The sequence below is a fragment of the Mycobacterium sp. SMC-4 genome (genome assembly GCF_025263265.1).
Lineage (GTDB): Bacteria > Actinomycetota > Actinomycetes > Mycobacteriales > Mycobacteriaceae > Mycobacterium.
Window position 1 is genome coordinate 2,114,631 of record NZ_CP079869.1, and the last position, 455,176, is coordinate 2,569,806.

The 455,176-nt window shown below is 66.6% G+C and carries 450 protein-coding genes, 4 tRNA genes and 3 pseudogenes (2 of these 457 only partly in view); 274 read left to right on the forward strand and 183 right to left on the reverse strand.

Annotation, left to right across the window (positions count from 1 at the left end; genetic code table 11):
• Window positions 1–418, reverse strand: partial view of an enoyl-CoA hydratase gene (locus tag KXD98_RS10180; RefSeq protein WP_260763969.1) — the 5' portion only. Its footprint begins 341 nt before the window's first position; 418 of the gene's 759 nt are visible here — the first part of the coding sequence; the start codon lies at window positions 416–418; its stop codon lies beyond the left edge, outside the window.
• Window positions 419–463: 45 nt separating this feature from the next.
• Between KXD98_RS10180 and KXD98_RS10185 the strand changes: the two genes are divergently transcribed.
• The gene (locus KXD98_RS10185; protein WP_260763970.1) at window positions 464–730 is read left to right on the forward strand and encodes a DUF2277 domain-containing protein; all 267 of its coding nucleotides are present in this window, start codon (window positions 464–466) and stop codon (window positions 728–730) included.
• Window positions 727–1,287: a DUF1802 family protein gene (locus tag KXD98_RS10190; protein WP_260763972.1), complete on the forward strand. Its 561-nt coding sequence runs from the start codon at window positions 727–729 to the stop codon at window positions 1,285–1,287. The genes KXD98_RS10185 and KXD98_RS10190 overlap by 4 nt, the downstream gene beginning before the upstream one ends.
• Here KXD98_RS10190 and KXD98_RS10195 read toward each other — a convergent pair.
• Window positions 1,276–2,913, reverse strand: coding sequence for a CocE/NonD family hydrolase (locus KXD98_RS10195; protein ID WP_260763973.1), 1,638 nt, complete (start codon window positions 2,911–2,913; stop codon window positions 1,276–1,278). The two genes, KXD98_RS10190 and KXD98_RS10195, sit on opposite strands and share 12 nt — an antisense overlap.
• Window positions 2,914–2,923: 10 nt before the next feature.
• A complete protein-coding gene (locus KXD98_RS10200) occupies window positions 2,924–3,547 on the reverse strand; it encodes a TetR/AcrR family transcriptional regulator (protein WP_260763974.1) in 624 nt (207 codons plus the stop codon).
• A 43-nt stretch (window positions 3,548–3,590) separates the two neighbouring features.
• Between KXD98_RS10200 and KXD98_RS10205 the strand changes: the two genes are divergently transcribed.
• Together KXD98_RS10205 and KXD98_RS10210 are read left to right on the forward strand one after the other, a co-directional pair.
• Window positions 3,591–4,727, forward strand: coding sequence for a sulfotransferase (locus KXD98_RS10205; protein ID WP_260763976.1), 1,137 nt, complete (start codon window positions 3,591–3,593; stop codon window positions 4,725–4,727).
• 10 nt (window positions 4,728–4,737) lie between these two features.
• On the forward strand, window positions 4,738–5,802 hold the full coding sequence (locus tag KXD98_RS10210) for a hypothetical protein (RefSeq protein ID WP_260763979.1): 1,065 nt from the start codon (window positions 4,738–4,740) through the stop codon (window positions 5,800–5,802).
• Window positions 5,803–5,805: 3 nt separating this feature from the next.
• Here the strand turns inward: KXD98_RS10210 and KXD98_RS10215 are convergent, their stop codons facing one another.
• Window positions 5,806–6,378 (reverse strand): DUF3558 domain-containing protein, encoded by a 573-nt coding sequence (locus KXD98_RS10215; RefSeq protein WP_260765105.1) that lies wholly within the window; start codon window positions 6,376–6,378, stop codon window positions 5,806–5,808.
• A gap of 153 nt (window positions 6,379–6,531) precedes the next feature.
• Between KXD98_RS10215 and KXD98_RS10220 the strand changes: the two genes are divergently transcribed.
• The 4 genes from KXD98_RS10220 to KXD98_RS10235 are packed head-to-tail and all read left to right on the forward strand — an operon-like array spanning window position 6,532 to window position 9,486.
• The gene (locus KXD98_RS10220) at window positions 6,532–7,476 is read left to right on the forward strand and encodes a metallophosphoesterase (RefSeq protein WP_260763981.1); all 945 of its coding nucleotides are present in this window, start codon (window positions 6,532–6,534) and stop codon (window positions 7,474–7,476) included.
• A complete protein-coding gene (locus KXD98_RS10225; RefSeq protein WP_313901277.1) occupies window positions 7,473–8,150 on the forward strand; it encodes a 4'-phosphopantetheinyl transferase in 678 nt (225 codons plus the stop codon). The genes KXD98_RS10220 and KXD98_RS10225 overlap by 4 nt, the downstream gene beginning before the upstream one ends.
• A gap of 44 nt (window positions 8,151–8,194) precedes the next feature.
• Window positions 8,195–9,043, forward strand: coding sequence for a tRNA pseudouridine(55) synthase TruB (gene truB / locus KXD98_RS10230; protein ID WP_260765107.1), 849 nt, complete (start codon window positions 8,195–8,197; stop codon window positions 9,041–9,043).
• Between the two features lie 23 nt (window positions 9,044–9,066).
• Entirely contained in the window at window positions 9,067–9,486 is a 420-nt protein-coding gene (locus KXD98_RS10235) for a cyclic nucleotide-binding/CBS domain-containing protein (RefSeq protein ID WP_260763988.1), read from the forward strand.
• 22 nt (window positions 9,487–9,508) lie between these two features.
• Here KXD98_RS10235 and KXD98_RS10240 read toward each other — a convergent pair whose 3' ends face one another.
• Window positions 9,509–9,940: an SRPBCC family protein gene (locus KXD98_RS10240; protein ID WP_260763990.1), complete on the reverse strand. Its 432-nt coding sequence runs from the start codon at window positions 9,938–9,940 to the stop codon at window positions 9,509–9,511.
• 12 nt (window positions 9,941–9,952) lie between these two features.
• Window positions 9,953–10,663, reverse strand: coding sequence for a manganese-binding transcriptional regulator MntR (gene mntR / locus KXD98_RS10245; RefSeq protein WP_260763992.1), 711 nt, complete (start codon window positions 10,661–10,663; stop codon window positions 9,953–9,955).
• A gap of 80 nt (window positions 10,664–10,743) precedes the next feature.
• On the opposite strand from mntR, the gene KXD98_RS10250 reads away from it, so the two are divergent.
• From KXD98_RS10250 to bla, 6 genes are all read left to right on the forward strand, one after another.
• Entirely contained in the window at window positions 10,744–11,718 is a 975-nt protein-coding gene (locus KXD98_RS10250) for a bifunctional riboflavin kinase/FAD synthetase (protein WP_260763994.1), read from the forward strand.
• A 138-nt stretch (window positions 11,719–11,856) separates the two neighbouring features.
• The gene (gene rpsO, locus KXD98_RS10255; RefSeq protein ID WP_260764002.1) at window positions 11,857–12,126 is read left to right on the forward strand and encodes a 30S ribosomal protein S15; all 270 of its coding nucleotides are present in this window, start codon (window positions 11,857–11,859) and stop codon (window positions 12,124–12,126) included.
• A gap of 22 nt (window positions 12,127–12,148) precedes the next feature.
• The gene (locus tag KXD98_RS10260) at window positions 12,149–12,667 is read left to right on the forward strand and encodes a hypothetical protein (protein WP_396882847.1); all 519 of its coding nucleotides are present in this window, start codon (window positions 12,149–12,151) and stop codon (window positions 12,665–12,667) included.
• Between the two features lie 317 nt (window positions 12,668–12,984).
• Window positions 12,985–15,243: a polyribonucleotide nucleotidyltransferase gene (locus KXD98_RS10265; protein WP_260764004.1), complete on the forward strand. Its 2,259-nt coding sequence runs from the start codon at window positions 12,985–12,987 to the stop codon at window positions 15,241–15,243.
• A complete protein-coding gene (locus KXD98_RS10270; protein WP_260765109.1) occupies window positions 15,221–16,570 on the forward strand; it encodes a pitrilysin family protein in 1,350 nt (449 codons plus the stop codon). The genes KXD98_RS10265 and KXD98_RS10270 overlap by 23 nt, the downstream gene beginning before the upstream one ends.
• Window positions 16,571–16,590: 20 nt before the next feature.
• Complete coding sequence (bla, locus tag KXD98_RS10275) at window positions 16,591–17,487, forward strand: class A beta-lactamase (protein ID WP_260764005.1); 897 nt, start codon at window positions 16,591–16,593, stop codon at window positions 17,485–17,487.
• Here bla and KXD98_RS10280 read toward each other — a convergent pair.
• Window positions 17,470–18,027, reverse strand: coding sequence for a DUF4334 domain-containing protein (locus KXD98_RS10280; protein WP_260764007.1), 558 nt, complete (start codon window positions 18,025–18,027; stop codon window positions 17,470–17,472). The two genes, bla and KXD98_RS10280, sit on opposite strands and share 18 nt — an antisense overlap.
• Before the next feature lie 43 nt (window positions 18,028–18,070).
• On the opposite strand from KXD98_RS10280, the gene KXD98_RS10285 reads away from it, so the two are divergent.
• Complete coding sequence (locus KXD98_RS10285) at window positions 18,071–18,448, forward strand: YchJ family protein (protein ID WP_260764010.1); 378 nt, start codon at window positions 18,071–18,073, stop codon at window positions 18,446–18,448.
• Window positions 18,449–18,452: 4 nt separating this feature from the next.
• Here the strand turns inward: KXD98_RS10285 and ald are convergent, their stop codons facing one another.
• A complete protein-coding gene (gene ald / locus KXD98_RS10290; protein ID WP_260764012.1) occupies window positions 18,453–19,580 on the reverse strand; it encodes an alanine dehydrogenase in 1,128 nt (375 codons plus the stop codon).
• 92 nt (window positions 19,581–19,672) lie between these two features.
• Here ald and KXD98_RS10295 point away from each other — a divergent pair, with 92 nt between their 5' ends.
• Window positions 19,673–20,185, forward strand: a complete 513-nt coding sequence (locus KXD98_RS10295; RefSeq protein ID WP_260765110.1) for an Lrp/AsnC family transcriptional regulator — start codon at window positions 19,673–19,675, stop codon at window positions 20,183–20,185.
• Between the two features lie 3 nt (window positions 20,186–20,188).
• On the opposite strand, the gene hypB is transcribed toward KXD98_RS10295, so the two are convergent.
• Both hypB and KXD98_RS10305 read right to left on the reverse strand, forming a co-directional pair.
• A complete protein-coding gene (hypB, locus tag KXD98_RS10300; RefSeq protein WP_260764014.1) occupies window positions 20,189–20,947 on the reverse strand; it encodes a hydrogenase nickel incorporation protein HypB in 759 nt (252 codons plus the stop codon).
• Complete coding sequence (locus KXD98_RS10305) at window positions 20,940–21,302, reverse strand: hydrogenase maturation nickel metallochaperone HypA (protein WP_260764017.1); 363 nt, start codon at window positions 21,300–21,302, stop codon at window positions 20,940–20,942. The genes hypB and KXD98_RS10305 overlap by 8 nt, the downstream gene beginning before the upstream one ends.
• Before the next feature lie 155 nt (window positions 21,303–21,457).
• Here KXD98_RS10305 and hypF point away from each other — a divergent pair, with 155 nt between their 5' ends.
• Genes hypF through hypE form a run of 4 tightly spaced genes read left to right on the forward strand, consistent with a single transcriptional unit; the run spans window position 21,458 to window position 26,205 of the window.
• A complete protein-coding gene (hypF, locus tag KXD98_RS10310) occupies window positions 21,458–23,794 on the forward strand; it encodes a carbamoyltransferase HypF (protein WP_260764019.1) in 2,337 nt (778 codons plus the stop codon).
• Window positions 23,767–24,042, forward strand: coding sequence for a HypC/HybG/HupF family hydrogenase formation chaperone (locus KXD98_RS10315; protein WP_260764020.1), 276 nt, complete (start codon window positions 23,767–23,769; stop codon window positions 24,040–24,042). The genes hypF and KXD98_RS10315 overlap by 28 nt, the downstream gene beginning before the upstream one ends.
• On the forward strand, window positions 24,039–25,142 hold the full coding sequence (gene hypD / locus KXD98_RS10320) for a hydrogenase formation protein HypD (protein WP_260764022.1): 1,104 nt from the start codon (window positions 24,039–24,041) through the stop codon (window positions 25,140–25,142). Before KXD98_RS10315 ends, hypD begins: the two co-directional genes overlap by 4 nt.
• The gene (gene hypE / locus KXD98_RS10325; protein ID WP_260764025.1) at window positions 25,135–26,205 is read left to right on the forward strand and encodes a hydrogenase expression/formation protein HypE; all 1,071 of its coding nucleotides are present in this window, start codon (window positions 25,135–25,137) and stop codon (window positions 26,203–26,205) included. Before hypD ends, hypE begins: the two co-directional genes overlap by 8 nt.
• 2 nt (window positions 26,206–26,207) lie before the next feature.
• Here the strand turns inward: hypE and KXD98_RS10330 are convergent, their stop codons facing one another.
• Window positions 26,208–27,269 carry an AraC family transcriptional regulator gene (locus tag KXD98_RS10330; protein WP_260764034.1) on the reverse strand — a complete coding sequence of 354 codons (1,062 nt, stop codon included), beginning with the start codon at window positions 27,267–27,269 and terminating at the stop codon, window positions 26,208–26,210.
• Between the two features lie 233 nt (window positions 27,270–27,502).
• Between KXD98_RS10330 and KXD98_RS10335 the strand changes: the two genes are divergently transcribed.
• The 9 genes from KXD98_RS10335 to KXD98_RS10375 all read left to right on the forward strand — a co-directional run bounded on the left by KXD98_RS10335 (window position 27,503) and on the right by KXD98_RS10375 (window position 35,940).
• Window positions 27,503–28,030, forward strand: a complete 528-nt coding sequence (locus KXD98_RS10335) for a DUF1641 domain-containing protein (protein WP_260764037.1) — start codon at window positions 27,503–27,505, stop codon at window positions 28,028–28,030.
• A 66-nt stretch (window positions 28,031–28,096) separates the two neighbouring features.
• On the forward strand, window positions 28,097–29,062 hold the full coding sequence (locus KXD98_RS10340) for a hydrogenase (protein ID WP_260764038.1): 966 nt from the start codon (window positions 28,097–28,099) through the stop codon (window positions 29,060–29,062).
• Between the two features lie 21 nt (window positions 29,063–29,083).
• Window positions 29,084–30,694, forward strand: coding sequence for a nickel-dependent hydrogenase large subunit (locus KXD98_RS10345; RefSeq protein ID WP_260764041.1), 1,611 nt, complete (start codon window positions 29,084–29,086; stop codon window positions 30,692–30,694).
• Between the two features lie 94 nt (window positions 30,695–30,788).
• On the forward strand, window positions 30,789–31,562 hold the full coding sequence (locus KXD98_RS10350) for a hydrogenase maturation protease (protein ID WP_260765111.1): 774 nt from the start codon (window positions 30,789–30,791) through the stop codon (window positions 31,560–31,562).
• A gap of 5 nt (window positions 31,563–31,567) precedes the next feature.
• Complete coding sequence (locus tag KXD98_RS10355; RefSeq protein WP_260765112.1) at window positions 31,568–31,813, forward strand: hypothetical protein; 246 nt, start codon at window positions 31,568–31,570, stop codon at window positions 31,811–31,813.
• A gap of 20 nt (window positions 31,814–31,833) precedes the next feature.
• The gene (locus tag KXD98_RS10360; protein WP_260764043.1) at window positions 31,834–33,072 is read left to right on the forward strand and encodes a tetratricopeptide repeat protein; all 1,239 of its coding nucleotides are present in this window, start codon (window positions 31,834–31,836) and stop codon (window positions 33,070–33,072) included.
• Window positions 33,069–33,920, forward strand: coding sequence for a NifU family protein (locus KXD98_RS10365; RefSeq protein ID WP_260764046.1), 852 nt, complete (start codon window positions 33,069–33,071; stop codon window positions 33,918–33,920). Before KXD98_RS10360 ends, KXD98_RS10365 begins: the two co-directional genes overlap by 4 nt.
• Entirely contained in the window at window positions 33,917–35,110 is a 1,194-nt protein-coding gene (locus KXD98_RS10370) for an NHL repeat-containing protein (RefSeq protein WP_260764048.1), read from the forward strand. Before KXD98_RS10365 ends, KXD98_RS10370 begins: the two co-directional genes overlap by 4 nt.
• Window positions 35,107–35,940: a hypothetical protein gene (locus KXD98_RS10375; protein ID WP_260764050.1), complete on the forward strand. Its 834-nt coding sequence runs from the start codon at window positions 35,107–35,109 to the stop codon at window positions 35,938–35,940. Before KXD98_RS10370 ends, KXD98_RS10375 begins: the two co-directional genes overlap by 4 nt.
• Here the strand turns inward: KXD98_RS10375 and KXD98_RS10380 are convergent.
• A complete protein-coding gene (locus KXD98_RS10380; protein WP_260764052.1) occupies window positions 35,927–36,298 on the reverse strand; it encodes a hypothetical protein in 372 nt (123 codons plus the stop codon). The genes KXD98_RS10375 and KXD98_RS10380 overlap by 14 nt on opposite strands.
• A gap of 129 nt (window positions 36,299–36,427) precedes the next feature.
• Here KXD98_RS10380 and dapB point away from each other — a divergent pair, with 129 nt between their 5' ends.
• The 4 genes from dapB (at window position 36,428) to KXD98_RS10400 (ending at window position 38,620) form a co-directional block, all read left to right on the forward strand.
• Window positions 36,428–37,165 carry a 4-hydroxy-tetrahydrodipicolinate reductase gene (dapB, locus tag KXD98_RS10385; RefSeq protein ID WP_260764055.1) on the forward strand — a complete coding sequence of 246 codons (738 nt, stop codon included), beginning with the start codon at window positions 36,428–36,430 and terminating at the stop codon, window positions 37,163–37,165.
• Window positions 37,162–37,629 carry a hypothetical protein gene (locus KXD98_RS10390; RefSeq protein ID WP_260764057.1) on the forward strand — a complete coding sequence of 156 codons (468 nt, stop codon included), beginning with the start codon at window positions 37,162–37,164 and terminating at the stop codon, window positions 37,627–37,629. Before dapB ends, KXD98_RS10390 begins: the two co-directional genes overlap by 4 nt.
• Window positions 37,626–38,087 (forward strand): flavodoxin family protein, encoded by a 462-nt coding sequence (locus KXD98_RS10395; protein ID WP_260764059.1) that lies wholly within the window; start codon window positions 37,626–37,628, stop codon window positions 38,085–38,087. The genes KXD98_RS10390 and KXD98_RS10395 overlap by 4 nt, the downstream gene beginning before the upstream one ends.
• Before the next feature lie 77 nt (window positions 38,088–38,164).
• Window positions 38,165–38,620: a hypothetical protein gene (locus KXD98_RS10400; protein ID WP_260764062.1), complete on the forward strand. Its 456-nt coding sequence runs from the start codon at window positions 38,165–38,167 to the stop codon at window positions 38,618–38,620.
• Here KXD98_RS10400 and KXD98_RS10405 read toward each other — a convergent pair.
• Window positions 38,617–39,354 (reverse strand): dienelactone hydrolase family protein, encoded by a 738-nt coding sequence (locus tag KXD98_RS10405; RefSeq protein WP_260764064.1) that lies wholly within the window; start codon window positions 39,352–39,354, stop codon window positions 38,617–38,619. The genes KXD98_RS10400 and KXD98_RS10405 overlap by 4 nt on opposite strands.
• A 41-nt stretch (window positions 39,355–39,395) precedes the next feature.
• On the opposite strand from KXD98_RS10405, the gene KXD98_RS10410 reads away from it, so the two are divergent.
• The 8 genes from KXD98_RS10410 (at window position 39,396) to KXD98_RS10445 (ending at window position 47,518) form a co-directional block, all read left to right on the forward strand.
• Complete coding sequence (locus KXD98_RS10410) at window positions 39,396–40,196, forward strand: thymidylate synthase (RefSeq protein ID WP_260764066.1); 801 nt, start codon at window positions 39,396–39,398, stop codon at window positions 40,194–40,196.
• Window positions 40,193–40,672 (forward strand): dihydrofolate reductase, encoded by a 480-nt coding sequence (locus tag KXD98_RS10415; protein ID WP_260764068.1) that lies wholly within the window; start codon window positions 40,193–40,195, stop codon window positions 40,670–40,672. Before KXD98_RS10410 ends, KXD98_RS10415 begins: the two co-directional genes overlap by 4 nt.
• Entirely contained in the window at window positions 40,669–41,871 is a 1,203-nt protein-coding gene (locus KXD98_RS10420) for a winged helix-turn-helix domain-containing protein (RefSeq protein WP_260764070.1), read from the forward strand. Before KXD98_RS10415 ends, KXD98_RS10420 begins: the two co-directional genes overlap by 4 nt.
• A gap of 10 nt (window positions 41,872–41,881) precedes the next feature.
• Window positions 41,882–42,970, forward strand: a complete 1,089-nt coding sequence (locus KXD98_RS10425; protein WP_260764072.1) for a diguanylate cyclase — start codon at window positions 41,882–41,884, stop codon at window positions 42,968–42,970.
• A 36-nt stretch (window positions 42,971–43,006) separates the two neighbouring features.
• Window positions 43,007–43,906 (forward strand): haloalkane dehalogenase, encoded by a 900-nt coding sequence (locus tag KXD98_RS10430; RefSeq protein ID WP_260764074.1) that lies wholly within the window; start codon window positions 43,007–43,009, stop codon window positions 43,904–43,906.
• A gap of 218 nt (window positions 43,907–44,124) precedes the next feature.
• Window positions 44,125–44,877 carry an FAD-dependent thymidylate synthase gene (gene thyX / locus KXD98_RS10435; protein ID WP_260764076.1) on the forward strand — a complete coding sequence of 251 codons (753 nt, stop codon included), beginning with the start codon at window positions 44,125–44,127 and terminating at the stop codon, window positions 44,875–44,877.
• A 52-nt stretch (window positions 44,878–44,929) separates the two neighbouring features.
• Window positions 44,930–45,832, forward strand: coding sequence for a 4-hydroxy-tetrahydrodipicolinate synthase (gene dapA / locus KXD98_RS10440; RefSeq protein ID WP_260764078.1), 903 nt, complete (start codon window positions 44,930–44,932; stop codon window positions 45,830–45,832).
• A 9-nt stretch (window positions 45,833–45,841) separates the two neighbouring features.
• The gene (locus KXD98_RS10445; protein ID WP_260764079.1) at window positions 45,842–47,518 is read left to right on the forward strand and encodes a ribonuclease J; all 1,677 of its coding nucleotides are present in this window, start codon (window positions 45,842–45,844) and stop codon (window positions 47,516–47,518) included.
• A gap of 6 nt (window positions 47,519–47,524) precedes the next feature.
• Here KXD98_RS10445 and KXD98_RS10450 read toward each other — a convergent pair whose 3' ends face one another.
• The 4 genes from KXD98_RS10450 to KXD98_RS10465 all read right to left on the reverse strand — a co-directional run bounded on the left by KXD98_RS10450 (window position 47,525) and on the right by KXD98_RS10465 (window position 50,371).
• A complete protein-coding gene (locus tag KXD98_RS10450; RefSeq protein WP_260764081.1) occupies window positions 47,525–48,193 on the reverse strand; it encodes a response regulator transcription factor in 669 nt (222 codons plus the stop codon).
• Between the two features lie 153 nt (window positions 48,194–48,346).
• The gene (locus KXD98_RS10455; RefSeq protein WP_260764083.1) at window positions 48,347–49,222 is read right to left on the reverse strand and encodes an SAM-dependent methyltransferase; all 876 of its coding nucleotides are present in this window, start codon (window positions 49,220–49,222) and stop codon (window positions 48,347–48,349) included.
• A 4-nt stretch (window positions 49,223–49,226) separates the two neighbouring features.
• Complete coding sequence (locus KXD98_RS10460) at window positions 49,227–50,045, reverse strand: mycofactocin-coupled SDR family oxidoreductase (RefSeq protein ID WP_260764087.1); 819 nt, start codon at window positions 50,043–50,045, stop codon at window positions 49,227–49,229.
• An 11-nt stretch (window positions 50,046–50,056) separates the two neighbouring features.
• Window positions 50,057–50,371, reverse strand: a complete 315-nt coding sequence (locus tag KXD98_RS10465) for a putative quinol monooxygenase (protein ID WP_260764089.1) — start codon at window positions 50,369–50,371, stop codon at window positions 50,057–50,059.
• Between the two features lie 169 nt (window positions 50,372–50,540).
• On the opposite strand from KXD98_RS10465, the gene KXD98_RS10470 reads away from it, so the two are divergent.
• Complete coding sequence (locus tag KXD98_RS10470) at window positions 50,541–53,078, forward strand: DNA translocase FtsK (RefSeq protein ID WP_260764093.1); 2,538 nt, start codon at window positions 50,541–50,543, stop codon at window positions 53,076–53,078.
• Window positions 53,079–53,101: 23 nt separating this feature from the next.
• On the opposite strand, the gene KXD98_RS10475 is transcribed toward KXD98_RS10470, so the two are convergent.
• Entirely contained in the window at window positions 53,102–53,596 is a 495-nt protein-coding gene (locus KXD98_RS10475) for an amino-acid N-acetyltransferase (RefSeq protein WP_260765113.1), read from the reverse strand.
• Window positions 53,597–53,665: 69 nt separating this feature from the next.
• Between KXD98_RS10475 and pgsA (KXD98_RS10480) the strand changes: the two genes are divergently transcribed.
• The 5 genes from pgsA (KXD98_RS10480) (at window position 53,666) to KXD98_RS10500 (ending at window position 56,935) form a co-directional block, all read left to right on the forward strand.
• On the forward strand, window positions 53,666–54,262 hold the full coding sequence (gene pgsA, locus KXD98_RS10480) for a CDP-diacylglycerol--glycerol-3-phosphate 3-phosphatidyltransferase (RefSeq protein WP_260764094.1): 597 nt from the start codon (window positions 53,666–53,668) through the stop codon (window positions 54,260–54,262).
• Complete coding sequence (locus tag KXD98_RS10485) at window positions 54,240–54,728, forward strand: CinA family protein (RefSeq protein WP_260765114.1); 489 nt, start codon at window positions 54,240–54,242, stop codon at window positions 54,726–54,728. Before pgsA (KXD98_RS10480) ends, KXD98_RS10485 begins: the two co-directional genes overlap by 23 nt.
• Before the next feature lie 91 nt (window positions 54,729–54,819).
• Window positions 54,820–55,155, forward strand: coding sequence for a transcriptional regulator ClgR (gene clgR / locus KXD98_RS10490; protein ID WP_260764095.1), 336 nt, complete (start codon window positions 54,820–54,822; stop codon window positions 55,153–55,155).
• A gap of 115 nt (window positions 55,156–55,270) precedes the next feature.
• Window positions 55,271–56,098: a phage shock protein PspA gene (gene pspA, locus KXD98_RS10495; protein ID WP_260764098.1), complete on the forward strand. Its 828-nt coding sequence runs from the start codon at window positions 55,271–55,273 to the stop codon at window positions 56,096–56,098.
• Between the two features lie 18 nt (window positions 56,099–56,116).
• Complete coding sequence (locus KXD98_RS10500; protein WP_260764100.1) at window positions 56,117–56,935, forward strand: phage shock envelope stress response protein PspM; 819 nt, start codon at window positions 56,117–56,119, stop codon at window positions 56,933–56,935.
• Window positions 56,936–56,952: 17 nt separating this feature from the next.
• On the opposite strand, the gene KXD98_RS10505 is transcribed toward KXD98_RS10500, so the two are convergent.
• Entirely contained in the window at window positions 56,953–57,432 is a 480-nt protein-coding gene (locus KXD98_RS10505; RefSeq protein WP_260764102.1) for a limonene-1,2-epoxide hydrolase family protein, read from the reverse strand.
• Window positions 57,433–57,475: 43 nt separating this feature from the next.
• On the opposite strand from KXD98_RS10505, the gene KXD98_RS10510 reads away from it, so the two are divergent.
• Both KXD98_RS10510 and KXD98_RS10515 read left to right on the forward strand, forming a co-directional pair.
• Window positions 57,476–58,648: a glycosyltransferase gene (locus KXD98_RS10510; protein ID WP_260764104.1), complete on the forward strand. Its 1,173-nt coding sequence runs from the start codon at window positions 57,476–57,478 to the stop codon at window positions 58,646–58,648.
• A 9-nt stretch (window positions 58,649–58,657) separates the two neighbouring features.
• Window positions 58,658–58,852 (forward strand): DUF3046 domain-containing protein, encoded by a 195-nt coding sequence (locus tag KXD98_RS10515; protein WP_260764120.1) that lies wholly within the window; start codon window positions 58,658–58,660, stop codon window positions 58,850–58,852.
• On the opposite strand, the gene KXD98_RS10520 is transcribed toward KXD98_RS10515, so the two are convergent.
• Window positions 58,853–59,731, reverse strand: a complete 879-nt coding sequence (locus KXD98_RS10520; protein ID WP_260764121.1) for an alpha/beta hydrolase — start codon at window positions 59,729–59,731, stop codon at window positions 58,853–58,855.
• Window positions 59,732–59,889: 158 nt separating this feature from the next.
• Here KXD98_RS10520 and recA point away from each other — a divergent pair, with 158 nt between their 5' ends.
• Both recA and recX read left to right on the forward strand, forming a co-directional pair.
• Window positions 59,890–62,025 (forward strand): intein-containing recombinase RecA, encoded by a 2,136-nt coding sequence (recA, locus tag KXD98_RS10525; RefSeq protein ID WP_260764123.1) that lies wholly within the window; start codon window positions 59,890–59,892, stop codon window positions 62,023–62,025.
• Window positions 61,994–62,539: a recombination regulator RecX gene (gene recX, locus KXD98_RS10530; protein WP_260764125.1), complete on the forward strand. Its 546-nt coding sequence runs from the start codon at window positions 61,994–61,996 to the stop codon at window positions 62,537–62,539. Before recA ends, recX begins: the two co-directional genes overlap by 32 nt.
• On the opposite strand, the gene KXD98_RS10535 is transcribed toward recX, so the two are convergent.
• The 6 genes from KXD98_RS10535 to KXD98_RS10560 are packed head-to-tail and all read right to left on the reverse strand — an operon-like array spanning window position 62,536 to window position 66,365.
• Window positions 62,536–62,793 (reverse strand): hypothetical protein, encoded by a 258-nt coding sequence (locus KXD98_RS10535; protein WP_260764127.1) that lies wholly within the window; start codon window positions 62,791–62,793, stop codon window positions 62,536–62,538. The two genes, recX and KXD98_RS10535, sit on opposite strands and share 4 nt — an antisense overlap.
• Window positions 62,790–63,197 carry a DUF1622 domain-containing protein gene (locus KXD98_RS10540; protein WP_260764129.1) on the reverse strand — a complete coding sequence of 136 codons (408 nt, stop codon included), beginning with the start codon at window positions 63,195–63,197 and terminating at the stop codon, window positions 62,790–62,792. The genes KXD98_RS10535 and KXD98_RS10540 overlap by 4 nt, the downstream gene beginning before the upstream one ends.
• 11 nt (window positions 63,198–63,208) lie before the next feature.
• Window positions 63,209–64,087 carry an amino acid ABC transporter permease gene (locus tag KXD98_RS10545; RefSeq protein WP_260764134.1) on the reverse strand — a complete coding sequence of 293 codons (879 nt, stop codon included), beginning with the start codon at window positions 64,085–64,087 and terminating at the stop codon, window positions 63,209–63,211.
• Window positions 64,084–64,764, reverse strand: a complete 681-nt coding sequence (locus KXD98_RS10550; RefSeq protein WP_260764135.1) for an amino acid ABC transporter permease — start codon at window positions 64,762–64,764, stop codon at window positions 64,084–64,086. Before KXD98_RS10550 ends, KXD98_RS10545 begins: the two co-directional genes overlap by 4 nt.
• A gap of 24 nt (window positions 64,765–64,788) precedes the next feature.
• Window positions 64,789–65,616 carry a glutamate ABC transporter substrate-binding protein gene (locus KXD98_RS10555; protein ID WP_260764137.1) on the reverse strand — a complete coding sequence of 276 codons (828 nt, stop codon included), beginning with the start codon at window positions 65,614–65,616 and terminating at the stop codon, window positions 64,789–64,791.
• Between the two features lie 20 nt (window positions 65,617–65,636).
• Window positions 65,637–66,365 (reverse strand): amino acid ABC transporter ATP-binding protein, encoded by a 729-nt coding sequence (locus KXD98_RS10560; RefSeq protein ID WP_260765115.1) that lies wholly within the window; start codon window positions 66,363–66,365, stop codon window positions 65,637–65,639.
• 144 nt (window positions 66,366–66,509) lie between these two features.
• Here KXD98_RS10560 and miaB point away from each other — a divergent pair, with 144 nt between their 5' ends.
• Window positions 66,510–68,045, forward strand: coding sequence for a tRNA (N6-isopentenyl adenosine(37)-C2)-methylthiotransferase MiaB (miaB, locus tag KXD98_RS10565; protein WP_260765116.1), 1,536 nt, complete (start codon window positions 66,510–66,512; stop codon window positions 68,043–68,045).
• Window positions 68,033–68,638: a PGPGW domain-containing protein gene (locus KXD98_RS10570; protein WP_260764138.1), complete on the forward strand. Its 606-nt coding sequence runs from the start codon at window positions 68,033–68,035 to the stop codon at window positions 68,636–68,638. Before miaB ends, KXD98_RS10570 begins: the two co-directional genes overlap by 13 nt.
• On the opposite strand, the gene KXD98_RS10575 is transcribed toward KXD98_RS10570, so the two are convergent.
• A complete protein-coding gene (locus tag KXD98_RS10575) occupies window positions 68,635–69,816 on the reverse strand; it encodes a macrolide family glycosyltransferase (protein WP_260764140.1) in 1,182 nt (393 codons plus the stop codon). The two genes, KXD98_RS10570 and KXD98_RS10575, sit on opposite strands and share 4 nt — an antisense overlap.
• A 7-nt stretch (window positions 69,817–69,823) precedes the next feature.
• On the reverse strand, window positions 69,824–71,227 hold the full coding sequence (locus KXD98_RS10580) for a DUF349 domain-containing protein (protein ID WP_260764143.1): 1,404 nt from the start codon (window positions 71,225–71,227) through the stop codon (window positions 69,824–69,826).
• Window positions 71,228–71,389: 162 nt separating this feature from the next.
• Between KXD98_RS10580 and KXD98_RS10585 the strand changes: the two genes are divergently transcribed.
• The 6 genes from KXD98_RS10585 to KXD98_RS10610 all read left to right on the forward strand — a co-directional run bounded on the left by KXD98_RS10585 (window position 71,390) and on the right by KXD98_RS10610 (window position 77,809).
• Complete coding sequence (locus KXD98_RS10585; protein WP_260764145.1) at window positions 71,390–72,265, forward strand: DMT family transporter; 876 nt, start codon at window positions 71,390–71,392, stop codon at window positions 72,263–72,265.
• A 22-nt stretch (window positions 72,266–72,287) separates the two neighbouring features.
• On the forward strand, window positions 72,288–72,977 hold the full coding sequence (locus tag KXD98_RS10590; protein ID WP_260764147.1) for a hypothetical protein: 690 nt from the start codon (window positions 72,288–72,290) through the stop codon (window positions 72,975–72,977).
• Between the two features lie 2 nt (window positions 72,978–72,979).
• Window positions 72,980–73,903: a tRNA (adenosine(37)-N6)-dimethylallyltransferase MiaA gene (gene miaA / locus KXD98_RS10595; RefSeq protein WP_260765117.1), complete on the forward strand. Its 924-nt coding sequence runs from the start codon at window positions 72,980–72,982 to the stop codon at window positions 73,901–73,903.
• A 4-nt stretch (window positions 73,904–73,907) separates the two neighbouring features.
• Window positions 73,908–74,795 carry a diaminopimelate epimerase gene (dapF, locus tag KXD98_RS10600; RefSeq protein ID WP_260764149.1) on the forward strand — a complete coding sequence of 296 codons (888 nt, stop codon included), beginning with the start codon at window positions 73,908–73,910 and terminating at the stop codon, window positions 74,793–74,795.
• Between the two features lie 74 nt (window positions 74,796–74,869).
• Entirely contained in the window at window positions 74,870–76,279 is a 1,410-nt protein-coding gene (hflX, locus tag KXD98_RS10605) for a GTPase HflX (protein WP_260764151.1), read from the forward strand.
• Between the two features lie 222 nt (window positions 76,280–76,501).
• The gene (locus tag KXD98_RS10610) at window positions 76,502–77,809 is read left to right on the forward strand and encodes a DEAD/DEAH box helicase (protein WP_260764153.1); all 1,308 of its coding nucleotides are present in this window, start codon (window positions 76,502–76,504) and stop codon (window positions 77,807–77,809) included.
• Here KXD98_RS10610 and KXD98_RS10615 read toward each other — a convergent pair.
• Window positions 77,782–80,070, reverse strand: a complete 2,289-nt coding sequence (locus tag KXD98_RS10615) for a molybdopterin guanine dinucleotide-containing S/N-oxide reductase (RefSeq protein ID WP_260764155.1) — start codon at window positions 80,068–80,070, stop codon at window positions 77,782–77,784. The genes KXD98_RS10610 and KXD98_RS10615 overlap by 28 nt on opposite strands.
• A 160-nt stretch (window positions 80,071–80,230) precedes the next feature.
• Here KXD98_RS10615 and KXD98_RS10620 point away from each other — a divergent pair, with 160 nt between their 5' ends.
• The gene (locus tag KXD98_RS10620) at window positions 80,231–82,393 is read left to right on the forward strand and encodes an LGFP repeat-containing protein (protein ID WP_260764157.1); all 2,163 of its coding nucleotides are present in this window, start codon (window positions 80,231–80,233) and stop codon (window positions 82,391–82,393) included.
• Window positions 82,394–82,421: 28 nt separating this feature from the next.
• Here KXD98_RS10620 and lexA read toward each other — a convergent pair whose 3' ends face one another.
• Window positions 82,422–83,141 carry a transcriptional repressor LexA gene (gene lexA / locus KXD98_RS10625; RefSeq protein ID WP_260764159.1) on the reverse strand — a complete coding sequence of 240 codons (720 nt, stop codon included), beginning with the start codon at window positions 83,139–83,141 and terminating at the stop codon, window positions 82,422–82,424.
• Between the two features lie 445 nt (window positions 83,142–83,586).
• On the opposite strand from lexA, the gene KXD98_RS28525 reads away from it, so the two are divergent.
• Window positions 83,587–83,904, forward strand: coding sequence for a LysM peptidoglycan-binding domain-containing protein (locus KXD98_RS28525; protein WP_396882873.1), 318 nt, complete (start codon window positions 83,587–83,589; stop codon window positions 83,902–83,904).
• A gap of 116 nt (window positions 83,905–84,020) precedes the next feature.
• Window positions 84,021–84,485, forward strand: a complete 465-nt coding sequence (gene nrdR, locus KXD98_RS10635; protein WP_260764160.1) for a transcriptional regulator NrdR — start codon at window positions 84,021–84,023, stop codon at window positions 84,483–84,485.
• 16 nt (window positions 84,486–84,501) lie between these two features.
• On the opposite strand, the gene KXD98_RS10640 is transcribed toward nrdR, so the two are convergent.
• From KXD98_RS10640 to KXD98_RS10650, 3 genes are read right to left on the reverse strand one after another with little or no spacing between them, the layout of a single operon-like run.
• Complete coding sequence (locus KXD98_RS10640) at window positions 84,502–85,188, reverse strand: PhzF family phenazine biosynthesis protein (protein ID WP_260764162.1); 687 nt, start codon at window positions 85,186–85,188, stop codon at window positions 84,502–84,504.
• 34 nt (window positions 85,189–85,222) lie between these two features.
• On the reverse strand, window positions 85,223–86,245 hold the full coding sequence (locus KXD98_RS10645) for an alpha/beta fold hydrolase (RefSeq protein ID WP_260764164.1): 1,023 nt from the start codon (window positions 86,243–86,245) through the stop codon (window positions 85,223–85,225).
• A 50-nt stretch (window positions 86,246–86,295) separates the two neighbouring features.
• The gene (locus tag KXD98_RS10650; protein ID WP_260764166.1) at window positions 86,296–87,285 is read right to left on the reverse strand and encodes a proteasome assembly chaperone family protein; all 990 of its coding nucleotides are present in this window, start codon (window positions 87,283–87,285) and stop codon (window positions 86,296–86,298) included.
• A gap of 303 nt (window positions 87,286–87,588) precedes the next feature.
• Between KXD98_RS10650 and KXD98_RS10655 the strand changes: the two genes are divergently transcribed.
• Window positions 87,589–88,638 (forward strand): DUF4192 domain-containing protein, encoded by a 1,050-nt coding sequence (locus tag KXD98_RS10655; RefSeq protein ID WP_260764168.1) that lies wholly within the window; start codon window positions 87,589–87,591, stop codon window positions 88,636–88,638.
• A 5-nt stretch (window positions 88,639–88,643) separates the two neighbouring features.
• Here KXD98_RS10655 and KXD98_RS10660 read toward each other — a convergent pair whose 3' ends face one another.
• The 3 genes from KXD98_RS10660 to KXD98_RS10670 form a co-directional block, all read right to left on the reverse strand.
• Complete coding sequence (locus KXD98_RS10660; RefSeq protein WP_260764170.1) at window positions 88,644–89,336, reverse strand: metal-dependent transcriptional regulator; 693 nt, start codon at window positions 89,334–89,336, stop codon at window positions 88,644–88,646.
• A gap of 144 nt (window positions 89,337–89,480) precedes the next feature.
• Window positions 89,481–90,440: a sigma-70 family RNA polymerase sigma factor SigB gene (gene sigB, locus KXD98_RS10665; RefSeq protein ID WP_260764181.1), complete on the reverse strand. Its 960-nt coding sequence runs from the start codon at window positions 90,438–90,440 to the stop codon at window positions 89,481–89,483.
• A 147-nt stretch (window positions 90,441–90,587) separates the two neighbouring features.
• A complete protein-coding gene (locus tag KXD98_RS10670) occupies window positions 90,588–90,989 on the reverse strand; it encodes a DUF3099 domain-containing protein (protein WP_260764183.1) in 402 nt (133 codons plus the stop codon).
• Window positions 90,990–91,095: 106 nt separating this feature from the next.
• On the opposite strand from KXD98_RS10670, the gene KXD98_RS10675 reads away from it, so the two are divergent.
• Window positions 91,096–91,332 carry a DUF3039 domain-containing protein gene (locus KXD98_RS10675; protein ID WP_260764185.1) on the forward strand — a complete coding sequence of 79 codons (237 nt, stop codon included), beginning with the start codon at window positions 91,096–91,098 and terminating at the stop codon, window positions 91,330–91,332.
• Here KXD98_RS10675 and KXD98_RS10680 read toward each other — a convergent pair.
• On the reverse strand, window positions 91,322–92,314 hold the full coding sequence (locus KXD98_RS10680) for a YihY/virulence factor BrkB family protein (RefSeq protein ID WP_260764187.1): 993 nt from the start codon (window positions 92,312–92,314) through the stop codon (window positions 91,322–91,324). The two genes, KXD98_RS10675 and KXD98_RS10680, sit on opposite strands and share 11 nt — an antisense overlap.
• 27 nt (window positions 92,315–92,341) lie before the next feature.
• Window positions 92,342–92,533, reverse strand: a complete 192-nt coding sequence (locus tag KXD98_RS10685) for a hypothetical protein (RefSeq protein WP_260764189.1) — start codon at window positions 92,531–92,533, stop codon at window positions 92,342–92,344.
• Between the two features lie 133 nt (window positions 92,534–92,666).
• Between KXD98_RS10685 and KXD98_RS10690 the strand changes: the two genes are divergently transcribed.
• From KXD98_RS10690 to KXD98_RS10700, 3 genes are all read left to right on the forward strand, one after another.
• The gene (locus tag KXD98_RS10690) at window positions 92,667–93,041 is read left to right on the forward strand and encodes a DUF952 domain-containing protein (RefSeq protein WP_260764191.1); all 375 of its coding nucleotides are present in this window, start codon (window positions 92,667–92,669) and stop codon (window positions 93,039–93,041) included.
• A 48-nt stretch (window positions 93,042–93,089) separates the two neighbouring features.
• On the forward strand, window positions 93,090–93,872 hold the full coding sequence (locus KXD98_RS10695; RefSeq protein WP_260764193.1) for a hypothetical protein: 783 nt from the start codon (window positions 93,090–93,092) through the stop codon (window positions 93,870–93,872).
• 122 nt (window positions 93,873–93,994) lie between these two features.
• Entirely contained in the window at window positions 93,995–95,659 is a 1,665-nt protein-coding gene (locus KXD98_RS10700) for a hypothetical protein (protein WP_260765512.1), read from the forward strand.
• 69 nt (window positions 95,660–95,728) lie between these two features.
• On the opposite strand, the gene KXD98_RS10705 is transcribed toward KXD98_RS10700, so the two are convergent.
• Both KXD98_RS10705 and ppgK read right to left on the reverse strand, forming a co-directional pair.
• Entirely contained in the window at window positions 95,729–97,201 is a 1,473-nt protein-coding gene (locus KXD98_RS10705) for an RNA polymerase sigma factor (RefSeq protein WP_260764196.1), read from the reverse strand.
• Between the two features lie 221 nt (window positions 97,202–97,422).
• On the reverse strand, window positions 97,423–98,199 hold the full coding sequence (ppgK, locus tag KXD98_RS10710; RefSeq protein ID WP_260764198.1) for a polyphosphate--glucose phosphotransferase: 777 nt from the start codon (window positions 98,197–98,199) through the stop codon (window positions 97,423–97,425).
• Between the two features lie 101 nt (window positions 98,200–98,300).
• Between ppgK and KXD98_RS10715 the strand changes: the two genes are divergently transcribed.
• Complete coding sequence (locus KXD98_RS10715) at window positions 98,301–99,161, forward strand: inositol monophosphatase family protein (protein ID WP_260764201.1); 861 nt, start codon at window positions 98,301–98,303, stop codon at window positions 99,159–99,161.
• A 9-nt stretch (window positions 99,162–99,170) separates the two neighbouring features.
• On the opposite strand, the gene cei is transcribed toward KXD98_RS10715, so the two are convergent.
• Window positions 99,171–99,824: an envelope integrity protein Cei gene (gene cei, locus KXD98_RS10720; protein WP_260764203.1), complete on the reverse strand. Its 654-nt coding sequence runs from the start codon at window positions 99,822–99,824 to the stop codon at window positions 99,171–99,173.
• A gap of 187 nt (window positions 99,825–100,011) precedes the next feature.
• Here cei and KXD98_RS10725 point away from each other — a divergent pair, with 187 nt between their 5' ends.
• Window positions 100,012–100,314: a DUF4193 domain-containing protein gene (locus KXD98_RS10725; RefSeq protein WP_043408120.1), complete on the forward strand. Its 303-nt coding sequence runs from the start codon at window positions 100,012–100,014 to the stop codon at window positions 100,312–100,314.
• Between the two features lie 11 nt (window positions 100,315–100,325).
• Here KXD98_RS10725 and KXD98_RS10730 read toward each other — a convergent pair whose 3' ends face one another.
• Entirely contained in the window at window positions 100,326–100,802 is a 477-nt protein-coding gene (locus KXD98_RS10730; protein WP_260764222.1) for a DUF3093 domain-containing protein, read from the reverse strand.
• Between the two features lie 25 nt (window positions 100,803–100,827).
• Between KXD98_RS10730 and dut the strand changes: the two genes are divergently transcribed.
• Together dut and KXD98_RS10740 are read left to right on the forward strand one after the other, a co-directional pair.
• The gene (gene dut / locus KXD98_RS10735; protein ID WP_260764235.1) at window positions 100,828–101,292 is read left to right on the forward strand and encodes a dUTP diphosphatase; all 465 of its coding nucleotides are present in this window, start codon (window positions 100,828–100,830) and stop codon (window positions 101,290–101,292) included.
• Between the two features lie 15 nt (window positions 101,293–101,307).
• Window positions 101,308–102,060 carry a DUF3710 domain-containing protein gene (locus KXD98_RS10740; protein WP_260764237.1) on the forward strand — a complete coding sequence of 251 codons (753 nt, stop codon included), beginning with the start codon at window positions 101,308–101,310 and terminating at the stop codon, window positions 102,058–102,060.
• Between the two features lie 2 nt (window positions 102,061–102,062).
• Here the strand turns inward: KXD98_RS10740 and KXD98_RS10745 are convergent, their stop codons facing one another.
• Window positions 102,063–102,779, reverse strand: a complete 717-nt coding sequence (locus tag KXD98_RS10745; protein WP_260764240.1) for an alpha/beta fold hydrolase — start codon at window positions 102,777–102,779, stop codon at window positions 102,063–102,065.
• A 137-nt stretch (window positions 102,780–102,916) separates the two neighbouring features.
• Here KXD98_RS10745 and KXD98_RS10750 point away from each other — a divergent pair, with 137 nt between their 5' ends.
• A complete protein-coding gene (locus tag KXD98_RS10750) occupies window positions 102,917–103,288 on the forward strand; it encodes an OB-fold nucleic acid binding domain-containing protein (RefSeq protein ID WP_260764242.1) in 372 nt (123 codons plus the stop codon).
• The gene (locus KXD98_RS10755; protein WP_260764244.1) at window positions 103,285–103,974 is read left to right on the forward strand and encodes a DUF3159 domain-containing protein; all 690 of its coding nucleotides are present in this window, start codon (window positions 103,285–103,287) and stop codon (window positions 103,972–103,974) included. The genes KXD98_RS10750 and KXD98_RS10755 overlap by 4 nt, the downstream gene beginning before the upstream one ends.
• Before the next feature lie 4 nt (window positions 103,975–103,978).
• Here the strand turns inward: KXD98_RS10755 and KXD98_RS10760 are convergent, their stop codons facing one another.
• Both KXD98_RS10760 and KXD98_RS10765 read right to left on the reverse strand, forming a co-directional pair.
• A complete protein-coding gene (locus KXD98_RS10760) occupies window positions 103,979–104,644 on the reverse strand; it encodes a TrkA family potassium uptake protein (protein ID WP_260764246.1) in 666 nt (221 codons plus the stop codon).
• Between the two features lie 6 nt (window positions 104,645–104,650).
• Window positions 104,651–105,322, reverse strand: coding sequence for a TrkA family potassium uptake protein (locus KXD98_RS10765; protein WP_260764248.1), 672 nt, complete (start codon window positions 105,320–105,322; stop codon window positions 104,651–104,653).
• A 116-nt stretch (window positions 105,323–105,438) separates the two neighbouring features.
• Between KXD98_RS10765 and KXD98_RS10770 the strand changes: the two genes are divergently transcribed.
• Genes KXD98_RS10770 through KXD98_RS10780 form a run of 3 tightly spaced genes read left to right on the forward strand, consistent with a single transcriptional unit; the run spans window position 105,439 to window position 109,270 of the window.
• Window positions 105,439–107,433, forward strand: a complete 1,995-nt coding sequence (locus KXD98_RS10770) for an APC family permease (RefSeq protein ID WP_260764250.1) — start codon at window positions 105,439–105,441, stop codon at window positions 107,431–107,433.
• Complete coding sequence (locus tag KXD98_RS10775; RefSeq protein WP_260764252.1) at window positions 107,430–108,647, forward strand: class I SAM-dependent RNA methyltransferase; 1,218 nt, start codon at window positions 107,430–107,432, stop codon at window positions 108,645–108,647. Before KXD98_RS10770 ends, KXD98_RS10775 begins: the two co-directional genes overlap by 4 nt.
• Window positions 108,644–109,270, forward strand: coding sequence for a hypothetical protein (locus tag KXD98_RS10780; protein ID WP_260764254.1), 627 nt, complete (start codon window positions 108,644–108,646; stop codon window positions 109,268–109,270). The genes KXD98_RS10775 and KXD98_RS10780 overlap by 4 nt, the downstream gene beginning before the upstream one ends.
• Here KXD98_RS10780 and KXD98_RS10785 read toward each other — a convergent pair.
• On the reverse strand, window positions 109,204–110,454 hold the full coding sequence (locus KXD98_RS10785) for a polysaccharide pyruvyl transferase family protein (protein WP_260764256.1): 1,251 nt from the start codon (window positions 110,452–110,454) through the stop codon (window positions 109,204–109,206). The two genes, KXD98_RS10780 and KXD98_RS10785, sit on opposite strands and share 67 nt — an antisense overlap.
• Before the next feature lie 102 nt (window positions 110,455–110,556).
• Window positions 110,557–111,027: a GbsR/MarR family transcriptional regulator gene (locus KXD98_RS10790; RefSeq protein ID WP_260764267.1), complete on the reverse strand. Its 471-nt coding sequence runs from the start codon at window positions 111,025–111,027 to the stop codon at window positions 110,557–110,559.
• A gap of 106 nt (window positions 111,028–111,133) precedes the next feature.
• Between KXD98_RS10790 and KXD98_RS10795 the strand changes: the two genes are divergently transcribed.
• From KXD98_RS10795 to KXD98_RS10805, 3 genes are read left to right on the forward strand one after another with little or no spacing between them, the layout of a single operon-like run.
• Window positions 111,134–112,030 carry an ABC transporter ATP-binding protein gene (locus KXD98_RS10795; RefSeq protein ID WP_260764268.1) on the forward strand — a complete coding sequence of 299 codons (897 nt, stop codon included), beginning with the start codon at window positions 111,134–111,136 and terminating at the stop codon, window positions 112,028–112,030.
• Window positions 112,027–112,740, forward strand: coding sequence for a fluoroquinolone transporter permease (locus tag KXD98_RS10800; RefSeq protein ID WP_260764271.1), 714 nt, complete (start codon window positions 112,027–112,029; stop codon window positions 112,738–112,740). The genes KXD98_RS10795 and KXD98_RS10800 overlap by 4 nt, the downstream gene beginning before the upstream one ends.
• Window positions 112,740–113,495, forward strand: a complete 756-nt coding sequence (locus KXD98_RS10805) for an ABC transporter permease (RefSeq protein ID WP_260764274.1) — start codon at window positions 112,740–112,742, stop codon at window positions 113,493–113,495. The genes KXD98_RS10800 and KXD98_RS10805 overlap by 1 nt, the downstream gene beginning before the upstream one ends.
• Here KXD98_RS10805 and KXD98_RS28530 read toward each other — a convergent pair.
• Complete coding sequence (locus KXD98_RS28530; RefSeq protein ID WP_396883155.1) at window positions 113,382–113,624, reverse strand: twin-arginine translocation signal domain-containing protein; 243 nt, start codon at window positions 113,622–113,624, stop codon at window positions 113,382–113,384. The two genes, KXD98_RS10805 and KXD98_RS28530, sit on opposite strands and share 114 nt — an antisense overlap.
• A 78-nt stretch (window positions 113,625–113,702) precedes the next feature.
• On the opposite strand from KXD98_RS28530, the gene nhaA reads away from it, so the two are divergent.
• Genes nhaA through KXD98_RS10820 form a run of 3 tightly spaced genes read left to right on the forward strand, consistent with a single transcriptional unit; the run spans window position 113,703 to window position 118,186 of the window.
• A complete protein-coding gene (gene nhaA, locus KXD98_RS10810; RefSeq protein WP_260764275.1) occupies window positions 113,703–115,022 on the forward strand; it encodes a Na+/H+ antiporter NhaA in 1,320 nt (439 codons plus the stop codon).
• A 28-nt stretch (window positions 115,023–115,050) separates the two neighbouring features.
• The gene (gene dxs, locus KXD98_RS10815) at window positions 115,051–116,964 is read left to right on the forward strand and encodes a 1-deoxy-D-xylulose-5-phosphate synthase (protein WP_260764278.1); all 1,914 of its coding nucleotides are present in this window, start codon (window positions 115,051–115,053) and stop codon (window positions 116,962–116,964) included.
• A 31-nt stretch (window positions 116,965–116,995) separates the two neighbouring features.
• A complete protein-coding gene (locus KXD98_RS10820; RefSeq protein WP_260764280.1) occupies window positions 116,996–118,186 on the forward strand; it encodes a S9 family peptidase in 1,191 nt (396 codons plus the stop codon).
• A gap of 41 nt (window positions 118,187–118,227) precedes the next feature.
• On the opposite strand, the gene KXD98_RS10825 is transcribed toward KXD98_RS10820, so the two are convergent.
• Both KXD98_RS10825 and KXD98_RS10830 read right to left on the reverse strand, forming a co-directional pair.
• Window positions 118,228–119,472: an HRDC domain-containing protein gene (locus tag KXD98_RS10825; protein WP_396883157.1), complete on the reverse strand. Its 1,245-nt coding sequence runs from the start codon at window positions 119,470–119,472 to the stop codon at window positions 118,228–118,230.
• 35 nt (window positions 119,473–119,507) lie between these two features.
• Window positions 119,508–120,044, reverse strand: a complete 537-nt coding sequence (locus KXD98_RS10830) for a DUF3000 domain-containing protein (RefSeq protein WP_260765120.1) — start codon at window positions 120,042–120,044, stop codon at window positions 119,508–119,510.
• Window positions 120,045–120,163: 119 nt separating this feature from the next.
• On the opposite strand from KXD98_RS10830, the gene hemE reads away from it, so the two are divergent.
• The 4 genes from hemE to KXD98_RS10850 all read left to right on the forward strand — a co-directional run bounded on the left by hemE (window position 120,164) and on the right by KXD98_RS10850 (window position 125,935).
• The gene (gene hemE, locus KXD98_RS10835; RefSeq protein WP_260764284.1) at window positions 120,164–121,228 is read left to right on the forward strand and encodes a uroporphyrinogen decarboxylase; all 1,065 of its coding nucleotides are present in this window, start codon (window positions 120,164–120,166) and stop codon (window positions 121,226–121,228) included.
• Window positions 121,225–122,571, forward strand: coding sequence for a protoporphyrinogen oxidase (locus KXD98_RS10840; RefSeq protein WP_260764291.1), 1,347 nt, complete (start codon window positions 121,225–121,227; stop codon window positions 122,569–122,571). The genes hemE and KXD98_RS10840 overlap by 4 nt, the downstream gene beginning before the upstream one ends.
• 126 nt (window positions 122,572–122,697) lie before the next feature.
• Window positions 122,698–123,402: a hydrogen peroxide-dependent heme synthase gene (gene hemQ, locus KXD98_RS10845; protein ID WP_260764293.1), complete on the forward strand. Its 705-nt coding sequence runs from the start codon at window positions 122,698–122,700 to the stop codon at window positions 123,400–123,402.
• Window positions 123,403–123,586: 184 nt separating this feature from the next.
• Complete coding sequence (locus tag KXD98_RS10850; protein ID WP_260764301.1) at window positions 123,587–125,935, forward strand: bifunctional diguanylate cyclase/phosphodiesterase; 2,349 nt, start codon at window positions 123,587–123,589, stop codon at window positions 125,933–125,935.
• On the opposite strand, the gene msrB is transcribed toward KXD98_RS10850, so the two are convergent.
• From msrB to KXD98_RS10870, 4 genes are read right to left on the reverse strand one after another with little or no spacing between them, the layout of a single operon-like run.
• Entirely contained in the window at window positions 125,887–126,303 is a 417-nt protein-coding gene (gene msrB / locus KXD98_RS10855; RefSeq protein ID WP_260764309.1) for a peptide-methionine (R)-S-oxide reductase MsrB, read from the reverse strand. The two genes, KXD98_RS10850 and msrB, sit on opposite strands and share 49 nt — an antisense overlap.
• The gene (gene aftC / locus KXD98_RS10860; protein WP_260765121.1) at window positions 126,300–127,565 is read right to left on the reverse strand and encodes an arabinofuranan 3-O-arabinosyltransferase; all 1,266 of its coding nucleotides are present in this window, start codon (window positions 127,563–127,565) and stop codon (window positions 126,300–126,302) included. The genes msrB and aftC overlap by 4 nt, the downstream gene beginning before the upstream one ends.
• Window positions 127,566–127,615: 50 nt before the next feature.
• Window positions 127,616–129,184, reverse strand: coding sequence for an alpha/beta hydrolase (locus tag KXD98_RS10865; protein WP_260764312.1), 1,569 nt, complete (start codon window positions 129,182–129,184; stop codon window positions 127,616–127,618).
• Window positions 129,185–129,220: 36 nt separating this feature from the next.
• The gene (locus KXD98_RS10870; RefSeq protein WP_260765122.1) at window positions 129,221–130,021 is read right to left on the reverse strand and encodes a pyrimidine reductase family protein; all 801 of its coding nucleotides are present in this window, start codon (window positions 130,019–130,021) and stop codon (window positions 129,221–129,223) included.
• 35 nt (window positions 130,022–130,056) lie between these two features.
• On the opposite strand from KXD98_RS10870, the gene zapE reads away from it, so the two are divergent.
• Window positions 130,057–131,094, forward strand: a complete 1,038-nt coding sequence (gene zapE, locus KXD98_RS10875) for a cell division protein ZapE (RefSeq protein ID WP_260764320.1) — start codon at window positions 130,057–130,059, stop codon at window positions 131,092–131,094.
• Here the strand turns inward: zapE and KXD98_RS10880 are convergent.
• From KXD98_RS10880 to KXD98_RS10895, 4 genes are all read right to left on the reverse strand, one after another.
• Window positions 131,070–131,600: a GNAT family N-acetyltransferase gene (locus KXD98_RS10880; protein ID WP_260764322.1), complete on the reverse strand. Its 531-nt coding sequence runs from the start codon at window positions 131,598–131,600 to the stop codon at window positions 131,070–131,072. The genes zapE and KXD98_RS10880 overlap by 25 nt on opposite strands.
• Window positions 131,601–131,604: 4 nt before the next feature.
• On the reverse strand, window positions 131,605–132,099 hold the full coding sequence (locus KXD98_RS10885) for a hypothetical protein (RefSeq protein WP_260764324.1): 495 nt from the start codon (window positions 132,097–132,099) through the stop codon (window positions 131,605–131,607).
• Between the two features lie 78 nt (window positions 132,100–132,177).
• Complete coding sequence (locus KXD98_RS10890; protein ID WP_260764325.1) at window positions 132,178–132,900, reverse strand: Clp protease N-terminal domain-containing protein; 723 nt, start codon at window positions 132,898–132,900, stop codon at window positions 132,178–132,180.
• A gap of 37 nt (window positions 132,901–132,937) precedes the next feature.
• Window positions 132,938–133,420 (reverse strand): SRPBCC family protein, encoded by a 483-nt coding sequence (locus KXD98_RS10895; RefSeq protein ID WP_260764327.1) that lies wholly within the window; start codon window positions 133,418–133,420, stop codon window positions 132,938–132,940.
• A 115-nt stretch (window positions 133,421–133,535) separates the two neighbouring features.
• On the opposite strand from KXD98_RS10895, the gene KXD98_RS10900 reads away from it, so the two are divergent.
• Window positions 133,536–133,853 carry a helix-turn-helix transcriptional regulator gene (locus KXD98_RS10900; protein ID WP_260764329.1) on the forward strand — a complete coding sequence of 106 codons (318 nt, stop codon included), beginning with the start codon at window positions 133,536–133,538 and terminating at the stop codon, window positions 133,851–133,853.
• A gap of 27 nt (window positions 133,854–133,880) precedes the next feature.
• Here the strand turns inward: KXD98_RS10900 and KXD98_RS10905 are convergent, their stop codons facing one another.
• The 7 genes from KXD98_RS10905 to KXD98_RS10935 form a co-directional block, all read right to left on the reverse strand.
• Entirely contained in the window at window positions 133,881–134,303 is a 423-nt protein-coding gene (locus tag KXD98_RS10905) for a hypothetical protein (protein ID WP_260764331.1), read from the reverse strand.
• 328 nt (window positions 134,304–134,631) lie between these two features.
• Window positions 134,632–134,823, reverse strand: a complete 192-nt coding sequence (locus KXD98_RS10910; RefSeq protein ID WP_260765123.1) for a three-helix bundle dimerization domain-containing protein — start codon at window positions 134,821–134,823, stop codon at window positions 134,632–134,634.
• A gap of 76 nt (window positions 134,824–134,899) precedes the next feature.
• Window positions 134,900–135,193: a hypothetical protein gene (locus KXD98_RS10915; protein ID WP_260765124.1), complete on the reverse strand. Its 294-nt coding sequence runs from the start codon at window positions 135,191–135,193 to the stop codon at window positions 134,900–134,902.
• Between the two features lie 91 nt (window positions 135,194–135,284).
• A tRNA-Val gene (locus KXD98_RS10920) sits at window positions 135,285–135,359 on the reverse strand.
• A gap of 13 nt (window positions 135,360–135,372) precedes the next feature.
• A tRNA-Cys gene (locus KXD98_RS10925) sits at window positions 135,373–135,443 on the reverse strand.
• 27 nt (window positions 135,444–135,470) lie between these two features.
• Window positions 135,471–135,543, reverse strand: a tRNA-Gly gene (locus tag KXD98_RS10930).
• 95 nt (window positions 135,544–135,638) lie between these two features.
• Window positions 135,639–136,049 carry a DUF6636 domain-containing protein gene (locus KXD98_RS10935; protein ID WP_260765125.1) on the reverse strand — a complete coding sequence of 137 codons (411 nt, stop codon included), beginning with the start codon at window positions 136,047–136,049 and terminating at the stop codon, window positions 135,639–135,641.
• 181 nt (window positions 136,050–136,230) lie between these two features.
• Between KXD98_RS10935 and KXD98_RS10940 the strand changes: the two genes are divergently transcribed.
• From KXD98_RS10940 to KXD98_RS10960, 5 genes are all read left to right on the forward strand, one after another.
• Window positions 136,231–136,305: transfer RNA gene (locus KXD98_RS10940), tRNA-Val, on the forward strand.
• A 200-nt stretch (window positions 136,306–136,505) separates the two neighbouring features.
• Window positions 136,506–139,079, forward strand: a complete 2,574-nt coding sequence (locus KXD98_RS10945) for a diguanylate cyclase domain-containing protein (protein ID WP_260764339.1) — start codon at window positions 136,506–136,508, stop codon at window positions 139,077–139,079.
• Window positions 139,080–139,121: 42 nt separating this feature from the next.
• The gene (locus tag KXD98_RS10950; RefSeq protein ID WP_260764341.1) at window positions 139,122–139,940 is read left to right on the forward strand and encodes a formate/nitrite transporter family protein; all 819 of its coding nucleotides are present in this window, start codon (window positions 139,122–139,124) and stop codon (window positions 139,938–139,940) included.
• A gap of 70 nt (window positions 139,941–140,010) precedes the next feature.
• A complete protein-coding gene (locus KXD98_RS10955; RefSeq protein WP_260765126.1) occupies window positions 140,011–140,958 on the forward strand; it encodes a methylenetetrahydrofolate reductase in 948 nt (315 codons plus the stop codon).
• Window positions 140,955–141,713, forward strand: a complete 759-nt coding sequence (locus KXD98_RS10960; protein ID WP_260764342.1) for a methyltransferase domain-containing protein — start codon at window positions 140,955–140,957, stop codon at window positions 141,711–141,713. Before KXD98_RS10955 ends, KXD98_RS10960 begins: the two co-directional genes overlap by 4 nt.
• Before the next feature lies 1 nt (window position 141,714).
• Here KXD98_RS10960 and KXD98_RS10965 read toward each other — a convergent pair whose 3' ends face one another.
• From KXD98_RS10965 to KXD98_RS10990, 6 genes are all read right to left on the reverse strand, one after another.
• Window positions 141,715–141,924, reverse strand: a complete 210-nt coding sequence (locus KXD98_RS10965; protein ID WP_260764345.1) for a hypothetical protein — start codon at window positions 141,922–141,924, stop codon at window positions 141,715–141,717.
• 35 nt (window positions 141,925–141,959) lie between these two features.
• Window positions 141,960–143,135, reverse strand: a complete 1,176-nt coding sequence (locus KXD98_RS10970; RefSeq protein WP_260764347.1) for an NDMA-dependent alcohol dehydrogenase — start codon at window positions 143,133–143,135, stop codon at window positions 141,960–141,962.
• An 18-nt stretch (window positions 143,136–143,153) separates the two neighbouring features.
• Window positions 143,154–144,626 carry an aldehyde dehydrogenase family protein gene (locus tag KXD98_RS10975; RefSeq protein ID WP_260764350.1) on the reverse strand — a complete coding sequence of 491 codons (1,473 nt, stop codon included), beginning with the start codon at window positions 144,624–144,626 and terminating at the stop codon, window positions 143,154–143,156.
• The gene (locus tag KXD98_RS10980) at window positions 144,620–145,408 is read right to left on the reverse strand and encodes an SDR family oxidoreductase (protein ID WP_260764353.1); all 789 of its coding nucleotides are present in this window, start codon (window positions 145,406–145,408) and stop codon (window positions 144,620–144,622) included. The genes KXD98_RS10975 and KXD98_RS10980 overlap by 7 nt, the downstream gene beginning before the upstream one ends.
• Window positions 145,401–146,681, reverse strand: a complete 1,281-nt coding sequence (locus KXD98_RS10985) for an amidohydrolase family protein (protein WP_260764355.1) — start codon at window positions 146,679–146,681, stop codon at window positions 145,401–145,403. Before KXD98_RS10985 ends, KXD98_RS10980 begins: the two co-directional genes overlap by 8 nt.
• Before the next feature lie 130 nt (window positions 146,682–146,811).
• Entirely contained in the window at window positions 146,812–147,444 is a 633-nt protein-coding gene (locus KXD98_RS10990) for a TetR/AcrR family transcriptional regulator (RefSeq protein WP_260764357.1), read from the reverse strand.
• A gap of 40 nt (window positions 147,445–147,484) precedes the next feature.
• Between KXD98_RS10990 and KXD98_RS10995 the strand changes: the two genes are divergently transcribed.
• Window positions 147,485–148,630, forward strand: coding sequence for an ABC transporter substrate-binding protein (locus tag KXD98_RS10995; RefSeq protein ID WP_260764359.1), 1,146 nt, complete (start codon window positions 147,485–147,487; stop codon window positions 148,628–148,630).
• Here the strand turns inward: KXD98_RS10995 and KXD98_RS11000 are convergent.
• Complete coding sequence (locus KXD98_RS11000) at window positions 148,622–149,695, reverse strand: dihydrodipicolinate synthase (RefSeq protein WP_260764360.1); 1,074 nt, start codon at window positions 149,693–149,695, stop codon at window positions 148,622–148,624. The genes KXD98_RS10995 and KXD98_RS11000 overlap by 9 nt on opposite strands.
• Before the next feature lie 124 nt (window positions 149,696–149,819).
• On the opposite strand from KXD98_RS11000, the gene KXD98_RS11005 reads away from it, so the two are divergent.
• Together KXD98_RS11005 and KXD98_RS11010 are read left to right on the forward strand one after the other, a co-directional pair.
• Entirely contained in the window at window positions 149,820–151,055 is a 1,236-nt protein-coding gene (locus KXD98_RS11005) for a cytochrome P450 (RefSeq protein ID WP_260765127.1), read from the forward strand.
• Between the two features lie 11 nt (window positions 151,056–151,066).
• Window positions 151,067–152,119 carry a dihydrodipicolinate reductase gene (locus tag KXD98_RS11010; RefSeq protein WP_260764362.1) on the forward strand — a complete coding sequence of 351 codons (1,053 nt, stop codon included), beginning with the start codon at window positions 151,067–151,069 and terminating at the stop codon, window positions 152,117–152,119.
• Between the two features lie 13 nt (window positions 152,120–152,132).
• Here KXD98_RS11010 and KXD98_RS11015 read toward each other — a convergent pair whose 3' ends face one another.
• Window positions 152,133–153,173, reverse strand: coding sequence for a dihydrodipicolinate reductase (locus tag KXD98_RS11015; RefSeq protein ID WP_260765128.1), 1,041 nt, complete (start codon window positions 153,171–153,173; stop codon window positions 152,133–152,135).
• A gap of 139 nt (window positions 153,174–153,312) precedes the next feature.
• Between KXD98_RS11015 and KXD98_RS11020 the strand changes: the two genes are divergently transcribed.
• Window positions 153,313–154,155 (forward strand): SDR family oxidoreductase, encoded by an 843-nt coding sequence (locus KXD98_RS11020; protein WP_260764365.1) that lies wholly within the window; start codon window positions 153,313–153,315, stop codon window positions 154,153–154,155.
• Between the two features lie 9 nt (window positions 154,156–154,164).
• Here KXD98_RS11020 and KXD98_RS11025 read toward each other — a convergent pair whose 3' ends face one another.
• From KXD98_RS11025 to KXD98_RS11040, 4 genes are read right to left on the reverse strand one after another with little or no spacing between them, the layout of a single operon-like run.
• Window positions 154,165–154,968 carry an SDR family NAD(P)-dependent oxidoreductase gene (locus tag KXD98_RS11025; RefSeq protein WP_260764366.1) on the reverse strand — a complete coding sequence of 268 codons (804 nt, stop codon included), beginning with the start codon at window positions 154,966–154,968 and terminating at the stop codon, window positions 154,165–154,167.
• A 26-nt stretch (window positions 154,969–154,994) separates the two neighbouring features.
• The gene (locus KXD98_RS11030) at window positions 154,995–155,753 is read right to left on the reverse strand and encodes an SDR family oxidoreductase (protein WP_260764368.1); all 759 of its coding nucleotides are present in this window, start codon (window positions 155,751–155,753) and stop codon (window positions 154,995–154,997) included.
• The gene (locus KXD98_RS11035) at window positions 155,750–155,947 is read right to left on the reverse strand and encodes a bacterioferritin-associated ferredoxin (RefSeq protein ID WP_260764377.1); all 198 of its coding nucleotides are present in this window, start codon (window positions 155,945–155,947) and stop codon (window positions 155,750–155,752) included. Before KXD98_RS11035 ends, KXD98_RS11030 begins: the two co-directional genes overlap by 4 nt.
• Window positions 155,947–156,588 carry a fatty-acid--CoA ligase gene (locus tag KXD98_RS11040; protein WP_260764380.1) on the reverse strand — a complete coding sequence of 214 codons (642 nt, stop codon included), beginning with the start codon at window positions 156,586–156,588 and terminating at the stop codon, window positions 155,947–155,949. The genes KXD98_RS11035 and KXD98_RS11040 overlap by 1 nt, the downstream gene beginning before the upstream one ends.
• A gap of 306 nt (window positions 156,589–156,894) precedes the next feature.
• On the opposite strand from KXD98_RS11040, the gene KXD98_RS11045 reads away from it, so the two are divergent.
• The 6 genes from KXD98_RS11045 (at window position 156,895) to KXD98_RS11070 (ending at window position 161,784) form a co-directional block, all read left to right on the forward strand.
• A complete protein-coding gene (locus KXD98_RS11045; protein WP_260764381.1) occupies window positions 156,895–157,884 on the forward strand; it encodes a spirocyclase AveC family protein in 990 nt (329 codons plus the stop codon).
• A gap of 237 nt (window positions 157,885–158,121) precedes the next feature.
• A complete protein-coding gene (locus KXD98_RS11050) occupies window positions 158,122–159,660 on the forward strand; it encodes a nitric oxide reductase activation protein NorD (RefSeq protein WP_260764382.1) in 1,539 nt (512 codons plus the stop codon).
• Window positions 159,657–160,493 (forward strand): CbbQ/NirQ/NorQ/GpvN family protein, encoded by an 837-nt coding sequence (locus KXD98_RS11055; RefSeq protein ID WP_260764383.1) that lies wholly within the window; start codon window positions 159,657–159,659, stop codon window positions 160,491–160,493. The genes KXD98_RS11050 and KXD98_RS11055 overlap by 4 nt, the downstream gene beginning before the upstream one ends.
• Window positions 160,490–160,615, forward strand: a complete 126-nt coding sequence (locus KXD98_RS11060; RefSeq protein WP_260765513.1) for a hypothetical protein — start codon at window positions 160,490–160,492, stop codon at window positions 160,613–160,615. The genes KXD98_RS11055 and KXD98_RS11060 overlap by 4 nt, the downstream gene beginning before the upstream one ends.
• A 14-nt stretch (window positions 160,616–160,629) precedes the next feature.
• Window positions 160,630–161,349, forward strand: a complete 720-nt coding sequence (locus KXD98_RS11065) for a hypothetical protein (protein ID WP_260765129.1) — start codon at window positions 160,630–160,632, stop codon at window positions 161,347–161,349.
• A gap of 12 nt (window positions 161,350–161,361) precedes the next feature.
• Window positions 161,362–161,784 carry a hypothetical protein gene (locus tag KXD98_RS11070; RefSeq protein WP_260764384.1) on the forward strand — a complete coding sequence of 141 codons (423 nt, stop codon included), beginning with the start codon at window positions 161,362–161,364 and terminating at the stop codon, window positions 161,782–161,784.
• A gap of 1 nt (window position 161,785) precedes the next feature.
• On the opposite strand, the gene KXD98_RS11075 is transcribed toward KXD98_RS11070, so the two are convergent.
• Window positions 161,786–162,598 carry a mycofactocin-coupled SDR family oxidoreductase gene (locus tag KXD98_RS11075; protein ID WP_260765130.1) on the reverse strand — a complete coding sequence of 271 codons (813 nt, stop codon included), beginning with the start codon at window positions 162,596–162,598 and terminating at the stop codon, window positions 161,786–161,788.
• 88 nt (window positions 162,599–162,686) lie between these two features.
• Between KXD98_RS11075 and KXD98_RS11080 the strand changes: the two genes are divergently transcribed.
• Window positions 162,687–163,469 carry an SDR family NAD(P)-dependent oxidoreductase gene (locus KXD98_RS11080; RefSeq protein WP_260764385.1) on the forward strand — a complete coding sequence of 261 codons (783 nt, stop codon included), beginning with the start codon at window positions 162,687–162,689 and terminating at the stop codon, window positions 163,467–163,469.
• Here KXD98_RS11080 and KXD98_RS11085 read toward each other — a convergent pair.
• Together KXD98_RS11085 and KXD98_RS11090 are read right to left on the reverse strand one after the other, a co-directional pair.
• Window positions 163,466–164,500 carry a dihydrodipicolinate reductase gene (locus KXD98_RS11085; protein ID WP_260765131.1) on the reverse strand — a complete coding sequence of 345 codons (1,035 nt, stop codon included), beginning with the start codon at window positions 164,498–164,500 and terminating at the stop codon, window positions 163,466–163,468. The genes KXD98_RS11080 and KXD98_RS11085 overlap by 4 nt on opposite strands.
• A gap of 70 nt (window positions 164,501–164,570) precedes the next feature.
• Window positions 164,571–165,359, reverse strand: coding sequence for an SDR family NAD(P)-dependent oxidoreductase (locus tag KXD98_RS11090; RefSeq protein WP_260764386.1), 789 nt, complete (start codon window positions 165,357–165,359; stop codon window positions 164,571–164,573).
• A 78-nt stretch (window positions 165,360–165,437) separates the two neighbouring features.
• Here KXD98_RS11090 and KXD98_RS11095 point away from each other — a divergent pair, with 78 nt between their 5' ends.
• Window positions 165,438–165,857, forward strand: a complete 420-nt coding sequence (locus tag KXD98_RS11095) for a VOC family protein (RefSeq protein WP_260764387.1) — start codon at window positions 165,438–165,440, stop codon at window positions 165,855–165,857.
• A gap of 21 nt (window positions 165,858–165,878) precedes the next feature.
• Here KXD98_RS11095 and KXD98_RS11100 read toward each other — a convergent pair whose 3' ends face one another.
• Window positions 165,879–167,495: a class I adenylate-forming enzyme family protein gene (locus KXD98_RS11100; RefSeq protein ID WP_260764388.1), complete on the reverse strand. Its 1,617-nt coding sequence runs from the start codon at window positions 167,493–167,495 to the stop codon at window positions 165,879–165,881.
• A gap of 157 nt (window positions 167,496–167,652) precedes the next feature.
• Here KXD98_RS11100 and KXD98_RS11105 point away from each other — a divergent pair, with 157 nt between their 5' ends.
• The 3 genes from KXD98_RS11105 (at window position 167,653) to KXD98_RS11115 (ending at window position 170,726) form a co-directional block, all read left to right on the forward strand.
• Complete coding sequence (locus KXD98_RS11105) at window positions 167,653–168,129, forward strand: nuclear transport factor 2 family protein (RefSeq protein ID WP_313901290.1); 477 nt, start codon at window positions 167,653–167,655, stop codon at window positions 168,127–168,129.
• Between the two features lie 138 nt (window positions 168,130–168,267).
• Window positions 168,268–169,500, forward strand: a complete 1,233-nt coding sequence (locus tag KXD98_RS11110; protein ID WP_260765132.1) for a CaiB/BaiF CoA-transferase family protein — start codon at window positions 168,268–168,270, stop codon at window positions 169,498–169,500.
• Window positions 169,497–170,726, forward strand: a complete 1,230-nt coding sequence (locus KXD98_RS11115) for a cytochrome P450 (RefSeq protein WP_260764390.1) — start codon at window positions 169,497–169,499, stop codon at window positions 170,724–170,726. Before KXD98_RS11110 ends, KXD98_RS11115 begins: the two co-directional genes overlap by 4 nt.
• Before the next feature lie 9 nt (window positions 170,727–170,735).
• On the opposite strand, the gene KXD98_RS11120 is transcribed toward KXD98_RS11115, so the two are convergent.
• The 9 genes from KXD98_RS11120 to KXD98_RS11160 all read right to left on the reverse strand — a co-directional run bounded on the left by KXD98_RS11120 (window position 170,736) and on the right by KXD98_RS11160 (window position 178,131).
• The gene (locus tag KXD98_RS11120) at window positions 170,736–171,212 is read right to left on the reverse strand and encodes a hypothetical protein (RefSeq protein ID WP_260764391.1); all 477 of its coding nucleotides are present in this window, start codon (window positions 171,210–171,212) and stop codon (window positions 170,736–170,738) included.
• A gap of 143 nt (window positions 171,213–171,355) precedes the next feature.
• Entirely contained in the window at window positions 171,356–171,955 is a 600-nt protein-coding gene (locus KXD98_RS11125; protein ID WP_260764392.1) for a TetR/AcrR family transcriptional regulator, read from the reverse strand.
• A gap of 91 nt (window positions 171,956–172,046) precedes the next feature.
• Window positions 172,047–173,210 carry a lipid-transfer protein gene (locus tag KXD98_RS11130; protein ID WP_260764393.1) on the reverse strand — a complete coding sequence of 388 codons (1,164 nt, stop codon included), beginning with the start codon at window positions 173,208–173,210 and terminating at the stop codon, window positions 172,047–172,049.
• On the reverse strand, window positions 173,207–173,659 hold the full coding sequence (locus tag KXD98_RS11135) for a MaoC family dehydratase (protein WP_260764394.1): 453 nt from the start codon (window positions 173,657–173,659) through the stop codon (window positions 173,207–173,209). The genes KXD98_RS11130 and KXD98_RS11135 overlap by 4 nt, the downstream gene beginning before the upstream one ends.
• Window positions 173,656–174,768 (reverse strand): acyl-CoA dehydrogenase family protein, encoded by a 1,113-nt coding sequence (locus tag KXD98_RS11140; protein ID WP_260764395.1) that lies wholly within the window; start codon window positions 174,766–174,768, stop codon window positions 173,656–173,658. Before KXD98_RS11140 ends, KXD98_RS11135 begins: the two co-directional genes overlap by 4 nt.
• 19 nt (window positions 174,769–174,787) lie before the next feature.
• A complete protein-coding gene (locus KXD98_RS11145; protein ID WP_260764396.1) occupies window positions 174,788–175,201 on the reverse strand; it encodes a Zn-ribbon domain-containing OB-fold protein in 414 nt (137 codons plus the stop codon).
• Window positions 175,201–175,755 (reverse strand): MaoC family dehydratase N-terminal domain-containing protein, encoded by a 555-nt coding sequence (locus KXD98_RS11150; protein WP_260764397.1) that lies wholly within the window; start codon window positions 175,753–175,755, stop codon window positions 175,201–175,203. Before KXD98_RS11150 ends, KXD98_RS11145 begins: the two co-directional genes overlap by 1 nt.
• A gap of 16 nt (window positions 175,756–175,771) precedes the next feature.
• Window positions 175,772–176,959 carry an acyl-CoA dehydrogenase family protein gene (locus KXD98_RS11155; RefSeq protein ID WP_260764398.1) on the reverse strand — a complete coding sequence of 396 codons (1,188 nt, stop codon included), beginning with the start codon at window positions 176,957–176,959 and terminating at the stop codon, window positions 175,772–175,774.
• Complete coding sequence (locus tag KXD98_RS11160; RefSeq protein WP_260765133.1) at window positions 176,959–178,131, reverse strand: cytochrome P450; 1,173 nt, start codon at window positions 178,129–178,131, stop codon at window positions 176,959–176,961. The genes KXD98_RS11155 and KXD98_RS11160 overlap by 1 nt, the downstream gene beginning before the upstream one ends.
• Window positions 178,132–178,409: 278 nt before the next feature.
• Here KXD98_RS11160 and KXD98_RS11165 point away from each other — a divergent pair, with 278 nt between their 5' ends.
• The 3 genes from KXD98_RS11165 (at window position 178,410) to KXD98_RS11175 (ending at window position 183,073) form a co-directional block, all read left to right on the forward strand.
• On the forward strand, window positions 178,410–179,870 hold the full coding sequence (locus KXD98_RS11165) for an aldehyde dehydrogenase family protein (RefSeq protein ID WP_260764399.1): 1,461 nt from the start codon (window positions 178,410–178,412) through the stop codon (window positions 179,868–179,870).
• A 44-nt stretch (window positions 179,871–179,914) separates the two neighbouring features.
• Entirely contained in the window at window positions 179,915–182,296 is a 2,382-nt protein-coding gene (locus tag KXD98_RS11170) for a CaiB/BaiF CoA-transferase family protein (RefSeq protein WP_260765134.1), read from the forward strand.
• Between the two features lie 78 nt (window positions 182,297–182,374).
• Window positions 182,375–183,073, forward strand: a complete 699-nt coding sequence (locus KXD98_RS11175) for a nitrilase-related carbon-nitrogen hydrolase (RefSeq protein WP_313901279.1) — start codon at window positions 182,375–182,377, stop codon at window positions 183,071–183,073.
• A gap of 9 nt (window positions 183,074–183,082) precedes the next feature.
• Here KXD98_RS11175 and KXD98_RS11180 read toward each other — a convergent pair whose 3' ends face one another.
• Together KXD98_RS11180 and KXD98_RS11185 are read right to left on the reverse strand one after the other, a co-directional pair.
• A complete protein-coding gene (locus tag KXD98_RS11180; protein ID WP_260764401.1) occupies window positions 183,083–183,559 on the reverse strand; it encodes a MaoC family dehydratase in 477 nt (158 codons plus the stop codon).
• Window positions 183,556–184,749 carry an amidohydrolase family protein gene (locus tag KXD98_RS11185; protein ID WP_260764402.1) on the reverse strand — a complete coding sequence of 398 codons (1,194 nt, stop codon included), beginning with the start codon at window positions 184,747–184,749 and terminating at the stop codon, window positions 183,556–183,558. Before KXD98_RS11185 ends, KXD98_RS11180 begins: the two co-directional genes overlap by 4 nt.
• A gap of 148 nt (window positions 184,750–184,897) precedes the next feature.
• Between KXD98_RS11185 and KXD98_RS11190 the strand changes: the two genes are divergently transcribed.
• Window positions 184,898–185,338: a nuclear transport factor 2 family protein gene (locus KXD98_RS11190; protein ID WP_313901291.1), complete on the forward strand. Its 441-nt coding sequence runs from the start codon at window positions 184,898–184,900 to the stop codon at window positions 185,336–185,338.
• Window positions 185,339–185,342: 4 nt separating this feature from the next.
• On the opposite strand, the gene KXD98_RS11195 is transcribed toward KXD98_RS11190, so the two are convergent.
• Together KXD98_RS11195 and KXD98_RS11200 are read right to left on the reverse strand one after the other, a co-directional pair.
• Complete coding sequence (locus tag KXD98_RS11195) at window positions 185,343–186,242, reverse strand: TIGR03619 family F420-dependent LLM class oxidoreductase (protein WP_260764404.1); 900 nt, start codon at window positions 186,240–186,242, stop codon at window positions 185,343–185,345.
• A gap of 11 nt (window positions 186,243–186,253) precedes the next feature.
• Entirely contained in the window at window positions 186,254–187,354 is a 1,101-nt protein-coding gene (locus KXD98_RS11200; protein ID WP_260764405.1) for an acyl-CoA dehydrogenase family protein, read from the reverse strand.
• Window positions 187,355–187,465: 111 nt separating this feature from the next.
• Between KXD98_RS11200 and KXD98_RS11205 the strand changes: the two genes are divergently transcribed.
• Genes KXD98_RS11205 through KXD98_RS11230 form a run of 6 tightly spaced genes read left to right on the forward strand, consistent with a single transcriptional unit; the run spans window position 187,466 to window position 194,142 of the window.
• The gene (locus KXD98_RS11205) at window positions 187,466–188,662 is read left to right on the forward strand and encodes an amidohydrolase family protein (protein ID WP_260764406.1); all 1,197 of its coding nucleotides are present in this window, start codon (window positions 187,466–187,468) and stop codon (window positions 188,660–188,662) included.
• A gap of 6 nt (window positions 188,663–188,668) precedes the next feature.
• Window positions 188,669–189,640 (forward strand): acyl-CoA dehydrogenase family protein, encoded by a 972-nt coding sequence (locus KXD98_RS11210; RefSeq protein ID WP_260764407.1) that lies wholly within the window; start codon window positions 188,669–188,671, stop codon window positions 189,638–189,640.
• On the forward strand, window positions 189,637–190,839 hold the full coding sequence (locus KXD98_RS11215) for an acyl-CoA dehydrogenase family protein (RefSeq protein ID WP_313901292.1): 1,203 nt from the start codon (window positions 189,637–189,639) through the stop codon (window positions 190,837–190,839). The genes KXD98_RS11210 and KXD98_RS11215 overlap by 4 nt, the downstream gene beginning before the upstream one ends.
• Entirely contained in the window at window positions 190,836–192,392 is a 1,557-nt protein-coding gene (locus tag KXD98_RS11220; protein ID WP_260764409.1) for a class I adenylate-forming enzyme family protein, read from the forward strand. The genes KXD98_RS11215 and KXD98_RS11220 overlap by 4 nt, the downstream gene beginning before the upstream one ends.
• 14 nt (window positions 192,393–192,406) lie before the next feature.
• On the forward strand, window positions 192,407–193,285 hold the full coding sequence (locus KXD98_RS11225) for a mycofactocin-coupled SDR family oxidoreductase (RefSeq protein ID WP_260764410.1): 879 nt from the start codon (window positions 192,407–192,409) through the stop codon (window positions 193,283–193,285).
• 8 nt (window positions 193,286–193,293) lie between these two features.
• A complete protein-coding gene (locus KXD98_RS11230) occupies window positions 193,294–194,142 on the forward strand; it encodes a hypothetical protein (RefSeq protein ID WP_260764411.1) in 849 nt (282 codons plus the stop codon).
• 24 nt (window positions 194,143–194,166) lie between these two features.
• Here the strand turns inward: KXD98_RS11230 and KXD98_RS11235 are convergent, their stop codons facing one another.
• From KXD98_RS11235 to KXD98_RS11250, 4 genes are all read right to left on the reverse strand, one after another.
• Window positions 194,167–195,300 (reverse strand): amidohydrolase family protein, encoded by a 1,134-nt coding sequence (locus KXD98_RS11235; protein WP_260765135.1) that lies wholly within the window; start codon window positions 195,298–195,300, stop codon window positions 194,167–194,169.
• A gap of 122 nt (window positions 195,301–195,422) precedes the next feature.
• Complete coding sequence (locus tag KXD98_RS11240; RefSeq protein WP_260764412.1) at window positions 195,423–196,295, reverse strand: LLM class F420-dependent oxidoreductase; 873 nt, start codon at window positions 196,293–196,295, stop codon at window positions 195,423–195,425.
• A 19-nt stretch (window positions 196,296–196,314) separates the two neighbouring features.
• Window positions 196,315–197,070, reverse strand: a complete 756-nt coding sequence (locus KXD98_RS11245) for an SDR family NAD(P)-dependent oxidoreductase (RefSeq protein ID WP_260764413.1) — start codon at window positions 197,068–197,070, stop codon at window positions 196,315–196,317.
• Window positions 197,070–197,675, reverse strand: coding sequence for an SDR family oxidoreductase (locus KXD98_RS11250; RefSeq protein ID WP_260764414.1), 606 nt, complete (start codon window positions 197,673–197,675; stop codon window positions 197,070–197,072). The genes KXD98_RS11245 and KXD98_RS11250 overlap by 1 nt, the downstream gene beginning before the upstream one ends.
• A gap of 108 nt (window positions 197,676–197,783) precedes the next feature.
• Between KXD98_RS11250 and KXD98_RS11255 the strand changes: the two genes are divergently transcribed.
• The gene (locus KXD98_RS11255; protein WP_260764415.1) at window positions 197,784–198,836 is read left to right on the forward strand and encodes an NAD(P)-dependent oxidoreductase; all 1,053 of its coding nucleotides are present in this window, start codon (window positions 197,784–197,786) and stop codon (window positions 198,834–198,836) included.
• A gap of 8 nt (window positions 198,837–198,844) precedes the next feature.
• Here the strand turns inward: KXD98_RS11255 and KXD98_RS11260 are convergent, their stop codons facing one another.
• Genes KXD98_RS11260 through KXD98_RS11285 form a run of 6 tightly spaced genes read right to left on the reverse strand, consistent with a single transcriptional unit; the run spans window position 198,845 to window position 205,224 of the window.
• Window positions 198,845–200,296, reverse strand: a complete 1,452-nt coding sequence (locus KXD98_RS11260) for a class I adenylate-forming enzyme family protein (RefSeq protein ID WP_260764416.1) — start codon at window positions 200,294–200,296, stop codon at window positions 198,845–198,847.
• Complete coding sequence (locus tag KXD98_RS11265) at window positions 200,293–201,093, reverse strand: enoyl-CoA hydratase/isomerase family protein (RefSeq protein ID WP_260764417.1); 801 nt, start codon at window positions 201,091–201,093, stop codon at window positions 200,293–200,295. The genes KXD98_RS11260 and KXD98_RS11265 overlap by 4 nt, the downstream gene beginning before the upstream one ends.
• The gene (locus KXD98_RS11270; protein ID WP_260764418.1) at window positions 201,090–201,896 is read right to left on the reverse strand and encodes an enoyl-CoA hydratase/isomerase family protein; all 807 of its coding nucleotides are present in this window, start codon (window positions 201,894–201,896) and stop codon (window positions 201,090–201,092) included. Before KXD98_RS11270 ends, KXD98_RS11265 begins: the two co-directional genes overlap by 4 nt.
• Window positions 201,893–203,140: an acyl-CoA dehydrogenase family protein gene (locus tag KXD98_RS11275; protein WP_260764419.1), complete on the reverse strand. Its 1,248-nt coding sequence runs from the start codon at window positions 203,138–203,140 to the stop codon at window positions 201,893–201,895. The genes KXD98_RS11270 and KXD98_RS11275 overlap by 4 nt, the downstream gene beginning before the upstream one ends.
• A gap of 9 nt (window positions 203,141–203,149) precedes the next feature.
• Window positions 203,150–203,956: an enoyl-CoA hydratase/isomerase family protein gene (locus KXD98_RS11280; RefSeq protein WP_260764420.1), complete on the reverse strand. Its 807-nt coding sequence runs from the start codon at window positions 203,954–203,956 to the stop codon at window positions 203,150–203,152.
• Window positions 203,957–203,961: 5 nt separating this feature from the next.
• Complete coding sequence (locus KXD98_RS11285; RefSeq protein ID WP_260764421.1) at window positions 203,962–205,224, reverse strand: hypothetical protein; 1,263 nt, start codon at window positions 205,222–205,224, stop codon at window positions 203,962–203,964.
• A 108-nt stretch (window positions 205,225–205,332) separates the two neighbouring features.
• Here KXD98_RS11285 and KXD98_RS11290 point away from each other — a divergent pair, with 108 nt between their 5' ends.
• Complete coding sequence (locus KXD98_RS11290) at window positions 205,333–206,145, forward strand: enoyl-CoA hydratase/isomerase family protein (protein WP_260764422.1); 813 nt, start codon at window positions 205,333–205,335, stop codon at window positions 206,143–206,145.
• A gap of 3 nt (window positions 206,146–206,148) precedes the next feature.
• Here the strand turns inward: KXD98_RS11290 and KXD98_RS11295 are convergent, their stop codons facing one another.
• Complete coding sequence (locus KXD98_RS11295; RefSeq protein ID WP_260764423.1) at window positions 206,149–207,015, reverse strand: SDR family oxidoreductase; 867 nt, start codon at window positions 207,013–207,015, stop codon at window positions 206,149–206,151.
• A gap of 56 nt (window positions 207,016–207,071) precedes the next feature.
• Between KXD98_RS11295 and KXD98_RS11300 the strand changes: the two genes are divergently transcribed.
• Window positions 207,072–208,646, forward strand: a complete 1,575-nt coding sequence (locus tag KXD98_RS11300; protein ID WP_260764424.1) for a class I adenylate-forming enzyme family protein — start codon at window positions 207,072–207,074, stop codon at window positions 208,644–208,646.
• A 16-nt stretch (window positions 208,647–208,662) separates the two neighbouring features.
• Here KXD98_RS11300 and KXD98_RS11305 read toward each other — a convergent pair whose 3' ends face one another.
• The gene (locus KXD98_RS11305; protein ID WP_260764425.1) at window positions 208,663–209,070 is read right to left on the reverse strand and encodes a Zn-ribbon domain-containing OB-fold protein; all 408 of its coding nucleotides are present in this window, start codon (window positions 209,068–209,070) and stop codon (window positions 208,663–208,665) included.
• The gene (locus KXD98_RS11310; RefSeq protein WP_260764426.1) at window positions 209,067–210,215 is read right to left on the reverse strand and encodes an acetyl-CoA acetyltransferase; all 1,149 of its coding nucleotides are present in this window, start codon (window positions 210,213–210,215) and stop codon (window positions 209,067–209,069) included. The genes KXD98_RS11305 and KXD98_RS11310 overlap by 4 nt, the downstream gene beginning before the upstream one ends.
• A gap of 77 nt (window positions 210,216–210,292) precedes the next feature.
• On the opposite strand from KXD98_RS11310, the gene KXD98_RS11315 reads away from it, so the two are divergent.
• Genes KXD98_RS11315 through KXD98_RS11330 form a run of 4 tightly spaced genes read left to right on the forward strand, consistent with a single transcriptional unit; the run spans window position 210,293 to window position 214,145 of the window.
• Window positions 210,293–211,069 carry an HpcH/HpaI aldolase/citrate lyase family protein gene (locus KXD98_RS11315; RefSeq protein WP_260764427.1) on the forward strand — a complete coding sequence of 259 codons (777 nt, stop codon included), beginning with the start codon at window positions 210,293–210,295 and terminating at the stop codon, window positions 211,067–211,069.
• Between the two features lie 55 nt (window positions 211,070–211,124).
• Window positions 211,125–212,240 (forward strand): TauD/TfdA family dioxygenase, encoded by a 1,116-nt coding sequence (locus tag KXD98_RS11320; RefSeq protein ID WP_260764428.1) that lies wholly within the window; start codon window positions 211,125–211,127, stop codon window positions 212,238–212,240.
• Entirely contained in the window at window positions 212,237–213,316 is a 1,080-nt protein-coding gene (locus KXD98_RS11325) for a hydroxyacid dehydrogenase (RefSeq protein ID WP_260764429.1), read from the forward strand. The genes KXD98_RS11320 and KXD98_RS11325 overlap by 4 nt, the downstream gene beginning before the upstream one ends.
• A gap of 4 nt (window positions 213,317–213,320) precedes the next feature.
• The gene (locus tag KXD98_RS11330) at window positions 213,321–214,145 is read left to right on the forward strand and encodes an enoyl-CoA hydratase/isomerase family protein (RefSeq protein ID WP_260764430.1); all 825 of its coding nucleotides are present in this window, start codon (window positions 213,321–213,323) and stop codon (window positions 214,143–214,145) included.
• Between the two features lie 15 nt (window positions 214,146–214,160).
• Here the strand turns inward: KXD98_RS11330 and KXD98_RS11335 are convergent, their stop codons facing one another.
• Window positions 214,161–215,327, reverse strand: coding sequence for an acyl-CoA dehydrogenase family protein (locus KXD98_RS11335; RefSeq protein ID WP_260764431.1), 1,167 nt, complete (start codon window positions 215,325–215,327; stop codon window positions 214,161–214,163).
• 111 nt (window positions 215,328–215,438) lie between these two features.
• On the opposite strand from KXD98_RS11335, the gene KXD98_RS11340 reads away from it, so the two are divergent.
• Window positions 215,439–216,452: an acyl-CoA dehydrogenase family protein gene (locus KXD98_RS11340; RefSeq protein ID WP_260764432.1), complete on the forward strand. Its 1,014-nt coding sequence runs from the start codon at window positions 215,439–215,441 to the stop codon at window positions 216,450–216,452.
• Here KXD98_RS11340 and KXD98_RS11345 read toward each other — a convergent pair.
• The 3 genes from KXD98_RS11345 to KXD98_RS11355 are packed head-to-tail and all read right to left on the reverse strand — an operon-like array spanning window position 216,431 to window position 219,038.
• Window positions 216,431–216,844, reverse strand: coding sequence for a PaaI family thioesterase (locus KXD98_RS11345; protein ID WP_260765136.1), 414 nt, complete (start codon window positions 216,842–216,844; stop codon window positions 216,431–216,433). The two genes, KXD98_RS11340 and KXD98_RS11345, sit on opposite strands and share 22 nt — an antisense overlap.
• Before the next feature lie 38 nt (window positions 216,845–216,882).
• Window positions 216,883–217,791 carry an enoyl-CoA hydratase gene (locus KXD98_RS11350; protein ID WP_260764433.1) on the reverse strand — a complete coding sequence of 303 codons (909 nt, stop codon included), beginning with the start codon at window positions 217,789–217,791 and terminating at the stop codon, window positions 216,883–216,885.
• A gap of 59 nt (window positions 217,792–217,850) precedes the next feature.
• Entirely contained in the window at window positions 217,851–219,038 is a 1,188-nt protein-coding gene (locus KXD98_RS11355) for an amidohydrolase family protein (protein WP_260764434.1), read from the reverse strand.
• Window positions 219,039–219,214: 176 nt separating this feature from the next.
• On the opposite strand from KXD98_RS11355, the gene KXD98_RS11360 reads away from it, so the two are divergent.
• Both KXD98_RS11360 and KXD98_RS11365 read left to right on the forward strand, forming a co-directional pair.
• Window positions 219,215–219,994 (forward strand): TetR/AcrR family transcriptional regulator, encoded by a 780-nt coding sequence (locus KXD98_RS11360; RefSeq protein WP_260764435.1) that lies wholly within the window; start codon window positions 219,215–219,217, stop codon window positions 219,992–219,994.
• A gap of 57 nt (window positions 219,995–220,051) precedes the next feature.
• Window positions 220,052–221,623, forward strand: a complete 1,572-nt coding sequence (locus KXD98_RS11365) for an acyl-CoA synthetase (protein WP_260764436.1) — start codon at window positions 220,052–220,054, stop codon at window positions 221,621–221,623.
• Here KXD98_RS11365 and KXD98_RS11370 read toward each other — a convergent pair.
• Entirely contained in the window at window positions 221,580–222,206 is a 627-nt protein-coding gene (locus KXD98_RS11370) for a cysteine hydrolase (RefSeq protein ID WP_260764437.1), read from the reverse strand. The genes KXD98_RS11365 and KXD98_RS11370 overlap by 44 nt on opposite strands.
• A 116-nt stretch (window positions 222,207–222,322) precedes the next feature.
• Between KXD98_RS11370 and KXD98_RS11375 the strand changes: the two genes are divergently transcribed.
• The 3 genes from KXD98_RS11375 to KXD98_RS11385 all read left to right on the forward strand — a co-directional run bounded on the left by KXD98_RS11375 (window position 222,323) and on the right by KXD98_RS11385 (window position 225,056).
• On the forward strand, window positions 222,323–223,111 hold the full coding sequence (locus KXD98_RS11375; RefSeq protein ID WP_260764438.1) for a TetR/AcrR family transcriptional regulator: 789 nt from the start codon (window positions 222,323–222,325) through the stop codon (window positions 223,109–223,111).
• A 206-nt stretch (window positions 223,112–223,317) separates the two neighbouring features.
• Window positions 223,318–224,403, forward strand: coding sequence for a dihydrodipicolinate reductase (locus KXD98_RS11380; protein WP_260765137.1), 1,086 nt, complete (start codon window positions 223,318–223,320; stop codon window positions 224,401–224,403).
• Window positions 224,404–224,447: 44 nt separating this feature from the next.
• A complete protein-coding gene (locus tag KXD98_RS11385) occupies window positions 224,448–225,056 on the forward strand; it encodes a nitroreductase family protein (protein WP_260765138.1) in 609 nt (202 codons plus the stop codon).
• A 10-nt stretch (window positions 225,057–225,066) separates the two neighbouring features.
• Here the strand turns inward: KXD98_RS11385 and KXD98_RS11390 are convergent, their stop codons facing one another.
• The 9 genes from KXD98_RS11390 to KXD98_RS11430 form a co-directional block, all read right to left on the reverse strand.
• Complete coding sequence (locus tag KXD98_RS11390) at window positions 225,067–226,173, reverse strand: sulfate/molybdate ABC transporter ATP-binding protein (protein WP_260764439.1); 1,107 nt, start codon at window positions 226,171–226,173, stop codon at window positions 225,067–225,069.
• Entirely contained in the window at window positions 226,170–226,979 is an 810-nt protein-coding gene (locus tag KXD98_RS11395) for an ABC transporter permease (protein ID WP_260764440.1), read from the reverse strand. The genes KXD98_RS11390 and KXD98_RS11395 overlap by 4 nt, the downstream gene beginning before the upstream one ends.
• Window positions 226,976–227,689 carry a molybdate ABC transporter substrate-binding protein gene (gene modA / locus KXD98_RS11400; protein WP_260765139.1) on the reverse strand — a complete coding sequence of 238 codons (714 nt, stop codon included), beginning with the start codon at window positions 227,687–227,689 and terminating at the stop codon, window positions 226,976–226,978. Before modA ends, KXD98_RS11395 begins: the two co-directional genes overlap by 4 nt.
• Window positions 227,690–227,730: 41 nt before the next feature.
• The gene (locus KXD98_RS11405) at window positions 227,731–228,138 is read right to left on the reverse strand and encodes a molybdopterin-binding protein (RefSeq protein WP_260764441.1); all 408 of its coding nucleotides are present in this window, start codon (window positions 228,136–228,138) and stop codon (window positions 227,731–227,733) included.
• Window positions 228,139–228,204: 66 nt separating this feature from the next.
• Window positions 228,205–229,470 (reverse strand): DUF4032 domain-containing protein, encoded by a 1,266-nt coding sequence (locus KXD98_RS11410; protein ID WP_260764442.1) that lies wholly within the window; start codon window positions 229,468–229,470, stop codon window positions 228,205–228,207.
• 10 nt (window positions 229,471–229,480) lie between these two features.
• The gene (locus tag KXD98_RS11415) at window positions 229,481–230,689 is read right to left on the reverse strand and encodes an ABC transporter ATP-binding protein (RefSeq protein ID WP_260764443.1); all 1,209 of its coding nucleotides are present in this window, start codon (window positions 230,687–230,689) and stop codon (window positions 229,481–229,483) included.
• A gap of 3 nt (window positions 230,690–230,692) precedes the next feature.
• Window positions 230,693–231,520, reverse strand: a complete 828-nt coding sequence (locus KXD98_RS11420) for a carbohydrate ABC transporter permease (RefSeq protein WP_260764444.1) — start codon at window positions 231,518–231,520, stop codon at window positions 230,693–230,695.
• Window positions 231,517–232,449, reverse strand: coding sequence for a carbohydrate ABC transporter permease (locus KXD98_RS11425; RefSeq protein ID WP_260764445.1), 933 nt, complete (start codon window positions 232,447–232,449; stop codon window positions 231,517–231,519). The genes KXD98_RS11420 and KXD98_RS11425 overlap by 4 nt, the downstream gene beginning before the upstream one ends.
• Window positions 232,446–233,756, reverse strand: coding sequence for an extracellular solute-binding protein (locus tag KXD98_RS11430; protein ID WP_260764446.1), 1,311 nt, complete (start codon window positions 233,754–233,756; stop codon window positions 232,446–232,448). Before KXD98_RS11430 ends, KXD98_RS11425 begins: the two co-directional genes overlap by 4 nt.
• A 286-nt stretch (window positions 233,757–234,042) precedes the next feature.
• Here KXD98_RS11430 and KXD98_RS11435 point away from each other — a divergent pair, with 286 nt between their 5' ends.
• Complete coding sequence (locus KXD98_RS11435) at window positions 234,043–235,716, forward strand: glycoside hydrolase family 13 protein (protein WP_396882922.1); 1,674 nt, start codon at window positions 234,043–234,045, stop codon at window positions 235,714–235,716.
• 87 nt (window positions 235,717–235,803) lie between these two features.
• Window positions 235,804–236,796 (forward strand): Acg family FMN-binding oxidoreductase, encoded by a 993-nt coding sequence (locus KXD98_RS11440; protein WP_260764448.1) that lies wholly within the window; start codon window positions 235,804–235,806, stop codon window positions 236,794–236,796.
• 10 nt (window positions 236,797–236,806) lie between these two features.
• Here KXD98_RS11440 and dosR read toward each other — a convergent pair whose 3' ends face one another.
• From dosR to KXD98_RS11455, 3 genes are read right to left on the reverse strand one after another with little or no spacing between them, the layout of a single operon-like run.
• The gene (gene dosR, locus KXD98_RS11445) at window positions 236,807–237,451 is read right to left on the reverse strand and encodes a hypoxia response regulator transcription factor DosR/DevR (protein ID WP_260764449.1); all 645 of its coding nucleotides are present in this window, start codon (window positions 237,449–237,451) and stop codon (window positions 236,807–236,809) included.
• Window positions 237,452–237,500: 49 nt separating this feature from the next.
• Entirely contained in the window at window positions 237,501–238,304 is an 804-nt protein-coding gene (locus KXD98_RS11450; protein WP_260764450.1) for a universal stress protein, read from the reverse strand.
• On the reverse strand, window positions 238,301–239,296 hold the full coding sequence (locus tag KXD98_RS11455; RefSeq protein ID WP_260764451.1) for an Acg family FMN-binding oxidoreductase: 996 nt from the start codon (window positions 239,294–239,296) through the stop codon (window positions 238,301–238,303). The genes KXD98_RS11450 and KXD98_RS11455 overlap by 4 nt, the downstream gene beginning before the upstream one ends.
• Window positions 239,297–239,736: 440 nt before the next feature.
• On the opposite strand from KXD98_RS11455, the gene KXD98_RS11460 reads away from it, so the two are divergent.
• Window positions 239,737–239,901: a hypothetical protein gene (locus tag KXD98_RS11460; RefSeq protein WP_260764452.1), complete on the forward strand. Its 165-nt coding sequence runs from the start codon at window positions 239,737–239,739 to the stop codon at window positions 239,899–239,901.
• A 435-nt stretch (window positions 239,902–240,336) separates the two neighbouring features.
• Here the strand turns inward: KXD98_RS11460 and KXD98_RS11465 are convergent, their stop codons facing one another.
• Both KXD98_RS11465 and KXD98_RS11470 read right to left on the reverse strand, forming a co-directional pair.
• Window positions 240,337–240,543, reverse strand: coding sequence for a hypothetical protein (locus KXD98_RS11465; RefSeq protein WP_260764453.1), 207 nt, complete (start codon window positions 240,541–240,543; stop codon window positions 240,337–240,339).
• Window positions 240,544–240,885: 342 nt separating this feature from the next.
• On the reverse strand, window positions 240,886–242,385 hold the full coding sequence (locus tag KXD98_RS11470; RefSeq protein WP_260764454.1) for a hypothetical protein: 1,500 nt from the start codon (window positions 242,383–242,385) through the stop codon (window positions 240,886–240,888).
• On the opposite strand from KXD98_RS11470, the gene KXD98_RS11475 reads away from it, so the two are divergent.
• A complete protein-coding gene (locus tag KXD98_RS11475; RefSeq protein WP_260764455.1) occupies window positions 242,363–243,547 on the forward strand; it encodes a hypothetical protein in 1,185 nt (394 codons plus the stop codon). The genes KXD98_RS11470 and KXD98_RS11475 overlap by 23 nt on opposite strands.
• 56 nt (window positions 243,548–243,603) lie before the next feature.
• Here the strand turns inward: KXD98_RS11475 and KXD98_RS11480 are convergent, their stop codons facing one another.
• A complete protein-coding gene (locus tag KXD98_RS11480; RefSeq protein WP_260764456.1) occupies window positions 243,604–244,326 on the reverse strand; it encodes a GAF and ANTAR domain-containing protein in 723 nt (240 codons plus the stop codon).
• Between the two features lie 86 nt (window positions 244,327–244,412).
• A complete protein-coding gene (locus KXD98_RS11485) occupies window positions 244,413–244,910 on the reverse strand; it encodes a DUF1990 domain-containing protein (protein WP_260764457.1) in 498 nt (165 codons plus the stop codon).
• 106 nt (window positions 244,911–245,016) lie between these two features.
• Between KXD98_RS11485 and KXD98_RS11490 the strand changes: the two genes are divergently transcribed.
• From KXD98_RS11490 to pdxT, 11 genes are all read left to right on the forward strand, one after another.
• Window positions 245,017–245,646, forward strand: a complete 630-nt coding sequence (locus KXD98_RS11490; RefSeq protein ID WP_396883167.1) for a PaaI family thioesterase — start codon at window positions 245,017–245,019, stop codon at window positions 245,644–245,646.
• A complete protein-coding gene (locus KXD98_RS11495; RefSeq protein ID WP_260764459.1) occupies window positions 245,643–246,071 on the forward strand; it encodes a TIGR02611 family protein in 429 nt (142 codons plus the stop codon). The genes KXD98_RS11490 and KXD98_RS11495 overlap by 4 nt, the downstream gene beginning before the upstream one ends.
• A gap of 83 nt (window positions 246,072–246,154) precedes the next feature.
• Window positions 246,155–248,215 carry a threonine--tRNA ligase gene (gene thrS, locus KXD98_RS11500; protein WP_260764460.1) on the forward strand — a complete coding sequence of 687 codons (2,061 nt, stop codon included), beginning with the start codon at window positions 246,155–246,157 and terminating at the stop codon, window positions 248,213–248,215.
• Complete coding sequence (locus tag KXD98_RS11505) at window positions 248,199–248,765, forward strand: HIT domain-containing protein (RefSeq protein WP_260765140.1); 567 nt, start codon at window positions 248,199–248,201, stop codon at window positions 248,763–248,765. Before thrS ends, KXD98_RS11505 begins: the two co-directional genes overlap by 17 nt.
• Window positions 248,762–249,433 (forward strand): phosphatidylinositol phosphate synthase, encoded by a 672-nt coding sequence (gene pgsA / locus KXD98_RS11510; protein WP_313901280.1) that lies wholly within the window; start codon window positions 248,762–248,764, stop codon window positions 249,431–249,433. The genes KXD98_RS11505 and pgsA (KXD98_RS11510) overlap by 4 nt, the downstream gene beginning before the upstream one ends.
• Complete coding sequence (locus KXD98_RS11515; protein WP_260764461.1) at window positions 249,430–250,371, forward strand: phosphatidylinositol mannoside acyltransferase; 942 nt, start codon at window positions 249,430–249,432, stop codon at window positions 250,369–250,371. Before pgsA (KXD98_RS11510) ends, KXD98_RS11515 begins: the two co-directional genes overlap by 4 nt.
• A complete protein-coding gene (locus KXD98_RS11520; RefSeq protein WP_260764462.1) occupies window positions 250,371–251,501 on the forward strand; it encodes a glycosyltransferase family 4 protein in 1,131 nt (376 codons plus the stop codon). The genes KXD98_RS11515 and KXD98_RS11520 overlap by 1 nt, the downstream gene beginning before the upstream one ends.
• A complete protein-coding gene (locus tag KXD98_RS11525; protein ID WP_260764463.1) occupies window positions 251,498–252,535 on the forward strand; it encodes an NUDIX domain-containing protein in 1,038 nt (345 codons plus the stop codon). The genes KXD98_RS11520 and KXD98_RS11525 overlap by 4 nt, the downstream gene beginning before the upstream one ends.
• A 144-nt stretch (window positions 252,536–252,679) precedes the next feature.
• Complete coding sequence (gene pdxS, locus KXD98_RS11530) at window positions 252,680–253,528, forward strand: pyridoxal 5'-phosphate synthase lyase subunit PdxS (RefSeq protein ID WP_260765142.1); 849 nt, start codon at window positions 252,680–252,682, stop codon at window positions 253,526–253,528.
• A 9-nt stretch (window positions 253,529–253,537) separates the two neighbouring features.
• Window positions 253,538–254,386 carry an acyl-CoA thioesterase II gene (gene tesB, locus KXD98_RS11535; RefSeq protein WP_260764465.1) on the forward strand — a complete coding sequence of 283 codons (849 nt, stop codon included), beginning with the start codon at window positions 253,538–253,540 and terminating at the stop codon, window positions 254,384–254,386.
• The gene (pdxT, locus tag KXD98_RS11540) at window positions 254,383–254,976 is read left to right on the forward strand and encodes a pyridoxal 5'-phosphate synthase glutaminase subunit PdxT (RefSeq protein WP_260764466.1); all 594 of its coding nucleotides are present in this window, start codon (window positions 254,383–254,385) and stop codon (window positions 254,974–254,976) included. The genes tesB and pdxT overlap by 4 nt, the downstream gene beginning before the upstream one ends.
• A 16-nt stretch (window positions 254,977–254,992) precedes the next feature.
• Here the strand turns inward: pdxT and KXD98_RS11545 are convergent, their stop codons facing one another.
• Window positions 254,993–256,204 (reverse strand): acyl-CoA dehydrogenase family protein, encoded by a 1,212-nt coding sequence (locus KXD98_RS11545; protein WP_260764467.1) that lies wholly within the window; start codon window positions 256,202–256,204, stop codon window positions 254,993–254,995.
• A 156-nt stretch (window positions 256,205–256,360) separates the two neighbouring features.
• Between KXD98_RS11545 and KXD98_RS11550 the strand changes: the two genes are divergently transcribed.
• The 8 genes from KXD98_RS11550 to KXD98_RS11590 all read left to right on the forward strand — a co-directional run bounded on the left by KXD98_RS11550 (window position 256,361) and on the right by KXD98_RS11590 (window position 262,789).
• Window positions 256,361–257,116, forward strand: a complete 756-nt coding sequence (locus KXD98_RS11550; protein ID WP_260764468.1) for a YebC/PmpR family DNA-binding transcriptional regulator — start codon at window positions 256,361–256,363, stop codon at window positions 257,114–257,116.
• A 470-nt stretch (window positions 257,117–257,586) separates the two neighbouring features.
• Window positions 257,587–258,846 (forward strand): formamidase, encoded by a 1,260-nt coding sequence (gene fmdA, locus KXD98_RS11560; RefSeq protein ID WP_260764470.1) that lies wholly within the window; start codon window positions 257,587–257,589, stop codon window positions 258,844–258,846.
• A gap of 28 nt (window positions 258,847–258,874) precedes the next feature.
• Window positions 258,875–259,225 (forward strand): hypothetical protein, encoded by a 351-nt coding sequence (locus KXD98_RS11565; RefSeq protein ID WP_260764471.1) that lies wholly within the window; start codon window positions 258,875–258,877, stop codon window positions 259,223–259,225.
• Window positions 259,226–259,301: 76 nt separating this feature from the next.
• On the forward strand, window positions 259,302–259,874 hold the full coding sequence (gene ruvC / locus KXD98_RS11570; RefSeq protein WP_260764472.1) for a crossover junction endodeoxyribonuclease RuvC: 573 nt from the start codon (window positions 259,302–259,304) through the stop codon (window positions 259,872–259,874).
• Complete coding sequence (gene ruvA, locus KXD98_RS11575; protein WP_260764473.1) at window positions 259,871–260,461, forward strand: Holliday junction branch migration protein RuvA; 591 nt, start codon at window positions 259,871–259,873, stop codon at window positions 260,459–260,461. The genes ruvC and ruvA overlap by 4 nt, the downstream gene beginning before the upstream one ends.
• The gene (gene ruvB / locus KXD98_RS11580) at window positions 260,461–261,519 is read left to right on the forward strand and encodes a Holliday junction branch migration DNA helicase RuvB (RefSeq protein WP_260764475.1); all 1,059 of its coding nucleotides are present in this window, start codon (window positions 260,461–260,463) and stop codon (window positions 261,517–261,519) included. Before ruvA ends, ruvB begins: the two co-directional genes overlap by 1 nt.
• An 84-nt stretch (window positions 261,520–261,603) precedes the next feature.
• A complete protein-coding gene (locus KXD98_RS11585; protein ID WP_260764476.1) occupies window positions 261,604–262,323 on the forward strand; it encodes a hypothetical protein in 720 nt (239 codons plus the stop codon).
• 121 nt (window positions 262,324–262,444) lie between these two features.
• Window positions 262,445–262,789 carry a hypothetical protein gene (locus KXD98_RS11590; protein ID WP_260764477.1) on the forward strand — a complete coding sequence of 115 codons (345 nt, stop codon included), beginning with the start codon at window positions 262,445–262,447 and terminating at the stop codon, window positions 262,787–262,789.
• Between the two features lie 3 nt (window positions 262,790–262,792).
• Here KXD98_RS11590 and KXD98_RS11595 read toward each other — a convergent pair whose 3' ends face one another.
• Both KXD98_RS11595 and gabT read right to left on the reverse strand, forming a co-directional pair.
• Complete coding sequence (locus KXD98_RS11595; RefSeq protein WP_260764478.1) at window positions 262,793–264,226, reverse strand: gamma-aminobutyraldehyde dehydrogenase; 1,434 nt, start codon at window positions 264,224–264,226, stop codon at window positions 262,793–262,795.
• Window positions 264,227–264,244: 18 nt separating this feature from the next.
• Entirely contained in the window at window positions 264,245–265,585 is a 1,341-nt protein-coding gene (gabT, locus tag KXD98_RS11600) for a 4-aminobutyrate--2-oxoglutarate transaminase (RefSeq protein ID WP_260764479.1), read from the reverse strand.
• A gap of 248 nt (window positions 265,586–265,833) precedes the next feature.
• Here gabT and yajC point away from each other — a divergent pair, with 248 nt between their 5' ends.
• From yajC to KXD98_RS11635, 6 genes are all read left to right on the forward strand, one after another.
• Window positions 265,834–266,163: a preprotein translocase subunit YajC gene (gene yajC, locus KXD98_RS11605; RefSeq protein WP_260764480.1), complete on the forward strand. Its 330-nt coding sequence runs from the start codon at window positions 265,834–265,836 to the stop codon at window positions 266,161–266,163.
• Between the two features lie 89 nt (window positions 266,164–266,252).
• Window positions 266,253–268,121, forward strand: coding sequence for a protein translocase subunit SecD (secD, locus tag KXD98_RS11615; protein WP_313901281.1), 1,869 nt, complete (start codon window positions 266,253–266,255; stop codon window positions 268,119–268,121).
• A gap of 3 nt (window positions 268,122–268,124) precedes the next feature.
• Window positions 268,125–269,399, forward strand: coding sequence for a protein translocase subunit SecF (gene secF, locus KXD98_RS11620; RefSeq protein ID WP_260764481.1), 1,275 nt, complete (start codon window positions 268,125–268,127; stop codon window positions 269,397–269,399).
• Between the two features lie 44 nt (window positions 269,400–269,443).
• A complete protein-coding gene (locus KXD98_RS11625; RefSeq protein ID WP_260765144.1) occupies window positions 269,444–271,051 on the forward strand; it encodes an ABC transporter substrate-binding protein in 1,608 nt (535 codons plus the stop codon).
• Window positions 271,048–271,581 (forward strand): adenine phosphoribosyltransferase, encoded by a 534-nt coding sequence (locus KXD98_RS11630; protein WP_260764482.1) that lies wholly within the window; start codon window positions 271,048–271,050, stop codon window positions 271,579–271,581. The genes KXD98_RS11625 and KXD98_RS11630 overlap by 4 nt, the downstream gene beginning before the upstream one ends.
• A gap of 39 nt (window positions 271,582–271,620) precedes the next feature.
• Window positions 271,621–273,984 carry a bifunctional (p)ppGpp synthetase/guanosine-3',5'-bis(diphosphate) 3'-pyrophosphohydrolase gene (locus KXD98_RS11635; protein WP_260764483.1) on the forward strand — a complete coding sequence of 788 codons (2,364 nt, stop codon included), beginning with the start codon at window positions 271,621–271,623 and terminating at the stop codon, window positions 273,982–273,984.
• A 4-nt stretch (window positions 273,985–273,988) separates the two neighbouring features.
• On the opposite strand, the gene KXD98_RS11640 is transcribed toward KXD98_RS11635, so the two are convergent.
• A complete protein-coding gene (locus KXD98_RS11640; protein WP_260764484.1) occupies window positions 273,989–274,885 on the reverse strand; it encodes a peptidylprolyl isomerase in 897 nt (298 codons plus the stop codon).
• A 75-nt stretch (window positions 274,886–274,960) separates the two neighbouring features.
• Between KXD98_RS11640 and KXD98_RS11645 the strand changes: the two genes are divergently transcribed.
• Both KXD98_RS11645 and hisS read left to right on the forward strand, forming a co-directional pair.
• Complete coding sequence (locus KXD98_RS11645) at window positions 274,961–275,638, forward strand: MBL fold metallo-hydrolase (RefSeq protein WP_260764486.1); 678 nt, start codon at window positions 274,961–274,963, stop codon at window positions 275,636–275,638.
• On the forward strand, window positions 275,635–276,912 hold the full coding sequence (gene hisS / locus KXD98_RS11650) for a histidine--tRNA ligase (protein WP_260764487.1): 1,278 nt from the start codon (window positions 275,635–275,637) through the stop codon (window positions 276,910–276,912). The genes KXD98_RS11645 and hisS overlap by 4 nt, the downstream gene beginning before the upstream one ends.
• Here the strand turns inward: hisS and KXD98_RS11655 are convergent.
• A complete protein-coding gene (locus KXD98_RS11655; RefSeq protein WP_260764488.1) occupies window positions 276,895–277,566 on the reverse strand; it encodes a TetR/AcrR family transcriptional regulator in 672 nt (223 codons plus the stop codon). The two genes, hisS and KXD98_RS11655, sit on opposite strands and share 18 nt — an antisense overlap.
• Before the next feature lie 66 nt (window positions 277,567–277,632).
• Window positions 277,633–278,907, reverse strand: coding sequence for a cytochrome P450 (locus KXD98_RS11660; protein ID WP_260764489.1), 1,275 nt, complete (start codon window positions 278,905–278,907; stop codon window positions 277,633–277,635).
• Between the two features lie 139 nt (window positions 278,908–279,046).
• On the opposite strand from KXD98_RS11660, the gene KXD98_RS11665 reads away from it, so the two are divergent.
• Complete coding sequence (locus KXD98_RS11665; protein WP_260764490.1) at window positions 279,047–279,568, forward strand: DUF421 domain-containing protein; 522 nt, start codon at window positions 279,047–279,049, stop codon at window positions 279,566–279,568.
• Window positions 279,569–279,583: 15 nt separating this feature from the next.
• On the opposite strand, the gene urtE is transcribed toward KXD98_RS11665, so the two are convergent.
• From urtE to urtA, 5 genes are read right to left on the reverse strand one after another with little or no spacing between them, the layout of a single operon-like run.
• Window positions 279,584–280,276, reverse strand: a complete 693-nt coding sequence (gene urtE, locus KXD98_RS11670; protein ID WP_260764491.1) for an urea ABC transporter ATP-binding subunit UrtE — start codon at window positions 280,274–280,276, stop codon at window positions 279,584–279,586.
• A complete protein-coding gene (gene urtD / locus KXD98_RS11675) occupies window positions 280,276–281,109 on the reverse strand; it encodes an urea ABC transporter ATP-binding protein UrtD (protein WP_260764492.1) in 834 nt (277 codons plus the stop codon). The genes urtE and urtD overlap by 1 nt, the downstream gene beginning before the upstream one ends.
• Window positions 281,106–282,218 (reverse strand): urea ABC transporter permease subunit UrtC, encoded by a 1,113-nt coding sequence (urtC, locus tag KXD98_RS11680; RefSeq protein WP_260764493.1) that lies wholly within the window; start codon window positions 282,216–282,218, stop codon window positions 281,106–281,108. The genes urtD and urtC overlap by 4 nt, the downstream gene beginning before the upstream one ends.
• The gene (gene urtB / locus KXD98_RS11685; RefSeq protein ID WP_260764494.1) at window positions 282,215–283,099 is read right to left on the reverse strand and encodes an urea ABC transporter permease subunit UrtB; all 885 of its coding nucleotides are present in this window, start codon (window positions 283,097–283,099) and stop codon (window positions 282,215–282,217) included. The genes urtC and urtB overlap by 4 nt, the downstream gene beginning before the upstream one ends.
• 7 nt (window positions 283,100–283,106) lie before the next feature.
• Entirely contained in the window at window positions 283,107–284,372 is a 1,266-nt protein-coding gene (urtA, locus tag KXD98_RS11690; protein ID WP_260764495.1) for an urea ABC transporter substrate-binding protein, read from the reverse strand.
• Window positions 284,373–284,636: 264 nt separating this feature from the next.
• On the opposite strand from urtA, the gene KXD98_RS11695 reads away from it, so the two are divergent.
• Window positions 284,637–285,062 carry a hypothetical protein gene (locus tag KXD98_RS11695; protein ID WP_260764496.1) on the forward strand — a complete coding sequence of 142 codons (426 nt, stop codon included), beginning with the start codon at window positions 284,637–284,639 and terminating at the stop codon, window positions 285,060–285,062.
• Between the two features lies 1 nt (window position 285,063).
• Here KXD98_RS11695 and helR read toward each other — a convergent pair whose 3' ends face one another.
• Window positions 285,064–287,271 (reverse strand): RNA polymerase recycling motor ATPase HelR, encoded by a 2,208-nt coding sequence (gene helR, locus KXD98_RS11700; RefSeq protein WP_260764497.1) that lies wholly within the window; start codon window positions 287,269–287,271, stop codon window positions 285,064–285,066.
• A 56-nt stretch (window positions 287,272–287,327) separates the two neighbouring features.
• Here helR and KXD98_RS11705 point away from each other — a divergent pair, with 56 nt between their 5' ends.
• Window positions 287,328–288,338 carry an Rv2578c family radical SAM protein gene (locus KXD98_RS11705; protein WP_260764498.1) on the forward strand — a complete coding sequence of 337 codons (1,011 nt, stop codon included), beginning with the start codon at window positions 287,328–287,330 and terminating at the stop codon, window positions 288,336–288,338.
• An 18-nt stretch (window positions 288,339–288,356) separates the two neighbouring features.
• Here the strand turns inward: KXD98_RS11705 and KXD98_RS11710 are convergent, their stop codons facing one another.
• The 4 genes from KXD98_RS11710 to KXD98_RS11725 all read right to left on the reverse strand — a co-directional run bounded on the left by KXD98_RS11710 (window position 288,357) and on the right by KXD98_RS11725 (window position 292,782).
• The gene (locus tag KXD98_RS11710; RefSeq protein ID WP_260764499.1) at window positions 288,357–289,628 is read right to left on the reverse strand and encodes an acyl-CoA dehydrogenase family protein; all 1,272 of its coding nucleotides are present in this window, start codon (window positions 289,626–289,628) and stop codon (window positions 288,357–288,359) included.
• Window positions 289,625–290,776 carry an acyl-CoA dehydrogenase family protein gene (locus KXD98_RS11715; RefSeq protein ID WP_260764500.1) on the reverse strand — a complete coding sequence of 384 codons (1,152 nt, stop codon included), beginning with the start codon at window positions 290,774–290,776 and terminating at the stop codon, window positions 289,625–289,627. The genes KXD98_RS11710 and KXD98_RS11715 overlap by 4 nt, the downstream gene beginning before the upstream one ends.
• Window positions 290,776–292,005 (reverse strand): amidohydrolase family protein, encoded by a 1,230-nt coding sequence (locus KXD98_RS11720; protein WP_260764501.1) that lies wholly within the window; start codon window positions 292,003–292,005, stop codon window positions 290,776–290,778. Before KXD98_RS11720 ends, KXD98_RS11715 begins: the two co-directional genes overlap by 1 nt.
• A gap of 123 nt (window positions 292,006–292,128) precedes the next feature.
• Complete coding sequence (locus KXD98_RS11725) at window positions 292,129–292,782, reverse strand: TetR/AcrR family transcriptional regulator (RefSeq protein WP_396882941.1); 654 nt, start codon at window positions 292,780–292,782, stop codon at window positions 292,129–292,131.
• 110 nt (window positions 292,783–292,892) lie between these two features.
• Between KXD98_RS11725 and KXD98_RS11730 the strand changes: the two genes are divergently transcribed.
• Window positions 292,893–293,777 carry an acyl-CoA thioesterase II gene (locus KXD98_RS11730; protein WP_260764502.1) on the forward strand — a complete coding sequence of 295 codons (885 nt, stop codon included), beginning with the start codon at window positions 292,893–292,895 and terminating at the stop codon, window positions 293,775–293,777.
• On the opposite strand, the gene KXD98_RS11735 is transcribed toward KXD98_RS11730, so the two are convergent.
• Genes KXD98_RS11735 through KXD98_RS11745 form a run of 3 tightly spaced genes read right to left on the reverse strand, consistent with a single transcriptional unit; the run spans window position 293,755 to window position 296,855 of the window.
• Complete coding sequence (locus KXD98_RS11735; protein ID WP_260764503.1) at window positions 293,755–295,407, reverse strand: DUF885 domain-containing protein; 1,653 nt, start codon at window positions 295,405–295,407, stop codon at window positions 293,755–293,757. The genes KXD98_RS11730 and KXD98_RS11735 overlap by 23 nt on opposite strands.
• Window positions 295,400–296,299 carry a neutral zinc metallopeptidase gene (locus KXD98_RS11740; RefSeq protein WP_260764504.1) on the reverse strand — a complete coding sequence of 300 codons (900 nt, stop codon included), beginning with the start codon at window positions 296,297–296,299 and terminating at the stop codon, window positions 295,400–295,402. Before KXD98_RS11740 ends, KXD98_RS11735 begins: the two co-directional genes overlap by 8 nt.
• 58 nt (window positions 296,300–296,357) lie before the next feature.
• The gene (locus KXD98_RS11745; protein ID WP_260764505.1) at window positions 296,358–296,855 is read right to left on the reverse strand and encodes an SRPBCC family protein; all 498 of its coding nucleotides are present in this window, start codon (window positions 296,853–296,855) and stop codon (window positions 296,358–296,360) included.
• A 120-nt stretch (window positions 296,856–296,975) separates the two neighbouring features.
• Between KXD98_RS11745 and aspS the strand changes: the two genes are divergently transcribed.
• From aspS to KXD98_RS11760, 3 genes are read left to right on the forward strand one after another with little or no spacing between them, the layout of a single operon-like run.
• Window positions 296,976–298,751, forward strand: a complete 1,776-nt coding sequence (gene aspS / locus KXD98_RS11750) for an aspartate--tRNA ligase (protein WP_260765147.1) — start codon at window positions 296,976–296,978, stop codon at window positions 298,749–298,751.
• Window positions 298,748–299,191, forward strand: a complete 444-nt coding sequence (locus KXD98_RS11755; RefSeq protein ID WP_260764506.1) for a nitroreductase family deazaflavin-dependent oxidoreductase — start codon at window positions 298,748–298,750, stop codon at window positions 299,189–299,191. The genes aspS and KXD98_RS11755 overlap by 4 nt, the downstream gene beginning before the upstream one ends.
• A 46-nt stretch (window positions 299,192–299,237) precedes the next feature.
• Window positions 299,238–300,179 carry a DUF4436 domain-containing protein gene (locus tag KXD98_RS11760; protein WP_260764507.1) on the forward strand — a complete coding sequence of 314 codons (942 nt, stop codon included), beginning with the start codon at window positions 299,238–299,240 and terminating at the stop codon, window positions 300,177–300,179.
• On the opposite strand, the gene KXD98_RS11765 is transcribed toward KXD98_RS11760, so the two are convergent.
• Window positions 300,160–301,347: a thiolase family protein gene (locus KXD98_RS11765; protein WP_260764508.1), complete on the reverse strand. Its 1,188-nt coding sequence runs from the start codon at window positions 301,345–301,347 to the stop codon at window positions 300,160–300,162. The two genes, KXD98_RS11760 and KXD98_RS11765, sit on opposite strands and share 20 nt — an antisense overlap.
• 97 nt (window positions 301,348–301,444) lie before the next feature.
• Here KXD98_RS11765 and KXD98_RS11770 point away from each other — a divergent pair, with 97 nt between their 5' ends.
• From KXD98_RS11770 to KXD98_RS11795, 6 genes are all read left to right on the forward strand, one after another.
• Window positions 301,445–301,912: a helix-turn-helix domain-containing protein gene (locus tag KXD98_RS11770; RefSeq protein WP_260764509.1), complete on the forward strand. Its 468-nt coding sequence runs from the start codon at window positions 301,445–301,447 to the stop codon at window positions 301,910–301,912.
• 142 nt (window positions 301,913–302,054) lie between these two features.
• Window positions 302,055–303,026, forward strand: a complete 972-nt coding sequence (locus tag KXD98_RS11775) for an IS481 family transposase (protein ID WP_047328152.1) — start codon at window positions 302,055–302,057, stop codon at window positions 303,024–303,026.
• 4 nt (window positions 303,027–303,030) lie between these two features.
• On the forward strand, window positions 303,031–306,345 hold the full coding sequence (locus KXD98_RS11780) for a DUF2126 domain-containing protein (protein WP_260764510.1): 3,315 nt from the start codon (window positions 303,031–303,033) through the stop codon (window positions 306,343–306,345).
• The gene (locus KXD98_RS11785; protein WP_260765148.1) at window positions 306,345–308,972 is read left to right on the forward strand and encodes a circularly permuted type 2 ATP-grasp protein; all 2,628 of its coding nucleotides are present in this window, start codon (window positions 306,345–306,347) and stop codon (window positions 308,970–308,972) included. The genes KXD98_RS11780 and KXD98_RS11785 overlap by 1 nt, the downstream gene beginning before the upstream one ends.
• The gene (locus tag KXD98_RS11790) at window positions 308,969–309,868 is read left to right on the forward strand and encodes a transglutaminase family protein (RefSeq protein ID WP_260764511.1); all 900 of its coding nucleotides are present in this window, start codon (window positions 308,969–308,971) and stop codon (window positions 309,866–309,868) included. Before KXD98_RS11785 ends, KXD98_RS11790 begins: the two co-directional genes overlap by 4 nt.
• On the forward strand, window positions 309,861–310,946 hold the full coding sequence (locus tag KXD98_RS11795; protein WP_260764512.1) for a putative zinc-binding metallopeptidase: 1,086 nt from the start codon (window positions 309,861–309,863) through the stop codon (window positions 310,944–310,946). Before KXD98_RS11790 ends, KXD98_RS11795 begins: the two co-directional genes overlap by 8 nt.
• Here the strand turns inward: KXD98_RS11795 and KXD98_RS11800 are convergent.
• Window positions 310,943–313,513 (reverse strand): PEP/pyruvate-binding domain-containing protein, encoded by a 2,571-nt coding sequence (locus tag KXD98_RS11800; protein ID WP_260764513.1) that lies wholly within the window; start codon window positions 313,511–313,513, stop codon window positions 310,943–310,945. The genes KXD98_RS11795 and KXD98_RS11800 overlap by 4 nt on opposite strands.
• Window positions 313,514–313,634: 121 nt before the next feature.
• On the opposite strand from KXD98_RS11800, the gene KXD98_RS11805 reads away from it, so the two are divergent.
• Window positions 313,635–314,486, forward strand: coding sequence for a DUF3097 domain-containing protein (locus tag KXD98_RS11805; RefSeq protein ID WP_260764514.1), 852 nt, complete (start codon window positions 313,635–313,637; stop codon window positions 314,484–314,486).
• 10 nt (window positions 314,487–314,496) lie between these two features.
• Window positions 314,497–315,825 (forward strand): replication-associated recombination protein A, encoded by a 1,329-nt coding sequence (locus KXD98_RS11810; RefSeq protein WP_260764515.1) that lies wholly within the window; start codon window positions 314,497–314,499, stop codon window positions 315,823–315,825.
• A gap of 60 nt (window positions 315,826–315,885) precedes the next feature.
• On the opposite strand, the gene KXD98_RS11815 is transcribed toward KXD98_RS11810, so the two are convergent.
• A complete protein-coding gene (locus KXD98_RS11815) occupies window positions 315,886–316,194 on the reverse strand; it encodes a GlsB/YeaQ/YmgE family stress response membrane protein (RefSeq protein ID WP_260764516.1) in 309 nt (102 codons plus the stop codon).
• 105 nt (window positions 316,195–316,299) lie between these two features.
• Between KXD98_RS11815 and KXD98_RS11820 the strand changes: the two genes are divergently transcribed.
• From KXD98_RS11820 to aroB, 11 genes and pseudogenes are all read left to right on the forward strand, one after another.
• Window positions 316,300–316,701 carry a secondary thiamine-phosphate synthase enzyme YjbQ gene (locus tag KXD98_RS11820; RefSeq protein ID WP_260765149.1) on the forward strand — a complete coding sequence of 134 codons (402 nt, stop codon included), beginning with the start codon at window positions 316,300–316,302 and terminating at the stop codon, window positions 316,699–316,701.
• Between the two features lie 90 nt (window positions 316,702–316,791).
• Window positions 316,792–319,488, forward strand: a complete 2,697-nt coding sequence (gene alaS, locus KXD98_RS11825; protein ID WP_260764517.1) for an alanine--tRNA ligase — start codon at window positions 316,792–316,794, stop codon at window positions 319,486–319,488.
• Between the two features lie 31 nt (window positions 319,489–319,519).
• On the forward strand, window positions 319,520–320,020 hold the full coding sequence (gene ruvX / locus KXD98_RS11830) for a Holliday junction resolvase RuvX (protein ID WP_260764519.1): 501 nt from the start codon (window positions 319,520–319,522) through the stop codon (window positions 320,018–320,020).
• Window positions 320,013–321,260 (forward strand): endolytic transglycosylase MltG, encoded by a 1,248-nt coding sequence (gene mltG, locus KXD98_RS11835; protein ID WP_260764520.1) that lies wholly within the window; start codon window positions 320,013–320,015, stop codon window positions 321,258–321,260. The genes ruvX and mltG overlap by 8 nt, the downstream gene beginning before the upstream one ends.
• A complete protein-coding gene (locus tag KXD98_RS11840) occupies window positions 321,257–322,063 on the forward strand; it encodes a shikimate dehydrogenase (RefSeq protein WP_260764521.1) in 807 nt (268 codons plus the stop codon). Before mltG ends, KXD98_RS11840 begins: the two co-directional genes overlap by 4 nt.
• Window positions 322,064–322,163: 100 nt before the next feature.
• Window positions 322,164–322,532 carry an A24 family peptidase gene (locus KXD98_RS11845; RefSeq protein WP_260765150.1) on the forward strand — a complete coding sequence of 123 codons (369 nt, stop codon included), beginning with the start codon at window positions 322,164–322,166 and terminating at the stop codon, window positions 322,530–322,532.
• Window positions 322,533–322,571: 39 nt separating this feature from the next.
• Window positions 322,572–323,063, forward strand: a complete 492-nt coding sequence (locus KXD98_RS11850) for a DUF3237 domain-containing protein (RefSeq protein WP_260764522.1) — start codon at window positions 322,572–322,574, stop codon at window positions 323,061–323,063.
• Window positions 323,060–323,653, forward strand: a complete 594-nt coding sequence (locus KXD98_RS11855; protein ID WP_260764523.1) for a TetR/AcrR family transcriptional regulator — start codon at window positions 323,060–323,062, stop codon at window positions 323,651–323,653. The genes KXD98_RS11850 and KXD98_RS11855 overlap by 4 nt, the downstream gene beginning before the upstream one ends.
• A gap of 33 nt (window positions 323,654–323,686) precedes the next feature.
• Window positions 323,687–324,901, forward strand: coding sequence for a chorismate synthase (aroC, locus tag KXD98_RS11860; RefSeq protein ID WP_260764524.1), 1,215 nt, complete (start codon window positions 323,687–323,689; stop codon window positions 324,899–324,901).
• Window positions 324,901–325,419 (forward strand): annotated as a pseudogene (locus KXD98_RS11865) (shikimate kinase); the annotation flags it as partial. The gene aroC and the pseudogene KXD98_RS11865, both read left to right, overlap by 1 nt.
• A 143-nt stretch (window positions 325,420–325,562) precedes the next feature.
• Window positions 325,563–326,642, forward strand: a complete 1,080-nt coding sequence (aroB, locus tag KXD98_RS11870) for a 3-dehydroquinate synthase (protein WP_260764525.1) — start codon at window positions 325,563–325,565, stop codon at window positions 326,640–326,642.
• On the opposite strand, the gene KXD98_RS11875 is transcribed toward aroB, so the two are convergent.
• Window positions 326,643–327,161 (reverse strand): B-4DMT family transporter, encoded by a 519-nt coding sequence (locus tag KXD98_RS11875; RefSeq protein ID WP_260764526.1) that lies wholly within the window; start codon window positions 327,159–327,161, stop codon window positions 326,643–326,645.
• Between the two features lie 33 nt (window positions 327,162–327,194).
• Here KXD98_RS11875 and KXD98_RS11880 point away from each other — a divergent pair, with 33 nt between their 5' ends.
• From KXD98_RS11880 to nusB, 3 genes are read left to right on the forward strand one after another with little or no spacing between them, the layout of a single operon-like run.
• Window positions 327,195–328,277: a Xaa-Pro peptidase family protein gene (locus tag KXD98_RS11880; RefSeq protein ID WP_260764527.1), complete on the forward strand. Its 1,083-nt coding sequence runs from the start codon at window positions 327,195–327,197 to the stop codon at window positions 328,275–328,277.
• A gap of 21 nt (window positions 328,278–328,298) precedes the next feature.
• Entirely contained in the window at window positions 328,299–328,862 is a 564-nt protein-coding gene (gene efp, locus KXD98_RS11885) for an elongation factor P (protein WP_260764528.1), read from the forward strand.
• Window positions 328,863–328,889: 27 nt separating this feature from the next.
• Window positions 328,890–329,366: a transcription antitermination factor NusB gene (nusB, locus tag KXD98_RS11890; protein ID WP_260764529.1), complete on the forward strand. Its 477-nt coding sequence runs from the start codon at window positions 328,890–328,892 to the stop codon at window positions 329,364–329,366.
• 14 nt (window positions 329,367–329,380) lie between these two features.
• On the opposite strand, the gene KXD98_RS11895 is transcribed toward nusB, so the two are convergent.
• Window positions 329,381–330,661, reverse strand: coding sequence for an HNH endonuclease (locus KXD98_RS11895; RefSeq protein WP_260764530.1), 1,281 nt, complete (start codon window positions 330,659–330,661; stop codon window positions 329,381–329,383).
• A gap of 33 nt (window positions 330,662–330,694) precedes the next feature.
• Window positions 330,695–331,900 carry a serine hydrolase gene (locus KXD98_RS11900; protein WP_260764531.1) on the reverse strand — a complete coding sequence of 402 codons (1,206 nt, stop codon included), beginning with the start codon at window positions 331,898–331,900 and terminating at the stop codon, window positions 330,695–330,697.
• Between the two features lie 158 nt (window positions 331,901–332,058).
• Between KXD98_RS11900 and pyrR the strand changes: the two genes are divergently transcribed.
• The 12 genes and pseudogenes from pyrR (at window position 332,059) to metK (ending at window position 344,960) form a co-directional block, all read left to right on the forward strand.
• On the forward strand, window positions 332,059–332,601 hold the full coding sequence (pyrR, locus tag KXD98_RS11905) for a bifunctional pyr operon transcriptional regulator/uracil phosphoribosyltransferase PyrR (RefSeq protein ID WP_260765151.1): 543 nt from the start codon (window positions 332,059–332,061) through the stop codon (window positions 332,599–332,601).
• On the forward strand, window positions 332,598–333,545 hold the full coding sequence (locus KXD98_RS11910; RefSeq protein ID WP_260764532.1) for an aspartate carbamoyltransferase catalytic subunit: 948 nt from the start codon (window positions 332,598–332,600) through the stop codon (window positions 333,543–333,545). The genes pyrR and KXD98_RS11910 overlap by 4 nt, the downstream gene beginning before the upstream one ends.
• Window positions 333,542–334,831, forward strand: a complete 1,290-nt coding sequence (locus tag KXD98_RS11915) for a dihydroorotase (protein ID WP_260764533.1) — start codon at window positions 333,542–333,544, stop codon at window positions 334,829–334,831. The genes KXD98_RS11910 and KXD98_RS11915 overlap by 4 nt, the downstream gene beginning before the upstream one ends.
• Window positions 334,828–335,331 carry a transporter gene (locus KXD98_RS11920; RefSeq protein ID WP_260764534.1) on the forward strand — a complete coding sequence of 168 codons (504 nt, stop codon included), beginning with the start codon at window positions 334,828–334,830 and terminating at the stop codon, window positions 335,329–335,331. Before KXD98_RS11915 ends, KXD98_RS11920 begins: the two co-directional genes overlap by 4 nt.
• Before the next feature lie 2 nt (window positions 335,332–335,333).
• A pseudogene (gene carA / locus KXD98_RS11925) lies at window positions 335,334–336,457 on the forward strand (glutamine-hydrolyzing carbamoyl-phosphate synthase small subunit); the annotation flags it as partial.
• Window positions 336,458–336,470: 13 nt separating this feature from the next.
• The gene (gene carB, locus KXD98_RS11930) at window positions 336,471–339,812 is read left to right on the forward strand and encodes a carbamoyl-phosphate synthase large subunit (protein ID WP_260764535.1); all 3,342 of its coding nucleotides are present in this window, start codon (window positions 336,471–336,473) and stop codon (window positions 339,810–339,812) included.
• Window positions 339,813–339,815: 3 nt separating this feature from the next.
• Window positions 339,816–340,649 carry an orotidine-5'-phosphate decarboxylase gene (gene pyrF, locus KXD98_RS11935; RefSeq protein WP_260764536.1) on the forward strand — a complete coding sequence of 278 codons (834 nt, stop codon included), beginning with the start codon at window positions 339,816–339,818 and terminating at the stop codon, window positions 340,647–340,649.
• A 363-nt stretch (window positions 340,650–341,012) separates the two neighbouring features.
• Window positions 341,013–341,327 carry an integration host factor, actinobacterial type gene (gene mihF / locus KXD98_RS11940; protein ID WP_014815655.1) on the forward strand — a complete coding sequence of 105 codons (315 nt, stop codon included), beginning with the start codon at window positions 341,013–341,015 and terminating at the stop codon, window positions 341,325–341,327.
• 7 nt (window positions 341,328–341,334) lie between these two features.
• The gene (gmk, locus tag KXD98_RS11945; protein WP_260764537.1) at window positions 341,335–341,952 is read left to right on the forward strand and encodes a guanylate kinase; all 618 of its coding nucleotides are present in this window, start codon (window positions 341,335–341,337) and stop codon (window positions 341,950–341,952) included.
• An 88-nt stretch (window positions 341,953–342,040) separates the two neighbouring features.
• Window positions 342,041–342,343 (forward strand): DNA-directed RNA polymerase subunit omega, encoded by a 303-nt coding sequence (gene rpoZ / locus KXD98_RS11950; protein ID WP_260764539.1) that lies wholly within the window; start codon window positions 342,041–342,043, stop codon window positions 342,341–342,343.
• A gap of 14 nt (window positions 342,344–342,357) precedes the next feature.
• Complete coding sequence (gene coaBC, locus KXD98_RS11955; RefSeq protein WP_260764540.1) at window positions 342,358–343,605, forward strand: bifunctional phosphopantothenoylcysteine decarboxylase/phosphopantothenate--cysteine ligase CoaBC; 1,248 nt, start codon at window positions 342,358–342,360, stop codon at window positions 343,603–343,605.
• A 146-nt stretch (window positions 343,606–343,751) separates the two neighbouring features.
• Entirely contained in the window at window positions 343,752–344,960 is a 1,209-nt protein-coding gene (gene metK / locus KXD98_RS11960; RefSeq protein WP_260764541.1) for a methionine adenosyltransferase, read from the forward strand.
• Here metK and KXD98_RS11965 read toward each other — a convergent pair.
• Together KXD98_RS11965 and KXD98_RS11970 are read right to left on the reverse strand one after the other, a co-directional pair.
• Entirely contained in the window at window positions 344,944–346,458 is a 1,515-nt protein-coding gene (locus KXD98_RS11965) for an NAD(P)/FAD-dependent oxidoreductase (RefSeq protein WP_260764542.1), read from the reverse strand. The genes metK and KXD98_RS11965 overlap by 17 nt on opposite strands.
• A 13-nt stretch (window positions 346,459–346,471) precedes the next feature.
• Window positions 346,472–347,392: an alpha/beta hydrolase gene (locus KXD98_RS11970; RefSeq protein WP_260764543.1), complete on the reverse strand. Its 921-nt coding sequence runs from the start codon at window positions 347,390–347,392 to the stop codon at window positions 346,472–346,474.
• Between the two features lie 78 nt (window positions 347,393–347,470).
• On the opposite strand from KXD98_RS11970, the gene KXD98_RS11975 reads away from it, so the two are divergent.
• On the forward strand, window positions 347,471–348,298 hold the full coding sequence (locus KXD98_RS11975; protein WP_260764544.1) for a sugar phosphate isomerase/epimerase: 828 nt from the start codon (window positions 347,471–347,473) through the stop codon (window positions 348,296–348,298).
• Here the strand turns inward: KXD98_RS11975 and KXD98_RS11980 are convergent.
• Entirely contained in the window at window positions 348,290–352,117 is a 3,828-nt protein-coding gene (locus KXD98_RS11980) for an alpha/beta fold hydrolase (protein WP_260764545.1), read from the reverse strand. The two genes, KXD98_RS11975 and KXD98_RS11980, sit on opposite strands and share 9 nt — an antisense overlap.
• Window positions 352,118–352,451: 334 nt before the next feature.
• Between KXD98_RS11980 and KXD98_RS11985 the strand changes: the two genes are divergently transcribed.
• The 6 genes from KXD98_RS11985 to KXD98_RS12010 are packed head-to-tail and all read left to right on the forward strand — an operon-like array spanning window position 352,452 to window position 359,061.
• Entirely contained in the window at window positions 352,452–353,225 is a 774-nt protein-coding gene (locus KXD98_RS11985) for a glycosyltransferase family 2 protein (protein WP_260764546.1), read from the forward strand.
• Window positions 353,225–354,151, forward strand: a complete 927-nt coding sequence (locus tag KXD98_RS11990; RefSeq protein ID WP_260764548.1) for a glycosyltransferase family 2 protein — start codon at window positions 353,225–353,227, stop codon at window positions 354,149–354,151. The genes KXD98_RS11985 and KXD98_RS11990 overlap by 1 nt, the downstream gene beginning before the upstream one ends.
• Window positions 354,148–354,795, forward strand: coding sequence for a hypothetical protein (locus KXD98_RS11995; RefSeq protein WP_260764549.1), 648 nt, complete (start codon window positions 354,148–354,150; stop codon window positions 354,793–354,795). Before KXD98_RS11990 ends, KXD98_RS11995 begins: the two co-directional genes overlap by 4 nt.
• Window positions 354,792–355,613 carry a glycoside hydrolase family 16 protein gene (locus tag KXD98_RS12000; RefSeq protein ID WP_260764550.1) on the forward strand — a complete coding sequence of 274 codons (822 nt, stop codon included), beginning with the start codon at window positions 354,792–354,794 and terminating at the stop codon, window positions 355,611–355,613. The genes KXD98_RS11995 and KXD98_RS12000 overlap by 4 nt, the downstream gene beginning before the upstream one ends.
• A 23-nt stretch (window positions 355,614–355,636) precedes the next feature.
• Window positions 355,637–356,872 carry a glycosyltransferase family 2 protein gene (locus KXD98_RS12005; protein WP_396883171.1) on the forward strand — a complete coding sequence of 412 codons (1,236 nt, stop codon included), beginning with the start codon at window positions 355,637–355,639 and terminating at the stop codon, window positions 356,870–356,872.
• Window positions 356,869–359,061, forward strand: coding sequence for a hypothetical protein (locus KXD98_RS12010; protein ID WP_260764553.1), 2,193 nt, complete (start codon window positions 356,869–356,871; stop codon window positions 359,059–359,061). The genes KXD98_RS12005 and KXD98_RS12010 overlap by 4 nt, the downstream gene beginning before the upstream one ends.
• A 5-nt stretch (window positions 359,062–359,066) precedes the next feature.
• On the opposite strand, the gene KXD98_RS12015 is transcribed toward KXD98_RS12010, so the two are convergent.
• Window positions 359,067–360,281, reverse strand: a complete 1,215-nt coding sequence (locus KXD98_RS12015) for a hypothetical protein (protein WP_260764554.1) — start codon at window positions 360,279–360,281, stop codon at window positions 359,067–359,069.
• Window positions 360,282–360,387: 106 nt separating this feature from the next.
• Here KXD98_RS12015 and KXD98_RS12020 point away from each other — a divergent pair, with 106 nt between their 5' ends.
• The 9 genes from KXD98_RS12020 (at window position 360,388) to KXD98_RS12060 (ending at window position 369,842) form a co-directional block, all read left to right on the forward strand.
• Window positions 360,388–361,125 (forward strand): lysoplasmalogenase, encoded by a 738-nt coding sequence (locus tag KXD98_RS12020; RefSeq protein ID WP_396882958.1) that lies wholly within the window; start codon window positions 360,388–360,390, stop codon window positions 361,123–361,125.
• On the forward strand, window positions 361,122–363,122 hold the full coding sequence (locus tag KXD98_RS12025; protein ID WP_260764555.1) for a primosomal protein N': 2,001 nt from the start codon (window positions 361,122–361,124) through the stop codon (window positions 363,120–363,122). Before KXD98_RS12020 ends, KXD98_RS12025 begins: the two co-directional genes overlap by 4 nt.
• A 5-nt stretch (window positions 363,123–363,127) precedes the next feature.
• The gene (locus KXD98_RS12030; RefSeq protein WP_260764556.1) at window positions 363,128–364,954 is read left to right on the forward strand and encodes a DUF2207 domain-containing protein; all 1,827 of its coding nucleotides are present in this window, start codon (window positions 363,128–363,130) and stop codon (window positions 364,952–364,954) included.
• Entirely contained in the window at window positions 364,948–365,484 is a 537-nt protein-coding gene (locus KXD98_RS12035; protein ID WP_260764557.1) for a LemA family protein, read from the forward strand. Before KXD98_RS12030 ends, KXD98_RS12035 begins: the two co-directional genes overlap by 7 nt.
• Before the next feature lie 26 nt (window positions 365,485–365,510).
• A complete protein-coding gene (fmt, locus tag KXD98_RS12040) occupies window positions 365,511–366,449 on the forward strand; it encodes a methionyl-tRNA formyltransferase (RefSeq protein ID WP_260764558.1) in 939 nt (312 codons plus the stop codon).
• Window positions 366,446–367,831, forward strand: coding sequence for an RsmB/NOP family class I SAM-dependent RNA methyltransferase (locus KXD98_RS12045; protein WP_260764559.1), 1,386 nt, complete (start codon window positions 366,446–366,448; stop codon window positions 367,829–367,831). Before fmt ends, KXD98_RS12045 begins: the two co-directional genes overlap by 4 nt.
• Before the next feature lie 9 nt (window positions 367,832–367,840).
• Complete coding sequence (gene rpe, locus KXD98_RS12050) at window positions 367,841–368,536, forward strand: ribulose-phosphate 3-epimerase (RefSeq protein ID WP_396882962.1); 696 nt, start codon at window positions 367,841–367,843, stop codon at window positions 368,534–368,536.
• Window positions 368,533–369,534, forward strand: a complete 1,002-nt coding sequence (ribD, locus tag KXD98_RS12055) for a bifunctional diaminohydroxyphosphoribosylaminopyrimidine deaminase/5-amino-6-(5-phosphoribosylamino)uracil reductase RibD (RefSeq protein ID WP_260764560.1) — start codon at window positions 368,533–368,535, stop codon at window positions 369,532–369,534. Before rpe ends, ribD begins: the two co-directional genes overlap by 4 nt.
• A 119-nt stretch (window positions 369,535–369,653) precedes the next feature.
• Window positions 369,654–369,842 (forward strand): hypothetical protein, encoded by a 189-nt coding sequence (locus tag KXD98_RS12060; protein ID WP_260764563.1) that lies wholly within the window; start codon window positions 369,654–369,656, stop codon window positions 369,840–369,842.
• Here the strand turns inward: KXD98_RS12060 and KXD98_RS12065 are convergent.
• Both KXD98_RS12065 and KXD98_RS12070 read right to left on the reverse strand, forming a co-directional pair.
• Window positions 369,809–371,377 (reverse strand): MFS transporter, encoded by a 1,569-nt coding sequence (locus KXD98_RS12065; protein WP_260764564.1) that lies wholly within the window; start codon window positions 371,375–371,377, stop codon window positions 369,809–369,811. The two genes, KXD98_RS12060 and KXD98_RS12065, sit on opposite strands and share 34 nt — an antisense overlap.
• Window positions 371,374–372,078, reverse strand: coding sequence for an LppX_LprAFG lipoprotein (locus KXD98_RS12070; protein ID WP_260764567.1), 705 nt, complete (start codon window positions 372,076–372,078; stop codon window positions 371,374–371,376). Before KXD98_RS12070 ends, KXD98_RS12065 begins: the two co-directional genes overlap by 4 nt.
• 69 nt (window positions 372,079–372,147) lie before the next feature.
• Here KXD98_RS12070 and KXD98_RS12075 point away from each other — a divergent pair, with 69 nt between their 5' ends.
• The 14 genes from KXD98_RS12075 to secG all read left to right on the forward strand — a co-directional run bounded on the left by KXD98_RS12075 (window position 372,148) and on the right by secG (window position 385,108).
• Window positions 372,148–372,759, forward strand: a complete 612-nt coding sequence (locus KXD98_RS12075; protein WP_260764569.1) for a riboflavin synthase — start codon at window positions 372,148–372,150, stop codon at window positions 372,757–372,759.
• A gap of 82 nt (window positions 372,760–372,841) precedes the next feature.
• On the forward strand, window positions 372,842–373,657 hold the full coding sequence (locus tag KXD98_RS12080; protein ID WP_260764570.1) for an FkbM family methyltransferase: 816 nt from the start codon (window positions 372,842–372,844) through the stop codon (window positions 373,655–373,657).
• A 104-nt stretch (window positions 373,658–373,761) separates the two neighbouring features.
• Window positions 373,762–375,033 (forward strand): bifunctional 3,4-dihydroxy-2-butanone-4-phosphate synthase/GTP cyclohydrolase II, encoded by a 1,272-nt coding sequence (locus tag KXD98_RS12085; protein WP_260764572.1) that lies wholly within the window; start codon window positions 373,762–373,764, stop codon window positions 375,031–375,033.
• Entirely contained in the window at window positions 375,030–375,512 is a 483-nt protein-coding gene (gene ribH, locus KXD98_RS12090; RefSeq protein ID WP_260764573.1) for a 6,7-dimethyl-8-ribityllumazine synthase, read from the forward strand. The genes KXD98_RS12085 and ribH overlap by 4 nt, the downstream gene beginning before the upstream one ends.
• The gene (locus tag KXD98_RS12095; protein WP_260764574.1) at window positions 375,509–375,967 is read left to right on the forward strand and encodes a PH domain-containing protein; all 459 of its coding nucleotides are present in this window, start codon (window positions 375,509–375,511) and stop codon (window positions 375,965–375,967) included. Before ribH ends, KXD98_RS12095 begins: the two co-directional genes overlap by 4 nt.
• Before the next feature lie 77 nt (window positions 375,968–376,044).
• The gene (gene uvrC / locus KXD98_RS12100) at window positions 376,045–378,084 is read left to right on the forward strand and encodes an excinuclease ABC subunit UvrC (protein WP_260764575.1); all 2,040 of its coding nucleotides are present in this window, start codon (window positions 376,045–376,047) and stop codon (window positions 378,082–378,084) included.
• Window positions 378,081–379,025: an RNase adapter RapZ gene (gene rapZ, locus KXD98_RS12105; RefSeq protein WP_260764576.1), complete on the forward strand. Its 945-nt coding sequence runs from the start codon at window positions 378,081–378,083 to the stop codon at window positions 379,023–379,025. Before uvrC ends, rapZ begins: the two co-directional genes overlap by 4 nt.
• A complete protein-coding gene (gene yvcK / locus KXD98_RS12110) occupies window positions 379,022–380,050 on the forward strand; it encodes a uridine diphosphate-N-acetylglucosamine-binding protein YvcK (RefSeq protein WP_260764579.1) in 1,029 nt (342 codons plus the stop codon). Before rapZ ends, yvcK begins: the two co-directional genes overlap by 4 nt.
• Window positions 380,047–381,024, forward strand: a complete 978-nt coding sequence (gene whiA / locus KXD98_RS12115; RefSeq protein WP_260765155.1) for a DNA-binding protein WhiA — start codon at window positions 380,047–380,049, stop codon at window positions 381,022–381,024. Before yvcK ends, whiA begins: the two co-directional genes overlap by 4 nt.
• 4 nt (window positions 381,025–381,028) lie before the next feature.
• Complete coding sequence (locus KXD98_RS12120) at window positions 381,029–381,712, forward strand: ABC transporter substrate-binding protein (protein ID WP_260764580.1); 684 nt, start codon at window positions 381,029–381,031, stop codon at window positions 381,710–381,712.
• A 76-nt stretch (window positions 381,713–381,788) separates the two neighbouring features.
• Window positions 381,789–382,811 carry a type I glyceraldehyde-3-phosphate dehydrogenase gene (gene gap / locus KXD98_RS12125; RefSeq protein ID WP_260764581.1) on the forward strand — a complete coding sequence of 341 codons (1,023 nt, stop codon included), beginning with the start codon at window positions 381,789–381,791 and terminating at the stop codon, window positions 382,809–382,811.
• A gap of 6 nt (window positions 382,812–382,817) precedes the next feature.
• Entirely contained in the window at window positions 382,818–384,032 is a 1,215-nt protein-coding gene (locus KXD98_RS12130) for a phosphoglycerate kinase (RefSeq protein ID WP_260764582.1), read from the forward strand.
• Between the two features lie 13 nt (window positions 384,033–384,045).
• Window positions 384,046–384,831 carry a triose-phosphate isomerase gene (gene tpiA, locus KXD98_RS12135; RefSeq protein WP_260764583.1) on the forward strand — a complete coding sequence of 262 codons (786 nt, stop codon included), beginning with the start codon at window positions 384,046–384,048 and terminating at the stop codon, window positions 384,829–384,831.
• A 43-nt stretch (window positions 384,832–384,874) separates the two neighbouring features.
• Entirely contained in the window at window positions 384,875–385,108 is a 234-nt protein-coding gene (secG, locus tag KXD98_RS12140) for a preprotein translocase subunit SecG (protein ID WP_260764585.1), read from the forward strand.
• On the opposite strand, the gene KXD98_RS12145 is transcribed toward secG, so the two are convergent.
• Window positions 385,095–386,351 (reverse strand): FAD-dependent oxidoreductase, encoded by a 1,257-nt coding sequence (locus tag KXD98_RS12145; protein WP_260764586.1) that lies wholly within the window; start codon window positions 386,349–386,351, stop codon window positions 385,095–385,097. The genes secG and KXD98_RS12145 overlap by 14 nt on opposite strands.
• An 82-nt stretch (window positions 386,352–386,433) precedes the next feature.
• Between KXD98_RS12145 and ppc the strand changes: the two genes are divergently transcribed.
• Window positions 386,434–389,241, forward strand: a complete 2,808-nt coding sequence (ppc, locus tag KXD98_RS12150; protein WP_260764587.1) for a phosphoenolpyruvate carboxylase — start codon at window positions 386,434–386,436, stop codon at window positions 389,239–389,241.
• A gap of 88 nt (window positions 389,242–389,329) precedes the next feature.
• Here the strand turns inward: ppc and KXD98_RS12155 are convergent, their stop codons facing one another.
• The gene (locus KXD98_RS12155) at window positions 389,330–389,701 is read right to left on the reverse strand and encodes an ATPase (protein ID WP_260764588.1); all 372 of its coding nucleotides are present in this window, start codon (window positions 389,699–389,701) and stop codon (window positions 389,330–389,332) included.
• Window positions 389,702–389,756: 55 nt separating this feature from the next.
• Between KXD98_RS12155 and KXD98_RS12160 the strand changes: the two genes are divergently transcribed.
• The 3 genes from KXD98_RS12160 to KXD98_RS12170 are packed head-to-tail and all read left to right on the forward strand — an operon-like array spanning window position 389,757 to window position 392,600.
• Window positions 389,757–390,503, forward strand: coding sequence for a (Fe-S)-binding protein (locus KXD98_RS12160; protein ID WP_260765156.1), 747 nt, complete (start codon window positions 389,757–389,759; stop codon window positions 390,501–390,503).
• Complete coding sequence (locus KXD98_RS12165; protein WP_260764589.1) at window positions 390,500–391,990, forward strand: lactate utilization protein B; 1,491 nt, start codon at window positions 390,500–390,502, stop codon at window positions 391,988–391,990. Before KXD98_RS12160 ends, KXD98_RS12165 begins: the two co-directional genes overlap by 4 nt.
• Entirely contained in the window at window positions 391,983–392,600 is a 618-nt protein-coding gene (locus tag KXD98_RS12170) for a lactate utilization protein C (RefSeq protein ID WP_260764590.1), read from the forward strand. Before KXD98_RS12165 ends, KXD98_RS12170 begins: the two co-directional genes overlap by 8 nt.
• Before the next feature lie 39 nt (window positions 392,601–392,639).
• On the opposite strand, the gene pgl is transcribed toward KXD98_RS12170, so the two are convergent.
• From pgl to tkt, 5 genes are read right to left on the reverse strand one after another with little or no spacing between them, the layout of a single operon-like run.
• Complete coding sequence (gene pgl, locus KXD98_RS12175) at window positions 392,640–393,368, reverse strand: 6-phosphogluconolactonase (protein ID WP_260764591.1); 729 nt, start codon at window positions 393,366–393,368, stop codon at window positions 392,640–392,642.
• Complete coding sequence (gene opcA, locus KXD98_RS12180) at window positions 393,365–394,276, reverse strand: glucose-6-phosphate dehydrogenase assembly protein OpcA (protein WP_260764592.1); 912 nt, start codon at window positions 394,274–394,276, stop codon at window positions 393,365–393,367. Before opcA ends, pgl begins: the two co-directional genes overlap by 4 nt.
• Before the next feature lie 2 nt (window positions 394,277–394,278).
• The gene (gene zwf / locus KXD98_RS12185; protein WP_260764593.1) at window positions 394,279–395,808 is read right to left on the reverse strand and encodes a glucose-6-phosphate dehydrogenase; all 1,530 of its coding nucleotides are present in this window, start codon (window positions 395,806–395,808) and stop codon (window positions 394,279–394,281) included.
• A 10-nt stretch (window positions 395,809–395,818) separates the two neighbouring features.
• Window positions 395,819–396,937, reverse strand: a complete 1,119-nt coding sequence (gene tal, locus KXD98_RS12190; RefSeq protein WP_260764594.1) for a transaldolase — start codon at window positions 396,935–396,937, stop codon at window positions 395,819–395,821.
• A gap of 30 nt (window positions 396,938–396,967) precedes the next feature.
• Window positions 396,968–399,058, reverse strand: a complete 2,091-nt coding sequence (gene tkt / locus KXD98_RS12195) for a transketolase (protein ID WP_260765157.1) — start codon at window positions 399,056–399,058, stop codon at window positions 396,968–396,970.
• A gap of 259 nt (window positions 399,059–399,317) precedes the next feature.
• Between tkt and KXD98_RS12200 the strand changes: the two genes are divergently transcribed.
• Together KXD98_RS12200 and KXD98_RS12205 are read left to right on the forward strand one after the other, a co-directional pair.
• Window positions 399,318–400,211 carry a heme o synthase gene (locus KXD98_RS12200; RefSeq protein WP_260765158.1) on the forward strand — a complete coding sequence of 298 codons (894 nt, stop codon included), beginning with the start codon at window positions 399,318–399,320 and terminating at the stop codon, window positions 400,209–400,211.
• A 2-nt stretch (window positions 400,212–400,213) separates the two neighbouring features.
• Window positions 400,214–401,161, forward strand: coding sequence for a DUF1254 domain-containing protein (locus KXD98_RS12205; RefSeq protein ID WP_260764595.1), 948 nt, complete (start codon window positions 400,214–400,216; stop codon window positions 401,159–401,161).
• On the opposite strand, the gene KXD98_RS12210 is transcribed toward KXD98_RS12205, so the two are convergent.
• Window positions 401,158–402,132, reverse strand: coding sequence for a quinone oxidoreductase (locus tag KXD98_RS12210; protein WP_260764596.1), 975 nt, complete (start codon window positions 402,130–402,132; stop codon window positions 401,158–401,160). The two genes, KXD98_RS12205 and KXD98_RS12210, sit on opposite strands and share 4 nt — an antisense overlap.
• 44 nt (window positions 402,133–402,176) lie before the next feature.
• On the opposite strand from KXD98_RS12210, the gene KXD98_RS12215 reads away from it, so the two are divergent.
• A complete protein-coding gene (locus KXD98_RS12215) occupies window positions 402,177–403,124 on the forward strand; it encodes a RimK family alpha-L-glutamate ligase (protein WP_260764597.1) in 948 nt (315 codons plus the stop codon).
• Here KXD98_RS12215 and KXD98_RS12220 read toward each other — a convergent pair.
• Together KXD98_RS12220 and KXD98_RS12225 are read right to left on the reverse strand one after the other, a co-directional pair.
• Window positions 403,074–403,994, reverse strand: a complete 921-nt coding sequence (locus KXD98_RS12220) for a heme A synthase (RefSeq protein ID WP_396883175.1) — start codon at window positions 403,992–403,994, stop codon at window positions 403,074–403,076. The two genes, KXD98_RS12215 and KXD98_RS12220, sit on opposite strands and share 51 nt — an antisense overlap.
• Window positions 403,995–404,051: 57 nt before the next feature.
• The gene (locus KXD98_RS12225) at window positions 404,052–404,630 is read right to left on the reverse strand and encodes a TetR/AcrR family transcriptional regulator (RefSeq protein ID WP_260764599.1); all 579 of its coding nucleotides are present in this window, start codon (window positions 404,628–404,630) and stop codon (window positions 404,052–404,054) included.
• A 102-nt stretch (window positions 404,631–404,732) separates the two neighbouring features.
• Here KXD98_RS12225 and KXD98_RS12230 point away from each other — a divergent pair, with 102 nt between their 5' ends.
• On the forward strand, window positions 404,733–405,419 hold the full coding sequence (locus tag KXD98_RS12230) for a hypothetical protein (RefSeq protein WP_260764600.1): 687 nt from the start codon (window positions 404,733–404,735) through the stop codon (window positions 405,417–405,419).
• Here KXD98_RS12230 and KXD98_RS12235 read toward each other — a convergent pair.
• From KXD98_RS12235 to mptB, 3 genes are read right to left on the reverse strand one after another with little or no spacing between them, the layout of a single operon-like run.
• Complete coding sequence (locus KXD98_RS12235; RefSeq protein WP_260764601.1) at window positions 405,330–406,109, reverse strand: ABC transporter permease; 780 nt, start codon at window positions 406,107–406,109, stop codon at window positions 405,330–405,332. The two genes, KXD98_RS12230 and KXD98_RS12235, sit on opposite strands and share 90 nt — an antisense overlap.
• Complete coding sequence (locus KXD98_RS12240) at window positions 406,106–407,035, reverse strand: ABC transporter ATP-binding protein (RefSeq protein WP_260764602.1); 930 nt, start codon at window positions 407,033–407,035, stop codon at window positions 406,106–406,108. The genes KXD98_RS12235 and KXD98_RS12240 overlap by 4 nt, the downstream gene beginning before the upstream one ends.
• Window positions 407,032–408,717 (reverse strand): polyprenol phosphomannose-dependent alpha 1,6 mannosyltransferase MptB, encoded by a 1,686-nt coding sequence (gene mptB / locus KXD98_RS12245; RefSeq protein ID WP_260764603.1) that lies wholly within the window; start codon window positions 408,715–408,717, stop codon window positions 407,032–407,034. The genes KXD98_RS12240 and mptB overlap by 4 nt, the downstream gene beginning before the upstream one ends.
• An 80-nt stretch (window positions 408,718–408,797) precedes the next feature.
• Here mptB and KXD98_RS12250 point away from each other — a divergent pair, with 80 nt between their 5' ends.
• The 8 genes from KXD98_RS12250 to KXD98_RS12285 all read left to right on the forward strand — a co-directional run bounded on the left by KXD98_RS12250 (window position 408,798) and on the right by KXD98_RS12285 (window position 417,188).
• A complete protein-coding gene (locus KXD98_RS12250; RefSeq protein WP_396883177.1) occupies window positions 408,798–409,568 on the forward strand; it encodes a helix-turn-helix transcriptional regulator in 771 nt (256 codons plus the stop codon).
• A 59-nt stretch (window positions 409,569–409,627) separates the two neighbouring features.
• Window positions 409,628–411,079, forward strand: a complete 1,452-nt coding sequence (sufB, locus tag KXD98_RS12255) for a Fe-S cluster assembly protein SufB (RefSeq protein ID WP_260764604.1) — start codon at window positions 409,628–409,630, stop codon at window positions 411,077–411,079.
• Window positions 411,079–412,263 carry a Fe-S cluster assembly protein SufD gene (gene sufD / locus KXD98_RS12260; RefSeq protein WP_260764605.1) on the forward strand — a complete coding sequence of 395 codons (1,185 nt, stop codon included), beginning with the start codon at window positions 411,079–411,081 and terminating at the stop codon, window positions 412,261–412,263. Before sufB ends, sufD begins: the two co-directional genes overlap by 1 nt.
• Before the next feature lies 1 nt (window position 412,264).
• A complete protein-coding gene (gene sufC / locus KXD98_RS12265; protein WP_260764606.1) occupies window positions 412,265–413,035 on the forward strand; it encodes a Fe-S cluster assembly ATPase SufC in 771 nt (256 codons plus the stop codon).
• A gap of 1 nt (window position 413,036) precedes the next feature.
• The gene (locus KXD98_RS12270) at window positions 413,037–414,296 is read left to right on the forward strand and encodes a cysteine desulfurase (protein WP_260764607.1); all 1,260 of its coding nucleotides are present in this window, start codon (window positions 413,037–413,039) and stop codon (window positions 414,294–414,296) included.
• Window positions 414,297–414,298: 2 nt separating this feature from the next.
• Entirely contained in the window at window positions 414,299–414,823 is a 525-nt protein-coding gene (gene sufU, locus KXD98_RS12275; RefSeq protein ID WP_260764608.1) for a Fe-S cluster assembly sulfur transfer protein SufU, read from the forward strand.
• Window positions 414,816–415,163: a metal-sulfur cluster assembly factor gene (locus KXD98_RS12280; RefSeq protein WP_260764609.1), complete on the forward strand. Its 348-nt coding sequence runs from the start codon at window positions 414,816–414,818 to the stop codon at window positions 415,161–415,163. The genes sufU and KXD98_RS12280 overlap by 8 nt, the downstream gene beginning before the upstream one ends.
• A 492-nt stretch (window positions 415,164–415,655) precedes the next feature.
• Window positions 415,656–417,188, forward strand: coding sequence for a glycoside hydrolase family 16 protein (locus tag KXD98_RS12285; protein WP_260764610.1), 1,533 nt, complete (start codon window positions 415,656–415,658; stop codon window positions 417,186–417,188).
• Here KXD98_RS12285 and KXD98_RS12290 read toward each other — a convergent pair.
• On the reverse strand, window positions 417,176–417,967 hold the full coding sequence (locus tag KXD98_RS12290; RefSeq protein ID WP_260764611.1) for a helix-turn-helix transcriptional regulator: 792 nt from the start codon (window positions 417,965–417,967) through the stop codon (window positions 417,176–417,178). The genes KXD98_RS12285 and KXD98_RS12290 overlap by 13 nt on opposite strands.
• 124 nt (window positions 417,968–418,091) lie before the next feature.
• Between KXD98_RS12290 and ilvD the strand changes: the two genes are divergently transcribed.
• The 6 genes and pseudogenes from ilvD to KXD98_RS12320 all read left to right on the forward strand — a co-directional run bounded on the left by ilvD (window position 418,092) and on the right by KXD98_RS12320 (window position 423,644).
• Entirely contained in the window at window positions 418,092–419,981 is a 1,890-nt protein-coding gene (gene ilvD, locus KXD98_RS12295; protein ID WP_260764612.1) for a dihydroxy-acid dehydratase, read from the forward strand.
• Window positions 419,982–419,992: 11 nt separating this feature from the next.
• A pseudogene (locus tag KXD98_RS28535) lies at window positions 419,993–420,104 on the forward strand (hypothetical protein); the annotation flags it as partial.
• Window positions 420,105–420,437: 333 nt separating this feature from the next.
• Window positions 420,438–420,800 (forward strand): thioredoxin, encoded by a 363-nt coding sequence (gene trxA, locus KXD98_RS12305; protein ID WP_260764614.1) that lies wholly within the window; start codon window positions 420,438–420,440, stop codon window positions 420,798–420,800.
• A 31-nt stretch (window positions 420,801–420,831) separates the two neighbouring features.
• Entirely contained in the window at window positions 420,832–421,653 is an 822-nt protein-coding gene (locus KXD98_RS12310) for an enoyl-CoA hydratase (protein WP_260764615.1), read from the forward strand.
• Between the two features lie 112 nt (window positions 421,654–421,765).
• Window positions 421,766–423,394 carry an ABC-F family ATP-binding cassette domain-containing protein gene (locus KXD98_RS12315; protein WP_260764616.1) on the forward strand — a complete coding sequence of 543 codons (1,629 nt, stop codon included), beginning with the start codon at window positions 421,766–421,768 and terminating at the stop codon, window positions 423,392–423,394.
• A gap of 61 nt (window positions 423,395–423,455) precedes the next feature.
• A complete protein-coding gene (locus KXD98_RS12320) occupies window positions 423,456–423,644 on the forward strand; it encodes a helix-turn-helix domain-containing protein (protein WP_260764617.1) in 189 nt (62 codons plus the stop codon).
• 219 nt (window positions 423,645–423,863) lie between these two features.
• On the opposite strand, the gene KXD98_RS12325 is transcribed toward KXD98_RS12320, so the two are convergent.
• Complete coding sequence (locus KXD98_RS12325; RefSeq protein WP_260764618.1) at window positions 423,864–424,427, reverse strand: TetR/AcrR family transcriptional regulator; 564 nt, start codon at window positions 424,425–424,427, stop codon at window positions 423,864–423,866.
• A gap of 64 nt (window positions 424,428–424,491) precedes the next feature.
• Window positions 424,492–427,305 (reverse strand): aconitate hydratase, encoded by a 2,814-nt coding sequence (locus tag KXD98_RS12330; RefSeq protein ID WP_260764619.1) that lies wholly within the window; start codon window positions 427,303–427,305, stop codon window positions 424,492–424,494.
• Between the two features lie 189 nt (window positions 427,306–427,494).
• Between KXD98_RS12330 and KXD98_RS12335 the strand changes: the two genes are divergently transcribed.
• From KXD98_RS12335 to KXD98_RS12375, 9 genes are all read left to right on the forward strand, one after another.
• On the forward strand, window positions 427,495–428,031 hold the full coding sequence (locus tag KXD98_RS12335; RefSeq protein WP_260764620.1) for a DUF6676 family protein: 537 nt from the start codon (window positions 427,495–427,497) through the stop codon (window positions 428,029–428,031).
• A gap of 219 nt (window positions 428,032–428,250) precedes the next feature.
• Complete coding sequence (ripA, locus tag KXD98_RS12340) at window positions 428,251–429,675, forward strand: NlpC/P60 family peptidoglycan endopeptidase RipA (RefSeq protein ID WP_260764621.1); 1,425 nt, start codon at window positions 428,251–428,253, stop codon at window positions 429,673–429,675.
• A gap of 4 nt (window positions 429,676–429,679) precedes the next feature.
• Window positions 429,680–430,378 carry an NlpC/P60 family peptidoglycan endopeptidase RipB gene (ripB, locus tag KXD98_RS12345; protein ID WP_396883179.1) on the forward strand — a complete coding sequence of 233 codons (699 nt, stop codon included), beginning with the start codon at window positions 429,680–429,682 and terminating at the stop codon, window positions 430,376–430,378.
• A 174-nt stretch (window positions 430,379–430,552) separates the two neighbouring features.
• Window positions 430,553–431,707, forward strand: coding sequence for a MoxR family ATPase (locus tag KXD98_RS12350; RefSeq protein ID WP_260764623.1), 1,155 nt, complete (start codon window positions 430,553–430,555; stop codon window positions 431,705–431,707).
• Window positions 431,708–431,766: 59 nt separating this feature from the next.
• Window positions 431,767–432,690: a DUF58 domain-containing protein gene (locus KXD98_RS12355; protein ID WP_260765160.1), complete on the forward strand. Its 924-nt coding sequence runs from the start codon at window positions 431,767–431,769 to the stop codon at window positions 432,688–432,690.
• Window positions 432,691–432,711: 21 nt separating this feature from the next.
• Entirely contained in the window at window positions 432,712–433,719 is a 1,008-nt protein-coding gene (locus KXD98_RS12360) for a VWA domain-containing protein (protein ID WP_260764624.1), read from the forward strand.
• A gap of 47 nt (window positions 433,720–433,766) precedes the next feature.
• Window positions 433,767–434,513 (forward strand): 3-oxoacyl-ACP reductase FabG1, encoded by a 747-nt coding sequence (gene fabG1, locus KXD98_RS12365; protein WP_260764625.1) that lies wholly within the window; start codon window positions 433,767–433,769, stop codon window positions 434,511–434,513.
• Window positions 434,514–434,539: 26 nt separating this feature from the next.
• Window positions 434,540–435,346, forward strand: coding sequence for an NADH-dependent enoyl-ACP reductase InhA (gene inhA, locus KXD98_RS12370; protein WP_260764626.1), 807 nt, complete (start codon window positions 434,540–434,542; stop codon window positions 435,344–435,346).
• An 84-nt stretch (window positions 435,347–435,430) separates the two neighbouring features.
• Window positions 435,431–436,393, forward strand: coding sequence for a ferrochelatase (locus KXD98_RS12375; RefSeq protein WP_260765161.1), 963 nt, complete (start codon window positions 435,431–435,433; stop codon window positions 436,391–436,393).
• A 4-nt stretch (window positions 436,394–436,397) separates the two neighbouring features.
• Here the strand turns inward: KXD98_RS12375 and KXD98_RS12380 are convergent, their stop codons facing one another.
• The gene (locus KXD98_RS12380) at window positions 436,398–437,255 is read right to left on the reverse strand and encodes a hypothetical protein (RefSeq protein ID WP_260764627.1); all 858 of its coding nucleotides are present in this window, start codon (window positions 437,253–437,255) and stop codon (window positions 436,398–436,400) included.
• 59 nt (window positions 437,256–437,314) lie between these two features.
• Between KXD98_RS12380 and KXD98_RS12385 the strand changes: the two genes are divergently transcribed.
• From KXD98_RS12385 to KXD98_RS12395, 3 genes are read left to right on the forward strand one after another with little or no spacing between them, the layout of a single operon-like run.
• Window positions 437,315–437,749, forward strand: a complete 435-nt coding sequence (locus tag KXD98_RS12385) for an NfeD family protein (RefSeq protein ID WP_260764628.1) — start codon at window positions 437,315–437,317, stop codon at window positions 437,747–437,749.
• Between the two features lie 15 nt (window positions 437,750–437,764).
• Window positions 437,765–438,970 carry an SPFH domain-containing protein gene (locus KXD98_RS12390; protein WP_260764629.1) on the forward strand — a complete coding sequence of 402 codons (1,206 nt, stop codon included), beginning with the start codon at window positions 437,765–437,767 and terminating at the stop codon, window positions 438,968–438,970.
• Between the two features lie 4 nt (window positions 438,971–438,974).
• Window positions 438,975–439,328 carry a DoxX family protein gene (locus tag KXD98_RS12395; protein ID WP_260764630.1) on the forward strand — a complete coding sequence of 118 codons (354 nt, stop codon included), beginning with the start codon at window positions 438,975–438,977 and terminating at the stop codon, window positions 439,326–439,328.
• Here KXD98_RS12395 and KXD98_RS12400 read toward each other — a convergent pair.
• Window positions 439,321–440,070 (reverse strand): TVP38/TMEM64 family protein, encoded by a 750-nt coding sequence (locus KXD98_RS12400; RefSeq protein ID WP_260764631.1) that lies wholly within the window; start codon window positions 440,068–440,070, stop codon window positions 439,321–439,323. The two genes, KXD98_RS12395 and KXD98_RS12400, sit on opposite strands and share 8 nt — an antisense overlap.
• Window positions 440,071–440,174: 104 nt before the next feature.
• On the opposite strand from KXD98_RS12400, the gene mutA reads away from it, so the two are divergent.
• From mutA to KXD98_RS12420, 4 genes are read left to right on the forward strand one after another with little or no spacing between them, the layout of a single operon-like run.
• Window positions 440,175–442,058, forward strand: coding sequence for a methylmalonyl-CoA mutase small subunit (mutA, locus tag KXD98_RS12405; protein WP_260764632.1), 1,884 nt, complete (start codon window positions 440,175–440,177; stop codon window positions 442,056–442,058).
• Between the two features lies 1 nt (window position 442,059).
• Window positions 442,060–444,315, forward strand: coding sequence for a methylmalonyl-CoA mutase (gene scpA, locus KXD98_RS12410; RefSeq protein ID WP_260764633.1), 2,256 nt, complete (start codon window positions 442,060–442,062; stop codon window positions 444,313–444,315).
• Window positions 444,316–445,311, forward strand: a complete 996-nt coding sequence (meaB, locus tag KXD98_RS12415) for a methylmalonyl Co-A mutase-associated GTPase MeaB (RefSeq protein WP_260764634.1) — start codon at window positions 444,316–444,318, stop codon at window positions 445,309–445,311. It abuts the gene before it with no gap.
• 54 nt (window positions 445,312–445,365) lie between these two features.
• Complete coding sequence (locus KXD98_RS12420; protein WP_396882991.1) at window positions 445,366–446,661, forward strand: serine hydrolase domain-containing protein; 1,296 nt, start codon at window positions 445,366–445,368, stop codon at window positions 446,659–446,661.
• A 10-nt stretch (window positions 446,662–446,671) separates the two neighbouring features.
• On the opposite strand, the gene KXD98_RS12425 is transcribed toward KXD98_RS12420, so the two are convergent.
• Together KXD98_RS12425 and KXD98_RS12430 are read right to left on the reverse strand one after the other, a co-directional pair.
• On the reverse strand, window positions 446,672–447,406 hold the full coding sequence (locus tag KXD98_RS12425) for a hypothetical protein (RefSeq protein ID WP_260764635.1): 735 nt from the start codon (window positions 447,404–447,406) through the stop codon (window positions 446,672–446,674).
• Between the two features lie 56 nt (window positions 447,407–447,462).
• A complete protein-coding gene (locus KXD98_RS12430; protein WP_260764638.1) occupies window positions 447,463–447,834 on the reverse strand; it encodes an XRE family transcriptional regulator in 372 nt (123 codons plus the stop codon).
• Window positions 447,835–447,970: 136 nt separating this feature from the next.
• On the opposite strand from KXD98_RS12430, the gene KXD98_RS12435 reads away from it, so the two are divergent.
• Together KXD98_RS12435 and ileS are read left to right on the forward strand one after the other, a co-directional pair.
• Window positions 447,971–448,576 (forward strand): hypothetical protein, encoded by a 606-nt coding sequence (locus tag KXD98_RS12435; protein ID WP_260764639.1) that lies wholly within the window; start codon window positions 447,971–447,973, stop codon window positions 448,574–448,576.
• Between the two features lie 257 nt (window positions 448,577–448,833).
• Window positions 448,834–452,025, forward strand: a complete 3,192-nt coding sequence (gene ileS, locus KXD98_RS12440; RefSeq protein ID WP_396882994.1) for an isoleucine--tRNA ligase — start codon at window positions 448,834–448,836, stop codon at window positions 452,023–452,025.
• 24 nt (window positions 452,026–452,049) lie between these two features.
• On the opposite strand, the gene usfY is transcribed toward ileS, so the two are convergent.
• Together usfY and KXD98_RS12450 are read right to left on the reverse strand one after the other, a co-directional pair.
• Complete coding sequence (gene usfY, locus KXD98_RS12445) at window positions 452,050–452,361, reverse strand: protein UsfY (RefSeq protein WP_260764641.1); 312 nt, start codon at window positions 452,359–452,361, stop codon at window positions 452,050–452,052.
• 57 nt (window positions 452,362–452,418) lie between these two features.
• A complete protein-coding gene (locus KXD98_RS12450; RefSeq protein WP_260764642.1) occupies window positions 452,419–452,637 on the reverse strand; it encodes an RNA-binding S4 domain-containing protein in 219 nt (72 codons plus the stop codon).
• A 130-nt stretch (window positions 452,638–452,767) separates the two neighbouring features.
• Here KXD98_RS12450 and KXD98_RS12455 point away from each other — a divergent pair, with 130 nt between their 5' ends.
• Window positions 452,768–453,739 (forward strand): IS481 family transposase, encoded by a 972-nt coding sequence (locus tag KXD98_RS12455; protein WP_047328144.1) that lies wholly within the window; start codon window positions 452,768–452,770, stop codon window positions 453,737–453,739.
• On the opposite strand, the gene KXD98_RS12460 is transcribed toward KXD98_RS12455, so the two are convergent.
• Both KXD98_RS12460 and KXD98_RS12465 read right to left on the reverse strand, forming a co-directional pair.
• Complete coding sequence (locus tag KXD98_RS12460) at window positions 453,736–454,569, reverse strand: aldo/keto reductase (protein WP_003889251.1); 834 nt, start codon at window positions 454,567–454,569, stop codon at window positions 453,736–453,738. The two genes, KXD98_RS12455 and KXD98_RS12460, sit on opposite strands and share 4 nt — an antisense overlap.
• Before the next feature lie 5 nt (window positions 454,570–454,574).
• Window positions 454,575–455,176 carry the 3' portion of an aldo/keto reductase gene (locus tag KXD98_RS12465; protein WP_040634844.1) on the reverse strand. Its footprint extends 229 nt past the window's final position, so 602 of the gene's 831 nt are visible here — the last part of the coding sequence; its start codon lies beyond the right edge, outside the window — the gene reads right to left on this strand; it ends in the stop codon at window positions 454,575–454,577.

Here is a 455,176-nt window from a genome sequence, read left to right on the forward strand (position 1 = left end):
ACCGCACCGACAACCCCCACGTCGGCAGCAGACCGACCCGGGCGTGGGTGTCGGCGAAGCGGGCCTGCTCGGAGGCGATGAGGATGTCGCAGTACAGCGTCAGCTCCAGGCCGCCGGTCACCGCGGGACCGTTGATCGCGCCGATGACGGGTTTGCTCATCGGCGGCCATTTGGGCGAGATGTCGGGCAGCTCGGTGGTGTCGCCGAGCTCCTTGAGGTCCAACCCGGCGCAGAACACGGGGTCGGCGCCGGTGACGATGACGACATCGATGTCCTCGTCGGCCTGTGCTTGTCGCAGTGCGTCGAAGAACCGCGACCGCAGTGCCGCCGAGAGCGCATTGCGCGCCTGGGGGCGGTTCAGCGTCAGCGTCCTGATCCGGTCGCGGGTCTCGGTCAGCAGGATGTCGTCTTGGCTCATCCGCTCACCGTATCGGCCCGCCGCGTTCGGCCTATCGTGGATCCCATGTGCCGAAACATCACCGAGCTGCGCGGCTTGGAGCCCGCGGTCACCGACGAGGAGATCGAGGCCGCCGCGCGCCAGTACGTCCGCAAGGTCAGCGGCATCTCCCGGCCCTCCGGGGCCAACGTCGACGCCTTCGAGATCGCCGTCGCCGAGGTCAGCGCATCCACTCGGCGATTGTTGAGCGGTTTGGCACCACGCAAGCAGCCGCCGAAAACTGTTCCGCCGCTGCGTCGTCCAGAGGTCCGAGCCCGTATGACCAGGACATGAGTCAGCCGGCACTCAAAGAATGGAGTGCGGCGGTTCATGCACTGCTCGACGGCAGACAGACGGTGTTGTTGCGCAAAGGTGGCATCCACGAGAAACGCTTCGAGGTGGTTCCCGAGGCCGCTGCGTCACGTTTCGTGCTGTTTCCGACGGTCGCGCACAGCCATGCCCGCCGGGTCCGCCCCGACCATCACGACCTGCTGGGACCCGCGGCCGCCGACAGCACCGAGGACGCGGTGGTGCTGCGGGCCGGTGCTCGCGTGGTCGCGGCAGTCGACGTGCACCGGCCGGAGAATCTCGATGCCATCGCCATCCACCACATCTGGACCGATGAATCCGTGCGCACCGACCGGCTGGACTTCCGGCCGCGACATCGGTTGACGGTTCTCGTCGTGTCGGCCGCACCCCTGAGCGAACCCGTGCGGCTGACGCGCACGCCTGACTATCGCGGGTGCGTCAGCTGGGTCACGCTCCCGGTTGAGCCGGACTGGGGACAGCCGGTGCATTCCGAGGCCGCCCTCGAGGAGATCGCGCAGCAGGTGCGCGCCTCAGTCGGCTGACGGCGGCCGAGGACCGGCGGGCAACACCAGTCGGGTCTGCGCACCGAGGTGCACGGTGTGGCGTGCGGTTCTGACTGTGGTTGCCGTCGCGACAGGTTCTCCGGTCCCGAGATTGCGCAGGAAGCGCGGATGCGAACCACCGGCGATCAGCACCCGGATCCGGTGGCCCGCCGGGACTGTCCACGCCACCGGGTCGAGTTCGATGCCCACCACACCACTGTCGGTTGCCGAGGCCACATATCCGTCGCTGATGTTGCGGGATCTGCCCTTCGCGTCGACCTGACTGATGCGCACGAACAGATCATTGTGCGGATTGGCGCACGAGTGCTGCACCTCCAGCACGGGTGCGCCGACCAGGTGCAGGTCATCATGCACCGGTGCGCTGGTGAAGGTCAGGACGTCGGCGCGGCGGGCCAGTGCGGTGTCGTCGCGGTAGCCGCCGACCGGAGAGAGCAGTCGCCCCCCGACCGTGGGTGTCGGATCGGCCGGGTTGTAGATGAAGGTCTGCGATGCGCCAGGCTCGGGCGCTGTGGGGGCCAGCCCGCCGCCCGGCTGAGGATAGAGCACCTGCTCGGGCATCGCCGGCGGCCAGTCGGGCAGCTCCATCCAGCCGCGCCCGGCCAGGTGGACCCGTACCGGGGCGCGGCGCGCTGGCTGCGCCTGGCCCAGATGTGTCGCGAGCCAGTCCAGCGACTCGCGCAACACCGTCGGTGCGGCGCTGGTCATCATGTGGCCATGCGTCCACGGGCCGACCGTGAGCCCGGTGGGCACGCCGCGTTCGGTCAGGATGCGGTAGTGCTCCAGGGTCTGGTCGACAAACAGGTCCTGCCACCCTGTGAGCAACAGCACGGGAACCTCGGCCCGGTCCAGCCGGTCGCGCAGGTGCAGCCGGGTCCAGAACGGATCGTCGCGGTCGGGATGATCCAGCCACGATTCGAACCACGGAGCGCTGTCGCCGAGCAGTTCGCGACTCGCGGTTCCCAGCGGAAGTTCAAGGGATGCCTTGGTGACCCGCCGTTGGGCGCCGATCTGGCGCACCAGGGTGCGCACCCGACTGGTGTCCTCCTGGCGACCGACAAGATCACTCCAGCCGAGGAAGTCGTTGAGTCCGAACGATCCGGTGCCCCAACGCGGTCCGCTGACATCGTCGGGCCCGACGGTGATCACCGCGGCTTTGAGTTCCGGTGGTGGGTCGATGAGCAGAGCCCACTGGGTAAAGCCGAGGTAGGACAGCCCCATGGTCGCGAAGCTGCCGGTGAACCACGGTTGTTCGCGCAGCCAGGCGGCGGTGTCCGCGCCGTCGGCGATCTCGTTGACGAACGGGTCGAACCGGCCTCCCGAACCGTAAGTGCCACGGACACTTTGGATGAGGACGTGGTAGCCGCGCGCGGCGTAGACCGCGCCGAACAGCGCCGAGAACGGATAGCCCCGCCCGTAGGGTCCGCGCACCAGCAGGGTGCCGGCCGGCTGCGCGGTCTGCGGCGCATAGTGATCGGCGATCAGGTTCACACCGTCGCGCATCGGCACCGAGACCGATCGGTGGACGTCGAAGTCGCAGACGGGTGCCGGCAGTTCGAGGACACGGCTGAGGGTGTGGCGGGCACGGCGCGAAATGCGAGAGCTCACCTCTGGCACACTACTGGCCGGTCATCGGCGCTTCGCCGGCCTCGATGGCTGCGATGACCCTGTCGATGAGCCATGTCAGCGACTCCGCAGCGGCTGCCGGCGTCATCTCCCACGCGTCGACGAGCAGTTCGTAGGCGGGTAGGTTCCACAGCACGTCCAGAAGCCCGGCAACGGCGCGGTGCCGGTGCTCCGGCCAGTCCGGGGCCGCCGCGGCGACCGCGCGTAGCAGCGCCTGTGCTCTGCGTTGCTCGGCACCGGTGAACACCGGTTGGTCGGATCGGCGCACGGTCCGCTCGACGGTGAACCGTTGCAGCGAGGCGAAGAATCGGCGTGTCGTCTCGGTGAGATTGACCAGATCGACGTCTTCATAGGCGATTCCGGCCTCGTCCTCGAGTCGGTGCATCACCGCGTCGTGCAGCTCGCGCTCGGTGGGGAAGTGCCGGTAGACCGTACGTTCACCGACTCCGGCGCGCTCGGCGACGGCGCGGAAGGTGAGCTCGCGCCAATCCCAGCTCCGGTACTGGTGTACCAGTTCGCTACCGGCGGCGACGATGCGATCCCGGGTCTGCTCGGCCTGTTTGCGGCGCGCCGGGCTCTGGTAGACCCGGGTGCGACGTCTTGACGGCTCATCCATATTCGTGACAGTGTACTGTCTCGAATCGGCAGGGAGGTGCGCAGTGGCATCGCCGGAGCAGTTGTTGCACGCAGCGGCAGATCAGACCGGGCTGGACGACTTCGGCGACGATGGCTTCCGGGAAGGCCTCGAGGTCCTCCTCGGCGCGCTCGATCGGGAGGCACGACTCAACGATCGGGGCGCGGCGTTCCTGTACCCACGGCTCATCGGGTATTTGCGCCAACGCCTTCATGTCGAGGACTGGTATCGCCGTCACCCCGAGATCGACGATGAACCCCTCACGGCGCCGTTGTTCGGCTTGGGGCTGCCGCGCACCGGGTCCACGGCGCTGTCGTTCCTGCTCGCGCAAGATCCGAACGTGCGTTACCTGCACCGTTGGGAGGCTGCGCAGCCGTGCCCGCCTCCGTCGACCGTCCTCGGCGCCGACCCCCGCGTTCCGGCCGGACTGAAGGTCGTCGCCGGCAGCCGCCACCACGTGCCGACGGACCCGGACGGCCCGGCTGAATGCCTGGACCTGATGGCACTGGATTTCACATCGCAGATCTTCCAGGCCTTCGCCCACATCCCGAGCTATTCGCAGTGGCTCGTGGACCGAGCGGATTTCAGCTCGACCTACCGCTATGAGCGGAGAGTGCTCAAACTCCTGCAGTGGGGCGGACCGGCCCGGCCGTGGCGGCTGAAGTCACCCGCCCATGTCCTGTCGCTGACCCATCTCGACCACGTGTTCCCCGACGCCCGCTTCGTGATGACCCACCGGGATCCCACCGACGTGATGGTGTCGGTCGCCGAGGTCTACGCCGACATCGTCGGTGGTTTCAGTGACCACGTCGACCGGTGCTACCTGGGTGAACTCAATGTTCACCAGTGGTCGGTCGGGATGGAGCGGGCAGTGGCATTCCGGGCCGAGGGGGCCGATGACAGATTCTTCGACATCGACTTTCGTGCCATGGCGGCGGATCCGGTCGGCGAGGTGCGCGCGTTGTACACCTGGCTCGGCGAGGCCGTCACCGACGAGTTCGAATCCGGCATGCGCGACTGGTGGGCGCGCAACGCGCAGAACCGCGAACCCAGGCCGGTCGTCGAGGCGTCGGACTTCGGATTGGACCCCGAACGGATCAGACCGCGATTCGCCGACTACACGGCGTGCGCGACATGCTGGACCAGCCGGCCGGGGAGGTGAACGAACCGTCATGGCAGTCGATCTGACCGGCGGCATCGATCCCCGTCGAGAACTGACATTCGCGGACCGGCCCGCCGTCGCGCAGATGCGCGACTCGGTCAGCTTCTGGGTGTTCGACGACGCCGGCCGTCTCGGACTTCCCAGAGTCGGTATCGAAGCCGTCGCCGAGAACTGGGATGCCCACGGAGTGCAGGTCAACATCGCCTTCCCGGACGGGCGTGTGTTCCGGATCCGCCAGGATGCTCCGCGCCTGCCCGTCACCGGCGCCGACGGCGCTGCCAGGGTGCTGGGTGCAGGCCCGCTGTCCTTCACGTGTGTACGCGAATTCGACACCTGGACAATGACGTTCGACGGACAGCTGGTACAGACCAGCTCAGCGGATCTGGTGGCCGGTCACAAGAACGGGCCACTGGTCGACGTGCGGTTCGACGTCGAGGCCACCCTGGCGGTGCCTCCTTGGGTGCAGGGTGAGCTGAGCCCCGAGGCCGCCTCCGCGCTGCAGACCTCGGTGGCTGGAGACTTGATGGGTGGACCTCGCTATGAGCAGTTGTTCCGCGCGGTCGGGTCGCTGACCGTCGGCGCCGAGACACACGTCTTCACCGGCAGCGGCCTGCGGATCAAACGCCAGGGCGTCCGCAGGCTCGAAGGCTTCTGGGGGCACTGCTGGCAGTCGGCGCTGTTCCCCAGCGGCCGGGCGTTCGGCTACATCGCCTACCCCCCGCGTCCCGACGGTGCGCCGACATTCAACGAGGGATACGTCTACTACGGCGACGGCCCACTTGTCGCGGCGCGAGTGGTCGAGGCGCCGTGGCTGCGTCAACTCCAACCGGTCGGCGAAGACGTTGCGGTGGTGTTGGAAACCGCGGACGCGGCGGTGCGCATCGATGGCCGCACCGTGCTGTCGACGCACGACATCACTGATCCGAGCGCGGTCGCGCCCGAGCAGCTCACGGCGATGGCCGGCTGGACGTTTCCGGCCCTGCAACAGGCCGGCGTGCGCTACACGTGGGACGGGGAGGTGACCTACGGAATGCTGGAGCGCTCGATTCCGACCGATCGACTCCGCGGCCGGTAGCGGTCAGTAGATGTAATACGGGCTGAGTTCGTGCGCGCGCTGCAGGTTGGTCTGCATGCAGTCCGGGTTGGGCTCGCTGTAGATGGGGGAGTAGAACAGCGACTGCTGGATCACGCCGTAGTCGGTTTTGAACGCGATCATGCAGGTGACCCACCACCGGTTGTTCCAATCGGTGGGTTTCATGATCCAGTACTGCGCTGCGCGGTGACCGTTGATGTCGAGCTCCACGGCATCGGGCGGCAGGGTCTGCTCGTAGGTGCGCCACACGAACGCTTCGACGGCCATTTGATAATTGCCGGCGTCGAACTTGCAGCGCAGGCTGTCCTCGGGCGTGGGCGGTGTGTATGCCAGGCCGATGCGTTGCACCACGTCAAGGGGGATGTCGCGGCAGGGTTCGAACGGGCTGGGATCGACGGTTTCGACGACCGGGTACTTGATCGTGGTCAACGGCGCGTCGGTAGAACGTAGCTGCACCGGTGCCGTGCCGGGTTCGCTGAGCGGATCGGTCTGCCAGACCACGATCACCGCCACCAGCAACGTGCACAGCACCGAGAGCAGTCGCAGTTTGGCGAGCATCGCCATCCCTTCATCGTGCGGCGGCGAACCACCGGTGCGTGCAGTTCTGCTGCGGAGTGTAACGGTCGGAAAATCGCTCGGGGACCCGAAGCTGGAACATGTTCTAGTTGCCCGCCGAGATGCGTCCGCCCTGCCGCAGTAGGCTGGGATGCCGTGACTGACGACCGACGCCCGACTCTGTGGGCGGTCAGTGACCTCCACACCGGACACACCGGAAACAAGCCGGTGACCGAGTCGCTGTTCCCGGCCTCGCCCGATGACTGGCTGATCGTCGCCGGTGACGTCGCCGAGCGCACCGACGAGATCCGCTGGGCGCTGGATCTGCTGCGCAAACGCTTCGCGAAGGTGATCTGGGTTCCGGGCAACCATGAGCTGTGGACCACCAACCGCGACCCGATGCAGATCTTCGGCAAGGCGCGCTACGACTACCTGGTCGACATGTGCGATCAGATGGGCATCGTCACTCCCGAACATCCCTATCCGGTGTGGACCGAAGAGGGCGGGCCCGCGACCATCGTGCCGATGTTCCTGCTCTACGACTACTCGTTCCTGCCCGCCGGCGCCGGAACCAAGGCCGAGGGTCTGGCGATCGCCAAGGAACGCAACATCGTGGGTACTGACGAGTACCTGCTCTCAGCCGAGCCGTATGCCACCCGCGACGCCTGGTGCCGCGAACGCATCGCCTACACCCGCGGCCGTCTCGAGGACCTCGACTGGATGATGCCGACCGTGCAGGTCAACCACTTCCCGATGGTGCGCGAACCCTGTGACGCGATGTTCTATCCGGAATTCGCCCTGTGGTGCGGAACCACCGCGACCGCCGACTGGCACACCCGCTACAACGCGGTGTGCTCGGTGTACGGGCACCTGCACATCCCGCGAACCACCTGGTATGACGGCGTCCGGTTCGAGGAGGTGTCGGTGGGCTATCCGCGGGAGTGGCGGCGCCGCAAGCCCTACCGCTGGCTGCGCCAGATCCTGCCCGACCCGAAGTACAGTCCCGGATTCCTCAACGAGTTCGGTGGGCATTTCCAGATCACCCAGGAGATGCGCGACCACGCCGCCAAGATGGCGCAGCGGATCAAGGATCGAGCGTGATCGCCGCGCAACTGTTGGCCGGTGTGCTGCCCGGTGGTATCGATGCGCTGGCAGCGGCCGAAATGTACTCCGACGCTCCCGAACTCGCTGCGCTACCGGAGGAGGAGCCACTGATCGCCAAGTCAGTGGCCAAGCGTCGCAACGAGTTCATCACCGTGCGCCACTGCGCTCGCCTGGCGTTGGTCGACCTCGGTGAGCAGCCGGTGCCGATTCTCAAGGGCGAGAAGGGTGAACCCCGCTGGCCCGCCGGTGTCGTCGGCAGCCTCACCCACTGCGAGGGTTATCGAGGCGCGGCGGTCGCCCGGTGCGAGCAGGTTCGCTCGGTGGGCATCGACGCCGAACCGCACGACGTGCTGCCCCGGGGCGTACTCGACGCGATCAGCCTGCCCGTCGAGCGCTCTGAACTTGCTGCGTTGCCCCCCGGGGTGCATTGGGACCGGGTGCTGTTCTGCGCCAAGGAGGCAACCTACAAGGCCTGGTTTCCACTGACCCGGCGCTGGCTGGGCTTCGAGGATGCCCACATCAGCTTCGAGGTCGACAACCGGGGCCGTTCGGGGCGCTTCACGTCGAGAATCCTGATCGACGCGCAGGCAACGTCCGGACCTCCGCTGCTGACCCTGTCGGGCCGGTGGGCCGTCCGCGACGGGATCGCGCTGACGGCAATCGTGCTGTGAGCGAGCCGACTCCCGGTGTGGTGATCGTCGACAAACCCGGCGGGATGACCAGCCACGATGTCGTCGCACGGTGCCGGCGGCTGTTCGGCACCCGAAAGGTGGGTCACGCCGGCACGCTGGACCCGATGGCCACCGGGGTCCTGGTCATCGGTATCGAGCGCGCCACCAAGATTCTGGGTCTGCTCACCGCCACCGACAAGTCGTACAACGCCACGTTCCGGCTCGGCCAGGCGACGTCCACCGAGGACGCTGAAGGTGAACTGCTGCAATCTATTTCGGCGGCCGGGATCACCGACGAGGAGATCAGCGCCGCGATCGCGGCATGGCGCGGTGCTGTCGAGCAGGTCCCGTCGACAGTCAGCGCGATCAAGGTCGGTGGCACGCGCTCCTATCAGCTGGCCCGCGAAGGCCGCGCCGTCGAATTGGCTGCGCGTGCGGTCCGTATCGACCGGTTCGACGTGCTCGCAGTGCACCGCGACGGTGACCTGCCCGACGTGGTCGACGTCGACGTGGCAGTGGACTGCTCCAGCGGGACCTACATCCGGGCGCTGGCCCGCGACGTCGGCTCCGCGCTCGGCGTCGGCGCGCATCTGACCGCCTTGCGACGCACCCGCGTCGGCAGTTTCGGACTGGAGCAGGCCCGAACTCTGGAGCAGCTCGCCGACGCCGCCGAACTCAGCTACTCACTCGATGAGGCGTGCCTGCAGGCGTTTGCCCGCCGTGACATCAGCGCCGAGGACGCTGAGCATGTCAGCCACGGCCGGCCCCTGGCGCCGGCCGGCATACCGGGGGTCTACGCGGCCGTCGCACCGGATGCGACGGTGATGGCGTTGCTGTCCGACGAGCGCGAGCGCACCCGCTCGGTGGTGGTAGTCCGTCCGGCGACGCTGTAGCGGCGGCGTGCAACCATGGACTCATGACTGAGATTCCCGCAGCCGGTTCGATCCGGATCTCCACGATCACCGGCGACGCGGTCATCCGGGTAGCCGCTGACGCCACCGTCGCCGATGTGGCGACTGCGATCGTCGAGCGCGAGGTGGGCTCGGTGGTGGTCGGAGACGACCCACACCCTGAGGGGCTGGTCACCGAGCGTGACGTGGCGCGGGTGGTGGCGGCCGGGCAGAACCCGGCAGAGGTCCGGGCCGCCGAGGTGGCGAGTAAGAACCTGATCTGGTGCCGCGCCGACGACACCGTCGCCAAGGTTGCCACCCGGATGATGGATCGCTACATCCGCCACGTGCTGGTGGAGCGCAACGGTGAATTGATCGGGGTGGTCTCGGCACGCGATCTGCTCGGGGTCTACGCCGCAGACGCCGAGCAGAGCGCGCTGGACTGAGGCTGCGCCGGCCGGCGCAGCCTCATCCGTAGAGCTGCTCGAAGCGCTTGATCGACGTGTCGATGTCGCCCTTGACCGCGCGCACGGCGGCCAAGCCGATCGGACCGAACAACGGCGCCCCGCCCAGATCCATCCGCACCGTGAACGTGCAACCCTCACCCGTCGACGCGACGGTCATCGCGAGTTTGTAGCGGGTACCGCCGACGCCCTCACCACTGATCTCCAGTGCCGACGGCGGTTCGAACCTGCGCACCGTCCATGTCACGCGATTGCGCATACCTTTCGCGCCGGCCACCCCGACCACGGTCACGCCCACCTTGAGGTCCTCGGGCAGTTCGGAGCGCCAGCCCTGGTGCATGGTCATCCAGTCCCCGAGCGTGGACAGGTTTGACGCGTGAGTCCAGGCGTCCTCGGCCGGTATCGCCAGCGAACGCTTCAACTCCAGTTTGGCCATCGGTGAAGCCTCCTATGCGACAACCCAGATTGCTTCTGCGGCAGGACTTCCCAGGTCCACTGTGGTTTCGTCGACGTGGTCGCCGGCGCGGCCGGCCGGGCCCCGCACCGCCACCGAGATCATGCCGGCGAAGTCACGTCGGGCCACCACGCGCACCCGGCAGTCCAGGGTGATCCCGACGGTGTCGAAGTAGCGCAGCATCTCGGGATCGGCATCGGAGATGCGGGCCACCGTGCCCGCGTCGCCGTCCTGGCAGACCGAGAGCTGCCGGGCGGGCGGCGTCGGCACCCGCCCGTCGGTGGCCGGGATCGGGTCACCGTGCGGGTCTCGGGTCGGAAACCCGAGCTTGGCGTCGATGCGGTCGAGCATCCGGTCCGAGACCGCATGCTCGAGCACCTCGGCCTCGTCGTGCACCTCGTCCCAGCTGTAGCCCAGTTCGCGCACCAGGAACGTCTCCATCAGCCGGTGCCGGCGCACCATGGCCAGCGCGGCACGCCGGCCGGCCTCGGTGAGGGTGACCGCCCCGTACTTCTCGTGGTGCACCAGGCCCTGATCGGCGAGTTTGCGAATGGACTCCGAAGCGGTGCTGGCCGACACCCCGATGCGTTCGGCGAGCAACTTGGTGCTGACCTTCTCGCGGGACCACTCCTGGGCCGTCCAGATCGTTTTCAGGTAGTCCTGAGCCACGGTCGAAAGGTCGGTCGGGTTCGCGTCAGGACTCACAACTTGGAAGTTTAGGCAATCATCACTGAAACGGGTGGTGCTGCTGGGCCGGTGTTGGGGTGGGGCCGTAGGCTAGCACCGTGCAGCGATGGCGGGGGCAGGACGAAATCCCCACCGACTGGGGTCGATGCGTCGTCACGATCGGAGTGTTCGACGGCGTCCATCGCGGACATCAGGAACTGATCAGTCGGGCTGTGAAGGCCGGCCGGTCCCGGGGTGTGCCGACAGTGCTGATGACCTTCGACCCGCACCCGATGGAGGTGGTCTTCCCCGGTAGCCACCCGGCGCAACTGACCACCCTGACCCGGCGCGCCGAGCTGGTCGAAGAACTGGGAATCGACGTGTTCCTGGTGGTCCCGTTCACGGCGGACTTCATGAAGCTCACCCCCGAGCGCTACATCCACGAACTGCTGGTCGAGCGCCTGCACGTGGTCGAGGTGGTGGTGGGGGAGAACTTCACGTTCGGCAAGAAGGCCGCCGGCAACGTCGACCTGCTGCGCAAGGCCGGCGAGCGGTTCGGGTTCGCTGTGGATTCGCTGTCTCTGGTCGCAGAACACCACCGCGACGAGACCGTCACCTTCTCGTCGACCTACATCCGCTCCTGTGTCGACGCCGGTGACATGGTGGCCGCCGCCGAAGCGCTGGGGCGCCCGCACCGGGTCGAGGGTGTGGTCGTTCGCGGGGACGGCCGCGGCAAGGTGCTGGGGTTCCCCACCGCCAACGTGGCGCCGCCGATGTATTCCGCGATCCCGGCCGACGGCGTGTTCGCGGCGTGGTTCACCGTGCTCGGACACGGCCCGGTGGTCGGCACCGTGATCCCGGGCGAGCGCTACCAGGCCGCGGTCTCGGTGGGCACCAACCCGACGTTTTCCGGGCGCACCCGCACGGTCGAGGCTTTCGTGCTGGACACCACCGCCGACCTGTACGGACAGCACGTGGCGGTCGACTTCGTGGCCCGGCTGCGCGGTCAGGAGCGGTTCGAGTCGGTCTCGGACCTGGTCACCGCGATGGGTGCGGACACCGAACGCGCCCGCACCATTCTCTCGGCGCAGTAGTGACCGCGCGCGATTCGCGGCTGCCGCGATCACGCTGCTAAACTCCCTGCCGACCCGGCGCGTGCTGCAGTTCGCGGTGGCCGCGCCTCGGGGGATATCCCCGGTTTTCCCGCGGACTGGAAAAGATGGAGTTGTTGCGTGGCGCTCACCGCCGAACAGAAGAAGGAAATCCTGGGCCAGTACGGCCTGCATGACAGCGACACCGGTTCGCCGGAGGCCCAGGTCGCGCTGTTGACCAAGCGCATCGTCGATCTGACCGAGCACCTGAAGATGCACAAGCACGACCACCATTCGCGTCGGGGCCTGTTGCTGCTGGTCGGCCGTCGGCGGCGGCTGCTCAAGTACGTCGCGCAGGTCGACGTCGAGCGCTACCGCTCGCTGATCGAGCGCCTCGGTCTGCGTCGCTGAGGCGATAGTCCGGTCGGGCGCCATGCCGACGACCCGCGCGCTGTTCGCCGCTGCGCTGGCGAGTGCGGTGGCCCTGGTAACCGGGGCGCTGACCGGGTGCTCGTCGACCGCCGCCGCCGAGGTGTCGGTCGGCGATTGTCTGCAGATGACCGGTCCGCCCGACCGGTTGGAAGCCAACCCGGTCCCGTGCGGTAGCGCCGAGTCGAACTACACGGTGGTCGCGGTGCTGTCCGGGCAGGGCTCGGATACCCCCGACTGCCCGGCCGACGTCGATTCCTACTACTCGCTGCAGACCGCATTCTCCGACCAGAACACCACGATCTGCCTGGACGTGGACTGGGTGGTCGGCGGCTGCATGAGCATCGACCCCGACAACGGCCGCGATCCGTACCGGGTGGGTTGCGATGACACCTCGGCGCCGGTCCGCCAGCGTGCCACCGCGATCATGCAGGGAGTGGCCAGCGTCGATCAATGCGAGAGCGGTTTGGGTTACGCCTATGTCGAACGTGACTTCACGGTGTGCGTGGAGGACCTGACCTGACCGGTGTCCGATTTCCGATTACGCCCCGGCCTGGATGTACCATGGGAGCGTTCGGCTGCCGTAGGGCGCGAACAACCGGGTGCGGTCCGGTGCATATCCGCCGCATCGCTCCCGCGTGACACGAAAGAACCGCCTGATCGCGCGGTCTTCGGTAGTGGCTGCCGGAGAAGGACTCCGGCCGCTTCGACTGACGGCCGTCGCCACATCCGGGCCGGGTATCCCGGGAGCCACCGGGGCACCCGCATTCTTGTCCGCATTCATGCGCGTGTTCACGCGAAACAGGTGAATGATGAACCAGAGAGGCCGCACGGACGTCTATGTCTGTCGTTGAAATAGAAGACGGTGTGTACGAAGCCACCGCCGTGATCGACAACGGGAGCTTCGGCACCCGCACCATCCGTTTCGAGACCGGCCGGCTGGCCCAGCAGGCCGCCGGCGCCGTCGTCGCCTATCTCGACGACGAGACCATGCTGCTGAGCGCCACCACTGCCAGCAAAGCCCCCAAGGAGCATTTCGACTTCTTCCCGCTGACCATCGATGTCGAAGAGCGGATGTATGCCGCGGGCCGTATTCCCGGCTCGTTCTTCCGGCGTGAGGGCCGCCCGTCCACCGACGCGATCCTGACCTGCCGGCTGATCGACCGCCCGCTGCGCCCGTCGTTCGTCAACGGTCTGCGCAACGAGATCCAGGTCGTCGTCACGGTGCTGAGCCTGGACCCCAAGGACCTCTACGACGTTCTCGCCATCAACGCGGCCTCGGCGTCCACACAGATCTCCGGCCTGCCGTTCTCCGGCCCCGTGGGTGGGGTGCGGGTGGCGCTCATCGACGGCACCTGGGTGGCATTCCCGACCGTCGAACAACTCGAGCGCGCGGTCTTCGACATGGTGGTGGCCGGCCGAAAGGTCGCCGATGACGTCGCGATCATGATGGTCGAGGCCGAGGCCACCGAGAACGTCGTGGAGCTGGTCGCCGGCGGCGCAGCCGCTCCGACCGAGACCGTGGTGGCCGAGGGCCTGGAGGCAGCCAAGCCGTTCATTGCGGTGCTGTGCGACGCGCAGGCGGCCCTGGCCGGAGCCGCCGGTAAAGACACTGTCGAGTACCCGGTGTTCCCGGAGTACGGCGAGGACGTCTACTACTCGGTGGCCTCGGTGGCCACCGACGCACTGTCGGAGGCGCTGAGCATCGCGGGCAAGAACGAGCGCAACGACCGTACCGACGAGATCAAGGTCGAGGTGCTCGGACGGCTGGCCGAGCAGTACGCCGGCCGGGAGAAGGAGATCGGTGCGGCGTTCCGCTCGTTGACCAAAAAGCTTGTGCGTCAACGTATCCTGACCGATCATTTCCGCATCGACGGTCGCGGCGTCACCGACATCCGGGCATTGTCGGCCGAGGTCGCGGTCATTCCGCGGGCGCACGGCAGCGCGCTGTTCGAGCGCGGCGAGACCCAGATCATGGGTGTCACCACGCTGGACATGGTCAAGATGGCCCAGCAGATCGACTCGCTGGGACCCGAGACCAGCAAGCGCTACATGCACCACTACAACTTCCCGCCGTACTCGACCGGGGAAACCGGTCGCGTCGGCTCGCCGAAGCGCCGCGAGATCGGCCACGGTGCGCTGGCCGAGCGGGCACTGATGCCGGTGCTGCCCAGCATCGAGGAATTCCCGTACGCGATCCGTCAGGTCTCGGAGGCGTTGGGCTCCAACGGCTCGACCTCGATGGGTTCGGTGTGCGCCTCGACGCTGTCGCTGCTCAACGCCGGTGTGCCGCTCAAGGCGCCGGTTGCCGGCATCGCGATGGGCCTGGTGTCCGACGACATTGAAGTTGAGGGTAAGACCGAGCGACGCTTCGTGACCCTGACCGACATCCTCGGCGCCGAGGATGCGTTCGGCGACATGGACTTCAAGTGCGCGGGCACCAAGGAGTTCGTCACCGCGCTGCAGCTCGACACCAAGCTCGACGGCATCCCATCCCAGGTGCTGGCCGGGGCACTGGCCCAGGCCAAGGACGCCCGAGTCACCATCCTGGAGGTGATGGCCGAGGCGATCGACGGACCCGACGAGATGAGCCCGTATGCGCCGCGCATCACCACGATCAAGGTGCCGGTCGACAAGATCGGCGAGGTGATCGGGCCCAAGGGCAAGATGATCAACTCGATCACCGAGGAGACCGGCGCGCAGATCTCCATCGAGGACGACGGCACGGTGTTCGTCGGTGCTGCCGACGGGCTTTCGGCCCAAGCCGCGATCGACAAGATCAACGCGATCGCCAACCCGCAGCTGCCCAAGATCGGTGAGCGGTTCCTCGGCACGGTGGTGAAAACCACTGATTTCGGAGCCTTCGTGTCGCTGCTGCCCGGCCGCGACGGCCTGGTGCACATCTCCAAGCTGGGCCGGGGCAAGCGCATCAACAAGGTCGAGGATGTCGCCAAGGTCGGTGACAAGCTGCGTGTCGAGATCGCCGACATCGACAACCGCGGCAAGATCTCGCTGGTCCTGGTGGCCGAGGATGATGCCGCCGCAGCCACGGAGGATGACGCAGCAGCACCCACTGATGCCGCGACCGCCAACAGCTAGTTCGCCGTCGCTGCGCCGGTCACGGCGCAGCGACGCGGCCGACCAGACGGGGTTGCGTCGCACGGTACTGCCCGGTGGCCTGCGCGTGGTCACTGAGCATGTGCCGTCGGTGCATTCGGCCTCGGTCGGGGTGTGGGTCGGCGTCGGTTCACGCGACGAAGGTCGCAGCGTGGCCGGCGCCGCACACTTCCTCGAACACCTGTTGTTCAAGGCGACGCCAACCCGCACCGCAGTCCAGATCGCCCAGGCTGTGGACGCCGTCGGTGGTGAGCTCAATGCGTTCACCTCCCGTGAGCACACCTGCTACTACGCCCACGTGCTCGACTCCGACCTCGCCCTCGGCGTGGACCTGGTCGCCGACGTCGTCCTGCGTGGACGGTGCTTGGCCGACGACGTCGAGATCGAGCGCGATGTCGTGCTCGAGGAGATCGCCATGCGCGATGACGACCCCGAGGACACCCTCGGCGACGTGTTCCTGTCGGCGATGTTCGGTGCGCACCCGGTAGGTCGGCCGGTGATCGGCAGCGTCGAGTCGATCTCGGAAATGACACGCGGTCAACTGCATTCATTCCATGTGCGCCGCTACACCCCGGACCGGATGGTGGTGGCAGTAGCCGGCAACATCGACCACGACGAGGTGGTCGGCCTGGTCCGGGAGCACTTCGGTCCGCACCTGGTGCGTGGCCGCTCGCCGGTGCCACCGCGCCGTGGCGCCGGACGGGTGCTCGGCCGGCCGACGCTGCACCTGGTCCGCCGGGACGCCGAACAGACCCATCTGTCGATGGGGGTGCGCACCCCGGGCCGGCACTGGGAGCACCGGTGGGCGCTGTCGGTCCTCAACGCCGCCCTCGGTGGCGGGCTGAGTTCTCGTCTGTTCCAACAGATCCGGGAAACCCGGGGGCTGGCGTACTCGGTGTACTCGACGGTGGACACGTTCGCTGACAGTGGCGCGCTGTCGATCTACGCCGGAAGCCTTCCCGAACGATTCGACGAAGTCGTCCGGGTCACCACCGATGTGCTCGCCGACGTCGCCCGCGACGGCATCACCGCCGAGGAGTGCCGGATTGCCAAGGGTTCGCTGCGCGGCGGCCTGGTGCTCGGGCTGGAAGACTCCGCGTCCCGGATGCACCGGATCGGCCGCAGTGAACTCAACCACGCTGAGCACCGCACCATCGCCGACACCCTGTCGCGCATCGACGCGGTCACTCTCGACGAGGTCAACGCCGTCGCACGGCAGTTGCTGACCCGGCCGTTCGGTGCTGCGGTGCTGGGTCCGGTGCGCTCGCGGCGTGCGTTGCCGCGGCCGTTGCAGAGGATCCCCGGCTGACAGCGACTAGGCTGACTCCGATGCCCCGAATCTCTCGTAGACAGGCCGTCGTCGGCGGGTTGTCGCTGGCCGCGTTCACCGCATTCACCGCATGCGCGCAGCCGCGGGCATACTCCGATCCCGGCGGCTGGGCGCGATTGGACGAATTGCAGCGTCGTGACAACGTGCTGATCGGGGTGTACGCCGTCGATCTCGATACCGGACGGACTGTCGCGTTCGGTGCGGACCGGATGCTGGCGATGTGCTCGACGTTCAAGGGGTACGCCGCGGCGGCAGTGTTGGCTCGCGCGCGACGCGGAGATCTGACGCTGCAGGATCCGGTGGTCATCGAAGCCGGTGACATCCAACCTCATTCGCCGCTGACCGAGCCACGCGTGGGCACCACGATGACCCTCGCGGAGCTGTGCGTGGCCGCGGTGCAACAGAGCGACAACACCGCCGCAAATCTGCTGCTGCACGCCCTGGGCGGTCCGCCCGCGATCACCGAGTTCGCCCGCAGCATCGGAGACGACCGGAGTCGGCTGGACCGCTGGGAGACCGAACTGAACTCGGCCATCCCCGGCGATCCGCGCGACACCACCACACCGCAGGCGATCGGCACCGGGTACCGCAATCTGCTTGCCGGGGACGCGCTGGAGCCGGCCGACCGTGACCTGCTCGACCAGTGGTTGCGGGGGAACGAAACGTCCAGCATGCGCGCCGGTCTGCCGGCCGGTTGGACGACGGCGGACAAAACCGGCAGCGGCGACTACGGCACCGCCAACGATGTCGGTATCGCCTATGGGCCGGAAGGCCGGCGGCTGCTGCTGTCGCTGATGGTGCGCTCGGCCGGTGACGATCCCGACGCGCCGTCCTCGCGGCCGTTGATCGGTGAGCTGACTGCGCTGCTGGTGTCCGAGCTAGATCACCGGCAGTGAGTCATCCCGTTGCAGGGCAAAGAAGTACGGTGAGCTGACACCGCGCAGGTCAATGGTGCCGAGCACGGTGTCCTCACTGATACGGCGGAACACGTCGAGGATCGGCAGCTGGTCGTAGATCATGGTCGCGGAGTCCACGCCGCGATAGCGGGTGGTGCGCAACCGGGCCTTGGGTCCGCGGGCCCGCAATGCGGGGCGCAGCGTGGTGATGGTAGAGGCGTAGCGGACCCGCTTGAGCAGGGGCAGCCGCGTCACCGGCCCGAGACCGGCGAAGGCCAGTGCCGGGTTCAGCGGCCATAGCGCACGGCCGTCGGCAGTGCAGAACAGCAGCGGATGAACGTACTCGCTGGTGCGGAACTGCTTGCCCCACCAGCCACTGGCCGCCAGGAGCCCGTCGAGGCGATGCCCGGTGGGCACCTCGGCGCCGTGCCAGGTGCCGATCATTGTGTCGGCGTCGACGGCAGGCAACGAGTCGAACAGTGCGAGGGCTTCGTCTGTGGTCGTCGGCGCGTCGGGGAGCAGATCGGTCAGGGAGCGCATGACACGAGGCTACGTGTGAGCTGCAGTGCGGCAGACTGCCTTGGTGCGCTCCGATCAGCTGTGCCCATGCGGCAGCACCGCCGAGTACGGCAGCTGCTGCCGGCCGTTGCACCTCGGCGAACGGCAGGCCGAGACCGCCGAAGCGCTGATGCGGTCGCGATACAGCGCTTACGTACTCGGCGAGGCCACCTACGTGTGGCGGACCTGGCATCCGCGGACCCGACCGGCCCATGTCGACGAGGACTTGTCGGTGACATGGATGCGCTTGGAGATCGTCGACGTCGCGGCCGGCGGAGTCGACGACGACAGCGGCGAGGTCGAGTTCCGCGCACACCATCGACGCGGGGTGCTGCACGAGCGTTCCCGCTTTGCCCGCCGTGCGCGCCGCTGGTTCTACGTCGACGGGGACCTGTTCGACTGAGCGCTCAGGCCAGCACGTCGGCGGGGTTGGTGAACGGCAGAGCGAGGTCGGTTGCCACCTGCTCGGACAACAGCGCGCCCTGATGCGTCGAAAGGCCTTTGGCCAGTGCGGAATCCGCGCGGCACGCCGCTTTCCAGCCGTGGTCGGCGAGCTTGAGTACGTAGGGCATGGTGGCATTGGTGAGTGCGTACGTGGAGGTCCGCGGAACCGCGCCCGGCATGTTCGCCACGCAGTAGAAGACGGTGTCGTGCACCGCGAAGGTCGGATCGTCGTGGGTGGTGGGCCGGGAGTCCTCGAAGCAGCCACCCTGATCGATCGCGATGTCGACCAGGACGGCGCCAGACTTCATCTCCGCCACAGTCGCATTGGTGACCAGCTTGGGAGCTTTCGCGCCCGGCACCAGGACCGCGCCGATGACCAGGTCGGCGTCCTTGACCGCGGTCTCCAGATCCAGCCGCGACGAGTACCGTGTCTCGATGGCGCCGCCGTACTCCGCGTCGATCTTGCGTAGCGTGTTGATGTTCAGGTCGAACACCGTGACGTGTGCACCCATGCCCCAGGCCACGGCAGCGGCGTTGTCACCGGCCATTCCGCCGCCGACGACCACGACCTTGGCGGGCGCCACACCAGGGACGCCGCCCATCAGAACCCCACGCCCGCCCTGGGTGCGCATCAGATGGTAGGCGCCGACCTGGGCCGAAAGCCGGCCCGCGACCTCACTCATCGGTGCAAGAAGAGGTAGCGCGACGGATCCATCCGAGTTGGTGGTCTGCACCGTCTCGTAGGCAATCGAGGTGGTGCCCGATGCCAGCAGCGCCTTGGTGCACGCCGTGGACGCGGCCAGATGCAGGTAGGTGAACAGTGTCTGCCCCGAGCGCAGCCGCGAGTACTCGGGCTCGATCGGTTCCTTGACCTTCAGCAGCAGGTCGGCCTCGGCCCAGACCTCGTCGGCGGTACCGACAAGGTGTGCGCCTGCGCCTTTGAAGTCGGCGTCGGTGATCGCCGAACCTTCACCGGCGCCGGATTCGATGAGTACCTCGTGGCCCCGGTGCACCAGCTCCGCCACGCCGGCGGGCGTGATCGCGACCCGGTACTCGTTGTTTTTGATCTCGGTCGGGATACCGACACGCATCTTCGCTCCTCGATTCGACGAAAGATGTCACTATTGTGAAGAAGCATCGGAAGAGCCGCAAAGTCCTGATGATAATTCGTTAGATGAGGGATATGACGGAACAATCATCGAACAATGTCGACCGGCGACGTGCTCTGTCGAACGATGTTCGGAGCGCCATCGACGACGTGGACCGCCGCATCCTGACCGCGTTGCATGCAGACGCCCGATTGCCCAACAGCACTCTGGCCGACCTGGTCGGGATCGCCCCGTCGACGTGCCACGGTCGGGTGCGTCGGCTGCAGGAGCTCGGGGTGATCCGGGGGTTCTACGCCGACATCGACCCGGCCGCCCTCGGGCTGACGCTGCAGGCGATGATCTCGGTCAGTCTGCAGGCCAACGCTCGCGGGCGGATCAGCAGCTTCATCGGACAGATCCGGCGCAAACCGCAGGTCATGGACGTCTACTTTCTGGCCGGCGCCGACGACTTCCTGTTGCACGTGGCCGCCCGCGACACCGACGATCTGCGCTCCTTCGTGGTGGAGAACCTCAATGCCGACGCCGACGTGGCAGGCACCCAGACCTCGTTGATCTTCGAGCACCTGCGCGGCGCCTCGCCGCTGTGAAGGTCAACCGGTGGCGAAGGTGCGCAACCAGGCGAACCAGTCGGCCATCCCCTCGCCGGTCTTGGCGCTGACCGGCAGCACCACTGCGGTCGGGTTGACCTGCCGGATCCGATCGGTGTACGTCGCGACATCGGCGTCCAGGTGTGGGGCGAGGTCGATCTTGTTGAGCAGCACCACGTCGACGGCGCGGAACATCACCGGATACTTCAACGGCTTGTCCTCGCCCTCGGTGAGTGAGTACACCATGACCTTGGCGTGCTCGCCCACGTCGAATTCCGCTGGGCACACCAGGTTTCCGACATTCTCGATGATCACCAGGTCCAGGTCGGGCAACTCCAGCCCGGCCAGCGCCCGTCCGACCATCACAGCGTCGAGGTGGCATTCACCGCCGAAACCGTTGTCGGTGTTCAGCAGAGAGATCTGGGCCCCGCGCCCGCTCAATCGCGCGGCGTCGAGGTCGGTGGCGATGTCGCCCTCGATCACCCCGACCGCAAAGTCGCCGGCCAGTTCGTCCAGCGTGGCGGCAAGCACCGCGGTCTTGCCCGAGCCGGGTGAGCTCATCATGTTCAGCGCCCGGATCTCGTTGCGGGCGAACGCCTCCCGGTTGGCCGCGGCGCGGGCGTCGTTTTCGGAGAAGATCGCCTCGAGCACGTCGACGCGCTCGGTGGCGGTCTGGTAGCCACTATGATCCCCGTGATCGTGGGCGTGATCGTGTTGGTGGCTGTGCACGGTCCCGTCGTCGTGGCGGTGGAATCTACCCATGGCGGGCCTCGGCCGGCTCGGTCGCGACGTCGATCGACGTCACCAGAAATTCCTCACCGCGCACCACTGTGACATCGACACTGTCGCAGGCCGGGCAGCGTAGCGACCACCGTGAGGTGATGTCCGACTCCAGACCGCAGGCGCGGCAGCACACGGCGGCGGTCACCTGCTCGACCTCCAACACCGCGCTGCCGAGGCCTTCGTGTTCGGCCGCGATGGTCCAACAGAACGTCAACGATTCGGCGACCACCTGCCGCAGCGCGCCGACGCGTACCCGCACCACCTCAACCGGCCGGCCGTCGGCGTGGGTACGCACCACGCCGGCGATGGCGTGGCACAACGACAACTCGTGCACGTCTGAAGCGTAGCCCCGACCACGCGTCGGAAATGCGCAGAAGTGACTGCCAGATTTCGATAGTTGGGTTCGGCGCGCGGCGCTAGCCTGGCACCAGAATCGGTTCGAGGAGACCGCGCGATGAGCGCAGATATGCCACACCAGCGGAGCACCCCGTGACGGGGGACACCGCCCGGGTACGGCTGAGCGTCACCGGCGTGGTCCAGGGCGTGGGGTTCCGTCCCACGGTGGCCAGGATCGCCGCCGAGCACCGGTTGAGCGGATTCGTGCGCAACGACGCCGGTTCGGTGCAGTGCGAACTGGAGGGGCCGGGCATACGGGTCGAGGCGGCGGTGTCGGCGCTGCGCGACGCGCCGCCGCCGTTGGCGCGAATCGACTCGTTCGTCGTCACATCCCGTCCGGTGCTGGGCGACCGCACATTCAGCATCCTGAACAGCGCTGCCCACGGCGACGACGGCCATCGGACGCTGGTCGCGCCCGACATCGCGACGTGCCCGGATTGTCTGCGCGAGATGTTCAGCCCGCACGACCGGCGCTATCGGCACCCGTTCATCACCTGCACCAATTGCGGGCCGCGCTACACGGTGATCACCGATCTGCCCTACGACCGTCCGGCCACCACGATGGCCAAGTACGACATGTGCTCGGCCTGTGCCGCCGAGTACGCCGACCCGACCGATCGGCGCTATCACGCCCAGACCATCGCCTGCCCCGAGTGCGGTCCGCAGCTGGCGTGGACGGGACCGACCGACGGCGGTTGCGCACTGGAGTCTGCCGCCGCCGCACTGCGGGACGGTCTGATCGTCGCAATCAAAGGCATCGGCGGCTACCACCTTGCCTGCCGCGCGGACGACGATGCCGCGCTGCTGCGTCTGCGTCAGCGAAAAAATCGGCCCGCCAAGCCATTCGCGCTCATGGTCGCCGACGTCGAGCATGCGCGCAGCATCTGCGAGGTTGACGACGCGGCGGCGCGCTCGTTGCGCTCGCCGGCCGCGCCGATCGTGTTGCTGGCCGGGCATGGCGGCGCGGTGAGCGACGCTGTGGCGCCGGGTCTGGGCGAGCTCGGCGTGATGCTGGCCTACTCGCCGGTCCATCACCTGCTGTTCGCCGATCTCGACGTACCCGCGCTGGTGATGACCTCGGCCAACCAGGGTGGCTCACCGATCGTCTACCGCGACGAGGACCTCGAGTGGATCGACGGTCTGGCCGACGCGGTGCTGGGCCACGACCGCCCGATCCACGTGCCCTGTGAAGATTCCGTCGTGGGCATCGACGCCGACGGGAACGAATCGCCCTTGCGCAGATCCCGAGGGTACGCGCCGCTGCCGGTGCCACTGGACGCCGGCGCCGGTGAACCGCCGGTCATCCTGGCAACCGGTGGGGACCTCAAGACCACATTCGCCCTGACCGGCAGGCACGGGTGGGCGCACCTGTCCTCGCACCTGGGAGACATGGCCGACCCCAGGACCCAGGACTGCTTCGCCGCGGCGGTGCAGCACCTGGCATTCCTGACCGGCAGCACCCCCGATGTGGTCGCCCACGATGCGCACCCGCACTACGCCACCACCCGCTGGGCGCAGCGGCGCGGCGGCACGCTGCTGGCCGTGCAACACCACCATGCGCATGCGATGTCGTTGCTGGCCGAGCATCGGCGGCTGGGCGACCCGATGATCGCGGTCACCTACGACGGCACCGGTTTCGGCACCGATGGCACGATCTGGGGTGGCGAACTACTCGCCATCACCGGACCGGCCCAATTCACCCGGGTGGGGCATCTGGCGCCGTTCGCAATGCCGGGCGGCGAGGGGGCCGTCCGGCAACCGGCGCGCATCGCGGTGGACCTGTTGTGGCGCGCCGGGATCGAACTGGCCGATGACCTGCCTGCGGTGGCCGCGATCGGACCGGCCGGCATGCGCGTGGTCACCCAACAGCTGCCACGCGGCATCGGGTGCGTACCCACCACCAGCATGGGCCGGCTCTTCGATGCGGTGTCCAGCCTGCTGGGGGTGTGCCAGCAGGTCAGCTACGAAGGGCAGGCGGCCGTCGAGCTCGAACATCTGGCGCGCACCGGCAATGAATGCAGCCCAACAGATTTCGATGTCACATCTGGTGTTCTCGATCCCGCGCCGGTGCTGCGCACACTGGTCGACGGTATGCGTTCGGGCGTATGCCGTGCCGATCTGGCTCTGCTGTTCCACGATGCGGTGGTGCGGGCGACGGTCTGGGCCGCAGCCCAGGCCGCGTCGGCTGCGGGGATGCGCACTGTCGGGTTGACCGGCGGAGTGTTCGCCAACCGCCGGCTACTGGACGGGATTGCGGGCGGGTTGCGCGCCCGCGGACTGGAGGTTCTCACCCACCGGGTGGTGCCGTGCAATGACGGCGGCTTGGCGTTGGGACAGGCCGCAGTGGCCGCAGCAACCATAGCGTCGGCGCGCCGGGCCGCAGCTCGGGAAAGGAGTGACCCATGTGCCTCGGGATTCCCGGCAAGGTGATCGAGATCTGGGACGAAGCCGGGACACGGATGTCCACGGTGGAATTCGGCGGTACCACCAAGACGGTGTGTCTGGCCTATCTCCCCGACATGGGTGTCGGGGAGTACACCATCGTGCACGCCGGCTTTGCAATCACCCGGCTTGACGAGGCTTCGGCGCAAGAGACGCTGCGGATGTTCGCCGACCTGGGTGTCCTGGAGGAGGAGCTGGCCGGCGAGCAGGCGTTCACCCGAAAGGATCTCTCATGAAGTATCTCGACGAGTTCCGCGACCCGGCCGCGGCAGCAACCCTGGTCGAGGCGATTCGGCGCCGCGCCACCAGGACGTGGACGGTCATGGAAGTCTGCGGGGGACAGACGCATTCGATCATCCGCAACGGAATCGACCAGCTGCTCGACGGTGCGGTGGAGTTCATCCACGGTCCCGGTTGCCCAGTGTGCGTCACACCGCTGGAGATGATCGACCGGGCGCTGCAGATCGCCGCCCGCCAGGACGTGATCTTCTGTTCGTTCGGCGACATGCTCCGGGTGCCCGGCAGCGAACAGGACCTGTTCGGGGTGCGGGCGCGCGGCGGTGACATCCGGATCGTCTACTCGCCCCTGGACGCCACCAGGATCGCCGCGGACAACCCCGACAAGCAGGTGGTGTTCTTCGGAGTCGGCTTCGAAACCACCGCGCCGGCCAACGCGATGGCGGTGCTACACGCGCAGCGGCTCGGGCTCGGGGACTTCTCGATGCTGGTCTCCCACGTGCTGGTGCCGCCGGCGATGAAGGCCATCCTGGCCGCACCGACCAATCGGGTGCAGGGCTTCTTGGCCGCCGGGCATGTGTGCTCGGTCATGGGCACTGCCGAATATGACACGCTGGTCGACGAATTCGGGGTACCCATCGTCGTGACCGGTTTCGAACCTCTCGATCTACTCGAAGGCGTCCGCCAGGTGGTCGAGCTCCTCGAGGCGGGCGTCCCCGCGCTGCGCAATGCCTATCCGCGTGCGGTCAGTGCCGCCGGTAACGAGGTGGCCCAGCAGACGCTGGCCGACGTGTTCTCCGTGACCGACCGGCAGTGGCGTGGCATCGGCATGATTGCGCAGTCGGGATGGACGCTGGCACCCCGCTATGCGGACTTCGACGCCGAATGCCGCTTCGGTGTCGGCCATCTCAAGGTCGCCGAATCCGCTGAGTGCCGTAGTGGCGAGGTGTTGCAGGGGTTGCTCAAACCGCATGAGTGCCCGGCATTCGGCCGAACCTGCACGCCGCGGTCGCCGCTCGGAGCGACCATGGTGTCCAGCGAGGGTGCCTGCGCGGCGTACTACCAGTTCCGCCGGCTGGAGCTGACCACGCATGTCTGAGATTCCGGTGTCGGTGAACCCCGCGCAATGGGTGTGCCCGCTGCCGTTACGTGAGACCCGGCGGGTGGTGCTCGGACACGGCGGGGGCGGCGTGCTCTCGGAGGAACTGATCGAGAATCTGTTCCTGCCCGCGTTCGGCGCTGCGCCCACGCCGTCGAGGGACTCGGCGGTACTCGACACCGGGGCCGGGCGCATCGCGCTGACCACCGATTCCTACGTGGTGCAGCCGTTGTTCTTCCCGGGCGGCAACATCGGTGATCTCGCGGTCAACGGCACCGTCAACGATCTCGCGTGCAGCGGCGCCCAGCCGCTGGCCATCACCGCCGGCTTCATCCTCGAGGAGGGGCTGGAGCTCGACGCGCTCGGCGCAGTGGCCACGACGATGGGCAAAGCGGCAGCCGCGGCCGGAGTGCCCATCGTCACCGGTGACACCAAGGTGGTCGGAAAAGGGGGAGCCGACCAGCTTTTCGTCAACACAGCCGGCGTGGGCGTGGTTCCCGCCGGGGTCGACATCGGTCCCGAGCGGGCGCGTCCGGGTGACGTGGTGATCGTGTCCGGCAGTATCGGCGAGCACGGGGTGGCGATCATGAGCGTGCGTGAGGGCATCGACTTCGGCACCGAGGTACGCACCGACAGCGCACCGCTGCACCGGCTGGTGGCGGCGATGCTCGCCGCGGTTGACCCGACAGCGGTGCACACGCTGCGCGACCCGACCCGCGGCGGTCTGGTGGCCTCGGTCGTCGAGATTGCCCGGGCCGCCTCGGTGGGCGTCGAGCTCGACGAGGCGGCGATCCCGGTCCCCGAACCGGTCGCCTCGGCCTGCTCGTTTCTGGGACTGGACCCGCTGCAGGTGGCCAACGAGGGCAAGCTCGTCGCGTTCGTCGCGGCCGAGGCCGCCGAGGCGGTGCTGGCCGCGATGCGCGCACGACCCGAAGGAGCCCAGGCCGCAGTGATCGGTCGGGTGGTCGCCGAACATCCCGGCATGGCAGTGGCGCGCACGCCCTTCGGGACCACACGGGTGGTGGAACGCGAGCTCGGAGAGCAGCTTCCGCGGATCTGTTGAGGTCAGCGCCGCAGCGTCTCCGAGGGCGCCTCGCCCCAGCGCTTGCGGTACTCGACCGAGAAGCTGCCCAGATGATGAAATCCCCATCGTTCGGCCACGGCCGTCACCGTCACGCCGTCCGACGGGATGGCGTCGGTGAGCTCCTCGTGTACCCGCTCCAGGCGTCGTTCTCGCACGAACGCCATCGGCGACATGCCCAGTTCGGAGCGGAAGCCCTGCTGGATGGACCGCACGCTCATGTGCACGGCGTTGGCCAGTGAGTCCATCGTGATCCGTTCGGCGAGGTGTTCGTCGATGAAGTCCATGGCCTGCTGGATGACGGTGCGCCGCGGGTCCGGCGACGACGGCTGGGTGATCTCGGCGTGATAGTTCGACGGCTGCAGGTAAAGCAGGCTGCTCATCACCAGCTCCTCGACCGGGCCGATCGCCCGGCCTTTCTGGATCAGCGAACCGGCGTGGTAGACCTCGGTATGCACCAGCTGCACCGCGGCGTGCCAGCGCATCGCCGCTTCGGTGGCCAGGTCGAACTCCGGCTCGAAGACCAACGGGCGGACAAGGTTACGACCGGTCAGCCGGGTGACATGGGCGATCATCGCCTGCGCCTCGATGCGGATCAGCAGCTGCGGCGTGTCCAGACCGAGCTCCAGACGCAGCGGCACACCAGGACTGGAGACCAGCGAACGCATGGTGTTGGCCTGAAACGTCGCGGTCGGATGGACGATGTTGGCCACTCCGTTCATCGGCATGTGCACCGCGTAGTAGCGGCCGGATTCCGGGATCTCGATGGTCGCCGGCGCGTGCAGATCGAGGTAGAGCATGCTGACGTTGCGCAGGCGCACGCCGTGCATCGACGCGGCGAACCCGTCGGCGCCGGCCGGATCGACCGTCAGGGTCAGCGGCGACAGTGCGCGGCCCATCAGCCGTGCTGCCTTGGCAATGTCCTCGGTGTAGAAGATCTCGTGCTCGCCGAGCGCGGGTGGGACACCGCGCGAGCGCACCTTGCGGCGGACCGGATCGCTGGTGCGCCGGATGTCGATGTAGCCCAGCCGGGTGAGGCGCGACATCAGCGCGCCCGCAATCCGGTGGCAGGATAGGGAACCCTAACTTTGCAGCGCAGTAAAGGAATTCGCATCCGCAAGGCAAGACTCCTCAACATCGGTCTCGCTTCAGCGTAACCATCTGTGCGCAATCCTGATAGCAGTTGCGTGAAACCGATAGGCAGCGGCCCCACCGCTGAGTACGTTGAGGCTGTCAGCCACGCTCCCCCGGATGGGGGAGTCCGCCAGGGAGGTCGGGCATGGGTAGCAACGGTGAGGCGACAGCGGCCGTGCTGGATCCGGCCGCGCCGGGCGGGCCCTCGGCCACTGTCCGGGACCGCCTCGACGACCCCCGGATCGCCGAGGCCCTGAACACCTTGCTCGAGCATGCCGACCTGCTCGCGGTGCTCGTCACCGGGCTGGACGGCTTCGTGCGCCGCGGCGACGACATCGCTGCCAATCTGACGTCGGCGCTGGGTGAGCTCAAAGGACAATCTGTTGAACTGGGGCAGCTTTCGGCCAGCCTGGCCCAGCTCTCGGGCGGCCTGGTCCACGCGGCCCCGGCGATCACCACCCTGCTGAACTCTCCGTTGGCCGATCCGGCCGGCGCTGAGGTGATCTCCGCCCTGGGTGACGCTGTGGTGTCAGCCCGGCAGTCCGTTGGGCCCGCACCGCGCGGGATGCGCGGCCTGTGGAAGACGCTGCGCGGCGCGGCCAAGGACCCCGACGTCGCACGCGGTGTGGCGTACCTGCTCGAAGTGGCTCGTGTCTTCGGGCGTCGAGTCTGAAAGCCAGTCACACACAACAGAATTCGCCCCGGAGGTTCGGACCTTCGGTGATCGAGAGGAGTCCCGATGGCATCGGTGCTGTGGTTCCAGGGTGGCGCGTGTAGTGGCAACACGATGTCATTCCTCAACGCCGAAGAGCCCAACGTCGTCGACCTGATCGTCGACTTCGGACTCGACCTGCTCTGGCACCCCTCACTGGGGCTGGAACTCGGGCACAATGCGCAGAAGGTGTTCTGGGACTGCGCCAACGGCGAACGACCGCTGGACATCTTCGTGTTCGAGGGCACCGTGATGGAGGCCTACGACGGCCGCGCCGACATGTTCGCCGACCGCCCGATGAAGGACTGGGTCACCGATCTGGCCGCGGCCGCGCAGATCGTCGTCGCCATCGGCGACTGCGCCTGCTGGGGTGGCATTCCCGCGATGGAGCCGAACCCGTCGGGATCGACCGGGCTGCAGTTCCACAAGCGTGAGAAGGGCGGGTATCTCGGCCCGGACTTCCGGTCCAAGATGGGACTGCCGGTCATCAACGTGCCGGGATGTCCTGCGCACCCGGACTGGATCACCCAGATCCTGGTGGCGCTGGCCACCGGGCGCGCCGGTGACATCACACTCGACGACCTGCACCGCCCCGAGACGTTCTTCAAGACGTTCACCCAGACCGGCTGCACACGCGTGCAATTCTTCGAATACAAGCAGTCCACACTCTCGTTCGGCGAGGGCACCCGAACCGGTTGCCTGTTTTACGAATTCGGTTGTCGTGGTCCGATGACACACTCGCCGTGTAACCGGATCCTGTGGAACCGGCAGTCGTCGAAGACGCGGGCCGGAATGCCCTGCCTGGGCTGCACCGAGCCGGAGTTTCCGCATTTCGACCTGGCGCCCGGAACTTTGTTCAAGACACAGAAGGTCAGCGGCATGATCCCCAAGGAAGTGCCCGAGGGCACCGACCACCTGACCTACATGGGCCTGGCAGCAGCTGCGCGGATCGCGGCGCCGCAGTGGTCCAAAGAAGACATGTTCGTGGTCTAGCGCAGGCAAGAAAGGACTTTCATGACCTCACAACTCGATCTGTTCGTCAGTCCGCTGGGTCGGGTCGAAGGCGACCTCGACGTCCGGGTCACCATCGAAGACGGGGTCGTCACCTCGGCGTGGACCGAGGCGGCGATGTTCCGCGGTTTCGAGATCATCCTGCGCGGCAAGGACCCTCAGTCCGGGCTGGTGGTCTGCCCGCGGATCTGCGGCATCTGCGGGGGTAGCCATCTGTACAAGTCGGCCTACGCGCTGGACACGGCGTGGCGCACCCACATGCCGCACAACGCCACGCTGGTACGCAACATCTGTCAGGCCTGCGAGACGCTGCAGTCGATCCCGCGGTACTTCTATGCGCTGTTCGCGATCGATCTGACGAACAAGAACTACGCCAAGTCCGCGCTCTACGACGAAGCCGTCCGGCGTTTCGCCCCCTACGTGGGAACCAGTTACCAGCCCGGTGTGGTGCTCAGTGCCAAGCCGGTCGAGGTGTACGCCATCTACGGCGGGCAATGGCCTCACTCGAGTTTCATGGTGCCCGGAGGCGTCATGTGTGCGCCGACGCTGTCGGATGTCACCCGCTCGATCGCGATTCTGGAGCACTGGAACGACGCGTGGTTGGAAGGGCAGTGGCTGGGCTGTTCGGTGGACCGTTGGCTGGAGAACAAGACCTGGAACGACGTGCTGGCCTGGGTCGACGAGAACGAGGCCCAGTACAACAGCGACTGCGGCTTTTTCATCCGCTACTGCCTCGATGTCGGGCTGGACAAGTACGGACAGGGCGTGGGCAATTATCTGGCCACCGGAACGTATTTCGAGCCCTCGCTCTACGAGAACCCCACCATCGAGGGCCGCAACGCGGCGTTGATCGGACGGTCGGGAGTCTTCGCCGACGGGCGCTACTACGAATTCGATCAGGCCAACGTCCGAGAGGACGTCACCCATTCCTTCTATCAGGGGGACCGCCCGCTGCACCCGTTCGACGGCGAGACCATCCCGATCGACCCGGAACTGGGACGCAAGCAGGGCAAGTACAGCTGGGCCAAGTCCCCGCGCTACGCCGTCGGCGATCTGGGCAACATTCCGCTGGAAGCGGGCCCGCTGGCGCGCCGGATGGCCGCCGCCGGCCCGAACGCTGCGGCACACCAGGACGACGATCCGCTGTTCGGTGACATCTACAACACCATCGGCCCGTCGGTGATGGTCCGCCAGCTCGCCCGTATGCACGAGGCACCGAAGTATTACAAGTGGGCGCGGCAGTGGCTGGATGCGCTGGAGCTCAAGGAGAGCTTCTACACCAAGCCCACTGAGTACGCCGAGGGCAAAGGGTTCGGCTCGACTGAGGCCGCCCGCGGCTCGCTGTCGGACTGGATCGTCATCGAGGACAGCAAGATCAAGAACTATCAGGTGGTCACCCCAACGGCGTGGAACATCGGGCCTCGGGACGGCTCTGAGGTGCTCGGCCCGATCGAGCGGGCCCTGGTCGGTTCTCCGATCGTCGATGCCGAAGACCCCGTGGAGCTGGGTCACGTCGCGCGCAGCTTCGACTCCTGCCTGGTGTGTACGGTGCACGCCTACGACGGCAAAACCGGCAGGGAGCTGAATCGGTTCGTCATCAACGGGATGGTGTGAGCTGGTCGAACTGAACGACGTCGAAGTGAACGCAGCCGAAGTGAACGCAGCCGACCCGGCGGCGCAGCTGGAGCCGCCGGGCTGCGAGGTGCTGGTGATCGGCTGCGGGAACCTGCTGCGCGGCGACGACGGGGTGGGCCCGGTGCTGGTCCGACATCTGTGGGAACGCGGGGTGCCGGGCGGCGCGAAGTTGGTCGACGGCGGCACCGCCGGGATGGATGTCGCGTTCCAGATGCGCGGCGCGCAGCGCGTGGTGATCGTCGACGCCGCGGCCACCGGTTCGGCGCCGGGCACGACCTTCCGGGTGCCCGGTGAGGAATTCGCCGAGCTTCCGCCGCTGCAGGGGCTGCACACGCATTCGTTTCGTTGGGATCATGCGATCGCGTTCGCACGCTGGGCGCTCGGGCAGGACTGCCCGACCGATATCACCGTGTTTTTGATCGAGGTCTCCGGTGTCGAGTTGGGCGCTGATCTCTCCGATCCGGTGGCCACCGCGATGGAGGAGGTGATCTCGGTGATCGAACGTGACTTCCTGGCACCACTGCGGCCCACCGCCGGCCGCGACGTGACCGTCGAATTCACCGCCGATGGATATCTGCGCCTCGATGCCGACGTGGCGGCCGCCCGCTTTCCCTCCGATGCGGTCGCCGCGGTGCTGCGCGACGGGGTGTTCTGGTTGATCCCGCTGCGCGGCCCGCGCAGTGGCGGCCTGCTGCTCAAGCAGCGCAATCCTGCCGGTGACCGGTCTGTGCTGGTCGGCGAGCTGTTGAGGGAGGCCCCATTGCGCGGTGTGTATCGCGCATGCTGGGACGATGAACATAGCGCGCTACGCATCCAGGTTTCCGGGCTCCAGGAGCGGAAACCGTGATCGCCATGTGTGAATGCCGGCAACCGTTTCCCCAGGGCAGGCCGCCGACCGTGGTGCGGGCCGAGAGCTCTGCCGACGAAGCGCGCGCCGTCGAGGCCGTGGTGGTGGCCGATCGTGGCCAGTGGGCTGTCGACATCGTCGTCGTCTTCGACGACGGGGTGATCCGCAAGCGGATCAACACCCACCGCACGCGGCGCCGGGCCGACCTGGCCGCTGATCTGATCAAGCGCGCCGCGGAGCGGGAACTGTAGGTGAATCGCAGGGGAGGGCCGTGACCGATACCGCCGTCGAACCGACCGAGCGGGGTGCCACCGACCTGGTGACGCGCCCACAGCCGCTGGGAGTGTTCGGACTTCCCCTGGGATACCTGCTCATCCCGACAGGTCAGGACACCGACGCCGCGCGTGCCGCGCTGCTGACCGGATGCCTGCCCGACGTCTGGCCCGAGCGCATGGCCGCGCACCGGCACGCCTACGACGGCGAACGGGACGCGGCGCTGGCCGCGTTGGACGGCGGCGACGCGGTGTCGTGCTACAACCGCTTCGTTCTTGATCCCGACTCGACCGACCCTGACTCGGTGCGCGCGGGGCTGGGTGATCTCGGGGTGCTCGTCGACGTTGTGCTGTTCGCGCTCGGACGCAGCGACAGCGTGCCCGACGCCGTCGGCTTCGACGGCGAGGTTGCCGCCGCGGTACTGGCCGCCGCGGCATCGGCGGCCGTGGCCGCCGACAGACCCACCGACGCCGTCGCGTTGCTCGACGCCGCCGCACAGGCCGCGACGCCGGTGAGCCGCCCGTTGGCGGGACTGCTGATCGGGGCGGCGGCCGGGCTCTGCCGCGACGCTGGCGACCCGTCCGCGCTGACCCGGCTGGAGCACGCGTTGTCACTGCTCGAGGGCGCCGACGGTCTGCGGGTCGCCCGCGCGGAATTGTATTTGACCGCAGCCGGCATGGTGCACGAGCAGGCCGCGCAGCGGCCAGAGATGATGCCTGCCGCCATCCCGCACTACCACTCGGCGTTACAGCTGATCCGCCGCGAGGACGCGCCGCTGCTATGGGCCTCCGGCCATGCCGACCTGGCCACTGCGTACCTGACCATGCCGATGGTGGAAGCCTCGGGCCAGCTGCGGCTCGGGATCGCCGCGCAGTCGTTGCGGCAGGCGCTGACTGTGTTCACCCGCGACGAGCACCCGCAACGCTGGGCCAGCGTGCAACTCAACCTCGCAAACTCGTTGGTGTACAGCCCGTCCCGGCACCGGCAGGACAATCTCGTGGAGGCGGTTGAGATCTACGAAGCGGTGCTCGGTGCCCGTGATCGCGAGAACGACCCGCACGGCCGAGCCCGGGTGCTGGCCAACCAGGGCAATGTACTCGCCCACCTGGGAATGTTCGATCAGGCCAAGGCCAGGCTTTACGAGGCACGATTCCTGTTCGAGGAACTCGGTGACACCGACTCGGTGCGCTCCGTGCGCGGGGTGCTCGACGAGATCTCCCGGCAGACGGTGCGATGACGCTCGCCGACGACACCGATCTGGACGTGCTGGCGGGTCGTGTCGACGCCGCGGTCGCGGCGCTCTCGGAGCTCGATCCCGCGGCCCGGGCGGCCGCCGAGGAACTCAAGGCCGCACTGGAGGACATTCACCGGGCGGGGCTGGCGACGATCGTGTCCCGGATGCGCGCCGACGACGGTGCGCGTCCACTGTTGTTCGACCTTGTCGACGATCCCGTGGTGCGGCTGCTGCTGACGCTGCACGGCATCATCCGGCCGGATCCGGCCACGCTGGCCGAGCGTGCCCTGGCCGCGGTGCGCCCCCAGCTGCACAGCCACGGTGGCGATGTGGCGCTCGTCCGCGTCGAGGACGGTGTCGCGTTCGTGAGTCTCGAGGGTGCCTGCAACGGCTGCTCGATGTCGTCGGTGACGCTGCGGGAGCTCGTTGAAACCGCACTGCAACAAGGTGTTCCAGGGCTGCGTGCGGTCGAGGTGGTGCCCACCGAACCGTCGCCGGCGTTGATCCCGGTGGAGGCGCTGCGGATACCGCCCCGGCCTGCTGACGACGGCTGGGTGAAGGTGGCGCGTGCCGGCGAGATCCCGGTCGACGACATCAGCGTGCCCGCCGAGGGCATCATCGTGGTCAACCTCGGTCAGCGGCTGTCGGCCTACCGCAACGAGTGCGCGCACGAGGCACTGCCGCTCGACGGGGCGATCATCGACGTGGCATCCGGGACGCTGACGTGCCCCTGGCATGCCTTCTGTTATGACGCGATGTCGGGTGAGTGCCTCTCAGTCCCCGGTGTGCAGCTCGAACAGCTACCGCTGCGCATCGACGACGGGGACGTCTGGGTCCGGGCCGGACGATGAGCCGCTACACAGTGCGGCCCACCGGCGCCGGCCGCCCAGCGGGGCGTGCGCCGACCGGGCTGCTGGCCGGCGAACACAGCGGTGGATGGCACCCGCGGATCTGGCTCGGTGCGCCCGCGCCCGGTGGTCTGGCGCTGCCCCCGGCGACGCCGAGCAGGGCCTGGATGTATTCGCCCCGCGGGGTTTTCGTCGACGATGCGCACGTCGTCGTCGCCGACTCCGGCAACCATCGGGTGTTGATCTGGCATGGCATCCCCGGTGGGGATGAGCAGCCCGCCGATGTGGTGCTCGGTCAACCCGACGGACACACCGAGGGGCGCGCCGCTGCCGGCCGCGGACCCGAGCGCGGCATGAACCTGCCGACCGGCGTCGCAATCGTGGATGGACGGTTGATCGTCGCTGACGCCTGGCATCATCGGATCCTGATCTGGGACGACGTCCCGCAGACCGACGACGTCGCCCCCGATGTGGTGCTCGGCCAGCCCGACGCCGGCTCCGTCGAGCCGAACGCAGGCCGGCCATGCTCGGCGCAAACCTTCTTCTGGCCGTTCGGCGTCGCGGTGCTCGGCGACCGGTTCTGGGTCGCCGACACCGGCAACCGGCGGGTACTGGGCTGGGAGGGCGGTATTCCCGGCCCGGGTGAGCCCGCCGACATCGTGCTCGGCCAACCGTCGTCGAGCGCCCGCGAGGAGAACCGCGGTGAGGGTGTCGGACCGAGAAGTTTCCGCTGGCCGCATGCGATCGCCGGTACAGCGGATCTGTTGCTGGTCGCCGACGCCGGCGATCACCGGGTGCTGGGCTGGTCACCGCAGCCCGCCGGCGACACTGCCGCGAATTCTGTTCTGGGGCAAAAGGATTTTGTCAGCGCGCAGGAATGGCCGTACGGTCCGCACACCGGGGACCGGTTCCGCTTTCCCTACGCGGTGGACCTCGACGGCGACACCCTGGTCATCGCCGACACCGCCAACAACCGGATCCTGATCTGGGATGGGCTGCCGACCGATCCGTTCGGGGGCCGGTCGGCCGATCACGTACTGGCCCAACCTGATTTCGCCGCCAACGGTGAAAACCGGTGGGCCCTGGTCGGGCATGACACGCTGTGCTGGCCGTACGGGGTGAGCCTGCACCGCGACGTGCTGGCGGTTGCCGATTCCGGCAACAACCGCGTGATGCTGTGGCGGCGGTCGTGAGGCCGTGCATCATCCAGCCCGACGAGCAGATCGGCTTCCGGTGGACCACCACAGACGGTGTGCCGACCACACTGACCGAGCTCGTCGTCGATGACGACGAGCCCGAACGATTGGCCGCGACCCACCTGTCGGCGCTCGACGACGAGCTGATCGGCGCGGCGCGGCGGTTCGGTGAGTTTCTCGGCGGGGGAGCGCGGCCGGCAGCGCAGGACCGGGCGGACCTCGCCGAGCTCTACCGCAGTCTCGACGATGCCTGCCTCGACTACGCGCGGGCGGTCGATCATCTCGGTGCCGTGCCCGACGCCCGGGCCGGCAAGATCATCGGCACCTCGGTGCTGATGTCGATTCTGGCTCGTCAGGCGTTGGACATGCTGGGGCCGGTGCCGTTGGACGGTGCACTGGCAGAGCCGACGCCGGGGGTGGTCGGAGGGTACGGCGAGATGGTGCAGGCCGACCCCGCCCGCCCGTGGCGGGGCGGGCGCTGGGTGGTGCGCACAGAGTCGGGGGCGCGGCTGCCGCTCACGCTGTCGATGCTGCTGTTCGACAGCTCAGGCACCAACAAGGATGCCGCGCGCACCGAGCATTGCGCGGCGATGCAGACCGTGGTTCGCGCGGCGGAGCACCCGGACGCGGACCCCTACGAGGTCGCGTGCGCGTTGGACTGGTTGCTCTACGACTACCTGATGGCCCACCGCGACGGACCCGACAGCGCTGAAATCGTCTTCGCCACCGGCCGCGACGGCGACGCCGGCGTTGTGGTCACGGCCGCCGCGGCATCGGTTACCGCGCGGGCGACCTTCGACCCGGCCCTGGGGCTCAGGCCGGGGTGAGCGTGACGTTGTGCAGGGCGATGGCGACGTCGGTCGGCAGGATGTCGACGAACGTCGGCGCGTCGCGCAGCGCGTCCCCGTTGCCGATGATGTTTCCTGGAGATGTTGGGGCGCAGGGAAAGTCCTGGCATCGCAGCCAGAAACCCGGCGGGCTCTGATAGGGCTGCATGCTGGGTGACTGATCGACCCGGTAGCGGCCCGGCGGAATGAATGTCGTCGACCATCCCTCACGTGGTTGGGTGGTGACGCCGAAGACACCGTTGCTGCCGTAGGCGGGCGCGGCGAAGGCCGGGGTTGCGAGGATGCATGCCGATGCTGCGGTGCCGACCGCGACGAGGACGGGAACGCCGACGAACATTTCTTCAGCGTAGCCGGGCCGCTACGGTCCTTGGTCGACTTCGGGCAGCGGGCAAGCTGTCGATCGGCGCCGGCGCCACACCCATCCATCGAACATATGTGCGAGATGTCGACACGTTAGGCTCTGCCCATGCGAGTCGGAGTGCTGGGTGCCAAAGGCAAGGTGGGGGCGGCGATGGTGGCCGGTGTTCAGGCCGCAGACGACCTGACATTCACCACCGGCGTGGACGCAGGGGACCCGCTGGCGGCCTTCGCAGACACCGGTACCGAGGTCGTCATCGACTTCACCCATCCCAGCGTGGTCATGGACAACTTGAAGTTCTTGATCGACAACGGGATTCACGCTGTCGTGGGCACCACCGGCTTCACCGACCAGCGACTCGACGACGTGCGGAGCTGGCTGGTCGACAGGCCCGACGTGTCGGTCCTCATCGCGCCCAACTTCGCGATCGGTGCGGTGCTGTCGATGCACTTTGCGCAGCAGGCCGCAAGGTACTTCGAGTCCGTCGAGGTGATCGAACTGCACCATCCGCACAAGGTCGACGCGCCGTCGGGAACCGCGACGCGCACCGCCCAGCTGATCGCGAAGGCGCGAAAGGGATTGCCGCCCAACCCCGATGCCACCAGTACCGGATTGGACGGAGCGCGCGGGGCCGACGTCGATGGTATCCCGGTGCACTCGGTGCGGCTTTCCGGCATGGTGGCTCACCAGGAGGTGCTGTTCGGCACCGAAGGGGAGACGCTGACGATCCGTCACGACAGCTTCGACCGCACCTCGTTCGTTCCCGGTGTGCTGCTCGCCGTTCGCAAGGTCGCCCAACGCCCCGGGTTGACCATCGGCATCGAACCGCTGCTCGACCTGACATGAGTGACGGAGCGCGCGCACTGCGCATCCAACTGCTGATCGGCTTCATGTGCGTCGCGCTCATCGTCTACTTCGTGCTGCTCGGCCGGACCGCCTGGCTGCTGGTGGCCTCCGGCGAGCCGGCGGCCATCGGCCTGGGCGGCGCGCTGTTCCTGCTGCCCGTCATCGGTCTGTGGGCCATGGTGGCCACAGTGCGGGCCGGCCTGGCACATCAGCGGCTGGCACGCATCATCGGTGCGGAAGGGCTGGAGTTGGACGTCAGCGCGCTGCCGAGGAGGCCGTCGGGACGTATCCGGCGCGACGCGGCCGACGCGTTGTTCGGCCAGGTGCGCGAGGAACTGGAAGCAGATCCGGACAACTGGCGCCGCTGGTACCGGCTGGCGCGCGCCTACGACTACGCCGGTGACCGACCGCGAGCCCGCGAGGCGATGAAGAAGGCCATGCAGCTGGAGGAGGCCGCCCGATGACCAAGACGCTGCTGATCGTGCACCACACGCCCAGCCCGCACTGCCAGGAGATGCTCGAAGCGATCGTCTCCGGAGCGACCGATTCCGAGATCGTCGGTGTCGAGGTGCTTCGCCGGCCGGCGCTGACGGTCTCGCCGGTGGACATGCTGGCGGCCGACGGCTACGTCCTGGGCACACCGGCGAACCTTGGGTACCTTTCCGGAGCGCTCAAGCACGCCTTTGACCAGTCGTACTATCAGCTGCTCGACACCAGCCGGGGCCGGCCTTTCGGTGTGTACATGCACGGCAACGAGGGCACCGAGGGGGCACAGCGCGCACTGGACGGCATCACCACCGGATTGGGTTGGGAGCGGGTCGCCGAGTCGGTGATCGTCTCAGGCAAGCCGACGGCGGCCGATATCGAAGCGTGCTGGAACCTCGGCGCCACAGTGGCCGCAACGGTGATGGGAGACCCGTGATCGGTCGTGGTCTTGACCGCGGTGCCGCACCGGCGGCACGCTGACTGCCACCGCTGATGGACTGACGGAGGAACCCGATGCCCGGTATTGCTGAGATCGCCCTCGCCGGCGCGCCGGTCGCCGGTGGCGCGCTTCTGGGTTTGGCGGCCGGAAACCTGAAAGGCCCCGACATCCGCGGCAACATCGCTGCGGACATGGACCTGCTGCAACGCCTGCCCGACGATCAGGTCCAGCGCCGCGCCGAACTGCAGCGCGTCATCGACCTGCGCATCGACGGGCTGATCGCCGGCATCGACAAGAACCGAGAACTCCGTGAGATGGCGATGTCCTACCGGGGCAACTGGCGCGACATCGTGGTGTTCGTCTGCGCGATCCTGTTCACCATCGTGTGGTGGAACGTCGACCATCACCGGACCAACTGGCTGGTGATGTTCGTCGTGCTGATCATGTTGTCCGTGCTGGCCGGCTTCTACGCGGCTCGCGGCGTTCTGGGCAGCCTGTCGGGCTACCTTCGCGCCCGCAGATCCCCTTAGCTCAGGTGGGCAGCGAAAAACTCGCGGGTGGCGGCCCAGTGCCGCTCGGCCGCCTGCTCATCGAACGGCGCATTGTCGGGCACGGCGAACCCGTGCAGCGCGTCATACCACTCGATGGTGTGCTGCACGCCTGCGTCGCTGAATGCCTTGTCCAAGGTCTCGGCGTCGGACTTGGTGAAACCCCGATCATCGCGCGCCCCACCGATATACACCGCAGCTCGGATCTGCTCGGCGAACAGATGTGGGCTGTCGGCGTCCTCGGTCACCAGCCCGCCGCCGTGAAACGACATCGCCGCGGCGATTCGATCGGCCACCCGGCCGGCCACGATCAACGACGTCCGTCCCCCCATGCAGTAGCCCGTTGTGCCGAAGGTGCTCCCGCGCACCTCCGGTCGCGCCGCCAGGTAGTCGAAGAACGCGTGCGCGTCGGCGGTCATCAGCTCGGGCGTCACTTTCGACATCATCGAGAACAGCCGCTGCCGCTCCTGCGCGTCGGTGAACACCGTGTCCATCGAGAACGGCGCCCATCGACCCTCGCGGTAATACATATCGGGAACGAGCACGGCGTACCCGAAGCCGGCGAGGCGGTCGGCCATCGTCCGGAACAGCTCCCGCGCGCCTCCGGCGTCGGGGTACATCACCACGGCGCGCCATGGACCGGGTCCGTCGGGGGTGTGCAGGCTGACCGGGCAGGAGCCGTCGGCGGTGCGGACGGCGTCGTTGATCGTCGGCATGGTTCTAGTTCTACTCCTGGTGTCCCACGTAAGCTGACCAGGTGCCGATCGCCACGCCTTATGAGGACTTGCTGCGCCTGGTGCTCGACACCGGTGTCGCCAAATCGGACCGGACCGGAACCGGGACCCACAGCGTGTTCGGCCATCAGATGCGTTACGACCTCACCGCGGGTTTTCCGCTGATCACCACCAAGAAGGTGCACACCAAGTCGGTGATCTATGAGTTGCTGTGGTTCTTGCGCGGCGACTCCAATGTGCGCTGGCTGCAGGAGCACGGCGTCACGATCTGGGACGAATGGGCCTCGCCGACGGGCGATCTGGGCCCCGTCTACGGTGTGCAGTGGCGGTCCTGGCCGACCCCGTCCGGGGATCACATCGACCAGATCAGTGCCGCTCTTGAGCTGCTGCGCCGTGATCCCGACTCCCGCCGCAACATCGTCTCGGCGTGGAATGTCGGGGAAATCCCGCAGATGGCGCTGCCGCCCTGTCACGCGTTCTTTCAGTTCTACGTCGCCGACGGACGCTTGTCGTGCCAGCTGTACCAGCGCAGCGCCGATCTGTTCCTCGGGGTACCGTTCAACATCGCCAGCTACGCGTTGCTCACCCACATGATGGCCGCCCAGGCCGGCCTTTCGGTGGGGGAGTTCATCTGGACCGGAGGGGACTGTCACATCTACGACAACCATGTCGAACAGGTCACCGAACAACTGTCACGCGAACCGCGTCGGTATCCTGAACTTGTTCTTGGGCAACGTGATTCGATCTTCGACTACACCTACGACGACGTGGTGATCAAGAATTATGATCCACACCCCGCGATCAAGGCCCCGGTGGCGGTGTGAGCCTGGGTTTGATCTGGGCGCAGTCGACATCGGGAGTCATCGGTCGAGGCGGCGCCATCCCGTGGCGGCTCCCCGAGGATCTGGCCCGGTTCAAGGAACTCACCATGGGCCACACCGTCATCATGGGGCGGTTGACCTGGGAATCGTTGCCCGCCTCGGTGCGGCCGCTGCCGGGACGGCGCAGTGTGGTGGTCAGCCGAACGGCCGACTACCGGGCCGAGGGCGCCGAGGTGGTGACCGACCTGCAGGATGCGCCGCTCGGTGACGCCTGGGTGATCGGCGGTGCGCAGATCTACGGATTGGCCATGCCGATGGCCACCCGGTGCGAGATCACCGAGGTCGACGTCGACCTGCGCCGGGAGGACCACGACGTGCTCGCGCCGGTGCTCGACGAAGCCTGGACCGGCACCGAAGGTGCGTGGCAGGACAGCGCTTCGGGGCTGCGGTATCGGTTCTACAGCTTCGTCCGGACGTGACGCTGACCCTAGCGCAGGCACGCCGTATTGCCGTGGCAGCACAGGGTTTCCACGAAGCCAAGCCCGCCGGCGCGGTCACCCGCGCCCACCTCAAGCGGCTGATTGCGCGGGTGCAGGTCCTGCAATTGGACTCGGTGTCGGTGTCGGTACGCGCGCACTACGCACCGGTGTTCAGTCGGTTGGGGCCCTATGACCGCAATCTGCTCGACCGTGCGGCGTGGAGCCACTCGCCGCGGTCACCTCGGCTGCTCGTGGAGTATTGGGCCCACGAGGCTGCGCTGATGGCCGTCGATGACTGGCCCCTGCTGCGGTGGCGGATGCGCGAGTACACCCACGGCCGCTGGGGGGCCGAGATCGTCAAGCGCAACGCCAAGCTGGCCGAGGATGTCGTCGCCGCGGTCACGGTGCTCGGCCCGTCCACCGCCGGACAGATCGAGGCATACCTGGAGGCAGAACCGCGCGGCCGCAAGGGTCCGTGGTGGGATCGCAGTGACACCAAATGGGTTGCCGAGGCGCTGTGGTCATCCGGCGTGCTCACCACGGCCACCCGAGTCGGCTTCGCCCGGCACTATGACCTGACCGAGCGTGTGCTGCCCGCCGATGTGGTGCACCGCCAGGTCGAAGACGACGAAGCCATTCGCGCACTGGTGCTGCGCGCCGCCACCGCACTCGGCGTGGCCACCGAAGCCGACCTGCGCGACTATTTCCGGCTCAGCGCCCGGCAGGTCAAACCTGCCCTTGCCGCACTGGTTGCCGACGGCGAGCTCGAACCCGTTGATGTCGAGAGCTGGAGCACACCGGCCTATCTGAGGGTGGGACAGTCGATTCCGCGCCGTGACCGCGGAACTGCCCTGTTGTGCCCGTTCGATCCGTTGATCTTCTTCCGACCCCGGGTGGAGCGGTTGTTCGGATTCTTTTACCGCTTGGAGATTTATACCCCGGCGCCACGCCGCCAGTTCGGCTACTACGTCTGGCCGTTCCTGCTCGACGGCACACTCGTGGGCCGGGTGGACTTGAAGCGCACCGGGGACGCCCTACACGTTGTCGGCGCCTTCGGCGAGAATGGGGTCGACACGGCGCGGGTGGCCGCAGCGCTGGCCGGCGAACTGCGCGCCATGGCCGACTGGTTGACGGTTGGCGACGTGACGGTAGGGGAGCGCGGCGACCTGGTCGATGCGCTCAGACGTTTGTTGGTGTGACAGCGAGGTGGTGGCGGTGATCCGCGGGTGGTGGAGCCAAGCCGACCAGTTCGACTGGTTCACGGTCTACCTCCGCGACCGCGGACTCCAGCAGCGCTGGCGGTTGGCCACCTTCGGTGTCACAGCGCTGCTGGCAGCACTGCCGATCGTGTTGCTGGGCAGCCCAGCCGGCCCAGATCACCTGCTGACCCGATCGGTGGCGATCGCGTCCGCGGTGTGCGCTTTGGCCGCCTCGGTGGTGTGGCTGCGGCGGTGGCCGACGCGCAACCAGTCGCTGGCCTACAACGTGGTGTGCTCGATGTGTATCGCCGCGACGTGCCTGGCGCTGTCGAACCCGTACGCCGGGTTGAACGGTGGCGTGCTCTTCGCCGCCGTCGGCGGTCTGCTCGCCTACTTCCATGCGCTGGGCCATATGTTGTTCAACCTCAGTCTCGCGGTGGTGTGCTCGGCCATCACCGCGACTCGACTGCTGAGCGCGACCGGGGACGTGGGGCTGACCGCCTCGTCTCTGATGATCGTGCTCGCCCTCAACCTCGGTGTGCCGTTCGGTATCCAGGCGCTGGTCCACACGCTGCGCATCGACCTGCGCAACTCTGACCGCGATTCGCTGACCGGGTTGCTCGATCGGCGCGGCTTCTACAACGCGGTCTACGAGCTGACCGTCAACCGTCCGACCGGCGGGTGCCTGAACGTGACGATGGTGGACCTGGACCAGTTCAAGAAGATCAACGACAATCACGGCCACGCCGCGGGAGACCGGGTGCTCGTCGACGTCGCCACCGTGCTGCGGCAGAATGCCCGTCCCGACGCGATACTCGGCAGGCTCGGTGGCGAGGAGTTCGTGATCGCCGACACCGCTGATCCCTCCCACCATGCGGCCACCATCGAGCGTATCCGGGTGGGGATCGAGGCCTCGCCCGTCAGTGTCACGGCGAGCTTCGGCACCTGTACCGTGCCCGCCGACGCCGTGCTGGCCCGGCAGCACCCGGGGTTCGTCGAAACGCTCATCCAGGTCGCCGATGTGGCGATGTATCGGTCCAAGCGGGCCGGCGGAAACCGTATCGAACACCAACAGCTGGATCGTCTCGCGTCGGAATGACCGGTCGGTATCGGGCGGCCCTGGTTGACTGATGCCATGGACGTCTTGCGCACCCCCGAGGAGCGTTTCACCGATCTGCCCGGGTTCGCCTTCGCGCCGCACTACGTCGAGATCGGCGGCCTGCGCATGCACTATGTCGACGAAGGCCCGCGCAGTGCTGCGGTGGTGCTGTTGCTGCACGGGGAGCCGTCGTGGAGTTACCTGTACCGCACCATGATCCCCGTGCTCGTCGAGGCCGGGCTGCGTGCCGTGGCGATCGACCTCGTCGGATTCGGCCGCAGCGACAAGCCGACGCGGCGGCAGGACTACACCTACCAGGCGCACGTGGACTGGACGTGGGCCGCGATCGAGGCGATCGGGCTGTCCGAGATAACCCTGGTGTGTCAAGACTGGGGCGGGCTGATCGGCTTGCGGCTGGTCGGGGAACACTCCGATCGATTCGCCCGAGTCGTGGCCGCCAACACCACGCTGCCGACCGGCGATCAACATCCCGGCGAGGCGTTTCTGGCCTGGCAGCGGTTCAGTCAGCAGACCCCGGACTTTCCGGTCGGCACGATTGTCGACGGCGGCTGCGTGTCGACGTTGCCGCCGGAGGTCATCGCCGCCTACGACGCCCCGTTTCCCGACGACTCGTACAAGGCCGGCGCCCGGCAGTTCCCGACATTGGTGCCCACCAGCCCCGACGACCCGGCCGCCGAGGCGAACCGGGCGGCATGGACAGAGCTGCGCCGGTTCGAGCGGCCGTTTCTGTGTGCTTTCTCCGATTCCGACCCCATCACCCGCGGCGCCGACGCGCCGCTGCGCAAGCTGATCCCCGGCGCGGCCGGTCAGGCACACACGACCATCGTCGGCGGCGGGCATTTCCTGCAGGAGGACAAAGGGCCCGAACTCGCGGCGGTCGTCGTCGACTTCATCGGTGCGACCCCAACCGGCTAGCGCCACTTCAGCGCTGCAGCGCTATGGCTGCGTCCGTCACCGCTATCCTCATGCGGGCGAATTAGCAAGCTGCGCATGGTTATGGCGGGAGAACCTGTCCTTTTACGATACGCTCTACGCCGCGCTGGCGCAGTACCTGACCGTGCCAGCGCTGACCAGCGACGCGCGTCTGGCGGCTGCTCCCGGGCCGCCGCCCGACCGCGCGTTAGGCTCGGCCGGTGGCCGAGATCGCGCCGCTGCGGGTGCAGCTGATCGCCAAGACCGAGTTCTTCGCTCCGCCGGAGGTGCCGTGGAGCACCGACGCCGAGGGCGGCGAAGCGCTCACCGAGTTCGCCGGCCGCGCTTGCTACCAGAGCTGGGACAAGCCCAACCCCCGCACCGCAACCAACGAGTCCTACCTGCGTCACATCATCGACGTCGGCCACTTCTCGGTGCTCGAACATGGCTCAGCGTCCTTCTACATCACCGGCATCTCGCGTTCTTGCACGCACGAACTGATCCGTCACCGGCACTTCTCCTACTCGCAGCTGTCGCAACGGTACGTACCCGAGCACGACGCCGAGGTGGTCGCACCGCCCGGTATCGACGGCGATCCCGAGCTGACCGAGATCTTCACCGCTGCCGTTGATGCCGGGCGGGCCGCCTATAGCGAGTTGTTGCACCGGCTGGAGGCGAAGTTCGCCGATGAGCCCAACGCAGTGTTGCGTCGCAAGCAGGCCCGCCAGGCTGCCCGCGCGGTGCTGCCCAATGCCACCGAGACCCGCATCGTGGTCACCGGCAACTTTCGGGCTTGGCGGCACTTCGTCGCCATGCGCGCCAGCGAACACGCTGACGTCGAGATCCGTCGGTTGGCCATCGAGTGTCTGCGCCGCCTTGTCGACGTCGCACCCGCGGTGTTTTCCGACTTCGAGATCACCGTGCTGGCCGACGGCACCGAGGTGGCAACCAGTCCGCTGGCAACGGAGGTCTGAGGCCTGCAATGCAGTCGTGGCGTGCCCGATCCACCAGGTAACCTATCTGCCCGTGAGTACCAGCGGATTCGACGTCACTGCCCGATTGGGCACCTTGTTGACCGCGATGGTTACTCCGTTCAAGCCGGACGGCACCCTTGATCTGGACACCGCGGCGCGACTGGCCACCCGGCTGGTGGACGCCGGTTGCGACGGGCTGGTGATCTCAGGCACCACCGGGGAGTCGCCGACCACCACCGACGACGAGAAGATCGCGCTGCTGCGCAGGGTGGTGGAAACCGTCGGCGACCGCGCCAGGATCGTCGCCGGAGCCGGTACCTACGACACCGCACACAGTGTGCAGCTGGCCAGGCGCTGTGCCGACGCCGGTGCGCACGGGCTGCTGGTGGTCACCCCCTACTACTCGCGGCCACCCCAGTCGGGCCTGGTGGCACACTTCAGCGCGGTCGCCGATGCCACCGACCTTCCGGTCATTCTCTACGACATTCCGCCCCGCTCGGTGGTACCGATCACCTGGGAGACCATGCGCCGGCTGGCCGAGCACCCCAACATCGTCGGGGTCAAAGACGCCAAAGCCGACCTGCCGGGCGCGGCTGCGATCATGGCCGAAACCGGGCTGGCTTACTACTCCGGTGACGACGCCCTGAACCTGCCCTGGCTCGCAATGGGCGCGGTCGGCTTCATCAGCGTCTGGGGCCACGTGGCCGCAAGTCAGTTGCGGGACCTGTTGAGCGCCTTCAACTCCGGAGACCTCACCACTGCGCGCAAGATCGCAGTGACGCTGAACCCGCTCAACGCGGCTCAATTGCGGCTCGGCGGGGTCACGTTGTCCAAGGCGGGCTTGCGACTGCAGGGCTTCGACGCCGGAGACCCGCGCCTACCGCAGATGCCGGCCGACGACGAACAACTGCAGGCGTTGGCCGCCGATCTGCGCGCCGCCTCGGTGCTGCGGTAGCGGGGGCCAGTGGACGCCGCTCTGACACCACCGGGACCGCTGGATCCCGCGGGCCTACGGGTGACCGCGCTGGGCGGTATCGGTGAGATCGGCCGCAATATGACGGTCTTCGAGCACCTCGGCCGGCTGTTGATCGTCGACTGCGGTGTGCTTTTCCCCACCCATGACGAACCCGGTGTGGATCTGATCCTGCCCGACCTGCGCCACGTCGATCACCGCCTCGACGACGTCGAAGCGGTGATCGTGACCCATGCCCACGAAGACCACATCGGGGCCATTCCGTTCCTGCTGAAGATGCGGCCCGACATCCCGATCGTCGGCTCCAAGTTCACCCTTGCGCTGGTGGCCGAGAAGTGCCGCGAGCATCGCATCAAGCCGGTCTTCGTCGAGGTGGCCGAGCGCCAGAGCAGTACCCACGGCGTCTTCGAGTGCGAGTACTTCGCGGTCAACCACTCGATTCCGGGGTGTCTGGCGGTCGGGATCCACACCGGTGCCGGGACTGTGCTGCATACCGGTGACATCAAGCTCGACCAGCTCCCCCTCGACGGTAGGCCGACGGACCTGCCAGGCATGTCGCGGCTCGGCGATGCGGGGGTGGACCTGTTCCTGTGCGATTCGACCAATTCCGAGATCCCTGGAGTCGGGCCGTCGGAGAGCGAGGTCGGCCCGGCACTGCACCGCTTGATCCGTGGCGCACAAGGGCGGGTGATCGTGGCCTGTTTCGCCTCCAATGTCGACCGGGTGCAGCAGATCATCGACGCCGCGGTGGCCCTCGGGCGCCGGGTGTCCTTTGTCGGGCGATCGATGGTGCGCAACATGGGCATCGCTCGGGAACTCGGATACCTGCGGGTGGCCGACGATGATGTGCTCGACATCGGCGCTGCCGAGATGATGCCGGCCGACCGGGTCGTGCTGATCACCACCGGCACCCAAGGCGAACCGATGGCGGCCCTGTCGCGGATGTCGCGCGGGGAACATCGCAGCATCACCCTCACCGACGGGGACCTGATCGTCTTGTCGTCGTCGCTGATCCCCGGCAACGAGGAAGCCGTGTTCGGGGTGATCGACGCGCTGGCCAAGATCGGTGCCCGGGTAGTGACCAATCAACAAGCGCGGGTGCATGTTTCGGGTCACGCCTACGCGGGAGAGTTGCTGTTTCTGTACAACGGTGTTCGGCCACGCAACGTCATGCCGGTGCACGGCACCTGGCGAATGTTGCGCGCCAACGCGGCGCTGGCTGCGCGCACCGGCGTGCCCGAGGAGAACATCGTGCTCGCCGAGAACGGTGTCAGTGTCGACCTCGTCGGCGGCCGGGCCCGCGTCGCAGGTGCCGTGCCGGTGGGCAAGGTGTTCGTCGACGGGTTGGTCACCGGCGACGTCGGTGACGCGACGCTGGGTGAACGGCTGATCCTGTCCTCGGGTTTCGTCGCGGTGACGGTCGTCGTGCGGCGCGGCACCGGGACCCCGGCCGCGCCCGCACATCTGTACTCCCGCGGGTTCTCCGAGGACCCCAAGGCGCTGGAACCGGTTGCGCGAAGGGTGGAAGCGGAGCTGGAAAACCTTGCCAGCCAGAACATCACCGACCCGGCACGGGTCGCGCAGGCGGTTCGGCGCACCGTCGGCAAGTGGGTGGGGGAGACCTACCGGCGGCAGCCGATGATCGTGCCGACGGTCATCGAGATCTGACCGGCTTCAGACCGCCTCGAGCCGGTAACCGAGACCGCGCATGGTGACGAACCGGTGTGCGCCGAGTTTGCGTCGCAGATAACGCACGTAGACGTCGACGACGTTGGATCCGGGCTCGTGACTGTGCCCCCACACCTGACGCAGCAGCTGCTCACGGGTCAGCACCTGGCCCGGGTGGCGCAGGAACGTCTCGGCCAGCGCACACTCGCGCGCCGACAGGTCGACGACGTACTCGCCCACATGGGCACGCCGGGTGCGCAGGTCCAGCCGGAGATCACCGTACTTGAGCTCGGTGATCTCGCGAGGTCGAGCCATGGCCAGATGGCGGCGAACCCGGGACAACAACTCGTCGAAGCGGAACGGTTTACCGAGGCAGTCGTCGGCGCCGCTGGCCATGCTCACGCTGAAGTCGGCCGGGTTGGTGCGCGAGGACAACATGATCACCGGGATCGGGTTGCCCTCCTGGCGCAGCCGCCGTAACACGGTCAGACCATCCATTTTCGGCAAACCGATGTCGAGGATCAGCAGATCGGCTCTGCCGCGCCGGGCCGAGGTATAGGCCGACGGACCGTCTGCGACCACGGTCGCGGAGAAGCCGTGCGTTTCGAGGCCACGCTTGACGAACGTCGAGATTCGAGGCTCGTCCTCGGCGATCACCACTGCGGATGCGGCCATGTGACCTCAGAAACTTCACCCATGACGTGACCCCCGTGGACGACGTGTGTGCCTACCTGTCCCGGGGCCAGGTGTGCCCCAGAACACCTGACCGCCCGTCCCAATCGTACGCCGATTACGCCAATACGCTGGTCAAACGGTGGTGTGAAGTGCTCAGCGCTCGGCCAGGGCCGTCCATTCGATGGCCGATGCCGCCAGCGGGCGGCCGGTGGGCCGGATATAGGTGTCGCGGTAGTAGCTGGGACCCACCTGCTCGACGAGCCGCCAGCCGTATTCGGCCAGCAGGTCAGCGACCTGCTCGGGAACCATGCCGGACTGCCAGAGCTGGCTGCGCTGGCGGAATCGGCGGTAGAGTGCGTCCGCGCCGTAGCGGTTCGTACCGTCGAGGAAATCCTGGCGAACGTAGGAGAAGATCAACCGGCTGCCGGGCGCAAGCCCACGCAGCGCCTCCAAGGTGGCCCGGATCGCCGCATCGCTGAGGTATTGGGTGACACCCTCCCAGATGACGAAGGCGCGCTGCCCGAGTCGGAATCCGTGCGACTCCAGCGCTGCCATCAGGTCGTCGGTCTCCAGGTCCGCGCCGACGAGGTGGATCGACGACGGAATCGTGCCGGCCACCCGGCGCAGCACCGCGGCCTTGTGCTCGACGACCTCGGGCTGGTCGACCTCGTAGACCGGCAGGTCCCCGTGACGGGCGATCCGGCAGCCGCGGGTGTCCAGGCCGGCACCCAGGACGATCACCACATCGGTCTCGTTGAGCGGGTCCGACAGCCGTTCGTCGATGAACCGCTTACGGCATGCGACGCTGATCGCCACTCCGGGCGCGGCGCGTTCCGAGGCCGACAGCACGGCGCGGCGCAGCCAGCCGATTCGGGTCAGTCTCACCAGCAGGCGGGATCGGGTGGGAAGGAACGACTCCGCCAGGTCGTCATCGACCAGGCGCCGGTCCGGCGGCTCATTGTGCTCGATCGCGGCGAGGGTCATCGGGCCCAGCGCCGTGCGGGCCGTGGCGTCTCGATGTGCGTTCATCGGTTCAAAGCTTGTTCACGAACCCCGCATCGACGGGCAGCGCGACGCCGGTCACGTAGCGGGCGGCGTCGGAGACCAGCCAGAACACCGCGTTGGCGATGTCTTCGGCCTCCAGCGCCTCCACCGGCAGCGCATTGCGCATGTCCGGGCCTGCCTGCTGTTCGTGGGCCATCCCTGACAGCCACGACCGGGTGAACTCGTTGTCGATCATCGGGGTGTTCACGCCGGCCGGGTGCACCGAGTTGACCCGAATGCTGAACGGCGCCAGGAAGTTCGCGTAGACCCGCATCAGCCCGACGATGCCGTGCTTGGCGGCGGCGTAGCCGACCGATCCGCCGACCGGAGAGCCCAGTCCGACCAGGCCCGCCACCGAACTGGTCAGCACGATCGCGCCGCCGTTGCCGAACTTGATCATCGGCTTCATCGCGACGTCGACGGTGTGGTAGACGCCGGTGAGGTTGACGTCGAGCACGTCCTGCCACGCGTCGGCGGCAGCCATCGGCGCGATTCCGGCATTGGCGATCACGATGTCGAGACGGTCGCCGAGTTTGGCCGTGCCGTCGCGCACCACGTCTTTGACGGCCGCGCGATCACGGACATCGGCGGCGTGGGCGACGATGCGCGCCCCGGTGTCCTCGACCAGCTTGACGGTTTGGGCCAGATCATCGGGCGTGGCCAGCGGGTAGGGCACCGAGTCGATCTGGGCGCACAGGTCCAGCGCGATGATGTCGGCGCCGGCCGCGGCGAGCTTCACCGCGTGCGACCGTCCCTGCCCGCGCGCCGCGCCGGTGATGAACGCAACTTTGCCTGAGAGCTCACCCATGGAGGAAGAGCCTACGGCCGAAGTTGTCCCTTGCCGGGATCGCCTGCGGCCACCGGCTGCAGCATCTTGATATCGGGTGCGCCGTCGAGGTGTTCACCGACGGTTCCGAACAGGGTGGCGACCGCCGGGGCGGTGCTGTGGGCCTGCAGGGCGTCCGCGTCGGCCCACTGCTCGACAAAAACGAAGGTGCCGTCGGCCTCGTGCAGCGCGTACAGCTGACATCCGGGCTCACCGTGCACCGACTCGATGGCCTGCGTGCAGGCGTTGCGGACGATGTCGACGGATTCGGGCTTGGCCTTCATGGTGGCGATGACGACGACGGGCATGGCGGCTCCTCGCGCAGAATTGGTGAGGTGGGTGTGAGTGAACAGATCACACCGTACTGTCTGCTGTCGGTGCCGTGGCGGCGCTTCCGTTCCGACATCCCGCCGACACCGATTTGTGACTAGTGTGGCTGATGGTGCATCTGAGGTAGATGCGACTAGGCTGGCAGGCATGGCTAGTAAGACTGCGGCCCGCTCTGCTGCCCGTCCGACCAGGTCAAGGGCTGGTTCGTCGGGTAAAGGCCGGCCCGGTCGCCCAACGAGACCGGCAGCTCCGCGCCGCAAGACCGCGCGTCGCAATCAGTCGGTGGTCGCCGCCGCCGGCTCCGCAGTCGGGCGCGGGATCCGCGCCGGTTGGCTGATGCTGGCCCGCGGCGCCGGCGGTACGGCCCGGTCGGTCGGCCGGGCACGCGATCTGGAACCCGGTCACCGGCGCGACGGGTTGGCGCTCGCCTTGCTCGGGCTGGCCGTGGTGATCGCCGCGAGTTCGTGGTACGACGCTGCGCGTCCGGTCGGAGCGTGGATCGATTCGTCGATTCGCGTGGTGATCGGATCCGCGGTCGTGCTCGTGCCCATCCTGATGGCCGTCATCGGGATTGTGTTGATGCGTTCCGAAGCCGACCCCGAGACTCGACCGCGGCTGGTTCTGGGCGCGTCGATGATCGGGTTGCCGGTGCTGGGCCTGTGGCATCTGTGGGCCGGATCGCCACTGGAACCCTCGGCGCGCCAGCACGCGGCCGGCTTCCTCGGGTTCGCCATCGGCGGCCCACTGGCCGACGGCGTGACGGTGTGGATTGCAGCGCCGCTGCTGGTGATGGCTGCGGTGTTCGGGTTGTTGCTGCTGACCGGCACCACGGTCCGCGAAGTCCCCGCCGCCCTCCGCGACCTGTTCACCACCCGCTGGCACGGTGACGGCAGCGACGAGTACGACGACTACGACGAGTACGACGACGACCCCGAGTATGACGGTCCGGCCGAGCCCGACGACTTCTCCGACGGTTACTACGACGAAGACCCGCGCGACGCCGAGGCGGCCTGGCCCTCGGCCACCCAGCCGACCGAGCCGCTGACCACGGCCACGGGCTCGCCGATGGACAACTACCCGCTGGAGGAGGATCCGGCGCCGATCAGCCCGGCACCGGCGGCACGCAGCCGGAAGAAGGCGCGCAAGGAGCCCGAGCTCTCGCTGGACCGCGTCGTCGAAGGTCCCTACACCCTGCCGTCGCTGGAGCTGCTGATCGCCGGCGAGCCTCCCAAGCGGCGCAGTGCCGCCAACGAGCAGATGGAAAACGCCATCACCTCGGTGTTGCAGCAGTTCAAGGTCGACGCCGCCGTGACCGGCTGCACCCGCGGGCCGACGGTGACCCGCTACGAGGTTGAACTGGGCCCCGGGGTGAAGGTCGAGAAGATCACCGCGCTGCAGCGCAATATTGCCTATGCCGTGGCCACCGAGAGTGTGCGCATGCTCGCGCCGATTCCCGGAAAGTCGGCCGTGGGCATCGAGGTGCCCAACACCGACCGGGAGATGGTGCGTCTGGCCGACGTGCTCACCGCGCCGGAAACCCGCCGTGATCACCATCCGCTGGTCATCGGACTCGGCAAGGACATCGAGGGCGACTTCATCTCGGCCAACCTGGCCAAGATGCCGCACCTGCTGGTGGCGGGCTCCACCGGGTCGGGCAAGTCCAGCTTCGTCAACTCGATGCTGGTGTCGCTGCTGGCCCGGGCCACCCCCGAGGAGGTCAGGATGATCCTGATCGACCCCAAGATGGTGGAGCTGACCCCTTACGAGGGCATCCCGCACCTGATCACCCCCATCATCACCGAGCCGAAGAAGGCCGCTGCCGCGCTGGCCTGGCTGGTCGAGGAGATGGAGCAGCGCTACCAGGACATGCAGGCCTCGCGGGTGCGTCACATCGATGTGTTCAACGAAAAGGTTCGCAGCGGCGAAATCACCGCTCCGCTGGGCAGCCAGCGCGAGTACAAGCCCTATCCCTACATCCTGGCGATCGTCGACGAGCTCGCCGACCTGATGATGACCGCTCCGCGGGATGTCGAAGACGCGATCGTGCGCATCACCCAGAAAGCCCGTGCGGCGGGCATCCACCTGGTGCTGGCCACGCAGCGGCCATCGGTCGACGTGGTGACCGGTTTGATCAAAACCAACGTGCCCTCGCGGCTGGCGTTCGCGACGTCGTCGCTGACCGACAGCCGCGTCATCCTCGACCAGCCCGGTGCCGAGAAGCTGATCGGGATGGGCGACGGGTTGTTCCTGCCGATGGGCGCGGGCAAGCCGATCCGCCTGCAGGGTGCGTTCATCACCGACGAGGAGATCCAAGGGGTCGTCAACGCCACCAAGGACCAGGCCGAGCCCGAGTTCGTCGAGGGTGTCACCGCGGTCAAGGCCGGCGAGCGCAAGGACGTCGACCCCGACATCGGCGACGACATGGATGTCTTCCTGCAGGCCGTGGAGCTGGTGGTGTCCAGTCAGTTCGGTTCGACGTCGATGCTGCAGCGCAAGCTGCGCGTCGGGTTCGCCAAGGCCGGCCGACTGATGGACCTGATGGAGACCCGCGGGATCGTCGGGCCCTCAGAAGGATCGAAGGCGCGCGAGGTACTGGTCAAGCCCGACGATCTGGCCGGCACGCTGGCGCTGATCCGCGGTGGTAGCGATGCCTCCGGCACGTCAGACGACGATCCGGACTTCTGAGATCCGCCCGCCCGGCGGCGCGGTCAGAGCGTCAGCAGCATCCGGGTGTTGCCCAGGATGTTCGGCTTGACGTAGGACAGGTCGAGGAACTCCGCGACACCGGTGTCGTAGGACCGGCACATCTCCTCGTACACCTCGGCGGTGACGGGTGTGCCGTCGATCTCGGCGAAGCCGTGGCGACTGAAGAAGTCCACCTCGAAGGTCAGCACGAAGATGCGCCGCAGGTGCAGTTCCTTGGCCACCGCCAGCAGCTGTTCGACGATCGCATGCCCCACACCGCGGCCGCGGGCCTTCGGGTGCACCGCGACGGTGCGCACCTCACCGAGGTCAGACCACAGCACGTGCAGCGCGCCGCAACCGATCACCTCGTCACCATCCTCGGCGACCCAGAACTCCTGGACCGACTCGTACAGCGTCACCAGGTTTTTCTCCAGCAGAATCTTGCCGGCGTAGATGTCGACGAGCGCCTTGATGGACGGGACATCGGAGGTGCGGGCGCGCCGCACCACGACGCCGATCGCCGGCGGCTCCCCAGCTGCGCTCACACACCGAAGGGTATCGGTACCGGCAACCAGTATTCTGTGTCGGTGCCGGGCCAACCACATACCGATCCTGTGGTCCCGCGCGCTCGTGTCGCGAACCTGGCCAATGCGCTGACCGGTGTGCGGTTCGTGCTCGTCCCGGTATTCCTGTTGGCGTTGTTCGCCGGGGACGGTCATGAAACCTTCTGGCGGGTAACCGCATTCGTGGTGTTCGTCACGGCGGTGATCACCGACCACCTCGACGGCGCCTTGGCGCGCAGCTACGGCATGGTCACCGAGTTCGGCACCTTGGCCGATCCGCTGGCCGACAAGGCGCTCATCGGCGCAGCGCTGATCGGCCTCTCGGTGCTGGGGGACCTGCCCTGGTGGGTGACCGTGGTGATCCTGGTCCGCGAGCTCGGGGTGACCGCGCTGCGCTTCGTGGTGCTGCGGCGCGGGGTCATCCCGGCCAGCCGGGGCGGAAAGCTCAAGACCCTGGTTCAAGCCGTGGCGATCGGGCTGTTCGTCTTACCGCTGGGCGGAGCGTGGTTGACCGGTGCCTGGGTGATCATGGCGATCGCGGTGGTGCTGACGGTGCTCACCGGTGTGGACTACTTCGTCTCGGCGTGGCGGGATGCGCGTGGACGATCCGCTGGTCACTGACGATGTTCGGGCGCTGGTGGCCGATCTGACGGTTCGCCGGCAGACCGTCGCGACCGCTGAATCGCTGACCGCGGGACTGCTCGCGGCCACGCTGGCCGGTGTTCCCGGTGCCAGCGCCGTACTGCGCGGCGGCCTGGTGACCTACACCGTTGAGACCAAGGAAGTGCTGGCCGGTGTCGCCACACAGCTGCTCGACGAGGTGGGGCCGGTTGCCGAGCCGACCGCACGGGCCCTGGCCGTCGGCGCGATGCAGCGTTGCGGCGCAACCTGGGGAGTGGGACTGACCGGGGTCGCCGGCCCCGAACCGCACGGCGGGCAGGCCGTCGGCACGGTGTTCCTCGGCGTGGCAGGCCCGGTCGACACCACCGTCGAGCAGGTGCAGTTGCACGGCAGCCGGTGGGACATTCGGGTGGCGGCCGTGCGGGCGGCGGTCCGCTTGCTGAGCGCGACGCTCGCAGAACACTGATGCGGATCGGGAACCATCACCGCGCGGTCGCGCGTTGGGCTTCTTGAGGCACTGAGAATGCCCAAGCCAGACCACAGACAAGGAGTGCGCGATGTCTGCATTGCTGCGCGAGGTGATCGGCGACGTGCTGCGGCGCGCCCGAGTCGAGCAGGGGCGCACGCTGCGCGAGGTGTCCGACACCGCGCGGGTCAGCCTCGGTTATCTGTCCGAGGTGGAGCGTGGCCGCAAGGAAGCCTCCAGCGAGCTGCTCGGCGCGATCTGCGGTGCGCTGCAGGTTCCGCTGTCGCGGGTGCTGACCGAGGCCGGTGACGACATGGCGCTCGCGGAATCACGCACCGCCCTGACCCATCAGGACCCCGGCACGGCCAGGATCGACGCCGCCACCAAGGTGGTCATCCCGCACGTCGTGTCGATGGCGGTGGCCTGACCCTCGCGGCCTACGACCGGCAGGGGTGCGGTGATCTGTGCGGAACAGATAAGTTGGGGTCATTGCACGTGCTCAGCCCAGCTGACAGTTCGACATACGAAGGCGGAATGAACTCATGGCCAATCCGTTCGTCAAGGCGTGGAAGTACCTCATGGCGCTGTTCAGCTCCAAGGTCGACGAATACGCCGACCCGAAGGTGCAGATCCAGCAGGCCATCGAAGAAGCGCAGCGCCAGCATCAGGCCTTGACCCAGCAGGCGGCGCAGGTGATCGGTAACCAGCGTCAGCTGGAGATGAGGCTGAACCGTCAGCTCGCCGATATCGAGAAGTTGCAGGCCAACGTCCGCCAGGCGCTGACCCTGGCCGATCAGGCCGTTGCCGCCGGGGACGCCAACAAGGCCACCGAATACACCAACGCAGCCGAGGCGTTTGCCGCGCAGCTGGTCACCGGTGAGCAGAGCGTCGAGGACCTCAAGTCCCTGCACGACCAGGCGCTTCAGGCGGCCTCACAGGCAAAGAAGGCCGTCGAGCAGAACGCTATGGTGTTGCAGCAGAAGATCGCCGAGCGCACCAAGCTGCTCAGCCAACTCGAACAGGCCAAGATGCAGGAGCAGGTCAGCGCGTCGCTGCGGTCGATGACCGAGATCGCTGCACCGGGCAACACCCCGAGCCTCGACGAGATCCGCGACAAGATCGAGCGTCGTTACGCCAACGCGATGGGTTCTGCCGAGTTGGCCCAGAATTCGGTGCAGGGCCGGATGATGGAGGTCCAGCAGGCCAGCGTGCAGATGGCCGGGCATTCCCGGCTTGAGCAGATTCGGGCGTCGATGCGCGGTGAGCAACTGCCTGCCGGCGGCACTGCCACACCCGGTCAGGCACCGGCCACCCCGTCCGCGCCGGCAGCCAATCAGAATCCGACACCGGAAAATCCGTTGTCGCAATAACCTGCACAGGACCGATCAGTGGCTACACACGCCGGCAAAAGGCATCCGGAGCGCTCGTTGACCCAACGCGGGATCGACACCGCGGCGGAATGGTCAGGGCTGCTGGCAGACAAGCTCAATGCCGCTGCGGATCCGCGCGCCAAGCTGCTGCGCAAGCGGCGCTGGGCGTTGCGGCTGGGGGTGTTCTTCGCGCTGTCGTCGGTGTTCTGGATCGGTGTCACGGCGCTGCTGGCGGCCTGGAGCACTCCGGTGTGGGCGCTGTTCATCCCGACCCCGATTGCCGTGGGCGCGGCGTTCTTGGCCACGTTGACCCTGTTGCGCTACCGGTGGCTGCGCGGTGAGCCGCTGCCGCCGCCCCGGACAAACACCGCGCGGCGACTGCCGCCGTGGGGGTCGGCGGCCCGCGGGCCGATGACTTCGCTGGTCAACTCCGAGCGGGGACTGTATTCGCTGCTGGGGGTGCTGGAACGAGGACGGATGCTGCCTGCCGAGGAACTCGCCGAGATCCGGGTAGCGGCCGAGCAGACCGCGGCGACGATGGCCGCCACCGCAGCAGAGGTCGCTTCGATGGAGCGAACCGTCAAAACAGCCCCACAGTCACGTCCGCATCTGGCCCCGACCATTGCCGCGTTCACCGCGCAGCTCGATCGCGGCGCCCGTCAGTACAGCGAGATGGTTTCTGCCGCCGCACAATTGGTGTCCGCGACGAACTCCGGTGCGCTGTCGAGCTCGCCGATGTCGCAGCGCCGCTACCGTGAGCAACTGACCACGGCCACCGACCGGCTCAGCGGCTGGGCGCAGGCCTTCGACGAGCTGGGTCGGCTCCGGGGCGCGTAGTCGCGCTTAGGCCGCGCTCAGAAGGTGGGTCGAAGCGAGGGCATCACGGTCGCAGCCAGCGCGCGCAGCGGGGCCTTGACCATGATGTCGAGGAAGTCGAAGTAGTCCCGCCACAGCACGATTTGGCCCTCCCGCACCTCGAATCGGCCGCACACCCAGAACTGCAGCCGTAGCGGCCCGACGATGATCGCATCGGTCCGCTCGGTGAGCACCGTGTCACCTTCGGCGGCGATGTGGTGGAACTTCACCGCGAATCCCATCCGTGTCTCGGACCGGCGCAGCAGTTTCATGATGCGGCCGCGTCCGCGGATCGAGGGCAGGCCGACGTTTTGCCACACCAGGTCGGGTGCGGCCAACGACTCGAACAGGTCGAGGTCGGAGTCGGCCAGCGCGAACAGGAATCTCTCGACGGTTTCGGTGTTGTCGGCGGTACCGGGCACCGCCGGGGACACCACGGGTGCTGCCGGCGAGGGCGGAGTCGGGGCCTGGTCGGTCATATCGCGTGAGCCTAGTGGCGGACGCTGTGGCAGGGTAGCCCGCATGCGCGTTGCGGTCGTGGCCGGTCCCGACCCCGGGCACGCATTTCCGGCGATCGCGTTGTGCCTGCGGCTGGCAGCCGCCGGTGACGTGCCGACCTTGTTGACCGGGGCCCGCTGGCTCGAGCCGGCCCGCGATCACGGCCTGTCCGCCGTGAAGCTCGCCGGGCTGGATCCGACGGCGTTCGACGACGACGGCGACGCCGGCGCCAAGATTCATCAGCGGGCCGCCCGGATGGCGGTGCTCAACCGGGACCGCATCGCCGAGCTGCGTCCCGATCTCGTCGTCTCGGACTCGATCACGGTCTGCGGTGGGCTGGCGGCCGAGTTGCTCGATCTGCCCTGGGCCGAATTGAACACCCATCCGCTGTACCGGCCGTCGAAAGGGCTGCCGCCGGTGGGCAGCGGACTGGCGCCGGGCACCGGGATGCGGGGACGCGTGCGCGATGCGGTGCTGCGGGGCCTGAGCGCGCGGTCCTGGCGCACCGGCCTACGTCAGCGCGCGCAGGCCCGGTCGCAGATCGGTCTGCCGGTACACGATCCGGGTCCGGTGCGCCGACTGATCGCCACGTTGCCCGCTCTGGAGGTGCCTCGACCGGACTGGCCGTCCGAAGCCGTGGTGGTCGGACCGCTGCATTTCGAGCCGACGACCACGGTTCTGGAGTTGCCGGCCGGGGACGGCCCGGTCGTGGTGGTGGCACCGTCGACCGCGTCGACCGGCGCCGACGGACTCGCCGAGCTGGCGTTGCAGACCCTGGTGCCCGGCCAGGTGCTGCCGGCCGGCTCGCGGGTCGTGGTCTCACGTCTGGACGGCCCGGACGGGGACGTGCCGCCGTGGGCGACGGTCGGCCTGGGTCGGCAAGACGAACTGCTGGCCCGCGCGGATGTGCTGATCTGCGGCGGTGGTCACGGCACGGTGGCCAAGGCGCTGCTGGCCGGCGTGCCGATGGTGGTGGTGCCCGGCGGCGGTGACCAGTGGGAGATCGCCAATCGGGTTGTGCGCCAAGGTAGCGCTCGATTGATCCGGCCATTGAGCGCCGACGCTCTGGTCGAGGCGGTGGGCGAGGTGCTCGGCTCGCCCGGGTATCGCGCCGCCGCGCGCAGGGCCGGGGCCACGGTGGCCGACGTCGCCGATCCGGTACGGGTGTGCCATGACGCGGTGCGGGCCCGGGCGTAGGTTTGGCGTGTGCGTCTGACGGAGTTCCACGAACTGGTGCAGGGCCAGTTCGGCGCAGTGCGAGCGTCGTCGATGCTGGTCGACCACGTGCTCAGTGATCTGGGCGGGCGGACGGCGGCCCAGGCGATCGAAGACGGTGTCGAGCCCCGCCGGGTGTGGCGCGCGCTGTGTGCAGACTTCGAGGTGCCTCGTGACCTGTGGTGACTAGAGCGCCACGACGCGTTGGAGAAACTCCAGCTGGTCGGCCCTGACCTGCGGGTCGTGATAGATGTCGAAATGGCCGTACGGGTAGCGACGCAGTTCCCCGCGCGGCGCTCGGTGAGCTGCGGCGATCGTCGGCCCCGGCGGGGTGACCACATCGTCGTCGCACACGCACAGCAGCACCGGCATGGGCAGGTCGGCAGCCCTGCGGCCAGGTCGGTAGAAGGCGAATCGGAACATCAATCGGGCGGCGAATTCGTTGCGCCACAGGGAATCCGGTCCGAGAATCGCTTCGAACCCGGTCTTGGCGTCCGGTGAGGTCATCGCGGCCAGGGTGCCGGGAGCCCCGACCGCGGCCACGGTGCGGGGCGGCTGTCCACGCCATGCCCCGACCTGGTCACGCGCGGCGGCCAGCAGGATGCGGGGAGTGTTGCTCAACGGCACCTCGCGCAGGCTGGCGAGGGCATCGGTGAACGGCGCCTGCGCGATGACCGCAGCGATCCGACGATCCTCGGCCGCGACGGCCAGGACGTGCCCGCCGCTGAACGACGAACCCCACACCACGATCCGGTCGGGGTCGATTCCGTCCTGCCGGCGGGCCCACTCGATCACCGTGTGGTAGTCCCGTCGCTGCTCGGCGATGTCGAGCAATTGGCGCGGCTGGCCACTGGACGCGCCGAAGTACCGGTAGTCGAACAACGCGACGGCGTACCCGGCCCGGCAGAACGTCTCGGCGTATTCGGGCAGCCCGTCGTCGCGGGTGCCGGTGAAGCCGTGTGCCATCACCACGCACGGCACTGCGCGGTCGCTCACCGGCGGGCGGTACAGGTAGACCGCGATCTGCTCGCCGTGGGCCGGGATGCGGATGTCGTGCCGAGTCATGTCAGAAAACTAGCCCGTCGGCGTGTCCACTTGTATCGAACACCTGTTCGTCTACTGTGGGGGGAGTTCGACCCCAGCGACTTGTCGGTGGCCTCACATAGCGTCACGGCCAACCGACCGAGAACCGGTCAACAAACGACTACCGGAGAGGTATCACCATGGCGCAGCAAGCCCCTGATCGCGAGAAGGCCCTGGAACTGGCACTCGCTCAGATCGACAAGAATTTCGGCAAGGGCTCGGTGATGCGGCTCGGCGAGGACGTGCGTCCGCCGATTTCGGTGATCCCCACCGGCTCGATCGCCCTCGATGTCGCGCTCGGCATCGGTGGTCTACCTCGCGGCCGTGTCGTCGAGATCTACGGTCCGGAATCCTCCGGTAAGACCACCGTGGCGCTGCACGCCGTCGCCAACGCGCAGGCCGCCGGCGGCATCGCCGCTTTCATCGACGCCGAGCACGCGTTGGATCCCGAGTACGCCAAGAAGCTCGGCGTGGACACCGATGCGCTGCTGGTCTCCCAGCCCGACACCGGAGAGCAGGCTCTCGAGATCGCCGACATGCTGATCCGTTCCGGCGCGCTGGACATCCTGGTCATCGACTCGGTGGCCGCGCTGGTACCGCGCGCCGAGATCGAGGGGGAGATGGGCGACAGCCATGTCGGTCTGCAGGCCCGCCTGATGAGTCAGGCGCTGCGCAAGATGACCGGCGCGCTGAACAATTCGGGGACGACGGCAATCTTCATCAACCAGCTGCGCGAGAAGATCGGGGTGATGTTCGGGTGCTTCTCCTACAGCACCCGGGTTCAGCTGGCCGACGGGACCACAGAGAAGATCGGCAAAATCGTCAACCAGAAGATGGATGTCGAAGTGATGTCTTACGACCCGGTTGCCGATCAAATCGTGCCGCGCAAAGTGGTCAATTGGTTCAACAATGGCCCAGCCGAACAGTTCCTGCAGTTCACCGTCGCTAAGTCCGGTGGTAATGGCAAGTCCCAGTTCGCGGCCACACCGAACCACCTCATCCGGACCCCAGCCGGCTGGACCGAAGCCGGCGACATCATCCCCGGTGACCGTGTGATGGTGTCCGAGCCACAGCTGCTCAGTGACCAGCAGTTCCAGGTGATTCTCGGCTCACTGATGGGTGACGGCAACCTGTCACCGAACCTGCGGGACCGCAATGGGGTTCGCTTCCGGATGGGGCACGGCGCCAAGCAGGCCGATTATCTGCAATGGAAGGTCGACCTGCTGGGCAACATCAAGCACACCATTCGGGAAAACGACAAGGGTTCGCGGTTTGCGGACTTCACTCCGTTGCCTGAACTCGGCGAACTGCGCCGTGCGGTCTATCTTGGCGACGGCAAGAAGTTCCTTTCCGAGGAATACCTCAAAGCGCTGACCCCGCTGGCACTGGCTGTCTGGTACATGGACGACGGTGGATTCAGCGTGCGGTCCAAAGGGCTCCAGCATCGCACCCAGGGCGGCAGTGGACGTATCGAGATTTGCGTCGAGGCGATGAGCGCGGGCTCGCGCACCCGACTGTGCGACTACCTGCGCGACACCCACGGCCTCGATGTGCGGTTGCGGTCCGCGGGGGTGGCGGGGAAGTCGGTGCTGGTCTTCTCGACCGCGGCATCGGCGAAGTTCCAGGAACTCGTGGCCCCGTACATGGCTCGGTCGATGGACCACAAACTGCTCCCACGCTTCCGCGGCCAGGGTGTGGTGGCTCCACAGTTCGTGGAGCCCAGTCAGCGGCTGGTGCCGGCTCGGGTGCTTGATGTTCACGTCAAGCCGCACACCCAGTCGATGAACCGTTTCGACATCGAGGTCGAGGGCAACCATAACTACTTCGTCGACGGTGTCATGGTGCACAACTCGCCCGAAACCACCACCGGCGGTAAGGCGTTGAAATTCTACGCCTCGGTCCGGATGGACGTACGCCGGATCGAGACGCTCAAGGACGGCACCGATGCAGTCGGTAACCGCACCAGGGTCAAGGTCGTCAAGAACAAGGTGTCTCCACCGTTCAAGCAGGCCGAATTCGACATTCTGTACGGCCATGGCATCAGCCGCGAGGGTTCACTCATCGACATGGGAGTCGAGCACGGTTTCATCCGCAAGTCCGGATCCTGGTTCACCTATGACGGAGAGCAGCTGGGCCAAGGCAAGGAGAACGCGCGGAAGTTCCTGCTGGAGAACGCTGACGTGGCCAACGAGATCGAGAAGAAGATCAAGGAGAAGCTCGGTATCGGTGCTGTCGTGACCGACGATGATGTCCTTCCCGCACCCGTCGACTTCTGATTCCGCGGAGTCCTCGCCCGACCCCGTCAGGCGTGCCGAGCAGGCGCGGGCTGTGTGCCTGCGCCTGCTCACCGCTCGGGCCCGCACACGGGCGGAGTTGAACGCGCAACTGGAGAAGCGAGGCTTTTCCGCCGACATCAGCGCGCGGGTCATCGACCGTCTGGCCGAGGTCGGCTTGATCGACGACGAGGACTTCGCCGAGCAGTGGGTGCGCTCGCGGCGTGCCCACGCCGGAAAAGGCAAGCGCGCCCTGGCAGCTGAGTTGCGCCAGAAGGGTGTCGACGACGAGGTGATCAACGGCGCATTGGCCGGGATCGATGCCGGAGCGGAACGTGCCCGCGCCGAACAGTTGGTGCGCGACAAGTTGCGACGCGAGAAACTTGCCGACGATGACGACACCAAAGTGATCCGCCGCCTGGTCGGCATGCTGGCCCGCCGCGGATATCCTCAGTCGATGGCCGTCGACGTCGTCACCGTGGAACTGGCCGGCGAACGAGAGCGCCGGCACATCTAGGGTGCGGGCCGGGCCGGCGTGAGGTCCACAGTCAGGCTCCGGGTGATGACGCGCCGCAGCGCGATCACGACGACGGTTCCGGTGATCGCGGTCCAGGACGCGTCGACGCTCAACCTCAGCAGTCCTGCGGCGATGAACAGCTCAAGCATCACCCGCAATGCCAGCAGCGGTTGGCGAAATGTTGCCAGCGCGAAAAAGCCGATCACGATCGCCGCCGCGGCCAACCCCCACGACGCTGCGACGAGGACGTTCACGCTGCTGGCGGACCGGCCGGGTGGGGATTGCGCATGGCCTCGATCTCGCGTTGTTCCTGGGCGATCTCGCGGTTGAGGAAGTAGTTCAGCAGGGTCCGGATCGCGGCGATCGCCGCAAGCTTGCCGATCTCCTCGAACGAGGGCGAGATCGCGGTGCGCAGCACATCGGCGGCCAGCTGGAACTCCAGGCCCAGAACCAGGAACCGGCCCAGAGTCAGACGCACCGACGAAAATGCTGCGATGTCGCGACGCACCAAGGCCACCGCGAACTTCGCGATCGCCACGACCGCGCCGATCATGATGACGACGGCGCCGCACCCTTCGATGAAGCGCACCATCAGGTCGATGACGTCACGCAGCACCGATTCGGTCAACAGGTCGATGGCCACCGTTCGGTCGGTCATTGTGCCTCGGCTCAGACGCCCCGGCTGCGGTCGCCCTGTAGTTCGAGCGGCTCGGGTTCCATCGGTGCGGGCCCCCGGCGGGAACGGCGTAACCGCCGTTCCAGCCAAGTCGCAAACCATGACAACGCAAAGTTCACCGTGATCATCAACACGGCGATGACGATCAGGGCGGGGATGTAGTTGCCGTAGGACGAGCCCACCACCGTGCCCTGTCGCACCATCTCGACGAACGTGATCTGGTATCCCAGCGCGGTGTCTTTGAGCACCACCACCAGCTGCGAAATCAACACCGGCAGCATCGAGGTGATGGCCTGCGGCAGCAGCACGGTACGCATCGTCTGGCCCCACGTCAGACCCAGCGCCGATGCGGCTTCGAACTGTCCCTTCGGCAGCGCATGCACCCCGGCGCGGACGATCTCGGCGATCACCGCGCCGTTGTACAACGTCAGCCCCGTGATGACTGCGGCCAGTGCCAGGTGCCTGGACGGAAAGACGTCGTAGAAAGCGAACAGGAAGTAGGCGAAGATCATCATGATCAGCACTGGGACCGCACGGAAGAACTCCACGAAGACCGCGCAGAACCAACGGATCGGGGTGTGTGTCGAAAGCCGGCCCACTCCCATCACGAACCCCAGCACCAGCGCCGCGACGATCGAGATCGCCGCCGCGGTCAGCGTGCCCCGGACGCCGGGCAACACGTAGGTGCGCCACAGGTCCGCGGTCAGGAAGGGCTGCCATTTCTCGGCAGTCAACTGGCCGTTGGCCTCCAGCCGGCTGTACACCAGCCACGCCACCGCGATGACCACCACCGCGGTGACCGCCGAGACGACGTGGTTGCGTACCCGCGCGCGCGGCCCGGGGGCATCGAACAGAACCGAGGCTCCCGTCATCTGGCCACCGCCAGCCTGCGGCCCAGCCATCCGAACAACAGCCCCATCGGAAGCGTCAGAATGACGAAGCCCAGGGCGAAGATGCCACCGACCACCATCACCGCCGCGGTGTTCTCGATCATCTCCTTCATCAGCAGCGCCGCCTCGGCCACACCGATCGCCGAGGCGATCGTGGTGTTCTTCGTCAACGCGATCAGCACCGAGCCCAACGGGATCAGCACGGCACGAAAAGCCTGTGGCAGCAGAATGATTCGCAGGTTCTGGCTGAACGTCAGGCCGAGCGCGCGGGCGGCCTCGGCCTGGCCCAACGGCACGGTGTTGACCCCGGAGCGCACCGTCTCGCAGACGAAGGCCGCGGTGTAGATGGTGAACCCGAGCACCGCCAACCGGAAACTGCTGTCGGCGATGAACGTCGGCGATTGCCGATCGGCCAGGGTGATGCCCATGGTCTGGGCCAGCCCGAACGAGCAGAACAGGATGATCAGCGTCAACGGGGTGTTACGCACGACGTTGACGTAGGAGGTTCCCAACCAGTTCAGCATCGGCACGGGCGCCAGCCGCATCGCGGCCAGCGCGGTGCCCAGCACGAGTGCACCGATAGCCGAGTACACCGTCAACTGGATCGTGGTGGCGAACGCGGCGAAGATCTGCTCGCGGTACTCGGTGAAGACCTCCACGGGCGGCTCCGGGGACCTGACCCGCTAGTTGTCGGGCTGTGGCGGCGTCGGGGCAGTGATACCCGCCGGGCCCAGGTTCTTGTCGAACGCCTCTTTCCAGGCGCCGCTTTCCTCCATCTTCACGATGGCATCGTTGATCTTGGTTCGCATCTCGTCATCGTCCTTCTTCAAGCCGACGCCGTAGCGCTCCTCGGAGAACGGCTCACCGACGATCTTGAACGCTCCGGGGCTCTGCGCGGCGTAACCGGCCAGGATGACCTCGTCGGTGGTCACCGCATCCACCGCACCGTTCTTCAGCGCCTCGATGCAGGCCGAGTAGGTGTCGTACTGCTGCAGCTGCACCCCGGGGTACTCATCCTTGATTTTCTGCGCCGGTGTCGATCCCGACACCGAGCACAGCACCTTGTTGTTCTCCAGCGATGCCGCCCCGGTGATGTCCTCGTTGTCGGTGCGCACCAACAGACTCTGCCCGGTGACCAGGTAAGGCCCGGCGAAAGAGACTCTTTCCTTGCGCGCGTCGGTGATCGAGTACGTTGCGGCGATGAAGTCGACCTGACCGTTCTGGATCAGGTTCTCGCGCTGCGCCGACGGCGCTTCCTTCCACTCGATCTGGTCGGGTGCGTAGCCCAGCTCGCCGGCGATGTAGGTGGCTACGTCGACGTCGAAGCCGCTCATCGAGCCGTCGGGGTTTCTCATGCCGAGCCCCGGTTGATCGAACTTGGTGCCGATCACGATGTTGTCCCCGCCACCACCGCCGCCGCCGCCGTCACCACAGGCGGTTGCGATCAGCGGCAGGGTGAGGGTCAGTGCGAGAGCGGCGACCACACGCCTGGAGAACGACTTCGGGGACATGACAACGTTCCTTTCGGGTGTCAGTGATGGAGAATCTTGCCGAGGAAGTCCTTGGCCCGGTCGGACTTCGGATTGTCGAAGAACTCGGCGGGCTCGGCGTCCTCGACGATCGCGCCGTCGGACATGAACACCACCCGGTCGGCCGCCCGTCGTGCGAACCCCATCTCGTGGGTGACGACGAGCATCGTCATGCCCTCGGTGGCCAGCGCCGACATCACCGAGAGGACCTCGTTGATCATCTCCGGGTCCAGCGCGCTGGTCGGTTCGTCGAAGAGCATCACCTTCGGGTTCATCGCCAGCGCGCGCGCGATGGCCACCCGCTGCTGCTGCCCGCCGGAGAGTTGAGCGGGATACTTGTCGGCCTGGTTGGCCACACCCACCCGTTCGAGCAACGCCATGGCCTTCTCGCGCGCCTGCGTCTTCGCGGTGCCCCGCACCTTCATCGGGCCCAACATGACGTTCTCGACGATCGTCTTGTGAGCGAACAAATTGAAGGACTGAAAGACCATGCCGACATCGGAGCGGAGTTGCGCCAGTTTGCGCCCCTCCTCGGGAAGTACCTCACCGTCGATCGCGATGGTGCCCGAGTCGATGGTCTCGAGACGGTTGATGGCCCGGCACAGCGTGGACTTGCCTGAACCCGACGGACCGATCACCACGACGACCTGACCCTTGCCCACCTCGAGGTCGATGTCTTGGAGTACGTGCAGTGCACCGAAATGCTTGTTGACCGCCTTCATAGAGATCATCGGCACAGCCGAAGGCGTCTGCATGGGTGCTGACCTTACCCACGGATCGCCCACCTCGCGGTGCAAGTCGGTGATTGACGATTGACGCGTGCACCGGCCGGTTGGGCCGACCGCGCGCGGCCGTACCATGGGGCGGTGACTTCCATGGTGACGCAGCAGGTGAGCGCGGTGGCGCGGACACCCGCGCAACCGCGGAGCGTGCGCACCTTTCAGGTCCGGACCTACGGCTGCCAGATGAACGTGCACGACTCCGAGCGGCTCGCGGGCCTGCTCGAAGAGGCCGGTTACCAGCGCGCCGAGGACGGCGAGGACGCCGACATCGTGGTGCTCAACACCTGTGCGGTGCGCGAGAACGCCGACAACAAGCTCTACGGCAACCTCAGCCATCTCGCACCGCGGAAAGCGCGTGATCCACAGATGCAGATCGCCGTCGGTGGGTGCCTGGCCCAGAAGGACCGTGATGCGGTACTGAACAAGGCGCCGTGGGTCGACGTGGTCTTCGGCACCCACAACATCGGATCGTTGCCCGCGCTGCTCGAACGGGCCCGGCACAACCGGGTGGCGCAGGTCGAAATCGTAGAAGCGTTACGCGAATTCCCGTCAGCGCTGCCGGCCAGCCGCGAATCCTCCTATGCGGCGTGGGTTTCCATTTCGGTGGGGTGCAACAACAGCTGCACGTTCTGCATCGTCCCCTCGCTGCGGGGCAAGGAGGTGGATCGCAACCCCCGCGATGTGCTGTCCGAGGTTCGGTCGCTGGTCGACCAGGGGGTGTTGGAGATCACCTTGTTGGGCCAGAATGTCAACGCTTACGGCGTCTCGTTCGGTGACCCGCAGCAGCCCCGCGATCGCGGTGCGTTCGCCAAGTTGCTGCGCTCCTGCGGTGACATCGACGGACTCGAGCGGGTCCGGTTCACCTCGCCGCACCCGGCGGAATTCACCGACGACGTGATCGAGGCGATGGCAGAGACGCCCAACGTGTGTCCGACCCTGCACATGCCGCTGCAGTCGGGTTCGGACCGCGTGCTGCGTGCAATGCGGCGCTCCTACCGCGCCGAGCGCTACCTGGGCATCATCGAACGGGTGCGCGCGGCCATCCCGCACGCGGCCATCACCACCGACCTGATCGTCGGGTTCCCGGGCGAGACCGAAGCCGACTTCCAGGCCACCCTTGACGTGGTGGCGGAATCGCGATTCGCCAGTGCCTTCACTTTCCAATACTCCAAGCGGCCCGGCACCCCGGCTGCGGAGTTCGATGATCAGATTCCCAAAGCCGTTGTTTCCGAACGGTATCAGCGGTTGATCGCGTTACAGGAACAGATCTCGGCGGAGCAGAACGCAGCTCAGGTGGGTCGGACCGTGGAGGTGCTGGTCGCCACCGGCGAAGGTCGCAAAGACTCCAGTACCGCTCGCCTGTCCGGTCGGGCCCGCGACGGTCGGCTGGTGCACTTCGCGCCCGGACTCCTGCGAGACGACATTCGCCCCGGCGATGTCGTCACCACCACGGTCACCGGCGCCGCCCCGCATCACCTGATCGCCGACGCCGGCGTCGTGCGTCATCGCCGCACGCGTGCCGGTGACGCGCACGCCGCCGGGCAGCGCCCGCGAACGGGTGTAGGCCTCGGCATGCCCGGTATCGGCGTTCCGGTACCGGCCGCGACAACGAACGGATGTGCACGATGAGCTCCCCGAACCAGCCCGAGGGGTTCGACTCCTACCGAAGCGACATCGACGACGTGGAGCGGCGGGTCGCCGGAGAGTTCGACGCCGGGGCCCGGGCGCTGGTGGTCGCGGTGCTGGTCTTCCTCGTCCTGGTGTCGCTGCTGCTGCCGCACACCGGGGCGGCGAGGGGTTTTGACGTACTCGCCTACACCGACGTGGCCGAGGGCGAAGCCGTGGCACTGCCGTCGCGGGTGTTCACCGTGCTGGCCGTGGTGTTCTCCGTCGGATTCTCCACCCTCGCGCTGCTGACCCGTCGATGGGCGATTGCCTGGGTCGCGCTGGCCGGATCCGCCGTGGCTTGTGTGATCGGGATGCTCGCGGTGTGGTCACGTCAGACGGTGGCCGAACCGTATCCGGGCCCGGGCATCGGTCTGGTTCTCGGCTGGCTGGCTGTGATCGTGTTGACCTTCCACTGGGCGCGGGTGGTGTGGACGCGCACGGCGCTGCAGATGGCCGCCGAGGAGGAGCGCCGGCGGCTGGCCAGGGAGAACCAGGGCAAGGGACTGCTGGATCTCGGACAGGATCGTCGCCCCGACTCCGACCAATCGGGTTAGTCGCGCGGCCGGCCGCAAGCGATCTCGTCGACGATGTCGGCCGCGGCGGCCGCACCCCCCGCCGCATCGATGTCGGTGCGCATCGCCCGCAGCGCCTCCGCGACGCGGGCGTCGGAGATGACGTCGCGCACCGCCGAACGCAGCCGAGTGGGATCAACCGCCGACGGTGACAACCGCACCCCCAGCCGCAGTTCGGCGATGCGATCGGCGTTGGCCTGCTGTTCGGTCATCTGCGGCACCGCGACGATTGGCACTTCGTGCGCGACTGCCTCCATCGTGCTGCCCATGCCGGCATGGCTGACGAACGCCGCGGCATGCCGCAGCACCTCAAGCTGAGGCACCGACCGGTGAAGCTCCACGTTGGGCGCACCGGGCCCCAGTGCGGTCGGGTCGACCCGGTCACCGACGGCCAGCACCGCGTGCCAGGGCGTGTCGGCGAAGGCGGTCAGGCACGCGCGGAAGAACTCCGTCCGGTCGTGGTAGGCGGTGCCCAGCGCGATGAGCACCACGTCGCGGCCCGGCGGCGGCTGCCAGCTGCCCTCGGAGGGTCGCGGTGTCAAGCAGGGGCCGACAAACGCGTACGGCGGACCGAAGGTGTCCCCGGCGTACTGGAACGCGCGCGGCAGAAAGACCAGGTGCGCGTCCGCGCCGGCCGACTGCAGCAGGTTCAGAACGGTCAGTCCATGTCGCCGAGCCAGCCGATGGGCTTTCCACAACACCCGCAACAGTCCCGGGTTCACCGGGCTGACCTTCACGTACTTGTTCATCGACCAGTGCCGGTTGCCGACCAGGTTCGGTGAGCACGCGACTGACCGCGCCTCCCAGTGTGCGGCCGCCAGTCGGCCCCACCATGCCATCGTCGCGTCGTAGAGCACCACGTCCGGCTCATGGCCACGGAACTGCGAAAGCACCTGCGGCAGCACGCTTTCACACTCGACCAGAGCAGCGTCGGCGGCACGGTGAAAGTCACGCGCAGTGAACTGCGGCGGACCGGAACCCGCCGTCAGGGTGGTGGTATAGCTGACCAGACCCGCACCCACATCGGCGATGGGCGCGGCGTGCGCCTCGGTGGCCGCATAGGTGACCCGGTGACCCCGGGCCACCAGTTCGGCGGCCACCCCGAGCGTCGGATTCACATGGCCGGTTCCCACCGGCACGCACACGGCGATGTGACTCACCGGTGGATCAGCTGCGCCGCTTGCCCAGCGCTTCGACGGCGGCCTCGGCCCACTGCCGCCACTGTTCGGCGCTGGCGCGCGCCTTCTCGGCGTCCTTGGTGCGGCCTGCCGCTTCGGCCTTGGCGGCTTGGGCCTCGAACTGTTCGGCCCGCTGCCGGAACTGGTCGGCTCGTGCCTGCGCCTCCGGGTCCACGCCGCCGGTCGGGGCGTCGCGGATCTTCTTCTCGACCGCGCGCATCCGGCGCTCCAATTCCGACGCGCGCTCCCGAGGCACCTTGCCGATCGCGTCCCACTTCTCGCCGATGGTCCGCAGCGCGGCGCGCGCAGCCTCCAGGTCCGACGTGTCGATCTTCTCGGCCTCGACCAGCAGCGCCTCCTTGGCCTCGGCGTTGGCGCGGAACTCCGCGTCGCGTTGCGCGGACACCGCGTTGCGGGCGGAGAAGAACTTGTCCTGGGCGGCCTTGAACCGCTGCCACAGGGCGTCATCGACGTCTTTGGCGGCCCGCCCCGCAGCCTTCCATTCGGTGAGCAGGTCCCGGAACAATGCCGAGGTGGGACCCCAATCGGTGGAGTCGCACAGTTCCTCGGCGCGCCCGCACAATGCCTCCTTGGCCTGTTTTGCGCCCGCACGCTCGCGGTCGAGCTCGGCGAAATGCGACCCGCGCCGCCGATTGAAGGTGTCCCGGGCCGCCGAGTAGCGCTTCCACAACGCGTCGTCGGTCTTACGGTCCAGCCCGGTGATCGTCTTCCACTCGTCGAGGATGGCGCGCAGCCGGTCGCCGGCTGCCTTCCACTGCGTGGAGTTGGCGGCCAACTCCTCGGCCTCAGCGGCCAGGGCCTCTTTGCGTGCGGTCTGGCTGGCCCGTTGCTCCTCGCGTCGAGCCTTCTCTTCGACGGTGGCGTGGTCGGCTTGCTCGACGATGCCGGCCAATCGTGCGGCCAGCGAATCCACGTCGCCGAGCACGTGTGCCTCCGGCAGGCTCTCAGCCAGGGTGGTCGCTGCAGACCGGATCTTGCGGGCGTCGCCGACCCCGGAAGCCAACCGCCGTTCCAGCAGCACCACTTCGGTGTGCAGGTCGTCGAAGCGGCGGCCGAAGTGGGCGAACGCGGCCTCGGGGTCACCGGCCTGCCATGACCCGATGGTGCGCTCACCCGAAGAGGTGATCAGCCACACCGTGCCGTCGGGGTCGACGCGTCCGAAGCGATGCGGGTCGCTGGTCGGCACCGTGACAACGGGTGCCTTGGCCGGGGCGGCGGGCCGGGGGACGGGCCTACCCGGACGGGGTTTGGGCGGCGGCGTCGGTGCCGGAGTCGTCGACGACTCCTGTGCGGATACCTTCTCGTGCCCGTCGGCAGGCCCCTCGCCCTGCTCGTTGGCCTGGCGTGCTCCGCCCGGTTCGGTGGTCGTCATATCCGTCACCTCGTGCCCTTTCGCGCGGTCTCGCGCACGTGCCGCGCAGCGCGGCGCCCTTACAGCTGTTCGTCCGCTATTGAAACAGGTCGTCCGGCGCTGCGCCCACGGCTTGGGGATGCCTGCTCTCTAGGCTTCGGTGCCAGAACCGGGAGGAGGCCGATGGCCAAGGCGGATATTGCCGTGTTGCTCGCGCTGGCAGCCGCGTTCTTCATTGCGGTCGGCGACGTCATCCATCAGCGGTCGGCCCAGCAGGTCACCGACGAGCCGGTCGGCCACGTCGCGCTGTTCGCCCACCTGCTGCGAGATCGGCGCTGGTGGCTGGGCAGCGCGGTGGGTGCTGCCGGGTTCGCGCTACAGGCCGCCGCGCTGGGGCTGGGATCGGTGCTGCTGGTGCAGGCGCTGCTGGTCACCTCGCTGCTGTTCGCCCTGCCGATCCACGCCCGGCTGGCCGAGCGGCGGGTGTCGCGCTTTGAGTGGATGTGGGCGGCGCTGCTGGCCGCGGCGGTGATCGTCGTGGTGACCGTCGGCAACCCGACCGCAGGTCAGACACGCGCCTCGGGAGAAGCATGGCTGGCTGTGGCTGCGGTGCTGGGCCCGCTGCTGGCGCTGTGTCTGGTGGGCGCGCGGGTATGCACGGGGGCGCTGCGTGCAGTTCTGCTGGCGGTGGCGGCCGGTTCGCTGTGGGGTGTTTTCGCGGTCCTGACCAAGACGGTCGTGCACCGGCTCGACGTCACCAGCTGGGAGGGTCTGGTGATGCTGGTGAGCACACCCGAGCTCTATGCGTGGGTGGTGGCGGCGGTCAGCGGCACTGTGCTGCAGCAAGCGGCATTTCGGGCCGGGGCGCTGACCGCATCGCTGCCGGCGATGACCATCGCCGAGCCGATCGTGGCGTGCGCCCTGGGCGTCGTGGTGCTGGGCGAGACGCTGCGCCCCGGCGAGGCAGGGTGGTTCTGGCTGGTTGTCGCCGTCGCTGTGATGATCGTGGCCACGACGGCACTGGCCCGTGGGGAGGCCGCCACCCACCAGTCGGCCTGATCGGCTGCGGTTAACTGGTGGCGTGCTCAGCGCCATCGCGATCGTCCCCTCGGCACCGGTGATGGTCCCCGAACTGGCCGGCGCCGCCGCTACCGAGACCGCCGATCTGCGTGCCGCGGCGACCGCGGCCGCGGCTTCGCTGGGCCGGCGCTGGGTCGCCGTCGGCGTAGGCGAGGCAGACGGGGTCTTCGCCCCTGGGTCACGCGGCACGTTCGCCGGCTACGGCGTGGACCTGCCCGTCGCACTGTCGCCTGCAGCGATGAGTGCGACACCGACAGCGCTGCCGCTGTGCGCGCTCATCGCCGGGTGGTTGCGGGGGCTCGCCGAGCCCGGCGGGGAGGTCGAGGTGCAGGTGCTCAGCAGCGATGAACACACCGACGCAGCGCGCCGACGGGGCCAGGATCTGCGCGCCGACCTCGACCACAACGCGGAACCGATAGGGGTCCTGGTGGTCGCCGACGGGGCCGCCACACTCAGCGCGGGCGCACCCGGGGGCCACGACCCCGACTCGGTGCCGGTGCAGGCCGCGTTGGACGACGCGCTGGCCGCAGGTGACCCGACGGCGCTGTTGGGGCTGCCGTCGTCGATCGTCGGCCGCGCGGCCTACCAGGCGCTGGCCGGACTGGCCGAGAGCGGCCCGGGTACGGCGGTCGAGTTCTACCGCGGCGCACCGTACGGGGTCGGCTACTTCGTCGGCGTCTGGACGCCATGACACTGCGACCGCTGGTCATTCTGGGTCCGACCGGGACCGGCAAGTCCGAGCTGGCGCTGGCCGTCGCCGAGCGTGTCGCCGTCCCGGTCGAGGTCGTCAACGCCGACGCCATGCAGCTGTACCGGGGCATGGACATCGGCACCGCGAAGTTGGCCTTCGACCAGCGGCGCGGCGTGCCGCATCATCAGCTCGACGTGCTCGACGTCACCGAGACGGCCAGCGTGGCCCGCTATCAGCAGGCCGCAGCTGCCGACGTCGAGGACATTCTGGCCCGTGGCGCATTGCCGATCGTGGTGGGCGGCTCCATGCTCTACGTCCAATCGCTGCTCGACGACTGGGCCTTTCCGGCCACCGACCCGGCCGTCCGGGCCCGGTGGGAAGCGCGGCTGGCCGAGGTCGGCGTCGCCGAACTGCACCGCGAACTCCACCTGGTCGATCCGGCCGCAGCCGCCTCGATCCTGCCGACCGACGGCCGGCGCATCGTGCGCGCGCTGGAAGTGGTGGAGTTGACCGGCCAACCGTTCGCCGCGTCGGCCCCTCGGATCGGTTCACCCAGGTGGGGCGCCGTCATCATCGGATTGGATTGGCCGACAGAGGTTCTCGACCAGCGGTTGGCCCGGCGCACCGACACCATGTTCGCCGAAGGGCTGGTCGAGGAGGTGCTCGCGTTGCTGCGTCGGGGACTGCGCGACGGTGTCACTGCGGCCCGTGCGTTGGGCTACGCACAGGTGATCGCAGACCTCGACGCGGGCGGTGACGGCAGCGGTGCCCGCGAACCGACGTTCGTGGGCACCCGCCGCTACGTGCGACGGCAGCGGTCCTGGTTCCGGCGCGACCCCCGCGTCACCTGGCTCGACGCCGGGGTAACCGGGGGATCGCAGCGACTTGCCGACGCCGCGGTAAGGCGCTGGAGCGACGTATCCTGACCAGATGAGGTTCGCCAAGGGGCACGGTACGCAGAACGACTTCGTCGTACTGCCCGACCTCGCGTGCGCGCTGGACCTGGCCCCGTCGGCGGTGACCGCACTGTGTGACCGTAGGCGCGGATTGGGCGCCGATGGTGTGCTGCGGGTGACCACCGCCGGGGCCGCGCTGGCCGCCGGAGTCTTCGACCGGCTGCCCGAAGGGGTCGCCGAGGACGACTGGTTCATGGACTATCGCAATGCCGACGGGTCCATCGCGCAGATGTGCGGCAACGGGGTGCGGGTGTTCGCGCACTACCTGTTCACCAGTGGCCTGGAGCCGCGCCGCGAGTTCGTCGTGGGGTCGCTGGCCGGGCCCCGCCCGGTCGTGCTGCACCAAGCCGACGGCTTGGCCGCCGACGTGACCGTCGAGATGGGTAAGGCCAACACCGTCGGCTCCGGGTTCGCCGTGGTGGGCGGGCGACGCTTCGCGGGCCTTGCCATCGACGTCGGCAATCCCCACCTGGCATGCGTCGACCCGACGCTGACCGCCCAGGATTTGGCCGCCCTCGACGTCGGCGCTGCGGTGCAGTTCGACCGTGAGCAGTTCCCGGACGGGGTCAACATCGAGATTCTGACCGCCCCGGCTCAGTCAAGGGTGTCGATGCGGGTGCACGAGCGGGGGGTGGGCGAGACGCGTTCGTGCGGAACCGGCACCGTCGCCGCAGCGGTGGCCGCGCTCGCCCACGTCCAGGCTCAAACCGGTCATTTGCGGGTACTCGTTCCCGGCGGGGAGGTGCAGGTCACTGTGACCGAGGCCAGCAGTTTCCTGCGGGGTCCCTCGGAATTGGTGGCCCAGGGAGAACTCGCACAGCAATGGTGGAGGACGCACGGTGCGCGACCGTCCCGCTCGTGAAGGAACTGCCGGCGCGACCGGCACGTTAATTGAGGTGCATGAAAAGTGATCTCCGTGCGAATCTCTATTCGCCTATGACATATCCCGAATCCCGCGAGACCCCGAGCGCCGGTGAACTGGCCCTCGATGACCGGACCGCACTACGCCGTGTCGCCGGGTTGTCCACCGAGTTGGCCGACATCTCCGAGGTCGAGTACCGCCAGCTGCGCCTCGAACGGGTGGTGCTGGTCGGTGTGTGGACAGACGGCACCGCTGCCGATGCCGACGCCAGCCTGGCAGAGCTTGCCGCGCTGGCCGAGACTGCGGGCTCAGAAGTGCTCGAAGGCGTCATCCAACGTCGCGACAAGCCCGATCCGGCCACCTACATCGGGTCCGGGAAGGCTGTCGAGCTGCGCGAGGTGGTGCTGGCGTCGGGCGCCGACACCGTGATCTGTGACGGCGAGCTCAGCCCTGCTCAGCTCAACGCGCTGGAGAAGGTGGTCAAGGTCAAGGTGATCGACCGCACCGCGCTGATCCTCGACATCTTCGCCCAGCACGCCACCAGCCGGGAAGGCAAGGCCCAGGTCTCGCTGGCGCAGATGGAATACATGTTGCCGCGACTGCGCGGGTGGGGTGAGTCCATGTCCCGCCAGGCCGGTGGCCGAGCCGGTGGAGCCGGAGGCGGCGTGGGGACCCGCGGGCCCGGTGAGACCAAGATCGAGACCGACCGCCGCCGCATCCGTGAGCGGATGGCCAAGCTGCGCCGCGAGATCAAGGACATGAAGAAGATCCGCGACACCCAACGCAGCGGGCGTCGGCGCAGCGATGTCCCGTCGGTGGCCATCGTCGGCTACACCAACGCCGGCAAGTCCAGTCTGCTCAATGCTCTCACCGGAGCCGGCGTCCTGGTCGAGAACGCATTGTTCGCGACGCTCGAACCCACAACGCGGCGCGGGGAATTCGACGACGGAAGGCCGTTCGTACTGACCGACACGGTTGGCTTCGTGCGTCACTTGCCCACCCAGCTGGTCGAGGCGTTCCGGTCGACGTTGGAGGAAGTCGTCGACGCCGACCTGCTGGTGCACGTCGTCGACGGCTCCGATGCCAATCCACTGGCCCAGATCAATGCTGTGCGCCAAGTGGTCAATGAGGTCGTCGCCGAATACGGCATCGCTTCGCCGCCGGAGTTGTTGGTGGTCAACAAGATCGATGCTTCCGACGAGCTGACGCTGGCACACCTGCGGCGTGCGTTGCCGGGTGCGGTCTTCGTCTCGGCGCACACCGGAGAAGGTCTGCAGCGGTTGCGGTCACGGATGGCCGAACTGATAGAGCCCACCGACACCGCCGTCGACGTCACTATCCCGTATGACCGCGGGGATCTGGTGGCGCGGGTACACGCCGACGGACGCATCGATGCCACCGAGCACACCGAGCAGGGCACCCGCATCAAAGCCCGGGTGCCGGTGGCGTTGGCCGCTGGATTGAGTGTCTTCGCCACACATTGACCAGCCCGAATGTGCCGGTCCGGTCTGACTGGGCTAGCATGGGTGAGCGTCGGCTGCGGAGAACTCGACAAGAGCCCGCATCACGAGGCCGACCATGACCATCGACTACGGCACCGTCCACTCTCGTGGACAACGCCACTGTGTGCGCATCACCGCTGGACTCTTCGTCGCGGCTGCTCGGGCACACATCGCCCGAAACGGCCCTGACTAGAGAGATTCACCATGACCACATCGTCCTTTGCCGATCTCGGCGTGCCCGCGACCTTGGTGGCGGCGCTGACCGCGCGCGGCATCACCGAGCCATTTCCGATCCAGACCGCAACCCTGCCTGACGCACTGGCCGGCCGCGACGTGCTGGGCCGCGGAAAGACCGGAAGCGGTAAGACTTTCGCGTTCGCCTTGCCCCTTGCGGCCGCGCTGACCGGCCGTCGCCGCCAAACCGCCCGCCCATCGGGTCTGGTGCTCGCGCCCACCCGCGAGCTGGCCACCCAGATCACGGCCACCCTGGAGCCGTTGGCACAGGCGTGTGGCTTGCGGGTCACCACCATCTACGGCGGGGTCTCCCAGAATCGCCAGGTGGCCGCGCTGCGGTCCGGTGTCGACATCGTGGTGGCCTGCCCCGGACGTCTCGAAGATTTGATGCGCCAGAAGGTGATCAGCCTCGACGCCGTCGCGGTGACGGTGCTCGACGAGGCCGATCACATGGCCGACCTCGGCTTCTTGCCCGGCGTGACCCGAATCCTGGCAGCGACACCCGCAGACGGCCAGCGCCTGCTGTTCTCGGCAACATTGGACAACGGAGTCGACAAGCTGGTCCGGCGGTTCCTACACGACCCCGTGCTGCACTCGGTCGACGAGGTCGACGAAGCACCCGTGCAGATGACCCACCACGTGTTCCACGTCGGAGGAGCGCAGGAGAAGAAGGCGCTGGTGCACCGGCTGGCGTCCGGCACCGGGCGACGAATCCTGTTCATGCGCACCAAACATCAAGCGCGCAAACTGGCCAAGCAGCTCACCGAAGCCGGCGTTCCGTCAGTTGATCTGCACGGCAACCTTTCTCAGCCCGCCCGGGAACGCAATCTGGCGGCCTTCGCCGACGGCTCGGCGCGGGTTCTGGTGGCCACCGACATCGCGGCCCGCGGAGTGCACGTTGACGGTGTCGAGTTGGTCGTCCACGTCGACCCGCCGATGGAGCACAAGGCCTACCTGCACCGCTCGGGCCGCACCGCGCGCGCGGGCAGCGACGGAGACGTCGTCACCGTGGTGCTGCCTGAACAGCGTCGCGACACCCAGCAGTTGCTCAAGCGCGCGGGCATCACCGTGCGTCCCCAAGATGTCGATGCCGAGTCTGCCGAAGTTCAGGAACTCGTTGGCGAGATCGCACCCCGGCGCGCACCGCAACCGGTAGCCCGGACGGTCGAGCATCGCCGTCCGGCGAACCAGTCGGGGCGTCCGGCCAGCCAGTCGGGACGTCCGCGCAGGCGCAGGCCCCGACGTCCGGCTCAGCGCGCCACCACCACCGGAGGTTGATGTGCCCGCACCGGTGGCGGGTCGGCGGTGAACTTCTCGACCTGCACCAGTGCATGAGCGCCACTACAACCCTGCGCCAGCGATGAGGTGCCCACGTCGTCGGTGAGCATGTTCGGGTTTCCGTGCACACACATCGTGTCCGGATCGGTCGGGTCCAGTGGATCGAACCAGGCGCCGGTGGCCAGCTGGACAACCCGAGGACGCACGGCGTCGTCGGTCACCAGCCCGGCCAGGCACGCGCCGCGATCGTTGAACACCCGGACCACGTCACCGTCGGCCAGTCCGCGAGCTGCGGCGTCGACCGGATTCATTCGGATCGGTTCGCGGCCGGCGACTTTCGATCGCCGGCTGGTCGCACCCGCGTCGAGCTGACTGTGCAGACGGGAGGCCGGTTGGTTGGCCAGCAGATGCAGCGGGTGCCGGGTCGCCATCGGGTCGCCGAGCCATTCGGTCGGCTCGAACCATGTCGGATGTCCGGCGCAGTCGGGGTAGCCCAACCGGTCGATGTCTGAGGAGAAGATTTCGATCCGCCCGCTCGGTGTGTCCAGACGATGCTTCTGCGGATCGCGGCGAAAGTCGGCCAGCAGCGTCAACCCGGGTTCGGTGGGTAGTCGCAGATGTCCGGCCGTCCAGAAATCCTCGAACGTGGGCACATCGAAATCCAGTGTCTGTGACCAGGTTTGGTACAGGTGCGCCAGCCACTGCGCCGAGGTGCGACCTTCGGTGAACATCTCACCCGCACCGAGCGCGCTTGCCAGGGCGGCGAAGGTGTCGTAGTCGTCGCGTGACTGGGCGTACGGCTGCGTCAGCTTCGGCATTGCCATCAGCACCGGGTCGTTGCGCGATCCGGAGAGGTCGTCGCGCTCGAGAAAGGTGGTCGAGGGGACCACGATGTCGGCGTGTCGGGCCGTCGCGGTCCAGTACGGGTCGTGCACCACCACGGTGTCGGGGCGGCTGAAAGCGCGGCGCAGGCGCGGGATGTTCTGATGATGGTGAAAAGGGTTGCCGCCTGCCCAGTACACCAACCTGATGTCGGGGTAGGTCAACCGTGCACCGTTGTACTCGAATGACCGACCGGGGTGCAGCAGCATGTCGCTGATCGCCGCGACCGGAATGAACGTCTTCACCGGATTGACGCCTTGCGGCAGCCGCGGCAGCCCACACCGCAGCGGCGCCAGCCCGGGCTCGTTCATCGAGCCGTAGCCGTGACCGAAACCACCGCCGGGCAGACCGACCTGACCCAGCATGGCCGCCAGTGTCAGACCCATCCATGGCGCCTGCTCGCCGAAGCGGGTGCGCTGCAGAGACCAGCTCACCGTGATCAGCGTGCGCGCCGTGGCCATCTGCCGGGCCAAGTCGACGATCTCGGCCGCGTCGAGACCACTGATCTCTGCAGCCCATTTCGGTGTTTTCGGCACGCCGTCAGCGGCTCCGAGCAGATACCGCTCGAAGATCTGGTACCCGGTGGTGTGGGTATCCAGAAACTTCCGATCGACCAGCGACTCGGTCGCCAACACATAGGCCAGGCCGAGCATGACCGCGACGTCGGTGCCGGGCACCACCGGCCACCATCGACACGGACCGCTGAAATCGTCGCGCAGCGGCGACACCGAGACCACTCGGCCCCCGCGGGCGGAGAAGCGCTCCAGCGCCTCGCGGGCCGGATGGGCGGTGGTGCCGCCGTGGTTGACGCCGGTGTTCTTCAGGGCCACGCCGCCGAAGCACACCATCAGCTCGGTGTGCTCGACGATCACGTCCCACTGCGTCGAGCGCTTGAACAGTTCGTCATGCGTGCCCACCACGCGCGGCATGATCACACCGGTGGCACCCAGGCTGTAAGAGTGCCGAGAGAAGGTGTATCCGCCCAGGCAGTTCAGGAAGCGATGCACCTGGCTCTGCGCATGATGAAACCGTCCTGCGCTCGACCAGCCGTAGGAGCCGCCGAAGATGGCTTCGTTGCCGTGATCGTCGATGATCCGGCGCAGCTCACCGGCCAGCAACTCCACCAGCTCGTCCCAGGACACCGCGACGAACTCGTCGGCGCCGCGGCGGGTACTCGGGCCCGGACCGTGGTCGAGCCAGCCCCGACGCACCGCAGGAGTGCGGACGCGGGCAGGATGACGCACCGATCCGGGCAGATTCCCCAACGCCGGGGACGGGTCGGCGTCTCCGCGCCACGGCGCGACCGCGGCGATATCGCCGTCGGCGACGGTGGCGGTGAAGGCGCCCCAGTGGGTCAGGCTGGTTCGGGGCGTGGGCATGGCGCGGAGTGTACGAGGACACGCGCAGGCCACGGTCGGGTGACCATTACATATTCTTTCGGTGAATCGGCGCGGGTCCTTGGTTATCGAGTCCCTCTCAAGCAGAGTGAACGGACGCGGTAACTTCGCAGGACCGAGTCGCCGACCGCGGGGAGGATGAATGATCCGGCAGCCGAAGCTGCGCCAACGTGTGGCCGGTCGTCTGACCATCGGCCTGCTGGGAATCGCCACGGCGTTCCTGCTGGCGCCCATTGCCACCGCACAACCCGAGGTCGAAGCCAGTGGTGCGATCACCGCGGCGTGGGAGGCCACCGGCGGTGACGCCGGTCCACTGGGTCCGCGCTCCGGCGAGGTCTACCCCGTCGGCGACGGATTTGCGCAGAACTTCGCGGCGGGCAAGATGTTCTTCACGCCGTCCACCGGTGCGCGCTTCATGCAGGGCGCGATCCTGGAGAAGTACGAGTCACTCGGCGGACCCGCCGACAGCGACCTCGGGTTCCCGGAGATCGACGAAGGCCCTGGCCGGGCCCCGGAAAGCCGCAACAGCACGTTCAGCGCCGCCGACAACCCGGTCATCTTCTGGACGCCGGCAACCGGCGCTCGGGTGGTCCGTGGCCCCATCAATGCGGCCTGGGACCGGCTCGGTGGATCGTCGGGCGTCCTCGGCGTGCCCGCCGAGGAAGAAACCTACAACGGCTCGGTGGTGCGGCAGCGGTTCACCGGTGGCGAGTTGTCCTACGACTCGAGTACCGAGACATTCACCACGGTGCCGCCCGAGCTGGCCGACCAGCTCGCTGATCTGTCGGTTCCCGACGATCCGGTCTCGGCGATCAACGCCGCGCGCCGCGCTGCAGGCGGTCCGCTGGGTCCGCTGGGCGCCGCCGAAGGTGAGCCCTACCCGATCGGCGATGACGGTCTGGGCCAGGATTTCGCCGGCGGCAAAATTTTCTACAGCCCGCAGACCGGTGCCAATGTGGTCACCGGGCAGGTGCTTGACAAGTACGAGAGTGTAGGTGGCCCCGAGGGCGACCTGGGCTTCCCCGCCACCAGCGAAGTCGACGGGGGAGTGCCGGCGAGCCGAATGACCACCTTCGCCGCCGAGGACAACCCGGTGATCTTCTGGACCCCCGACCACGGGGCGGTGATCGTACGGGGTGCGATGAAGGCCGCGTGGGACAGACTCGACGGCGCGACCGGCGAGCTCGGCGCGCCGGTGGCCGACCAGTCCCAGAGCGGCAACGTGATCAGCCAACGGTTCAGCAACGGCGCGATCTCCTACGACACGGCCAATCAGCGATTCACTGCCGAACCGGGCAACCTTACTGCCGCGCTGGCCGGCCTTGAGGTCCCTGATCAGGCCCCGCCCGGCGCCCCCGGCTCCCCGCAGGCCGCGCCGCAGGCCGATGAGGGCACCGGCCTGAAATGGTCACCCTGGTGGTTACTGGCGATCGTGGCGTTGCTCGGGTTGCTCGGCGTGGTCGGATTCCTGATCATGCGCAACAGGGCCCGCGGTGCGGACCCGTTCGCTGACGACTCCGGGTATGACGACGGTTCCGGGTATGACGACGGTTCCGGTTACGACGAGTTCGAACACCCTCGTAGTTCGGAGTACGAGAATCCCTCGCCCTACGCCGACCCGTCGTCGAGCGGTGCTGGATTCGCCGCTCCCGCGGACGGTGCTGGATTCGCCGCTCCCGCGGACGGTGCTGGATTCGCCGCTCCCGCAGACGGTGAGGACGAGTTGTTCGGGGACCGCTACGCACGCGAAGGATTGACTGCGGTATCGGCGGCCACACCGCCCGAGCCGGCGACGGCCTCAGCGATTTCCGAGGATGTCGAACCGACGCCACTGAGCTTCTGGGGGGTCCCCTCGGAACCGGTCGACGTCGAGGAATCCGACGCTGTCGATGTTGACGTGACGGATCTCGAGGAAGAGGAGGACCCCGACGCCGTCGATACCGCACCCACCCGGATTCCGACGCTCACCGAGGTCGACGGCCACGAGGAACCCATCGTCGAGGCCGACAGAGAGCCGCTGGTGGTCGCCGAGCAGGTCTCCGGCTCCCTCTTCGAACGAGACACCATGACCGACACCGGCCGACATGCTCGTATCGACGATGACGAGCCGCGTCCGGGCGGCACAGCGGTGCACATGCCGCTCGATGATCCAGGTCAAATGCCCGATGGCTACCCGGTCAAAGCCGACACCCGCTCGGGTCTCTACTGGACCCCCGATGATGTCGACTATCCCGAGGCGCCCGCCGAATTGTGGTTCGCCAGTGAGGAAATGGCGATCACCAACGGATTCGTTCGGGGCGCGTAGCGCGAGTTCCGCGACCCCGTCAGACGTTTCAGATCTTGCGGATGACCGTCACCACCTTGCCCAGAATCGCCGCATCGTTGCCGGGAATCGGGTCGAATGCCGGGTTGTGCGGCATCAGCCACACCTGGCCGCGCGTGCGTTTGAAGGTCTTCACGGTGGCCTCGCCGTCGATCATGGCCGCGACGATGTCGCCGTTGTCGGCGACGTTCTGCTGACGGACGACCACCCAGTCGCCGTCGCAGATCGCGGCGTCCACCATCGAGTCGCCGACAACTTTGAGCAGGAACAGCGACCCCTCGCCGACCAATTCGCGGGGGAGCGGGAAGACGTCTTCGACGGCCTCCTCGGCCAGAATGGGGCCGCCGGCCGCGATGCGGCCGAGCACCGGCACAAAAGTAGGTTCGGGCAGCACATCGGAGCCGGCGACCTCGGTAGCCGGCGCGCTGGCCGCAGCCGCCTCATCGAGACCGCGCACGTCGACAGCTCGCGGACGGTTGGGGTCGCGCCGTAGGTAGCCCTTGCGCTCCAGCGTGCGCAGCTGATGGGCCACCGAGGAGGTCGACGTCAGACCCACGGCATCGCCGATCTCGCGGATGCTGGGCGGATATCCGCGGGTGGTCACCGACGTGCGGATGACCTCGAGGATGGTGCGCTGACGCTCGGTCAGGCCGACGCCGCGGTCACGGTGTCCGGCTGTTGGGGGAGTCGAGGTGGAGTCGGCGGTGCTGTCGCTGCTGTCGTCGCTCATGGCCTGAATGTAGTCCACGATCCACAGTTGATCAAACATGTGTTCGACCGCGTGTCACATGCATCGGGCCCGATCTGCGGGAACGGCTTTGTCGGTGGGTGGCGATACCGTCTACAACAGTTCGATCACACGTTCTACTAATCGAACATGTGATCGACTATGGTTCGAACACAGTAGCGAATCTGGGACTGGGATCGACAACCGAAAGGCGGACGACATGACACTCATCTACTCACGCGAGGCCACCGTGGATATCACTGGTACTCATGGCGTCGCCGGCACGCGGGGCGCTGCTGGTGCGCCTGCCTCCGGTTCTGCCGGCCCCGAGGCCCGCCGGCGCAGGCCGCACCACCGTTCGGCACGTCCGACACGGGTTCCCGGCGCCCGGGGCCCATCAGGTTCGCCCCGCCCACGGGTGGTTCCGGTCCCTTACCGCGGATCGGCCGTGGCCGTGTCTCGGGCGCCGCACCGACGCCGGCCCATTACGCCGGCCACCACCGTCGCGCTGGCATTGATCGCCGCGGCGATCACGGTGTGGTTGGGGCTGGTCGCCCAGGCCGGCGGGGTTGTCGGCGTCGAGCCCGCAGTTCCGGCCCGATTGGCAGTAGTGCAGGTCCAGGCCGGTGAGTCGCTGCAGCATGTGGCGCGTCGGGTCGCGCCCGAAGCGCCGGTGGCCGACGTTGTCGCCAAGATTCGCGAGTTGAACCAACTCCAGACGGTCGCTGTCAATGCCGGGCAGACGCTGATCGCCCCGGTTGCCTGATCGCGGCCATGCAAGGGCATCGGTCGATCGGTCTGCCGTCAGGTCGTCGTAGCGTCGCCCGGGTAGGCTCGAAACCGTTTGAAGCGGTGATCTGTCGAACCGGCGAAGGAGCGTGGATGCACTGTCCTTTCTGCCGCCATCCTGATTCCCGCGTGGTCGACTCCCGAGAGACCGACGAAGGACAGGCGATTCGTCGCCGCCGAGCATGTCCGGAGTGCGGCAGGCGGTTCACGACTGTCGAGACCGCGGTACTTGCCGTCGTCAAACGCAGCGGGGTGACCGAACCGTTCAGCCGCGAAAAGGTCATCACGGGTGTCCGGCGAGCCTGTCAGGGGCGTCAGGTCGACGACGATGCACTCAACCTGCTCGCCCAACAGGTCGAGGATGCGGTCCGCGCCACCGGCTCACCGGAGGTACCTAGTCACGAAGTCGGTTTGGCGATTCTGGGGCCGTTGCGTGACCTCGACGAGGTGGCCTATCTGCGGTTTGCCTCGGTTTACCGTTCTTTTTCCTCAGCAGAGGACTTCGAGCGTGAGATTCAGGCGCTGCGCGCCCACCGCGAAGTCTCGGCTCCGACGTAGACCATCCGATCACCGGTCAGTCGATCTGGCGCGTCCCGTCGTTGACGACCTGGCCCGCGACCTGCACCCAGCCGTCGGGGCTCCAGGTGGTGTGAATCACCGATCCCTGCCCTTGCACGATGGTCAGGTCGCGGCTGAGGTATTCGGTGATCCGCACCGCGGCGGCGCCCGTGGCCTCGTCCTCGGGGACTCCCAGGTGTGGGGCGAACATCCGGGAGCGGATGCTGTTCTGAGTCTCGTCGGCCCACGTCCACAGATAGTGTGCGACATCGTCGCCGTATTCGTCCGGGTCAGCCCCCATCAATGCCTCGGGGGTGCCGATGTCATGAATGACGAAGTCCGGCGCCCACGCCGCACGCGCATTGACCGCGGTCAGCTCGCCGTGATAGGTGACCTGCACGACGCCGGCAGGTACCTGCAGCGTCTTGATCGGCGTACCGCGGCTCTTCAACCACCATGATGCCCCTACGGTGGGATGACCCGCGAACGGCAACTCAGCGGTCGGGGTGTAGATGCGCGCCTGCGCGGAATGGGCGTGCTCGACCGGAAGAGTGACGAATATCGTTTCGCTGTAACCCAATTGCCTGGCGATCCGCTGACGGTCGGCGGCGTCCACGGTGTCGGAGTCGACCACGCCGAGTGGATTACCGAAGTTGCCGTCCCGGTCGGTGAATACCCGCAGGACCGTCACATCGATGGCCATGCGCCGATGGTACGTCGCCGAATGTCAGGTCAGGTCAGGTTGCGCTGCGTTCGTCGGCATCCAACGCGCCGAGCACCGCGACCCGAGTGTCGACGGGTCCGGTGATCGCTGCCTCGCTGATCCCGGCGCGAAGAAGCTCACGCAGGTATTCCTGGTCGTAGACCGCCGGAGCGGTGGAATCGATGAAACTCTGCACCACCTCGACGAAACGGTCCGGGTCGTCGTGGAACGGAAAGTGCCCCGAGCTGTCGAAGATCTCCAGCCGGGATCCGGGCATCGCCGCGTGCGCAAGCTCGGCGTGCGCGACGGGAATCACCGAATCGCAGCGGCCCCAGACCAGTTGCACGGGAACGGAGCTGGTCAGATAGCAGCGGTCCAGCATCGTCACGACCTGCCCCCGCCAGTCCACCACTGCTCGCAGCGTGCGGGCGAAAGCCGATGACGCGGTGGGCTCGGGCAGGTCGGCCAGAATCCGCAACATGTTTGGGATGTCGCGACCCAACCCGGTGGACCCGAATGCGGCGCCGCTCACCCGCCCCAGCAGCTGAAGTGCCGGAAGCACCAGGGGTAGCCGCAACAGCGCCAGTGCCTCGCTGCCCATCGGTAACGAGGCAGCGCGCAGCGCAAAGTTGACGTCCTTGGTGACACCGCCGGCACCGACCAGAATCAGCCGTTCGACCAACTGCGGGAACTGGTACGCGAACTGCATGGCGACACCACCACCCAGGGAATGACCCACCACAGTCACGCTGTCGATATCCAGCACGGTGAGCAGATCGCGCATCCCGTTGGCGTACGCGGCCACCGAGTAGTCGGCCCGCGGCTTGTCGGACTGTCCGTGGCCCAGCAGATCAGGCGCGATCACGGTGAAACGTTGGGCCAGTGCGCTCTGCACGGTGCTCCACGTCGTGGAGTTGTCGCCGATGCCGTGAATCAGCAAGATCGCCGGACCTGACCCGGCGATGCGAAACGCTCGGCGGTAGCCGTGGATCGTGCGGAACTGCAGTGTCGGGGTCAGCTCCCGCACCGGCCGGAGGTGCGGTGTGCGCCCGGTCATCGCGTCTCGTGGCTCGTCGCGGTCACGTCGCCCACCACCCTCGTCGTCGGTCAGGGAGAGTCGGTGGGATTCTCCCCGTCCTTGCGGTCTTTCTTGCCGGCCTGCTGGGCGAGGAACCGCTCGAACTCAGCGCCGAGTTCCTCCCCGCTGGGCAGGTCTTCGTCGCGGGCCAGAAGGGAACGGTTCTCCTGCGCAGCAACGAAGGCATCGTACTGACGCTCCAGCGCGTCCACCACTTGAGCCACTTCGGGGCTGTTGGCGACCTGCTCATTGATCTTCTCGTAGAGCTCGGCCGCCGAGCGGGCCAACGCGTCGGTCGGGATCTGCAGCGACGCCGATCGGGCGACCTCGGCGATCAGACTCTCCGCGGCGGCGGGGTAGTCGGTCTGAGCCAGGTAATGCGGCACGTGAACGGTGTAGCCGACGACCTCGTGTCCATGCTGGGCCATTCTGAATTCCAGCAGGTTGGAGACGCTGCCGGGGACCTGCACCTCGCCGACCCACGGCTGGTGGTCGGCGATGAGCTCTTTGTCGTTGGAATGCGCGGTCAGCGTGATCGGTCGGGTATGGGGAACGGCCATCGGAATGGATCCCAGTCCGATGACCCGGCGCACACCCAGGCGCTCGGCGAGCAGTCGGACCGCTGTGATGAAGCGCTCCCAGCGAAGATCCGGCTCCAGTCCGGCCAGCAACAGAAACGGTGTGCCGACGCTGTCGTGGAGCGCATAAAGATTCAGTTCCGGCTCGTCGTAGCCGGTGAAATGGTCGGTCTTGAACGTCATGACGGGTCGACGGGACCGGTAGTCGAGCAGGTCATCGATGGCGAATGAGGCGACAAGCTCGGTGTTGAGGGTGTTCTTCAGGTGCTGGGCGGCCAACTTGATGGCGCTACCGGCATCGGAGAAGCCCTCCAGCGCGTGGATCAGCACCGGGCCGCGGCCATCAGCTGCGATGAGTTGCGGGGACGGGAACTCCAGTTCGTACATGCCGGTGTGCTCAGGCTGATAGTGCTGACCTGGATCATCGCCGTGGTCATCCATGGTTCTCGCCTCCTCGCCCGCTGTGGTGTGACGGCTTTGCCGTCCCTGGTTTGTCGCTATCAGTGTCTCGCAGGTGTCCGCCAGACGTCTTGTTGGTCGAACGTACACGCGTGGGTCCGGAATTCCCGAGACGGTGCCAGTGTGGCTACCCTGCGACTGCGGTGCGGAAACGACATGAGGGCCGCGGATCCGACGAAGCGCGCCGCGCCCCGAGTTATCCCCAGAGTCACGTTCATCCACAGTTGTCGGTCACCGTAGAGCCGACGTCGTCGTACCGTCAGAGTGCGTTGGGAAGTTTGCCCCATGACCACTTCCGCACACTTCGACTTCCCGCTCGACCATCCCGGTGTTCTGATCGCTGCGCTACCCGCGGTGCTCGGCTTCGTCCCGGAACGCTCACTGGTGCTGATCACCGCCGCCGACGGCGAGATGGGGGCCGTCCTGCGTGCCGATCTCGACGACGAGCTGGTCGGCTCGTTGCCCCGACTGGCCGAGCTGGCCGCGACCTCCGGGGCGGAGATTGCGATCGGCGTGCTTGTCGACGACGTCGGTGCCGGCTGTCGGATGTGCGCCGACGACCACCGAGAGGTCGCGCACCTGCTGGGCGCCGAGCTGGAGCTGCGCGACGTGCACCTCTACGCGGTGCACGTTGTCGAGCGGGTGGCGGCCGGTGTCCGTTGGCACTGCGCGGACGGCTGCGGCAGCACTGGTCTCGTCGAGGATCCCAGTGCATCGCCGGTGGCTGCGGCCGCCGTGCTCGACGGCAGAAGGCTGTATGCCCGCCGCTCCGAGCTGGTCGACGTGGTCGCGGTCGCAGACCCGGCGCGTAGCGCTGCGTTGAGCGAGGTCATCGTCGCGACCGGAGCAATTGACCCGCAGCGCCCGGCGGTGCAGGCGCGCGCCGACATCGAGCACGCGGTGACCAGCGCCGGGCAGGTTGCCCAGGGGCTGGCACTCGACGATGCCGACTCGGCACGGCTGGCCTGGTCGATCACCGATCCACGGGTACGGGACACGCTCTACGCCCTGGCCGTCGGCGACAAAGCCGGTGTCGCCGAAGCGTTGTGGGCCGACCTGGCCCGCCGGCTACCTGCCCCGTGGCGGGTGGAAGCCCTTGTTCTCCTTGCATTTTCGGCGTATGCACGAGGCGACGGGCCGCTGGCGGGTATCGCGTTGGACGCGGCGCTGAGATGCCAACCGGAGCACACGATGGCGGGCATGCTGGACACCGCGCTGCAGTCCGGCATGCGACCGGAGCAGATTCGCGACCTTGCACGGACCGGCTATCGGTTGGCCCGGCAGTTGGGCGTTCAGTTACCGCCGCGACGTGTGTTCGGTCGCCGGGCAGGGTGAAGGGCTCAGACCTTCTCGACCTTGACGGCGTGGGCCATGTCGTGAGGCAACTCGACCTGCTCGTGGCCGGGAATGACGATCATCACGCCGCCGTGGTCAGTGAGTTCCACCGTGACACGGGCGTTGGGCACCACTCCGGCGTCTTTGAGTCGGGCGATGAGGTCGGCGTCGCCCTGGACGTGCTCGGTCAGCTGGCGCACGACCACCGCGACCGGCATGCCGGCCGGCAGTTCGGTCAGGCGAACCAGGTTGTATGCCCCGTCGGTCAGTTGGTTGCCGATGCCCAACTCGGACAGGCCGGGGATGGGGTTGCCGAACGGAGAGGTGGTGGGGTTGTCGAGGACCTGCACCAAGCGCCGCTCCACGTCGACGCTCATCACGTGCTCCCAGCGGCATGCCTCGGCGTGAACCTCTTCCCAGGGCAGTCCGATCACGTCGACCAGCAGACGTTCGGCCAGTCGATGCTTGCGCATCACGGCCACCGCCAGGGCACGCCCCTTGTCGGTCAGCTCGAGGTGACGGTCCCCGGCGACATGCAACAGGCCGTCGCGTTCCATGCGCGACACGGTCTGGCTGACGGTGGGGCCGCTCTGTTCGAGACGTTCCGCGATGCGCGCACGGAGTGGGATAACGCCCTCCTCTTCGAGGTCGTAAATCGTGCGCAGGTACATCTCGGTGGTATCGACTAGATCATTCATGGCACACCCTCCGTCTCCGGCGAGTCTACCGTTTCGTGGGCCTGAACTGCGTGCTCCGTGTCGCGACGCGTGCCACACCGCTGACAGGACGAGGGGTCCACCGGCTCGGTGGACCCCTCGTGAGCTCTGTTGTCAGCTGGGTTGTCAGCTGGCGTAGGACCGCAGCCGGTCAGCGCGCTCACCGTTGCGCAGCTTTCCCATGACCTCACGCTCGATCTGCCGTACGCGCTCGCGCGAGAGCCCGAACAACTTGCCGATCTGGTCGAGGGTCCGCGGTTGTCCGTCGTCCAGGCCGAACCGCAACCGGATCACCTGCTGCTCGCGCTCGTCGAGCGTGGCCAGCACGTAGCGGATGTCGGTATGCAGCAACTCCGAAATCACCGCGTTCTCCGCCGACATGGCCTCGGCGTCCTCGATGAAATCGCCCAGCGGGGCTTCTTCATCACTGCCGACCGGCATGTCCAGGCTCACCGGGTCGCGGCTGTGCTCAAGCAGATCGTTGATCTTCTCCACCGGGATGCCTGATTCCTCGGCCAGTTCCTCGTCGGTGGCCTCGCGGCCCAGGTTCTGGTGCATCTCGCGTTTGATGCGTGCCAGCTTGTTGACCTGTTCGACCAGATGGACCGGAAGCCGGATGGTGCGGCTCTGATCGGCCATGCCGCGGGTGATGGCCTGACGGATCCACCAGGTGGCGTAGGTGGAGAACTTGAATCCCTTGGCGTAGTCGAACTTCTCCATGGCCCTGATCAGGCCGAGGTTGCCCTCCTGGATGAGGTCGAGCAGCGGCATGCCTCGACCGGTGTAGCGCTTGGCCAGCGACACCACCAGGCGCAGGTTGGCTTCCAGTAGGTGCCGACGCGCGGCCTCGCCGTCGCGGACGATGGCGGCCAGGTCGCGTTTGCGGTTCTCACCCAAACGCTTCCGCGTGTCGAGCAGGTGTCGGGCATACAGCCCCGCCTCGATCCGCTTGGCCAATTCGACCTCGTCGGCGGCCGTGAGCAACGCGGTCTTGCCGATTCCGTTCAGGTACACCCGCACCAGGTCTGCGGCTGGGCTCTGAGCGTCCAGGTCTTGGTCAACGCGGCTGGTGGTGGCATTTGCCATGACGGCCTCCTGATCGGGTGGAACATTCGTGAGCTATAACGCCCCAGACGCGCATTGAGTTCCCGCGTTCAGTGGCATTCACACGTTCTGATCTGCGGTTTTTCCGCCCCGACCTGAGAATGTGCTGAGAATGGGCAGCGATCCTGCTCAGCTCGGACGGTCGTCGCGAAATTCCTTCGCGCCTGATTGCGGCGCATCGACCGTGGGGCTGGCGTAGATCGCGGGTTGCTCGGCGGTGGGAAACAGCGGGATGCGCCGTGCGGACTCGTAGCGGCGGGGTTCCTCAGCGGTGCGTGGGGGCCGGTCGTTGGCGATCAGGACGGCCATCCACGGCAACGGGAGCGCGACCACGATGATCGCCAGCGAGATCAACCCGTTGTGCCAGATGGCGTAGGCGGCCGCGGCCAGGATCAGAGAGGGGATGCGAAAAGACATCAGCATCAGGTACTTCCGTACCCGCTGGCGGTGCTGCTCTTCGTAGGCGGGTGCCGCCCGGGTGATGAGTACCGGGCGTCCGTCGTCGTCGAAGTTCAGTTCGCGTTCGCGCACGCGTGACGCTGACCGGGTCGCGATGTCATACCTCCACTGTTGCACATATGCGGTCGTGCGAACCCTTCCGATTTCTTACCGATCGGTGGCCGGGCACAATGGGCCCATGGAAACCCAGACGATCGAGCGCACCGACACCGACGAACGCGTCGACGACGGGACCGACAGTGACACTCCCAAGTTCTTCCACTACGTCAAGAAGGACAAGATCGCCGAGAGTGCGGTGATGGGGACTCACGTCGTGGCACTGTGCGGCGAAGTGTTTCCGGTGACTCGCTCGGCCAAGCCCGGTTCGCCGGTGTGCCCGGACTGCAAGCGGATCTTCGAGCAGCTCAAGAAGTAGTTCGATCGGGTGGCGCCTCGGCGCCACCGGCCCGGCCGTCGGGCGCGGTCGCCGACGTGCTGCGGCGCTCCAGCCAGGTCCGCAGCTGGCTGGTGTGGGTGTCCGGGGCCGGCCATTCCTCCTGGATCGCAGCGTTGAGTTCGGCGCCGAACATGATCGCGAAACCGAGGAAAAAGGCGAACAGCAGGAACGCGATCGGTGTGGCCAATGCACCGTAGGTGTAGCCGGTGCTGGTGATCCAGGTCAGATAGAACCGCAGCCCCCAGGTGGCGATCAGAAAGACGACGGTGGCCAGCACCGAGCCCGCGAGCAGCCGATGAGACGGCAGCGGTTTGGGCAGGGAGACCCGGTAGAGCAGGTTCACCGCGATCAGCAGACCGAAAAAAAGCACAGGGTAGTAACCGAGGTGCAGCGCCCGGTCCCAGCTGTCCGGCAGGAACTCGGCGATCTTGCGCGGTCCCAGCGCCAGGAACGGAGCGGTGATGATCGCACCCACCAGCATCACGACGTAGAGGCCCAGCGCGAAGAAGCGTTGCCGGACCGGGTGGCGCAATGCGGTCTGGTCGTGGGCCTCGGTGATCGAGTCGACGAAGGCCGAGATCGCCGATGAGCCCGCCCACAACGAGATGACGAACCCGATAGAGACCACCTCACCGCGCGCACCCTGCACGATGTCGCGCACGGTCGGCTCGATGATCTCGACCACCACGCTGGGGGAGAAGAAGCGGTCGGACAGATTGATCAGCTGGTTTTCGATCGCCGGCAACGTGTCCGGTCCGAACAGTGGCGCGATGTAGGCCAGGCTGCCGAGCATCCCGAGTAGCAACGGCGGCAATGACAATGCGCACCAGAATGCAGCCTGAGCCGACTCCGAAAAGATGGAATCGTCCCAGCTTTTCGAGAGCGTGCGCACCGACAGGCGCCGAAAATGATGAGGCGACGGGGACGGCCGCTTGGCCGGTCCTGCTGACTGGTCACCCATGACCAGACCAGCATGGCTGATTTGTGGCTATGCCTCCACCGGGCTCACCTCGAGTACGGCGGCCATCGCGATCAGCTTGGCTTCGTGCTCGTTGGCGTGGTGCTGGCAGAACAGCAGCTCCGCACCCGACGGCAGCTTGGCGCGCACCCGGGCAGCGGCGCCGCAACGATCGCAGCGATCAGCCTTGGTCAATCGGGGACTGGTGAGCGTTGCGGTCATGGCACCTCCATAGGGTGTAGCGACGTATCTCTTACTCTGTCAGACGCTTGGGGTTCTGGCCTTGTTCCCCGGGGGTTTACAGGTGTGTCGTGTTTCACCAACAGCCGAATTGCGACAGTCAAGGGGTGGCGGTATGGATCCAGGCGCCCACGCCGAGGTGCTGGTCCATCTCTGTACAGCCGGGGACTGGGCCCGTGCGCGCGCACAGGGTGCCTATCAACCGGAATCGTTGGCCGAGGTGGGTTTCGTGCATCTCTCGACGCCCGGGCAGGTCCATCTGCCCGCCAATCGGCTCTACGCCGGCCGCACGGACCTGACCCTGCTGCACATAGATCCGGCACGGCTCACCTCTCCTGTGCGGTGGGAACCGGGGGCGCCCACTGACCCTGCAGGAATGGTGTTCCCGCATTTGTACGGAGAACTGCCGCTGGCCGCTGTGATTCACATCACTGCCTATCGGCCCGGTCCGGACGGGCTGTTCCCGCCACGACCGCTGCGCCCCGGGTGACGTAGGGCACCGTCAGGCCCGCTGCGTGACTTAATACACTCCCCAACCATGGGCATACTCGCTGGTTTTGCGCCGTGGATCATCTACTGGGTTCTGGTAGGCAACGTGCCGTTCGGTACGGCCGTACTGATCGCGCTCGCCGCGGCGGTCGCGGTTCTGGTGGTCGCACAAGTTCGGCACTCGCCTGGGCGCACCCTCGAAATCGGTGCAGTGGCAACGTTTCTTCTGCTGTCGATCCTGACGTTCGTGGGCAGTCAGTCGTTCCTCGAGCGGTGGTTGCAACCGCTGAGCAGTGCCGGGATCTTCTTGGCGGCTCTGGTCGGCGCACTGGTCGGCAAGCCGTTCATCCGTGAGTTCGCGGCCAGTGGGCAGCCCAAGGAGATCGTCGAAAGCGAGGTATTCGCCAAAATCACCGCGGTCCTGACGTGGATCTGGATCGCTGCCTTCGCGGGCATGACGGTCTCATCGGCCATTCCGCCGATCCTCCAGGGCGACGCCACCCTCCTCGACACCCGCACGCCGACGTCGTTCGTTTTCTACTGGGTGGTGCCGTTCACGCTGCTCGGAATCGCCGCACTGCTGAGCCGCGTGCTGCCCGACCGCATGGTGCCCCCGGCCGAGGAGATCGTGCGCAAGACGACGTTCGTGGCTTTTGCCGAGGCTGAGATCGACCAATTGATCTACCTGGCCACCGAGCACGCCAACCGCGAGGCGGGCGCCGGCAAGGAGGCCTACGACGTCCGGATCGGTAGCAAGGGCGTGCCCCTGGTCGGCGATGAGACTCGGGAATCCTGGCCCTCGACCTACAAGGTGCGCGAGCGCAAGCGCTGACCTGCCGGCGGCTCCGCGCCGGCTCGCCAATTCGCTGATCCGGGCACGTCATTTACGGTCCAGACAATTTGCCATGTTAGATTCCAGCAAGCGATGGTGCTCAGTGGAGGGGATGACCGCACATGACGCTTGGGCCGTACACGGGGTGGGCAAACTACAGGCGGGCAACCAGGCAATGGCTTCTGGCCGGCACCGGTGGCGCGACGGTGATCGGTGTGGGGTTGCTGTTCGGAATGGATGCGGCCCCGACCGAGGTTGCCGCACTCGACATTGCACTGGCGTCGACAGAATCTGCACTGGAGCCTGAATCTACTGCTCAGAGGGGTTTCTGGTGGTGGGAATCGACGAGTTCTCGCAGTAGCGGCGGCAAGGAAGCTCCCAGCGGGCTCACCTATGCGGCCCTGGGTCTGCGTCCGATGGTGGGCCCCGGTGGCTGGCTGATCGGCGACGGACTCGATGCTGCGCAGGACTGTCAGGGCGCCGCCTGCAAAGGCGGTAATGGCGGTCTGCTGTTCGGCAACGGCGGAAACGGTGCGCGGGGTGGCAACGGTGGCAACGGGGGATTGTTTGGCGGTAACGGCGGCCACGGGGGCGACGGCTATTACCCGGGACAAAACGGCGGCAATGGGGGCAGCGTCGGGCTGTTCGCGACGACCGGTGACGGCGGCGACGGCGGGCACGGCGCAGACGGAACGGTCGGGATCGCCGGCGGCAACGGCGGCGCCGGCGGGGCTGCCGGTCGGCTGCACGGCAACGGCGGCAACGGCGGCAACGGCGGGGCAGGTGGAGCGGGCTTCGACGGGGTGAATTTTCCCGGCCGCGGACAAGCTGCCACCGGCAATCCGAACTACCTCGGCGTGACCGGCCTGCCGTACAGCAATCGGGTCACCGACGACATCTTGCGCGGACGCGATGGCGGACGCGGGGCCGACGGTCGCTCCGGTACCGACCAGGCCGGCGGCAAAGGTGGTCAAGGTCAGGGCACGACCTCACTGTTCAGCCCGCGCCACACATGGACCATCGGCGGGGCCGGCGGCGCCGGTGGCAACGGCGCGGGTTACGGCGCGGGCGGTGACGGCGGGAACGCCGGACTGGCCCAGGACACCAGCCCGGGCGCCGGAGTGTTCGGCAACGAAGGTGGCGCCGGCGGCACCGGAGGTATCGGGGCGCGCGGCGGTCATGGCGGTGCCGGTGGTGACGTAAAGATCGGTCAGGGCCTCGGTTTCGGTGGAGTCGGGGGCGATGGCGGCGACGGCGGTGTCGGAGCGGCGGGCTTGACCGGAACCCCGGGAGGCAACGGGGGAGCAGGAGGGCGCAGCGGTCAACTCACCGGCGACGGCGGTAACGGTGGTGTCGGGGGCGCCGGCGGCACTGGCGGCAACGGTGCTGCGGGTGGTGACGGCGGCAACGGCGGTCGAGGCGGCAGTGATGTCTCCGGTCCGAACGCGGGACCGGTGGAAGCCGGGGCCGGCGGTAACGGCGGACGTGGCGGCACCGGCGGTGCCGGCGGCGACGGGGGCGCCGGCGGCACTGGTGGCCGCGGCGGTTCGGGAAGCGAACAGGGCAAATCCGGCGTAGCCGGCGATGACGGTGCCATCGGCGGCGGCGGGCGCGGTGGCGTCGGCGGCCGCGGCGGCGACGGTGGCCCGTCCGGTGACGGTGCCCTGGGTTCGTCCGGGCTGTCGGGCGCCAAGGGCAGCGGACCGACCGGAAGCCGCGGCGGCAGTGGCGGCGAGGGCGGATCGGGCGGCAGTGGCAACGGAGCCCGATCGGCCAACACGAGGTGATCCGTCGGCAGTGAGCCGCCGTAAGGGTCAGCCTGTGGGAACGACCTCGGTCACGCAGCCACGCGACACCTAGTCCAGGTAGTCCCGCAACACCTGTGAGCGGCTCGGATGGCGCAGCTTGCTCATGGTCTTCGATTCGATCTGGCGGATGCGTTCACGCGTGACGCCGTAGACCTGCCCGATCTCGTCGAGAGTGCGCGGCTGGCCGTCGGTAAGACCGAACCGCAGCCGCACCACACCGGCCTCGCGCTCGGACAGGGTTTCCAGCACCGACTGCAGCTGATCTTGCAGCAGCGTGAAGGACACCGCGTCGACAGCCACCACAGCTTCGCTGTCCTCGATGAAGTCGCCGAGCTGGCTGTCGCCCTCGTCGCCGATGGTCTGATCCAGCGAGATGGGCTCGCGCGCATACTGCTGGATCTCCAGCACCTTCTCCGGAGTGATGTCCATCTCCTTGGCGAGCTCCTCGGGCGTGGGCTCGCGACCCAGGTCCTGCAGCAGCTCACGCTGGATGCGTCCCAGCTTGTTGATGACCTCCACCATGTGCACCGGGATACGGATGGTGCGGGCCTGGTCGGCCATCGCACGGGTGATGGCCTGGCGGATCCACCAGGTCGCGTAGGTAGAGAACTTGTAACCCTTGGTGTAGTCGAACTTCTCGACGGCGCGGATCAAGCCCAGGTTGCCCTCTTGGATGAGGTCCAGGAATGCCATGCCGCGGCCGGTGTAGCGCTTGGCCAGCGACACCACCAGCCGCAGGTTGGCTTCGAGCAGGTGGTTTTTGGCGCGGTCGCCGTCGCGGCAGATCCACATCATGTCGCGGCGCTGCGCGGCGGGTAGCTTCTCGCCCTTCTCGGCGTGCTCGGCCATCAACTGGGTGGCGTACAGGCCGGCCTCGATGCGCTTGGCGAGCTCGACCTCCTCCTCGGCGTTGAGCAGGGCGACCTTGCCGATCTGCTTGAGGTAGGCGCGGACCGAATCGGCTGACGCGGTGAGCTCGGCATCCTTGCGGGCCTGTCGCAGGGCTTCGGATTCTTCTTCGTCCCAGACGAAATCGCCCGACGCCTTGTCCTTGTCGGAGGGTTCGTCGATATCGTCGTCGGCATCGTCGGCCTTGGCTGCCGCATCGCCCTTGGCAGTAGCGGCGCCGGCCTCGGCCGGTTCTTCGTCGGCGGTGGCGCCATCAACGCCGTCAGCGGCGTCTTCGACGTCGATGTCAGCCAGATCGATGTCGGCCTCCTCGACGTCGAGTTCCTCGCCTGGCTCGACTTCGAGGTCCTCGGCTGCTCCACCGGCGAGGTCGTCGTCAGCGACCTCGGGACTGGCGGCGGTGGCCTTCTTCGCGCGGCTTCGGGGCGCCGGTGCGTCGGCAGACTTGGCTGCACGTGATTTGGCGGCCTTGGCCGGTGCGCTCTTGGCGGCCTTCTTGGCCGGAGCCGAGCCGTTGGCTGTCTTGGCCGCGGCAGCCTTCTTCGCTGGTGTCTTGGTGGCGGTGCGCTTCACCGGCTCCTCGGTTGCCGGGCTTGCCTTTGTCGCTGCCACGTACACCCTCTCGGTCGTGCGGTCTCGGCGCGCAGTCGTGCGCCACCGAAATTGGGTCGGCTATGTCGATGTCGGCGTGATCTCAAAGTCGGGATGCTCCGCCGCGGTGTGGGCTGGGCGGTCGCCAGTGACCATTGTAACGACAGTGCGGGGCCCTCCGTGCCCGGCGGGGAAATCGACGCGCCGCCTCGCACCCGTCACCGGACAGAATTCCTGGGTTACTACGCAGTAGCGGTGACATCTATCTCGGCGGCCATCGCGGCGCCGACGATGCCCGCGCTGTTGAGCAGCGCCGCGGGAACCACCGGCGTACGGTTCTGCAGCAGCGGGATCCATTTGTCGGCCTTGCGGCTGATGCCGCCGCCGGCGATGAACAGATCCGGCCAGATCGCGTTCTCGATGGCCACCAGCACTTTGGTGACTTCCTTGGTCCAGCGCTCGTAAGACCAGCCTTTGGCTTCCTTGACCGAGCTGGCGGCCCGGTGCTCGGCTTCCTTTCCGCCCACCTCGAGGTGGCCGAACTCGGTGTTGGGCAGCAGGGCACCGTTGTGGATCACCGCCGAGCCGATTCCGGTGCCGAATGTCAGTAGCACGATGACGCCGGTGTGGCCGCGGCCGGCGCCGTACCTCTCCTCGGCCAGCCCGGCGGCGTCGGCGTCGTTGAGCACCGTCACGCGGTGGCCGGGCAGTGCATCGCCGATTACCTGTGCAGCGTTGCGACCGATCCATGTCGGGTCGACGTTGGCCGCGGTGCGCACGATCCCGTCGGCCACCACACCGGGATAGGTCACACCTAGCGGTCCGTCCCAGCCGAAGTGCGCGACCACCTCTGCGATGGTGATGGCCACCGCCTCGGGGGTGGCCGGCTGCGGCGTCAACAGCTTGAAGCGGTCACCGATCAGTGATCCGGTGTCGAGGTCGACGATCCCGCCCTTGACCCCGCTGCCACCGACGTCGATCCCGAACCCGTGGCGCGGTGCCGGCCCTGTGGCGCCCATGCAAGCTCCTCTGCAGATATCCGAGTGCTCGTCACCCTATCGGCTCGGCACCGCAGACGGCGGCCGTCGCAGCACCGGCGCCGGTGTGCTGCGATGGTGTCATGACCCCTGCACAGTCCGATCCGCAGCTGCTTCGCGATGTGGCCGAGCAGTTGGCCACCGAGGCAGCCGAATTCGTGGTGCTTTGCCGCCAGGAGGTCTTCGGTGACAGTGCGGGGTCGGGATCCTCGGACGGCGACGCGGCGGTACGGACGAAGAGCACCCCCACCGATCCGGTGACCATCGTCGACACCGAGACCGAACGGCTGTTGCGCACCCGCATCGGCGAGCTACGGCCCGGTGAGCGCATCCTCGGCGAGGAGGAGGGTGGGCCGGGCGGCTCCGGCGACGGCGAGCTCACCTGGGTGCTGGACCCGATCGATGGGACGGTCAACTTCCTGTACGGCATCCCGGCCTTCGCGGTGTCGGTCGGAGTCCAGCGCCACGGGGTTTCGGTCGCCGGTGCGGTCGCCGATGTGGCCGGCGCAGCGCTCTACTCAGCCGCTCGGGGATGTGGCGCCCACGTTCGCCGAGGCGGGGTGAGCCAAGCGTTGTCGTGCAGCGGGTCCGATGATCTGTCGACCGCCTTGATCGGCACCGGCTTCTCATATGAGCGGTCGCGCCGCCAGGGTCAGGGAGAGGTCGTCGCGCGGCTGCTGCCGCAGGTGCGAGATCTGCGCAGGATCGGCTCGTGCGCACTGGATCTGTGCATGGTGGCCGCAGGACGGCTGGACGGCTACTACGAGGATGGCGTGCAACTCTGGGATTGGGCGGCCGGCGCATTGATTGCCGCGGAGGCCGGTGCGCACGTACGGCTGCCGACTCGCCGCAGCGGTGTGGGCATGGTGGTCGCCGCGGGCCCGGGAATCAGCGCCGCGTTCGACGACCTGCTGCTGCGATGTGGCGCTACCGAGGCCCCCTGATCGAGGACTTCAGCACGAGCCGGTGTGGATCCTGCTGAGTAGCGACGGATCGGCGGGCTGGGTGGCATCGGGTACCAGGCTGGCCAGCACGGCGTCGATGTCGTCACTGCGAGTCAGCTCGTCGAAGTCGGTGCCGATCGCCAGATCGACGGAGTCGTCGCTGCGTTGGTCCTGGTAGAGCTCGGTGCACGGAGCCACCAGCCAGACCGCGGCCGCGGCGGCCTGCCCGGACGGCCCGAATCGGATCTGGCCCTGGCATTGCAGTCGCGTGGTGGCGTAGACGGTGTCGTTACTGGCCTCCGGGTCGGCGAACCCGAGGTCGCGCAGCGCTCCGGCGACTTCGGCAGCTTGGCCACCCTGGCCGCTGGCGTTGAGCACCCGAATCCTGGTGTCGGCCAGCTTGGCGGGCATCACCTCGGTCATCGCGGCCCGTGATACCGGCTCCAGCACGGGCATGGCGGCGTTCGGGTCGGACGGGGCCGGCGGTGGATTGCAGGCCGCCGCTTCGTGCACGTCGGCCGGCCGGGACAGCGCGATCACCCACACCAGCAGGGTGATGACCGCCAAGGCTGCGAACATCACCGCACCGGGCACCAGGTTGCGGCGACGAAACGGCCGCCCGTGTTTGTCGAACGCCGTTCCGCCGGTGATTTGCGCGACCACGCTGAGCACTCTAGAGGTCGCGGCTCAGCGCCCCGACCGGCGTGAACGTTCGTACCCGGGAAATTGTGATGTATCTCACATTAGTCTAGGTGGTATTCCGGGCACGAATCGTTTGGGGAATGCGTTCGACGCTGGTACAAAGCAACGCTGCAACGAGCTTCACGTGAGCTTCCAAGAGGGGACGAGGATGGCTACTGATTACGACGCCCCAAGGCGCACCGAGACCGACGACGTTTCCGAGGACTCACTCGAGGAACTGAAGGCGCGGCGCAACGAAGCTCAGTCGGCTGTCGTTGACGTCGACGAGTCTGAAACCGCTGAATCTTTCGAGCTGCCCGGCGCCGATCTCTCCGGCGAAGAACTGTCGGTACGGGTGATTCCCAAACAGGCCGACGAGTTCACCTGTTCGAGCTGTTTCCTGGTCCACCACCGCAGCCGACTGGCCAGTGAGAAGAACGGCATGATGATCTGCTCGGACTGCGCGGCCTGACCGCCGCGCCGCTACTTCTGCAACGCGGCCAGCACTTTGTCCGGATGCTTGGTGCTGACCAGCCAATACGGGGTTGGGTCATCCGGGTCGTCGAGTACCACCAGGACCATCGGGCCCACCCATGCGCGGTGGACGACGTAGGCTGCGGGGTCCAGTTGTCGCCCCAGCGCAGCGGATTTGGCCGTCTTCGGCACTTCGGCGGTACGCGCCATCACGTCGGTCGGCAGGTGCGCTCCGCCGACCCACAGCTGCGTCTGTCCGGCGGATTCCACGACGCGCACCTCAAGGCGGCCCAGCCAGGTCAGGATGACGCCGGCAACCACCAGCAGCGTGGCGAACGGCACCCAGTCCGGCAACCCGGGCAGGCCCCGTTGGAACACCACAGCGATCACCGCGGCCACGCCCATCGCCGGCGGCCACCACCACCAGGGAACCCACAGCCGCTCCCGGTAGCGAACCATTTGCGTCGTGGCGCGCGTGTCGGACACCCGGCCAAGAGTAGTCTTTGACGTCGTGTCCACCTCTCTGGCGGTAGTGCGACTGGATCGCGGGTTGCCGCTGCCCAGCCGCGCACACGACGGCGATGCCGGGGTCGATCTCTTCAGCGCCGAGGACGTCGAGCTTGCCCCCGGCGCGCGGGCGCTGGTCTCGACCGGGATCGCGGTGGCAATTCCGGTCGGCATGGTCGGGCTGGTCCATCCGCGTTCTGGATTGGCTGCGCGGGTGGGTCTTTCGATCGTGAACAGTCCGGGCACCATCGACGCTGGCTATCGCGGCGAGGTCAAGGTGTCGTTGATCAACCTGGACCCGGCCACGCCGATCGCGATCCGGCGCGGGGATCGCATCGCCCAACTGCTGGTGCAGCGCGTGGAACTGCCCGAGTTGGTCGAGGTGACATCGTTCGACGAGGCGGGTTTGACCGCAACCGCTCGCGGCGAGGGTGGCCACGGGTCATCGGGGGGACACGCGAGCTTGTGAGGAGCGAGGACTGATATGGCATTGAGACGACACCGCAAGGACGAGGACGACAGCGCGCCGGCGCAGCACGGCGAGGTCGACGAAGAGCTCGAGGGCCCGTTCGACATCGACGACTTCGATGATCCGGCAGTGGCCGAGGTGGCCCGGCTGGATCTAGGGTCGGTGCTGATCCCGATGCCCGAAGGTGGTCAGGTCCAGGTCGAGATCAACGAAACCGGCGTGCCGAGCGCGATCTGGGTGGTCACGCCGAACGGACGGTTCACCATCGCGGCGTACGCGGCACCCAAGTCGGCCGGCCTGTGGCGCGAGGTGGCTGCCGAGCTGGCTGAGTCGTTGCGCAAGGACGTGTCGCGGGTCAGCATCGAGGACGGCCCATGGGGGCGCGAAGTCGTCGGAACCGCGGGCGAGGGCGCGGCGGTCGTGCGCTTCATCGGGGTCGACGGTTACCGCTGGATGGTCCGCTGCGTGGTCAACGGTCCGGCCGACCGCATCAACGCACTGTGTGAGCAGGCACGAAACGCACTGGCCGATACCGTGGTCCGCCGCGGTGACACCCCGTTGCCGGTGCGCACTCCGCTGGCCGTGCAGTTGCCCGAGCCGATGGCCGCCCAGCTGGCCGCGGCCCAGGAGCAGGCCGCCGCGCAGCAGGCGCAGGCCTCGGGTCAGCCCGTTCCGCCGCCAGAGCAGCAACAGTCACCACAGCCGGCGGCGCGCCAGGGCGCGATGGGATCGGCGATGCAGCAGCTGCGCACCAGCATGGGCGGCTGAGGCTAGCCCGAATCCGACGCGTCGGTATCGGCCAACGCCGCCAGGCACTGCCTGCCCAGCACGGCCGGATCGGCGCCGATCTGATCCAGCGTGACGGTGCGAAGTGCCGCGCGTGGCGCCGCGGCGGCCCATTCGACCCCCACCTTGAGCGGGTGAACGGCGTCGTCGACGGCAGACACCACCGCCAACGGCGCCCGGAGTCGCCTCAGGTCGGTGAGGCAGGGCGCGGTGTAACCGGCCGCCTCGTCCATCGCCGCGGGCAGCGCCGGCCACTGCGCGGCCCAGGAGCGGGTGAGCTCGTCGGCCAGCCAGCGCGGACTGGATGCTCGCATCTGTGCCGTGGTTGCCGTGAGTCCGTCGCGCCGCAGCGCTCGGGCCGAATAGCGGGCCGCCTGCGCGGCCGCAGCGGTGGTGGGTTCGCCCGACCAGGCCGGCAGCGCTGCCAGCACCGCCACCGTCTGCTCAGGGTGTGCAAGCGCCCAGGCCAGCGCGACCGCGCCGCCGATGGACACCCCGCCGACGGCGATCGGACCCCTGTGTGCCGCCCCCGCCAGCGCGTCGCGGTACCCAGCGATGAGCCGGTCGGGTTGCGGTGGCGGCGTCACCACCACCGCGCCGATGCCCCGCAGTGGTGCCGAAAAAGCCCGAGCGACGAATTCCTCGTCGGATCCGGTTCCGGGCAGCAGGACGATGGTGACGCCGCGGAGGTCGACCGACATGCCTGTCGATGGTGCCCGGTCGGCTGAACCGCGGTGTGTCGACCCCCTCGTAGTTAGCATCTGGCTACCAAGAGGTCTACCGTGGCGGTCGTCGGGGTAATCCCCCACAAAGGATTGACAGAAGGTCAGGAGAAGCCATGGCCACGGCCGAGGGTTACCTGCGACGGCTCACCCGCCGGTTGACCGAGGACCCGGAACAACTCGACGTCGAGGAGTTGTCCGAAGATGTCGCCAATACCGGCGCGCACAAGGCGATCGACTGCCAGCGCGGCCAGGAAGTGACGATGATCGGCACCCTGCGCAGCGTGGAGTGCAACGGCAAGAGCTGCGCGGGCGGAGTGAAAGCCGAACTATTCGACGGCACCGACTCGGTCATGCTGGTCTGGCTGGGCCAGCGGCGCATCCCGGGTATCGAATCGGGAAGGACGCTGAAGGTGCACGGTCGGGTGGGCAAACTCGACAACGGCGCCAAGGCGATCTACAACCCGCACTACGAGATCCAGAAGTGAGCGAACCGGACACTGAGTCGGGCACGCAGAGCTCACCGTCGCGAGGCGCGGCGGTTCTCGAGCAGATGGGCGGCATCAGCGGCCTGATCTACTCGTCGTTGCCCGTTGTCGTGTTCGTGCCGGTCTCCTCGGCGTTCGGCCTGATGCCGGCGATTTTCGCTGCGCTGAGCGTGGCCACCGTGATCCTGATCTGGCGGCTGGCCCGGCGGGAGTCGGCGCAGCCGGCCATCTCCGGTTTCTTCGCCGTCGGGATCAGCGCGCTCATCGCCTACCTGGTGGGTGCGTCCAAGGGCTATTTTCTGCTCGGGATCTGGACGTCGCTGTTCTGGGCGGTTGTGTTCGCCGTCTCGGTGATGATCCGCCGCCCTGTCGTGGGCTACATCTGGGGCTGGGTCAGTTCTGCCGATCGCGACTGGCGTGACGTGGGCGCCGCGGTGCGGGCGTTCGATCTGGCGACGTTGGTGTGGGTGTTGGTGTTCGCATCTCGGTTCGTGGTGCAGCGCCACCTCTACGATGCCGACCAGACGGGATGGCTGGGTGTGGCCCGCATCGGGATGGGTTGGCCGCTGACCGCGGTGGCGGCACTGGTGACCTATCTGGCCATTCGATCGGCGCAGCGCGCGGTCCGAAACCATCGGGCCCACGCCGACGACCCCGCCGGCGAAGTGGTCAGGGAGCAGGACTGAGCTTTCAGCGGCCGGGTGGGCGCCGCAGTTGCTCGCGCAACTGATTCTCGACCTCAGCCACCGCCACGAACAGCAGCTCATCTCCGCCTTCGAGCGGTTCGTCAGCCTCGGGAACGATGACGCGTGCGCCGCGCAGGATGGTGACCAGCGCTGCGTCGCGAGGCAGGTCCAGCCGTTTGACCGGCTTGCCGCCCCACGGGGTGTCGTCGGGCAGGGTGATTTCGACCAGGTTGGCCTGTCCCTTGCGGAACTCCATGAGCCGCACCAGATCACCGACCGAGACCGCTTCCTCGACCAGCGAGGCGAGCATCCGCGGGGTCGAGACCGCGACATCGACACCCCAGGCTTCGTCGAAAAGCCACTCATTGCGGGGATCGTTGACCCTGGCGACCACGCGCGGCACCGCGAACTCGGTCTTGGACAGCAGGCTGAGCACGACGTTGGCCTTGTCGTCGCCGGTGGCCGCGATCACCACGTCGAACTCCTCGAGCTTGACCGACTCCAGCAGACTGAGCTCGCACGCATCACCCAGGCGCCAGTGTGCGGCGGGAATGGCGGTGACGTCGATGTGTTCGGGGTTGCGCTCCAACAACGTGACATCGTGCCCGTCGACGAGCTCGCGGGCGATGGACCGTCCGACGGCTCCTGCTCCGGCGATGGCGACCTTCACTGACCCTCAGCCCTCCGAGTCCTCGTTGGGCGGCAGAGCAGCGATGGCCAGCGCCTCGGCGATGTGCCCGGAGACGGCAGCCATGTACACCTGGTCGCCGGATTGCACGACGGTCTTGGCGTCGGGCAGCAGTCCCGCACCGAATCGGATCAAGAACGCCACCCGGCCCGACGTCGCGGCCTCCAGATCGGTGATGCGCCTGCCCATCCACCCTTCGTGCAGCGCCAGCTCGGTCACTCCGACGTTGCCGCTGGGGTCGCGCCATTTGGTGGTCTCAGTCTCGCGGAGCAGCACGTTGAGCAGCCGGTCGGTGGTCCACGGCACGGTGGCCACGGTGGGGATGCCCAGGCGCTCGTAGACCGCGGCGCGTTTGGCGTCGTAGATGCGCGCCACCACGCGCTGCACGCCGAACGTCTCGCGCGCCACCCGAGCGGAGATGATGTTCGAGTTGTCGCCCGAGGACACGGCCGCAAAGGCAGCGGCGTGTTCGATGCCGGCGCGCACCAGGACGTCGCGGTCGAAGCCCATGCCCAGCACCCGTTCTCCGGGGAACTCGGGGGAGAGCCGGTGGAAGGCCGTACTGTCGCGATCGATCACCGCGACGTCATGGCCGATCCTGGTCAGGCTGTCTGCCAGGGACGCGCCGACGCGGCCACATCCCATCACCACTACGCGCACCCGTCGTGTCCTTCCGGCCGCGCCGGTCCGGCGCTGGCGAACTGCTGATACCTGTGCTCGGATGAACGCTACAGCTTTGCGGCGTTACCGGGCGGGCAGGCTTACCCTTGGCACTCGTGTCCAAGCTTTCGACCGTTGCGCGTCGGCTCGTCCTCGGCAGGCCATTCCGCAGCGACCGGCTGTCGCACACGTTGCTGCCCAAGCGCGTCGCCCTGCCGGTCTTCGCCTCCGATGCGCTGTCGTCGACGGCCTACGCCCCGGAGGAGATCTTCCTGGTGCTGTCGCTGGCCGGTCTGGCTGCGTACTCGATGGCTCCGTGGATCGGTCTGGCCGTCGCGGTGGTCATGCTGATCGTGATCGCGAGCTATCGGCAGAACGTGCACGCCTACCCGTCCGGGGGCGGCGACTACGAGGTCGTCAGTACCAACCTCGGTCCGACCGCCGGGCTGACCGTCGCCAGTGCGCTGCTGGTGGACTATGTGCTGACCGTCGCGGTGTCGATGTCCTCGGCGATGTCGAACATCGGCTCGGCCGTTCCGTTCATCAACGAGCACAAGGTGTTGTTCGCCGTCACAGCGATCCTGCTCCTGGCCGCAGTGAACATGCGCGGTGTCCGGGAATCCGGAACTGCCTTCGCGATCCCCACCTACGCCTTCATGGCCGGCATGGTGATCATGTTGGGCTGGGGCTTCTTTCAGATCTACGTGCTGGGCACACCGCTGCGTGCGGAGTCGGCCGGTTTCGAGATGCATGCCGAACACGGCGACGTGGTGGGTCTCGCCCTGATCTTCCTGGTGGCCCGGGCGTTTTCCTCCGGCAGCGCCGCGCTGACCGGTGTGGAGGCGATCAGCAACGGGGTGCCGGCATTTCGTAAGCCGAAGTCCCGTAACGCTGCCACCACACTGCTGCTGCTCGGCGTCATCGCGGTCACGGTGTTCATGGGAATCATTCTGTTGGCCAGGGCCGTCGGCGTGCAGATCGCCGAGCGCCCGCACGAACAACTCGTCGGTGCGCCGGCCGACTACCACCAGAAGACGCTCATCGCGCAGCTCGCCGACACCGTCTTCCATGGTTTTCCGCTCGGGCTGTACCTGATCGCCGGTGTCACGGCGCTGATCCTGGTGTTGGCAGCCAACACCGCGTTCAACGGCTTCCCGGTGCTCGGGTCGATCCTGGCCCAGGATCGCTTCCTGCCGCGTCAGCTCCACACCCGCGGTGACCGGTTGGCCTTCTCCAACGGCATCCTGTTTCTCGCCTTCGGGGCGATCGCGTTCGTCGTGGCGTTTCAGGCCGAGGTCACCGCGCTGATCCAGCTCTACATCGTCGGGGTGTTCGTGTCGTTCACGATGAGCCAGATCGGCATGGTCCGGCATTGGACCCGACTGCTGCGCACCGAAACCGACACCGAGATGCGGCGCCGGATGATGCGCTCCCGGGCCATCAACACCGTCGGACTGATCTGCACCGGGAGCGTCCTGGTCATCGTGATCGTGACGAAGTTCATGACCGGTGCATGGATCGCGATCCTGGCGATGGCCGCGTTGTTCGGGATCATGAAGCTGATCCACCGGCACTACGCCGCGGTCAGCCGCGAGCTCGAATTCCGCGCCGAGGAGGCCGAGGACATCGTGCTTCCCAGCCGCAACCACGCCGTGGTGTTGGTATCCAACGTCCACCTGCCCACGCTGCGGGCATTGGCTTATGCCCGTGCGACTCGTCCGGACACCCTCGAGGCCATCACCGTCAGCGTCGACGACGCCGAAACCCGAGAGCTGGTGCACAAGTGGGAGAACAGCGACATCAGTGTGCCGTTGAAGGTGATCGCGTCGCCCTACCGCGAAATCACCCGGCCGGTGCTCGATTACGTCAAGCGGCTCGGCAAGGATTCGCCACGCACCGTGGTCACTGTGTTCATCCCTGAGTACGTCGTCGGCCACTGGTGGGAACAGGTGCTGCACAATCAGAGCGCGTTACGGCTGAAGGGCCGACTGCTGTTCGAGCCCAACGTGATGGTGACCTCGGTGCCGTGGCAGCTGTCATCCTCGGAACGGCTGAAGAAGCTGGCTCCGCAGTCGGCCCCGGGTGACGCGCGCAGGGGGTTCCTGGATTGAGTGACGACACCGCGGCCGACGAACTGGTGGTGCACACCGGGGCTGCCGCCAACGGCGGCAGTTGTGTGGCCCGCCACGACGGGCGGGTGGTGTTCGTGCGATACGCGTTGCCGGGGGAGACCGTTCGTGTTCGGATCACCGATAAGCGATCCGCGTACTGGAACGCCGAGGTGGTCGAGGTGCTCGACGCGGCCCCCGGACGAGTCGACCCGATCTGCCCGATATCCGGTGCCGATCAGGCCGGATGCTGCGACCTTTCGTTCGTCGAACCGTCGGCCGCGCGCCGGATCAAGGGGTCTGTGGTCGCCAATCAACTTGTCCGCCTCGGCGATTACCACTGGCGAGACGAGGCTGATGCACGCGCTGAACCCGTCGGTGCGGGCGCTGCGACCGGGTGGCGCACCCGAGTGCGGCTGGCCACCTCGGCCGACGGTCGCGCGGGGTTCCACCGTTATCACAGCGCCGATCTGGTGCATCGCCTCGAGTGCGCGCAACTGCCCGCCGGCATGCTTGCCGGCCTCGGTGATACGCGTTGGCTACCCGGGGCGGCTGTGCATGTCGCCGTGGACGACGATGGGGTGCGCCACGTGGTGACCGCGGGCCGGCGCGGCGGTCGCAAGACCGCAGTGGTCGAAGGCGGATACGAAGCCGTGCAGCGGGTCGCCGGGCGCACCTGGCGGATCCCGGTCACCGCGTTCTGGCAGGCCCACCGCGACGCGCCCGATCTGTACTGCAGTCTGGTGGTCGAGTGGGCAGGGTTGGCGCCGGGGATGACGGCCTGGGACCTTTATGGCGGCGCGGGTATCTTCGCTGCGGGTCTGGCGCAGGCGGTGGGGGAAGGCGGGCAGGTGATCACCGTCGACACGTCGCGCGGCGCCTCTCGGTCAGCGCGCAGCGCGCTCGCCGATCTGGGCTGGGTCACCGTGGTCAACGATTCTGTGCGCCGGGCGCTGGGCGCGCAGAGTCGTCGCGCCGACGTCGCGGTGCTGGACCCGCCGCGCACCGGGGCGGGTCGCGACGTAATCGAGTTGCTGGCGGCTTCCGGTGTCCCCCGAGTCATCCATATCGGTTGTGAGGCAGCATCGTTCGCGCGCGACATTGGGCTGTACCGGGCGTCCGGCTACGAGGTCGAGTCGCTGCGGGTGTTCGACTCGTTTCCGCTCACCCACCATGTCGAGTGCATCGCTGCGCTGACCCGAACGCGGCGCCGATGACCGGGCTGGGCCCGCTGCGTCGGGGGTGGCTGGAGTTTGTCGGCCCGGAGGCCACCACGGCCGATACGGTCACCACGTTGACATGGGCCGGGCTCGGCGGTGTCGCGGCATGGCAGCGTGCCCGCAGCCGGCATCTGAGCTCGGTGCGGGCGGTGCTGCTGGTGATTACAGCAGTGGACCTCTGGGGTGGCGCCTGGGCGAACAACACGGTCGCGTGCGCGCGCTGGTACGAGCGGCCCGGCCAGACCGACACCGACCACGTGCGGTTCGCTCTCGCTCATGTCCAGCCCCTGGCGCTGGCTTGGATCGACGGCGCGTCGCGCCGGGGCTGGGGACACGCCCTGCTGCGGTACGGCTATCTGATCGGTGCCACGGTGCTGATTCGCCGATTCCGGTCCCGCCGCCGCGCATTGGGGTGGGCACTGACCGTCGGCGGGGTGGTGGTGGACGCCGCGCTGGAGCCGTTCCCCTCCGCGCGGTGGTTCGGCCCGGTGTTCTACCTCAAGTTGCTCGCTGGGCACGCCGCGGCGGCGCGCTGGTCCGACGAGAAGCTGAGCTATCCGGGACTGGCGGCGCGCAACGCCCGCACGACCCGCCGCAGCCCGCGCGGCCGCCGCGGATAGAGCTCGTCGGCCAGCGCACACTTTCGACGTGCCATCGCTTCGACGGTCTCCGAGGCGAATCCACCGGCACGCACCGGCGCATCGGGCAGGTCCCCGGAGCCGGTAACCAGCCAGCGTGAGCCGCACCGTGCCAGGGTGAGGTGTTTGAGCGGGTAGTAATCGGTGCGTCCGGCCAGCGCGATGCCGCTGGCCCCGCGCGCCGCGGCGAGCAGGTGGTGGTGGAAGCGGGTGGTGACCCAGGTCTGGCCGGGGCGCGCGGGTAGCCCGGCCCGCCACAGGTGGCTGAATGGTACGAACTCGATTCCTGGCAGCAGGTGGGCGATTCGGTCGAACACGACGCGGTCAGCGCCTGGGATTCCCTCGACGAAGGCCACATCGGCGCCGTCCAGCCGCCAGGTTTTGACCAGTTCGGACGCCACCTCGACCAGGCCGTCGATGCCGCGGCCACCCGCGAAGTCCTCCATCAAGTCGCTCTGCAGGCACAACACGACGTCACGGCGAACGGCCTCACTGGCTTGGTCGTAGACGTCGGGGTCGTTGACGCCGAGCCAGGCGTCGTCGCCGGTGTGCGACCGGCTCTCGCCAAGCTCGACGAGAGCGTCGTATGAGGAGTCGTCGCGAACGTCGAACTTGTCGAACCGTTGCGCGGCTTCGATCAGCAGCGCCTGTCGCTCCGGGCCGCCCACCGGGATCAGTCCTTGGCCGGTCGCGAAGAGCCGGGCGCCGGACCGTTCGGCGACGGCGGCCGCGGTCGCCACCAGCACCAGGTGATGTGGCCACACTGCGTTGATGTAGCCCCCGCCGACCAGATGCACCGAGTCGGCCCGGGTGAGCAGTTCGATGCCGGAGACCAGGGTGGGCATCCGGCCGGGATCGCTGACCACAGCGGACGCGACCGCGACGGCCTCGGAGATCGGCAGCTCCGCGGTCTGAAAGCAGATCCGCCACATCGTGTCGACGAAAGTGACGGTGGGGTGTGCGTCGGCCAGCAGCACTGCGGCCTGCCCTGGAGTGTGGCAGTCCACGATGACCTCGGCTCTCGGCCGGACCCGGGCCAGGTGGCGCAGCCACGCGCGCACGATGAACTCGTCGCCGTAGTTCGGGTGGCCACAGGGAGCGAGCAGGTAGATGATCTCGTGGTCGGCCGACGCGACATGCGCGTCGGCCCGGGACGTCGGCGTCACTACGCCCTTTCGGTCGGCAATGGACTGCCGACCAGACTTCCCGGCGCACCTGCAGCGAACTCTAGCCGATCATGAATCGACCGCCGACGGCGAGAGCGTAGTTCAGGATCTGTGCCGCTCGGCGCGCCACCGATCCAGTACGGGGGGGATCTCAGCGAGGAGAAAGTCGTAGAACTCGCGCATCTCGGCCAGCCGGCGACCGGCGACGCTGTCCGGTCCCGAGACGGCGACGCCAACGTCGGCGGCCTCGCGGAATGCCGCGATCACCTCGTTCTGGTTCGTGTAGAGCACCGCCCACGCGTCGTCACGCAGTCGGTAGTGGTCGCGTCGGCTGGTGGGCACCGGCACCCGCTCGACCAGTCCGACGGAGGTCAGCATCTTGAGCGCGCCGGACACCGCGCCTGCACTCGCCTGGAGCTGCTCGGCCAGCTCGCCCATCGTCATTGTGGGTTGTTCGGTGAACAGCAGAGCGGCCAGGACGCGGGCCATCATCCGTTGGAGACCGTGGTTGGTGAGAACCAAGGCGAGTTCTTCGGCAGCGGAGGCGCTGCCCTGATCAGAGGAGTCGGCCATACCACAATCTAATATATTCAGAAATTTGCGAAAGTTCAGTACATTGATGACGGTGCTCCGGGAAGTCTGGTCGGAAATTGTGTACACCTGCGTTGAAGGGTCACCGATGCACACCGACAGGACGCCCGTCGCCTCGGACACCGAAATCATCCGGGTCCGGGACCTCACCTACCGCTACCCGAAAGCTGACGAATCGGCGGCACGGGGTATGGACTTCGCCGTCGGCCGCGGCGAGATCTTCGGATTTCTCGGCCCCAGCGGGGCTGGGAAGTCCACCACCCAGAAGGTGCTCATCGGCCTGTTGAGCGGCCACGGCGGGAGCGCGCACGTCTGGGGGAGGGAACCACTGGCCTGGGGACCCGACTACTACCAGCGGATCGGCGTGTCTTTCGAGTTGCCGAATCACTATCAGAAGCTCACGGGTGCGGAGAACCTGCGCTTCTTCGCATCGCTGTACGACGGACCCACCCGCGACCCGATGGAACTTCTCGACGCAGTGGGACTGCGGGAGTATGCCGACACCCGAGTGGGCAAGTATTCCAAGGGAATGCAGATGCGGCTGACGTTCGCGCGTGCGCTGATCAATGATCCCGAGTTGCTGTTCCTCGACGAGCCCACGTCGGGTCTGGACCCGGTGAACGCCCGCAACGTCAAGAACATCGTCCTCGATCTGCGGGACCGGGGCCGCACCGTGTTTCTCACCACCCACGACATGTCGACTGCCGACGAACTGTGTGACCGGGTGGCCTTCGTCGTCGACGGACGCATCGTCGCGCTGGACGCGCCGTCCGAGCTGAAGATCGCACGCAGCCGACGTCGCGTCCGGGTGGAGTTCCGCGACCGCGACAACCGGCTCGACAGCGCCGAATTCCCGATGGAGGGTCTCGCCGACGACCCCGCGTTCCACGACATCCTGCGGCGGCGTCACATCGAAACGATCCACAGCCGCGAAGCGAGTCTGGACGATGTCTTCGTCGAGGTCACCGGACGGCGGCTGGCATGACCCGGTTCCGAAGCGCGCTGCATGTCGAGGTGACGCTGCAAGCGCGGCAGAAGTTCCTGCACGCCGGCGTATTCTCCGGCCTGATCTGGCTGGCCGTACTGCTGCCGATGCCCGCGGGGCTGCGGTCCGCCGCCGGACCTTACGTGTTGGTCGGCGACATCGCGATCATCGGCTTCTTCTTCGTCGGCGGCACCGTGTTCTTCGAGAAACAGGAACGCACCATCGGCGCGATCGTCACCACCCCCTTGCGGTTCGGTGAGTACCTTTGGTCGAAACTGCTTGTATTGCTGTCAATATCGCTGTTCGTCGCAATTGTCGTGGTCACCGTCGTGCACGGTGTCGCCTATCGGCCGGGCCCGTTGCTCGCTGGGGTCGTCCTTGGAACCTTGCTGATGCTGCTGGTCGGCTTCATCACCTCGTTGCCGTTCGACTCGGTCACCGATTGGTTTCTGGCGGCGACCATTCCGCTGGCGATCATGTTGGTGCCGCCGATCGTGCACTACTCGGGTCTGTGGCCGCATCCGGTGCTCTACCTGGTCCCCACGTTGGGTCCGTTGCAGCTGTTCGGAACCGCGTTTGAACAGTTCGAACCGCACGGTTGGCAGCTGCTCTACGCGCTGGGCTATCCGGCCGTGTGTCTGGTCGCGCTGTACCTGGCGGCCCGGGTGCTGTTCCGCCGTTTGGTCGTCGACCGGTCGGGGGCGCTGTGATGGCGACCTCCGGTTCGGTGTACACCCGAGCACTCATCGCATTCGGCCGCAACGATCTTCGCGGCACCTACCGCGATCCGCTGCTGGTCATGCTCGTCCTCGCACCGGTCATCTGGACCACCGCCGTGGCTGTGTTGGTCCCGCTGTTCACCCGCATGCTCGCCGACCGGTACGAGTTCGACCTGGTCCCGTATTACCCTCTGGTGCTCACCGCATTCCTGCTGCTGACCAGCATCATCATCGCGGGCGGGCTGGCCGCCTTTTTGGTGCTTGACGAGGTGGATGCGGGCACGCTGACAGCGTTGCGGGTCACACCGGTGCCACTGAGCGTATTTTTCGGGTATCGCGCCGCGACGGTCCTGCTGATCACCACCGTCTACGTCGTGGCCACCGCGGCGTTCAGCGGCATATTGCCGGTCGGCCTGATTCCGACGATGATCCCCGTCGGTCTGCTCGCGGGACTGTCGGCCATCGTGACGCTGCTACTGATCATCACTTTCGCCGGCAACAAGATCCAGGGACTGGCCATGATCCGCGCGCTCGGCATGTTGATCGCCGGCCTGCCGTGTCTACCGTGGTTCATCGACTCGGCCTGGCATCTGGCGTTCGGCGTCCTACCACCGTACTGGGCGGCCAAGGCGCTATGGGTTGCTGCCGATCACGGCACGTGGTGGCCGTACCTCCTCGGCGGTCTGGTGTACAACCTCACCGTCATGTGGCTGCTCTTCCGTCGGTTCCTCGCCGTGAAGGGCTGAGCACATGCTGCTCCGATATCGATGAGTACCGCCAGCGGCGGCCGCCGTCGCGATTGCCGGTACACCACCGTGGAAATTGCGCCGGCGACTTGAGCTGCGAATGATCTCGAAGTGCGGACCGGCTGGGATGCCTTAGGGTTGAACACCGGTGTGCCGGGGAGGTTGGACGGCGCCATCCGATCGCACCCACATATCGCGAGGCAGCACGTGACCGTCAACCCTTCTTCATCGCGACGGCTGTTCAGCCGGGGATCGTGGGCAGAGACCCGCCGTGTCACCACGATTCTGCGCAAGGAAACCGTGGGCGGCGTCATCCTTCTGGTGGCCGCCGCGGCCGCGCTGGTGTGGGCCAACTCGCCGTGGGCAGAGCGCTATTTCGCGCTGCGCGACCTGACGGTCGGTGGCGAGCCGTTCGGTCTGCACCTGCACCTGTCGCTGGGCCACTGGGCCGCCGACGGGTTACTCGCGGTCTTCTTCCTCGTCGTCGGACTGGAACTCAAGCGCGAGTTCGTCGCCGGGGATCTGCGGGATCCGCGGCGCGCGGCGTTGCCGATCGCTGCTGCCGTCGGCGGCATGGTGGTGCCGGCTGTGATCTTCGTCGCTGTCACGGCCCGTGTCGGGGACGGTGCGTTGCGCGGGTGGGCGATTCCGACGGCCACTGACATCGCGTTCGCGGTGGCGGTGCTTGCCGTCATCTCCACCCACCTGCCGGCGGCGCTTCGCACATTTCTGCTGACTCTGGCCGTGGTGGACGACCTGCTGGCCATCGTGGTGATTGCGGTGTTCTACACCGACGAGATCGTAGTGTGGGCGCTGGCCGCTGCGCTGCTGCCGCTGGCCGCATTCATCGTGGCCGTGCAGCGCGGGGTGCAGGCGTGGTGGGTGTTGCTGCCGCTCGGTCTGGCCACCTGGGTGCTGATGCACGAGTCCGGTGTGCACGCGACCGTGGCCGGGGTGCTGCTCGGCTTCGCCGTGCCGGTACGTAGATCGGCCACCCGCCGGGCCGGCCACCACGACGTCGGGCTGGCCGAGCACTTCGAGCACCGACTGCGGCCGCTGTCGGCGGGGCTGGCAATCCCGGTCTTCGCGTTCTTCGCCGCCGGGGTGAGCCTCGGCGGTGTGAGCGGTCTGTCGCGATCGCTGTCCGACCCGATCGCCTTGGGCATCATCGCCGGTCTGGTGCTGGGCAAACCCATCGGCATCCTGACCACCACACGGGTACTGGCCACGCTCACCCGGGCGAAACTGGACAGCTCGCTGCGCTGGGTCGACGTCCTCGGTGTGTCCATGCTGGCCGGGATCGGGTTCACGGTGTCGCTGCTCATCGGCGAGCTGGCCTACGGCCTGGGCTCTGATCGTGACGAATTGGTGAAGGTCGGCGTGTTGGCCGGATCACTGATAGCCGCAGGGTCGGCATCGGTGCTCCTACTCTCCAGAAACGCCTCCTACCGGCGCATTCAGCAGCTCGAGACACGTGACGCCAACCGTGATGGAGTGCCCGACGTGTACCAGACTCGCCAGGACTGAGCATCACGGCCGTGCGTAGACTGGCGGGATGCTTGAACAGATCCGCGGTCCCGCTGATCTGCAACACCTCTCGCAGGCTCAACTGGAGGAGTTGGCCCGCGAGATCCGTGACTTTCTGATCCATAAAGTCGCGGCCACGGGTGGACATCTGGGACCCAACCTGGGCGTCGTGGAGTTGACGCTGGCGCTGCATCGCGTCTTCGACTCACCCTACGACCCGATCCTGTTCGATACCGGCCACCAGGCGTACGTGCACAAGATGCTCACCGGCCGGTGTCCGGACTTTGAGTCACTGCGCAAGAAGGACGGCCTGTCGGGCTATCCATCGCGCGCGGAGAGCGAACACGACTGGGTGGAGTCCAGCCACGCCAGCTCGGCGCTGTCCTACGCCGACGGGCTGGCCAAGGCATTCGAGCTCAGTGGTCACCGCAACCGCCACGTGGTGGCCGTCGTCGGAGACGGTGCGCTCACCGGCGGCATGTGCTGGGAGGCCCTGAACAACATCGCCGCGTCCCGGCGCCCGGTGGTCATCGTCGTCAACGACAACGGTCGCAGCTACGCCCCGACGATCGGCGGCTTTGCCGAGCACCTGGCTGCGCTGCGCTTGCAGCCGGGCTACGAGCGTGTGCTCGAAGAGGGTCGCAAGGCCGTGCGCGGGGTGCCGGTGATCGGTGAGTTCTGTTACCAGTGCATGCACAGCATCAAGGCCGGTATCAAAGACGCGCTGTCCCCCCAGGTGATGTTCACCGACCTGGGATTGAAGTACGTGGGCCCTATTGATGGTCATGACGAGCACGCGGTGGAAAGCGCACTGCGGCACGCCCGTACGTTCAATGCCCCGGTGGTCGTACACGTGGTGACCCGTAAAGGAATGGGCTACGCGCCGGCGGAGAACGACGTCGATGATCAGATGCATGCCTGCGGAGTGATCGATCCAGAGACCGGGCTGGCCACCTCGGTGCCGGGACCGGGATGGACGTCGAGGTTCTCCGAGACCCTGGTGCGCTTGGCCGCCAAGCGTCGAGACGTGGTGGCGATCACTGCGGCGATGCCGGGTCCGACCGGTCTGAGTGCCTTCCGGGACCGGTTCCCGGATCGGTTCTTCGACGTCGGTATCGCCGAACAGCACGCACTGACCTCGGCGGCCGGTCTGGCGATGGGCGGCATGCACCCGGTGGTCGCGATCTACTCGACGTTCCTCAACCGGGCGTTCGACCAGGTCATGATGGATGTTGCGCTGCACCGGCTGCCGGTGACGATGGTGCTGGACCGGTCAGGTATCACCGGACCGGACGGGGCAAGCCACAACGGGATGTGGGACCTGTCCATCCTCAACGTGGTGCCCGGGATGCGCGTCGCGGCCCCGCGTGACGGTGCCCGACTGCGCGAAGAGTTGGCCGAGGCACTCGACGTCGATGACGGGCCCACTGCGCTGCGCTTCCCGAAAGGTGATGTCGGCGAGGACATTCCCGCGCTCGAGCGGCGCGACGGTATGGACGTGCTCGCGGTCCCGGCCGGCGATTCCAGCGAGGATGTGCTGATCGTGGCGGTCGGCCCGTTCGCGGCGATGGCGTTGGCCATCGTCGAGCGGTTGCGCCCACACGGCATCGGAGTCACCGTGGTCGACCCACGGTGGGTGCTGCCGGTACCCGACGGGATCGTCTCGATGGCGGCACGCCACAAGTTGGTGGTCACCCTCGAGGACAACGGTGTGCAGGGCGGCGTCGGTTCTGCGGTCTCGGGGGCACTGCGCCGGGCCGAGGTGGATGTGCCCTGCCGGGATGCGGCGTTGCCGCAGAGATTCTTCGACCACGCCTCGCGCGGCGAGGTGTTGAGCGAGGTCGGACTGACCGAGCGCAACATCGCCCGCCAGATCACCGGGTGGGTGGCCGCGCTGGGTGCCACCGTCGCCGACCGTCCCGTCAGCGAACACCTGGACTGACCCGCTGCAGTGAGCGACTAGGGTGTAAGTCATGAGATCGCTTGTCGCCGTGAGGATTCTTGTCATCATCGCGCTGATCGCGGCGAGCCTGGCCGGGACCTCGGCCACTGCCGCGGCAGCGGTGCCGCAATGGTCGGGACTGGACGCGCGGCACTACTCCGGTCCCATCCCGGCGCCCGGAGACCTGATCGAGACGGTGCCGCTGGACCCCGAACTGTCGGTCACCGGAGCCGGCGCGGCGTACCGCATCCTGTACGCGACCATCGACCAACACGACCGCCCCGCCACCAGCACGGCCGCGGTGTTCGTCCCGAAGGCCACTGCTCCGCCGACGGGCCGGCCGGTGGTGGCGTGGGCGCACGGCACGGTGGGGTTGGGTGACGATTGCACACCGTCCGCGCGGCCCCGCAGCATCCGTGACGACCAGTATCTGTCGCACTGGCTCGACCAGGGGTACGTGGTGGTGGCCAGCGACTACGCCGGTCTGGGGACGCCTGGGTTGATGAGTTATCTCAACAGCGTCACCACCGCCCGCGGGGTGACCGATGCTGTTCTTGCCGCCCACCAGATGGACTTGGCACTGTCGCCGGAATGGGCGGTGGTCGGCCAGTCCCAGGGCGGCGCGGCCGCGGTTTCCACGGCGCGGTGGGCCACTGATTTCAGCGCCGACTCCGGGCTGGACTATCGAGGTGTGGTCGCCACCGGCACACCGGCGATGGTCGAGGACCTCGTCAAGCAGGCCGGACCTGATATGGCCGTGCCGCCGGAGCTGGGCCCGGTCGCCAACGCCTACGCGGCCTACATCATCGCGGCCCTGCGCGAGGCGCGTCCGGACCTCAACCTCGACCGGGTGCTCTCGCCGGCCGGTCAGGCCGCTGCTGACCAGGCCGAAACGCTCTGTCTGGCTGAACTTTCGGCGGCATTGTCGGACGCGACGGTCCCGGGTCTGTTCAGCGCGCCGATCACCTCGATTCCCGGGGCCGAGGAAGCCATCGACGAGTACATGGGCATCCCCTCCGACGGCTATGACCGACCGCTCTTCCTCGGTGTCGGGTTGCGCGACCGCGATGTGCCACCGAGCTTGACGCTTCGCTTCAACGATCGGCTGGTCGCCGACGGGCAGGAGGTGACGCTGCAGGTGTATCCGGAGCAGGACCACGGCGGTACAGTGCTGGCTTCCCTGCCGGATTCGACTCCTTTCCTGGCGGAACTGCTCAGCTGAGCGTAGAGACGAGATCGGGCGCTAGCCGCTCATCGGTCGGGTCACGGCTGCGCGCCGGCCAGCGCCCGGGCCAGCACCGGCACGGTCAGCTCACGCTGCCACTGGCGCGCCGAGCAGGCCTGCAGGAATTCTTCGACGGCTGCCTCGCTGTCGTCGGCCGGCACCCAGTCCCAGCACAGTCTGCGCACCACATCCGGGGCCAGCAGGTTCTCCACGGGGACCGAGACCTGTTGTGCCAGTTCGGCCAAACCGGCTTTGGCGGCCTCCAGGCGGACCGCTGCCTCCGGCTTGCGCCGGGCCCATCTCGACGCCGGTGGGGGTCCGTTCGAGGGCTCCTGCGTCGACGGGGGGTCGGCTGACCGGGCCCGGGCCAGCGCATCGAGCCACACCTGGGCGCTGCGCCGCTGCCGGGCGCCGCCGAAGATGGGTAACGCGGTGAGCTTTTCGACGGTGTCGGGATCGGTGGTGGCCGCGTTGATGATCGCGCTGTCGGGAAGGATCCGTCCGGGTGCGATGTCGCGGCGGCGGGCAATCTGATCCCGCGTGGTCCACAGTTCACGCACCGCGGCCAGCGCGCGGGGGTCGCGCACCTTGTGAATTCCGGAGGTGCGACGCCAGCGATCCCGACGGGTAGGCGCAGCCTCGAAGGTGCGCAGGAACTCGAATTCCTGTCGCGCCCAATCGGTCTTGCCCTGCTCTTCGAGTTCTGCGGCAATGGCATCGCGCAGTTCTGTGAGTACCTCGACGTCCAGCGCGGCGTAATTCAACCAGTCGTCGGGCAGTGGTCGCTTCGACCAGTCGGCCGCCCCGTGGCCCTTGGTCAGCGCCAACCCCAGCAGCCGCTGCACCATTGCGGCGAGATTGACCCGATCGAAGTTGGCCAGCCGGCCGGCCAGCTCGGTGTCATACAGCGAGGTGGGCCGGATCCCCACTTCCGCCAGACACGGCAGGTCCTGGTCGGCGGCGTGGAGCACCCACTCGTCGGTCTGCAACACCGCCGCCACCGGCGCCAATACCTCGACCGAATCACCGCCGTGACTGACCGGGTCGATCAGCACCGTGCCGGCGCCTTCGCGGCGTATCTGGATCAGGTAGGCACGATTGGAGTACCGGAATCCCGAAGCACGCTCGGCATCGACGGCGAACGGCCCCCGGCCCGACGCGAGAAGGTCTGCCGCACAGGCTATTTCGCTGCGGCTTGCCGAGATGTCAGGCACCCCGTCGCGGGGTGCCAACAGCGGCTCGGCGTCCTCGGTCGGCGCAGCGGGGGTTTCCATGGTTTCCATGGCGGAACCCGACGGTTCGGTCTCGGTCATGGTTTTCAGGCGCGGGTGCGCGAGTTCAAGTCGGTCACCCCGGTCGGTGGCAGGCCGGCGGCGTGCTCGAGTACCTCGCAGAATGCCTGGACGTGCGGGCCCAGGTCGAGCGTGGTCGCCGTCCACGAGGCGCGCAGTTCCAGCTGGTGTGCCCGCGGCGGTCCGGAGATGTCGCCGTAACGCACCGAGGTGGTGGCGGTGACGGTGCCGCCCAGCGCGGTGACGTGTTCGGCCTGCTGTTCGAGGGCGTCGACCAGCCAGCTCCAGGCGACCTCGGGAAGCAATGGGTCGACGGCCTCGCTGGAGTCCAGGTCGGCCTGGATGTAGGCCACCAGGCGCATCGTGCCGTCCCAGGCGTCTGCGCCCTCGGGGTCATGCAGCAGGATCAGGCGGCCGAACGCGTCGCCCTCCGAGCGTTCCGGGATGATCGCGGTCTCGGCGTGTTTGACCTCGGCGCCCAGCGCGTAACTGAACGGGGCGAGCCGTTGAGGCGGACGAATCGGGCCCAGCTCGATCTCCGGCCGCACGGTGGTGGCATTCATCGCCGCCACCGCTTCACGGAATTGAGCCGGTTCGGCGGTGGTCACAGCCTCTGACGCTAGTGCATCTCTGCCCCGCGGGGCGCAGGCGCGCCGAGATGGTCATGGCAGCATGGACACCGATGAATACGCGCCGCGAGCTGCCCGAATCGCCCTACCTGGCTGCCGTCGCCGGCCGCAAGCCACACCGCGTGCCGGTGTGGATGATGCGGCAAGCGGGACGGTCGCTGCCGGAATACCGGGAATTGCGGGCCAAGAACACCATGATGCAGGCCTGTTTCGACGCCGACCTGATCACCGAGATCACGCTGCAACCGGTGCGCCGGCACCACGTCGACGCGGCGATTCTGTTCTCCGACATCGTGGTGCCGCTGCGGGCCGCCGGTATCGCGCTGGACATCGTGCCCGACGTCGGGCCGGTGATCGAGCACCCGATCCGCACCGCAGCTGATGTCGGCGCGATCACCGAGCTGCAGCGCGACCAGGTGCAACCGGTGGCCACCGCGGTGAGCCGACTGACCGGCGCACTGGGCGACGTGCCGCTGATCGGATTCGCCGGCGCGCCGTTCACGTTGGCCTCCTACCTCGTCGAAGGCGGTCCCAGCCGTAACCACGAGCACACCAAGGCCATGATGTTGGGTGCCCCCGAGCTCTGGAACGCGCTGATGACCGCGCTGACCGACGTCACCATCGCGTTCCTGAAGACCCAGCTCGATGCCGGTGTCGACGCGATCCAGGTGTTCGACTCCTGGGCCGGGACGCTGTCGCTGGTGGACTACCGCGCCTCGGTGCTGCCGCACAGCGCCCGGGTGTTCGCCGAGCTGGCCGGTTACGGCGTGCCGATGACACATTTCGGGGTGGGGACTGCCGAACTGCTCGGTGCCATGTCCGAGGCGGTGGCCGGTCTGGGCACCCCCGCGGTGGTCGGGGTGGACTGGCGGACGTCGCTGACCGACGCTGCGGGGCGGGTGCAGCGCGGCGCCGCCCTGCAGGGCAATCTCGACCCGGTGGTGCTGCTGGCGGGGTGGCCGGTGGTGCAGCGCGCGGTGCGTGCTGTCGTCGAGGACGGCCGCCGAGCGACTGACGCCGGTGCGGCCGGCCATGTGTTCAATCTCGGCCATGGCGTGCTGCCGGCCACCGACCCCGGGATCATCACCGACACCGTGGCGTTGGTGCACGAGTTGTGAGTCGCTCTTATTGCGTCGTCGGTGGCGGCATCTCCGGGCTGGTCGCGGCTTACCGGCTGCGGGTGACAGCAGGTCCGAGCGCCTCGATCACGGTATTCGACCCGGCTGACCGCCTCGGCGGGGTGTTGCGCACCGAGCGCATCGCCGGTCAGGCCCTCGACGTCGGCGCAGAGGCGTTCGTGGCGCGCCGGCCGGAGGTGCCCGCTCTGCTCGGCGAGCTGGGGTTGTCGGGTAAACAGATCAGCACCACCGGGGCGCGGCCGCTGATCTACTGCGAGGACCGGCTGCATCAGCTGCCCCGAGACACCGTCAACGGCATCCCGTCGCGCCCGGACGCGCTGACCGGTCTGGTCGACGATGCGACGATCCAATGGATGCTCTCCGAGCCGCGGCGCCCGTTGTCGTGGCAGGCAGGTGCGGACCCGACGGTCGCCGAGCTGGTCGGCGACCGGTTCGGCGAGCAGGTGGTCATCCGGTCGGTGGATCCGTTGCTGGCCGGCGTGTACGCGGGCTCGGCCGCGACGATCGGTCTGCGCGCGGCCGCGCCGACGGTCGCCGCCGCACTGGATCAGGGTGCGCGCAGCCTGACCGAGGCCGCCGTTGCGGCGCTGCCACCGCCATTGCCCGGTTCGGTGTTCGGTGCCGTCGACGGTGGCTACCAGGTTCTGCTCGACGAGCTGGTGCGCCGAGCGGCAGCGACCTGGGCACAGGTGGCGGTGCGCGCCGTGCACCGCGTCGGGCAGGGGTGGGAGCTCGTCGACGACGAGGGGGTGCGCTGGCCTGCCGATGCGGTGGTGCTCGCCGTTCCCGCGCCACGGCTGCCTGATTTGGTTGCCGATTTCGCGCCTCGCAGCGCCGCAGCGGCGCGGCGCATCCGGGTGGCGTCCTCAGCAGTGGTGGCCTTGGCACTGCCCGGCGGTACGCCGCTGCCCGAACAGTCGGGGGTGTTGGTGGCGGGCAAGACCCGACTGAGGGCCAAGGCCGTCACGCTGTCCTCGCGCAAGTGGGGTGTCCGCGGCAACGTGGAGCTGGTGCGCCTGTCGTTCGGTCGGTTCGGTGACGACCTCGCGCGACGTGTCGGCGACGACGATCTGCTGACCTGGTCGGTAGAGGATCTGCGGACGCTGTTCGGTGTCTCGATCGAGCCGCAGGACAGCATGGTGGTGCGCTGGATCGACGCGATGCCCCAGTACGGGCCCGGGCACGCCGGTCTGGTCTCGGAGATCCGGGCCGGGCTGCCCGCGACGCTGGCGGTCGCCGGCGCCTACCTCGACGGCATCGGGGTGCCGGCCTGTGTGGCCGCGGCAACCCGGGCGGTCGCCGGACTGCAGGTGCGGCACTGACGGCGGTGCCGGCATGACTGGCCTGTGACGGCGGTGCCGGCATGACTGGCCTGTGACGGCGGTGCCGGCATGACTGGCCTGTGACGGCGGTGCCGGCATGACTGGCCTGCGTGGCACGATAGGGCCATGTCCAAGCTCGATTTCGACGCACTCAACGCGACCATCCGATACCTGATGTTCTCGGTGTTCTCCGTGGCCCCGGGGGAATTGGATCGCGACGACGACGCGCGCGCAGCGGTGGCCGACGAGACGGCCACATTCCTCAAGCAGCAGGAGGATAAAGGCGTCGTGGTGCGCGGGCTTTACGACATCGCCGGCTTGCGTGCCGACGCCGACTTCATGATCTGGACGCACGCCGAGAACGTGGAGGCGCTGCAGTCCACCTACGCCAACTTTCGCCGCACCACCACGCTGGGACGGGCGTCCACCCCGGTGTGGAGCAACGTGGCGCTGCACCGGCCTGCCGAGTTCAACAAGAGCCACATTCCGGCGTTCCTCGCAGGGGAGGACCCCGGCGCCTACATCTGTGTCTATCCGTTCGTGCGGTCTCTGGATTGGTATCTGCTGCCCGACGAGGAACGCCGGCGGATGCTGGCCGAGCACGGCATGGCCGCGCGAGGTTACAAGGACGTCCGGGCCAACACCGTGCCGGCGTTTGCGCTGGGCGACTACGAGTGGTTGTTGGCCTTCGAGGCTCCGGAGCTGCACCGGATTGTGGACCTGATGCGCGATTTGCGCGCCACCGACGCGCGCCGTCACGTCCGTGAGGAGACGCCGTTCTTCACCGGACCCCGGGTCTCGGTCGAGCAGCTGGTGACCGCGCTGCCGTAGCGCTTTGCTGACGGTGGGCCGCGGGATAAATTCTTGCAAACGGCGCAAATATGCGACCTCGACAATAAAATGTAATCCACTTCGAAAACACCGTGAATTAGGCTGATCCGTCGACCTTCGGCAAATTTCTGAAGTCGGTCCTTATCTGCCATCGCGCAGTGGTGACAATCGCTACACTCGCGCCATGTCGAACCGGCGGGGGGTGGCTGCGGGCGCAGTGGGCGCAACCGCGGCCTACTCGCTGTGGTTGCTGTCCGACTGGGGTGGACAGGTCGTCAACGACCTGGTCGACGACCTCGGCCTCGCCGTCATTTCGCTGTTTGCTGCGATCTGCGCTGCCACAGCGGCCCACCGCGCGCGTGGCAGGGAACGACGTGCATGGTGGTCGATGTCTTTCGGCGCGGTGGGTTGGTGTCTGGGCAGCCTGGGGGTGGCCTACCTGCACGCCACCACGGGGACACACCCGGTGATGTCATGGGCCGATGTCGGTTATGTGTCGTTCTTGGGCGGCGCCGCGCTGTGTCTGGTGTTTCTGTTGTCGACGGCGCCGCCGCCGACGCAGGTGCGGCTGCTGCTGGACGGCATGATCGTCAGCGCCGCACTGTTCGGCCTGGCGTGGGTGACCGCGTTACAGACCGTGCACTCGGTCCGTGCGGGCAACCCGGCGGGTATGGCGATGGCGCTGTCCTATCCGATCGTCGACATCGCGCTCATCACCGTCGCGGTGCTGATGCTGGCGCGCGCGCCGGTCGGCGAGCGCGCGCACCTGGGGTGGTTGGCCACCGGGTTGGTGCTGATCGCGTTGTCCGACATTGCGTTCACGCACCTCACTGCACTGGACGGCGGCCGGGAATACCACATCCTCGGGATCGGGTGGGCGTGGGGTTTTCTGTGCATCGGAATGGCCGCACTGGTGACGTCTGCGCCGGCCGGCGGCAGCGCAACGGACGCGTTGTCGGTGCCACCGCGGTTGTCCGTGTGGCTCCCGTATCTGGCGGTGGCGCTGTCGGCTCTGCTGGCCACGCCGATGCTGCTGAGCGGCTTGGGCCCGGTGTTCATCGCGGTCGCGGTGATCGTCGTCGCGGTGCTGATCCGGCAGTTCCTGGTGCTGGGGGAGAACCGGCGTCTGCTTGCCGAGGTGGCGGACCGAGCACTGCGTGACCCGCTCACCGGCCTGGCCAACCGGACCTTGTTCTCCGACCGACTGGTGCACGCGATGCAGCTGCATGAGCGCCATGCGCTCGACGTCACGGTGGTGGTGCTCGACCTCGACGACTTCCGGTTGGTCAACGAGAATTTCGGCCACCGCACCGGAGACATGGTCTTGATCCGGGTCGCTGAGCGGCTGGCCGGCACTGTGCGAGCCAGCGACACCCTGGCCCGGGTCGGCGGAGATGAATTCGCGGTGATCATGATGGGCGATGCTGACGCGTCCCGTGATACCGCCGAGGACCTGATCGAGGCCTTTGATCGACCGTTTCTGATCGATGGCCAGGAACTGCGATTGCGGCCCGGTGTCGGGCTGGCCACCACCGGTGCCGGGCACCGGTGTTCATCGGCCGACGAACTGCACAAACGCGCCGAGGTGGCGCTGGAGGTTGCCAAACACGCGCGGACCGGCCGGTTGGTCGCACACAGTCCGGGCATGCAGCCCGGACAACCGATGGTGCAGGGCAGTGGCGACGAGGACATGGGATCGGCGCAGCTGCTGGCCGAACTTCGCTCCGCGATCGAGCACGGTGGGCTCAGTGTGGTGTATCAACCCAAGTTCGACCTGAGCAGCTACGAGATCGTCGGGTTGGAGGCGCTGATCCGCTGGCCGCATCCACGGCGTGGGCTGCTGGGTCCCGATCAGTTCCTTCCTCTCGTACGCCGGCACGGCCTGATGCGCTCGTTGACCGCGGTGGTGCTGTCCACAGCGCTCGACGACGCCGCACGCTGGCACGCCATGGGTGTGGGTGTTCCGGTGGCCATCAACGTCTTTGCCCCGGCGATCGCCGATCCCGAGCTGTGCGAGCAGCTGACCCGGGCGCTCGACGAGCGCGGCTTACCGCCAGAATGGCTGACCATCGAGATCACCGAGGATCTGCTGCTGGACAATCTGGGCAGGACCAGGAAAGTCTTCGAGGCGTTGCGCGCCAGGGGAATCCGGGTGGCGATCGACGACTTCGGCAGTGGTTACTCGGCGCTGTGGTACCTGCGCGAGTTTCCGGTGGACGAGGTCAAGCTCGACCGGGAGTTCATCGCCCCGATTCTGACCCATCCGGCGTCGGCCGCAATCGCCCGCGCGGTCATCGGGTTGGCTCACTCGCTGGGCCTGACGCCGGTGGCTGAAGGTGTGGAGAACGCCGAAACCGCGGCGCGGCTGAGGGAGTACGGCTGCGTGATCGCGCAGGGTTTCCATTTCAGCGCGCCGCTTCCGGCTCCGGCGGTCCTGGACCTGTTGCAGCTGCAGAAACGCGGTGGTCTACAGCCGCCCGATGCTCATCCGTCGGTGGGCACCAAGCGCAGCGAGATCGAGTTGATGCAGTAGCGCTTGTCCGTCGGTGTCGGGTAACCCTCGCCTTCGAACACGTGACCGAGGTGGCTGTGACAGTGGGCGCACAAGACCTCCACCCGACGCATCCCCATGGAATCGTCGGGCCGCAGTACCACTGCGTCCGAGTCGGCCGGGTCGAAGAACGACGGCCACCCGCAGTGCGATTCGAACTTCTCGCTGCTGCGGAACAGTTCGGCGCCGCAGGCGCGGCACTGATAGACGCCGGTGGTCTTGGTGTCGGTGTACTCGCCGGTGAAGGGTCGTTCGGTGCCGGCCCGCCGCAGCACCGCGAACTCCTGGGGGGTCAGCCGTTCTCGCCACTGATCGTCGCTGAGTACCAGCTGGGGATCTGTCGCTGTCATGGATTCAGGCTACTCGTCGCCGGTCCGCGCGGCTGCGATGTCTCTTTCAGCCACAGCGGATCGATGCCGTCGTCGAGGCGACCGTCGGACTTGGCGTCGAGGTAGCGGAACAGCAGGACCGTGAACACCACGATGACCAGTAGTGACCAGCCGTAGGTGATCTTCAGGTACTCCAGCGCGCGACCGGTGGTCGGCCAGTGATACAGCAGCCACCTGTCCATCGTGGTGAACCCGTAGATCGCCAGCCACGCCACCCAGCTGCGGATCACCGAGTTCGGCAGCACGACCGTCATCAGGAACGGGAACAGCATCATCGAGTAGTAGCCCTGGCCCAGCGAGAGCACCAGCCACGACGTCAACAGCAGCACACCGGAGGACGTCAGCATCCAGAACAGCGGATCGCGGGTGCGGTAGTAGCGGTAGAGCAGCCACAGCGCGATGGCACCGAGCACGGCGAACCCGACGCGCAGGGTCATGATCAACCACATCGGCAGCCCGTAGTAGACACCGTTGCCCAGGATCGAGCTGTTGAAGTAGTCGCGGGTCGACAGGATGTAGGGCAGTGTGCGCGTCACGAAGCTCATCGGGTCGCTGATCAGCGGCCAGGCCACCACATTGAACACCGCGGGCACGGCGAACGCGGTGACCAGGGCGCGCCACTGCCGGTTAAGCAAGGGCAGCAACAGCAGTGGCGCCAGCAGCGGTTTAACCACCAGGGTCATTCCGATCGCGGCGCCTGCCCACCATTCGTGGCGTCGCTGGCCGGTGAGTAGCCAGCGGAAGAACAGCACCTCGCACAGCAGTATGGGGCCGTTGATGTTGCCGAACACCAGGGTGTTGGTGACGTTTTCGGTGCAGAACATGGCCAGCAGCAGGGCAGGCGCGGCCACCGAGGCCAGGGTGAAGTTGAACAGCCGCAGCAGGAAGTACGCAGCGAGCACGATCGCAAGCGTGTTGAAGAAGATGAACCAGTACCGCGAGGCATCCACCGGCAGGTAACCGAACGGCGCCATCAACAGAGTGCCGCCGGGTGGGTAGAGGTAGTGCGGGTCGACGTGGTTGAAGTTCTCGTTGTAGATGTCCCAACCGCGTTTGAAGTTCACCACCGCGCGGTAGACGGGCGCGAAGTCGTCGGTGATGTAGCCGTTGGTGGCCAGCACGTAGCTGCGGTGGATGATCGACAGGATTGCCAGTGGCCACAGCACCGACCGCAGGACCGATGCGGTGCTGGGCGGCGAGGTGCGGGGCCGGAAGGCGGACATAACAAGATCACGCACGTGCGAACCGTACACCGAGGCGTCAGCTCGGCCGGTCATGCAGGGCAGTACGTGTCGGTCTCGGGAAGCTGCCCGCTGTCGAGGTAGGTCAGCACCGGTGGCAACGCACAGTCGGTGTACACCACGGCGCCGTGGCCGATGCCCTGCCAGATCACCCGGCGGTTAGGGGAGCCCGCGTTGATCGCGGTGGCCGCGACTGCGGCGACACCCTCGTTGCCGACGACGGGGTCGTTCTGCACGCCCAGGAGCAGCGTCGGGATCTCCAGGCCGGCGGGTTCCTTCGGCGCTGCACCGCTGGGCCAGTGCAGGCACTTGACCATGTCGAGCGCACCGACGACACCGAACTGTGGAAACTGCCTGCCCCACGCGACGACCAGTTCACGGACCCGGTCTGGAGTCGGCCGGTTGAGGGCATCGCTGCATCCGTTGACGAACTGTCCGTCGCTCTGGCGCAGGGTCTCGGCCTGATTGATCAGGTTGTTGAGCCGGTTGGTGTTGCCCGCCTGCGCGTCGGCGATCGCCAGCGCCAGCTCATTGGTCGAGTCCACCCGGCCGCCACGCGGGAAGGCCAGCGCGGTCGATATCGCGTCGGCAACCGCGGCAGCCGACGCTCCACCCGGACCGTTGCCGGCGCGTGCCGCCCGCAGCAGGGCGTCGACCGCGGCTTTGGGGTCGGCGCCCAGCACGCAGTTGGTCGCCGCGCATTGGGCGGCCCAGGCGTCCAGCGCCGCCTGCTGTCCCCTGACCCGCTGTTCGGTGGCGGTTTCGTCGGCGATGCCGAGCGGCAGTGGGGAGTCCAGCACCAGCCGGGCGACCTTGTTGGGGTGTGACCCGGCGTAGGCCAGCGCGACCTGTGCGCCGTTGCCGATGCCGAGCAACGCCAGCGCAGGTACGTCCCAGGTGGTGCGCAGACGTTCGATGTCTTCGGCAGCGTGGGCGTTGTCGTAGGCCGAGTCGCCGGGGGCGATGGTATCGGTGCAGTTGGTGGTGGCGGTCATGGTGATCGCGCTGAGCGCGGCCACCGGATCGTCACCGGTTTGGAACTGCGCTTGCTCGAACATCTCCTGACGGTCGAACATGTCCCGGCAGTCCAGCGCGCCGGACAGCCCGATGCCGCGGCGGTCCACGGCGACCACCGGGCGGCTGGCAAGGACATCGATGCCGGCGCGTGCCAGCCAGGCCGGAAGTTGGACCGAGGTCGGCACGTCCGATCCGGTGGTCATCACCAGCGGACCCGCGTCGGCGGGCGTCTGCGCCGACATCGCGCGCACCACACCGATGCTGACCGATCCGGTGGCCCCGTTGATCGGGTCAAGGTCGGCGTCGTAGCTGGCGCATTCGAGCCGAACCCCTGGGACGGGGTCGATGGCCGCCGAGGTGAAGACCCGGGTGGTGCAGTCGCGCCAGGACAGGTCGTTCTTGGGTGCTTCGATGACGGGTGGTCCGTCCGGCTGGTCGCTTGGTGGCGCAACGCCCTGCGGGCGGGCGCCGGAGTCGGTGGCGTAGCGGGGGTTGGCGGCCAGGCCGGGTGAGCATCCGGCCAGCACCAGCGACACAGCGACGGCCAGCACGGCACCTCGGTGGGCGCGAAGCAGTCGACGCATGCCGACCACAGTACTGACCGGCTGAGCCTCGGTGGTTCAGCGCATACCGGGTGGTTGGGCTTCTGCAGCGCGGCCGTAGCGCAGGTACAGATAGCCCTCGGAGTCGGTCAGCACGGTGCGTGGCTGCATCGCGGTCGAGGCCTGCCCGGGTCCGGTGGCGATGCGGGGGGACTGTCCGCCGACCAGCACGGGGGCAACAGTGAGACACAGCTCGTCGAGCAGGCCGACGGCTACGAACGCGCCCAGGATGGCGGGGCCACCTTCGGTGAGCACCCGCAGCAGACCGCGTCGAGCCAGCAGGCTCAGCGCGGTCGGCAGGTCCACGGAGTCTGCTCGGTCCCCGGAGGCGTCGAAGACCTCGGCGAGGTCGCCGAGCTGTTCCCGAGTATCGGCGAGGGCCTCGGTGCTGGTCAGGACCAGGGGCGGGATCTCGGTGTGGGTGAACAGCCGCGAGCGCCGTTCCAGTCGACCGGTGCGGGTCAACACGGCGACCGGCGGGACCTCGGTCTGGCCGCGGAGTTGGCGGGTTGCGCGGCGCGACGCATCGAAGTGCACTCCGGAGTAGTTCTCGACGCGTACGGTGCCCGCCCCGACCACGATGACGTCGGCCAGCTCGCGCAGCGTGGCGAACACGGCGCGGTCGCCGGCGGCACCCAGGGCGCCGGAGCGGCCGTCGTCGGAGGTGGCGCCGCCGTCGAGCGAGCTGATCATGTTGGCCCGCACCCAACACGACCGCAGGGCATCGGGGTAGGCGTAGTGCGCTGCCAGCGCGTGCTCATCGAGCGTGGAGTCCGTGCCCAGCAGTGTGAACTGTGTCCCGTCCCCGTCGCCGGCCATACGCAGAATCACAGCACGCCGTTAGGGTGCCATGCATGCACGGGTCCAGCGAGGTCGGTCATCTCGTCGATCGGCGTCCCAGCGTCACCCCGGAACGGCTGATAGCCCAGCTGACGCCGCCACCGACGTTCGCCGAGGTCAGTTTCGAGTCGTACCGGCCCGACCCCGCCGAGCCGTCGCAGGACGCGGCGGTCCAGGCGTGCCGACGGTTCTGCGAACAGGCCGAGGAACGCCGGGCCGGCAGGAAGAAGCTGTTCGGTAAGCGTGCGGTGTTGCCTGGTGTCGGGGTGTACCTCGACGGCGGTTTCGGAGTGGGCAAGACGCACCTGCTCGCATCGTCGTACTTCGCGGTCTCCGGGCAGAAGGCCTTCGCGACGTTCGGTGAACTCACCCAGCTGGCCGGGGTGTTCGGGTTCACCGAGTGCATCGATCTGCTCGCCGATTACGTCCTGGTCTGTATCGACGAGTTCGAGCTCGACGACCCGGGCAACACGACGCTGATCTCGCGGCTGCTGTCGGCACTTGTCGAGCGGGGTGTGTCGGTGGCGGCGACCTCCAACACGCTGCCGGAACAACTCGGCGAGGGTCGGTTCGCCGCACAGGACTTTCTGCGTGAGATCAACACGTTGGCCGCGATGTTCACCACCGTGCGCATCGAGGGTCCCGACTATCGTCACCGCGGGTTGCCGCCGGCGCCCGAGCCGCTCAGTGACGGTGAGGTCGCGCAGCGGGCCGCCGCGGTACCCGGCGCGACACTCGATGACTTCGACGACCTGTGTGCGCATCTGGCCACCATGCACCCCTCGCGCTACCTGGCATTGATTGAGGAGGTCTCGCAGGTCTTCCTCACTGGCGTCCACCCGATAGACGATCAGAATGTGGCGTTGCGGCTGGTTTCGCTGACTGACCGCCTCTACGACGCGGGAATTCCGGTGATCGCGTCGGGCGCCAAGCTCGACACCATCTTCAGTGAAGACATGCTCGCCGGCGGCTTCCGCAAGAAGTACCTGCGGGCCACCTCGCGTCTGCTCGCGTTGACCGCGGCCGGTCAGACCGGGCGCAGCATCACGTAGTCCTGCTCAAGGGCGGCGCCCAGCCGAAACGATTTGGTGCCTGCGACCGTGAAGCCGTGCTTGCTGTAAAAGCGTTGCGCCCGTGTGTTTCTCTGGTTGACACCCAGCCACAGGCACGCCGCACCGGACTGCTCGGCGTGGCGCAGGGTTGCGGTCATCAGCGACGTGGCTGTGCCTGTGCCGTGTGCCGCAGACGCGACGTACATCTTGGATAGTTCGACGGCGGGGCGGTCGGTGACCGCCGCGGCGACGTCAGGGTCGTCGGGCGCTGCGCGGATCAGCATGGCGTATCCGAGCATGCAGCCGTCCCGGCTGGCTGTCAGCACGGTGCGGTCAGGATCGTGCAGATAGTCGCAGAACCGGGCGGCGCTGAGGTTTTCGGCGATGAACGCCGAGACATCCTCGGGTCGCGACGAGGGCGGGCAGGCCAGTGGGAAGGTGCGCGCGGCGAGCTCGGCGAGTTCGGTGACCCGCCTGGGGTCCGCTGGGCCGATCAGGACAGCCAACTGCTCAGGCGACGTTCCACTGCGCCAGTCGGGTGCCGCTGATGCGGTCCAGCAGAACGACATTGGACACCAGGTCGCGGTAGCAGTCCCACCAGACCCCGCCGGTGAAGGTGTGACCCACCTGGGCGGTTTGCATGCCGAACTGCAGCGCGTCGGGGGCGTCGCTGTTGCGGGGCTCGTAGGCGTCGCCGGTCGGGGTGACGCCGCGGAAGGCGAACGTGATGGCCATCGCGTAGGGCGTGGGAAGCTGCACCGGGGTGATCGTCACCTCGGCGCGGTACACCTGGTAGCGCGGGGCGCGCGGGGGATAGCCGAATCCGGGCGGTACCGAGGACGGCGCGATGTGGTTGACCGTCACGTCGGCAATCAATCCCTGGTACTCCACGCGCAGCGGCTCGCCGAGGCGTCCGATCGGGATCACGGCCGCAGTTGCCGGCGGTGCCGGCACGCCGCCGAGTACCGCGATGGCGGCGACGAGCACTATGAGCCAACGGCGCATTCGGTGTCCCTCCTAGACGTGGTGCACATGATTGCACACCGGCACACCCGGGCAGCGGCGGTTTCGGCAGAGCCTCGGTCAGGTCTGCGTCAACGACGCGAGGGCGGCCACCAGCTCACGCTCGAAGCGTGTGATGTCGATCCCGAGGGTGTGCAGGACGCCGTTGTCGTCCTCTTCCTCGTGCAGTGCCAGAAGCAGATGCTCGGTGCCGACGTAGTTGTGGCCGAGTCGCAGTGCGTGGCGGAATGTCAACTCCAACGCCTTCTTCGCGCGCGTGTCGAAGGGGATGAGCGCAGGTACCTCGCCGACACCTGCGGGCAGGGTGACGGACTGCCGGATGGTGGCCAGGTCGACGCCCTGGCCGGTGATCAGACGGGCGGCCAGTCCGGTCGGGTCGGCGAACAGCCCGAGTACCAGGTGTGCGGGTGAGATCTCCGGGTTGCCGGCGGCGTGGGCTTGGTTCTGCGCTTCGATGACGGCGTTGCGGGCGCGGTCGGTGAATCGGCTGAAACCGGCCGCGGGATCCATCGCGGCGGCGTCGGTGGGTGTCTTGGGTACGAAGCGCTTCTGGGCGGCCTGCTTGGTGACGCCCATGCATTTTCCGATCTCGGTCCACGAGGCGCCGGAGCGGCGGGCCTGGTCGACGAAGTGGCCGATGAGATGGTCGGCCACCTCGCCGAGGGCCTCGGCGGCCAGGACCGCATCGGTCAACTGATCGAGCGGTTGGTCGTGGACCTGTGTGATCACCTCGATGAGGTCGTCGAGGCGGACCGGATGGGTGATCTTGGCAGCGTCAGTCATGCGTCAACCATAAGTTGACGCGAGGACAACGTCAACTCTAGGTTGACGACCGGGGGTAGCCGCGCCGCACGGTCCGATCGAGGATGCCGAGCGTCGCGCGTAGCGCTCCCTCGGACACCACCGGGAAGATGTCGGCCTCGCGCCATTGCTTGTCGATGGCGGTCCAGTCGTAGAACGAGGTCACCACCGTAGTGTCGCCCTCGGGTTGCAGGCGGTAGCCGTATACATGCCCGATCTGCGGACGGACCTGCCCCAGGATGGTCCAGGCCAGAAGGCGGTCCTGCTCGAATTCGGTGATCTGGACGGTGACGTCGTAGCGGCCCAGGGGAAAGTCGTTGAGCGCTTCGCGGTCCATATGGACGACGAACGAATCGCCCACCGCACGCACGGGCGCGCCGTCGGCGTCTTGAAGCATGCCGGTCGCGTCGATGGCGACGTGGCCCTGCGGGTCGCTGAGCACGGCGAAGATCTCAGAGGGCGAGGCGGTGATCGCACGGCTGACTTCAATACGGTCGGTCATGCACTGATGGTGGCACGGGAGTGGAATTCATCACTCGTATGTTCGTTTCTCGCAAACCGGGGAACTCGACAATGTCATGAGGGGAGAGGGCCGTTTGCCAGACCAGCGTCCGCGGATGCTGCGCCTGGCAGTGGATTTTATTCAGCAGAACGCGCACTACGACATCACGATTCGCGACATCGCGGCGGCCAGTGACGTGACTCCGCGTGCCCTGCAATACGCATTTCGTGAGCACCTGGACACCACGCCGCTGGAATACCTGCGGCGAGTCCGCTTGGAACGGGCTCATCAGGCGTTGAAGACGGCTGACCCGGCCTGCGACACCGTGACATCGATCGCCGGCCGGTGTGGATTCAGCCATCCCGGACGTTTCAGCAGTGCCTACAAGCAGGTGTTCGGGACAGAGCCCAGCCGAACCCTGCGGAGTTCCTGACGTGCCGGGCGGCGGCCCCGATCGCCGCTAGAGCGGAGTGAATCCCTCGCGGTTGAAGATCCCGGCCTGCCAACCTTGCGCGCCCATGCAGATCAGCGGGCGTCCGTCCGGAGCCTGAGCGGCGGACTGTGGGTCAGGGCAGGGACTGCCGATGTCCTGCACGCCGTGCAGGGCATAGCTGATCTGCCAGAACCCGGTGTAGACCGGCGGCCACTGATTCGGGATCCACCGGCACTGCAGAGCTTCTCCGCCGGGCCCGCGGCCGAAGGTGTACCGATCCATGTTCGTGCACGGCGCGGTGAGTCGGGCGTCGTAGTTCATCCCGGGTACGTCGGTGGCATAGCGGCCGGGCTTATCCGGGTACATCGGTCCCGGTTCGGCGGCGGCGGTCGGGACGCAGCAAGCGGCGGCAGCGCTGACGGCGCTGGCTACGAGCAGCTGACGAAACATGTCCACCTCATCTCGGCGCGGTGCGGTGCAGAGAACACTATCGGCTACTCGATGAGGGTAAGCGGGATTCGGTCCCGGAAAACGATCTCGACCCGCCACCCAGGGGGGGATTGGTGGCGGGCCGAGCGTATCGGGGGTTGTCCAACACATCGCTGTGTGATGTCGAAAGTATGGGCCGAACCTGAGAGGCAGCTGATAGCCGCATAGATCTTCACTGGAAAACCGATAACGAATTGGGGTACAGGCGGCCAGCGGCGCTGGGACTCTGCAGTGCTCGGTGGGAAAAGTGAAACCCGCTGTCGGGCAATGGATTAACAGATCAACAGACTCAGCTACGCAGTTTGAGCAGTTCGGCCTTGGCGTTGCGTTCGACGAACAGCGGGATGAAGTCGCGGATGGGGCGGTCGGCGAAGCGGGCGTGTGCCTCCATGACCACGCGGATCACCTCGGTCGGTTCGACCCGGGTGTGTACGTCAGCCAGGCGGCGGGCCAGGTCCTCGATGATCTGCTGCTCCGTCATCCTGATCACGGCGTGAGCATGCCGTTGCCAATTGACGGCCGTCAAGCGACGTCGACGCGAATCACAGGACGGCTCGCTATGTCGTCTTGAGCACCCATGCCGGGACCCAGTGGGTGACGGTGTGCTGCTGGCCGCCGTGTTTGACCGGATAGGCCACCAGGCCCCACCAGCCGCCGTGCTCGGCGCGGCCCCACCCGGTCAGCAGCCCTTCGACGACGGCGTCCAGCCGCAGTCCGTTGGGGTGGTAGCGGCCGCTGCAGTGGGGTTGGCGGGAGAACAGTGCCACCAAGTCGACGAGCACCGGAGTCGGGGGATCGACCCGGCGGAACACCGGCGGTAGCGGCTGGCCACCGTAGCCGATCTTCTGCATTCCCACGTATCGATCATATGTTCGAAAAATCGAGACGCCTAGGAGGAGTCGAACCGGGGCCGATCCGTCGACGGGCTGAACGCGCGCGATATGGTGCGCGATACTGGGATTGAACCAGTGACCTCTTCCGTGTCAGGGAAGCGCTCTCCCGCTGAGCTAATCGCGCCGGGACTACTCGGAGGTGGAGACGGGAATCGAACCCGTGTGCACGGCTTTGCAGGCCGTTGCCTCACCACTCGGCCACTCCACCGCTGGGGTTGATGCCACTGCACCTTCGAGCGGATGACGGGATTCGAACCCGCGACCCTCACCTTGGCAAGGTGATGCGCTACCAACTGCGCTACATCCGCGCGCCACGGGCGAGATCGTCGCCCGTCGCGAAGCAGAACGATAGTCCACGTGCACAGGCGTACACAAATCCCTTGATTGCCGCAGTGTGCTCCGGTCAGAACAGGGTGTAAGCCTGCCGGGAGATGGTGAAGCCGTGGCCCTCGGAGTTCGAGCACCGCATGCCAGACGGTTCACTGGTGCAGCTCATCCCGCCGCCGGCATGAAATTGGCCGTAGGGCAGCGCAGGCCCGCTGCCCAGCGCGGTGTCGCCGGCGCAGACGAAGCTCGCGGGACCGGTGGGGCCCACGATGAGGCCCTGGCCGAAGTCGGTGAAGTCGGGACAGGTGGACGGACGCGGCGGTGGCGCCCAATCGCGCGCGGCCACGTCGCAGCGCACCGAGTCGTCGGTGAGGATGCATCCGATGTTGCCGCTCGGCGAGGTGAATCCGGCGACCTGGGCTCCGGCGACCGGAGCACCCACCGCTGCCGCCCCGCCGAGCACCACCGCGGTCACGGCCGTCACCATCCGCATGTTGCCCCCTCATGGCCCCAGTGCCCGCGTCGCGCCGAGCCGTCCGTTCCGATGCAGTAACGGTACCGGGGAAACCGCTGGTCGGGAGGCGGGGAGGGAGAACAATAGTGAAACGGATTCTGGCTGTGAAGTGCTTGCGTGTTAGTCTTCTGCCTCGTCCGGCCCGTCGGAATCCGGTCTCGTAGCTCAGTGGGAGAGCGTCCGCCTCACACGCGGAAGGTCGCTGGTTCGAACCCAGCCGGGACCACCACGATCAACGACCTCCAGACCCCGGTTCCTCGATCAGCGGTTCGCCGGTGACGTTCGATTCGGTGAACGGCAACGAATCTCAGCATCACCGGGGATTGCGCATGCATGGGCCTAAAGTCACCTCTTTTGGGTGAACATGTCCAAAACCCTGCCGGCAGCCGCATCCTGATATGGCGCACTACGTCAGGAAGTGGGGGTGCGGTGGATCGGGGTTTGCGCTCGGCGGTGCTGCTGGTCGTCTTCCCCGTCGTCTATTCGCTGTCGGTGGCCGCCGGCCGCGCCACCCGGCTGGCCGGCGGAGAGGTCTCACTGGTGTGGCCGGCGGCGGCGGTCGGCATCATCTGGATTCTCTCGGTGTGGCGACGTGGTGCACGCGAACGGGTGGCGCACGTGCTGCTGCTGGGCGTGGTCGCCTTCGCCGCGAACATCGCGACCGGCGCCGCGATACCGCTGAGCGCTTGGTTTGTGCTCGTCAACCTGGTGCTCAGCGTGGTGACGGTGGCGCTCCTGGCGCATCGACACAATGAGGTGGTCCTGCGGGATCCCGCTGACTTGGCGCGTCTGGTGGCTGCGGTGACCGCCGGCACCTGTTGCGCTGCGGTCCTGGCGACCGCGTGGTTCGTCGTGGTGGTGCGCTCGCCGGTGTGGGAAACATTCGCGCTCTTCGCGATTCGCAATGGCACGACGGCGCTTCTCGGGGTGGCGATCTGGCTGCGGCTGCGTGAAGTCACGTGGCGTCGGCCGAGGTTCACGGTGGTATCCGCGATCGAGTTGGTCGTCGCCGGCGTCGCGGTTGTCGCGGTCTTCTTCTGGATCTTCTGGGTGCTCAACGTCGGCCTGCCGCTGGCATTCCTGGCGCTGGTACCTGTCATCTGGCTTTCGCTGCGGTACAGCACGACGTTGAACACGGTATTCCTCACCGCCGTCGGGGTGTGGATCATCTTCGCCACCCTGTCCAACAGGGGCGTCCTGATCGTCCCCGACGTGCAAAACCGAGCGATGCTGGCGCAGGCGATGGTCGGCAGTCTGACGCTCATCGTGCTGACCTTGTCGCTGTATCGCGACTCGCGTGCGCGTCTCATCGCAGAACTGCGGCGGGCGCGCGAGAGGGCAGACGAAGATTCTGAACTGCTCACCGCGGTGCTGGACAGCATCCACGACAGTGTCGTGGTCGTCGATGCGACCAGAGAGGTGATTCTGCAGAACGCCGAGGCGGCAGAATCGGGTCTGGTCGACGATGTCGTCGCGACAACGCTGGTGCAGGATCCGACCGGGGCGAATCCCAGCGGTCCCCGCGATATCGTGCTCGGCGCCGGGGATTCCCGCATCGTCGAACTGACGAACGCCCCGCTCGTGCGGCAGCCGGCGCTCAATGTCCTGGCCTTCCGCGACGTGACCGACGAGCGCCGGACCGCGCAGCAACTGCGCGAGGCGCGCGACCTGTTCGCCGGAGTGCTGAAGGCGGCTTCCGAGCAGGCCATCATCGGCACCGACTTGAGGGGCCGTGTCACGGTGTTCAACCACGGTGCGGAGCGGCTGCTGGGGTGGACGGCAGCAGAGGTGATGGGCCGCAAGTCCATCGACTTCCACTACTATCCCGAGGTGTGCGCCCGGGCCGAGGAGATGGGCGTTCGGCCCGTCGATGTCTTCGTCCACAATGTCACGGCCGACAGGGCCGAGGTCCGAGAGTGGACCTACGTCCGGCGCGACGGTTCCCACGTCGCGGTCAGTGTCGCGATTTCGCAGATGACCAGCGAGGACGGCGCATGTGTGGGGTTCATCGGGGTGGCCACCGACATCACCGAGCGCAAGGCTGCCGAGCAGGCGCTGGCGGCCAGTGAAGAGCAGTTCCGACTCGCGTTCGACACCGCCCCGATGGGCATGTTCATGTTTACGATCGCCCCTCCGCGCCCGGGGCACATCACTCGCTGCAACCAAGCGTTGGCCGACTTCCTCGGTCGGTCGATCGACGAGATGTTGACGATGACGACCAGCGATCTCGGCGCCAGCGAAACTGTCTCTGCAACAGAAGGTTTGAATCCTCTTCTGGCGCTGAGCATCGGGCAGCCGTTCGAGCGGGAAGCCGCGTTCCGGCGCGCCGACGGCAGCGAGGTCTGGGGGGCGGTGTCGGCCTCCCTCGTGGCCCCGCCCGGCTCGGATCCGTACGGGATCTGCCTTGTCGAAGATGTCACCAGCCGTAAGCGGGTCGAGGCAGAACTTCTCTATCTGGCGTCCCACGATCCGCTGACGGGGCTGGCCAACCGCGCTCTGCTCAGTGACCGGATCGAGGGCGCGCTGTCCGATTCGCGCTGCGGCAAATCAGTTGGCGTGGGCCTGATCTCGCTCGACATGGATGGGTTCAAGGGTGTGAACGACACCTGGGGTCACGCTGAAGGCGATCAGGTGCTCACCGAGGTTGCCAGACGGATCGAGGTCGCCATCCGCCCGTCCGATACAGCCGCCCGGCTGGGTGGTGACGAGTTCGTGGTGCTCTGTCCCGGGTCGTCCGACTCCGCCGGGTTGCGTGTGCTTGCCGAACATCTCCGGGCCGAACTCCGTCGGCCGTATACGCTGACCGACGGGACTGCCTACGACCAGCTGTCGGTGAGCGCGGGTGCGGTTACCTCCCGGGGGTGGTGTTCTGCGGAAGCCCTCTTGAGGCACGCCGATCGGCTGATGTATCACGCCAAACGAAGCGGCAAGGACTGCGCCACCATCGGCGATCAATCAGTGGAGCCGGAACCGTTGTGTGGGAGATCCCCCCAGCCTGGGTAACCAGCGTCCTCGCACCACTCGGCGACCCGGAGGGCTCCTGGTATGGGCGACACGAATCAGCGGGACCTCGGTCATTCCGACAGCCCGATCGAAGACGAGCTGGAGGCCGCATTCGAGCGGATCATCGACGAGGGCACCCAGCGGCTACACCGTGGCTGGCGGGAGGTCTTCGTCACCGGGTTCTTCGGGGGCACCGAGGTCGCGGTGGGGGTGCTCGCCTACCTGGCGGTGCTGCACGCGACCGGCGACCACCTGCTGGCAGGCCTGGCTTTCTCCATCGGCTTTCTGGCCCTGCTGCTCGGACGCAGTGAACTTTTCACCGAGGGTTTCCTGGTTCCCGTGACCACCGTGGCTGCCAAGCGCGCCAGCGTCGCGCAGCTGCTGAAACTCTGGGGCGGCACACTGGTGGCGAACCTGGCCGGCGGTTGGCTGATCATGTGGCTGATCGTCACGGCATTCCCGAAGCTGCGGGAACAGACGATCGAATCGGCGACGCACTTCGTGACTGCCCCGCTCAGTGCCGAGACGATGTCGCTGGCGGTGCTGGGCGGCATGGTCATCACCTTGATGACGCGCATGCAGCACGGCACCGACTCGGTTCCCGGCAAGATCGCCGCCGCAGTGGGCGCCGCATTCCTGTTGGCCGGCTTACAACTGTTCCACTCGATCCTGGACTCCCTGCTGATCTTCGGCGCTCTGCTCAGCGGCGGCACCCCATTCGGCTACCTCGATTGGTTGTCTTGGTTCGGCTACACCGTGGTCGGCAACCTCATCGGTGGCCTGGGGCTGGTCACGCTGCTGCGGCTGATACGCAGCAAGGACCGATTGCGCGAGGAACGCAGCGAGGCCGAGGCCAGCTGACGGGGTGCAGGTTTGCCTTTCGACCAGGGGGTGAAAGAAGGCAGGTGTGAACCCCGACTGTCCGAAGCGGATGCACTACGGTCCGTGCGGCGGAGTGCGCGCCGACGGACAGTGCGAGATGCGTCCTGGCCCGTGTGCCTTCCCCGACATCGTGCTGTGGCCGCAGGCGCAGGTGCACCGGGAACCGCTGCCGAGCCCGCCGTTGATTCTCGCCGACTTCAGTTGCGTGCCGTTCGACGCCGACGACGCCCGCTCGGTGGCTTCCCGGCTGGCCCCGACGTGCGACGCTGTGCTGGTCGGGGAGCATCAGAACCGGCCAGACTTCCCCCCGACGTTGCTGAGCCGGTTGATCATGGACAGCGGCGCGCTGCCCTGGATTTCGTTGTCCTGTCGTGACCGCAACCAGGTGGTGCTCGAACAGGAGTTGCGTGGGCTGGCCTACCTCGGGGTGGACACCGTGTTGTGCGTCACCGGTGACGGGCGCGGTTATGACGTACGCCCGGACGTGGCACAGACCTTCGACCTGGACGGTCCGCGGCTGGTGGAGATGGCCGACGACCTGGGGCTGACCCCCGCGGTCCCCGAGACGCCGACCGCCCCGCCGGTGGACCGTCGGCCGCTGCGCCTGGTGCAAAAGCAGCACGCCGGCGCCCGCGTCGCGGTGTTGAACCATGTCACGTCACCGGCCGCCGTTGCCCAGTTCATGGCGGCCGCGCGTGCCGCCGGCCTGACCATCCCGGTGCTGGCCGCAGTGGCGGTCTTCACCGACTCTGTGTCTGCCACTGTGCTGCAAGGACTTCCAGGCCTCGAACTCGACCCCGGCGTGGTCGAGCACGTGCTCGCCGCGCCCGATCCGACCGAAGCCGGTATCGAAGCCGCCGCTGCCGAAGCCGAGGCCCTTTTGAGCATCGACGGCATTGCCGGAGTCAACCTGTCGGGTTCGGCGACGGCGTCGGGCAGCAGGCGCGGCGCAGAGATCAAAGCCGAAGTGGGCGCACGGATCAGGGCCCGCGCATGAGCGACGCGATGTCGGCCGAGTTCGACACCGTCGCCGAGTGGACCGCTCAGGTCTGCACACGTCTGGGAGCCGACTACTACCTGCCCGCAGCGTGCCGGGGCAGCGGTAGCCCGCAGGCGCTGGACTGGCTGATCACAGGTGTCGGTGCCGTCCCCGGCGCCACCCTCCTCGACGCCGGAGCCGGGGTGGGCGGGCCGGCGGCCTACGCGGTGCACACCAGTTCTGTGCACCCGGTCCTCGTCGAGCCCGAGGCCGGGGCCTGTCGGGCTGCGCTACGACTGTTCGGCTTCCCGGTCGTGCAGGGATCCGGCTCGGCGCTCCCCGTCGCCGACGGCGTCATCGATGCGGCGTGGTCGCTGGGTGTGCTGTGCACCATGGCCGACCAATTGGGGCTGCTGACCGAATTGCGCCGGGTGGTGCGCCCTGGGGGTGGCATCGGTCTGCTGGTCTTCATCGCCACGCGCGACATCACCGCCGACGAGCAACCCGAGGGCAACGAATTCCCGACCGAGGAGTCATTGCACCGATTGTTCGACCGAGCGGGGTTGACTGTCCTCGAGGAGCAGATCGCCGCCGAACTCGGTGCCTCACCCGATGACTGGGAGCGCCGTGCCGACGAAGTCGAGGCGCAGATGGCCGCGCGCTACGGCGAGGACGACGCGTGGAAGGCGGCTCGACGACAATCCGAGCGGATGGGTGTCCTGCTGGGCGATGGCGCAGTTGTCGGCACGCTGTTCACGCTGCGCGCCTCATGATTCAACCGGTGGCGACGGCCCGTTCGTGTGGCGCGGCGACGAAAACCAGGCCGTCGTCGGTTTCCTGCGGGTCTACCGGGATCGCCCGACCGCAGACCGGGCACGTCGCCGCACTTGCGTTGGGCTCCTCCTCGACCCGACGCCCACTGCCCGAACAATCCTGCACGAGTACCTCCCGAGTCGCCATCGTGACGACTGCGGTGATACCCACCTGCGCCACCCGATATGCACCCGGGTGGGCGCGACTCACTCGAAGGCGATGACCCCGCGGATATTGTTCCCGGCCCGCAAGTCCTTCATCGCCTCGTTGATGTCGTCGAGTTTGTATTTGCGCGTGACGAGTTCATCCAGTTTGAGGGTGCCCGCCTCGTACATGGAGAGCAGTCGGGGCATCGCCTCACGCGGGTTCAACTCGCCGTAGAGCACACCCTTGAGGGTTTTGCACGAGCTGACCATGTCCGGCAGGACCAGCGGCACCATCATGTCGCTGATCTTGGCCATTCCGGTCACTACACAGGTACCGCCTTTGCGCAGCATCATCATGGCAACGAACACCATGTCCGGGGGCACGACGCCAGGAGTCAGCACCACCCGATCGGCCATCACACCCCAGGTGAGCTCCTTGACCAGCTCCACCGCACTTCCGGCGTCGACAGCGGTATGGGTGGCGCCGAACGTCGGCGCGATCTCACGCTTGAACTCATTGGGGTCGACGGCGACGATGTGCTTGGCGCCCGCGAGTCTGGCGCCCTGCACGGCGTTCATTCCGATACCACCGACTCCGATGACGACCACCGTGTCGCCGGGCTGGGTTCCCGCCGCCACTGATCCCGAGCCGAAACCCGTCGTGACGCCGCAGGAGACCAGCGACGCCGCTTCGAGCGGAATCCAGTCGTGAATCTTGACCAGAGAACGTTCGGACGCGACCACGTACTCGGAGAAGGTCCCGACCTGCATCATCGCCATCAGGTCCTCGACACCGTCGGGCCCGCTGACGTGGCGGCGCCGCGTGCCGTCGGTCGTCATGTCCTTGCTGTAGATGTCCGCGCCGACATCACAGAGGTAGGTGTGCCCGGTGGCGCACCAGCGGCAGCTCCCGCACGCGGGGAAGAACGAGACCGCGACGTGGTCACCGGGTTTGAGTGCCGTGACTCCCGGCCCGACCTCTTCGACGATGCCGGAGCCCTCGTGTCCGCCGAGCATCGGGAACCACTCGGGCACCGGTACGCCGGACGCCCGCATGAGCTCTTCCATGTCCTTGCTGGGCACGCTGTCACCGGTGAAGAAGTGCTCATCGGAGTGACAGATTCCGGCGTAAGCCATCTTGACGAGCACTTCACCTGCGTGCGGTGGGTCGAGGTCGATATCGGTGACATCCCAATCGATCCCGACACCTCGCAGTACCGCTGCCCTGGATTTCATCCGAACTCCTTCGTTGGCTTAGGACGCCGGCCAGCCGACTGTCTTGGTCTGGGTGAAGATCTCCAGTCCCTCGATGCCGCATTGGCGGCCGATACCTGACTGCTTGTAGCCACCGAACGGAGCGTCGGCGCCGTACCACAGACCTCCGTTGATGCCGAGAGTGCCTGTGCGGATGCGCGAGGCGACACTCTTGGCGCGCTCGAGATCCTTGGCGAACACGACGCCGGAGAGCCCGTAGATGGAATCGTTGGCGATCCGCACGGCCTCGTCGTCATCGTTGAACCCGATGACCGACAACACCGGTCCGAAGATCTCCTCTTGAGCGATGGTCATCCGGTTGTCGACGTCGGCGAACACGGTCGGCTCGACGAAATATCCCTTGGGCAGATGAGCTGGAACCTTGCCCCCGGTGACCAGCCGGGCGCCTTCCTGCTTGCCTTTCTCGATGTAGCCCAGTACCCGCTCCTGTTGACGCTTGGACACCTGCGGTCCTTGCAGCACGGAAGGATCGGTGGGGTCGCCGTACTTGTTCTTCTCCATGGCCACCTTGACGATTTCGACCGCCTCGTCGTAGCGGGAGTTGGGCACCAGGAGTCGAGTCGGCATGGCACACCCTTGGCCGGCATGCATGGAAATGAACGCACTTCCGGCCACGGAGGCCTTCAGGTCGCCCTCGTCTTCGAGAACCAGGTAGACCGACTTCCCGCCGAGTTCGAGGAAGACCGGCTTCACCGTGTCGGCGGCGGCCTTCATCACTCTTCGCCCGGTCGCGGTCGAGCCGGTGAACGCGACCATGTCGACCAGGGGAGAGGTCGACAGCACCTCACCGACGAGGTGATCCGAGGACGGGACAATGTTGATGACACCTGGGGGGATATCCGTCTGCTCGGCGATGATCCGACCGATCCGAGTGGCGTTCCACGGGGTATCCGGGGCGGGCTTGAGCACACAGGTGTTGCCCATCGCCAGGATCGGACCGATCTTGTTCAGGATGATCTCGAACGGGAAGTTCCACGGTGCGATGACGCCGACGACGCCGATCGGCTCTTTCCACACTTCGCGAGCCGCCGGTGTACCCATACCGAAGGCGTCCTTGTCGGGAAGCGTGCGCTTCCAATCGAATTGGTCGATCATGTCGGCAGGCCAGGTCAATGCCTCATTGAGCGGCACATCCAGCTGCGGGCCGTAGGTGCTCAGCACCGGGCATCCGACTTCGGCGACGAGCTCGGTGCGGAGTTCTTCTTTCTCAGCCTCGAGTGCGGCCTGTAGCTGGCGCAACCCGGCTGCCCGGGCTGCAGCGTTACGGGACCAGTCGGTGTTGTCGAACGCGCTGCGTGCCGCGGCCACTGCGCGTTCCATGTCGGCGCGCGTGCCGTCGGCCACCGAGCCGAGCACTTCTTCGGTAGCGGGGTTGACGTTGTCGAACCGGCGGCCGGTTTCGGACTCGACGAGCTTGCCGTCGACGAGCATCCGGGATTCATGGTTCACCATTTACGAAGCTCTTTCACCGAGTCGGAGGCGCGGGGCGCCAGTGTGAGATAAGGAATGAAACTGCTCTTGCCACAACGAATGACTGACTCCACCACCTCGGTGAGGTGATCAGCATCCACCAAGCCGCCCTGCATGTAACCGTTGGACATCCAGAACCGGATGGCTTTGTCGAGGGCCTCCGGGTCCCAGTTCTTGTTGAACTCGGTCTGAGAATCCCCTGTGCCACCGAAACTGTCGCCGACAGCCAACCGGGTGAACGCGATCTCGGGATGCTCGATCCGCCATGCTTCGACGAGTTTGTCCAGCGCTGCCTTGCTGACCGCGTAGGCGCCCAACAAGGGCCATGGTGTCGTATAGGAAGCGCTCAACGATGACAGGTAGATGGCCGTGCCCTGTACCTGGGCCAGGTGCGGTGCGGCCGCTGCGGTCACCAGCGAAGCACCGGTGACGTTGGTGGCGAACAGCTGTGACCACTGCTCGGCGGTGACATCGGAAAGCGGTGCCAACACGCCCATGCCGGTCGTGTACACCAGCGCGTCCAGCCCGCCGAGGCCATCGGCCACCTCGGCGAAGGCGGTCTGGCACATCTGTCCGTCGGTGGCGTCACAGGCCACGGCGAGTGCGCCGTTGCCTGCCTCTTTGGCGGCATCGACCAGCCGGTCGTACCGCCGCGCCAACAGCGCCACCCGCGCGCCCTTTTGTGCCAGTCCGACCCCGATGCACCGGCCCAGGCCCGCTGAGGCTCCGACTACGGCAATCCGCAGACCGTTGATGTCAGACATCGAGTTTTGCTCCCATCGAGCCCAGGGAAACACCGACAGCCTTCTCGAAGCGCCCCTGGTCGTAGCTTCGAACGCTGACGTCATGGTCGCCGGCCTCGGTGCGCAGCGCCCCGACGGTGCATTGTTCGCGAGTACGGTGCTGGAACGGGTCAAACGAATACCAGCGGCAGGCGTTCTCGTAGGTGATCTTGTTGATCTCGTCGTCGGGCATTCCGGCCATCACCTCGGCGAGCTCCTCGGCAGCTGTGGGCCATGAAGAGTCGGAATGCGGGTAGTCGCATTCCCAGGAGATGTTGTCGATGCCGATGTCGTGCCGCAGCTTGATGCCGATCGGGTCGGCGATGAAACACGTCATGAAGCGTTCGCGGAAGATCTCGCTGGGCAATTTGTCGCCGAAATCCTGACCGGTCCACAGGCGGTGCATCTCGTAGGTGCGGTCGAGTCGGTCGATGAAGTAGGGAATCCACCCGGTGCCGCCCTCGGACAGCGCGAATCGGACGTCCGGGAACTCCTTGATCACGCGCGACCACAGGAGGTCTGCTGCCGCCGAACAGACATTCATCGGCTGCAGAGTGATCATCACGTCGACGGGCGCATTCTCGGCAGTCATCGTGATCTTCCCCGAGGAGCCCAGATGAACCGACAGCACCGTACCGGTGTCCGAGAGTGCCCGCCACATCGGGTCCCAGTACTCCTCGTGGAAGCTGGGGAACCCCAATGTGGCCGGATTCTCGGTGAACGTCAGTGAGTGACAGCCTTTTTCAGCATTTCGACGGATTTCCGCTGCGCACAGGTGCGGGTCCCACAGCACAGGCAGCCCCATCGGTAGGAACCTGCCCGGATAGGTGCCGCACCACTCGTCGATATGCCAGTCGTTGTATGCCTGGGTGACCGCGAGTGCGAGGTCCTTGTCCTTGTGGGTGGCAAAGAGGCGACCGGCGAATCCGGGGAAGGAGGGGAAGCACATGGAGCCGAGCACGCCGCCGGCGTTCATATCCTTGACGCGCTCGTGGATGTCGTAGCAGCCGGGGCGCATTTCGTCGAAGGCGGTGGGCTCGACGCCGTACTCTTCGCGAGGACGGCCGGCCACGGCGTTCAGTCCGATGTTGGGCACGATGGCGCCGTTGAACGTCCACACCTCGGAGCCGTCGTCCTGACGGATCACCCGCGGAGCTTCGTCGGCGAACTTGCCGGCGACTCTTCCTTCGAACAGGTTGGGCGGTTCGACAAGATGGTCGTCAACGCTGACCAGGATCATGTCTTCGGGCTGCATGTGGCTCCTTGTGCAGAGATGGGAAGTAACCTATCAGGATTTCAAGAGGAACTGTATGCTCAAAATGAAAATTGCCATTTACGCATGGCGTCCGATAGCTCGTACGGGCCTTGGCCCAGGTATGGAAAACTCACTTTCGCAGTGCTTTTGGTGATTCCGTAACGAAGCTGAGCAGCATCCGGTCCAGAATCGCGGCGGCTCGCCGGCGGGCGGCATCGAAGTCGGTCGCGTGCGCCACCAGGAGGGCGGCCTCCTCGACGGCGGCGACCAGCATATGGGTCAGTTCGCCGACCGGTTGATCGTCGATGGCGCCGTCGGCGATCGCCTCCCTGACCACCTCGTCGATGAGGGCCATGCTGTTGCCTTGCTGTATTGCGCGCAGTGTCTCCCATCCGAGCACCACCGGACCGTCGACGAGCATCACCTGCTGCACCTCGCGCTCGAGCGCGGCTTCGAGGAAGTCATGCAGGCCACGGGTGAGCCGCTTCCATGCGTCGGCGCCTTTCGGCGGCGCGGCAATCGACCGTAACGTGAGGTCGCGTTCGACTTCTTCGAACACGGCCCGAAAGAGTTCCGCTTTGTCCTTGAAGTGGTGGTAGAAAGCCCCGTGCGTACCCACCCCGGACGCGACGACGAGATCTCCGATGCTGGTGTGGAAGTACCCGCATTCGACGAACAGCGAACGGCCCGCCTCGATGAGGTCTCTTCGGGTCTGGTCGCCCCGGGCTCGACGTTCGACGTCGGTGCCGCCGCGCTTGGCCATGGGGTACACCATAGCAACATTCATCTTGTATGTTGCTAGTATGGCTGACAACGAAGTTCGCGCATACGGGTCGGTGGCACCCCTGAAAGTGGGCCTGCTCAACGACTATCCGACGCAGGGCACCACTGACAACGACACTGTCGCGGCGCTCACGCTGGTGATGGAGGAAGCTCTCGCGTCCGGTCTGATAGATCGACCGGTGGAGCTCGTGCACCGCAGCGTCGTCGGTCTGCCCAACGGTACCTACAAGGCGGTCGAGCGGGCGTTCGATGAGCTGGTCGAGGAAGGGTGCCTGGCGATCTTTGGTCCCTGGGTGTCCGACAACGTGGTGCCTCTGCGCCCGCACGTCGACGCCACCGCGCAGGCGCCGATCATCACCCTGTCAGGGTCAGAGGGTGCACTCGGAGAGTGGTGTTTTGCCCTGAACAACGGATCGATGGCTGAGGAGCCGGTGATGCTCGCCGCCGTGATGATCGGTGACGGCCATTCCCGCATCGTGATCGCCTACGAGTCGTCGTTGATCGGCCGGGAGTACCTGGCCGGTGCCACCAAGGCGTACACCGCAGCTGGTTTGACTGTTGTCTCGGCCATGGCGATTCCACAGGTCGAAGCCGACAAGGCGGCGGTGGTGCAGGCGTTGCGCGAGGCCGAACCCGATGCTCTTGTGCACGTCGGATTCGGACATGGCTTGTGGGGTTTCTCGGACGCGTTGTCGGCGGCCGGCTGGGATCCGCCGAGGTACACCACCACCGCGTTCGAGCTTGCGCACGTCAATGCCGAATGGATGCGTCAACTGTCCGGATGGATCGGGCTCGACAGTTACGACGAACGCAACACCGTCGGTCAGGCTTTCCTGGACCGCTTCGAGGCCCGGTATGGCCGTCGCCCGGGTCACTCGATGCCGGGGCTGGCCCACGATGCGGCGACCGTGATCGTGCGCGGGTTGTCGATGGCTCGGCCGCTGACGGGCGAGGGAGTCAAGGACGGGATCGAGCAGGTCAAGCTCATCCCGGCGGCCAGCGGAGCGCCGGGGACGTTCCTGAGGTTCGGCCGACACATCCGCCAGGGCTGGTTGGGGTCGGATTACCTCGTCGCGCGCCGGATTCTGGGGGACGGATCGGCGCATGTCTTTCACGCCGCACCCAGCGAGCACATCGCCCAGGCGGTCGGCGTGCAGTCAACGTAGCTGTATCGCTCCGAAGACCGGGGCGGTCACGATGCCGGGGGGCTGTGCGAGCACATAGGGAATGGCGCGCACAGCGCTCATGGCGATCATGATGTGGCCCGGATGTGCGTGTGTACCGGTGGGCCGTCCGTCGTCGCCTCCGACGTCGAGTTGCAGCTCGAAGCTCGGATTGCCGGCGATGACGGCGCGGATCAGCGGTGCGCGTTGGCCGCGCTTGAGTGGCTTGAGGCCCCACTGTGGCAGGTCGCGGGTGAGCACCCATTCCTCGTGGATGGCCAGCAGCGGTCGGTCCGACCAGTGGCCTACCCAGGAAAACCGCTGTCCAACAACGGTTCCTGCCTCGATGACGCCGGCCTTGACTTCGATGTCATGTGGCAGCGTGGTGGCATCGACGGCAATCTCGATGTGAGAGAGGCTGATTCCCAGGACGTCGGCCGTGGCATTGAGGGCCTGCCGATAGGCCATGTCCAGCTTGCCGATGATCGGTGAGTCGACCGTCACGTCTTCGGGCGGTCGGCCCATTCCCATCAGGTCGACAAGCATCGGCCTACTGTCCACCGAGGAGACGTCGGTCGCCTCGTACAGGTCGATACGATCGATTCTCTTGCTCAGGCCGGTCACGGTCGTCACGAGCCGTTCGAACATGAAGCCAGGGTTCTCTCCGGCGGCGTGAAAGCGTGATCCACCCGCGCGGCAGGCGTCGACGAACGCCTCTTCGGTATCCGCGCCGTAGGTGGGCAGGTGGTTGTACGAGGTCGTGGATATCACGTTGATTCCGGCCGCAAGCAACCGGCAGATGTCCTCGGCGTTGGTTTCCACTGCGTGTGCCTTGCTTGCCGCGTGGATGACCACGTCGGGCCGCAGAGCGACGATGTCCTCTTTTGATGCCGTGGCCTCGACGCCGGAGGGCAGAGGGAGTCCGCACAACGTTGCGGCGTCGCGTCCGGCCTTGTCAGGGTCGTAGACCAACACCCCGGCCAGCTGAAAATCATCATTCTCGATCAGTTCCTGCAGCGCGGCACGACCCACCGCTCCGGTTGCCCACTGTGCGACTCGAATAGCCAATCGATCACTCCTGGTTCCGCTTTCGCGCCTGACACTCGTCGTTACCTGGTCAACCTACATGATGGATGTTTCAACCGACAGGATGTATGTTGGTCACCGACGACGAGTGAGGAGCTGTCAGGTGATGGATCCGGCAACCGTCGAGGAGCTCGAACAGGGCATCCGCGACGCACAGGCGAGATTCAACGAGGGTATGGGCGCCGACGGTGATGCGTCACCCTATCCACTGTTGAAAGAGCTGCGAGCACGGGCGGGTGTACACCCCGGTTGGCCGGAGATGGGCGTGGCCGGCAATCCAGCCGGCGGACCGCAGACCTACACGGCGTATTCCTTCGACGCTGTCAAGGCGATCTTCACCGACAACGTCACCTTCAGCACGCGGTGCTATGAGGACATCGTCCGGCCCCTGCAGGGCCCCACAATCCTGGAGATGCAGGAACCCGAGCACGCGATCTACCGGAAGCTGCACGAGTTCGCCTTCGCGAGGTCGTCGATGAAGCGCTGGGACACCGAACTGGTGGGACCCCTGGTCGACACGACGATCGCCAAGATCAAAGACGCCAAGCGCGCCGACCTCGTCGACACCGTATTCAACCCGATCCCGGTGCGGGTGATCGCGGCCCTGCTGGGACTGCCCCAATCCGACGTGCTGTGGTTCCATCGGCTCGCGATCGACCTGCTCGGTTTCCGCGCCGACATGGATCGGGCAATGCAGGCCTCAGCCGAGCTCAAAGAGTATTTCGTGGGGATTCTGGCCGATCGGCGTGCCGAACCGAAGGACGACATGGTGTCCATCTTGGCCTCGGCCGAGGTCAACGGCGTCAAGATGACCGACGAGCAGATCTACGGATTCATGCGCAACCTGTTGCCCGCCGGTGCGGAGACCACTGCACGGTCGACGGCCAGCCTGGCGTTCGCGCTACTGACTCACCCCGACCAGCTCGACGCGGTACGAAACGACCGCAGTCTGTTACCCCAGGCAATCGAAGAGGGGATCCGCTGGGAAACACCACTGTTGAACTTCATGAGGGAAGTCACCTGCGACACCGAGATCGGCGGAGTGCAGGTGCCGAAGGGCTCGACGATGATGCTCAGCCTCGGCAGTGCCAACCACGACGAGGCGCGCTGGGATGAACCGGAGAAGTTCGACATATTCCGGGAACGCAAACCTCATATCGGTTTCGCCCACGGTGCCCACGTCTGCCTCGGAATGCACTTGGCGCGACTGGAGAGCATGAAGATGTTCAATGCGCTGTTCGATGAGTTGCCCAACCTGCGCCTTGACCCCGAGGCTCCGAGGCCGTTCATCACCGGCACGATGTTTCGCTCGCCATCACGTCTCGACGTGGTGTGGGATTGAGAGGCCACAACATGACACGCGTTATCCAATGGGCCACCGGTGTCACCGGCATGATGTCGCTGCGCCACGTCATCGGCAGAAAAGATCTGGAACTCGTCGGGGTTCGCGTGTACGACCCCGCCAAGTCGGGTATCGACGCGGGTGCTCTGTGCGGACTCTCCGGCACCGGCGTGCTGACCAGTGCGAACCGCGACGAGGTGATCAACACCGACGCCGACGTGGTGCTCTACATGGGCAAGGTGGAAACCGATACACCGGGCTGTTTCCGCGACGTCTGTGAACTGCTGGCGTCGGGTAAAAACGTGGTGGCCACCGGCAGCAGGTTCATCCATCCGCGCTCCCTCGACGCCGGTTTGGCGGACGCCATCGAATTAGCCTGTCGCACTGGGGGATCCTCTTTTCTCGGGCTAGGTCTGTACCCCGGCTTCTTCGGCGAATCACTGGTACCGGTCCTCGCGCGTCTGACCGAACGAACCAGCCGCATCAGCGTGCGGGAGGTCCTGAACTACTCGACGTATGCCAGTCACGACCTGATCTTCAACGCCATGGGGTTCGGCTATCCGCCCGAAGACACCACGCCGCTGCTGACCAACCCGGAGTATGCGGCGAGTGCGTGGATCGGTAGCGCCACGGTTCTGGCGCAGGCGCTCGGACTGCAGATCCATGGTGTCGAGGGGTTCCGTGAGGTGGCGACGACACCACGCGCATTGAACGTGGCCGCCGGTGAGATCCCCGCGGGGACGGTCGGCGCGATGCGGTTCGGCGTCGTGGTGGACTGCGGTGAAACTACGATCTCGGTCGAACATCTGACCCGGATGGCCGACGATCTCGCGCCGGACTGGCCGGCGGAGATCGGCTACGAGGTGGGCTTCGAAGGCGCGCCGAACATGCGGCTACACCTGGTGATCGGTTCGCACGATCAAGACCATGCCGAGCAGGGCTGTCTTGCCACGGCCATGCACGCGATCAACGCGATTCCCGCGGTCATTTCCGCTGAGCCCGGACTGTACGACTTGTCGACCATCTCGGCATTCACCCCGCACTGGACCAATCGCCGACAGTAGGTGGTCGACGGGATCAGAAGCGGGGTAGCGTTGCGCGCTCAGCGCCGAATCCGGTGTAGCTCCGGATCAGCGGTAGGTCCGCCATCGTCGCGAAGCCGGGCGGTGCAGCGCAGACCGCTTCAATGGCGTTGAGCACCTGCATCGCCACGGCGACCAGTCCGGCTCGCACATGCTCCTCGATGGAGGCGGGCCGGGCAAAGCTGGCCAGGCAGAAGAAGTGCGTCCGCATCGAGGGATCGCCCTCGAACGTCAGCGTCCAACCGTCCTGGGGCATGGGCCAGTGGTCGGGGTACTCGCCGCCGACCGTCCACAGCGTCTCGAATTCGATCAGTGGCTCTCCGTTCCGGGTGCCGACGAAATTCCACCGTTGACCGGCGGTGGTGCCTTCGCGCAGTACATGATCGAAAATCTCGGAATCCCGGGTGGCCGGCACCGCCTCGACAGCCACCGACACGTCATCGATGGCGGCATTGAGGGTGTCTGCGATGAACCACGTTTGTTCGGTGAAAAGACGGGTGTTGAAGGCAAGGAAGTCGTTCGCTGTCGGGGTGATGTCCTGTGTCGGTCGGCCGAACCACATTCCTTCGAAGGTGATCTCGGTGCTTTCCCAGAGCGACCAGTCGGCACGCTCCTGCAGAGTGAACTTGTCGATGGTGCGGCTCATCCCCGACAGTGCCAGCGGCAGTACTCCGGAAAGGTTTCCGGGGTTGAGTCCGCTGCCGTGGATCGTGCTGTTCCCTGCGCGGCAGGCTTGGGCGAGCTTCGTCCGGTCAGCGCTGGGAATTCGTGCCGGATGGAAGAGAAACGACACCGTCGCCACATTCTTGCCACTGGCCAGCAGCGCGCACACGTCGTGGAGGTCGGTGAACGACGGCGCGTAGAGCACCACATCGGCGTCCAACCGCAGAATGTGCGCGGTGTCGGTGGTCGCTGTGACGCCGATGGGTCGACGTCCTGCGAGCGTGCCGATGTCGACGCCGCTCTTGGCGTCGGAATAGACTTTGGCGCCGACGATCTCGATGTCCGGCCGGTGGTCGATGATGGTCCGGATCATTTCCGTACCGACGGCCCCGGTAGCCCACTGGATGACCCGAAGCGTTTGGATGCCCACTTCGGAGAGTCTAGATCGAGTGATAATGTTAATTCTCGATATTTGACACATTGATTTCCCACAGCGATGGAGGGTCGAAGCCATGGACGACGTGCTCGGGTACACGGGGAAGTCGGTTGTCGTGACGGGTGCCGCCTCAGGCATGGGGGAGGCGACCGCGCGCATCCTGACCGAGCTGGGGGCGCAGGTCACCGCACTGGACATCAAGCCGACCACCGTCGATGTGGCACATTCACTGACCATTGACCTGCGTGACCGCGCCGCCATCGAAGAGGTGGCCGCCGAGATCGAGGGGCCGATCGACGGATTGTTCAGTTGCGCTGGACTGCCCGGGCCACCGTTCTCCGAGTGGGACACCATCCTGGTGAATTTCGTCGGTGCGCGCCATCTGGCCGAACTTCTGGTGCCGAAGATGTCCGAGGGATCGGCCATCAGCGTGATCTCCTCATCGGCCGCCCTCGGGTGGCAGGACCACATCAAGGTGATCACCGGGCTGCTGGAGACCGAAGGCTTTGACGCTGCGGTCGACTGGCTGACTGCCAACGAGAAGAAGTGGTCGTGGAGCGGTTACGCCTACTCGAAGTACATCATCGACGCGTGGGTGGGCTGGTGGTACCCGGAGCTCGCCGGCAAGGGCATCCGGATCAACTGCATCAACCCGGGTCCGACCGAGACCGCGATGATGCCGGCATTCCAGGATCTGATGGGTAAAGAAACCGTGGACGACGCGATCGGGCCGGTCGGTCGGTACTCGACCGCCCAGGAGCAGGCCTGGCCGTTGGTCTGTATGGGCAGTCCGAGGCTCAGCTATGTCGGCGGGACCGTGCTGTGGACTGACGGCGGGTGGAACGGCGCGATGACGATGGGTCGGCACAAGGCGCAGTGGGCGGAAACGGCAGCTGATCAGATGGCGAAGAAGGGCTGAGCTACTGGCTCAGATGAAGTCCGAACCTCCGTCGACGTTGACCGTGGCGCCGGTGATGTAGCCGTTGCGCCGTGATGCCAGATAGGTCACCGCGGAGGCGATCTCCTCCGGTAGACCGGCACGGCCGAGGTCGCACGGGTGCCCGAAGGTGCGTTCCACCCAGGTCATCACGTCGTTGGGGTCAGACGAATCCAGGCCGTCGGTCGCCAGCGCGTCCCGCAGGATCTCGGTGAAGCTGGCCGTCACGATGGTGCCGGGACAGACACAGTTGACGAGGATGCCCTCGTGCCCCAGGCTTTTCGACAGATTCTTGGTGAAGCTCGACAGTGCCGCCTTGGCTGCGGTGTAGGCCACCAGGCGTGGACTCTGCCGCTGAATCGAGTGCGCCGAAAGAGTGACGATCCGCGCCCAGTCGGCGGCACGCAGCATCGGTAGGGCAGCCCGCACCGACCGCACCGCCGACATGGTCCCGAGGTTGAAGGCCGCATGCCAGTCGTCGTCGTTCAATTCTTCGAAAGTGCCCGCTTGGGGCCCCACCGTGTGGACGAGTACGTTGAGCCGGCCCCAGCTGTCTTGCACGGCCTGATAACCGGCCGCGATGGAATCTGCGTCCGCCATGTCGACTGCGAGGGTCAGGACCTCGGGCGCGCCGGCCCGAAGAATCACCTCCGCTGCAGAGTCGAGCGCCTCCTGGCCCCGCGCCATGACGGCCACCGAAGCGCCCTCGGCAGCAAGGCATTCGGCAATCGCCAGTCCCATGCCCTTACTGCCACCGGTGACCACTGCCGTGGCGCCGCCGAGTCCGAGATCCATTTACGCAGCCTTCCGTTGCCGTAGGTTCACCAGGACTTGCTCATCCGCGGTGACAGGTGCACGATCTCACTGACGACCGAGGGGTTCGCCCGTGCCATCGCGACGAGGGAGAGCATGGCGTTGGCGACATCGTCGACGGCCGACATCCGTGCCGGGATCTGGCCCTCGGTGGCCCACGACCGATACAGGTCGGCCAGCAGATCCCGGTCGGCTCCCCGCAGGATCTCGGTGTCTTCGGTGGGTCCGACGCTGACGCGGATGACCGCGAGCTCGGGGTGCTCGGCCCGCCACGACCGCAGGATCTCGTCGAGGGCTGCCTTGCTCGCGTGGTAGGCCGCGACGCCGGCGCGAGGGCGTCCGACATCGTGGCTCGACGCGACCAGTACGACCGCATCGTCGGCGAGATGCGGGAGAGCGGCGCGCAACACATGCGACGCCCCGACAGCGTTGACCGCATAGGCGTGCATCCACGTCGTCACGTCGGTGTCTTCGATCAGGGCGAACGGAACTGCCGCACTGGTGAAGACCACGGCATCGATCTGGCCGAAGTCCGCGGCCACGTCGCTGATGACTTTCTCGACGGCCTTGGGGTCGGCGACATCAAGTTCGTGAGCGGTCCCGCCAAGTTCCTGTGCCACCGACGAGAGGATGTCCACTCGGCGGGCGGCGAGGGCGATTCTGGCCCCGCGGGAGTGTGCTACCACGGCCAACGCGCGTCCGATACCTGATGATGCCCCGATGATGAGCATGCGGACACCCGCGATGTTTGAATGGCGATCGGTCATGCTCGGTACCCTTCTACGGTAGTGGGCGTGGTCGTACGCGAGGAGTCGATGATCATCCGGATGGTACGACGACACCGCCCGCATTCGGATCCCGCGCCACAGGTGATGGCAACTGCTCGGGTGGTGCTTGCCCCGCCGTCGACTGCCTTGGCAACCGTGTCACTCGTGATTCCCAGGCAGAGGCAGACATACATCAGAGTGGTCCGATCCCGGTGGGCTGGGACATTCGCATTGCGTTGACGAAGCGACCGACGAAGACAGGGGGAAAGACCCCGATCCCCGCGGCTGCTAACCATTCCGAGGCTGTCGGGGAGCGCGCTATCCACCGCAATGCGGTTTCCGCACTGTCCAGTTGCTGGACGAACATCACTTCGTGTGAACTGTCGAAGGCGCGATATACGACTGTCCGCCGGATCCCGGCCTTGGCAAACTCTTCACGAGAGTCTCGAACTTGGGCCACGAAATCGTCGATGTCGTCGAGGGGTGTCACCGCAGCCACGACTATCTCGCTGCCGGGCTCGGGTGCTTCACCGATGTCCATTCGTTCGACGGTCTCGCCTGCGAAGACGGCAGGAAGGTCTTCGACTCCCACCGCGTCGAACCACTCGAAGAAGTACGGCGATCGCAGCAAGTTCAGCAGAGGTTGCTCGGTGCTGATCCCGATGATCACAAGTACCTTGCCTGGCTCCACCACAGACTCATAGGCGTACACGTAACGTGCGCCGAGATCGACGAGGCTCTCCTGGTGGCGCTGGAGGACCGGCCATACCCGGTCGGGGGTGCTGATCGCGAACTCGACGGCAAACACGAAATTGCGGGACCTGCTCCGACTCAAGGCTGCACCTCCTCATCTGCGTTGCACTGAACCCATTGGGTACAACCTTGCTCCGGGAATCATACTGACATATGAGAATCTGTGTTCTCCACTGAGGTCGATTGACGAGGCGTACGGGAAAGCATCGATTGCGCAAAAGAAAGCAACTATTCTCTATGGCGTGTCGGTGCTTGATCGTTGAGGCCGATCCAGGGAAGGAAGTGGGTTGGTCGGTGCACAGGACGCAACGGGTCAACTGACATGACGAGTGGCCTTCGTCATGCGCACGACTCGACATCGCCGCCTCCGGCGGGCTCTCGGTGGACTGTGCGAATCGGTTGGGCGATCTTCATTGCGTGCTATTTGTTCTTCGCGGTCGTCACGGTTGCCATGATGCAGACCGGCATGCAGGGCGACCCAGAGAAGTACAACCCGCAGCCGGGGCCCAGGCCGTACCCTCCATTCCTCGGTTTCGACAACTGGCCACTCGCTGTCAGTCTCAGTGCGATACCGATGGCGATCGGCCTCATCAGTCTGCTGGTCTGGCTGTCATGGCGCCGCCGGAAGGCGCACTGGGCGGTCGTCATCGCGTTTGCCGGCCTGATCACCGGCGCTTTGGACCCGGTGGCGAACTGGGCGACGTTCGCCATTTTCGACCCGCGAATGCTGCATTTCCCGCACTCGTGGCCGTACGTCAACATCTCGCCCAATCTCGAGCCGGCGCTGTCGTTCCTGGGCGGGTATGCGGCCTACTACTTGTTGAACGGTCTGGGATTCTTACAGTTGCACGATCGCTTGATCCACCCGTTGATGCACCGTTCGCGATGGTTGATGCAGCACCGGTTGTTTGCGGTGTTCATCGGAGCGGGGCTGCTGGCGATCCCGATCAATGCGCTGATTCAGATCACCTGGATGAGTGCGGGGATCTTCTTCTACACGGAGGCGGTCGGTCCGGTGCTGATCGTCGGGCACGTGCACTTCCCCCTGATAATGGCGGTGTACGACGCCTTCATCTTCGCCATGGTTGCTGTGATGTGTGTCCGCGATGATGCGGGCGAACTCGTGCTCGTCAACCGGATCGCTCATTGGTTGCCGGTGCGCCGCGGTCGGTCGCCCACGACGTTGACTCGGCAGATGCTTGTAGCCACCGCAGTCGGTCTGATCTCGTTCGGGATTCCGTTGGCAATCCTGGCTGGACTGCGTGAGGCAGGGCTGTCGCGACCGTCCTACGACCAGAACCCTTACCCGACGGTCAAAGTGTACGACCCCTACGGCCACCTCGAGGAGGCCGGGAAACCGGGTCCGTTCTTCAGGTGATGTGACTGGGAGCGCTTTCGGCGCAACGTCGACGTCGGGGAGCAAGGATCAACAGAGAACAATAATTCTCATATGTGAGAGAACATGTTATCTTCTCTCCGGGCCAGCCGACTGGCCGAGAGGAGTTGATCGTGCTCGCGGAGATCGTTCGGCTGGCGTTTGCGTGGGGGGCGATGATTGCGATCATCGGCTTTTGGTATTGGTTGCTCGGCAATATCGGCACATTCTGAGCTGCCGATGCGAGCACTGACATCGGAGCCAACGTTGGATGCGCTGTCGACCGAGCGCGTCTGCGCGCTGGCTGCCCTGGCTCTTTCGGAGGGGCGGCGGCAGACAGCGCGCCTGGTCAGTGGTGAGCGTCGCCAGTTCAGCTGTGATCCGGCTCGCGGCCGGGTGGATGTGCCGTTTCCGACACCGGCGACGTGGGGTCTGCGAACCCTCACCCTCGGCGTTGCTCTGCAGTGCTCGCCGACCAAGGATGCGCTGGCCGCGTGTGCTCTCGGAGATCTGACGCCCAAGCAGCAACGTGCGCTCGTTCACGTGGAAGGCAAGGTGGCGCTCGGTTGGGTAGTCGGCCGGTGGCCCGGGCTGCGGGAGGAGATCTCGCGGGCGATACCGGAAATGGAGTTCTGCGATCCACATGAGGATGCGCGCGCCATGGTGACTGAGGCCATCGAACTCGCAAGACGAAACGCTGCGGTGGTGAACAGCCCGGTGCTGGGCACGCTGCCCGTCGGCGCGGCGGCAGCCGCCCCCGGTCGGGGTTTGGCGCGTCGAGTTCGCGGGCGTATGCCCTGGAGCTCGCGGCGCAGGGATCCCTACCGGCACGTCGGAACTCCCGTCGGTGGTGACGGCGGTACGCCGAACTCGAACCTGCCACCACCGAGTCGGCCAGAGGACGACGATCCCGAGGTTCGGGCGAACCGGCGTGCCGGCGTGCCTTACCCGGAGTGGAATATGTGGAGCCGGCAATTCCTGCCCGACCATGTTGCCGTTCTTGAACGGCCCTATCCCCGGACCGGGCCGAGCTCAGCTGCTGCATCACCCGATCTGCGTAGGTATTTCGAACAGCGGACCGTTCGGACCGTTCGCCGTCGCCTCGAGGACGGTGCGGACCTCGACGTCGACGCATACGTGTCCCATTGCATCGATCAACTCACCGGCCACTGCACGGCGCCGCGCCTGTTCCAGGATCTGCAGCCGACCGCTCGGGACGTAACCACCGCCCTGTTGCTCGACGGCAGCTCCTCGCTGGGGGTGCATCAGGGCAAGATCTTTGCACTGGAACTGGCCTGCGCGGACGCTCTGTCCCAAGCGATGACGGCCGCGCGGGAACGGCACGCTGTTTTTGCCTTCTCCGGTAACACCCGGCACCGGGTGGATGTCCGTTGTCTCAAGGATTTTTCCGAGACCCGCTTCGTCGCGCCGGGGGCCTCCGGTCTGGCGACGGCTGGTTACACCCGGCTGGGTGCACCTTTGCGCCACCTCACGAGCAGACTGCTGGCTCAGTCGGCACAGCGCCGTCTGCTCATCGTGGTCGGGGACGGTTTGTTGTCCGATGAGGGCTATGAGGGCCGCTATGCTTGGGCAGATGCCGCGCACGCTGTGCAAGAGGCTGCGCAGGCGGGGGTTGTGATCTACTACCTCGGTGTCGGACCCGTCCGGGTCGACCCGCTGCCTGAAGTGTTCGGTCCCAAGAGGTCTCGCCGGATTCAGCGAATCGAACAGCTTCCCGCGGCCTTGGCGGCTGTTCATCGCGAGCTGGTGATGTCATGACCGAACGCAACGGAGAAGCCGTCAGACTGTCTGACTATCGTCCTGTCGGCGGGGAGAAGACGGCATTCGCCGCGGCGTTCAGCCGTCGGCTCCCGGTGATGCTGACGGGGCCGACCGGCTGCGGTAAGACGCGGCTCGTCGAGCACATGGGAGCGACACTTGATCGTCCGGTCGTGACGATCAGCTGTCACGACGATCTGACCAGTGCGGATCTGGTCGGCCGTTTCATTGTGGCCGGCGGAGACGTGATCTGGCAGGACGGCCCGCTGACCAGGGCGGTCCGCGAAGGGTCGATCTGCTACCTCGATGAGGTGGTCGAGGCGCGTCATGACTCGTTGGCTGTCTTGCACTCATTGACCGACTACCGCAGGACGCTGTATCTGGACCGCACCGGCGAGGTCGTGGTGGCGCCTGCCGGCTTCATGCTGGTGTGCTCATACAATCCGGGGTATCGCAGCAGCCTGAAAGACCTCAAGCCTTCCTTCCGTCAACGATTTGTGACGGTGGCGATGACCTATCTGCCCGCCGACCGTGAAGCCGAACTGGTCGTGGCCGAGACCGGTGTTGCACGTGAGGTCGCCGAGCGGCTCGTCGGCTGTGCCGCAAGCATCCGCAACGCGGAATCGGCTTTCCATTTCGAGCCGCCGTCCACTCGCTCCCTGGTGTCCGCCGGGCATCTGATCGCCGCGGGTATGCACGAGACCGACGCTGCGCAGGCCTGCATCCTCGCGCCACTGAGCAGCGATGGGGTGATATCCACCGGTCTGATCGAGGTGGCTGCAGCAACTCTTCTTCCCAAGCCGACAACGGCGCCGACCGGAGGGCGAATGTGACTGTGAACGAACAAGACCGGCGCCGCCGCCGCGCACTCATCGTGTTTCAGATCTTCGTCTACGGGGCGCTGATCACGATGTTCCTCATCCAATTGCAGATGTACATGGTCAAGGATTGGTAGGACGTGTGGTGAAGATGCCCTCGTGGGTCCAACGACGACCCTCCGCCGGCGGCGATCCGGCTCGACCAAGCGACCTCGACGAGCACTACGACGAAAGCCGGCGCGCGCAACGTGCTGCCGACCGGTGGCTCATCGTCGGCACGATCTTGATGGGGACTCTGGTACTCGGCCCGCTCGGGCTGCCGGTGTTCTGTCGCGGTCTGGTCCTGCTGCGCAGAGCCCAACATGCGGGACTATCAGTGCGTCCCATGATGGTGACGCTGATCGGCTACGTCATCATCCTCGATGCCGCCATCAACAGCATCGGGTGGGGACTGGACGTGTTTGCCAATCACGCGTTGATCACTCGGACGATCTTCACCGCATGGGGCAACCTGATCGACGGCGGCTATTTCTGGCATTACAACGAGCTGTGGATCGGTGGGGCGGGAGCACCCGGTGAGAAGGCCTGGGTCATCGTCTGCATCCTGGTGGTGTTCCCGATGCGGATCGCGGCCGCGATCGCATTCTTGCAGATGAAGCGATGGGGTCACCAGTGGCTGATCGTGACGTGTTGGTTCGGTGTCATCGTCTGGCTGGGATACATCCTCAACATGACCATGTACGCCGACGTTCGTTATGCCGGAGTGGCCTTCCCGGTGATCGGATGGTGGCTCTACAACATCTTCTACATCACTCCGTTTTTGGCGATTCCCTACCTGCACACCGTCAACCGGGAAATCTTCACCGACTAGGGGACGATCGACATGAGTGAGCACATTCCTTCGGACGACGTGAAGCCCGAACAGCTACCCGAGGGCACCACACCACCCTTCGCGCGCATGCACAAGTGGTTGAAGCGTGGACTGTTCGTCTGTCTCTTCGGCCTGGTGATCGAGGGAGCGTTGACGGTGCCGGCGCTGGCGGTGTGGTACGGATGGCCGACGTTGTCGCTGAACGAGATCTGCAGTGAACTGATGAAGGTGCGCTTCTCCGACGACACCCTGGAGTGCACGCATCCCTATCCGATCAGCGGACCGCCGTTTGGCGGGGCGCCGGAGGCGGCCGGTCAGCAGACCGCCCGAGACCAGTGGGGGGTTCAGCCTGTGCCGGAGTACCCGCGTGTCGGCTTCCGCGAGTTCGTGCGGATCCGCGAGCAGCGGGATACCGGCCATGTGTTGAACCCGTGAGTCAACCCCGGGTCACACCCACGTCGACACAGATCTCTGCGGCGGTGACGAATCGTGACTCGTCGGAGGCCAGCCAAGCGACCGCGTTGGCGACATCCTCGGGCATGGTGATGGCGTCGGGAAGCATCTGCCTGGTAAATCCCTGGCGCAAAGTGGGATTCGTCTGAGCAGCGGCCATCATCGCGTCGACCATCTGACCGCTTCCCATCGGTGTCGCTACCGAACCCGGGTGCAGACTGTTGACCCGAATGTGGTGTCGCCCGAGCTCTGCGGCGAACCCACGGGCCAGGCCGGTGACGGCATGTTTGCTCGCGGTGTAGGCGATCATGAAAGGTTCCATCGTCACGCCGGCTGCTGAGCCGATCAGGATGATCGAGCCGCCACGTTCCCCGGCGATGATGTGCTGCGCGCCGGCCATCACGGTGTTCCACGTCCCCACCAAGTTCACGTCGATGACGTCGCGAAAGTCCCGCGGGGTCACCTGATCCCACGGTGCGGGCACACAGATGCCGGCATTGGCCACAATCACGTCGAGCCGGCCGAGTTCGGCGACGGCGGCGTCCACGCCTGCGCAGAGCCCGTCGTAGTCACGGATGTCGACGATGGCGGTCACCGCCCGCCGACCATTACCCTCCACCTCCGCGACTGTCTCGGCGAGATCCTCAGTAGTCGCCGAATCGTAGGGCACGCAGGGTGGCAGCGGCCCGGCGACGTCGACGAGAATGACGTCGGCTCCGTCGGCGCTGAGGCGAATGGCATGCGCGCGGCCCTGCCCGCGGGCCGCTCCGGTGATCAACGCAACCTTGCCGGTCATATCTGGCACAGGTGAAACCTATCGCACCGGCAGGACTTCTCATCAAATAAGAGAATTATCATTTCTGTTTCAGGGTAGCGTCCGGGGAGTGGGAACCTTGAATGGCCAGACCGCCTTTATCCTGGGTGCTTCCGCCGCTATGGCGCAGGCCAGCGCCAAGCTGCTGGCGGCTGACGGAGCATCGCTCTATCTGTTGGGCCGCTCCCAGCGGCGACTTGACGCGACTCGCGAGGCCATCCTCGAGGCAACCCCTTCTGCAGACATTGCGCTACACAAGGGGGACCCGGAGGACGAGACCACTGTCGAAGCGGCAGCGCGGTCAGCATTCGCCATGTACGGGCGACTGAACATCGTGCTGGGCACCGTCGCCGGCGGAGGGACGGGCCCACTGGTCGAACAGAGCCTCGAGACGTTCACCAACTTTGTGATGGGCAATCTGCGATCGAATTTCCTGGCGCTTCGCTACTCGGCGCCGTTGATGTCCGACGGCGGTTCCATCGTGTTCATCTCGTCGACATCGGCCAAGATCCCGATGGAGGGCCTCGGCCACTACTCGGCGGGAAAGGCCGCGTTGGAGATGATGATTCGGGTGGCCGCATCGGAACTGGGTCCGCGAGGCATCCGGGTCAATGCGGTGCGGCCCGGGTTGACCGAAGCTGCGACGACCCAGGGTTACATCCACCTCGAAGAATTGACGACCGCCTTTCTCGAGCGGGTTCCGTTGGGTCGCCTCGGGGTCGCCGACGACATCGCGCCCGCGGTGCGTTTCCTGGCGGGTCCCGAGTCGGGCTGGATGACCGGTCAGAGTTTTGCAATCGACGGCGGTAACGAGGTTCGCGGTGCGCCGCGGGGCCCGATGTTCACCGTTTAGTGCAGGTCCACTGCGTTGCGCGGCGCGGTGATCGGAAGGTCCAGCGACGTGGCGATACCGGGTGCGGCATCGACGACGTACGGAATCGCATTCACGACGCGCATGGCAGTGGCCTCCATGGCGTTGGCGTTCGCCGACTCGGCCGTATCCTCGGTTCCCAGCCGAAGGTCGCACTGCATGTGGGGCTCACCTTCGATGATCAGGCGATAGGTCCCGTTGGGAGCAGTCGCCCACTCGGGTGCCAGGTCGGGTGCCATCCGATTGATGTGCTCGATGGTGATCACCGGTTGTCCGTTGACGACGCCGGTGGTCTCGGCCCGCACTGCCCCGACCGTCCCCGCCGGGATCGTGCCGCAGGCGACGTGCAGGTCACGCGGGGTGAGCACGCGTTCGTACTTCTCGTCGATGCGGTCGAGCTGCACACCGAGAGCACTCGCCACCAGGCCGATCGGTGGCCCCCAGGCAAACTGCTGTGCTCCTTCGAGCTCGAGCAGGGGTGTGAACTCCAGTGGCTCGCCGAACCCCATCGCGGTCACCATCAGGTCGCGGTTCGGGTAGGCCGAATAGTCGAAGATCTCCTGGGCGCGGATGGTGCGAATGGTGTTCGACAACGTGGTCAGCAGCACCGCGAACTGGTCGCCGGCGAAGCCGGGCTCAATCCCCGAGGTGTAGATCGTGACACCGGCGCGCAGGGCGGCCTCGCGCACCTTGTCGGCGAGCTCGGGAATCCATTTGTCCGGGAACATCATTCCTGGAGTATTGGTCGTGACGACGTTGAGTCCACCTTCGAGAAGTCGGACGTAGTCGCGCACGGCTGCGGCGTCCATCTCAGGACTTGCCGCACCGTAGAGGACGCAATCGGGTTTGAGTGCGATGATGTCATCAAGGTCGTTGGTGGTCGTGACACCGATCGGGCCGATCCCGACGATCTCGCCGGCGTCGCGTCCGGTCTTTTCTGGACTGTGCACCCACACCCCGACGAGGTGCAGGTGCGCCCGCCGGACAATGGCGCGTATCGCCACGCTGCTGATCCAGCCGGTGGAGATGACAGCGACACGCAAGGGATTTGACGTCATGGATATTCCTTTCGCCCGGACGGGCTCAGAGATCGGGGATCGGCAGTGATGTGTTGGGGCCCTGCAAGCCCCCGTCGACGATGAATGTCGAGTTGGTGGCGTAACAATCTCGAGTGCAGAGATACAAGGTCAATCGGCCGAGATCGGCGACGTCACCGATCCGGTGCAGCGGGGTGAGCTCCTTGAGGGTGTCCTCCGAACCCGGCATCAGGTCGAAGCTGGTCTGCAGTCCGGCAGTCATGAACGCGCCCAAAGCGATGGCATTCACCCGGATCTTGGGTGCGAGCTCCTGCGCCATGGCGCGGGTCAGCGCTTCGAGTCCTCCCTTGGCCACTGAGTAAGGCAGGAGTCCTCGGATGCCGAATCGCGCCGCACCGGAGGATATGTTGACGATCGAACCTCGGCCGAGGTCGAGCATGTGCGGTACAACGAGCTGGCTCATGATGAACGCCGAGGTGACGCAATAGTCGAAGGTCTCGCGCAGGTTATCGTCGGTGAGGCTCAAGAACGGGCCGTAGGTCGCGAATCCCACGTTGTTGACCAGGATGTCGATACGCCCGAACTCATCGATGACTGTTCGGACGACACGCTCGCTGTCTTGGCGGGCGAGGGCATCCGCTGTGATGGCCAGACCCGTCCCCCCGGCGGCGATGATGTCCTCTATGGTTTCTTCGACCTCAGCGGAGGTTCGTGCGGTGCCGACAACGGTCGCGCCCGCTTCGGCCAGTACTTTGGCGATTCCTTCGCCGACGCCGCGTCCTGCGCCGGTGACGACCGCGACCTGCCCGTCGAGCTGGAACTGTTCGAGTGCCACACCGAGAAACTACCGTGTGAGAATTACAGTTTGCTCAAAATGGAAATAAGGATTGTAGGTACTGCCTAGAGTGCGCCCATGACCGAGCGACTGCCGATGCTTCACCATGTCGTCTTCGCAATCGCGCTCGAACGACTGGATCCGGCAGCGGAGTATCTGACCGCGCTCGGGTTTCGCTTCGACGCGTTCGATCACGACGACCTGGGACTGGCGATCAGGCTCGACTGGGACCGTGGATTTGAACTGATATCGCCACTTCCCGGTGCGCCGGAAGGTCCCGGAACTGCGTCTGAATTCTTGACTCGCAACGGCGACGGGCTGTTCTCGGTGGTGGTCCGCGTGCCTGACTGCGACGCTGCAGAACGCACAGCATGCCGCCACGGCACGAAGGCCGACTTCCGCCAACGCGTCGATGGTGATGATGGTGCGATCACCGAGGTGAAACTGGAGCCCCTGTTCGGCCTACCGTTGACGCTGCTGGAGATCGATTCAGCGTGACCGGGTTGTCGGATTCGCGATCTAGGTTCCCGCGAGTCGGGCGTTCAACTGTTGGGCCAGGTCTGATTTCTTGACTTTGCCGGTCGCAGTGAAGGGGAGTTGCTGCTTGTCGGTGATCCAGATGTGCTTGGGCACCTTGTAGGCCGACAGCCGACCCCGCAGGTCGGCACGCAGCGCTTCCGGATCCAGTTCGGCACCGCCGCGCGGGACCACCGCTGCGGTCACCACCGTACCGTGGTCGCCGTCAACTGCTCCGACGACGTACGCCTCCAGTACGCCCTCACAATCACACAGTGCGAGCTCGACTTCGGACGGTGTGACGTTGGTGCCGCCGCTGGTCTTGATCAGGTCGCCAAGACGGCCGGTGAAGGTGATCCACCCGTCGTCGAACCGAATCCCGCAGTCGCCGGTCCGGTAGTAACCGTCAGCAGTGAAGACATCCTCACGCTCGCGTTTGTAGAGACGTTGCATCAACGAGTGCCCACGGACCCAGATCTCACCGGAGGTCCCCGCAGGAACCGGTGAGCCGGTATCGGGGTCGACGATGAGATGCTCGAGTCCGTCGATCGTCCAGCCGCCTGTCTCGGTGCGCTCGGGCGGCTGGGGGATGTACGGGTCGACGCCGATGTGGTTACCGCACAGCTCGGTCATGCCCAGGGCGTTGGGGCCCTGGGGCCGGCGCTCGGACGTCACCATCGCCGGCATACTGGTGCGACGCACCGAACTGGTGTCCCGACTGCCGAAGTCTGGGTGCTCGGCCAGTGATTTGCCTTGTTGGGGCCAGCCCAACGTGATTGTCGCCCTGTGCCGCTCGATGAGCTCAAGTGCCTCACCCGCATCGAACGCCGGTTGAGTCACCAACATCGCACCGTGGTGGATGACGGCGTGCAGTCCGGTGATGAGACCGCCGACCCAGAAAAACGGCATGGACGTGAACATCACATCGTCGCGGGCGACATCGTAGGAGAAGGTCAGATTGTGGGTGTGGCGCACGAGAACGCCGTGCGTGTGCACCGGAGCTTTGGGGTCCCCGGTGCTGCCCGAGGTGTAGATGATCATCGCGTCGTCGGCCGGTGTGACACACGTTTCGACCGCGACGAGGAATTCCTCGTCGATCTCGCTCGTGGGAATCTCGTCATCGGAGATCCGGGTCGCCCAGAGCCGGTCGACATCGCCCCGGAACGCGACAGTCCGAAGGTAGGGGGCCGTCTTCACCGCGATCTGACCGGCCTGGCGATTCTCGTCCAGACCGGGAAAGGCCTGTTCCATCAGGTCGACGAAGTTCTGGTTGCGGAACCGCGGCCACCCCACGATCGCACTCAGATCGGCATGGCGGGTGGTCCAGGCCAGCTCGGATGCCTTGTAGAACGTATTGAGCGGGACTGCGACCGCCCCGATCCTGGTCACGGCGAACCAGGTGATCGCCCAGTCGACGCTGTTGGGCAACAAGATTCCCACATGGTCACCCTTGCCAATGCCCTTCGCGAGCAAGTTCAGCGCCAGCCGTGCTGACCGCCGGTCAAGATCGGCATAGGAAATGACTTGGCCGTCCGCGACGAGAAACGGCCTGTCCCCGTACCGTGCAGCAGACGAGCGCACCAGCGCGGGAACCGTAGCGGTGATGGTGGGAAACGGCATGAGGATGACCCTACCCAAATCGAGAATCTATGTTCTCGCAGTCTGGAATTTTCCTTATCATGGATGTGTGAGCTCTGCTGACGCCACCGGTCTGACTGCTCGGCTGGATCGGATCGAATCCGGACTTGCCCTTGCCCAGCTTCCGAGTCGTTATGCGATGGCGTTGGATGCACGTGACCTCGATGCGCTGGTGCGGCTCTTCGTCGACGATGTTGAAGCAGGTGCGGCCGGGGCCGGCCGTGAGGCGCTGAAGCGCTGGTACGACCGGGTGCTGCGGCGCTTCTACCGAAGCATCCATCTCGTGTGCGGCCATCAGTTCGATTTCGTCGACGCCGATCACGCGACGGGGTCGGTCTACTGTCGTGCCGAACACGAAGAAGGTGACGGATGGTATGTGATCACCATGCGCTATGACGACGTCTATGAGCGCCGTGACGGCGAGTGGTTTTTCGTCCGCCGCCGGGAGTATCCCTGGTACTCGGTCGATGTCACGGAACGCCCAGGGCCCGACTTCATCCGCTGGCCGGCAGACGTCGAGCTCAACGCGGCGATGCCTGCGCGAATGGCCTCGTGGTCAGCGTTTTGGGCCGGTGGCGACCCCGATCAACCGCGACGGCTTTCCGCGCGGCCGTGAGGTGGTCGTGGGCTTCGGCCGGGGTCCGCGCCGGTTTACAAAGCCGGCTGTAGATGACATTCTCTTAGATGGAAATCACCGTTATCGCTGGCCTCGGCCTCGCGAATGGCGCGGTTGCGCAGCCACCCACCGCAACGACTGGAGGACATCATTTCCACCGACAAAGTGCTCAACGGAGTACGCGTGCTGGAAGTCGCGGCATGGACGTTCGTGCCGTCGGCAGGAGCCGTTCTGGCGGAGTGGGGCGCGGAGGTCATCAAGGTCGAGCCGCGCGTTGGTGGTGACCCGCAACGGGGACTGGTCACGATGGGAATCGTCGACGAGGGCGGTGGTTCGGTCAACTACATGATCGAGATCCCCAACCGGGGAAAGAAGTCGATCGGCGTAGATCTGAGCACCCCCGGCGGCCGAGAAGTCGTGCGCGAACTGGCGAAGTCCTGTGATGTGTTTCTGACCAGCTACCTGCCCAGCCGTCGCAAGAAGATGGGGATCGATGTCGACGACATCAGGGCGGTCAACCCCAGCATCGTCTACGTCCGTGGTTCTGGCCATGGCCCGCAGGGCCCAGACGCCGACAAACCGGGCTATGACGGTGTCTCCTATTGGGCGCGTGGCGGAATCGCGACGGTGCTGACCGAGGAGGCCGACGAGCTGGTTCGCTCTCGCCCGGCATTCGGAGATCTGCTCGGCGGGATGACCATCGCTGGTGGAATTGCAGCGGCGCTCTACAAGAAGGCCACGACGGGGCAGGGCTCGGTTGTGGATGTATCGCTGCTGGGCCTGGCCGCTTGGAATCTGAGCCCGGATGTCGCTGTGAGTCAGATCCACGGCGGTGGCGCGATCCCCAAGTACGGTCATGCGGATGCACCCAATCCACTGGTCGGAACCTACCGAACCAAAGACGGCAGGTGGGTGCAGCTGATGATGTTGCAACTCGACAAGTTCTATGCGGAGACCATGCGTGCGATCGGCCTTTCCGAGTTGATCGATGATGTGCGCTTCGCCGAACCGGCACCGCGCTACGCAAACCGGGTCGAGCTCATTGCGCTACTCGACCAGGCCTTTGCGCAGCGCACCCTCGACGAGTGGCGTCAGGCGTTGGATGGGATCTCCGGTGCCTGGGGCATCGTTCAGACACCCGGCGAGCTGTGCTCGGATCCGGCGGTGACGGCCAACGGCTACATCGCCCAGACCGCCACGATGAACGGCGTTCCTTACGCCCTGCCGACCAACCCTGTCCAGTTCGACGAGCAGGCCGTGGTACCGCCAGGCGCGCCGGAGCACGGGCAACACACCGAAGAGGTGTTGATGGATGCCGGTCTGGCATGGGAAGAGATCGAGAAGTACAAGGAAAGCGGAGCCATTTTGTGAACGCAACGCCGATCGAAACCTCCGAAACCACAGTTGATTTCGACCCTTTTTCGGCAGATTTCTTCAACGGCGCGTATGACACCTACCGTCGACTGCGCAACGAGGCACCGATCTTCTACAGCAAGAAGTGGGACTTCTGGGCACTGTCGCGCTACGAGGATGTCGCGCCGGCTACCAAGGATCACGAGCTGTTCTCGTCGGCCAAAGGTGCCACGTTGGACATGGTGAAGGCGCATGACGACGCGATACCGGTGCCCAAGGTCATCATCTCGATGGATCCTCCAGAGCATCAGAAGATGCGCAAGCTGGTCAGCGCCGTGTTCACTCCGCGTGCGATCACCGGTCTCGAAGACATGGTGCGCGAGAAGATCTACGAGCGTCTTGATGCGCTTGATCCCAGCGCGTTCGATGTGGTCGAGGATTTTTCTGCGCTGTTTCCCAACGAGATCATCACGACCATGCTCGGGGTTCCCAAGGAGGATCGAGATCAGATCCGGCATTGGGTGGACCTGCTGATCGAACGGCACCCCGGTGAGATCGCCACGACCAAAGCCGGATACGAAGCCTCGGTCAAGACCGGCTTGTACTACTACGACCTGGTTCGTCAACGGCGAGCCGCGCCGCGCGACGACATGATCAGCCGCCTGATCGAGACCGAGGTCGAACGCGATGGCCAGGTGGAGAAGCTGACCGACGTGGATATCACGGGATTCGCCACGATGCTCGGGGGTGCCGGGGCCGAAACGGTGACAAAGCTGATCGGCAATGCAATGGTCGCGTTCGCCGACTTCCCGGACCAATGGCAGAAGCTGAAGGCGGACCGGTCAAAAATCCCGGCTGCTATCGAGGAGTTGCTGCGCTACGAGGCGCCTTCGCAGTATCAGGTCCGAACAGCCACCCGAGACGTCAGCTACCACGGGCAGACCATTCCCGAGGGTGCGGCGGTTCTTCTGGTGACCGGCGCTGCAACTCGCGACGAGCGGGTATTTCCCGAACCCGACCGGTTGGACATCGACCGGGAACGCAAGATGGGATTCAACCTGGCGTTCGGCTACGGCGTGCACAGCTGTCTCGGAGCCGCACTGGCTCGGATGGAGGGCCGCATCGCGCTCGGGGCGCTGCTGGACCTGCTACCGGAATTCGAGGTGGATCGCGGCGCCTTGAAGCGGGTGGCGACGACGAACGTCGCGGGCTACTCGCGCGTTCCGGTGCGACGGATCGGCTGAGTTGCGCGGTTAAGCTGTCGTCGCGAAAGGCGGCACCGCAGTCGTCAGGTGCTGTCCACACCGAAAGGTCTCGACCCCGGCGCCGGTGACGGCCAATCCGGCCGCCGCCATGGCCTGTCGCTTGAAAGCGACTGCGGCATTGCTCAATCGGTAGTCGAAGTTCGAAGACATTCCAAGCTGGGGCGGCAACGCGCTGGCGCCCCAGACGGCAACGTCGGTCCGCTGATGGCGCGTGAGGCTGGTGACAAGCCGGCGGACGTGTTGTCGCCGCTCGAGCAACGCGGCGGCCAAGAATAGGATGTCGGGCCACTCTGATTCGTAGTCGGCAACTTTCGGTAGATCATGACTACGCGTGCCCAGAATTGTCAGCGCGCGGGTGTCGCCGCTGTGCTCCAGATGCACCTCAACCTGCCAGCCCGTGCTCACCGAGTCGTAGATCAGGCCGCCCGCGGCCGACACCACTTCTGCCGCATCGGTGGCCAGCACCGAGAGACGGTATGGCGTTCCCCGCCCGTACCCACGGGTGCGTGGTGTCCGGCCATGTTCGTTCAACGCTGGGGGTGCCATCAGACCATGATAATAGTTATTTTCGCAAATGAGAACGATTATATTCAGCTGGTCGCCAGCACCTAGTTACGTCGGGGCGGACCACTGAATCCCTGGACCACGAAAGCGCGGACAAAATCCGCGACCGCGGAGTCGTCTTTCATGTCTACCCGCGGCGAAGGGGTGGTGAAGAGCGAGAACAGCATGCGAGAGAACCATTCTGCGGCCGCCGCGACGTCCAGATCGCTGCGAACTTCGCCGGTGATCCTGGCCGATGCCACGTAAGGAGTGAGAAACTCGGTGCATTCCTGCAGTAACGAGGCGGCATTTTTGGTCAACATCAGGTTGACCTCCTCGTCGTCGAAGTACACCTCGGGCTCGACCACCCGGCGTGCCTGGGTGACGAACACGGCTGCTCGAACGAGCTTGTCCTCCAGCGTGCTACCGCCATCGCGGTCGATGGCCTTGGCCATGTTGCGGTAGAACCGCTGGGATGCGGCTTCAGCGCAGGCCTCGACGATGGTCGGTTTGTCACGGAAATACTCATAGAACGTGCTGCGCGAAACATCGGCGGCGCGTGCAATGTCGACGACAGTGGTCCTGCGCAGTCCTCGGGTACGGAAGCAGCCGAAAGCCGCGGCGATGATCGCCTCACGGGTGTCCGTGGCGGTGGCCTGCGTCATGTCCAGGACCTCAATCCTCTCTGCTCACCGGGCGTCGGCGCAGCATGTGTCTGGTGCAGACAATAGTGCTGTCACGACCCCGGTGGGCTGGTCACCGGTCCGGAGACAGGATCAGCCCACTCGTCGGGACGCCGGTACCCGAGGTGACCAGCACATGCTCCACGTTGTCGACCTGGTTGTAGGAGGTTCCGCGCACCTGGCGAACACCTTCGGTGATGCCGTTCATCCCGTGAATGTAGGCCTCGCCCAGAAGGCCGCCGTTGGTGTTGATCGGCATCCGGCCGCCCAGCGAAAGTTCCTCGACGGACACGAAGTCCTTGGCTTCGCCCCGCCCGCAGAAGCCGAGCTCTTCGAGCTGGGTGAACACAAACGGTGTGAAGTGGTCATAGAGGAAAGCCGTGGAGATGTCGTCGGGCTTCAGGCCAGAATCACCCCACAGTTTGTGGCCGACGATGCCCATCTCGGGCAATCCGGTGATCTCGTCGCGGTAGTAGCTCGTCATCACCTCGCCGTCGTAGGCCGCACCTTGTGCCGCGGCGGTGATCACCGCTGGGGGATGGGGTAGGTCGCGAGCCCGTTCGACGCTCGTCACCACCATCGCGACGCCGCCGTCACTTTCCTGGCAGCAGTCGAGCAGACGCAGCACGGGCTCGATGATCCAACGCGACTGCTGGTGCTGTTCGATGGTGATCGGTTTGCCGTAGAACCAGGCGTCGGGGTTGTTCGCGGCATGCTTGCGGTCGATGACCGAGATCTTGCCGAAGTCGGCGTTGGTGACGCCGTACTCGGTCATGTACCTCTGGGCGTGCAGGGCAACCCACGCCGCCGGGGTCATGAACCCGAACGGTGCATACGGCGCCATCCACAGCGGTGTCACGCCCGGCTGACGGCCGGCGCCGCCGAATCGGAATCCGGATCGTTCGTTGAAGGCCCGGTAACAAACCACCGCTTCGGCGGCGCCCGTTGCCACCGCCATTGCTGCCTGCATGACGGTGCCGGCCGCAGCACCTCCGCCGTGCGGTACCCGGGTGAAGAACGAGAGATTCTGAATGCCGACGTTGCGTGCCACCTCGATCTCTTCGTTCTCGTCGACGGTGAAGGTCACCATCCCGTCGATGTCGCTGGGGCGCAAGCCGGCATCGGCAATCGCTGCCTTGACCGCTTCGCAGGCCAGCTGCATCTCGGTGCGACCGGACTCCTTGGAGTACTCGGTCTGCCCGATGCCGGCCAGCGCGGCTTTGCCACCGAGACTCATGCGCCCGCGCCGTCGAGCAAACTGAGCACCGCAGTACCGGTGACGTGGGCGCCGAGGCTGTTGGTGCCGGTGAACGACACTTCGATCAGCCCTTCGTTGTCGGTCGAAGTCTTGTCGGTGACCTTGCCTTCGAACCGGAGCGGATCGTTCGGATAGGCAGGTACGCCAAGGCGGATCGAGAGCTTCTTGACCATGGCTTCCGGGCCGGCCCAGTCATGCAGAAACTTCACACACAGGCCATTGGTGGTGAGGATGTTCAGGAAGATGTCCTTGGAGCCTTGCGAATTGGCGAAGTCACGATCATGGTGGACCGGCATGTAGTCGCGGGAGGCAATGGCTCCGGCGACGATCAGCGTGGTGGTGACCGGGACATCCATCGGTGTCACGTCGTCGCCGACGGAGATGGAGTCCCACGCCAAGGTGGTGGTGCGGCCGATGGTCGCGGTCATTCGCTGATTCCTTCCGAATATCCGGCACCCAGCCGGGCCAAATGTTGTGACGGTGATCCCAGTGAGAGCTCGATCTGCTTGGCCCACAGGAAATAACGGTGCAGGGGATAGGTGACATCGATGCCCATTCCGCCGTGCACTTGTTGTGCGGATGCGACCACGCGTGCACCGGCTTCCCCGGCCCAGAACTTCGCGATGCTGGCTGCTCGCTCGGCGTTTCGGCCTTCGCTGATCAGCCAGGCAGCATGCCAGGTGGTCCACCGGATGGCCTGCACGTCGATGAACGCATCGGCGAGCCGCTGTTGCACTGCTTGGAAGGACCCGATCGGTCTCCCGAACTGCTCGCGCTCGCTGGTGTAGGACGCGGCGAGTTTCAATGCTCGCTCCGTGACGCCAACCTGGACCGCGCAGAGCCCTACCAAGGCCCGGGTGTACAGCGCAGTGACGATGTCGCCGTCGGTGTGTTCGGTGAGGCGCCGGGCTGACGCACCTGCCAGTGTGACGTCGGCGAAGGGCTCGCCGTTGGTCGTGAGCACCGGGTCGACGGTGATGCCGTCTGCGGGTGTGTCGACGACGAACAGGCCGGGGCCGTCCTCCGCGGTGGCAGTCACCACGAGTGCCGAGGCGAGCTGTGCCGCGGGTGCGAGTTCCTTGACACCGTCGAGAAGCCAGGCATCGCCATCGCGTCGGGCCGTGGTGCGGGGTGCGGCAGGGTTGGAGTTACCCGGTTCGGCCAAGGCAGCGCTGAGAATGATGCTGCCGTCGATCACACCGGGGAGAAGCTGCTGCTGAATCCCGGTGTCACCGTGCCGGGCAATGGTGTCGGCGCCGAGCACCAGCGTGGCGTAGAGCGGAACCGGTGCGACGCTCCATCCGACCTCGCTGAGCAGTACTCCGAGTTCCAGGAATCCGCCACCACTGCCTCCGATCGATTCGGGCAGAGCGATGCCGAGCAGGTCGGAGCTCGCCAGCTCGGTCCACAGCGCCGGGTCGTATCGGGTCTCGCCGGCTTCGAGTTCGGTGAGACGCTCGGGTGTGGCGCGGTGCTCGAACAATTGGCGGGCAACCTTGCTTACCGTTTCCTGCTCGTCGGTAAAAGTGAAATCCATTGTCGCTGAATACTTTCGACTAGGGTACGGGCCTGAACTGGTGGAGCGCCAGCTCGTCGCCGCTGGGCAGGGCTTCGAAGGTCTCGTAGAAGACCTCCACAGGCATCCCGACCTCAATGTCCTCGGGGGCGATGTCGCAGAGGTTAGACACGATCCGCACGCCTTCGTCGAGTTCGATCAGCGCGACGACGTAGGGGTACTCCAGGAAGGGCAACGGCGGGTATTGCGGCATCACGAAGCTGTACACCGTGCCGCGCCCGGTGCTGACGACGAAATCCCAGTTCAGCGACTGACACCTGCCACACATGGGGCGCGGGGGAACGCGTAGCGTCTGGCAGTCGGTGCACCGCTGGATACGAAGCTCCTTCACCTTCAGCCCCGACCAGAAAAACTCCGTGTCAGGGCTGATCGACGGAGCCAGCCGGGTGGCCATCAGGCCCCGCCTGTCTTGAATCGCAGCGTGCGGAAACGTTGACGGCCGATGACTTCGCCGTTCTGGTCCCGGTACGTGGTAATCCAGGTGACGAAGAAGCCGTGACCCATGGCCGTCTTCTTCTCATCGGAGATGGTCTCGAAGACCGTCTCGGCGGTGATCTCGTCGCCGACTCGGGGATAGCGTTCCATCTCGAATTCGGAATTGGTGGCGATCGTGCCGGTGTATCCGGCATCGGTGAGGCACTTCAGCGGATTCTCACCCTTCATCACGATCGGCACACCACCGCGCTCGTGAATGCCTTCGAGAGCGGGCGGCGCCATGGTCCATGACTGCAGCATCACCGGAGGCGAAACGAGACCACCGTATCGGGAAGCGGAAGCGAACTCCGGATCGAGATAAGCCGGATTCAGGTCGTTGAGCGCATAGGCCCAGTGCCGGATCATCGCGGTATTGACCGGATCAGGAGCCTTGGCCGGCTGCCCGGATGAGATCGGCTTGCCGATCAGCGCGTCGAGGCGTTCCCGCATGTCATCTTTCGCGGTTTCTGTCATTGTGTCGGCCTTCCTTTCAGGATGCGCTGGCTCGCATGTCCCGGGGTGCGCGCGGCATTCCGAGACCCGCCATCGCGATGATGTCGCGTTGAACTTCGTTGGCACCGCCGCCGAAGGTGTTGATGACAGCCAGCCGGTAGGCGGTCTCCAACTCACCCTTGAGTGGTCCGTCCGATCCCTTCCTTGTTCCGGCCTGACCCATGATGTCGAGTAGCTCACGGGCGACTCGTTGGGTGAGTTCGGTGCCGAATACCTTGGAGGCTGAGGCCTCGGCCATACCGATGGCGCCGGCGCCCATGTTGGAGTTGACGCGCAGATTGAGTAACCGATAGGCGGCCACCTGTGCCTCCACACGGGCCAGCGCCTGTTGGACCCACGGCTGGTCGATCACCCTGCCGCCGTCGAGGGGGGTCTCCCGAGCCCACTGCACAGTCTTCTCCAGCAGGGGTTCCAGCGCACCGAGATTTCCCAACGCTGCGCGTTCCAGGTTGAGCTGGTTGGTCACCAGCTTCCAGCCTTCGTTCTCGCCGAGCACGATTGCGCTGGCGGGAACCCTGAGGTCGTCGTAAAACGTGTAGTACGTCGTCACTCCGGGCATGGTGTGCAGCGGCTTGAAGGAGAATCCGGGGGAGTCCGTCGGCACGATGAAGATCGTGATCCCCTTGTGCTTCTTGGCGTGCGGATCAGTGCGTGCTGCCAGCCAGACGTAGTCGGCGAACTCGGCACCGCTGGTCCACATCTTGGCACCGTTGATCACGTAGTGATCTCCGTCGCGCGCAGCGCTCGTCCGCAGCGACGCGAGATCGCTCCCGGCACCCGGTTCGGAATAGCCGATGGCGAAATCAACTTCACCCCTGAGGATCGCCGGAAGGAAGGTGTCCTTCTGTTCCTGCGTACCGAACTGAATCAAGGTGGGGCCCACCGTGTTCAGGGTGATCATCGGGAGAGGGGCGTTCACCCGGCGGGCTTCCTCGCCGAAGATGTACTGCTCCAATGCCGAGAGGCCGTGGCCACCGAACTCGACCGGCCAGGCCACGCCGAGCAGACCGGCCGCCCCGAGGGCTCGACGGCATTCCGAGACCGCGGCGCCGCCTTCCGCGAGTCCGGCTACGGCGGCGCGACGCTCCGGTGTCATGACGGCTTCGAGGCGCTCGCGGTAATCCTTGCGGAGCTGTTCTTGCTCGGGCGTGTAGTCGAAGTCCATCAGAGGTCTGCTCCCAGTCGAACGGGCATGCGTTTGACGCCCGGCACCATGGTGGCGCGTAGCCGGGTGACGTCCCCGGTGAGTTCAATTGTCGGATAGGTGCCTAGCAGCACCTCGAACATCACTCGTGCCTCCAGCCGCGCCAGCTGGGCACCCATACATGCGTGTTCGCCTGCACCGAAGGCGATGTGGGGGTTGGGGTTGCGGGTGATGTCGAATTCCTCGCTGTTGGGGCCGAAGATTTCTTCGTCGCGGTTGGCGGAGCCGTAGAGCATCACCACGGTGTCCCCGGCCTTGATCTGCTGGCCGCGGATTTCGACGTCCGCCGTCGCTCGCCGAGCCATGTGGGTCACCGGGGTGGTGTACCGCAACATCTCTTCGACGGCGCAGGTCAGCAGTGAGGGGTCGGAACGGAGGAGGGCGAACTGGTCCGGGTGCTCGATGAGCGCCAGGGTTCCGAGGGCAATCAGATTGCGGGTGGTCTCATTGCCTGCCACCAGAAGCAGGAAGGAGAAGTTCAGCAGGTCCTCGTCGGTGAGGCGTTCGCCGTCGACTTCAGCCGCGGCGAGAATGCTCAGCAAGTCCTCTTGTCCGGTCACCTTTCCCGACCGGCGGGCCTCGATGAGTTTCATGAAGTACTCGAACAGTTCCCCCATCGCCACCTGCGGATCCAGTTCGATCTCCGGGTCGTCACCCCCCACGGCAGCGTCCGACCAGGTCCGGAACTGCTCCCAATCTTCCGGCGGCGCGCCGAGCATCTCGGCGATGAACCGGGTGGGCAGGGGTGCGGCAATCTCTTCGGCGAACTCATACGTGCGGGTTGGGTCAATCCCGTCGACGATTCCCTTGACGATCTCCCTGATCTTGGGCTCTAGCAAAGTCACCTGCCGCCGGGTGAAGCCGGCGTTGATCAGCTTGCGCAACTGGCGGTGGCGGGGCGGGTCGGTGAAGATCAGATTGCCTTCTTGCACCGGCTCGGGAAGCACCGGGTCGGGGATCGTGATTCCCTTGGCCGACGAGAAGAGCTGCGGGTGACTGGAGACGTACCGGACATCCTCGTACTTCAACAGCGCCCAGAAGTTTGTCACGTCGTTCCACACCACCGGTGTGGTGTTGCGAAGTTCCCGGAAGGCGGGGTAGGGGTCGCCCGCGTAGAAGTCGGGCGAGTGCAGCGGAACCGTGGTGACGGGCACAGGGGGCCTTTCTGAACAAGTCGCTTGTCGGACAGATAATCACAAGATGTCCGACTCAAGTAGTGTGTACATCAGCATGAGTGCAGGTGTCAATTGTAAAACACAGTGTTCAGGGGCCATGATTGTTGACGCCTGGAGCTCAGACGGTGTACACAGGGGAACTGTATGTAGGAGAAGTCAGCCACCGCTGTTTGTTGGTCACCACTTCCTGCCGACGTCATGACAGCCCACCGCAGCCAGAGAGGTCGACGCGTTCGATGGTCACGACAAGCCCCCTCGTCGAGGAGTACGGCCACTACATCGGAGGCCGGTGGCTGGCGCCGGACTCTGGTCGTTATGACGTACTGAATCCGGCAACCGAAGAGGTCATCGCTTCGGCGCCGGATGCCGGAGAGGCCCGAGTCGAACTCGCAGTGGCTGCAGCGCGGGAGGCCTTCGACACTGGTCCTTGGCCTCATCTCGACCCGGCCGAGCGGGGGCGCTGCCTGCAACAGCTCAGCGATGCGCTGCTGGCGCGCAGCGAGGATGTCTATGCCCTCGCCCAGGCGGAGTGGGGCTGTACAGCAAACGAAAGGCTGATCCACGTCGAAGGACCCGCGTTCATGGTGGGCCACTCGGCGGAACTGGCGACCGAGCCGGCCGAAGCGCCGATGGACGCATGGGGCGCGGCGGGCACGACGTACCTGCGCTACGAGCCACTCGGAGTCGTGGCTGCGCTGACACCGTGGAACTTCCCCCACACGCTGAACGTGATGAAGCTCGGCGCCGCGCTCGCCGCCGGAAACACCCTGGTCCTCAAGCCGTCGCCGTTGACCCCGCTGTCTGCGCTCGCGCTGGCCAAGCTCATCGACGAAGAGACCGACATCCCGCCCGGGGTGGTGAACGTCGTGACGCCGACGGGGGTCGAGGCAAGCAGATTGCTGACCTTGGACCCGCGCGTCGACATGGTCAGTTTCACCGGGAGCTCGGCGGTAGGCCGTGAGGTGATGGCCGGTGCCGCGACCACCATGAAGCGTGTACTGCTGGAGTGTGGCGGCAAGTCTCCGGCGATCTTGACCGATGACGTCGAGGTCACCGACGAACTGATCCAGAGAATTCTGTTCGAGGGGTGCACGTTGCACGCAGGCCAGGCCTGCATACTCAACAGTCGCCTGCTGCTGCCGGCGTCTCTACACGACGAAGTCGTCGAGAGGCTCGTCGACGCGGCCGCCCAGGTGGTCGTCGGGAACCCGGTGGACAGCGACGTCAGCATGGGCCCACTGATCAGCTCGGAGCACCTCGAGCGTGTCGAAACGCTGGTCGCGCGCGCGGCCAGTGACGGCGCCACGATAGCCACCGGGGGCCAGCGGGCCAAAGACCACAGTTCTGGCTTCTTTTTCCAGCCAACGATTCTGACCGATGTCGGCGCGGACGCAATGATCGCCCAGGAGGAAGTGTTCGGACCGGTGTTGACCGTGTTGCCCTATCACGGCGACGACGAGGCGGTCGCCATCGCCAACAACTCCGCCTACGGCTTGGGGGGCGGCGTGTGGGCCACCGACGTCGACCGAGCAGTGGCGATCGCGCGCAAGCTCAGAACCGGACAGGTGTCGATCAACGGCACCATTCCCGGGGACGCCCCGTTCGGTGGATTCAAACAGAGCGGTATCGGACGCGAAGGCGGGGTCATGGGCCTGCGCGCCTATATGGAGCCCAAAGCGATCGGAGTGCCCGCGTGAGCAGCGGAGCGAACCATCAAGCACAGACCGGGCCACTGGCCGGACTGCGTGTGGTGGAGGTCGGCATCGACATTGCCGGGCCGTACTCGACCAAGCTGCTCGTTGACCTCGGTGCCCAGGTGTACAAGATCGAACGACCCGGCGGTGACCCGATGCGTTCGTGGGGGCCGGCCCTCGGCGATGACGCCGAAGCGCACAGCGGATTATTCGAGTATCTCAATGCGGGAAAGCATGGTGCCACAGTCGATCTCGCGACTGAAGAGGGCGCGGTGCTGGCTCGGGAGCTGATCGCCGGCGCCGACCTCCTCGTCGAGAATCTGGGTCCGGGTGCGCCGCAGGAGTGGGCTGAACTGCTCGCGACCGACAGCCTGCAGCGGATCAATCCTGGGTTGGTGGTGGTTCGGATCTCCGATTTCGGTCAGTCTGGACCTCTGCGTGACCAGGTGATGACTCCGCTGACCATGCAGGCGGTTTCGGGGTGGGTCAGCGAGCGCGAATTCGGCAGGGCGCCGGTGCAGGCCGGGGCCCGGATCCCGGAGTACATCGGCGGAGCCTACGCAGCTCTGGGTGCACTGACCGCGATGCGTATCGCCGGCGCCGCCGGCGGCATCGTCGAAGTTGACGTCTCGATGTTCGAGTCGTTGCTGTCGACACTGCCGTATCCGATGATGCTGGCCGAGAAGCTCAAGAACATGGGGCTGCCGACGAACACCAAAGCCGGTCCGATGCTCGGTATCGTCCGGGCCTCGGACGGCTGGGTCGGCATCAACTGCCTGACTGGCCAGCATTGGCTCGACGTGTGTGCAATGGTGGGGCTGTCGGAGTTCGAAGAACACCAACTCGCGATCATGCTCGGTGGGCCAGAGCGTGACGAGTTCTTCACCAAGGTTCAGCCCTGGCTGGATTCGATGACCGTTGCCGAGATCGTCGACGTCTGCCAGGCGATGCGGATCCCAGCCGCTCCGGTGACCGACGGCGCCACCATCTCGCAATGTCCCCAGTACGCCGAGCGCGGTTTCTTCCTCGAATCAGGTCAATCATGCTCAGCGACAAAAGGATTCCTTCGGCCTGGGCCGCCGTTTCGGTTGTCGACGACACCGGCTGCGGTGCCTCCGTCCCCGGCGCCACACTTGGGCGGTGCGCCGGCCCAGGCGTGGCCGGCCCGCACCGCTTCGGCAGCAGCCGACACGGTCGACGACGCCGCACTACCGTTCGCCGGTGTGAAGGTGTTCGACCTGAGCACCTTCTGGGCCGGTGCATACCTCACCTGCTACCTGGGGGCATTCGGCGCCGATGTCATCAAGATCGAGTCGATCCAGCGGCCCGATGCGCACCGGTTCTCCGGTGCGCTGTTGCGCCAGGGCGATGACTGGTACGAGCAGGGACCGTTGTGGCAGGGGACCAATCTCAACAAGCGTGACCTCACATTGGATCTGTCGTCGCCGGAAGGGCGCGAGCTTGCCATGAGGCTGGCCACCGAAGCCGACGTGGTCGTCGAGAATTTCTCGCCGCGGGTCGTGGAGCACTTCGGCCTGGACTATCCCTCGCTGACACAGCTGAATCCAGATGTCCTGATGGTGCGGATGCCCGGGTTCGGGCTGGAAGGCCCGTGGCGCGACTACGTCGGCTGGGCGTTGAACATCGAACAGCTCTCCGGAATGTCGGCGGTGACGGGCTACGACGACGGCCCGCCGTGCAACCTGCAGGGGCCCGCCGACCCCATTGCCGGCGTGCACGCTGCGGTCGCACTGCTGGCGGCAATGCATCACCGGTCTCGCACGGGTGAGGGACAATTGATCGAGGTCGCTCAGATCGAGGTCGGCGCAGCTGTGACTGCCGAGCCCGTCATCGAGCATTCGCTGACCGGTGCTACCCGAGCGCGCGAGGGCAACCGCGATCGACGCTTTGCCCAAGGTGTTTACGCCGCGCAGGGAGAAAGCGAGTGGGTTGCGGTCAGTGTGCGGGACGACAGCGACTGGCGCGCGGTGGTCGAGGTCATCGGGAGGGCTGACTTGCTTGCCGATCCACGATTCGCCACGGCCGACGCCCGCCTGGTCCATCACGACGATTTCGATGCCGTTCTGTCCGCATGGTGTGCGACGCAGGACCCGGACGTCGCGGTGGAACAACTCGGTAGCCGGGGAGTTCCGGCGGGGCGCCTGCTGACGGCTGACCGCATGTACGACGTCGAGCAGCTCGCCGCGCGCGGCTACTACCAGGAGCTCGAGCATCCCGTCTCCGGCCGCCTGCGCTACCCGGGCTGGCCTTTTCAGTTCAGTACCGGGCCGACCCACCATCACCGCAGCGCGCCACCGACGTTAGGTCAACACAACGTCGAGGTGCTGACCGCACAGGGCCTCTCAGCCGACGACATCGAATCGTTGCGATCCCGACAGGTTATCGGCGAGAAGCTGCTCAACGCCTGAGTGTCCGAGAGCATCGTTGCCGTCGATCCCATTCGCTGACGGTGGACCGGAGAGAATGTCGCGATGCACTCGAATCTGGTGGTGGCGGCAGCACAGCCGCGAATCGTCGACGGCGATCTGCTCGGGAACGCCGCCTCGCATGTGACGTCGATCGTGCAGGCAAAGGCACGCCTGGTGGTGTTCCCCGAGTTGTCCCTCACCGGCTATGCCGCAGATGCCTTACCGATCGACCTCGACGGTGCCGTGATTGGTGAACTGTTCCGCGGCTGCGCCGCGGTGGATTCGATTGCTCTGGTTGGCGCGCCGATACAGGGCTCTGGTCGTCGATTCATTGCGATGGTGCGAATTGACGGCGCACGGGCAACCGTGGTCTACCGCAAGACTTTTCTGAGCACCGATGAAAGCCGATATTTTGATGCCGGAGGCGGGCCGGGTGTCATCGCAGTGGACGGCTGGCGGGTCGGTATGGCGATATGTCGGGATACCGGCACGGAGGTTCACATCCAGGGCACCGCTGCGATGAACGTGGATGTCTATGTCTGCGGAGTCGTCCACCATGAACGAGAGCTGTCTGAGCAGCGGCGCCGAGGTCGCAGCATTGCCCTTGCGTGCCGCGCGCCGGTGGTCATGAGCAGTTTCGCCGGCGCCACTGGTGGCGGTTATGTCAGGACGGCCGGTTGTTCGGCGATCTGGTCTGCCGAGGGCCGCACGCTTGCGCAGGCTGACGCGTCACCCGGTGGCCTCGCCCGAGCCACATTGCGCCGACCGCCAGTCTGAACGAGGGCCTCAGGCGTCGACCATCGCCGCGATCGTGTCGACGACGCATGCAGGCCGATCGGATCCCTCGACCTCGACCGTGACCCGAACGGTGGCCCGGCCACCCTGGTCGTTGCGTTCGATCTTGACCAGCTCGGCACCGGCGCGGATGCGCGAGTCGACCGGAACCGGCGCCGGGAAACGAAGCTTGTCCACACCGTAGTTGACCTGCATGGACAGGCCGGTGACCTGGTAGATCTGCTTGACCAGGAGCGGAACCAGCGACAGAGTGAGATAGCCGTGGGCAATGGTCTTGCCGTACGGACCCGACGCGGCCCGCTCCGGGTCAACGTGAATCCACTGATGATCCCCGGTCGCCTCGGCAAACAGGTCGATTTCCTTCTGTGTGACCTGCCGCCAATCGCTGTAGCCAAGGTGTTCTCCGACATGGGCTTCGAAGCCGGCGATCCCGTCGAAGGTCCGTGGTGACACAGACGTGTTCGTCATACCGGAACCTTGATGCCCAGGGCCTCCATGGCGTTGCCGCCCATGATCTTCGCCTTGGCTGAGTCCGAAACACCCTCGAGCCGGTCGACGAAGCTCAACGGGTCGCCGATACCCTCCGGGTGGGGGAAGTCGGACCCGAACATCACGTGATCCTCGCCCATGATCTCGATGATTCCCTTGATGTCGTCCTCGAGGAATGGGTGGATGTACACGTTGCGTTTGAACACCTCGACGGGGTGCTCGTCGAATTCCTTCGGCATCGTGCGGTAGGCCTTGTCCAACAGCCGCAGCAGGTTTCTCACCCAGCCGCTACCATTTTCGACCACAAGGACTTTGAGGTCGGGGAAGCGGGAAAGCGCGCCGTGGCAGATCAACGCCGCCAAGGTGTCCTCCATCGCCCGGAAACCCATCACCACCTCGCGCAGTGCACTGGGCTTGAACGACAAATACTCGTCTCCGCCCTCCCACTCCATCAGGTGCTTCTGGTATCCGCTGTCCGCCGCGTGGAAGGTCACCGGGATGTCGGCGTCGACCACTGCCTGCCAGAACGGGTCGAATTCCGGCAGACCCATCGACCGCGACCCACCGAAGCGGCTGGGCACCGGCGCGGGCCGGACCAGGAAGGTCTTCATTCCGCGCTCCAGGCACCAGTGGAACTCCTTGATGGCCTCGTCGACCAACGGTAGGCAGATCACCGGGGTCGCGAAGATCCGGTCCTCGTAATTGAACGTCCAGTGCTCGTGCATCCACTCGTTGAGCGCGTGGATGATGGCGTGAGTGAGGACCACGTCATCGGTGGTGCGTTCCTCGATGAGGCTTGCCAACGTCGGATACATGACGCAGCGATCGATTCCCAGTTCATCCATCAACTCCAGGCGAGGTGCCGGGCTCTGGAAGGCGGGAATGACCTCCATGGGCTCACCGATGAACTCACGGAAGTTGAGGCCCTCGGGGTTGTTACCCAAGAAATAGTCCTCGGCGCTACCCGGCCGTGCGACCCGCTCGAACGTCGGGTTCGGGATCATATGGCTGATGTGGTCCTTGACGACCAGCTTGGGGCGTCCGTTGACCTCGACGTAGCCGACCTTGCCTCGGTGCTGCCGAGGAAGGAACTTCGTCAACGCATCCGTGGTTTCGTACATGTGGTTGTCGATGTCGAAAACCGGGTAGGGGAGCGAGCGGGTGGCCATGGGGCTGATTCCTCCTCGGAGCAGCGAATATCAGCATTTACGGTTAGTGAGAACGACGTTATCACTTCGTCGTGCGAACATCCACACGCGCCTGCGATGCAGGTGTCTTACTGTCGAACGTGCAGTGGGTTGCGGCATGATCGTGCGTATGCAGATGTGGGAGATCGTCGCCAGGGAGTTGGTTCGTCAAACGCTGGCGGACTACACGGCGGCGACCGATCGGTTCGATTTGCGCGCGCTCGCCGCATGTTTCGCACGCGACGGGGTACTGGAGTTCGCCGGCGCAACGCAGCCGCTGACCGGCCCGGCGGCCATCGAGGCCGGCCTCGGCGCGGCGTTGAGTACGCCACGCGATACCGGCCGCCGGACGGCGAGCCACGTCCGCCATCACGTGTCCAGCGTGCGGTTCGGCTCGGTCGCCGCGGATCGGATCGAAGTGAGCAGCTACTTCGCTGTTCACACCGACATCGGACTCGACCACTGGGGCCGGTATCGCGATGTGCTGGTGCCCGTGGAGGATGCGTGGTTGTTCGCTCATCGCAAGATCAGCGTCGACGGGTTCGCAGACGAGAGCCTGATGGCTGGGTAACCATTCAGGACGCGATGAATTCTTTGGCGAATTGTGCAGCCTCGTCGATCACCTCGGCGCGAGTGGCGCCGGCGGGCGCGATGGGAAGCCAGGTGACGCCGGCTTTGCAGAGCCGTTCGATGGTTGCGTGACGTTCGTCGACCGAACGGCTGGAATCGAGCAGATTGCCCGCGGAGAAGCAGATTTCCAGCGGGCTCGTGCGGCCGATCTCGGCCGCGTAGGACTTCGCCCAGTCGATGGCGGACTCCAGATCCTCCAGTGTGGAGATCTCAGCCGTCCGTGACGCCGTCGCGTATCCGAAGGTGTTGAACGGGGCCCACCCTTGTCCTCGGGTCACCGCTCGTCGCACTGCAGCTTTGCTGTTTCCGCCGACCCACACCGGGGGCCGCTCGGGAATCGGCCGCAGGCGCACCCCTCGAGCAGCGAAGGTGGTCCCTTCGTAGGCCACGTCCTGCCCCGAGAGCGCCTTGTCGAGAACGTCGAGCGCCTCATCCAGAAGAGCGCCCCGGTTGTCGAAATCGATTCCCAGAGCTCTGAATTCGGGCTTCAGATAACCGGCCGCGGTCCCGACGATCAACCGGCCGCCGGAAAGTACCTGCAAGCTCTGAATCGATTTGGCGCCGAGGAACGGGTTGCGGTAGGCCGCGATGTAGACATTGGTCAACAGACGCACACGTGACGTCGCGGCGGCGGCGAACGACAGCGCGACGAAAGGGTCCAGAGCGTGGTGGCCACCGTGGTCGAGCCATTTGGCGTCCGGGGCCGGATGGTCGGTGACGTGCACTGCGGCATACCCGCTCGATTCCGCCGCGCAAGCGATCTCGGCGATGGCCGCGGCGGAGACGAACTCCGCTTCGGCCTCGACACGATGGGTGGGTAGTTCAAGGGAATACGAGGGGCTCAACAGATGTCCTTTCAGGCGGTGACGAGAGCGGCGAGGCGTTCTGCATGGAAGTCGGGGCTTCCCAGCATCAGTTCCGAGGATTTCGCGCGGCGAATGTACAGATGGCCATCGTGTTCCCAGGTGAAGCCGATACCTCCGTGGACACGCAAGTTGTCGACGGCGACCTGGAGGAATGCTTCCGAACACGCCATTTTGGCCACCGAGACCGCCGTTGCCAGTTCCTCGCCGTCTGCGACCTCGGCAGCATGCGTGACTGCCGAACGCGCGCCCTCGACCGAGATCAGCATGTCGGTACATCGATGCTTCACAGCCTGAAAACTGCCGATCGCCCGCCCGAACTGGATACGACTTCTGGCGTAGTCGACCGCCATGTCCAGACACCGCTGTGCGGCACCGAGTTGTTCTGCGGCCAATGCCAGTGCAGCGATGTCCGATGTGCGCTGCAGCGCGGCATCGGCATCTCCCTCAGCGCCGATCAGCCTGGCCGGGACATCCTCGAAGTCCAGGTGCGCAAACTTTCTGGTGCGGTCCAGCCCGGCCAGCGGCCGGCGGCGCATTCCCGTCGCCTCGGATGAAACGGCAAACAGCGACGGTCCGACCTCGGTATTCGCCGCCAACAGGATGATGTCGGCCGTGTGACCGTCGAGCACCATGGGTGCCAAGCCGGATATGCGGTAACCGCCGTCGACTCGGCGGGCCGTCAGCGTGACCGTCCGCGGGTCCCAGGCGTCGAGGTGGCTGTTGAGGATCAGTGTCGCCCTGACCGAGCCGTCGACGAAAGCGGGCACGTAGTCGCCGATCGCCGTCTGGTCCGCACTGAACAGCAGGGCGCTGGTCGCCAACGCGACGGTGGAGAAGAAGGGTGCACACAACAGCGCGGCCCCCATTTCCTCAAATACGACGGCCAGTTCGGGCATCCCGGCTCCCGCCCCGCCCCACTCCTCGGGCACCGCGATGCCGTGCAGGCCGAGCTCGGTGGCCATCTGTTGCCATACCGCATCGTCAAAACCGGATTCGGTCGACATGACTTCACGCACCGTCTGGCTCGGTGATGCTTTGCCGAGGAAATCGCGGACCGCCTCACGGAGTTCGTCGAGCTCGCTCCTGGGCACGTTGCCTCCTGTTTCCCGACGCCGTCCCAACCCGGGATAGGCATTCCCGGTCGAGGATAGTATGTTTTGCAGTTAGAGAGAATATTGATTCTCGCCGAAAGGGGCCGAGGCGTGACAGTGAAACTCGACTACGGGATCTTCGACTGCGACACACACTGCTACGAGACGCGTGACGCATTCACTCGATACCTGCCTAAGGAATTTCACGATCGTGCCATCGCCCCGGTGCGTGGCGTCGACGGCAAAGAGGTGATCCTCGCCGGTCATCGGGTGGCCACCTTCAACAGCGAGGCCGGGTTGGGCTTCGACCTCGCCTACCGGCCGGGCTCGCTGAAGGAGATGCTCAAGCAGATGGGGTCGGGAAATCCCGACGAGACCTACGAGCCGCAGCCGATGCAGCCCGAGTACCTGGAGCGCGAACCCAGGCTGCGGGTCATGGCCGAGCAGAACGTCGAACGCGCGGTCATCTTTCCGGCCGGAATGGCTCTGGCGGCAGAGCATTACGTCGACGACACCGAAGCCCTCTACGCGAACTTGCGGTCGTTCAACCGGTGGTTCGATGACACGTGGGGATTCGACTACCAGGACAAGATCTACGCGACCGCGCTGTTGTCGCTGCGGGATCTCGACCTGGCCATCGCCGAAACCGAGGCGATCATCGAGCAGGGAGCTCGTATGGTGCTGCTGCCGACCGGTCCCGCCCACGGCCGCTCACCGGGTGACCCCTACTTCGATCCGATCTATGCCCGGCTGCAGGAGGCCGGTTGCACGTTGGTCTTCCACATCCAGCCCTACTGGTACTTCACCGCGATCTCACCGGCCTGGGGACACAACCCCGATCCGGCGGCATGGCACATGTCGGCCTGGCAATGGATGAACATCTACGGTCAACGGCCGATCGAGGACACCTTGTCGGCCCTGATCTTCGACAACCTTTTCGGCCGCTTTCCCGGATTGAACGTCTTGGTCGCCGAGCACGGAGCCGAGTGGGTGCCCCAGTTCGTCATCCACATGGACAAGAGCCGCGGGATGGGCCGCAACGGTCCATGGATCGGGGGGAAACTGACCGAACGGCCCTCGGAGATCTTCCGTCGCCATGTCGGAGTCGTCCCGTACCCCGAGGACGATATCCCCGCGATCGTCGGCAGGCTCGGTTACGACGAGTGCTTGCTGATGGGGTCCGATTTCCCACACGCCGAGGGGCTGGCCGAGCCTGCAGACTTCGTCAAGCTCCTCGACCCGCTCGACGATGCCGCCAAGAAGCGGATCATGCGCGACAACGCCAACCAGCTGCTGCGCCGAGGCTGACCACCGGTGGTCACAGAAGACGAGCTCGCTGTCGATCTGGACCTCGTCCGGGAGTCGGCACGTGACTTCCTGTCCGGCCGCGGGGACAAGGACACCGTCGACGACCTGGCTGCGATGGACTGGACGAGTCTGCTCGTCGAAGAAGCCTCCGGTGGCGCCGGGTGGCGGCCGGTAGAGGCGGCGGTGGTCGCCGAGGAACTCGGGCGTTCCGGCGACAGGTCGGCCTGGCTTGGGGTCACGGTGGCAGCCGCCGCGCTGGACACCGCGCCCGAGACAACGCGCGAACGTTGGTTGGGTCCGTTGATGGCGGGCAGTGTGGTGGCCGGTGTCGCGGTTGCCGGCAGCGTCGCGCGCGTGATCCGGGGCGAACGCGCGGATCTTCTGATCACGCTGGGTCCCGGCGGGGTTGAATTGGCCGAACTCGGCGAAGGGCAGCAAGGCCGCGCCGACGACGATCTGCTCGATGTCGCTCGGCCGGTGTGGCGGATAGACACCGCAGAGTTGGTGTCTACGACCATCGGATCTCCGGAGCGCGCCGACCTGCTGCTGGCGTTGTCGCGGCTGCTGCTCAGCGCCGACTCAGTGGGAACGGTGTCCACGACGTTCGCCCGCCTGACCGAGTACCTCAGAGATCGCACAGCCTTCGGTGCACCCATCGCGAGCTTCCAGGCGGTCCAGCACCGCTTGGTCGAAATCTTGGTCTTCGAGGTCAAGGCCCGCGCGGCAGTCATGAAGGCGGCGCGCACAGCGGCGGCCGGCGCAGGCGCGGAGACGGCCAAGGCGGCCGCTGTTGCGCACGCCTTCGTGGCCGGCGGGGCCACCGCGGCCATCGACGAGTGCATGCAGTTGTCCGGGGGCATCGGGTTCACCTGGGAATACCCGCTGCACAATGAACTTCGGCGGGTGTTCACCAATGCTCAGTTGCTCGGCACCGCCCGATCCACCCGCGCACATCTTGCAGAGGCGGCCGGATGGTGAGTGCAGAGTACGTGCGGCCCAGCGATGGCCAATTGAGCCAATTCCGCCAAGACGTCAGAGCCTTCATCGCCGAGCACGCACCGCCGATCGTGGCACGCGAGGGCCACCGTGCCCCGGTGGACGCCGAGCAGGAGCGCTTGCTGCGTAGCTGGTTCGCCGGTCTCTTCGAGGCCGGGTTCATCGGTGCCGATTGGCCTGTCGAACATGGCGGGCGCGCAGACCACCACCCCATGCACGACCGCATCGTCAGCGAAGAGATCCTGCGAGCCCGGGCGCCGCGTCCGGTCGACCAGGTCAACCTCGCCGCGCATGTGTTGCTGCACTTCGGGTCCGAGGAGCAGAAGCAGGCCATGCTGCCGCCCATCCGGCGCAGCGAGCACGTGTGGTGTCAGCTGCTCAGTGAACCTGACGCCGGTAGTGACATCGCAGGGGTCCGCAGTCGCGGCGTCCGGCAGGATGACGGAGGCTGGGTGATCGACGGCCAGAAGACCTGGATCACCGACGGGCACTGGGCTGATATGGGTTTGGCGCTCATCCGCACCGATCCCGCCTCCAAACGCCACCATGGTCTTTCGGTGTTCGCCGTCCCGCTGTCCGCCCCGGGCGTCGAAGTGCGCCCGATCCGCACCATCGGTGACGCCATCGAGGTCAACGAGGTCTTCATGACTGGCGTGCCCGTATCGGCCGATGCGATGATCGGCGCGGAGGGGCAGGGATGGTCGATCATCATGACCGGTCTGGACTTCGAACGGTTCGGGATCGGCGGTAACGTGATCCTTCTGGAGTTGCTCGTCGACGATCTGCTGACGGTCCTCGGCGGGACGACGATGGGCGGGCGGCCCACCGCCCAGCGTGAGGATGTCCGTCAGGATGTCGCACGGCTGGCGGTCGAGGTCGAAGTGGCCAAAGCATTCATCGACGACCACGTGGAGCGCATGACCGCCGGTGCCGAGCAGGTCGGCGACGGATCCATCGCGAAGCTCAGCTTCGCCGAGACCTATCACACGGTGGCCGCCTACGGGGCCGAGCTGGCCGCAGCGGCGATCACCACCGACCCTGCGGATACCGAAGTATCGGCGGCCAAACAGCGATTGCGGGAGTGCTGGTTGTGGTCACGCGCGTACACGGTCTCCGGCGGCAGCTCGGAGATGATGCGCAACATTCTGGCCAAGCGCCGGCTCGGGCTGCCGACCCGATGATTGAGCCCGGGTCCACCGTGACCTTCTGGCAGCTGGTAGACGACGCGGCGCGCGCTCACCCCCACCGCGTGATACTGGCAGACGATCACGGACGCAGCTTGAGCTGCAGCCAGCTGCGTGAGGCCGCTCTGGACACAGCCGCGGCGCTCGCCGCCGATGGGGTCGGCGTGGGGTCGCGGGTGTCGTGGCAGCTGCCGACCAGGCTGGAGGCCATGGTTCTGATGTCGGCGCTCGCTCGTCTGGGCGCGACCCAGAACCCGATCTTGCCGATCTGGCGGGACAGCGAAGTCCGCTTCGCCACCGCGCAATTCGAGACTGATGTGTTCGTCACCTCGGGAGTCTGGCGCGGATACGACCACGCCGCTGCGGCTCGCTGTCTGGCCGATGAGCGGCCGATGTCGATCATGGTCGTCGACCAGGACACGCCGGCCGGACCGGAGTTGACCTTGCCCGTCGGTGACCGCTCAGCACTTGCCCCGCCACCGTCGGATGCCACCACCGCACGGTGGGTCTACTACTCCTCGGGCACGACGGCGGCACCCAAGGGCGTGCGTCACAGCGATCAGTCGGTGATCGCGGGATCTGCTGGGGTGGTCGCGATCGTCGGGGCCACCAGCGGCGATGTCAACCCGATCGCCTTTCCGGTGACCCATATCGGCGGCGCGGCCATGTTGGCCGCTGCGCTGGTCACCGGGATGCGACTGGTGCTGTTCGACACCTTCGATCCTGATGCCACCCCCACCGCGCTGGCCAAGCACCGACCGACACTGCTCGGTTCGGCAACTCCGTTCTTTGTCGCGTTCCTCGCCGCCCAGCGCCGGCACGGTCGGCAGCCGCTGTACCCGGCGCTGCGCGGTTGCGTCGGCGGCGGCGCCCCGGTCACCGCCGAGCTGAGCCGTGAAGTGCGGGAAGTCTTCTCTGTCGACGGTGTCGCGAACTCATGGGGTCTCACCGAGTTCCCGGTCGCGACGGCCCAGCCGCCCTGCGGTCACCCTGATCTGATCGACCGGACGGTGGGCAGAACGGTGCCCGGGGTGAGCCTGCGGGTCGTCGACGACAATGGCCGTGAGGTCAGACCGGGTGAGGAGGGCGAGCTCAGACTCCGAGGACCGCAATGCTTCCTGGGATACGTCGACAGCTCGCTGGACGTTGGAGCGTTCGATTCCGACGGCTGGTTTCGCACCGGCGACCAGGGCCGTGTCGACACCGCGGGTAACGTGTTCGTCACCGGCCGGATCAAGGATGCCATCATCCGCAACGCGGAGAACATTTCCGCGCTTGAGATCGAGAACGTGCTGGCCTCCCATCCTGGCGTCGCCGATGTCGCCGTGATCGGAGTCCCCGATGCGCGGACCGGTGAACGGGTCTGTGCTGTGGTGGTGAGCCGATCCGGCACTGAGGTCTCGCTGGAATCGCTCGGAGAGCACTGCCGTGCGCAGGGACTGAGCAGACACAAAGCTCCCGAGCGGCTCGAACTGGTCGACGCGTTACCGCGCAACTCGACGGGGAAAGTGCTGAAAGCCGCGCTGCGAACGACGTTTCAATCCAGCTGACCAGGAGGGTATCAATGGCCGCTCGACTTGAGGGCAAGGTCGCGTTCATCACCGGTGCAGCGCGTGGTCAGGGGCGCGCCCACGCGCTGGCCATGGCGCGGGAGGGCGCCGATATCATCGCCGTCGACATCTGTGCCGACATCGCGTCGAATCCGTACCCGCTGGCGACCCAGGACGATCTGGCCGAAACCGAAAGGCGCGTCAAGGATATCGGACGCCGAGTGGTGGCGCGGGTGGCCGATGTGCGCGACCGGGCCGCGCTGCGCGACGCGCTCGACGAAGCGCTGGTCGACCTGGGTGGTCTCGACATCGTGGTGGCAAATGCCGGAATCCTGCCGATGGCCATGGGTTCGCCGGATGCCATGCAGTTCATCGATGCCACCGATGTTGACCTGGTGGGTGTCATGAACACCGTTGCAGTTACGGTTCCCAGGCTGGCCGACGGGTCATCGATCGTGATCACCGGGTCGACCGCAGGGATGATGCCGGGAAACGCCGACAGTCCGGAGATGGGACCCGGTGGAGCCGGATATGCCTGGAGTAAAAGAACTCTCATCGAGTACGCCGAGCAGATGGCGGTTCACCTGGCACCGCGATTCATCAGGGTCAACGTCATGCATCCGACGAACTGCAATACCCATCTGTTGCACAACGACGGTATCTACGGGGTTTTCCGCCCCGATGTCGCGGCCGAGGGCCGAAAGCCCACCAGGGAGGACGCCGAGTTGGCGTTCACCTACTTCCAAGCCATGCCGATCCCGTACGTGGAGCCCGAGGACATGGCGCACCTGGCGGTTTTTCTGGCCAGCGACGAGAGTCGATACATCACCGGCCAGCAGATACGGGTAGATGCGGGGTCACTGCTGAAGTTTCCGCAGGGCCCGGGGAAGTAATACCGGTCATGATTCTGGACATCCGCGACCTCGGCTCCGACCCGGCCGCCTATGCCGCCGAACTGCAACGTCGGTGGGGTGGTCTGCTCAGTTACCGCTACATCGGCCGTAACCACGCGTCGATGAATGTGGGGCCGGTCGATGACACCGTCACAATTCGGCAGGACATGCGTGACGGAACCGGTGCGATCCTGCTCGGCGTTTACGGCATTGCCTCACCGGAGGGCGGGCTGATAAGTGATCTCGAGGCGGTGCCGAACCCGGTGGTGCATTCCTGTCAGGTGATCGACCGCGGTGTGGATGTGTCACGGTTCGAGGTGCGCACCGAAGATCTCAAGCGCGGACAGCGGATGGCTTACAGCCGTTCCCTGATCGTCGATGCCGATGAACCTACTCGGGTTCTGGCCATCACCGAGGGGCAGGGTGTCACCATCGGGGTTCCGCCCGACGGGCTGCAGAAAATGGAGGTCGAGCCGATCGAGGTGGTCGACTCGCCCGATCTGCCCCCGCTCTGGCAGGTTTTCGGTGGACACCAGGTCGATGACCTGACCTGGATGTTGCCCGAACTGTCCACAGAGATCGCCTCACCGGATGCCGCGCTGCACGTCGGACCGCAGTTCGTCATGACCGAAACAGCAGCCCGCCAGGGGGTGATCAACAGGATCGGATCAGCTGCCGTCACGGGGATCTCTTCGCACGTGATGTTCCTGGCCCGAGGCAAGGCGGGGCCGTTCCGCTTTGTCACCGAAGTGGTAGGTGGTCAATCCAGCACGATCGCCGCGAGAACGCTTGTCTACGACGATGGTTCAGCCCAGAAGTTGATCACCGCCGCCACCCACGTATTCACCCGGGCCTGAGCCGGTCGCGACAACGCGAATCGGTCACACTGCGAGCAGTTCCTTGAGGTTCGTGCCCATCACCCGTGCCGTCGTCTCGGTCGGCAACGCGGCCAACTCCCTCAAGAAATCTTTGGGCTCGGCGAGCCCCTCAGGGTGCGGGAAGTCGGACCCGAACATCACCCGGTCGGCCCCCAGAACATCGATGAGATGCGACATGTCTTCCTCATGGAAGGGGTTGACCCAGACGTGGCGGCGGAACACGTCGGCAGGATGCTCGGCGAAATCTTTGGGCTTCTTCCGATACACCCGGTCGAATGCGTCGAGCAGCCGTGGTGCCCACGAGCCGCCATTCTCGACCACACCGATCCGCAGGCCGGGGAAACGCTCGAACACTTTGTGCGCGATGAACGCAGCAAGAGTATCGAAGATGTGTCGACTCTCCTCGTAGATGAAGCCGCGCAACGTGGTCAGTTGGAAACCCTGGAATTCGCTCGGGTTTTCCCAGTCGTCGACATAACGGTCGTAGCCGGCGTCGGAGTTGTGCATCTGGACCGCGATGCCGGCGGACTCGACCAAGCGCCAGAAGTCGTCGAACTCGGGCAGTGCCGGTGAACGGGAGGTGCCGTCCTCGCGCGGCACCGGCGCGGGACGAATCAACACCGTGCGGGCTCCGTTATCCAAACACCATTCCAGCTCCTTGACACCGAGTGCCGGATCGTTCAGCGAGATGGCCGGCACCGGAAAGATCCGGTTCTGATAGTTGAATGTCCAGTCCTCCAGCAGCCACCGATTGAAGGCATGGGTGACGGCATGGGTGAGCTCGGTGTCCGACTTCGTCCGCTCCTCCAACATTCCCGCGGTGGTGGGGAACATGACCGTTCCGTCGACGCCCTGACGGTCCATCAACGCCAGCCGCAGGTCCGGTCGCCGGTACTCGTCGGGACACCGGATGGGTTCGGCGAGTTCGCGCAGCGTCTTCCCCTCGGGATTGATGCCCCGGTAGTAGTCAGCCCACGCTCCCGGTGTCGGAATGACCTCGTATGTCGGGTTCGGGATGCACTCGGTGACCACTCCGAGGATCTGCAGCTTCTTGCGGCCCTTGATATCGACGAACTGCAACGCATCAGAGTATTTCTCGGGGAGGTACCGGGTGTACGCATCGATCGTCTCGTACATGTGGTTGTCGGCATCCCACACTTCGAGCTGGTCGTTGTCCACTTTCCGTTCCTCCTACCTCGTCGCCGCCTCGCGGTAACCACATTACCGTATAGCGAGAAGATTAATTCTCGAACGACAACCTAGGGGAGGTTCAGGCCGAGGTCGCCGATCAGCTTCATCGTCTGCCGCGATTCGGAGGTGGGAAGCAGTAGCTGAAGGTGGTCGACGCCGATATCCCGGTAGGAGGCCTGCACGGTCTTGAATGCCGATGCGCTCTCGACGGCGGTTGCCGCAACAATGCGGAAACCGTCCCGTGTTCGGCCTGCCTCGGCTGCGTAGCGGCGCAGTTCGGCCACCAGTGCGGCAAGCCGTTCGGGCGGCATCGGCGCCGCGATCCAGCCGTCGCCGATCCGCACCGCGCGCTGCAACGCGGCTGGAGAGTGACCCCCGACGAGAATGGGAATCGTTCGGCGGGTCGGCTGTGGACGCCGATCCATCTCGTTGAAATCGACGAACTTCCCGTGGAACTCCACGAACGGCTGGTCACCCTCCCAGAGGGCGCGCAGGACGGCGACGTGCTCCTCGCTGCGCGCAGCGCGGCGTTCCCAGGGCAGCCCCATGGCGTCGGCTTCCTCTCGCATCCAGCCGATCCCCACGCCGTAGGTGAGGCGGCCCTCGGACAGCGCGTCAAGGGTGGCAAGCTGACGCGCATTGGCGATGGGGTGGCGGATCGGCAGGACGGACACCGACGTGCCGAGTCCGATCGACGTCGTGTGGGCCGCCACCCAGGCCAGAGTCGTGACCATCTCGAAGTTGGGCGAAAGGTGCTCAGCGAGCCAATCGTCGGCCACCTGCACCGGGGCGCGGCCCAGCACGTAGGGCGACTGCACCCGTCGTGGCAGCACCAGGTGGTCGACCGCCCAGAGGGCGGCGAATCCTTGTCTTTCGGCGGCTTGTGCGAACTCTTTGATGAAGGCCGGAGATGATGCGGGTCCGGAGTGGGGGAGAACCAAGCCGAATTCCATCGCGCTGCTACAAGCTCGTGAAGTGACCGCCGTCGACCCCGAGGGTCTGACCCGTGATGTAACGGGCCCTCGGGCCGACGAGAAAACTCACGGCGGCGCCGATGTCATCCTCGGGGTCACCGATTCGACCAAGCGGGACTCGCCGCGCCAGACGCGCCTCCATGGCGGGCTCTGCCTCGATCGCGGCGGTCATCGCCGGCGAATACGCCAACGGTGAGACCACGTTGACCGTGACGCCGTGGAGTGCCCACTCGCGGGCCAGGCTCTTGGCGAAACCGCGCAACGCGCCTTTCATGGTCGCGTAGAGGGGCAACGTGGCGCTGCCCTCCATGCCTGCGGCAGAGGTCATCACCAACAAAGATCCCCCGCGTGACCGCAGCGGTTCGAAAGCTGCACGCGCACAGTGAAACGCACCGTCCAACGACACCGACCAGTGCTGCGCCCACACTGAGTCGTCGACGTCGGCGAGCTGGTGGGGTTGACTCGAGGCGTTGCTCGTGGCGTTGTGCACGACGGCGTCGAGCCTGCCCGTCGTCGCCACCGCCTCGGCGACAGCGGCGCGAACCGACTCCAGCTCGGCGACGTCGCATCGGGCCCAGCTCGCGCGGAGTCCTCGGTCGCGGATTTCGCCTGCAGCAGCAGCCCCGTTGTCATGTCGGGTTGCCAGCACGACGTGTGCGCCGTCGGATGCCAGCGCGCGCGCGATGCCGAGACCCACGCCGGCGCCTGACCCGGTCACCAGTACGGTGTGCTCGTCGAGCATCACGGCAACATCACCGATCCACCGTCGACGACAAGCGTCTGGCCCACCAGATGGTCGATATCTCGACGTAAGAGAAACGTCGTCGTCTGGGCAACGTCGTCGAGAAGTGTGGCGGGGTTCTCCACCGCCGGCGCAGTGAGGTGGGCGGCCAGCGAATCCAGCGACGGGGCAATCAGGTGGAGCGGAACCGCGACCATGTTGGCGGTCACGCCGTGCCCCGACCACTGGCGGGCAGCAGACTTCGTCATCGCGCGAATGCCCTCGACAGCGGTGGTGTAGGGCACCAGATGGGCAGACCCCGGCAAGCCCAGCGTCGGTAGCACGACGACGATTCGCCCGCCACTCGCTCTCAGGGCGGACCAGGCGGACCGCAACGTTGACATCGTGCGTCGCACCGGCTCGTGGGCGAGACGGTGCCATAGCGGTTCATCGACATCGGCAAAGACAGTTTCGGTTGGTTCGTCGAACACGACGACGACGCCGTCAAGGCCGGTGGGCAGCGGACTGTCGAACGCCTGAACGGCAGTCCCGAGTTTCGACGCAAGCGCATCGGCGAAGCCGCCGGATCCGACCACCGCCATCTCGATCGTGGAAACGTCGACCACCTCCGACTCCGGCTGTGCACCCGTGGCCTCGGCGGGCTCGACGTGTGGATCCAGAGGGTTAATATAGCCTCTCAGTGCTGAGAATACCGATTTACGGAGACGATTACTTTGGCATTGGTTTTGGTGACCGGCGCGTTCGGTCTGGTGGGCAAACAAACGATCGAACAGCTGAGCCGACTCGGCCACGATGTCGTCGCATCCGATCTGAGAACCCCCGAGAATGAACGCGCGGCACGTCGGCTCTGCGGCGGCGTCACCGTTCGGTGGGCTGATCTCACCGATCCCGACCAGGTCGACAGGTTGGTGGAAGATTCCGCGCCGTCGGCGATCGTGCACCTCGCTGCAGTCATCCCGCCGGTGTGCTACGAACGAGCCGATCTCGCACGGCGGGTCAATATCGGTGCCACCGAAGCGTTGGTGGCTGCTGCCGAGAGATTGCCGAGCCCTCCGCGGTTCATCCAAGCCTCGAGTGTGGCAGTCTACGGCTCCCGTAACCCGCATCGGGCGGGCGTGTTGACGGTCGAATCACCGGTCAAACCAGTCGATTCGTACGGATCGATGAAGTTGGCAGCGGAGAAGATCGTCCAGGAGTCGTCGTTACCGTGGTTGGTGCTGCGACTCGGGGCGGTGGTCAGCTCGAATCTGCGGTCGTTGCCGCTCAACGCCGACACCTTGTTTCTGGAATGGGCGCTGCCGGTGGATGGCAGAATCACGACCGTCGATGTTCGCGATGTCGCAACGGCATTCGCCACCGCTGCTACCGCCGAAGAGACGGGCGAGATTCTGTTGATCGGCGGGGATGACTCCCATCGACGCCTACAGGGGGAGATGGGCCCGGCCCTGGTGGCGGCGATGGGCCTGGCCGGTGTGTACCCGGAAGGCAGGCCGGGGAATCCCGACGACGACTTCGGTTGGTTCGTCTGCGACTGGATGGACACCCGGCGTGCACAGGAGGTGCTTGGATTCCAGAATCACTCCTGGCCGCAAGTCCTCGAGGAGATCAGAGGCAGCGTCGGGGGTTGGCGGTACCTGCTGGCTGCCGTCGCCCCCATCGCGCGAAAGGTGCTCGCGCGGCGTACGCCGTATCGCGATTCGGCTCCCGGCTACGCAGATCCTTGGTCGCTGTTTCGAGCGCGCTGGCCAGGAGCCACCCCCGACTGACTCGGCGATCACACCTCGGCCCGCGCCACCAAGTCCCGCTTGACCACCTTGCCCACGTCGTTGCGGGGAAGCCGGTCGACGAAAACCACCCGCGCCGGGACCCGGTAGGGCGTCAGGCGATCCCGGCACCACGCGATGAGGTCGCTCTCGTCGACCGAATCATCGGTTCGTGCGACGAACGCCCACGGCACCTCGCCCAAGCGCTCGTCGGGTATGCCGACCACCGCGGCTTCTCGGACGCCCTCGGCAGACAGCAGGACGTCCTCGACGGTACCGGGGAAGACTTTGAGGCCACCCCGGTTGATCATGTCCGAGACCCTGCCGTCGAGCCACAGGAAGCCGTCCTCGTCGAACCAGCCCAGATCGCCGGTGCGGAACCACCCGTCGTCGGTGAGGCGGTCGAGGAAAGCGGGGTCAATCTTGCGCGCCGCGGTGGTGGGTGTTCGCACCATCACCTCGTCGTCGGCGATCGACACGTCGATCCCGGGCAGCGGGCGCCCGACCGAACCCAACTTCGCCTCGCCCCACTCACGTGCATCGGCAGCCGACCAACCGACGACTTCGCCGCCGAGTTCGGTCTGGCCATAAGAATTCAAAACCAGGACACCAAATTTGTCCCGGAATCTGCCGGCCTGTACAGGGGACAGTGGGGCCGTGATGGACCGCACGATCCGCAACGGCGAAAGGTCGGTGACGGTGTCGTCGTGCAGGACCATGGTCAGCGCGGCCGGTGGCAACACCGTCGAGCGCAGCTGGTGGCGTGCCACCAAGGCGGCGAAATCGGCGGGCGAGAACCGGTCCATCAGTACGACTCCCGATCCGGCCCGGAAGGCGAACAGGATCTGGTAAATACCCGCCCACAACGACAACGAGAGCGGCACCAAATTCGGCATCGGTGCTCGCTGCTTGGCCTTGGTGCCGGAGCCGGCCCCTCGAAGCTTCGCGAGCAGGCGGTCGATCAGGTCGAGTACGGTGGCGTGACGCAACGGCACAGGCTTTGGCGCGCCGGTCGTACCAGAGGTGAACTGCAGCAGTGCGACATCCTCGTCGTACTGTCTGGGGTCGTCCTGGGCTCGGGTGCCGATCCGACTCTGCCACTGCAGGTCTTCTCCGGTGATCATCGGGAGTTCGCACGACGAGAACCGCTGTGCCAATGCGGGTGTGGTGACGATCGCGACGGGCCGCAGGGTCTCCAGCTGTGCGGTCAACTCGGCGTCGGCTGCGCGCGGATTGAGCGGGGTGTAGACACCGCCCGCGCGCCACGTGCCGAACAACGCGGCGACGGTGGTGGCATCGTTGGGCAACATGGCGGCGACGACCTGCCCAGTCTGAAGTCCACTCTCGGCCAGCGTCACCCCCAGCGCTTCGGCGCTGGCGCTCAGTTCGTCGCGCCCGACATCGGCGTCGAGGGAGTGGACGGCAACATCGGGCAGGCCGCCGAGCAGATGGGTGAGGTTCACGAGCCGGCCTCCAGCGGCTTCCAGGCCGGAGTGCGCTTATCGGCGAACGCCCGTGGGCCCTCGTCTTGGTCCGGGTGTCCCCACATCGAGGTGAGGTGCTTGGCCCCCTCGCGGCAGGCGTCGGTCAGTCCGTGTTCCAGCGCCCCCCACAGCGCGCGCTTGGTAGCCCGCATGGCAGCCGGCGAGTTGCGGGCGATCTTCTCGGCCAACTTCTGAGCGACCTCCTGCAGTCGTTCGGGGGGGTCGACGACCTGGCTGATCATGCCCAGTTCGTAGGCGCGTTGAGCGCTCAGCCGCTCGTGGCTGCCGACGAGCGCCATCCGCAGCACGGCCTCGGCGGGCATCTTGCGCATCAGCGCGATGGTCTCCAGGGCGCTCACCTGGCCGATCGAAACATGCGGGTCGACAAACGTGGCGTTCGAGGAGGCCAGCACGATGTCGGCGTCGGCGACCCAATGCAAGCCCCCTCCCGCACACACACCGTTGACCGCGGTGATGACAGGTTTACCCACGTTGCAGTGCCAGGCGGTGAGCTTGAGGTCCAGCGTTCGCATGGTCTCCTGGAATTGCAGTACCGCCTCTCCGTCGAGTTCGTCGACGTCGGCACCCACCTGGAAAGCCCGCCCGTTGCCGGTATGCACGATGACCCGCACCGCGGGGTCGGCATCGAGCTCGGCCCAGGCCTTCGGGAACTCCGCACGCATGACGACGTCATAGGCATTGAGGCGGTCGGGGCGGTTGTTGATGATCCATCCGACCGAACCACGGCGCTCGACGATGAGCCTCTGATAGGTCACGGCACCTCCATACACTTCTGCCATTGCGGTGTGCGCTTTGCCCGCCACGCACGCGCGCCCTCGGAGTGATCGGGGTGATCACGCAGCCGCCAGATCTCGTCTGCGGCCTCCCGCCTGGCCGCGGACAACCCGACCTCCAACGAACGCCACAGCGCTTTCTTGGTGGCGCGCATGGCGGTCGGAGAGTTGGCGGCGACAGCGGTCGCCAGCGTCGCTGCCGCACTGCGCAGATCGCCGTCGGCCACCACTGCCGAGACTATCCCGAGTTCATAAGCACGCTGGGCGGAGATGCGTTCACCTCTACCGCACAGCGCCATTCGGGTGATCGCTTCCATGGGGGACTTGCGCAGCAGGGTGATCGCCTCGTAGGCGACTGCCTGACCGACCGACACGTGCGGATCCACGAAGGATGCACTGTCCGCCGCGATGACGATGTCTGCGTCGGCCACCAGGTGCAAGCCACCGCCGGCGCACACACCGTTGACCGCGGCGATGACGGGTTTCCAGACATCGCAGTGCCATGAGGAGATCTTCAGCTCGGCGTCACGGGTGCGGCGCGAGTGCTTGCGCATCGCCTCCTTGTCCCGCGCCACCTGGACGACGTCCATGCCGGTACAAAAGGATTTCCCGGTCGCGGTGTTCACGATGACCCGGACATCGGGGTCGGCATCCAGCTCGGCCCATGCCCGTTCCAGTTCATCGAGCATCATCGCGTCGAATGCGTTGCCGGCCTGGGGTCTGTCGAGGGTGAGCCAACCGACACCGTCGGCCACCTCCACGATCAGGCGCTGGTAGGCGGTCATGAGCGCGGAATGTCTTTCCAGGGCTTGCCCTTCCACGGGTCGGGCTCCTTGGGCAGACCCAAAACGCGCTCGCCGAGGATGTTCTTGTTGATGTCGGTGGTACCGCCCTCGGTGCTGTTGGCCAGGCTGCGCATCCAGCCCTGCACTTCCCGCGGCAGGTGGTCTGTGTCCTCGGTCGGTTCCCATGCCAGTGCCGCGGTACCGAGCAGGTCCACCATCAGGTTCTGAGTCTGCTGATTCAACGTCGCCTGATGCACTTTGCCGATCGACGACGCGGCACCGGGAGACTGCCCGGCCGACAGCGCGGCGCGCACTCGCGCGTTGGTCCAGCCGCGGATCTTCTCCTGGGCCCACAGATGCATCACCTTGTTGCGGACCGTCGGATCACTCCAGCGTCCGGTCTCCTGCGCCAGCGTGATCAGTCGCTCCGCGCTCGATCCCCCGAGCCGCCCCATGCCGCCCGAACCCGAGCCGGATACCATCTGGCGCTCACTGGACAATGTCGAAGCGCTCACCCGCCAACCGTCGTTGACCTCACCGACTCGATGCGCGTCGGGAACCCGCGCTCCGTCGAGGAACACCTCGTTGAACTCCGCCTCGCCGGTGATCTGACGCAGCGGCCGCACTTGTACACCGGGCTGGTGCATATCGAGCAGAAAATAGGTGATGCCCCGGTGCTTGGGCTGATTCGGGTCGGTGCGGGCCAGCAGGATGGCGTAGTCGGCCTCGTCGGCCCAGGTGGTCCAGACCTTCTGGCCGGTGATCACCCAGTCGTCACCGTCACGAATCGCTTTGGCCGCCAATGATGCGAGATCCGAGCCGGCGCCGGGCTCACTGAACAGTTGGCACCATTTCTCTTCGTTACGCACGATCGGTGGAAGAAACCTCAGGCGCTGTTCCTCGTTGCCGTGGCTGAACAGTGCGGCGGCGGCATTGTTGAGCCCCAGCGGGTTCAGCCGGGTCAATCTCAGCGGAGCCAGCACTGCCTCGATGGCGCGTGCTGTCTCGTTGCCGACTCCCAGACCACCGTGCTCAGGAAGCCAGGTCGGCACGACCAGTCCTGAAGCGGCGAATACCGGGTACCACTGCCGGTATTCGGTGGGGCTGCGCACCGACCGCAGGGCGCTGGGGCCCGCGGCCGACGCCGTACGCCAGGCCTCTGGGACTTCGGTGTGTACCCAGTGCTCGACCGCGGCGACCGCGTCGGCGGTGCTGGTGGATTCGTCAATTGCCAGCTGTGTCATGAATCCTCGTCAACGGCCCTGGAATCGTGCGTCGCGCTTGTCCCGGAAGGCCGCCAGCCCCTCCTTGAAGTCGTCGCTGCGGCTGGACAGCTCAAGCGCCATCGCTTCGTTGTGCAGGTGGCGATCCAGGTCGAGCCCATGGCCGCTGTGCAACAGCCACTTGGTCAGGCCCAGCGCAACCGTCGGCGCGTTGGCCAGTGCGGTCTCGAGCCGTTCGGCGGCGGCATCGAGTTCGTCACCGGGGTGGGCGCCGTGGATGATGCCCCACTGCGCGGCGGTGGCCCCGGAGATCTCCTGGCCCAACATCAGCAGTTGGCGGGTGCGCACCATGCCGATGAGACGGGGGAGCAGCCACGCGGCGCCACTGTCCGGGGTGAAACCGCGAGCCATGAACGGCTCCCAGAAACGCGCGTCCTCAGCTGCGATGCAGAAGTCGGCGGCCATCGCGAAATGAAAACCCAGACCGGCTGCCCAACCGCGAACCACCGCGACAATGGGTACCTGCGTCTCAAGCATCAGTGGGATCAGTCGGTTGGCCTTGTTGGGCAGGCGGCGCTGCGTGCTCCCCACTCGGGGCTTGCGCTCGGATTTGGCATTGTTGGCCACCAGATCCGAGCCGGCGCAGAAGTCCGGGCCGTCGGCCTGTATCCGGATGACCCGCACGGATTCGTCGATACCGGCCGCAGCGAGGTGCTCGATCATCGCGTCGAGCATGACGTCGTTGACGGCGTTACGACGGTCGGCCCGATCCAACGTGAGTTCCAGTACGGGACCTCGATGTTCGGCGCGCAGCCCGGGCACACTCGGATATGACATGGTGATCAGCGCTCGGAGAATCGAGCCGACACCGCCGCGAGCAGGTCGGTGAGGTTGGTGGCGCCACCGGGCGGATCGGGTAGCCGGACCGGGCCGTGCTCTCTGCTGGGCAGCAGGATGGTGGCCCGCCCGGGAGCGGTGACCTGATTGCGGTGGTTGGTCGCGGCGACCTCGAGATCGACCGCCGGCCGGTTGCCGTCGGCGAGATACTTACGCACCACCGTCGCGGTGATGGTGTGCAGGTCGCCCACATAGTTGAACAGCCGGAACTCGCACTCCAGCTTCCACAACCAGGCATCGTCGCCCATCCAGTCGGTGCACAGATGAATGAGCCATGTCTCGCGCATGCGGCCGTAATCGAAGGTGGTCGGGTTGCCGGCATTGCGGGCTGCGTCGGGTTCCCAGTGCACACGCTGCTGAACATCGGGCACACCGTGCTCGTTGGGTGTATAGAAACGAGGTATGCGTTGCCGGTTGCGCCACGCCAGCCGAAGCGGGCGAACCCCGTACATGCCGGTGCCCATCCCGACGTGCCAACACACCATGTCGGTGACGGTCAGCGGCCCTTTGGTCAACGGTCCGACAGAATCGCCCTCGTCGACGTCTTCCCACCATCGTGGCTCTGCGCCCCGCCGCACTTCGCGCGCGTACCGGTCGTCGAGGTCGGCGATCTCCTCGGGCGTCCACACTTTCAGGTCGACTGCCTCGTACTTCTTCTTTCCCCGCGCCTTGCTGCGTTCGGTCCGGATCATGTTGCGGTACTGCCCGCCGAGCAGGGTGCCCTGGTCATCGCGGAAAACCTGGGCGGACCACTCGTGCACGGCACGCTCGGCGAACTCGCTGGTTTTGTCGAGCGCGGCGACCAGCGCGTTGCGCCGGAACACACGGTGGCCGGCACGTAGTGGCGCCCACCATTCCCGCGACGACGAGGCGTAGAAGGCGTGCACGCCACGCAGGGGGTCGCCTTTGGTCAGAGCGCGGTCATCGTCGGAGAGTTCGCTTACCTCGTCTTCGCCGATCAGGGTGTCGCCCCCGACCAGCGCGGGCGGTGCCACCGGCCCGCCCCAGACGGATGTGGCGGCGTACTGCGGGTCACACCACAGTGGGTTGGCGTCACCGTAGCTTTCGGCGACATGGCGGAACGCATCCTCGTTGGGACGGAAGTAGTGCGGCGGCTGGGTGTGCGGGACGGAGATGCCGATCGTGGCCCGCAGTCTGGCCAGTCCCTCATCGGTGATCTGGCCTTTTTCTGCCAGGGAGCCCGCCATCCACTGCCTCCTCCGGGTGGCCCGCCACGTTGCCGGACCAAGGTGGAAATTAAGATACCCGATAAACGGAAACGCCGTTAACGCGGCCGAGGCGGAGGGTGCAGCGAGATGAATCAAGAGGACCCGGGAATCGTCGTGGCCGTCGGTGATGACGGCGTGCAGACAATCACCATCGATCGGCCCGATGTTGGTAATTCGTTGTCGCCCAACGCACGTGATGTCCTCACTGAGGCCTTTCGGCATGCCCACGAGAATCGCGCAGTTCGGGCGGTGCTGCTGAGCGCCTCGGGTGATCGGCACTTCTGTGCCGGTGCCGGTTTGGCGCCGCACGCCCCCGGCGCGTCCCCTCCGCAGCGGGGCCCCGGCGATATCGCCCGCATGCTCCAGGACGGCTGGCAGCGGTTGGTCAGTTCCGTACTGGACTGCGACAAGCCGGTTGTCGCCGCGGTCAAGGGCGCGGCGGTCGGTGCGGGTTCCAGCCTGGTGCTCGCGTGTGACCTGGTGGTGATGTCGACCGAGGCGCGCCTGGTGCAGGCGTTCGTCCATCGCGGAATCCTGCCCGATTCCGGAGCTGTGCACCTGCTGACGCGGATCGTGGGGTTACGCAAGGCCACGGAGCTGCTGATGCTGGGCGAACCCGTCGATGCCCTCACCTGCGAACGGCTGGGAATCGCCAATCGAGTTGCGCCGCTGGGGGAGACCGATAGCGTGGCGGCAGCCCTGGCTGCTCGGCTGGCGGCCGGTCCCACGGTCATGTTGTCGTTGACCAAACGCCTGCTTACGGTGTCGTCCGAGTCCGGACGCGACCGCGCGTTCGAGCAAGAGGCGTGGGCAGCCGAGGTGGTATCGCACACCTCGGATCTGAAGGAGGGGCTGCAGTCGTTCGCCGAGCGGCGGGAGCCGCGCTTCCAGGGCCGCTGAGGGTCAGGCCTGGGCAGGTCCGCCGCGAATCGTGAAGGACTCGGAGTCGTCGATGCGGTCGATGTTCTCGGCCACGGCTTCTGCGGTGAGCTCGCGGTCTTCGATGCCCCTGGTCACGCCGATGAACACCCGTGACACCTTGCCCGCTCCAACCGAGTAGATATGCGCTGTGCGGTCGCAACTACGGTGCGCGAGGTAAACGACCACCGGGGTGACCAGCTCCGGGTCCATGGCCTTGCCGGCTTCGCCCATGATGTCCTCGGTCATGCGGGTCCGCGCAATCGGCGCGATGGCATTCACGGCGATGTTGTTGCGAGCGCCCTCGATCGACAGCACGTGCATCATCCCGATCAGGCCCATTTTCGCGGCGCCGTAGTTGGTCTGCCCGAAGTTCCCGAAAAGCCCAGTTCCTGAGCTTGTTTGCACGATACGACCGTAGTTCTGTTCGCGCATCACCGGCCAGACGGCACGAGTGACGTTGAAGGCCCCGGTCAGATGGACGGCGATCACCGCGTCGACCTGGTCGGCGGTCATGTTCTTGAAAGCGGCGTCGCGCAGGATGCCGGCATTGTTGACCAGTATGTCCACCCGGCCGAACGCCTCCATGGCCGTCTCGACGATGGCCGCTCCACCCGCTTCGGTGGCCACCGAGTCGACATTGGCGATGGCGATGCCGCCGGCTGCAGTGATCTCATCGACGACGGTTTGCGCGGCAGACGCTGAGGCACCGCTGCCGTCTACCGAGCTGCCCAGGTCGTTGACAACCACCCGGGCACCTCTTCGAGCCAGTTCCAGGGCATGGCACCGGCCGAGCCCACCCCCCGCACCGGTGACAATCGCTACCTGGTCTTCGAATGTGAGTCGCTGCATGGCTGAGAGGTTACATTTACAGCCAAGAGAATCAGCATTTGCATCGGAGGAATTCTATGTCGGGCCCGACAGAGCTGCTCGCACCGGCCACGTGCAGGGCGGAGGTGCTGCGGGAACGGTATCGCAGAGCTGGCTTCTGGTCGGGGGATCCCGCCGATGCCATTCGATTCACAGCCAAGCGGTATCCGGACCGCGCAGCACTGCAACACAGGACTCGGACGCTCTCGTATGCCGAACTTGACGCGCTGGTCGACCTCGCCGGTCACGCACTTGTCGAGGCCGGTGCGACGTCGGGCAGTCCGGTCGTCATCGTCGCGGGTAACGACGTCGATTCGGTGGTGGCCATTCATGCGGCTCTGCGCGTCGACGCGGTCGTCCTGCTGGTGGCACGCAGTGCGGGGATCGCAGCTGTTCAGGATGTGCTGACGCGCAGTGGCGCGCGGCACGTGATCGGGCGGTCAGGGGACCCCTTCGTCGCGGACTTGCCCGACGACTGCACGTTTGTCGCCGTTCCGGCCGCCGGCGCCATGGCGGTGCGCGCGGATCCGCTGCGCTCCACACGAGCCGCCGACGAGCCGTCCTTCGTCTTGTACACCTCCGGAACAACGTCACGACCCAAGGGAGTGGTGCATTCGATCAGCACCTTGACCAAGGCGTCGATCAACTACATCGCCGCGGCGGGACTCGGTGCCCACGACAGCATCTTCTTGATCAGTCCGCTCGCGTCGGTGACCGGCGTTCTTCAAGCCCTCTTCATCGGGCCGATGCTCGCGATACCGGTGGTACTCGAAGACCGCTGGGACCCTGCCGCAACCTGCGATTTCCTCCTCGATTCGGGTGCCACCTGGTACGGCGGTCCTGATCGACTTCTCGACAGGCTCCTCGATGAGGTGGTGGCGCGCGAGAAGGTCGTCCCGCTGCGGGCGGTGTACCTCGGCGGCACCCAACTCGACCGCCGCATCGTCGAGCGGGTCGAAGCGGACTTCGGCATCGTGGTGATGCGAGCCTACGGCTCTTCGGAAGTGCCGATCAGCACGTCCGGGGTGCGCACCGAGCCCAGCGAACTGCGCCATGCTGACGACGGCGCGCCGCTGGCTGACGTCGAGGTTCGGGTCGGGTCGACGATGGAGCCCACCGAGTGCTGTATCCGGGGCCCGCACACTTTCCTCGGGTACACCGACGCCGATGACGACGCACAGGCCTTCGACGGTGAATGGTTCCGCACCGGTGACGTCGCCGACCTCGATGACGGGCGGGTTCGCATCGTCGGGCGCATCAAGGACATCGTGATCCGCAACGGCCTGAAGATCCCGGCTGCCGAGGTGGACGAGGCCGTCCTGCGGATTCGCGGCGTTCGTGAGTGCGCCGCCTACTCGGTCGCCGACGAGACCACGGGCGAGCGGTTGGCGGTGGCGCTCGTCCTCGACGAGGGGGCCGACCTGACGTTGGCAGAACTGTCCTCGGCGCTCGTCACGGCGGGACTGCCGAAGTACAAACTCCCCGAGGAACTGGTGTTCTGGGAGCAGTCCCTGCCGTTGAACGCGAACGGAAAAGTGGAACGGAACAAGCTGGCCGAGCGGTCAGTCGGTCTGCACCGCGTGGTAGCGGACCGCGTGCGTGCCGCCCACTAGACCAGCAGCGGGCGACTCAGCGGGCAGCGGGCTCGAAGACCGGGATCACGAACCCGTCCTCCTCAGCCTCTCGGAAAGCGATGTCGAGTTCCATTCCCGCACGCAGGTTGTCCGGACTGCAGTTCTGGATGGCAGTCATCACCCGGGGTCCTTCGGCCAGGTCCACCATCGCGACGACGTAGGGGACCCGGTCGGCGAACGGTGCGGCGTTCTGGTGCACGACGCTCCACGTATAAAGCCACGCCCGGCCACTGGCCTGACGAAGCGAGACATCCTCGCTCCAGCAGACAGGACAGAACGGTCGGGCGTACAAAGACTTTGCGCCGCAGGAGCCGCATTCGTTGACGTACAGCGCGCGGTCCTGGATCGCCGCCCACCAGTCCTGGCTGTCAATGTCGGTCGTCGGCCGGTCTGGGGCAGTCATGAGTCCCTCCCGAGGATCATCGTCGCGCTGTGGGTGAAGAAGCCACCCATCGCGTGGACACACGCCAGCCGGGCCTCTGGCACCTGCCGCTGCTCGCACTCGCCGCGCAGCTGACGGACCGCCTCGACCATCAAGAACATGCCCCGCATTCCGGGGTGGCACGAGGCGAGGCCGCCGCCGTCGGTGTTGGTCGGCAACGCGCCACCGGGACGCAGCGCTCCGGACTCGATGAATTTCCCACCTTCACCTTTGGCACAGAAACCCAGATCCTCGACGGTGAGCAGCACAGTGGCGGTGAACGAATCGTAGAGCTGGCACACATCGATGTCAGCAGGATGCACTCCCGCTTCGGCGAAGGCCCGGGGTCCGGAGATCGCGGCAGCCGACGTGGTGAAGTCACCCCACTCGCTCATGCTGACGTGTGAGGTGGCGTCGGCGGCACCCAGGATCCAAACGGGTTCTTTGGCGCAGTCCCGGGCCACCCGTTCGCTGGCCAGAACGACGGCCCCGCCCCCGTCTGTGCGCAGACACACGTGCTTGGTCGTGAACGGATCGGCAACCATCGGTGCGGCCGCGACATCGGCGACGGTCAGGCGATCCCGGTCGAAGGCGTTCTCGTTCAACGCAGCCCATTCATGAGCGGCCACGGCAACCTCGGCGAGCTGGTCGACTGTGGTGCCGTACTCGATCATGTGGCGCCGCGCCGCCATGGCGTACTTGGCGATCAGCGTGGCACCGTAGGGCGCTTCGTACTGCATCGCACCACCGGTGCTCAACGCGGCGACAGAACCACGCTGCCGACGCTTGACGTCCGAGCGCGCGGTGGAACCATAGGTGAGCAGGGCAACATCGATCTCACCGTTGGAGATCGCCGCTGCGGCGTGCCGCGCCATCACCTCCCATGACGAGCCGCCGGTGTTGGTCGCGTCAACCCAGACCGGCCGTATCCCCAGGTATTCGCTGACCTCCACCGGAGGCAGCAGCGTGCCGTGACCGCCGAAGCCTTCGATGTCGTCCTTGGTGAGTCCGGCATCGGCGACGGCGCGCCGGGATGCCTGCGCCATCAGGGCCATGGCGGTCTTGTCGGGCACTCTGCCGCAGTCCGACAGTCCGGCCCCCACGATCGCAACACGGCTCCCTGGCATACCTCATGTTAAACACACCGATAACGACGTTTACCAATAGATGGAATGAGTGTTCTCGGTCGACTAGCGTGGAGCCCATGCAGGCATCCTTGCGGGACTCGTTGCGTGGTGACGAGATGGTGCTGTGCCTGGCGCTACTGAACTCGCGGACACCGGATGTGCCTGCTATCGCTGCGGCCTGCGGATATGACGCTGTCTACGTCGACCTGGAGCACACCGCGACATCACTGGAGACAGCCGGGATGCTGTGTTCGAGCGCGCTGGGTGCCGGCATTGCCGGATTGGTGCGGGTGCCTTCCCAGGATCCCGGTTTCATCGCCCGGGCGCTGGATGTCGGCGCCAGCGGAGTCATTGTGCCCCATGTGGATTCAGTTGACGAGGCGCGCGCTGTGGTTGCCGCCGCCAGGTTTCCTCCGGCAGGCCGGCGATCGATATCGGGGCCGAACGCACTGAGTGGATACGCGCAGCGTCCACCCGATGAGCTGACGGCGGTTCTAGACAGTCGCACGGTCGTCGCCGTGATGGTCGAATCCACGGCGGCAGTGGCCGACATCGACGCCATTGCCGCAGTCGTGGGAGTGGATATGGTCTTGGTCGGTCCGAGCGACCTGACTGCCGAGATGGGCATTCACGGCGACTACGAGAATGAACATTTCCATAATGCGGTAAAGTGCATTGCAGCGGCCTGTCGAAACCACGGCGTGGCGCTCGGAGTGGCCGGGATCAAATCCCTTGACCTGCTGAAAGGCTTCGTGGACCTCGGTTTGCGATTCATCTCGGCCGGTACTGACATAGGGATGATGTCCGAAGCGGCCACGATGCGCGCACAAGCGCTTCGTGCCCTCGGCGGGTGACGTCGCCGATGACCATGAGAAGAAACTGAAACCGTGCCAACACACAGGAGGACGGATGCCCACCGCGATCTTCACCGAACAAGTCACCGACTCGATGGCGTGGACCGGCGCCGACTTCACCAGCAAGGAGGACTTCTGTTTCGATCTGTCCTCCCGCAACGTCGCAGCGCTGGAGTCGATCCTGGCCAGGACGGCCGACAAGGACCGCGATGACATCACCGCCGACGACGTGCATCATCCCGATCTCGACGACGATCTCGCTCGGTTGTATCAGGACCTGATGTTCGGCAAGGGCCTGGCCTGTGTGCGCGGTTTTCCGGTCGAGCAGCACTCGATCGAGGACCTGGAGCGGATCTACTGGGCGTTCTGCTGGCATCTCGGCTACCCGGTGTCCAACAACTCGTTCGGTCACCGCCTGGTGCGGGTGCAGGAGGAGATCCTGCCCAACGGAGTTCAGCCCGCCCGCGGCACCAAGTCCAGCGCGGAACTCGCGATGCACAATGACGCGGCCGACATCCTTTCGCTGCTGTGCGTGTACCCGGCGTTGAGCGGTGGCGAGAGCCAGTTCGCCAGTGGTCCGGCAGCACACAATCGCATCCTCGCCGAGCGTCCCGATCTGCTTGATGTGCTCTACCAGGGGTTCCCGCACCACCGGCGCAGCGAACAGCCCGACGACCAGCCCGACGTGACACCCTACGACGTGCCCGTCTTCTCCCAGGTCGACGGCCGGATCTGCATCAACTTCACCTACAGCAGCATCCTGCCGGCGATGAAGACCCTCGGTCGTGAATTCACGCCCAAGCAGGACGAGGCCATCGAGTTCCTCCGCAACATCCTGGTCGAGCAGCAGGTTGAGTTCCGACTTGAGTCGGGGGAAGCTGCGGTCGCCAACAACTTCGCGATGTGCCACTCGCGGTCGGATTTCGTCAGCAGCAACGACCCGAAGAAGGCACGCTGCTTCCTGCGCGCATGGATGGAAGTGCCGCGCCAGGACCGGCGCCTGCCCCTCGGTCGTGAGTACTTCCACATGGAAAACAAGGATCTGCGCCTGGGTTATGACGTCGTCGAGGGCCGGGACGGCGCGATCGCCCGCAACGATTACAAGAACGTCGACGCCACTTTGGCCGAGATGTTCAAGGCCGCGCAGGCCAAGCCCAAGCCGAAGTCGTGAGCGCGGCGCGACGTCCCCGCCTGGTCTTCGAACGCTGGACCGATCCAGTTGCCGGTGACGTGCTTGAACTGGCCGATGTCGACGTGGTCAAGCTCGACCTCACGGCACCGGCAGAACAGGGCTGGGCGGCGCTGGAATCGGCGCACGGATACCAGGTGGCGACCCGGACCGATGTCGCGGGCTGCGACGACGGCACGCAGTGGTTGGCCGACGCAGCCCTGGTGCGGCGCTGTGAGAACTTGTTGGCGGTGTGTTCGGCCGGAGCGGGATACGACGTCATCGACGTCGATGCGTGCACCCGGGCCGGAATAGCGGTGTGCAACAACTCGGGTCCGGGCGCCGAAGCGGTGGCCGAGCACGCGCTGGGCTTCATGCTGGACCTGGCCAAGAAAATCACGGTGGCCGACCGGACGCTGCGCGCCGGACCTATCGGTGACCGGTTGACGCTACGGGGCAGTCAACTACACGGAAAGACCCTCGGGGTGGTCGGGCTCGGCGCCATCGGCGGCAGGCTCGTCGAACTCTGCGCACCTTTCGACATGGAGGTGCTGGTCTTCGACCCCTACCTCGACGACATCACGGCGCAGGTGCGCGGCGTGGAGTCGGTGTCACTGACACAATTGCTGCAGCGGTCCGATTTCGTCCAGGTGACCTGTCCGCTCACCAGTGAGACCGAGGGGTTGATCGGCCAGGCAGAATTCGCCGCGATGAAGCCAACTGCCTTTTTCATCACCACCGCGCGCGGGCCCGTACACGATGAACGGGCGCTGCTGGATGCACTTGTCAGTGGCAGCATCGCCGGCGCCGGGTTGGACGTCTTCCATGAAGAACCGCCCCGGCAGGACAACCCGCTGCTGCAACTGGGCAACGTGGTTGCCACACCGCATACCGCGGGCATCACCGTCGAAGCAGCGCGCGACATTGCCATCGCCACCGCAGACCAGTGGCAGACCATCTTCGATGGGCGGATGCCGCCGCGGTTGCTCAATCCCGATGTGTGGCCGCGCTACTGCGAACGTTTCGAGAGCATCCTGGGCATGCGGCCGACCGCGGTGGCTACGGGTAGAGGAGCCTGAGCACGTGACAACCTTCGACACCATCGACTTCGAGGTCCGCCAGCATACCGCGTGCGTGACATTGAATCGTCCCGAGGTCCTCAACGCGATCAACGATGAAATGATCGCGGAGCTGGCCGAGGTTTATGCTGAAATTGAACGCTCGCAGCAGATTTGGACCGTGATCATCACCGGAGCAGGTCGCGCGCTGTGTGTCGGAGCCGACGTGAACAAGGCCGCCGATCACGATATGGAAAATGCGGCCGGCATCGACAACCAGGGTGAGCCGATACTGAGCTCGATGCGGCAGTGGGATGCGCCCCAAGAGGCCACGCCGCCGTGGCTGCAGATGACCAAGCCGATCATCTGCGCGGTCAACGGCATCGCCTGCGGCGCCGGGATGGACCTGGTCACCACCGCTGATATCACCATCGCGTCGGAGCGCGCGACACTGATGGATCCGCACGTCAGCATCGGGGTGACCTCGGGCCGCGAGGCCGTTCGGCTGGCCCGGATCCTGCCGTTGCCGGTGGCCATGCGTCTGGTGCTGATGGGCAAACATGAGCGTCTGGATGCGCAACGTTGCTATGACCTGGGTGTCTTCACCGAGGTGGTACCGCACGACACGCTGATGGAGCGTGCGTGGCAGGTCGCTGAGGTGATCAACTCCAATGCGCCACTGGCTGTCCGGGGTTCGCGGATGGCGGTGCGCAAGGGTCTCACCCTGCCCATCTACGAAGCCGAGCTGCTCGCCGAGAATTACCGGATGAAGGTCGCGCTGACCAAGGACGCCATCGAAGGGCCACGAGCATTCCTGGAGAAGCGCACACCGGACTGGCAGGCGCTGTAGCCGCGGCCCCCCGGGCTATCCCCGGGGCAGGCCCAGACCGCGCTGCGCGATGATCGTGCGCTGTACCTCGCTGGTTCCGGCGTAGATCGTGGTGCCCAGCGCGAACCGCATCGTGTGGTCGAAGCGTCCTCGTTCCGGCGCGGTCGGCTCCAGGTAGCTACGCAGCGCGTCGGGGCCCACCAATTCGACGATGTCCTGGCTGGCGCGCTCGAGCGCCTCGGTGCTGTAGACCTTCGACATGGGACCTTCGGCGACGGGCACTCGTCCTTGCTCAACCATCCAGACGCAACGCCGCTGCAACAGCTTTGACACCTCGTGTTCCATTGCGACCCGCGAGATGCGTCGCCGCACCTCGGGATCTTCGATGCGGGGTCTGCCGTCGGGGGCTGTCGACGTGGTCGTCGCCCACCGTTCGGCGTGGTGCAGTAGGCGACCCAGGTGCGGTCCCCACCCAGAGGCGTGCTCGTCCTGCAGCGACAGCCCGAGCACCTGCCAGCCGCCGTCGACCTCACCGATGCGCCACTGGTCACCGATGCGCACGTCGCTGTAGAAGGTGATGTTGGTCCGTTCACCGGACAGTGTCCATACGGCCTGGGCCTCGAAGCCTTTGGTCGCGCAGGGAACCAGAAACATCGTCAGGCCCTTGTGCTTGGGTTTGTCCACATTGGTGCGGGCCAGCAGGAAGATGTAGTCGGCGATATGGCCGTTGGTGGTGAACATCTTCGAACCATTGATGACCCACTCGTCGCCGTCGCGGACAGCCCTGGTGGCGGCTGCGGCGACGTCGGATCCGCATTCGGGCTCGGTGAATCCCAAGGCGATGGTGATGTCACCGCGCAACGCGCCGGCCAGGATTCGCTCTTTGAGCTCCGGCGTGCCGATCTCGCGGATGATCGATGCGACCATGCGGCTGGTCTCGGAGAGATAGACAGGTGCGTCGAAGCGCATCATCTGCTCTTTGAGTACCTGGGCGTCCCATTCGTTGCGGCTCTGTCCGCCGAAGTCCTCCGGCCAGTTCGGGGCAAAGTAATGCTTTTCGACGAGGCCTCTGGCGAAGTCGTCATCGTGCGCGACACCGCTGCGGTAGATCTGCTCCTCGAGATCTGGCGTCAACGCTTGCGTGAGGTGAGCCGCGACCTCCTCGCCGTAGGCCTGGGTAGCGGGGTCGAGCTGGAAATGCATGGCGTGTCCCGATCTGTGCAGGGGTGGCTTGGCGCAATATCGCACGGGTCCTCGATAATGATAATCTCAATTCTGAGAATAATCATATCCGCTTGCGACGGGACGGAAGTCGTGGACCTGAGCCTTTCCGACGAGCAGAAACAGCTTGTCGAGTCGTTTGCCGCGCTCTACGCGCGGGAATCATCTTCGGAACGTGTGCGCGCCGCCGAACCTTTGGGATTTGACCCTGAGCTGTGGCGGGCATTGCGCGACACCGGCGTCATCGAGATGGCTGTGGCCGAAGCCGACGGTGGTTGGGGTGCCACGGTCGCAGACCTCGCGCTGATGGCCGAACAGTTCGGGCGTTCGGTGGCATCGGCACCGGTCATCGAGACTCAGGTAGCAGCGCGCGCGCTCGCGGCCTCGGGTGCCACCGAGTTGCTGAGTTCCGCGTTGGCAGGTGAGCGCCTCGTCACATTCGCGCCGCGCACCGGCGCCGGCGCGGCACTGCCGATGGTTCCCGCGGCCGCAGTCGCCGATACGGTCGTCGCGTTCGTCGACCAGAGGCTGGTTGCGGTTCCAGTCGTCGGAGGGGTACGACAGGTGGCCAACCTGGGATCGTTACCGCTGGCCGACCTGACCATCGGGGCTGACGCCGTCGTTCTCGGCGAGGGCGAGCAAGCCGAACGATACTATTGCGACGCCCTTGATCTGTGGCTCACGCTGACCGCGTCAGCTCTCGCCGGTGCGGCCGCCAAAGCTGTCGAGATAGCCGTGGAATACGCCAAACAGCGCCATGCGTTCGGAACCCCGATTGGTGCTTTTCAGGCGGTGTCGCATCCGCTGGCCGACAGTGCGACCGCTGCCGACGGGGCGCGCCTGCTTGCCCTGGAGGCTGCGTGCGCATTCGACGACGAACCGGACCGGGTCACCGAACTCGCCGCGATGGCATTCGCTTTCGCCTACGAGACCGCCCGGGACGCGACGCGTCGCAGCCTGCACATCCACGGCGGTTACGGGTTTGGGATGGAGGGCGACATTCAGCTGTATTACCGACGAGTTCGCGGATGGGCATTGGTCTTCGGTGAATCCAACGTCGCCCTCGACCGCGTTGCCGATGCTCGTTATGGAGCCGTCACGGCCTGATCGCCGCGTGGCAGCAATATCGCAAAGCTCAGTGTTGCGCGGGCGGCCAGGCGGTCACCGCCCACGTCGAAGACGTCCACGGCCACCACGACGGCGCGGCGGCCCTTTCTGACCAGTGACGCCACCGCGCGCGCCGGACCCTTGAGAATCGGCGCCAGGTAGTGGATGGTCATGTCCGCGGTGCCGACGCCGGCACCGAGATCGGCTACGGCAAGTGCGAGCCGGCCCGCCGCGATGTCGATCAGTGTCGCGACCAGGCCACCCTGTAGTGCTCCGCGGACATTGGCCAGGTCCGGCCGGTTGTGCAGGTCGACGATGACGGTTTCCGGGGTCTCGATGACATCGTAGAACGGCAGGTCCCCGAACAGATGTCCCGGGATTGTGACCGGCATACGCTGCGGCTCGGGAAGATCGAGCGACTCTGCGCCTGTCACGATTGTGCTCGGACCTGGTCCTTCACTGCCAGTACCACCGGAGGCGCGTCGCGCCAGTCCGGAACGCCGTTCTCCGGGCCTGCCGTCGGGCGGCCATCCTCGCGCACCTGCGCCCAGTGTGCGTGGTTGAGCTGATGCAATGTGAAACACGCCTGCAGAGACGTATAGAAGCCCATGTTGTCTTGGGTCTGGTTGACCGATTCCTTGATCAACAACGCCGCCATGGTGGGTACCTCGGCGATTCTGCGCGCCATTTCCAGTGTGCGGTCTGCCAACTCATCGCGGCCGAACACCTTGCTGACCATCCCGAGTCGGTGCGCCTCGTGGATGTCGATGGCGTCGCCGGTCAACATCAGTTCCTTGGCCTTGCGAGGTCCGAATTCCCACGGATGCCCGAAATACTCCATGCCACACATGCCCAGTCGGGTGCCGACCACGTCGGCGAACCGGACGTCGTCGCTACCCACGATGAGGTCGCATGCCCACATCAACATCAGTCCCGCCGAGAACACATCGCCGTGCACCTGGGCAATGGTGATCTTGCGCAGATTGCGCCACCGCAAGGTGTTTTGAAAGAAGTAGTGCCATTCTTGCAAGAAGCACTTCTCCGCACCTTCGCGGCTTCCTCCGTTGATCAACGTGGTGGGGTGCTGGTCGGGGCCCGGCATGTACTCTTTGATCGCCTGCTTGGATCCGATGTCGTGGCCGGACGAGAACATCTTGCCTTCGCCGGCAAGGATGACCACGCGGACTCTGTCATCGGCCTCCGCGGCGCCGAAGGCTTCGTCGAGTTCGACCAGCATGCCGCGATTCTGTGCGTTGCGCTGATCTGGTCGATTCAACGAGATGCGCACGATGCGGCCGTCGTCAAATGTCTGCCACTTCAGGAACCGGTAGTCGGTCATGTCTTTCCTCTCGGCCGCCGGCCAGTCTGCGTTGTCGCGAGTTTGAGCCGCGATCGGGTTCAGCTCAGGCCGAAGAAGTTCTTGGCGTTGGTGGACAGCACTTTCCGCTTGGTTTCTTCATCGAGGCCTTCGGTGGCCTTGTTGGCCACGTCGGTGCTGTGCGGCCAGTTGGTGTCATTGTGTGGGTAATCGGTCTCGAACATCAATTGGTCCTCGCCGACGAGGTCGAGGATGCGGAAAGCAACCGGATCACCGAAGGTGGAGAACCAGATGCGGCCCGGCACCTGGGTGCTGGGCGGCTCGGTGAGCAGCGGGTGGATGCCGCCCCAGGCCCGCCGGTCTTCCCAGACTTCGTCGACGCGCTGCAGGTAGTAGGGGATCCATCCGGCCTGTGCTTCGGCGAACGCAATCTTGAGCTTGGGGAACTGCTTGAGCTTGGCAGAGAACAGCCAGTCCACCAGGGCAATGGTGCAGTTGACCGCCATCAGTGCGCTGGTCACCACATGGGGGGAGTCTGGGGACGATTTGGTCAGTGACGAGCTCGATCCGATGTGCAGCATGATGCCCACATCATGGCGTTCGCAGGCGGCAAAGAACGGGTCCCAGTAGCCGCTGTGAATCGACGGCAGGTCCAGGCGGGCGGGAAGCTCGGAGAAGCACACGGCGGGCATGCCTTTGGCCGCTACTCGTTCCACTTCCCGGGCGGCGAGCTCGACATCCCAGAGCGGAATGATGCCCAGCGGGATCAATCGGCCGTTGGAACTGCCACCCCACTCGTCGATCTGGAAGTCGTTGTAGGCCTGAACGCAGAGCAAGGCGAGGTCCTTGTCTTTGCCGTAGAGGAATCGCTGGCCGCAGAACCGCACCAGGGTGTTGGGGAAACACGCGGAGGCTTCGATACCGGCGATGTCCATGTCTGCGAGCCGGTCGGCCGGGCGGTAGCAGCCCGGCCGCATCTCCTCGTAGGTGATCGGGTCGGTGGTCAGTTCGTCGATCTCGTAACCGGCGGCTGCGCTGATCAGCGGGATCGGGATGATCGAGTCCTCGTAGTGCCAGATGTCGGCGTCGCGACCGTTCTCGTCATCGACGAACGCGACGTCGGAGGTCACGGTGGGGTCCATCCGACCGCGGTGGCGGACGATGTGCGGCCCTACGTCGCGGTAGCGCTGCGGCAGGCGACTGGTCCACAAATCCGCTGGCTCCACGAGATGGTCGTCCGGAGAAACGATCAGAATGTCTGTGCTCAACGCTGCACCCCTTCGACGACGGCCTTCGAGCTCGGTGACCGACACGGTGATTTACACAATCGAGAATGATTGTTTCCAGGGTACCGCATCGGGGGCTCCCAACGCCTGATGGCTACGGTTTTGGTGTTCGGGTAGACCATCCATCGTCAACGAGATCACGTATTCTCATCCGCATTATGGTGGTCAAACGCAGAGCTGACAGCGACAGCGACGGCGCGCTCGAGACGATTGAGCCTGCCGCGGGGGAGGTGCCTGCCCCTTGGCAACAGCGCACCATCGAGCGACGGCTGAGCTCGGCGCGAGCACGTGCGCTTGCGCGCAGCTCACGTTTTCTCGGTGCAGCTTTGGAGCTCGTCGAGGAATCCGGTCGGGCCGACTTCACCATCCAAACCTTGATCGACAGGTCGAATCTCAGCCTGCGCGCGTTCTACCAGCACTTCGCCGGCAAGGACGAACTGCTCTTGGCGTTGTTCGAGAACGTCACCAGCCAGTTCATCGAGAGCATCCGCCAGGAGGTGGCCGCCGCAGATGGGCCGATGGGACAGCTGGAGGCGTTCTGCCGAGGATTCCTGTCCCGGGCCGAATCCTCCGAAGCGATCGGCGGGCGGGTGATGACGATCTACCACCTCGGCCTGGAGATCGAGCGGCCCGAGTACTTCGCCAAGATCTGGGAACCGCACCAGAAGTTGCTGACCAAGATACTCACTGCTTGTGCGCGGGAGGGGTTGGTCCGGACTGACCTGTCGCCGGGTCAGCTGACCACTCTGTTGAACTCGACGCTGACTGCGCTCGCCCAGATCGGGGTGTTCTCGCTGGGTGCCAAAGGCGTCAATCTGAGCGAGGACCAGCTCTGGGCCTGGTGTCGACAGGCGGTGGCGCCACCGGCCGAAGGGTCGAAGGCCACTCAGTCCAGATCCGTATCCCGGCCGCCATCGGCGAGGCGGATCACCCCGTAGTTCAAACACATTGCATCGGCCTAGGCCGTCATCGACCGGGAGAACAGGGGCGGGCTCGTGGATCTTGGTGACCATGTGACAGCGGAGAACGCCGCTTTGATCCTGTATCCGTCCGGAAAGAGCGTCTCGTTCCGGACCTTGCATGAGAATGCCAACAGGCTTGCGCACTATCTGCGTCGGGCCGGTGTCGTGGCCGGTGACACCATCGCGATTCTCATGCAGAACAACGAGCACATTCACCCGGCGATGTGGGCGGCACGCCGGTGCGGAGCGTACTTCACCCTGGTCAACATCCACTTGACCGGCTCCGAAGCCGCCTATGTCGTCGACGATTGCCGAGCCAAGGCGGTCATCGGTTCAGGCGCGTTGCGTGATCTGTGTGCGCAGATGACCAGCCATCTGCGCAGTGGGCTCCCTGCGATCGCGCTGCTCGCCGATGGCGACCTGGATGGCTGGCGGCGGTACCCGGACTGCGTGGCAGCGGAGCCCACCGAGTTCACGCCCGATGACTTCGAGGGCCAGCTGCTGCAGTACTCAGCCGGCAGTACCGGACGTCCCAAGGGGATTCGCCGACCACTTGCGCTCGGAGACAGCGGTCGCCCGACGTTGCCCACGCCGGTGTTCGGAGCGCTCGGAGTGCAAGCTGACTCGGTTTACCTCAGCCCCGCACCGACCTATCACACGGCGCCCGCGATGTGGACGATGTCAGCCCAGGCAATCGGTGCTACGACGGTGATGATGGAGCGTTTCGAAGCCCGGCACGCCCTGGAATGCATCCAGCGCCATCGGGTCACCCACGCCCAGTTCGTGCCGACCATGTTCGTGCGCATGCTGAGGCTCCCCGATGCGGTGAAGAACAGCTTCGACCTGTCCAGTCTGCAGCGGGTGATCCACGCCGCCGCGCCGTGTCCCCCCACCATCAAGCAGCAGATGATCGAATGGTGGGGACCGATCATCGACGAGTATTACGGGTCCTCGGAAGGAGCGGGGATCTCACTGATCCGTGCCGAGGAATGGCTCGAGCATCCAGGTTCGGTGGGAAGACCGATTCTCGGTAGACCCCACATCCTCTCTGACGACGGCACCGAGTTACCGCCGGGCGAGGTCGGTGACATCTACTTCGAGGGCGGCTATCCGTTCGAGTATCTCAATGACGTCGAAAAGACCGCAGCCGCACGCTCGGTGCAGGGCTGGGTGACCGTCGGCGATGTGGGCTACCTCGACGACGACGGATATCTGTATCTCACCGACCGGCGACACAACATGATCATCTCCGGTGGCGTGAACATCTATCCGCAGGAGATCGAGAACGTCTTGGTCAGCCATCCACTGGTGGCCGACGTCGCGGTCTTCGGGGTGCCCGACGAGGATCTCGGGCAGGTGGTGATGGCGGCCGTCGAACTCACCGACGGTGTTTTGGCCGACGACGCGATCTCAGCCGAACTGTTGGCTTGGACCGCGGATCGGCTCGCGCGGCACAAGCGCCCGCGACGGCTGGCCTTCGAGGCGCGCCTGCCTCGCACCGACGCCGGCAAACTGTACAAGTCCGAGCTCATCGACAGATATTCACGGCAGGCCGAAACGATCAGCGCCCGGCCCACGTTGCGAGCACGTCGCGGGTCGTCGTGACGGTGGCCAGCAGCGCCAAGGTGTTGTCGATCACCGACTCGGCGTAGTCGCGTGGGTACCCGGCCACCGCATCGCGGGGCAGCACGAACTGATAACTGCGGTTGACGGCGTCCATGACGAAGTTCGTGATCGCGATGTTAACCGAAACGCCAACCCCCACAATAGTGTTGATGCCGATGTTACGCAGGACGGCGTCGAGGTCGGTGCCGGTCATCGGCCCCACCCCGTGGGTACGGGTCAGCACCAGATCTGATGGGTCGCCGCCGAGCTCTGGGAGAACCGACGCTCCCTGGCTACCGGGCGTCAGATCAACGGGCATGGACTTGCCCGCTGCGAACAGCCTGGCGTTAGTGTTCGAACCGCGTCCGTCGGCGCGGCGCTGGATCAGACAGTGCACCACGGTGATGCCGGCGGCCCGTGCCGCGGTGACAAGAGACGCGATGTTGGGGATCGCCTCTCGGCGCGCTTCATCGGCGAGCAACGGCAACCCGGCTTGTTCACCGATCACACCACCTTGGCACTCCTGTGTGACAAGGGCGGTGGTGGCGGGCACCAGAAGCTCACTGAGGCTGGGCGAGGGCATAGCGACCCACGCTATCGTGCGCGGTTGCGGTGATCCAGAGGTTCGGGTAGTAGATCCAACATGCTCGTGTAGGTAGTCCCGGTTCTTCCCTCCGAATCGCGTATTCTCGGATCATCATGAAGAAGAAGAGCGACGCGCCCGCCGGCTCCGGCGAGGAACTCGAGATTGTCGACGCCGAGTTGGAGATGCCCGGTACCTGGCAGCAGCGCACCATCGAGCGTCGGCTCAGCGCGGCGAGAGCACGGGCTCTCGCGCGCAGCTCCCGGTTCCTGGCCACTGCACTGGAATTGATCGAGGAATCGGGACGCGCCGACTTCACCATCCAGAACCTCATCGACCGGTCCAACCTGAGCCTGCGTGCCTTCTATCAGCACTTCGCCGGCAAGGAAGAATTGCTGTTGGCGCTCTATGAGAACGTCACCAGCCAGTTCACCGAGAGTATCCGACACGAGGTCGCCGCGGCCGAGGGCCCGATGGAACAACTCGAAGCCTTCTGTCGAGGCTTCCTGTCGCGCGCCGAGTCCTCCGAGACGGTCGGCGGCCGGGTCATGACGATCTACAACCTCAGCCTGGAGATCGAGCGACCGGCCGATTTCGCGAAGATTTGGGAACCACATCAGAAGCTGTTGACGAAGATCCTCACCTCATGCTCACGCGCCGGATTGGTGCGCAAGGATCTCACTCCGGCTCAGCTGACCACGCTCCTGAACTCGACGCTGACTGCGCTTGCCCAGATCGGGGTTTTCCATCTGGGGGCCAAGGGTGCGGAGTTGACCGAGGATCAGTTGTGGGCTTGGTGCAAACAGGCGGTCAGCCCGCCCGTCGAGGTCAAGCCCAGAGCCGCGGCGAAAACCGCCGCGCCACGGTCGACATCGACCCGCCGGGCCAAAAAGATGACGGGTTAGCTGGTGACGTCGTAGTTCCCGACGGCTGTCGGAAACGTGACTCTCCTCAAATGAGAGGATATATTCTCAGGGGCCGATGAAAGGACCCCGCCGCATGCACTCCGCAGCCCTGGAAACCTGGGACGCCGTCAACCACCGTGACCAACCCCCAAACGTCTACACCCGCAAGACGGCGGTGCCCAGTGGTCGATGATCCCCAGCACCGCGTGATCCTCTGGGGTCCGGGACAGGTCGGAGTCGGCGCACTGCGGGCCGTCATCGCGCATCCCGGTCTCGAACTCGCTGGCGTCATCGTGCACTCCGAAACCAAGGACGGAAAAGACGCCGGTGAGCTGTGCGGGATGCCGCACACCGGTGTGATCGCCACCCGAGACGTCGACGCGGCGCTGGCCGTCGACGCCGACGTCGTCGCGTTCTTCGCTTCCGGGGACTATCGCTATCACGAGGCTGCAGTGGATGTCGCGCGTTGTCTGCGTGCCGGCAAGAACGTGGTTTGCACGTCACTGGTCCCGTTGTGTTATCCGCCGGCCGCAGACACCGAGACCGTCAGGCTGCTTGAGGATGCATGCCGGGCGGGAGGCACCAGCCTGTTCAACAGCGGTGTGGACCCGGGCTGGGCCAACGATGTCATCCCGTTGGTCATGTCGGGCTTCAGCAGCTGGGTCGACACCGTCACGACACAGGAGATCCTCGACTACGGCGGCATCAACCAGCCCGAGATCATGTTCGATTTCATGGGCTTCGGACATCCGCCCGACCACCCCGCACCCCTGCTGGACCGACAGCGCCTGGCCGCTCTGTGGGCGCCGGTGGTCCACCTGGTAGCCGACGGTCTGGGACTGCCCCTGGATCGGGTCGATACCGATATCGAACCGTGGCTGGCGACCGAACGCTACGAGGTGGCGTCGGGTTGGGTCGAGAAGGGCACGATGGGAGCAATGCGGTTCCGGCTGGCCGGAGTCGTCGACGGCGAAGAGCGCGTCATCCTCGAGCACTTCACCCGGATGGGGGAGCAGTCCGCGCCGGACTGGCCCCGCCACCCTTCGCCGCACGGCGGCTACCGGGTCATCGTCGAGGGCATGCCGACCTACACGGTGGACATCGAGATGCACGGCCGCGGAAGCAATCTGCGGGGGTTGACCTATGCGACCGTCATGCGCGAGCTGAACGCCATTCCGGCCGTGGTGGCCGCGGAGCCCGGTCTGCTGTCCACACTCGATCTACCGGTGATCACCGGCCCGATGCGGGGCGGGCGATGGCAGGGAGTGCTGCCGCGGTCGGTGGACGCGTGAGCAAGGGAACGGTTCCGCCGGTCTCGGATGACCTGTGGACCGTTATGAGCTCGGCTACCGCGGTGCGTCGCTATCGTGACGAACCGGTCCCCGACGAGGTGCTGCACAGGTGTCTTCAAGCGGCGACGTGGGCGCCCTCGGGCGGCAACCAGCAGCCGTGGAGATTCATCGTGCTCAACGCACCGGAACTGCGCTGCGTGATCACCTCGGCGGCGCACCGGACCTGGGAGGTGATGAAGGATTTCTACCGGCTGTCCGACCCTGCCGAGACCGACGATGATCCGAAATCGCGCACCATACGAACGATGGCAGAGCATATGCGAATCGGCGGCCACGCACCGGCGATGGTGCTGTTCTGTGTCCAACCGCAGCGCGGGACAACCGAACTCCAACAGGGCGGTTCGATCTTTCCGGCAGTACAGAACTTCCTGCTGGCGGCGCGCGCGCAGGGCCTGGGTGCGGCCATCACACTCTGGCAGGATTCCTGCGACGCCCAACTGCGCGAGCTGGTCGGCATACCGGAGGACTGGAAGATCGCGACACTGCTGACCCTCGGATGGCCCCGTGGTGGGCACCGCGCCGTGCGGCGGAAGCCCTTGAGCGAGGTGGCTGCGCTGGACCAGTGGGACCGTCCCTGGCTGGCGTCGCCTTGACACTGGGCCGTCAGACCGGCCAAGAGTCCGACCCCGGCTGATACGGGTCGGTGCGGTGCAGCTCGACCTCTTGGGATTTCACCGCGAAGTAGACCGCCTTACCCGGCTGCAGGTCGAGATCAGCAGCGGCTGCGGGCGTGATGTCGGCCGCCAGCCCGGTGCCACCGTCGGGTTGTTCCTCGCCGCGGATCCGTACCACCGATCCGTGGACATCCATCTCGGCGATCGTGACGGCGAAGACATTGCGCGGGCTGCCGTGCGGTAGATCGAGATGAACCGCCACCGCGCTCGGCCGAAACAAAGCCACTGCCGGCGCCCCGGTCTCGACATCTCCGGTTCCGCTGAGGGCGGCACCCCTGGCCGTCCTGATCACCCCCGGCCCGCTCACCGTGCCCGGTATCAGATTCACCCCGGCCATCCGCGCGGCGAAATCGCTACGCGGGACCGTCAAAACCCTTCGTACCGAGCCACTCTCGACAACATTGCCGCCGTCTATGACGATCGCCGTATCTGCGATGGCCAGTGCATCGACGAGATCATGGGTGACCAGAACCGTAGTGCGGCGGCCATCGCGTAAGACCGTGCGCAACAACCGCCGCAACGGCGGTGCCACAGACACATCGAGCGCGGCCAGCGGTTCGTCGAGCAGCAGCACCCTCGGTTCGGTGGCCAGAGCGCGGGCGAGGGCGACCCGTTGGGCCTGTCCGCCGGAGAGCTGTGCCGGTCGGCGGTGGGCCAGGTCGGCGGCGTCGACGGCCTCGAGCCAGCGTCGGGCCGTTGCGCGCGCGGTCGCTCGTGACTGTCGGGCGCATCGCGGTCCGTAGGCGACGTTGGAGAGCACATTCATATGCGGGAACAACAGCGGCCGCTGGGACAGCATCGCCACACCGCGAGCATGAACCGGAACGAACGTGGCCGTTTCGGTGTCGGTGAGTACCTCCGAACCCAGCGTCACACGGCCCAAGTCCGGACGAACCAACCCCGAAATCACCTGCAACAAAGTGGACTTGCCGGCCCCGTTGGGGCCGAGCACGGCAAGCACCTCACCGTCGTCGAGCGTTACGTCCACGTCGAGGCCGCGGTCTGCCACCTGTGCCCGCACCTGCAGACCGCTCACAACGCACCTCGTAACCGCCGGCCGCCGGCAGCGATCACCACAATCACCGCGACCGCGATGAGCAGGACCGACAGCGCCACCGCGGCGTCGGGATCGGTCTCGCGCTGCAGGTAGATCTCCAGCGGCAGTGTCCGGGTGACGCCCTGCAGGGAGCCGGCGAACGTCAGCGTCGCACCGAATTCGCCGAGCGAGCGCGCGAAGGCCAGCACGGCCCCGGAGACCAGCCCAGGTAACACCAGCGGCAGCGTCACCGTTCGCAGGACAGTCGTCGGGCGAGCCCCGAGGGTGGCAGCAATCTGCTCATAGTGGGATCCGGCAGAGCGCAGCGCACCCTCGAGGCTGACCACCAGGAACGGTAGTGAGACGAAGGACTGCGCGAGCACCACCGCGGCCGTCGTGAAGGCGATCGAGATGCCGAGCAATTCCAGTTCGCGCCCGAGTAGTCCCTGCCGGCCGAACGTGTACAGTAGCGCGATGCCGCCGACGACAGGAGGCAGCACCAGGGGCAGCAAGATCAGCGGGCGTAGCGCGGCAACGACACGGAATCGACTGTGCGCCAGTACCAGCGCCATCGGCACGCCCAGCACGACGCATATCGCAGTGCTTGCCGAGGCGGTCTTGAGGCTCAGCAGCAACGCAGCCCTCGAGGATTCCGAGGTGACCAGCGGGACGAACTGCGGCCAATCGATCCGCGACATGATCGCCAGCAGCGGCAGGATGACGAACAGCGCTGCTGCGGCGGCAGGGAGGTAAATCCATGCCGGCAGTCCCACCGGGGCGGGTCCGATTGCCCGGCGCACGATCATGGAACTGCGAAACCTGCTGCGCTCAAGACGCTTCGACCATCCGCACCGGTGACGACGTCGAGGAACTTCTCCGCACCGGCGCCGTTGGACGCTTGAGTCAGTACGGCGATGGGATAGGTGTTGATTCCGGTGCTGGATTCGGGGAACGGAACTTCGGTGACCCTGTCACCGGCCGAATGCGCATCGGTGACGTACACCAGGCCGGCGTCTGCCTGCCCCGACGTGACTTTGCCCAGGACGTCGGTGACGGCGGACTCCTCGCTGACCGGGGTGAGCGTGACGCCAGTGGCCTGCTCGATTCTCTCGGTAGCCGACCCGCAGGGGACCTGGGGCGCGCACACGACCACCCGTGTCCCTGGCTGGGCAAGATCGGCAAATCCACTGATGCGCTTCGGGTTTCCTGGTGAGGTGATGATGGTCAGGGTGTTGGTCGCGAAGTCGACGGGGGTGCCGGCCACCAGGCCGGCGTCGACGGCCTTCTGCATGTTCCTGGTGTCTGCAGCGGCGAAGACATCGGCACGGGCGCCTTGGGTGAGCTGGGCGACCAGGTCAGAGGATCCGCCGAAGTTGAATATCACCGTCGTTCCCGGACTGCGATTCTCGAATTGCCTACCCAGCTCGGTGAAGGTCGCTGTGAGCGACGCTGCGGCGAACACCGTCACCGTGTCGCTCTGAGGATCGTCGGGTGATGCACACCCGGCCGAGGTCATCGTGGCGAGCGCGATCCCTACGCACAATCGCGAAGTCGATCTCACGAAGCACCCTGCGCTGTCTCAACGATCACCGTCGTTGCCTTGACAACAGCCACGGCGATGACGCCGGGCTGCAGACCGAGCGCGCTGACCGACTCAGTGCTCATCAGAGACACCACCGTGAAGGGCCCGCACTGAAGCTGGACCTCGCTCATCACGGTGTCCGCCGTGACCTTCGTGACAAGGCCGACGAAGCGGTTGCGCGCCGAGCTACCGACACCGAGGGGATCTGGGGGTGCCGCGGCGTGCTCGCGCGCGAAGTGTGCCAACACATCGCCGGCGATGACCTTTCGGCCCGACTCGTCCTTGGCAGCCGCCAGCGTGCCACTGTCGATCCACCGGCGCACGGTGTCGTCACTGACCCCCAAGAGCAATGCCGCGTCTCTGATTCTGATCGCCGGAACCATGACCCTCCGTATACTCCGCAAGTACGGACTGAAAAGGGTAGCTTATCCGCAAAAGCGGAGATAGAGCTACTCGTCGTCCTCGCTGAGGACAGCGAACGGTTCGGTTGGGATCTCCACCACCAGCAGTTGAGCGGCCGATTCATCAGGAACGGATTTGCGGGTCAGCGCTTGCAGCGCGCGCTCCGTGCCGACGTCGTGTCCCTCCTGTTCGGACAGTAACCACCGCACCTCGAGCAGATCGCAATATGCCTGGATCGGTGATCCCGTGCGACCGACCGCCTCGTGGGCGCGGTGCATCATCGGTGTCGCGACCTCGATCATCCACAGCTGAGCCGCTGTGCGCAGGTCGACGTCGTAACCCGCTTCGCGAGAGAGCTGGCCGCGATAGGCATGCAGATCACCCAACAGGATGCGCGCCTGACCCTCACCGACGTCGAGCCCGGCCAGCCGCCGCAACTCGGTGGCGTGGTAACGGCGGTCGCCCACCGCAACATGGAGACGCAATTCGTCGGTGCCCGAGGAGACCGGCTGTAGCGACACCTCGTCGACGGCGAAACCGAGATCGTTGAGCTTGCGGATGGTTCCCTCCACCCGGTAGCGGTCGGAGAACCCGAACGTCGGTTTGGCGTGCAGCAGCTCCCAGAGCTGTTCGTAACGTTCGCGCAGTCCGAGTGCTTCTTGGATGAAGGCCGGCGACAGTTCTTCCCTGTCGAGACTGGCCGCCACATCCATCAGCCCAGCCGCCACGTTCTCCACGGTGATGTCGATGTCCTGAAGCCGTTGGCCTTCCGACAAGCTGGGATGGACTTCGCTGGTCTCTGCGTCGACCAGGAACGCCTGCAGCACTTGACCGTCGCGAACGAACAGGGTGTTGGCCAGCGAACAGTCGCCCCAGAACACGCCGTGCCGGTGCAGCTCCACCAGCAGCGTGGCCATCGCGTCAAAGAGCCGGGCGCGATGCTTGGGAGCGTCGGGTGGTAGCCGCATGAACAACCGCCGGTACTGCCAGGACGAGTCGAGGTAGCGGGTCAGCAGGATCGCCGTGTCGAACTCGCGCTGGATGACCACCCCGGCCGGCCGCACCGCGTTGAGCCCGATCGCCTCCAGGCGACTGAGCACGTCATACTCGCGGGCGGCGATGCGGGCTGGAAGCTCCTTGAGTGCCCACAGCGCTTCGTCGGACTCGACGAACTTGACCAGGTGTCGGCTCGGCCCTACCGGCAGATCGCGCACCGCGACGTCTGGTTCGGCCCACTCGGCCAACGGCCGCTCCCACGGCAGTGCCACCAGCCCGGGGTGTGGGGCCCGCAGCCGCAGCTCGGGAGCGGCCATCGCCGTACGTTCAGCCGGTCGTGGCGGCGTGACGTCCGCGCGATTCGGCAACCCGCGTCAGGTTCTCACCTGTCTGCGGGTCGAAGAGGTGCAGACGCTCGGCGTCGAGCCACAGCGTCGCGGTGTCGCCGGCGCTGATCCTGCTCATCGGATCCAGTTCGACGACGATCTGGGTGCGCAGCTGTTCGCTGTCGAGATCCTTGGCAAGTTGGTCGAGTTGAGCGGAGATGTCGGCCGAGGCTTCGAAGGGCACAAAAGCGTACTGTTCGTTGCCCAGCCACTCGGTGACATCGACGGTAACGTCGAACGTGACGCCGCGGTCTCTCTTTGCGGCGTCGACGAATTCAGCGTCTTCGAAGGCGCCGGGCCGAATTCCGGCGATGTAGACCGCCCCGTCCTTGCCCTCGCCGAGAGCTGCGCGCCACTCGTCGCGAAGCGGAATGGTGGCAAAGGGCAACTCGACCCGATCGCCGGTGACCCGCGCCGGAACGAAGTTCATCGGAGGTGACCCGATGAATCCCGCGACGAACAGGTTGACGGGTTGGTCGTAGAGTTCCCGCGGGCTCGCAACTTGTTGCAAAATGCCCTTTTTCAGGACGGCAACCCGATCTCCGAGGGTCATCGCCTCGGTCTGGTCATGGGTGACGTAGACGGTGGTGACCCCCAGCTTGCGCTGCAGCCGCAGGATCTCGGTGCGCATCTGGCCGCGCAGCTTGGCGTCGAGGTTCGACAGTGGCTCGTCGAACAGGAATGCGTCGGCCTCGCGGACGATGGCGCGGCCCATCGCAACTCGTTGACGTTGTCCGCCGGACAGGTTGGCCGGTTTACGGTCCAGATGTTCCCCGAGCTCCAGGGTGTTGGCCGCATCGCTGACGCGCTTGCGGATCTCCTCGTCGGAGAGCTTGCCCGCCAACCGCAACGGGAACGCGATGTTCTCGAATACCGACAAATGTGGGTACAGCGCGTAATTCTGGAACACCATCGACAGGTTGCGGTCCCGGGGAGCCTTGTCGTTGACCCGCTTGTCACCGATCAACATGTCACCCGATGTGATGTCCTCCAGTCCGACGATCATCCGCAGCAACGTCGACTTTCCGCACCCTGACGGGCCGACCAGGATCATGAACTCGCCGTCGGCGATGTCGAGACTGACGTCGTTGACGGCCGGGAAGCCGTCTCCGTACTTCTTGACGATGTTGCGCATCGTGATTGCTGCCATGGGTTATCCCTTCACTGCTCCAGAGGTCAGACCGGCGACGATGCGCCGTTGGAAGATGAGAACCAGGATGACGACGGGGATCGTCACGATCACCGACGCCGCCATGATGTATGGCACCGGCGATTCGAAATATGACGCACCCTGGAAGAACGCCAGCGCCGCGGGCACCGTGCGGGCACTGTCGGTCGAGGTCAGCGAGATCGCGAACAAGAAGTCATTCCAGCAGAAGAAGAAGGTCAAGATCGCGGTGGTGAACACGCCCGGCGCGGCGAGCGGAATGATCACCTTGCGGAACGCCTGCCACTGGGTGGCGCCGTCCACCTGTGCGGCATGCTCCATCTCCCAGGGGATCTGACGGAAGAACGCCGACATCGTCCAGATCGACAGAGGCAGCGCGAACGTCAGATACGGGATGATCAGGCCCAGCCAAGTGTCGTAGATCCCCAGACCTCGCCACATGTCGAACAGCGGTCCGACCAGAGCGGCCTGCGGGAACATCGCGATTCCCAACGCCAACGACAACAGCAGCTTTTTGCCCGGAAAGTCCAGGCGGGCAATCGCATAAGCGGCAAACATCGCGATGATCACCGAGATGACGGTCGCTATGACCGCGATTCCGATCGAGTTGATCAATGCCCGGGTGAACAACGGCTGACTGAAGATCTGCGCGAAGTTGTCCAGGGTGAATGTGCTCGGCAGGAACTGCGGGTTACCGGAGACGATGTCTGACGGGGGCTTGAAGGCCAGACTGATCATCCACAGCATCGGTACGAAGCTGTAGATGACGATGACGATGCCGGCGATCGTCCACCACTTCGTGTTCTTGGTCACTGGTCACCCCTGACTTGCGAGAGGTCGGTCTTGAAGACCTTGATGAAGATCCACGCGATCACCACCACGGTGAGGAACAACAACACCGAGACCGCAGAACCCATACCGAGATTGACCAGTGTGACGTTCTGCCGGTAGGCCAGGAACGAGATCGTCTCGGTGTTGTTGGCGCCGGCGGTCATCACGTACGGGTTGTCGAAGATGCGCCATGCGTCCAGGGTGCGGAACAGCAGCGCCACCATGATCGCCGCCTTCATGTTCGGTAGCGTGATCTTCCACAAGCGTTGCCACGCAGTGGCTCCGTCGACCTTGGCCGCTTCCTGCATGTCCTCGGGAACCTGAACCAACCCGGCCAACAGCAGCAGGGAGATGAACGGCGTGGTCTTCCAGATCTCGGACAGGCAGATCACGAAGATCGCCGACCAGCGATCGCCGAACCAGTCGAAGTCGGTGAGGTTGAGCCACTGATTGACGAAACCGGAGTCGATGGCGAAGGCGTAGCGCCAGATGAACGCCGACACGACGGTCACGATGCCGTAGGGGATGAGGATGGCCGTTCGCAACGGCCCGCGCCCCCGCACAATACGAAGCATCACGAACGCGAACCAGAACCCGAGGACGAGTTCGATCGCGACCGTGACGACGGTGATTGTCAGGGTGGTGACGAAGTCGTTCCACCAGACCGGGTCGGTCAAGATGACCCCGTAGTTGCTCAACCCGACGAAGCTGCGCCCCTCGGGATCGGTGAGGCGGTAGTTGTACAGACTCAGCACCAACGCGTAGCCGAGCGGGTAGGCGGTGACCAACAGCATCACCACATACGAGGGCAAGGTCAGATACAGGCCGAGGCGCCGTTCTCCTCTGGCCCGCTCAGTGAGAGCGGACTTGCCCGGGTCCTCCTGCAGCGGCGGGGTTTGCAGTGTGGTCACAGCAGCCGCCTCCCCGACAGCACATCAGCCATGAACTCATCTGTCCTTTCCGGGGTTTCGGCGTTGACCGACGCCGGCGGATGCCAGGTCTGCTGCACCGCGCCCGAGATGTCGGTATAGAACGGTGACAACGGCCGGGGCCCGCCTTCGGCGATGGACTCCCGGATCAGGTCGGCGTTCTCGTAGTCGGCTCGTAACGTCGGGTCGTCGTAGGACGCCGCGTACGGCGAGGGTTCACCTTCGTCGAGCATGTACTGGGTGGCCTTGGGCAGGTCGTTGACACACTCGACGAACGCGACAGCCTCCTCCGGATGCTCGGTGAAGGCCCCGACACCGAGGTTGGCGCCGCCCAACGGCGGGGCGCTCGGGCGGTCCGGGTCCACCCTCGGGTAGCGCGCCCATCCGATGTCGTCGACAACCTCCTGGGGCAGGGTGCCCGCCTCGGCGGCGCTGCGCGCGGCGGCCAGGACGTAGGGCCAGTTGACCATGAACATGCCCTGCCCGGACTGGAAGTTGGCACGTGCCTGCTCCTCGGAGGCATTCGACATGTCGGTGGGCGCGGCGCTGGAGCGCGCCAGTGTGCCGACGATCTCGGCTGCCTTGTCACCGGCTGGGCTCGCCATCGAGGGCCTGGCATCGCGGCCGGCTTCCACGTCCTGCAGCATCTCGCCGCCGCCTGAGAGCATCAGGGCGTTGATCAACACCGTGTATCCCTCGTAGCGCTGTGCCTGTACGGCGACCTTCTTGTTCTGCGCCACAGCGGCTTTGATCATCTCGTCCCAGGTGAAGGTGGGGCTGGCCGGGTCCACGCCGGCAGCTGCGGCGTGCGACTTGCGGTACCACAACAACTGGGTGTTGGACTTGTAGGGCACCCCGTAGAGCTGGTTGTCCCACATTCCGGTCTCGACCGGTGCAGGCAACATCCCCGCAGTCAGGCGCTGGTTCTCCTCGGCGGTGTAGGGCCGCAGAAAGCCGGCGTTGGCGAACTCGGCGGTGAAGACCACGTCCAGGCTGACCACGTCGATCGAGGAATCCCCGGCCGCCAGCCGCCGCACCATCTGTTCCCGCTGGGCTGTCGCGGTGCTCGGCAGCGCTTCGATGCGTACCTGATAAGCGCTGTCAGAGGCGTCCGCGCATTCCTGGGCACGGGCGGCCGAGCCACCGTTGTCGGGGAGGATGTACCACGTCAGCGTCGGAGGGCCCCCCTGGCCGCCGCATCCGGACAACAACGTCGCTGCGAGCAGAGGTGCACTCGCCAGCGCGATTGCGCGACGCCTTCGCCCGTGGGCGAGCTGGTTTCGTCTCATCACGTCCTCGTCTATGAAATTCATCCTCGTTATGAACTTGTATCTCCGATGAGGGCTACGAGCAGCACATTCGGCACCCGAAGAGTGTGTCACACCTCACAGGTTCGGTGGGGCAGCAGTGCCGACCGACACGTTGCGCATCCAGCCCCGCCCGCACCGGAGGCCGCAGACGACGCGATCACCGCTGCATCGAACCCCCATGAAAGAGGCTTGTGGCCATGTGATTACGCCCGCGGTGCGCGGGCGCATAACCGAATTGACACAGTCTGAGCAGCCCGCGAGGCTGGTGGCTCACAGTTCGCGCAAGGTGAGGAGTGTCGTGCCCGCTGCAGAGCCGTCGTGGTGGGAGACCGCGGTCGTCTACCAGGTCTACATCCGCAGCTTCGCCGACGCAGACGGGGACGGCATCGGTGACATCGCCGGCTTGCGGAGTCGCCTGCCCTACCTGGCCGGCCTCGGCATCGACGCCATGTGGATCAACCCGTGGTATCCGTCGCCGATGGCCGACGCCGGGTACGACGTTGCCGACTACCGCGACATCGACGCGGCCTACGGCAGCCTGGCCGAGGCCCAGGAACTGATCGCCGACGCCCATGCAGTCGGTATCCGGGTGCTGCTGGACATCGTGCCCAATCACACTTCCGACCAGCACGCGTGGTTCCGTGCTGCGCTCGCTGACCAACCGGGTGCCCGGCAGCGCTATCACTTTCGGGCAGGGCGCGGCGCCGATGGTGCCGAACCGCCCAACAACTGGCAGAGCGTGTTCGGCGGCCCGGCCTGGACGCGGGTGGCCGACGGTTCCTGGTACCTGCACCTGTTTGCGCCCGGCCAGCCCGATCTCAACTGGGAACATCCGGAGGTCCGCGCCGAATTCGAGGACATCCTGTCCTTCTGGTTCGACCGCGGAGTCGACGGATTTCGCATCGATGTCGCTCATGGACTGGTCAAGCAGGCCGGATTACCCGACGCCGACGAGTCGCTGGCCTCGGCGCAGGCGCTGGTCCAGGATCGTGCGGGCCACCCCGCCTGGGATCAGGACGGCGTTCACGACGTCTATCGCGGGTGGCGCGCGGTGGCCGACCGCTACACGCCTGAGCGCATCTTCATCGCCGAGGCGTGGGTCGACGGCAATGCGCGACTAGCCCGCTACCTGCGGCCCGACGAGTTGCATACCGCCTTCCAGTTCGACTTCCTGCGGACTCCGTGGCGTGCGCAGGTACTCCGGGCCGTCATCGACGATGCCATCGAGGCCGCGGCATCGGTAGGGGCACCGCCGACGTGGGTACTGTCCAATCACGACGTGACCCGAACCGTGACGCGTTTTGCCAGGTCGCAGCCCGTCCACCTGATCGAAACGGACTGGGAGCGAGGGCGCTGGGCCGACGAGGACCCCGATCACGAACTCGGCCGACGCCGCGCGCGCGCTGCGGCGCTGGTCCAGTTCGCGTTGCCGGGCACCGCCTACGTCTACCAGGGTGAGGAGCTGGCGCTCGAGGAGATCGAAGACCTTCCCGACGAGCTGCGCCAGGATCCGACGTGGGTGCAGTCCGGATTCACCGATGTTGGTCGCGACGGATGTCGAATCCCGTTGCCGTGGACCGACACTGACATACCCTACGGATTCGCCAGCCATGGCGGCGCGGTAACTTGGCTACCGCAGCCGCCGCACTGGGCCGAACACAGCGTGCAGGCACAGGACCGCGACCCCGGTTCCACTCTGAACCTGTATCGACGTGCGCTGCAGCTTCGTCCGAGGTTGTGGCGCGATGCCGGGGCGATCCGCTGGCTCGACGTCGCGCTCGATGTTGCGGCCTTCGAGCGGGACGGTGTCCAGTGCTGGGTCAACACCGGGGATTGCGGCGTTGCGCTGCCCGCTTCCGCCACGGTGGTGCTGTCCTCGGTGGCCGGTGTCGAGCAGGTGCTCCCACCCGACGCCACCGTCTGGTTGAAATTGGAGTAGCCAGGAGAGGTCTTTGTGCTCTCGTTCGGGCGCGACATGCGGCGCACCCTGAAAGGCGATGAACGACTTTCGACGGGAGGACGAGGCATGAGTGCCCATTTCCCCGATGCCAAGACACTTCGCTCTGCGCTGGCGTTGGCCGGTCGGGCACCGTCGGTGCACAACTCACAGCCGTGGCAATGGAGGGTGGGCGAACACAGTCTGCACCTCTACGCCAAGCCCGATCTGTTGTTGCCCCGTATCGACCCCGACGGCCGTGACCTTCTGTTGAGTTGTGGTGCCGCACTCAACCATTGCGCGGTGGCATTGGCCGCATTGGGCTGGCAGGCCAAGCTGCACCGGCTGCCGAACCCCGCTGACCCCAATCACCTCGCGGCGCTCGAGGTCTACCCGTATCCGGCGGCCGAACTCGACGTCACGCTCGCTGCGGCGATTCCGCGCCGGCGCACCGACCGTCGTCATTACAGTTCATGGCCGGTTCCCAGAGGGGATATCGCGCTGATGGGCGCCCGTGCTGCCCGCGCGGGTGTCATTTTGCGTCGCGTCGACGACATGGACGGCCTCAGAGAGCTGGTAACCGAGGCGGCTGCGCGTCATCTCGCCGATCCCGAGTATCTCGCGGAGCTGACGACCTGGAGCGGACGTTACGCCTCGACAGCCGGCGTTCCCGCGCGCAGTGTTCCCGGCGCCAACGGCACAGGTGTGGTTCCGCTGCGCTCATTTGCCGGTGGGGTGTTGCCCCAGCCTGACGGAGTCGACGCTACCGAGGAGAACTCGGTGGTGGTGGCTTTGGGCACAGTGGCTGACGATCGCCTGTCGCAGCTGCGCGCCGGAGAGGCCGCCAGCGTCGTGATGCTGACCGCGACGGCCCAAGGTCTGGCCAACTGCCCTGTAACCGAACCGCTCGAGGTCGCCGAGACGAGAGAGATGGTCCGCAGCGACGTCTTCGGCGCCGACGCCTATCCACAGATCATGCTCCGCATCGGATGGGCGCCGGTCAACGCGGACCCGTTGCCGTCGACACCGCGCCGGGACCTCTCCGAGATCATGACGGCGCTGGACGGAGCGCCAATCGGCTGAGCCTCGCGTTTCAGTCGGAGTGGCGGTGCCGGTCGAGTTTGGATACGAACACCGCAGCCTGGGTTCGGCGTTCCATGCCGAGCTTGGCCAACAGCCGCGACACGTAGTTCTTGACCGTCTTCTCGGCAAGGAACATCCGTGCGGCGATCTGCTTGTTGGTCAGGCCCTCCCCAAGGAGATCGAGCAGGATGCGCTCCTGGTCGGTCAGTTCGGACAACGGGTCTGATCGCTCGCCATCACTGCGCAACTTCGTCATCAGCGCGGCGGCAGCGCGATTGTCCAGCAGTGATCGACCCGCACCTACCTCCTTGATCGCTTTCGCCAACTCCATACCCTTGATGTCCTTGACCACATAACCGCTGGCGCCGGCGAGGATCGCGTCGAGCATCGCCTCATCGGAGGTGAAGGACGTGAGCATCAGACACCGGAGGTTGGGCAGTTCGGACAGCAGATCACGGCACAGTTCGATGCCGTTGCCGTCGGGCAGTCGGACGTCGAGGACGGCGACTTCAGGTTGAGTGGCGGGTATTCGGGCCAGGGCTTCGGCAACCGACCCCGCTTCGCCGACCACCTCGAGGTCGGGGTCTGCGCCGAGAAGATCGATCAGTCCCCGGCGGACCACCTCGTGATCGTCGACCAGAAATACCTTCACCATGGGGCGACCTCGCAGAGCCGAGATGTCGACGGGGGCATGTTCGTGCGATTCACACCACCAGTATTGAACAATCGGTGTCGCGGAGGGCGGCATTGCCCGGCGCGCCGACGACCTCACCGACCCCGCCGGCGCGTTCGCGTCCGATCACCACCAGTTGTATCGATGCGGCTCGGGCGCGCAGGTACTCCAGCGTATGACTGCAGCACACCGGGCGCACGTCGAGGTCGGGATAGTCGCGCGACCATTTCGACAGCTGGCGCGACCCCTGCGACTGAATGTGAGCGCACACCCGCGGAGGTGCGATGAGGCGCACCTCGGTGCCGCGGCGACGGGCCTCTTCGAGTGCCCGGGTGACCACGGCGGTACCGGCGGGGTCACCGGTGAACTCGGCGACAACTGCCCGCGTCGCGGCGCTGTGCGGGCGGTGTGCCCGTACAACTGCCACCGGGCAGTGCGCCGTGGCCGCCAGAGCCGCAGCGGTCGACCCGATCCGTCCCCACGTCGCGTGGTGCAGCCCGCGCGCCCCCACACAGAGCGTTGTCGCGGTCCGAGCAGCCTCAAGCAACATGCGTACCGGGGCCCCGTGCAGGATCTCGATCTCGATCTTGACCGGCCGCTCGGTGGACTCCACTGCTGCCACCGCATAGCGGACGGCCAGTTCGGCCGTGGCCAGCCGGCGGGCCTGGTCCTGCGGATCAGCTGCGGCACGCTCAGAGGGTTCGATAACTGAAACCAGCCGCAGGGGGATGTCGCAAAGCACGGCTTCGTCGACGGCCCACAGTGCTGCGTCGACCGCGGAAGGGGAGCCGTCGATGCCGACAATGACACACGTGCTCCCGGCATGAACGTTCATCTTGTGCCCCTGCGGATCTCGACGACATCATCGACCGATCGGCGTGGGGTGGCCGGCGGCGGCGGTTTCAGGATCGAGACTCGTCCTACCCGCACCAGTACCTGCGGTATCGACCGATTGCCCACCAGTGCCGCCAGAACGTCGCGGCCTGAGGAGAGTTCGGTGACATGGCTGACCGTGCACGTCGCCATACCGGCGGCGGTGGCGTCGAGCAGAACTGCGGACAGAGTTTCGCCGCAGCGCAAAACACTGTCGTGCGAGTCGTCGACGGTCGACAGGAGGAGAACTGCCGCACGGTCGTCGGCCACGCGCCCGTACCGCTGGGGGATCGGGTTGACCCGGAACGTCCTGCCCACGTCGACGTGCTGCCGTTGGTCATCTGAAACTAATGCGGCCCTAGGTATTCCGTCCTGGGCGGAGAAGCCGGCAGTAGCCGAAGCCAATTCCTGTTGGTAGAAGGCGTCGGCGGAGCGCAGCAGATCGGCGAGCAATGAAGCCTCCGACAGTGTCGCCCGATCGTCGTCTGTGAGATGGTCGACCCGGACGGCGCGCGCGGAGGTGAAAGTCTGAAGAATCCCGCTGGTCGGATCCCAATCGTGAGGGGCCGCCAGCGGTGCCCGTTCGGTGTGCCGCAACAAAATCGCATCGGCGCGACGCTGTTGTTCGGCGGAGACAGCCTCCACCGGCGCGAACTCGACGCTGGCCAGATGCAGCCGGTCACGTTCGTCGGGGAAACGGTGCACCGGGGTGGCCCACCCGGCCGCGGCCATCGCGACGCGAAAATGGTGAAGCGCCGCCCCACAACTGATCAAGGCCTCACGTCCCGAATTGTCGGCTCCGCGCATCAGTCGCGCAGGGTCGGCGAACAACTCGACACACTGGTCGGTCACCACCCACCGCCACGGCTGGCTGTTATGCAGTGACGGCGCCCGGCACGCCAACCGCAAGGCGTCGATGACGACAGCCTCGGACGGGACGCGGGTGGGTGACATAGTGGCCTCCATTGCCTGTGCCATCAACGATGCTCGTCAGGGGAGGGCAATTCCAGGGTCCATGGTCACCAGCTGTCGAGGTTCGGTTGGCCAGGTGATGCACCATGGCCGAGTGGCTGGCGGCGAGCGCGGGTGAGGTCGACCTCGCCACGCGCCGTCGGGACGGCGGTGGGCGCGCGGTCAGTGCCCGGCGCTGGTGCTGCCGCTGCGTGTCACCGACGACGCGACCATCGTCGATCTTCACGGCTGTTCGTCGGGCGTGACCCGGTCGCGGCAACGCCTTGACGCGGCAATCGCAGATTTCTCAGGCGCTGAGATTCGTCCGTCGGCGCAGTTCGTCGGCCCGCTGTCGGGGGTCGACCAGTGCTGGCCGACCATACCGAGGCAGGGAGCCGTGAAGCGGTCAGCAACGTCATTCGCCATGATCAACGCTGAGCGTCGTGGTCACCGTCGACGACGATTCGGCGGTCGAAGTGTCCGACAACGGATGCGGTACCTCCGAGGACCTCACCGCCAGCGGACTGGCCAGCTTGCAACAGCGCGCCGAGAAGGCGGCCGGCTCGGCGACGGTGAGGTCTGCACCGAAGGTGGCACCCGTCTGCTAAGGCGCGCGTCGCTGCCCTCCGGCCGCGTCAAAGACACATCGATGTAATTCACGCACAAACGTGTTTCCCCAGGTCATGGCGTTTCACCGATGACGGGATCGCCTCTCCTTCGCAACGGTTGGATAACGCACAAATTGTCGCGCCGGTGATTTCAGAAATTGTCGGTTCAGTAAGCCCAGTAAGCGAACGCGATATTCACAGCACGACGCAGAAAGACTGGGAGCGCATGTCACGGACCAAGAAGGGCATCGTCGTTGTCATGATGGGCAGCGCGGGGATGTTCTTGAGTGCCCCGCTGCTGAGCCCGACGGCAGCCGCTCAGCCAACCCGTGGCGGCGTGCCCTGTGTCGGCATTCTGCAGCAAATGGTGTCCCGCCCGGCCGACATTCCTCAGGCGCTCCAGCAGGCCGCCTCGTCCCTGACTGCCGGACCTGGTCAGCCGACTCCACCGGTGGTGATCCCGCCTGCCAGTTCGGCACGGGTGTCGACGCCTCCCGTGCCACCCAGCCCGCCCTCCTCGGCGTCGACCTCGACGGGCGGCGCGACTCCTCCAGTGCCGGGGACACCCGGCACACCCGCGTCGAGCTCGGGCGGCGGCAGCACTCCGCCGGCGCCTCCGGCTCCCGGCGCACCGGTTGTCACCACCGTCGATGGTGGTATCCCGCCCGTTCCGCCGGGTCCTGGTGGGCCTGTGGGTACGCCGGTGGCCGATGCGGGACCGCCGGCCCCGCCGGCGCCGGGTCTGCCGGTGGTCGGTGATGCGGGTGCGGTTGTTCCTCCGGTTCCGCCGGGTCCCGGTGGGCCTGTGGGTACGCCGGTGGCCAGTGCGGGACCGCCGGCCCCGCCGGCGCCGGGTCTGCCGGTGGTCGGTGATGCGGGTGCGGTCGTTCCTCCGGTTCCGCCGGGTCCCGGTGGGCCGGCGGCTGTTCCAGTCGCTGCGGCGACGCCACCGGCGCCCCCGGCTTCCGGTGCTCCGGTCGTCGGTCAGGCCGGCGAGGCCGGTCCAGGGGGACCGGGCGGCCCTGGTGGCGTGGGTGGCGCCGGCGCTCCCGGAGAGGGTGCGTCCATGCCTGGTCCGGTGGAGGGCGCCCCCGTGATCGGCGAGGCCGGTGCTGTTCCTCCCTCGCCCGGTGCGCCCGGCGCTCCTATTGCTGCAGCTGCGGGAGATGGCGTGCCGCCTGCGCCGCCGGCTCCGGGTGTGCCGGTTGAGGGTTCGTCGGGTGGTGTGGTGCCGCCTGCGCCGCCGGCTCCGGGTGTGCCGGTTGAGGGTTCGTCGGGTGGTGTGGTGCCGCCTGCGCCGCCGGCTCCGGGTGTGCCGGTTGAGGGTTCGTCGGGTGGTGTGGTGCCGCCTGCGCCGCCGGCTCCGGGTGTGCCGGTTGAGGGTTCGTCGGGTGGTGTGGTGCCGCCTGCGCCGCCGGCTCCGGGTGTGCCGGTTGAGGGTTCGTCGGGTGGTGTGGTGCCGCCTGCGCCGCCGGCTCCGGGTGTGCCGGTTGAGGGTTCGTCGGGTGGTGTGGTGCCGCCTGCGCCGCCGGCTCCGGGTGTGCCGGTTGAGGGTTCGTCGGGTGGTGTGGTGCCGCCTGCGCCGCCGGCTCCGGGTGTGCCGGTTGAGGGTTCGTCGGGTGGTGTGGTGCCGCCTGCGCCGCCGGCTCCGGGTGTGCCGGTTGAGGGTTCGTCGGGTGGTGTGGTGCCGCCTGCGCCGCCGGCTCCGGGTGTGCCGGTTGAGGGTTCGTCGGGTGGTGTGACGCCCCCAGCGCCGCCGGCTCCGGGCGTCCCGGTCGAGTCGTCGATCGAGACATTTTCTCCTCCGGCCCCGCCCGCTCCTGCCGAGCCGTCGGTGACCACGGTGGAGACGTTCTCCCCGCCTGCTCCGCCCGCTCCAGCCGCCCCGGTCGAGTCTTCTACGGAGTTGGCAACCCCTCCGGCTCCGGGTGGGCCGGGTGCTCCGGTGTCGACTGAGGCTGAGTTTGTGACGCCGCCGGCTCCGGGTGTGCCGGGTACGCCGAGTGCTTCGTCGATCGACATCGCGACGCCGCCGGCCCCGGGTGTGCCCGGTACGCCGAGTGCTTCGTCGATCGACATCGCGACGCCGCCGGCTCCGGGTGGGCCGGGTGCTCCGGTGTCGACGGAGGCTGAGTTTGTGACGCCGCCGGCTCCGGGTGTGCCGGGTACGCCGAGTGCTTCGTCGATCGACATCGCGACGCCGCCGGCTCCGGGTGGGCCGGGTACGCCGAGTGCTTCGTCGATCGACATCGCGACGCCGCCGGCCCCGGGTGGGCCGGGTACGCCGAGTGCTTCGTCGATCGACATCGCGACGCCGCCGGCTCCGGGTGGGCCGGGTGCTCCGGTGTCGACGGAGGCTGAGTTTGTGACGCCGCCGGCTCCGCCCGCACCGGGTGCGCCGGTGTTCGGTGAGGGCGGTGTAGCGACACCGCCGGCTCCGGGTGCGCCGGGTGCCCCGGTGGTGACCGAGGCTGGCGTGGGCACGCCGCCGGCTCCGCCCGCACCGGGTGCGCCGGTGCTTGGGGAGGGCGGTGTAGCGACACCGCCGGCTCCGGGTGCGCCCGATGCCCCCGCAGCCGTACCCCTGGGCGTCGACGTGCCCGGCGCAGGTGGTGTCCCTGGAGGCCCTATTGAGAGCGCCGCTGGTGGTGTCGTCGGTGAGGCACCCACCCCGGCTGCACCGATTTTCGGCGATGCCGGCGTTGCGGGTGCCCCCGCAGGTCTGCCCGGTGAGGGGGCGCCGATGGAGGGTGCTGCCGGTGCCGCCGGACCTGGCGGCGGCGCGCCACTCGACGCCGCCGCTGGTGCGGTTGGTTCGGGGGCACCTCCGGCCCCCGCTGCAGTCGGTGCAGACGTCGCTGTCGGCGCAGTCCCTCCGGCGGGCCCCACTCCGGGTGCCCCGATCTTCGGAGAGGCCGGCGTCGCTGCTCCGCCGCTGCCGCCGGCGCCCGGCGGTGCAGTAGATGTCCCAGTGGGCATGGTGACGCCGCCTACGCCACCGGCACCGGGGACCCCTGCGGGGGCACCTGTCGCAGACGCCACGCCGCCGGTGCCTCCCGTCCCGCCGTCCTCGGCGAGTGTCCCGGGTGAAGCGGCCACGCCGCCGGCACCACCCATCCCGTCGTCGCCTGCGAACGTATCGATCGACGGCGGAACCCCGCCGACGCCGCCGACCCCGCCGGGGTCGGCGGGTGGGGGAACCGGCGTTCCAGGCTCGCCGCTCCCGGGAACTCCGGGTAGCTCGGTGACGGTTGCTGACCTGCTGACTCCTCCTGGAGCCCTGCGGGCAGTGCAGGATACGGCGTCGTCTGTGGTCAGCGTCCTGCCGCCGCCGCCCGCCCCAGCCCCGGGAGCTGTGGGTGCCGCAGCCGTGGGAGTACCGGCGCCACCGGATCCGCTGACCCCGCTGGTGGCCACCGGCATCTCGAATCTGGTGTCGCCCCCACCGCTGAATATCCCGTCCATTCCGGGTCTGCCGATCCCGTTGCCCAACGAGATCCCAGTGCCCTCCGACCTGATCTGTATCGGAACGGATTGGTCAGCTACGCAAGGTGATTCGGCCTCTCCGGTGGCCAACGCGGACATCCCACGCGCGTTGATCACCGGGACCGTGCCTGCAGGGCGAGAGCGCTGGGGCAACGACTAGAGGGCCGACAGCAGCAGGGCGGGTGGCGAATCCACCACCCGCCTTTGCTGTGCGGTTCAGAGCGCTTCGCGTTGCCCGTTCGACGACTGGGCGTCTGCCACCAAGTCGGTGGCCACTTGGATCAACGGCACATTGGAGTCCTGTGACAATTTGCGCAGCAGGTCGAAGGCTTGAACGGCGGAGACGCCATAGCGCTCCATCACCATTCCCTTGGCTTGGCCGATGATGTCACGGCTGGCCAACGCGCGACGGAACTGCTCGTCTCGTCGCGCTGAATTCCAAGCCACCGACGAATGCGCGGCGAAGATCAACCCCAGCGTGCGTGCTTCCGGTCCGAACGCGTGTGGCTGTTCGGCGTAGACGTTCAGGGCCCCCAACGTCTCGCCGGCGATGAACAACTGGAAGGCCATGATCGACCGGATCGGCGTCTCGGCCAGCGCGTCACGTCGGTAATTCGGGAATCGTTCGTCGCCCTCCAAGTCGGCGACATGGACCGTCTTCTCCTCCCAGGCTGCCGTCAGGCACGGCCCTTCGAGGTATCGCTGCTGGATCTTGTCGAGCAGGAGCGGCCAGTGTGCGGTCGCTGCAGGAGTCTCGATGCGCTTCGAGCTCTTCGACAACGTGATCCCGGCGTACTGTGCGCCGGGAATCTCGATCGCGGCGTGCTCGGCCATTTCGGCGATGACGCTGTCGGCGTCGTCGTCTTTCCTGGCGTGCAGACCCTGCACCAACTCGGCCACACGCAAGTGTGCAACCTCCACCGGGGTTGGTTCGTCCACCCTCACCGTCCCTACTCGCACGTCAAACAGTTCTCTAGGTTACCGCCGGTATCGGTACTGAACTGCGTGTAGGCCAGTGTCCGGCATCAAAGGGCGCGAAGATAGCGGGCCATGACGATCCGCTGCATCAGCGACGTGGCCGGCGCGCCGAGCCTGCTCCACCAGGTGGCGTGCCGAGAGAAAGCGCTCACCTCGGCGTACACGGCGCCGGTCCCGGCATCGAAGCGCACCGCGAACATCTCTTCGCCGGATTCGGGATGGCCCGACAGGGTGCCGTATGCGAACCCCCGTCGGTCGACTTCGTCGATGACGTTGACCACCCGGCAGGGTGCCACCACCGGACCGAGGTGCACCAGCACCTCGGCGCCGACCTCGGCCACCGCTGAGGTCGCCTCCACCCGCAATCCCGCCCCGCGCAGCATCCCCCAGCGCATGCCGGCCGCCGCGGCTTGCTCGAAGCGCTCACGGCCATGACCGATGATCGACGATCCGCGCAGATGCCGGTAACCGGTCGGCATAGGCCCGGCGGTTGCACCGACCTGCGAGTAGGTCAGTGGTCGTCCTGCGAGCTCACTGAGCTTCATCCCGCCAGCTTGACACGATCGCGCCCGGGCGACACCACCCGTCCCGACTCCGACGCGCTGAGGCAAAGCCGGGGCTGCCCGACCCACCGACACCCCATACGGTGGGCTGGTGACCGTCAACGAATCCGATGCGCACCTGGGTGGAGGCTTCAATCCACCGCTGCCGACCACCCAGGGCGGACCCGACTACGGCCGTTTCATTGAGGCCGTGCGTGCACTGCAGGATCACGCCCGAGCCGCGGATGCGCCCGACGCGGTCATCACCCGAGCCGCCGACCTGATCGAAGAGGCCGCGCAGATGTTGGCTCCCTATGATGCCGACGAATGGTCGTCGCCGTCTGGCCGGCGCACCGACCTGCCCAACCGCGGCAATGTCCTCGCCGTTCCGCACATGACGCACGTCACCGACGACAACCGGATGGTCGGCACCGCGCGGTTCCGGCGGTTCCACCTCGGCCGTAACGGGGCTGCGCACGGTGGCGCGGTGGCCCACCTGTTCGATTCGCTGCTGGGGGCGGCGTCCTACAAGCTCAGCCACAACCAGGCGCAGCGCACCGCGTTCCTTCACGTCGACTACCGCAAGATCGCGCGGATCGAGCAGGATTTCCAGATCGAGGCCGGAATCGACGACACGGTGGGTCGCAAGATCTTCGTGTCCGGTCAACTGCTCGATGGTAAGGACGTCCTGGCCGAGGCGCACGCGCTGTTCGTGACGCTCAAGCCAGGACAACCGTGAGCAGCCCCGACGGACCGGGTGTGGCGCGCCGGTGGGCGCGCTGGCGCGACCGGCTACGCAAGCGGCGCGCAGTCGATTTGGGGTACCGCATCACCATCGGCGTGGTTGGGACGGTGGTCGTGGTGATCGGCATCGTGGCCATCCCGTTTCCGGGTCCCGGCTGGCCCATCGTCTTCGTCGGGTTGGGCATCTTGGCCACCGAATTCGACTGGGCACGACGTCTGCTGGCCTACGCCCGGGTCCGCTATGACGCGGTCATGGCCTGGTTCAAGAGCCAGGGCGTGTGGGTTCAGATCGCCGGGGCGCTGTTCACCGCCGTGGTGGTCGTGGTGACAGTCTGGTTCCTCGGTGCTGTTGCGTTCCTGGCGCGGCTGGTCAACATCGAACACCCCTGGCTCAACAGTCCCATTGGTCTGGGGAGCTAGAAGCACGTCCCGATAGCATGGTCGCGGTCAGCGACAAGGTCCTGGCCAACCATGCCACCTTTCGACAGTTTGGAGATCCCGCCATGAGCGCGCCCGTCCGCCCCGCCCCCGCAGCCCCTATCCGGGTCGCTGCCGGGACTACCGCGGCGCAGGCGGTGCGCGACGCCGGGCTCGTCTCCCGCGGTGCCCCCGACGCCGTGGTGGTGGTCCGTGACCCCGACGGTCAGCTGCGCGACCTGTCCTGGGTGCCGGAGGCCGACGTGGAGGTGACGCCGGTCGCGGCGAATACCGACGACGGTCGCAGCGTCATCCGGCACTCCGCAGCACACGTGCTGGCTCAAGCGGTGCAGGAGTTGTTCCCTGAGGCCAAGCTCGGTATCGGACCGCCGATCACCGACGGTTTCTACTACGACTTCGACGTTGCGGAGCCGTTCACTCCCGATGATCTGGAGGCGCTGGAGAAGCGGATGCGCAAGATCGTCAAAGACGGTCAGCTGTTCCAGCGCCGGGTCTACCCGTCCAAGGACGCTGCGCGACAGGAACTGGCCGACGAGCCCTACAAACTTGAGTTGGTGGACGACAAGTCCGGTGACCCCGAGGTGATGGAGGTAGGCGGGGATGAGCTCACCGCTTACGACAATCTCAATCCGCGTACTCGCGAACGGGTTTGGGGTGATCTTTGCCGAGGCCCACACATCCCCACCACGCGACACATCCCGGCGTTCAAACTGACTCGCAGTTCGGCTGCTTACTGGCGCGGCGATCAGAACAACGCGAGTCTCCAACGCATCTACGGGACCGCATGGGAGTCCCAGGAGGCCCTGGACCGACATCTCGAGCTCCTCGAGGAGGCGCAGCGCCGCGATCACCGGAAACTGGGCGTCGAACTCGATCTGTTCAGCTTCCCCGATGAACTCGGTTCCGGCCTTCCGGTGTTTCACCCGAAGGGCGGTGTCGTACGCCGAGAGTTGGAGGATTACTCACGAAGTAAGCACCTCGAGGCCGGCTACGAGTTCGTCAACACCCCCCATATCACCAAAGAGCAGCTCTACATCACCTCGGGGCACCTGGAGTGGTACGCCGACGGGATGTTCCCGCCTATGCACATCGACGCCGAGCTCAACGCCGATGGTTCGGTTCGCAAGCCCGGGCAGGATTACTACCTCAAGCCGATGAACTGCCCTATGCACCACTTGATCTACCGGTCGCGCGGTCGTTCCTATCGCGAACTTCCGCTGCGACTCTTCGAGTTCGGATCGGTGTATCGCTATGAGAAGTCCGGCGTCATCCACGGCCTGACCCGAGTGCGCGGAATGACCCAAGACGACGCGCATATCTACACCACGCGCGAGCAGATGCGCGAAGAGTTGGCCTCGTTGCTGCAGTTCGTGCTGGACCTGCTGGCCGACTACGGCCTGGACGACTATTACCTCGAACTGTCGACCAAGGACCCCGAAAAGTATGTCGGCTCCGACGAGATCTGGGCAGAGGCCACCGCGACGCTACGCGAGGTTGCCGAGGCGTCGGGACTGGAACTGGTTCCCGACCCCGGCGGTGCGGCGTTCTACGGGCCCAAGATCTCCGTCCAGGTCAAAGACGCGCTGGGGCGCAGCTGGCAGATGTCGACGATCCAGCTCGACTTCAACATGCCCGATCGTTTCGAGCTCGAGTACACCGCCGCAGATGGAACCCGGCAGCGGCCGGTGCTGATCCACCGCGCGCTATTCGGGTCGATCGAACGGTTCTTCGGAGTGCTCACCGAGCACTATGCCGGTGCGTTTCCGGCATGGCTGGCTCCGGTACAGGTGGTTGGTATCCCGGTTGCCGACGGCCACATCGACTATCTCAACGGGCTGGCTGCGCAGTTGCGAGCGGCCGGACTTCGCGTCGACGTCGACGTCAGCGATGACCGAATGGCCAAGAAGATCGTCAACCACACCAACCAGAAGGTGCCGTTCATGCTGCTGGCGGGGGACCGCGACGTCGAGGCAGACGCGGTGTCGTTCCGGTTCGGCGATCGTACACAGATCAACGGTGTTCGGCGCGAATCCGCCGTCAACGCCATTCTCGACTGGGTTCGCAGACGCGAAAATGCCTTCCCCACAGCCGATCTGATGAAGATCGACGATTCGGACAGGGGGTGACGTGGACCCGGATGACACGATCGTAGACCGCGGCGCCGGCGAGCCTGACCGCCTGCAGCGACTGTGGACACCGCACCGGATGAGCTATATCGCCGATGCGGTCAAGGCCGGCTCAGCGGCGTCATCCGCGCCATTCACCGATATCCCGAACATGTCCGACGAAGACGGATTGGTGGTTGCCCGCGGCAATCTGGTGTATGCGGTGCTCAACCTTTACCCGTACAACCCGGGTCATCTCATGGTGGTGCCCTACCGGCGCGTCGCCGAACTGGAGGATCTCTCCGAGCCCGAAAGTGCCGAGTTGATGGCTTTCACGCAGAAGGCGATTCGGGTCATGAAAGCAGTGTCTCGCCCGCACGGCTTCAACGTCGGACTGAACCTGGGAACCTCGGCCGGGGGATCTCTGTCGGAGCATCTGCACATGCACGTGGTGCCTCGCTGGGGTGGTGACGCGAACTTCATCACGGTCATCGGCGACTCCAAGGTCATTCCGCAATTACTCCGCGACACCCGCGCACTACTGGCCGCCGAGTGGGAAAATCAGCCGTGAGCGGCTTCTATCTGATGACGCGTGCGGCCTACACCAAGCTGTCGCGTCCGGTGGCCCGGGGTGCGCTGCGAGTGGGGTTGACTCCGGACAGCGTCACGATTCTGGGCACCGCGGGATCGGTACTGGCCGCACTGACGCTCTTCCCGATGGGACAGCTGTGGTGGGGCGCGGTCGCGGTGTCGTTCTTCGTGCTCGCCGACATGCTCGACGGAGCAATGGCGCGGGAACGGGGCGGCGGGACCAGTTTCGGTGCGGTGCTCGACGCGACCTGCGACCGGATCAGCGACGGTGCGGTGTTCTGTGGGCTGCTGTGGTGGGCGGCCTTCGGCCTGCACAGCGCCGAGTTGGTGGTGGCCACCATGATCTGCCTGGTCTCCTCCCAGGTCATCTCCTATATCAAGGCCCGCGCGGAAGCCAGTGGGCTGTCTGGGGACGGAGGTTTGATCGAACGACCTGAGCGGTTGGTCATCGTGCTCGTCGGTGCCGGGCTATCGGGCTTTCCGCTCGCACCGCTGCCGTGGTTGCTGCACGTCGCGATGTGGGTGTTGGCAGTGGCCAGTGTGGTCACGGTGGGTCAACGTCTACACAGCGTGCGGACATCGACCGGTGCAATGGAGCCTCTGGCCGCCGCTGACAGAGGTGACGAGACCGAGACGCCCGAGCAATGACCGATCGAGCCGACCGCGGCGGGCTGCTGGCGATTCCATCGGGGGTGGGCGGGCAACTCACTGACTGGGGCTACGCTGCGGGCTGGCGGCTGGTCCGCGCGGTCCCGGAGCTGCTGGCGCGCAACGCGTTCGGGGCTGGGGCGCGCTATGCAGCACGAGGCGGTGGACCGCAGCAACTGAGGAAGAACCTGGCCCGGGTCGTCGGAGTCGCCGCCGACGAGGTTCCCGACGAGCTGATGCGCGCGTCGCTGGCGTCCTATGCCCGCTATTGGCGCGAGGCGTTCCGGCTGCCCTCCATGGACCATGTCAAGCTGGGTCAGAGCCTCAGCGTCGAGGGTGTGGACAGGCTGTGGTCGGCCTTGGAGCAGGGCCGTGGAGCGGTCATGGCGCTGCCACACAGTGGGAACTGGGACATGGCCGGGGTCTGGCTGGTGCAGAACCACGGACCATTCGCCACGGTCGCCGAGCGTCTCAAACCCGAGTCTCTGTACAACCGATTCCTGGCCTACCGCCAGAGCCTGGGCTTCGAGGTGGTACCGCTCTCTGGTGGGCCCCGGCCGCCGTTCGACGTGTTGCGCGACCGACTCCTGAACAACGGCGTGGTGTGCCTGATGGCGGATCGGGACCTGACGCGCACCGGGGTACAGGTCGACTTCTTCGGTGAGCCCACCCGGCTGCCGGCTGGTCCGGCGAAGCTGGCGTTGGCTACCGGGGCCGCGCTGTTTCCGGTGCACTGCTGGTTCGAGTCCGACGGCTGGGGCATGGCCGTCTATCCCGAGCTCGCGACCAGCAGCGGTGACGTCACGACCATCACCCAGGCTCTGGCCGACCGATTCGCGCTCAACATCGCCGAACACCCCGCTGACTGGCACATGATGCAGCCGCAGTGGCTGGCGGACTTGTCCGCCGAGCGGCGCGCCCGGCTGGAGGCTTCCTGATGCGCATCGGGATGGTCTGCCCTTACTCGTTCGACGTACCCGGCGGGGTGCAGTCCCACATCCTGCAGTTGGCCGAGGTGATGCGCGAGCGCGGCCACGACGTCAGCGTTCTCGCGCCGGCTTCGCGGGACGCAGCAACCACCCTGCCGGACTACGTCGTCTCCGGTGGCCGAGCCGTCCCGATCCCTTACAACGGGTCGGTGGCTCGACTGCGGTTCGGCCCCGCCACTCACCGCAGAGTCAAGAAATGGCTCGTGGAGGGCCAGTTCGATGTGCTGCACCTGCACGAACCGAATGCCCCGAGTCTGTCGATGCTGGCGCTCAACATCGCCGAAGGGCCCATCGTCGCCACCTTTCACACGTCGACGACGAAGTCGCTGACGCTGTCGGTCTTCGAGCCGATCCTGCGGCCGATGCACGAGAAGATCGTCGGCCGCATCGCGGTGTCAGATCTGGCCCGTCGCTGGCAGATGGAGTCGCTGGGCAGCGATGCGGTCGAGATTCCCAACGGCGTCGACGTCGGCTCGTTTGCCGCGGCGCCCCGGCTGCACGGCTACCCGCGACCCGGAAAGACCGTCTTGTTCCTCGGCCGCTTCGACGAGCCCCGCAAGGGCATGACGGTCCTGTTGAGTGCACTTCCGCGGCTGGTCGAGAGGTTTCCCGACGTCGAGATTCTGGTGGTCGGACGCGGTGACGAGAACGACCTGCGCGAAGAGGCGGGCCGCTTGGCAGGACATCTTCACTTCCTCGGTCAGGTCGACGATGCGCGAAAGGCCTCGGCGATGCGCAGCGCCGACGTGTACTGCGCGCCCAACACCGGGGGAGAAAGCTTCGGGATCGTGCTCGTCGAGGCGATGGCCGCGGGCACTGCGGTGGTGGCTTCCGACCTCGACGCGTTCCGGCGCGTGCTGCGCGCCGGCGAGGCCGGCCGTCTGGTGCCCGTCGACGATCCCTACGCGTTGGCCACCGCGTTGATCGAGGTTCTCTCCGACGAATCGCTTCGCCGGCGCCTGATCGACTGCGCCACCGCGGCGGTTCAAGACTATGACTGGCCAGTGGTGGCCAGCCAGATTCTGCGGGTCTACGAGACCGTGGCGGGCTCTGGGGTGAAGGTGCGGGTCGCCCAGTGATCTCCTGGGTCGTGGCCGCTGTAGTCGTCGCGGCGCTGTTGGTCATCGTTTCTGTCGGGGTATGGGCGTATCAGACTGCCCATCGGCTGGACCGGCTGCACGTGCGCTACGACCTGTCGTGGCAGGCGCTCGACGGCGCACTGGCTCGCCGCGCCGTGGTAGCCCGCGCGGTCGCCACTGATGCCTACGGCGCGGGCCCGGACGGTAAGCGATTGGCCGCCGTGGCCGACGCCGCCGAACGGGCGCCCCGCTCGCAGCGCGAAGCCGCCGAGAACGAATTATCCGCCGCGCTGGCGCAGGTCGATTCCGCGGCCATCCCGCGCGCTCTGGTCGCTGAGTTGGCTGATGCCGAGGCGCGGGTGCTCTTGGCCCGCCGATTCCACAACGATGCTGTGCGCGACACCCTTTCGCTGCGCGACCGGCGCTCGGTGCGGTGGTTGAGGCTAGGCGGAACAGCGGCTCTGCCAACCTATTTCGAGATTGCCGAAGGCGGCGAACGATCTCCCCGGGAAGCCGTACCGGCAAGCCGGCGCAGGTCGGCACGCGTTGTGTTGTTGGACGAGCAGGGCGCCGTGCTGCTGCTGCGCGGCTCCGATCCGGCCAGTACCGCCGAACCGAAACCCCGCTGGTGGTTCACCATCGGTGGCGCTGCCCAGGACGGTGAGTCACTGGCACACACCGCCGCGCGGGAGGTTGAAGAGGAAACCGGGCTGCAGGTGGCCGCCGAGGACATGGTCGGACCGGTGTGGCGCCGCGACGCCATCATCACCTTCAACGGCGCGGTGCTGCGCAGCGAAGAGATGTACTTCATCTACCGGACCGCCCGGTTCGAGCCCACCGACGCTGGTCGCACCGGGTTGGAGCGGACCTACATCCATGGCCACCGGTGGTGTGATGCGACAATGATCCAACAACTGGTCATCAACGGTGAGGTCGTCTACCCACTGCAGTTGGGGGAACTCCTCGACGAGGCGAACGCGCTGGCCGACGCGCCGGATGCAGTGCCGCAGCGGCCGCTAAAGTCGATCCGCTGACGCGGAATAATCGGATTTGCGGCCCTCACTAAACTGAATCAGTAGCTATTGAAGGAGAATGCTGTGGAAACCGAAGGGCTTGGGGCAGAGTCCTCGCCTGCCGAGGCAGCGCCCGCCCGCGGCACCGCGCGGGTCAAGCGCGGGATGGCCGAGATGCTCAAGGGCGGCGTGATCATGGACGTGGTCACCCCTGAACAGGCCCGCATCGCCGAAGGCGCCGGGGCGGTGGCCGTGATGGCGCTCGAGCGGGTTCCGGCTGACATTCGTGCTCAAGGTGGCGTATCGCGGATGAGCGACCCCGACATGATCGAGGGCATCATCGACGCGGTCTCTATCCCGGTGATGGCCAAAGTGCGCATCGGCCACTTCGTCGAAGCACAGATTTTGCAGAGTCTGGGCGTCGATTATGTCGACGAGTCCGAGGTGCTCACGCCCGCCGACTACGAGAACCACATCGACAAGTGGAAGTTCACCGTCCCGTTCGTCTGCGGTGCCACCAATCTCGGTGAGGCGCTGCGCCGCATCACCGAGGGGGCGGCGATGATCCGTTCCAAGGGCGAGGCCGGCACCGGGGACGTCTCCAATGCCACCACCCACATGCGCCGTATCGGCGGCGAGATCCGTCGGCTGACGTCACTGTCGGAGGACGAGCTGTACGTCGCTGCCAAGGAACTGCAGGCGCCCTACGACCTCGTAGTCGAGGTTGCGCGCGCCGGCAAGCTACCCGTGACGTTGTTCACCGCCGGTGGTATCGCCACTCCGGCGGATGCGGCGATGATGATGCAACTCGGTGCCGAGGGTGTGTTCGTCGGCTCGGGCATTTTCAAATCCGGCAATCCCGCCGACCGTGCCGCGGCCATCGTCAAGGCCACCACCTTCTACGACGATCCCGACGTGCTGGCCAAGGTGTCGAGGGGCCTGGGTGAGGCGATGGTCGGTATCAACGTCGATGACATTCCGGTCCCGCACCGCCTGGCCGAGCGCGGCTGGTAGTCGAGCCGTATGTCGATCGAACAGATCCTGGATCTGGAGCAGCTCGAGGTCAACATTTACCGCGGTGGCGTGTTCAGTCCGGAGTCCGGCTTTCTGCAGCGGACGTTCGGCGGCCACGTTGCCGGGCAGTCACTGGTGTCGGCGGTGCGTACGGTGGACCCGAAGTTCGAGGTGCACTCGTTGCACGGCTACTTCCTGCGGGGCGGCGACGCGCGCTCGCCGACGGTGTACACCGTGGAGCGAATCCGTGACGGCGGGTCCTTCTGCACACGTCGGGTCAGCGCCATTCAGCACGGCGAGACCATCTTCTCCATGTCGGCGTCTTTTCAGACCGACCAGAGCGGTATCGAGCACCAGGACGCGATGCCCGCCGCCCCGCCCCCGGACAACATCCCTGACTTCAAGTCCTCAAGTCGGGTGTTCGACGAGGCCAGCTTCCGCCAGTTCGACGAGTGGGACGTGCGCATCGTGCCGCGCGAACAGCTGAGCCGTCGCGACGGTAAGGCCTCCCAGCAGCAGGTGTGGTTCCGCCACCGTGACCCGCTGCCCGACGATCCAGTGCTGCACATTTGCGCGCTGGCGTACCTCAGCGATCTGACGCTGCTGGGCTCGGCTCAGGTGAATCATGTCGAGGAGCGCAAGCATCTGATGGTCGCGTCGTTGGACCACGCGATGTGGTTCATGCGGGCATTCCGTGCCGACGAGTGGCTGCTCTACGACCAGTCCTCACCATCGGCGTGCGGCGGACGCGCGCTGACCCAGGGCAAGATCTTCAACCGATATGGCGAGATGGTAGCCGCGGTGATGCAGGAAGGTCTCACCCGCTACACCCGCGAATTCACTCCCGGCCGCGGGTGAAAGCCCGGATCGGGGTGCTCGCATTGCAGGGGGACACCCGCGAGCATCTGCACGCGCTGGCTGCTGCCGGTGCCGAAGCGGTCACCGTGCGACGCGTCGACGAACTGGATTCTGTTGATGCGTTGGTGATTCCCGGCGGAGAGTCCACCACGATGAGCCATCTTCTGCGGGAGTTCGAACTGCTCGAGCCGCTGCGGGCTCGCCTCTCGGCGGGAATGCCGGCGTTCGGCTCGTGTGCCGGGATGATCCTGCTGGCCGACCACATTCTCGACGCCGGCGCCGACGGTCGGCAGGCCACGGCATTGGGCGCAATTGAGATGACAGTGCGGCGCAACGCATTCGGCCGACAGGTCGATTCGTTCGAAGAGGACATCGCATTCGAAGGGCTCGACACTCCGGTGCATGCGGTGTTCATCCGTGCGCCCTGGGTTGAGCGCGTCGGCCCTCAGGTGCAGGTGCTGGCGCGGGCCGGCGACCACGTGGTTGCGGTGCGCCAGGGACAGACGCTGGCGACCGCGTTTCACCCAGAGGTGACCGGTGACCGCCGGGTGCACGCGTTGTTCGTGGAGATGGTCACCGGCCGCCGGTGAGCAATCCCGCCGAGCATCAGCGGATGGGCAGCCCGGTGATCGCCCGAGCCATCACCAGGCGCTGAATCTCGCTGGTGCCTTCGAAAATCGTGAAGATCTTTGCGTCGCGGTGCATGCGCTCGACGGGGTACTCGCGGGTGTAGCCGTTGCCGCCCAGAATCTGGATGGCCTCGTCGGTGACGTAGACGGCGGTCTCACTGGCCACCAGCTTGGCCATCGACCCTTCGGCCGATTCGAAGGCTTTGCCGTTGCGTGCCATCCAACCCGCTCGGTAGACCAGCAACCGCGCGGCGTCGATGCGGGCCTTCATATCGGCCAGTTTGAACGCCACCGCCTGGAACTCGCCGATCTTGCGGCCGAACTGCTCGCGCTCGGTGGCATAGTCACGGGCGTATTCGAAGGCTGCGCGAGCGACACCGACGGCCATCGCCCCGACGGTGGGGCGGGTCCGCTCGAACGTCGCCATCGCGGCTTGGCCGGCGGCCCGCTTACCCTCGCGGACCTTCGCGATGCGGGCGTCGAACTTCTCTTTGCCGCCGACGATCAGGTTTCCGGGGATGCGGACGTCGTCAAGAACCACCTCGGCGGTATGCGAGGCCCGAATTCCGTGCTTGAGGAACTTCTGGCCCTGGCTGAGGCCTTTGATGCCGGGCGGCAGGATGAACGAAGCCTGTCCGCGGGTGCCGAGCTCAGGGTGCACCGAGGCGACCACGACATGGACGTTGGCGATACCGCCGTTGGTGGCCCAGGTCTTGGTGCCGTTGAGTACCCATTCGTCGGTGGCCTCGTCGTATCGGGCGCGGGTCAGGATGGCGCCGACGTCGGAGCCGGCGCCCGGTTCGGACGAGCAGAAGGCAGCCACCTTGGGGTCCTCAACCGTCCCGAACATCTGTGGCACCCACTCGCCGATCTGTTCGGGGGTGCCGTTGGCGGCCAGCGAGGCAGCGGCCAGCCCGGTGCCCAGGATGGCCAGGGCGATGCCCGCGTCACCCCAGAACATCTCTTCGAAGGCCACGATCATGCCCAGGCCGCTCGGCTCGGCGGCCTGCTCGGCGAAGAACTCCATGGAGTAGAGGCCGACCTTGGCGGCCTCCTGGATGACCGGCCATGGCGTCTCTTCACGCTCGTCCCACTCCGCGGCGGCCGGCCGGACCACATCGGCAGCAAATTCGTGAACCCACTTCTGCACATCGATCAAGTCCGAGGACAACTCCAACGAGAACGTCATGGAAGGTTACCTTACTCCGGAGTAAGGTAACCGACCAGGGGGTGTGTCTCAGCTAACAGCGAGGCGCGGTCGCAGGAGTAGCGGTGACCCCATTGAAGGCCCACGTAGACTGGGCGATCGAATGTCGATGTCGTCGGGTGAGAGAGAAGTGGGCAGATGAGCGGCCATTCCAAGTGGGCTACCACCAAGCACAAGAAGGCCATAATCGATGCTCGTCGCGGCAAGAACTTCGCCAAGTTGATCAAGAACATCGAGGTGGCCGCCCGAACCGGCGGTGGCGACCCGGCCGGAAACCCGACGCTCTACGACGCCATCCAGAAAGCCAAGAAGAACTCGGTACCCAACGACAACATCGAGCGCGCCCGCAAGCGCGGCGCGGGTGAAGAGGCCGGCGGCGCCGACTGGCAGACCATCACCTACGAGGGTTATGGCCCCAACGGTGTCGCGGTTCTGGTGGAATGCCTGACCGACAACCGCAACCGCGCCGCAGGTGAGGTGCGGGTGGCCATGACCCGCAATGGCGGCAGCATGGCCGATCCGGGATCGGTGTCCTACCTGTTCACCCGCAAGGGTGTGGTGACACTGGAGAAGAACTCGCTGACCGAAGACGACGTTCTCGCCGCGGTCCTCGACGCCGGTGCCGAAGACGTCAACGATTTGGGTGACAGCTTCGAGATCATCTCGGAACCAACCGATCTGGTAGCGGTGCGGACCGCGCTGCAGAACGCGGGCATCGACTACGAGTCGGCCGAGGCTACCTTTCAGCCGTCTGTCAGCGTTCCGGTCGATGTGGAGGCCGCCCGCAAGATCTTCAAGCTCGTCGACGCACTTGAAGACAGTGATGACGTGCAGGACGTCTACACCAATATCGACATCCCCGACGACGTTGCAGCCGAGTTGGATCAGGACTGAGTCGGTTCGTCCACGAAACTCCCTGCTGTGCAGGGACTTTGATGGACGATTCGGCCGCCGGAGCGAGGGTGCCGGTTGATGGGGGGATCCGCAGTCTGCCGGGTTTTCCCGACCGCCGCGCATCAAGGCGCCGGGCTCGGTAGGGTGGTGGTGTCCGGCTCGAGGTGGGGATTGTCTTGATTTTGTATGTCTTTCGCTGCGAGTCGGGGTGCGGTGCCACCGAGCAGATGTACTCGATGCAGGACCGTCCGGACACAGTTGAGTGCCCTGGCTGTGGTGGTTGCGCGCGCCGCACGATCGGTTCCCCGCACCTGGGCACCAGTGGCGACGCTATGGCTTTACACGACGCCACCCGGGCAACCGCCGACCGCCCGGCCGTCGTTCATGGACCGCCGTCGACGGTGCGACGGCGCGCGGTGAGCACCAACCCTCTGCACCGCAAACTGCCGCGACCCTGACTTAGGAGACTCATGCCCGACGTCGTATTTCCACTCGACTCGACGAAGAAGTTCACCGATCAGCAGAAGCTGGGGCACAACCGCTGGCATCCTGACATCCCGGCCGCGGTGACGGTGAAGCAGGGCGACTCGTTCCGGGTGCACTGTCGAGAGTGGTTCGACGGAGCGATCCACAACGACGATTCGGCCGATGACATCCTCAACGCGCCGTTGACCACGGTTCACACGCTGTCCGGGCCGATCGCCGTCGAGGGCGCCAAACCCGGCGACCTGCTGATCGTCGACATCCTCGACGTCGGTCCGATTCCGCAAGAGGACTCAGGGCCGCTGGCCGGGCAGGGCTGGGGGTACACCGGGATCTTCGCCACCGGCAACGGCGGCGGGTTCCTGACCGAACAGTTCCCGGATGCCTATAAGGCGATCTGGGATTTCGCGGGCCAGAAGGCCACGTCACGCCACGTCCCCGGGGTGGAGTTCACCGGCATCGTGCATCCCGGATTGATGGGCACCGCGCCGTCTCGGGACCTGCTGTCGACCTGGAACACCCGAGAGGCCGCGTTGATCGCCACCGACCCCGACCGGGTGCCGCCACTGGCGCTGCCGCCGGAGCCCGCGGACGCGATCCTGGGCAGTCTGACCGGAGAGGCGTTCACCCAGGCCGCGGCCGAGGCGGCCCGAACCGCGCCGCCACGGGAGAACGGCGGAAACCAGGACATCAAGAACCTGACCAAGGGCAGCCGGATCTTCTACCCCGTGTTCGTCGACGGCGCGAATCTGTCGGTCGGTGACCTGCACTTCTCGCAGGGCGACGGTGAGATCACCTTCTGCGGGGCCATCGAGATGGGCGGGTTCATCGACCTGCGCGTCGATGTCATCCCGGGCGGGATGCAGACCTACGGGGTCAGCGAGAACGCGATCTTCATGCCGGGCAACACCGACCCGCAATACTCCGAGTGGTTGGCGTTCTCCGGCACCTCGGTCACCCTCGACGGCCAACAGCGCTACCTCGATTCGCATCTGGCCTACCAGCGGGCGTGCCTGCACGCCATCGACTACCTGACGAAGTTCGGCTACAGCCCCGAGCAGGCCTACCTGTTGCTCGGCGCGGCACCGATCGAAGGTCGGCTCTCCGGTGTGGTCGACATTCCGAATGCCTGTGCGACGGTGTACATCCCGACCGCAATTTTTGATTTCCCGGTAACCCCGTCGGCGTCCGGCCCGGTCACGATCGACCCGGGGATCGGCGCGCCGCGCTCGTCGATCGGCGGATAATCGCCGGCTGCGGACCTAGGCTGACCTGGTGCCGCAGTTCAAGGATGCCGACGGAGTGCGATGGTCGGTGCGCCGTCGCTGGATGCCGCTGCTCACCTATCTCGACATGGCCTCGTGGGGCATCAACTGGTTCGGTGTGCTGATGTTCCTCATCGCGCTGCCGTTCCTGCTCGCGTGGCCGTTCTGGCTGCTGGCCAAACTGGTCGGGGTGCCGTGGAAGATCGTGGTGCGCAGCGACGGTGAGGACGTGGCGGTGGAGAAGGTGAAGGGCTGGCGAGCGTCGGGACGGCGCATCGACGAGATCGTCCACGGCATCCGGGTCAGCGGCCGGGTGCCGGCCCCGGGTGAGCAGCTACAGGACATGCGTCCGTTCACCTGACGCGGTGTGTCGCGTCCCTGCCTGTGGCACCCGCCCGCTACTCTATCGAACAAATGTTCTCGTCGAAGGGGCTGGCGTGCGGGTGATGGGAGTCGACCCCGGGCTGACCAGGTGTGGGTTGTCGGTCATCGAAAGTGGTCGGGGCAGGCAGGTGATCGCGCTCGACGTCGACGTCGTGCGCACCCCGTCCGATCAACCGCTGGCGCACCGACTGCTGGCCATCAGCGACGCGGTCGAGCACTGGCTCGACACTCATGTGCCGGACGTGATCGCGATCGAGCGGGTGTTCTCCAATCAGAACGCCAATACCGCGATGGGCACCGCGCAAGCCGGCGGGGTGGTGGCGCTGGCCGCTGCGCGTCGTGACATCGACGTGCACTTCCACACCCCCAGTGAGGTCAAGGCGGCGGTGACCGGCAACGGCCGCGCAGACAAGGCTCAAGTGACCGAAATGGTCACGAGAATCCTTGCATTGCAACAGAAGCCAACTCCCGCCGATGCTGCCGACGCACTTGCTCTGGCGATCTGTCATTGCTGGCGGGCGCCGATGATCGCCAGGATGGCCGCCGCGCAAGCCCTGGCCGCCGAGCAGAAGCGCAAGTACCAGGCCACGGTGAAGGCCGCGCGCACGGCTCGGGGTGTGCCGTGATCGCCGCGGTTCGAGGTGAAGTCCTCGATATCGCGCTCGACCACGTCGTCATCGAGGCGGCCGGTGTGGGCTACAAAGTGATGGCCACCCCGGCGACGCTGGCGACATTGCGCCGAGGTACCGAGGCCCGTCTGATCACGGCGATGATCGTGCGCGAGGACTCGATGACGCTCTATGGGTTCGCCGACTCCGATGCCCGCGACCTGTTCCTCACGCTGCTCGGGGTCTCGGGAATTGGCCCCAGCATCGCGCTCGGTGCGCTGGCGATATACGACGGTCCCGCATTGCGGCAGGCAATCGGTAACGGTGATGTCACTTCGCTGACGCGGATACCCAAAGTGGGCAAGAAGACTGCCGAGCTGCTGGTGCTGACGCTGCGCGACAAGGTCGGCGCTCCGGCCTCGGCGGGTAGCGTCGCGTCAGGCGTCGGACACGGCGTGCGCGGGCCCGTCGTGGAGGCGCTCGTCGGTCTCGGGTTCGCGCAGAAACAGGCTGAGGAGGCCACCGACAAAGTGCTGGCCGGCGAACCGGAGGCGACCACCGCCAGTGCGCTGCGCGCGGCACTGTCGATGCTGGGGAAGAAGTGATGGGCCGCTTCGACGAGGACGAGCCCGAGGATCGCGAGGTGTCGCCGGCGCTCACGGTCGGCGAGGGAGACATCGACGCCAGTCTGCGACCCCGCTCGCTCGGTGAGTTCATCGGACAGCCGCGCGTCCGGGAGCAGCTGCAATTGGTGATCGAGGGGGCCAAGAACCGCGGCGGTACCCCCGACCACATCCTGCTGTCCGGTCCGCCGGGCTTGGGCAAGACCTCACTGGCGATGATCATCGCCGCCGAGCTGGGATCGTCGCTGCGGGTCACCTCCGGCCCTGCCCTCGAGCGCGCCGGTGATCTGGCCGCGATGCTGTCCAACCTGGTCGAACACGACGTGCTGTTCATCGACGAGATCCACCGCATCGCCCGGCCCGCCGAAGAAATGCTGTATCTGGCGATGGAGGACTTCCGGGTGGATGTCGTCGTGGGCAAGGGTCCCGGCGCAACGTCGATTCCGTTGGAGGTCGCCCCGTTCACACTCGTGGGGGCGACCACCCGGTCGGGTGCCCTGACCGGCCCGCTGCGGGATCGATTCGGTTTCACCGCACACATGGATTTCTACGAGCCCGCCGAACTGGAACGGGTGCTGACCCGGTCGGCGGGAATCCTGGGAATCACGCTTGGCGCGGACGCGGCTACGGAGATCGCGCGCCGCTCGCGCGGCACACCGCGTATCGCCAATCGGCTCCTGCGCCGCGTCCGTGACTACGCCGAGGTCCGCGCCGACGGCGTGATCACTCGCGATATCGCCAAAGCGGCGCTGCAGGTCTACGACGTCGACGAGCTCGGGCTCGACCGGCTCGACCGGGCGGTGCTCTCGGCGCTGACCAAGAGTTTCGGCGGCGGGCCGGTCGGGGTGTCGACATTGGCGGTCGCGGTAGGGGAGGAAGCCACCACCGTCGAGGAGGTGTGTGAGCCGTTCTTGGTGCGGGCCGGCATGGTCGCCCGAACGCCGCGCGGGCGGGTGGCCACCTCGTTGGCGTGGACGCACATGGGCCTGACGCCCCCGAGCGGTGTCACGGGCTTCGGACAGACAGGCCTGTTCGACTGAGGTTTTTCCGTGTTGCCTAAGGCAGTGCCGAGGTTATCTCCGCGGCAGCGAGGGTATCCACCCCCTACGAGCTAGGGAGGCATCATGACCGAGACGCATACACGGTCCGGAGGCGGGCGGTTGCGGATGCCGCGCAGCCGCGGAGCCGCGAGTGGACTGTTGTTGATTCTGTTGGGCGCGTGGGGCGCGCTGATTCCGTTCATCGGACCGATGTTCGACTTCGCGTTCAGTCCCGATCGGTCATGGACATGGACCGCAGGTCGGGGTTGGCTCCTGGTGCTGCCGGGCGTGGTGGCAGTGCTTGGTGGAGTGCTGCTGCTGATGTCGCGCAACCGCGCGACCGCCATGCTCGGTGCATGGCTTGCCGTTGCCGCAGGTGCTTGGTTCATCATCGGCCGGACGTTGGCGGGTCCGCTCGGACTGGGGGACGCGGGCGTGCCGGTCGCGGCCACCGAGGCGCAACGCGTCGCGTTGGAGCTGACCTACTTCTACGGTCTGGGTGCGCTCATCGTCTTCCTCGGGGCGGCGGCCATCGGCCGGATCTCGGTGCGCAGCGTGCGTGACGTCGAATGGGCGGAACGTCCCGTCGTTGCGCCGGCGGCGGCCCCCGCCTCGGCCGGGCCGGTGGCGACGCAGCCGACACCCGACGACAGCCGGCCGGTGGTCGACGAGTCCGCGAGGACCGAGCCGAAGGCCGATGCGAGTGACGGGGAGACCGAGCACGCTGACACCTCTCGCCGCCGCGGACTGCGCGGCATGTTCCGTCGCGGTGACCGCGGTAGCCACCACCTGACGCACCGCTGAGGTCTCCAGCCGGGGGTCATGTGTGGTCCAGCGGTGTGCGCAACGTCACGAGAAGCCGGCGCGTCTGCGGCGGTAGGGTCGGCGAGTTCACCTACGTTTCGTCCACCCGGGAGGCCTTGGCGTGACCCCGCATTCGCAGCGGCTGTCGGAGCTGTTCTCGTCGCGGCTGGCGCTGCCGGTCGACGACGACGCGGCCAGCATCGTGCTGGGCCCGCGGCTGCACGGCCTGTGCCGCGCGCTCGGTGTGCCCAAGCGAGATTGGTGGACCGTTTCGCGGTTGGTCGACGATCTGTCCGATGCGCAGACCGTCGAAGCGCTCAGCTCGTTCATCGACGTGCTGGTAGCCGAGCGGTGCCGCCAGCCCGGCGACGACCTGGTCTCCGATCTCATCAGCTATGAAGCTGATGGCCGCGCTTTGACCGCGGGTGAGATCCGCGCGATGGTCGTTGCCGTGCTCGCGTTCTGAGGCTTAACCGGTGTAGGCCATCACGTGCTTGATGCGCGTGTAGTCCTCCAGGCCGTACATCGAGAGGTCCTTCCCGTGGCCTGACGACTTGAAGCCGCCGTGCGGCATCTCGGCGACCAGCGGGATGTGAGTGTTGATCCATACACAGCCGAAGTCGAGCGCAGCGGACACCCGCAATGCGCGCGAGACATCCTTGGTCCACACCGACGAGGCCAGTCCGTACTCGACGCCGTTGGCCAATGAGATCGCCTCGTCTTCATCGGTGAAGGACTGCACGGTGATCACCGGACCGAAGATCTCCTGCTGAACCAGCCGGTCGTCTTGGCGCAGCCCGCCGATGACCGTTGGTTCCACGTAGAAACCCTTGTCGCCCTGGCGATTGGCTCCCACCGCGACCGTCGCGTGCGACGGGATGTCGGAGAAGAACGACAGGACCCGGTCGAACTGGTTGGCGTTGTTGACCGGCGGGACCCAGGCGTCCTCGTCGTCGGCCGGCCTGCCGAACGTGGTTGTCGCTGCCTTGGCCTGCTCGGCCAGTGCGGCGGTCAGGTCCTCGGCGATGGCCGCCGAGGCCAGCACCCGGGTCGCTGCCGTGCAGTCCTGCCCGGCATTGAAGTAGCCCGCGGTGGCGATACCCTCTGCCGCGGCGGCCAGATCGGCGTCGTCGAACACGATCACCGGCGCCTTGCCGCCCAGTTCGAGGTGGGTGCGCTTGAGGTTACCGCCGGCGCTGACCGCGACAGCCTTACCCGCGGCCACCGACCCGGTGATGGCCACCATCTGTGGCGTCGGGTGGGCGACCAGGTTTGCGCCGGTGACCCGGTCGCCGGTGATGACGTTGAGCACGCCCGGCGGCAGGTGCTTGGCGGCCAACGTCGCCAGCATCACCGTCGTGACCGGGGTGGTGTCACTGGGCTTGATGACGACGGTATTGCCCGCCGCGATCGCCGGACAGATCTTCCAGATCGCCATCATCATCGGATAGTTCCAAGGCGCGACCTGGCCGATCACACCAACGGGTTCGCGCCGGATCCATGACGTGTGGTCTGCCATGTACTCACCGGCGGACTTGCCTTCCAATACCCTTGCCGCCCCGGCGAAGAATCGGATCTGGTCGACCATCGGAGGGATCTCTTCGGCGGCGGTGACGTGGTTGGGCTTGCCGGTGTTGCGTCCCTCCGCGGCCACCAAGTCATCGGCGGCCTTCTCGACCTCATCGGCGAAGTCGAGCAGCGCCTTCTGGCGTTGCGACGGCGTGGTGCGTTTCCAGTCCGTGAACGCGGCGGCCGCAGCGGAGTAAGCGTTGTCGATGTCGGCGTCGTTGGACACCGGGGCGGTCCCGTACTGCTCACCGGTGCTCGGGTCGATCAGCGGCATGGTGGCTCCGCTGGAGGAATCGACGAGCTCGCCGCCGATGAAGTTCTGCACGGTGGTCATTGAGGTCAGCTCCTTGGGTCAGAGGTCGCGCAGGATGAGTTCGATGACGTCAAGACCTTCCAGCAGAAGGTCGTCGCTGATGGTCAACGGGGGAAGAAAGCGCAGCACATTGCCGAATGTGCCGCAGGACAACACGATCACACCGGCGCGGTGTGCCGCCGCGCACACGGCACGGGTCAACTCGGCGTCCGGTTCGAAGGTGCCGGGCACGACGAGCTCGACGGCGATCATTGCGCCGCGTCCGCGGACGTCGCCGATGCGATCGTCGTCAGCCTGCAGCCGCCCCAGCCGGTCTTTCATCAAGGTCTCGATCTCGGCGGCCCGCGCAACCAACCCATCGGATTCGATGGTCTCGATGGTGGCCAGTGCGGCAGCGCAGGCGACCGGATTGCCGCCATAGGTGCCGCCCAGTCCGCTGACGTGTGCGGCGTCCATGATGTCGGCGCGGCCAGTGACCGCGGACAGCGGCATACCGTCGGCGATGCCCTTCGCGGTGACGATCAAGTCCGGCGTTATCCCTTCGTGCTCGCAGGCGAACATCGCACCGGTGCGGGCGAATCCGCTCTGCACCTCGTCGGCGATGAACACGACGTCGTTGGCGCGGCACCAGTCCAGCAACGTCGGAAGGAAGCCTTCGGCGGGGACGATGAAACCGCCCTCACCCTGGATGGGCTCGATGATCACCGCAGCCAGGTTTTCGACACCGACCTGCTTGTCCATCACGGTGATGGCCCGCCGCGCGGCGAGTTCGCCGTCGGTGGCCAGCTCTTTGCCGAACTCGGCATCCCGGAACGGGTAGGACAGCGGCGCCCGGTAGACCTCGGGTGCGAACGGGCCGAACCCATGCTTGTAGGGCATCGACTTCGCCGTCAGCGCCATCGTCAGGTTGGTTCGGCCGTGGTAGGCGTGGTCGAACGCCACGACCGCCTGCTTGCCGGTGTAGGACCGAGCGATCTTCACCGCGTTCTCCACGGCCTCAGATCCGGAGTTGAACAGAGCCGAGCGTTTCTCGCCGTCGCCGGGAGTGAGCCGGTTGAGTGCCTCGGCGACGGCGACATAACCCTCGTAAGGCGTCACCATGAAGCACGTGTGGGTGAAGCGCGAGGCTTGCTCGCAGACGGCATCGACGACCCGTGGTGAGGAGTTGCCGATGGTGGTCACCGCGATGCCCGATCCCAGATCGATGAGCCGGTTGCCGTCGACGTCTTCGACGATTCCGCCGAATGCGCGTGATGCGTACACCGGCATGGTGTTGCCGACTCCACGGGCCACCGCGGCGGTCCTGCGTTCGGCCAACTCGACCGAGCGGGGCCCGGGGACGGCGGTGGCGAGGTGGCGGCTCTGCTCGAGGGCACTCAACGTTCGACCTCCTTGACGTTTCGCGTCGAGCCTAGTGGCAAGGCGGTCAGATCCGTCGACATCACAGTGATCTCAGGGCGGGATCGTCGCGCTGCGGGCGTGTCGGCAACGAAATCCGTCGTCTGTGGGCGGGGCGTGAGGCCGCGCGGGTGCAGTGGCACACTGGTCTTCGATTCCTCACGCGTCGGAACCCCCAACAATAGGTAGGGTTCCTCCACGCCAGACCGATACGAAAGAAACTTGTCGCCATGGATTTGCTGATCTTTCTGCCCCTGCTCATCGTCATGGGCGCGTTCATGTACTTCGCCTCGCGGCGGCAGCGGAAGGCCATGCAGGCCACCATCGACCTGCACAATTCGTTGCAGGTCGGCGACGAGATCCACACCACCTCGGGTCTGAAGGCAACCATCACCAGCATCAGCGACGAGTACGTCGACCTGGAGATCGCCCCAGGCGTGGTGACGACCTGGATGAAGCTGGCCGTGCGCGACCGCATCACCGATGACGTCGACGACGCCGAGGACATCGAGCTGGAGGAATCGTCGGCAGAGGCCCCGAACTCCAAGACTGAGAGCTGACACTCAGCAAGAGCACGTACCCTGTTGCCCGTCATCGACGCCAAAGCAGCGCGACTCTGACGAACTGATCTCAAGGAGACCGTAAACACGTGGCATCGTCTTCGGCGCCGGTGCAGCCTTTCCGCTATCTGGCCCTCTTCCTGGCGCTGCTGATCGGCGCTTACCTGCTGGTCTTCCTCACCGGCGACAGGGAGCCCGAGCCCAAGCTCGGCATCGATCTGCAGGGCGGCACGCGCGTCACGCTGACCGCCCGTACCCCGGACGGCACACCTCCGACCCGCGAATCGCTCACCCAAGCCCAGCAGATCATCAGTGCCCGCGTCGACGGCCTCGGTGTGTCGGGCTCCGAGGTGATCATCGATGGCCAGAACCTGGTCATCACTGTTCCCGGCGACGACGGCAATGAGGCGCGCAGTCTCGGTCAGACGGCCCGGCTGTATGTGCGGCCGGTGATCCATGCGATTCCCTCGGCCGAAGCCATGCCGCCCGAAGAGGAAGGGCCGCCCGGGGCGCCGCCGGGCGGAATGCCGGGCCTGCCGCCGGGCGCGATCCCAGGCCTTCCGCCGGGCGCGATCCCAGGCCTTCCGCCGGGCGCGGTCCCCGGCATGCCGGGTGAGGCGCCGCCGGGCGGACTGCCACCGGGCGGGATCCCTGGACTGCCGGGTGAGGCGCCGCCGGGTGGCCTGACCGAAGGTGGCGTCGCCCCGCTGCCCCCCGCCGAAGCTCCGGCGCCGCAGCCGCGGCCTTTCCCGCAGCAGCCCCCTCCCAGCCCGAGCCCGGAGCCGGGCCCGGAAGTACCGCCGACCGACGCCGCACCGCCTCCGGCGCCGGGCGATGACCGCGACGTACCGCTGGCCACCCGGATTCAGGACGAGAAGCGGTTGCGGCAGAGCGGCGAGCAGGCCATCCAGATCCTGGCTCTGCAGTTCCAGGCCACTCGCTGCGGTGGTGAAGACGTGCTGGCCGGCAACGACGACCCCAACCTGCCGCTGGTCACCTGCTCGACCGACGGTCAAGAGGTCTATCTGCTCGACAAGTCGATCATCAGCGGTGAGCAGATCGCCAACGCCAATTCGGGCTTGGATCAGCAGCGCGGCGAATACGTCGTCGACGTCGAGTTCAAGAGCGATGCCGCACGGACATGGGCTGACTTCACCGCAGCCAACGTGGGCACCCAGACCGCGTTCGTCCTGGACTCGCAGGTTGTCAGCGCACCGGTGATCCAGGAGGCCATCCCGGGCGGGCGAACCCAGATCACCGGTCAGTTCAACCAGGATTCCGCCCGCGAGCTGGCCAACGTGCTCAAGTACGGTTCGCTGCCGCTGTCGTTCGAGTCCTCGGAGGCCGAGACGGTCTCGGCCACCCTGGGACTGTCGTCGATGCGGGCCGGGCTGATCGCCGGCGCGGTCGGACTGGCCGCCGTGCTGCTCTACTCGGTGCTGTTCTATCGGGCGTTGGGTGTGCTGGTGGCGTTGTCACTGGTCGCCTCCGGTGCCGTGGTGTACGCGCTGCTGGTGCTGCTCGGCCGCTACATCAACTACACCCTGGACCTGGCCGGCATCGCGGGTCTGGTCATCGGTATCGGGATGACGGCGGACTCGTTCGTGGTGTTCTTCGAACGCATCAAGGACGAGATCCGCGAGGGCAGATCCTTCCGGTCGGCGGTTCCGCGCGGCTGGGTGCGGGCGCGCAAGACCATCATGTCGGGCAACGCGGTGACTTTCCTGGCCGCCGCGGTGCTGTACTTCCTGGCGGTCGGTCAGGTGAAGGGTTTCGCGTTCACCCTGGGCCTGACCACCATCCTCGATGTCGTCGTCGTCTTCCTGGTGACCTGGCCTCTGGTGTTCCTCGCCTCCAAGACCGCGATGTGGGCCAGACCAGCGTTCAACGGGCTCGGCGCGGTCCAGCAGATCGCGCGCGAACGACGAGCGGCCGCGCACGCGGCGGGACGGGAATAACCCATGGCAGAGAACCGGACCGAGGCCACCGCGTCGACGGCGATGGAGGCGCCCGACCTCGAAGCGGTGTCCGCAAAGACCCCCGAGCACGGGTTCTTCACCCGGCTCTACACCGGCACCGGCGCATTCGAGATCGTCGGCAGGCGCAAGCTCTGGTATACGGTCACCGGGCTGATCGTCCTGGTGGCGCTGGCTGCGATTCTGTTGCGCGGGTTCAGCTTCGGCATCGACTTCGAGGGTGGCACCAAGGTGTCACTTCCGCGGGGGACTGGCGAGATCACCACCTCGCAGGTCGAGACGGTGTTCAGCGACACGATAGGTAACGCACCCGACTCGGTGGTGATCGTCGGCGCCGGCGACTCGGCCACTTTCCAGATCCGCTCCGAAACCCTGACCAACGAGCAGACCGAGGAACTGCGCACCGCGTTGTTCGAGGCATTCCAGCCGATCGGTGCGGACGGGCAGCCAAACAGGCTGGCCGTGAGCGACTCCGCAGTCTCGGAGACGTGGGGTGGTCAGATCACCCAGAAAGCGCTGATCGCGCTGGCAGTATTCCTGGTGCTGGCTGCCCTCTACATCACGGTGCGCTACGAGCGGTACATGGCGGTGGCGGCTCTGGCTGCGCTGGCCTTCGACTTGGTGGTCACCGCCGGGGTGTACGCGTTGGTCGGTTTCGAGGTCACGCCGGCCACTGTGATCGGGTTGCTGACCATTCTCGGTTTCTCGCTCTATGACACCGTGATCGTCTTCGACAAGGTCGAGGAGAACACCGCCGGGTACGAGCACACCACCCGTCGCACGTTCGCCGAGCACGCCAACCTGGCGGTCAACCAGACCTTCATGCGTTCGATCAACACCACCGTCATCTCGGTGCTGCCGATCATCGCGTTGATGGTCATCGCGGCCTGGCTGCTCGGCGTGGGCACCCTGATGGACCTGGCGTTGGTGCAACTCGTCGGCGTCATGGTCGGAACCTATTCGTCGATCTACTTCGCCACGCCACTGCTGGTCAGCCTGCGCGAACGCACCGAACCGGTCCGCAAGCACACCCGCAAGGTGCTCAACCGGCGTGCGGCGACAGCAGCCAAGGCCGCCGGCGGGGCCCAGTTGTCGGAGACCAATGACGATGAGGCCATCCGCGACGAGCCCAGCCCGGCCACCGTGACCGTGCCGGTCACCCCGCCGCCGGACAAGCCCGCGCCCGGCGCCCGCCCGGTCCGGCCGACGTCGAGCCGGACGGGACGTCCGTCGGGTAAGCGCACCCCGCGGGGGCGGTAATTTCGGTGGCTCGACGTTGGGCGGCGGTGGCCACGGCGCTGGCGATGCTCGGCGGCATGGGGTTGACCTCGTGTTCGCGTGGTGCAGCCGACTCCATCGACTACGCCATCGACGGTGCCCTGACCACGTACAACACCAACACCGTCGAAGGCGCAGCCTCGGGCGGTCCGCAGGCGTTCGCGCGGGTGCTGACCGGTTTCAACTACCACGGCCCGGAGGGTCAGGTGGTCGGTGATCACGACTTCGGCACCATCGCCGTGGTCGGCCGCACCCCGCTGATCCTCGACTACGAGATCAGCCCCGAGGCGGTTTATTCCGACGGCAAACCCATCACCTGCGAAGACATGGTGCTGGCCTGGGCCGCGCAGTCGGGCCGGTTCCCGGCGTTCGACGCAGCCAGCCGCGCCGGTTACGCCGACATCGCCACCATCGACTGTGCGCCGGGCCAAAAGAAGGCCCGGGTGTCTTTCGCGCAGGACCGCGGATTCGTCGACTACGGCCAGCTGTTCGCGGCGACCTCGCTGATGCCTGCGCACGTCATCGCCGACGAACTCGGTCTCGGCGACGGCGGCGTCACCACGGCGCTGCAGAACAACGACGGCCCGGTCGCCGAACGCATCGCCGCGGTATGGAACAACACCTGGCGGCTGACCCCCGACCTGGACCTCAAGAAGTTCCCCTCGTCGGGACCCTACAAATTGGACTCGGTCGGCGAGGACGGCACCGTGGTGCTCGTCGCCAACGACAGGTGGTGGGGGACACCGGCGGTCACCGACCGGGTCACGGTGTGGCCCCGCAGCGCCGATCTGCAGGACCGGGTCAACCAGGGCGCCTACGACGTCGTCGACATCGCGGCCGGATCGTCGGGGACGCTGAACCTGCCCGACGACTACGTCCGCGCCGATGCGCCCTCAGCAGGTATCGAGCAGCTGATCTTCGCCTCGCAGGGGCCGCTGGCCGACACACCGGCACGCCGGGCACTGGCGCTGTGCACACCGCGCGACGTCATCGCGCGCAACGCCGAGGTGGGGGTGGCCAATTCCCGGCTGAACACCACGACCGAAGACGCCTACAGCCCCGCCGAGGTCACACCCCAGGTCAACGAGTTCGCCGCCGCCAACCCGATTGCGGCGCGCGAGGCGCTGGCCGGAGCGCCGCTGACCGTACGCATCGGCTACCAGACACCCAATGCCCGGCTGGCCGCCACCGTCGGGGCCATCGCACGGTCATGCGCGCCGGCGGGTATCACCATCGAGGATGTCGCCACCGAACAAACGGGTCCGCTCACGTTGCGCAACAACGAGATCGATGTGCTGATCGCCAGCGTCGGTGGGGCCGGCGGCAGCGGTTCGTCAGGGTCCTCGGCGATCGACGCCTACAGCCTGCACAGCGCCAACGGCAACAACCTGCCGCGCTACTCCAACGAACGCATCGACGGAATCATCGCCACGATTGCGGTGATCTCCGACCCGAAGGAGTTGGCGCGGCTGCTGGCCGAGGCCGGTCCCATTTTGTGGGGCGACATGCCCACGCTGCCGCTGTACCGTCAACAGCGCACCTTGCTGACGTCGTCGAAGATGTTTGCGGTGAGTAGCAATCCGACCCGGTGGGGGGCGGGCTGGAACATGGACCGGTGGAGGTTGAGCCAATGACCTCTACCGGCGACGTCGCCGACGTGATCGGTTCGCTGCTCCGGGAGGTACCGGATTTTCCCGAACCGGGGGTGCAGTTCAAGGACCTGACCCCGGTGCTGGCCGATCCGCATGGGTTGGCGCAGGTGTGCCAGGCGATCGCCGAGGCGGCCAGCGGAGCAGACCTCATCGCCGGTGTGGACGCGCGAGGGTTTCTGCTGGGCGGGGCGGTGGCCCTACACCTCGGTGTCGGGGTGCTGGCCGTGCGCAAGGGCGGGAAGCTGCCCCCACCGGTGCTGAGCCAGACCTACAGCTTGGAGTACGGCAGCGCCACACTGGAGGTACCTGCTGACGGCGTGAGCCTGGCCGGTCGTTCGGTCGTGGTCATCGACGATGTGCTGGCCACCGGCGGAACATTGGCTGCGACCCATCGGTTGCTCACCTCAGCAGGTGCGACGGTGACGCGCGCGGTGGTGATGCTGGAGCTGACCGAACTGGGCGGACGTAGCGCGGTCCAACCCGTCCCGGTCACGAGCCTGTACACCGTCTGAACGGATATCCTGCCAACAGCGAGTCCTGTGGAGGTGAGCATGGCCGACGAGGTCCAGACCGGTCCGCGTGCGGGCCAGGCTGTGCAGCCGCCTCCCGCGCCCGTACCGCCGGCCGAAACCTCCTCCGAAGTCGCCAAGACGTCGACCAGCGCATCGCGTCGGGTGCGTGCCCGATTGGCGCGCCGGATGACGTCGCAGCGCAGTGCCATCAACCCGGTGCTCGAACCGCTGGTCGCGGTGCACAAGGAGTTCTACCCGAAGGCCAACCTGACGCTGCTGCAGCGCGCCTACGAGGTTGCCGAGCAACGGCACGCCGATCAGCTGCGGCGCTCTGGTGATCCGTACATCACCCACCCGCTGGCGGTCGCCAACATCCTGGCCGAACTGGGCATGGACACCACCACGTTGATCGCGGCGCTTCTGCATGACACCGTCGAGGACACCGGCTACACGCTGGAGGCGTTGACTGACGAGTTCGGCGTCGAAGTCGGTCATCTCGTCGACGGCGTGACCAAGCTCGACAAGGTCGCGCTGGGCACCGCCGCCGAGGGCGAGACCATTCGCAAGATGATCATCGCGATGGCCCGCGACCCGCGGGTGCTGGTGATCAAGGTGGCCGACCGGCTGCACAACATGCGCACGATGCGGTTCCTGCCGCCGGAGAAGCAGGCCCGAAAAGCCCGCGAGACCTTGGAAGTCATTGCCCCCCTTGCGCATCGGCTGGGCATGGCCACGGTCAAGTGGGAGCTTGAGGATCTGGCCTTTGCGATCCTGCATCCCAAGAAATACGAGGAGATCGTGCGGCTGGTCGCCGACCGCGCCCCGTCGCGCGACACCTACCTGGCCAAGGTTCGTGCCGAGATCAACAACACGTTGAGTGCGTCGAAGATCAGTGCCGTCGTGGAAGGCCGGCCCAAGCACTACTGGTCGATCTATCAGAAGATGATCGTCAAGGGCCGTGACTTCGACGACATCCACGACCTGGTCGGCGTGCGTATTCTGTGCGACGAGATCCGCGACTGTTATGCCGCGGTGGGGGTCGTGCACTCGTTGTGGCAGCCGATGGCCGGCCGGTTCAAGGACTACATCGCCCAACCGCGCTACGGCGTGTATCAGTCGCTGCACACCACGGTGGTCGGCCCGGAGGGCAAGCCGCTGGAGGTGCAGATCCGGACCCGCGACATGCACCGCACCGCCGAATATGGCATCGCGGCACATTGGCGCTACAAAGAAGCCAAGGGCCGCAACGGTTTACCTGCCACCCACGCCGCCGCCGAGATCGACGACATGGCCTGGATGCGGCAACTGCTGGACTGGCAGCGAGAAGCCGCCGACCCCGGTGAGTTCCTGGAGTCGCTGCGTTACGACCTGGCGGTGCGGGAGATCTTCGTGTTCACCCCGAAGGGAGATGTGATCACGCTGCCGGCCGGGTCGACGCCGATCGACTTCGCCTATGCGGTGCACACCGAGGTCGGGCACCGCTGCATCGGTGCCCGTGTCAACGGTCGGCTGGTCGCGCTGGAGCGCAAGCTGGAGAACGGCGAAGTCGTCGAGATCTTCACATCCAAAGCGCTCAACGCCGGCCCGTCGCGGGACTGGCAGACCTTTGTGGTCTCACCGCGCGCCAAGGCCAAAATCCGGCAGTGGTTCGCCAAGGAGCGTCGTGAGGAGGCGCTGGAGGCCGGTAAGGAAGCCATCGCCCGAGAGGTGCGCCGGGGCGGACTACCGTTGCAGCGCTTGATGACCGCCGAGTCCATGGCGGCGCTGGCCCGGGAGCTGCGCTACGCCGATCTCTCGGCGCTCTACACGGCAGTCGGCGAGGGTCACGTGTCGGCGCGGCACGTGGTACAGCGCCTGGTCGCCCAGGTCGGTGACGACGACGAGGCCACCGACGAGCTGGCCGAACGTTCCACACCGTCGAGCATGCCGGTGCGCCAGCGCACCAGCGACGACGTCGGCGTCGCGGTGCCGGGGGCGCCGGGGGTGCTGACCAAGCTCGCCAAATGCTGCACGCCGGTACCAGGTGACAACATCATGGGTTTCGTGACACGCGGCGGCGGTGTCAGCGTGCACCGCACGGACTGCACCAACGCCACGTCGCTGCAGGAGCAGTCCGAACGCATCATCGAGGTGGCGTGGGCACCCTCACCGCATTCGGTGTTCCTGGTGGCCATCCAGGTCGAGGCGCTCGACCGCCACCGGCTGCTCTCCGATGTCACCCGGGTGCTGGCCGACGAGAAGGTCAACATCCTCTCGGCGTCGGTGACGACGTCCAACGACCGGGTCGCGATCAGCCGGTTCACCTTCGAGATGGGCGACCCCAAGCATCTGGGCCACGTGCTCAATGTGGTGCGCAACGTCGAAGGCGTCTACGACGTCTACCGCGTCACATCGGCTGCCTGAGCCGTCAGTCCAGCGCGATCGATCGCACCGTGGTCTGCAACTGGGGCGCGCCGTCCGGGCCGCCGCCGGCTACGCCCTCGGCGGCAATCTTGTCCAGTGTGGCCAACCCGGTTTCGTCGATCGTGCCGAACACCGTGTAGAGCGGCGGGAGTTGCGAATCCTGGTAGACCAGGAAGAACTGGCTGCCGTTGGTGCCGGGGCCGGCGTTGGCCATCGCCAGCGTTCCACGCGGGTAGACCACCGGCTCGTTCAGTCTCGGGTCGTCGGGCTGGAACTGATCGGTCGGGTACTCGTTGGCGAACTGGTAGCCCGGGCCGCCGGTGCCCTCGCCGGTCGGATCGCCGCATTGCAGCACCCCCAGCGACTCGCTGGTGGTCAGGCGGTGGCATGGAGTGTTGTTGAAGTAGCCCTGCTGGGCCAGGCTGGCGAAGCTGTTCACCGTGCACGGCGATTTGCCGTTGTCCAGCTGCAGGCCGATGTTGCCCTGGTTGGTTGCCATGCTGGCGCTGACCTCGGCGGGCTCGGTCGGCACCCGGCCGGCGCGGGGCGGGGTGTTGGGCTTGCTGGGTTGCTCCGCAGACTCGGGGTACTGGCAGTTGCCGCCGAGCCCTTCCGCTGCGACGAAGGGGGGTAGTGCGCCGGCTTCGGCGGGCGCCGGGACGTCGAAGGGCGAGGTTTCTGTCGGTTGCGCCGCGGTGGTCTGCGCGGACCCTCCCGGACCTCCGGAGTCGCGGTTGGTCAGGACGATGGTGGCGGACACGGCGCCGACGACGACGACCGCGGCCACGACGGAGCCGATGATCGTGTACAGGCGGCGCTTGCGCTCGTTTTCGGCACGCCGCTCGAGTTGACGTTCGAGCTTGCGTTTGGCGTTGGCCCGCCGTTGTTCGTTCGTCGGCACAGCCGGCATCCTCCTCGGGTGTCGATCGGTCGGCACCGAGTGTGCCACGCGAGACAGGCGTGGGAAGCTGGACGGGTGTTGATCACCGGATTCCCGGCCGGCATGTTGGCGTGCAACTGCTACGTGCTGGCCCCGCGACAGGGCGCCGACGCCATCGTCGTCGACCCTGGGCAACGGGCGATGGCACCGCTGCGGCGGATCCTGGACGAAAACCGGCTGACCCCGGCGGCAGTGCTGCTCACGCATGGCCACATCGACCACATGTGGTCTGCGCAGAAGGTCGCTGACACCTACGGTTGCCCGACATTCATCCATCCGGCGGACCGGTACATGCTCACCGACCCGGTCAAGGCGTTCGGTCAGGGATTTTTCGTCGGCGTGGGCCGGTTGGCCGTCGCGGCGTTGTTCCGTGAGCCCAAGCAGGTGCTCGAGCTCGACCGGGACGGTGACAAAATCGAGCTCGGTGGCATCACGGTCGCCGTCGATCACACCCCGGGTCATACGCGGGGCTCGGTGGTGTTTCGCGTCGAGCAGGGGCCCGAACAGGTGGCCTTCACCGGCGACACCCTGTTCCGCTCCTCGGTCGGGCGTACCGATTTGCCGGGCGGCAGCGGCCGGGATCTGATGGAGTCGCTGGTGACCAAACTGTTGGTGCTCGACGACGAGACCCTGGTATTACCGGGACACGGCGAGCGCAGCACCATCGGCATCGAACGCCATACCAACCCTTTCCTCGAAGGTCTGACAGCGTGACTGACACCTCCCCCCGGACGTCGTTTCGGGCCCCCAAGGGCGTCCCCGACTACCTACCGCCTGAGTCGGCCGAGTTCGTGGCTGTGCGCGGTGGGCTGCTCGACGCCGCTCGGCGCGCCGGGTACGGCGACATCGAGTTGCCGATTTTCGAAGACACCGCTTTGTTCGCCCGCGGGGTGGGGGAGTCGACCGACGTGGTGTCCAAGGAGATGTACACCTTCGCCGACCGGGGTGACCGCTCGGTCACCTTGCGTCCGGAAGGTACCGCCGGGGTGATGCGGGCGGTGATCGAGCATGGTCTGGACCGTGGTCAGTTGCCGGTCAAGCTCTGCTACTCAGGGCCGTTTTTCCGCTACGAACGCCCACAGGCCGGCCGCTACCGCCAGCTGCAGCAGGTCGGCGTGGAGGCCATCGGCGTCGACGATCCGGCGTTGGACGCCGAGGTGATCGCGGTCGCCGACGCCGGGTTCCGATCTCTGGGACTGGACGGATTCCGGCTGGAGATCACGTCGCTGGGTGATGACTCGTGCCGTCCGCAGTACCGAGAGTTGCTGCAGGACTTCCTGTTCTCGCTGGATCTGGACGAAGAGACGCGAACTCGGGCGAGCATCAACCCGCTTCGGGTTCTCGACGACAAACGCCCGAACGTGCGGAAGATGACTGCCGATGCCCCGGTGATGCTCGACCATCTCTCTGCACCGGCCAAGGCCCATTTCGACACGGTGCTGGCACATCTGGATGCGTTGTCGGTGCCTTACGTGATCAATCCGCGGATGGTGCGCGGCCTGGACTACTACACCAAGACGACGTTCGAGTTCGTCCACGACGGTCTCGGTGCGCAGTCGGGCATCGGTGGTGGCGGCCGCTACGACGGGCTGATGCGTCAACTCGGTGGAAAAGATCTGTCCGGCATCGGTTTCGGTCTTGGTGTCGACCGCACATTGCTGGCATTGCACGCCGAGGGCAAGATCGCCGGCGCTGGCGCGCGAGTCGATGTCTACGCCGTGCCCGTCGGGGCCGATGCGAAGGTGCGCCTGGCGGTGCTGGCGGCGGAGCTGCGCCAGGCGGGCGTGCGGGTCGACATGGCTTACGGTGACCGCAGCCTCAAGGGTGCGATGAAGGGGGCCGACCGCTCCGGTGCGGCCATCGCCCTGGTCGCCGGCGAACGGGACCTGCAGGCGGGCACGGTCGGGGTGAAGAGCCTGGCCACCGGTGAGCAAGTGGACATCCCCCTCGACGACGTGGTGGCAGAGGTCCTATCCCGGCTGGCCTGACTGAGCCGGGTTGAGAATGCCGGGAATGACGAAGTCGCGCAGCAGCGCACGGCGCTCTTGTCTCGTCTCGTCGGGCCGCGTTGTGAGGTGTTCCATCAGAAGCATTTGTGCCACCCGCACCAGCCAGTCGGCGACGGCGTCGGGGTCGAGGTGTGCGCGCAGTTCACCGGCGGCTTTGGCCGCCTCCACGTGCGGTCGCAACACGTCGCGAATTCGGTCGCGGAACGAGCCGGACGCCGCGACGGAGACTGTCATGGTCAGGCTTTCTGGAGAGAACAGCACGCTGAGCCACCGGGACTGTTCGACGGCTCCGACCGCGCCGTCGAGTGCATCGAGCAGGCGGTCGCCGAAGGACCCGTCGTCGCGTTGCAGCGCCCGTTCGGCGCCGTCGATGACTCCGGCCGTCTCGCGTAGAAGTACGAAAGCCAGGACGTCGTCGCGCGTCCCGAAATACCGGTACACCGTGGTGCGGTGCACCGAGGCCGCTTTGGCGATGTCGTCGACGGTCGTGCGATTGACGCCACGCCGCTCGTAGCAGACTTCAGCCGCGTCCAGTAGGCGCCGGCGAGCCTCGTCGTCGTCGACCGGCGGCCGGTCACCCCAGGGTGCAGGGCGCGAGGCCGGCTCGGTGACGCGAAGTCGGCGCGGTGTCACGATCTTCTCCGTCCCGGTGGGGCAACATTGAGAAACAACCTAGCGAATGCCTCGCGGCATTCGGTCTCACTCGGCGGCGGTACGCACGCCAGCGGGCTGCCCGCATCTCGTAAAGGCGCCGGCGTCCGAACGGGAGCGCGATGGCGTGAACGTCACGTGCAGCGCATGTGGTCCACGTAGCGCGGTGCCGACCTGGCTTGTGATGGTGGAGGTTTCGGCGTGCCGTGAATCGAGCGCGAGGTCGGGTAACCGTTCGACGAGCGCCCGCAGCGCGGCGAGGAGTTCGGTGTTGGCCAGCCAATTCCCGATGCAGCTGTGTCGGCCCTGCCCGAACGACACGGTGGGCATCACATTGCGGGTGATGTCGAACTCGTCGGGCCGCGGATACACCGCTGGATCGCGGTTGGCGGCGTTGATGGCGAAGATCATCGGGGTCAGAGCGGGAATATCGATGCCCTGCCACGTCGTGGCCTCAGGGCAGGCGCGAGGCAGCATCCCGACGGCCGGTTCCCATCGCAGACCCTCCCACACCGCGGACTGCAGGTAGCGGTCCAAGTCAGACCGCAGTAGTTCCCATTGCCCGGGATGATTGAGCAGGGCCGACAGGATGTTGCCCAAAGCCAGCGCGGTCGTGTCGGCACCGAGCGGGAACAGCATCCGAAGGAACGTCAATATCTCCTCGTCTGAAAGGTTCTCGCCGCCCTCGGTGGTTTCGTTGATCAGCATCGAAATCATGTCCTCGCCAGGTTCCCGGCGTCGCATGGCCAGCAGCGGAGCGACGTAGGCGGTGAATTCGGCGGCGCACCTGACCGCCGCCGGGGGGTCGAAGGGGTATTGGATCATTGCCTGCGCCCAACGGTGAACGTTGGCTTCGTCGTCGACCGGGAAGCCCAGCAACCTGCTGATGATCAGCAGCGAGTAGCGGTGCGTGAATTCGCCAACCAGATCGGCGGTGCCGCGCACGGTGAAGTGATCGATCAACTCGTTGATGACCGGTTCGATCACCGGCTCCAGATAGTCCTGGACACGGGTGCGTCGCAGCGGAGCTGACACCAGGCTACGGCTGGCGCGATGTTCGGCACCCGACATGCTCAGTACCGTCCTGCCGAACACCGGTTCGGTGGTCATCGCGTACACCGGTGCCGCGGGAAATGTCGCTTCGTCGCGGAAGGCCGCACGGACCAGCTCGTCGGTCAACAGCAAGACCGCTTTGACCCCGGCAAACGGAACGATCGCGTAGCGCCTTCGCTCGCGCAGTCGGGCGAGTACGGCATGGAGGTCCGGTTGGTCGTCGAACGCGAAATCGATTCCCTCGACGTCGATGGGTCCCAGGGTCTGCATGAAGCCTCACGCTAGCCCTGATGCAACATTCAACGCAATATGTCGTGCGTTGCACAGGCTGCGGACGGCCGGTTTGGCTGCCCCGGAAACTCTGGGCTTTTACCGTGACAACCAGGATCGAGGCGAAGGAGTCGTCGCTATGTGGTTTGACCAGTGGAACGAGATTGTCAGGACCTTGCTGGTCGGTTGCGCCGCCTACGTCGCCCTGATTCTGGTGCTGCGAGTATCAGGCAAGCGCACCCTGGCAAAACTCAACGCGTTCGACTTGGTGGTCACGGTCGCCGTCGGGTCGACCCTGGCCACCATCCTGCTCAACACTGATGTGTCGTTCGCCGAGGGCGCGGTCGCATTCGCGTTGCTCGCGACGCTGCAGTTCCTCGCTGCGACGATCTCGACCCGGTTTCAGGCTGGCCGCTCTGTGCTGACCGCGCGACCCACGCTGCTCCTGTCGGAAGGTCGTGTGCTCGAAGAGGCGTTGAGTCGTCAGCGGGTCAGCATCGACGAGATCCGGCAGGCAGTCCGGTCGTCAGGCCACGGTGACCTCAACGAGATCGCGGCAGTTGTCCTGGAGTCCGACGGGTCGCTGAGCGTCATCGCCGGGAACAAGGTCGGTGACTGGTCCGCGTTGGCGGGATTGAGGAACTTACCTCCCGCACGCTGATAGACGGCGGGCCGCTCAGATAGCCATCGCGGCTCGGACGTCGTCCTCCGATGCCGAGCCGCCGGTTCCGCTGGCGGTGACGCGGCCCGCCTCCAGGATGTAATAGCGCTGCGACGACTCCAGCGCGAAGCCGATGTGCTGCTCGACGAGCAGCACCCCGAGGTCGCCCCGGTTGGTCAGCGCGGTGATCGCCTCTTCGATCTCGTGGACCACCGAAGGCTGGATACCCTCGGTCGGCTCATCGAGAATCAGGCACTTCGGGGTGGTGATCAACGCTCGCGCGATGGCGAGTTGTTGGCGCTGACCGCCGGAGAGCAGCCCGGCGCGCCGGCTCAGCAACTCCTTGAGCGCAGGGAAGAGATCGAGTTGCTCGTCGATGAGCGCTTTTCCGTTCTTGCGACCGTCGGCGACCACCTGGAGGTTCTCCGAGGTGGTCAGTTGTCCGAAGGACTGCTGGCCCTGCGGCACGTAGGCCAGGCCGCGGCCCACTCGGGCGCTGGGGCGCAGCTTGGTGACATCCTCGCCGTCGAACAGCACCTTGCCCGCTGCGCACTTGAGTAGACCGACCGCCGCGCGTAGCAGCGTGGTCTTGCCGGCACCGTTGTGTCCCATCACCGCGGCAACACCGTCGGTGGGCACCTCGACGCTGACGCCGTGGATGACCTCGCTGCGGCCGTAACCGGTGCGGACGTCGACCAGTTGCAACATCAGGGACGCTCCTCAATGAGTTCGATGCCGTCGGCGCCCGCGGCCGCGGTGCCCAGGTAAACCTCCTGGACTTTGGGATCGGCCTGCACCTCGGCGACCGACCCTTCGGCGATGACCTGCCCGCGGGCCAGCACCGTCACCGATGTGGCGAACGCGCGCATGAAGTCCATGTCGTGTTCGACAACGACAACGGTGCGTTCGGCACCGATGCGGCGCAGCAGATTTCCGGTTTCCTCGCGCTCTTCGGCGCTCATGCCTGCCACCGGCTCGTCGAGCAGCAGCACGTCGGCGTTCTGCACCAGCAGCATGCCGATTTCCAGCCACTGCTTTTGCCCGTGGGCGAGCACTCCGGCGGGTCTGTCAGCCAGGTGGGTCAGGCCGGTGGTCTCCATAGCCTGCTCGATCTCCGGCAGCACACCTCGGCGCCGCCGCAGCAGCGTCCAGGCCGAACGCCCGGCGCCGGCAGCGATGTCGAGGTTCTGCAGCACGCTCAGCTGCTCGAACACGCTCGCGGTCTGGAAGGTTCGGCCGACGCCTTGCCGGGCGATCTGGTGCACCTTTTTGCCGAGCAACTCCACACCGGACTTGTTCACCGAGCCGGTAGCCGCGACCAGGCCGGTAATGGCGTCGATCACCGTCGTCTTGCCCGCGCCGTTGGGGCCGATCAGGAAGCGAAGGTCACCCTGGAACAGCGTGAGGTCGACGTCACTGACTGCCTTGAATCCATCGAAATCAACTGTGAGACCACGTACTTCGAGGTATTGAGCAGTCATGCCGGCGTTGCCGCCTTCGGCGGGCTCGCGGCCTGGGGGGCTCGGTTGGGCCTCCGTCATGAGCTCGTACCCACCTTCTCTGAATCTGGGTCGGCATCGGGCGTTTTCTCCGGCGGCGCTTGGGCTTGGGATCTGCGGCGACGTTTGAGGAACACCCCGAGCCCGGCCAGACCGGCTGGGAAGAAGCCGACCACGACGATGAACAGCAAGCCTTGGGCGTAGGTCCACTCCGACGGGAAACGTTCGGAGAACAATGTCTGCGCCCATGCCACACCGATGGCGCCGAGAACCGGGCCGAGAAGCGTTGTGCGACCACCGATGGCCACACCGATCAGGAACGCGATCGATGGGAGGATCCCAACCTGTGACGGGGCGATGAAGCCGACGATCGGGGCGAACAGCGCCCCGGCGATGCTGGCGAACAGCGCGGCAACGGTGTAGGCCACCACCTTGACGTTGGCAGGGTCGTACCCGAGGAATCGCACACGTTCCTCGCCGTCGCGCACGGCCACCAACAGTTCGCCGTAGCGGCTCTGCATCAGCTGGCGCACCACCGCCACCACGATCAGCAGCACCGCCGCGGCGATGAAGTACAGCATTCTGCGATTCACCGGATCGCTGAGAGTGAAACCGAAGAACGTGCGAAACCTGTTGAGACCGTTGGATCCGCCAAGACTGGTTTGTCCCACCAGAAGTATGGCCAGGGCGGCTGCCAAAGCCTGCGACAGAATCGCGAAGTAGGCGCCTTTGACCTTACGTTTGAACACCCCGAGCCCGAGCGCCGCGGCGATCCCCGCAGGGATCACCAAGATCGCGAGCAACGTGACCAGGGGAGAGGCGAAGGGTTGCCAGTATCCCGGCAGCTCACGAATTCCCTGAATCTGCATGAAATCCGGCACATCGTCGCCGAGCAGCGCAGCGTCGGCGATCTTGAGGTGCATCGCCATCATGTATCCGCCGAGGCCGAAGAACACGCCTTGACCCAGCACCAGCATGCCGCCGCGGCCCCAGGCCAGACCGATTCCGACCGCGACGATCGCGAAGCACAGGAACTTTCCCAGCAGGGACAACCGAAAATCCGACAGCACAGCCGGGGCGATGACGAACAAAACCAAAGCTGCCAGACCGAACCCGGCCCAGGTCTGCCAGCGGCCTAACAGGGTTGTCATACAAGACTCCTCGTCCGAACCGTGAACAGGCCCTGCGGGCGTGCCTGCAGGAAGATCACGATGATCACGAACACGATCACCTTGGCCAGTGACGCGGTGGTGTTGTACTCGATGAACGAGTTCAGGAAGCCCAGCGTGAACGCCGCGATCACGGTTCCCTTGATCTGCCCCAGTCCACCGACGACGACCACGAGGAACGCGTCGATCAGATAGCTCTGACCGATGGTCGGGCTGGTGGATCCGATCAGCGTCAACGCCACCCCGGCCACCGCGGCCAGTCCCGAACCGATGAAGAACGTGGTGATATCGGTCCTGCGTGACGAAATCCCGCTGGTCTCAGCGAGATCGCGGTTCTGCACGACCGCACGGATGCGTCGTCCCATCGGCGAGGTCTTGAGCACAAAGGCCAGAATCGCGACGCAGACCACTGCAAGCAACAGGATGAAGATCCGGGTCTTGGGCACCACCGCGCCCAGTACCTCCACCCCGCCGGAAAGCCATTCCGGCGCCACCACGTTGACCGCCGGCGCGCCGAAGATGTCACGCGCAACCTGTTGCAGGATCAGGCCGACTCCGAAGGTGACCAGCAGGGTGTCCAGCGGACGGTGATACATCCGCTGGATGAGCGTGACCTCGAGCAGCGCGCCCATGGCGCCGCCGACGAAAAACCCGACGACAAGTGAGATCAGTAGGGACGCGCCGGCGCTGGAGATGACCTGCTGTACGACGTAGGCGGTGTAACAACCGGCCATGATGAACTCGCCGTGCGCCATATTGATGACGCCCATCTGGCCGAATGTCAGCGACAAACCCAGAGCGGCCAGCAACAGGATCGAGCCGAGGCTCAATCCCGTTGCCAGCTGCCCAATCAGGACATCCACTGGGTGATCAGCCGGACAGGCCGGCAGCCCACGGGTAGGACTTCAGGAACGGATCCGGCTCGATCGGACCGGGCGACTCCCACACTGTGTAGATCAAACCGTCGGGCCGGATCTCGCCGATGCGGGCAGTCTTGGTGATGTGATGGTTCTCGCCGTTGATGGTGACCAAGCCCTCGGGAGCATCGAAGGTCACGCCGCCGGCGTTGTCCTGAATGTCTTTGACATCGAAGGACTGCGCCTTCTCCACGGTGTTCTTCCAGAGGTAGACCGACACGTAGGCGGCCTCCATCGGGTCTGAGGTCGGCTTGTCGGCACCGAACTTTGCCTTGTAGGCCGCGACGAACTCGTTGTTCTCCGGTGTGTCGATGGTCTGGTAGTAATCCCAGGCGGTGAGCTGACCGATGACGTTCTGAACCCCGATGCCGCCGATCTCCTCCTCGGCGATCGACACCGAGACGACCGGCATCTGCTCGGGTGTCAGGCCGACGTTGCGGTACTCCCGGAAGAACGCGACGTTGGAGTCACCGTTGAGGGTGTTGAACACCGCATCGGCGCCGGCCGTGCGCACCTTGTTGATGATGGTGGAGAAATCGGTCGAGCCGAGCGGGGTGTAGTCCTCGCCCAGGATCTCGATGTCGTGGGCCGCGGCGTAGGCCTTGATGATTCGGTTGGCGGTCTGCGGGAACACATAGTCGCTGCCGACCAGGTAGAGCGATGTGACGCCCTGCTCCTTGAGGTAGTCCAGTGCCGGCACGATCTGCTGATTGGTGGTGGCACCGGTGTAGAAGATGTTCGGCGAGGACTCCAGACCCTCGTACTGGACGGGGTAGTACAGCAGCGAATTGGCGCTTTCGAACACCGGCAGCATCGCTTTGCGGCTCGAGGACGTCCATCCGCCGAACACCGCTGCCACACAGTCACTGCTGATCAGCTTCTCGGCCTTCTCGGCGAAGACCGTCGGCTCGGAGGCTCCATCCTCGGCTACGAGCTGGATCTGCTTGCCCAGCACGCCGCCGTCGGCGTTGATCTGCTCGACCGCCAGGTCGATGGCGTTGCGAACGGTGACCTCGGAGATCGCCATAGTGCCCGACAGCGAGTTCAGCGCGCCCACCTTGACGGTGTCGCCGGAAGTGTCGACACAGGACTGTGAATTTGCTGCCTCGGTGTCGCTTGCCCTGCTGCCACATCCCGCCAGCAGCAGACTCGTCACTGCCACGACACTTCCGGCAACTAGTGAAGAACGTCTGAAGGTGGAGCGCCGGGACTGTTGCATGAACGGCCTTTCTGATGTCGACAACGCTCACCCGCTGGTGAACGGTGATGAGGCGATGCTTCTGAGTGCGTTCGGCACAGGAATCGCGACACCGCGCCGGTGTCGAATCCGGACGTTAGAGCGCGCGTGTTTCTGTCAAGTGTCTGTGTGTGACGAACAAATTAACCTGTGTCGCATCTTCGACTCGGTTTGCCGTCGTCGCGTGGGTCGACGTGAAACTGCCGAGGCGGTAACGATCGGGTACGGTCCGGCGATGTGACCAACATGCGATCAGTGACAGCAAAGGTAGGCGCGGTGCTCGGGGCAGCAGCCATGGTGGCCGCCGCCGGAATGGTCAACCCGGCGACCGCCGCCGCGCAGGATGGGCAGCAGGTCCGCTATACCGTGAGCTCGGCGGGCGCCTACGAGTTCGAGCTCTTCTACCTGACCTCCCAGCCGCCCAGCATGGAGGCCTTCAACGCCGATGCGTATGCGTACGCCAAGCGTGAGAAGGTCACCATCGCTCCTGGCGCGCCTTGGGTCTTCGAAGCGACCTTCGCCGATCCGCAGTGGGCAATCCTGACTGCCAGTAGCACCGCCCGCGGCGGACAAGCCGCCCCGGGCGCGCACTGCGACATCGCGGTCAACGGCGACGTGCTGGTCAACCATGACGACCCACACAACGTGCGTTGCCAGCTCGGTCAGTGGTGATTTAGCGCGAGGTCAACTCCGACAGTGCCGCGGGTAGCTGGTCGCGGTACAGCACGCCGAGACGCTGCGTGGCCCGAGTCAACGCGACATACAGGTCGGCGGCACCGCGAGGGCCCTCGGCCAGGATGTGCTCCGGGTGTACCACCAGCACGGCGTCGTACTCCAAACCCTTTGTGTCTGCGGGTGCCACCGCGGAGGGCACACCCGCAGGCCCGATGACCACGCAGGTTCCCTCGCGGTCGGCCTCCTCGCACAGGAATTGCTCGATCGCTGAACCCAACTCGTGATCGGCGACTTGCTGTGACCACGGCGGTGTGCCGGTGGCGCGCACCGATTCGGGCGGCGTCGCCTCCGGTGCGAACTCTGCGAGTACTCCGGCGGCGATCGCCATGATCTCCGCGGGGGTGCGGTAGTTCACCGTCAACGACCGGTATTCCCAGCGGCCCGGTACATAGGTGTCGAGCATCGCTGCCCAAGACTGAGCCCCAGCTGCGGATCGGCGCTGGGCAAGATCACCGACAACGGTGAACGACCGGCTCGGGCACCGGCGCATCAATACCCGCCACTCCATCTCGGAGAGCTCCTGAGCTTCGTCGACGACGACGTGCCCGTAGGTCCAGTCCCGGTCTGCAGCAGCGCGTTCGGCGAGCTCGCGGGTGTCGCGCTCGAGGAACCGTTCCGCCAGATCCTCGGCTTCGATCACGTCGCGGGCCAGCAGGAGATCTTCGTCTTCCATCAGATCCTCGCGGTCGACCATCAGGTCGAGCACGCCGGCCGCGTAGGCGGCCTCCTCCCGGCGCTCACGCTCGGCAGCCTCGTCGCCGGAGGTGTCGCGGCCCAACAGGTCGACGAGTTCGTCAAGCAGCGGTACATCCGCAACGGTCCATGCGTCACCGTCGGCGCGGTACAGCACCGGATCGGCGCCGGCCGCGCGTAGCTTCTCTGGTGACGAATATAGTTCTGCAAGAAGCTGTTCCGGTGTCAGTGTGGGCCAGAGCGCATCCAGTGCCGCGGTGAACCCGGCGTGGTCGGCGAGTTCGTCGAGCAGATCGGCGCGCAGGTGTTCCCAGGCGGTTCGATCGTCGCGGGTCAACCAACCGCGGCCAATCTTGGCGATCGCGCGTTCGGTCACCACCCAGGTGATGACATCGACGAACGTGGCGCGTGCATGGTTGTGCGGTTGGTCAGTGGCGCGCGCTTCGGAGATGGCCCACTCGGCAGCTGCCGGGTCGATGCGTACCGCTACGTCGGACAGTTCGATCGGCAGCGCATCGGTGGGGACGCGCTGGCGATCGGCGACCGCGGCGGCCAGTACGTCGAGCATCGCCCGCGACCCCTTGACCTGCGCCACCTCGGGCCGATCCGGCGCGCTGACCCGCAGGCCCGGTACCAGGTCGCCGGTGGTCATGAATACGACGTTGGTCTCTCCCAGCGACGGCAGCACGCGCCCGATGTGGTCCAGGAAGTCGGCGTTGGGCCCGATCACCAAGACACCGTGACTCTCCATTCGCTTGCGCTGGGTGTAGAGCAGATAGGCGACGCGGTGCAGGGCCACCACCGTTTTTCCGGTCCCCGGACCTCCTTCGATCACCAACACGCTGGGAACGTCGAGCCGGATGATCGCGTCCTGTTCGGCCTGGATGGTCGCGACGATGTCACGCATCCCGTCCCCCCGGGGCGCGTTGACCGCGGCCAGTAGTGCCACGTCACTGGAATGCCCGGGCTGTGCGCTGGCCTCACCGGCCTGCGGCCTGCCGAACACCTCGTCGGTGAAGTCGATCACGCGTCGGCCCATCGTGTGAAACTGCCTGCGCCGACGCATGTTCTCCGGATTGGCTCCGGTTGCGACGTAGAACGGCCGCGCCGCAGGCGTCCGCCAATCGAGCAGCAGGGGTTCGTAGTCGTTCGTGTCGTCGAAGATGCCGATGCGGCCGATATAGAGCTGTTCACCGGCCAGGCTGTCCAGCCGCCCGAAACACAGTCCGGCGTCGGCGACGTTGAGCCGGTCCATGCGGGTCGCTGTTGCGCGCACCTGCGCGTCGCGCTCGACCAGTGTGGAGCCATTCTGGGCGTCGACGGGGCTGCGCAACGCGGCAGCATGGCTGGCTGTGACGCGTCGACGTTCGGCATCGAGCCGGTGGTAGAGCCTGTCCACGTAGCGTTGTTCGGCCGCCAGCTCGTCGTCGTATCCGTTGAGGTTGCGATCCACCCCGTCAGCCTAGCGAGCCGATTGACAGTATCTAGAACTGGTGTTCGAATACGTGTATGCGCTGGGCGGGTCAGGCAATCGACGCCGACGACGGTGCGCTGCCGGGGTTGCAGCGGCTCGGGCTGATCCGCAGCGTGCGCACGCCGCAGTTCGACGGGATCACTTTCCACGAGGTCTTGTGCAAGTCGGCGCTGAACAAGATCCCGGCAGCATCGATGCTGCCGTTCCGCTTCACGGTCAACGCTTACCGCGGTTGCTCGCACGCCTGCCGGTACTGCTTCGCCCGGCCCACCCACGAGTACCTCGAGTTCGACTGCGGTCGCGATTTCGACACCCAGTTGGTGGTCAAGACCAACGTCGCCGAGGTGCTGCGCGGCGAACTACGCCGGCCGTCGTGGGCGCGCGAAGCAGTGGCGTTGGGCACCAATACCGATCCGTACCAGCGGGCCGAGGGGCGCTATGCGCTGATGCCCGGCATCATCGGCGCGCTGGTCGAGTCTGGCACCCCGTTCTCCATTCTGACCAAGGGCACGTTGCTGCGCCGTGATCTGCCGTTGATCGTCGATGCGGCGCGCGCCGTCGACGTGAGCGTGGCGATCTCGCTGGCCGTCGGGGATGCCGAACTGCACAGCCGGCTGGAGCCAGGTACGCCCACCCCGCAGGCGCGGCTGGACCTCATTGCGGCGATCCGCGCCGCGGGCCTGACCTGTCACGTCATGGTGGCCCCGGTGCTGCCCGGGCTGACCGATTCGCGTGAGCATCTCGATGACCTGCTGGGGCGGATCGCAGCCGCCGGCGCTACCAGCGTGACGGTCTTCGGGCTGCACCTGCGCGGCAGTACCCGGGGCTGGTTCACGGAGTGGCTGACGCGGGAGCACCCCAACCTGGTTGCTCACTACCGGCAGCTGTACCGGCGCGGGGCCTACCTGCCGTCCGACTATCGGGCGATGTTGCAGACTCGCGCGGCCGAGCTGACTGCCAAGCACGGTCTGGCCGGCGCTGCCCGGATGGCGACGACGGCGTCGGCGGCAAGCGCTGCAGAACCCGCGCAGCCAACCCTGTTTTGAGCTCCTGCCGGATAAAGCTCAGGTCGTGTTTCGCTTGACCTGATTGAACGGTACCCCGCGGTCGGCGGCGAACTCCCGGGGGAATCCGAGGATGCGCTCCCCGATGACATTGCGCGCCATCTCCGAGGTGCCCCCGCCGATCGACCCTGTCTGGCGCGACAGGTACCGCACGCCGACGTCGAGCAGGTCGGCCAACTCACCACCTTCGTCGACAACACCGGCCGTACCGGCGATCGACAGCGCGGTATCGACCTCCAGTTCGGTGGTCTCCGCATGGAACAGCCGGATCATGGTGCCGGCGTTCGGCGGAAGCGAACCATTGGTGATGCCCCGGAACACGTGGTCGATGAGCTGCTCCTTGACCAGGCGACGAGTCAGCGCACGACCAGCGATGTCTTGTACGACCGGGTTGTCACCTTGCCCAGTGAGCTCGGCCAGGCCGATGTGATCGGGCGGCATCTCGTTGGCGTTCTCCGCGGCGGTGCCGCTGGCGAATTCCGAGCCGCCGCCGACGGCACGCCGTTCGTGATGCAGTTGGCGCGAGGCCACCGTCCAGCCGTCGTTGACCTCGCCCACCACCGCATCAAGCGGCAGTTCGAGGTTGTCGAAGAACTCTTCGCAGAACTCCTCGTTCCCGTTGACCTCTTTGATCCGTCGCATGGTGATGCCCGGGGCGTTGAGCGGCACCAGGAACATGGTCAGGCCCTGGTGTTTGGGTACCGACCAATCGGTCCGTGCCAGCATCAGGCCGTAGTCACCGGCGAAGGCGCTGGTGCTCCAGGTCTTGGCGCCGTTGATGATCCAGGTGTCGCCTCGGCGTTCTGCGCGGGTGATCACCCCCGCCAGATCGGATCCGCCGTTGGGTTCTGACAGCAGCTGAACCAGGACCTCCTCTCCGCGGATGGCCGCGGAGATGCGTTGACGTTTCTGGACCTCACTGCCCATGTCCAGGATCGTCGCCGCGCAGATGGTGAACGACGGGGTGTTGAGGATCAACGGCATCTCGTAGCACTGGCACTCGGCGTTGAACGCGCGTTGGTAGGCATAGTCCAAGCCCAGGCCGCCGTACTCCCGCGGGAAGCAGATGCCGGCGAATCCGCCTGCATGCAAACGCTTCTGCAGCTCCTTGGCGCGGTCCCAGGAAGACTGCTCGGCGCGTACCGAGAACGGGGGGTGCTCTGGGTCGACCCTGGGCATGTTCGCCGCGAGCCAGGCCCGCGCTCGGGCGGCGAACTCCTCGACCGACTCGGTGGTGGTCACGGTCGCGGCCTCGGTCTCGGTCTCGGTCATGCCGGGCTCTCCGTCTTCTTGCTCAGGGAATACACCGCGCGGTGGTGATCCTGGGGGGATCCGAATATCGCGCGGTACAAAGCGGCGCGGCGCAGATACAGGTGTAGATCGTGCTCCCACGTCACCCCGATACCGCCGTGCATCTGCACACAGTCCTGGAGCATCATCGGAGCGCGTTCGCCGACATAGGCTTTGGCCACGCTGACCAGCTTGACCGCCTCGGGGGAGCGGTGCGCCACGGCGTCCACGGCAGCGGCAGTGGTCGCCCGGCATGCTTCGAACCACATCTTCATGTCTGCGGCGCGGTGCTTGAGTGCCTGGTAGGACGCCAGCGGGCGGCCAAAGCTGTGCCGGTCGAACAGCCACTGGTTGGTCATGGCCAACACGGTGTCGAGGATGCCGACCAACTCGGCACATTGCAGGATCAACGCGATCTGGCGCTGGCGTTCGATGATTGCCGGGGTCTGCTCTGTTGTGCCCAACGCTGCGGACTCGGCGATCTGGACGCCGTCGAAGTCCACACGTGCATAACGCTTCACCAGATCGACCGATGTCTGCGGTGTCACCGTGACTCCCCGCGCATCGGTCGGGACCAGGAACTGCTGCAGCCGGCCATCGCACAGCGCCACCACGAGTACTGTGTGGCTGTCCGTGCCCGCCTCGACGCGGTCTTTGACACCGTCGAGGCGGTAGCCGGCCTCGGTGCGGGTCGCTACGGTGCCCACCGCGGACCGATCCGCCGGGGCGAACGGGCGGGTGGGTTCGTAGACCGCCCAGGAGGCGACGCGCTCACCGGAGATCAACGCCTCGATGGTCGCCTCGTGACCTTCCGGCGCCTCGACGAGCCCGGCAAGCACCACGCTGACCGGATGAAGTGGTCCCGGGGCCACGGTATGCCCGATCTGCTCGGCGACCAAAGCCAGGTCGGTCACGCCGCCCGAGACCCCTCCGGACACGCTGCCGCCGCCGAGCTCTTCGGGCACCAACAGGCTGGTCCAGCCCAATTCGGCGGCGCGTTGCCACCATTCGGGTCCGAACGAGACATCCGAGGCATGCAGGCCCCGCACGTGGGTCAGCGATGCCTGCTTTTCCAGGAAGGTCTGCGTCGTCGACGCGAAGAGCATCTGCTCCGGGTCGGCCACGGTCATCAGGCGATGACCAACGCCGGAACGTCGGGCTTGTATACCTTCTTGTTCGGTACCTTGAACAGCTCGACGAGGTTGCCGCCCATCACCTTCCGGATGGCGTCTTCGTCGAGGCCATTCTGCTCGAGTTGGTCGACCAGTGTGATCGGGTCGGCGAGCCCTTCCGGGTGCGGCCAGTCCGAGCCGAAGATGACCCGGTCGATGCCCAACAGATCGGCCATCTGCCCGAAGTCGTCCTCCCAGAACGGCGCGACGTAGACGCCGCGCTTGAACGCCTCGATCGGGTTCTCCGGGAACTCCTGGGGCATCTTCTTGTAGACGTCCTGGAACTGATAGAAGAGGTAGGGGACCCAGGACGCGCCGTTCTCGATCGACAGGATGCGCAGGTCCGGGTTGCGTGACAGCGCACCGTGGCACACCAACGCGGCCATGGTGTCCTCGATGGGGCGCTTACCCATCGCGACCATGCGGAACGCGGTGGGCCGGAACGGCAGGAACTCGTCGGCTGGTTCCCAGTCGTTGAGGTACTGCGCATAGCCGCTGTCGGACGCGTGCATGCACACCGGGATCCCGGCCTTGACGCAGGCATCCCAGAACGGATCGAACTCGGGCAGGCCCAACGAGCGGGTGCCGCGGTAGCCGGGAACCGGCGCCGGGCGTACCAGCACGGTCTTGGCCCCGCGCTCCAGACACCACTCGAGCTCTTCGAGGGCGCGGTCGACGACCGAGAGGTTGATCACCGGCGTGGACAGGATGCGGCCCTGGTAGTCGAACTGCCATGTCTCGTACATCCATTGATTCAGTGCGTGGATGATGTCCAGGATCAGATCGGGATCGTCTTTCATGCGCTCCTCGACCAGGCTGGCCAGCGTCGGGAACATGATCGTGTAATCCAGGCCCAGTCCGTCGATCACCTCGAGGCGGGCTTCGGGATTGCGGAAGGCAGGAATGGCCTTCATCGGCTTACCCATCACCTCTCGGAAGCTCTTGCCGCCGCTGCCGTGCCTGAAGTACTCCTCCTGGGCGCCGGGGCGGGCGACGACCTCGAAGGTCGGGTTGGGGATGTAATCGCTGATGTGGTTGCGAACAACGATCTTGGTGCGTCCGTGCACATCGATGTAGTCGATGACGCCCTTGCGGTGGTCCGGAAGGAACTGGGTCAGCGCTTCCTTGGGCTCGTAGAAGTGATTGTCGGCATCGAACACCGGATAGTCGAGGTGGCGTGATGGCATGGTGTTGCCTCCTGACGCGTCGAAGGTAGGTGGGCTGGTAATGGCATTACCGCTTGGTGGTAACGACATTACCACGCGCTTGTGTAACGGCGCCATAGCCGGTTGCGCGGCTGTCATTGCAGGTCAAAGCTCTGAGTCGGTGAGTCCTCGCACGCACAACGTGTAGAGGTGGGTGCCGTCGATCGGCACCCCGTTGAGCTCGGTGCCCAGCTCACGTAGCCGCAGCGCCCCCAACACCGTCTGCATCAGGATCGCGGCGTCGGTATTGACGTCGAGGTCTGCGCGGAAAGCCTTCTCGGCGATACCGCGGCGCAGGACGTCGACGACCAGCTGGTGCAGCGGTGCGAGCACCTTGGCGAACTCCTTGGGCCGGTGCTCGAGCAGGTGGTCGTTGTAGTAGGTCAAGCCCCTGTTGATGCTGTCCTGCGTGCTCGATTCGGCCGGGGCGCCGATGCGTTCGATCAGCCTGCGCAGTGCCTCGGCGCTGGGCAGGGTTTCGGTCTCGGCCCGCCACTTCTCGGTGGCGTCGGCCATGATCTTCTCGACCAGGGCCAACAACAGCTCGTCCTTGGTGGCAAAGTGCTGGTAGAACGCCCTCAACGAGGTCTTCGATCGCTCCACCACCTCCAGGACGGTGAAGTCGGTGCGGCCGGTCTCGCCGAGGATGGCCAGTGCCGACCGCATGAAGCGGGTGGCGCGAGACTCGGGCTCCGCTGCTGCCGTCCCCATCTGGGGTTCTTTGGCCGCTTTCGCCGCCCGCACGCCCCTCACGGTCATCGAAGCCATCCTTCCGCTGGGGAGAAGTAGTTGGTAATGACGTTACCGCCAGCGGCGAAGCTCGGTTACTGTTCCCTGCGACAGTTACTCGGTTGGAGGCGATCACACACATGACAGCGGATTCAGGACAGGCGCAGTGGACCGTGCAGGGACTGCTGGATCTGTTCGACCCAGAGCCGAGCGGTCAGGACACATACACGGTGCAGACAGGTCTCGCCGGCGAGGACGAGCGCCAGGTGGTGGAGGGCACACAGATCCTGGCAGCCTCGATCGTGGCTGCTGCCAAGCAGTTTCCGGACAAGTCGATCCGTTCGGCGTACGCGGTGTTCGCGCGCGCGGTGATGGTCAGCGCCGGTCCGGTCGAGCTACAGGTCGACGTCGTCAGCGCCGGGCGCTCGACGGCCACCGCGGTGATTGCCGCAGTGCAGAACGGTAAGCGCTGCATCACCACCACGGTGCTGGCCGATGTTCCGACCGAAGACGTGATCCGTCATCAACTGCCCAAACCCGACGTGGCCGCACCCGCCGACTCGAACGTCTCACCGATGCCCATGGTCGGGCGCGAACTGCGCCTGGTCGACGTCGTCGACGTCAACAGTCCCGACGAGGTCGGTCCGCCCGAGCTTCACGCCTGGCTGCACTACGACCCGATTCCCACGCGTGACGATCTGGCCAAGGCGCTTGTCGCATACTTCACCGGCCATCTGGGGATTTCGACGACAATGCGGGCCCACGAGGGCATCGGTACCAGTCAGGCGCACTTGACTGTGTCCACAGCTCCGATGACAGTGTCGGTCAGTTTCCACGAGCCGGTTCGGTGGGACGGGTGGTTGCTCTACAGCCACGAGAGCACTCAGGTCGGGGCCGGTATGTCCTATGTGCGCGGCACCGTGCACACCGAGCACGGTGAGCTCATCGCGTCGTTCACCCAGGACGCCCTGATCCGGCCGCTGCGGACCACCGACGCGGCGATCAAGCACCAGTCGCGGCTGTAGCCGACCGCAGCGCAGACTGCAGCACCTCCAGCGGCAGACCGCCGAGATCCAGTGCGTGACTGTGGAACTCCTTCAAGGCCATGCCCTTTCCGGTCATCTCTGCGCGCAGCTGATTCCAGATGCGTTGGCCGATGGCATATGAGGGCGCCTGACCTGGCCATCCGAGGTAGCGGTCGAGTTCGAATTGCAGATGTTCGGCGCCCATCGCGCTGTGCCGGGTCAAGAAACCCCATGCTTTCTCGGCATCCCAGACTCCTCCTCCGGGCGCAGACATCGCGCAGTGCACGCCGATGTCGATGACCACCCGCGCGGCGCGGAAGCGTTGTGCGTCAAGCATCCCGATGCGGTCCCCGGGATCGTCGAGCCATCCCAGCTCAGCCATCAGTCGCTCGGCGTAGAGCGCCCAACCTTCGCCGTGCCCAGAAACGAAGCACCCCAACCGGCGCCACCGGTTGAGCCGGTCGGCGAGGAACACCGCGCGCCCGATCTGCAGGTGATGCCCGGGGACTCCCTCGTGGAACACGGTGGTGGTTTCCTGCCAGGTGTGAAACGTGTCCACGCCGTAGGGCACCGACCACCACATCCGCCCGGGTCTGCTGAAATCCTCCGATGGTCCGGTGTAGTAGATCCCGCCGGTATGTGTCGGCGCGATACGGCATTCCAGCCGCCGCAGCGGGTCGGCGATGTCGAATTCGGTGTCGGCGAGCGCGTCAACGGCGCGGTCCGACAGGTCCTGCATCCAGGCCTGCAGCGCGTCCACGCCGCGCACCAGATATCGTGGCTCGCCGTCGAGTCTGCGCAGTGCCTCACCCACCGAGGATCCGGGGTAGAGCTGCTGCGCCAGCGACTCTTGTTCGGCCACAATATCTTCCAGAATCGATAAACCCCACTGGTAGGTCTCGTCCAGATCGACATCGGCCCCTAGGAACGAGCGGGACCACAACCGGTAGGCGTCGCGGCCCACGGCGTCTTCGGCGCGTGCGCGCGGCGCTATCTCGTCGCCGAGTATCCGGCCCAGCTCGCGATAGGCGTTGGCCGCGTGGGAGGCGTTGGTCAGCAGTTCGTCGCGCAGTGTCGGATTCTCCGGCACTGCAGTGGTCACCAGGTCCAGCAGCAACTGCTGGGTGCTGGTCGACTGGTCGATACCGCGTGCGATCTGACGCACTGCCGGCGGATTGGGGCCCGCGGCCGCAGCCCGCAGCGCGTCGGCGTAGCCGGCGATCCGGCCGGGTAGCCTGGCCAACCGAGTGTTGATCGCTGCCCAGTCCTGCTCGGTCTGGGTCGGCATCAGATCGAAGACCTTGCGCATCGACTGCAGCGGTGAGGCGATCACATTGAGCTCGCCGAGGTCGAAGCCGGCGTCGTTGAGGTCGATCAGCACGCTCAGACGTTCCCGCAGCGCCGCCACCGTGACTGTGTCGACGTCGTCGGCGGGAGAGACGGTTTCGAGCTCGCGGAGGGCATCGCGTGCGGCGTCGGCCCGCGCGGCCACGCCGGCGGGGGAGTAATCGGTGATTTCGGTGTCGTGGCCGCTGATCCCCATTTCGGTCGCTGCGCAGGGGTCGAGTTCGGCAAGCGTGTCGAGATAGCGTTCGGCGACCGCATCGACGGCCGTTGTCGGCCTACCCAAGGTTTCTGGTCGCGAACGTGTCGCAGGTCCGCGGGTCGCCGGTGCGGTAACCCTCGGTGAACCATTTCTGCCGTTGGGTCGCCGAGCCGTGGGTCCACGCCTCCGGGTTGACCCGGCCGGTCGCCGCCTCCTGGATGCGGTCGTCGCCGACGGCTGCGGCCGCCGACAGGGCGTCGGCGATGTCGCGATCGGTCAACGGTTTGAGAAACGTGACGTCAGTGCCCTCTTGTTTCGTTATCGCCGCGTAGTGTGCCCAGACGCCGGCATAGCAGTCGGCCTGCAGTTCGGTGCGCACACCGGCACCGGTCGGGCCCTGGGCGCCGGGTCCCTGGGAGCGGCCCAGGATCCCTTGCAGGTTCTGCACGTGATGGCCGAATTCGTGTGCGACGACGTACTCCTGGGCCAGCGGTCCGCCGCTGGCACCGAACCGGGTTTGCAGCACATCGAAGAACTCGACATCAAAGTACGCGGTCTGGTCCGCCGGACAGTAGAACGGACCGACGTCGCTGGTGGCAGGCCCGCACGCGGTGTTGACGTCATTACTGAACAGTGCGACCTGCGGCCGGGTGTACTGGCCCGGCAGCAGTTGGGCCCAAATGGCGTCCAGCGAGTTGCCCGTCGCCAGTACCCGGCATTGCACGATCGTGTTGGCGTCCTCGCCGGTCCGGCACTGGCTGATGTCGAACCCCGGAGCTGCGAAGCCGTCGGTGTTGTACTGCTGTTGTTGCGGCATCACGGTGCCGGGGTCGACCCCGAGCAGCAGCGCCACCACGACGATCAAGAGCCCCCCGACACCCCCGCCGACGGCGATGCCACGTCCCGGGCCGCGTCCGGTGCCGCCACTTGACGAAGCGGTACTGGTGTCGATGCGCATACCTTCGTTGAAGGTCATGCCGGCTAGCTTCGCACATCGAGGTTGCGTCGGACACCGCATCGGCGACGCGTCAGCGTCAGGTTACGGCGAAGCGTGTCGCGCAGTAGTCACGCAGGTTGTAGAGGAACTTCTGGAACATCGCGCCCATCACCGGCTTGCCCAACGTCATCCCGGCGCGCGCGGCCACGCCGCGCGGTTTCATCGCCATCACCCAGGTCAGGTGGCAGCCGCCGGGGGTGCGCACCACCCGGTAGTCCTCGGCGAACGCGGCGATGCTGTTCGTCGATGCCTCGTTGAAGCGAAAAGCCATGCGTCGGTAAGGTTCCCAAGCCAGAAACTCCTCGTCGCCGACGATGCCCCCGCGCATCGTGACCGTGCGGGTGGTCCCGACCCCGCGAGGTTCGGCACTGGTCCACGTCACGTTGGTGATCACCGTCGCCCAGTGTGGCCACGACTCTGCGTCGGCGAGCACCTCGAACAGCTGCTCTGGGGTGACGGGTAGGTCGACGGTGCTGACGAAGCGAAACGGCGCGGTTTCGACGAAGTTCAGATCGACGTGTTCGCAGGCCTGCATGGCCCTACACAGTAGGTCATGGTGGTTGGTCAGGCCGGGTGCGTGCGCACGCTCGGCGAGCTCCGCGGCGGTGACCTCTAGACTGATTCGTTGACATTCCCCCGCGAACAGGAGTACTTCGTGCTGCGCAGCCATGCCGCCGGATCGTTGCGGCCCGCCGACGCCGGTCAGACCGTGACATTGGCGGGCTGGGTGGCGCGACGACGCGACCACGGCGGGGTCATCTTCATCGACCTGCGCGACGCCTCCGGTGTGTCGCAGGTGGTTTTCCGCGAAGGCGACGTGCTGGCCCAGGCGCACCGGTTGCGCGCCGAGTTCTGCATCGCGGTGACCGGCGCCGTCGAGGTCCGACCGGAGGGCAACAGCAACCCGGAGATCCCCACCGGCGACATCGAGGTGAATGCCACGACACTGACCGTTCTGGGAGAGAGCGCGCCGCTGCCGTTCCAGCTCGACGAGACCGCCGGTGAGGAAGCCCGACTGAAGTACCGCTACCTGGACCTGCGCCGGGAGGGACCCGGGAATGCTCTGCGGTTGCGCTCGAAGGTCAACGCGGCGGCCCGCGAAGTCCTCGCGGCGCACGATTTCGTCGAGGTCGAGACCCCGACCCTGACCCGATCCACCCCTGAAGGCGCTCGCGACTTCCTGGTCCCGGCCCGGCTGCAGCCGGGGTCGTTCTACGCGCTGCCGCAGAGTCCGCAGCTGTTCAAACAACTGCTGATGGTGGCGGGTATGGAGCGCTACTACCAGATCGCGCGGTGTTACCGCGACGAGGATTTCCGCGCCGACCGGCAACCCGAATTCACCCAGCTGGACATCGAGATGAGCTTCGTCGACGCCGACGACGTGATCGCGGTGTCCGAGGAAGTGCTCCGGGCGCTCTGGTCTCTGGTCGGATATGAGCTGCCGTTGCCACTGCCGCGGATCAGCTACGCCGACGCCATGCGTCGGTTCGGCACCGACAAGCCCGATCTGCGGTTCGGGCTGGAACTCGTCGAATGCACGGACTACTTCGCCGATACCCCGTTCCGGGTGTTCCAGGCCCCCTACGTCGGTGCGGTCGTGATGCCCGGCGGGGCGTCACAACCGCGTCGGACGCTCGACGGCTGGCAGGAGTTCGCCAAGCAGCGCGGTCACAAGGGCCTGGCCTATGTGCTGATCGGTGACGACGGCGAACTCGGCGGTCCGGTCGCCAAGAACCTCACCGACGTCGAACGCGCGGGCCTGGCCGCTCATGTCGGCGCCCAGCCGGGGGACTGTGTGTTCTTCTCGGCCGGTCCGGCCAAAGCGGCCCGGGCGCTGCTGGGGGCGACCCGTATCGAGGTCGCCAAGCGCCTCGACCTCATCGACCCGAACGCCTGGGCGTTCACCTGGGTGGTGGATTGGCCGATGTTCGAGCCGGCCGCGGAGGCCGCCGCCTCCGGTGATGTGGCGGTCGGGTCCGGGGCCTGGACCGCGATGCATCACGCCTTTACCGCGCCGAAGTCGGAGTCGGAAGCCACCTTTGACACTGATCCGGCCGGTGCGCTCTCCGATGCCTACGACATCGTCTGCAACGGCAACGAGATCGGTGGCGGTTCGATTCGCATCCACCGCAGCGACGTCCAGGAGCGGGTGTTCGCGATGATGGGCATCGATCACGACGAGGCCCGGGAGAAGTTCGGATTCCTGTTGGACGCCTTCACTTTCGGCGCCCCGCCGCACGGCGGTATCGCCTTCGGCTGGGATCGGATCACCGCGTTGCTGGCCGGGGTGGACTCGATCCGCGAGGTCATCGCATTCCCGAAGTCCGGCGGTGGTGTCGACCCGCTGACCGACGCCCCGGCGCCGATCACCGTGCAACAGCGCAAAGAGTCCGGAATAGATGCCAAACCCGAGAAGCTTGAGAAGACATGACCGACAAAGAGAAGCTCTACTCCGATACTGCGGCACTCGATGAGTTCAACCGCAACATCGTCAACGAGTTCCGCGCCAACGGCGGGCGGGTCGGCGGTCCGTTCGAAGGCGCGACGCTGCTGCTGCTCCATACCACCGGTGCGAGATCGGGTCGCCCGCGGATGTCCCCACTGGCGTACCTGACCATTGACGACAAGATGATCATCGTGGGTTCGTATGCCGGAGGGCCGAAGGATCCTGCGTGGGTGCACAATCTGCGCGCCAATCCGACAGCGCACATCGAGCTCGGCGACGACAGCTTCGACGTCGTTGCCCGGGAGTTGTCGGCCGACGAACGTGCGGCGACCTATCCGAAGATCGTCGAGATTGCCCCGGTGTTCGCCGACTACCAAGCCAACACCTCGCGTGCGATCCCGCTGTTCGAGCTGAGCCGCGACTAGGCCCTGGCTCAGCGGAAACGCGCCGGAGCGGGGGTACGATCCGCGCGTGCAGTCCGATGCAGGGCCGAAGGCGGCCGAGAAGCCAGGGAGTACGCAACGCCACAAGCGTGCTGTACGCGCCACCGTCCTGACGACGGTACTGGCCGTCCTGGGCGTCTACGTCGCCTCCATCGTCGGGTACGCGCTTCTGGAGCCGCCACCGGCCCCCTTCGAGTTCTCTGAAGCCTCGGTCGATGCGCAGACATCGGTGATCATCCGACTGCACCAGCTCGAGACCGCGGACAACCGGTTGACGGTGGACGTGTTGCTCCATCCGGGCGACGACCTCATCGCGGAGGGTCCCGAGGTGCTGGAGAATCCCATTGTGCGGCTGAGCTCGTGGACGCAGTCCCGCGAGTTGATCTACATTCGCGATGAACTCAAGAGCAACGCGTCCAAAGTCGAGTTGACCGCCGTCGGTGATCCCGACAACTGGCCACTGGACACCTACACCACCAACATCCTCGGCGTGGAGGCATTCTTGGGCGACGGCGCCGAGCGCCGTGCGCTCGAAGCGAGGATCATCGTCGCGGGCAGCGTCAACGGGTGGACGGTGCAAACCGACTCCGGCACAATCGATGCACCCTGGGGTCCGATTCCGAGCGTCCAGTTCACCCTGCAACGCACCCGTGGCGCTCATGCCATCGACGTCGGTATCCTGCTGGTGCTGCTCACATTGCCGGCGACGGCGCTGTTCGTTTCCATCGAGATGCTGCTCCGGCGGCGAAAATTCCTGCCGCCGTTCATCACCTGGTTCGCAGCCATGTTGTTCGCCGTGGTGCCGTTGCGCAATGTGTTGCCCGGTTCGCCTCCACCGGGGTCCTGGGTCGACCTGGCGGTCGTTCTGTGGGTGCTGCTGGCCCTGGCGGGGGCGATGGTCATCTTCATCATCGCGTGGTGGCAGCAGACCAAGGGCGAGCTTGAGTCCGCTAGTCCAGCCGTTCGATAATGGTGGCGTTGGCCATGCCGCCGCCTTCGCACATCGTCTGCAGTCCGTACCGACCGTCGCGCTGTGCCAGTGCGTTGACCAGCGTGGTCATGATGCGTGCTCCGCTGGCACCGAGCGGGTGACCGATCGCGATCGCGCCGCCGTTGACATTGGTCTTGGCCAGGTCTGCTCCGGTCTCCTGAGCCCAGGCCAGAACCACGGGTGCGAATGCCTCGTTGACTTCGAACAGATCGATATCCGACAGCGACAGACCAGCCCGGGAGAGCACGTGCTCGGTGGCCGGGATGACACCGGTCAGCATGTAGAGCGGGTCCGACCCGACCGCAACCGTGGTGTGGATGCGTGCCAGCGGACGTAGTCCGAGTCGCCGCGCGGCCGCGCCGCTGGTGATCATCAGCGCCGCGCTGCCATCAGACAGCGGTGAGCTGTTGCCGGCTGTGATGTGCCACCCGATCTGCGGGAAACGGGCCGCGATTGCCTCGCTGTAGAACGCCGGCTTCAGGGCGGCCAGACCTGCCGCCGTGGTGTCGGGACGAATGATTTCGTCCTGCTGCAGCCCGGCGATCGGCGCGAGCTCGGAGTCGAAGAGCCCGTCTTTGGTCGCGCCCGCAGCCTTCTGGTGGCTTGCCGCGGAGAGTTCGTCGAGTTGGGCACGGGAGAGCCCCCACCGAGCGGCGATCAACTCTGCGCTGATCCCTTGAGGCACCAGCCCGTCCGGGTACCGGTCGGCCACCCCATCGCCGAAAGGATTGCTACCGGGCCACACCGAGGAGCCCATGGGCACGCGGCTCATCGATTCCACCCCGGCGGCGATGACGACGTCGTAGGCACCTGCCACCACGCCGTGGGCAGCGAAGCTGACGGCCTGTTGGCTGCTACCACACTGCCGGTCAACAGTGGTGCCCGGCACACTGTCCGGGAAACCCGCGCCCAGCAGCGCGTTTCGGGCGATATTGGCGGCCTGGTCGCCGACCTGGGTGACCGCACCGGCGATCACGTCGTCCACGTCGGCCGGATCGACGCCTGTTCTGGCCATCAGCGCGCGCAGGCTGTGTGCCAGCAGGTCGGCGGGCAACGTATCATGCAGCGCGCCAACGGGCTTGCCCTTGCCGACGGGCGTGCGGACGGCGCCGACAATGACGGCGTCGCGGTCGGAATAGCCTGGCATGAGGTCCCTCCCTGAAAATCGCATCTGGGTATGGCAATCTATACTCAGATGTAACGCCTGAGTTCAGTCAAAGCAACCCAGCCGGGAAGTGATGTAGATGACAGTCCTGCACGGCGCACTCGCCGATCGCGACAGCTGGTCGGCCATCGGCCGATGCCCGATCGAGAAGACGATGGCGCTGCTGGGCACCAAGTCGGCGATGCTGATCATGCGTGAGGCCTACTACGGCACCAAACGGTTCGACGACTTCGCGCGACGAGTCGGGATCACCAAGGCCGCCGCCTCGGCGCGGCTGTCCGAACTCGTCGAGGCCGGTCTGTTGGCCAAGCAGCCCTACCGCGAGCCCGGCCAGCGCATGCGCGAGCAGTACGTGCTCACCCCGGCCGGCCTGGACTTCATGCCGGTGGTCTGGGCGATGTTCGAATGGGGACGTAAGCACCTCGGTGGCAGCCCGCTGCGACTGACCCACCTTGGCTGTGGCGCCGAGACCGGTGTGGCGCTGCGTTGCGCAGACGGACACGACGTGGCCCCCGATGAGCTCGGTGTCAAGATCGCCCCGACCTGACCTGCGTCGTCGTCACCGGTGTGGTGGGATCTAGCTGTAACTCCCAGACAGGTTGTGAACGGCGTGGTGAGCGGAAGTAGGTGAGGACCTCCGGTATCGGTGTGGTTACCAAACACGCACATCCGATTACCGAGAGGTCCTCATGGTCCACGCTAATGCTTCGTTGACTCCTCGTGGGCGGTTGCGGCTTGCGCAGGCGGTTGTTGATCAGGGCTGGAGTTTGCGGCGCGCGGCTGAGCGGTTCCAATGTTCGGTGGCCACAGCCAAGAAATGGGCCGACCGTTATCGCGACGGTGGCGAAGCAGCGATGGTAGACCGGCCCAGCCGGCCGCATCGCAGTCCGTTGCGGTTGCCGAAACGACGTGAGCGGCGCATCGTCAACCTGCGCTTCACCCGGCGCTGGGGCCCACATCGCATCGCCGCTTACCTGCACCTGCCACGCTCGACCGTTGAGGCGGTGCTGCGCCGCTACCGGATGCCATTGCTGCGGCACCTGGACCAAAACACCGGGTTACCGGTACGCCGGCCCAAACCCCGCCGCTATGAGCACCCGGCTCCCGGCGACTTGGTCCATGTCGACGTCAAGAAACTGGGCCGCATCCCCGACGGGGGCGGCCATCGCAAGCTGGGTCGCCAAGCCGGCCGGCGCAACCGCTGCGGCATGGGATACACGTTCTTGCACCACGCCGTTGATGACCACTCCCGGCTGGCCTACTCCGAGGACCTCACCGACGAACGCAAAGAAACCGCCGCGGGATTCTGGAAACGCGCCAACGCGTTCTTCGCCGACCACGGCATCACCGTCAAACGAGTGTTGACCGACAATGGATCCTGTTACCGGTCAAAGAATTTCGCTGAAGCGCTCGGCCCCGACATCACCCACAAGAGGACCCGGCCCTACCGGCCACAGACCAACGGCAAAGTCGAGCGATTCAACCGCACCCTGACCACCGAATGGGCCTATGCGCAGACCTACCGCTCTGAGGCCGAACGCGCCGGAACCTACCAGCACTGGCTGCATCACTACAATCACCACCGACCCCACACCGGCATCGGCGGAATGACACCAATCGAGCGCCTACGCGTTCACAACCTACCCGTGAAGAACATCTAGCGCTATGGGTATCAAGGTTGCCCTCCAGCACCGCACCAGCTACACCTTCGACCGGCTCGTCGAGGTGTACCCACACGTGGTGCGGTTGCGTCCGGCGCCGCATTCCCGGACCCCGATCGAGGCCTACTCGCTGCAAGTCGAGCCCGCCGACCACTTCGTCAACTGGCAGCAGGACGCGTTCGGCAATTTCGCGGCACGCCTGGTGTTTCCGACCCGAGCCCGCCAGCTGACCGTCACGGTCGGGCTGATCGCGGACCTCCTGGTGATCAACCCGTTCGACTTCTTCGTCGAGGACTACGCCGAACATTTCGGCTTCGACTACCCCAGGGCGCTGCTCGAGGACCTCAAGCCCTACCTGCGGCCGGTCGACGAGGGCGGCGAGGGCACCGGGCCGGGGGACCTGGTACAGGCCTGGGTCCAAAACTTCGCCATCGCACCCGGCACCCCCATCATCGAGTTCCTGGTTGCGCTCAACCGCGCGGTCAACGCTGACGTCGGCTACAGCGTCCGGATGGAGCCCGGCGTGCAGACACCGGACACCACATTGCGTACCGGCATCGGGTCATGCCGCGACTCAGCCTGGCTGCTGGTGTCGATTCTTCGCCAGCTCGGCCTGGCCGCCCGGTTCGTGTCGGGATATCTGGTGCAGCTGACCTCCGACGTAGTGGTGCTCGACGGACCGAGCGGCCCCGATGCGGACTTCACCGACCTGCATGCCTGGACCGAGGTGTACGTCCCGGGCGCAGGCTGGATCGGTTTGGACCCGACGTCGGGGCTGTTCGCCGGTGAGGGGCACATTCCGCTGGCCGCCACCCCCCATCCGGAGTCGGCGGCACCGATCACCGGTGCGACCGAGCCGTGTGAAACCACAATGGAATTCAGCAACCTCGTGACCAGAGTGCACGAGGACCCGCGGGTCACCCTGCCCTACACCGAGTCGGCATGGGCGGCGATCACCGCCCTCGGCCACCGCGTCGACGACCGGTTGGCGGCGGCCGACGTGCGACTGACCGTGGGCGGTGAGCCGACATTCGTGTCCGTCGACAACCAAACCGCGCCGGAATGGACCACCGACGCCGACGGCGCGCACAAGCGCGAGCGTGCCTCGGCCCTGGCGGCCAGGCTGAAGAAGGTGTGGGCGCCGCACGGACTGATACAGCGCAACCAGGGCAAGTGGTACCCGGGTGAACCGCTTCCGCGGTGGCAGATCGGCGTGTTGTGGCGCACCGACGGGTTGCCAATGTGGGACGACGAGGAGCTACTGGCCGACCCGTGGCCCGAACAACCGAACACCACCGTGGCGCCGGCCGACGCCGCATATCGGTTGCTGCGCGCGGTCGCCGACGGGCTTGAACTACCCGACGGCCAGATTCGTCCGGCGTATGAGGATCCGCTGAGCCGCCTGCTGGCTGCCGTACGTCAACCTGACGGTGACCCGGTCGCCGCCGGGGACGATCTGCAGACCGACACAGCACAGGCGCGCGCGGCACTGCTGGCTCGGCTGGATGCGCCGGTCACCGAGCCTGCGGCGTTCGTGCTGCCGCTGCATCGGCGTGACGACGACACCGGTTGGGCCAGCGCGAACTGGCGATTGCGCCGCGGACGCATCGTCCTGGTCGAAGGTGACTCGCCGGCCGGTCTACGGCTGCCGCTGGACTCGATCAGCTGGGCCGACCCGCGGCCGGCCTTCGATGCCGACCCGCTGCACCGGCGCGCTGCCCTGGAGTACGCCGACGAGGCCGCGACGGCGCTCGTCGACGACGCTGACGACGCACCGACAACCGCCCTGGTCGCCGAGATCCGCGGTGGACTGCTGTATGTGTTCTTGCCTCCCGCCGAGGAGTTGGAGCATTTCATAGACCTCGTGCACCGTGTCGAGGTGGCAGCCGCCACGATCGACTGCCCGGTGGTGGTGGAAGGCTACGGGCCGCCCGCCGACCCACGCCTGCGGTCGATGACCATCACCCCCGACCCCGGTGTCATCGAGGTCAACGTGGCGCCGACGGCGGGCTTCGCCGAGCAGTCCGGCCAGCTCGAGGTGCTCTACGACCAGGCGCGACAGGTGCGCCTGTGCACCGAGTCCTTTGATGTCGACGGCAGTCACGGCGGTACCGGGGGCGGAAATCACATCACCCTGGGCGGGATCACGCCCGCGGACTCTCCGCTGTTGCGGCGCCCAGACTTGCTGGTCTCGCTACTGACCTACTGGCAACGCCACCCATCACTGTCCTACCTGTTCGCCGGACGGTTCATCGGGACCACATCGCAGGCACCGCGGGTCGACGAAGGCCGACCCGAGTCGCTCTACGAGCTGGAGATCGCATTCGCCGAGATAGCCCGATTGTGCCGTGGTGGGGGAGACGCCGCGTGGGTTGTCGACCGGGCTTTGCGTCACCTGCTCACCGACATCACCGGCAACACCCACCGCGCAGAGTTCTGCATCGACAAGCTCTACAGCCCCGACAGCGCCCGTGGCCGGCTCGGCTTGCTGGAGTTGCGCGGTTTCGAGATGCCGCCGCACCACCAGATGGCGATGGTGCAGTCACTGCTGGTGCGTTCGTTGGTCGCCTGGTTCTGGGACGAGCCCCTGCGGGCTCCGCTGATTCGACACGGCGCCAATCTGCACGGGCGCTATCTATTGCCCCACTTCCTCATCCACGATATCGCCGAGGTCGCCGCGGACCTTCGGGCCCATGGCATCGAATTCGACACCAGCTGGCTTGACCCGTTCACCGAGTTCCGGTTCCCCCGCATCGGCACCGCTGTGTTCGGCGGGGTCGAAATCGAACTGCGCGGGGCAATCGAACCGTGGAACGTGCTCGGCGAGGAAGCAACCGCCGGCGGCGCCGCCCGCTACGTCGACTCGTCGGTGGAACGTCTGCAGGTACGACTCATCGGCGCCGACCGCCAGCGGTTCCTGGTGACCGTCAACGGCTTCCCGATTCCGCTGTTGGCCACCGACAACCCAGATATCCAGGTCGGTGGCGTCCGCTACCGCGCCTGGCAACCCCCGAGCGCGCTGCATCCGACCATCACCGTCGACGGGCCGCTGCGGTTCGAACTGATCGACATTGCTGCTGCAGTGTCGCGGGGCGGCTGCACTTATCACGTTGCGCACCCGGGCGGACGGTCGTATGACACCCCGCCCGTCAACGCTGTCGAGGCAGAGTCGCGTCGGGCGCGGCGATTCGAGGCGGGCGGATTCACCCCGGGACCGGTCGACGTCGCAGCGTTGCGCGAGCAGCAGGCACGGCAGTCGACCGACGTGGGCGCGCCGGGCATTCTCGACCTGCGGCGAGTGCGTACCGTGCTGCAGTGATGGTTCTCCCCGCGACTGGTCCAAGCCACTTCGACGACCCGCTGGCGCCTTACCGTCGGCTGCGGGCGCAGCAGGTGCTGTTCGACCTGCAGGCCGGTGGACCGGCCGGTGACCACGACGAATTCGTCGACGCGGCAGGCGATGTGCGTCCTGCCTGGCAGGAGCTTGCCGACGGGATCCGGGACCGGGGACGCGGCGGCCTGCAGCGCCTGCGAGCCGCGGTCCGCGACTTGGTCGACAACGACGGCATCACCTACATCCATGTCGACGATGCCACCGCCGACCCCGACGCCGGGCCGATGCCGATCCCGTGGCGATTGGATCCGCTGCCGCTGGTGATCTCGGCAACCGATTGGGACAGCCTGGAAGCGGGCCTGGTGCAGCGCTCGCGCCTGCTCGACGCGGTGCTCAGTGATATCTACGGATCCCAACGCGTCATCACCGGGGGAGTGCTGCCGCCGCAGCTACTGTTTGCCCACCCGGGCTATCAACGCGCTGCCCACGGGATCGCGGTGCCCGGCAGGCACCAGCTGTTCCTGCACGGTTGTGACGTCAGCCGCACCCGGTCGGGTGAATTCCTGGTCAATGCCGACTGGACCCAAGCCCCGTCTGGGGCCGGATACGCGCTGGCCGGCCGGCGGGTGATCGCGCATGCGGTCCCTGACCTCTACGAGCAGATCGCGCCGCGCCCCACCGCGCCCTGGGCACAGGCGTTGCGATTGGCGCTCATCGATGCCGCCCCGGAATCGGCCGAGGAGCCGGTGGTGGTCGTGCTCAGCCCCGGCATTCACTCCGAAACCGCTTTCGATCAAGCCTATCTGGCCAGTGTGCTGGGCGTCCCGCTGGTCGAGAGTGCCGACCTTGTGGTGCGCGACGGCAAGCTGTGGATGCGCTCGATGGGGACCCTCGAACGTGTCGACGTGGTGTTGCGGCGCGTCGACGCCGACTACGCCGATCCGCTCGACCTGCGCGCCGAATCCCGGCTGGGTGTCGCGGGCCTGGTCGAGGCATTGCGCCGCGGATCGGTGACCGTGGTCAACACGCTCGGCAGCGGCATTCTGGAAAGCGCTGGCCTGCAGCGGTTTCTGCCGGTCATGGCACAGGCGCTGCTCGGTGAGACACCGCTACTGGCCACCCAACCGATGTACTGGGGCGGCATCGATGTCGAGCGCTCCCACCTGCTGGCCAATCTTTCGACGCTGCTGATCCGACCCGTCACCGCAGGGACGGCGATTGTCGGCCCGGAACTGTCGGCTTCCCGTCGTGAACAATTGGCAGCGGCGATCGCGGCCGAACCCTGGCAGTGGGTCGGCCAGGACCTGCCGGAATTCTCTTCGGCACCGGCGGCTTTCGCCGCCGGTTCGGTGTCCTCATCGAGCATCGGGGCGCGGTTGTTCACCGTCGCCCAACGGGGCGGCTATGCGCCGATGATCGGAGGCCTGGGTTATGTCCTGGCCCCGGGCACCGCAGCCTATCGGCTCGACACCGTGGCCGCCAAGGATGTTTGGGTTCGGATGGCACCCAGAGCCACGGCTGAAAAGCGGGCAGAGGCCACTGGACTGCCGCCGATGGCCCGCTCCAGCCCGACTCGCGAAGTCAGCTCACCCCGCGTGCTCTCCGATCTGTTCTGGATCGGCCGCTACGCCGAACGCGCCGAGCACATGGCGCGACTGCTGACCGTCACCCGTGAGCGCCACCACGAGTTCCGGCACCGCCAACCAACCGAAGGCAGCGAATGCGTGCCGGTACTGCTCACCGCGCTGGCGGACCTCACCGGCGTCGGTGCCGACGACGATGTCGACGAGATGGTGGCCACGGCCTGGTCCACGTTATGGTCGCTGACTGCCGACCGGCACCGTCCCGGCTCGTTGGCCCAATCGATCGAACGTCTCGGGTTGGCCGCTCGCTCCGTACGCGACCAGATGTCCAACGACACCTGGATGGTGCTGTCAGCGGTGGAGCGGGCGCTGCTGCAGGCGCCTGAGCAACCGCCGGAGTCGAAAGTTGAAGGCGAGGCTTTCCTGTCGACGACGAACAACCTGGCACTGGCAGGGATGCTGGCGCTGTCGGGAATGTTCGCCGAATCGATGGTGCACGATGTCGGATGGACGATGATGGACATCGGCAAGAGGATCGAGCGGGGCCTGGCGCTGACCGCGCTGTTGCGGACGACCCTGACGGCGGCGCGCGGACCCGGTGCCGAACAAACGATCATCGAGTCGACGTTGGTGGTGTGTGAGTCGTTGGTGATCTATCGCAGGCGCAACCCGGGAAAGGTGAGCGTGGCCGGGGTGGCCGAGTTGGTGTTGTTCGACGTGGCCAATCCGCGTTCACTGGCGTATCAGCTCGACCGGGTGCGGGCCGATTTGCGGACGCTGCCCGGTGCCTCTGGGTCCTCGCGACCGGAGCGGATGGTCGACGAGATCGCCGCACGGTTGCGGCGCATCGAACCCGACGAACTGGAGGACATCAACGCCGAGGGCCGCCGCACCGATCTCGACGGATTGCTCGCTGCCACGCACCGCGATCTGCGCGAGGTGGCCGGCGTCATCAGCTCCACCCACCTGTCGCTACCGGGCGGCATGCAGCCGTTGTGGGGACCCGACCGGCGCCGCCTGGTGCCATGACCGGCCGGTGTTACGAGATCGTCCACCGCACCGAGTACCGCTACTCCGACGTGGTGACCAGTTCCTATGGCCGCGGCTTCCTGACGCCGCGCGACCTGGCCCGTCAGCGCTGCCTGTCTCACGAACTGGCCATCGACCCGGTCCCCGACGACAGCTCGACCAGCCGTGACGTGTACGGCAACGTCAGCTCGTACTTCCATGTGGCCCGGCCGCACCGGGCGCTGTCGATCATCAGCACGTCAGTGGTGCAGGTCGACCCGCCCCCGGCCGATCTGTACCAAGGTCCCTCAGCGCGCGCGCCGTGGGAGATTGCCCGTCCAGTCGGCGCCGACGGGGCGCGGGCTGTGGAGTTCACGCTCGACTTGCAACCACCCGAGATCACCGACGAATTGCGCGCCTACGCGGCACCGAGTTTCGTCTCCGGGCGCCCGCTGATCGACGTGCTCCGCGACTTGACGACGCGCATTTACCGGGATTTCACCTACCGCACGGGGTCGACCACGGTGTCGACCAAGGTCAGCGAGGTTTTGGCTGCGCGGGAAGGGGTATGTCAGGACTTCGCGCGGCTCGCGATCGGATGCCTGCGTGCCAACGGTCTGGCAGCCAGTTACGTCTCGGGGTATCTGGCTACCGACCCTCCACCGGGGAAGGAGCGCATGGTGGGCATCGATGCGACGCATGCCTGGGCTTCGGTCTGGACGCCGCAGAACGTGTGGCTCGGGTTGGACCCGACCAACGACCAGATGGTCGATGAGCGCTACATCACAGTGGCTTTCGGCCGTGACTACGCCGACGTGCCTCCGTTACGCGGGATCATCTACACCGAGTCGGAGCGCAGTGTCATCGACGTGTCGGTCGATGTGGCCCCGTGGGGCGGGACGGTGCGTGGTGCGTGATTTCACCTGCCCGAATTGTGGACAGCGGCTGGCATTCGAGAACTCGGTGTGCCTGAGTTGTGGTAGTGCCCTAGGTTTTTCGATTGAAGACATGGCCCTGTTGGTGATCGCCCCGGCCGAGGAAAGCGAACACGCCGGCGCCGTCGACGAGGGCCAGTATCAACTGTGTGCGAATCTGCATCTGGCCGAATGCAACTGGCTGGTCGAGAAGGGTCCGATCGCCAGGTTGTGTGCGTCGTGCGCGTTGACCCGAACCCGGCCCAACGACGCCGACACCATCGCGCTGGCGGCGTTCGCGACTGCCGAGCGAGCCAAGCGCCGGCTGATCGCCGAATTGCACGAGCTGAAATTGCCGATCGTCGGCCGAGACCTCGACCCCGACTTCGGGCTGGCGTTCGACCTGCTGTCGAGTCAGTTCGAGAAGGTGTTCACCGGCCACGCCAATGGTGTGATCACCCTCGACCTCGCCGAAGGTGACGATGTACACCGCGAACAGTTGCGCATCTCGATGGACGAGCCGTACCGCACCTTGCTCGGACACTTTCGCCACGAGATCGGGCACTACTACTTCTATCGCCTGATCGGCACGTCTCCGCAGTACTTGGAGCGCTCGACCGAGTTGTTCGGCGACCCCGAGCTCGACTACCAGGCAGCGCTGGACCGCCACTACAGTCAAGGTGCCCCCGCGGGCTGGGAAGAGGACTTCGTATCCTCCTATGCCACCATGCATCCCGCCGAGGACTGGGCCGAGACCTTCGCGCATTACCTGCACATCCGCGACACCCTCGATACTGCCGCGGCGTTCGGATTCGCCCCGGCCACTGCGACCTACGACCGCCGGGTGCTGGGACCCAGTGGATTCGACACCATCATCGACATGTGGCTGCCGTTGTCCTGGGCGCTGAACATGGTCAACCGCTCGATGGGCAAAGACGACCTGTACCCGTTCGTGTTGCCGCCTCCGGTGCTGGAGAAGATGCGCTTCATCCACACGGTGATCGACGACGTGATTTCTGACCCGGCAAAGCTGGCCGAAGCCGGCGCGCCGGCGCAGACGCAGGAACAACAGCTGGGTTAGTGGCCCAGTAGCGAGTCCGCGTCGACGTGCGCGACTGTCGGCAACCGGGTCACGATGCCGGAGGTGCCGTCCACCCGGACTCGGTCACCGGTGCGCAGCCGAGTCATTGCGTCCTCGATCCCCGCCACCGCGGGGATTCCGTACTCGCGGGCTACCAGGGCCCCGTGGGACACCACTCCGCCGACCTCCATCACGAGCGCCCCCGCGAGGAGAAAAAGGGGTGTCCAGCCGGGGTCGGTGCTGGCGGCGACCAACACCTCCCCGGGTTGCAGCCGGGCCCCCACTGGCGAGTCGAGAATGCGTACCACCCCCTCGTGCACGCCCGGTGACAGCGCCGTGCCGATCAGTGCGGCGGACGACGCGTCGGCCGGCTCCACGGTAGACCCGTACACCGTCTCCCCATCGCTGGTCAGCACCCGCGGCACCAGCCGCCGTTGCAGCTCATGCCGAAACGACAACCGGTTGGTTCGGGCGCGGGCGCGTAGGTCGGTTGGTTGCCCGGCCAGGGCGACCCGTACGTCTGCCGGGTCGAGGAAGAAGATGTCCTCGGGGTCATCGAGCAGGTCGCGGTCTACCAGGGACTCGGCACAGCTCCTCAATGTCGTGCGGCCCAACGCTATCGCTCGAATCATGTCGAACTTGGGTCGTTCTCGTAGACCGCCCAGCTCCCGGTGCCTGGCCAGCAGGCTACCCAGCAATGTCGCCGATATCCTGCCGCGGCGTCGGCGGACATCGGCGATAAGACAGTCGCTTGCCCTGCGGGCTTGGTCGGCACCGCGTTCGAACGCCGACAGCGCACCTGAGCGCCGGTAGCCGTTGACCAGTTCGAACACGTAGGTCGGGTCGTCCGCGAGCCGCGGTAGGCCAAGATCGACCTCGCGATCGGGCGCGCGATGGCCGAAGCGGGCCAGGAACGCCACCACGCCGGGGTTGGAGGCGGCCGGCGGGCCGGTGGCGGCGTCGCGGTCGCGAGCCAGATCCGCCAGAGCCGCCCCCATCGCGATCGTCGGGTCATGCGGTAGCCACCGCAACACTGGTTCGAACCCGGTCGAGGTTCCCAGCCAGCGGTGCACCAGCCGTTCGATGGCTACCCGGATCATCCACTCGCCGTAGACCGCTCCGAGCTGCCGGATCGCCAGATCGCAGGTCGCCGCCGGTAGCTCGCGATCGACGAAATCGAGTCGTCCGCCCGGTGTGGCCGAGGCTGTGGCACGACGCTCGAGTTGTGCGAGTTGGCGTTCGGCGCGGGCGATGAGGCGACGGCGCGCCCGGGCCGGCGCAACCAGCGAGGCGACCAGGCCCACGGTCACCGTAGGCAACCAGCTCAGCAGCCCGCGCGGCAGCAGTGGGCGGGATGCGCGCGTCAGCCGATCGCCGTTGTACTGCAGCCATTGTCGTAAAGCAGCGCTACCGGCCGGATCTTTCATCGCGAAGTTGGCCACCAGTCGGGTCGCGAGCCGGGGACGCTGCAGCAGCACTGTCACGTCCAGGAATATCCGATGCGCGACGACTGGCAGCCAATCGGCGTCGCCGGTGATCACCCGCGGTCGTCGACCCGAGACCAGGTACCGGATCCAGCTGCTGATCATGGCCCGGAAGAACGCGGTGCCGGCCGGTGTCAGCGGCTCGGCGATGCCCTGGGCCAGGAGCATCGCCGGGATGTAGACACGCAATCCCGGTCCGGCGGCCTGCGGAACCGGAAACAGTGTGGTGATGGGCCGGGACTGCAGCACGACGACGGCACCCTCCTGCAGGGCCCACTCGAGATCCTGTGGGCTGCCGAATAATTCGGCAGCACGGTTGCCCAGCGCGACGAGAGCGTCGAGCTGTTCCGGGGTCAGTAAGCCGGCAGCTCCCTCGGGAACCGGCGATGCGCTGTCGATGACCCAACGATCAGGGGTGACAGCACCGCTGACCATGGCGTCACCGAGTCCTGCTGCGGCCTCGATCACCATGCGATCCCGGCGCCCGGACAGCGGGTCGGCGGTGAACAGCACGCCCGCGGCTGTGGCGCTCACCATAGGCTGTAGCACGACTGCAACCGCCAGACCCGCGTGCCCGATCCCGTGATCCCGCCGATAGGCGATGGCGCGGGCGCTCCACAGCGAGGACCAGCAGCGACGCACCGCGCTGCACACCGCAGCGTCACCCACCACGTCGAGCACCGTGTCTTGCTGTCCGGCGAAACTGGCCTCGGGGAGGTCCTCGGCGGTTGCCGAAGACCGGACAGCCATGGCTCTACCGCCCAGCGACGCGGCCGCGGCTTCCAGTTCGCGACGCACGGGCGCGGGCACCGGAACGGACTCGAATGCCGACCGCAGGCGTTGCGACGCCGCGGCCACGGCATCGGGGTCGGTGCCCAGGTCGTGCAGTTCCCGGCGGATCAGCTCGTCGAGTGAGTGTTCGGCGACAAAGCGGCGGTAGGCATCGGTGGTGACGACGAAGCCATCAGGTATCGGCATCCCGGCCTGCGCGAGTACAGCCAAGTTGGCGCCCTTGCCCCCGCTGCGGCGGGGGTCTGCGGCTGCCCGGTCCGTCAACCGGCAGACCACGGCAGCATCGATCATGGATCGTGACGCTAGGCACCGAACGGGGGCCCCGACAGAGTCGGAAGTCCCTGGTCAAATCCTGAGCAACACGCCCAGTGGCTTTGGCCGCTGCGGGCTCGGACATCCCTACGATCACCCGGTGGCTGATCGCTATGGCGCCGACATCCTGGCCGACAATCCGCACCGATCCCGCAAGCCGCGGTCGACCGAGCATCCAATCGAGATGGGCATGGTCGTCGAGGACGCCCAGACCGGCTTCGTCGGTGCGGTCGTGCGTGTGGAGTACGGCCGCATGGAACTCGAAGATCGGCACGGGCGCCGCAAGCCCTTCCCGGTGGGCCCCGGTTATCTCATCGACGGTCGGCCGGTCATCCTGACCGCGCCGAAGGGGGCGGCGCCGCGCGCTACCACCCGGACCGCCTCGGGGTCGGTCGCCGTGGCGGGGGCTCGTGCCCGGGTCGCCGCGGCCAGCCGGATCTACGTCGAGGGCCGCCACGACGCCGAGCTGGTCGAACAGGTCTGGGGCGACGACCTGCGCATCGAGGGGGTGGTGGTCGAGTACCTCGGTGGCGTTGACGACCTACCCGCGGTCGTCTCCGATTTCCGTCCCGGTCCCGGGCGCCGACTCGGTGTTCTCGTCGACCACCTGGTACCCGGGTCCAAGGAGGCCCGGATTGCCGAGCAGACGATGCAGGCGGTCCGCCGCGGCCCCGCCGGTGAGCACACTCTGGTGGTCGGGCACCCGTTCATCGACATCTGGCAGGCCGTGAAACCGGCGCGGCTGGGAATGACAGCGTGGCCGCACGTACCGCGGGGCCAGGAATGGAAGCACGGCGTGTGTGCCGCGCTGGGATGGAAGCACCGCGATCAAGCCGATATCGCCGCCGCCTGGCAACGCATCAGGGGCCGGGTCCGGGACTGGACCGACCTGGAACCCGAGCTGATCGGACGTGTCGAGGAACTGATCGACTTCGTCACCGCTCCCGTGTAAGCACGAGAGCGTGTCCGACAGCCTTTTCGACGTCCCCGGTGACCCCTCACCGCCTGCGGCGGGCCCGCTGGGGGCGTCGGTGCCGTTGGCCGTGCGGATGCGCCCGACCACGCTCGACGAGGTCGTCGGACAGCAGCATTTGCTGCAGACCAACGCTCCGCTGCGACGGCTCGTCGAGGGTTCGGGTGCCGCGTCGGTCATCCTCTTCGGCCCCCCGGGAACCGGCAAGACCACCTTGGCGTCGTTGGTCTCGCAGGCCACCGGACGGCGATTCGAGGCGCTCTCGGCACTTTCTGCCGGTGTCAAGGAAGTTCGGGCGGTCATCGACCAAGCCCGCCAGGCCGCGATGCGGGGTCAGCAGACGGTGCTGTTCATCGACGAGGTGCATCGCTTCTCCAAGACCCAGCAGGACGCCCTGCTGGCCGCGGTGGAGAACCGTGTGGTGTTGCTGGTAGCGGCCACCACCGAAAACCCGTCGTTCAGTGTGGTCGCGCCGCTGCTGTCGCGCTCGCTGATCCTGGCGCTGCAGCCGTTGACACCAGCCGACATCGCCACCGTTGTGCGGCGTGCCATTGCCGACGAGCGTGGGTTGGGCGGTCGGGTGGCGGTTGCCGACGACGCGGTAGAGCTGTTGGTGCAACTGTCGGCCGGGGATGCCCGCCGCGCCCTGACCGCTTTGGAGGTGGCCGCCGAAACCGGTGACGAGGTCACCGTCGAGGTCATCGAACAGTCGCTGGACAAGGCGGCGGTGCGCTACGACCGCGACGGCGACCAGCACTACGACGTCGTCAGCGCGTTCATCAAGTCGGTGCGCGGTTCCGACGTCGACGCGGCGCTGCACTATCTGGCCCGGATGCTCGTCGCCGGGGAGGACCCGCGCTTCGTGGCTCGCCGGTTGGTGATCCTGGCCAGCGAGGACATCGGGATGGCTGATCCGAGCGCACTGCCCGCCGCGGTGGCCGCCGCCCAGACCGTCCAGCTGATCGGTATGCCCGAGGCGCAACTGACCTTGGCGCACGCGACCGTGCACCTGGCCACCGCGCCCAAGTCCAACGCCGTCACCACGGCGCTGGGTGCCGCGATGGCCGACATCCGGGCCGGCAAAGCGGGTCTGGTGCCGGCGCATCTGCGCGACGGACACTACTCGGGGGCGGCCAAGCTGGGTCACGGGGTTGGCTATCGCTACGCCCACGACGAGCCGGGCGGCGTTGCCGCCCAGCAGTATCCGCCTGACGAGCTGGTGGGGGTGGATTACTACCAGCCGACCAACCGTGGTGCCGAGCGTGAGATCGCGTCTCGGTTGGAGAAGTTGCGCGCGATCATTCGCCGAAGGCGCTGAAGACAAAGTGATCCCGGCTGGTCGGGGGCCCAGCCGGGATCACAGCACCGCGCTTGGGGGCTAGCGCATGAGCCCGGAGCGGCGCCCGCCCGTGACACCGGTGCGACGACGGCCCATCAGCGAGGCCACCAGTGCCACGCCGATTGTCGCGACGACGACCTGGACAAGGAGTTCGCCCCAGTTGAACTGACCGGCGGCGGCGGTGACGCCGATCGCCCGGGCGATTGCGGTACCGATGAGCGCGCTGACGATGCCGACCAGGATGGTGACGAGCACGCCGATGGATTGCCTGCCCGGCACGACCAGCCGGCCGAGGACGCCGACCACGATGCCGATCAGGATGGCACTGAAGATTCCGGTGACGGTCATGTCTCCTCCTCGTGTTAGGTGCGCCAGAAATACCCCTGGTCGGCGGAATTAAACGCTCGCGTCAACCACAGGACGGCCTCGTAGGCTCGTGGTATGAACACCGAAGTGCTCGACGTCGACACCTCGCGTCGACGGATCGTCGACCTCACCGCCGAACTGCGCACGTTCTGTTCCGCCCAGGGCGACGGCCGATCTGATGGCCTGTGCAACGTGTTCGTCCCGCACGCCACCGCCGGGGTCGCTGTCATCGAGACTGGCGCCGGTTCCGACGACGATCTCGTCGACACCCTGGAGCGGCTGCTGCCCCGTGACGACCGTTACCGGCATGCACACGGCTCACCCGGCCACGGTGCCGACCACGTGCTGCCCGGCCTGGTCTCACCGTCGGTGACGGTGCCGGTGGCCGGGGGTAGGCCGCTGCTGGGAACATGGCAGAGCCTCGTTCTGGTGGATCTGAACAGAGACAACCCGCAGCGATCGGTCCGCTTGAGCTTCGTGTCGGGCTGACCTGGGCGACCGGTACTGTGGTGCGGTCGAGTATTCGCAGGTGACGCCGAACCCGCGGCAACACCCTCCAGAACCGAAGGACCCCAGGACGTGCAGACACACGAGATCAGGAAGCGTTTCCTTGATCATTTCGTGAACGCGGGACACGCCGAGGTACCGAGCGCCTCGGTGATCCTCGACGATCCCAACCTGCTTTTCGTCAATGCCGGCATGGTGCAGTTCGTCCCCTACTTCCTCGGTGCCCGAACCCCGCCCTACCAGCGCGCGGTCAGCATCCAGAAATGCATCCGCACACCGGACATCGACGAGGTCGGCATTACCACCCGGCACAACACGTTCTTCCAGATGGCCGGCAACTTCAGCTTCGGTGACTACTTCAAGCAGGGTGCCATCGAGTTCGCCTGGACCCTGTTGACCAACCCGCAGGACCGGGGTGGATACGGATTTGATCCCGAGAGGCTATGGGCGACTGTCTATCTCGACGATGATGAGGCGATTGACCTCTGGCAGCAGGTCGCCGGCCTGCCGGCCGAGCGGATTCAACGCCGCGGCATGGCCGACAACTACTGGTCGATGGGAATCCCCGGGCCGTGTGGTCCGTCGTCCGAGATCTACTACGACCGTGGTCCCGAGTACGGCATCGAGGGCGGCCCAGAGGCCAACGAGGACCGCTACATAGAGATCTGGAATCTCGTGTTCATGCAGAACGAGCGCGGCGAGGGTACTTCGAAGGAGGATTTCGAGATCCTCGGCCCGCTGCCGCGCAAGAACATCGACACCGGAATGGGCATCGAGCGGGTGGCCTGCCTGCTGCAGGGTGTAGACAATGTCTACGAGACCGATCTGCTGCGGCCCGCGATAGACCTGATGGCCGCGCGAGCGCCGCGCGGGTACGGACAGGGCGTTCACGAGGACGACGTCCGGTACCGGATCATCGCCGACCACAGCCGCACCGCGGCGATCATCATCGGTGACGGTGTGAGCCCCGGCAACGAGGGTCGCGGTTACGTGTTGCGCAGGCTGCTGCGCCGCATCATCCGGGCGGCCAAGCTGCTCGGTATCGAGCGGCCGATCATGGCGGATCTGATGGCGACGGTGCGCGACGCAATGGGACCGTCCTATCCCGAGTTGGCCACCGATTTCGACCGGATCCAACGCATCGCTGTGGCCGAGGAGACCGCGTTCAACCGCACGCTGAGCTCGGGTTCGCGGCTGTTCGAGGAGGCTGCCCGGGTCACCAAGGCCTCGGGGGCCGACCGGCTGTCGGGTCATGATGCCTTCACGCTGCACGACACCTATGGTTTCCCCATCGAGTTGACGTTGGAGATGGCCGCAGAGGCCGACCTCAGCGTCGACGAGGAGGGCTTCCGCAGCCTGATGGCCGAGCAGCGCCAGCGCGCCAAGGCCGACGCCGCCTCGCGTAAGCAGGCCCACACCGACCTGTCGGCCTATCGCGAACTCGTCGACGCCGGGCCCACCGAGTTCACCGGCTTCGATGAGTTGTCAAGCGAAGCAAGAATTCTCGGTATCTTCGTCGACGGTAAACGGGTACCGGTGGTGACGCACACCGGCCGGGAAGGCGCGCACGAGCGCGTCGAGCTCATCCTGGACCGCACGCCGTTCTACGCCGAGTCGGGGGGTCAGATCGCCGACGAGGGCGCCATTACCGGCACCGGGCCATCGCAGACCGCCAGGGCGGCTGTGGGTGACGTGCAGAAGATCGCCAAGACACTGTGGGCGCATCGCGTGACCGTCGAATCCGGCGAATTCGTCGAGGGCGACACGGTCGAGGCGGCCGTCGACCCCCGCTGGCGGCACGGTGCCACTCAGGGACATTCGGGCACACACATGGTGCACGCAGCGTTGCGCGAGGTGTTGGGTCCCAACGCGGTGCAGGCCGGCTCGCTGAACCGGCCGGGTTATCTACGGTTCGACTTCAACTGGCAGGGTGCGCTCAGCGAAGCGCAGCGCACCGAGATCGAGGAAGTCACCAATCAGGCCGTCGAGGCCGACTATGAGGTGCACAGCTTCACCACCGAACTGGAGCGCGCCAAAGCCATGGGTGCGATGGCGTTGTTCGGCGAGAACTACCCCGACGAGGTTCGGGTGGTCGAGATCGGCGGCCCGTTCTCGTTGGAGCTCTGCGGTGGCACCCACGTAGCCCGGTCGGCGCAGATCGGGCCGGTGACGATTCTGGGCGAGTCCTCGGTCGGCTCCGGCGTTCGCCGTGTCGAGGCGTATGTCGGGCTGGACTCGTTCCGCTATCTGGCCAAGGAGCGGGCGCTGATGGCCGGCCTTGCTTCGTCACTGAAGGTGCCGTCGGAGGAAGTGCCGGCCCGGGTCGCGACCTTGGTCGAGAAGCTGCGCGCCGCCGAAAAGGAACTCGACCGGTTGAAGATGGCCAACGCCCGGTCCGCCGCGGCCAACGCGGTTGCCGGTGCAGAGCAGATCGGTAAGGTCCGTCTGGTGGCGCAGCGGATGGCCGGCGGAATGTCGGCAGGTGATCTGCGCTCACTTGTCGGCGACATCCGCGGCAAGCTGGGCAGTGACCCGGGTGTCGTGACGCTGATCGCCGAAGCAGACAACGACACCGTCCCGTTCGTGGTGGCGGTCAACCCGGCTGCGCAGGATCTCGGTCTGCGCGCCGACGATTTGGTCAAGGTGCTGGGCGCGGCCGTCGAGGGTCGGGGTGGGGGCAAGGCCGATCTGGCACAGGGTTCCGGTAAGGGGGCGGCGGGTATCGACGCGGCATTGGCGGCGATACGCGCGGAGATAGGTCGGAGCTAACCCGGTGGACCCCACCGACTGGACCCGCCGCATGCCTGACAGGCCCGGCGGCGACCCCTCCTCGCCGGACCCGGGGCGCGGCCGACGGCTGGGCATCGACGTCGGCACCGTGCGCATCGGCGTGGCGGTCAGCGACCCCGATGCCATGCTGGCCACACCGGTGTCGACCGTTCCGCGCGAGCGGCGCTCCGACCGGCATCTGCGACGGCTGGCCGTGCTGGTCGACGAATACGACGCGGTCGAGGTGGTGGTCGGCCTGCCGCGTACCCTGGCCGACCGTGCCGGGCCGTCCGCCAAGGACGCGATCGACGTGGCCGATCAGTTGGCCGAACGGATCGCGCCGATACCGGTGCGGCTGGCCGACGAGCGGTTCACCACGCTGACCGCGCAGCGGTCACTGCGCGAGGCGGGGGTCCGGGCCCGGGGACAACGCGGCGTGATCGATCAGGCAGCGGCGGTAGGGATCCTGCAACACTGGCTGGACCAGCGGCGGACGGCGCTGTCCGCACACGGAGAGGTCGGGAATGGCTGACGATTGGCGAAGTGACCGAGCCGAGCCGTTGGCCGTGGGACCACCCCGTGCGCGCAGGTCTCGCCAGGAACGCATTCGGGAACAGCGATATCGGCGCCGACGCAAGGTGGCGGCCGTCGTCGCGGTCGGCATGCTCGTGGTGGTTGTCGTCGGTGCGGTGTTTCTCGGTTCCCAGATGTGGCACTCGTTGTTCGGCACCAGCGGCAGTGACTTCGCCGGTGAGGGCGTTTCCGACGTCGTGATCCAGGTGCATCAGGGCGACTCCACCACCGCGATCGGGAACACCCTGCAGGAGCACAACGTGGTGCGCACCACCAAGGGATTTGTCGACGCCGCCGAGGGCAACGACGCGATCTCGGCCATTCAGCCCGGCTTTTACAAGGTGCGGACCGAGATCCCGGCCGCCGATGCCGTCCAGCGCCTCGCGGACCCGGCCAACCGGGTCGGCAGGCTCGTCATCCCGGAGGGGCGCCAGCTCGACGACGTCGAAGACGTCAAGACGCGGGCGGTCACCGATGGGATTCTGTCGCTGATCTCGCAGGCATCGTGCGTCGAGCTCGACGGGGAACGCAGCTGCGTGTCGGCGGAAGCGTTGCGCGATGCCGCCAGCTCTGCCCAGCCGGATGCGCTCGGGGTGCCGAGGTGGGCGACCACCGCCATTGCCGCACTCGGTCCGGACCACCGCCGGCTGGAAGGGCTCATTGCCCCGGGTACCTGGAACATCGATCCGTCGGCCGATCCCCGCGAAATCCTGTCGACGTTGGTCGCCGGCAGCGCCACCCAGTACGAGAGCCACGGCATCCTCGAGGCGGCCGCGGTGGTCAACCTGTCGCCCTACGAGATTCTGACCGTCGCCTCGCTGGTTCAGCGTGAAGCCACCCAGGAGGACTTCTCGAAGGTCAGCCGAGTGATCTACAACCGGCTCGCCGAGCAGCGCACCTTGGAGTTCGACTCGACGGTCAACTATCCGTTGGAGCGCATCGAGGTGGCCACGACCGACGGCGACCGTGCCCAGATGACACCGTGGAACACCTATGTGCGCCCCGGGTTGCCACTCACCCCGATCTGTTCACCCAGCCTGCCGGCCCTGGACGCCGCCGAACATCCGGAGCCGGGGGATTGGTTGTTCTTCGTGACCATCGACATGCAGGGCACGACGCTGTTCACCCGGGAGTACGAACAGCATTTGGCCAATATCCAGCTGGCGATCGGTAACGGCGTCCTCGACTCCGCGCGATGACCCTGCGGCCGCGGCGGGCGGGGGTGCTGGGTTCGCCGATCGAGCATTCGCGCTCCCCGCAACTGCATCTGGCGGCGTACCGGGCGCTGGGTCTGACCGAATGGACCTATGACCGCATCGAGTGCACCGGCGACCAACTCCCGGGCGTGGTTTCGGGCTTCGGCCCTGAGTGGGTGGGGGTGTCGGTGACGATGCCGGGCAAGATCGCGGCACTGCGGTTCGCCGACGACGCCACCCCGCGGGCGCGGCTGATCGGTTCGGCAAACACGTTGGTGCGTTCGGCGGGCGGCTGGCGCGCCGACAACACCGATATCGACGGCGTCATCGGTGCGCTGGCCGGGCTCACTCCGCGCAGGGCTATGGTCATCGGTTCGGGAGGCACCGCGCCGGCGGCGGTAGTCGGACTGATCGACCTCGGCGCCGCCCACATCACGGTGGCGGCGCGAAGTGCGCAGAAAGCGGCCGTATTGGTCGACCTGGCTGTGCGTTGCGGGGTGCAGGCCGACTTCTGCGATATCGCTGTGGACCTCGCTGCTGCGGTCGCCGACGTCGATGTCGTGGTCAACACGGTGCCGGCCGACGCGGTCGCGCCGTACGCCTCGGCACTGGCTGCGGTACCGGTATTGCTCGACGCGATCTACGACCCGTGGCCCACCCCGCTGGCCGCCGCGGTGGGCGAGGCGGGTGGACGGGTCGTCAGTGGCCTGCAGATGCTGCTGAATCAGGCCTATACCCAGGTTGAGCAGTTCACCGGTCGACCGGCTCCCAAACAGGCCATGGCGGCCGCGCTGGAAGCCGGCTGAACCGGTGTCGTGCGAGTGGCTACGACGCGCTTAGCCTGAGAGGGTGGGGGTCCTGGTCGCCGCGGGGGGCGTCGGTGCATGGTTGATTGCGTTGAGCTGGATGGACATTCGCCATCGGCGGCTGCCGAATTGGCTGACGTTGCCCGGGGCGGCGGTCATCGTGACCGGGGCGGTGCTCGGCGGACATGGTGTCGCGGCATCGCTCGGTGCGCTCGGCTTGTGCGCCGTCTACGCGGCGATACACCTGGCCGCGCCACGAGCGATGGGGGCCGGTGACGTGAAATTGGCGATCGGCCTAGGCGCTCTGACGGGGGCGTTCGGATTCGGACCGTGGGTTTTCGCGGCGGTGGGCGCGTCGGTGCTGACCTCGGTGGTCGCACTGTGGCACCTGATGCGCGGTGGTGCTTCCGTCGTCCCGCACGGTCCGTCGATGTGCGCAGCGGCGGTCGTCGCGGTGGTCCTGGCCTGATTCTTTACTTACATACTATCGGTATGTATCTTTGGCGACATGGTGCATGCCGCTGATGTCGCGTTGCCACCCCCGGGGGACGTTGTGCCGGTGGCGCACCTGTGTGATCTCAGCGTCGCGCTGCGACCAGCCCAGATGATCGATACGGCCCTCGGTGCGCGCCTGACGTTCGTGGTAACCGGTGGACAGGTGAGCGGTCCGGCGCTGCGTGGGCACCTGCTACCCGGCGGTGGGGACTGGTTGCGCGTCGGCAGCGACGGCATCGGCCGCGTCGACGTCCGCGCCACGATCCACACGCACGACGACGTGCTGATCCACTTCGAGAGCCGCGGGGTCATCAAGGTCCCCGCGGACGGATTCGGTCGCCTCGCCTCCGGACATGCGCTGCCCTTCGCCCAGACCTACGTGCGCACCACCCCGATATTCGACACCGCCGACGAGCGCTATGCCTGGCTGTCTCAAGTGGTCGCGGTCGGATACAACGTGCTGCGGCCCGATCGCGTCGACTACCGCATCTACCGACTGCTGTGAACGGCCGTCGCCGTCAGGCCGATCGCACCGAGGCGACGACTCGTCAGCTGCTGACGGCGGCCCGGCACCTGTTTGCCACCGAAGGATTTGACGCGACGTCGCTGGCGGCTGTCGCCGCACGCGCCCAGGTGACCAAAGGTGCGGTGTACCACCATTTCGACAGCAAGGCTCGGGTGTTCGAGGCCGTGTTCGCCGCCGAGATCGGCCGGCTCTCCGAGTCGGTGCTCACCGCCTACCGCCGCGAGGACGACCCGTGGGAGGCGTTTGGTGCCGCGTGCCGAAGGTTCCTCGAGGAATGCGCAGACCCCGCGACGCAGCGCATCGTGCTGGTCGAGGCGCTCACCGCGATCGGCTGGGAAGCGACGCGACGATTGGAAGCTCCGCTGCTCGATCTGATGTGCTCGGGCATCTCGCTCGCCGCCACCGCGGGGCGCATCGATCCGCGGCCTGCCGAGCCGTTCGCGCACTTCCTGTTCGGGGCGCTGTGCGAGACCGCACTGACGGTGGCCAGGGCCGACGATCGCCGCGCCGCGCAGCGACGCGCCCTCGCCGAGGTCGACCGGGTGCTCGGCGCTGTGGCGGTCCGGTAAGGACGGTGAGGCCGGCGTGCGAAAATGGGACACGTGTTGCGATGGACGACAGCCGGCGAATCCCATGGCCGTGCGTTGGTGGCCGTGGTCGAGGGGATGGTGGCAGGTGTCCACGTCGCCTCTGCCGACATCGCCACCCAGTTGGCGCGGCGCCGCCTCGGCTACGGCCGAGGAGCGCGGATGAAGTTCGAACAGGACCAGGTCACCATGCTGGCGGGCATGCGTCACGGAGTGACCCTCGGCGGTCCGATCGCGATCGAGATCGGCAACACCGAGTGGCCCAAATGGGAGACCGTGATGGCTCCCGACCCGATCGATCCGGCCGCGCTGGCCGAGAGCGCCGCGCGCAACGCACCGCTGACCCGGCCCCGTCCTGGTCACGCCGACTATGCCGGCATGCTCAAGTACGGGTTCGACGACGCGCGTCCGGTGCTGGAACGTGCCAGCGCTCGGGAGACCGCCGCTCGGGTGGCCGCGGGCACGTTCGCGCGGGCCTTCCTGCAGCAGGCGCTCGGTGTCGAGGTGGTTTCCCACGTGATCTCCATCGGCGCGTCGACGCCGTACGCCGGTCCGATACCACAGCCTGGTGATCTGGCGGCCATCGATGCCAGCCCGGTGCGCGCGTTCGACGCCGAGGCTGAGAGCTCGATGATCACCGAGATCGAAGCAGCCAAGCGTGACGGCGATACCCTCGGCGGCGTGGTCGAGGTGGTCGCGCATGGACTGCCCGTCGGGCTGGGCTCGTTCACCAGCGGCGACAACCGCTTGGACAGCCAGCTGGCGGCCGCGGTCATGGGAATTCAGGCAATCAAAGGTGTGGAGATCGGTGACGGCTTCGAGACCGCCCGGCGGCGGGGCAGCGTTGCGCACGACGAGATGTACCCGGGTGCTGACGGTGTGACGCGCTCGACCAACCGGGCCGGCGGCCTCGAAGGCGGTATGACCAACGGTCTGCCGGTCCGGGTGCGCGCCGCGATGAAACCGATCTCCACGGTCCCGCGGGCGCTGGCCACCGTCGACATGACCACCGGGGACGAAGCGGTGGCGATCCATCAGCGATCCGACGTGTGCGCGGTACCCGCTGCGGGGGTCGTGGTGGAGACCATGGTCGCGCTGGTGCTCGCGCGCGCTGCCCTGCAGAAGTTCGGTGGTGACTCGCTGATTGAGACACGAACCAACATCGACGGATACCTGCGTGCCGTCGCGGCGCGTGAGCCGCACAGCGATGCGGCGAGGGCTTCGGGCTGATGGCCCCGAAGGCGGTGTTGATCGGGTTGCCCGGTTCGGGTAAGTCCACGATCGGTCGCCGACTGGCCAAGGTCCTGGAGGTGCCCATGCTCGACACCGACGCCGAGATCGAGAAGCGCACGGGACGCGTCATCGCCGATATCTTCGCCACCGACGGGGAAGCCGAGTTCCGCCGTATCGAAGAAGAGGTCATCCGCGACGCGTTGGCCAACCACGACGGCGTGCTGTCGCTCGGCGGGGGAGCAGTGACCACCGAGGGTGTCCGGCAGGCGCTGGCCGGACACACCGTGGTCTACCTCGAGATCAACGCGGCCGAGGGGGTACGTCGGACAGGTGGCTCGACCGCGCGGCCACTGCTGTCCGGCCCCGACCGCGGCGAGAAATTCAAAAAGCTGATGTCGCAGCGTGTTCCGCTGTATCGCAAGGTTGCGACCATGCGGGTCAACACCAACCATCGCAATCCCGGAGCCGTCGTCCGCTACATCACCACCCGGTTGGAGAATCCGCACGGTTCCAAGCCGGAACGCCGCCGCAGGCGCCCGTCATGGCGGCGCGCGCCGTTGTCGCTGACTGCCGCTCCGTCTACCGAGGCGCCGCCGAGTCCGGCCACGATGGCCGCGAAGAAAGCCGGCAATCCTACCTGCGTACGAAAGGACTCTCCGTGACCGAGCCGGTGACAGTCGAGGTGGCTACCGATCCGCCTTACCCGGTGATCATCGGAACCGGATTACTGGCGGAACTGGGCCGGTTGCTCGGCGGTAGGCACAAGGTCGCCATCCTGCACCAGCCCGTGCTGGCCGAGACCGCCGAGGTGATCCGCAGCCATCTGGCAGATCAGGGCACCGACGCCCACCGCATCGAGATCCCCGACGCCGAGGCAGGCAAGGAGTTGCCCGTCGTCGGGTTCATCTGGGAGGTGTTGGGCCGCATCGGCATCGGCCGCAAGGACGCTGTCGTGAGTCTGGGCGGGGGAGCGGCCACCGACGTCGCCGGTTTCGCCGCAGCGACGTGGCTGCGTGGCGTGGACATCGTGCACGTCCCGACGACGCTGCTCGGCATGGTGGACGCCGCCGTGGGCGGAAAGACCGGCATCAACACTGATGCGGGTAAGAACCTTGTCGGTGCGTTCCACCAGCCGGCAGCCGTACTGATCGACCTCGCCACGCTGGAAACGTTGCCGCGCAACGAGATCATCGCCGGTATGGCCGAGATCGTGAAGGCAGGATTCATCGCTGATCCGGTGATCCTCGACATGATCGAGGCCGATCCGCAGGCTGCCCTGGATCCGACCGGCGACGTGCTGCCCGAGCTGATTCGGCGCGCGGTCACCGTCAAGGCCGAGGTAGTCGCCGCCGACGAGAAGGAATCACAGCTCCGCGAAATCCTGAACTACGGGCACACGCTGGCTCACGCGATCGAACGCCGGGAGCGCTATCAGTGGCGCCATGGCGCGGCCGTGTCGGTGGGTCTGGTCTTCGCTGCGGAGTTGGGTCGGCTGGCCGGCCGCCTCGATGACGAGACCGCTGGGCGCCATCGCTCGGTGCTGAGCGCTCTGGGTCTGCCGGTGACCTATGACGCTGATGCATTGCCGCAGCTGTTGGAGTCGATGCTCGGAGACAAGAAAACCCGAGCCGGGATCCTTCGATTCGTGGTACTCGACGGGCTGGCAAAGCCGGGTCGGCTGGAGGGGCCGGACCCGTCGTTGCTCGCTGCCGCCTATGCCGAAATCGCGCGCGACTGACTAACGGTTCTCGACCGGCTGGGTCTGGTCGTCGCGCACCGCGGCGAACACGTCGGTGTCGGCACGGTCGTCGTCCTCACGGCGCCGGGGCTCGTCGGGACGTTTGCGGTCGACCAGCCAGTGACCCAACGCCACGCCGATGATGGCGCTGACGAAGACCAGCAGCGCGGTGAAGGCCGCGAACGTGGTGATCTCGTTGAGCAAGCCCTCAACGTAGAGATTCTGGTAGAACAGCCCGATCACCCAGGCCACGAATCCGCTCGCCACCCCGGCGAACAACCCGGCCAGCAGCCAGGTCATCGCGAGATCGTCACGGCGTTCGGGGTCGGCGTTCCTGCGGGCATCGCTGCTGCCGTCGACGTAGCCCCAGGCCAGGGCCACGAGCGCGAACAACGCCACCAGAATCGCGCTGATCAGTCCCGCTCTGGTTTCCCACGCGTTGATCATCGCTCCCTGGAGTAACCGGACGATCACCATCAGGGCGGCGAACACCAGTCCGCGCAGCAACCACTTGCTCATGGGGCCTCACCTTAGCGAGTAGCGTCGGACACCGTGACCATATCTGCGCGCCGCGACCGTTTGCGTCGTCTTCTGGCCGAGGCACAGCTCGATGCGGTGCTGGTATCGGATCTGGTCAACGTGCGCTATCTGTCCGGATTCACCGGCTCCAACGCCGCACTGCTGGTGCTGACCGGTCAGGAGACGCCGGTGCTGGCCACTGACGGTCGCTACCGCAGTCAGGCGGCCACCCAGGCGCCTGATGCCGAAGTGGTTATCGAGCGGGCGTGTGGGCCGCACCTGGCTGCCCGCGCGGCCACTGACGGTGTGCGCAGGCTGGGGTTCGAGAGCCATGTGGTGACCGTCGACGCCTTCGCCAAGCTCGCCGACGCCGCTGGTCAGGGTTGCGAACTGGTGCGGGCGCCTGGGCTGGTCGAACAATTGCGCGAAGTCAAGGACGCCGGCGAGATCGCACTGCTGCGGTTGGCGTGCGAGGCTGCCGACGCGGCACTGACCGACCTGATCGACCAGGGCGGTCTGGGTGCCGGGCGAACCGAGAAGCAGGTGCGCAACCGACTGGAGGCGCTGATGCTCGAGCACGGCGCCGACGGGGCGTCGTTCGAGACCATCGTCGCGGCCGGAGCCAACTCGGCGATACCGCATCACCGGCCCACAGATGCGGTGCTGGCGACGGGAGACTTCGTCAAAATCGATTTCGGTGCGCTGGTGGCCGGATATCACTCGGACATGACGCGCACATTCGTGCTGGCGCCGATCGCCGACTGGCAGCGAGACATCTACACGCTGGTAGCCGAAGCGCAGCGGGCCGGCCGGGAGGCGCTCGCACCGGGTGTGGCGCTCAGTGAGGTCGACGCGGCGTCTCGCCAGGTGATCGCTGATGCGGGGTTTGCCGAGAACTTCGGCCACGGGCTCGGGCACGGCGTAGGCCTGCAGATCCACGAAGCGCCCGGAATCAACGCGTCGGCCGCCGGTACACTGCTTGCTGGTTCCGCGGTGACCGTGGAGCCCGGTGTCTACCTGCCCGACCGCGGCGGTGTCCGCATCGAGGACACGCTCGTGGTCGACAAGCATCCCGAACTACTCACCAGGTTCTCCAAAGAACTGGTGATCCTCTAGAAGCTAGGAGTACAACCCGCTGTGGCATCGACCGCCGACTTCAAGAACGGCCTCGTCCTCCAGATCGATGGCCAACTGTGGCAGATCGTCGAGTTCCAACACGTCAAACCAGGCAAAGGTCCGGCCTTCGTGCGAACGAAACTGAAGAACGTCGTATCGGGCAAGGTCGTCGACAAGACCTATAACGCCGGCGTGAAGGTGGAGACCGCGACGGTGGATCGCCGCGATGCCACTTATCTGTACCGCGACGGTTCGGACTTTGTGTTCATGGACTCCGAGGACTTCGAGCAGCACCCGTTGCCAGAGGCCCTGGTCGGACGCCTTGCCGGGTTCCTGCTGGAGAGCATGCCGGTGCAGATCGCCTTCCACGACGGGACCCCGCTGTATCTGGAGCTGCCGGTGACCGTGGAGCTCGAGGTCACCCATACCGAGCCCGGGTTACAGGGTGACCGCTCCAGTGCGGGTACCAAGCCGGCGACGCTGGAGACCGGCGCCGAGATCCAGGTGCCGCTGTTCATCAACACCGGTGACAAGCTCAAGGTGGACTCGCGTGACGGCAGCTACCTGGGAAGGGTCAATGCCTAGCCAGGGCGAGCGCAGCGGAGCGACGGGGTGACTGACCGACGTGCTCATCGTGGCCGGCATCAGGCCCGCAAACGCGCGGTTGACCTGCTGTTTGAGGCCGAGGCACGTGGGATGACTCCCGCGGCCGTCGCCGAGTCACGAAACGCGCTGGCGGACAAAGGGGATGCCTCAGCGCTCAACCCGTACACGGTGACGGTGGCGCGGGGTGTCAGCGAGCACGCAGCCCACGTCGACGACCTGATCTCTGCGCATCTGCAGGGCTGGACGCTGGACCGGCTGCCCGCGGTGGACCGCGCGATCCTACGGGTTGCGGTGTGGGAGCTTCTGCATGCCGAGGATGTACCTGAACCGGTCGCTGTGGATGAGGCTGTGGAGTTGGCCAAGGAACTGTCCACCGACGACTCGCCGGGCTTCGTCAATGGTGTGCTGGGTCAGGTGATGCTGGTGACCCCACAGATTCGGGCCGCGGCCGCAGCTGTGCAGGGTGGTAGCGAGGGCGACTGAACCCGGGCGCACCGTCACGCGGCGTCGAAGGTGATGAGGTCGATGGTGATTCCGTCTTCGATGATGCTGCGCCGTCGTGGTGGCGGCCCGGGTAGCGGTGGGGCGGTTGACCGGTAGACCGCGCCGGTCGGGGTGCGGAATTGCGCGGTGTGGTGCCCGTTGGTCTCGGTGGTGCTGACTTGCCAGCCGGCGGCTTCTTTGGTGTAGTTGCAGGCCTCGCATTCGCCGAGGCCGTTGAGCGCTGTGGTGGGCCCGCCGGCGTGGTGGGGTGTGGCGTGGTCGTGGTGGCGGATCGGGGCGTTGCAGTAGGGGGTTCGGCAGGTGCGGTCGCGACGGTCCAGCAGCGCGGCGAGCCCTTTCGGAAAGATCCTGGCTTTCGATTCCATCGCTACCAGTTGCCCGCTGTCGGGATGGCGGTAGAGCCGGCGTAGCGTGGCCCGGGTCTCGGCATCCAGGACGACGTCACCGACGAGGGCGCGGCAGAACCCGGCGGGGACGGGTCCGTACCCGTGCAGCCAGCCCAGTTCGTCGTCGTCACCGGCCAGCGTGGTGTCGGCCATCACCAGGTTCAGCGCCACCGCAACCGGGGCGGAGGCGGCACGTCCGGTCACCCGCTCGTAGACCGTCTCGGCCATCACCTGGCCGCGCGGCCGTTCGTCGAAGGTGGTGTCGGCGGCCTGTGTGCATGCGGCGTAGAGGCCGACACCCTGGGTCAACGGGAGCCGCACCGTGACGTAGACCATGTTGTTGGCCGCGGGCCGGCAACTGACCGCACAACCTGCGGCAGCCTTGTCGATGCGCTCGACCACCGCAGCGGCGTCGAGACGGGCTGCGATGGCCTTGGCCTCGGCTTCGATGCGGTTGTTACCCCATCCGGTCAGCCGCGCAGGATCGCCACACAGCTGCCGGTCGAGTTCGTGGCGGTGTTCTGCACTCAAGCACGCCGATTCACGCACGATCAGCGTCGCCCGCCACTCCGAGAGCACCCCGGCCGCCATGGCCGCCAGCGTGCACGGCATCTCGTGCACCAGCGCTCGGGCGAAGCCCAGATGTCGGTTGCCCTGCACCGGGGCGTCCTGGCGCGCCAACGCGACCTCGCTGGCCAGCCCCTTACCGCGCCTGGTTTTGGCGATCCCGGCAGCCTCTTCAGCAGCAGCGCGTTTGGCCGCCCACAACGCCGTGGCCCGCGCCTGGACCGCAGCGGCCTGGGCCTTCAACCTCTCGCAGCGTTCGACGACTGCCCGCAGCTCCGCCTCACCAGCCGCGTCAGACAGGTCGAACAAACTTTCGAACACGTCCCCGAATGTACCTGGACGGTCCGACAGAAATCAGATCTCCAACGCCTGGTAGGTGCTGCGGACGAATTTGGGTTGTGCGGTCTGCAGCTTGGCCAACGTCGTGTTGCCGGCGATGGCGGCGGCCGCGTCTGCCGTCAGGTTCGGCAGGTTCTGGATCAGGTAGATCAGGATCACGTCGGCTGACGGGTCGGCCTGCCACCAGGTTCCATAGGCTCCCGGCCACGAGAAGGTGCCCGCGCCTCCCGGCCCGAACAGGGTGCGGGATTTTGCCGGGTCGGTGACGACCGACAGGTTCAGCCCGAAGCCGCGGCCGATCCAGAACGGCGCGCCGAGGAAGTCGTGCCGCTTCTGTTCGTCGGTCAACCTGTCCCGGCGCATCGAGGTCACCGATTCCTCGGACAGCACCCGTACCCCGTCGACGGTGCCGCCTGCGAGCAGCATGCGGGCGAATCGCAGATAATCATCTGCCGTCGACCACAACCCCGCCCCACCGGTGCAGAACGGCGGATCGGAGATCGGCGCCGGTCCCATCACATCGTCGCGCAAGCCGTTCTCCGGATCGAGCGAGTACATCGTCGCGGCGCGGCTGCGGGCGGCTGAGCGGACGTGGAAGCCGGTGTCGGTCATGGTCAGCGGTTCGAAGATGCGCTCGGCCAGAACCTGACTCAACGGCTTGCCCTCGATGCGCGACAGCAAGATTCCGAGCACATCGGTGGCGTGGCTATAGGTCAGGCGCTCACCCGGTTGATGAACCAGGGGCAGCGCCGCGAGCTCGCTCAGCCAGCGGTCCTGGTCCTGCCGGGTGGGCAGTTTGCGGTAGGCATCGGAGATCGGACCGAGCACCGAGAACGTGTAGGCCAGCCCGCTACGGTGGGTCATCAAGTCCTCGACCGTGAGGTGCCGTTGGGCGGGCACGGTGCGGTCCAGCGGTCCGCGGGGTTCGGCCAACACCCGCAAGTCGGTCAGCTCCGGCAACCAGGTGGCGACCCGGTCGCCCAATGTGAGCTTTCCCTCTTCGATCAGCGCCATCGCCGCGGCCACCGTGACGGGTTTGGTCATCGAGGCGATGCGGAAGATCGTGTCGCGCTGCATCGGTAGTCCCGCGTTGACGTCGCGATGGCCAAGCTCGTTGACCTGCAGGACTTCTCCGGCGTGCCAGACCAGCGTGACCGCCCCGGCCAGCAGCCCGGCGTCGATCGCTTCGGAGACGGAGGCCTTGTTGCGGTCGAGGTTCACCCGGGTGAGGCTACCCGTCAGATACGCCGTTGCCGTCCGGCGGTGCTAAGCTCCCGGACAGTTTCCGACATCCTTTAACGATCCGTCCCGTGAGGCGGAGAAGGAGGTCCGGCTCCCTCGTGGGCGCACCCGACCAGCCCGGGCATGACCGGGAGCTGATGTCCGCAGCGGACGTCAGCCGCACCATCGCTCGCATCGCCCATCAGATCATCGAGAAGACCGCGCTGGACGCTCCCGAAGCGCCGCGGGTCGTCCTGCTCGGCATCCCGACCCGAGGTGTGACCCTGGCTGCCCGGCTCGCGCGCAACATCGCCGAGTTCAGCGGCGTGGACGTCGCCCAGGGGGCTCTCGACATCACGCTCTACCGCGACGACCTGATGAGCAAGCCGCCCCGCGCGCTGGCCGAGACCTCCATCCCCGAGGGTGGAATCGACGGCGCGCTGGTGATCCTGGTCGACGACGTCCTGTATTCGGGACGATCGGTGCGCTCGGCGCTCGACGCGCTGCGCGACCTCGGCCGGCCCAGAGTGGTGCAACTGGCCGTGCTCGTCGACCGCGGCCATCGCGAACTCCCGATACGAGCCGACTATGTCGGCAAGAACGTCCCGACCTCACGTGCCGAGAACGTCAAGGTCCGCCTCACCGAGAACGACGGGGTCGACGTCATCGCCATCGCACCGTACGGAGGGCCGGCGAGATGAAACATTTGTTGACAGCTGCCGATCTGAGCCGCGAGGACGCGATCGCGATACTCGACAACGCCGACCATTTCCGCGAAGCCCTGCTGGGGCGCGAGGTCAAGAAACTGCCGACCCTGCGCGGGCGCACCATCATCACGATGTTCTACGAGAACTCCACCCGCACCCGGGTGTCCTTCGAGGTGGCCGGGAAGTGGATGAGCGCTGACGTGATCAACGTCAGCGCCTCGGGATCCTCGGTGGCCAAAGGGGAGTCGTTGCGTGACACCGCGTTGACGTTGCGTGCCGCAGGGGCCGACGCGCTGATCGTGCGCCACCCGGCCTCGGGAGCCGCCCAGCAGCTGGCCGAATGGACAGCCGACGAGCACGGCGGGCCCTCGGTCATCAACGCCGGCGACGGCACGCACGAGCACCCGACCCAGGCGCTGCTCGACGCGCTGACCATCCGTCAGCGGCTGGGCAGCATCGACGGCAGGCGGGTGGTGATCGTCGGAGACGTCCTGCACAGCAGGGTGGCACGTTCCAACGTGGCCCTGCTGCACACGCTGGGCGCCGAGGTGGTTCTGGTCGCACCGCCGACGCTGCTGCCGGTCGGTGTCACCGACTGGCCGGTGACCGTGTCGCACGACCTCGACGCCGAGTTGCCGCTCGCGGACGCAGTATTGATGCTGCGGGTTCAGGCCGAGCGGATGAACGGGGGCTTCTTTCCGTCCGCGCGCGAGTACTCGGTGTGTTACGGGCTCTCCGAGAAGCGGCAGGCCCAGCTCGCCGACCACACCGTGGTGCTGCACCCGGGCCCGATGCTGCGCGGTATGGAGATCGCCTATGCGGTAGCGGACTCTGCGCAATCTGCGGTGCTGCAACAGGTTTCCAACGGGGTGCATATCCGGATGGCGGTGCTGTTCCAGCTGCTCGTCGGATCCGAGCAAGGAGCGATCAGCGCATGACCGTCCTCATCACCAACGTTCGCTGCTACGGCGAGGGGGACCCGGTCGACGTGTTGGTCCGCGACGGGCAGATCGCCGAGATCGGGACCGGGCTGGCGGTGCCGACCGACGCTGACGTCCTCGGTGGTGCCGGTCAGGTGCTGTTGCCGGGGTTTGTCGACCTGCATACCCACCTGCGCGAGCCGGGCCGAGAATACGCCGAGGACATCGAAACCGGTTCGGCGGCAGCAGCTCTCGGTGGCTACACCGCAGTGTTCGCGATGGCCAACACGGATCCGGTGGCCGACAGCGTGGTCGTCACCGACCACGTGTGGCGGCGCGGTCAACAGGTCGGCCTCGTCGACGTGCACCCGGTGGGCGCGGTGACCGTCGGCCTGAAAGGCCAGCAACTCACCGAGATGGCCATGATGGCCGCGGGTGAAGCCGGCGTGCGGATGTTCTCCGACGATGGTCTGTGTGTCGACGACCCGCTGGTCATGCGGCGCGCGCTGGAGTACGCCTCTGGGCTGGGGGTACTGATCGCTCAGCACGCCGAGGAGCCCCGGCTGACCGTGGGCGCGGTCGCCCACGAGGGGCCCAATGCCGCGCGCCTCGGTCTGGCCGGGTGGCCCCGCGCCGCCGAGGAATCCATCGTGGCCCGCGACGCGCTGCTGGCCCGCGACGCCGGTGCCCGCGTACATATCTGCCACGCCTCCACGGCTGGGTCGGTCGAGCTGATCAGATGGGCCAAGGAACAAGGCATCTCGATCACCGCCGAGGTCACCCCCCACCATCTGCTGCTCGACGACAGCCGGCTGCAGACCTACGACGGACGCAACCGGGTGAACCCGCCGCTGCGTGAAGCCAGCGATGCTCTGGCGCTGCGCCAGGCACTGGCCGACGGCGTCGTCGACTGTGTGGCCACCGACCACGCCCCGCACGGCGCGCACGAGAAGTGCTGCGAATTCGCCAATGCCCGCCCCGGCATGCTGGGGTTGCAGACCGCGTTGTCGGTGGTTGTCGAGACCATGGTCAACCCCGGGCTGCTGGACTGGCGTGACGTCGCGCGGGTGATGAGCGAGAACCCGGCCCGCATCGTCGGTCTGCCTGACCAGGGCCGGCCCCTCGATGTCGGTGAGCCGGCCAACCTCACGCTGGTCGACCCGACGGCGCGCTGGACCGTGCAGGGCCCGGCGCTGGCCAGTCGGTCGGACAACACTCCTTATCAGGACATGGAGTTGCCGGCGGTGGTCACGGCCACGATGCTGCGCGGCCGGGTCACCGCACGGGACGGGAAGATCGCGTGAACACCCCGACCCTGGTCGCGACGCTGATCATGGCTGCCATCGTGGCGCTGATCATCGCCGTGGTGATCTCGGTGATGATCCGGGGCTGGCGCCGCCGGGCCGAGCGACAAGCGCAGATCGTCGGAACCCTGCCGCAACTACCCGACACGGTGGGGCCGGCGCTGGTCGCGCCCACCAAAGGGCTCTACCTGGGCAGCACGCTGGTTCCGCACTGGAACGACCGGATCGTGGTGGGTGATCTCGGGTTCCGGGCCAAGGCCGTGCTGACCCGTTACCCGGAGGGAATCATGTTGCAGCGCACCGGCGCGGGTCCGATCTGGATCCCCGACGACGTCATCGTCGCGATCCGCGCCGAGAAGAACCTGGTGGGCAAGGCGCTCACCCATGAAGGCATCTTGGCCATCCGCTGGCAGTTGCCGTCGGGAACCGAGATCGACACCGGGTTTCGGGCCGACGACCGTGCGGATTACGCCAAGTGGTTGCCAGAGGAGGTCGCATGACGATGGACAAGGCCGTACTGGTCCTCGAAGACGCTCGAGTCTTTACCGGCATCCCGTTCGGAGCGGTCGGCGAGACCTTGGGAGAGGCGGTGTTCTCCACCGGCATGTCCGGCTACCAGGAGACCCTGACCGATCCGAGCTACCACCGCCAAATCGTGGTGGCCACGGCACCTCAGATCGGTAACACCGGCTGGAATGACGAGGACAGCGAGAGCCGCGGCGACAAGATCTGGGTGGCCGGATACGCGGTGCGAGAGCCGTCGCCACGGGCATCGAACTGGCGTGCCACCGGCAGCCTCGACGATGAATTGGAACGTCAGGGCGTCGTCGGCATCGCCGGTATCGACACCCGAGCGGTGGTGCGCCACCTGCGCAGCCGAGGGTCGATGAAGGCTGGTGTGTTCAGCGGCGCGGCTGCCGAAGCACCGGTCGGGGAACTGGTCGAAAGGGTTCGCGGGCAGGAGTCCATGCTGGGCGCAGACCTGGTCGGAGAAGTCACCACCGATGCCCAGTATGTGGTGGAACCCGAAGGCCCGCAACGATTCACCGTGGTTGCGTTGGACCTGGGCATCAAGACCAACACCCCGCGTAACTTCGCTGCCCGCGGAATCCGCACCGTCGTGTTGCCGTCGACGGCGAGCTTCGACGAGATCCGCGGTCAGCGCCCCGACGGGGTGTTCCTGTCCAACGGGCCCGGCGACCCGGCCACTGCTGACGACGTGGTGGCGGTCACCCGCGACGTGCTTGAGGCGCGCATTCCGCTGTTCGGCATCTGCTTCGGCAACCAGATCCTCGGCCGAGCGCTGGGCCGGTCGACCTACAAGATGGTGTTCGGCCACCGAGGCATCAACATCCCGGTGATCGACCATGCCACCGGCCGGGTGGCCATCACGTCGCAGAACCACGGATTCGCACTCGAGGGTGCCGCCGGAGAGCAGTTCGACACACCGTTCGGGCTGGCCGAGATCAGCCACACCTGCGCCAATGACGGAACTGTGGAGGGTGTTCGGCTGGTCGACGGCCGGGCGTTCTCGGTGCAGTATCACCCGGAGGCGGCCGCCGGCCCCCGCGATGCGGGCTATCTGTTCGACCAGTTCATCGACCTCATGGCCGAGGTCAAGGTAGAGAAGGGCAACTAGATGCCGCGCCGCGCAGACCTCAACCACATCCTGGTCATCGGATCCGGTCCGATCCTGATCGGGCAGGCCGCCGAGTTCGACTACTCCGGAACCCAGGCGTGCCGTGTGCTGCGGGCCGAGGGCCTACAGGTCACGCTGATCAACTCCAACCCGGCGACGATCATGACCGACCCGGAGTTCGCCGACCACACCTACGTCGAACCCATCACCGCCGACTTCGTCGAGAAGGTGATCGCCCAGCAGGCTGAGCGCGGCAACAGAATCGATGCGCTGCTGGCCACCCTCGGAGGACAGACCGCCCTGAACACCGCGGTCAAGCTGTCGGAAAACGGTATCCTCGACAAATACGGAGTCGAGCTGATCGGCGCCGATTTCGAGGCCATCCAGCGCGGCGAGGACCGGCAGAAGTTCAAGGACATCGTCACCAAGGTCGGCGGTGAATCCGCCCGCAGCCGAGTGTGTTTCACCATGGACGAAGTGCGGGAGACGGTGGCTGACTTGGGCCTGCCGGTGGTGGTGCGTCCCAGCTTCACCATGGGCGGCTTGGGCTCGGGCATGGCGTACTCGGCCGAAGACGTCGAACGGATGGCCGGTGAAGGTCTGACCGCGTCGCCGTCGGCCAATGTGCTGATCGAGGAATCGATCTTCGGCTGGAAGGAATTCGAGCTGGAGTTGATGCGCGACGGCCACGACAACGTCGTGGTGGTGTGTTCGATCGAGAACTTCGACCCGATGGGTGTGCACACCGGCGACTCGGTCACTGTGGCGCCGGCGATGACGCTGACCGACCGCGAATACCAGACCATGCGCACACTCGGGATCGAGATCCTGCGCGAGGTTGGGGTGGACACCGGCGGCTGCAACATCCAGTTCGCGGTCAACCCGGCCGACGGCCGGCTCATCGTGATCGAGATGAACCCCCGGGTTTCGCGCTCGAGCGCGCTGGCATCGAAAGCCACCGGCTTCCCGATCGCCAAGATCGCGGCCAAACTTGCCATCGGGTACACCCTCGACGAGATCGTCAACGACATCACCAAGGAGACGCCGGCCTGTTTCGAGCCGACGCTGGACTACGTGGTGGTCAAGGCGCCGCGGTTCGCGTTCGAGAAGTTCCCCGGTGCCGACGGGACGCTGACCACCACGATGAAATCGGTGGGCGAGGCGATGTCGTTGGGCCGCAACTTCGTCGAGGCTCTGGGCAAGGTGATGCGGTCGCTGGAGACCAGCCGCGCCGGGTTCTGGACGGCTCCCGACGATCCCGAAGCCGATGTCGCCGAGGTGCTCGAGCGATTGGGCACCCCGACCGACGGTCGGCTCTATGACATCGAGTACGCGCTGCGGCTCGGTGCGACGGTGGACGAGGTGGCCCGGGCCTCCGGAGTCGACCCCTGGTTCGTCGAGCAGATTGCCGGGCTGGTCGAGTTACGTGCCGAGCTGATCGACGCGCCGGTGCTCGAAGCAGACCTGCTGCGCCGCAGCAAGAACTGTGGCCTGTCGGACCGGCAGATCGCAGCACTGCGACCGGAGTTGGCCGGTGAGGTCGGGGTGCGCGCGTTGCGGCAACGGTTGGGCATCCATCCGGTGTTCAAGACCGTCGACACCTGCGCGGCCGAATTCGAGGCCAGGACGCCCTACCACTACAGCAGCTACGAGCTCGATCCAGCCGCCGAGAGCGAGGTGGCGCCCCAGGCGCAACGACCCAAGGTGCTCATCCTCGGTTCCGGACCCAACCGGATCGGGCAGGGCATCGAGTTCGATTACAGCTGCGTGCACGCGGCGACCACGTTGTCCGAGGCCGGGTTCGAGACCGTCATGGTCAACTGCAATCCGGAGACGGTGTCGACCGATTACGACACCGCGGACCGGTTGTACTTCGAGCCGTTGACTTTCGAAGACGTCCTCGAGGTGTACTTCGCCGAACAGGCCTCCGGCGCCGGCGGTCCCGGCGTTGTGGGCGTCATCGTCCAACTCGGTGGGCAGACGCCACTCGGGTTGGCCGAACGTCTGGCCAAGGCGGGGGTGCCGATCGTCGGCACCGCTCCCGAGGCGATCGACCTGGCCGAGGATCGCGGGCACTTCGGCGAGGTGCTCACGGCCGCGGGTCTGCCGGCTCCCCGGTACGGCATGGCCACCAGCTTCGAGCAGGCGCGCCGCATCGCCGCGGACATCGGTTATCCCGTGCTGGTACGACCGTCCTACGTGCTGGGCGGTCGGGGCATGGAGATCGTCTACGACGACGAGACCCTGAACGGTTACATCACCCGCGCCACCGAGCTGTCACCGGAGCATCCGGTGCTGGTCGACCGGTTCCTCGAAGATGCCATCGAGATCGACGTCGATGCACTCTGTGACGGCACCGAGGTCTACATCGGCGGTGTGATGGAACACATCGAGGAGGCGGGCATTCACTCCGGTGACTCGGCGTGTGCGCTGCCGCCGGTCACGCTGGGGCGCAGTGACATCGAGGCCGTCCGGCGGGCGACCGAGGCCATCGCGTTCGGCATCGGCGTGGTGGGGTTGCTCAACGTGCAGTACGCGCTCAAAGACGACGTGCTCTACGTGCTGGAGGCCAATCCCAGGGCCAGCCGTACCGTCCCCTTCGTTTCCAAGGCCACCGCGGTCCCGCTGGCCAAGGCATGTGCCCGGATCATGCTGGGTGCCAGCATCGCGCAGCTTCGTGACGAAGGGGTGCTGGTGCCGACCGGTGACGGTGCGACCACGGCGCGCAATGCGCCGGTCGCGGTCAAGGAGGCGGTGCTGCCGTTCCACCGGTTCCGCAAGTCCGACGGTTCACAGATCGACTCGCTGCTGGGCCCGGAGATGAAGTCCACCGGCGAGGTCATGGGCATCGCGCACGATTTCGGCAGTGCGTTCGCCAAGAGCCAGACCGCCGCCTACGGTTCACTGCCCACCGGGGGCACGGTGTTCGTTTCGGTGGCCAATCGCGACAAGCGCTCCCTGGTGTTCCCGGTCAAGCGTCTGGCCGACCTCGGTTTTCAGGTGCTGGCGACCGAGGGTACGGCAGAGATGCTGCGGCGCAATGGTATTCCGTGTGAAGAGGTGCGTAAACACTTCGAAGATCCAGACGAGTCCCGTCCGTCGCGGTCAGCCGTCGACGCGATCAGAGCCGGTGAGGTGGACATGGTGATCAACACCCCCTATGGCAACTCGGGTCCGCGTGTCGACGGCTATGAGATCCGGTCGGCGGCGGTGTCGATGAACATTCCGTGTGTGACGACGGTTCAGGGCGCCTCGGCCGCGGTGCAGGGCATCGAAGCGGGTAAACGCGGCGACATCGGCGTGATGTCGTTGCAGGATCTGCACAGCGCTCTGGGCTCCTGAACGATGCGTGGCTTCGGGGCGCGCCTGGCGGTGGCGGTAGGCCAGCGCGGCCCGCTGTGCCTGGGCATCGATCCGCACCCCGAGCTGCTTCGGGCGTGGGGGTGCGGCGCCGACGTCGATGGGCTGGCGCGCTTCAGCGACATCTGCGTGGCGGCTTTCGCCGGGTTTGCCGTGGTCAAACCGCAGGTGGCGTTTTTCGAGTCGTACGGCTCGGCGGGATATGCGGTTCTGGAGCAGACCATCGCGAACCTGCGCGAGGCCGGCGTGCTGGTGCTGGCCGACGCCAAACGCGGTGACATCGGGTCCACGATGGCCGCCTACGCCGCCGCGTGGGCCGGGGACTCACCGTTGGCCGCCGATGCGGTGACGGCATCGCCATACCTGGGGTTCGAATCGCTACGCCCGCTGCTTTCGACCGCTCAGCAATACGGGCGTGGTGTCTTCGTGCTGGCGGCGACCTCGAACCCGGAGGGTGCGGCGGTGCAGCAGGCGCGTTCCGACGGGCGTACGGTCGCACAGGCCATCGTCGACGCGGCTGCCGCCGAGAATCCCGCCGGGAGCCTGGGGTCGGTCGGCGTCGTCGTCGGTGCCACCCTGGCCGAACCGCCCGACGTGAGTGCTCTGAACGGGCCGGTGCTGGTGCCCGGGGTCGGAGCCCAGGGTGGGCGTCCTGAGGCGCTGGGAGGCCTGGGTGGTGCGCACTCCGGCCAACTACTGCCCGCGGTGTCCCGGGAGGTGTTGCGCAGCGGCCCTGATGTCGCCGCGCTGCGCGCCGCCGCGGAGCAGATGCGCGAAGCCGTGCGCTACCTGCACCGGCCCGCTGAGCCGACGGCGTGAGCCCGCGACACGCCCGACACGCGATGACCAGCGAAATTTTCCCAGAAAGAGCCGGTCGGGGGCTCGGCGCGACGGTGCGCTGACTGCCGGCGAAGAGCTGACCGGCCGAACCGCCCGTCGATACCGGCCATATGCAGGTCGTTTGGCTCGCCGGGTGATTCCCGCAACGCTGGGATGGCACCGCGTGCCATCGCAGCTGTCGGCCGAGACCCGCCCTACACGCTGGGCTTTTGACGCAGAATCACGGGGGTGGGGTTAGCTTTCGTCAGCCTGCGTGGGTACGGTCGTCCACGCTGGCTGGTTCTGAAGAACCGCACGACCAGCCGAGAAAAATCAGATGATGGTGAGAGACGGAGGAACCCCGTGGCCCTTCCCCAGTTGACCGACGAGCAGCGCGCGGCAGCGTTGGAGAAGGCTGCTGCCGCACGTCGAGCGCGAGCCGAGTTGAAGGACCGGCTCAAGCGCGGCGGCACCAACCTCAAGCAGGTGCTCAAAGACGCCGAGACCGACGAGGTCTTGGGCAAGATGAAGGTTTCCGCGCTCCTTGAGGCACTGCCCAAGGTGGGCAAGGTCAAAGCGCAGGAGATCATGACCGAACTCGAGATCGCCCCGACCCGCCGTCTGCGCGGCCTGGGCGACCGTCAGCGCAAGGCTCTGCTGGAAAAGTTCGACCAGTAGCGAGTCGGTGAGTGAAGGCAGGGGGCCGGGCGACGCTGCGTGCGCCAAGGCGCCGGTGGTGGTGTTGTCCGGCCCGTCTGCCGTCGGTAAGTCCACCGTTGTGCGCTGCCTGCGCGAGCGCGTCCCGGACCTGTATTTCAGCGTCTCGGTGACCACTCGGGCTCCACGACCGGGAGAAGTCGACGGCGTGGACTACTCGTTCGTGACGGCAGCACAGTTTCAGCAGCTCATCGACACCGGTGCGCTGTTGGAGTGGGCCGACATCCACGGTGGGTTGCATCGTTCTGGAACGCCCGCCGGACCGGTGGCTGCTGCCACCGCGGCCGGTCGCCCGGTGTTGATCGAGGTCGACTTGGCCGGAGCCCGCGCCGTCAAGGCAGCCCTGCCGGAGTGCACCACCGTGTTTCTGGCGCCACCCAGCTGGGAGGTGTTGGAGCGCCGGCTGGTCGGCCGCGGCACCGAGACGCCGGAGGTGATGGCCCGGCGGTTGCAGACGGCCCGCGAGGAGCTGGCCGCGCAGGGCGACTTCGACGAGGTCGTCGTCAACAGCCAATTGGAATCGGCGTGCGCTGAATTGGTATCCTTGCTGGTGGCCCACACGCAGGTCCGGCGCGAACATCAGTGAATCGCTGCCTCGCACGGTCAACACCAGTATTTCGACATCGACAATCGCCAAGCATCGCCCGCCGATATTCGCCAGGAGAACTTCTCACGTGAGCACCCCCCAGATCACTGCGGTGGACCTCGACACGTCCGCCGCCAGCGCCTACGACACGCCGCTGGGTATCACCAACCCGCCGATCGACGAGCTGCTCGACCGCGCGTCGAGCAAGTACGCGCTGGTCATCTACGCCGCCAAGCGTGCACGTCAGATCAACGACTACTACAACCAGCTCGGTGACGGGATCCTGGAGTACGTCGGACCGCTGGTCGAGCCGGGTTTGCAGGAGAAGCCGCTGTCGATCGCTCTGCGTGAGATCCACGCCGACCTGCTCGAGCACACCGAGGGCGAATAACCCGGGCCGCTGGAGTGGACCGCAAACGGATCATCGTCGGCGTCGCCGGTGGCATCGCCGCCTATAAGGCGGCCACGCTGGTCCGCCAGCTCACCGAGGCCGGCCATTCGGTCCGGGTGGTGCCCACCGACTCCGCGCTGCGGTTCGTCGGGGCGGCCACCTTCGAGGCACTGTCCGGCAACCCCGTTCATACCGGGGTGTTCGAAGACATCCACGAGGTTCCGCATGTGCGCATCGGCCAGGGTGCGGACCTGGTCGTCGTTGCACCGGCCACTGCCGACCTGCTGGCCCGCGCCGCCGGTGGTCGCGCCGACGACCTGCTCACGGCAACTCTGCTCACCGTGCGATGCCCGGTGCTCTACGCGCCGGCGATGCACACCGAGATGTGGCAACACGCTGCCACCAGCGAGAATGTGGCGACGCTGCGACGCCGCGGCGCGGTGGTGATGGAACCGGCATCGGGACGGCTGACAGGTGCCGACAGCGGCCCAGGGCGGCTACCGGAGGCCGAAGAGATCAGCACACTGGCGCAACTGCTGTTGGCCCGCGGTGACGCCCTGCCTTACGACCTGGCGGGCGTCAAGGTCCTGGTGACCGCCGGGGGCACCCGGGAACCGATCGATCCGGTCCGTTTCATCGGCAACCGCAGCTCCGGCAAGCAGGGTTACGCGATGGCGCGGGTGATGGCACAACGCGGCGCCGACGTGACCCTCATCGCCGGGAACACCGCCGGGCTTGTCGATCCGGCCGATGTCGAGGTCATCCATATCGGCTCGGCTGCCCAACTGGCCGACACCGTCTCCAAGCACGCGCCCGAGGCCAACGTCTTGGTGATGGCTGCCGCTGTCGCTGATTTCCGGCCCGCCCACCCTGCGGTCAACAAGATCAAGAAGGGGCCGGCCGGCGAGGGGGAGCCGACCATCGAGCTGGTCCGCAACGATGACGTGCTGGCCGGAGCGGTCCGTTCCCGCGCCGACGGCCAATTGCCGAACATGCGCGCCATTGTCGGGTTCGCTGCCGAAACCGGGGATGCCAATGGCGACGTGCTCTTCCACGCTCGGGCCAAGCTCGCACGTAAGGGGTGCGATCTGCTGGTGGTCAACGCAGTGGGGGAGAATCGGGCCTTCGAGGTCGACCACAATGACGGGTGGCTGCTGTCGGCCGACGGAAATGAGTCGGCATTGGAGCACGGTTCGAAGACGGTGATCGCCAGCCGTATTGTGGACGCAATCTCGGCCTTCCTGCGCACCAGCGCCGGGTAGGCCCGAGCACGTGTCAGCGTGCGTGTAAGGGTTGCGCGTGGCGGGGGCACACGCTTGGGTGCAAGAGGCGCCCGCGACGGCGTGGCCACCGCCTGTATATGTTGACTGACTAACTACCTCAGGTGTGCTGAGTGAAAGGGTTCGATGTGAGTGAAGCGCGGTTGTTTACCAGTGAGTCGGTGACCGAGGGGCACCCCGACAAGATCTGTGACGCCATCAGCGACTCGGTGCTCGACGCGCTGCTCGCCGACGATCCGAAGTCGCGTGTCGCGGTGGAGACGCTGGTGACGACCGGTCAGGTGCATGTCGTCGGTGAGGTGACCACCGCCGCCAAGTCCGCGTTCGCCGATATCACCAACACGGTGCGCGAGCGCATCCTCGAGATCGGCTACGACCACTCGGACAAGGGCTTCGACGGCGAGACCTGTGGCGTCAACATCGGCATCGGACGGCAGTCACCGGACATCGCGCAGGGTGTCGACACGGCCCACGAGACCCGCGTCGGTGGCGCCGCCGACCCGCTTGACTCCCAGGGCGCCGGCGACCAGGGGTTGATGTTCGGCTATGCGATCGCCGACACCCCGGAACTGATGCCGTTGCCGATCGCGCTGGCCCACCGGTTGTCGCGCAAGCTGACCGAGGTCCGCAAGAACGGCACGTTGGGCTACCTGCGTCCCGACGGCAAGACCCAGGTCACCGTGCAGTACGACGGCACCAAGCCGGTGCGGCTGGACACCGTGGTGTTGTCCACCCAGCACGCTGACGGTATTGCGCTGGACAGCCAGTTGGAGCCGGAGATCAAGCAGCACGTCATCGACGCGGTGCTCACCGAGCTGGCACACGACACGCTGGATACCTCGAACCCGCGGATTCTTGTCAACCCGACGGGCAAGTTCGTTCTCGGCGGACCGATGGGCGACGCCGGGCTGACCGGCCGCAAGATCATCGTCGACACCTACGGTGGATGGGCGCGCCACGGTGGTGGGGCCTTCTCCGGCAAGGATCCGTCCAAGGTTGACCGTTCGGCCGCTTACGCGATGCGCTGGGTGGCCAAGAACGTGGTCGCCGCCGGTCTGGCCGAGCGTGTCGAGGTACAGGTCGCCTACGCGATCGGCAAGGCGGCGCCGGTCGGCCTGTTCGTCGAGACCTTCGGCTCGGAGACCGTCGACCCGGTCAAGATCGAGAAAGCCATCGGTGAGGTGTTCGACCTGCGTCCGGGTGCGATCGTGCGCGACCTCGACCTGTTGCGCCCGATCTACGCGCCGACGGCGGCATACGGGCACTTCGGCCGAACCGATATCGAACTGCCCTGGGAACAGCTCAACAAGGTCGACGACCTCAAGGCTGCGGTGTAGCAATCCCGTCGGCGACGAACTGGTAGTCGTCGATCGGGAAGCGGCGGCTGCGCCAGTACGCCTCGAGCGTGCTGGCGGGCCGCAGCGGAACGTCGCCGTGTTCGTCGAAGTAGTAGCTGTTGGCCAGCCGACAGCTGTCCTGCCAGAAGATCTGGCGGTGCCGTTTGCGCATCATCTCGGCGAAAAAGCGCTCGTTGGCCTCTGCACGCACTTCCACTCGGGTCGCCCCGCGCTGCTGCGCCGTGCGAAGGCAGCGCACGATGTGGCCGGTCTGTGCTTCGATGAGCGCGAAGTAGGACGAGCCGACGTAGCCGTATGGGCCGAAGACGGTGAAGAAGTTCGGGAATCCCGGGATGCTGACGCCCTCGTAGGCCTGTAGCCGGTTCTCGTGCCAGAACTGTGCCAGCGAGCGGCCCCCGCGGCCGCGGACCGGGAACGTCGGCACATTGTCAGGATCCATGACCTTGAATCCGGTCGCCAAGATCAACACGTCGACCTCGCGGAGCGCGCCGTCGGTGGTGACAACACCCGATCCGGTGATCGTGTCGATGGGTTCGGTGACCAGATCGACGTTGTCGCGGTTGAACGTCGACAGATAGGTGTTGTGAAACCCGGGTCGCTTGCAGCCGACGGCGTACCGCGGTGTCAGCTTGTCCCTGGTCTCGGGATCGTGCACCTGCTTGCGCAGGTAGGCGCGGCCGAGCCGGGACATCCGCTTGGCCATCGGGTTGACGGTGAAATACTGGGCGGCCAGTGGGAACGTCAACTCGACATAGGCCTGACTGATCATCCGCTGCAGCGTGCGGCCCAGCGGCAACCGCATCAGCGCCCGCGCCGCGGCCGGCAGCGCTACGTCGAATTTCGGGAAGCACCAGATCGGCGTGCGCTGAAAGACCGTGAGCTGCCCGGCGACCGGGGCGATCTCCGGAATCACCTGCACCGCTGACGCTCCGGTACCGATGACCGCGACACGTTTGCCGCACAGGTCGAGGTCGTGATCCCAGCGCGCGGTGTGCACCGTCGCCCCGGTGAACGCGTCCACCCCCGCGATGTCGGGAAGCTTGGGCACCGTCAACACGCCGCTGGCATTGATCAGGAAGCGCGCGGTGATCAGCTCACGCTCTGCACCGCGTTGCAGCTCGATCTGCCAGAGACCCTGGTTTTCTTGATAGTCCGCTCCGCTCACCCTCGTGCCGAAGCGGATCCGTGACCGCAGGCCGTATCTGTCGACGCAGCGTGTGGCGTACGCAGCCAGTTCACCGCCCGGCGCGTAGGTACGTGACCAGTCGGCGCTCTGCTCGAACGAGAACTGATAGGAGAACGACGGAATATCCACCGCGATACCGGGATAGGTGTTCCAGTACCAGGTACCGCCGACGTCGTCGCCCGCCTCGACGACGAGGTAGTCAGCCAGGCCCGCCCGGTCGAGCTGGATCGCAGCGCCGATGCCGGAGAAGCCGGCACCGACGATGACGGTGTGGTAATCGGGGCCTGTCATCGGTCCTCCTCGGTCAGGCCAGTGCGTCGCGCAATGCGCGCAGTCCGCGTTGGACCGCGTCCGTGGCGGCGGGGACCACACCGGCGTAGCCGAGGTAACCGTGCACCAGCGATTCCGCGTTGTGAAGTTCGACCGAAACCCCGGCGCCGGACAACAGTTCGGCGTAGCGCATGCCGTCGTCACGAAGCGGATCGTGACCGGCCACCGCGATATACGCCGGCGCCGTGCCCGCCAGATCCCCGCGCGCGGGCACGAGTGTGGCCGGCGGCGGGGAGAGTTCTCCGTCGCCGAGGTACCAGCGGGTGAATCCCTTGCAGGCGTCCAGGGAGAGAATCGGAGCCTCGGCGTTCTCGACGAACGAGGGCAGCGACGTATCGAAGGTGGTCGAGGGGTACCACAGCAACTGCATCCGCAGTGCCACCCCGGCGTCGCGGGCCAGCTGGGCAATGACCGCCGCAAGGTTTCCACCCGCGGAATCGCCTGCCACAGCAACGCGTTGGGAGTCGGCTCCGAGCTCCTCGGCGTGCTCGACCACCCACTGTGCTGCCACCCAGCTGTCCTCCACAGCGGCCGGGTAGGGGTGCTCGGGCGCGAGGCGGTAGTCCACCGACACCACCACCGCGCGACTACCGACGGCGTGGAGCCGCGCGATGGTGTCGTAGGTGTCCAGATCACCGACCGACCATCCGCCACCGTGAACGAACAGCACCACCGGCAGTATCGGCTGCTTGGTCGGGGGTCGGTACACCCGCACCGGGATCGGGCCGGCCGGTGAATCGATCACCCGGTCCTCGGCTTCGACTTCTGGGTGCAGATCCTGGCGAGGAAGATCGCGAAACCGCCGTCGGGCATCGGCCGGTCCACCATCGGTGGTCAGCTGGAACGGAACGGCCTCGAGCACCTTGTGCAGAATGGGATCCAACTCCACGGTCATGCAGCCACGGTACGCACGCAGCCTGGTGGCGGTCGAGGTAAACCCCCGTTGCGGGTCTGAGTGGCCGACAATGAGGGCATGCGACGCCCCATCACACTTGCCCCGCTGACCGTGCTCGAACTCGGTCCTGACGAGTTGGTCGCGTGTGCTGCCCAGGCCGGGTACGACGGCGTCGGCCTGCGGTTGATCCGTGCGACTGAGCAGGAGCCGCTGCGTCCGACGATCGGCCGTACCGCGCTGATCCGTGAGACGCGGCGCCGCCTCGACGACACCGGCATGTTTGTGCTCGACGTCGAGGTGCTGCGGCTGCGTCCCGAGACCCGGGTGCGGACCGACTTCGGCCCGCTTCTGGAGACCGCCGCCTACCTTGGCGCGAGCCAGGTGCTGGTCACAGGTAATGATCCCGACCATTCGCGGTTGGCTGACAACCTGAGCGAACTCGGGCTATTCGCCGGTGAATTCGGTCTGACGCCGAACCTGGAGCCCATGCCCTGGACCACGGTGGCTGACCTCGGTGCCGGTGCCGCCATCGTGGCGCGGTGTGCCGGTGAGAAGGTCGGGCTGCTCGTCGACGCACTGCATTACGACCGCGCGCAGACGACGCCCGCCGAGTTGGCGACGCTACCCGCCGAGTGGTTCCGTTATGTCCAGATCTGCGACGCGACGCTGCCGCGACCGGACTCTGTTGACGAGCTGCGCTATCAGGGCCGCAATGCGCGGATGCTGCCCGGTGAGGGCTGCATCGATCTGGTGGCCATGCTGCAGGTGCTGCCGCGCGTACCGGTCAGCATCGAGTCGCCGGTGCTGTGGCGAGCTCCGGCGGGAGTACGGGCCCGCGCCGCCCTGCGCGCGGCGCGGCGCGTCATCGCGCGTGCCGAGGCCGAACGGATGGCTCTGTCAGCCTGATCCGGCCGCGGCACCCTGCGAGCGTGCGGCGGCCAGTAAGTCCGCCACCCGCGCCACGTGAGGTTCACGGATCACCGAATCGTGGTCACAACCGATGCGTTCGATCTGCAGTTGGCCGGTCAACACCTGTGGCCAGGCCCGCACGTCATCGAGATTGAACTCGCTGAGCACCAGCAGGGTTGGACCGGAATACGGCCTCGGACGGTGCAGTCGCCCCACCCGCACGCCCACCTCGCGTAGCGCGTCCACCTTCTGCTCGACGCTGTTGCCGATGATTCCGGCCAGTGGCAGACACAACCGGTTTCGCCACAGTGTGGTGGCGTCGATCGGATCCTGTTGCAGCAGTGTCGATGCCGCATCGGGCACAGCCCGTCGCGCGGCGCGTACGGTCCGCGGCGGCAGGAACGGATCGAGCAGCGTGACCAGGGCGACCTCGTGACCGCGGGCCATCAGCCTGTTGGCCACGTCAAGGGTGATGAAAGCTCCCAGCGAGTGGCCGACCAATGTGTAGGGTCCCGACGGCTGAATCTTGACCAGGTCCTCGACATAGCGGCGCGCGGCGCGCGCGACTGTCCAATCCGGGAACCCGCGGTTTTCCAGACCGTGTGCCTGAAAGGCGACCACCGCGGTATCGGGCGGAATGCGATCGGCGAGTGGAACGAAGGACAGCGCCGAGGCTCCGGCACCGGCAAAGCAGAACACGGTCTCACGAGTCTGACTGCCGGGAGCGCGTAGCACCACCGTGGTCGGAGCAAGCCGGGTGCCGCGCTGTCCGGCATGTCCATTTCGGCGCGCATCGACCACCGTGGCGAACTGCGCCACCGTCGGTGCTTTCGCCAGATCCGACGGCGCCAGCACCACCTGGTGCTGTTCGCCCACGACGGTGACCATCTGCAGCACGTTGAGCGAATCCCCACCCAGCGCATAGAAATTCTCGTTGCGCCCGACCTCCTCGAGTCGCAGGATCTGCGCCCACGCCTGTGCGATCTGGGTTTCGGAGCCCGGATGGGTAGGTTCGATCGGTCCGCGCGTCGGGGCCGGCAGCGCCGCGCGGTCGACCTTCCCGCGCTCGTTGCGGGGAAGCGATTCGAGCATGACGACGTGGGTGGGGATCATCCAAGCCGGCAACCGGGTGTGCAGCGCAGCGCGTATCACCGCCACCGCGGGAGTTCGAATGCCCGGCGCCGGGGAGACGTAGCCAATCAGGGTTGCCGATTCCTCGGACTGGTCGGCGACCACGAGCGCCTCCCGGATCCCCGGGCAGTCCAGCAGCGCCGCTTCGACCTCAGCCGGTTCGACCAGGTAACCGCGGACCTTGATCGCAGCGTCCATGCGCCCCAGCACGATCAGGTTGCCGTCGTCGGTGATGCGCGCTCGGTCGTTGGTCACAAATGTGGTGGTCCCGTCGGGGTTGTCGACGAACGTGGTGGCAGCCGCTTCGGGTTTGAGATAGCCCGCGGCCAGGTGGCGCGAGGTGACGGTCAGACGTCCCTTTTCGTCGATATCCAGGGTCTTGTGTGGAACGGCTGTGCCGGCCGGGACCACTCCCGCCGGGATCTCGTCGGAGGGCCAGATGTCGAAGTGTGCGATGCCCAGGGTTTCCGACGAACCTACCCAGTTGGTCAGCACAGCACGGGGCGCGAGCGCGCGCGCCCGCCGAATGACGTTGCTGTACACCGGTTCTCCGGTGGTCACGATGCGTTCGACAGCGTCGAGGCGCCGACCGTCGGCCACCTCGGTGAGTGACTGCAGCAACGATGGTGTGCACATGAGAATGTCGACCTCGCCCAGTTGGTCGAGGATCGACTCGGGGGACTGAGTGCGTGGGTCGATCGCGGTCATCTGCGCCCCCGACAGCAGCGTGCCGATCGCGACATTGAGCCCGGCGGCGAAGCTGACGGGCATACACAGCGCCACTCGGCGGCCCTCGGTGATCCCGAACCTGTCGCGATGCAGAATCCAGTCGCTGAGCCACGTGCCGTGGGTGTACAGCACCGCCTTCGGTTCTCCGGATGAGCCGGAGGTGAATTGGATGCTGGTGATCGTCGGCACCTGGGGTGCCCGGTCGATTCTGCTGTCGGCAATCGGCGTACGGCCGGCAGGATGCAACGATTCGGATGCAAACACGCTGTCGAGCGGCACCGCGGAGGCCTCGTCGACCACCACGGTGTCCAGGGCGTAGCCCTGTTCGGTCAACACATCGGCGATGCGGCGCATCCGGTCCAGTGGCAGGCCGGTGTCCAGCGGCACCAGTGGCGCGCCGGCAGCGAAGCTGCCCAGGATCACCGCGGCGGTGTCGGGATTGAGGCCACCGATCAGCACCACTGGGGCGTCGGGGCGCACCCGCGCGCGCAGGGCGCGCGCCCACGTGCTGGATGCGGCCTGCAATCGGCCGTAGCTGATCGAACCCTCACCGGAGTGCAGCGCAAGATGTTGGGCGTTCACCTCGGCAACCTCGGCGAAGCGTTGTGTGACCGAGTCGTACGTGATCGGGTTGACCTGTGAATAATCAGGGCGGGCAGGCGCTTTGGCCACTGATACGTCCAGCGTCTGGCCACTGCTGGTCCTGGCGACCTTGCGAAGCAGCAGTACGGCCGGTCCCAGGACGATCACAGTGGTCAGCAACTCGGCTGCCAGGTAGGTGTAGGCGACCGCGTTGATACCCCAGGTCGGGGTGGTGAGGATCACTCCGGTGACGACCACGATGCCGAGCACCAGCTGTGCAGTGACCGCGAGACGGAGCCTGCGCTGTAGGCGTGCCAGCGCGGTGTAGACGGTCACCAGAGCCACCGATGGCAGGGTCAGCGCCATGATGCGGATCAGCGTGGTGCCGTGTTCGGCGTAATCGGGACCCAGGATGCCGAGAATCCATGGCGCGCTGAATTGCAGTGCGATGCAGCCACCGAGAGCGGCACCGCCACACAACAATACGAACCGCTTGGTGCATGCGCGAAGATCCGCGCCCGGGGTCGACGCGGTGGCGATGAACGGCGCCGCCGTTGCGCCGATCAACACTCCCACCGTGTTGACCACCAGCCAGCACATCGAAAAGTACGCATTCATCTCGGTCCCGAGCTGGGCCACCACGACCAGCGGCACCAGCAGCGGGATGGTCACCGAGACCGCATTGATCGTGTAGGAGCTGGCGAAGAACTTCACCAGTTCGCGGCGGTCGGGAAGCGTCGAGGTGCCGTGGTGGCGGGCGGTCTCCCGCCGGATCACCACGATGGCGATGATGGCGGTGATCACCGCCGCCGGTACGACCCACGACCACACGATCGCTGCGCCGGTCGACAACGGGATGAGGGCCGCCACCGCGATCAGCTTCGCGGTGGATTGGCTGATGTTCTTCGTTGCGATGGTGCGGGCCCGGCCCAGGCCGATGAGTACCTGATCCTGCAGGGCGTAGACCGCCAGCACTGCGACGAACAGCGGAAAAACCAGTGTCTCGAAAGTCGTGGGAAACAACTGAGATCGAGGACCGGCCAGCACGAAGATGACTCCGAAGATCAGTGCGGCACCCACGACGAATGAAGTGCCGGTGCGCACCAGAGGCGCAGTGCGTGCTCCGGCCAGCGGCAGAAAACGCTCGTAGAGGCTGCCGAGGCTGAAGTTGGCGAGGATCGCGATCAGGCCGGCCGACGAGATGATCGCCGACGCGCGGCCCACCTCGGCGGTCGAATACCCGCGCGCGGCCACAGTCCAGAACACGAAGCCCAGCACCCCGGTCGCTGCGCTGGAGGTCATCACCGCCACGATGTCCACGCCCAGCCCCCGACCCGCACGGTTGCGGTGGGAGATGGCTGCGGTGGTCGGCATCGGCTGAGTCCTCGTGGCGGCGTGCAGGAGACCTGGTATGCGCTGGCACACCGGTGATGGGTGCGGCCGGATCGGCCGAGGGACGACGATACTCCATGGGGGGAGGTTTGCTTAGGCTATCCAAAGTTGTGGCGCTCGTCATAGTGACGTGGCGTAGCCGACCGCGGCGCCGCGCAGTTCGATAGTGTCCCTCATCAGTCTAAGGGCCGTGTTTTCAGCATACGGTCTCTACAAACGTGTTCATGTTCATGGCATAGTGAAATGCTATCTGCCTCAGGGGGTTTGAGACGTGACAGAGATTGCACCCGACTCGCAGGTGCATATCCGAGCAAAGATGAACGAGTATCTGTACCCCCTCGACGAGGAGACTGGGGCCACCCACCGGCCCACCGTCACGGTGGTCCTGCCCACCCGCAACGAAGCTCGCAACCTGCCTTATGTCGCCGAACGGATGCCACCCGTCGACGAGATCGTGGTCATCGACGGTGGCTCGGACGACGGCACCGCCGACGTGGCGCGTGCCTTGTGGCCGCAGGCCGTGGTGATCGAGCAGACCCGAAGCGGCAAGGGAAATGCGTTGGCATGTGGTTTCCGGGCGGCCACCGGCGACATCATCGTGATGATCGACGGCGACGGGTCGACCGACCCGGCCGAGATTCCGCTTTTCGTCGCAACGTTGGTCGAAGGGGCCGACCTGGCCAAGGGTAGTCGGTTCGCCGGCGGCGGCGGAAGCGACGACATCACCCATATCCGCAGGTTGGGAAACAAAGGTCTGAACTGGCTGGTCAACCAGATCTTCGACACCGATTTCAGCGATCTGTGCTACGGCTACAACGCTTTTTGGCGGCGCAACCTCAGCTGCCTGAACCTACCGCCCGTCGAAGCCGCCGAACCGCAGTGGGGCGACGGATTCGAGATCGAGACAGTGATCAACGTGCGCGCCGCCCGCAGCGGATGGCTGATCCGCGAGGTGGGTAGCTTCGAAGGGCCACGAATCTACGGTCGCAGCAACCTCAATGCGGTCACCGACGGCATGCGCGTGCTGCGTACGATCCGACGCGAACGCCAAGAGCACCGCGCGCTGCGCGCGGTCGTCGCCACCGGTTGATGCTCACCTCGGTCAGTATCAGTGTGGTCATCTGTTGCTACACCACGAAACGCCGTCGCGTCCTGGGCGCGGCGCTGGAGGCTGCACATGGGCAGCTCACGCCCAGTGACGAATTGATCATCGTCGTCGACGGCAACGACGAACTGCTCGCCGACCTGAGCGCCTGCCGTGGCCCATCGATCATGCTGATACCCAACGAGTTCGACCGCGGTCTCTCGGGTGCGCGCAACTCCGGGCTGCGCAGGTCGTCCGGCGATGTCGTGGTCTTCCTCGATGACGACGCCGTGCTGCGATCCGGCGCGTTGGAAGCCGTGCGCGTCGCCTTCGCCGATCCCTCGGTCACCGCGCTCGGTGGGGCGGTGCACGCGGACTGGCGCGACGGCTCCGAGCCGCGCTGGTTTCCGCCGGAGTTCGGGTGGGTCGTCGGTTGTGACTACCGGGGTCTGCCTTCTGATGGTTCCGCCATCCGCAACCCGATCGGCGCAGCGATGGCGGTGCGCCGTCAGCAGCTCAACCAGATCGGTGGGTTCAGCACGGCCCTCGGGCGCACCGGCACGGTGCCGACCGGCTGCGAAGAGACCATGATGGGCATCGAACTCGTGCGGCGCGACCCCCGGGCCCGCATCATCCGGCGTACCCGGTTCGCGGTGTCGCATCACGTTCCCCGGGATCGAGCCACGTTGTCCTACTTCGTCAGCCGGTGTTTTCACGAGGGACGTAGCAAGGCCGTGCTGGCCTCGCTGTGCGGGCGGTCCTCGTCGCTGGCCAGTGAACGTTCCTACACGATGAGAACTCTTCCGTCGGGACTATGGAGGTCACGGTGGCGACTGACCAGAATGCTGGCCCTGATACTCGGACTGACGGTCACCACGTCCGGGTATCTGTGGGGATCGATCGGCGCAGGCCGGCAGAGGGGCGCACAGTGAACAGGATTGCGAAGTGGTTGGCCAATTCGCGCGTCACCGGGTGGGTGTCACTGGTCACCCTGCTGTACCCGGCCGCGGAATGGGTCGTCTCGGCGTCGTGGCGCGGCTTTTACAGTTACCGGGAGGACCCGGTCGGCCCACTGGGAGTGGCATTCTGTGGCCCGCAGGGGAACTGGCCGTGCAGTGACCTCTACCGGGTGACCAACGTTGCACTCGTGGCGACCGGCCTGGCCGTCGCCTTCGTGGCGGTGAGTCTGGTGGTGCAGCGAGTCATCGATCGCGGTCCCGCCGCTGCCCTGGCAGTTGGGGGTGTCGCGTTCGCTGGTGCCGGGGTTGTCACCCAGCACCTCAGCTACGCGTGGAACTCGACGCTTCTCGCGGTGTTCATGACGCTGGGGGCGCTCAACGCGATCTTCGTGGCGCTGAGCAGCTCGACGCAACTGACCGGCGAGCGCCGGTTGGTTGCGGCGCTTGCCGGAACGGTCGCTTTCATCGGGTACTTCATGTTCATCGGCGTGCACGACGCCTTCGGTCATGGGGGAGCACAGCGCATGGCGATCTACGGCGTTCTGGTCACGGTGATTGCCCTGGGAACCGCCGGTCTGAGGACGGCGACGCCGGCCCTGGTGGGGAGTCGAGAATGAGCGCCCGCAGGACTCGATCATGGCGCGCCAGCGCCGTGTTCGCCGTTCTCGCCCTGTGTGGTTGCGCCGCGCCCGCCTCGGTGGGGCACGCCGATCCCGCCGGACCGCGGGTGGTGTTCTTCGATGATTTCGACGGACCGGCCGGATCGGCGCCGTCCCCGCAGTGGCGTTACGACCTCGGCGGTGGTGGCTGGGGTAATGACGAGATGCAGATCTACACCGACAGCCCGGCCAACGTCAGCCTCGACGGGTCGGGGCACCTGGCCATCACCGCACGTGCCGACGCCGCCAATCGGATCACCTCGGCGCGCATCACCACCAGGAACACCGTTGAGTTCACTTTCGGGCGCGCCGAAGCGCGTATCGCGCTGCCGGCCGGGCGCGGGTTGCATCCGGCGTTCTGGCTGCTGGGTTCGGACGCCGACCGCGTCGGGTGGCCCGCCGCAGGCGAAATCGATGTCATCGAAACCCTCAATGACGCAACGGAATACCACACCGGTGTGCACGCTCCGCGGGACGGCTTCGCGCGCGGACAAGAGATCTCGGCCTCCGCTGCGGCTCCGGTCGTACTGGCCGGTCAGTTCCGCACCTACTGGGTGGACCGCACACCCGGACGCATCGTCACCGGCATCGATGACATGACGCTGTTGCACGTCACCCCAGCCGATCTGGCCGAAGGTGCTCGATGGGTCTTCGACGCCCCCTTCTTCCTACTGCTCAACCTTGCAGTCGGTGGAGCGTGGCCCGGACCGCCCGACCTGACAACGCCGAATCCCTCGACCATGCTGGTGGATTGGGTGCGGGTGATCGAGTCGTGAATCGACGTGTCCTCGAACCGGCGATGCCGCCGCAGACCCGTCCGCAATGGGCCAAAGCCCGATGGGTAGGAATGATCGACCTCGACGACTGGGGTGTCGGTCCGGCCGGTGAACTGGAGTTCGAGGCCCGCCACAGCGACGGGTACCGGATCGCGCGGATACTCGTGCGGTCCGGTCGTGCGCCGGTCGCGTTTGTCGAGGGCCCGATCGTCGACAGTGTGGTCCGAATCCAGGTTCCGCCGTGCAGGCCGCCGGCACCACCCCCGCTCCCCACGCTGCCGCCGATCTCGGTGGTGGTGTGCACCCGGGAGCGGCCACAGCAACTCGCCGATGCGCTGGAATCGCTGCGCAGAATCGACTACCCGGACTTCGAGATCGTGGTGGTGGACAACGCTGGGCTCACCGACGCCACCGCCCGTGTGGTCGCGGCCCTCGGCGACGACCGGGTGCGTTGCGTCGCCGAACCGGTCCCCGGGCTGTCGACGGCCCGCAACACCGGGTTACGCGCCGCCCGCCACAATCTGGTGGCCTACACCGACGACGACGTCTACGTCGACCGGCACTGGCTGCTCGCTCTCGCACGCGGTTTCGCCCGCTCGCCACAGGTGGCGTGCGTGTCCGGGCTGGTGCCCAGCGGCGAACTGCGCACCGCGGCACAAGGATATTTTGATCAACGGGTCTCCTGGTCGGGACCGCTGCAACCGCAGCTGTTCACGCTGGCCGAGCCGCCGGCCGACCAGCCGTTGTTTCCCTTCCGAGTCGGTCGATTCGGCACCGGGGCCAACTTCGCAGTGAAACGGGATCGGGTGCTGGAGATCGGTGGCTTCGACGAAGCTCTGGGCGCCGGTACCGCAGCCCAGGGTGGCGAGGACCTCGATCTGTTCTTTCGGGTGCTCACCGGCGGTGACGCGTTGGCCACCGAACCTGCGGCGATCGTTTGGCACCGGCACCGCAGCGACAATGCGGCGCTGTTGGCCCAAGCACGAGGCTACGGTCTGGGCCTGGGCGCGTGGCTGACCAAGGTGGGGCTCGATCGGTCCCACCGCCGGCTGCTGGCCACGGTGATTCGCCGGCAGTTCCGTTCATCGGTGCGCGCCGGCGCAGAGTACGGTGCGATCATCGCGCCACCGTGGGATTTCCGGCAGGACGTGCCGTCGTCGGTGGGTCGGGTCGAGGTGCTGGCGGTGCTCGGTGGCCCGCGCGCATTGTGGCAGGGCCGCCGGCGGGTCCGCGAGGTGTCGACGGCGGACCACAAGTGACAGCCACCCTCGACCGCGGCGTCGCGATCCCCTCGGTGACGCTGACTGTGTACCGGACCCGAGTGCCGATGATCCGGGTGCGGCAGGCCGACCTGGCTGCAGCGGGGGCGTTGGCCGGTGCGGTGGCGTTGATCGATCTGCCGGCCACGCTTCGTGCGGTTGCGCTGATGCTGTTCATCGTCATCGGGCCCGGTGCTGCGGTGCTGACGTGGATCCGCATTCCGCGCCGCGCGCTGTTGGCGACGGTGCCCGTGTTGGGTGTGGCGATCACGACCTTGGTGACCATCATCGCGATGTGGTCCTACCGCTGGTCTGGGCCTGACATCCTGTGGACGCAGGTGGTGGCAGTCGGCGCCAGCAGCGCGACGTGGTATTACCGGACGCGCAGCACTCTGCTGGCGGCCACCCAGACCTGGCACTGGCGCACCCTGACTCGCGCCGGCGGCACTTCGCTTGTGCGACGGTATCTTTCACTGGCGCTCAGTGGGTCGGCAGTGCTGTTGTGGGGGCTGGCGCTTCCGGGGCTGCCGGGTCTGGACGCCAGCTACTACGGTCTGTTGTTCTCCGGCACAGGTCCGGTACTGGCGGCCTGCATCGCGCTGTGCGGCTGGGCGTTGTTGGTGGCGGTGCGCAACCGCCAACTGCCGGCAGCAGCGATCGCAGTGGGCGCGGCGGTCGTGGTCTCGCGTGTGACGACCTTCGTGGCGACCGAAGTGCCGCTCTACGACTGGACTTACAAGCATCTCGCGGTGGTGGACTACATCCTGGTGCACGGCAGGCTCGCCCCGGACGGCACCGACATCTATGCGCAGTGGTCGGCGTTTTTCGTCGTGTGGGCCTGGTTCTGTGACGTGACCGGATTCCCGGCGGTGTCGGTGGCACATGTTTTCGCACCGTTTGTCCATGTACTGATCGCGCTGACGGCGTACACCGGCGCACGCGTGATCGGGCGATCCCGCCGCACGGCGGTGACGGCGGCGTTCGTCATCGAGATCGCGAACTGGGTTGGACAGGATTACTTCTCGCCGCAGGCCTGGTCCCTGGTGCTGGCCTACGGCATGCTCGTTCTGTTGATGGCCTCTCGCCACAGTCCGGCCTGCGGCGTGCTCAGTATCGTGGTATTCGCGGCGATGGTTCCGACCCATCAGTTGACGCCGTTCTGGGCGGTCGCGGTGGCGGGCGCGCTATGTCTGCTCAAGCGGGCCCGGCCGTGGTGGATCGCCGTCGCAATGGCCGTGATCGTGGTGTCCTACCTGCTGCTCAATCTGGAGGCGGTGCTGCCCTACGGCTTGCTGTCGGGAGGCAGTCCGATCAGCAATGCCGCGAGCAACGTCCTGACCTCCGGACTACCGGCCAAGGACTTCACCTCGGCGGTGGTGCGTACGCTTTCGGTCGTCGTGCTGCTCACCGCGGTGGGGTGCGCGATCTGGAGGTGGCGGCGCAAACGCCCGGTGCTGGTGCTGGCGATTCTGGCCTTCAGTCCGTTCGGTCTGCTCTTCGGTCAGAGCTACGGCGGTGAGGCGATCTTCCGCGTCTATCTGTATTCGCTGCTGGGGTGCGCACTACTGATCGCCCCGGCGGTGGTCGACGCGATGGACGGGTTCCCTCGAACGACCAAGCGGGCCGGCAGGATCGCCAATCGGGCCGCAGCGACCGTCGGCCTGACCGCCGTGGCGGTCGCCGGATTGCACGGCTACGTCGCGCTGTGGCCTCTGGTGTACGAGACCCGAGCCCAGGTCGAGTTGATGGACCGGATCACCGATGGTGCCGATGTGCGGACCCGGCTGGTGATGCTGCGGCTGGGAGGTATGCCGACACGGCTCAATGCCGGCTATGCCGAAGTGACGCTGCACAACCCGTACTTCGACCAGACGATCGGTTACGACCTGTGGGACGGCCTGGATCCGCGACTGCCTGAATTGAAGGCCGCATTCCCCACTGCGCTGGACATCAAGACCCTCGACGACTACGCGCAGTACGACGCGTTCCGCGCCTATGTGCTGTTCAGCCCGCAGTCCAATCGGGCGGTCCGCTACTACGGGGACTTCCGGCCCGAAGCGATCGACACCATCCAACAGGCGCTGCGAAAGTCGCCGAACTGGACGGTATTCCACGAAGACGGCGAGATTCTGGTGTTCCGCACCGCGCACGAGTGGGACGTCGCGCCGCAATTGACCGCCCAGCGCTGACGGACTCAGCGTCGCGACGGCGACTGCAACAACGCCTCAGCCCGGTCGAGCACCGTCGCCAGCGCCGCGCCGACACGGTTGGCATCGAAGAGTCCGTCGTGGAATTCGGCGGTCAACCATGATGTGCCCAGCACCGATGTGGTGGACACCGTGACCCCGCACGGGCCGGCGGGGTCGCTCGCCACCAACACTCGGGCCTGCGCCGGGTCGGAGAAGCCCCACGCGGACCTGGGTACCTGACCGATGTTCGAGTGCAGTAGTTGTACCCGGGGCCGCGCCGGCGCCGTCCAGACGTCGCTGTGGCCCGACCGCGGGGTGACCCGCGATTTGAGGCTTCCGATCAGCAGGTTTGCCACCGGGCGGGCGGTGCGGGCCGCCGCGGACAACTCGTCGTGCAGAGTCGCCGGCGCGGTGCGGCTGTCCAGCGGAAACCTCAGCCCCGCGGAGAACGACCCGAGCGTGCCGCTCCGCGCGGGGAGATAGCGCCGCACGTCGACGGGCACCGTCACGGTCGGCTCGACATCGAATCCTTCGTCGATCAGTGCCTGGTACAACGCGCAGGTGTACACCGCGAACAAACTCACGCCGGGCATCGTCGCGTTGCGACGGCGGCGAAGCTCGTCGACGGCGTCGGCGGGAATCCGCGCCACCCGGGTGGCGGTCGAGGGCATGACCGCGACGGAGCCCGGCGGCGTCGTCGCGGCGATGACACCGCTACGGCGCCGCTGGCGCCACATCGGCAGCAGACGGTGCGGTGCCAGCACGATGGCGCCGACCGCAGCCGCGGCCAGGGGTGGCACGGTGTGTCGATAGGGCGCCCACAGCGTGTCGTCGGCGCAGTCGCTGGCACCCAGCAACACCGAGATGAGCAGGTCGAGCAGGGGGATCTCACCGAGGCCGTGGCTGAAGTCGATGACGAGGTGGTCGCCGGCCGACAACACCCGCAGGCTGCGCTCGGGAAGCCGGCGTAGCCGCGACACCAGCGATATCGGGTCACTGTCGGGTGACCGGCTGGTCGGTTGTACCGCATGCGCCAACTGATCCGGAGCGAACCGCCAGCGGGTGCTGGTGGTCGACGGCACCAACCCGATCCGCGTCTCGGGCCCGACCTCGGCCATCGCGATCAGGCGACGGGTCAGCAGCTCGGGGGAGGGCAGCGCAACAGGCCCCACCACCACGGCCGAACGACGTTGGCTGTGTTGCACGTCGAGGGCAGCCACCCGAACGCTGTTCGGCCGCCGGCCGCGTGGTTGGCGGACCATTTGCGGGCCAACCTATCAGAGCGGTCGCGCCGCAGGTGGTGCGTCGTTTAGTAGGTTCTGTCGGATGACAACCATGGGTTCCGGACCGTCGACGGCTGGTTCGCGCAGCAGGCTGCTGTGGGGTGCGGCCGCCGTGATGGCCGCCGGTTACGGCCTCTTCCTGGTCGTGACTACGATCCGGCTCGGCGTGGGCGCCGAACTGACCGGACAATTCGGTGTCCAGCCTGCCGTCAAGGCCGCGGCCGCCGTGCTGCTGGCCGGTGCGGCAGCGTTGCACCCCGTGGCGCGGGAACGCCGGTGGCTGGTGGCCGCACTGCTGTTCTCGGCTGCCGGGGACTTTCTGCTGGCGCTGTCGTGGTGGGAGCCGTCGTTCGTGTTCGGGCTCGCTGCCTTTCTGGTCGCCCACCTGTGCTTCCTGGCGGCGTTGGTGCCGCTGGCCGTATCGACGACGCCACGCCTGGTCGCCGCGGCCATCGTGGTGTGTGCTTGTGCCGCCCTGCTGGTGTGGTTCTGGCCGAGCCTGGTCGAGCAGGGAATGACCGTGCCGGTCACGTTGTACATCCTGGTCCTCGGTGCGATGGTGTGCGCCGCACTGCTGGCGCAGCTTCCGACACCGTGGACGGCCGCGGGTGCGGTGTGTTTCGCGGTCTCCGACGCGATGATCGGGATCAACGTCTTCGTGTTGGATTCGGAGACTCTGGCTGTTCCGATCTGGTGGGTCTATGCCAGCTCGCTGCTGCTGATCACGGCCGGCCTGCTGTTCGGCCGAAAGTCTGCACCGTCTGCTAGACCTGCGATGTGAGGACCGCCCGCCAGCCTGCCGAACACGAGCCGGTCGCTCGCGTGCTGCCCATACTCACCGTGCCGCACCTGGATCGCGAGTTCGACTACCTGGTCGATGCCGAGCAGTCCGACGACGCCCAACCCGGAGTGCGGGTGAAGATTCGCTTCCACGGCCGGCTGGTCGACGGGTTCCTCCTCGAAAGGCGTTCCGACACCGACCATGTGGGAAAGCTCGGCTACCTGGAGAGGGTGGTCTCGGCTGAAGCCGTGTTGACCCACGATGTGCGTCGGCTGGTCGACGCGGTGGCCGCGCGCTACGCGGGTACCCGCGCCGACGTGTTGCGCCTGGCGATACCGCCACGACACGCGACCGTCGAGAAACGATCCCCGCAGCGGCCAGAACCGCAGCAGCTACCGCCCGTCGACGCCGCAGCCTGGTCGTCCTACAGCGGTGGTGCTCAATTCGTGGCGGCCTTGGCCGACGGTCGTGCCGCGCGGGCGGTATGGCAGGCGTTGCCGGGAGAGTCATGGGCTGACCGGTTGGCCGAAGTGGCTGCGGTGACTGCCAGTTCCGGTCGCGGAGTGCTGGCCGTGGTGCCCGACCAACGCGACGTCGATGCACTGCACGCCGCCGTGGCGGGGCGGGTCGGGGAGGCACGCGCGGTGGCCCTGTCAGCCGGGCTGGGGCCCGCGCAGCGCTATCGGCGCTGGTTGTCGGTCCTGCGCGGTGACGCCCGAGTCGTGATCGGCACGCGCAGTGCGGTTTTCGCGCCGGTGGCCGACATCGGTCTGGTGCTGCTTTGGGACGACGGAGATGATTCGCTGGCCGAACCCCGTAGCCCCTACCCGCACGCTCGCGAGGTCGCGATGCTGCGGGCCCACCAGGCGCGGTGCGCAGCGGTGATCGGCGGTTACGCCCGCACAGCCGAGGCGCAGGCACTGGTGCGCAGCGGCTGGGCGCACGACCTGACGGCGACCCGGCAGACGGTGCGGGCGCGAGCGCCGCGGGTGGTTGCGCTGGAGGACAGCGCGTATGCCCAGGAACGTGATCCCGCCGCGCGCACTGCACGGCTTCCCACCGTCGCCCTCGACGCCGCACGCGCGGCATTGAAAGCCGGTGTGCCGGTGCTGGTTCAGGTCCCCAGACGCGGATACGTCCCGGCCCTGGCGTGCGGAAAGTGTCGTACCGTCGCCCGTTGCCGGCACTGCACCGGCCCGTTGTCGCTGCCCGGCCGTGACAGTCCGGGTGCGGTGTGCCGCTGGTGCGGGCGAGCGGAGTTGGCGTTGCGGTGCGGTCGCTGTGGCAGCGACGCGGTGCGTGCGGTGGTCGTCGGGGCCCGGCGCACCGCCGAGGAACTGGGGCGGGCGTTCCCGGGCACGACGGTGGTCACCTCGGGTGGGGACGGTGTCGTTGCCGCGGTGCCACACCGACCGGTCTTGGTGGTGGCGACCCCGGGCGCCGAGCCTATCGCCGAGGGTGGTTACGGCGCCGCGTTGCTGCTGGATTGCTGGGCCCTGCTGGGCCGGCAGGATCTGCGTGCAGCCGAGGACTCCCTGCGCCGGTGGATGGCGGCGGCCGCGTTGGTGCGCAGCCGTGCCGACGGTGGCTCTGTGGTGGTCGTCGCCGAATCGGCGATACCGACCGTGCAGGCATTGATCCGCTGGGATCCGGTCGGCCACGCACAAACCGAGCTGGACGCGCGCGCCGAGGTCGGGCTGCCCCCGGCGGTTCACATGGCGGCCCTCGACGGCACCGCAGAGGCTGTGCACGCATTGCTCGACGGCGCGGCGCTGCCCGATGGGACCGAACCGTTGGGCCCGGTGGCAATACCCTTGTCTGCCCGCCGGCCGGCCGGTGTCGCGCCGGATCAAGCCGTCATCCGGATGCTGCTGCGGTCACCGCGTGACGGTGGTTTGGCGCTGTCGGCCGCGTTGCGCAAGGCGAACGCGGTCTCGAGCGCCCGCCACGACACCGACCCAGTTCGCATCCAGATCGATCCGCTGCACATAGGCTGATGCGCATGTCGGTCGGGCGGCTGGTCAAGGGGTTGATCCCGCTGTTGGTGATCGCGGTCGGGATTCTGTGGCCGTTGGCGTTTCGCGGGGACTCCGGCGGTGGTGACGCCGCGCTTGCCGATCCGGTCGTCATCGCCGACTATGACGTCGACATCGTCGTCGACGATGCCGGCGACATGACCGCGGTGGAGACCATCACCGGGGACTTCCCCGGCAACCGCCACGGCATCTTTCGCTATTGGGACGTGACGAACCCGAACTCCCCCCGAATTCGGCAGCGCCCGGTGGTGACCTCGGTGCTGCTGGATGGCCGGCCGGTGCCCTACCAGATGCTGTGGGAGAGCGGCGACCGGTTCCGGGTCGCCAAGATCGGCGACCCCGACCGCTATCTGGACTACGGCAGGCACGTCTTCGAGATCCGATACACCATCCCCGGGGTTCTCGATCCCGGAACCACCGGTGCCAACCGGCAGTTCGCCGAGTCACTTGGCGGACCGCCGGCGACCTCCCCGTCGGTCTTCTTCTGGAATGTCATCGCCCCATCGTGGAACAACGAGATCCGCCGCGCCGACATCAGCATCACCCTTCCGGCGGCCGTCGGCCGGACGCAGTGCTCGGTCGGTCGCGGTATCGGCACCCCGTGCACCGACCTGACCGTGCGCGACAACCGGGTGACGTTCTCTGCACTGGACCTGCCGCCCCGCACTCCGGTGACCGTGCGTGCCGGGGTGGATCTGCCCGCACCGCCGCGTGCGGAACTACCGTGGCCCCACCACTGGGATCGGATTCTGGGCCAGTCCGTGCCGGGTGTGTGGTGGACGGCGGGGTTGACGGTGCTGGCCGCGCTGGCTGCCCTGGCGTGGTATCGCACCGTCGTGGAGAAGCCGCCCGGCTTTCCGCTGCAGTACGCGCCACCGCCCGGACTGGGGCCGGTGCAGACCGAGTACATCCGGACCGAGTCGGTTCCCGCGGCGGGGCTTTCGGCAACGCTGTTCTACCTCGCCGAACGCAACCTGGTATCGCTGCGACAGGTCAATGCCGAGCAATGGAACATCCGTGGCATCGCCGAACCGAAGCAATGGCGAGACATCGACCCGGTCAGCAGGGCTGTCGCGTCCGCACTCAAGGTCGACAGCCGCGGCACCGAATTCCAGGCCAAGAAGACCGTGTCCTCCGGCAAGAAGCTGGACAAAGCCAAGACCGACATGGCCACGGCCGTGCGGAAATGGGCCGTCGACTCCGGTTTCCTGGTCGCCCGCAAGAGGGAACTGTGGCTGCGCGCGGCCAACGCCGTCGCCTTCGTGCTGATGGTGTGCGCCTTCTTTCGCTGGGGGTTTTCCACCACCATGTCGGCTCTGCCGTTCGCGGCGTTCATGCTGTTCTCCGCGGCGTCGTGGCGTGACGGTGTCGGTACCCGCCGTACCGCGGCAGGCCGTGAACTCTGGTCGCGTGCAGGCGGATTCCACCGGGTGCTGGCCACTGACTCCGCGGAGTCCCGCTTCGACTTCTCGGCCCGCAAGGATCTCTACATCGCCTACGTGCCGTTCGCGGTGGCGGCCGGCGCCGCAGCACTGTGGGCGAAGAAATATCAGACCGAAACCGGATCGGTGGCGCCGCAGCCGGAGTGGTACGGCAGCTCGGGCACCTCGAGCACCGGGTGGGGTTTCGGCGGCGGATCGGGCGGCGCCGATTTCGACAGCTTCGAATCGGCGCTGTCGTCGTCGATCGGTGCATACACGGCATCGCAGGCCTCGTCGTCCTCCGGCGGATCCAGCAGCTCCGGTGGCGGCGGAGGTGGCGGTGGCGGCGGCGGAGGAGGTGGGTCATGGTGACGTTTCTGTTGGTCGTGGCGCTGATACTTGCGGTGTTTGTGCTGCTCGGTTTCGTCACCGGCCACAACAGAATCCGCTCGGCCGACATCCGGGTGGCCGAAGCACTGTCGGGTATCGACGTCGAATTGACCCGTCGCGCAGCGCTGATCCCCAGCCTGGTGCACACCGTCTCGACCTTCGCCGCGCACGAGAAGGCGGTCCTCGACAGGGTCAGTGCGGCCAGGGCGGCCTTGACCTCGGCGACCGGCACACCGTCGGTGGCCCAGCGCAGTACCGCCGAGAAGCAGTTCGACACCGCGCTGGCCCCCGTGCTGGCGCTGGGTGAAAACTATCCGCAGCTGAGCTCGTCGAACAATTTCTTGGACCTGCAACGCAACCTCGCCGACACCGAAGACAAGCTGGCCTTCGCCCGGCAGTACTACAACGATGCTGCCGCCACGCTGAACCGACTGCTCACCACGATTCCGTGGATGTTCGTTGCGCCGCTGACCGGCGTGACGCAGAAGGAGTACTACCAGCTCCCTCGGTGACGGTGCGGCGTCCCTACACTGGCCCGGTGCGCCTCGTCTTCGCCGGCACGCCGGAACCGGCCCTGCCTTCCCTGCGCAGACTCATCGATTCGCCCCGACACGACGTCGTCGCCGTGCTGACCCGCCCCGACGCGCCGGCCGGCCGGCGCGGACGCCTGACGCCGTCGCCGGTGGCCCAGCTGGCAGCCGAGCACGACATCCCGGTGCTGCGTCCCGCCCGGCCCAACTCCGGCGAGTTTGTCGCCGAGTTGACCGAGATCGCTCCCGACTGCTGCCCGGTCGTTGCCTACGGCGCGCTGCTGGGCGACAGCCTGCTCGCGGTGCCCGCGCAGGGCTGGGTGAACCTGCATTTCTCGCTGCTGCCGGCCTGGCGCGGCGCCGCCCCGGTCCAGGCCGCGCTGGCTGCCGGGGACGCCGTGACGGGTGCCACCACGTTCCAGATCGAGCCCAGTCTGGATTCCGGGCCGGTCTTCGGTGTCGTCACCGAGGCCATCCGCCCCACCGACACCGCCGGCGACCTGCTGGCGCGGTTGTCGATGTCCGGAGCCGAGCTGCTGGAAGCCACTCTCGACGGCATCGCTGCGGGCACGCTGTTCGCGGTGCCGCAGCCGTCCGACGGCATCAGCGTCGCTCCCAAGATCAGCGTCGAAGATGCCAGGATCCGCTGGGACCTGCCCGCCCACGTCGTCGATCGCCGCATCCGTTCGGTCACCCCGAACCCGGGAGCCTGGACCATGATCGGCGACCTGCGCGTCAAGATCGGCCCGGTATCGCTGCCTGCGGCTACCGGGGCCACCGGCGAGCTTGCACCCGGCCAGATCGAGGTGGGCAAGCAGGCGGTGCGGGTCGGGACCGGGTCGGTTCCCGTGCTCCTGGGCACCGTGCAGGCGCCGGGCAAGAAGCCGATGGACGCCGCAGCCTGGGCCCGCGGAGTCCGGCTGGCCGACATCGGGTCGGCGCAGTGACGCGGCCCAGCGGCAGACGGCCACCCAAGCGCCGGCCGCTCGACCCGGCGCGGCGGGCGGCATTCGACGTGTTGCGGGCGGTGTCGGACAAGGACGCCTACGCCAACCTCGTCCTGCCGGCGATGCTGCGGGACCGCCAGATCAGCGGCCGCGACGCGGCGTTCGCAACCGAACTGGCATACGGCGCGTGCCGCAGCCGCGGGTTGCTCGACGCGGTGATCGAGGCGGCGGCCGGCCGTCCGGCCGAGCGCATCGACCCGGTGCTGCTGGATCTACTGCGGCTGGGGACCTATCAGTTGCTGCGCACCCGTGTCGAGGACCACGCCGCGGTGTCCACCACAGTGGAGCAGGCTGGAATCGAATTCGACACCGCCAGAGCGGGATTCGTCAATGGCGTACTGCGGACCATCGCCCGGCGCGACGAGTCTTCCTGGGTCGATGAACTGGCGCCGCCGCGCAGCAGCGACCCGGTCGGACACCTGGCGTTCGTGCACGCCCATCCCAGGTGGATCGCGCAGGCATTCGCCGACGCTTTGGGTGCGCGCGCCGACGAGCTCGCAGCGCTGTTGGCCAGCGACGACGCCCGCCCGTCGGTGCACCTGGCGGCGCGGCCCGGGGCGCTGGCGGCGCAGGACTTGGCCGCTGCGGTCGGCGGTTCGGTCGGCGCCTATTCGCCCTACGCCGTCTACCTGACCGAAGGTGACCCGGGTGAGCTGGCGGCGCTGCGTGACGGGCGGGCGCTGGTGCAGGACGAAGGCAGCCAACTGGTCGCGCGGGCGCTCACCCTGGCCCCGCTGGAGGGCCCCGACACCGGACGGTGGCTCGACCTGTGTGCAGGCCCCGGCGGCAAGACGGCGCTGCTGGCGGCGCTGGGGAGCAGTTGCGGTGCCACGGTGACCGCCGTCGAGCCGGCCCCGCGGCGGGCCGACCTGGTCGCGCAGAACACCGCCGGCCTGCCCGTCACCATCCACCGCGTCGACGGTCGTGAGTCTGGCCTGGCGCCGGGCTTCGACCGGGTGCTGGTCGATGCGCCGTGCACCGGCCTGGGCGCGCTGCGGCGCCGTCCCGAAGCCAGGTGGCGGCGTCAACCCAGCGACGTCGCAACGCTGGCCAAGCTGCAGCGTGAGCTGCTGGCCGCGGCGATCACGTTGACCAGGCCCGGGGGCGTGGTGCTGTACGCGACGTGCTCTCCGCACCTGGCCGAGACCACCGGCGTGGTGGCCGACGCCCTGCGCCGTCACCCGGTGGACGCGCTGGACACCCGGCCGCTGTTCGCGCCGGCCGCCGACATCGGCGACGCGACGTCGGTCCAGCTGTGGCCGCACCGCCACGGCACCGACGCGATGTTCGCCGCCGCCCTGCGGGTAACCGAGCCCCGATAGGCTCTGAGTATGGCTGCACCGCACGCTTCTGCCGCGCCGTTGATCGCGCCGTCGATCCTGTCCGCGGACTTCGCCCGGCTGGCCGACGAGGTCGCCGCGGTCGAAGGTGCGGATTGGTTGCACGTCGATGTGATGGACAACCACTTCGTGCCCAACCTGACCCTAGGCTTGCCGGTGGTGGAGTCGCTGCTGCAGGTCAGCGACATCCCGATGGACTGTCACCTGATGATCGATCGCCCGGACAAGTGGGCCCCGCCCTACGCCGAAGCCGGCGCCTACAACGTCACCTTCCACGTAGAGGCCACCGATGACCCGGTCGGGGTGGCCCGCGATATCCGCGCGGCCGGCGCCAAGGCCGGACTGGCGATCAAACCGGGCACACCGCTGGACCCTTATCTGGAAATCCTGCGGGAATTCGACACGCTGCTGGTGATGTCGGTCGAGCCGGGATTCGGCGGACAGAAGTTCATCCCCGAAGTGCTGCCCAAGGTCGGAATCGCTCGGCGGCTGGTCGATTCGGGTGAGCTGACGATCCTGATCGAGATCGACGGCGGCATCAACGCCGACACCATCGAGGCAGCCGCCGAGGCGGGAGTGGACTGTTTCGTGGCCGGATCGGCCGTGTACAGCGCCGACGATCCCGCAGCCGCAGTGCGGTCCCTGCGGCAGCAGGCCGCGGCCGCGGCCGCGCATCCGAGGCAGTGAACCTCGACGATGCGATGGCCGCGGCCATCGAGCAGAGCGAGAAGGTCAAAGGTCGGACCTATCCGAATCCGCCTGTCGGAGCAGTCATTCTGGATCGCGACGGTCAGATCGCCGGTGTCGGCGCGACAGCTCCGACCGGCGGGCCGCACGCGGAGGTGGTGGCACTGCGACGAGCGGGCGAGCGGGCTGTTGGCGGTACCGCGGTGGTGACGCTGGAACCGTGCAATCACGTCGGGCGCACACCGCCGTGCGTCGAAGCATTGCTGGCCGCCGGTGTCGCGCAGGTTGCGTTCGCGGTCACCGACCCCAATCCGGTCGCCGCCGGCGGAGCTGCTCGACTGTCCGAAGCCGGCATTCAGGTCCACCCGGGGGTGGCCTCAGCGGCAGTGGCCGGTGGACCGCTGCGCGAGTGGCTGCACAAGCAGCGCACCGGATTACCGCATGTGACATGGAAATTCGCGACCAGTGTTGACGGCCGAAGCGCGGCCGCCGATGGGAGTAGTCAGTGGATCACCAGTGAACCCGCCCGCGCGGATGTGCATCGCCGGCGGGCGGCCGCCGATGCGATCGTCGTCGGCACCGGCACCGTTTTCGCCGACGACCCGTCGCTGACCGCGCGGTTGCCCGACGGCAGTCTGGCCGATCACCAGCCGCTGCGCGTGGTGGTGGGGCAGCGCGAAATCTCGCCCGACGCAAAGGTTCTCAACGACGATTCACGCACCATGGTCATCCGGACCCGTGATCCCAACGAGGTGCTCAAGGCGCTGTCGGACCGCACCGACGTACTGTTGGAGGGCGGCCCGACGCTGGCGGGCGCGTTCCTGCGGGCCGGCGCGATCAACCGGATTTTGGCCTATGTGGCGCCCATTCTGCTCGGCGGTCCGATCACCGTGGTCGACGACGTCGGTGTGCTGAGCATCACAAGCGCACAGCGGTGGCGTTATGACGCGACCCTGCCCATCGGGCCCGACGTGCTGCTCAGCCTGACCCCGTTGTAGCGGTACGCAACACACCGGTCGCTTCGGCACAGCCAGGTCGCAGGTGCGATCGCTACACTCGGGAAACAGCGTCGGGTTCGTCCCGGCGGGAATATCGCGCTTTCACCGACGAGTTGCGCATGAGAGCACGAGAAAAGGACACCACCATGACTGCAGTGCAGAATTGGCTTCCCATCGACCTGGTCACCCCGAACATCGTCCGCACCGTCATCCGCGACGTGCTGCGCGAACTGCACAAGATGACCCAGAGCGAAACCGAACCGGCCCACGGGCCTCAGCTGATGGGACGCGGGCTGGAACGTTGCTGAGGTGCCGGTGCTTCCGGCTCCTCGGCGTACTCCTCGCGCGCACTGATCAGCAGACCCAGCACCGCGCCGACCGCACACACAATCGCGGTGATCGTAAAGATTTCTCCGTACTGCAATACGTAAGCCTCCCGCACCCGGTTGGCCTCGGCGGCCAACCGTTCGGCGAGGGTATCGCCGCCGGCACTGGCCGGCAGGCTGGCCAGATGCTGGTTGAACCGGTAAAGACCCCAGGCGCTCAGCGCCGCGATGCCGATCAACATGCCGATCATCCGGGAGACCACCACCGCGGCCGAGGCGATGCCGTGCTGTGCCGACGGGACCACCCGCAGCGTCGCCGAGGTCAGCGGGCCGATGACCAGCCCCAGGCCGAAGCCGGCGATGGCCAGATCGGTGTCGAGTGTCGGCAGGCTCAGCACGCCCAGATCATGGCGGGCGGTCAGCACGTCGACCGGCCACTGCGCGATCAGCAGGTAGCCGCCCGAGGCGATGAGCAACCCCGCGAACGCCACGATGCGGTCGCCGACCCGGGTTGCCAGCCAGCCGCCGAGCACCGCACCGATGGGCAGCGCGGCCAGGAACCACAGCAGGAGGAAAGCCGCCTCGATCTGGTCCTTGCCGAGCACACCCTGCGCGAACAGCTCGACATTGACCAGCGTGACCATCAGAGCCGCACCGGTGGTCAGCGAAGCGCCCAACGCAGCCAGGAACGGGCGGAAGCGGACTCCGGCGGGTTCCAACAGCCGGGTTCGGGCAAACTTCTCCCATACGAAGAACACGACCGCCGCCACGGCGGCGCCGACCAGCACCGGCGGCCCCCAACTCGGCAACACCTGGTTGCCGTCGGGCGCCGGGTTGTACAACCCGATGACCGCCAGGCCCAGTGCGACAGCCAGCAGTAAACCGCCGACTACGTCCACCTTCTCCTTGTTCTCGCTTTCCAGGCGGCCGGGGAGGCTGAAGTGGATCATCACCATCGCGATCGCGGCCAGCGGCACGTTGATCCAGAACACCGACTGCCAGTGCCCGAACAGCCACACCAGCGTGACGCCGTAGATGGGGCCCAGCACGGCGCCGAACTCCTGCGCTGCTCCCACTCCGCCGAGCACCGCGGCGCGGTTGCGCGCCGCCCACAGGTCGGCGGCCAGCGCCAAGGTGACCGGCAGCAGCGCGCCGCTGGCGGTGCCCTGGATGATCCGGCCGATCACCAGCACCGTCAGGTCGGTGGACAGCGCGGTCACCACCGACCCCAGCGCGAATCCGGCGAGGCTGACCTGGATCAGCAGCTTGCGTCCGAATCGGTCCGAGGCCCGGCCCAGCAGCGGCATCGCCGCGATGTAGCCCAGCAGGTAGCCGGTGATGATCGGGGTGACGCGCTGAATCTGGTTCACGCCGATGCCGACATCGCGCATGATGTCGGTCATGATCGTGACCACGACATAGGTGTCGAGCGCGCCGAGGATCACCGCAAGGCTTCCGGCGCTGATCGCGATGCGTCGGTTGGCCGACGAGATGACCGCCGGCGGGGCGCCGGTCATCGCACCGCCGGGTTCTCGATCTCGACCGGCTCGCCCCACTTGGTCAGCGTCATCGTGACGCTGTTACCGGGGCTGGGCTCCAGGCGGGCCTGCATCAGCTCGTGATCGCCGTCCTCGGCAACCCAGGCAGTGCCCGGTACCGGCGCGGTCGCGGCGATCTGCGGGGCGATCTTGTTCACGGCGTCGGCGCTGACGTTGCCGGTGATGCGCACCGTGCCGACCCCGTCGATCGTCTCGCGGCCGTCGGCCGTGGCATCGGTGAAATTGGCCAGCACGTTGGCCAGGCCCACGTTCGGGTCGAGGATCGCGGCGACGTCGTAGACATCGGAGGCCGGACCGAAGTTCGACAGATTGCCGCCCGAGGTCAGCGCGGCGTAGAGATCGCCGTCGGAGACCACGAAGTCGACGCCTTGCAGGCGCTGACCCATGAAGACGATGTCGGCGGTGCCCTTGGCGGCCACGCTGGGGGACTGGGTCAGCTCGCCTTCGAGCGACTCCACCGGCAGATCGGCCAGCTGCCCCTGCACCGAAAGCGACAGATGCGCGCTGGACTGACCCTTGGTGGTCTGGCTGGACTCGGTCAGCAGGGTCGCGGCATCCGGCAGGTCCCTGCCGGAGTCTTCCGGCGAACTGGAGCAGCCGGCGACAAAGACGAGGGCGGCGATGAGGGCGACGAAGGTCGCCGACAGGCGGGTCTGCATGCCTGCATCGTAGAGGGTGCGCGCCGCCGGCCGCGGTTGCCGAAGTGGCGCAGCCTCTAGGCTGGGCGGGTGTTCACCGGAATCGTCGAAGAGTTGGGCGAGGTCATCGGCAGGGAATCGCTCGGCGATTCCGCACGTCTGGTGATCCGCGGACCGGTGGTGACTTCGGATGCCGGCCATGGTGATTCGATCGCGGTCAACGGCGTCTGCCTGACCGTCGTCGATGTCCTGGCCGACGGTAGCTTCACCGCCGATGTGATCAACGAGACACTGAGCCGTTCCAGTCTGAGCGGCATCGAGGTGGGCGCGCGGGTCAATCTTGAGCGCGCCGCGGCGGTCAACAGCCGCCTGGGCGGCCACATCGTGCAGGGCCACGTCGACGGCACCGGTCACATCATCAGTCGAACCCCCTCGCAGCATTGGACGGTGGTGCGTGTCGCGCTGCCTGCGGCGTTGGCGCGCTACGTGGTGCAGAAGGGCTCGATCACCGTCGACGGGGTGTCGTTGACCGTGTCAGGACTCGGGCACGACTGGTTCGAGGTGTCGCTGATCCCCACCACGTTGGAGATGACGACGCTGGGCCGCGTCGAGGTCGGCGCGCACGTCAACCTCGAGGTGGACGTCATCGCCAAATATGTCGAGCGGCTGCTGGGACCGCAGGACGACCGGCGCAACGCCTGAGGCCGGCGCCGAGGAAGCCATTGCGCCACCCCCGGGGGTCTGTTAGACAACGGAGCGATTTCCGGGTCTTCGCAGGAGGTGCGTGATCGGTACCGCGCGTGAGCAGGTGGGACACGTCCTTGCGCTGGCCCAGAGCATCGGTGCTCTCGCGGCGCTGAAGCTGGTGATTTGCCGCGCGCTGGGGCGCGCGCGGCCGGTGGCAGTGCCCTGCGGGCCGCATCGGTTGTGGGTGCGCCCCACCGACAGCGACCCCTACGTGCTGGCCCAGATCTTCACCGCCGGTGAGTACGACGCCCCGCCGTACTGGATGACGCGACTGCAGGCACACGCCGCTGAACTGCGCGCTGCCGGCGGCGTGCCGCTGATCATCGATGCGGGTGCCAACGTCGGCTACTCGGCGCTCTACCTGGCCGATCGGTTCCCCGACGCGATCGTGATCGCTGTCGAACCCGACGCTGGGTGTGTCGAGATTCTCAGACGCAACTGTGCTGTGAACTCGCGCATACATCCGGTGCGGGCGGCGCTGTGGAGCCACGACCGCGGGGTAGACCTCGTCAACCGAGACCACGGTTCCTGGGCCAACCGGGTCGCCGACGGAGGCTCGACCACGCCGTCGGTCACGCTCGATCAGCTGATCGCGCAGGTAGCCGAGGCTGCGCCGCTGATCGTCAAGCTGGACATCGAAGGCGCCGAGACCGAGGTCTGCGCGGCCTCGCCGCAGGCCATTGCCTCGTTTGCGTGCATCATGATCGAGCCGCACGACTGGATGCTGCCCGGCTCCGGTGGTCTGTCCCCGCTCTACGCGGCGATGGCCGGCAAGAAGGTGGACACGGTCATCCGCGATGAGACGATGATGTTCTTCGACTGTGCGGTGCTGGCCGCGGCGGTGGCCACCTGACGCCGCCGGGCAATAACCGGCCGTTGCGCGTGGTTCATACTGAGGAAGCAGTTCACAACGGAATGCAGGTGGTTCCACCCGGAACCGGCAAAGGTGGTGCGACGATGACGAGGCTGGATTCGGTCGAGCGTGCGGTGGCCGACATCGCCGCGGGCAAGGCCGTGGTCGTCATCGACGACGAGGACCGGGAGAACGAAGGCGACCTGATCTTTGCCGCCGAGAAGGCCACTCCTGAACTGGTGGCCTTCATGGTCCGCTACACCTCGGGTTACCTGTGTGTTCCGCTCGACGGCGAGATCTGCGACCGGCTGGGACTGCTGCCGATGTATGCGGTCAACCAGGACAAGCACGGCACCGCCTACACCGTCACCGTCGACGCCAAAATTGGTGTCGGAACCGGTATCTCGGCGTCCGACCGGGCAACGACGATGCGATTGCTGGCCGACCCGGCCGCGGTGGCCGACGATTTCACCAAACCGGGTCACGTGGTGCCGTTGCGGGCCAAGGACGGCGGCGTGCTGCGTCGGCCCGGTCACACCGAGGCCGCCGTCGACCTGGCCCGGATGGCCGGACTGCAGCCGGCGGGCGCGATCTGTGAGATCGTCAGCCAAAAGGACGAGGGTGCGATGGCGCAGACCGATGAGCTGCGCATCTTCGCCGACGAACATGACTTGGCCTTGATCTCGATCGCCGACCTCATCGAGTGGCGGCGTAAGCACGAGAAGCACATCGAACGTATCGCCGAGGCACGCATCCCGACCCGCCACGGCGAGTTCCGGGCGGTCGGGTACACCAGTGTCTATGACGAGGTCGAACACGTCGCACTGGTCAAGGGGGATATCGCCGGGCCCACGGCCGATGGCCACGATGTCCTGGTCCGGGTGCACTCCGAATGCCTGACCGGCGACGTGTTCGGCTCCCGGCGCTGCGACTGCGGCCCTCAGCTCGACGCGGCGCTGGCGATGGTGGCCCGGGAGGGCCGCGGCGTGGTGCTCTACATGCGCGGTCACGAGGGTCGGGGCATCGGATTGATGCACAAGCTGCAGGCCTACCAGTTGCAGGATGCCGGTGACGACACCGTGGACGCGAATCTCAAGTTGGGCCTGCCCGCCGACGCCCGTGACTATGGAATCGGCGCGCAGATCCTGGTCGACCTCGGGGTGCGCTCGATGCGGCTGCTGACCAATAACCCCGCCAAGCGCGTCGGGCTGGACGGCTACGGACTGCACATCATCGAACGGGTTCCGCTGCCGGTCCGCGCCAACTCGGAGAACATCCGGTATCTGATGACCAAGCGTGACCGGATGGGTCACGATCTGACCGGGCTCGACGATTTCGACGAAGCGGTGCCCGGTGAGTTCGGAGGCGCGGTATGAGCCCGGCCGCCGGTGTTCCGGACCTTCCGCAACTCGACGCCGCCACGGTGAAGCTGGCCATCGTGGCAAGCACCTGGCACGCGACCATCTGCGATGCGTTGCTCGAAGGCGCCCGCAAGACCGCTCTCGACGCCGGGGTCGGCGATCCGACGGTGGTTCGCGTCTTGGGCGCCATTGAAATACCGGTCGTGGCACAGGAATTGGCGGCCACCCATGATGCTGTGGTCGCCCTCGGTGTGGTGATCCGGGGTGAGACACCGCATTTCGACTACGTGTGTGACGCGGTCACGCAAGGCCTGACCAGGGTATCGCTGGATGCGTCGACACCGGTGGCCAACGGGGTGCTTACCACCGATACCGAGGCCCAGGCGCTGGCCCGCGCCGGACTGGCCGGGTCCACCGAGGACAAGGGTGCCCAGGCGGCGGCGGCGGCGCTGTCGACGGCGCTGACGCTGCGTGGCCTGCGGTCGGGCTCATGAGCGCCGACGACTGGGACGTCGAAGTCAGACCTTTTCTGACGCCGCTGTTCGCCTACGGGGCCGCGGCGATCATCATCGCGGCACACGTCGCGGTTGGGGTGCTGCTCAAAGCCGCCTCGACGGGGGTGCTCTTCACCACCGCCGACCAGGTCGGCATCGCCGCTCTGGGGCTGGTGATCGGCGGCTTCGTTTCCTTGTTCGCCCGGCCGCGGCTGCGTGTCGGACCTCCTGGGGTTGCGGTACGAAACCTGTTCGGATACCGCCTCATTCCATGGAACGAGGTGGTCGACATATCGTTTCATCCCGGTGCGCGGTGGGCCCGGGTGGATCTACCCGACGACGAGTACGTCCCGGTGATGGCCATCCAGGCCGTGGACCGGAAACGTGCCGTGGAGTCGATGGACACCGTCCGAGCCCTGGTGGACCGGTACCGGGTCAACGGCAATCGCCGGTGAGGGCATCAGCAATCACCGAGCACCCTTCTCGACCGCGGTCGCTTCGCTGCGTCGGAGCGCCGCAGTAACCTGGGTCCGTGCCTGATCCCGCGACGTACCGACCCGCGCCTGGGTCGATCCCCGTCGAACCGGGTGTCTACCGATTCCTCGACCCGCAGGGCCGGGTGATCTACGTCGGCAAGGCCAAGAGCCTGCGCAGCCGCTTGAACTCCTACTTCGCCGATATTTCGGGTCTGGCTCCGCGCACCCGCCAGATGGTGACCACTGCCGCGGCCGTGGAATGGACGGTGGTCACCACCGAGGTCGAGGCCCTGCAGCTGGAGTACAACTGGATCAAAGAGTTCGACCCTCGGTTCAACATCCGCTACCGCGACGACAAGTCCTATCCGGTGTTGGCGGTCACCCTCAACGAGGAATACCCGCGGCTCAAGGTGTACCGGGGACCGCGCCGCAAGGGGGTGCGCTACTTCGGGCCATACTCGCACGCCTGGGCGATCCGGGAGACGCTCGACTTACTGACCCGGGTGTTCCCAGCTCGCACCTGCTCCAACGGAGTATTCAAGCGGCACAACCAGATCGGTCGCCCGTGCCTGCTGGGCTACATCGACAAGTGCTCGGCACCATGCGTCGGTCGCGTGTCGGCCGAGGAGCACCGACAGATCGTGCTGGATTTCTGCGATTTCCTCGCGGGCAAGACCGACCGGCTGATCCGCGAGATGGAACAGCAGATGAACTCCGCGGCGAGCGATCTCGATTTCGAGCGGGCCGCCCGGCTGCGCGACAATATCGGAGCGATGCGCCGCGCACTGGAGAAGCAGGCCGTGGTGTTCGGCGACGGGACCGATGCCGACGTGGTCGCCTTCGCCGACGACGACCTCGAGGCCGCGGTCCAGGTGTTCCATGTGCGCGGCGGGCGGGTGCGTGGCCAACGCGGTTGGATCATCGAAAAATCGGGCGAACCAGGCGAATCCACCCGGGAGTACCTGGTCGAGCAGTTCTTGACCCAATTCTACGGGGATCAGGCCGCGCTCGGCGGCGCCAGTGACGGCGGTGGCGACGAGGCGACCAACCCGGTGCCCAAGCAGGTACTGGTCCCGGTCCTGCCGAAAACCGCCGCCGAGTTGGAGACCTGGCTGTGCCAGCTGCGCGGATCGCGGGTGTCGCTGAGGGTGGCGCAGCGTGGGGACAAGCGTGCCCTGGCCGAGACCGTCAAACGCAACGCCGAGCAAGCGCTGGCCCAGCACAAACTCAAGCGCGCCGGTGACTTCACCGCGAGAAGTGCTGCACTGCAGAGTATTCAAGAGGCGCTCGGGTTACGCGACGCTCCGCTGCGCATCGAGTGCGTCGACATCAGCCACGTGCAGGGCACCGACGTCGTCGCCTCGCTGGTGGTCTTCGAAGACGGACTGCCCCGCAAATCGGACTACCGGCACTACGGGATCCGGGAAGCGGCCGGGGACGGCCGCTCCGACGACGTCGCTTCGATCGCCGAGGTGACCCGGCGCCGGTTCTACCGGCACCTGCGCGATACGCAGGAGCCGGTTGACATGTCGGCTCCGGTGTCTGATGTCGCCGCCGGCGCGGCTCCTGTCGCCCGCTCGCGAAAGTTCGCCTATCCGCCCAACCTGTTCGTCGTCGACGGCGGGGCGCCGCAGGTCAACGCGGCTGCCGCGGTACTGGTAGAGCTCGGCGTGACCGACGTCGCGGTGATCGGCCTGGCCAAGCGGCTGGAGGAGGTCTGGTTGGCCAACCTGGACGGTACGGCGCCCGATCCGGTGATCATGCCCCGCAACAGTGAGGGCCTCTATCTGTTACAGCGCATCCGCGACGAAGCGCATCGCTTTGCGATCAGCTATCACCGCAGCAAGCGGTCCAAGCGCATGACCGCCTCGGCACTGGACTCGGTGCGGGGGCTGGGTGAGCACCGGCGCAGAGCGCTGGTGACCCACTTCGGCTCGCTGGCCCGGCTGCGACAGGCCAGCGTCGAGGAGATCACCGCGGTGCCCGGAATCGGCGCAGCGACAGCGCGAGCTGTCCTGGAGGCGCTCGGCGCGTCACCCGAATCCGAAGCGCCCGAATCGACGATCGGCAATGATCAGAGCAGGGCATCGGGATGACAGAGCGAGGAATGCACGAAGAACTGCGCAGCGGAGCCGGCACCGCCCACAGTGCCGGGGACCTGGATTCCGGCAGCGACAGTGGCATCGACGTGGTGTTGGTCACCGGGATGTCGGGAGCCGGTCGCGGTACGGCTGCCAAGGTGCTGGAGGATCTCGGCTGGTATGTCGCGGACAATCTGCCGCCCGAGCTGATCGCCCGGATGGTGGAGTTCGGACTTGCTGCGGGCTCGCGCATCACCCGGCTGGCGGTGGTGATGGACGTTCGGTCCCGCGGTTTCACCGGAGATCTCGACTTCGTCCGCAGCGAACTCGCGACCCGCAACATCGCGCCCCGGGTGCTGTTCCTGGAGGCCTCCGACGACATCCTGGTGCGTCGTTACGAGCAGAATCGGCGCAGCCATCCTCTGCAGGGCAACCAGACACTGGCCGAAGGCATCGCCGCAGAACGCGCGCTGCTGGCGCCGGTACGTGCGGCCGCCGACCTGGTGATAGACACCTCATCGCTGTCGGTGCACGGACTGCGGGAAAGCATCGAGCGGGCCTTCGCCGAGGAGACGGTGGCGCACACCAATGTCACCGTCGAATCCTTCGGCTACAAATATGGTCTGCCCATGGACGCCGACACCGTGATGGATGTGCGGTTTCTGCCCAATCCGCACTGGGTAGACAGTCTGCGGCGGCACAGCGGTCAGCATCCTGACGTCCGCGACTATGTCCTGGGCCAACCCGGCGCGGAGGCGTTCCTCGACTCCTACCATCATCTGTTGGATGTCGTCATCGACGGCTACCGCAGGGAGGGGAAGCGCTATATGACCGTCGCGATCGGGTGTACCGGTGGCAAGCACCGCAGCGTCGCGATGGCCGAGGCGCTCGCTGAACGACTGCACGACACCGATCTGACGGTGCGGGTTCTGCATCGAGATCTGGGCCGCGAATGAGTCAACGCATTGTCGCCCTCGGCGGTGGCCATGGGCTCTATGCCACCCTGTCGGCAGCGCGGCGGCTGACGCCGCATGTCACCGCGGTGGTCACCGTCGCCGACGACGGCGGATCGTCCGGCCGGTTGCGCAGCGAACTCGACGTGGTACCGCCCGGTGATCTACGAATGGCGTTGGCCGCGTTGGCTTCTGACAGTCCGCACGGCCGGCTGTGGGCCACCATCATTCAGCACCGCTTCGGCGGCAGCGGGGCGCTGGCCGGCCATCCCATCGGCAACCTGCTGGTGGCCGGCCTCAACGAGGTACTGGCCGACCCGGTGGCCGCGCTAGACGAGCTGGGCCGCATCCTCGGCGTCAAGGGGCGGGTGCTGCCGATGTGCCCGGTCGGTCTGGGAATCGAGGCTGACGTCGTCGGGCTGGAATCCGACCCGCGGGTCAGCCGGGTCATCCGCGGTCAGGTCGCCATCGCCACCACGGTCGGCAAGGTGCGCCGAGTGCGGCTGACTCCCGGTGACCCGCCGGCCACCCGCCAGGCGGTCGACGCGATCCTCAACGCCGACCTGGTGGTGCTCGGACCGGGCTCGTGGTTCACCAGCGTCATCCCGCATGTGCTGGTTCCAGAGCTGGCCGCGGCGCTCAAAGCCACCACTGCGCGGCGGGCGCTGGTGCTCAATCTGGTGGCCGAGCCGGGGGAGACGGCAGGCTTCTCGGTCGAGCGACACATCCACGTATTGGCCCAGCACGCCCCAGACGACTTCACCGTCGCCGACATCATCGTCGACTCGGCGCGGGTGCCCAGCGAGCGCGAGCGTGACCAGCTGCGCCGCACGGCCACCATCCTCGATGCTCACGTGGAGTTCGCTGACGTTTCCCGACCTGGTACACCTTTACATGACCCGGCGAAGTTGGCCGCAGCATTAGAGAGGGTGCTCCAAAATGGTGCGAAACCCCCCGACGTGGTTCATCAGCCGACAGTGCCCACCCCGACAGCTAACGGACCGAGAGGTGACGACCCGTGGCGATGACAGCCGAGGTCAAAGACGAGCTCAGCCGCCTGGTGGTCAACTCGGTCAGCGCGCGCCGCGCGGAAGTGGCCTCGCTGCTGCGCTTTGCCGGCGGTCTGCACATCGTGTCCGGTCGGGTGGTGGTCGAAGCCGAAGTCGACCTGGGCATCATCGCCCGCCGACTGCGCAAGGACATCTACGACCTGTACGGGTACAACGCCGTGGTGCATGTGCTCTCGGCCAGCGGGATCCGCAAGAGCACCCGCTACGTGGTGCGGGTGGCCAAAGACGGCGAGGCGCTGGCCAGGCAGACGGGCCTGCTCGATCTGCGTGGCCGGCCGGTTCGGGGATTACCCGCCCAGGTCGTCGGCGGTAGCGTTGCCGATGCCGAGGCTGCTTGGCGCGGAGCGTTTTTGGCACACGGTTCGCTGACCGAGCCGGGACGATCCTCGGCGTTGGAGGTCAGCTGCCCCGGACCGGAAGCGGCACTGGCACTCGTCGGCGCGGCTCGGCGTCTCGGAGTCAGCGCGAAAGCCCGCGAGGTGCGCGGCAGCGACCGTGTGGTGGTGCGCGACGGCGAGGCGATCGGCGCGTTACTGACCCGGATGGGAGCCCAGGACACCCGGTTGACCTGGGAGGAGCGGCGCATGCGCCGCGAAGTTCGCGCCACCGCCAACCGATTGGCCAACTTCGATGACGCCAACCTGCGACGCTCGGCGCGGGCCGCGGTAGCAGCAGCCGCCCGGGTCGAGCGCGCCCTGGAGATTCTGGGCGAATCGGTCCCGGATCATCTGGCTGCCGCCGGTTATCTGAGGGTCGCGCACCGCCAGGCCTCCTTGGAGGAGCTGGGTCGACTGGCCGACCCCCCGATGACCAAAGATGCTGTGGCAGGACGTATTCGGCGTTTGCTATCGATGGCCGACCGAAAGGCCAAGCAGGACGGCATACCCGACACCGAGTCTGCGGTCACCCCGGATCTGCTGGAAGACGCCTGAAACCGTGCGGGTCGGACTGGGCACCCCGGTGGCGCCGTTTGTCCGGGGCGAGGGCGGGCTCGACGTTGAACTGATGGCCGCCCTGGGCGACAGACTCGACGAACCCATCGACTTCCGGCCGGGCGGTGGCGACCTCGATCAGATGCTCGATGAGCTGCTCGACGGAACCTACGACTGTGTCAGCGGTGTGGTGGTCACCGATGCCCGCGCCCAGCGGGTGGCGCTGCTGCCGCCCTACCTGATCACAGGTCAGGCGCTCGCCGTCCACACCGGACGCCTGCCGCAGGTGCAGTCGGTCGACGAACTGCGCGGGCTGACGATCGGGGCGGGTCGCGGCGATCCCGCCGCGGCCGTGGCCGTCGATCTGGTCGACCGGGGCAAGGCCGGCCGGGTCCACCTCAGCGAGCCCGGCGCAGTTCTGGCCGACCTCGACTCCGGCCGGTGCGACGCCGTCGTCGGCCTCGCACCGGTACTGGGTGCGCTGCTGGTGACCGCGCCGCAGGTCGAGGTGGTGCAGCGCGGCCTGGCCGCGCAACCCATCGCTATCGCGGTGGCCCCGTCCGATCATGCGCTGCTGGCCCGTCTGCAGGTCGCCTCGGCCGAACTGGAGGACGACGGCACCATGCAGGCGCTTCGCCGGCGTTGGCTGGGAAACCCCTACACCGACCAGAGCGCGGCGGTTCTCTGATACCCACTAGGCTGGCTGCGAGTAGTTCAGGAGATCCAACAGCGCAGTTCAACAGATTGAAAAGAAGGAGAGACACGTGACGATCCGGGTAGGCGTGAACGGCTTCGGCCGTATCGGGCGCAACTTCTTCCGCGCGCTGGACGCGCAGAAGGCCGAGGGCAAGAACACCGACATCGAGATCGTCGCGGTCAACGACCTCACCGACAACGCCACGCTGGCTCACTTGCTGAAGTTCGACTCGATCCTGGGCCGGCTTCCGTATGACGTCAGTCTTGAGGGCGAAGACACCATCGTCGTCGGCGACCACAAGATCAAGGCGCTGGCCGTCAAAGAGGGTCCGTCGGCGTTGCCCTGGGGCGACCTGGGTGTCGACGTGGTGGTCGAGTCCACCGGCATCTTCACCAAGCGTGACAAGGCGCAGGGCCACCTGGACGCGGGTGCGAAAAAGGTCATCATCTCCGCGCCGGCCACCGACGAAGACATCACCATCGTGCTCGGCGTCAACGACGACAAGTACGACGGCAGCCAGAACATCATCTCCAACGCGTCGTGCACGACGAACTGCCTGGGCCCGCTGGCCAAGGTGCTCAACGACGAGTTCGGCATCGTCAAGGGTTTGATGACCACGATTCACGCCTACACCCAGGACCAGAACCTGCAGGACGGTCCGCACAAGGACCTGCGTCGCGCGCGGGCCGCCGCGATCAACATCGTGCCGACCTCCACGGGTGCCGCCAAGGCGATCGGCCTGGTGCTGCCCGAGCTGAAGGGCAAGCTCGACGGCTACGCGCTGCGCGTGCCGATCCCCACCGGTTCGGTCACCGACCTGACCGCCGAGCTCAACAAGTCGGCGACCGCAGACGAAATCAACGCCGCGATGAAGGCCGCCGCCGACGGTCCGATGAAGGGCATCCTCAAGTACTACGACGCCCCGATCGTATCCAGCGACATCGTCACCGACCCGCACAGCTCGCTCTACGACGCGGGCCTGACCAAGGTCATCGACAACCAGGCCAAGGTGGTCAGCTGGTACGACAACGAGTGGGGATACAGCAACAGGCTCGCCGACCTGATCGCCCTCGTCGGTAAGTCGCTGTAGCTGACAATGGCCATCAAATCACTGGCCGACCTGCTGGCCGAGGGGGTGGCGGGGCGGGGCGTGTTGGTTCGCTCCGATCTCAACGTCCCGCTCGACGACGACCGCCAGATCTCCGATCCGGGACGGATCATCGCATCGGTGCCGACACTGCAGGCGCTCTCGGATGCCGGGGCCAAGGTCGTGGTCACCGCGCACCTCGGTCGGCCCAAGGGTGAACCGGATGCGAAGTACTCGCTGGCGCCGGTCGCTGCGGCGCTGGGTGAAAAGCTTGCGCGCCACGTCCAGCTCGCGGCAGACGTGGTGGGCAGTGACGCGCTGGCCCGTGCCGAGGGCCTGACCGATGGCGACATCCTGCTGCTGGAGAACGTGCGCTTCGACGCCCGCGAGACCAGCAAGGACGACGCCGAGCGGCTCGCCTTCGCCAAGGCACTGGTCGAACTCGTCGGTGAGGACGGGGCGTTCGTCTCGGACGGTTTCGGTGTGGTGCACCGTAAGCAGGCGTCGGTTTATGATGTCGCGACCCTGTTGCCGCACTACGCGGGCACACTGGTCGACGCCGAAGTCAAGGTGCTCGAACAGCTCACCAGCTCGACCGATCGGCCTTACGCCGTGGTGCTGGGCGGCTCCAAGGTGTCCGACAAGCTGGCGGTCATCGAGAACCTCGCCACCAAGGCGGACAGCTTGATCATCGGTGGCGGTATGTGTTTCACCTTCCTTGCCGCACAAGGCTTCTCGGTGGGTAACTCGCTGCTCGAGGAAGGTATGGTGGACACCTGCCGCACACTGCTCGACACCTACGCCGACGTGTTGCACCTGCCGGTCGACATCGTCGTGGCCGATGAGTTCGCGGCCGACTCGGAACCGGAAACTGTTGCCGCCGATCGCATTCCCGACACCAAGATGGGTCTGGACATCGGCCCGGAGTCGGTCAAGCGGTTCACGGCTCTGCTGTCGAACGCCAAGACGGTCTTCTGGAACGGACCGATGGGGGTGTTCGAGTTCCCGGCGTTTGCCGCTGGCACCAAGGGTGTTGCCGAGGCCATCATCGGTGCCACCGGCCGCGGTGCGTTCAGTGTGGTCGGCGGTGGCGACTCGGCTGCGGCGGTTCGTCAGCTGGGTCTGCCCGAGGACGGCTTCTCTCATATCTCCACCGGCGGAGGGGCGTCGCTGGAGTACCTCGAGGGCAAGACCCTGCCCGGTATCCAAGTGCTCGACAACTGAAAGGCGCAGCGCCATGACCCGTAAGCCGTTGATCGCCGGCAACTGGAAGATGAACCTCAACCACTTCGAGGCGATCGCGCTGGTACAAAAGATCGCGTTCTCGTTGCCGGACAAGTACTTCGACAAGGTCGACGTGACGGTGATACCGCCGTTCACCGATCTGAGGAGCGTGCAGACGCTCGTCGACGGCGACAAGTTGCGATTGACCTACGGCGCCCAGGACCTCTCACAGCACGACTCCGGCGCCTACACCGGTGAGATCAGCGGTGCGTTCCTGGCCAAACTGGGGTGCACCTTCGTCGTCGTCGGGCACTCCGAGCGGCGCACCTACCACGGCGAGGACGACGCGCTGGTTGCCGCGAAGGCCGCGGCGGCGTTCCGGCACGGCGTGGTCCCGATCATCTGCATCGGCGAGCACCTGGAAGTCCGCGAAGCCGGCAACCACGTCGAGCACAATGTCAACCAACTGCGCGGTTCGCTGGCCGGGTTGTCGGCCGAACAGATCGGACAGGCCGTCATCGCCTACGAACCGGTCTGGGCCATCGGAACCGGCCGCGTCGCCAGTGCAGCCGACGCCCAGGAGGTCTGCGGCGCCATTCGCGCGGAGATCGGGGCGCTGACTTCGGCCGACATCGCGGCGGGGGTGCGCGTTCTCTATGGGGGCTCGGTCAACGCCAAGAATGTCGGTGAGATCGTCGGCCAGGCCGACGTGGACGGCGCGCTGGTGGGCGGAGCGTCGCTGGATGGCGAGCAATTCGCCACCCTGTCAGCCATCGCGGCCGGCGGGCCGCTTCCCTGACCGGCGCCTGAGGTGAGAGTGGCCGCCGTGTAATCTGGCGGCCATGGAAATGGCCCTGCAGATCACCCTGGTCGTGACCAGCGTTCTGGTCGTCCTCCTGGTCCTGCTGCACCGTGCCAAGGGTGGCGGCCTGTCCAGTTTGTTCGGCGGCGGCGTGCAGTCCAGCCTGTCGGGCTCCACTGTGGTGGAGAAGAACCTGGACCGATTGACGTTGTTCGTCACCGGTATCTGGCTGGTCTCGATCGTCGGCATGGCCCTGCTGATCAAGTACAACTGAGAGCCCGCAGCACCGCGGCGCCGGTGCGTCTGCCGCTGACCAGCGCCCCTTGTATCGAGGCGGTGTCGCGGTGATCCCCGCACACCCACAGTCCCGAATGCACCCGTATCGATCGCCGTAGGACCAGCGGGGCGGGCTGAGCCGGCAGTGCCGCACTGACGACATGGCGCACCACCGGTTGCCAGTCAGCGGCCGACACCCCGAGGATTTCCGCGGCGTGCGCACGCATCTGCTCCTCCGACGGCGGTGTGTCATCGGCGCGATGCAGCGCCGAAGCCTGGATCAACTGCCGCCCCGGCGGTGCATAGCTCGGCGCCGCATCGCTGATCACCGCAGTGTTGACCACCGGGCCACGCGCCCCGGCGCGGCCGTCCACCTGCAGGGCTCCTCCGGTGGCCGGGGTGACGTCGCTGGCCCACCAGTCGGTGATCACCCCACGCATCGCCGGCGCGGGTTCCCCGGTGAACCCGGCGGCCGTCCCGGGGTCCGTTGCGATCACCACCTGACGGGCCCGCATCGTCGCGCCGTCGTGGGCGCGCACCGTCCAGTCGCGGCCGCCGCGCTCGACAGAGGTCACCCGCGTACCGGTGCGGACTCGGCCCGGCACCGCAGCTGCGAGGAGTCGCGGCAGCGCCGCCATGCCGTCGGCGGGCAACGCCGGCACCCCGAGTACGAACATCCGCACGAGCAGCAGAGCGAACGCGTTGGAGGTTGCGCCGGAGGCGTCCAGCAGCACCCCGGACAGGAATCGCTCCAGCACCCGTCGCACCTCGCCCTGCACGCCTGAGCTGTCCAGCGCGTCGGCCAACCTGGTGTCGCCGAGGGCCGACCGCAGCCGCGACGGACGCAGCGCCGGAGCAGTCCAGCGGCCGAGCGCCAGCACGTCGGCCGGTCGTAGCGCCCCCGCGGTGAGCATGGCCGGCACCCCCGCCGGCTTGCGCAGCGGATGGACCAGGGTGATCGAGCCCCGTTCGCGACGCACCCCGACGCCGGGCAGGAATGGCTGCAACCGCAACGCGGCGACATCCACACTGCCCGGCAGCGCCGGATAGGCCGGGTTGAGCACCTGGAATCCGCGATCGCACCGGAACCCGTCGACCACGTCGGTGCGGATCCGGCCGCCGACGTCGTCGGCGGCCTCCCACACCCGCACGTCGCGGCCGGCTGCATCCAGCACGCCGGCGCACCGCAATCCCGCCAGGCCGGCGCCGACCACGAGGACTTCGCACTCCTGGTCGCTCATCGGGTCCTCCTGACCTCGGCGCGTCGCCCACGCTACCGTGCTCGCCATGCGCTACTCCGGGGCTGAACCGATACTTGACGATATGGGTGAGAACTCCGATCCGGTGTCCGACAGTGCCCTGGCGCCGATCGGGGCTGTGCATCGCACCCAGGTGGGCCGAGAGGCCACCGAGCCGATGCGCGAAGACATCCGGCTGCTCGGATCGCTGCTCGGGGACACCGTGCGCGAGCAGAACGGGGAGGAGATCTTCGACCTCGTCGAGCGAGCCCGGGTGGAGTCCTTCCGGGTCCGTCGCTCCGAGATAGACCGTGGTGAACTGGCCAAGCTGTTCGACGGTGTCGACGTCCACCACGCCATCCCCGTCATCCGGGCCTTCACCCACTTCGCGTTGCTGGCCAACGTCGCCGAGGACATCCACCGCGAGCGGCGCCGGGCGATTCACGAGGCCGCCGGCGAGCCTCCGCAGAACAGCACCCTCGCGGCGACCTACACCAAGCTCGACTCCGCGGGGCTCGACGCCGACACCGTGGACGAGGCCCTGCGCGGGGCCTTGGTCTCGCCGGTCATCACCGCCCACCCCACCGAGACCCGGCGGCGGACGGTCTTCGACACCCAGCACCGCATCACCGAGCTGATGCGGCTTCGGCTGCACGGACTGCACACCACCGACGACGGCCGCGACATCGAGCGTGAGCTGCGCCGCCACATCCTGACGCTGTGGCAGACGGCGCTGATCCGGCTGTCGCGGCTGAAGATCTCCGATGAGATCGAAACCGGGCTGCGGTACTACCCGGCGGCGTTCTTCGACGTCATCCCACAGGTCAACGCCTCGGTACGGGAACAGTTCCAACAGCGCTGGCCCGACCGACCTCTGCTGATCGAGCCCATCCTGCGGCCGGGATCCTGGATCGGCGGTGACCGGGACGGCAACCCGAACGTCACCGGCGAGGTGGTCCGGTTGGCCACCGGCAGCGCCGCCTATCTCGCCTTCGACCACTATTTCGGCGAACTGACAGCTCTGGAGCAGGAGCTTTCGATGTCGGCGCGGCTGGTGCAGCCCTCCGCCGCGCTGGCACAGCTGGCCGACACCTGTGACGAACCGGCCCGTGCCGACGAGCCCTATCGCCGCGCGCTGCGCGTCGTGCACGCGCGCCTCACCGCGACCGCTCGCGACATCCTGGATCGACAACCCGAGCACGAACTGGACCTCGGTCTGCCGCCCTACGCCACTCCCGCCGACGTGCTCGACGATCTGGACACCATCGACGCGTCACTGCGGGCTCACGGCAGTGCGGTGCTGGCCGACGATCGGCTGAGTCGACTTCGGGAAGCTCTGCGTGTCTTCGGTTTTCACCTCTGCGGGCTCGACATGCGGCAGAACTCGGATGTACACGAGGAGGTGGTGTCCGAACTACTCGCCTGGGCCGGTGTGCACCCCGACTATGCGTCGCTGGAGGAGGCCGACCGGGTTGAACTGCTGGCCGCCGAACTCGCCACCAGGCGCCCACTGACCGGGCCCGGCGCCGAACTGTCAGAACTGGCGCGCAAAGAACTCGATATCGTCGCCGCGGCGGCCCGGGCCGTGCGGGTGTTCGGCTCGCAGGCCGTCCCGAACTACATCATCTCGATGTGCCAGTCGGTGTCGGACATGCTCGAGGCAGCGCTGCTGCTCAAGGAGGCCGGTCTGCTCGACGCGTCGTCGGAGCAGCCGTACGCCCCGGTGGGGATTGTGCCGCTGTTCGAAACCATCGACGACTTGCAGCGCGGGGCCTCGATTCTGGAAGCGGCGCTTGATCTTCCGCTGTACCGGGCACTAGTGGCCGCCCGCGGCGACAGCCAGGAGGTGATGCTGGGCTACTCGGACTCCAACAAGGACGGCGGATACCTCGCGGCCAACTGGGCGCTGTATCGCGCCGAGCTGGACCTGGTGGAATCGGCAGCCAAGACCGGGATCCGGTTGCGGTTGTTCCACGGGCGGGGCGGCACCGTGGGTCGCGGAGGCGGCCCGAGTTACGACGCGATCCTGGCCCAGCCCCCAGGTGCGGTGCAGGGCTCGCTGCGGCTCACCGAGCAGGGCGAGGTGATCGCGGCGAAGTACGCCGAACCGCGCGTCGCCCACCGGAACCTGGAGACCTTACTCGCGGCCACTCTGGAGGCCACACTGCTCGATGTCGAAGGTCTGGGGGACGAAGCCGGGCCGGCCTATCAAGTGCTCGATGACCTCGCCGGCCGCGCACAGCGCGCCTACGCCGAATTGGTGCACGAAACACCGGGATTCGTCGACTACTTCAAAGCTTCGACGCCGGTCAGTGAGATCGGCGCGCTCAACATCGGCAGCCGGCCCACCTCACGCAAACCCACCACATCCATCTCGGATCTGCGCGCCATCCCGTGGGTGCTGGCGTGGAGTCAGTGCCGGGTCATGCTGCCCGGCTGGTACGGCACCGGTACCGCCTTCGAGCAGTACATCGCCGAAGGGGACGGCCGACTGGAGGTCCTGCAGGACCTGTATCGGCGATGGCCATTCTTCGCCACGGTGCTGTCCAACATGGCCCAGGTGCTCGCGAAGTCCGACCTGGGGCTGGCCGCGCGGTACGCCGAACTGGTCGAAGACAGTGATCTGCGGCGTCGGGTGTTCGACATGATCGTCGATGAGCATGCACGCACGATCCGCATGCACGAACTGATCACCGGGCACGACGACCTGCTGGCCGACAACCCGGCGCTGGCCCGCTCGGTGTTCAACCGCTTCCCGTACCTGGAACCGCTGAATCACCTGCAGGTCGAGCTGCTGCGCCGCTACCGCGCCGGAGATGACGACGAACTGGTCCAGCGCGGCATCCTGTTGACCATGAGCGGACTGGCCACCGCACTGCGCAACAGCGGCTGAATTTGTCGCTGTCGCGACGGTGGCTGAATTTGTCGCTGTCGCGACGGTGGCTGAATTTGTCGCTGTCGCGACGGTGGCTGGTCTCTCCTCACAGGCCGGTGCTGCGGCGCACCCGGTCAAACGCGCCGCGGACCAGCTGCTCGGTCGCGGCCAGCGGCATGATCACCGACTCGCCGACGCCGACCATCCGCTCCACCCGGGTCACGATGCCCTCCAAGCGGTCCACCACGGCGATCAGTCGCGGTGCCAGTTCGTCGATGCGGCTGATCGTCTCGTTGAACCGCTCCAAAGTCGCGTCGAGGTTGCCGGTGGATTTGTCGAGGTCCTCCAGGGTGACGCTGAGCCCTTCGAGGATGGTGTCGACCTGTTCGACGGTGACGTCGGCATTCAGTGCTGCCTGTGCCAACTTCCGGATCCGTTCGGGTCCGGTGCGTACCGGTTTGCCGCCTCTGTCTGCCATGGGTGCAAGTATGACGTGCTCGTCCGGCGTCGGTTACGGTGTTGGGGATGCCCGCATGAAACTGCGGGTGGCCCTGTTCGCCACCTGCTACAACGACCTGATGTGGCCGGACACGCCGAAAGCTGTTGTCCGACTGTTACGTCGGCTTGGCTGTGACGTCGAATTCCCGTTGGGCCAGACCTGCTGCGGACAGCTGTTCACCAACACCGGTTATGCCGACGAGGCTCTGCCGGCGGTGCGTGCCTTCACCACGTCCTTCGCCGGCTACGACGCCGTGGTCGCGCCGTCGGGCTCGTGTGTCGGATCGGTGCGCCACCAGCATCGCGACGTGGCGGCACGGTCGGGCGACGTCGTGCTGCAGGCCGCCGTCGAGACCATCGCGCCCCGGGTCTACGAGCTCTCCGAGTTGCTCGTCGACGTTCTGGGCGTCACCGATGTGGGCGCATACTTTCCGCACCGCGTCACCTATCACCCCACCTGTCATTCGCTGCGGATGCTGCGGGTCGGTGACCGGCCGCTGCAGCTACTCGAGGCGGTGCGCGGCATCGAGCTGATCACCCTCCCAGCCGCCGAGCAGTGTTGCGGCTTCGGCGGCACATTCGCGATCAAGAACGCCGACACCTCGGTGGCGATGGGTCTGGACAAGGCTCGCGCAGCCCAGCAGACCGGAGCCGAAGTGCTTGTGGCGGGCGATAATTCCTGTCTCGCCCACATCGGCGGGCTATTGTCGCGCCGGCGTTCCTCGATGCGCGTGATGCATCTGGCCGAGGTGCTGGCCGGCACCGAAGGTGCCCGGCTGTGAGCAGCCGCCCCCCGCATGTCGGCGTCACCGGAGACTTCTTGGGTCTGCCGGCCTTCCCGGCCGCGGCTGCAGCGGCGCTTGCCGACCCAGTCCTGCAGCGTAACCTCACGCACGCCACCACGACGATCCGCGCCAAGAGGGCACGTGTCGTGGCCGAGCTCGACAACTGGGAGGAGTTGCGGCGTGCCGCCGAAGCGATCAAAGACGCCGGGCTGCACCGCCTCGACGAGCTGCTGGTCATGTTCGAGGCCAACGCGACCGCAGCGGGCGCGACCGTGCACTGGGCCCGTGACGCGGCCGAAGCCAACCGCATCGTGGTCGATCTGGTGGCTTCCCGAGGGGCCTCGGAGGTGGTGAAGGTCAAGTCGATGGCGACCCAGGAGATCGAGCTGAACGAGGCACTCGCCCGCGCCGGGATCCAGGCGTGGGAGACCGACCTGGCCGAGCTGATCGTCCAGCTCGGTGACGACTGGCCGAGCCACATCCTGGTGCCGGCCATTCACCGCAACAGGGCAGAAGTCCGGCAGATCTTCATGCGTGAGATGGGCCGGGTGGGACGTCCGGCGCCGGCCGACCTGACCGACGACCCGCCCCGGCTGGCCGAGGCGGCCCGCCTGCATCTGCGCGAGAAGTTCCTGCGGGCCCAGGTGGCGGTTTCCGGCGCGAACTTCGCGATCGCCGACACCGGCAGCCTGGTGGTGGTGGAATCGGAGGGCAACGGGCGGATGTGCCTGACGTTGCCGCAGACGCTCATCTCGGTGGTGGGCATCGAGAAGGTGCTGCCGTCGTGGCGGGACCTCGAGGTGATGCTGCAGGTGCTGCCGCGCAGCAGTACCGGCGAACGGGAGAATCCCTACACCACGATCTGGACCGGAGCCCACGCCGACGACGGCCCGCGCGACGTGCATATCGTCCTGCTGGACAACGGCCGTTCGCGGGTGCTGGCCGACGTGAAGGGCCGCGCCGCGCTGCGCTGCATCCGCTGCTCGGCATGTTTGAACGTGTGCCCGGTCTACGAGCGGGCAGGAGGGCATTCCTACGGCTCGGTGTACCCGGGTCCGATCGGTGCGGTGTTGACCCCCCAGCTACGCGGAACCGGCAGCGATGTCGACCGGTCGCTGCCGTACGCCTCGAGCCTGTGCGGCGCCTGCTACGACGTGTGCCCGGTGCGCATCGACATCCCGTCGATGTTGGTGCACCTGCGCACCCGGGTGGTCGATGAACGCCGCGGCGGTGTGCCGTCGGTCGAACAGGCGGCGATGACCGCGGCCGCGTGGACGCTGGCCGATCACCGGCGTCTACGCAGGTTCGCGACGGTCGTGAACGCGGCCGGGAAAGTGTTGCGCAGCAGCCTGTTCCGGCGTCGCAGTGTGCTGCGGTCACTTCCGTGGCCGGCCCGGCCGTGGTCGCGTACGCGGGACGCGCCGGTGCCGCCGACTGAATCGTTCCGGGCCTGGTGGGAGCGAACGGGAGGGGCCGGTGAGTGACGCACGCAGCGAGATCTTGGCCCGGATCCGGACCGCGCTGGCAGACCGACCTCCGGTCGGGGCAGTGCCGTGGGAGTACGGACGAGCGGTCGGGACAGGTGAACTGGATCCGGTAGCGCGCTTCGTCGAGCGGGTCGCCGACTACCGCGCTGTGGTCGAGCGTGTCGAGTCCAGCGGTGTCGCCGACGCGGTCACCACGGCGCTGCGCTGCGCTGATACGGTGGCCGGTGACGGCTGGGTGCAGCGAGCATGGCCGGATGCCGCCCGGTGGGTGGGCGACGGGCTGAGCCCCGAGGACCTCGACAGGGTGGACGCGGTCGTCACCACTGCGACGGTGGCCATCGCCAACACGGGCACCATCGTGCTGCACCACGGCTGCGGTCAGGGCCGGCGTGCGCTGAGCCTGGTGCCCGACCTCCATGTCTGCGTGGTGTCGGCCGAGCAGGTCGTCGACGATGTCCCCAAGGCCGTTGCCCTGCTTGTGGAGGCGGGGCTACACACCCGGCCGTTGACCTGGATCAGCGGACCGAGCGCGACCAGCGACATCGAACTGGACCGGGTCGAGGGCGTGCACGGTCCGCGCAACCTGCACGTGATTGTCGTCGGCTGACGGCGTCTGCCGGATTTCAGGATCGGATCGGTGTGCCGATCAGAGCCGAGAGGCGGCCGCGGCGTCGAGCAGCCACACCGTCTGCTCGCTGCCCACCGCGCCGGCAGCCGGGAGGTCGACTGGTTGGGCCCCGCCGATGGCGGCAGCCACCGCATCGGCCTTGCCCTCCCCGGAGACCACCAGCCAAACCTCGCGTGAGCGTTGAATCGCCGGGAGTGTCAAAGTGATCCGGCGCGGTGGCGGCTTGGGGGAGTCGGTCACTCCGACGACGGTGCGGGTCGTCTCCCGCACCGCAGCGGTGTCCGGGAACAACGAGTTGACGTGGCCTTCGCCACCCATGCCCAGCAGATGAACATCGAAGACCGGCGTCGGATCAGCGCCGCCGGCCTCGGCGAGCAGGTGAGCGTAGGCCTGGGCCGCCGCGTCCAGCGCATCGCCGAACTCACCGTCGCTGGCCGCCATCGGGTTGACGTTGGCCGCGGGGATGCCGACATGGTCGAGCAGCGCCTCCCGAGCCTGCTTCTCGTTGCGTTCCGGGTCGTCACGCGGTACGAAACGCTCATCGCCCCAGTAGATATGGACCCTCGACCAGTCGATCTCATCGGCCCGCCCGCCGACATGCTCGAGCATGCCGATCCCGGTGCCACCGCCGGTCAACACGATATGTGCCACGCCACGAGCGTCGATGGCGGCTGTGACGGCGCCCACCAGGCGGTCACCTGCCGCAGCAACCAGAGTGTCTGTGTCTGAGTACTTCTCAAGAATCATCGGTACGTCACCTTGTCGATCCCAGCCAGCGCCTCGTGGTAGATCTCATCGGCATCGAGGCGGCGCAGCTCCTCGGCCAGACATTCCTTGACATCCCGGCGTGCGAGCGGAAGCAAGGCCACCGGCCTTGCCGTCCGGCTCAATGTGGCGGTCACCCCGTCCTGGGGACGGCTCAACGTCACCGTCTCGCTGGCCCGGTGCAACTCGACCTTCAGGGTGCCCACCGTCCGGGTCACTGTCCCGTCGATACGACTGGCCAACCAACCGGCAAGGATGTCCAGCGCCGGCTCCGATGCCAGCCCCGAGACCACCGCGGACTCGATGGGTTCGTGGGGCGGCTCGTCGATGGCCGAGGCCAGCAGCGCTCGCCAGTAGGTGATACGGCTCCACGAAATGTCGGTGTCGCCGGGTGAATAGCCGGGCCGCCGGCTCTTGATGGCGGCCAGCGGATGCTCGGCGCGGGTGGCATCGGTGATCCGGCGGATCGCCAGCTTGCCGATCGGATCCTTGGACGGCACGTCGGGGGCGTAGGTCGGCCACCACGCCACCACTGGCGTGTCGGGAAGCAGGAACGGCAGCACGACGCTGTCGGCGTGGTCGGCAAGTTCTCCGTGCAGACGCAGGACCACCACTTCGCCGGCACCGGCGTCGCGGCCCACTCGCAATTGGGCGTCCAGCCGGGCATCGGCACCGACCCGGTTGCCGGGCACCGTGACGATCACCCGGCACGGGTGCTCGCGGCTGGCGAAGGTGGCCGCCTCGACCGCATCCTCCAGGGCCGCGTCTGCGTCGACCACGACGACCAGCGTCAGCACCCGCCCGAGGGTGAGCGCGCCGCCCTCTTCACGAAGACCGGTGATCTTCTTGTTGATCTCGTTGGTCGTGGTGTCGGAAAGGTCCACAATCATCGCTACGGTCGCCTCCATTCCCGACCGAGTCGGTGCACCATCTCGTGCGCTGATGGCGGACCCCAGGTGCCGGCAGGGTAGGGCTCGGGACGGCCGTGGGAGGCCCAGTTGTCCAACACCGGATCGAGGATCTCCCAGGACAGTTCGACCTCGGCGTTGAGCGGGAACAGTGACGGTTCGCCGAGCAGCACATCCAGGATCAGCCGCTCGTAGGCCTCCGGCGAGTCCTCGGCGAACGCAGAGCCGTACGAGAAGTCCATGTTGACATCGCGCACCTCCATCGCGCTGCCCGGCACCTTCGAGCCGAACCGTGTGGTGATGCCTTCGTCGGGCTGGATGCGCAGCACGAGGGCATTCTTGCCGAGTTCCTCGGTCATCGTCGCGTCGAACGGCAGGTGCGGTGCCCGCTTGAACACCAGGGCCACCTCGGTCACCCTGCGCCCCAACCTCTTCCCGGTGCGCAGGAAGAACGGCACCCCGGCCCATCGGCGGGTGTCGACCTCCAGGGTGATCGCAGCGAACGTCTCGGTGGTGGAATCGGGGGAGAAGCCGTCCTCGTCGAGCAATCCCGGGACATGCTCGCTGCCCTGCCATCCCGCCGCGTACTGGCCGCGTGCGCTGGTCTGATCCAAGGGTTGCATCGGCCGGGTGGCCGCCAGCACCTTGATCTTCTCGGTTTGCAGTTCGTGCGGATTGAAGCTGACCGGTTCCTCCATCGCCGTCAACGCCAACAGCTGCAACAGGTGGTTCTGGATGACGTCACGAGCGGCCCCGATACCGTCGTAATAGCCTGCGCGCCCGCCCAGTCCGATGTCCTCGGCCATCGTGATCTGCACATGGTCCACGTAGTGCGAGTTCCAGATCGGCTCGTAGAGCTCATTGGCGAACCGCAGGGCCAGGATGTTCTGCACCGTCTCCTTGCCGAGATAGTGATCGATGCGGAACACCGACTCCTCCGGAAACACGCTGTTGACCACCGAGTTCAGCTCGCGGGCACTGTCCAGATCGTGTCCGAAGGGCTTCTCGATGACCACCCGACTCCAGCGGTTGTCCTGCTGGCGCGCCAACCCAGACTTTTGTAGCTGTTCGCAGACCACCGGGAATGCCTTCGGTGGAATCGACAGGTAGAACGCATGATTGCCGCCGGTACCGCGCTCGACATCGAGCTTCTGCAGGATCTCGCTGAGCCGTGCAAACGACGCATCGTCGTCGAAGGTGCCCTGCACGAACCGGAACCCCTCGGCCAGCCGATCCCACACTTCCTGTCGGAACGGGGTGCGGGCATGTTTCTTGACCGCCTCGTAGACCACCTCGCCGAAGTCCTCGTCGGCCCAGTCCCGACGGGCGAAGCCCACCAGCGCGAACGACGGCGGCAGCAACCCGCGGTTGGCGAGGTCGTAGATGGCCGGCATCAGCTTCTTGCGGGCCAGGTCGCCGGTCACCCCGAAGATCACCACGCTGCACGGTCCGGCGATACGGGGCATGCGCTTGTCGCGCTTGTCCCGCAACGGGTTCTGCGGTGGTTGGCTCATCGCACCCGGGCTACTTCCCGGCTGCGTCGAGTTGCCCCTGGGTGGCCTCGAGCAACTCCTGCCAGGACTTCTCGAACTTCTCCACACCTTCGTTCTCGAGTGCCAGGAAGACGTCGGTCAGATCGATTCCGATGGCCGCCAGCTCATCAAAGACCTGCTGTGAGTCGGCCGCCCGGCCGGTGACCGTGTCCCCGGTCACCACACCGTGGTCGGCCACGGCATCAAGGGTTTTCTCCGGCATGGTGTTCACCGTGTTCGGCGCTACCAGTTCGGTGACGTACAGCGTGTCGGAGTAGTCGGGGTTCTTGACCCCGGTCGACGCCCAGAGCGGGCGCTGGACCCGCGCGCCGGCCGACTTCAGCGCACCGAACCGGTCACCGCCGAGGAACACTTCCTCGTAGGCGGCATAGGCCAGCCGGGCATTGGCCACCCCGGCCTTGCCGCGCAGCGCCAAGGCTTCGGCGCTGCCGATCTTGTCCAGGCGGCTGTCGATCTCAGTGTCGACACGGGAGACGAAGAACGACGCCACCGAGTGGATCCGCGACAGGTCGTGCCCGGCGTCCTTGGCCTTCTCCAGGCCCGCCAGATAGGCGTCCATCACGGCGCGATGGCGTTCCACCGAGAAGATCAGCGTCACATTGACCGAGATGCCTTCGGCGAGCACCGCGGTGATGGCGGGCAGTCCAGCCTCGGTGGCCGGGATCTTGATCAGCAGGTTCGGGCGGTCGACGATCTTCCACAGCTCGACGGCCTGCAGGATGGTCTTGTCGGTGTCATGGGCCAGCCGCGGGTCCACCTCGATCGACACCCGGCCGTCCACCCCGTCAGAGGCCTCGTACGTCTTGGCCAGCACATCGCAGGCGTTGCGGACGTCGTCGGTGGTCACGGTGCGGATGGTGGCATCGACGTCGGCGCCGCGGGCGGCGAGGTCGTTGACCTGGTCGTCGTAGGCGTGACCCTTCGACAGCGCGGCCTGGAAGATCGACGGGTTGGTGGTCACGCCCACCACCGACCTGGTGTCGACCAGCTCGGTCAGGTTGCCGGTCTGCAGGCGCTCACGGGACAGGTCGTCCAACCATACCGAGACACCCGCGGCGGACAATGCCGCCAAATTTGCGTTCTGAGTCATGTCTTGTCCTCAATCATCAATGAGTAGTTGTCAATTCGCGATCACGCGTTCCGCTGCAGCTACCACGGCCTCCGCGGTGAAGCCGAACTCCCGGAACAACGTCTTGTCGTCGGCGGACTCCCCGTAGTGCTCGATCGAGATGATCTCGCCGGTGTGACCCACCAGCTTGTACCAACTCTGGGCTACCGCGGCCTCGATCGCGACCCGTGCCGAGACGGTCGGCGGCAGCACGGCATCTTGGTACTCGCGGGGTTGTGCCTCGAACCATTCCAAGCACGGCATCGACACCACGACTGCGGTCACACCCTTGTCCGCCAACATCTTCTGCGCTTCCACGGCGTACTGGACCTCTGAACCGGTCGCGATCAGCAGCACGTCGGCACCGCCGGCGTCCCCGCCGCCGAGCACGTAGCCGCCCCGGGCGACGCCGTCGGTATCGGTGCCCTCCAGAACGGGCACACCCTGGCGGGTCAGGATGAAACCGACCGGGCCGCTGCCGTTGCCGCGGGCCACGATGCTGCGCCAGGCATACGCCGTTTCGTTCGGATCGGCCGGGCGCACCACCGCCAGGTTCGGGATCGCGCGCAGTGCTGCGAGGTGCTCGATGGGCTGGTGGGTGGGCCCGTCCTCGCCGAGTCCGATCGAGTCATGGGTCCATACGTAGATGGTGTCGATATCCATCAACGACGCCAGACGTACGGCCGGCCGCATGTAATCCGAGAACTGCAGGAACGTCCCGCCGAAGGCCCGGGTCGGGCCGTGCAGCACGATGCCCGACAGGATCGAGCCCATCGCGTGCTCGCGCACGCCGAAGTGCAGTACCCGTCCGTACCAGTCGGCGGTGAAGTCGCTCGTCGAAATCGACGGCGGGCCAAACGATTTCACGCCCTTAATAGTGGTGTTGTTGCTGCCGGCCAGGTCAGCAGAACCACCCCACAGTTCGGGCAGCTTCGGTGCGACGTCGTTGAGAACCTGACCGAACGCCGCGCGGGTGGCCACCGCCTTGGAACCGGGCTCCCAGGTGGTCAGGTCGGCGTCCCAGCCTTCGGGCAGTTCCTGGGCCAGCAAGCGGTCCAGCAGCTTCTTGCGTTCCGGTTCGCGAGCTGCCCATGCGTCGAAGTCCTGCTGCCAGGCTTCGTGTGCCTTCTTGCCGCGCGCCACCAGATCGCGGGTATGGGTGATCACGTCCTCGGTGACTTCGAAGGTCTTGTTCGGGTCGAACCCGAGGATCTCTTTGACCGCGGCCACTTCTTCGTCGCCGAGTGCCGAACCGTGCACCCCGCCGGTGTTCATCTTGTTGGGGGCGGGGAAGCCAATGATGGTGCGCAGCGCGATGAACGACGGCTTGTCGGTCACCGCCTTGGCGGCTGCGATGGCCTCTTCGATACCGGTGACATTCTCACCGCCCTCGACCTCTTGAACGTGCCAGCCATAGGCTCGGTAGCGGTCGGCGACATTCTCTGAGAGCGCGATGTTGGTGTCGTGCTCGATCGAGATCTGATTCTGGTCGTAGAACACGATCAGATTGCCGAGCTGCTGGGTGCCTGCCAGTGAAGAGGCCTCGCTGGTCACCCCCTCCTCGATGTCGCCGTCGGAGGCGATCACGTAGATGTGGTGATCGAACGGACTGGTTCCCGGTGCGGCATCCGGGTCGAACAGGCCGCGCTCGTAGCGTGCGGCCATCGCCATACCGACTGCCGATGCCAGCCCCTGGCCCAGCGGGCCGGTGGTGATCTCCACTCCGGCGGTGTGGCGAAACTCAGGATGGCCCGGTGTCTTGGATTTGAACGTGCGCAGCGCCTGGATGTCGGAGAGTTCCAGACCGAACCCGCCGAGGTAGAGCTGGATGTAGAGGGTGAGGCTGGAGTGTCCGCAGGACAGCACGAAGCGATCGCGGCCGAGCCAATGCACGTCGCTGGGATCGTGGCGCATCTGACGCTGGAACAGCGTGTAGGCCAGCGGCGCCAGGCTCATCGCGGTACCGGGATGGCCGTTGCCGACCTTCTGCACCGCGTCGGCGGCCAGCACGCGGACGGTGTCGACCGCCCGCGAGTCCAGGTCCGTCCAGTCATCCGGGTGGTGGGGCCGGGTGAGGGAAGTGATCTCTTCGATCGTGGTCACGAGGGTGCACTCCTTGGCTTGGCGGAGGGTGTCGAGCCGCATCAACCACCCTAGTGTTTAACGCGGTCGCGACGCAGTGGTCATCCCCCACCCGGGGGTGCCCAACCCGACCCTGCGATTTCGGGCACCGGCCCGCGCGGTCTACCATCCTCTGTAGTAGAAGCCCGTCGGGAAGCGGTGTCGTCCCGAACTGTCGCCGAGGAGTGGTTGCGTGAGGATTCGCGAAGACCGACTCGTCGACGATGCTTCCAAGGGTCCGATCCGATTCCGCGACCGTGTGCTGGGCTACATCGGGCTGACCAAGCCGCGGGTCATCGAACTGCTGCTGGTCACCACGATCCCGGCGATGTTGCTGGCCAACCGCGGCACCGTCGACCCGTTGCTGATCTTCAACACCCTCGTCGGTGGCCTGCTGGCCGCGGCCGGCGCCAACACGCTCAATTGCGTCGCCGACGCCGATATCGACAAGAAGATGAAGCGCACCGAGGGTAGGGCACTGGCCCGCGCGACCGTGCCACGTAGCCATGCACTGATCTTCGGGTTGACGTTGTCGGTCGCGTCGTTCTTCTGGTTGTGGTGGACGACCAACTTGCTGTCGGCCCATCTCGCGGGCGCCACCATCGCGTTCTACGTGCTGATCTACACGTTGGTGTTGAAGCGTCGCACATCGCAGAACGTGGTCTGGGGCGGTGCAGCCGGCTGCATGCCGGTGATGATCGGATGGTCCGCGGTCACCGGGACCATCGAGTGGCCCGCGCTGGTGATGTTCGCGATCATCTTCTTCTGGACACCGCCGCATACCTGGGCGCTGGCCATGAAGTACAAGGAGGACTACCAGGCCGCCGGGGTCCCCATGCTGCCCGTGGTGGCCACCGAGGAGCAGGTCACCAAGCAGATCCTGATCTACACCTGGCTGACGGTCGCCGCCACGCTGGCGCTGGCGCTGTCCACCGGCTGGTTGTACGCATCCGTGGCGATCCTGGCCGGCACCTGGTTCCTGGTGATGGCCCATCAGCTGCACGCCGGCGTGCGGCGCGGTCAGCCGGTCAAGCCGCTGCGCCTTTTCCTGCAGTCCAACAATTACCTGGCCGTGGTGTTTTGCGCCTTGGCCGTCGACTCTGCGCTGGCCCTGCCCACCTTGCTGACCGTCTGAACGTGACCGAGCACGTCAGTCCGGACAATTTCGTCCGAGCCGAGACCGACCTCTACTTCGGCAACGTGGTGCGCGACGGTGGCCTGGGCTGTTTCGCCCACCACCGGGACTTCGGTTCGCTGGACAATCAGCTCGTGGTACGCCAGAACCGGGACACGCTGTACTCGGTGGCGGTCTTCGATCTCGACGCCGGGCCGGTCACGGTCACGTTGCCCGACACCGCCGGCCGGTTCATGGCGCTGCAGGTCATCACGCAGGACCACTTCGTCCCCGAGGTGATCTACTCCGCGGGCCGTCACACCTTCAGTCGTGCCGGTATCGGGACCCGGTATGTGATGCTCGTGCTGCGCACCCTCGTCGACCCCAACGACCCGGCCGACCTGGCCACGGTGCACGCGTTGCAGGACGCTGTCACGGCCGAGCAGGCCGGGCCCGGACGCTTCGAGGTACCCGACTGGGACCCCGTCAGCCAGCAGAGCGTCCGAGACGCGCTGATCGCGTTGTTCGCCACTCTGCCCGACAGCCGCGGCATGTTCGGTGCCGACGGTGTGGTCGATCCGGTGCGGCGGCTGATCGGCGCCGCCGCCGCGTGGGGCGGAAACCCCGAGCGCGAGGCGCTTTATCTGACCGTCAACCCGGCCGACAACGACGGTACGAGAGTGCACCGGATGACGGTGCGCGACGTTCCTGTCGACGCGTTCTGGTCGGTCACCGTGTACAACGCGGATGGATACTTCACGCCGAACCCGGCCGACGCGTATTCCGTCAACAGCGTCACCGGCGTCACCGACGCCAACGGTGCGGTGACCATCCAGTTCGGCGGTTGTGACGGGTCGGTCGCGAACTGCCTTCCGGTGACGGCGGGCTGGAACTACCTGGTGCGGCTGTACCGTCCGCGGCCCGAACTGCTCGACGGGTCCTGGACATTCCCGTTCGCCGAGCCGGTCTAGGGGACCAGCACCACCGAGCCGACGGTCTTGCGGCCCTGCAGGTCGCGGTGTGCCTGCTCGGCCTCGCGCAGCCGATACCGGCGGCTGACCGTCACGCTGAGCGTGCCGTCCGCCACGGCATCGAGAAATTCTCCTGCGCGCCAAGAGAACTCATCCGGCGTGAGGGTGTAGTGGGCGAGATTGGGCCGGGTCAGGTACACCGAGCCCGCGGCGTTGAGCCGCTGCGGGTCCACCGGCGGAACCGGGCCGCTGGCGGCACCGAACAGCGCCAGCGTGCCGCGCACGGCGAGGCTGGCCAGACTGGCCTCGAAGGTCGACGCACCCACGCCGTCGTACACCGCGGCCACCCCCTTACCGCCGGTCAGGTCCCGGACCCGGGACCCGAACTCCTCGGGATCGCTGGGATAGTCGAGCACCTCGATCGCCCCGGCCTGCCGGGACAGGTCGGCCTTGTCGGGGGTGGACACCGTGGTGATCACCTTGGCCGCCAGGCTGGTGGCCCATTGGGTCAAGATCAGTCCGACGCCACCCGCGCCGGCGTGGACGAGTACCGAATCGCGTAGTTGCACCGGGTAGGTCGATCTGATCAGGTAGTGCGCGGTCATCCCTTTCAGCAGCGCGGAGGCCACCACCTCGGGCGCCAGGCCGTCCGGCACATAGGCCACGAAGTCTGCTGGAGCCAAGCAGTATTCGGCGTATGCTCCGAGCGCTCTATCGGTGACAACCCGGTCGCCGACGGTGAGCGCCGCGACGTCGGGGCCGACGGCCTCGATGGTGCCACACAGCTCGCTGCCGACCACGAAAGGCAGCTCGCGGGGGTACAGCCCTGAGCGGAAGTAGGTGTCGATGAAGTTGACGCCGATCGCCTCGGCCTTGATCAGCACCTGACCTGGCCCCGGAGATGGCCGCGGTTTCTCAACGTAGTTGAGGACTTCGGGTCCGCCGGTCTGGGCGACTTCGATTGCGTACATGGACACCATCCTTGTCTGGCCGCCGAGAGGTCTAGCATTCGGCCGTGCACCTGGCCCGCCCTGATCTCTATCACCCCCGCATCGTGCTGGCGGGGTGTGCGGCGCTGCCCGAAGGTGACGGTGATGACGAGGGCCTGGTCCACGCCTTGCGCGGACGTGGTCTGCATGCCCGCTGGATGCCCTGGGATGACCCGGCCACTGTGGACGCCGACCTGGTCATCTTGCGCGCCACATGGGACTACGTGGAACGCCTGTCCGAGTTCCGGCGCTGGAGCACCCGGGTGAAGAGGTTGCTCAACCCGGCGACGGTGGTCGCCTGGAATACCGACAAGCGTTATCTGGACGACCTCGCCGCCGCCGGGATACCGACGGTGCCGAGCGCGTTCTATCCACCGGGGCACGCGGTGGTCATCGCCGACCTCCCCGACGGCGAGGTCGTGGTCAAGCCCGCGGTGGGAGCCGGGTCGAGGGGGGCGCTGCGATTCGACGATGCAAAGCAGGCGCTCGCCCATGCCGAGGGTCTGCAGCGCGCCGGGCACACCGCACTGGTGCAGCCTTATGATCCGCGGGTCGTCGACGGAGAGACCGCGCTGGTGTTCCTCCGCGGTGAGCAGTCCCACGCTTTCACCAAAGGCCCGATGCTCTCGGCGCACGGCCACCCTCCCGACCTCGACCGCTCGGGCACCTTCGCCAGGGAGTCGCTAGCCGTCGCCGATCCCGACCTGGCGGTGTGGGATCTTGGGCATGCGGCGCTCGCCGCTACCGCTGCACTGCTGAAACTCCATGTCGCCGACCTGCTCTACGCGCGTGTGGACATATTGGGCACCGGCGCGAGCGCGGTGCTGCTCGAGCTGGAACTGGTCGAGCCGTCGTTGGGCTGGCGTCAGCTCGACGAGACCACCAGAGCTGCTCAGCAGCGGCAGTTCGCGCTCGCGGTGGAATCAGCTCTGCACGACTTCGGACTGGGTCCGTTCTCGCATCGACGCCCATAGCGCTGCAGTGGCCGCGGTGCAGATGGCCGCACCGGCGACGTGGATGGCCACCAGCGCCGCGGGCACGCCGGTGAAGAACTGCACCGCACCAAGAGCCCCCTGGGCGGCTACCAGAACCACGAGCACGGCGAGGCGTTTGCGCACCGCCGCCGGTGCCCGGACGGCGAGCAGGCCGAAGCCGAGACCCACCAACAGCGCCAGGTACGCCACCAGCAAGGACGAGTGCATGTGGACCAGCGTGGTGATCTCGATCTGCAAGCGCGGCACCGGCCGCTCGATGCTCTTGTCGCCGGCGTGGGGTCCCGCGCCGGTCACCATCGTGCCGGTGACCAGCACCGCGGCCAGCGCTACCGCACTGAGGACGGTCAACTGGCGCAGCGGCTTCGGAGCCTGTGGCCGCACCACCCCGTCATCGGGCTGGCCGACCTTGACGAACAGCAGCACCGCGACCCACACCATGGCCATCGAGGCCAGCAGATGGACGGCCACCGTCCACCACAACAGCCCGGTCAGCACGGTGATGCCGCCGATCACCGCCTGCACCACCGTCGAGGCGGGCATCAGCCACGCGTAGATCAGCACTTCGCGACGCCGGCGGGCACGGGTGACGACGATCACTGCGATCGCAGCGGTCGCCACGACCAGGAAGGTCAATAGTCGGTTGCCGAACTCGACAGCCTGGTGCAGGCCGGCGACCTCGGGGTGGGGGACCGGGGTGAAGCTGCCCGGGAAGCACTGCGGCCAGGTCGGGCATCCCAGCCCGGAGGCGGTGACGCGCACGATCGACCCGGTGACGGCAATACCGCCCTGGGTGAAGATCACCGCGGCGGCGACGATGCGCTGTACCCGCAGGCTCGGCTCGGGAAGCACGTCGACGAGCCGCAGAAAGAAACGTCCGACGGACACGCTGTCGATGGTAGAGGTCAGCTAACTACGTGACGTAGTAGGGGCGACCGCAGGCAGCAGAACCTCGTCGACGAGCGTGACGATGAGGTCGTCGTCGATGGGATCCCCGCTGATCACCAGGCGGTGCCACAGCACACTCTGGCCGAGCTCGCGTACCAGTTCGACGGGGGCGTCCGGGCGCACTTCGCCACGGCGCACGGCCCGCGCGAGCAGCTCGTCCATCTCGGTTTTGCGCCGACCGAGCACATCGTGGCGGAACACCGTGGCCAGTTCGTCGTCACCGATTACGGCCGCGACAACCGACCGCATCAATGTCGCGGTGTCACCGGCGAACAGTGCGGCCCAGCTGCGTAACACCGCGAGCATGTCCCCGCGGAAGCTGCCAGTGTCCTCGGTGGAAATCGACGTGGCAGCGATGCCGATCAAGGTGTCGCGCAGCAGCGCCCGGCGATCGGCCCAGCGGCGGTACAGCACCGGCTTGCTCGTCTGCGCGGCGACGGCCACTGCCTCCATCGTCACCGCACCCGGACCGCCCTCGGCCAGCAGTGTGAGCACCGCCGACCGGATCGCCGCATCCAGTTCGGCTCCACGCCGTCGCATCGCACCACTTCGCTTTCGCTGTTGTGAAGATACTCTTGCGTATCTTACGGGAACAGCATAGTCTGGCTTTAAGAAACGAAACCGTATCTTGAAGGAGATCCGATGGCGCTACCCGTTCTGTTTCCGCTGCGGCCTGTCGACAGTGCGACGGTCTCGTACTCGGCGTGGCCCCACCACCGCCGGCGGGTCACCATCGATCATCGGCCGCTGGCACACGTGACGCCGGACCTGTTGCTCGAGTGGTTCACCCACCTCGGCCAGACCATGACCTACGGGGACCGGGTCGTCGACCGCTACCACGCATGGCACCCGGTCGACCACATCTGCTGGGAGCTGGCCCGCCCTGCGCCAACCGGCGGCGCCGCTGAAGGGGCACGCTATCGGATGGTGGAGGCATTCGGCGGCCGGCCCGAGTTCACCATCAATGAGGTGGCTCGGGTCGAGAAGCTCGACCAGACAGGTATCCGACTGGTCAAACGGATCGGCGGGGTGCCGTTCTTTCAGCTGGAGCACACCTGGTCGGCCGGCGCTGACGGTGCCCACTACGTGACCGTGATGGACCTGGGCGCGCGCTCGCCGGCGCTGGCGCCGGTGAACCGGGCGGTGTGCCGGCGCTTTCCCGACGACAAGATGCGGGCCTGGGTTCGGCACAACATCGAAGAGGTTGGCCAGTTGGAGTTCCTGTTGCCGCTGCTCGGGTCAGGTGAAGCGGAACCAGCGCAGTGCGCAGACCGCGGCCACAGCGCCCCACGCAGTCAGTACGAGGATGGCGAACCAGTCTACCGATAGCGCCATGGCGGCCGACAGCGCTTCGGTCAACGCCCCTGACGGCGTCAGCCGCGCCACCCACTGCGCGCCCGTCGGGACTTCGGCGCCGTCGAGGACCAGGGCGCCGAGACCGGCGAGCACGAACCACGCCAGGTTCGCCACGGCGAGGACGATTTCGGCGCGCAGCGTGCCCCCCAGCAGCAAGCCGAGCGCGGCGAACACCGCGGTGCCCAAGGCGATCACCACACCCCCCAGCGCCAGCCCTGCCACCGAGGGCCGCCAGCCCAGCGCGAAGCCGATGGCGCCGAACAGCACGGATTGCAGGAACACCACCGCCACCACGGCCAGTGACTTGCCGGCGATGATGCCCCACACCGGCAGCGCGGTTGCGCCCAGGCGTTTCAACGCGCCGTAGCGGCGGTCGAAGGCCACGGCGATGGCCTGGCCGGTAAACGCCGTGGAGATCACCGCCAGCGCCATGATGGCCGGCACGAAAGTGGCCACCCGGTTCGGTCCGAACGAGCCCAGGGGCAGCAGTGTCAGGCCGACCAGCAGCGTGATCGGGATGAACATCGTCAGCAGCAGCTGCTCGCCGTTGCGCAGCAACAGGCGCAGTTCCAGTCCAAACTGCGCGCTCAGCATCTGCGGCACCGCGGCGGGCCGCGCGTCGGGGGTGAACGTGCCGGCGGCGAACCGGTTCGGGTCGGTCATTTCCGTAGCTCCCGCCCCGTGAGCTCGAGGAAGACATCTTCGAGGCTGCGCTGTTCGACCCGCATGTCGGTGGCCAGCACGTCCAACCGGGCGCACCAGGCAGTGACCGTCGCGAGGACCTGGGGGTCGATGTGGCCCTCCACGAGGTACTCGCCCGGCGCTGCCTCGGAGGCGCGGTAGCCCTCCGGCAGCGCCGCCACCAGCAGAGCCAGGTCGAGCATGCGAGGTGCCCGGAAGCGCAGCTGGTTCTCCGCGCCGCTGCGGGTCAGCTCGGCGGGGGTCCCGGTCGCGACCGACCGGCCACGGTCGATGATGACGATCCGGTCGGCGAGTTCCTCGGCTTCGGCCAGCTGATGGGTGGTCAACACCACCGTGACACCATCGCGGCGCAGCGCCTCGATCAACTCCCAGACCACCAGGCGGGCGTGGGCGTCCATGCCCGCCGTCGGCTCGTCGAGAAACACCAATTCGGGTTTCCCGACCACTGCGCAGGCCAGGGCGAGCCGCTGCTGCTGTCCGCCCGACAACCGGCGGTAGGTGGTGCGCGCAGATTCCCGCAAACCCAGAATGTCGAGCAACCACTGCGGGTCCAGCGGGTTGGCGGCGTAGGACGCCACCAGGTTGAGCATCTCGCCGGCCCGGGCGGCCGGGTAGGCGCCACCGCCCTGCAGCATGACGCCGGTGCGCGCCCGCACCTGAGCATTGTCGGCAACCGGGTCGAGGCCGAGAATCTGGATCGAGCCCTGGTCGGGTCGAATGAACCCCTCGCACATCTCCACCGTGGTCGTCTTCCCGGCACCGTTGGGACCGAGCAGGGCCAGCACCTCGGCGGCTTGCACGTCGAGATCGAGCTCGCAGACCGCCGTGGTCGACCCGTACCGCTTGCTGACGTTTCGCAGCAGTACAGGCGGGGGATTCGAGCTCACGGTGACTCAGCGTAAGCGTCGCCCACCGGTGCCCGTGGTGGCGGTGGGGACCCACGCGGCTGCTCGGGCTCGTTGTCGTCATCGGTGAGAGTGCCCGACGCGGCTTCGGGCACCGCCCGCCAGGGCAGCCACCGGTAGGTCAGCGCTATCAGCGCCAGCACGATCAGGAAGCTGGCGACGGTGGCCAGCACGATCTGGAACAGCGCGAACCGGTCACCATTGGCGGTGGGCCCGAAGATGCCGACCACCAGCGTGACGACGATGACCGTCGAGCGGAACGCGGGACGGGTGGCCCACGCGGCCAACGGGATGATCGCCCACAGCAGGTACCACGGCTGTACCACCGGGAACAGCAGTACCGTCGCGCCCAGCGCGACCCCAAGCCCGCCCACCGGATGCAACCGACCGCGCAACACCGACAGCAGCAGCCAGGTGACGATCACCGCAATGAGGCTGACACCGATGCCGCGGGTCAAGCCCAGCACCGCAGTGGTGTGATCGCCCAGGCCGAGCAGGATGCCGACCTGACCGGTACCCAACGCCAGCAGTGTCGGCGGCGACATCCAGCTGCGCACCACGTTGGCGGTGCCGAGGGTGAACAGCCAGCCGAACCCGAGCCCGCTGACCCAGCCGATGATCGCCATCACCGCGACCGAAACCGCCGTCAGCCCGCCGCACGAGGCCAGAAAGGCCTTGACCGTGCCGCCACATTTGTGGGCCAGAGCCATCGCGACGAAACCCAGCGCCAGCAGCGAGGGCAGCTTCACCTGCGAGGACAACGTGATCAAGACGGTGCCGGCGAGCAGCATCGCCAGCGAATACCAGCGCGCCCGGGTGGAATCGCCGATGGCTTCGATACCGCGCAGCGCGAACTCCGTGCCGGCCAGCATCAGGCCGAGCATGAGTGCCTCGTTGTGAATGCCAGCCACCAGGTGCATGAACAACAACGGGTTCGTCGGCCCCAGCCACAGCGCGCTGACCTCGGCCACGCCGCACCGGCGGGCCAACCGCGGGGTGGCCCACACGATCATCCCGACGCCGATCAATACCACCAGCCGGTGCAACAGCACCGCCTCGACGATGTTCTCTCCGGTCAGTGCGGAGATCCCGCGGCCGATCCATAGGAAAAGCGGCCCGTAGGGCGCCGGAGTCTCGCGCCACAGGCTTGGTACCGAGGCGGTGAAAATATGGTCGAGGCCCAGGCCGGGTGCGGGCCCGACTTGATAGGGGTCGGCGCCCTGCAGGGAGATCTCACTCTGCGCCAGGTAGGAGTAGACATCCTTGCTGTACATCGGCGGCGCGATGAGCAGCGGCAGCGCCCACAGCAGCAGCGTCCGATCGAGCTGGCTGCGAGTCATCTTGCGTTTGCCCAGCGTGAAACGGCCGAGCATCAACCACGCCAGCGCCATCATCACCGCGCCCGTGGTGGTCATGGTCAACGACACGGTCTGGATACGCGAGGGCAGGTTGAGCAGCCGGACCCCGAACGTCGGGTCCTGCATGACCGGACGCGCCCCGGCGCCCAGCGCGCCGATCGCCATCAGCACGGTGCCGGTGGCCCCGAACAACCGGGTCCGGTGCATCGCGACCAGCTCGGCGTTGGTGAGGGGGCTGCCGACCGTCCGTTCGTCGCCGTGCCACCCGGCGATCGACGTACTGAGAGAATGTCGGCGGGCTGCCACGAAGGAAGCGTAGCGGGCGCGGTATTCCCGATCGTGAGCGTCGGCGTTGTGAGAAGTCCAACGCGACGCTAAGGGTGCCCTTGGTAGACCCGCTCGGGGAATTGCGTCACACTGGTGTAGTGAAATTCCGTCAGCACAGTTCGGCAGCACCCTCACCGGTGCCGTCGACGGCTGTCGATGGTGATTCACACGGGGACACCCGCAGCGCGATCGTCCGGCTGCTGCTCGAATCCGGCCCCACCACGGCCCGTCACATCGGCGCTCAGCTGGGACTCTCGGCCGCCGGGGTGCGGCGTCATCTCGACGCTCTGATCGACGCGGGCGACGCGAAGGCCACGGCCGCAGCGGCCTGGCAGCAGGAAGGGCGGGGCCGCCCCGCCAAGCGCTACCAGCTCACCGCCGCCGGTCGAGCCAAGCTCGAACACGCCTACGACGCGCTCGCGGCGGCCGCGATGCGTCAACTCCGGGAGATCGGTGGTGACGACGCGGTGCGGACGTTCGCCCGGCAGCGCATCGACGCCATCTTGGCCGGCATCGACCCGCCCGGCGGGCCGCTCGACAGTGTGGATGTCGCGGGTGTCGAGGCGCGGGCTGATCGGATCGCCGAGGCGTTCACCGGAGCGGGCTATGCGACGACCACCGCGCGGGTCCGCGGGCCGGTGCCCGGCGTGCAGATCTGCCAGCATCACTGCCCGGTGTCGCACGTGGCCGAGGAGTTTCCCGAGTTGTGTGAGGCTGAGCAGGAGGCGATGGCCGAGGTGCTCGGGACCCATGTGCAACGGTTGGCCACGATCGTCAACGGCGACTGTGCCTGCACCACCCATGTCCCCTTGAGTACAACCGGACGGTAAAGATCCTTCGGCGCACAGCCCGCGCCGAAGCCACCACAGAGCAAAAGGAGTGTGTCGCAATGACACTCACGCCGGAGGCCTCAGTTGCTGAGCCAGCCGCACCGTTGACCCAGGAAGAGGCCATCGCCTCGCTGGGCAATTACGGCTACGGCTGGGCCGACTCCGATGTTGCCGGTGCCAGCGCGCAGCGGGGGCTGTCCGAGGCGGTGGTTCGCGACATCTCGGCGAAGAAGAGCGAGCCCGAGTGGATGCTCGACATCCGCCTGCGTGCGCTGCGCACCTTCGACAAGAAGCCGATGCCGAACTGGGGCTCGAACCTCGACGGCATCGACTTCGACAACATCAAGTACTTCGTGCGGTCCAGCGAGAAGCAGGCCGCCACGTGGGACGACCTGCCCGCCGACATCAAGAACACCTACGACAAGCTGGGCATCCCCGAGGCGGAGAAGCAGCGGCTGGTCTCCGGTGTCGCCGCGCAGTACGAGTCCGAGGTCGTGTACCACTCGATCCGCGAGGACCTCGAGGCCCAAGGCGTCATCTTCCTGGACACCGACACCGCGCTCAAAGAGCACCCGGAGCTGTTCAAGGAGTACTTCGGCACGGTGATCCCGGCCGGGGACAATAAGTTCTCCGCGCTCAACACCGCCGTGTGGTCGGGCGGGTCATTCATCTACGTGCCGCCCGGTGTGCACGTGGACATCCCGTTGCAGGCCTACTTCCGGATCAATACCGAGAACATGGGACAGTTCGAGCGCACGCTGATCATCGTCGACGAGAACGCCTATGTGCACTACGTCGAGGGCTGCACCGCACCGATCTACAAGAGCGACTCGCTGCACAGTGCGGTCGTGGAGATCATCGTCAAACCCGGTGGCCGTTGCCGCTATACGACCATTCAGAACTGGTCGAACAACGTCTACAACCTGGTGACCAAACGTGCCCGTGCCGAAGCCGGCGCCACGATGGAGTGGGTCGATGGCAACATCGGGTCCAAGGTCACGATGAAGTACCCGGCGGTGTGGATGACCGGTGAGCACGCCAAGGGTGAGGTGCTTTCGGTCGCATTCGCCGGCGAGGGGCAGCATCAGGACACCGGTGCCAAGATGCTGCACCTGGCACCGCACACCTCGAGCAACATCGTGTCCAAGTCGGTCGCCAGGGGTGGGGGACGGGCCTCCTACCGCGGTCTGGTTCAGGTCAACAAGGGTGCGCACGGATCCCGCTCAAGCGTGAAATGCGATGCGCTGCTTGTCGACACCGTGAGCCGCTCGGACACCTACCCGTATGTCGACATCCGCGAGGACGATGTCACGATGGGCCATGAGGCCACGGTGTCCAAGGTCAGCGAGGACCAGATGTTCTATCTGATGAGCCGCGGTCTGACCGAGGACGAAGCCATGGCGATGGTGGTGCGCGGTTTCGTCGAGCCGATCGCCAAAGAACTCCCGATGGAGTATGCGCTGGAGCTCAACCGGCTGATCGAGCTGCAGATGGAAGGCGCGGTCGGATAGTGACGGAATTGACGCAGGCAGTAGAGGGTTCGGCCCTCGCTGCCGTCAATAAGGGTGAGCTGTTCTCGTCGTTCGACGTCAACGCGTTCGAAGTGCCCGGCGGCCGGGACGAGATCTGGCGATTCACCCCGCTCAAGCGGCTGCGCGGCCTGCACGACGGTTCCGCGTCACCTACCGCGACGGCACAGATCGCGGTCTCTGAGCGACCAGGTGTGACGGTTGAGACCGTCGCGCGCGGCGACGAGCGACTCGGCCAGGGTGGCGTGCCCTCCGACCGAGTTGCCGCACAAGCATTCTCGTCGTTCGAATCGGCGACCGTGGTGACCGTGGCGCGGGACACCGAGGTCGCCGAGCCCATCACGATCGACGTCACCGGACCCGGTGATGGCGCGGTGGCCTACGGGCACCTGCAAATCCGGGTCGAGGAGTTGTCACGGGCGATCGTGGTGGTGGACCTGCGTGGCAGCGGCACTTATGCCGACAACGTCGAGCTCATCGTCGGGGACTCCGCGGGTCTGGGCATCATCTGGATCGCCGACTGGGCCGACGACATGGTCCACGTCAGCGCTCATCACGCCAGGTTGGGCAAGGACGCGGTGCTCGGCCACGTCAACGTCACCCTTGGCGGCGACGTGGTGCGCACCACCGCCACCGTGCGTTATACCGGCCCCGGTGGCGACGCCAAGATGCTGGGCACCTACTTCGCCGACGACGGCCAGCACTTCGAATCACGGCTGCTGGTGGACCATTCGCATCCGAACTGTAAGTCCGACGTGCTGTACAAGGGCGCGCTGCAAGGTGATCCGTCATCCAACAAGCCCGATGCCCATACGGTATGGATCGGCGACGTACTGATCCGCGCCGAGGCCACCGGCACCGACACCTTCGAGGTGAACCGCAACCTGGTGCTCACCGACGGCGCCCGCGCTGATTCGGTGCCCAACCTCGAGATCGAGACCGGCGAGATCGTGGGCGCCGGCCACGCCAGCGCCACCGGCCGTTTCGACGACGAGCAGTTGTTCTACCTACGGGCCCGCGGCATCCCCGAGGAGCAGGCGCGCCGGCTGGTGGTGCGCGGCTTCTTCAACGAGATCATCGCGAAGATGCCGGTGCCCGCTGTGCGCGAACGTTTGACTGAAGCCATTGAACGAGAACTAGCGATCACCGAATCGAGAACAGACTGACATGACCACTCTGGAAATCAAGGATCTGCACGCCTCGGTCTTCACCCCCGAAGGCGAGGAGGTTCCGATCCTCAAAGGCGTCGACCTGACCGTCAAGTCCGGTGAGACGCACGCCGTGATGGGGCCCAACGGGTCGGGCAAATCGACGCTGTCCTACGCCATCGCCGGTCACCCCAAGTACACGGTGACCTCCGGGTCGATCACCCTCGACGGCGCGGATGTTTTGGAGATGAGCATCGACGAGCGCGCCCGCGCGGGCTTGTTCCTGGCGATGCAGTACCCGGTCGAGGTGCCCGGCGTGTCGATGTCGAACTTCCTGCGCACGGCCGCCACCGCGGTTCGGGGCGAGGCTCCGAAATTGCGCCACTGGGTCAAAGAAGTCAAGGCCGCCATGAACGATCTCGACATCGATCCATCGTTCGGCGAGCGCAGCGTCAACGAGGGATTCTCCGGCGGTGAGAAGAAGCGCCACGAAATCCTGCAACTTGGCCTGCTCAAGCCGAAGATCGCCATCCTCGACGAGACCGACTCCGGGCTGGACGTCGACGCACTGCGCGTGGTCAGCGAGGGCGTGAACCACTACAAGGAATCCGAGAACGGCGGGGTGCTGCTGATCACCCACTACACCCGGATTCTGCGCTACATCCAGCCGCAGTTCGTGCACGTGTTCGTCGGAGGCCGCATCATCACCTCCGGCGGTCCGGAGTTGGCCGATGAGCTCGAGGAGAACGGTTACGAGCGCTTCACTCAAGCAGCGGCCGCCGGAGCCTGACATGACGGCCGCCAAGACGCTCGACGTGACAGCGATTCGGGCGGACTTCCCGATCCTGAACCGGGTGATGCGCGGTGGTAAGCAGCTGGCCTACTTGGATTCCGGAGCGACGTCGCAGAAGCCATTGGCGGTGCTCGACGCCGAACGCGACTTTCTGACCACGTCCTACGGGGCGGTACACCGCGGTGCGCACCAGTTGATGGAGGAAGCGACCGACGCATACGAACAGGGCCGGGAGGATATCGCTGAGTTCGTCGGCGCCGATGCCGACGAGCTGATCTTCACCAAGAATGCGACCGAGGCGATCAACCTGGTGGCCCATGTGCTGGGCGATCGGCGATTCGACCGAGTCGTGGGCCCCGGCGACGTCATCGTCACCACTGAACTGGAGCACCACGCGAACCTGGTGCCGTGGCAGGAACTGGCGCACCGCACGGGTGCAACGTTGAAGTGGTTCGGCGTTACTTCCGAGGGGCCTGAAGCCGGCCGTATCGACCTGGATTCGTTACAGCTCGACGAGCGCGTCAAAGTGGTGGCGTTCAGCCATCATTCCAATGTGACCGGCGCGGTCGCGCCGGTCGCGGAGCTGGTGGCCAGAGCCAACAGTGTCGGCGCGCTGACCGTGCTCGACGCGTGCCAGTCGGTGCCGCACCAACCCGTACACTTCCACGACCTCGACGTCGACTACGCCGCGTTCTCGGGGCACAAGATGTTGGGGCCTACCGGGATCGGAGTGCTCTACGGCCGCCGCGAGCTGCTCGACGCCATGCCGCCGTTCCTGACCGGCGGGTCGATGATCGAGACCGTCACGATGGAGGCCTCCACGTACGCGCCGGCGCCGCAGCGGTTCGAGGCCGGCACGCCGATGACCTCGCAGGTGGTCGGATTGGCCGCAGCGGCAAGGTATCTCCGGGGCATCGGCATGAATGAGGTCGAACAACACGAGAACGATCTGGTGCAGGCTGCTCTGGAGGGTCTGGTGGCCGTCGACGGGGTGCGGATCATCGGCCCGACAACGATGGCCGATCGCGGGTCCCCGGTGTCGTTCGTGGTCGACGGTGTGCATGCCCACGACGTCGGTCAGGTACTCGACGACGGGGGAGTCGCGGTGCGGGTGGGGCATCACTGTGCGTGGCCGTTGCACCGCCGGTTCGGCATCGCCGCGACCGCACGGGCCTCATTTGCGGTGTACAACACCGCTGACGAAGTCGACCGGTTGATCGCCGGCGTGCGCCGCGCGGTGGAGTTCTTCGGGAAGTAGACGTGCGACTCGAGCAGATCTACCAGGAAGTCATCCTGGACCATTACAAGCGCCCGCACCATCGCGGCCTGCGTGAGCCGTTCGGTGCAGAGGTACACCACGTGAACCCGACCTGTGGCGATGAAGTCACCCTGCGGGTGGCGCTGTCGCCCGACGGTCAGACCGTCACCGACGTGTCTTATGACGGACAGGGTTGTTCGATCAGCCAGGCCGCGACCTCGGTGCTGACCGATCAGGTGATCGGACAGAGCGTCGGGGATGCCCTCAAGACGGTTGCGGCATTCTCGGAGATGGTGTCCAGCCGAGGCAGAATCGAGGGCGACGAGGACGTGCTCGGTGACGGTGTGGCATTCGCCGGCGTGGCCAAGTACCCGGCTCGGGTGAAATGCGCCCTGCTGGGCTGGACTGCCTTCAAGGCCGCCGTTGCGCAGGCGCACGAACTGAGCCCCGTTGCGCAGGCGCACGAATTGAGCCCCGCCGCGCAGGCGCACGAGTCAGACCAACTGGAGGAGAGCGTCAATGAGTGACACAGTGGTACCCGAGGACCAATTGCTCGCCGATATCGAGGAGGCGATGCACGATGTCGTCGACCCCGAACTCGGGATCAACGTCGTCGATCTCGGGCTGGTTTACGGAGTCGGTGTCGAGAGTGGCGAAGCCGGGAAGGTCGCGCTGATCGACATGACGCTGACCTCTGCGGCATGCCCGTTGACCGACGTGATCGAAGACCAGTCCCGCACCGCGTTGGTCGGCGCCGGGCTGGTGAGCGAGATCAAGATCAACTGGGTGTGGAACCCGCCGTGGGGACCGGACAAGATCACCGAGGACGGTCGCGAGCAGCTCCGCGCCCTGGGCTTCACGGTCTGACATCGGCCAGTCCCCGAGTAGGGAAGTCCAACCGCCCGCCGGTCCTGAAGCTCAGTTGCCTCGGCCGCGGCGGGCAAGTGTCTTGTTGACTTTGTCCCGCTTCCCTTCGAGTCGAAGGGCCACGTCCTAGCGCCGTCGAGTACCTCGAGCGCACAGCGAGTGCATGCTCTGAGCAAACCTGTGCGGCTGCGCTGACTCGGCAGCGGACCGTCGAGCGCGCTCTGCCGAGGAGAGTCGACATGCTCCCAATTCTCTTTTCCGACACCGATTCTGGCGATCTGCCACGCTCTGGGGAGAGCCCGACTATCGTTTGCTGTGCTCCACGCGTAGTCAGCCAGAAAGCCCGGCTAGGCGTTGCGCCGTGGTGAACGTGATTTGGCTTCTGCGTTCGCTCCTGGTGACCGTTGGACAGCGGACTCCGCGGAGTAGTCGTACCTTCTCTATCCCTTCGGTGGGAATGGACGGTCGATGCACACTAGGCGTTCTGCGGGCATGCATTTGGGCAGTGGCAAACGCTGGTTCGCTGGTGGTGTGGTCGCCGCGGGAATCGGCGCGGCGATGATGGCGGGAACGGGCATCGCCGGCGCCGACACCACCGGAGCAGAGCGCTCCGATCGCTCGGTGTCGGCGTCGCGCGACAGCCAGTCGCCTCGGGCCCCGCGCGAACCCCGCACGCGTACCGACAACACCACCAAAGCAGAGCGCGAGGCCCCGGCCGAGGCCGCCGACACCGGCGCCCGGGCCGAGCCGGAGTTGGTGGATTCGGTCGCCGAGAACGTGACCATCGTGAAACTCGACGACGGCGATGCCGTTGCCGACGATGCGGCGACTCAAGGGTCGGCCGCGGAGGGCGCGCCGGGACCCGCCGGTGATTCCGGTCGGGGACCCGACAAGGAAGAGGCGGCCGTCGGGGTTGTCGCGGTGCCGGCGCGCAATGATTTGAGAGTCAGACGTTCCGATGTCGACGAGTCGCGCGCAACGACGCAGGTGGGTGAATCACGCACGGTCGCGGAACAATCAGAGCAGGCCGCGATGACCGCGGCCGTAGCGGCGATCAGCACCGCAGAGGTGCCGAGCACGGTTCGGGTGACAGTGGGCTCGATGATCGTCGACTGGCTGTATTCCATCGGGGTGAAGAAGACCAACTACGGGCCCGATTTCCTGGCGATTCCGGTACCGAAGTTCGTCCAGACCTGGTGGCTGGGGGTGCGCGCCCGCATTTACCGCGACGTGCTGCCGCCCGATGCCGGCCCAGCGCAGCCGAAGTTGTTGTGGGAGACCAATTTTTCAAGCATGGAAGAAACCCTGCGGTACTGGGGTTTCCAGACCGGCCGGTGGGGCTGGCCTGCCGGTGAGAACCAGTACTACACCGATGGCGACAACGTTTTCATCGACGGCGCCGGAAATCTCGTCTTCGAAGCGCGCAGAGAAACCCCACCGGACCGGTTCGGTGCGCCGTACAACTACACCTCGGCACGGCTCGTGACGTTCGGCAAGCAGTCGATCGCAGTCGGCACCCGTGTGGTGGCCCGCATCCAAATGCCGGTGACACGGGGAGTGTTGCCGGCGTTCTGGACTGTCGGGCTGGAGCCCGGCCACGAGTACGACTGGCCGCGGCAAGGTGAGATCGACATCGTCGAGGTGCCGGGCTTCGGGACACCGCAGGCTCGGCGCACATGGACCGGCAACATTCACGGTCCCGCCGACCGAGACAACACCATTGACGTCAAACTGCCCGGCTTCAGCACGGATCTGGGCGTCGATCTGTCGGCCGGATTCCACGAGTACGGCATCGATTGGCACGCCGACCGCATCGTCTGGCACGTCGACGGTGTCGAGGTGGGTCGCGTCACCAAAGCCGAATATGAAGCCCTGGGTGGAAACTGGACGCCGTTCTCCGGGGCCTGGGAACATTACTTGATCCTCAACATCGCTGTCGGGAACCCGTGGACAGGTGACCCGCCGGCCGACATACCGTTCCAGGCTCAGATGAAGGTCGACTGGGTGCGGGCCTACACGCTGTAGGGCGTGTACACCACGAGCTGAAGATCGGGCCTGTCTGACGGTCGGAGCTGATGGTGTTCCAACCTCAGCAACCCGGCGGTGGGATGGTGGAAGACCCGTTCGCGGGACTCGAATCCGGCGATCGGGTGGGCATCCCAGCCGTGCCGGAACTCGACGCTGGCTGCATGCAGGCGGTCCAGCAGATCCCGGATCGGCGGATCGCTGAGCCGTCCCGCCACCTCGGCCCGAAACTCCGCGAGGAAACGGGTGCTGGTCAGCTCCCAGTCATCGAGCAGCGTGCGCACCGATGGGTCGGTGAAGACCAGCCACAGCAGGTTGCGCTCCTCGGCGCCGACCACCGCGACGGTGGGGTACAACTGGGCATAGGCGGCGTTCCAACCGACGATCGACCAGTCGCCCGCCAGCACGTAGGCCGGGCGATCCCCGAGCGCGTCGAGCAGCCGCTGGATGTGATCGGGCGCCGGCTGTATCCGCGCAGGGTCTGTCGCAGGCGCGTAGCCGGCCAGCCCCAGCAGGTAATGGTGCTCGGTCGGGGACAGTTGGAGAGTGCGTGCGATCGCATCGAGTACCTGGCGGGATGGCGTGATTGACCGTCCCTGCTCCAGCCACGTGTACCAGGTGATGCTGACCCCGCACAGGGCCGAGACTTCTTCCCTGCGTAACCCGGTCCCGCGACCCCGCACCCGGGCCGGCAGCCCGTAGGTCTCTCGCGATATGCGCTGCCTGCGTGCTCGCAGGAAAGCGCCCAGTTCCGCCTGGCTCTCGGACTGCGCCGACATGGCAGACATGCTATTTGCCGTCCTGGTGTTGTCGCGGCTGGTCGGTTCGCCACCACCTGGTGTTCTGACTACCAGTAGTCAGACAGTCTTGTGGGGCCAGACCATCGACGGAGACCCTCAGGGTATGCCTGAACTGCGCTCCCGCACCGTCACCCACGGACGCAATATGGCCGGGGCCCGCGCGCTGCTGCGCGCTGCCGGGGTGGCTGCCTCCGATTTCGGCAAGCCGATCGTGGCAGTAGCCAACAGCTTCACCGAGTTCGTACCCGGCCATACACACCTGCAGCCGGTGGGGCGCATCGTCGCCGATGCGGTGCGCCTGGCTGGCGGTATCCCGCGAGAGTTCAACACCATCGCCATCGACGACGGTATCGCGATGGGCCATCTCGGGACGTTCTACTCGCTGCCGTCGCGCGATTTGATCGCCGACTCGGTCGAGTACGTCGTCGAAGCACACCGGGCTGACGCACTGGTGTGCATCTCCAACTGCGACAAGATCACTCCGGCGATGTTGATGGCGGCGCTACGCATCGACGTCCCGACGGTGTTCGTTGCCGGTGGACCGATGGAGGGCGGCCGCGCCACCATGGCCGACGGCTCGACGCGCGGCGGGCTGCACTTGATCGATCCGATATCAGCCGCCGCCGACCGCGGAGTCGACGACGAGGATCTGCGCCGCATCGAGGAGGCGGCCTGCCCGACGTGCGGCTCCTGCGCAGGGATGTTCACCGCGAACTCGATGAACTGTCTGGTCGAGGCCCTCGGTCTGGCGCTTCCGGGCAACGGATCAACTTTGGCCACCCACACCGACCGGCGCAAGCTCTACGAACGTGCCGGTGCATTGGTCGTCGAGCTCGCGCACCGCTGGTATGACGACGACGATGCGCGCGTCCTGCCCCGCCAGATCGCCGACCGCGCCGCGTTCACCAATGCCATGGCCGTCGACGTGGCGATGGGCGGTTCCACCAACACGGTCCTGCATCTGCTTGCCGCGGCACACGAGGCAAAGCTGGATTTCAGTCTCCACGACATCGACGCAATCTCGCGTGCGGTGCCGTGCCTGTGCAAGGTTGCCCCCAACGGCACCGACCTGATGGAGGACGTGCACCGCGCCGGCGGGGTCCCAGCGCTGATGGGTGAATTGCGCCGGGGCGGGTTGCTCGCCGAATCGGTGCGGGCGGTGCACGCCGACAGCCTCGGCGCCTGGCTGGACGACTGGGACGTCCGTAGTGGCACCGCGACCGCGCAGGCGGCTGAACTGTTCCGGGCCGCGCCAGGAGGTGTGCGGTCCTCGTCGGCCTTCTCCCAGACGCAGCGGTGGGACTCGCTGGATGTCGACTCTTCCGCGGGGTGCATCCGGGACATCGCGCACGCCCACAGTGCGGACGGCGGACTGGCCGTGCTGCGCGGCAATCTGGCCGCTGACGGCTGTGTGGTCAAGACTGCGGGGGTGGCCGAGGCGCTGCTGCGGTTCAGTGGTCCGGCGGTGGTCGTCGAGTCCCAGGAGGACGCTGTCGAAGCGATCCTCGGTGGCCGGATCCAGCCCGGCGATGTGCTGGTCGTGCGCTACGAGGGCCCACGCGGCGGACCGGGCATGCAGGAAATGTTGCACCCGACGTCGTTTATGAAGGGTCGCGGCCTTGCTGCTCGGTGCGCGCTGGTCACCGATGGCCGGTTCTCCGGCGGCAGCTCGGGCTTGTCGATCGGGCACGTATCGCCCGAGGCCGCAGCCGGGGGAATGATCGCCCTGGTCGAGGACGGCGACGTCGTCGACATCGACGTGCCGCAACGGCGCATCCACCTGCGCGTCGACGACGAGGAGTTGGCGCGCCGCCGCGAACGGCTCAAGGGCTTCAGTCCGCGGGCACGGGAGCGCACCGTGTCGGCAGCGCTCCAGGCCTACGCCGCGCTGGCCACCAGCGCGGATCGGGGAGCGGTGCGCCGTTGTCCCACCGGTCCATTAACAGCTGGGTCGTCGACCGGCAGTACCGGTAAACAAGATTCCCTACTCTGAGTTTCGTGGGGATGCTCGACGATCACGAGGCTCGGATCTCGGCGCTGGAGGCTGGGCCGGGGGACTATCGCGCCGTGCTTGCCGCGGTCAACGCGCTGGGAGCCAATCAGCGTGTGCACGCGGATCGAATGACCAGTGTCGAATCCCGTCTCGCCGCTGTCGAGTCTGAGTTGGCCGATTTCCGTCAGGAATCCCGAGCGAGGTTCCGCTCCGTCGACGAGCAGCTTGCGGAGATCCACGCCGCGCCGTGGCCCCACCCGGCCGCCGAGCCCTGCGAGGTGCTCGACGCGCTGGGACAACACCCGCCAGACGCGAAACCGGCCGAGTCCGCGCGCCCGGCCGCCTTGCGGCACGGTAGCTGGATGGCCGATCGTCGCTGATTCGACGCTGCCGACCCGCACACCGATGCCGTGCCAGACTGGGAACAGCAGACACCCGCACGACGTTAGGGACAACGTGGCTACCCGAGACCTCACCGCCGAAGAGTTCAACGAGACCATCAACGACAACGAGATCGTTCTGGTCGATTTCTGGGCATCGTGGTGCGGCCCCTGTCGTGCCTTCGCACCGACTTTCTCGGCCTCGTCGGACAAGCACCCCGACGTCGTCTACGCCAAGGTCGACACTGAGGCAGAGCAACAGCTCGCCGCCGCGGCCGACATCCGATCCATTCCTACGCTGATGGCCTTCAAGAAGGGCAAACTGGTGTTCAACCAGGCCGGCGCGCTACCCCCGGCCGCGCTGGAGGACCTGGTGCAGAAAGTCAAGGAATTCGACATCGACGCCGCGATCGCGTCCCAGGAGGACGGCCAGCAGTAGTCGCGCCGTCGGCGCCCGCTACCGTGCAGGCGTGACCCAGCCTGAGCCGTTCGTCCTCGTCGAGCGCCCGCGTCCGCATGTCGCCTTGGTGACGCTGAACCGTCCGGAGCGGATGAATTCGATGGCGTTCGACGTGATGGTGCCTTTGCGCGACGTGCTGCGCGACCTGACCTACGACAACGATGTTCGCGTCGTGGTGCTGACCGGTGCCGGCCGCGGCTTCTCGTCGGGCGCCGACCATAAGTCCGCCGGGTCGGTACCCCACGTGGCCGGATTGACCCGGCCCACCTTCGGGTTGCGCTCGATGGAGGTACTCGACGACGTCATTCTGGCGCTGCGCAGGATGCATCAACCGGTCATCGCCGCGGTCAACGGTGCGGCCATCGGCGGCGGGCTGTGTTTGGCGCTGGCCGCCGACATCCGGATCGCCGCGGCCAACGCGTACTTCCGCGCCGCCGGCATCAACAACGGCCTGACCGCCAGTGAACTCGGCCTGAGCTATCTGCTGCCACGAGCCATCGGGTCATCGCGGGCGTCCGAGATCATGCTGACCGGACGTGATGTCGACGCCGAGGAGGCCGAGCGCATCGGGTTGGTGTCGCGACAGGTGCCCGCCGATCAGCTGCTCGCCACCTGCTACCAAATGGCAGAGCGTATTGCCGGTTTTTCCCGACCGGGTACCGAGTTGACCAAGCGCACGCTGTGGAGCGGCCTGGATGCCGGATCGTTGGAAGCCCACATGCAGGCCGAAGGCCTGGGCCAGCTGTACGTCCGGTTGCTGACACACAACTTCGAGGAGGCCGTCGCCGCTCGCCGGGAGGGTCGAGCGCCGACCTTCACCGACGACAAGTAGGCGACAATCGATTGGCCTCGGGCCGGTCGTAGCCACTAACCTGGCCCAAAGCCGGTTTCGGCGGGGCCGGGCCCGTCTGCCCTCGCCCTCGTTAAATCTCAGGAGCATCAGCGTGATCACCGCAACGGACCTCGAGGTCCGCGCCGGAGCGCGCACCCTGCTCTCCAGCGAGGGCTCGGCGCTGCGTGTGCAGCCCGGTGACCGCATCGGACTGGTCGGCCGCAATGGCGCCGGTAAGACCACCACCATGCGCATCCTTGCCGGAGAAGGCGAACCCTACGCCGGACATATCAGTCGTACGGGTGAAATTGGTTATCTGCCACAGGATCCCAAGGAAGGTGACCTGGACCAGCTGGCCCGCGACCGGGTGCTCTCGGCGCGCGGCCTGGACGCCCTGCTCTCGGATCTGGAGAAGCAGCAGGCGCTGATGGCCGAGGTCGTCGACGACGCGGCCCGGGACAAGGCGGTTCGCCGCTACGGGCAACTGGAGGAACGGTTCGCCGCTCTGGGCGGGTATGCCGCCGAGAGCGAAGCCGGCCGAATTTGTGCCAGCCTCGGATTGCCCGACCGCGTGCTCACCCAGCCGCTGCGCACGCTGTCCGGCGGACAGCGCCGCCGCGTCGAATTGGCGCGCATCCTGTTCGCCGCATCAGACAGCGGTAGCGGTTCGGCGACCACGCTGCTGCTCGACGAGCCCACCAACCACCTCGACGCCGATTCGATCGGCTGGCTGCGCACTTTCCTGCAGAACCACACCGGCGGGCTGGTCGTGATCAGCCACGATGTCGAGCTGCTTGCCGACGTGGTGAATCGGGTGTGGTTCCTCGACGCGGTCCGCGGTGAGGCCGACGTCTACAACATGGGCTGGCAGAAGTACCTCGATGCGCGTGCCACCGATGAGCAACGGCGCCGCCGCGAACGCGCGAACGCCGAACGTAAGGCCTCCGCACTGCGCGCCCAGGCCGCCAAGATGGGCGCCAAGGCCACCAAAGCCGTTGCCGCGCAGAATATGTTGCGACGTGCCGATCGCATGATGGCTGCCCTCGACGATGAGCGGGCCGCCGACAAGGTGGCTCGGATCAAGTTCCCGACCCCCGCGCCGTGTGGCAAGACCCCGCTGATCGCCAAGGGTTTGACCAAGACCTACGGCTCGCTGGAGGTGTTCAGCGGGCTGGATCTGGCGATCGACCGCGGATCGCGAGTGGTCGTCCTGGGGCTCAACGGCGCCGGTAAGACGACGCTGCTACGGATCCTGGCAGGGGTCGAGACCCCCGATGCCGGCGGTCTGGAGCCCGGTCACGGCCTCAAGATCGGCTATTTCGCTCAGGAACACGACACCCTCGACAACCTGGCCACGGTGTGGGAGAACATCCGCCACGCCGCCCCTGACACTGGGGAGCAGGACCTGCGCGGGCTGCTCGGGGCGTTCATGTTCAGCGGTGCTCAGCTCGAGCAGCCCGCCGGCACCCTGTCCGGGGGTGAGAAGACCCGGTTGGCGCTGGCCGGTTTGGTGGCCTCGACAGCCAACGTGCTACTGCTCGACGAACCCACCAACAACCTCGACCCGGCCTCGCGGGAGCAGGTTCTCGACGCGCTGCGCAGCTACGTCGGGTCGGTGGTACTAGTGACCCACGATCCCGGCGCCGCCGAGGCACTCAACCCGCAACGAGTGCTGCTCCTGCCCGATGGCACCGAGGACTTCTGGTCGGACGAATACCGGGATCTCATCGAGCTGGCCTGAGCCACGTGTCAACAGTTCTTCCGTTGGGTAATCGGTTCCGAGCGAACTGCGGGAGGGCGGAATGAAAAGGGACAACAAAACCAGGGATCAATTGATCAGCGAGCTCCGCACCGCGTACGAGAGCGGTGCCAGCATACGCACCCTTGTTGCGTCCACCGGCCACTCATACGGCTCGATCCACAGCATGCTGCGCGAGTCCGGTGCGACCATGCGCAGCCGCGGCGGGCCCAATCACCGCGGCCGTAAGTGATCGTCGCACTGCGGCTTGATCAGCGCTGTCGCACTGCGGCTTGATCAGCGCTGTCGCACTGCGGCTTGATCAGCGCTGTCGCACTGCGGCTTGATCAGCGCTGTCGCACTGCGGCTTGATCAGCGCTGTCGCACTGCGGCTTGATCAGCGCTGTCGCACTGCGGCTTGATCAGCGCTGTCGCACTGCGGCTTGATCAGCGCTGTCGCACTGCGGCTTGATCAGCGCTGTCGCACTGAGTCCTCGACGAGGTCGAGGACGGCACTGAGCCGCTGCGGATCGTCGCCGGAAGCCAGGCGGGCCACCAGCCCATCGAGCACCAATTCCAGGTAGGTGCGCAGCACCTCGCCGGCGACGTCATCGCGTAGCCGACCGGCCTGCTTCTGGCGGCGCAACCGCTCGGCGGTGGCGGCGGACAGCTCTGCCGAGCGTTCCGCCCAACCCCGACTGAACGACGGATCGTTGCGCAGCTTGCGAGCAATCTCCAAACGGGTCGCCAACCAGTCGAACTGCTCCGGTGCGGCCAGCATGTCCCGCATCACCTGGATCAGGCCCTCCCGCGCGGCCACGTCGGCCATGCGCTCGGCGTCCTCACGGGCCAGCTCGAAAAAGAGCGTGTCCTTGTCGCGGAAGTGGTGAAAGATCGCGCCGCGCGACAGCCCGATGCTGTGCTCGAGCCGCCGCACGGTCGCGTTCTCGTACCCGTACTCCGCGAAACACCGGCGGGCGCCGTCGAGAATCTGGCGGCGGCGCGCCGCCAGATGGTCGTCGGTCACCCGGGGCATATTCGCTGCTCCTCGCCCAAGTGCTCGTCGATGCGATGCTCCTCGTCGGTGGGAATCCTTCCGACTACTGCGTTTTGAGCATGTTGCGCAGTACGAACTGCAGGATGCCGCCGTTACGGTAGTAGTCGGCCTCACCGGGGGTGTCGATCCGAACCACGGCGTCGAACTCCACGGTGTCCGACCCTTCCTTGGTGGCCTTGACATGCACCGTCTTGGGAGTCTTGCCGCTATTGAGCTCCTCGATGCCGGTGATGTCGAAGGTCTCGGTGCCGTCGAGCTTCAACGACGCCGCCGACTCGCCTTCGGGGAATTGCAGCGGAATGACGCCCATCCCGATCAGGTTCGACCGGTGGATGCGTTCGAAGGACTCGGCGATCACCGCGCGCACGCCCAGCAGGCTGGTGCCCTTGGCGGCCCAGTCGCGCGAGGACCCCGAGCCGTATTCTTTCCCGCCCAGCACCACCAGCGGGATGCCCTGCTCGGCGTAGTTCTGCGCGGCATCGTAGATGAACGCCTGCTCACCGCCGTTGGTGAAGTCCCGGGTGTACCCGCCTGAGACGTCGTCGAGCAGCTGATTGCGCAGCCGGATGTTGGCGAAGGTGCCGCGGATCATCACCTCGTGGTTGCCGCGCCGCGAGCCGTAGGAGTTGTAGTCCTTCTTGTCGACGCCGTGCGACTCCAGGTATTGCGCAGCTGGGGTTCCCGGCTTGATGCTGCCGGCGGGGGAGATGTGGTCAGTGGTGACTGAATCGCCCAGCAGCGCAAGGACCCTGGCGCCGGAGATATCGGTGACCGGCTCCGGCTCGGCAGGCATGCCGTCGAAGTACGGTGGCTTGCGCACGTAGGTCGAATCCTGATCCCACTCGAAGGTGTCGCCACTGGGCGTCGGCAGATTGCGCCACCGGTCGTCGCCTTTGAACACGTCGGCGTAGTTCTTGGTGAACATCTCCTGGTTGATCGCACTGGCGATGGTGTCACTGATGTCCTGCTGTGACGGCCAGATGTCTTTCAGGAAGACCGGATTGCCGTCGGCGTCGGTGCCCAGGCAGTCGGATTCGAAGTCGAAGTCCATGCTGCCGGCCAGCGCATAGGCGATCACCAGCGGAGGGGATGCCAGGTAGTTCATTTTCACGTCGGGGTTGATCCGGCCCTCGAAATTCCGGTTGCCCGACAGCACCGCGGTCACCGACAGATCGTTGTCGTTGACGGCCTTGCTGATCTCGTCGGGCAGCGGCCCGCTGTTGCCGATGCAGGTGGTGCAGCCGTAACCGACGAGGAAGAAGCCCAGCTTCTCCAGATACGGCCACAAGCCGGCCTTGTCGTAGTAATCCGTGACGACCTGTGAACCCGGCGCCATCGTGGTCTTCACCCACGGCTTGCTCGTCAGACCCTTCTCAACGGCGTTCTTGGCCAGTAGTGCCGCACCGATCATCACCTCCGGGTTGGAGGTGTTGGTGCAGGAGGTGATCGCCGCGATCACCACCGCGCCGTGGTCGAGCACGAATTCTCCGCGTTCATCGGAGGTGACGGTCACCGGGTTGGTGGGGCGGCCGTCGGCGCCGTTTGCTGCCGAGTGCACCGGCACCGCGCCGTCGTCGGCGAACTGCAACGTCGCCGGATCGCTGGCCGGGAAGGTGCCGTCGATCGCGTCGTCGAGCTGGGTCTCCGGCGCGGGATTGTTGTTCTCGACGTAGTTGTGGATGTCTTTGCGGAAAGCATTCTTCGCGTCATCGAGCGCGATGCGGTCCTGCGGGCGCTTCGGTCCAGCGATCGACGGCACCACGTCGGCGAGGTCGAGCTCGAGGTACTCGGAGAACGTGGGTTCGCGTGACGGGTCGTGCCACATGCCCTGCGCTTTGGCGTAGGCCTCGACCAGGGCCAGCTGTTCCTGACTGCGCCCGGTCAGCCGCAGGTACTCCATTGTGACCTCGTCGATCGGGAACATCGCTGCGGTGGAACCGAATTCGGGACTCATGTTGCCCAGCGTCGCGCGGTTGGCCAGTGGCACCTCAGCCACTCCTTCGCCGTAGAACTCGACGAACTTGCCCACGACTCCATGCCGGCGCAGCATCTCGGTCACGGTGAGCACAACGTCGGTGGCCGTCACACCCGGGCGGCGCTCACCGGTCAGCTTGAAGCCGACAACGCGGGGGATCAGCATCGACACCGGCTGGCCGAGCATCGCGGCCTCGGCCTCGATACCGCCCACCCCCCAGCCCAGCACGCCCAGACCGTTTTCCATGGTGGTGTGGCTGTCGGTGCCCACGCAGGTGTCCGGATAGGCCACCCCATCGCGATCCATCACGACGCTGGCCAGGTACTCGATGTTGACCTGATGCACGATTCCGGTGCCGGGAGGCACCACCTTGAAATCGTTGAATGCTCCCTGGCCCCAGCGCAGGAACTGGTAGCGCTCACCGTTGCGCTCATATTCGATCTCGACGTTGCGCTCGAAGGCGTCAGCGCGACCGAACAGGTCGGCGATCACGGAGTGGTCGATCACCAGGTCGGCCGGCGCCAGGGGGTTGACCTGTTGCGGATCGCCGCCGAGCTCGCCGACGGCTTCGCGCATGGTGGCCAGGTCGACGATGCACGGCACGCCGGTGAAGTCCTGCATGATGACCCGGGCGGGGGTGAACTGGATCTCGATGCTCGGCTCGGCCGACGGATCCCAGTTGGCGATCGCCTCGATGTGGTCCTTGGTGATGTTGGTCCCGTCCTCGGTGCGCAGCAGGTTCTCGGCGAGCACCTTGAGGCTGTAGGGAAGTTTTTCGGTGCCGGGGACCGCATCGAGGCGGTAGATCTCGTAGCTCTTGTCTCCGACGTCGAGCGTGTTGCGCGCTCCGAATGAGTTCTGGGATGAATTCTTGCTGCTCACATCAACTCCCGGCGTAGATCAGTTCGCCGCGACGGGCTGTGCCGCGGCGTCGTCACCCTAACAGTACGCTTGTCCTGTAAGTTATTCAGGGCAATGAACGCCTAGGGAATACCCGGGAAGCGATGGTCAAACGCCGCCGTCTGCTCGTGTCGTGGCGGAGTGCAGAGTGCGGTCGCGTACCTTGCTGATGTGACCGGACCGCTCTGGATTCCCCACCTGCCGGCATACATCCCGCCGGAGATCGACATCGAACAGGTCAAAGCTGATGTCGCCGACGACGGAGTCAGCGTCCCGCCTGCCGCGGCGGCGGATGTCCCGGCGCTGCGCGAGGTCGTCGACGACGCACGTGAGGACGGGATCGACCTCAAGATCGTCGTCATCGATTTCAATCCGCCGATTGAGACCCCGCTGCGCGACATCGCCACCGAGGTCGGCATGGCTTACCCGGGTTCGACGGTGCTCACGCTGAGCCCCGGGTTCGCCGGGACCTACAGCCCGACCTTTGACCGGGTCACCCTGGAGGCGGGTCAGGACCTTGCCAGAACCGGCGATTCGGTGCAGTCCTCGAAGAATTTCGTGGGGGAGTTGACTAACTCGCACTTTGCCTGGACGCCATTCACCATTGTGCTTGTTCTCGCCGTTGCAGCAGCTGTGGTGGCAACCCGGATACTGCAAGTGCGCGGCAAACGTGAGGCAATCAAAGAAGTCAGTCCTGAGCAGGATTGACTGTCACAATCGCTAATACTGGCGAATCAAAACATCACTATTCGATAACGCCATTTGCAATTACATTGTTGTAATTTGTTACAAAAGTTTCTTCAGCGTCATATGTGACGTACGGTGCAATCGGTGCCTGTTGTTGCAGTTGTGCTTTATGTGACTCCTGTGAACGGTGCCTTGAAAGTGCCGACACGTTCGCGTGGAGCCTGAGGAGACTTGAATCGGATGAGACGCACCCCTGGCGGCGCCTCCGCTTCGCGGCTGTGCGCGGTGACATTGGCGTTCGGCATGGTCGTCACGACCCCGCACCTGGCGCAGGCCCAGCCGAAGAGCAACAGCATCGTCGAGCTGGTCAGCCAGGTGGCGACGGTCAACCAGAAGCTGCAGAACCTGGGAGCCGCCATCCAGACGCAGCAGGAGAGCGTCAACAAGGCGATCCTGGAGGTGGCGAATGCGCGCGACACCGCCGCCGAGGCACAGGCCGAAGTCGATGCGAGCGCCCGGCGAGTCCAGGACGCCGACGCCGCGATCGCCGCCGCCCAGCGCAGGTTCGACACCTTCGCCGCGGCCATGTACACCCGCGGGCCGTCCAGCTCGTATCTGACCGCCGGTGACCCCGCCGACATCCTCCACGCGGCCGCAGCCGGCCAGACGCTGTCGCTCAGCTCGCAGAAGGTGATGTCCGATCTACTCGCAGCTCGAACTGAGCAGGTAAACAAGGAGTCCGCGGCACGGCTGGCCAAGCAACAGGCCGACGAGGCGGTCGAGGCCGCAGAGACCAGTCAGCAGGCGGCAGTCGCGGCGCTGACCGGGGCCCAGGAGACGTTCCAGGCCCAGCAGGTCGAACTCGACCGTCTGACCGCCGAACGCGCAGAGGCGCAGAGCAAGCTGCGCGAAGCCCAGTCCCTGGCCGCGCCGTCGGGCAGTTCGCCGGCCGCCGCGCCGACCGGATCCACGGCTGGGCGCGGCAGCACGGCGCCCGGAGCCGCCGCTCCGGGCGGCGGCGACGCCGACTGGGACGTCGACCCGGCCACCGGCAATCGCGAGACCGCCTGGGATATGACGCTGCCGCAGATCCCCAGTGCCTTCGTCAGCGGCGACCCGATCCAGATCATCAATGCGGTCATCAAGATCATCACCACCTCCTTCGAGATCACCCAGAATCTCGGACGACGGTTCCTGCAGAGCCTGGGTCTGTTGCCCACCCCGACCGGCATCACCAACGGAGCCATCCCGCGACTGCACGGCCAGCAGGCCACCGAGTACGTCATCAAGCGCGGCATGTCGCAAATGGGGGTGCCGTACTCGTGGGGCGGCGGTAACGCCGCCGGCCCGAGTCGCGGCATCGACCGCGGAGCCAACACCGTCGGCTTCGACTGCTCGGGCCTGATGCTCTACATGTTCGCAGGGGTCGGCATCAAGCTCGACCACTACTCGGGCTCGCAGTACAACGCCGGCCGGAAGGTGCCATCAGCGCAGATGCGCCGCGGTGACATGCTCTTCTGGGGCCCGAACGGCAGCCAGCACGTCGCGATGTACCTGGGCAACGGTCAGATGCTGGAGGCGCCCTACACCGGTTCGGTGGTCAAGATCTCACCGGTGCGCACCAGCGGCATGACGCCTTACGCCGTCCGAATGATCGAGTGGTGATCGACTGGTGCGCCGCTTCCTCGTCTCTCTGACTGCATCCCTGCTCGCCGCGGCCGCCGTGCTGCTCGGCGCGGCCGGTCCTGCCGGCGCCCAGCCGGAGGCCAATCAGTGGGACCCCACCCTGCCCAAGCTGATCAGTGCGGGTGCTCCCGGTGACCCGCTGGCCATCGCGAATGCATCGCTGGCCGCCACCGCCCAAGCCACCCAGGTGACCATGGACCTGGGCCGCAAGTTCCTGCAGACCATCGGCCTGGCTCCCAAGGATGCCCCGGCCGGCGTGGCGCCGGGCTTCGTCCGCGGGCCGGCGGCCATCGAATACGTCATCCGGCGCGGTGGCAGCCAGCTGGGCACGCCCTACTCCTGGGGAGGCGGCAAACCCACCGGACCGAGCCGCGGGATCGACTCGGGAGCCAACACCGTCGGCTACGACTGCTCCGGGTTCACGCAGTTCTCCTACGCCGGGGTGGGGGTGTTGATCCCGAAATACTCCGGCGATCAGTACAACACCGGCCGCAAGGTGCCGCTGTCTCAGGCCAAGCGCGGCGACCTCCTGTTCTGGGGCCCCGGCGGTAGCCAACATGTGGCGATCTACCTCGGCGGCGGCAAGATGCTGGAGTCCTCCGGCAGCGCCGGCAAAGTCACCATCAGCCCGGTGCGGACTGCGGGACTGCAGCCGAACGTGGCCCGGATTATCGAATCCTGAGCGCCAGCTGAACTCACGCTGAGCCCAGCTGATGAATGCTGCGGCGCCGAAGGGCTCGCCGCCGGGCGACGTCGACGGATTCCGAGCAGCCTGGAATAGTTGACGACGGACGCACGGCCCCTCGGCCGGCGCCGGGACATACCGGCATGTACTGCACATGTGGAAGGAACATTGATGACCTCACCGAGTGGGCCGCCGCAGGGCACTGGCGGATATCCCGGACAGGCCCCGACCCAGGGCCACTCCGCCGGGGCGCACGCAGCGAGCCCGGCGGCTTCCGGTCCGGCGCAGTCCAACGGTCTGCAGAACGAGGTCCACACCCTTGAGCGGGCCATCTTCGAGGTCAAGCGAATCATCGTCGGCCAGGACCAGCTCGTCGAGCGCATGCTGGTCGGCCTGTTGGCCAAAGGCCATGTGCTGCTGGAAGGCGTGCCCGGCGTGGCCAAGACGCTGGCTGTGGAGACGTTCGCCAAGGTCGTCGGAGGCACCTTCGCCCGTATCCAGTTCACCCCCGACCTGGTGCCCACCGACATCGTCGGTACCCGCATCTACCGGCAGGGTAAGGAGGAGTTCGACATCGAGCTCGGCCCCGTCGTGGTGAACTTCCTGCTGGCCGACGAGATCAACCGCGCACCGGCAAAGGTCCAGTCGGCACTGCTGGAGGTGATGGCCGAGCGCAAGATCTCCATCGGTGGTCGTACCTTCCCGCTGCCCAGCCCGTTCCTGGTGATGGCCACCCAGAACCCGATCGAACAGGAAGGCGTGTATCAGCTGCCCGAGGCGCAGCGCGACCGCTTCCTGTTCAAGCTCAACGTCGGCTACCCATCGCCGGAGGAAGAGCGCGAGATCATCTACCGGATGGGCGTCAAACCTCCGGAGCCCAAGGGGATTCTGACCACCGCGGATCTGCTGCGCTTGCAGGACGTCGCCGCCAACACCTTCGTGCACCATGCGTTGGTCGACTACGTCGTGCGCGTTGTCACCGCCACCCGCGAGCCGGAGAAGTTCGGCATGCCCGATGCCAAGGCCTGGATCGCCTACGGCGCCTCGCCGCGCGCTTCGCTGGGCATCATCGCCGCCTCGCGAGCGCTGGCGTTGATCCGTGGCCGCGACTACGTGATCCCGCAGGACGTGGTGGAGGTCATCCCCGACGTGCTGCGTCACCGCCTGGTGCTGACCTATGACGCGCTAGCCGACGAGATCTCGTCGGAGACGGTGATCAACCGCATCCTGCAGACCGTCGCACTGCCCCAGGTCAATGCCATTCCGCAGCAGGGTCACTCGGCACCGCCGGCGGTGCCCTCAGCGGCCGCTGCGGCCAGCCGCTGACGCCGGGAACTGGAGTGACTTCACCGGAATCCTCGGAAGGCGCGCGGACTCGCCGTGGGGTGGACCTGCCGTCGCTCAAGCGCGGCGAGATCCGCGACCCGGCACTGACAGCTGCGCTGCGCAAACTTGAGCTGACGGTGCGACGCAAGCTCGACGGCGTGCTGCACGGTGACCATCTCGGTCTGTTGCCCGGGCCCGGGTCGGAGCCGGGGGAGTCGCGGCTGTACCAGCCAGGCGACGACGTGCGCCGGATGGACTGGTCGGTGACCGCGCGGACCACCCATCCGCACGTGCGGCAGATGATCGCCGACCGTGAGCTGGAGACGTGGCTGGTTGTCGACGTGTCCGCCAGTCTGGATTTCGGCACGGCGGGCTGTGAGAAGCGTGATCTCGCCGTCGCCGCGGCCGCCTCGATCGCGTTCCTCAACAGCGGCGGTGGTAACCGGTTGGGCGCGATCATCTCCAACGGCAGCGAGCTGCGTCGGGTGCCTGCGCTCTCGGGTCGGATGCACGAGCAGGAGTTGCTGCGGGCCATCGCCACCACCCCGCGGGCACCGGTCGGCGTGCGCGGGGACCTCGCCGCGGCGATCGACGCACTGCGACGGCCGGAACGCCGGCGCGGGATGGCGGTGATCATCAGCGACTTCCTGGGGCCGATCAACTGGATGCGCCCACTGCGGGCCATCGCCGGGCGCCACGAGGTCCTCGGCATCGAGATCCTCGATCCCCGCGACATCGAGCTGCCTGCCGTAGGCGATGTGGTGTTGCAGGACACCGAGACCGGGCGCACCCGCGAGTTCACCATCGACGAACAGCTGCGCACCGATTTCGCCCAGGCTGCTGCGGCCCACCGCGCCGACGTGGCGCGCACCCTGCGCCGGTGCGACGCACCCCTGCTGACGCTGCGCACCGACCGGGACTGGATCGCCGACGTGGTCCGCTTTGTGGCCAGTCGCCGACGCGGCGCCCTAGCGGCACGCTAAACACGAAAAGACAAGTAGCACATGACTTTACCGTTGCTCGGACCGATGTCGCTGTCAGGCTTCGAACACCCGTGGTTCTTCCTGTTCTTCTTCGTGGTGCTCGCGCTGATCGGGCTCTACATCGTGGTGCAGCTGGCCCGTCACAAGCGGATGCTGCGGTTCGCCAACATGGAGTTGCTGGAAAGCGTGGCGCCGCAGCGGCCGAGCCGGCTACGCCACTTGCCGGCGACCTTGCTGATCTTGGCTCTGGTGTCGTTCACCGTCGCCATGGCCGGGCCCACCCATGATGTCCGGATCCCTCGCAATCGCGCGGTGGTGATGCTGGTGATCGACGTGTCGCAGTCGATGCGTGCCACCGACGTCGCCCCGAATCGGTTGACCGCCGCGCAGGAGGCCGCCAAGCAGTTCGCCGACCAGCTGACCCCGGGAATCAATCTGGGGTTGATCGCCTACGCCGGTACCGCCACCGTGCTGGTCTCGCCCACCACGAACCGCGAATCGACCAAGAACGCGATCGACAGACTGCAGTTGGCCGACCGAACCGCCACAGGTGAGGGCATCTTCACCGCATTGCAGGCGATCGCCACCGTGGGTGCGGTCATCGGAGGCGGTGACGAACCACCGCCGGCGCGGGTTGTGCTGATGTCCGACGGCAAGGAGACCGTCCCGTCGAACCCGGACAACCCGAAGGGCGCCTACACAGCGGCCCGCACCGCCAAGGACCAGGGTGTGCCCATATCCACGGTCTCGTTCGGTACGCCGTACGGCTACGTGGAGATCAACGACCAACGTCAACCCGTACCGGTCGACGACGAGATGCTGGAGAGGATCGCCGAGTTGTCCGGCGGCGAGGCGTTCACCGCGTCGAGTCTGGAGCAGCTCAAAGAGGTGTTCACCAATCTGCAGGAGCAGATCGGTTACGAGACGATCAAGGGCGACGCCAGTGTGGGCTGGCTGCGGTTGGGCGCCGCCGTGTTGGCCGGTGCGGCATTGGCTGCACTGCTGATCAACCGTCGTCTGCCCAATTAGGTAAGGCGATTTCTTAAGAACCCGGCGAACCGACTAAGTTGACGGTCATGACTTCGACGGAGAACACCGCCGGCGGACGGCCCGCCTTCGTGTCCCGTTCGGTGCTCGTCACCGGCGGTAACCGGGGTATCGGTCTGGCGATCGCCCAACGTCTGGCGGCCGACGGCCACAAGGTGGCGGTCACCCACCGGGGGTCGGGCGCACCCGAAGGCCTGTTCGGCGTCGAGTGTGATGTCACCGACAACGACGCGGTCGATCGCGCCTTCACCGAGGTCGAGGAGCACCAGGGACCGGTTGAAGTGCTGGTGTCCAATGCCGGCATCTCAGCAGACGCGTTTCTCATGCGGATGACCGAGGAGAGATTCCAGAAGGTCATCGACGCCAACCTCACCGGCGCGTTCCGGGTCACCCAGCGGGCATCGCGCACCATGCAGCGCAAGCGGTTCGGCCGCATCATCTACGTCGGCTCGGTCTCGGGCATGTGGGGCATCGGGAATCAGGCGAACTACGCAGCATCCAAGGCCGGCTTGATCGGGATGGCCCGTTCGATCTCGCGTGAATTGTCGAAGGCCAACGTCACCGCCAATGTCGTCGCTCCGGGGTACATCGACACCGAGATGACGCGTGCGCTCGACGAGCGCATTCAGAAGGGTGCCCTGGACTTCATCCCGGCCAAGCGGGTCGGCACCGCCGACGAGGTCGCCGGTGTGGTCAGCTTCCTGGCGTCCGAAGACGCCGGGTACATCGCCGGCGCGGTGATCCCCGTCGACGGCGGCATGGGCATGGGCCACTAACACCAGAAAAGAGAAGGGCTTTCACTGTGACGCTTCTTCAAGGCAAGCGGATCCTCGTCACGGGGATCATCACCGACTCGTCGATTGCGTTCTACATCGCCAAGGTCGCCCAAGAGTCCGGCGCCGAGGTGATCTGCACAGGCTTCAACCGACTGCGGCTCATCGAGCGCATTCTCGACCGGCTGCCGTCGAAGCCGCCACTGCTCGAACTCGACGTGCAGGACGACCAGCACCTGGACACCCTCGCCGACCGGATCACCGAGGTGATCGGCGAGGGCAACAAGCTCGATGGCGTGGTGCACTCGATCGGATTCATGCCGCAGACCGGTATGGGCATCAATCCCTTCTTCGATGCGCCCTACGAGGACGTCGCCAAGGGCATTCACATCTCGGCGTATTCCTATGCTTCGCTGGCCAAGGCCGTGCTGCCTATCATGAACCCCGGCGGCGGAATCGTGGGCATGGACTTCGATCCGACGCGGGCGATGCCGGCCTACAACTGGATGACTGTCGCCAAGAGTGCTTTGGAGTCGGTCAACCGCTTTGTCGCCCGTGAGGCCGGCAAAGTCGGTGTGCGTTCGAATCTGGTTGCCGCAGGACCGATCCGGACACTGGCGATGAGTGCGATCGTCGGTGGAGCACTCGGAGACGAAGCCGGTGCGCAGATGCAGCTGCTGGAGGAGGGCTGGGACCAGCGAGCCCCGCTGGGTTGGAACATGAAGGACCCCACCCCGGTTGCCAAGACGGTGTGCGCGCTGTTGTCGGACTGGCTGCCCGCAACCACCGGCACGGTGATCTACGCTGACGGCGGCGCCAGCACCCAGTTGCTGTGACGAGCTGACGTGACCTCGCCGGTGGCGTCCTTCGACGCCCTGCTGCTGTTGTCGTTCGGCGGACCCGAAGGGCCCGATCAGGTGATGCCGTTTTTGGAGAACGTCACCAGGGGCCGGGGGATACCCAGGGAGCGGCTGGAGTCGGTCGCCGAGCACTACCTCCACTTCGGCGGGGTCTCGCCGATCAACGGGATCAATCGAGACCTGATCACGGTGATCGAGGCCGAACTGGCCCGCCGGGGCATGGAACTACCGGTGTACTTCGGCAACCGCAACTGGGAACCGTTCATCGAAGACACCGTGAAGCAGATGCGCGACAACGGGATACGGCGCGCCGCTGTCTTCTCCACATCGGCGTGGGGTGGGTACTCCGGGTGTACCCAGTACCAAGAAGACATCGCCCGGGGTCGGGCAGCGGCGGGGCCGGATGCGCCCGAGCTGACCAAACTTCGCCAGTACTTCGACCATCCGTTGATGGTCGAGATGTTCGCCGACGCGATCGGCGAGGCCGCCACTCGGTTACCGGCCGACGTGCGTGGCCGAGCGCGTCTGGTGTTCACCGCGCACTCGATCCCGTTGCGCGCGGCATCCCGGTGCGGTCCCGACCTCTATCAGCGTCAGGTTGCCCACGCCGCGGCACTGGTGGCGGGGGCGGCCGGGTACGCCGACTACGACCAGGTCTGGCAGTCGCGGTCGGGACCACCTCAGGTCCCGTGGCTTGAGCCGGATGTCGGCGACCACCTCGAATCACTGGCCGGTCGCGGGGTGGACGCGGTGATCGTCTGCCCGATCGGCTTCGTCGCCGACCACATCGAGGTGGTGTGGGACCTCGACAGCGAATTGGCCGAGCAGGCTGCCGACGCAGGTATCGCTTACACGCGGGCCTCCACCCCCAACTCCGAGCCGCGCTTCGCCCGGCTGGTGGTCGACCTGATCGATGAACTGCACCGTGGACTGCCTGCGGTGCGGGCCGGGGCCCCCGAGGCCGTGCCCAGTTACGGTTGCACCGTCAACGGTGCGCTGTGCACACCTGCCTGCGGACAGTGAGCGCTCACCCGCGCCAGGCGGAATTCAGAATTGCATCCACCGCCGCCAACCGGGCTGAACGGACCACCGAGATCAACGGCCGCAGCGCATCGCCGGCCAGTTGAGCTTCCGACGAAGTCTGCAGACCGATCGGGATGAGTCCCGAGCTGACGCTGATGATCGCATCGACGTGGGCGGCATTCTCCAGCACCCGCACCGCACGAGTGGGCGCGTGATCCGGGATCCGGTGCGCCAGAACTGATTCCAGAACCTGCTCGACCAGGGCGCGCGGGTCGGCGACCTCGCCTCCCGAGGTCCCGGAGCGAAGCGCTACCAGCGTGTCGGCGGCCGAACGCACAGCATCGCGCAGCAGATACTCGGCTTCGCCAAGTTCGTAGTGGGGGTGGTGGCCGACCGTATCGAGGGAATAGACCGTCCACGACAACGCCGACAACTCGGCTTCGAACTCCTCTCCGCACTCGCTGTCGGAGTCATCGGAGTACTCGAAGTCGGGTACCAGTCCGACCGCCCCGTCCGGGTGCGCGACCAGGACCGCTTCGCCCGCCGTGATCGCGTCACGACCGAACTGCGTGCCCGGTGGCAGGCCCCGGACATCGCCGGGAACGGGCAGCGCCACCGATATCGCGGGTGCCGAGGTCCGGGGACCGGATGCGGTGCGCAGCGTCTGCAACAGCGACACCGAACCGGAGTCTTCCAGATCCGGCCACGTCAATCCGGTCCGCTCCGCGGCGACCGAGTCGTAGGCCGTCACCGAATGCTTTGGCGCCCACTGCGATAGCGCATCCAGGACATCGTCGGGCGCGGCGGCGCCGGCCAACCAGGAGTTGGCCCACACCGACAGCGAAACACTTGGGCACCACATGATGGCTGCAGTGTAATTGCTGGCCGCCCATCGGGCCGTTTACGCGTAGGCTGACGGGCATGCCCGTTGCGTTGATCTGGTTGATCGCCGCCCTGGCTCTCGCCGGCGCCGAAGCGCTGACCGGTGATCTGTTCCTGCTCATGCTCAGCGGTGGGGCGTTGGCTGCAGCCGGGGCGAGTTGGCTGCTGAACTGGCCCATCTGGGCCGACGGTCTGGTCTTCGCGCTGGTTTCGGTGCTGCTGCTGGTCGCGGTTCGTCCGGCGCTACGCCGGCGGATGCAGTCCGGGATCGGCCTGCCCGAACCCGCCAAGGCTTTGGAAGGTCGCAGCGCGTTGGTACTCGACCGGGTGGCGCTGCACACCGGGCAGGTCAAGCTGGACGGTGAGGTCTGGACGGCTCGTCCGCTCAATGACAACGATGTTTTCGAACCCGGCGACCAGGTGACAGTGGTGCAGATCGATGGCGCCACCGCGATGGTCGTCAAAATCGCCTAGCAGAAGGAGCCCGTTGTGGATGGTGCCGTCGCAGGATTGATCCTGCTGGCCGTGCTGGTGGTGTTCGCGGTCATCGTGGTCGCCAAATCGGTTGCCTTGATCCCACAAGCCGAAGCGGCTGTCATCGAGCGATTGGGGCGTTACAGCAAAACGGTGTCGGGCCAGCTGACGCTGCTGTTGCCGTTCGTCGACAAGATCCGCGCCCGAGTCGACCTGCGCGAACGGGTGGTGTCCTTCCCGCCGCAGCCGGTGATCACCGAGGACAACCTGACCGTGCAGATCGACACCGTGGTCTACTTCCAGGTCACCAATCCCCAGGCGGCGGTCTACCAGATCAGCAACTACATCGTCGGCGTCGAACAGCTCACCACCACCACGCTGCGCAACCTGGTCGGCGGCATGACGCTGGAGCAGACGCTGACATCGCGCGATTCGATCAACACCGCGCTGCGCGGTGTGCTTGACGAGGCCACCAATCGCTGGGGTCTGCGGGTCGCGCGTGTCGAGTTGCGCAGCATCGATCCGCCGCCCTCGATTCAGGACTCGATGGAAAAGCAGATGCGTGCCGACCGGGAGAAGCGCGCAATGATCCTGACCGCCGAGGGACACCGCGAATCGGCGATCAAACAGGCTGAAGGCGAGAAGCAGGCCGCGATCCTGTCGGCCGAGGGTGCCAAGCAGGCGGCGATCCTGTCGGCCGAAGCCGACCGACAGTCGCGCATGCTGCGGGCCCAAGGTGAGCGGGCCGCTGCCTACCTGCAGGCCCAGGGTCAGGCCAAGGCCATCGAGAAGACGTTCGCCGCGATCAAGGCGGGCCGCCCGACCCCGGAGATGCTGGCCTACCAGTATCTGCAGACGCTGCCTCAGATGGCCAAGGGTGAAGCCAACAAGGTGTGGCTGGTGCCCAGCGACTTCGGTTCGGCCTTGCAGGGCTTCACCAAGCTGCTGGGTGCGCCCGGAGACGACGGGGTGTTCCGATTCACCCCCTCGCCGGTCGAGGACGACATGCCCCGCCCCGAGGACGATTCCGAGGAGGTCGCCGATTGGTTCTCCACCGAGACCGATCCCGCCATCGCTCAGGCGGTGGCCAAAGCCGAAGCCGAAGCCCGTTCGTCGGTCGAGGGGCCGGGCCTGTTGTCGGCCCGCCAGCCCTCGGTGCAATTGAACTCACCGCCGCCGCAGGCCGCCGAGCGACCTGCCGCCGAGAAGCCCGCAGAGTAATTCCATGGCACTGAACTCCGCCAGAACCTACGCGGCGTTGGCTGCCTTCCAAGCCGTCGACGCGGCGGCCTGCGTCGGCCCGGTCGAACCCGTCGCCGAGGCGTTGCGGACCGTCGCCCTGCCGAAGAAAGTGTGGCCGGTGCTGCCGGTGGTCAAGGCGGCCTCGGCGCTCGGGCTGCTGTCGGTGTTCCGGTATCCGGGGTTGGCCCGCCTGACCACGCTCCTGCTCACCGTCTACTTCGCGCTGGCAGCGAGCTCACATGTCCGCGTCAAGGATTGGAGTCCCGGGCTGGTCGCGTCATCGGTGTTCCTCACGCTCTACGGCACGCTGACTGTGAAGGGGCCTCCGGTCAGCTGACCGCGATGTCCGGGCGCGTCGAATCGGTGGCCGGCGCGTTAGGTGTGGCTGCGGCACGGCGATGGCTGCGCAGCTCGTAGATCAGGCCGGCGATGCCGACGCTGGCCGTGCACAGCGAGATCAGCACCAACAATGGGTTCACGCGACCGGTGAGGGCGTCACCCAAGATGACCACAGCTGCGGTACCGGGAAGCAGGCCGGCCAGCGTGGCCAGCGTGTACGGCAGCGCGCGGACGGCTGACGCCCCGGCAGCGTAGTTCAGCACCGAGAACGGCACCGCCGGGATCAGCCGCATTGCGACGACGGCGGCCCATCCGCGCTGGCGCAACCGGGCATCGAGCGCCTCGATGCGTGGATGCCCGACCAGCCGGTTCAGTTGCCAACCGGCCGCCCGCACCAGCACCAACGCCAGCACGGCGCTGGCGGTACTGGCCACGACGGCGATCGGGATGCCGATGTAAGGGCCGAACAACAGCCCGGCGGCCAGGGTGAAGGCCGTACGCGGGAACGGGAAAACGGTGACCGCGATATGCGCGGCCAGGAAAGCCAGCGGGAACCAGCCGCCCACCGACGTGGCCCAGTCGCGCAGTTGCACCGCGGTGGGTAGCGGTACCCACGCCGCAACTGCGACGAGGATCACAACCGCGCACGAGATGGCCAGCAGTCGGGACTTGGGCGCCGACCGTAGCGTGGCCAGCACTGCGGCACCGATCGTGCCCAGCGTGCTGACGACGGTTTTCACGGTTATCCACCTTACGGGGCAGGCTCGAACAGTTCGTGTCGGCGAAGCGACGAGTCGGGCGACCGGTATGAGGTGCCGCGACAGCCATCATTTAGCCTGATGGCGTGCAGAAACCCAGCGCCGGCGCTGCCGGGGGAGTACTCGATTCCGATCTCGATCGCTGGCGCTCCGCGGTTGCGGGCGTTCTGGCCAAGTCCACCCGGCGAGATGTCGCCGATTTGCCCGCCGAGCCGGAACGCCTGCTCGATTCCGATACCTACGAGGGCTTCCCGATCCGCCCGCTCTACACCCGGGTCGATCAATTGGCCGAGCCGCCGCTGCCTGGACGCTGGCCGTTCACCCGGGGCGGCGACGCACTGCGCGACGTCAAGACCGGCTGGAAGGTCGCCGAAGTGTTCCCTGTCGACGAGGCTACCGCCGAACAGGCCAACGGAGCGGTGCTGCTCGGCCTGACCGAAGGCATCAGCGCTCTGGTCCTGCGAATCGGTGACCACGGACCGGGTCGGCCGGGGGTCGCGGCGACAGATCTACTCCGCCTACTCGACGGGGTCTACCTCGATCTGGTTCCGATCGTCGCCGATATCGCCGGCGACGGCGCGGTCTTCGGGGCAGCAGCCGACGCGCTGTTGTCTGCACTTGACGGTCTCGACAGCGACCAGCGTTCCCGGCTGTCGGTGGACCTGGGGGCCGACCCGCTGACCGCAGCGCTGACCGGCCGCGCCACTCCTGAGCTGGCTGACGTCGTCGCCACCGCAGGCCGGGTCGTCGACTACGACGGCCACGTCCGCACCCTCACCGTCGACGGTCCCACTCTGCACGATCTCGGTGCAAACGCCACCTGGGAGCTCGGAGCGGCCATCGCCGCAGGGGTCGCCTACCTGCGCGCACTGACCGCGGCGGGCCTGCCCGTCAGGGAGGCGCTCGGCCAGCTGAGTTTCCGGTTCTCCGTTGGAGACGATCAGTTCCTCGGTATCGCCAAGCTGCGTGCCGCGCGCCAACTCTGGGCCCGGATCGCCGAGGTGGTGGGCGAGCCGGATGCCGGTGCGGCGACCATCCACGCCGAGACCTCGCTGCCGATGATGGCTCAGCGTGATCCGTGGGTGAACATGCTGCGCACTACGGTGGCCGCCTTCGCCGCCGGTGTCGGCGGTGCCGATTCGGTGCTGGTGCACCCGTTCGATGTGGCCATCGACGGTGGGTTCCCGGGTACCGCACGCAGTTTCGCACGGCGCATCGCGCGAAACACGCAGTTGCTGTTGCTTGAGGAGTCGCATCTGGGCCAGGTGCTCGATCCCGCCGGTGGGTCTTGGTTCGTCGAGGACCTCACTCGCCGAGTCGCCGAACAGGCGTGGTCGCATTTCCAGGAGATCGAGGCGGCCGGCGGTTTCGCGGACGCCACCGATGTGATCACCGCCCGGATCAGTGAAGTGGCCGACCGGCGGGCAGCTGACATCGCGCATCGTCGCACCGCGCTCACCGGGGTCAACGAGTTTCCCGACCTCGCCGAAGTCGCCCTGCCGCAGGGGGATCCGCTCCCCAATGTGCGCCGTTACGCAGCGGCCTTCGAAGCGCTTCGGGATCGGTCCGATGCTTTCCTGGCCGAGCGGGGCGCTCGTCCCAAGGCGTTATTGCTGCCGGTCGGGCCGTTGGCTGAGCACAACATCCGGGCCACCTTCGCAGTCAACCTGCTCGCTGCCGGCGGGATCGAAGCAGTCAACCCCGGGCCCTTGCAGGCCGACGGCGTCGCCGAGGCGGTCGATCAGGCCGGTGTCGTCGAGGTTGCCGTGATCTGCGGCACCGACACCCGCTACGGCGACGAGGCCGCCGGTGTGGTCGATGCCGCGCGCGCCGCCGGAGTCGGCCACATCCTGCTGGCCGGACCGGAGAAGGCGGTCGCCGGGGCCGCGACCAAACCCGACGGCTATCTGACCGCGAAAATCGATGCGGTCGAAGCGCTGTCGGACCTGCTGACCCGATTGGGGGCGTGAGATGACCGCGACCGAACAGAAGAAGATCGACAGTTTCGCCGAGGTGTCCCTCTACGGCGACAGCCAGGCCGCGGCCCCGACCCCGGCGCAGGCCGCCGAACAGTTCGACGCCGCCGCAGCAGCACACGGCTACGTCGCCGACCAGCTGACCTGGGAGACGCCCGAAGGAATCGACGTCAGACCGGTTTACATCGCCACCGACCGCGATGACGTCGTCGACAGCGGCTACCCACTCGACAGCGTGCCCGGCGAGCCGCCGTTCGTACGGGGTCCCTACCCGACGATGTATGTCAACCAGCCGTGGACCATCCGCCAGTACGCGGGGTTCTCCACGGCCGCGGAGTCCAACGCGTTCTACCGGCGTAACCTAGCGGCCGGCCAGAAGGGGCTCTCGGTGGCGTTCGACCTCGCCACACACCGGGGTTACGACTCCGACCATCCGCGGGTCTCGGGTGATGTCGGCATGGCCGGCGTGGCCATCGACTCGATCCTGGACATGCGCCAACTCTTCGACGGCATCGACTTGTCCACGGTCAGCGTGTCGATGACGATGAACGGCGCGGTGTTACCGATCCTTGCGCTGTACGTGGTGGCTGCCGAAGAGCAGGGGGTGCCGCCGGAGAAGTTGGCGGGGACCATCCAGAACGACATCCTCAAAGAGTTCATGGTCCGCAATACCTACATCTATCCGCCCAAGCCCTCCATGCGGATCATCTCTGACATCTTCGGATACACCAGCGTGAAAATGCCGAAGTTCAACAGCATCTCGATCTCCGGTTACCACATTCAGGAGGCCGGGGCGACGGCCGACCTGGAGTTGGGGTACACGCTGGCCGACGGAGTCGAGTACATCAAGGCCGGGCTCGACGCCGGCCTGGACATCGATAAGTTCGCGCCGCGATTGTCCTTTTTCTGGGGCATCGGCATGAACTTCTTCATGGAAGTCGCCAAGCTGCGGGCGGGGCGGCTGCTGTGGAGCGAGCTGGTCGCCCAGTTCGATCCGAAGAACCCCAAATCCAGGTCGCTGCGCACCCATTCGCAAACCTCGGGCTGGTCGCTGACTGCGCAGGACGCGTTCAACAACGTGGCACGCACCTGCATCGAGGCGATGGCCGCCACCCAGGGCCACACCCAGTCCCTGCACACCAACGCCCTCGACGAAGCACTGGCGCTGCCCACCGATTTCTCGGCACGCATCGCCCGCAACACCCAGCTGCTGCTGCAGCAGGAATCGGGCACCACGCGGCCCATCGATCCGTGGGGCGGCTCCTACTACGTCGAATGGTTGACCTATCAGCTGGCCGAGAAGGCCCGTGGTCACATTCAGGAGATCGCCGAGCACGGCGGGATGGCCCAGGCGATCGGCGACGGAATCCCGAAGCTGCGGATCGAAGAAGCCGCCGCCCGGACCCAGGCCCGCATCGACTCCGGTGCCCAGCCGGTTATCGGGGTGAACAAGTACCAGGTGGACGAAGACCACGAGATCGAGGTTCTCAAGGTCGAGAACAGCCGGGTGCGCGCCGAACAGATCGCCAAGCTCGAGCGGCTGCGCAGTGAGCGCGACGAGCGCGCGACCCAGGCGGCGCTGGCCGAATTGACCCGCGCTGCAGCCGCATCCGGGGCTGCCGGCGACGATGGGCTGGGCAACAACCTGCTGGCGCTGGCGATCAACGCGGCACGCGCGAAAGCCACCGTCGGCGAGATCTCCGATGCGCTGGAAAAGGTCTACGGCAGACACCAGGCCGAGATCCGGACCATCGCCGGCGTGTACCGAGACGAGGTGGGTATGGCCAGCAACGTCAGCAGCGCAACCGAACTGGTCGAGAAGTTCGCCGAGGCCGACGGGCGCCGCCCGCGCATCCTGGTCGCCAAGATGGGTCAGGACGGGCACGACCGCGGTCAGAAGGTGATCGCCACCGCGTTCGCCGACATCGGCTTCGATGTCGACGTGGGTTCGTTGTTCTCCACGCCCGAGGAGGTTGCGCGCCAAGCCGCCGACAACGACGTACACGTCGTCGGTGTGTCGTCGCTGGCTGCGGGACACCTGACGCTGGTGCCCGCGCTGCGCGACGCGCTGGCCGAGGTGGGCCGGCCCGACATCATGGTCGTCGTGGGCGGGGTCATTCCGCCCGGTGACTTCGACGAGCTCTACGCCGCCGGTGCAACCGCCATCTTCCCGCCCGGAACGGTCATCGCCGACGCCGCGATCGGATTGCTCAACAAACTCGCCGAACGCCTCGGCTACAGCTTGAGCTAGATGAGTCAGCCGGTGAGTGAACTCGCGGCAGCGCTCCGTGGTGGTGACCGCTCGGCGCTGGCCCGGGCTATCACCCTGGTGGAGTCGACGCGCCCGGACCACCGTCAGCAGGCTCAGGAGCTGCTGTTGGAGCTCGCCGACACCGCGGGGGCCGGGATGCACATCGGCATCACCGGGGTCCCCGGGGTCGGCAAATCCACCTCCATCGAAGCGCTGGGCATGCACGTCATCGAGCTCGGACATCGCGTCGCGGTGTTGGCGGTGGACCCGTCGTCGACCCGCACCGGAGGGTCGATCCTCGGCGACAAGACCCGCATGGCCAGGCTCGCGGTGCATCCCGACGCGTACATTCGGCCGTCGCCGACCTCCGGAACCCTGGGCGGCGTCGCCAGGGCGACTCGCGAGACGATCGTCTTGCTCGAGGCGGCCGGTTACGACGTCATCCTGGTCGAGACCGTGGGCGTCGGTCAGTCCGAGGTCGCCGTCGCCAATATGGTCGACACCTTCGTGTTCCTGACTCTGGCGCGCACCGGAGACCAGTTGCAGGGCATCAAGAAGGGTGTATTGGAACTGGCCGACATCGTCGTGGTCAACAAAGCTGACGGCGAGCATGCGATCGAGGCCAAGTCCGCGGCGCGGGAACTGGCCGGGGCGATCCGGCTGATCTATCCGCGTGAAACGCTGTGGCGTCCACCCGTGCTGACGATGAGCGCGCTCGAAGGCACCGGTCTGCAAGAGCTGTGGGCCACCGTCCTCAAGCACCGCGACGTGTTGACCGAGGCCGGGGAATTCGATGCGCGTCGGCGCATCCAGCAGGTGGAGTGGACCTGGTCGATGGTGCGTGACACCGTGATCGACCGCGTGGTGTCGAGCCCGGGCGTGCGCGCGATCCGCGCCGACGTCGAACGTCAGGTGCGCGACGGGTCGCTCACCCCGGCGCTGGCCGCGCAGCGGATCCTCCAGGCCGTCGAACATCCACCGAATTCCGCGCCTTAACGTTTCGATAACTCCGGGTTTGTTAGCCGCGTCACAGGGTAGATTGAGTCCATTGTGACAGGCGTCAACAACAAGGAGCGCAACGTGGCGCTTTATCAGGAGCGGTCGGCCGAGAGCCTTCCGCGGGGGGTCCGCGGGGCGGCAGATCCGAACTTCATGTACGCGGTGCGAGCCTTTGCTCAGATGTTCCCGTGGAAGCGCTTCGGCGGCGGGGCGCTGGCGGTGTATCTCGACGGAGAGTGTGTCGTCGATGTCTGGGCCGGGTGGGCTGACCGCAAAGGCAAGCGGCGCTGGGTCGCCGACACCGCGCCGATGGTGTTCTCGGCGACCAAAGGGGTGGCGGCCACCGTCATCCACCGGTTGGCCGACCGGGGGCTGATCGACTACGACGCGCCTGTCGCGGAGTACTGGCGCGAGTTCGGTGCGAACGGTAAATCCGGCATCACCGTGCGCGACGCGTTACGCCACCGGGCCGGCCTGTCCCAGCTCAACGGTGCCGACCGAACCCACCTGATGGACCACCTGACCATGGAGGAACGGCTGGCTGCCGCGCCGGCCAGCTGGCTGGTAGGCAGGCCCGCATACCACGCATTCACGTTCGGCTGGCTGCTGTCGGGTTTGGCGCGCGCGGTGACCGGCCAGGGCATGCGCCAGCTGGTCCGTACCGAGGTGGCGGCACCGCTGAACACCGACGGTCTGCATCTGGGCCGACCGCCCGCGCAGGCGCCGACCCATGCGGCGCGCATCATCGGGCCGCAGAGCCGCCTGCAGAATCCGGTGTTCAACCTGGTGGCTCCACGCATCGCGGCGCTACCGTTTTCCGCCGGGTTTGGCGCCATCTACTTCCCGGGGGTCAAGGCCTTCGTGCAGGGCGATACCCCACTGCTCGACGGTGAGATCCCGGCGGCCAACGGGGTGGCCACGGCTCGGGCCCTGGCCCGGATGTACGGCGCCATCGCCAACGGCGGGCGCATCGACGGCGTGCAATACCTGTCCAAGGAGACGGCGGCCGCACTGGCCGGTCGGCGTAGCCTGCGGCCGGACCACAGCCTGGTGCTGCCGTTGTCGTTCCACCTCGGCTACCACGGTCTGCCCGTCCCCGGGCTGATGCCCGGGTTCGGACATGTCGGGCTGGGCGGCTCGCTCGGGTGGGCCGATCCGCAGACCGGCCTGGCGTTCGGCTTCGTGCACAATCGGCTGCTGACTCCGCTGGTTCTCAGCGATCAGGCCGGATTCGTGGCGACGGCGGCGTTGATCCGCCGGGGTGCCGCGGCGGCCCGCCGCAACGGCTACCGCGCGGTGCCGGAGTTCGGGGCGCCGTTCGCCGACGTGACCGCGACTGCGGTCTGATCGCCGGGGTTCAGGACTTCGCCCCGGAGAACCACCGGGTTTTCAGACGCCACGAGTGCGCTGAGGTCAACGCGAAACCGGCGCCACAGGCACAGGCGAAGACCCACACCAGGGTGGTGCCCTGAACCGTCTGTAGTTGCGGGAACAGTGCCGTGGTGATGCGCACGAGGCAGGCGCCGATGCCCATCGCCGAGGCGAACAGATACACATTGGCGATGGTGCGTGACCGCGGGTCCATACGCAGGATCAACAGTGCGCGAGCGCCGTAGCTGAGCAGATAGATCAGCATGCCGCAGAGCAGCAGCCAGTACATGTTGAGCCAGAAGTCGGTGGGCACGTCGAAGAAGTCGGGGCGGTAGATCGACGAGCCGTTGCCCAGCCAGAAGGCGGCCAGCAGCAACGGGATGCACAGCGTCGCCGGCAGCTCCACGTGCGACCGGAAGCGCCGTTGCAGCGCGTGATCGTGTTCGAGTCTGCCCAGCGCGTTGTAGACCACCGCCGAGGCCGCCACGATGTAGCAGTCGTGCCCGATGTAGTCCTCGAGATTCCATTTCCCGGTCAGCGAGTACAGCCAGTGGCCGAGGGTCTCCGAGGCCAGCGGCGACATCAGCAACACCGCGGCGCCCTGCAGGGCGATGTTGAGCGTCGCGGCGACTTCCCAGCGGCAGGACCACGTCACACGACGGATCCACAGGCTCCACGCGATACACAGGAGAGTGATCGCGATCAGTGTTGCCTGGGCCATGAGGGTCGTCGCTTTCGGGGCGCTGCGTTGTCAGCAAATCTTACGGGCTGACGGTCCTAGAGTGGGGGAGCGTCCGGGCGTGGTGAGAGCTCGGTGAGCTTAGGAATGCGCTTGGTGACGGTGCGCTCGGTGGTCTGGGGCAGAGTGGCGACCAGCTGTGCCGGACCGGCCGCCTCGACGTAGCTCCACACTTCCTGACGGCTCATCAATCCGAACTGAATCTGCAGGTCGGGATAGCTCAGATGAAATCGGTCCGCGACCAGACGCAGCTCTTCGGCGTTGGGGTAGTCGGCTTCTTTGATACGCCGGTAATAGGTGCTGCTGGAGATGCCGAGCGCGTCGAAGATGTCCTTGGCGTCGATCTCCCCGTCGAGGAGGTAGTCGAGCAGGGCCTTGAGCTGTCGGCCGTTCTCATCAGTCCTGGGCACCTGACCACAATAAACCCGGGAAGCGATATTGGGGAGACCCTCCCGGCAAACAGATAACACAACCTTAATTGACACTGCCGTCACAGTTTTGGGAGCACTCTCCCAAATTTGGGACAACCGCTGTACGGTTAGCTGCATGGTCGCTCCCCACATCGCTGACGAGGTCAGGCATCCCCTCGTCGACACCGCACCCGTAACGCTGGAGGTCTTCGATCGTCCGGCAGCGGGTGCCGCGCCCAGGTTCGAGACGGTGCACACGTCACCTTCGAGCGAATTGACGATCGAGCTCGACGCCGCCGCAGAGTGGCTCGGTGTGCAGATCGAGGAAATCCTGCTGGCCGCTCTCGGGCGCACCTTCGGACGAACCCGCGGAGATGGCGCGGTAGCCGTCGACGTCACCGGCGGGCGCAGGTGGCTGTGCCACCCGGTGTCGTTGCTGTGTGCCGCTTCGCTGCCGATGGGCCCTACGGAGTTGCTGCAGGGCGCCCACACCGCGCTGGCGTCGGCGCCGGGCCACGACAGCCCGCAATCCGAGGTGCTGTTGAGTCTCACGCGCACCGCAAACGGCGCCTCCGGCAAAGGCTGCGCATTGGAAGTGCATGTGCATCGGGTCGACGGCATCGTGGCCCTGGACTGGCGTTTTGACGCGTCGCGGCTGGACGCGTACTCCGTCGAGGAGATGGCCGAGCAGTTCCCTCTCGCGTTGATCGAGATCACCTCCGACGCTGCCGCGCCGCTGTGAGGTTGCGGCCTCCATCGGATTTCGATCGCGGCCTGATCACCGGCTAGAATTCGGCCAACGACGCTGATCCGGCCATCACCGGGGAGTCTTCGGAAGAACGGCATCCGCGCCCAGTAGAACCGAACGGGTAGGCCCGTCACAGCCGACAAAGAGCGGCGCACATCGCTGCGCAAGCGGGGTGGTACCGCGGTGCTCACGCAACATGCGTCGGCGTCGTCCCCGTGCCCGGACTCGAGGCACGAAAGAGACGTACCGACGTGAGCGCCTACCCCAAGCCGGCAAGCGGGTCACCGAGTTTCCCGAAGCTGGAACGCGAAGTCCTCGACTACTGGAAACACAACGACACCTTCCGGGCCAGCATCGACAACCGCGATGGTGCAGAAGAGTACGTGTTCTACGACGGTCCGCCGTTCGCCAACGGGTTGCCGCACTACGGTCACCTGTTGACGGGCTACGTCAAAGACATCGTGCCTCGCTACCGCACAATGCGCGGATTCAAAGTCGAGCGGCGCTTCGGATGGGACACCCACGGGCTGCCGGCCGAACTGGAGGTGCAGCGCCAGCTCGGCATCACCGACAAGGCCCAGATCGACGAGATGGGCATCGAGAAGTTCAACGAGGCATGCCGGGCCTCGGTTCTCAAGTACACCGACGAGTGGCAGGACTACGTGACCCGCCAAGCGCGGTGGGTGGACTTCGACAACGACTACAAGACCCTCGACATCGGCTTCATGGAATCGGTGATCTGGGTCTTCAAGCAACTCTGGGACAAGGGTCTGGCCTACGAGGGCAACCGGGTGCTGCCGTACTGCTGGAACGACGAAACCCCGTTGTCGAGTCACGAACTGCGGATGGACGACGACGTCTACCAGAACCGGCAGGACCCTGCGCTCACGGTCGGTTTCCGGATCGTGGGGGGTGCGGTGCCCGAACTCGCGGGCGCCTATCTGCTGATCTGGACCACCACGCCCTGGACGCTGCCCTCCAATCAGGCTGTCGCGGTCAACCCGGATGTCACCTACGCCGTGGTCGAGAGTGACGGAAAACGCTTCGTGCTGGCCCAAGCCCGCCTCGGCGCCTACGCCCGGGAACTCGGCGAGGAGCCCACCGTGCTGACGACCTACCCCGGGCGTGATCTGCTCGATCTGCACTACGTGCCGCCGTTCCCCTACTTCATGGACTCGCCCAACGCATTTCGTGTCTTGCCTGCCGACTTCGTCAGTACCGAGGACGGAACGGGTCTGGTGCACATGGCGCCGGCCTACGGCGAGGACGATATGACCACCGCGCAGGCCGGCGGGATCGAGGCCGTCACCCCGGTGGATGCCAAGGGGCGATTCGACGCGACTGTGCCCGATTACGCGGGCCAACATGTGTTCGACGCCAACCCGCAGATCATCCGTGACCTGAAGAACGCTACCGGCGCCGCAGCGGCCAATGGCGCGCTCCTGCTGCGTCATGACACCTACGAACACACCTACCCGCACTGCTGGCGGTGTCGCAATCCGCTGATCTACCGCGCGGTGTCGTCGTGGTTCATCAAGGTCACCCAGTTCCGGGACCGGATGGTCGAGCTCAATCAGCAGATCACCTGGTATCCCGAGCACGTCAAGGATGGGCAGTTCGGAAAATGGCTGGCCGGCGCTCGGGATTGGTCGATCTCGCGAAATCGTTACTGGGGCACTCCGATCCCGGTGTGGAAGTCCGATGATCCGGCTTATCCCAGAGTCGATGTGTACGGCAGCCTCGACGAACTCGAACGCGATTTCGGGATCCGGCCGGACAATTTGCACCGACCCTTCATCGACGAACTGACCCGGCCCAATCCCGACGACCCGACGGGCAGGTCGACGATGCGGCGCATCGAAGACGTGCTCGACGTGTGGTTCGATTCCGGGTCGATGCCCTACGGGCAGGTGCATTACCCGTTCGAGAACCAGGACTGGTTCGCCGGAGTGGATTCCGCCGACCCGGACCAGCAGGTCGTCGGGCACTTCCCGGGCGATTTCATCGTCGAGTACATCGGCCAGACCCGCGGCTGGTTCTACACACTGCACATCCTGGCGACCGCGCTGTTCGATCGGCCGGCGTTCCGCACGTGCGTCGCGCACGGCATCGTGCTGGGCAACGACGGGCAGAAGATGAGCAAGTCGCTGCGCAACTACCCGGATGTCAGCGAGGTGTTCGACCGCGACGGTTCTGATGCGATGCGGTGGTTTTTGATGGCGTCGCCGATCCTGCGCGGCGGCAACCTCATCGTCACCGAGCAGGGCATCCGTGAAGGGGTGCGGCAGGTGCTGCTGCCGCTGTGGAACGCCTACTCGTTCCTGGCGCTCTACGCCCCGAAAAAGGGAACCTGGCGCGTCGATTCACCGCACGTGCTCGACCGCTACATCCTGGCCAAGCTCGCGCTGTTGCGAGATGACCTGACGGCGGCACTGGATGTGTGCGACATCTCGCAGGCATGCGACCAATTGCGTCAGTTTACCGAGGCGTTGACCAACTGGTATGTGCGGCGGTCGCGTTCGCGTTTCTGGGAGGAGGACGCCGATGCGATCGACACCCTGCACACTGTGCTGGAAGTAACCAGCCGGCTGGCCGCGCCGCTGCTGCCGTTGATCACCGAGGTGATCTGGCGCGGGGTGACCGGGGAGCGGTCGGTGCATCTGACCGACTGGCCGCAACCCGGTGCGGTACCGGCAGATGCGCAGCTGGTCGCCGACATGGACCTGGTGCGCGACGTCGCCTCGGTGGCATCCTCGCTGCGCAAGGCCAAAAAGCTGCGCGTGCGTCTTCCACTGCCCAAGTTGACTGTCGCGGTGGAGGATCCGCGGCGGCTGCAGCCCTATCGCGATCTGATCGCCGATGAGCTCAACGTCAAGACGGTGGAGCTCACCGAAGACATCGCCGCGCACGGGCGGTTCGAGCTGACGGTCAACGCGCGGGTGGCTGGGCCGCGACTGGGCAAGGACGTTCAGGCCGCGATCAAAGCGGTCAAGGCGGGCGAAGGAGTCGTCAACGACGATGGCACCCTGACCGCGGGCCCGGCGGTTCTGCAACCGCAGGAGTTCAGCGCCCGGTTGGTCGCGGCCGACCCGGAGTACACGGCCGCGCTGGCCGATGGAGCCGGTCTGGTGGTGCTCGACGGCACGGTCACCCCCGAGCTGGAGGCCGAAGGCTGGGCCCGCGACATGATCAGAGAGTTCCAGGAGGCTCGGCGCAGATTCGGACTCGATATCGGTGATCGCATCGAGTTGGAGTTGGCCGTGCCGGAATTGCCTGCGGGCTGGCGCGAGGAGCTGTCCGACTTGATCGCGCGCGAACTGCTGGCAACGCGATTCAGCATCGCCACCGAACCGCAGCTCGGCGGCTCGGACCACGACGGCGGGGGGTGGATGACCGGCAGTGTCGGTGACGATCATCCGTTCCGATTGCGGCGGACGGACTGATCGGTTCGCGGCGCTGACTGCGTGCTAACCCGCGCGCAGGCGCTTCTCGTGCTCAGGATGTTCGGCTCGCCACTGCCGCTCCACTCGCTTGACGCGCTGGTGTTCCAGTGCGATCAACAGCGTTCCCGCGGTCACCAGCGCGCCGGCGATCAGGCCGAGCACCAGGGAGGCGCTTCGGTTGCCGTACGCAGTCGCGGCGACGGTGCCCGCTATCAGCGCGGTACCCACGCCGATGAGGATCAGACCCGGCCACCACAGAGTGTCGATGAACGATTCGCCGGCGTGCTGCAATGTCGTCCGCACGTGATCGACGGGGTCGCGATGGGCGCCTTTCATCGGCATCTCCTTTCTTCTGAAGAGATACCTCCACAGTACGCCCGCTTGTGAGTTAGCTCACAGTGACGGATTTGTGACCCGTGTGCTGTGGCCGTCGAGTGCCACCACGTCGCCGGGGCGCAGCTGCCTTCCGCGGCGGATCTCGACATCGTCGTTGACCCGGACCCGCCCCTCGGCGATCACCGCCTTGGCATCGGCGCCGCTGTCGATGAGGTTCGCCAGTTTCAGAAATTGCCCGAGCCGAATGGAGTCACCGCTGATCGGCACGTCGTCCATGACTGTCACGGTAGCGCCCTAGCTGTAACTCCCAGACAGGTTGTGAACGGCGTGGTGAGCGGAAGTAGGTGAGGACCTCCGGTATCGGTGTGGTTACCAAACACGCACATCCGATTACCGAGAGGTCCTCATGGTCCACGCTAATGCTTCGTTGACTCCTCGTGGGCGGTTGCGGCTTGCGCAGGCGGTTGTTGATCAGGGCTGGAGTTTGCGGCGCGCGGCTGAGCGGTTCCAATGTTCGGTGGCCACAGCCAAGAAATGGGCCGACCGTTATCGCGACGGTGGCGAAGCAGCGATGGTAGACCGGCCCAGCCGGCCGCATCGCAGTCCGTTGCGGTTGCCGAAACGACGTGAGCGGCGCATCGTCAACCTGCGCTTCACCCGGCGCTGGGGCCCACATCGCATCGCCGCTTACCTGCACCTGCCACGCTCGACCGTTGAGGCGGTGCTGCGCCGCTACCGGATGCCATTGCTGCGGCACCTGGACCAAAACACCGGGTTACCGGTACGCCGGCCCAAACCCCGCCGCTATGAGCACCCGGCTCCCGGCGACTTGGTCCATGTCGACGTCAAGAAACTGGGCCGCATCCCCGACGGGGGCGGCCATCGCAAGCTGGGTCGCCAAGCCGGCCGGCGCAACCGCTGCGGCATGGGATACACGTTCTTGCACCACGCCGTTGATGACCACTCCCGGCTGGCCTACTCCGAGGACCTCACCGACGAACGCAAAGAAACCGCCGCGGGATTCTGGAAACGCGCCAACGCGTTCTTCGCCGACCACGGCATCACCGTCAAACGAGTGTTGACCGACAATGGATCCTGTTACCGGTCAAAGAATTTCGCTGAAGCGCTCGGCCCCGACATCACCCACAAGAGGACCCGGCCCTACCGGCCACAGACCAACGGCAAAGTCGAGCGATTCAACCGCACCCTGACCACCGAATGGGCCTATGCGCAGACCTACCGCTCTGAGGCCGAACGCGCCGGAACCTACCAGCACTGGCTGCATCACTACAATCACCACCGACCCCACACCGGCATCGGCGGAATGACACCAATCGAGCGCCTACGCGTTCACAACCTACCCGTGAAGAACAACTAGCCGGTGTACGTCTCCGGGTCCGGGCGGTACCGGGTGCCGTCGTCCAGGCCGTTGAGCGCGGCCATCTGGTCGTCGGTGAGCTCGAAGTCGAACACCTCGAGGTTGGCCGCCAGGTGCTCCGGCGACCTCGACCGGGTGATGACCGAGTTGCCCAGCTGCAGGCTCCACTTGATCAGCACCTGCGCCGGGGTCTTGCCGTGCGCCTGGGCCACCGAGACGACGGTCTCGTTGTCCAGCAGCCGGCCCACGCCCAGCGGGCTGTACGCCTGGGTGACGATCCCGTAGCCCTTGTTCACCTCGCGCAGGTGCGCCTGGTTGAGCAGCGGGTGCAGCTCGATCTGGTTGACCGCGGGGGTGAAGAACGACAGGTCGATGACGTTCGACAGGTGCTCCTCGTGGAAGTTGGACACCCCGATGGACTTGGCGTCGCCGAGCTCCTTGTTCTTCATCAGCCCGCCCCAGCTGTCGATGTACTTGCCCTGCTCACCGGCGGGCCAGTGGATCAGGTACAGGTCGACGTAGCCGAGACCGAGTTCCTCGACACTCTTGCGGCAGGCGTCCTGCGCACTCTTGAAACCCTGGTCGCGGACGTCGAGCTTGCTGGTGACGAAGATCTCCTCGCGGGGCACCCCGGACTTGCGTACCGCGCGGCCGACGGCGGCCTCGTTGCCGTACGCGGCGGCGGTGTCGATCAGTCGGTAACCGGCCGACAGCGCCGCCAGCACCGCCTGCTCGGCGTCGGCCTCGGACAGCTCGCCGACGCCGATGCCGAGCACCGGCATGGTGTTGTCGTCGTTGAGCGTGACCGTCGGAATGGACGAGGAGGTCATGTCACCTACCCTGTGAACTCGAAATTTCTCGGGTCGGGACCCAGGCGAGTGCCATCGCCGAGCGACGAGATCGACGCCATGTCCTGCTCGCTCAACTCGAAGTCGAACACGTCGAAGTTGCTCACAATCCGCTCGGGGGTCACCGATTTCGGGATGACTATATTGCCGAGTTGGATATGCCACCTAATCAGTACCTGCGCCGGGGTGCGTCCGTGCGCCTCCGCGACTGAGGTGACGGTCGGATTCGCCAGCAGCGATCCCTGCCCCAGCGGGCTCCACGCCTCGGTGGCGATGCCCAGTTCGGCGTGTACCTCACGCAGCTCCTGCTGCTGAAGCAGCGGGTGCAGCTCGATCTGGTTGACGGCGGGCACGACGCCGGTGGCGTCGATCAGCGTGCGCAGGTGTTCGGGCTCGAAGTTGCTCACCCCGATCGAGCGGATCCGGCCCTGGTCACGCAGGTAGGCGAACGCCTTGAAGGTGTCGACGTACTTGTTGGTCTTCGGCATCGGCCAGTGCACCAGATACAGATCGAGATACTCCAGGCCCAGCCGCTCCATGCTCTTGTCGAACGCGGCCAGCGTGCTATCATAACCCTGGTCGGCGTTCC

Coding starts and splice junctions, on each gene's coding strand:
- KXD98_RS10185 (WP_260763970.1), top strand. CDS start 464: ATGTGCCGAAACATCACCGAGCTGCGCGGCTTGGAGCCCGCGGTCACC.
- KXD98_RS10190 (WP_260763972.1), top strand. CDS start 727: ATGAGTCAGCCGGCACTCAAAGAATGGAGTGCGGCGGTTCATGCACTG.
- KXD98_RS10200 (WP_260763974.1), bottom strand. CDS start 3,547: ATGGATGAGCCGTCAAGACGTCGCACCCGGGTCTACCAGAGCCCGGCG.
- KXD98_RS10210 (WP_260763979.1), top strand. CDS start 4,738: ATGGCAGTCGATCTGACCGGCGGCATCGATCCCCGTCGAGAACTGACA.
- KXD98_RS10215 (WP_260765105.1), bottom strand. CDS start 6,378: ATGCTCGCCAAACTGCGACTGCTCTCGGTGCTGTGCACGTTGCTGGTG.
- truB (WP_260765107.1), top strand. CDS start 8,195: ATGACCAGCCACGATGTCGTCGCACGGTGCCGGCGGCTGTTCGGCACC.
- KXD98_RS10235 (WP_260763988.1), top strand. CDS start 9,067: ATGACTGAGATTCCCGCAGCCGGTTCGATCCGGATCTCCACGATCACC.
- KXD98_RS10240 (WP_260763990.1), bottom strand. CDS start 9,940: ATGGCCAAACTGGAGTTGAAGCGTTCGCTGGCGATACCGGCCGAGGAC.
- KXD98_RS10260 (WP_396882847.1), top strand. CDS start 12,149: ATGCCGACGACCCGCGCGCTGTTCGCCGCTGCGCTGGCGAGTGCGGTG.
- KXD98_RS10265 (WP_260764004.1), top strand. CDS start 12,985: ATGTCTGTCGTTGAAATAGAAGACGGTGTGTACGAAGCCACCGCCGTG.
- KXD98_RS10270 (WP_260765109.1), top strand. CDS start 15,221: ATGCCGCGACCGCCAACAGCTAGTTCGCCGTCGCTGCGCCGGTCACGG.
- bla (WP_260764005.1), top strand. CDS start 16,591: ATGCCCCGAATCTCTCGTAGACAGGCCGTCGTCGGCGGGTTGTCGCTG.
- KXD98_RS10280 (WP_260764007.1), bottom strand. CDS start 18,027: ATGCGCTCCCTGACCGATCTGCTCCCCGACGCGCCGACGACCACAGAC.
- ald (WP_260764012.1), bottom strand. CDS start 19,580: ATGCGTGTCGGTATCCCGACCGAGATCAAAAACAACGAGTACCGGGTC.
- KXD98_RS10295 (WP_260765110.1), top strand. CDS start 19,673: ATGACGGAACAATCATCGAACAATGTCGACCGGCGACGTGCTCTGTCG.
- hypB (WP_260764014.1), bottom strand. CDS start 20,947: ATGGGTAGATTCCACCGCCACGACGACGGGACCGTGCACAGCCACCAA.
- KXD98_RS10315 (WP_260764020.1), top strand. CDS start 23,767: ATGTGCCTCGGGATTCCCGGCAAGGTGATCGAGATCTGGGACGAAGCC.
- hypD (WP_260764022.1), top strand. CDS start 24,039: ATGAAGTATCTCGACGAGTTCCGCGACCCGGCCGCGGCAGCAACCCTG.
- hypE (WP_260764025.1), top strand. CDS start 25,135: ATGTCTGAGATTCCGGTGTCGGTGAACCCCGCGCAATGGGTGTGCCCG.
- KXD98_RS10330 (WP_260764034.1), bottom strand. CDS start 27,269: ATGTCGCGCCTCACCCGGCTGGGCTACATCGACATCCGGCGCACCAGC.
- KXD98_RS10335 (WP_260764037.1), top strand. CDS start 27,503: ATGGGTAGCAACGGTGAGGCGACAGCGGCCGTGCTGGATCCGGCCGCG.
- KXD98_RS10340 (WP_260764038.1), top strand. CDS start 28,097: ATGGCATCGGTGCTGTGGTTCCAGGGTGGCGCGTGTAGTGGCAACACG.
- KXD98_RS10345 (WP_260764041.1), top strand. CDS start 29,084: ATGACCTCACAACTCGATCTGTTCGTCAGTCCGCTGGGTCGGGTCGAA.
- KXD98_RS10355 (WP_260765112.1), top strand. CDS start 31,568: ATGTGTGAATGCCGGCAACCGTTTCCCCAGGGCAGGCCGCCGACCGTG.
- KXD98_RS10365 (WP_260764046.1), top strand. CDS start 33,069: ATGACGCTCGCCGACGACACCGATCTGGACGTGCTGGCGGGTCGTGTC.
- KXD98_RS10370 (WP_260764048.1), top strand. CDS start 33,917: ATGAGCCGCTACACAGTGCGGCCCACCGGCGCCGGCCGCCCAGCGGGG.
- KXD98_RS10380 (WP_260764052.1), bottom strand. CDS start 36,298: ATGTTCGTCGGCGTTCCCGTCCTCGTCGCGGTCGGCACCGCAGCATCG.
- dapB (WP_260764055.1), top strand. CDS start 36,428: ATGCGAGTCGGAGTGCTGGGTGCCAAAGGCAAGGTGGGGGCGGCGATG.
- KXD98_RS10390 (WP_260764057.1), top strand. CDS start 37,162: ATGAGTGACGGAGCGCGCGCACTGCGCATCCAACTGCTGATCGGCTTC.
- KXD98_RS10395 (WP_260764059.1), top strand. CDS start 37,626: ATGACCAAGACGCTGCTGATCGTGCACCACACGCCCAGCCCGCACTGC.
- KXD98_RS10400 (WP_260764062.1), top strand. CDS start 38,165: ATGCCCGGTATTGCTGAGATCGCCCTCGCCGGCGCGCCGGTCGCCGGT.
- KXD98_RS10405 (WP_260764064.1), bottom strand. CDS start 39,354: ATGCCGACGATCAACGACGCCGTCCGCACCGCCGACGGCTCCTGCCCG.
- KXD98_RS10430 (WP_260764074.1), top strand. CDS start 43,007: ATGGACGTCTTGCGCACCCCCGAGGAGCGTTTCACCGATCTGCCCGGG.
- KXD98_RS10450 (WP_260764081.1), bottom strand. CDS start 48,193: ATGGCCGCATCCGCAGTGGTGATCGCCGAGGACGAGCCTCGAATCTCG.
- KXD98_RS10455 (WP_260764083.1), bottom strand. CDS start 49,222: ATGAACGCACATCGAGACGCCACGGCCCGCACGGCGCTGGGCCCGATG.
- KXD98_RS10460 (WP_260764087.1), bottom strand. CDS start 50,045: ATGGGTGAGCTCTCAGGCAAAGTTGCGTTCATCACCGGCGCGGCGCGC.
- KXD98_RS10465 (WP_260764089.1), bottom strand. CDS start 50,371: ATGCCCGTCGTCGTCATCGCCACCATGAAGGCCAAGCCCGAATCCGTC.
- KXD98_RS10470 (WP_260764093.1), top strand. CDS start 50,541: ATGGCTAGTAAGACTGCGGCCCGCTCTGCTGCCCGTCCGACCAGGTCA.
- clgR (WP_260764095.1), top strand. CDS start 54,820: ATGTCTGCATTGCTGCGCGAGGTGATCGGCGACGTGCTGCGGCGCGCC.
- pspA (WP_260764098.1), top strand. CDS start 55,271: ATGGCCAATCCGTTCGTCAAGGCGTGGAAGTACCTCATGGCGCTGTTC.
- KXD98_RS10505 (WP_260764102.1), bottom strand. CDS start 57,432: ATGACCGACCAGGCCCCGACTCCGCCCTCGCCGGCAGCACCCGTGGTG.
- KXD98_RS10510 (WP_260764104.1), top strand. CDS start 57,476: ATGCGCGTTGCGGTCGTGGCCGGTCCCGACCCCGGGCACGCATTTCCG.
- KXD98_RS10520 (WP_260764121.1), bottom strand. CDS start 59,731: ATGACTCGGCACGACATCCGCATCCCGGCCCACGGCGAGCAGATCGCG.
- recA (WP_260764123.1), top strand. CDS start 59,890: ATGGCGCAGCAAGCCCCTGATCGCGAGAAGGCCCTGGAACTGGCACTC.
- recX (WP_260764125.1), top strand. CDS start 61,994: ATGATGTCCTTCCCGCACCCGTCGACTTCTGATTCCGCGGAGTCCTCG.
- KXD98_RS10540 (WP_260764129.1), bottom strand. CDS start 63,197: ATGACCGACCGAACGGTGGCCATCGACCTGTTGACCGAATCGGTGCTG.
- KXD98_RS10545 (WP_260764134.1), bottom strand. CDS start 64,087: ATGACGGGAGCCTCGGTTCTGTTCGATGCCCCCGGGCCGCGCGCGCGG.
- KXD98_RS10555 (WP_260764137.1), bottom strand. CDS start 65,616: ATGTCCCCGAAGTCGTTCTCCAGGCGTGTGGTCGCCGCTCTCGCACTG.
- KXD98_RS10560 (WP_260765115.1), bottom strand. CDS start 66,365: ATGATCTCTATGAAGGCGGTCAACAAGCATTTCGGTGCACTGCACGTA.
- miaB (WP_260765116.1), top strand. CDS start 66,510: ATGGTGACGCAGCAGGTGAGCGCGGTGGCGCGGACACCCGCGCAACCG.
- KXD98_RS10570 (WP_260764138.1), top strand. CDS start 68,033: ATGTGCACGATGAGCTCCCCGAACCAGCCCGAGGGGTTCGACTCCTAC.
- KXD98_RS10580 (WP_260764143.1), bottom strand. CDS start 71,227: ATGACGACCACCGAACCGGGCGGAGCACGCCAGGCCAACGAGCAGGGC.
- KXD98_RS10585 (WP_260764145.1), top strand. CDS start 71,390: ATGGCCAAGGCGGATATTGCCGTGTTGCTCGCGCTGGCAGCCGCGTTC.
- dapF (WP_260764149.1), top strand. CDS start 73,908: ATGAGGTTCGCCAAGGGGCACGGTACGCAGAACGACTTCGTCGTACTG.
- hflX (WP_260764151.1), top strand. CDS start 74,870: ATGACATATCCCGAATCCCGCGAGACCCCGAGCGCCGGTGAACTGGCC.
- KXD98_RS10610 (WP_260764153.1), top strand. CDS start 76,502: ATGACCACATCGTCCTTTGCCGATCTCGGCGTGCCCGCGACCTTGGTG.
- KXD98_RS10615 (WP_260764155.1), bottom strand. CDS start 80,070: ATGCCCACGCCCCGAACCAGCCTGACCCACTGGGGCGCCTTCACCGCC.
- KXD98_RS10620 (WP_260764157.1), top strand. CDS start 80,231: ATGATCCGGCAGCCGAAGCTGCGCCAACGTGTGGCCGGTCGTCTGACC.
- lexA (WP_260764159.1), bottom strand. CDS start 83,141: ATGAGCGACGACAGCAGCGACAGCACCGCCGACTCCACCTCGACTCCC.
- nrdR (WP_260764160.1), top strand. CDS start 84,021: ATGCACTGTCCTTTCTGCCGCCATCCTGATTCCCGCGTGGTCGACTCC.
- KXD98_RS10640 (WP_260764162.1), bottom strand. CDS start 85,188: ATGGCCATCGATGTGACGGTCCTGCGGGTATTCACCGACCGGGACGGC.
- KXD98_RS10645 (WP_260764164.1), bottom strand. CDS start 86,245: ATGACCGGGCGCACACCGCACCTCCGGCCGGTGCGGGAGCTGACCCCG.
- KXD98_RS10650 (WP_260764166.1), bottom strand. CDS start 87,285: ATGGATGACCACGGCGATGATCCAGGTCAGCACTATCAGCCTGAGCAC.
- KXD98_RS10655 (WP_260764168.1), top strand. CDS start 87,589: ATGACCACTTCCGCACACTTCGACTTCCCGCTCGACCATCCCGGTGTT.
- KXD98_RS10660 (WP_260764170.1), bottom strand. CDS start 89,336: ATGAATGATCTAGTCGATACCACCGAGATGTACCTGCGCACGATTTAC.
- sigB (WP_260764181.1), bottom strand. CDS start 90,440: ATGGCAAATGCCACCACCAGCCGCGTTGACCAAGACCTGGACGCTCAG.
- KXD98_RS10675 (WP_260764185.1), top strand. CDS start 91,096: ATGGAAACCCAGACGATCGAGCGCACCGACACCGACGAACGCGTCGAC.
- KXD98_RS10680 (WP_260764187.1), bottom strand. CDS start 92,314: ATGGGTGACCAGTCAGCAGGACCGGCCAAGCGGCCGTCCCCGTCGCCT.
- KXD98_RS10685 (WP_260764189.1), bottom strand. CDS start 92,533: ATGACCGCAACGCTCACCAGTCCCCGATTGACCAAGGCTGATCGCTGC.
- KXD98_RS10690 (WP_260764191.1), top strand. CDS start 92,667: ATGGATCCAGGCGCCCACGCCGAGGTGCTGGTCCATCTCTGTACAGCC.
- KXD98_RS10695 (WP_260764193.1), top strand. CDS start 93,090: ATGGGCATACTCGCTGGTTTTGCGCCGTGGATCATCTACTGGGTTCTG.
- KXD98_RS10700 (WP_260765512.1), top strand. CDS start 93,995: ATGACGCTTGGGCCGTACACGGGGTGGGCAAACTACAGGCGGGCAACC.
- ppgK (WP_260764198.1), bottom strand. CDS start 98,199: ATGGGCGCCACAGGGCCGGCACCGCGCCACGGGTTCGGGATCGACGTC.
- KXD98_RS10715 (WP_260764201.1), top strand. CDS start 98,301: ATGACCCCTGCACAGTCCGATCCGCAGCTGCTTCGCGATGTGGCCGAG.
- KXD98_RS10725 (WP_043408120.1), top strand. CDS start 100,012: ATGGCTACTGATTACGACGCCCCAAGGCGCACCGAGACCGACGACGTT.
- KXD98_RS10740 (WP_260764237.1), top strand. CDS start 101,308: ATGGCATTGAGACGACACCGCAAGGACGAGGACGACAGCGCGCCGGCG.
- KXD98_RS10745 (WP_260764240.1), bottom strand. CDS start 102,779: ATGTCGGTCGACCTCCGCGGCGTCACCATCGTCCTGCTGCCCGGAACC.
- KXD98_RS10750 (WP_260764242.1), top strand. CDS start 102,917: ATGGCCACGGCCGAGGGTTACCTGCGACGGCTCACCCGCCGGTTGACC.
- KXD98_RS10780 (WP_260764254.1), top strand. CDS start 108,644: ATGACCGGGCTGGGCCCGCTGCGTCGGGGGTGGCTGGAGTTTGTCGGC.
- KXD98_RS10790 (WP_260764267.1), bottom strand. CDS start 111,027: ATGGCCGACTCCTCTGATCAGGGCAGCGCCTCCGCTGCCGAAGAACTC.
- KXD98_RS10795 (WP_260764268.1), top strand. CDS start 111,134: ATGCACACCGACAGGACGCCCGTCGCCTCGGACACCGAAATCATCCGG.
- KXD98_RS10800 (WP_260764271.1), top strand. CDS start 112,027: ATGACCCGGTTCCGAAGCGCGCTGCATGTCGAGGTGACGCTGCAAGCG.
- KXD98_RS10805 (WP_260764274.1), top strand. CDS start 112,740: ATGGCGACCTCCGGTTCGGTGTACACCCGAGCACTCATCGCATTCGGC.
- dxs (WP_260764278.1), top strand. CDS start 115,051: ATGCTTGAACAGATCCGCGGTCCCGCTGATCTGCAACACCTCTCGCAG.
- KXD98_RS10820 (WP_260764280.1), top strand. CDS start 116,996: ATGAGATCGCTTGTCGCCGTGAGGATTCTTGTCATCATCGCGCTGATC.
- KXD98_RS10825 (WP_396883157.1), bottom strand. CDS start 119,472: ATGGAAACCATGGAAACCCCCGCTGCGCCGACCGAGGACGCCGAGCCG.
- KXD98_RS10830 (WP_260765120.1), bottom strand. CDS start 120,044: ATGAATGCCACCACCGTGCGGCCGGAGATCGAGCTGGGCCCGATTCGT.
- hemE (WP_260764284.1), top strand. CDS start 120,164: ATGAATACGCGCCGCGAGCTGCCCGAATCGCCCTACCTGGCTGCCGTC.
- hemQ (WP_260764293.1), top strand. CDS start 122,698: ATGTCCAAGCTCGATTTCGACGCACTCAACGCGACCATCCGATACCTG.
- KXD98_RS10850 (WP_260764301.1), top strand. CDS start 123,587: ATGTCGAACCGGCGGGGGGTGGCTGCGGGCGCAGTGGGCGCAACCGCG.
- msrB (WP_260764309.1), bottom strand. CDS start 126,303: ATGACAGCGACAGATCCCCAGCTGGTACTCAGCGACGATCAGTGGCGA.
- aftC (WP_260765121.1), bottom strand. CDS start 127,565: ATGTCCGCCTTCCGGCCCCGCACCTCGCCGCCCAGCACCGCATCGGTC.
- KXD98_RS10865 (WP_260764312.1), bottom strand. CDS start 129,184: ATGCGTCGACTGCTTCGCGCCCACCGAGGTGCCGTGCTGGCCGTCGCT.
- KXD98_RS10870 (WP_260765122.1), bottom strand. CDS start 130,021: ATGGCCGGCGACGGGGACGGGACACAGTTCACACTGCTGGGCACGGAC.
- zapE (WP_260764320.1), top strand. CDS start 130,057: ATGCACGGGTCCAGCGAGGTCGGTCATCTCGTCGATCGGCGTCCCAGC.
- KXD98_RS10885 (WP_260764324.1), bottom strand. CDS start 132,099: ATGCGCCGTTGGCTCATAGTGCTCGTCGCCGCCATCGCGGTACTCGGC.
- KXD98_RS10890 (WP_260764325.1), bottom strand. CDS start 132,900: ATGACTGACGCTGCCAAGATCACCCATCCGGTCCGCCTCGACGACCTC.
- KXD98_RS10895 (WP_260764327.1), bottom strand. CDS start 133,420: ATGACCGACCGTATTGAAGTCAGCCGTGCGATCACCGCCTCGCCCTCT.
- KXD98_RS10900 (WP_260764329.1), top strand. CDS start 133,536: ATGCTGCGCCTGGCAGTGGATTTTATTCAGCAGAACGCGCACTACGAC.
- KXD98_RS10905 (WP_260764331.1), bottom strand. CDS start 134,303: ATGTTTCGTCAGCTGCTCGTAGCCAGCGCCGTCAGCGCTGCCGCCGCT.
- KXD98_RS10910 (WP_260765123.1), bottom strand. CDS start 134,823: ATGACGGAGCAGCAGATCATCGAGGACCTGGCCCGCCGCCTGGCTGAC.
- KXD98_RS10915 (WP_260765124.1), bottom strand. CDS start 135,193: ATGCAGAAGATCGGCTACGGTGGCCAGCCGCTACCGCCGGTGTTCCGC.
- KXD98_RS10935 (WP_260765125.1), bottom strand. CDS start 136,049: ATGGTGACGGCCGTGACCGCGGTGGTGCTCGGCGGGGCGGCAGCGGTG.
- KXD98_RS10950 (WP_260764341.1), top strand. CDS start 139,122: ATGGGCGACACGAATCAGCGGGACCTCGGTCATTCCGACAGCCCGATC.
- KXD98_RS10955 (WP_260765126.1), top strand. CDS start 140,011: ATGCACTACGGTCCGTGCGGCGGAGTGCGCGCCGACGGACAGTGCGAG.
- KXD98_RS10960 (WP_260764342.1), top strand. CDS start 140,955: ATGAGCGACGCGATGTCGGCCGAGTTCGACACCGTCGCCGAGTGGACC.
- KXD98_RS10970 (WP_260764347.1), bottom strand. CDS start 143,135: ATGAAATCCAGGGCAGCGGTACTGCGAGGTGTCGGGATCGATTGGGAT.
- KXD98_RS10975 (WP_260764350.1), bottom strand. CDS start 144,626: ATGGTGAACCATGAATCCCGGATGCTCGTCGACGGCAAGCTCGTCGAG.
- KXD98_RS10980 (WP_260764353.1), bottom strand. CDS start 145,408: ATGTCTGACATCAACGGTCTGCGGATTGCCGTAGTCGGAGCCTCAGCG.
- KXD98_RS10985 (WP_260764355.1), bottom strand. CDS start 146,681: ATGCAGCCCGAAGACATGATCCTGGTCAGCGTTGACGACCATCTTGTC.
- KXD98_RS10990 (WP_260764357.1), bottom strand. CDS start 147,444: ATGGCCAAGCGCGGCGGCACCGACGTCGAACGTCGAGCCCGGGGCGAC.
- KXD98_RS10995 (WP_260764359.1), top strand. CDS start 147,485: ATGGCTGACAACGAAGTTCGCGCATACGGGTCGGTGGCACCCCTGAAA.
- KXD98_RS11005 (WP_260765127.1), top strand. CDS start 149,820: ATGGATCCGGCAACCGTCGAGGAGCTCGAACAGGGCATCCGCGACGCA.
- KXD98_RS11010 (WP_260764362.1), top strand. CDS start 151,067: ATGACACGCGTTATCCAATGGGCCACCGGTGTCACCGGCATGATGTCG.
- KXD98_RS11015 (WP_260765128.1), bottom strand. CDS start 153,173: ATGATCCGGACCATCATCGACCACCGGCCGGACATCGAGATCGTCGGC.
- KXD98_RS11020 (WP_260764365.1), top strand. CDS start 153,313: ATGGACGACGTGCTCGGGTACACGGGGAAGTCGGTTGTCGTGACGGGT.
- KXD98_RS11025 (WP_260764366.1), bottom strand. CDS start 154,968: ATGGATCTCGGACTCGGCGGCGCCACGGCAGTGGTCACCGGTGGCAGT.
- KXD98_RS11030 (WP_260764368.1), bottom strand. CDS start 155,753: ATGACCGATCGCCATTCAAACATCGCGGGTGTCCGCATGCTCATCATC.
- KXD98_RS11035 (WP_260764377.1), bottom strand. CDS start 155,947: ATGTATGTCTGCCTCTGCCTGGGAATCACGAGTGACACGGTTGCCAAG.
- KXD98_RS11050 (WP_260764382.1), top strand. CDS start 158,122: ATGCGAGCACTGACATCGGAGCCAACGTTGGATGCGCTGTCGACCGAG.
- KXD98_RS11055 (WP_260764383.1), top strand. CDS start 159,657: ATGACCGAACGCAACGGAGAAGCCGTCAGACTGTCTGACTATCGTCCT.
- KXD98_RS11065 (WP_260765129.1), top strand. CDS start 160,630: ATGCCCTCGTGGGTCCAACGACGACCCTCCGCCGGCGGCGATCCGGCT.
- KXD98_RS11070 (WP_260764384.1), top strand. CDS start 161,362: ATGAGTGAGCACATTCCTTCGGACGACGTGAAGCCCGAACAGCTACCC.
- KXD98_RS11075 (WP_260765130.1), bottom strand. CDS start 162,598: ATGACCGGCAAGGTTGCGTTGATCACCGGAGCGGCCCGCGGGCAGGGC.
- KXD98_RS11095 (WP_260764387.1), top strand. CDS start 165,438: ATGACCGAGCGACTGCCGATGCTTCACCATGTCGTCTTCGCAATCGCG.
- KXD98_RS11100 (WP_260764388.1), bottom strand. CDS start 167,495: ATGCCGTTTCCCACCATCACCGCTACGGTTCCCGCGCTGGTGCGCTCG.
- KXD98_RS11105 (WP_313901290.1), top strand. CDS start 167,653: ATGGCGTTGGATGCACGTGACCTCGATGCGCTGGTGCGGCTCTTCGTC.
- KXD98_RS11125 (WP_260764392.1), bottom strand. CDS start 171,955: ATGACGCAGGCCACCGCCACGGACACCCGTGAGGCGATCATCGCCGCG.
- KXD98_RS11130 (WP_260764393.1), bottom strand. CDS start 173,210: ATGAGTCTCGGTGGCAAAGCCGCGCTGGCCGGCATCGGGCAGACCGAG.
- KXD98_RS11135 (WP_260764394.1), bottom strand. CDS start 173,659: ATGACCGCGACCATCGGCCGCACCACCACCTTGGCGTGGGACTCCATC.
- KXD98_RS11140 (WP_260764395.1), bottom strand. CDS start 174,768: ATGGATTTCACTTTTACCGACGAGCAGGAAACGGTAAGCAAGGTTGCC.
- KXD98_RS11145 (WP_260764396.1), bottom strand. CDS start 175,201: ATGGCCACCCGGCTGGCTCCGTCGATCAGCCCTGACACGGAGTTTTTC.
- KXD98_RS11150 (WP_260764397.1), bottom strand. CDS start 175,755: ATGACAGAAACCGCGAAAGATGACATGCGGGAACGCCTCGACGCGCTG.
- KXD98_RS11155 (WP_260764398.1), bottom strand. CDS start 176,959: ATGGACTTCGACTACACGCCCGAGCAAGAACAGCTCCGCAAGGATTAC.
- KXD98_RS11165 (WP_260764399.1), top strand. CDS start 178,410: ATGGTCACGACAAGCCCCCTCGTCGAGGAGTACGGCCACTACATCGGA.
- KXD98_RS11180 (WP_260764401.1), bottom strand. CDS start 183,559: ATGACGAACACGTCTGTGTCACCACGGACCTTCGACGGGATCGCCGGC.
- KXD98_RS11185 (WP_260764402.1), bottom strand. CDS start 184,749: ATGGCCACCCGCTCGCTCCCCTACCCGGTTTTCGACATCGACAACCAC.
- KXD98_RS11190 (WP_313901291.1), top strand. CDS start 184,898: ATGCAGATGTGGGAGATCGTCGCCAGGGAGTTGGTTCGTCAAACGCTG.
- KXD98_RS11220 (WP_260764409.1), top strand. CDS start 190,836: ATGATTGAGCCCGGGTCCACCGTGACCTTCTGGCAGCTGGTAGACGAC.
- KXD98_RS11225 (WP_260764410.1), top strand. CDS start 192,407: ATGGCCGCTCGACTTGAGGGCAAGGTCGCGTTCATCACCGGTGCAGCG.
- KXD98_RS11230 (WP_260764411.1), top strand. CDS start 193,294: ATGATTCTGGACATCCGCGACCTCGGCTCCGACCCGGCCGCCTATGCC.
- KXD98_RS11235 (WP_260765135.1), bottom strand. CDS start 195,300: ATGTACGAGACGATCGATGCGTACACCCGGTACCTCCCCGAGAAATAC.
- KXD98_RS11245 (WP_260764413.1), bottom strand. CDS start 197,070: ATGCTCGACGAGCACACCGTACTGGTGACCGGGTCAGGCGCCGGCGTG.
- KXD98_RS11270 (WP_260764418.1), bottom strand. CDS start 201,896: ATGACCGCCTACCAGCGCCTGATCGTGGAGGTGGCCGACGGTGTCGGT.
- KXD98_RS11275 (WP_260764419.1), bottom strand. CDS start 203,140: ATGACACAGCTGGCAATTGACGAATCCACCAGCACCGCCGACGCGGTC.
- KXD98_RS11280 (WP_260764420.1), bottom strand. CDS start 203,956: ATGTCATATCCGAGTGTGCCCGGGCTGCGCGCCGAACATCGAGGTCCC.
- KXD98_RS11285 (WP_260764421.1), bottom strand. CDS start 205,224: ATGGCGGGCTCCCTGGCAGAAAAAGGCCAGATCACCGATGAGGGACTG.
- KXD98_RS11290 (WP_260764422.1), top strand. CDS start 205,333: ATGAATCAAGAGGACCCGGGAATCGTCGTGGCCGTCGGTGATGACGGC.
- KXD98_RS11295 (WP_260764423.1), bottom strand. CDS start 207,015: ATGCAGCGACTCACATTCGAAGACCAGGTAGCGATTGTCACCGGTGCG.
- KXD98_RS11300 (WP_260764424.1), top strand. CDS start 207,072: ATGTCGGGCCCGACAGAGCTGCTCGCACCGGCCACGTGCAGGGCGGAG.
- KXD98_RS11305 (WP_260764425.1), bottom strand. CDS start 209,070: ATGACTGCCCCAGACCGGCCGACGACCGACATTGACAGCCAGGACTGG.
- KXD98_RS11310 (WP_260764426.1), bottom strand. CDS start 210,215: ATGCCAGGGAGCCGTGTTGCGATCGTGGGGGCCGGACTGTCGGACTGC.
- KXD98_RS11315 (WP_260764427.1), top strand. CDS start 210,293: ATGCAGGCATCCTTGCGGGACTCGTTGCGTGGTGACGAGATGGTGCTG.
- KXD98_RS11320 (WP_260764428.1), top strand. CDS start 211,125: ATGCCCACCGCGATCTTCACCGAACAAGTCACCGACTCGATGGCGTGG.
- KXD98_RS11335 (WP_260764431.1), bottom strand. CDS start 215,327: ATGCATTTCCAGCTCGACCCCGCTACCCAGGCCTACGGCGAGGAGGTC.
- KXD98_RS11345 (WP_260765136.1), bottom strand. CDS start 216,844: ATGCCGGTCACAATCCCGGGACATCTGTTCGGGGACCTGCCGTTCTAC.
- KXD98_RS11350 (WP_260764433.1), bottom strand. CDS start 217,791: ATGACCGACTACCGGTTCCTGAAGTGGCAGACATTTGACGACGGCCGC.
- KXD98_RS11360 (WP_260764435.1), top strand. CDS start 219,215: ATGGTGGTCAAACGCAGAGCTGACAGCGACAGCGACGGCGCGCTCGAG.
- KXD98_RS11370 (WP_260764437.1), bottom strand. CDS start 222,206: ATGCCCTCGCCCAGCCTCAGTGAGCTTCTGGTGCCCGCCACCACCGCC.
- KXD98_RS11375 (WP_260764438.1), top strand. CDS start 222,323: ATGAAGAAGAAGAGCGACGCGCCCGCCGGCTCCGGCGAGGAACTCGAG.
- KXD98_RS11385 (WP_260765138.1), top strand. CDS start 224,448: ATGAGCTCGGCTACCGCGGTGCGTCGCTATCGTGACGAACCGGTCCCC.
- KXD98_RS11395 (WP_260764440.1), bottom strand. CDS start 226,979: ATGATCGTGCGCCGGGCAATCGGACCCGCCCCGGTGGGACTGCCGGCA.
- modA (WP_260765139.1), bottom strand. CDS start 227,689: ATGACCTCGGCCGGGTGTGCATCACCCGACGATCCTCAGAGCGACACG.
- KXD98_RS11405 (WP_260764441.1), bottom strand. CDS start 228,138: ATGGTTCCGGCGATCAGAATCAGAGACGCGGCATTGCTCTTGGGGGTC.
- KXD98_RS11410 (WP_260764442.1), bottom strand. CDS start 229,470: ATGGCCGCTCCCGAGCTGCGGCTGCGGGCCCCACACCCCGGGCTGGTG.
- KXD98_RS11415 (WP_260764443.1), bottom strand. CDS start 230,689: ATGGCAGCAATCACGATGCGCAACATCGTCAAGAAGTACGGAGACGGC.
- KXD98_RS11430 (WP_260764446.1), bottom strand. CDS start 233,756: ATGAGACGAAACCAGCTCGCCCACGGGCGAAGGCGTCGCGCAATCGCG.
- KXD98_RS11440 (WP_260764448.1), top strand. CDS start 235,804: ATGAGTGCCCATTTCCCCGATGCCAAGACACTTCGCTCTGCGCTGGCG.
- dosR (WP_260764449.1), bottom strand. CDS start 237,451: ATGGTGAAGGTATTTCTGGTCGACGATCACGAGGTGGTCCGCCGGGGA.
- KXD98_RS11450 (WP_260764450.1), bottom strand. CDS start 238,304: ATGAACGTTCATGCCGGGAGCACGTGTGTCATTGTCGGCATCGACGGC.
- KXD98_RS11455 (WP_260764451.1), bottom strand. CDS start 239,296: ATGTCACCCACCCGCGTCCCGTCCGAGGCTGTCGTCATCGACGCCTTG.
- KXD98_RS11485 (WP_260764457.1), bottom strand. CDS start 244,910: ATGAAGCTCAGTGAGCTCGCAGGACGACCACTGACCTACTCGCAGGTC.
- thrS (WP_260764460.1), top strand. CDS start 246,155: ATGAGCGCGCCCGTCCGCCCCGCCCCCGCAGCCCCTATCCGGGTCGCT.
- KXD98_RS11515 (WP_260764461.1), top strand. CDS start 249,430: ATGACCGATCGAGCCGACCGCGGCGGGCTGCTGGCGATTCCATCGGGG.
- KXD98_RS11520 (WP_260764462.1), top strand. CDS start 250,371: ATGCGCATCGGGATGGTCTGCCCTTACTCGTTCGACGTACCCGGCGGG.
- pdxS (WP_260765142.1), top strand. CDS start 252,680: ATGGCCGAGATGCTCAAGGGCGGCGTGATCATGGACGTGGTCACCCCT.
- tesB (WP_260764465.1), top strand. CDS start 253,538: ATGTCGATCGAACAGATCCTGGATCTGGAGCAGCTCGAGGTCAACATT.
- KXD98_RS11545 (WP_260764467.1), bottom strand. CDS start 256,204: ATGACGTTCTCGTTGGAGTTGTCCTCGGACTTGATCGATGTGCAGAAG.
- KXD98_RS11550 (WP_260764468.1), top strand. CDS start 256,361: ATGAGCGGCCATTCCAAGTGGGCTACCACCAAGCACAAGAAGGCCATA.
- fmdA (WP_260764470.1), top strand. CDS start 257,587: ATGCCCGACGTCGTATTTCCACTCGACTCGACGAAGAAGTTCACCGAT.
- ruvB (WP_260764475.1), top strand. CDS start 260,461: ATGGGCCGCTTCGACGAGGACGAGCCCGAGGATCGCGAGGTGTCGCCG.
- KXD98_RS11585 (WP_260764476.1), top strand. CDS start 261,604: ATGACCGAGACGCATACACGGTCCGGAGGCGGGCGGTTGCGGATGCCG.
- KXD98_RS11595 (WP_260764478.1), bottom strand. CDS start 264,226: ATGACCACCGTGCAGAACTTCATCGGCGGCGAGCTCGTCGATTCCTCC.
- yajC (WP_260764480.1), top strand. CDS start 265,834: ATGGATTTGCTGATCTTTCTGCCCCTGCTCATCGTCATGGGCGCGTTC.
- secF (WP_260764481.1), top strand. CDS start 268,125: ATGGCAGAGAACCGGACCGAGGCCACCGCGTCGACGGCGATGGAGGCG.
- KXD98_RS11625 (WP_260765144.1), top strand. CDS start 269,444: ATGCTCGGCGGCATGGGGTTGACCTCGTGTTCGCGTGGTGCAGCCGAC.
- KXD98_RS11630 (WP_260764482.1), top strand. CDS start 271,048: ATGACCTCTACCGGCGACGTCGCCGACGTGATCGGTTCGCTGCTCCGG.
- KXD98_RS11635 (WP_260764483.1), top strand. CDS start 271,621: ATGGCCGACGAGGTCCAGACCGGTCCGCGTGCGGGCCAGGCTGTGCAG.
- KXD98_RS11660 (WP_260764489.1), bottom strand. CDS start 278,907: ATGCAGACCCTGGGACCCATCGACGTCGAGGGAATCGATTTCGCGTTC.
- KXD98_RS11665 (WP_260764490.1), top strand. CDS start 279,047: ATGTGGTTTGACCAGTGGAACGAGATTGTCAGGACCTTGCTGGTCGGT.
- urtE (WP_260764491.1), bottom strand. CDS start 280,276: ATGTTGCAACTGGTCGACGTCCGCACCGGTTACGGCCGCAGCGAGGTC.
- urtD (WP_260764492.1), bottom strand. CDS start 281,109: ATGACGGAGGCCCAACCGAGCCCCCCAGGCCGCGAGCCCGCCGAAGGC.
- urtC (WP_260764493.1), bottom strand. CDS start 282,218: ATGACAACCCTGTTAGGCCGCTGGCAGACCTGGGCCGGGTTCGGTCTG.
- urtA (WP_260764495.1), bottom strand. CDS start 284,372: ATGCAACAGTCCCGGCGCTCCACCTTCAGACGTTCTTCACTAGTTGCC.
- KXD98_RS11695 (WP_260764496.1), top strand. CDS start 284,637: ATGCGATCAGTGACAGCAAAGGTAGGCGCGGTGCTCGGGGCAGCAGCC.
- KXD98_RS11705 (WP_260764498.1), top strand. CDS start 287,328: ATGCGCTGGGCGGGTCAGGCAATCGACGCCGACGACGGTGCGCTGCCG.
- KXD98_RS11710 (WP_260764499.1), bottom strand. CDS start 289,628: ATGACCGAGACCGAGACCGAGGCCGCGACCGTGACCACCACCGAGTCG.
- KXD98_RS11715 (WP_260764500.1), bottom strand. CDS start 290,776: ATGACCGTGGCCGACCCGGAGCAGATGCTCTTCGCGTCGACGACGCAG.
- KXD98_RS11720 (WP_260764501.1), bottom strand. CDS start 292,005: ATGCCATCACGCCACCTCGACTATCCGGTGTTCGATGCCGACAATCAC.
- KXD98_RS11725 (WP_396882941.1), bottom strand. CDS start 292,782: ATGACCGTGAGGGGCGTGCGGGCGGCGAAAGCGGCCAAAGAACCCCAG.
- KXD98_RS11730 (WP_260764502.1), top strand. CDS start 292,893: ATGACAGCGGATTCAGGACAGGCGCAGTGGACCGTGCAGGGACTGCTG.
- KXD98_RS11740 (WP_260764504.1), bottom strand. CDS start 296,299: ATGACCTTCAACGAAGGTATGCGCATCGACACCAGTACCGCTTCGTCA.
- KXD98_RS11745 (WP_260764505.1), bottom strand. CDS start 296,855: ATGCAGGCCTGCGAACACGTCGATCTGAACTTCGTCGAAACCGCGCCG.
- KXD98_RS11755 (WP_260764506.1), top strand. CDS start 298,748: ATGACCGACAAAGAGAAGCTCTACTCCGATACTGCGGCACTCGATGAG.
- KXD98_RS11765 (WP_260764508.1), bottom strand. CDS start 301,347: ATGCCAGGCTATTCCGACCGCGACGCCGTCATTGTCGGCGCCGTCCGC.
- KXD98_RS11770 (WP_260764509.1), top strand. CDS start 301,445: ATGACAGTCCTGCACGGCGCACTCGCCGATCGCGACAGCTGGTCGGCC.
- KXD98_RS11775 (WP_047328152.1), top strand. CDS start 302,055: ATGGTCCACGCTAATGCTTCGTTGACTCCTCGTGGGCGGTTGCGGCTT.
- KXD98_RS11780 (WP_260764510.1), top strand. CDS start 303,031: ATGGGTATCAAGGTTGCCCTCCAGCACCGCACCAGCTACACCTTCGAC.
- KXD98_RS11785 (WP_260765148.1), top strand. CDS start 306,345: ATGGTTCTCCCCGCGACTGGTCCAAGCCACTTCGACGACCCGCTGGCG.
- KXD98_RS11790 (WP_260764511.1), top strand. CDS start 308,969: ATGACCGGCCGGTGTTACGAGATCGTCCACCGCACCGAGTACCGCTAC.
- KXD98_RS11800 (WP_260764513.1), bottom strand. CDS start 313,513: ATGATCGATGCTGCCGTGGTCTGCCGGTTGACGGACCGGGCAGCCGCA.
- KXD98_RS11815 (WP_260764516.1), bottom strand. CDS start 316,194: ATGACCGTCACCGGAATCTTCAGTGCCATCCTGATCGGCATCGTGGTC.
- ruvX (WP_260764519.1), top strand. CDS start 319,520: ATGCCTGACAGGCCCGGCGGCGACCCCTCCTCGCCGGACCCGGGGCGC.
- mltG (WP_260764520.1), top strand. CDS start 320,013: ATGGCTGACGATTGGCGAAGTGACCGAGCCGAGCCGTTGGCCGTGGGA.
- KXD98_RS11840 (WP_260764521.1), top strand. CDS start 321,257: ATGACCCTGCGGCCGCGGCGGGCGGGGGTGCTGGGTTCGCCGATCGAG.
- KXD98_RS11845 (WP_260765150.1), top strand. CDS start 322,164: ATGGACATTCGCCATCGGCGGCTGCCGAATTGGCTGACGTTGCCCGGG.
- KXD98_RS11850 (WP_260764522.1), top strand. CDS start 322,572: ATGGTGCATGCCGCTGATGTCGCGTTGCCACCCCCGGGGGACGTTGTG.
- KXD98_RS11875 (WP_260764526.1), bottom strand. CDS start 327,161: ATGAGCAAGTGGTTGCTGCGCGGACTGGTGTTCGCCGCCCTGATGGTG.
- pyrR (WP_260765151.1), top strand. CDS start 332,059: ATGTCCGCAGCGGACGTCAGCCGCACCATCGCTCGCATCGCCCATCAG.
- KXD98_RS11910 (WP_260764532.1), top strand. CDS start 332,598: ATGAAACATTTGTTGACAGCTGCCGATCTGAGCCGCGAGGACGCGATC.
- KXD98_RS11915 (WP_260764533.1), top strand. CDS start 333,542: ATGACCGTCCTCATCACCAACGTTCGCTGCTACGGCGAGGGGGACCCG.
- carB (WP_260764535.1), top strand. CDS start 336,471: ATGCCGCGCCGCGCAGACCTCAACCACATCCTGGTCATCGGATCCGGT.
- pyrF (WP_260764536.1), top strand. CDS start 339,816: ATGCGTGGCTTCGGGGCGCGCCTGGCGGTGGCGGTAGGCCAGCGCGGC.
- KXD98_RS11965 (WP_260764542.1), bottom strand. CDS start 346,458: ATGACAGGCCCCGATTACCACACCGTCATCGTCGGTGCCGGCTTCTCC.
- KXD98_RS11970 (WP_260764543.1), bottom strand. CDS start 347,392: ATGACCGTGGAGTTGGATCCCATTCTGCACAAGGTGCTCGAGGCCGTT.
- KXD98_RS11975 (WP_260764544.1), top strand. CDS start 347,471: ATGCGACGCCCCATCACACTTGCCCCGCTGACCGTGCTCGAACTCGGT.
- KXD98_RS11980 (WP_260764545.1), bottom strand. CDS start 352,117: ATGCCGACCACCGCAGCCATCTCCCACCGCAACCGTGCGGGTCGGGGG.
- KXD98_RS11985 (WP_260764546.1), top strand. CDS start 352,452: ATGAACGAGTATCTGTACCCCCTCGACGAGGAGACTGGGGCCACCCAC.
- KXD98_RS11990 (WP_260764548.1), top strand. CDS start 353,225: ATGCTCACCTCGGTCAGTATCAGTGTGGTCATCTGTTGCTACACCACG.
- KXD98_RS12000 (WP_260764550.1), top strand. CDS start 354,792: ATGAGCGCCCGCAGGACTCGATCATGGCGCGCCAGCGCCGTGTTCGCC.
- KXD98_RS12005 (WP_396883171.1), top strand. CDS start 355,637: ATGCCGCCGCAGACCCGTCCGCAATGGGCCAAAGCCCGATGGGTAGGA.
- KXD98_RS12020 (WP_396882958.1), top strand. CDS start 360,388: ATGACAACCATGGGTTCCGGACCGTCGACGGCTGGTTCGCGCAGCAGG.
- KXD98_RS12030 (WP_260764556.1), top strand. CDS start 363,128: ATGTCGGTCGGGCGGCTGGTCAAGGGGTTGATCCCGCTGTTGGTGATC.
- KXD98_RS12035 (WP_260764557.1), top strand. CDS start 364,948: ATGGTGACGTTTCTGTTGGTCGTGGCGCTGATACTTGCGGTGTTTGTG.
- rpe (WP_396882962.1), top strand. CDS start 367,841: ATGGCTGCACCGCACGCTTCTGCCGCGCCGTTGATCGCGCCGTCGATC.
- KXD98_RS12060 (WP_260764563.1), top strand. CDS start 369,654: ATGAGAGCACGAGAAAAGGACACCACCATGACTGCAGTGCAGAATTGG.
- KXD98_RS12065 (WP_260764564.1), bottom strand. CDS start 371,377: ATGACCGGCGCCCCGCCGGCGGTCATCTCGTCGGCCAACCGACGCATC.
- KXD98_RS12070 (WP_260764567.1), bottom strand. CDS start 372,078: ATGCAGACCCGCCTGTCGGCGACCTTCGTCGCCCTCATCGCCGCCCTC.
- KXD98_RS12085 (WP_260764572.1), top strand. CDS start 373,762: ATGACGAGGCTGGATTCGGTCGAGCGTGCGGTGGCCGACATCGCCGCG.
- ribH (WP_260764573.1), top strand. CDS start 375,030: ATGAGCCCGGCCGCCGGTGTTCCGGACCTTCCGCAACTCGACGCCGCC.
- KXD98_RS12095 (WP_260764574.1), top strand. CDS start 375,509: ATGAGCGCCGACGACTGGGACGTCGAAGTCAGACCTTTTCTGACGCCG.
- rapZ (WP_260764576.1), top strand. CDS start 378,081: ATGACAGAGCGAGGAATGCACGAAGAACTGCGCAGCGGAGCCGGCACC.
- yvcK (WP_260764579.1), top strand. CDS start 379,022: ATGAGTCAACGCATTGTCGCCCTCGGCGGTGGCCATGGGCTCTATGCC.
- whiA (WP_260765155.1), top strand. CDS start 380,047: ATGACAGCCGAGGTCAAAGACGAGCTCAGCCGCCTGGTGGTCAACTCG.
- KXD98_RS12130 (WP_260764582.1), top strand. CDS start 382,818: ATGGCCATCAAATCACTGGCCGACCTGCTGGCCGAGGGGGTGGCGGGG.
- tpiA (WP_260764583.1), top strand. CDS start 384,046: ATGACCCGTAAGCCGTTGATCGCCGGCAACTGGAAGATGAACCTCAAC.
- secG (WP_260764585.1), top strand. CDS start 384,875: ATGGAAATGGCCCTGCAGATCACCCTGGTCGTGACCAGCGTTCTGGTC.
- KXD98_RS12145 (WP_260764586.1), bottom strand. CDS start 386,351: ATGAGCGACCAGGAGTGCGAAGTCCTCGTGGTCGGCGCCGGCCTGGCG.
- ppc (WP_260764587.1), top strand. CDS start 386,434: ATGGGTGAGAACTCCGATCCGGTGTCCGACAGTGCCCTGGCGCCGATC.
- KXD98_RS12155 (WP_260764588.1), bottom strand. CDS start 389,701: ATGGCAGACAGAGGCGGCAAACCGGTACGCACCGGACCCGAACGGATC.
- KXD98_RS12160 (WP_260765156.1), top strand. CDS start 389,757: ATGAAACTGCGGGTGGCCCTGTTCGCCACCTGCTACAACGACCTGATG.
- pgl (WP_260764591.1), bottom strand. CDS start 393,368: ATGATTCTTGAGAAGTACTCAGACACAGACACTCTGGTTGCTGCGGCA.
- opcA (WP_260764592.1), bottom strand. CDS start 394,276: ATGATTGTGGACCTTTCCGACACCACGACCAACGAGATCAACAAGAAG.
- zwf (WP_260764593.1), bottom strand. CDS start 395,808: ATGAGCCAACCACCGCAGAACCCGTTGCGGGACAAGCGCGACAAGCGC.
- tal (WP_260764594.1), bottom strand. CDS start 396,937: ATGACTCAGAACGCAAATTTGGCGGCATTGTCCGCCGCGGGTGTCTCG.
- KXD98_RS12210 (WP_260764596.1), bottom strand. CDS start 402,132: ATGTACGCAATCGAAGTCGCCCAGACCGGCGGACCCGAAGTCCTCAAC.
- KXD98_RS12225 (WP_260764599.1), bottom strand. CDS start 404,630: ATGCGACGGCGTGGAGCCGAACTGGATGCGGCGATCCGGTCGGCGGTG.
- KXD98_RS12230 (WP_260764600.1), top strand. CDS start 404,733: ATGGCGCTACCCGTTCTGTTTCCGCTGCGGCCTGTCGACAGTGCGACG.
- KXD98_RS12235 (WP_260764601.1), bottom strand. CDS start 406,109: ATGACCGACCCGAACCGGTTCGCCGCCGGCACGTTCACCCCCGACGCG.
- sufB (WP_260764604.1), top strand. CDS start 409,628: ATGACACTCACGCCGGAGGCCTCAGTTGCTGAGCCAGCCGCACCGTTG.
- sufC (WP_260764606.1), top strand. CDS start 412,265: ATGACCACTCTGGAAATCAAGGATCTGCACGCCTCGGTCTTCACCCCC.
- KXD98_RS12270 (WP_260764607.1), top strand. CDS start 413,037: ATGACGGCCGCCAAGACGCTCGACGTGACAGCGATTCGGGCGGACTTC.
- KXD98_RS12280 (WP_260764609.1), top strand. CDS start 414,816: ATGAGTGACACAGTGGTACCCGAGGACCAATTGCTCGCCGATATCGAG.
- KXD98_RS12285 (WP_260764610.1), top strand. CDS start 415,656: ATGCATTTGGGCAGTGGCAAACGCTGGTTCGCTGGTGGTGTGGTCGCC.
- KXD98_RS12290 (WP_260764611.1), bottom strand. CDS start 417,967: ATGTCGGCGCAGTCCGAGAGCCAGGCGGAACTGGGCGCTTTCCTGCGA.
- ilvD (WP_260764612.1), top strand. CDS start 418,092: ATGCCTGAACTGCGCTCCCGCACCGTCACCCACGGACGCAATATGGCC.
- KXD98_RS12320 (WP_260764617.1), top strand. CDS start 423,456: ATGAAAAGGGACAACAAAACCAGGGATCAATTGATCAGCGAGCTCCGC.
- KXD98_RS12325 (WP_260764618.1), bottom strand. CDS start 424,427: ATGCCCCGGGTGACCGACGACCATCTGGCGGCGCGCCGCCGCCAGATT.
- ripA (WP_260764621.1), top strand. CDS start 428,251: ATGAGACGCACCCCTGGCGGCGCCTCCGCTTCGCGGCTGTGCGCGGTG.
- KXD98_RS12350 (WP_260764623.1), top strand. CDS start 430,553: ATGACCTCACCGAGTGGGCCGCCGCAGGGCACTGGCGGATATCCCGGA.
- KXD98_RS12360 (WP_260764624.1), top strand. CDS start 432,712: ATGACTTTACCGTTGCTCGGACCGATGTCGCTGTCAGGCTTCGAACAC.
- fabG1 (WP_260764625.1), top strand. CDS start 433,767: ATGACTTCGACGGAGAACACCGCCGGCGGACGGCCCGCCTTCGTGTCC.
- KXD98_RS12375 (WP_260765161.1), top strand. CDS start 435,431: ATGCCGTTTTTGGAGAACGTCACCAGGGGCCGGGGGATACCCAGGGAG.
- KXD98_RS12380 (WP_260764627.1), bottom strand. CDS start 437,255: ATGTGGTGCCCAAGTGTTTCGCTGTCGGTGTGGGCCAACTCCTGGTTG.
- KXD98_RS12385 (WP_260764628.1), top strand. CDS start 437,315: ATGCCCGTTGCGTTGATCTGGTTGATCGCCGCCCTGGCTCTCGCCGGC.
- KXD98_RS12395 (WP_260764630.1), top strand. CDS start 438,975: ATGGCACTGAACTCCGCCAGAACCTACGCGGCGTTGGCTGCCTTCCAA.
- scpA (WP_260764633.1), top strand. CDS start 442,060: ATGACCGCGACCGAACAGAAGAAGATCGACAGTTTCGCCGAGGTGTCC.
- meaB (WP_260764634.1), top strand. CDS start 444,316: ATGAGTCAGCCGGTGAGTGAACTCGCGGCAGCGCTCCGTGGTGGTGAC.
- KXD98_RS12425 (WP_260764635.1), bottom strand. CDS start 447,406: ATGGCCCAGGCAACACTGATCGCGATCACTCTCCTGTGTATCGCGTGG.
- KXD98_RS12435 (WP_260764639.1), top strand. CDS start 447,971: ATGGTCGCTCCCCACATCGCTGACGAGGTCAGGCATCCCCTCGTCGAC.
- usfY (WP_260764641.1), bottom strand. CDS start 452,361: ATGAAAGGCGCCCATCGCGACCCCGTCGATCACGTGCGGACGACATTG.
- KXD98_RS12450 (WP_260764642.1), bottom strand. CDS start 452,637: ATGGACGACGTGCCGATCAGCGGTGACTCCATTCGGCTCGGGCAATTT.
- KXD98_RS12455 (WP_047328144.1), top strand. CDS start 452,768: ATGGTCCACGCTAATGCTTCGTTGACTCCTCGTGGGCGGTTGCGGCTT.
- KXD98_RS12460 (WP_003889251.1), bottom strand. CDS start 454,569: ATGACCTCCTCGTCCATTCCGACGGTCACGCTCAACGACGACAACACC.